Annotated in this window: 395 protein-coding genes, 8 tRNA genes, 3 pseudogenes, 2 riboswitches and 1 other annotated feature (2 of these 409 running past the window's edge); of the genes and pseudogenes, 172 read left to right on the top strand and 234 right to left on the bottom strand. The window is 53.6% G+C overall.

Annotated features, from left to right (window positions below; all coding sequences use genetic code 11):
• A protein-coding gene (locus AAH450_RS02580; RefSeq protein WP_342908775.1) for a LysR family transcriptional regulator crosses the window boundary here: on the bottom strand, positions 1-595 show its 5' portion. It extends 317 nt beyond the left edge of the window; only the first 595 of its 912 coding nucleotides appear in the window; the start codon lies at positions 593-595; its stop codon lies beyond the left edge, outside the window.
• Positions 596-760: 165 nt separating this feature from the next.
• Between AAH450_RS02580 and AAH450_RS02575 the strand changes: the two genes are divergently transcribed.
• The 3 genes from AAH450_RS02575 (at position 761) to AAH450_RS02565 (ending at position 2939) form a co-directional block, all read left to right on the top strand.
• Entirely contained in the window at positions 761-1459 is a 699-nt protein-coding gene (locus tag AAH450_RS02575; protein WP_342908774.1) for a glutathione S-transferase family protein, read from the top strand.
• A 202-nt stretch (positions 1460-1661) separates the two neighbouring features.
• Positions 1662-2033: a DUF427 domain-containing protein gene (locus AAH450_RS02570; RefSeq protein WP_342908773.1), complete on the top strand. Its 372-nt coding sequence runs from the start codon at positions 1662-1664 to the stop codon at positions 2031-2033.
• Between the two features lie 258 nt (positions 2034-2291).
• Positions 2292-2939 (top strand): DNA-binding protein, encoded by a 648-nt coding sequence (locus AAH450_RS02565; protein ID WP_342908772.1) that lies wholly within the window; start codon positions 2292-2294, stop codon positions 2937-2939.
• A 38-nt stretch (positions 2940-2977) separates the two neighbouring features.
• On the opposite strand, the gene AAH450_RS02560 is transcribed toward AAH450_RS02565, so the two are convergent.
• Both AAH450_RS02560 and AAH450_RS02555 read right to left on the bottom strand, forming a co-directional pair.
• Positions 2978-3688 carry an RES family NAD+ phosphorylase gene (locus tag AAH450_RS02560; RefSeq protein WP_342908771.1) on the bottom strand — a complete coding sequence of 237 codons (711 nt, stop codon included), beginning with the start codon at positions 3686-3688 and terminating at the stop codon, positions 2978-2980.
• A gap of 410 nt (positions 3689-4098) precedes the next feature.
• Positions 4099-4254, bottom strand: a pseudogene (locus AAH450_RS02555) (transposase domain-containing protein); the annotation flags it as partial.
• Between the two features lie 392 nt (positions 4255-4646).
• On the opposite strand from AAH450_RS02555, the gene AAH450_RS02550 reads away from it, so the two are divergent.
• On the top strand, positions 4647-5870 hold the full coding sequence (locus AAH450_RS02550; protein ID WP_342908770.1) for an FAD-dependent oxidoreductase: 1224 nt from the start codon (positions 4647-4649) through the stop codon (positions 5868-5870).
• On the opposite strand, the gene AAH450_RS02545 is transcribed toward AAH450_RS02550, so the two are convergent.
• The 4 genes from AAH450_RS02545 to AAH450_RS02530 all read right to left on the bottom strand — a co-directional run bounded on the left by AAH450_RS02545 (position 5850) and on the right by AAH450_RS02530 (position 10321).
• Positions 5850-6515: a DUF998 domain-containing protein gene (locus AAH450_RS02545; protein WP_342908769.1), complete on the bottom strand. Its 666-nt coding sequence runs from the start codon at positions 6513-6515 to the stop codon at positions 5850-5852. The genes AAH450_RS02550 and AAH450_RS02545 overlap by 21 nt on opposite strands.
• 88 nt (positions 6516-6603) lie before the next feature.
• Positions 6604-7488 (bottom strand): siderophore-interacting protein, encoded by an 885-nt coding sequence (locus tag AAH450_RS02540; protein ID WP_342908768.1) that lies wholly within the window; start codon positions 7486-7488, stop codon positions 6604-6606.
• Between the two features lie 129 nt (positions 7489-7617).
• Entirely contained in the window at positions 7618-8847 is a 1230-nt protein-coding gene (locus AAH450_RS02535; RefSeq protein WP_342908767.1) for an MFS transporter, read from the bottom strand.
• A 43-nt stretch (positions 8848-8890) separates the two neighbouring features.
• Positions 8891-10321, bottom strand: a complete 1431-nt coding sequence (locus AAH450_RS02530) for an EmmdR/YeeO family multidrug/toxin efflux MATE transporter (protein ID WP_342908766.1) — start codon at positions 10319-10321, stop codon at positions 8891-8893.
• Positions 10322-10506: 185 nt separating this feature from the next.
• Between AAH450_RS02530 and AAH450_RS02525 the strand changes: the two genes are divergently transcribed.
• Positions 10507-11580, top strand: coding sequence for a LacI family DNA-binding transcriptional regulator (locus AAH450_RS02525; protein WP_342908765.1), 1074 nt, complete (start codon positions 10507-10509; stop codon positions 11578-11580).
• A 49-nt stretch (positions 11581-11629) separates the two neighbouring features.
• On the opposite strand, the gene AAH450_RS02520 is transcribed toward AAH450_RS02525, so the two are convergent.
• Both AAH450_RS02520 and AAH450_RS02515 read right to left on the bottom strand, forming a co-directional pair.
• A complete protein-coding gene (locus AAH450_RS02520) occupies positions 11630-11950 on the bottom strand; it encodes a DUF496 family protein (RefSeq protein WP_318791213.1) in 321 nt (106 codons plus the stop codon).
• A 154-nt stretch (positions 11951-12104) separates the two neighbouring features.
• A complete protein-coding gene (locus tag AAH450_RS02515; RefSeq protein ID WP_342909552.1) occupies positions 12105-13163 on the bottom strand; it encodes an FUSC family protein in 1059 nt (352 codons plus the stop codon).
• A 221-nt stretch (positions 13164-13384) separates the two neighbouring features.
• Between AAH450_RS02515 and AAH450_RS02510 the strand changes: the two genes are divergently transcribed.
• From AAH450_RS02510 to AAH450_RS02500, 3 genes are read left to right on the top strand one after another with little or no spacing between them, the layout of a single operon-like run.
• Positions 13385-14140: a gluconate 2-dehydrogenase subunit 3 family protein gene (locus AAH450_RS02510; protein WP_342908764.1), complete on the top strand. Its 756-nt coding sequence runs from the start codon at positions 13385-13387 to the stop codon at positions 14138-14140.
• 1 nt (position 14141) lies between these two features.
• Positions 14142-15908 (top strand): GMC family oxidoreductase, encoded by a 1767-nt coding sequence (locus AAH450_RS02505; RefSeq protein ID WP_342908763.1) that lies wholly within the window; start codon positions 14142-14144, stop codon positions 15906-15908.
• The gene (locus AAH450_RS02500; protein ID WP_342908762.1) at positions 15905-17125 is read left to right on the top strand and encodes a c-type cytochrome; all 1221 of its coding nucleotides are present in this window, start codon (positions 15905-15907) and stop codon (positions 17123-17125) included. The genes AAH450_RS02505 and AAH450_RS02500 overlap by 4 nt, the downstream gene beginning before the upstream one ends.
• 46 nt (positions 17126-17171) lie before the next feature.
• On the opposite strand, the gene dacD is transcribed toward AAH450_RS02500, so the two are convergent.
• Positions 17172-18341 (bottom strand): serine-type D-Ala-D-Ala carboxypeptidase DacD, encoded by a 1170-nt coding sequence (gene dacD / locus AAH450_RS02495; protein ID WP_342908761.1) that lies wholly within the window; start codon positions 18339-18341, stop codon positions 17172-17174.
• A 273-nt stretch (positions 18342-18614) separates the two neighbouring features.
• On the opposite strand from dacD, the gene AAH450_RS02490 reads away from it, so the two are divergent.
• The 3 genes from AAH450_RS02490 (at position 18615) to sbcB (ending at position 22744) form a co-directional block, all read left to right on the top strand.
• Positions 18615-19760, top strand: coding sequence for an acyltransferase family protein (locus AAH450_RS02490; protein ID WP_342908760.1), 1146 nt, complete (start codon positions 18615-18617; stop codon positions 19758-19760).
• Between the two features lie 291 nt (positions 19761-20051).
• Complete coding sequence (locus AAH450_RS02485; protein WP_342908759.1) at positions 20052-21080, top strand: acyltransferase; 1029 nt, start codon at positions 20052-20054, stop codon at positions 21078-21080.
• Between the two features lie 236 nt (positions 21081-21316).
• Positions 21317-22744, top strand: coding sequence for an exodeoxyribonuclease I (sbcB, locus tag AAH450_RS02480; RefSeq protein WP_342908758.1), 1428 nt, complete (start codon positions 21317-21319; stop codon positions 22742-22744).
• A 140-nt stretch (positions 22745-22884) separates the two neighbouring features.
• Here sbcB and AAH450_RS02475 read toward each other — a convergent pair whose 3' ends face one another.
• From AAH450_RS02475 to AAH450_RS02460, 4 genes are all read right to left on the bottom strand, one after another.
• Entirely contained in the window at positions 22885-24240 is a 1356-nt protein-coding gene (locus AAH450_RS02475) for an APC family permease (protein ID WP_342908757.1), read from the bottom strand.
• Positions 24230-24433 carry a hypothetical protein gene (locus AAH450_RS02470; RefSeq protein WP_342908756.1) on the bottom strand — a complete coding sequence of 68 codons (204 nt, stop codon included), beginning with the start codon at positions 24431-24433 and terminating at the stop codon, positions 24230-24232. Before AAH450_RS02470 ends, AAH450_RS02475 begins: the two co-directional genes overlap by 11 nt.
• A 132-nt stretch (positions 24434-24565) precedes the next feature.
• Positions 24566-25864 carry a 4-aminobutyrate--2-oxoglutarate transaminase gene (gene gabT / locus AAH450_RS02465; protein WP_342908755.1) on the bottom strand — a complete coding sequence of 433 codons (1299 nt, stop codon included), beginning with the start codon at positions 25862-25864 and terminating at the stop codon, positions 24566-24568.
• A 13-nt stretch (positions 25865-25877) separates the two neighbouring features.
• On the bottom strand, positions 25878-27293 hold the full coding sequence (locus tag AAH450_RS02460) for a glutamine synthetase family protein (RefSeq protein WP_463322692.1): 1416 nt from the start codon (positions 27291-27293) through the stop codon (positions 25878-25880).
• A 223-nt stretch (positions 27294-27516) separates the two neighbouring features.
• Between AAH450_RS02460 and puuD the strand changes: the two genes are divergently transcribed.
• Genes puuD through AAH450_RS02445 form a run of 3 tightly spaced genes read left to right on the top strand, consistent with a single transcriptional unit; the run spans position 27517 to position 30128 of the window.
• Positions 27517-28281: a gamma-glutamyl-gamma-aminobutyrate hydrolase gene (gene puuD, locus AAH450_RS02455; RefSeq protein ID WP_342908754.1), complete on the top strand. Its 765-nt coding sequence runs from the start codon at positions 27517-27519 to the stop codon at positions 28279-28281.
• Positions 28278-28829, top strand: a complete 552-nt coding sequence (gene puuR, locus AAH450_RS02450) for an HTH-type transcriptional regulator PuuR (protein WP_342908753.1) — start codon at positions 28278-28280, stop codon at positions 28827-28829. Before puuD ends, puuR begins: the two co-directional genes overlap by 4 nt.
• Positions 28830-28850: 21 nt before the next feature.
• Positions 28851-30128, top strand: coding sequence for an NAD(P)/FAD-dependent oxidoreductase (locus tag AAH450_RS02445; protein ID WP_342908752.1), 1278 nt, complete (start codon positions 28851-28853; stop codon positions 30126-30128).
• Between the two features lie 13 nt (positions 30129-30141).
• On the opposite strand, the gene AAH450_RS02440 is transcribed toward AAH450_RS02445, so the two are convergent.
• Entirely contained in the window at positions 30142-30969 is an 828-nt protein-coding gene (locus AAH450_RS02440) for an SDR family oxidoreductase (protein ID WP_342908751.1), read from the bottom strand.
• A 180-nt stretch (positions 30970-31149) separates the two neighbouring features.
• Here AAH450_RS02440 and hisL point away from each other — a divergent pair, with 180 nt between their 5' ends.
• The 10 genes from hisL to AAH450_RS02390 all read left to right on the top strand — a co-directional run bounded on the left by hisL (position 31150) and on the right by AAH450_RS02390 (position 38963).
• On the top strand, positions 31150-31197 hold the full coding sequence (hisL, locus tag AAH450_RS02435) for a his operon leader peptide (RefSeq protein WP_156485023.1): 48 nt from the start codon (positions 31150-31152) through the stop codon (positions 31195-31197).
• Positions 31173-31295, top strand: a sequence feature (His leader region). Its footprint overlaps the gene before it by 25 nt.
• Before the next feature lie 78 nt (positions 31296-31373).
• Positions 31374-32273 (top strand): ATP phosphoribosyltransferase, encoded by a 900-nt coding sequence (hisG, locus tag AAH450_RS02430; RefSeq protein ID WP_342908750.1) that lies wholly within the window; start codon positions 31374-31376, stop codon positions 32271-32273.
• Between the two features lie 2 nt (positions 32274-32275).
• Positions 32276-33583, top strand: a complete 1308-nt coding sequence (gene hisD, locus AAH450_RS02425) for a histidinol dehydrogenase (protein ID WP_342908749.1) — start codon at positions 32276-32278, stop codon at positions 33581-33583.
• Positions 33580-34671, top strand: coding sequence for a histidinol-phosphate transaminase (hisC, locus tag AAH450_RS02420; RefSeq protein WP_342908748.1), 1092 nt, complete (start codon positions 33580-33582; stop codon positions 34669-34671). Before hisD ends, hisC begins: the two co-directional genes overlap by 4 nt.
• A complete protein-coding gene (gene hisB / locus AAH450_RS02415; protein WP_342908747.1) occupies positions 34668-35735 on the top strand; it encodes a bifunctional histidinol-phosphatase/imidazoleglycerol-phosphate dehydratase HisB in 1068 nt (355 codons plus the stop codon). Before hisC ends, hisB begins: the two co-directional genes overlap by 4 nt.
• Entirely contained in the window at positions 35735-36325 is a 591-nt protein-coding gene (gene hisH / locus AAH450_RS02410) for an imidazole glycerol phosphate synthase subunit HisH (protein WP_318791194.1), read from the top strand. Before hisB ends, hisH begins: the two co-directional genes overlap by 1 nt.
• A 5-nt stretch (positions 36326-36330) precedes the next feature.
• Positions 36331-37068, top strand: coding sequence for a 1-(5-phosphoribosyl)-5-[(5-phosphoribosylamino)methylideneamino]imidazole-4-carboxamide isomerase (hisA, locus tag AAH450_RS02405; protein ID WP_342908746.1), 738 nt, complete (start codon positions 36331-36333; stop codon positions 37066-37068).
• Positions 37050-37826: an imidazole glycerol phosphate synthase subunit HisF gene (gene hisF, locus AAH450_RS02400; RefSeq protein WP_342908745.1), complete on the top strand. Its 777-nt coding sequence runs from the start codon at positions 37050-37052 to the stop codon at positions 37824-37826. The genes hisA and hisF overlap by 19 nt, the downstream gene beginning before the upstream one ends.
• Positions 37820-38431 carry a bifunctional phosphoribosyl-AMP cyclohydrolase/phosphoribosyl-ATP diphosphatase HisIE gene (gene hisIE, locus AAH450_RS02395; protein WP_342908744.1) on the top strand — a complete coding sequence of 204 codons (612 nt, stop codon included), beginning with the start codon at positions 37820-37822 and terminating at the stop codon, positions 38429-38431. The genes hisF and hisIE overlap by 7 nt, the downstream gene beginning before the upstream one ends.
• 55 nt (positions 38432-38486) lie before the next feature.
• Positions 38487-38963 (top strand): YbaK/prolyl-tRNA synthetase associated domain-containing protein, encoded by a 477-nt coding sequence (locus AAH450_RS02390; protein ID WP_342908743.1) that lies wholly within the window; start codon positions 38487-38489, stop codon positions 38961-38963.
• 946 nt (positions 38964-39909) lie between these two features.
• On the opposite strand, the gene wzzB is transcribed toward AAH450_RS02390, so the two are convergent.
• From wzzB to wbaP, 26 genes are all read right to left on the bottom strand, one after another.
• Complete coding sequence (gene wzzB, locus AAH450_RS02385; RefSeq protein ID WP_342908742.1) at positions 39910-40968, bottom strand: LPS O-antigen chain length determinant protein WzzB; 1059 nt, start codon at positions 40966-40968, stop codon at positions 39910-39912.
• 71 nt (positions 40969-41039) lie between these two features.
• Positions 41040-42446 (bottom strand): NADP-dependent phosphogluconate dehydrogenase, encoded by a 1407-nt coding sequence (gene gndA / locus AAH450_RS02380; RefSeq protein WP_342908741.1) that lies wholly within the window; start codon positions 42444-42446, stop codon positions 41040-41042.
• Between the two features lie 205 nt (positions 42447-42651).
• Complete coding sequence (locus tag AAH450_RS02375) at positions 42652-43404, bottom strand: glycosyltransferase family 2 protein (protein WP_342908740.1); 753 nt, start codon at positions 43402-43404, stop codon at positions 42652-42654.
• Positions 43405-43406: 2 nt separating this feature from the next.
• Complete coding sequence (locus tag AAH450_RS02370) at positions 43407-44291, bottom strand: hypothetical protein (RefSeq protein WP_342908739.1); 885 nt, start codon at positions 44289-44291, stop codon at positions 43407-43409.
• Positions 44288-45562, bottom strand: a complete 1275-nt coding sequence (locus AAH450_RS02365; RefSeq protein WP_342908738.1) for a DUF6337 family protein — start codon at positions 45560-45562, stop codon at positions 44288-44290. Before AAH450_RS02365 ends, AAH450_RS02370 begins: the two co-directional genes overlap by 4 nt.
• 36 nt (positions 45563-45598) lie before the next feature.
• A complete protein-coding gene (locus AAH450_RS02360; protein WP_342908737.1) occupies positions 45599-46531 on the bottom strand; it encodes a glycosyltransferase family 2 protein in 933 nt (310 codons plus the stop codon).
• A 17-nt stretch (positions 46532-46548) separates the two neighbouring features.
• A complete protein-coding gene (locus AAH450_RS02355) occupies positions 46549-47799 on the bottom strand; it encodes an O-antigen translocase (protein WP_342908736.1) in 1251 nt (416 codons plus the stop codon).
• A complete protein-coding gene (locus tag AAH450_RS02350) occupies positions 47799-48899 on the bottom strand; it encodes a DegT/DnrJ/EryC1/StrS family aminotransferase (RefSeq protein ID WP_342908735.1) in 1101 nt (366 codons plus the stop codon). The genes AAH450_RS02355 and AAH450_RS02350 overlap by 1 nt, the downstream gene beginning before the upstream one ends.
• The gene (locus AAH450_RS02345) at positions 48899-49441 is read right to left on the bottom strand and encodes a GNAT family N-acetyltransferase (RefSeq protein ID WP_342908734.1); all 543 of its coding nucleotides are present in this window, start codon (positions 49439-49441) and stop codon (positions 48899-48901) included. The genes AAH450_RS02350 and AAH450_RS02345 overlap by 1 nt, the downstream gene beginning before the upstream one ends.
• A complete protein-coding gene (locus AAH450_RS02340) occupies positions 49431-49835 on the bottom strand; it encodes a sugar 3,4-ketoisomerase (RefSeq protein WP_342908733.1) in 405 nt (134 codons plus the stop codon). The genes AAH450_RS02345 and AAH450_RS02340 overlap by 11 nt, the downstream gene beginning before the upstream one ends.
• Positions 49825-50712, bottom strand: a complete 888-nt coding sequence (gene rfbA / locus AAH450_RS02335) for a glucose-1-phosphate thymidylyltransferase RfbA (protein ID WP_342908732.1) — start codon at positions 50710-50712, stop codon at positions 49825-49827. Before rfbA ends, AAH450_RS02340 begins: the two co-directional genes overlap by 11 nt.
• Entirely contained in the window at positions 50712-51794 is a 1083-nt protein-coding gene (rfbB, locus tag AAH450_RS02330; RefSeq protein WP_342908731.1) for a dTDP-glucose 4,6-dehydratase, read from the bottom strand. Before rfbB ends, rfbA begins: the two co-directional genes overlap by 1 nt.
• Positions 51795-52109: 315 nt before the next feature.
• Positions 52110-53123, bottom strand: a complete 1014-nt coding sequence (gene galE / locus AAH450_RS02325) for a UDP-glucose 4-epimerase GalE (RefSeq protein ID WP_342908730.1) — start codon at positions 53121-53123, stop codon at positions 52110-52112.
• 39 nt (positions 53124-53162) lie between these two features.
• Positions 53163-54059: a UTP--glucose-1-phosphate uridylyltransferase GalF gene (gene galF, locus AAH450_RS02320; RefSeq protein ID WP_342908729.1), complete on the bottom strand. Its 897-nt coding sequence runs from the start codon at positions 54057-54059 to the stop codon at positions 53163-53165.
• Between the two features lie 211 nt (positions 54060-54270).
• Positions 54271-55611 carry a lipopolysaccharide biosynthesis protein gene (locus AAH450_RS02315; protein ID WP_342908728.1) on the bottom strand — a complete coding sequence of 447 codons (1341 nt, stop codon included), beginning with the start codon at positions 55609-55611 and terminating at the stop codon, positions 54271-54273.
• Entirely contained in the window at positions 55608-56831 is a 1224-nt protein-coding gene (locus AAH450_RS02310) for a glycosyltransferase (RefSeq protein ID WP_342908727.1), read from the bottom strand. The genes AAH450_RS02315 and AAH450_RS02310 overlap by 4 nt, the downstream gene beginning before the upstream one ends.
• Positions 56832-56835: 4 nt before the next feature.
• Positions 56836-58083 carry a colanic acid biosynthesis pyruvyl transferase WcaK gene (gene wcaK, locus AAH450_RS02305; protein ID WP_342908726.1) on the bottom strand — a complete coding sequence of 416 codons (1248 nt, stop codon included), beginning with the start codon at positions 58081-58083 and terminating at the stop codon, positions 56836-56838.
• A 180-nt stretch (positions 58084-58263) separates the two neighbouring features.
• Positions 58264-60495, bottom strand: a complete 2232-nt coding sequence (locus AAH450_RS02300; protein ID WP_342908725.1) for a phage tailspike protein — start codon at positions 60493-60495, stop codon at positions 58264-58266.
• 91 nt (positions 60496-60586) lie between these two features.
• The gene (locus tag AAH450_RS02295) at positions 60587-61387 is read right to left on the bottom strand and encodes a glycosyltransferase family 2 protein (protein ID WP_342908724.1); all 801 of its coding nucleotides are present in this window, start codon (positions 61385-61387) and stop codon (positions 60587-60589) included.
• Between the two features lie 12 nt (positions 61388-61399).
• Positions 61400-62455 (bottom strand): glycosyltransferase family 4 protein, encoded by a 1056-nt coding sequence (locus tag AAH450_RS02290; protein ID WP_342908723.1) that lies wholly within the window; start codon positions 62453-62455, stop codon positions 61400-61402.
• Positions 62456-62626: 171 nt separating this feature from the next.
• The gene (locus tag AAH450_RS02285; protein ID WP_342908722.1) at positions 62627-63754 is read right to left on the bottom strand and encodes an EpsG family protein; all 1128 of its coding nucleotides are present in this window, start codon (positions 63752-63754) and stop codon (positions 62627-62629) included.
• Positions 63755-63771: 17 nt separating this feature from the next.
• Positions 63772-64692 (bottom strand): glycosyltransferase family 2 protein, encoded by a 921-nt coding sequence (locus tag AAH450_RS02280; protein ID WP_342908721.1) that lies wholly within the window; start codon positions 64690-64692, stop codon positions 63772-63774.
• A 102-nt stretch (positions 64693-64794) separates the two neighbouring features.
• Complete coding sequence (wzc, locus tag AAH450_RS02275) at positions 64795-66972, bottom strand: tyrosine-protein kinase Wzc (protein WP_342908720.1); 2178 nt, start codon at positions 66970-66972, stop codon at positions 64795-64797.
• A gap of 12 nt (positions 66973-66984) precedes the next feature.
• Positions 66985-67419, bottom strand: a complete 435-nt coding sequence (locus AAH450_RS02270) for an arsenate reductase/protein-tyrosine-phosphatase family protein (RefSeq protein ID WP_342908719.1) — start codon at positions 67417-67419, stop codon at positions 66985-66987.
• A gap of 15 nt (positions 67420-67434) precedes the next feature.
• Positions 67435-68568, bottom strand: a complete 1134-nt coding sequence (locus AAH450_RS02265; protein ID WP_342908718.1) for a polysaccharide export protein — start codon at positions 68566-68568, stop codon at positions 67435-67437.
• Between the two features lie 288 nt (positions 68569-68856).
• On the bottom strand, positions 68857-70290 hold the full coding sequence (wbaP, locus tag AAH450_RS02260) for an undecaprenyl-phosphate galactose phosphotransferase WbaP (protein ID WP_342908717.1): 1434 nt from the start codon (positions 70288-70290) through the stop codon (positions 68857-68859).
• 797 nt (positions 70291-71087) lie between these two features.
• Between wbaP and AAH450_RS02255 the strand changes: the two genes are divergently transcribed.
• Positions 71088-72671 carry a TerC family protein gene (locus AAH450_RS02255; RefSeq protein ID WP_342908716.1) on the top strand — a complete coding sequence of 528 codons (1584 nt, stop codon included), beginning with the start codon at positions 71088-71090 and terminating at the stop codon, positions 72669-72671.
• Between the two features lie 128 nt (positions 72672-72799).
• On the opposite strand, the gene asmA is transcribed toward AAH450_RS02255, so the two are convergent.
• The 3 genes from asmA to udk form a co-directional block, all read right to left on the bottom strand.
• The gene (asmA, locus tag AAH450_RS02250; protein WP_342908715.1) at positions 72800-74644 is read right to left on the bottom strand and encodes an outer membrane assembly protein AsmA; all 1845 of its coding nucleotides are present in this window, start codon (positions 74642-74644) and stop codon (positions 72800-72802) included.
• 57 nt (positions 74645-74701) lie between these two features.
• Positions 74702-75283: a dCTP deaminase gene (gene dcd / locus AAH450_RS02245; protein WP_342908714.1), complete on the bottom strand. Its 582-nt coding sequence runs from the start codon at positions 75281-75283 to the stop codon at positions 74702-74704.
• A 107-nt stretch (positions 75284-75390) separates the two neighbouring features.
• Entirely contained in the window at positions 75391-76032 is a 642-nt protein-coding gene (gene udk, locus AAH450_RS02240; RefSeq protein ID WP_318791159.1) for a uridine kinase, read from the bottom strand.
• Between the two features lie 286 nt (positions 76033-76318).
• Here udk and AAH450_RS02235 point away from each other — a divergent pair, with 286 nt between their 5' ends.
• From AAH450_RS02235 to yegD, 3 genes are all read left to right on the top strand, one after another.
• Positions 76319-76948, top strand: a complete 630-nt coding sequence (locus AAH450_RS02235) for a phosphatase PAP2 family protein (RefSeq protein ID WP_342908713.1) — start codon at positions 76319-76321, stop codon at positions 76946-76948.
• Positions 76949-77120: 172 nt separating this feature from the next.
• Positions 77121-80453 (top strand): diguanylate cyclase, encoded by a 3333-nt coding sequence (locus tag AAH450_RS02230; protein ID WP_342908712.1) that lies wholly within the window; start codon positions 77121-77123, stop codon positions 80451-80453.
• A gap of 69 nt (positions 80454-80522) precedes the next feature.
• Complete coding sequence (gene yegD, locus AAH450_RS02225) at positions 80523-81875, top strand: molecular chaperone (RefSeq protein ID WP_342908711.1); 1353 nt, start codon at positions 80523-80525, stop codon at positions 81873-81875.
• Between the two features lie 92 nt (positions 81876-81967).
• Here the strand turns inward: yegD and AAH450_RS02220 are convergent, their stop codons facing one another.
• On the bottom strand, positions 81968-82930 hold the full coding sequence (locus AAH450_RS02220; RefSeq protein WP_342908710.1) for an aldo/keto reductase: 963 nt from the start codon (positions 82928-82930) through the stop codon (positions 81968-81970).
• Between the two features lie 239 nt (positions 82931-83169).
• Here AAH450_RS02220 and AAH450_RS02215 point away from each other — a divergent pair, with 239 nt between their 5' ends.
• The 13 genes from AAH450_RS02215 (at position 83170) to AAH450_RS02155 (ending at position 104037) form a co-directional block, all read left to right on the top strand.
• The gene (locus AAH450_RS02215) at positions 83170-84417 is read left to right on the top strand and encodes an MdtA/MuxA family multidrug efflux RND transporter periplasmic adaptor subunit (protein WP_342908709.1); all 1248 of its coding nucleotides are present in this window, start codon (positions 83170-83172) and stop codon (positions 84415-84417) included.
• Complete coding sequence (locus tag AAH450_RS02210; RefSeq protein WP_342908708.1) at positions 84417-87533, top strand: MdtB/MuxB family multidrug efflux RND transporter permease subunit; 3117 nt, start codon at positions 84417-84419, stop codon at positions 87531-87533. The genes AAH450_RS02215 and AAH450_RS02210 overlap by 1 nt, the downstream gene beginning before the upstream one ends.
• Positions 87533-90601, top strand: a complete 3069-nt coding sequence (gene mdtC, locus AAH450_RS02205) for a multidrug efflux RND transporter permease subunit MdtC (RefSeq protein ID WP_342908707.1) — start codon at positions 87533-87535, stop codon at positions 90599-90601. The genes AAH450_RS02210 and mdtC overlap by 1 nt, the downstream gene beginning before the upstream one ends.
• Complete coding sequence (gene mdtD, locus AAH450_RS02200) at positions 90598-91995, top strand: multidrug transporter subunit MdtD (protein ID WP_342908706.1); 1398 nt, start codon at positions 90598-90600, stop codon at positions 91993-91995. Before mdtC ends, mdtD begins: the two co-directional genes overlap by 4 nt.
• Complete coding sequence (gene baeS / locus AAH450_RS02195; protein WP_342908705.1) at positions 91995-93380, top strand: envelope stress sensor histidine kinase BaeS; 1386 nt, start codon at positions 91995-91997, stop codon at positions 93378-93380. The genes mdtD and baeS overlap by 1 nt, the downstream gene beginning before the upstream one ends.
• Positions 93381-93414: 34 nt before the next feature.
• Positions 93415-94122, top strand: coding sequence for an envelope stress response regulator BaeR (baeR, locus tag AAH450_RS02190; protein ID WP_342909550.1), 708 nt, complete (start codon positions 93415-93417; stop codon positions 94120-94122).
• A 147-nt stretch (positions 94123-94269) separates the two neighbouring features.
• Entirely contained in the window at positions 94270-95643 is a 1374-nt protein-coding gene (gene trhP, locus AAH450_RS02185; RefSeq protein WP_342908704.1) for a prephenate-dependent tRNA uridine(34) hydroxylase TrhP, read from the top strand.
• Between the two features lie 244 nt (positions 95644-95887).
• Entirely contained in the window at positions 95888-96790 is a 903-nt protein-coding gene (gene yegS / locus AAH450_RS02180) for a lipid kinase YegS (protein ID WP_342908703.1), read from the top strand.
• Between the two features lie 1312 nt (positions 96791-98102).
• Complete coding sequence (gene manD / locus AAH450_RS02175; RefSeq protein WP_342908702.1) at positions 98103-99317, top strand: D-mannonate dehydratase ManD; 1215 nt, start codon at positions 98103-98105, stop codon at positions 99315-99317.
• Positions 99318-99327: 10 nt separating this feature from the next.
• Positions 99328-100338 carry a Zn-dependent oxidoreductase gene (locus AAH450_RS02170; protein ID WP_342908701.1) on the top strand — a complete coding sequence of 337 codons (1011 nt, stop codon included), beginning with the start codon at positions 99328-99330 and terminating at the stop codon, positions 100336-100338.
• A gap of 69 nt (positions 100339-100407) precedes the next feature.
• Positions 100408-101691 (top strand): MFS transporter, encoded by a 1284-nt coding sequence (locus AAH450_RS02165; protein ID WP_342908700.1) that lies wholly within the window; start codon positions 100408-100410, stop codon positions 101689-101691.
• 47 nt (positions 101692-101738) lie between these two features.
• Positions 101739-103202, top strand: a complete 1464-nt coding sequence (locus AAH450_RS02160) for a mannitol dehydrogenase family protein (protein WP_342908699.1) — start codon at positions 101739-101741, stop codon at positions 103200-103202.
• Positions 103203-103347: 145 nt separating this feature from the next.
• Complete coding sequence (locus AAH450_RS02155) at positions 103348-104037, top strand: GntR family transcriptional regulator (RefSeq protein WP_342908698.1); 690 nt, start codon at positions 103348-103350, stop codon at positions 104035-104037.
• Here AAH450_RS02155 and AAH450_RS02150 read toward each other — a convergent pair.
• The 3 genes from AAH450_RS02150 to thiM all read right to left on the bottom strand — a co-directional run bounded on the left by AAH450_RS02150 (position 104032) and on the right by thiM (position 107838).
• Positions 104032-106077 (bottom strand): FUSC family protein, encoded by a 2046-nt coding sequence (locus tag AAH450_RS02150; RefSeq protein WP_342908697.1) that lies wholly within the window; start codon positions 106075-106077, stop codon positions 104032-104034. The genes AAH450_RS02155 and AAH450_RS02150 overlap by 6 nt on opposite strands.
• A 178-nt stretch (positions 106078-106255) precedes the next feature.
• On the bottom strand, positions 106256-107056 hold the full coding sequence (gene thiD, locus AAH450_RS02145; protein WP_342908696.1) for a bifunctional hydroxymethylpyrimidine kinase/phosphomethylpyrimidine kinase: 801 nt from the start codon (positions 107054-107056) through the stop codon (positions 106256-106258).
• Positions 107053-107838, bottom strand: coding sequence for a hydroxyethylthiazole kinase (thiM, locus tag AAH450_RS02140; protein WP_342908695.1), 786 nt, complete (start codon positions 107836-107838; stop codon positions 107053-107055). The genes thiD and thiM overlap by 4 nt, the downstream gene beginning before the upstream one ends.
• A 35-nt stretch (positions 107839-107873) precedes the next feature.
• Positions 107874-107970: riboswitch (TPP riboswitch) on the bottom strand.
• Between the two features lie 713 nt (positions 107971-108683).
• Between thiM and AAH450_RS02135 the strand changes: the two genes are divergently transcribed.
• The 5 genes from AAH450_RS02135 (at position 108684) to AAH450_RS02115 (ending at position 113598) form a co-directional block, all read left to right on the top strand.
• Complete coding sequence (locus tag AAH450_RS02135) at positions 108684-109457, top strand: hypothetical protein (RefSeq protein ID WP_342908694.1); 774 nt, start codon at positions 108684-108686, stop codon at positions 109455-109457.
• 10 nt (positions 109458-109467) lie between these two features.
• Positions 109468-109824, top strand: coding sequence for a hypothetical protein (locus AAH450_RS02130; RefSeq protein ID WP_342908693.1), 357 nt, complete (start codon positions 109468-109470; stop codon positions 109822-109824).
• A gap of 164 nt (positions 109825-109988) precedes the next feature.
• On the top strand, positions 109989-110699 hold the full coding sequence (locus tag AAH450_RS02125) for a hypothetical protein (protein WP_342908692.1): 711 nt from the start codon (positions 109989-109991) through the stop codon (positions 110697-110699).
• A gap of 10 nt (positions 110700-110709) precedes the next feature.
• Positions 110710-112119 carry a PAAR domain-containing protein gene (locus AAH450_RS02120; protein ID WP_342908691.1) on the top strand — a complete coding sequence of 470 codons (1410 nt, stop codon included), beginning with the start codon at positions 110710-110712 and terminating at the stop codon, positions 112117-112119.
• A gap of 745 nt (positions 112120-112864) precedes the next feature.
• Positions 112865-112966, bottom strand: a riboswitch (TPP riboswitch).
• A gap of 380 nt (positions 112967-113346) precedes the next feature.
• Complete coding sequence (locus AAH450_RS02115; protein ID WP_342908690.1) at positions 113347-113598, top strand: hypothetical protein; 252 nt, start codon at positions 113347-113349, stop codon at positions 113596-113598.
• A 198-nt stretch (positions 113599-113796) separates the two neighbouring features.
• Here the strand turns inward: AAH450_RS02115 and AAH450_RS02110 are convergent, their stop codons facing one another.
• Genes AAH450_RS02110 through AAH450_RS02100 form a run of 3 tightly spaced genes read right to left on the bottom strand, consistent with a single transcriptional unit; the run spans position 113797 to position 115089 of the window.
• Positions 113797-114282, bottom strand: a complete 486-nt coding sequence (locus tag AAH450_RS02110; RefSeq protein WP_342908689.1) for an Hcp family type VI secretion system effector — start codon at positions 114280-114282, stop codon at positions 113797-113799.
• 22 nt (positions 114283-114304) lie between these two features.
• Complete coding sequence (locus AAH450_RS02105; RefSeq protein WP_342908688.1) at positions 114305-114631, bottom strand: DUF1493 family protein; 327 nt, start codon at positions 114629-114631, stop codon at positions 114305-114307.
• Positions 114625-115089 (bottom strand): STM2901 family protein, encoded by a 465-nt coding sequence (locus AAH450_RS02100; protein WP_342908687.1) that lies wholly within the window; start codon positions 115087-115089, stop codon positions 114625-114627. The genes AAH450_RS02105 and AAH450_RS02100 overlap by 7 nt, the downstream gene beginning before the upstream one ends.
• A 396-nt stretch (positions 115090-115485) precedes the next feature.
• On the opposite strand from AAH450_RS02100, the gene AAH450_RS02095 reads away from it, so the two are divergent.
• Together AAH450_RS02095 and AAH450_RS02090 are read left to right on the top strand one after the other, a co-directional pair.
• Complete coding sequence (locus tag AAH450_RS02095) at positions 115486-115734, top strand: hypothetical protein (RefSeq protein ID WP_318790935.1); 249 nt, start codon at positions 115486-115488, stop codon at positions 115732-115734.
• Positions 115735-115738: 4 nt separating this feature from the next.
• Positions 115739-116161 carry a GNAT family N-acetyltransferase gene (locus AAH450_RS02090; RefSeq protein WP_342908686.1) on the top strand — a complete coding sequence of 141 codons (423 nt, stop codon included), beginning with the start codon at positions 115739-115741 and terminating at the stop codon, positions 116159-116161.
• 151 nt (positions 116162-116312) lie between these two features.
• Here the strand turns inward: AAH450_RS02090 and apbC are convergent, their stop codons facing one another.
• Complete coding sequence (gene apbC, locus AAH450_RS02085; RefSeq protein WP_342908685.1) at positions 116313-117425, bottom strand: iron-sulfur cluster carrier protein ApbC; 1113 nt, start codon at positions 117423-117425, stop codon at positions 116313-116315.
• 171 nt (positions 117426-117596) lie between these two features.
• On the opposite strand from apbC, the gene metG reads away from it, so the two are divergent.
• The 6 genes from metG (at position 117597) to sanA (ending at position 124743) form a co-directional block, all read left to right on the top strand.
• Positions 117597-119663 carry a methionine--tRNA ligase gene (gene metG / locus AAH450_RS02080; RefSeq protein WP_342908684.1) on the top strand — a complete coding sequence of 689 codons (2067 nt, stop codon included), beginning with the start codon at positions 117597-117599 and terminating at the stop codon, positions 119661-119663.
• Between the two features lie 225 nt (positions 119664-119888).
• Entirely contained in the window at positions 119889-120284 is a 396-nt protein-coding gene (locus AAH450_RS02075) for a CidA/LrgA family protein (protein ID WP_342908683.1), read from the top strand.
• Entirely contained in the window at positions 120277-120969 is a 693-nt protein-coding gene (locus AAH450_RS02070; RefSeq protein WP_342908682.1) for a CidB/LrgB family autolysis modulator, read from the top strand. The genes AAH450_RS02075 and AAH450_RS02070 overlap by 8 nt, the downstream gene beginning before the upstream one ends.
• A gap of 127 nt (positions 120970-121096) precedes the next feature.
• Positions 121097-121981, top strand: coding sequence for a cytidine deaminase (cdd, locus tag AAH450_RS02065; RefSeq protein WP_342908681.1), 885 nt, complete (start codon positions 121097-121099; stop codon positions 121979-121981).
• Positions 121982-122149: 168 nt separating this feature from the next.
• The gene (locus tag AAH450_RS02060) at positions 122150-123847 is read left to right on the top strand and encodes an NAD-dependent malic enzyme (protein ID WP_342908680.1); all 1698 of its coding nucleotides are present in this window, start codon (positions 122150-122152) and stop codon (positions 123845-123847) included.
• Positions 123848-124008: 161 nt separating this feature from the next.
• Positions 124009-124743 (top strand): outer membrane permeability protein SanA, encoded by a 735-nt coding sequence (sanA, locus tag AAH450_RS02055; protein ID WP_342908679.1) that lies wholly within the window; start codon positions 124009-124011, stop codon positions 124741-124743.
• 184 nt (positions 124744-124927) lie between these two features.
• Here the strand turns inward: sanA and mglC are convergent, their stop codons facing one another.
• The 7 genes from mglC to AAH450_RS02020 form a co-directional block, all read right to left on the bottom strand.
• A complete protein-coding gene (mglC, locus tag AAH450_RS02050) occupies positions 124928-125938 on the bottom strand; it encodes a galactose/methyl galactoside ABC transporter permease MglC (RefSeq protein ID WP_342908678.1) in 1011 nt (336 codons plus the stop codon).
• A 19-nt stretch (positions 125939-125957) separates the two neighbouring features.
• Positions 125958-127478, bottom strand: a complete 1521-nt coding sequence (mglA, locus tag AAH450_RS02045) for a galactose/methyl galactoside ABC transporter ATP-binding protein MglA (RefSeq protein ID WP_342908677.1) — start codon at positions 127476-127478, stop codon at positions 125958-125960.
• Between the two features lie 67 nt (positions 127479-127545).
• Positions 127546-128541 carry a galactose/glucose ABC transporter substrate-binding protein MglB gene (gene mglB / locus AAH450_RS02040; protein ID WP_318790924.1) on the bottom strand — a complete coding sequence of 332 codons (996 nt, stop codon included), beginning with the start codon at positions 128539-128541 and terminating at the stop codon, positions 127546-127548.
• A 311-nt stretch (positions 128542-128852) separates the two neighbouring features.
• A complete protein-coding gene (gene galS, locus AAH450_RS02035) occupies positions 128853-129893 on the bottom strand; it encodes an HTH-type transcriptional regulator GalS (RefSeq protein WP_342908676.1) in 1041 nt (346 codons plus the stop codon).
• Positions 129894-130044: 151 nt separating this feature from the next.
• On the bottom strand, positions 130045-131211 hold the full coding sequence (gene yeiB / locus AAH450_RS02030) for a DUF418 domain-containing protein YeiB (protein WP_342908675.1): 1167 nt from the start codon (positions 131209-131211) through the stop codon (positions 130045-130047).
• A gap of 22 nt (positions 131212-131233) precedes the next feature.
• Entirely contained in the window at positions 131234-131899 is a 666-nt protein-coding gene (folE, locus tag AAH450_RS02025) for a GTP cyclohydrolase I FolE (RefSeq protein WP_318790921.1), read from the bottom strand.
• A 125-nt stretch (positions 131900-132024) separates the two neighbouring features.
• Positions 132025-133161, bottom strand: a complete 1137-nt coding sequence (locus AAH450_RS02020; RefSeq protein ID WP_342908674.1) for a YbfB/YjiJ family MFS transporter — start codon at positions 133159-133161, stop codon at positions 132025-132027.
• Positions 133162-133289: 128 nt separating this feature from the next.
• Between AAH450_RS02020 and ptrR the strand changes: the two genes are divergently transcribed.
• The 3 genes from ptrR to fghA all read left to right on the top strand — a co-directional run bounded on the left by ptrR (position 133290) and on the right by fghA (position 136348).
• Positions 133290-134165, top strand: a complete 876-nt coding sequence (gene ptrR / locus AAH450_RS02015) for a putrescine utilization regulator PtrR (RefSeq protein WP_342908673.1) — start codon at positions 133290-133292, stop codon at positions 134163-134165.
• A gap of 202 nt (positions 134166-134367) precedes the next feature.
• A complete protein-coding gene (locus AAH450_RS02010; RefSeq protein WP_342908672.1) occupies positions 134368-135492 on the top strand; it encodes an S-(hydroxymethyl)glutathione dehydrogenase/class III alcohol dehydrogenase in 1125 nt (374 codons plus the stop codon).
• 13 nt (positions 135493-135505) lie between these two features.
• Positions 135506-136348, top strand: a complete 843-nt coding sequence (gene fghA, locus AAH450_RS02005) for an S-formylglutathione hydrolase (protein ID WP_342908671.1) — start codon at positions 135506-135508, stop codon at positions 136346-136348.
• Positions 136349-136458: 110 nt separating this feature from the next.
• Here fghA and cirA read toward each other — a convergent pair whose 3' ends face one another.
• From cirA to AAH450_RS01990, 3 genes are all read right to left on the bottom strand, one after another.
• Positions 136459-138426, bottom strand: coding sequence for a catecholate siderophore receptor CirA (gene cirA, locus AAH450_RS02000; protein WP_342908670.1), 1968 nt, complete (start codon positions 138424-138426; stop codon positions 136459-136461).
• Positions 138427-138593: 167 nt separating this feature from the next.
• Positions 138594-139382 carry an ABC transporter ATP-binding protein gene (locus AAH450_RS01995; RefSeq protein WP_342908669.1) on the bottom strand — a complete coding sequence of 263 codons (789 nt, stop codon included), beginning with the start codon at positions 139380-139382 and terminating at the stop codon, positions 138594-138596.
• Positions 139379-140461: a FecCD family ABC transporter permease gene (locus AAH450_RS01990; RefSeq protein WP_342908668.1), complete on the bottom strand. Its 1083-nt coding sequence runs from the start codon at positions 140459-140461 to the stop codon at positions 139379-139381. The genes AAH450_RS01995 and AAH450_RS01990 overlap by 4 nt, the downstream gene beginning before the upstream one ends.
• A gap of 444 nt (positions 140462-140905) precedes the next feature.
• Here AAH450_RS01990 and AAH450_RS01985 point away from each other — a divergent pair, with 444 nt between their 5' ends.
• Positions 140906-141439, top strand: coding sequence for a hypothetical protein (locus tag AAH450_RS01985; protein WP_342908667.1), 534 nt, complete (start codon positions 140906-140908; stop codon positions 141437-141439).
• Between the two features lie 147 nt (positions 141440-141586).
• Here AAH450_RS01985 and AAH450_RS01980 read toward each other — a convergent pair whose 3' ends face one another.
• The 3 genes from AAH450_RS01980 to AAH450_RS01970 all read right to left on the bottom strand — a co-directional run bounded on the left by AAH450_RS01980 (position 141587) and on the right by AAH450_RS01970 (position 144491).
• Positions 141587-143053, bottom strand: coding sequence for an amino acid permease (locus AAH450_RS01980; protein WP_342908666.1), 1467 nt, complete (start codon positions 143051-143053; stop codon positions 141587-141589).
• Between the two features lie 190 nt (positions 143054-143243).
• Entirely contained in the window at positions 143244-144110 is an 867-nt protein-coding gene (yieE, locus tag AAH450_RS01975; RefSeq protein ID WP_342908665.1) for a DNA-binding transcriptional regulator YeiE, read from the bottom strand.
• Between the two features lie 9 nt (positions 144111-144119).
• Positions 144120-144491, bottom strand: coding sequence for a YkvA family protein (locus AAH450_RS01970; RefSeq protein ID WP_342908664.1), 372 nt, complete (start codon positions 144489-144491; stop codon positions 144120-144122).
• 102 nt (positions 144492-144593) lie between these two features.
• On the opposite strand from AAH450_RS01970, the gene AAH450_RS01965 reads away from it, so the two are divergent.
• Positions 144594-145652 carry a YeiH family putative sulfate export transporter gene (locus tag AAH450_RS01965; RefSeq protein ID WP_342908663.1) on the top strand — a complete coding sequence of 353 codons (1059 nt, stop codon included), beginning with the start codon at positions 144594-144596 and terminating at the stop codon, positions 145650-145652.
• A 70-nt stretch (positions 145653-145722) separates the two neighbouring features.
• Positions 145723-146565: a deoxyribonuclease IV gene (gene nfo / locus AAH450_RS01960; protein ID WP_342908662.1), complete on the top strand. Its 843-nt coding sequence runs from the start codon at positions 145723-145725 to the stop codon at positions 146563-146565.
• Positions 146566-146625: 60 nt separating this feature from the next.
• Here the strand turns inward: nfo and fruA are convergent, their stop codons facing one another.
• The 4 genes from fruA to AAH450_RS01940 form a co-directional block, all read right to left on the bottom strand.
• Positions 146626-148326, bottom strand: coding sequence for a PTS fructose transporter subunit IIBC (gene fruA, locus AAH450_RS01955; protein ID WP_342908661.1), 1701 nt, complete (start codon positions 148324-148326; stop codon positions 146626-146628).
• Positions 148327-148341: 15 nt separating this feature from the next.
• Positions 148342-149280 carry a 1-phosphofructokinase gene (gene fruK, locus AAH450_RS01950; RefSeq protein ID WP_318790907.1) on the bottom strand — a complete coding sequence of 313 codons (939 nt, stop codon included), beginning with the start codon at positions 149278-149280 and terminating at the stop codon, positions 148342-148344.
• Complete coding sequence (gene fruB, locus AAH450_RS01945) at positions 149277-150410, bottom strand: fused PTS fructose transporter subunit IIA/HPr protein (protein ID WP_342908660.1); 1134 nt, start codon at positions 150408-150410, stop codon at positions 149277-149279. Before fruB ends, fruK begins: the two co-directional genes overlap by 4 nt.
• A gap of 315 nt (positions 150411-150725) precedes the next feature.
• Positions 150726-150980: a YkgJ family cysteine cluster protein gene (locus tag AAH450_RS01940; protein WP_342909549.1), complete on the bottom strand. Its 255-nt coding sequence runs from the start codon at positions 150978-150980 to the stop codon at positions 150726-150728.
• A gap of 172 nt (positions 150981-151152) precedes the next feature.
• Here AAH450_RS01940 and yeiP point away from each other — a divergent pair, with 172 nt between their 5' ends.
• Positions 151153-151725, top strand: a complete 573-nt coding sequence (gene yeiP, locus AAH450_RS01935) for an elongation factor P-like protein YeiP (RefSeq protein ID WP_318790903.1) — start codon at positions 151153-151155, stop codon at positions 151723-151725.
• 51 nt (positions 151726-151776) lie between these two features.
• On the opposite strand, the gene AAH450_RS01930 is transcribed toward yeiP, so the two are convergent.
• Positions 151777-152088, bottom strand: coding sequence for a hypothetical protein (locus tag AAH450_RS01930; protein WP_342908659.1), 312 nt, complete (start codon positions 152086-152088; stop codon positions 151777-151779).
• A 160-nt stretch (positions 152089-152248) separates the two neighbouring features.
• On the opposite strand from AAH450_RS01930, the gene AAH450_RS01925 reads away from it, so the two are divergent.
• From AAH450_RS01925 to yejF, 7 genes are all read left to right on the top strand, one after another.
• The gene (locus tag AAH450_RS01925; protein ID WP_342908658.1) at positions 152249-153235 is read left to right on the top strand and encodes a CobW family GTP-binding protein; all 987 of its coding nucleotides are present in this window, start codon (positions 152249-152251) and stop codon (positions 153233-153235) included.
• A gap of 40 nt (positions 153236-153275) precedes the next feature.
• The gene (locus AAH450_RS01920; protein WP_342908657.1) at positions 153276-153983 is read left to right on the top strand and encodes a phosphatase PAP2 family protein; all 708 of its coding nucleotides are present in this window, start codon (positions 153276-153278) and stop codon (positions 153981-153983) included.
• A 504-nt stretch (positions 153984-154487) separates the two neighbouring features.
• The gene (gene mepS, locus AAH450_RS01915) at positions 154488-155063 is read left to right on the top strand and encodes a bifunctional murein DD-endopeptidase/murein LD-carboxypeptidase (protein ID WP_306211696.1); all 576 of its coding nucleotides are present in this window, start codon (positions 154488-154490) and stop codon (positions 155061-155063) included.
• 268 nt (positions 155064-155331) lie between these two features.
• The gene (locus AAH450_RS01910) at positions 155332-157140 is read left to right on the top strand and encodes an extracellular solute-binding protein (protein ID WP_342908656.1); all 1809 of its coding nucleotides are present in this window, start codon (positions 155332-155334) and stop codon (positions 157138-157140) included.
• Between the two features lie 10 nt (positions 157141-157150).
• A complete protein-coding gene (locus tag AAH450_RS01905; protein ID WP_342908655.1) occupies positions 157151-158242 on the top strand; it encodes a microcin C ABC transporter permease YejB in 1092 nt (363 codons plus the stop codon).
• Positions 158242-159267 (top strand): microcin C ABC transporter permease, encoded by a 1026-nt coding sequence (locus AAH450_RS01900; RefSeq protein ID WP_342908654.1) that lies wholly within the window; start codon positions 158242-158244, stop codon positions 159265-159267. The genes AAH450_RS01905 and AAH450_RS01900 overlap by 1 nt, the downstream gene beginning before the upstream one ends.
• Entirely contained in the window at positions 159267-160850 is a 1584-nt protein-coding gene (yejF, locus tag AAH450_RS01895; protein WP_342908653.1) for a microcin C ABC transporter ATP-binding protein YejF, read from the top strand. The genes AAH450_RS01900 and yejF overlap by 1 nt, the downstream gene beginning before the upstream one ends.
• 10 nt (positions 160851-160860) lie before the next feature.
• Here yejF and AAH450_RS01890 read toward each other — a convergent pair whose 3' ends face one another.
• The 3 genes from AAH450_RS01890 to rsuA form a co-directional block, all read right to left on the bottom strand.
• Positions 160861-161202 (bottom strand): YejG family protein, encoded by a 342-nt coding sequence (locus AAH450_RS01890; protein ID WP_342908652.1) that lies wholly within the window; start codon positions 161200-161202, stop codon positions 160861-160863.
• 419 nt (positions 161203-161621) lie between these two features.
• A complete protein-coding gene (locus AAH450_RS01885) occupies positions 161622-162821 on the bottom strand; it encodes a Bcr/CflA family multidrug efflux MFS transporter (protein ID WP_342909548.1) in 1200 nt (399 codons plus the stop codon).
• Between the two features lie 39 nt (positions 162822-162860).
• Complete coding sequence (rsuA, locus tag AAH450_RS01880; protein ID WP_342908651.1) at positions 162861-163565, bottom strand: 16S rRNA pseudouridine(516) synthase RsuA; 705 nt, start codon at positions 163563-163565, stop codon at positions 162861-162863.
• Positions 163566-163748: 183 nt separating this feature from the next.
• Here rsuA and AAH450_RS01875 point away from each other — a divergent pair, with 183 nt between their 5' ends.
• Positions 163749-165503, top strand: coding sequence for a DEAD/DEAH box helicase (locus AAH450_RS01875; protein ID WP_342908650.1), 1755 nt, complete (start codon positions 163749-163751; stop codon positions 165501-165503).
• Positions 165504-165695: 192 nt separating this feature from the next.
• Positions 165696-165980 carry a 50S ribosomal protein L25 gene (gene rplY, locus AAH450_RS01870; protein ID WP_306211675.1) on the top strand — a complete coding sequence of 95 codons (285 nt, stop codon included), beginning with the start codon at positions 165696-165698 and terminating at the stop codon, positions 165978-165980.
• A gap of 92 nt (positions 165981-166072) precedes the next feature.
• On the opposite strand, the gene yejK is transcribed toward rplY, so the two are convergent.
• Complete coding sequence (gene yejK / locus AAH450_RS01865; RefSeq protein ID WP_342908649.1) at positions 166073-167077, bottom strand: nucleoid-associated protein YejK; 1005 nt, start codon at positions 167075-167077, stop codon at positions 166073-166075.
• 156 nt (positions 167078-167233) lie between these two features.
• Here yejK and AAH450_RS01860 point away from each other — a divergent pair, with 156 nt between their 5' ends.
• The 6 genes from AAH450_RS01860 (at position 167234) to AAH450_RS01835 (ending at position 171576) form a co-directional block, all read left to right on the top strand.
• Entirely contained in the window at positions 167234-167461 is a 228-nt protein-coding gene (locus AAH450_RS01860) for a YejL family protein (RefSeq protein WP_306211671.1), read from the top strand.
• Positions 167462-167482: 21 nt separating this feature from the next.
• Entirely contained in the window at positions 167483-169234 is a 1752-nt protein-coding gene (gene yejM, locus AAH450_RS01855; RefSeq protein WP_342908648.1) for an LPS biosynthesis-modulating metalloenzyme YejM, read from the top strand.
• Between the two features lie 83 nt (positions 169235-169317).
• Positions 169318-169394 (top strand) — tRNA-Pro (locus AAH450_RS01850).
• Between the two features lie 153 nt (positions 169395-169547).
• Positions 169548-170372 (top strand): glycosyltransferase family 17 protein, encoded by an 825-nt coding sequence (locus AAH450_RS01845; RefSeq protein ID WP_342908647.1) that lies wholly within the window; start codon positions 169548-169550, stop codon positions 170370-170372.
• Positions 170373-170521: 149 nt separating this feature from the next.
• Positions 170522-170728 carry a hypothetical protein gene (locus tag AAH450_RS01840; RefSeq protein ID WP_318790889.1) on the top strand — a complete coding sequence of 69 codons (207 nt, stop codon included), beginning with the start codon at positions 170522-170524 and terminating at the stop codon, positions 170726-170728.
• Positions 170729-170799: 71 nt separating this feature from the next.
• Positions 170800-171576 carry a 4'-phosphopantetheinyl transferase family protein gene (locus AAH450_RS01835; RefSeq protein ID WP_342908646.1) on the top strand — a complete coding sequence of 259 codons (777 nt, stop codon included), beginning with the start codon at positions 170800-170802 and terminating at the stop codon, positions 171574-171576.
• 86 nt (positions 171577-171662) lie between these two features.
• Here the strand turns inward: AAH450_RS01835 and AAH450_RS01830 are convergent, their stop codons facing one another.
• The 3 genes from AAH450_RS01830 to apbE form a co-directional block, all read right to left on the bottom strand.
• Positions 171663-173315, bottom strand: coding sequence for a multidrug ABC transporter permease/ATP-binding protein (locus tag AAH450_RS01830; protein ID WP_342908645.1), 1653 nt, complete (start codon positions 173313-173315; stop codon positions 171663-171665).
• 88 nt (positions 173316-173403) lie between these two features.
• Positions 173404-174048 (bottom strand): DNA oxidative demethylase AlkB, encoded by a 645-nt coding sequence (alkB, locus tag AAH450_RS01825; RefSeq protein WP_342908644.1) that lies wholly within the window; start codon positions 174046-174048, stop codon positions 173404-173406.
• Between the two features lie 22 nt (positions 174049-174070).
• A complete protein-coding gene (gene apbE / locus AAH450_RS01820) occupies positions 174071-175111 on the bottom strand; it encodes an FAD:protein FMN transferase ApbE (protein ID WP_342908643.1) in 1041 nt (346 codons plus the stop codon).
• Between the two features lie 159 nt (positions 175112-175270).
• On the opposite strand from apbE, the gene AAH450_RS01815 reads away from it, so the two are divergent.
• Positions 175271-175399, top strand: coding sequence for a hypothetical protein (locus tag AAH450_RS01815; protein ID WP_318790884.1), 129 nt, complete (start codon positions 175271-175273; stop codon positions 175397-175399).
• Positions 175400-175474: 75 nt separating this feature from the next.
• Here the strand turns inward: AAH450_RS01815 and ompC are convergent, their stop codons facing one another.
• The 5 genes from ompC to AAH450_RS01790 form a co-directional block, all read right to left on the bottom strand.
• Positions 175475-176590: a porin OmpC gene (gene ompC, locus AAH450_RS01810; RefSeq protein ID WP_342908642.1), complete on the bottom strand. Its 1116-nt coding sequence runs from the start codon at positions 176588-176590 to the stop codon at positions 175475-175477.
• 595 nt (positions 176591-177185) lie between these two features.
• A complete protein-coding gene (locus AAH450_RS01805; protein WP_342908641.1) occupies positions 177186-178355 on the bottom strand; it encodes an HlyD family efflux transporter periplasmic adaptor subunit in 1170 nt (389 codons plus the stop codon).
• A complete protein-coding gene (locus AAH450_RS01800) occupies positions 178352-180505 on the bottom strand; it encodes a type I secretion system permease/ATPase (RefSeq protein ID WP_342908640.1) in 2154 nt (717 codons plus the stop codon). The genes AAH450_RS01805 and AAH450_RS01800 overlap by 4 nt, the downstream gene beginning before the upstream one ends.
• A 35-nt stretch (positions 180506-180540) precedes the next feature.
• Positions 180541-181866, bottom strand: coding sequence for a TolC family outer membrane protein (locus AAH450_RS01795; protein WP_342909547.1), 1326 nt, complete (start codon positions 181864-181866; stop codon positions 180541-180543).
• Between the two features lie 448 nt (positions 181867-182314).
• A complete protein-coding gene (locus tag AAH450_RS01790) occupies positions 182315-200584 on the bottom strand; it encodes an Ig-like domain-containing protein (RefSeq protein WP_342908639.1) in 18270 nt (6089 codons plus the stop codon).
• An 801-nt stretch (positions 200585-201385) separates the two neighbouring features.
• Between AAH450_RS01790 and AAH450_RS01785 the strand changes: the two genes are divergently transcribed.
• From AAH450_RS01785 to rcsB, 3 genes are read left to right on the top strand one after another with little or no spacing between them, the layout of a single operon-like run.
• Positions 201386-202540 (top strand): MFS transporter, encoded by a 1155-nt coding sequence (locus tag AAH450_RS01785; protein ID WP_342908638.1) that lies wholly within the window; start codon positions 201386-201388, stop codon positions 202538-202540.
• A gap of 20 nt (positions 202541-202560) precedes the next feature.
• Complete coding sequence (rcsD, locus tag AAH450_RS01780; RefSeq protein WP_342908637.1) at positions 202561-205221, top strand: phosphotransferase RcsD; 2661 nt, start codon at positions 202561-202563, stop codon at positions 205219-205221.
• A gap of 1 nt (position 205222) precedes the next feature.
• Positions 205223-205873 carry a response regulator transcription factor RcsB gene (gene rcsB, locus AAH450_RS01775; RefSeq protein ID WP_306211643.1) on the top strand — a complete coding sequence of 217 codons (651 nt, stop codon included), beginning with the start codon at positions 205223-205225 and terminating at the stop codon, positions 205871-205873.
• Positions 205874-205931: 58 nt separating this feature from the next.
• Here rcsB and rcsC read toward each other — a convergent pair whose 3' ends face one another.
• Both rcsC and gyrA read right to left on the bottom strand, forming a co-directional pair.
• A complete protein-coding gene (gene rcsC / locus AAH450_RS01770; RefSeq protein WP_342908636.1) occupies positions 205932-208781 on the bottom strand; it encodes a two-component system sensor histidine kinase RcsC in 2850 nt (949 codons plus the stop codon).
• 141 nt (positions 208782-208922) lie between these two features.
• Positions 208923-211562: a DNA topoisomerase (ATP-hydrolyzing) subunit A gene (gene gyrA / locus AAH450_RS01765; protein ID WP_342908635.1), complete on the bottom strand. Its 2640-nt coding sequence runs from the start codon at positions 211560-211562 to the stop codon at positions 208923-208925.
• Positions 211563-211753: 191 nt separating this feature from the next.
• Here gyrA and ubiG point away from each other — a divergent pair, with 191 nt between their 5' ends.
• Positions 211754-212482, top strand: coding sequence for a bifunctional 2-polyprenyl-6-hydroxyphenol methylase/3-demethylubiquinol 3-O-methyltransferase UbiG (ubiG, locus tag AAH450_RS01760; RefSeq protein WP_342908634.1), 729 nt, complete (start codon positions 211754-211756; stop codon positions 212480-212482).
• Positions 212483-212709: 227 nt separating this feature from the next.
• Here the strand turns inward: ubiG and AAH450_RS01755 are convergent.
• Positions 212710-213182 (bottom strand): annotated as a pseudogene (locus AAH450_RS01755) (Hcp family type VI secretion system effector).
• A 254-nt stretch (positions 213183-213436) separates the two neighbouring features.
• Positions 213437-213956, bottom strand: a pseudogene (locus AAH450_RS01750) (DUF2778 domain-containing protein).
• Positions 213957-214656: 700 nt separating this feature from the next.
• On the opposite strand from AAH450_RS01750, the gene nrdA reads away from it, so the two are divergent.
• From nrdA to yfaE, 3 genes are all read left to right on the top strand, one after another.
• Complete coding sequence (nrdA, locus tag AAH450_RS01745) at positions 214657-216942, top strand: class 1a ribonucleoside-diphosphate reductase subunit alpha (protein ID WP_342908632.1); 2286 nt, start codon at positions 214657-214659, stop codon at positions 216940-216942.
• An 85-nt stretch (positions 216943-217027) separates the two neighbouring features.
• Positions 217028-218158, top strand: coding sequence for a class Ia ribonucleoside-diphosphate reductase subunit beta (gene nrdB / locus AAH450_RS01740; RefSeq protein WP_318790873.1), 1131 nt, complete (start codon positions 217028-217030; stop codon positions 218156-218158).
• Position 218159: 1 nt separating this feature from the next.
• The gene (yfaE, locus tag AAH450_RS01735; RefSeq protein ID WP_318790872.1) at positions 218160-218420 is read left to right on the top strand and encodes a class I ribonucleotide reductase maintenance protein YfaE; all 261 of its coding nucleotides are present in this window, start codon (positions 218160-218162) and stop codon (positions 218418-218420) included.
• A gap of 83 nt (positions 218421-218503) precedes the next feature.
• On the opposite strand, the gene AAH450_RS01730 is transcribed toward yfaE, so the two are convergent.
• Positions 218504-219700 (bottom strand): nicotinamide mononucleotide deamidase-related protein YfaY, encoded by a 1197-nt coding sequence (locus AAH450_RS01730; RefSeq protein WP_342908631.1) that lies wholly within the window; start codon positions 219698-219700, stop codon positions 218504-218506.
• 218 nt (positions 219701-219918) lie between these two features.
• On the opposite strand from AAH450_RS01730, the gene AAH450_RS01725 reads away from it, so the two are divergent.
• The gene (locus tag AAH450_RS01725) at positions 219919-221358 is read left to right on the top strand and encodes a catalase (protein WP_342908630.1); all 1440 of its coding nucleotides are present in this window, start codon (positions 219919-219921) and stop codon (positions 221356-221358) included.
• Positions 221359-221496: 138 nt separating this feature from the next.
• Here the strand turns inward: AAH450_RS01725 and menE are convergent, their stop codons facing one another.
• From menE to AAH450_RS01685, 8 genes are all read right to left on the bottom strand, one after another.
• The gene (menE, locus tag AAH450_RS01720) at positions 221497-222870 is read right to left on the bottom strand and encodes an o-succinylbenzoate--CoA ligase (RefSeq protein WP_342908629.1); all 1374 of its coding nucleotides are present in this window, start codon (positions 222868-222870) and stop codon (positions 221497-221499) included.
• Positions 222858-223826, bottom strand: a complete 969-nt coding sequence (menC, locus tag AAH450_RS01715) for an o-succinylbenzoate synthase (RefSeq protein WP_342908628.1) — start codon at positions 223824-223826, stop codon at positions 222858-222860. Before menC ends, menE begins: the two co-directional genes overlap by 13 nt.
• Positions 223826-224683 (bottom strand): 1,4-dihydroxy-2-naphthoyl-CoA synthase, encoded by an 858-nt coding sequence (gene menB / locus AAH450_RS01710; protein WP_342908627.1) that lies wholly within the window; start codon positions 224681-224683, stop codon positions 223826-223828. The genes menC and menB overlap by 1 nt, the downstream gene beginning before the upstream one ends.
• On the bottom strand, positions 224680-225456 hold the full coding sequence (menH, locus tag AAH450_RS01705) for a 2-succinyl-6-hydroxy-2,4-cyclohexadiene-1-carboxylate synthase (RefSeq protein WP_342908626.1): 777 nt from the start codon (positions 225454-225456) through the stop codon (positions 224680-224682). Before menH ends, menB begins: the two co-directional genes overlap by 4 nt.
• On the bottom strand, positions 225453-227345 hold the full coding sequence (gene menD / locus AAH450_RS01700; protein WP_342908625.1) for a 2-succinyl-5-enolpyruvyl-6-hydroxy-3-cyclohexene-1-carboxylic-acid synthase: 1893 nt from the start codon (positions 227343-227345) through the stop codon (positions 225453-225455). Before menD ends, menH begins: the two co-directional genes overlap by 4 nt.
• Before the next feature lie 50 nt (positions 227346-227395).
• Complete coding sequence (locus tag AAH450_RS01695) at positions 227396-228688, bottom strand: isochorismate synthase (protein ID WP_342908624.1); 1293 nt, start codon at positions 228686-228688, stop codon at positions 227396-227398.
• 134 nt (positions 228689-228822) lie between these two features.
• Positions 228823-229134: a stress response protein ElaB gene (elaB, locus tag AAH450_RS01690; protein ID WP_318790865.1), complete on the bottom strand. Its 312-nt coding sequence runs from the start codon at positions 229132-229134 to the stop codon at positions 228823-228825.
• Positions 229135-229325: 191 nt separating this feature from the next.
• Positions 229326-229751, bottom strand: a complete 426-nt coding sequence (locus tag AAH450_RS01685) for a VOC family protein (protein WP_342908623.1) — start codon at positions 229749-229751, stop codon at positions 229326-229328.
• A gap of 118 nt (positions 229752-229869) precedes the next feature.
• Here AAH450_RS01685 and AAH450_RS01680 point away from each other — a divergent pair, with 118 nt between their 5' ends.
• Entirely contained in the window at positions 229870-230763 is an 894-nt protein-coding gene (locus AAH450_RS01680; RefSeq protein ID WP_342908622.1) for a LysR family transcriptional regulator, read from the top strand.
• A 187-nt stretch (positions 230764-230950) separates the two neighbouring features.
• A complete protein-coding gene (locus AAH450_RS01675) occupies positions 230951-232609 on the top strand; it encodes a glucan biosynthesis protein D (RefSeq protein WP_342908621.1) in 1659 nt (552 codons plus the stop codon).
• Positions 232610-232710: 101 nt separating this feature from the next.
• Here the strand turns inward: AAH450_RS01675 and pqiB are convergent, their stop codons facing one another.
• Positions 232711-234357, bottom strand: coding sequence for an intermembrane transport protein PqiB (gene pqiB / locus AAH450_RS01670; protein WP_342908620.1), 1647 nt, complete (start codon positions 234355-234357; stop codon positions 232711-232713).
• Between the two features lie 570 nt (positions 234358-234927).
• Between pqiB and AAH450_RS01665 the strand changes: the two genes are divergently transcribed.
• The 3 genes from AAH450_RS01665 (at position 234928) to yahO (ending at position 237000) form a co-directional block, all read left to right on the top strand.
• Positions 234928-235269: a DUF3302 domain-containing protein gene (locus tag AAH450_RS01665; protein WP_342908619.1), complete on the top strand. Its 342-nt coding sequence runs from the start codon at positions 234928-234930 to the stop codon at positions 235267-235269.
• Between the two features lie 4 nt (positions 235270-235273).
• Positions 235274-236410, top strand: a complete 1137-nt coding sequence (locus AAH450_RS01660) for an HlyD family secretion protein (RefSeq protein WP_342908618.1) — start codon at positions 235274-235276, stop codon at positions 236408-236410.
• Positions 236411-236730: 320 nt separating this feature from the next.
• Positions 236731-237000 (top strand): DUF1471 family periplasmic protein YahO, encoded by a 270-nt coding sequence (yahO, locus tag AAH450_RS01655; RefSeq protein ID WP_342908617.1) that lies wholly within the window; start codon positions 236731-236733, stop codon positions 236998-237000.
• Between the two features lie 53 nt (positions 237001-237053).
• Here yahO and AAH450_RS01650 read toward each other — a convergent pair whose 3' ends face one another.
• From AAH450_RS01650 to lrhA, 15 genes are all read right to left on the bottom strand, one after another.
• Positions 237054-237512, bottom strand: coding sequence for a GNAT family N-acetyltransferase (locus AAH450_RS01650; RefSeq protein WP_342908616.1), 459 nt, complete (start codon positions 237510-237512; stop codon positions 237054-237056).
• Positions 237513-237596: 84 nt separating this feature from the next.
• Positions 237597-239054, bottom strand: coding sequence for an NADH-quinone oxidoreductase subunit NuoN (gene nuoN, locus AAH450_RS01645; RefSeq protein ID WP_318790860.1), 1458 nt, complete (start codon positions 239052-239054; stop codon positions 237597-237599).
• Between the two features lie 6 nt (positions 239055-239060).
• On the bottom strand, positions 239061-240581 hold the full coding sequence (gene nuoM / locus AAH450_RS01640; RefSeq protein WP_342908615.1) for an NADH-quinone oxidoreductase subunit M: 1521 nt from the start codon (positions 240579-240581) through the stop codon (positions 239061-239063).
• Positions 240582-240786: 205 nt separating this feature from the next.
• The gene (gene nuoL, locus AAH450_RS01635) at positions 240787-242625 is read right to left on the bottom strand and encodes an NADH-quinone oxidoreductase subunit L (protein WP_342908614.1); all 1839 of its coding nucleotides are present in this window, start codon (positions 242623-242625) and stop codon (positions 240787-240789) included.
• Positions 242622-242924, bottom strand: a complete 303-nt coding sequence (gene nuoK, locus AAH450_RS01630) for an NADH-quinone oxidoreductase subunit NuoK (RefSeq protein WP_306211598.1) — start codon at positions 242922-242924, stop codon at positions 242622-242624. The genes nuoL and nuoK overlap by 4 nt, the downstream gene beginning before the upstream one ends.
• Positions 242921-243475, bottom strand: a complete 555-nt coding sequence (gene nuoJ, locus AAH450_RS01625) for an NADH-quinone oxidoreductase subunit J (protein ID WP_342908613.1) — start codon at positions 243473-243475, stop codon at positions 242921-242923. Before nuoJ ends, nuoK begins: the two co-directional genes overlap by 4 nt.
• Before the next feature lie 10 nt (positions 243476-243485).
• Entirely contained in the window at positions 243486-244028 is a 543-nt protein-coding gene (nuoI, locus tag AAH450_RS01620) for an NADH-quinone oxidoreductase subunit NuoI (RefSeq protein WP_306211595.1), read from the bottom strand.
• 11 nt (positions 244029-244039) lie between these two features.
• The gene (nuoH, locus tag AAH450_RS01615; RefSeq protein WP_318790856.1) at positions 244040-245017 is read right to left on the bottom strand and encodes an NADH-quinone oxidoreductase subunit NuoH; all 978 of its coding nucleotides are present in this window, start codon (positions 245015-245017) and stop codon (positions 244040-244042) included.
• Positions 245014-247740 carry an NADH-quinone oxidoreductase subunit NuoG gene (nuoG, locus tag AAH450_RS01610; RefSeq protein ID WP_342908612.1) on the bottom strand — a complete coding sequence of 909 codons (2727 nt, stop codon included), beginning with the start codon at positions 247738-247740 and terminating at the stop codon, positions 245014-245016. The genes nuoH and nuoG overlap by 4 nt, the downstream gene beginning before the upstream one ends.
• A gap of 62 nt (positions 247741-247802) precedes the next feature.
• On the bottom strand, positions 247803-249149 hold the full coding sequence (gene nuoF / locus AAH450_RS01605) for an NADH-quinone oxidoreductase subunit NuoF (RefSeq protein ID WP_318790854.1): 1347 nt from the start codon (positions 249147-249149) through the stop codon (positions 247803-247805).
• A complete protein-coding gene (gene nuoE / locus AAH450_RS01600) occupies positions 249146-249661 on the bottom strand; it encodes an NADH-quinone oxidoreductase subunit NuoE (RefSeq protein ID WP_342908611.1) in 516 nt (171 codons plus the stop codon). The genes nuoF and nuoE overlap by 4 nt, the downstream gene beginning before the upstream one ends.
• Before the next feature lie 2 nt (positions 249662-249663).
• A complete protein-coding gene (gene nuoC / locus AAH450_RS01595) occupies positions 249664-251463 on the bottom strand; it encodes an NADH-quinone oxidoreductase subunit C/D (protein WP_342908610.1) in 1800 nt (599 codons plus the stop codon).
• A 176-nt stretch (positions 251464-251639) separates the two neighbouring features.
• A complete protein-coding gene (locus AAH450_RS01590; RefSeq protein WP_342908609.1) occupies positions 251640-252314 on the bottom strand; it encodes a NuoB/complex I 20 kDa subunit family protein in 675 nt (224 codons plus the stop codon).
• 15 nt (positions 252315-252329) lie between these two features.
• Positions 252330-252767 carry an NADH-quinone oxidoreductase subunit A gene (locus AAH450_RS01585; protein ID WP_342908608.1) on the bottom strand — a complete coding sequence of 146 codons (438 nt, stop codon included), beginning with the start codon at positions 252765-252767 and terminating at the stop codon, positions 252330-252332.
• Positions 252768-253435: 668 nt separating this feature from the next.
• On the bottom strand, positions 253436-254362 hold the full coding sequence (gene lrhA, locus AAH450_RS01580) for a transcriptional regulator LrhA (protein ID WP_318790851.1): 927 nt from the start codon (positions 254360-254362) through the stop codon (positions 253436-253438).
• Between the two features lie 1006 nt (positions 254363-255368).
• Here lrhA and AAH450_RS01575 point away from each other — a divergent pair.
• Entirely contained in the window at positions 255369-256583 is a 1215-nt protein-coding gene (locus AAH450_RS01575; RefSeq protein ID WP_342908607.1) for a pyridoxal phosphate-dependent aminotransferase, read from the top strand.
• Positions 256584-256698: 115 nt separating this feature from the next.
• Complete coding sequence (gene yfbR, locus AAH450_RS01570) at positions 256699-257295, top strand: 5'-deoxynucleotidase (protein ID WP_318790849.1); 597 nt, start codon at positions 256699-256701, stop codon at positions 257293-257295.
• A 2-nt stretch (positions 257296-257297) separates the two neighbouring features.
• On the opposite strand, the gene AAH450_RS01565 is transcribed toward yfbR, so the two are convergent.
• From AAH450_RS01565 to yfbV, 4 genes are all read right to left on the bottom strand, one after another.
• Positions 257298-259130, bottom strand: coding sequence for an SLC13 family permease (locus AAH450_RS01565; RefSeq protein WP_342908606.1), 1833 nt, complete (start codon positions 259128-259130; stop codon positions 257298-257300).
• A gap of 78 nt (positions 259131-259208) precedes the next feature.
• A complete protein-coding gene (locus tag AAH450_RS01560) occupies positions 259209-259868 on the bottom strand; it encodes a sugar phosphatase (protein WP_342908605.1) in 660 nt (219 codons plus the stop codon).
• A 14-nt stretch (positions 259869-259882) separates the two neighbouring features.
• Positions 259883-260377, bottom strand: a complete 495-nt coding sequence (locus AAH450_RS01555) for a YfbU family protein (RefSeq protein WP_342909546.1) — start codon at positions 260375-260377, stop codon at positions 259883-259885.
• Between the two features lie 149 nt (positions 260378-260526).
• Entirely contained in the window at positions 260527-260979 is a 453-nt protein-coding gene (gene yfbV / locus AAH450_RS01550) for a terminus macrodomain insulation protein YfbV (RefSeq protein ID WP_342908604.1), read from the bottom strand.
• A 332-nt stretch (positions 260980-261311) separates the two neighbouring features.
• Between yfbV and ackA the strand changes: the two genes are divergently transcribed.
• From ackA to AAH450_RS01535, 3 genes are all read left to right on the top strand, one after another.
• Positions 261312-262514: an acetate kinase gene (gene ackA / locus AAH450_RS01545; RefSeq protein ID WP_342908603.1), complete on the top strand. Its 1203-nt coding sequence runs from the start codon at positions 261312-261314 to the stop codon at positions 262512-262514.
• 103 nt (positions 262515-262617) lie between these two features.
• Positions 262618-264762: a phosphate acetyltransferase gene (gene pta / locus AAH450_RS01540; protein WP_342908602.1), complete on the top strand. Its 2145-nt coding sequence runs from the start codon at positions 262618-262620 to the stop codon at positions 264760-264762.
• Between the two features lie 340 nt (positions 264763-265102).
• Positions 265103-266095 carry a TIGR04086 family membrane protein gene (locus AAH450_RS01535; protein WP_342908601.1) on the top strand — a complete coding sequence of 331 codons (993 nt, stop codon included), beginning with the start codon at positions 265103-265105 and terminating at the stop codon, positions 266093-266095.
• Positions 266096-266213: 118 nt separating this feature from the next.
• Here the strand turns inward: AAH450_RS01535 and yfcD are convergent, their stop codons facing one another.
• On the bottom strand, positions 266214-266756 hold the full coding sequence (gene yfcD, locus AAH450_RS01530) for an NUDIX hydrolase YfcD (RefSeq protein WP_342908600.1): 543 nt from the start codon (positions 266754-266756) through the stop codon (positions 266214-266216).
• A 96-nt stretch (positions 266757-266852) separates the two neighbouring features.
• Positions 266853-267497, bottom strand: coding sequence for a glutathione transferase (yfcF, locus tag AAH450_RS01525; protein ID WP_342908599.1), 645 nt, complete (start codon positions 267495-267497; stop codon positions 266853-266855).
• Positions 267498-267628: 131 nt separating this feature from the next.
• Between yfcF and AAH450_RS01520 the strand changes: the two genes are divergently transcribed.
• Positions 267629-268522 (top strand): TIGR01777 family oxidoreductase, encoded by an 894-nt coding sequence (locus tag AAH450_RS01520; RefSeq protein ID WP_342908598.1) that lies wholly within the window; start codon positions 267629-267631, stop codon positions 268520-268522.
• Positions 268523-268651: 129 nt separating this feature from the next.
• Here AAH450_RS01520 and hisP read toward each other — a convergent pair whose 3' ends face one another.
• The 14 genes from hisP to pdxB all read right to left on the bottom strand — a co-directional run bounded on the left by hisP (position 268652) and on the right by pdxB (position 281955).
• Complete coding sequence (gene hisP, locus AAH450_RS01515; RefSeq protein ID WP_342908597.1) at positions 268652-269425, bottom strand: histidine ABC transporter ATP-binding protein HisP; 774 nt, start codon at positions 269423-269425, stop codon at positions 268652-268654.
• Between the two features lie 7 nt (positions 269426-269432).
• Positions 269433-270149 carry an ABC transporter permease gene (locus tag AAH450_RS01510; protein ID WP_342908596.1) on the bottom strand — a complete coding sequence of 239 codons (717 nt, stop codon included), beginning with the start codon at positions 270147-270149 and terminating at the stop codon, positions 269433-269435.
• Positions 270146-270832, bottom strand: a complete 687-nt coding sequence (locus AAH450_RS01505) for a histidine ABC transporter permease HisQ (protein WP_342908595.1) — start codon at positions 270830-270832, stop codon at positions 270146-270148. Before AAH450_RS01505 ends, AAH450_RS01510 begins: the two co-directional genes overlap by 4 nt.
• 103 nt (positions 270833-270935) lie before the next feature.
• The gene (gene argT / locus AAH450_RS01500) at positions 270936-271718 is read right to left on the bottom strand and encodes a lysine/arginine/ornithine ABC transporter substrate-binding protein ArgT (RefSeq protein WP_318790835.1); all 783 of its coding nucleotides are present in this window, start codon (positions 271716-271718) and stop codon (positions 270936-270938) included.
• 284 nt (positions 271719-272002) lie between these two features.
• A complete protein-coding gene (locus AAH450_RS01495) occupies positions 272003-272572 on the bottom strand; it encodes a UbiX family flavin prenyltransferase (protein WP_342908594.1) in 570 nt (189 codons plus the stop codon).
• Between the two features lie 105 nt (positions 272573-272677).
• Positions 272678-274195, bottom strand: coding sequence for an amidophosphoribosyltransferase (gene purF / locus AAH450_RS01490; RefSeq protein WP_318790833.1), 1518 nt, complete (start codon positions 274193-274195; stop codon positions 272678-272680).
• Between the two features lie 36 nt (positions 274196-274231).
• Positions 274232-274717 carry a colicin V production protein gene (gene cvpA, locus AAH450_RS01485; protein ID WP_306211542.1) on the bottom strand — a complete coding sequence of 162 codons (486 nt, stop codon included), beginning with the start codon at positions 274715-274717 and terminating at the stop codon, positions 274232-274234.
• Between the two features lie 399 nt (positions 274718-275116).
• Positions 275117-275848 carry a cell division protein DedD gene (dedD, locus tag AAH450_RS01480; protein WP_342908593.1) on the bottom strand — a complete coding sequence of 244 codons (732 nt, stop codon included), beginning with the start codon at positions 275846-275848 and terminating at the stop codon, positions 275117-275119.
• Entirely contained in the window at positions 275838-277100 is a 1263-nt protein-coding gene (gene folC, locus AAH450_RS01475) for a bifunctional tetrahydrofolate synthase/dihydrofolate synthase (RefSeq protein ID WP_342908592.1), read from the bottom strand. The genes dedD and folC overlap by 11 nt, the downstream gene beginning before the upstream one ends.
• Before the next feature lie 64 nt (positions 277101-277164).
• Positions 277165-278076, bottom strand: coding sequence for an acetyl-CoA carboxylase, carboxyltransferase subunit beta (gene accD / locus AAH450_RS01470; RefSeq protein WP_342908591.1), 912 nt, complete (start codon positions 278074-278076; stop codon positions 277165-277167).
• 150 nt (positions 278077-278226) lie between these two features.
• Positions 278227-278886 carry a DedA family protein gene (locus tag AAH450_RS01465; protein ID WP_342908590.1) on the bottom strand — a complete coding sequence of 220 codons (660 nt, stop codon included), beginning with the start codon at positions 278884-278886 and terminating at the stop codon, positions 278227-278229.
• A gap of 29 nt (positions 278887-278915) precedes the next feature.
• Positions 278916-279731, bottom strand: a complete 816-nt coding sequence (gene truA, locus AAH450_RS01460; protein ID WP_342908589.1) for a tRNA pseudouridine(38-40) synthase TruA — start codon at positions 279729-279731, stop codon at positions 278916-278918.
• Positions 279731-280741, bottom strand: coding sequence for an aspartate-semialdehyde dehydrogenase (locus AAH450_RS01455; protein ID WP_342908588.1), 1011 nt, complete (start codon positions 280739-280741; stop codon positions 279731-279733). Before AAH450_RS01455 ends, truA begins: the two co-directional genes overlap by 1 nt.
• Before the next feature lie 77 nt (positions 280742-280818).
• Positions 280819-281955 carry a 4-phosphoerythronate dehydrogenase PdxB gene (gene pdxB, locus AAH450_RS01450; RefSeq protein WP_342908587.1) on the bottom strand — a complete coding sequence of 379 codons (1137 nt, stop codon included), beginning with the start codon at positions 281953-281955 and terminating at the stop codon, positions 280819-280821.
• 146 nt (positions 281956-282101) lie between these two features.
• Between pdxB and AAH450_RS01445 the strand changes: the two genes are divergently transcribed.
• Positions 282102-283010, top strand: coding sequence for a DMT family transporter (locus AAH450_RS01445; RefSeq protein WP_342908586.1), 909 nt, complete (start codon positions 282102-282104; stop codon positions 283008-283010).
• Here AAH450_RS01445 and AAH450_RS01440 read toward each other — a convergent pair.
• Both AAH450_RS01440 and tctD read right to left on the bottom strand, forming a co-directional pair.
• Positions 282919-284388, bottom strand: a complete 1470-nt coding sequence (locus tag AAH450_RS01440; protein ID WP_342908585.1) for a sensor histidine kinase — start codon at positions 284386-284388, stop codon at positions 282919-282921. The genes AAH450_RS01445 and AAH450_RS01440 overlap by 92 nt on opposite strands.
• Positions 284376-285041 carry a transcriptional regulator TctD gene (tctD, locus tag AAH450_RS01435; protein ID WP_342908584.1) on the bottom strand — a complete coding sequence of 222 codons (666 nt, stop codon included), beginning with the start codon at positions 285039-285041 and terminating at the stop codon, positions 284376-284378. Before tctD ends, AAH450_RS01440 begins: the two co-directional genes overlap by 13 nt.
• Before the next feature lie 121 nt (positions 285042-285162).
• Here tctD and AAH450_RS01430 point away from each other — a divergent pair, with 121 nt between their 5' ends.
• The 4 genes from AAH450_RS01430 (at position 285163) to flk (ending at position 289309) form a co-directional block, all read left to right on the top strand.
• Positions 285163-286143, top strand: coding sequence for a Bug family tripartite tricarboxylate transporter substrate binding protein (locus AAH450_RS01430; RefSeq protein ID WP_342908583.1), 981 nt, complete (start codon positions 285163-285165; stop codon positions 286141-286143).
• 12 nt (positions 286144-286155) lie between these two features.
• The gene (locus AAH450_RS01425; protein WP_342908582.1) at positions 286156-286587 is read left to right on the top strand and encodes a tripartite tricarboxylate transporter TctB family protein; all 432 of its coding nucleotides are present in this window, start codon (positions 286156-286158) and stop codon (positions 286585-286587) included.
• An 11-nt stretch (positions 286588-286598) separates the two neighbouring features.
• Positions 286599-288104 (top strand): tripartite tricarboxylate transporter permease, encoded by a 1506-nt coding sequence (locus tag AAH450_RS01420; protein ID WP_318790820.1) that lies wholly within the window; start codon positions 286599-286601, stop codon positions 288102-288104.
• Between the two features lie 167 nt (positions 288105-288271).
• Positions 288272-289309: a flagella biosynthesis regulator Flk gene (gene flk, locus AAH450_RS01415; RefSeq protein WP_342908581.1), complete on the top strand. Its 1038-nt coding sequence runs from the start codon at positions 288272-288274 to the stop codon at positions 289307-289309.
• A gap of 93 nt (positions 289310-289402) precedes the next feature.
• On the opposite strand, the gene AAH450_RS01410 is transcribed toward flk, so the two are convergent.
• The 4 genes from AAH450_RS01410 to AAH450_RS01395 all read right to left on the bottom strand — a co-directional run bounded on the left by AAH450_RS01410 (position 289403) and on the right by AAH450_RS01395 (position 291334).
• Positions 289403-289789 (bottom strand): hypothetical protein, encoded by a 387-nt coding sequence (locus AAH450_RS01410; RefSeq protein WP_342908580.1) that lies wholly within the window; start codon positions 289787-289789, stop codon positions 289403-289405.
• Positions 289790-290023: 234 nt separating this feature from the next.
• Positions 290024-290509 carry an Hcp family type VI secretion system effector gene (locus AAH450_RS01405; RefSeq protein ID WP_342908579.1) on the bottom strand — a complete coding sequence of 162 codons (486 nt, stop codon included), beginning with the start codon at positions 290507-290509 and terminating at the stop codon, positions 290024-290026.
• Between the two features lie 17 nt (positions 290510-290526).
• Positions 290527-290844 carry a hypothetical protein gene (locus AAH450_RS01400; RefSeq protein ID WP_342908578.1) on the bottom strand — a complete coding sequence of 106 codons (318 nt, stop codon included), beginning with the start codon at positions 290842-290844 and terminating at the stop codon, positions 290527-290529.
• Positions 290845-290941: 97 nt separating this feature from the next.
• A complete protein-coding gene (locus AAH450_RS01395; protein ID WP_342908577.1) occupies positions 290942-291334 on the bottom strand; it encodes a polymorphic toxin type 44 domain-containing protein in 393 nt (130 codons plus the stop codon).
• Between the two features lie 123 nt (positions 291335-291457).
• Between AAH450_RS01395 and AAH450_RS01390 the strand changes: the two genes are divergently transcribed.
• The gene (locus AAH450_RS01390; RefSeq protein WP_342908576.1) at positions 291458-291748 is read left to right on the top strand and encodes a hypothetical protein; all 291 of its coding nucleotides are present in this window, start codon (positions 291458-291460) and stop codon (positions 291746-291748) included.
• Between the two features lie 166 nt (positions 291749-291914).
• Here the strand turns inward: AAH450_RS01390 and AAH450_RS01385 are convergent, their stop codons facing one another.
• Positions 291915-293090, bottom strand: coding sequence for an MFS transporter (locus AAH450_RS01385; protein WP_342908575.1), 1176 nt, complete (start codon positions 293088-293090; stop codon positions 291915-291917).
• 621 nt (positions 293091-293711) lie between these two features.
• On the opposite strand from AAH450_RS01385, the gene AAH450_RS01380 reads away from it, so the two are divergent.
• From AAH450_RS01380 to AAH450_RS01355, 6 genes are all read left to right on the top strand, one after another.
• On the top strand, positions 293712-294695 hold the full coding sequence (locus AAH450_RS01380; protein WP_342908574.1) for an autoinducer 2 ABC transporter substrate-binding protein: 984 nt from the start codon (positions 293712-293714) through the stop codon (positions 294693-294695).
• A 63-nt stretch (positions 294696-294758) separates the two neighbouring features.
• Positions 294759-296252, top strand: coding sequence for a sugar ABC transporter ATP-binding protein (locus tag AAH450_RS01375; RefSeq protein ID WP_342908573.1), 1494 nt, complete (start codon positions 294759-294761; stop codon positions 296250-296252).
• Positions 296245-297231, top strand: a complete 987-nt coding sequence (locus AAH450_RS01370; protein WP_342908572.1) for an ABC transporter permease — start codon at positions 296245-296247, stop codon at positions 297229-297231. Before AAH450_RS01375 ends, AAH450_RS01370 begins: the two co-directional genes overlap by 8 nt.
• 1 nt (position 297232) lies before the next feature.
• The gene (locus AAH450_RS01365) at positions 297233-298192 is read left to right on the top strand and encodes an ABC transporter permease (RefSeq protein WP_318790809.1); all 960 of its coding nucleotides are present in this window, start codon (positions 297233-297235) and stop codon (positions 298190-298192) included.
• Positions 298189-299823, top strand: coding sequence for an FGGY-family carbohydrate kinase (locus tag AAH450_RS01360; protein WP_342908571.1), 1635 nt, complete (start codon positions 298189-298191; stop codon positions 299821-299823). The genes AAH450_RS01365 and AAH450_RS01360 overlap by 4 nt, the downstream gene beginning before the upstream one ends.
• Complete coding sequence (locus AAH450_RS01355) at positions 299823-300518, top strand: SIS domain-containing protein (protein ID WP_342908570.1); 696 nt, start codon at positions 299823-299825, stop codon at positions 300516-300518. Before AAH450_RS01360 ends, AAH450_RS01355 begins: the two co-directional genes overlap by 1 nt.
• Before the next feature lie 79 nt (positions 300519-300597).
• Here AAH450_RS01355 and fabB read toward each other — a convergent pair whose 3' ends face one another.
• Positions 300598-301818 carry a beta-ketoacyl-ACP synthase I gene (gene fabB / locus AAH450_RS01350; protein ID WP_342908569.1) on the bottom strand — a complete coding sequence of 407 codons (1221 nt, stop codon included), beginning with the start codon at positions 301816-301818 and terminating at the stop codon, positions 300598-300600.
• Between the two features lie 157 nt (positions 301819-301975).
• Here fabB and mnmC point away from each other — a divergent pair, with 157 nt between their 5' ends.
• From mnmC to AAH450_RS01335, 3 genes are all read left to right on the top strand, one after another.
• Positions 301976-303985, top strand: a complete 2010-nt coding sequence (mnmC, locus tag AAH450_RS01345) for a bifunctional tRNA (5-methylaminomethyl-2-thiouridine)(34)-methyltransferase MnmC2/FAD-dependent 5-carboxymethylaminomethyl-2-thiouridine(34) oxidoreductase MnmC1 (RefSeq protein WP_342908568.1) — start codon at positions 301976-301978, stop codon at positions 303983-303985.
• A gap of 179 nt (positions 303986-304164) precedes the next feature.
• Entirely contained in the window at positions 304165-304515 is a 351-nt protein-coding gene (locus tag AAH450_RS01340) for a DUF3147 family protein (RefSeq protein WP_342908567.1), read from the top strand.
• A gap of 271 nt (positions 304516-304786) precedes the next feature.
• A complete protein-coding gene (locus tag AAH450_RS01335) occupies positions 304787-305068 on the top strand; it encodes a hypothetical protein (RefSeq protein ID WP_342909591.1) in 282 nt (93 codons plus the stop codon).
• 151 nt (positions 305069-305219) lie between these two features.
• Here the strand turns inward: AAH450_RS01335 and AAH450_RS01330 are convergent, their stop codons facing one another.
• The 7 genes from AAH450_RS01330 to prmB all read right to left on the bottom strand — a co-directional run bounded on the left by AAH450_RS01330 (position 305220) and on the right by prmB (position 311271).
• A complete protein-coding gene (locus tag AAH450_RS01330; protein WP_342909545.1) occupies positions 305220-306161 on the bottom strand; it encodes an Rpn family recombination-promoting nuclease/putative transposase in 942 nt (313 codons plus the stop codon).
• 500 nt (positions 306162-306661) lie between these two features.
• Complete coding sequence (locus AAH450_RS01325) at positions 306662-306943, bottom strand: YfcL family protein (protein ID WP_318790804.1); 282 nt, start codon at positions 306941-306943, stop codon at positions 306662-306664.
• Positions 306944-306972: 29 nt separating this feature from the next.
• Positions 306973-307518: an elongation factor P hydroxylase gene (locus AAH450_RS01320; RefSeq protein WP_342908566.1), complete on the bottom strand. Its 546-nt coding sequence runs from the start codon at positions 307516-307518 to the stop codon at positions 306973-306975.
• A gap of 71 nt (positions 307519-307589) precedes the next feature.
• Positions 307590-308393 (bottom strand): sulfite exporter TauE/SafE family protein, encoded by an 804-nt coding sequence (locus tag AAH450_RS01315; protein WP_342908565.1) that lies wholly within the window; start codon positions 308391-308393, stop codon positions 307590-307592.
• 9 nt (positions 308394-308402) lie between these two features.
• Entirely contained in the window at positions 308403-309227 is an 825-nt protein-coding gene (gene mepA, locus AAH450_RS01310) for a penicillin-insensitive murein endopeptidase (RefSeq protein WP_342908564.1), read from the bottom strand.
• 4 nt (positions 309228-309231) lie between these two features.
• Positions 309232-310317: a chorismate synthase gene (gene aroC, locus AAH450_RS01305; protein ID WP_342908563.1), complete on the bottom strand. Its 1086-nt coding sequence runs from the start codon at positions 310315-310317 to the stop codon at positions 309232-309234.
• Between the two features lie 21 nt (positions 310318-310338).
• Complete coding sequence (gene prmB, locus AAH450_RS01300) at positions 310339-311271, bottom strand: 50S ribosomal protein L3 N(5)-glutamine methyltransferase (RefSeq protein WP_342908562.1); 933 nt, start codon at positions 311269-311271, stop codon at positions 310339-310341.
• A gap of 185 nt (positions 311272-311456) precedes the next feature.
• On the opposite strand from prmB, the gene smrB reads away from it, so the two are divergent.
• Complete coding sequence (smrB, locus tag AAH450_RS01295) at positions 311457-312008, top strand: endonuclease SmrB (protein ID WP_318790798.1); 552 nt, start codon at positions 311457-311459, stop codon at positions 312006-312008.
• Positions 312009-312048: 40 nt separating this feature from the next.
• On the opposite strand, the gene sixA is transcribed toward smrB, so the two are convergent.
• The 4 genes from sixA to AAH450_RS01275 form a co-directional block, all read right to left on the bottom strand.
• Positions 312049-312531 carry a phosphohistidine phosphatase SixA gene (gene sixA, locus AAH450_RS01290; protein WP_342908561.1) on the bottom strand — a complete coding sequence of 161 codons (483 nt, stop codon included), beginning with the start codon at positions 312529-312531 and terminating at the stop codon, positions 312049-312051.
• A 169-nt stretch (positions 312532-312700) separates the two neighbouring features.
• Positions 312701-314860 (bottom strand): fatty acid oxidation complex subunit alpha FadJ, encoded by a 2160-nt coding sequence (gene fadJ / locus AAH450_RS01285; protein WP_342908560.1) that lies wholly within the window; start codon positions 314858-314860, stop codon positions 312701-312703.
• Positions 314860-316170 (bottom strand): acetyl-CoA C-acyltransferase FadI, encoded by a 1311-nt coding sequence (fadI, locus tag AAH450_RS01280; RefSeq protein ID WP_342908559.1) that lies wholly within the window; start codon positions 316168-316170, stop codon positions 314860-314862. The genes fadJ and fadI overlap by 1 nt, the downstream gene beginning before the upstream one ends.
• Before the next feature lie 157 nt (positions 316171-316327).
• A complete protein-coding gene (locus AAH450_RS01275; RefSeq protein WP_342908558.1) occupies positions 316328-316624 on the bottom strand; it encodes a YfcZ/YiiS family protein in 297 nt (98 codons plus the stop codon).
• A 374-nt stretch (positions 316625-316998) separates the two neighbouring features.
• On the opposite strand from AAH450_RS01275, the gene fadL reads away from it, so the two are divergent.
• Positions 316999-318282, top strand: a complete 1284-nt coding sequence (gene fadL, locus AAH450_RS01270; RefSeq protein WP_342908557.1) for a long-chain fatty acid transporter FadL — start codon at positions 316999-317001, stop codon at positions 318280-318282.
• A gap of 146 nt (positions 318283-318428) precedes the next feature.
• Here fadL and mlaA read toward each other — a convergent pair whose 3' ends face one another.
• From mlaA to ccmA, 10 genes are read right to left on the bottom strand one after another with little or no spacing between them, the layout of a single operon-like run.
• Positions 318429-319190 (bottom strand): phospholipid-binding lipoprotein MlaA, encoded by a 762-nt coding sequence (gene mlaA / locus AAH450_RS01265; RefSeq protein ID WP_342908556.1) that lies wholly within the window; start codon positions 319188-319190, stop codon positions 318429-318431.
• Positions 319191-319223: 33 nt separating this feature from the next.
• Positions 319224-320435: a c-type cytochrome biogenesis protein CcmI gene (gene ccmI / locus AAH450_RS01260; RefSeq protein ID WP_342908555.1), complete on the bottom strand. Its 1212-nt coding sequence runs from the start codon at positions 320433-320435 to the stop codon at positions 319224-319226.
• Complete coding sequence (locus AAH450_RS01255; RefSeq protein WP_342908554.1) at positions 320435-320893, bottom strand: cytochrome c-type biogenesis protein; 459 nt, start codon at positions 320891-320893, stop codon at positions 320435-320437. Before AAH450_RS01255 ends, ccmI begins: the two co-directional genes overlap by 1 nt.
• Positions 320890-321447: a DsbE family thiol:disulfide interchange protein gene (locus tag AAH450_RS01250; protein ID WP_342908553.1), complete on the bottom strand. Its 558-nt coding sequence runs from the start codon at positions 321445-321447 to the stop codon at positions 320890-320892. Before AAH450_RS01250 ends, AAH450_RS01255 begins: the two co-directional genes overlap by 4 nt.
• Positions 321444-323399, bottom strand: coding sequence for a heme lyase CcmF/NrfE family subunit (locus AAH450_RS01245; RefSeq protein ID WP_342908552.1), 1956 nt, complete (start codon positions 323397-323399; stop codon positions 321444-321446). The genes AAH450_RS01250 and AAH450_RS01245 overlap by 4 nt, the downstream gene beginning before the upstream one ends.
• Complete coding sequence (ccmE, locus tag AAH450_RS01240; RefSeq protein ID WP_342908551.1) at positions 323396-323881, bottom strand: cytochrome c maturation protein CcmE; 486 nt, start codon at positions 323879-323881, stop codon at positions 323396-323398. Before ccmE ends, AAH450_RS01245 begins: the two co-directional genes overlap by 4 nt.
• Positions 323878-324111 carry a heme exporter protein CcmD gene (gene ccmD, locus AAH450_RS01235; RefSeq protein WP_342908550.1) on the bottom strand — a complete coding sequence of 78 codons (234 nt, stop codon included), beginning with the start codon at positions 324109-324111 and terminating at the stop codon, positions 323878-323880. Before ccmD ends, ccmE begins: the two co-directional genes overlap by 4 nt.
• Positions 324108-324851 carry a heme ABC transporter permease gene (locus AAH450_RS01230; RefSeq protein WP_342908549.1) on the bottom strand — a complete coding sequence of 248 codons (744 nt, stop codon included), beginning with the start codon at positions 324849-324851 and terminating at the stop codon, positions 324108-324110. Before AAH450_RS01230 ends, ccmD begins: the two co-directional genes overlap by 4 nt.
• A gap of 52 nt (positions 324852-324903) precedes the next feature.
• On the bottom strand, positions 324904-325563 hold the full coding sequence (gene ccmB, locus AAH450_RS01225; RefSeq protein ID WP_342908548.1) for a heme exporter protein CcmB: 660 nt from the start codon (positions 325561-325563) through the stop codon (positions 324904-324906).
• Positions 325563-326180 carry a cytochrome c biogenesis heme-transporting ATPase CcmA gene (gene ccmA, locus AAH450_RS01220; RefSeq protein ID WP_342909544.1) on the bottom strand — a complete coding sequence of 206 codons (618 nt, stop codon included), beginning with the start codon at positions 326178-326180 and terminating at the stop codon, positions 325563-325565. The genes ccmB and ccmA overlap by 1 nt, the downstream gene beginning before the upstream one ends.
• Before the next feature lie 240 nt (positions 326181-326420).
• Between ccmA and AAH450_RS01215 the strand changes: the two genes are divergently transcribed.
• Positions 326421-327341, top strand: a complete 921-nt coding sequence (locus AAH450_RS01215; protein ID WP_342908547.1) for a formate/nitrite transporter family protein — start codon at positions 326421-326423, stop codon at positions 327339-327341.
• Positions 327342-327939: 598 nt separating this feature from the next.
• Positions 327940-328014, top strand: a tRNA-Arg gene (locus tag AAH450_RS01210).
• 52 nt (positions 328015-328066) lie between these two features.
• Here AAH450_RS01210 and AAH450_RS01205 read toward each other — a convergent pair.
• From AAH450_RS01205 to AAH450_RS01170, 8 genes are all read right to left on the bottom strand, one after another.
• Complete coding sequence (locus AAH450_RS01205; RefSeq protein WP_342908546.1) at positions 328067-329464, bottom strand: VasL domain-containing protein; 1398 nt, start codon at positions 329462-329464, stop codon at positions 328067-328069.
• 568 nt (positions 329465-330032) lie between these two features.
• Entirely contained in the window at positions 330033-330188 is a 156-nt protein-coding gene (locus AAH450_RS01200; protein WP_318790780.1) for a hypothetical protein, read from the bottom strand.
• 120 nt (positions 330189-330308) lie between these two features.
• On the bottom strand, positions 330309-330452 hold the full coding sequence (locus AAH450_RS01195; protein ID WP_342908545.1) for a hypothetical protein: 144 nt from the start codon (positions 330450-330452) through the stop codon (positions 330309-330311).
• Positions 330453-330496: 44 nt separating this feature from the next.
• The gene (locus AAH450_RS01190) at positions 330497-330664 is read right to left on the bottom strand and encodes a hypothetical protein (RefSeq protein ID WP_342908544.1); all 168 of its coding nucleotides are present in this window, start codon (positions 330662-330664) and stop codon (positions 330497-330499) included.
• Between the two features lie 71 nt (positions 330665-330735).
• A complete protein-coding gene (locus tag AAH450_RS01185) occupies positions 330736-331419 on the bottom strand; it encodes an SOS response-associated peptidase family protein (RefSeq protein WP_342908543.1) in 684 nt (227 codons plus the stop codon).
• A gap of 136 nt (positions 331420-331555) precedes the next feature.
• Complete coding sequence (gene zinT / locus AAH450_RS01180; protein ID WP_342908542.1) at positions 331556-332206, bottom strand: metal-binding protein ZinT; 651 nt, start codon at positions 332204-332206, stop codon at positions 331556-331558.
• Between the two features lie 242 nt (positions 332207-332448).
• Positions 332449-332745, bottom strand: coding sequence for a hypothetical protein (locus AAH450_RS01175; RefSeq protein ID WP_342908541.1), 297 nt, complete (start codon positions 332743-332745; stop codon positions 332449-332451).
• A gap of 17 nt (positions 332746-332762) precedes the next feature.
• Complete coding sequence (locus tag AAH450_RS01170) at positions 332763-333101, bottom strand: hypothetical protein (RefSeq protein WP_342908540.1); 339 nt, start codon at positions 333099-333101, stop codon at positions 332763-332765.
• Between the two features lie 335 nt (positions 333102-333436).
• On the opposite strand from AAH450_RS01170, the gene AAH450_RS01165 reads away from it, so the two are divergent.
• The 4 genes from AAH450_RS01165 (at position 333437) to AAH450_RS01150 (ending at position 337218) form a co-directional block, all read left to right on the top strand.
• Positions 333437-333757: a hypothetical protein gene (locus tag AAH450_RS01165; RefSeq protein ID WP_342908539.1), complete on the top strand. Its 321-nt coding sequence runs from the start codon at positions 333437-333439 to the stop codon at positions 333755-333757.
• Positions 333758-333908: 151 nt separating this feature from the next.
• The gene (locus AAH450_RS01160; protein WP_342908538.1) at positions 333909-334121 is read left to right on the top strand and encodes a hypothetical protein; all 213 of its coding nucleotides are present in this window, start codon (positions 333909-333911) and stop codon (positions 334119-334121) included.
• 435 nt (positions 334122-334556) lie between these two features.
• Positions 334557-335807 (top strand): mechanosensitive ion channel family protein, encoded by a 1251-nt coding sequence (locus tag AAH450_RS01155; RefSeq protein WP_342908537.1) that lies wholly within the window; start codon positions 334557-334559, stop codon positions 335805-335807.
• A gap of 184 nt (positions 335808-335991) precedes the next feature.
• A complete protein-coding gene (locus AAH450_RS01150; RefSeq protein WP_342908536.1) occupies positions 335992-337218 on the top strand; it encodes an L-lactate MFS transporter in 1227 nt (408 codons plus the stop codon).
• Between the two features lie 70 nt (positions 337219-337288).
• Here the strand turns inward: AAH450_RS01150 and AAH450_RS01145 are convergent, their stop codons facing one another.
• Positions 337289-338170: an SMP-30/gluconolactonase/LRE family protein gene (locus AAH450_RS01145; protein WP_342908535.1), complete on the bottom strand. Its 882-nt coding sequence runs from the start codon at positions 338168-338170 to the stop codon at positions 337289-337291.
• Positions 338171-338467: 297 nt separating this feature from the next.
• Here AAH450_RS01145 and AAH450_RS01140 point away from each other — a divergent pair, with 297 nt between their 5' ends.
• Positions 338468-338620, top strand: a complete 153-nt coding sequence (locus AAH450_RS01140) for a hypothetical protein (RefSeq protein WP_342908534.1) — start codon at positions 338468-338470, stop codon at positions 338618-338620.
• A 118-nt stretch (positions 338621-338738) separates the two neighbouring features.
• On the opposite strand, the gene AAH450_RS01135 is transcribed toward AAH450_RS01140, so the two are convergent.
• The 4 genes from AAH450_RS01135 to AAH450_RS01120 form a co-directional block, all read right to left on the bottom strand.
• Complete coding sequence (locus AAH450_RS01135; protein ID WP_342908533.1) at positions 338739-339026, bottom strand: hypothetical protein; 288 nt, start codon at positions 339024-339026, stop codon at positions 338739-338741.
• A gap of 250 nt (positions 339027-339276) precedes the next feature.
• Positions 339277-340083: a hypothetical protein gene (locus AAH450_RS01130; protein WP_342908532.1), complete on the bottom strand. Its 807-nt coding sequence runs from the start codon at positions 340081-340083 to the stop codon at positions 339277-339279.
• A gap of 52 nt (positions 340084-340135) precedes the next feature.
• Entirely contained in the window at positions 340136-340588 is a 453-nt protein-coding gene (locus tag AAH450_RS01125) for a universal stress protein (RefSeq protein ID WP_342908531.1), read from the bottom strand.
• Positions 340589-340601: 13 nt separating this feature from the next.
• Positions 340602-341384, bottom strand: a complete 783-nt coding sequence (locus tag AAH450_RS01120; protein WP_342908530.1) for an IclR family transcriptional regulator — start codon at positions 341382-341384, stop codon at positions 340602-340604.
• A 167-nt stretch (positions 341385-341551) separates the two neighbouring features.
• Between AAH450_RS01120 and AAH450_RS01115 the strand changes: the two genes are divergently transcribed.
• The 3 genes from AAH450_RS01115 to ypdK all read left to right on the top strand — a co-directional run bounded on the left by AAH450_RS01115 (position 341552) and on the right by ypdK (position 344439).
• Complete coding sequence (locus tag AAH450_RS01115) at positions 341552-343141, top strand: MFS transporter (protein ID WP_342908529.1); 1590 nt, start codon at positions 341552-341554, stop codon at positions 343139-343141.
• A 16-nt stretch (positions 343142-343157) separates the two neighbouring features.
• The gene (locus tag AAH450_RS01110; protein ID WP_342908528.1) at positions 343158-344186 is read left to right on the top strand and encodes an HlyD family secretion protein; all 1029 of its coding nucleotides are present in this window, start codon (positions 343158-343160) and stop codon (positions 344184-344186) included.
• Positions 344187-344367: 181 nt separating this feature from the next.
• Positions 344368-344439, top strand: coding sequence for a membrane protein YpdK (gene ypdK / locus AAH450_RS01105; RefSeq protein WP_342909543.1), 72 nt, complete (start codon positions 344368-344370; stop codon positions 344437-344439).
• Positions 344440-344489: 50 nt separating this feature from the next.
• On the opposite strand, the gene alaC is transcribed toward ypdK, so the two are convergent.
• Positions 344490-345725, bottom strand: a complete 1236-nt coding sequence (gene alaC / locus AAH450_RS01100; protein ID WP_342908527.1) for an alanine transaminase — start codon at positions 345723-345725, stop codon at positions 344490-344492.
• Positions 345726-345844: 119 nt separating this feature from the next.
• Positions 345845-346372, bottom strand: a complete 528-nt coding sequence (locus AAH450_RS01095; RefSeq protein ID WP_342908526.1) for a GNAT family N-acetyltransferase — start codon at positions 346370-346372, stop codon at positions 345845-345847.
• Between the two features lie 140 nt (positions 346373-346512).
• On the opposite strand from AAH450_RS01095, the gene AAH450_RS01090 reads away from it, so the two are divergent.
• Together AAH450_RS01090 and AAH450_RS01085 are read left to right on the top strand one after the other, a co-directional pair.
• Complete coding sequence (locus AAH450_RS01090) at positions 346513-348192, top strand: sensor histidine kinase (RefSeq protein ID WP_342909542.1); 1680 nt, start codon at positions 346513-346515, stop codon at positions 348190-348192.
• 32 nt (positions 348193-348224) lie between these two features.
• Positions 348225-348956: a LytR/AlgR family response regulator transcription factor gene (locus tag AAH450_RS01085; RefSeq protein WP_342908525.1), complete on the top strand. Its 732-nt coding sequence runs from the start codon at positions 348225-348227 to the stop codon at positions 348954-348956.
• Between the two features lie 37 nt (positions 348957-348993).
• On the opposite strand, the gene glk is transcribed toward AAH450_RS01085, so the two are convergent.
• Both glk and AAH450_RS01075 read right to left on the bottom strand, forming a co-directional pair.
• Positions 348994-349959, bottom strand: a complete 966-nt coding sequence (gene glk / locus AAH450_RS01080; RefSeq protein ID WP_342908524.1) for a glucokinase — start codon at positions 349957-349959, stop codon at positions 348994-348996.
• Between the two features lie 158 nt (positions 349960-350117).
• A complete protein-coding gene (locus AAH450_RS01075) occupies positions 350118-351770 on the bottom strand; it encodes an alpha-keto acid decarboxylase family protein (RefSeq protein ID WP_342908523.1) in 1653 nt (550 codons plus the stop codon).
• Between the two features lie 202 nt (positions 351771-351972).
• Between AAH450_RS01075 and mgrA the strand changes: the two genes are divergently transcribed.
• Entirely contained in the window at positions 351973-352962 is a 990-nt protein-coding gene (gene mgrA, locus AAH450_RS01070; RefSeq protein WP_342908522.1) for an L-glyceraldehyde 3-phosphate reductase, read from the top strand.
• A gap of 154 nt (positions 352963-353116) precedes the next feature.
• Positions 353117-353482, top strand: coding sequence for a DUF2502 domain-containing protein (locus AAH450_RS01065; protein WP_342908521.1), 366 nt, complete (start codon positions 353117-353119; stop codon positions 353480-353482).
• A 58-nt stretch (positions 353483-353540) separates the two neighbouring features.
• Here AAH450_RS01065 and AAH450_RS01060 read toward each other — a convergent pair whose 3' ends face one another.
• Positions 353541-354779 carry an Nramp family divalent metal transporter gene (locus tag AAH450_RS01060; protein ID WP_342908520.1) on the bottom strand — a complete coding sequence of 413 codons (1239 nt, stop codon included), beginning with the start codon at positions 354777-354779 and terminating at the stop codon, positions 353541-353543.
• A 362-nt stretch (positions 354780-355141) separates the two neighbouring features.
• Here AAH450_RS01060 and AAH450_RS01055 point away from each other — a divergent pair, with 362 nt between their 5' ends.
• Positions 355142-356332, top strand: a complete 1191-nt coding sequence (locus tag AAH450_RS01055; RefSeq protein WP_342908519.1) for a NupC/NupG family nucleoside CNT transporter — start codon at positions 355142-355144, stop codon at positions 356330-356332.
• 308 nt (positions 356333-356640) lie between these two features.
• Positions 356641-356763 carry a hypothetical protein gene (locus AAH450_RS21080; RefSeq protein ID WP_463322691.1) on the top strand — a complete coding sequence of 41 codons (123 nt, stop codon included), beginning with the start codon at positions 356641-356643 and terminating at the stop codon, positions 356761-356763.
• A gap of 137 nt (positions 356764-356900) precedes the next feature.
• Here AAH450_RS21080 and AAH450_RS21075 read toward each other — a convergent pair whose 3' ends face one another.
• The 3 genes from AAH450_RS21075 to AAH450_RS01035 form a co-directional block, all read right to left on the bottom strand.
• Entirely contained in the window at positions 356901-357062 is a 162-nt protein-coding gene (locus AAH450_RS21075) for an autotransporter outer membrane beta-barrel domain-containing protein (protein ID WP_463322704.1), read from the bottom strand.
• A gap of 300 nt (positions 357063-357362) precedes the next feature.
• Positions 357363-357438, bottom strand: a tRNA-Ala gene (locus AAH450_RS01040).
• Between the two features lie 46 nt (positions 357439-357484).
• A tRNA-Ala gene (locus tag AAH450_RS01035) sits at positions 357485-357560 on the bottom strand.
• A gap of 429 nt (positions 357561-357989) precedes the next feature.
• Here AAH450_RS01035 and AAH450_RS01030 point away from each other — a divergent pair.
• The gene (locus tag AAH450_RS01030; RefSeq protein WP_342908518.1) at positions 357990-358778 is read left to right on the top strand and encodes a formate/nitrite transporter family protein; all 789 of its coding nucleotides are present in this window, start codon (positions 357990-357992) and stop codon (positions 358776-358778) included.
• Positions 358779-358935: 157 nt separating this feature from the next.
• Positions 358936-359295 carry a YfeC-like transcriptional regulator gene (locus AAH450_RS01025; RefSeq protein ID WP_342908517.1) on the top strand — a complete coding sequence of 120 codons (360 nt, stop codon included), beginning with the start codon at positions 358936-358938 and terminating at the stop codon, positions 359293-359295.
• A 44-nt stretch (positions 359296-359339) separates the two neighbouring features.
• Here the strand turns inward: AAH450_RS01025 and gltX are convergent, their stop codons facing one another.
• Positions 359340-360755 (bottom strand): glutamate--tRNA ligase, encoded by a 1416-nt coding sequence (gltX, locus tag AAH450_RS01020; RefSeq protein ID WP_342908516.1) that lies wholly within the window; start codon positions 360753-360755, stop codon positions 359340-359342.
• 272 nt (positions 360756-361027) lie between these two features.
• Here gltX and AAH450_RS01015 point away from each other — a divergent pair.
• From AAH450_RS01015 to AAH450_RS00995, 5 genes are all read left to right on the top strand, one after another.
• Positions 361028-361103: transfer RNA gene (locus tag AAH450_RS01015), tRNA-Val, on the top strand.
• 48 nt (positions 361104-361151) lie between these two features.
• Positions 361152-361227, top strand: a tRNA-Val gene (locus AAH450_RS01010).
• A 34-nt stretch (positions 361228-361261) separates the two neighbouring features.
• Positions 361262-361337, top strand: a tRNA-Val gene (locus AAH450_RS01005).
• Positions 361338-361341: 4 nt separating this feature from the next.
• Positions 361342-361417: transfer RNA gene (locus AAH450_RS01000), tRNA-Lys, on the top strand.
• 1824 nt (positions 361418-363241) lie between these two features.
• A complete protein-coding gene (locus AAH450_RS00995; protein WP_342908515.1) occupies positions 363242-363592 on the top strand; it encodes a FlxA-like family protein in 351 nt (116 codons plus the stop codon).
• Here AAH450_RS00995 and AAH450_RS00990 read toward each other — a convergent pair.
• Positions 363589-364509: a LysR family transcriptional regulator gene (locus tag AAH450_RS00990; RefSeq protein WP_342908514.1), complete on the bottom strand. Its 921-nt coding sequence runs from the start codon at positions 364507-364509 to the stop codon at positions 363589-363591. The two genes, AAH450_RS00995 and AAH450_RS00990, sit on opposite strands and share 4 nt — an antisense overlap.
• A gap of 96 nt (positions 364510-364605) precedes the next feature.
• Between AAH450_RS00990 and AAH450_RS00985 the strand changes: the two genes are divergently transcribed.
• Positions 364606-365631, top strand: coding sequence for a bile acid:sodium symporter family protein (locus AAH450_RS00985; protein ID WP_342908513.1), 1026 nt, complete (start codon positions 364606-364608; stop codon positions 365629-365631).
• 78 nt (positions 365632-365709) lie between these two features.
• On the opposite strand, the gene AAH450_RS00980 is transcribed toward AAH450_RS00985, so the two are convergent.
• The 3 genes from AAH450_RS00980 to zipA all read right to left on the bottom strand — a co-directional run bounded on the left by AAH450_RS00980 (position 365710) and on the right by zipA (position 368982).
• On the bottom strand, positions 365710-365922 hold the full coding sequence (locus AAH450_RS00980; RefSeq protein WP_342908512.1) for a DUF3820 family protein: 213 nt from the start codon (positions 365920-365922) through the stop codon (positions 365710-365712).
• A gap of 1 nt (position 365923) precedes the next feature.
• On the bottom strand, positions 365924-367942 hold the full coding sequence (gene ligA, locus AAH450_RS00975; RefSeq protein WP_342908511.1) for an NAD-dependent DNA ligase LigA: 2019 nt from the start codon (positions 367940-367942) through the stop codon (positions 365924-365926).
• Between the two features lie 77 nt (positions 367943-368019).
• Entirely contained in the window at positions 368020-368982 is a 963-nt protein-coding gene (zipA, locus tag AAH450_RS00970) for a cell division protein ZipA (RefSeq protein ID WP_342908510.1), read from the bottom strand.
• A 209-nt stretch (positions 368983-369191) separates the two neighbouring features.
• Between zipA and cysZ the strand changes: the two genes are divergently transcribed.
• The 5 genes from cysZ (at position 369192) to crr (ending at position 374196) form a co-directional block, all read left to right on the top strand.
• Positions 369192-369953, top strand: a complete 762-nt coding sequence (cysZ, locus tag AAH450_RS00965) for a sulfate transporter CysZ (protein WP_342908509.1) — start codon at positions 369192-369194, stop codon at positions 369951-369953.
• 129 nt (positions 369954-370082) lie between these two features.
• Positions 370083-371054, top strand: coding sequence for a cysteine synthase A (cysK, locus tag AAH450_RS00960; RefSeq protein ID WP_342908508.1), 972 nt, complete (start codon positions 370083-370085; stop codon positions 371052-371054).
• A gap of 392 nt (positions 371055-371446) precedes the next feature.
• The gene (gene ptsH, locus AAH450_RS00955) at positions 371447-371704 is read left to right on the top strand and encodes a phosphocarrier protein Hpr (RefSeq protein ID WP_004158914.1); all 258 of its coding nucleotides are present in this window, start codon (positions 371447-371449) and stop codon (positions 371702-371704) included.
• A 218-nt stretch (positions 371705-371922) separates the two neighbouring features.
• Complete coding sequence (ptsI, locus tag AAH450_RS00950; RefSeq protein ID WP_342908507.1) at positions 371923-373650, top strand: phosphoenolpyruvate-protein phosphotransferase PtsI; 1728 nt, start codon at positions 371923-371925, stop codon at positions 373648-373650.
• Between the two features lie 42 nt (positions 373651-373692).
• Complete coding sequence (gene crr / locus AAH450_RS00945) at positions 373693-374196, top strand: PTS glucose transporter subunit IIA (protein WP_306211410.1); 504 nt, start codon at positions 373693-373695, stop codon at positions 374194-374196.
• A gap of 88 nt (positions 374197-374284) precedes the next feature.
• Here crr and AAH450_RS00940 read toward each other — a convergent pair whose 3' ends face one another.
• The 12 genes from AAH450_RS00940 to xylF all read right to left on the bottom strand — a co-directional run bounded on the left by AAH450_RS00940 (position 374285) and on the right by xylF (position 387272).
• A complete protein-coding gene (locus AAH450_RS00940; protein ID WP_342908506.1) occupies positions 374285-374980 on the bottom strand; it encodes a GntR family transcriptional regulator in 696 nt (231 codons plus the stop codon).
• A 64-nt stretch (positions 374981-375044) separates the two neighbouring features.
• Entirely contained in the window at positions 375045-376394 is a 1350-nt protein-coding gene (locus AAH450_RS00935) for an ATP-binding protein (protein WP_342908505.1), read from the bottom strand.
• Positions 376391-377071, bottom strand: coding sequence for a response regulator transcription factor (locus AAH450_RS00930; protein WP_342908504.1), 681 nt, complete (start codon positions 377069-377071; stop codon positions 376391-376393). Before AAH450_RS00930 ends, AAH450_RS00935 begins: the two co-directional genes overlap by 4 nt.
• Before the next feature lie 181 nt (positions 377072-377252).
• The gene (gene cysM / locus AAH450_RS00925) at positions 377253-378131 is read right to left on the bottom strand and encodes a cysteine synthase CysM (RefSeq protein WP_342908503.1); all 879 of its coding nucleotides are present in this window, start codon (positions 378129-378131) and stop codon (positions 377253-377255) included.
• A gap of 80 nt (positions 378132-378211) precedes the next feature.
• A complete protein-coding gene (gene cysA / locus AAH450_RS00920) occupies positions 378212-379300 on the bottom strand; it encodes a sulfate/thiosulfate ABC transporter ATP-binding protein CysA (RefSeq protein ID WP_342908502.1) in 1089 nt (362 codons plus the stop codon).
• On the bottom strand, positions 379290-380165 hold the full coding sequence (gene cysW / locus AAH450_RS00915; protein WP_342908501.1) for a sulfate/thiosulfate ABC transporter permease CysW: 876 nt from the start codon (positions 380163-380165) through the stop codon (positions 379290-379292). Before cysW ends, cysA begins: the two co-directional genes overlap by 11 nt.
• A complete protein-coding gene (gene cysT / locus AAH450_RS00910; RefSeq protein ID WP_306211403.1) occupies positions 380165-380998 on the bottom strand; it encodes a sulfate/thiosulfate ABC transporter permease CysT in 834 nt (277 codons plus the stop codon). Before cysT ends, cysW begins: the two co-directional genes overlap by 1 nt.
• Positions 380998-382014, bottom strand: a complete 1017-nt coding sequence (locus AAH450_RS00905) for a sulfate ABC transporter substrate-binding protein (protein ID WP_342908500.1) — start codon at positions 382012-382014, stop codon at positions 380998-381000. The genes cysT and AAH450_RS00905 overlap by 1 nt, the downstream gene beginning before the upstream one ends.
• Positions 382015-382229: 215 nt before the next feature.
• Positions 382230-383408 (bottom strand): D-xylose utilization transcriptional activator XylR, encoded by a 1179-nt coding sequence (xylR, locus tag AAH450_RS00900; protein ID WP_342908499.1) that lies wholly within the window; start codon positions 383406-383408, stop codon positions 382230-382232.
• A 137-nt stretch (positions 383409-383545) separates the two neighbouring features.
• Positions 383546-384727, bottom strand: coding sequence for a xylose ABC transporter permease XylH (gene xylH, locus AAH450_RS00895; RefSeq protein WP_342908498.1), 1182 nt, complete (start codon positions 384725-384727; stop codon positions 383546-383548).
• A complete protein-coding gene (locus tag AAH450_RS00890; RefSeq protein ID WP_342908497.1) occupies positions 384705-386246 on the bottom strand; it encodes a xylose ABC transporter ATP-binding protein in 1542 nt (513 codons plus the stop codon). Before AAH450_RS00890 ends, xylH begins: the two co-directional genes overlap by 23 nt.
• A gap of 30 nt (positions 386247-386276) precedes the next feature.
• Complete coding sequence (gene xylF / locus AAH450_RS00885) at positions 386277-387272, bottom strand: D-xylose ABC transporter substrate-binding protein (protein ID WP_342908496.1); 996 nt, start codon at positions 387270-387272, stop codon at positions 386277-386279.
• A gap of 350 nt (positions 387273-387622) precedes the next feature.
• Between xylF and xylA the strand changes: the two genes are divergently transcribed.
• The gene (xylA, locus tag AAH450_RS00880) at positions 387623-388942 is read left to right on the top strand and encodes a xylose isomerase (RefSeq protein ID WP_342908495.1); all 1320 of its coding nucleotides are present in this window, start codon (positions 387623-387625) and stop codon (positions 388940-388942) included.
• Positions 388943-389017: 75 nt separating this feature from the next.
• Positions 389018-390478: a xylulokinase gene (xylB, locus tag AAH450_RS00875; RefSeq protein ID WP_342908494.1), complete on the top strand. Its 1461-nt coding sequence runs from the start codon at positions 389018-389020 to the stop codon at positions 390476-390478.
• Positions 390479-390556: 78 nt separating this feature from the next.
• Here the strand turns inward: xylB and AAH450_RS00870 are convergent, their stop codons facing one another.
• The 4 genes from AAH450_RS00870 to AAH450_RS00855 form a co-directional block, all read right to left on the bottom strand.
• Positions 390557-391453, bottom strand: coding sequence for a Dyp-type peroxidase (locus AAH450_RS00870; protein WP_342908493.1), 897 nt, complete (start codon positions 391451-391453; stop codon positions 390557-390559).
• A gap of 139 nt (positions 391454-391592) precedes the next feature.
• Complete coding sequence (locus tag AAH450_RS00865; RefSeq protein WP_342908492.1) at positions 391593-392210, bottom strand: RpoE-regulated lipoprotein; 618 nt, start codon at positions 392208-392210, stop codon at positions 391593-391595.
• A 141-nt stretch (positions 392211-392351) separates the two neighbouring features.
• Positions 392352-392807 carry a DUF2919 domain-containing protein gene (locus AAH450_RS00860; RefSeq protein ID WP_342908491.1) on the bottom strand — a complete coding sequence of 152 codons (456 nt, stop codon included), beginning with the start codon at positions 392805-392807 and terminating at the stop codon, positions 392352-392354.
• A gap of 39 nt (positions 392808-392846) precedes the next feature.
• Positions 392847-393272 carry a GNAT family acetyltransferase gene (locus tag AAH450_RS00855; protein WP_306213105.1) on the bottom strand — a complete coding sequence of 142 codons (426 nt, stop codon included), beginning with the start codon at positions 393270-393272 and terminating at the stop codon, positions 392847-392849.
• Between the two features lie 199 nt (positions 393273-393471).
• Between AAH450_RS00855 and amiA the strand changes: the two genes are divergently transcribed.
• Positions 393472-394344, top strand: coding sequence for an N-acetylmuramoyl-L-alanine amidase AmiA (gene amiA, locus AAH450_RS00850; protein ID WP_342909540.1), 873 nt, complete (start codon positions 393472-393474; stop codon positions 394342-394344).
• 75 nt (positions 394345-394419) lie between these two features.
• The gene (gene hemF, locus AAH450_RS00845) at positions 394420-395328 is read left to right on the top strand and encodes an oxygen-dependent coproporphyrinogen oxidase (protein ID WP_342908490.1); all 909 of its coding nucleotides are present in this window, start codon (positions 394420-394422) and stop codon (positions 395326-395328) included.
• A gap of 100 nt (positions 395329-395428) precedes the next feature.
• Here the strand turns inward: hemF and AAH450_RS00840 are convergent, their stop codons facing one another.
• The 6 genes from AAH450_RS00840 to AAH450_RS00815 all read right to left on the bottom strand — a co-directional run bounded on the left by AAH450_RS00840 (position 395429) and on the right by AAH450_RS00815 (position 402089).
• Entirely contained in the window at positions 395429-396391 is a 963-nt protein-coding gene (locus AAH450_RS00840) for a sugar-binding transcriptional regulator (RefSeq protein WP_342908489.1), read from the bottom strand.
• 154 nt (positions 396392-396545) lie between these two features.
• On the bottom strand, positions 396546-397403 hold the full coding sequence (locus tag AAH450_RS00835) for a phosphogluconate dehydrogenase C-terminal domain-containing protein (RefSeq protein ID WP_342908488.1): 858 nt from the start codon (positions 397401-397403) through the stop codon (positions 396546-396548).
• A gap of 3 nt (positions 397404-397406) precedes the next feature.
• Positions 397407-398213 (bottom strand): sugar phosphate isomerase/epimerase family protein, encoded by an 807-nt coding sequence (locus AAH450_RS00830; protein ID WP_342908487.1) that lies wholly within the window; start codon positions 398211-398213, stop codon positions 397407-397409.
• Positions 398210-398992, bottom strand: a complete 783-nt coding sequence (locus AAH450_RS00825) for a triose-phosphate isomerase family protein (protein ID WP_342908486.1) — start codon at positions 398990-398992, stop codon at positions 398210-398212. The genes AAH450_RS00830 and AAH450_RS00825 overlap by 4 nt, the downstream gene beginning before the upstream one ends.
• On the bottom strand, positions 398989-400752 hold the full coding sequence (locus AAH450_RS00820) for a dihydroxyacetone kinase family protein (protein ID WP_342908485.1): 1764 nt from the start codon (positions 400750-400752) through the stop codon (positions 398989-398991). Before AAH450_RS00820 ends, AAH450_RS00825 begins: the two co-directional genes overlap by 4 nt.
• Entirely contained in the window at positions 400749-402089 is a 1341-nt protein-coding gene (locus tag AAH450_RS00815) for an MFS transporter (RefSeq protein WP_342908484.1), read from the bottom strand. Before AAH450_RS00815 ends, AAH450_RS00820 begins: the two co-directional genes overlap by 4 nt.
• Positions 402090-402501: 412 nt before the next feature.
• Between AAH450_RS00815 and rpiB the strand changes: the two genes are divergently transcribed.
• The 3 genes from rpiB to tkt all read left to right on the top strand — a co-directional run bounded on the left by rpiB (position 402502) and on the right by tkt (position 406340).
• A complete protein-coding gene (gene rpiB, locus AAH450_RS00810) occupies positions 402502-402960 on the top strand; it encodes a ribose 5-phosphate isomerase B (RefSeq protein ID WP_342908483.1) in 459 nt (152 codons plus the stop codon).
• A gap of 315 nt (positions 402961-403275) precedes the next feature.
• Positions 403276-404226 (top strand): transaldolase, encoded by a 951-nt coding sequence (gene tal, locus AAH450_RS00805; protein WP_342908482.1) that lies wholly within the window; start codon positions 403276-403278, stop codon positions 404224-404226.
• Between the two features lie 116 nt (positions 404227-404342).
• Positions 404343-406340: a transketolase gene (gene tkt, locus AAH450_RS00800; protein ID WP_342908481.1), complete on the top strand. Its 1998-nt coding sequence runs from the start codon at positions 404343-404345 to the stop codon at positions 406338-406340.
• A 98-nt stretch (positions 406341-406438) separates the two neighbouring features.
• On the opposite strand, the gene AAH450_RS00795 is transcribed toward tkt, so the two are convergent.
• From AAH450_RS00795 to AAH450_RS00780, 4 genes are all read right to left on the bottom strand, one after another.
• A complete protein-coding gene (locus tag AAH450_RS00795) occupies positions 406439-407530 on the bottom strand; it encodes a DUF1176 domain-containing protein (RefSeq protein WP_342908480.1) in 1092 nt (363 codons plus the stop codon).
• Between the two features lie 621 nt (positions 407531-408151).
• On the bottom strand, positions 408152-408730 hold the full coding sequence (gene nudK / locus AAH450_RS00790) for a GDP-mannose pyrophosphatase NudK (protein WP_342908479.1): 579 nt from the start codon (positions 408728-408730) through the stop codon (positions 408152-408154).
• 152 nt (positions 408731-408882) lie between these two features.
• Positions 408883-410346 (bottom strand): L-asparagine permease, encoded by a 1464-nt coding sequence (ansP, locus tag AAH450_RS00785; protein ID WP_342908478.1) that lies wholly within the window; start codon positions 410344-410346, stop codon positions 408883-408885.
• Positions 410347-410665: 319 nt separating this feature from the next.
• Positions 410666-410941, bottom strand: coding sequence for a YdgH/BhsA/McbA family protein (locus tag AAH450_RS00780; RefSeq protein WP_342908477.1), 276 nt, complete (start codon positions 410939-410941; stop codon positions 410666-410668).
• A 370-nt stretch (positions 410942-411311) separates the two neighbouring features.
• On the opposite strand from AAH450_RS00780, the gene narQ reads away from it, so the two are divergent.
• Positions 411312-412979: a nitrate/nitrite two-component system sensor histidine kinase NarQ gene (gene narQ, locus AAH450_RS00775; RefSeq protein ID WP_342908476.1), complete on the top strand. Its 1668-nt coding sequence runs from the start codon at positions 411312-411314 to the stop codon at positions 412977-412979.
• A 260-nt stretch (positions 412980-413239) separates the two neighbouring features.
• The gene (gene acrD, locus AAH450_RS00770) at positions 413240-416356 is read left to right on the top strand and encodes a multidrug efflux RND transporter permease AcrD (RefSeq protein ID WP_342908475.1); all 3117 of its coding nucleotides are present in this window, start codon (positions 413240-413242) and stop codon (positions 416354-416356) included.
• An 84-nt stretch (positions 416357-416440) separates the two neighbouring features.
• Here the strand turns inward: acrD and ypfM are convergent, their stop codons facing one another.
• Positions 416441-416503 (bottom strand): protein YpfM, encoded by a 63-nt coding sequence (ypfM, locus tag AAH450_RS00765; RefSeq protein ID WP_157032631.1) that lies wholly within the window; start codon positions 416501-416503, stop codon positions 416441-416443.
• Positions 416504-416702: 199 nt separating this feature from the next.
• Here ypfM and AAH450_RS00760 point away from each other — a divergent pair, with 199 nt between their 5' ends.
• On the top strand, positions 416703-417137 hold the full coding sequence (locus tag AAH450_RS00760; RefSeq protein WP_463322703.1) for a GNAT family N-acetyltransferase: 435 nt from the start codon (positions 416703-416705) through the stop codon (positions 417135-417137).
• 37 nt (positions 417138-417174) lie between these two features.
• Here AAH450_RS00760 and AAH450_RS00755 read toward each other — a convergent pair whose 3' ends face one another.
• Positions 417175-417369: a hypothetical protein gene (locus AAH450_RS00755; RefSeq protein WP_318791104.1), complete on the bottom strand. Its 195-nt coding sequence runs from the start codon at positions 417367-417369 to the stop codon at positions 417175-417177.
• 144 nt (positions 417370-417513) lie between these two features.
• Here AAH450_RS00755 and AAH450_RS00750 point away from each other — a divergent pair, with 144 nt between their 5' ends.
• Genes AAH450_RS00750 through AAH450_RS00740 form a run of 3 tightly spaced genes read left to right on the top strand, consistent with a single transcriptional unit; the run spans position 417514 to position 419209 of the window.
• Positions 417514-417873: an ArsC family reductase gene (locus AAH450_RS00750; RefSeq protein WP_342908473.1), complete on the top strand. Its 360-nt coding sequence runs from the start codon at positions 417514-417516 to the stop codon at positions 417871-417873.
• Between the two features lie 2 nt (positions 417874-417875).
• A complete protein-coding gene (gene dapE / locus AAH450_RS00745) occupies positions 417876-419003 on the top strand; it encodes a succinyl-diaminopimelate desuccinylase (protein ID WP_342908472.1) in 1128 nt (375 codons plus the stop codon).
• Positions 419004-419020: 17 nt separating this feature from the next.
• Positions 419021-419209 (top strand): YpfN family protein, encoded by a 189-nt coding sequence (locus AAH450_RS00740; protein WP_306213102.1) that lies wholly within the window; start codon positions 419021-419023, stop codon positions 419207-419209.
• Positions 419210-419344: 135 nt separating this feature from the next.
• Here the strand turns inward: AAH450_RS00740 and AAH450_RS00735 are convergent, their stop codons facing one another.
• The 5 genes from AAH450_RS00735 to dapA form a co-directional block, all read right to left on the bottom strand.
• Entirely contained in the window at positions 419345-421381 is a 2037-nt protein-coding gene (locus AAH450_RS00735; protein ID WP_342908471.1) for a tRNA(Met) cytidine acetyltransferase TmcA, read from the bottom strand.
• A gap of 11 nt (positions 421382-421392) precedes the next feature.
• Complete coding sequence (gene ypfJ / locus AAH450_RS00730; protein ID WP_342908470.1) at positions 421393-422253, bottom strand: KPN_02809 family neutral zinc metallopeptidase; 861 nt, start codon at positions 422251-422253, stop codon at positions 421393-421395.
• A gap of 159 nt (positions 422254-422412) precedes the next feature.
• Entirely contained in the window at positions 422413-423123 is a 711-nt protein-coding gene (gene purC / locus AAH450_RS00725; protein ID WP_342908469.1) for a phosphoribosylaminoimidazolesuccinocarboxamide synthase, read from the bottom strand.
• A gap of 128 nt (positions 423124-423251) precedes the next feature.
• A complete protein-coding gene (gene bamC, locus AAH450_RS00720) occupies positions 423252-424286 on the bottom strand; it encodes an outer membrane protein assembly factor BamC (RefSeq protein WP_342908468.1) in 1035 nt (344 codons plus the stop codon).
• A gap of 15 nt (positions 424287-424301) precedes the next feature.
• On the bottom strand, positions 424302-425180 hold the full coding sequence (gene dapA / locus AAH450_RS00715; protein WP_318791097.1) for a 4-hydroxy-tetrahydrodipicolinate synthase: 879 nt from the start codon (positions 425178-425180) through the stop codon (positions 424302-424304).
• A 157-nt stretch (positions 425181-425337) separates the two neighbouring features.
• Between dapA and AAH450_RS00710 the strand changes: the two genes are divergently transcribed.
• Positions 425338-425931, top strand: a complete 594-nt coding sequence (locus AAH450_RS00710) for a glycine cleavage system transcriptional repressor (RefSeq protein ID WP_318791096.1) — start codon at positions 425338-425340, stop codon at positions 425929-425931.
• Entirely contained in the window at positions 425909-426376 is a 468-nt protein-coding gene (gene bcp / locus AAH450_RS00705) for a thioredoxin-dependent thiol peroxidase (protein ID WP_342908467.1), read from the top strand. Before AAH450_RS00710 ends, bcp begins: the two co-directional genes overlap by 23 nt.
• Positions 426377-426430: 54 nt before the next feature.
• Here bcp and AAH450_RS00700 read toward each other — a convergent pair whose 3' ends face one another.
• The 4 genes from AAH450_RS00700 to AAH450_RS00685 all read right to left on the bottom strand — a co-directional run bounded on the left by AAH450_RS00700 (position 426431) and on the right by AAH450_RS00685 (position 430924).
• A complete protein-coding gene (locus tag AAH450_RS00700) occupies positions 426431-427504 on the bottom strand; it encodes an AI-2E family transporter (RefSeq protein ID WP_342908466.1) in 1074 nt (357 codons plus the stop codon).
• 208 nt (positions 427505-427712) lie between these two features.
• Positions 427713-429320, bottom strand: coding sequence for a sensor domain-containing diguanylate cyclase (locus tag AAH450_RS00695; RefSeq protein ID WP_342908465.1), 1608 nt, complete (start codon positions 429318-429320; stop codon positions 427713-427715).
• A 334-nt stretch (positions 429321-429654) separates the two neighbouring features.
• Positions 429655-430260, bottom strand: coding sequence for a DsrE family protein (locus AAH450_RS00690; RefSeq protein WP_342908464.1), 606 nt, complete (start codon positions 430258-430260; stop codon positions 429655-429657).
• A gap of 58 nt (positions 430261-430318) precedes the next feature.
• Positions 430319-430924: a DsrE family protein gene (locus tag AAH450_RS00685; RefSeq protein WP_342908463.1), complete on the bottom strand. Its 606-nt coding sequence runs from the start codon at positions 430922-430924 to the stop codon at positions 430319-430321.
• An 814-nt stretch (positions 430925-431738) separates the two neighbouring features.
• On the opposite strand from AAH450_RS00685, the gene bepA reads away from it, so the two are divergent.
• Both bepA and arsC read left to right on the top strand, forming a co-directional pair.
• Positions 431739-433199 (top strand): beta-barrel assembly-enhancing protease, encoded by a 1461-nt coding sequence (gene bepA, locus AAH450_RS00680; protein ID WP_342908462.1) that lies wholly within the window; start codon positions 431739-431741, stop codon positions 433197-433199.
• A gap of 13 nt (positions 433200-433212) precedes the next feature.
• Complete coding sequence (gene arsC / locus AAH450_RS00675) at positions 433213-433566, top strand: arsenate reductase (glutaredoxin) (RefSeq protein WP_342908461.1); 354 nt, start codon at positions 433213-433215, stop codon at positions 433564-433566.
• A 4-nt stretch (positions 433567-433570) separates the two neighbouring features.
• Here arsC and hda read toward each other — a convergent pair whose 3' ends face one another.
• The 3 genes from hda to upp all read right to left on the bottom strand — a co-directional run bounded on the left by hda (position 433571) and on the right by upp (position 436520).
• Positions 433571-434272, bottom strand: a complete 702-nt coding sequence (gene hda / locus AAH450_RS00670; RefSeq protein WP_318791146.1) for a DnaA inactivator Hda — start codon at positions 434270-434272, stop codon at positions 433571-433573.
• Positions 434273-434358: 86 nt separating this feature from the next.
• Positions 434359-435642: a uracil permease gene (gene uraA / locus AAH450_RS00665; RefSeq protein WP_318791088.1), complete on the bottom strand. Its 1284-nt coding sequence runs from the start codon at positions 435640-435642 to the stop codon at positions 434359-434361.
• Positions 435643-435893: 251 nt separating this feature from the next.
• Entirely contained in the window at positions 435894-436520 is a 627-nt protein-coding gene (gene upp, locus AAH450_RS00660; RefSeq protein ID WP_306211360.1) for a uracil phosphoribosyltransferase, read from the bottom strand.
• Positions 436521-436763: 243 nt separating this feature from the next.
• On the opposite strand from upp, the gene purM reads away from it, so the two are divergent.
• Positions 436764-437804, top strand: coding sequence for a phosphoribosylformylglycinamidine cyclo-ligase (gene purM / locus AAH450_RS00655; RefSeq protein ID WP_342908460.1), 1041 nt, complete (start codon positions 436764-436766; stop codon positions 437802-437804).
• Positions 437801-438439 carry a phosphoribosylglycinamide formyltransferase gene (gene purN / locus AAH450_RS00650; protein ID WP_342908459.1) on the top strand — a complete coding sequence of 213 codons (639 nt, stop codon included), beginning with the start codon at positions 437801-437803 and terminating at the stop codon, positions 438437-438439. The genes purM and purN overlap by 4 nt, the downstream gene beginning before the upstream one ends.
• Before the next feature lie 85 nt (positions 438440-438524).
• On the opposite strand, the gene pstB is transcribed toward purN, so the two are convergent.
• Genes pstB through AAH450_RS00635 form a run of 3 tightly spaced genes read right to left on the bottom strand, consistent with a single transcriptional unit; the run spans position 438525 to position 443089 of the window.
• Entirely contained in the window at positions 438525-439298 is a 774-nt protein-coding gene (gene pstB / locus AAH450_RS00645; protein ID WP_342908458.1) for a phosphate ABC transporter ATP-binding protein PstB, read from the bottom strand.
• 9 nt (positions 439299-439307) lie between these two features.
• Positions 439308-440954, bottom strand: a complete 1647-nt coding sequence (gene pstA, locus AAH450_RS00640) for a phosphate ABC transporter permease PstA (protein WP_342908457.1) — start codon at positions 440952-440954, stop codon at positions 439308-439310.
• Positions 440951-443089: an ABC transporter permease subunit gene (locus AAH450_RS00635; protein ID WP_342908456.1), complete on the bottom strand. Its 2139-nt coding sequence runs from the start codon at positions 443087-443089 to the stop codon at positions 440951-440953. The genes pstA and AAH450_RS00635 overlap by 4 nt, the downstream gene beginning before the upstream one ends.
• A 156-nt stretch (positions 443090-443245) precedes the next feature.
• Between AAH450_RS00635 and ppk1 the strand changes: the two genes are divergently transcribed.
• The 3 genes from ppk1 to tehB are packed head-to-tail and all read left to right on the top strand — an operon-like array spanning position 443246 to position 447447.
• A complete protein-coding gene (gene ppk1, locus AAH450_RS00630; RefSeq protein ID WP_342908455.1) occupies positions 443246-445306 on the top strand; it encodes a polyphosphate kinase 1 in 2061 nt (686 codons plus the stop codon).
• A 6-nt stretch (positions 445307-445312) separates the two neighbouring features.
• Complete coding sequence (ppx, locus tag AAH450_RS00625) at positions 445313-446845, top strand: exopolyphosphatase (protein WP_342908454.1); 1533 nt, start codon at positions 445313-445315, stop codon at positions 446843-446845.
• Positions 446842-447447, top strand: a complete 606-nt coding sequence (tehB, locus tag AAH450_RS00620; protein ID WP_342908453.1) for a tellurite resistance methyltransferase TehB — start codon at positions 446842-446844, stop codon at positions 447445-447447. Before ppx ends, tehB begins: the two co-directional genes overlap by 4 nt.
• A 16-nt stretch (positions 447448-447463) precedes the next feature.
• Here the strand turns inward: tehB and AAH450_RS00615 are convergent, their stop codons facing one another.
• Positions 447464-449680, bottom strand: coding sequence for a sensor domain-containing phosphodiesterase (locus AAH450_RS00615; protein WP_342908452.1), 2217 nt, complete (start codon positions 449678-449680; stop codon positions 447464-447466).
• A gap of 285 nt (positions 449681-449965) precedes the next feature.
• Between AAH450_RS00615 and AAH450_RS00610 the strand changes: the two genes are divergently transcribed.
• The 4 genes from AAH450_RS00610 (at position 449966) to AAH450_RS00595 (ending at position 452432) form a co-directional block, all read left to right on the top strand.
• Positions 449966-450142 carry a YfgG family protein gene (locus tag AAH450_RS00610; protein ID WP_342908451.1) on the top strand — a complete coding sequence of 59 codons (177 nt, stop codon included), beginning with the start codon at positions 449966-449968 and terminating at the stop codon, positions 450140-450142.
• A 124-nt stretch (positions 450143-450266) separates the two neighbouring features.
• On the top strand, positions 450267-451703 hold the full coding sequence (gene mgtE / locus AAH450_RS00605; RefSeq protein WP_342908450.1) for a magnesium transporter: 1437 nt from the start codon (positions 450267-450269) through the stop codon (positions 451701-451703).
• Between the two features lie 136 nt (positions 451704-451839).
• A complete protein-coding gene (locus AAH450_RS00600; protein ID WP_342908449.1) occupies positions 451840-452112 on the top strand; it encodes a type II toxin-antitoxin system HicA family toxin in 273 nt (90 codons plus the stop codon).
• Positions 452100-452432 (top strand): type II toxin-antitoxin system HicB family antitoxin, encoded by a 333-nt coding sequence (locus AAH450_RS00595; protein WP_342908448.1) that lies wholly within the window; start codon positions 452100-452102, stop codon positions 452430-452432. Before AAH450_RS00600 ends, AAH450_RS00595 begins: the two co-directional genes overlap by 13 nt.
• Positions 452433-452803: 371 nt before the next feature.
• On the opposite strand, the gene AAH450_RS00590 is transcribed toward AAH450_RS00595, so the two are convergent.
• Together AAH450_RS00590 and AAH450_RS00585 are read right to left on the bottom strand one after the other, a co-directional pair.
• The gene (locus tag AAH450_RS00590; RefSeq protein ID WP_342908447.1) at positions 452804-453277 is read right to left on the bottom strand and encodes a methyltransferase family protein; all 474 of its coding nucleotides are present in this window, start codon (positions 453275-453277) and stop codon (positions 452804-452806) included.
• Between the two features lie 22 nt (positions 453278-453299).
• On the bottom strand, positions 453300-454193 hold the full coding sequence (locus AAH450_RS00585) for an NAD(P)/FAD-dependent oxidoreductase (RefSeq protein ID WP_342908446.1): 894 nt from the start codon (positions 454191-454193) through the stop codon (positions 453300-453302).
• Between the two features lie 107 nt (positions 454194-454300).
• On the opposite strand from AAH450_RS00585, the gene AAH450_RS00580 reads away from it, so the two are divergent.
• Positions 454301-454948 (top strand): TetR/AcrR family transcriptional regulator, encoded by a 648-nt coding sequence (locus tag AAH450_RS00580; protein WP_342908445.1) that lies wholly within the window; start codon positions 454301-454303, stop codon positions 454946-454948.
• 415 nt (positions 454949-455363) lie between these two features.
• Here the strand turns inward: AAH450_RS00580 and guaA are convergent, their stop codons facing one another.
• The gene (gene guaA, locus AAH450_RS00575; protein WP_342908444.1) at positions 455364-456944 is read right to left on the bottom strand and encodes a glutamine-hydrolyzing GMP synthase; all 1581 of its coding nucleotides are present in this window, start codon (positions 456942-456944) and stop codon (positions 455364-455366) included.
• A gap of 80 nt (positions 456945-457024) precedes the next feature.
• Entirely contained in the window at positions 457025-458491 is a 1467-nt protein-coding gene (gene guaB / locus AAH450_RS00570; protein ID WP_342908443.1) for an IMP dehydrogenase, read from the bottom strand.
• A gap of 170 nt (positions 458492-458661) precedes the next feature.
• On the opposite strand from guaB, the gene xseA reads away from it, so the two are divergent.
• The 3 genes from xseA to AAH450_RS00555 form a co-directional block, all read left to right on the top strand.
• Complete coding sequence (xseA, locus tag AAH450_RS00565; protein ID WP_342908442.1) at positions 458662-460041, top strand: exodeoxyribonuclease VII large subunit; 1380 nt, start codon at positions 458662-458664, stop codon at positions 460039-460041.
• Between the two features lie 176 nt (positions 460042-460217).
• On the top strand, positions 460218-461234 hold the full coding sequence (locus AAH450_RS00560; RefSeq protein WP_342908441.1) for a M4 family metallopeptidase: 1017 nt from the start codon (positions 460218-460220) through the stop codon (positions 461232-461234).
• Positions 461231-461373, top strand: partial view of a protealysin inhibitor emfourin gene (locus tag AAH450_RS00555; RefSeq protein ID WP_342908440.1) — the 5' end (the start) only. The gene runs 190 nt beyond the window's last position; the window shows 143 of its 333 coding nt (coding positions 1-143); the start codon lies at positions 461231-461233; the stop codon falls past the right edge of the window. The genes AAH450_RS00560 and AAH450_RS00555 overlap by 4 nt, the downstream gene beginning before the upstream one ends.

Genomic DNA, 461373 nt, shown 5'->3' with positions numbered 1-461373 from the left:
ATATGTACTGGATGCAATCGTGTTGATTGAGGTCATCAATACGGTATGGTTCACCTTTTTTTGCAAGGTATGTCGGAGTTCCGAATACCCCAAGCAAGGCGTCCTCAAGCTTGAAGGCGACAAGACGCGAATCTTGCGGAACACCCAGCCTGATTGCCAGGTCAAAGCCCTCTTCCACAAAGTCGATTATTTTGTCCGAGATACTCATCTCGATATCGATCTGCGGATAAAGCTCAGTGAACCTGGGCATTAAGGGTAACAGGCGAAACGTTCCGTAAGCAGCACTGACGCTAATGCGTAGCGGTCCGCTAGGGACGGCTTGTGAACCCGTGATCGCTCGCTCAGCCTCGGCGATTTGCTCAAGCGCCAGATGACATTCTTTCCAATAAAGCTCGCCCTCAGTTGTAAGCTTGACGGCGCGGGTGGTCCGCAAAAAAAGACGTACTCCCAGACGCTGCTCGAGCCGACTGATTGACCGGCTGACTGCGGCCGGCGTCAAACCGAGGATCTCAGCCGCACTGGTGAAGCTGCCAGTCTCCGCTGCTCTACAGAACTGTTCAATGCTGCCAAGCTGAAGTGGGTTACCCGCTGCCATATTGATTACCATTTGTAATAAATGAATTGATTATCACATGGTTTATCAACCAGGAACAACGCATTAAAGTACCTCTACTGATTCAGCAATAACGCGCCAGGGCCGTGCTACTCAAGCAGTACAGGGTTTTGGCCTACACCTCGACATACTTTTAGGAGCTACACAATGACCAGCAAACTGAACGTTTTCACTTCGCCTTCGGCTTTCCCTAACCCACAGCGCCTGCGCCTGTTCATGCATGAAAAGGGGATCGCCGATCAGTTCCAGGAGACTATTTACGACATGACGCCGGTTGGCGAACAGCGTGGATGGCGTCACTTGAAAATGAATGTCTGGGGTGAGACGCCGACCCTTCAGCTCGCTGACGGGAGCTACATCTCCGAAACCGCAGCTGTCGTCCGTTACCTGGACCAGACCTATCCCGGCCGCAAGATCATGGGGGAGACGCCGCTGGAACAGGGCCTGGACAACATGTGGGATAACCGCATCTGGGTTCACATCCTGTATCGAATCGTCACGGCTTTCCACGTTCTGCATACCGGTCTCGGCTTCAAACTCGAACTGACGAAGAACGAAGCCTGGGGCGAACACTGCCGCAAAGAAGCGTTGGCCCATGCTGCACTGGTCAACAAACATCTTTCGGACGGACGTCAATGGCTGCTGGGGGGCGACGCGCCTACTTTCGCTGACATCACGCTGGCAACCACGATCGCGTTCTCGAAGTTCCCGGTGAATGCTACGCCACTGGACGAACGTTTCGAGTTCCTGGACGCATACTGGCAGCGCTGGCAGCAGCGTCCAGGTTTCCAGGCTGCCTATGCAGACCGTAGCAGCGGTATCCCTGAGCTTGATAACAAGGCGTGATCTGACTTTAAAGTCGCGCGAAATCCAACCGTGGATTTCTCGCGATTGAAGAGGTCTGCGTGGGGGCGTTAGCGGGCAGGCGTGATAGTCTGCTTCGGCCGGGGATAGTCGGTTCAGTGAGATTAAAGCTAACGTCTGATGCATTGCGCGGCAGGTGTATAACCCGCTACGCTTCTTCTGTTATTTTGCGGATGTGTACCCTATGAACAAACCTGTGAAACTGCCTGGGCTGGACCACCCGATCACGATTACGCCCGAATTTCGCCGCGTTACAGTGACGCTGGGCGGAAGGGTCATCGCGGACACCACCCGAGCGCTATCTCTGAAGGAAGCAAGCTACCCGGCAGTCCTGTATATCCCGCGTGACGATGTTCGCATGGAGCAGCTTGAGCGTACCGACCATACAACGTATTGCCCTTACAAAGGGGACTGCGCTTACTACAGCATTCCAGTGGGTGGAGAACGTAGCGTGAACGCCGTATGGACTTATGAACACCCATTTCCTGGAGCAGCACAAATAGGCTCTTACCTGGCGTTCTATCCTGACCGGGTTGACGCTATCAACATCGCTTAGTGCGCGACAGAGCTTTTTTGCTCCTTCAGCAATCCGATCCTTGACTCGCCTCACTCCTGGCACCGTCAGTTGATTTACATGTCTGCTTTGAGCGAGGAGCGGACATCCATAATTGTGTGCATGCTGCCATCACGGTGTATGAACCGACCGGGAGCAGGTCAAAGTTTTACGTCTTGCTTGACCCCAGGTTGTTTGAAAAACACCCCGAATTTGACCATTCCTCTAAAAAGAATTATGATAATCGTCAAATGGAGGTGCATGATGATTAAATACGCCACAGCAGAAAGAGAAATCAACACTTCAGCTAAGCTGAATGAGTACCAGTTGAACCTTCTGAAAAGGATTAACAACCTCGCTGTTTCCCTGATGCCTGAATTTGAAGACAAAAATCAGGCTATGAATGCTGTCACGCTGGATGACGGTTCACTGATGGAATTGCTCTACACCGTTCAACTCGAGCAGAAGACACGCGTCAACGACTACGAAATGCGTAAAGTGCGCCGTCGTCGCGAAAATCTGGAAAGATTTTATCGTGAGCTTCAGGAGTTAGGCGGTACGCTTAAGGTGAATGACGTGGCCGATATCCTTGGCATTACACGCCAGGCGATCAACATTCGTGTTAAGAAGAACAAGCTTTTAGCATTCAAACAAAACGGTGATTTTATTTTCCCGAAATTTCAGTTCACTGATAATGGGCTAATTCCCGGCTTTGAAGACGTGATGGCGGCATTCGAAGAGGATACACATCCAATGTTGCGGTTGGGTGTGCTGAAATCACCGATAGAGGTTAATAGCGAAGGCCTGCAAAAGACGCCGATTCAAATCATGCTGGACGGAGCTAAAAAGTGTGAACTTAGCCTGGCCAAACGTGCGGCTAAACAGTTCGGAAATCAAGTAGCCAGTTAACGGATTTAAAAAGAGGGGCCAGCCCGCCCCTCTTTGATTTACATGGGTTCTGGCGTAATTTCGAATCCAAGCAATTCTTCGAACATCTCTTCGCCTGACATCGTTCCTTTGTGCCACCCCTTAGGGAACATGCCTTTATCAGTTTCGACGTAACTGACATAAGGCCACATCCCCTGAGGGGTATCGGTAAAGGCTGGTGTACTACCCGGTCGTTCCCAAAAGGCATAACAACGCTTATAGCGCTTATGTCTTGAGGTATAGGCAATCCCGTCATAGTCACGCCCGAAATGCGTATAAAGATGTTCCATTAGCCACTGAGGAAAGGTGTAATCCTCGTTCTCTAAGCTATCCAAAGGGATATGTAACAACTCACAGAGTGCTACAACATCAATCACTTTCACCGTTCTCACGACATCCACAGAGCACATATAGTGTTGTGAAAGTACTGATTCAGGATAAGAAATCGTTCCTTTGAGATGGAACAAACGCCCGTATGCTTCCGCCGCCGCCGTTAACGCAGAGTCAGAGGCATACCATACCGCAACACTTCCCCCCAGAGGGTTGTATCGCCCACAGCCGTCTTTCTCAATTGGCGCGCTGAAGTTGATTGCGCTTTTATACAACTTCCTTTGATGACGCTTCAAAAGACCAGGGCCTTGTTGAATATCAATCGCCGGAATACGTCCAGAATTTTTTTGTGCAGTAATCCCTTGTGCAACAACAGTTTTATCAAATGTCCATTTGATCATTTTTAATTCTCCTTCTGTAAACAGATTAAGCCATAGGCTCCTCTCCATATTGATTGAAAAAAATCCCTGCCGTGCTTGCCCGGCAGGTTTCGCGAGACCACGTGCATCTCAATCTCGATTATACCAGGCAAATTTTTTATGTTTCAGAAAGCTAAAAAGTTTTTTTAAAATACTTCCCATGCCTTCTCGATATATTGGCAGGTTTGAAAATAAGAAATAACGCAGAGAGTTTTACCGAAAGGAGGACCATACAGATCCTTATCAGGAGAATCAGAAATGATAACTTCACTGGATACTGTATTTTTTTAGTGAAGATGGTTTGAGTTTCTCAGTAAGCGTCTGGCGAGAGCCGTATTGGCAGCATGACCCGGAGATTATTCCCAGGGCTGGATGACGCGCCACGGCAGGAGTTAGCTTACGCGACTGACCGGCCGGTCGGCGATTACCGACAGCGCATGGCGTAGATAATATTCGGGATCGATGCCGTTCAGGCGGCAGCTCCCGAACACCCCGTACCGCTACGCGCCACGATCGCCAGCGTGATCGGAGCCGAATAACGGGTAATCTTATCGGCCCCGTCTCACCGTTCACAGCGCGTTTTCCGCAGCCGTCGAAGGCATGATACATCCACTTCTGGCACCAAGCGGACCACCTGTCTAAATGACCTAAGATAAAGCCCCCAGCGCCCTTAACGCCAAAAGGTCAAACTATCGGCATCCTCCTTGCTTTGTCAGGGGGATGTCTCATCCACAGCAGGATGATCATTCAGAGGTAAGAGAGCTGCCCGAAGCAGAATCATCCGGGCAGCGTGTTTATCCACTCCCTTCCTGTTTCCCTTCCTGCTTCCCTTCCTGTTTCTCTTCCGTGCCCCCCGGCTTAGCACAATCTGACCCACGAAACAGATAATGATAACTATTATCATATGCTAAGCTTTTTTTTTTAAATCCGGGACCTCACTATGCAGACGGCATTAACCGAAACACTATCCACTGACTGTTGCATCGTAGGCGGCGGCCCTGCCGGGTTGATGCTGGGCTATTTGCTGGCGCGAGCGGGTGTTAACGTGGTGGTGACAGAAAAACATGACGATTTCCTGCGGGATTTTCGTGGCGACACCATCCATCCCTCCACGCTACAAATCCTGCATCATCTGGGCCTGCTGAAGGAATTTCTGACCCTTCCCCACCAGCAAATGGAAAAGCTACAGGCGGAAGTCGGCGGTGAGTCAGTGACGCTGGCAAACTTCTCCCGACTGCCGGTGAAATGCCGGTTTATTGCATTTATGCCACAGTGGGATTTCCTGAATTTTATCGCCAGCAAAGCGAGCTCTCTCCCTGGCTTCACGCTGCTGAAATCGACGCAGTGCGACAGCCTTATTTATGACGCAGAGCGCGTTTGCGGCATCCGCACTTCCGGGAAATCGGGGCCAGGGGAGATCAGAGCAAAGCTGGTTATTGGCGCTGACGGACGGCGGTCTGTGGTCAGAGAAAAGGCGGGACTGACGGGGCGCTCTTTTGGCTCGCCGCGGGATGTGGTGTGGTTCAAGCTTGAAAAGCACCCAGAAGATCCGCAGTGGAGTTCTGGTCATCAGGGGCCAAAGCAGAACTTTATTATGATCGATCGCGGTGACTACTGGCAGTGCGGCTTTTCAATTGCCAAAGGCGAGTTTCAGGCGCTCAGTGAACAAGGTATTGCCGCCTTTAAACAGCAGATCTCTGCCGTTGCACCTTTCCCGGAAGCGCGTCTGGCATCGCTGAAGGAGTGGGAACAGCTGAAACTGTTGAGTATTCGTATTGACCGCCTGGATAAGTGGGCAAAACCTGGCGTGCTGTGTATCGGTGATGCGGCTCACGCCATGTCACCCATTGGCGGCGTCGGCGTTAATCTGGCTATTCAGGATGCGGTAGCAACGGCGAATCTTCTTGCCCCTCCTTTGCTGAAAGGCAGCGTCACCCTCAGGCAGTTGCAGAAAGTTCAGCGCAGGCGTCAGTTCCCTGCCGCAGCCACCCAGTTTATTCAGGTTAAAATGAGCGGCAAAAAGCGCAATAAAGATCAGGCCAGCCCGCTGCCTGGGCTGGTTAAACGGCTGCCTTTTCTGCCCTATGTTTTTGGCTGGATTATCGGGCTGGGTTTTCGCACGGAGCGCCCGCGTGCCGTAGCTTCAAAGCCGCGTTCCGCCTGAAATTTTACTGGGGGAAGCTGTGAGTAACATGCAGCCGGTAAATATCTGCCAGAAGGTGATGGGATAGACAGAAGCCCTCTCAATAAGCCCTGTTGGCAACAGATCCAAGGGGATAATCACCATACAAAGCAGGCCAAAACTGCCCATAAACAGGCTGAAAAGGGTGTAATCCCGCATTTCGGTGCGATGTCGCATCAGCCAGCCCACGGTAATCAGACAGAGGTTGCCGCCGCCTATCGCCATCACCGCCCCGGCTTCATGTAGGGTGAACCCCGCTTCCCCGCTGCCGCTGTGGAATAAGGCGATGATGATCCCGCCCAAGCCATGCAGCAAAGCGGTTAACAGGAACAGCATTTTTCCGGCACCGTTAAAAACTTCACGTAACAGCAGACAGGCGGTGAAAAAGAGCAGGCCTTCCACAGCAAAACCGATATTCATCACGGTGTGCAAGGGAGAGCAAACAGCGCGACCATCGGAAAGCATGCCGCAGCGGGGAATGCCTAAATCACTGATGTAGTTCAGACCGTAATGATAAAGAGGCGCACTCCAGGCCAGCGCGGCGATTTTTTCTGCCAGCAAATATTGCAGCCCACCCAGTGCAAAACTGAGTGCGGCCAGCTTTTTCCATCGGTTTTGCATGTTCATTACTGTCCATCAAGCTGCAACCGCCGGGCAGTTAACTCTGCGGTATAACGCCGCTAACTATCCTGCGGAAGAGATTCACTGTTGCTATTTATCGTCCCCGGCCCTGCGTCCAGTATGCCATAAAGTTTACCCCTTCACGGTCAAGGTGATAGTCATCAAGCAGACAACGCCGTAGCTTCTTTACCACGCCAGATTCAGCCGCAACCCAGACGTTAAAGGCGTGCTTCCCTTCTGCCCGCTCCCAGAGACTATCCTCAGACAAGCTTTTCTCTTCAGGGGATTGCTCCGTCACGCAGGCGAAAGCTGGAATAGAGAGGTGTTCATGCAGCGCTGCCAGCAACCGCTCACCGTGAGCGGCATGACCTTCCCGGCTCAGCCAGTGTACCTCAGCGAACGGGAAATTGACCTGTTGGGCATCAGCCTGCAACGGGACTTCGAAAAAGGCTTGCACCTGTGGCGGGCTGGCAAGGGTTGCCAGCTGTTCAAGAATGCCAACGGCAGCAGGCACGGCCGTTTCATCAGCTATCAGCAGCGCTTGCTGAATGCCCTCATGCCAGTGCCATTCATAGCCGCCGCTCTCTTCAGACGAGGCGCCATTAGGGGCAACAACCTGCATTTTCGCACCGGGAGCGGCATGCATCGCCCAGCGGGAGGCTGGCCCGGTTTCACCGTGCAGGACAAACTCAACGTCCATCTCTTTTTCTTCGCGGCGCAGCGCCCGTAAAGTATAAGTCCGCATCACCGGGCGCTCTGCCTTAGGTAACGCCAGATAGTCCTGATACCAGCCGTCGCTGACCGGCATCGTTACCCTTTCGCCCGCTTCATTGGGAAACAGTAGCTTAATGCGCTGGTCTGGCGCCTCAAGCTTCATATCAGCCACATCCTCGCCGCTGAATACGCAACGCAACAGTGAAGGCGTCACCTGAACACGCCGCTTCAGCGTGAGATCAAAAATCCGATAGCCTGCGGCCATGATTGCTGCTCCTGTAGGGAGGGATGCCGCTGATATGCCTGGCGCGACAACTTTCGTTAGCGCAATATAACGATAATCATTCTCAGTTGAAAGATGAAAATGCCCTGCCCTGTTTTCCCCGGCACGGATTCAGTCGTTATGCAGCCGCTGTCTGCGGCGTAATCCAGGGAACCAGACCATCCAAAGCCCAACTACAATAAGCGTGCCAATACCGCCTACGGCTGCGGCTGGCGCTGCACCCAGCCACGCCGCCAGCATGCCGGACTCAAACTCGCCAAGCTGATTAGAGGTATTGATAAAGATGGAGTTCACGGCGCTGACCCGCCCTCGCATCTCGTCTGGCGTGTCGAGCTGTACCAGCGACCCGCGAATAACCACGCTGACCATATCAAATCCCCCCAGCGCAAACAGCGCCAGAACAGAGAGCCACAGCTCCTTCGAGAAGGCAAAAATCAGCGTGGCAACGCCAAAACCCGCCACCGCGCCAAACATGGTCATGCCAACATGACGTTCAAGGGTGCGGCTGCTTAACCAGAACCCCACCAGCAGGCCACCTACCGCTGGCGCTCCCCGCAGCAAGCCCAGCCCCCAGGGGCCGGTATGCAGAATATCTTTGGCAAAGATCGGCAGCAGCGCGGTGGCCCCGCCCAGCAATACGGCAAACAGATCCAGGGAGATAACGCCCAGGACGTCGGGGCGATTACGGATAAAACGTACTCCGGCAAACACGCTGGCGAACGTTGCTGGCGTGCGCTTCGGCGGCGTATGCTCGTAACGCAACCGGCTGACCATAACGATTGAGACGATGTAAAGCAGGCCGGTGGTGAGGTAGACCACGCCAGGCCCTGCCACATAGAGAAAACCGCCCAGCGCGGGACCAAGCATGGAAGCGGTCTGCATTGATGCGCCGTTGGCCGCCGTGGCGCGGGCGAGCATGGCGGGCGGCACCAGTGCAGGCAGCATTGACTGCAATGAAGGCGCCTCCAGCGTGCGGGCGACAGAGATAATAAAAATCAGCGCGAGGATGATCACCTCGTCCGTTCGCTGGGCCAGCGTCAGCCCTGCCAGCACGGCAATGGCTACCCACTCCGTAATCTGGCCCAGCAGCACCACACGACGGCGGTCAAACTGGTCGGCAACATGCCCCGCTGGCAGCGCGAGCAGCACGGCAGGCAGAAACTGCACCAGACCAATCAGCCCCAAATCCCAGGCCCGACCGGTAAGAGAATAGATCTGCCAGCCCACCGCGATGGAGAGCATCTGAAAACCAAAGCTGGAGGTGGTTCGCGCCAGCCAGAAAGCAACAAACGAGCGGTGTTGAAACAGGGAATCCGCCCTGGCGGGTGCAGATGAACGCATAGCTATTCCTGGAGATCTTGTTATTTTCAGAGCGGGCCAGTGGTCAGGCTGAGGCTGCGGGCTTCCGGTATTTCCACAGCCAGCGACCGCTGTTCAGACGCCGCCAGAAGAAAATACCGCGCACTATCCAGTCCAGGAACATCCCCAGCCAGATCCCTACCACGCCAAAGCCCAGCAGGACGCCAAGGGTGTAACCGGCAACGATGCGGCATCCCCACATGCCCAGCAGCGAGACCCACATGGTAAACCTAGCATCACGTGCGCCTTTCAGCCCGGCGGGCAGAACCCAGGAGGCGGCCCAGAAAGGCATAAACGCAGCATTGAGCCACACCAGCACCTTCACCACCTCGATTACGTCATCCTCTTTGGTGTAAAACGAGGCCAGTATCCCGGCAAACGGCACCGTCAGCGCCGCCAGGGCGCACAGCCCCAGGGTAGAGAGCCAGAAGATATGCCTCAGCTGGCGCTCAGGCTGTAGCAGCTGCCCTTTGCCCAGCCGCGTTCCTACGATGATGGTTGAGGCCGATCCCAGGGAGTTGCCAGGGAGGTTAATCATTGAGGCGATGGAGAAAGCGATAAAATTACCGGCGATAACATCGGTGCCCATCCCGGCGACAAAGACCTGCGTCAGAAGTTTGCCGCCATTGAACAGCACGGATTCGATACTCGCCGGAATACCAATGCCCAGCACTTCCATCAAAATATTAGTGTTCAGGCGGGTGAAGTAGCTTTTCAGCGTAATTTTCAGGCGAGGATTGAAGCCGATCATCAGCACATAAATCACCGCAACGGCCCCGATATAGCGGGCAATAGTCAACCCGATGGCTGCGCCGTCAAACCCCAATCCTTTCCAGCCAAAGCAGCCATAGATCAGAGCGGTACTGAACACGATATTGAGGATATTCATTCCGCCGTTGATCAACATCGGAATTTTAGTATTGCCCGCGCCGCGTAACGCGCCGCAGCCAATCAACGCAATGGCAGCTGCCGGGTAGCTCCAGGCGGTGATATTCAGATAGCGCAGCGCGAGATCTTTAACCATTGGCTCTGCACTGCCGGCAATAATATCAATAATCTGCTCGCCAAAGAATTCAATCAGTAACGCCAGCAAAACCGAAAAGAGCGTCATCAGCACCAACGATTGCCTGGCGGCAGATTCAGCCCTTTCGCGATTAAGCTTGCCGAGGCTGAAGGCCACCACCACCGTGGTACCAAGATCGATGGCGGCAAAGAAGGAGATAATGACCATATTGAAGCTGTCGGCCAGCCCTACGCCCGCCATCGCCTCTTTGCCCAGCCAGCTCACCAGGAAGGTGCTGAGCACCCCCATCAGCAGCACACAAAGATTCTCGAAGAAGATCGGCACGGCCAGCGGGGTAATCTCGCGCCAGAATAAAACCCGGTAAGAATGTCGTTTGGGATACCACGCTGAATGCTTGATCGCCTGCAGCAGAGAGACTCTGAAGTTTTGCAAGATAGTTCCAGCCAGAAAGAGGTAAGTAGGCCTGATTGATGATGGTAAAAGGTTGACTAATATGCAAAGTCTTTTTCCGTGTGTCACACAAAAAGGCGGTGACTTTCCTCTTCACAGCAAAGAAGTTTCCGCAGCGCTGGCGCTTTTGTTGCTAAACTGCGGCGAGCATTTTTAGGGAGAAAGCCATGAAACCGCGATCTGTAACGCTGGAAGATGTCGCCACCGCCGCTGGCGTCTCTTATCAAACCGTTTCCCGCGTTCTTAACCATTCCGTGCAGGTTGCGGAGAAAACGCGCAGCAAAGTGGAAGCGGCGATGGTGGCGCTGAATTATGTGCCTAATCGTGTGGCGCAACAGCTGGCGGGTAAATCCTCCCGCACGCTGGGCCTGGCCACCAGCGATCTCGCACTGCTTGCCCCCGCTCAGATAGCTTCTGCTATTCAGCATCGCGCTACCTCGCTGGGCTACCGTCTGGTGATTGCGATGGCGGGCAGCAACGGCGTAGAAAATGCTGTGCAGGAGTTACTGGCGCAGCGGGTAGATGCGCTGCTGATCAATCTGCCGCTGACCAGCAGCAGCGCCAGCAGAATTGCAGCCCAGGCGGCTCCCCTGCCCACGCTTTTTCTCGATGTCGCTGAAGAGGCCAGGGTGGCAGCCTGTCAGTTCAGCGCGGAAGCGGGCGCACGGCAGGCGGCAGAACATCTGCTGTCGCTGGGGCATCGCGACATTGCCTTACTGAACGGGCCGCAGGAGTCGGTGGCCGCGGCGGCGCGTCATCAGACCTGGCTCAGGGTGCTGGGCGAACATCAGCTGACGCCGCACAGTGAAGTCTGTGGCGACTGGAGTGCAGGCTCCGGCTACCGGGCAATGCTCTCTCTTGCCGATCGCACGTTACCCACGGCGGTGCTGGTGGCGAATGACCAGATGGCTTTAGGGGTGTTGCGGGCGCTGCATCGGGCAGGATTGCGTGTACCTGACGATATCTCGGTGGTGGGCTATGACGACACGGCAGAAAGTGCCTGGTATGAGCCGCCGCTGACCACCATCAGGCAGGATATGACGTTGCTGGGCGAACGCAGCGTTAGCTGGTTGGTTCAGGCTTTGAGTCAGCAGGAAAGCTTACCGGCTATGCCACTCTTTACCCCTGAACTGGTGGTAAGGGAAACGACTGCCGCACCGGTTGGCGGGGCCGGGCAAAGCGCCAGGGTCAGCCGCTCACTGAAAGAGTTGCGTAGCCTGGCGGAAATCGGACAAAAATAAAGGGCGACCGACGATCGCCCTTTGGGAATGCTTAACGCTTCAGCCAGAGTTACTGAGGTTTTGGCTCGCCCATTGATTTCAGTTTTTTAGACAGTTCACGGCGTTCTTTCGAAAGATCGGCATTTTTGATGATGTAGTCATCAACACGATCTTCATAGTCGCTGCGCATGCTGCCGATAATTTCCTGAATGGCTTCGACGCTCATGCCCGGCTTGATATATTCGCTAAGGTTATCGAGCAGCAGGACACGCTTCTGGTTATCACGAATTTTCTTTTCGTTGTCGTGAATTTCGCGTTGCAGCTTGTTTTTACGACGGAACATACGAACGAACTCCAGTACGTTCTGAAATGATTGCTTAGCATTTTCCATGAAGACACCTTTCATTAAGGCCTGTTCGCACAGGCGTTATTATCGTAGCGCTCAGCTTAGCGGCTCACCGCAGCTGAAAGCAATTTTGAAATTGTAGAGTCGGGCCTATCTTAGCGCGAACCACTGTTTCCCGCAGTAAGTTGTTGCAAATCGCTTATTTACGCAGTACCAGCCGCATTAAATCGGACAATCTTTCCAGCTGCTTTGCCATCTCCAGGCTCAGCCAGACGTAGCCGTGGATAGCCGTTTCCACCCGCTCATCGCTACCAGATTCTTTGATTAACTGCCGAAGCTCACGGCTGATTTCGGCCAGCTCGCCGCTGTTGGCGGCAATTTTTTCCGTGTTGCCCTCGACGATAGCTTTAGAGAGCTTGCGCAGCGTCATTTCCGTCATCTGCTGGGTACGCCGCAGCGCAGGTGCGTTAAGCATAATCAGGTGGCTTTCTCTGGAATTCCACCAGGCATTAAGCTGCAACTCAAGCGTACAGACCATGTTGCGGTTCAGCGTCTGAATACCTTCAAACACCGAGCGGGGAATTTTGGTTTCTTTGCTGGCAGGCTCAATCAGCGCACGCATTTTCACCACGCCGGTTAACAGCCGCTGTAATGGCCGCGTCAGGCGAGGTTTTTCCACCAGATTAGGGGAAAAGCCTGCGTGGTAAATTTTGGCAGTTTCCAGTAGCGAATCTGACAGTTTAATACGCCAGTGCGTATAGGCTTTTTGCGGATAGATGCTGGTAAACAGCAAAGCGAGAAGCGAGCCAAAAATCACGTCTCCGCCCCGCCACAGCGCCGTCACCATATCACCCGGCGCCGCGCCGCAGATCACTGCAAGCGTAATACCGATCAGCAGCGCCATATAGGGATGTTTCCCCAGTGTCAGGAACCCGCACAGGAACATCACTATCATGCACCAGCCCAGCATAACGGGAAAAGAGATCAGCTCCAGCTTAAGGGCTATCAGCCCCGAGACCGAGCCAAAGATGGTGCCGCCAATGCGCTGTACCGCGCGTGGAAAAACGTTTCCCCAGGAGGAAACCGGCCCCATTACCACGACCAGCGTAATCAGTGGCCAGGTGCCCTCCGGGATTTCCAGCAGGCGCACAAGCAGAAACGTCAGGACAAAAGCCAGCGCGATACGGATGCCATGCACCGTACGGTAATTACGGTAGAGGGTAAATTCGAAGGCCGATAACGGCTTGTCCGGGCGCAAATCACTCTCCTGAAGATGCCTGTTGAGCCTGGCATAATACCCGATCAAAAAAAGCACCGTCATTGATTCTGCACTATTTTTAGTGAGTGAATTCCTTACGAATTTTATGGAATAACACTTATTAACAAAACAACAACACCTGCTATACATAATATTGTCGTCTTACTCATAATTTTACAATTTTCTGAGTTAACTTTACATACTGGACAACAGGAAGCTTAATGCGCAAACCAACCCCCACCCTGCCAGGCGTCACCCGGCGGCAGGTACTGACCTGGTCGACCGGGGCGATTGCGGCTACTGCCACTGGCGTAGCTAAAGCCGTCACTCTGACCGGTGCCCCCGGATGGACACCCTTTTCCGATAATCCTCCCGAGACATTTGAAGGCCAGGATCTGCTGTTTTTCACCAGAGAAGAAGCGGCAACCATAGACGCCATCGTTGACCGTTTGATCCCCGCTGATGAGCTGAGCATGGGCGGTAAAGATGCGGGCTGTACGGTGTTTATTGACCGCCAGCTGCACGGCTTTTATGGCACTTATGAGCGGTTATATATGGAAGGCCCTTTCGACAAAGGCTCCCCTGAACAGGGCGACCAGTCGCCGCTAGTGCCGAGAGAGCGCTATCGCACCGGTATTGCAGCACTGAATAAATATACCCAGTCAGCCCATCAGAAAGCCTTTAAGGATCTCAAGGCTGACCAGCAGGATGAGATCCTGCACGGGCTGGAACAGGGCAAAATTGCTTTTGAAGGTTACGACAGCGCCGCTTTCTTCGCCCAGGTGTTGATCAACGCCATGGAAGGCTTCTTTGCAGATCCGGTTTATGGCGGTAATAAGGGAATGGTTTCCTGGAAGATGCTTGGCTTCCCCGGTGCCCGTTACGACTATCGCGATGAGATCCTCCTCCACAATCAGGATTTGAAGCTGCAACCCGTGAGCATTGCTGACCTGTCACCACAGAAAAAAGGATCCTGACATGGCGAAGAAACTTCCCAAGACCGACGTGGTGGTAATTGGACTCGGCTGGGCCGGCGCCATTATTGCTAATGAACTGGCGGATGAAGGGCTGAATGTTATCGGCATAGAACGTGGCCCGTGGCGTGACACGGCTCGCGACTTCAATGTGGCTACTGTCACCGATGAACTGCGTTACGTTCAGCGTCAGGAGTTAATGCTCCGCACCCGTCAGAACACCTGTACCATGCGCAATAACCCTTCTCAGACAGCCTTGCCCATGCGTAGCTGGGGTTCTTTTCACCCCGGTAACGGCACGGGCGGCGCGGGAAATCACTGGGCGGGCATCACTTTCCGTTTCCAGCCTGAGGAGTTTCGCCTGCGCAGCCATCTGAGCGAACGCTATGGCGCAAATGCCATCTCTTCTGATCTGTCGCTCCAGGACTGGGGCATGGAGTGGAATGAGATCGAACAGCACTACATGCAATTTGAACGCGTTGCCGGAACCTCTGGCAAAGCGGGGGTGCTGAACGGGGTGAAGCAGGAAGGCGGCAACCATTTTGAAGGTTCCCGTTCTGGCGAATACCCTACGCCGCCGCTTAAACAACCTTACGGGCCGACGCTGTTTGCCGAAGCAGCCCGCAACATGGGTTACAACCCCTTTGCGGTTCCCTCTTCGCTGGTCTCTGAGGCTTACACCAACCCCTACGGCGTGACAATGGGTCCCTGCACCTTCTGTGGCTTCTGCACCAACTATGGTTGTGCTAACTACTCGAAAGCCAGCGCCATCACCACCATCCTGCCAGCCCTGATGCGCAAGCCGAATTTCACCGCACAGACCAGTTGCGAAGTATTGCAGGTGCTGACTGATTCAACCGGCAAAAAAGCGACCGGCGTAACCTATATAGACTCCAGCGGCGATGAATGGGAACAACCTGCCGATCTGGTGATCGTGGCGGCTTATACCTTTGAGAACGTGCGCCTGATGCTGCTCTCCAATATTGGTAAAGCTTACGATCCGGTCACCAACACCGGCACCACCGGCCGCAATTACGCTTATCAGACCGCCAACGGCGTGACGCTCTTCTTTGATGACAAGAATTTCAATCCGTTTATCGGTGCGGGCGCAGTAGGCATGGGCATTGATGACTTTAACAACGACAACTTTGACCACAGCGGGCTTGGCTTCTTTGGCGGTGGCAGCATCCGCGTGACGCCTATCGGTGCCGCGCCCATTAACAGCCGTCCTGTTCCACCAGGCACGCCGAAATGGGGTTCAGAGTGGAAAAAGGCCACGGTGAAGAATTACCTCAGCACCATGACCATCGGCTGCGAGGCCAGCAGCTATACGCAGCGCACAAATTATCTGTCGCTGGATCCTAATTACAAAGATCCGCATGGCAGGCCCTTGCTGCGCATCACCTTCGACTTCCCGGAAAATGATCTGCGCATGGCGCAGTACTGTACCGGTAAAGTGGCGGAGATTGCGAAAACCATGAACCCACGGCAGATCGTCTCCAAACCCACCAGCGGCCACTGGAACAGCGTGCCGTATCAATCCTCCCACGTCTGTGGCGGATTTGTTATGGGTGCCGATCCGTCGAACAGCTCGGTTAACAAGCATCTTCAGGTTTGGGATGTACCTAACCTGTTTGTGGTTGGCGCCTCTGCCTTCCCACAGAACCCCGGTTATAACCCAACCGGCACCGTTGGCGCGCTGGCGTTCAAAGCGGCCCATGACATTCGTCAGCACTATCTGAAACGCCCAGGGGAGATGATCACCGCATGAAAAAGCGCACGCTTTTCGCACTCGCTGCGATCTCTCTTTCGACCCTGAGCGTTGCCCAGGCTCAGCCGGAATACGATCAGATTGAACGGGGCCGTTACATCGCCACGCTCGGTGACTGTACCGCCTGCCATACGGCGGATCCCGGCAAGCCATTTGCCGGTGGTGTTCGTCTCAACACCCCGTTTGGCGCGCTGGTGGGGGCGAATATTACCCCCGACCGCGAGACGGGGATCGGTGACTGGAGTTTTGATGACTTCCAGCGGGCAATGTCTGAAGGGGTGGGTCACGGTGGCAAACGGCTTTATGGCGCGATGCCTTTTACCGCCTATACCAAAGTCTCCCGTAAGGACAATGCCGATCTGTGGGCCTGGCTGCAAAGCCTTCAGCCCATCCATCAGGAAGTAGAGTCAAACCTGCTGCCCTTCCCTTTCAACGTTCGCACCAGCCTGATTGTCTGGAACTGGATGAACTTTGATAAGGGCGAGTTCAGGCCCGATATGAGCAAGTCTGCTGAATGGAACCGTGGTGCTTATCTGGTACAGGGCCTGGGCCATTGCGGTACCTGCCATACGCCTAAAAATATACTGGGCGGCGATAAATCGAGCCAGTTTTTAGGCGGTGCAGTTATTGAAGGCTGGTGGGCACCTAATCTGACCAGCGATGAACATACGGGGCTGGGCAAATGGACGCAGGAAGATATTGTCAGCTATCTGCGCACCGGCGTTAACCGTTATGACATCGCTTCCGGACCGATGGCTGACGCGGTGAAAAACTCTACGCAGCACTGGCGGGATGAAGATCTCAAGGCGGTAGCGACTTACCTGAAGTCAACGCCAAAACAGGGTGGGGATAAACCTGCCCCGCTGGCGGCTGATGACAGCAGGATGAAAACTGGCGCAACGATTTATGAAGCCAAGTGTTCAGCCTGTCATGCGCCTGAAGGCCAGGGCGGTAAAAATATCTTCCCTCAGCTGGCGAATAATCCGCTGGTGAACGCGCCGAATGCCACCTCACTGATCCATGTGGTGGTTGCAGGCAGCCGGGGCGTGGATACGGATACCCGACCGACGGCACCAGCCATGCCTTCTTTCGATGGCACCTTGAGTGATGAGGATATGGCAGACGTCATTACCTTCGTTCGCAACAGCTGGGGCAACGCCGCGCCTGCGGTGAGTGCCAGTGAAGTTAACGATCTGAAGAAAGAGCTACGTAAGTAGTCAGTGGAAGAAAGGGGCGGCGCAGGTTACAGCCGCCCTTTTTTTATCAGAACTTCTGCTTCAGGTAGTCTTGAATGCGGGTCAGCATCCCCGCCTCTTTGATTTCCTGTAACGTCACCAACGGATATGAGGCGAGCTGTTTGTCGCCATCCACCAGCTGGATTGATCCTACCTGCTCGTGCGCCTGCAACGGCGCTGTCAGATTTTTACGTTCGATAACGTATTTCGCTTTGATTTTCTTTACTTCATCACGAGGAAGCGAGAGGTAAACGTCTTTGTCGCTGCCCACGGAAACCTGATGCGGGTTGCCGTACCAGACCGTTTCATGGCCAATCTCTTTACCGGCATGGAACAGCTGAACGGTATCAAAATTGTTCTGCCCCCAGATAAGCAGCTTGCGCGCCTGCTCTTCACGTCCTTTAGGGCTTTTGCCGCCCATCACGACCGCGATCAGACGACGCTGCCCGTCCACGCTGGAGGCGATAATGTTGAACCCTGCGCTTTCCGTATGGCCGGTCTTCAGTCCATCCACATGCAGCGTTTTATCCCATAACAAACCGTTACGATTCTGCTGGGTAATACCGTTCCAGGTCAGGGATTTCTCACTGTACATCTGATAAAAATCTGGCTCGCCAGAGATGATGGCGCGGGAGAGCTTCGCCAGATCGGCGGCTGTTGTGTACTGCCCTGGCGCATCCAGGCCGTGAACCGTTTCAAAATGGGTATTGGTCAGGCCCAGTTTCTGCACGTACTGGTTCATCTGACCGACAAAAGCAGACTGGCTGCCAGCGACATAATCCGCCAGCGCCACGCAGGCGTCGTTGCCGGAGTCGATAATGACGCCACGGCTCAGATCCCTGACTGATACTTTCTCGCCTGGCTTAAGGAACATCAGCGAAGATCCCTTAAATACTGGATTCCCTGCGGCCCAGGCGTCCTTGCCTACCGTCACCATGTCATCGCGCGTGATACGCTTTGCATCAATAGCGCGGTCAACCACATAGCCGGTCATCAGCTTGGTCAGGCTGGCCGGGTTACGACGCTCATCGGCGTTGCCCTGAGTCAAAACCTGGCCGGTAGTGGCATCCATCAATACCCAGGAGGCCGCATCTATGGCCGGTGCCGTCATGGGGAAAGAGAGAGGATCCTCATCGGCCTGGGCCACAAAGGCAAAAGCCAACAATACACTACAACTTACGAGCTGACGCTTCTTCAACGGAACACCCTCAAAATAATCTGCTGTGAAAAAAAACCTGCCTGTTGTACGGGATTGCACAGAAGATTGTGTTAATAAATTGCAAGAAAATATTAATTTTCAGCTGATTACCCGGACATTTTTGCCTGTTTTTACGCCGGAACAGCGGCAGCACAAAGAATAAAACCCAGGGAAATTCCTATAAATTTGAGTTTAGGAGCGCGAGCGCTTGCTTGTACTGACCTGTCCTTTACGCTTGGCTGACGAAAATTTACATATAAGCGAGGTTTTACTATGTCAGCTACCAGAGGCTGGTCTACTGAGTTGGAAGGACTGAGGGGCATTGCGTCACTTTGGGTGCTGGTCGGTCATATCAGCTTGCTGGTTCATTGCCATATCACGCTGATTTCATCGCCGGGGATAGGCGTCGATCTTTTTATCCTGCTTTCTGGCTATCTGATGGCGAAGAATTATGTCGAACGGCAACACAAGGAGCCGTGGCAGAGCGCCAGTACTATTAAGAAGTTCTGGACTCGTCGCTTTTTCCGCATCGCCCCGCTCTATTATCTGCTGCTGATTATTGCGCTGATTTACGGGCCGTGGTTTGGCGAAATGCGCGATACGATTTCGCATTTCTACACAGGCACGGCGACAGAATCTTCCCGTTATTCCGATCAGTCTCTGGCAAATATCTTTACGCACTTCAGCTTCCTGTTTGGCGTTCTGCCTGCCTATGGTTTTAATACCGTGCTGCCGGACTGGAGCATTGGGCTGGAGATGCAGTTCTATCTGCTTTTCCCGTTCATTATGCTGGTGACAATGCGCTTTGGCTTTGCCACTTCGCTGATTGGCTTTATGGTGCTGTGCTGCGTTGGGCGTTATGTGCTGGCAGAGTATTACGAGGCGTTTGAGATGCCCTCTATGATCCTGATTAAGCTTAATATGTTCCTGTCCGGCATGTTGCTGGCTGAGGCGGTGCGTCGTAAATCGGTGCTCTATATAGCCTTTGCTCTGCTTGGCCCGGTAGCCAGTGTGGTGATTGGCCTTGAAGCGATCCCGCTACAGATAGCGATGGAAGTACTGATGATTGTCGGCATGGCAGCCATTCTGTGGCAATACGCGGAAGGGAGCCTGATGGCGCGGCTGATTGCCCTGCCCCGCAAGTTACTTAACAATCGCGTGAGCACCTGGCTGGGTGACGTCTCATTTTCAGTCTATCTGCTGCACCTGTTGATTGTGATCCCGGTGATTGCGCTGCTGCTGACGCATACCAACCTTGAAAACAAGAGTGACCTTATGCGCTTCGCTTTGGTATCGGTGATCTGCCTGCCGGTAACCTATGCGCTCGCTTCGCTCCTGTACCGGTTTGTTGAAAAGCCGGGGATTTTGATCGGGAAGAAGGTTCTGGGTCAGCGTGGTGCTGCGAGAGTGGCGGGATAGTTTTTATAAGGGTGGGGCTTCCCACCCTTTTCCAGTTTTTTTTCAGCGAATGTTAAAACATCGTCAGATCTACCGTTCATTTCAGCCGCTCTCACCGATCATAAATGACTCGTTGAAAAACAAAGATAATAAATAAAACAAAAAACATTTCTTTACATGCACTTATCAATAAATTAACTTAAATTCATCTTTTCTATAACATGGATATTCCATTTTTTTTGCTGTAAACACCAATTTTCAGATGAATTATTTTTTATTAATTATTTCAATAAATAAGAGTGGATTTACTAAATGCTCAACAGAATAAATAATTATAATTTAATAGTCGAAAACAGATATGCATGGCTGGATTTAATGAAAGCATCCTCATGCCTGATGGTGATATTAATACATATTTCAGCTGGTTACATTAACACTCTCAACCCAAAGAATGCAGATTGGTTTTTATTTAATACAATTAATTCATTTAGCCGGAGCTGTGTACCTCTCTTTTTTATGGCGTCAGGATATCTGTTTATTAAATTAAAGGATATTAAAATAAAAAATTTCCTCAGATTGATATCATGCATCATATTTTATAACTTACTTTGCGCCCTTTATCTTTGTTTTTATAAAGATAAATCCTTTCTTGATATCATCAAAAAAAGCTACAGAGCACCGGCGATGTATCATCTTTGGTTCTTTTATTCTTTACTTTGTTGTTATTCATTTTTTATATTTTTTAGCTTCAAAAACAAAGCACCCGGTATCCTTAAAATAATAACAGGACTATTTTTATGCTTTTTTGTTTTTTGCTATTCTTTTGCTGTCCAGACGAAGGGGTACAGTAACTCACTCAATATAAATTATATTATAAATAGCGAGGGTGCGTTTTATATATTGTATACATTATTAGGGGCACAGCTTGGAGAAAGCGATCTGAAAAAAATAGGATTTAAAGTTCCTTTCTGTTTATTTATATTCTCCTCAACGCTGATTACACTTGGAACCTTTTACCTTTCAGTAAGGAGGGGCTATTTTGACAGCGCACTCTATAACTATAACACTTTCCTTGTATCCATTTCAGCGGTATTTTTATTCATTACCTTCAAAAATTATACGATTACCAATGCAAAGGTAAACAATGCATTAAGATTCATATCAAAATATTCATTGCCAATTTATGGAACTCATTTAATTTTTGTAGATTTTATTGAAAAAATAAATCTGTTACACTTTAAGCCATTAGATTTTATAATTAAGTTAATATTTGTTTTATCTCTTTCCATTATGGTTTCAATGGTTATTAAAAAAATGGATTATAAGAGCATCATTTCGTAATTTCCACTAAATTTATATGTCTCTAAGATTATAAAAAAGCAAGAAACCTGGTAAGTCTTAAAAAGAAAAGCCTGTTCTTTAATCAACCAACACAAGGCTATTTAAAAACAGTGATTTTTAATGAATGCTGCTAATGCTACAGCAGAGAGGACTTCATGACTTCCCTGATATGGTTTACCATAAAGGTAAGGTAGTTAGTGCTTATGAAGCCCTTATGAAATGGACAAACAATCATTGTGAAATCTGCTAAACCAAGCCCCACCTTCCTGTTCCACGACTACGAGACCTTCGGGAAAAGTCCGTCGCTGGACCGTCCTGCGCAATTTGCCGGGATCCGTACGGATATGGATTTCAACATCATTGGTGAGCCTGAGGTGTTCTACTGTCAGCCAGCGGATGATTACCTGCCACAGCCAGAGGCGGTGATGATCACCGGAATTACGCCCCAGCTGGCAAAGGCCAAAGGAATAAGTGAGGCGGATTTCACTAAACGTATTCACGCATTGTTCAGCGAACCGGGGACCTGCATTGTTGGCTATAACAACGTGCGGTTTGATGACGAAGTTACGCGCAACCTGCTCTATCGTAATTTTTACGATCCTTATGGCTGGAGCTGGCAGAACGGCAACAGCCGCTGGGATTTACTGGATGTGATGCGCGCCTGCTACGCGCTGCGTCCGGAAGGGATAGCGTGGCCAGAGAATGATGATGGATTTCCCAGCTTCCGGCTGGAGCATCTGACCAAAGCCAACGGCGTGGCGCATGAAAATGCCCATGACGCGATGTCTGACGTTTATGCCACCATTGCAATGGCAAAGCTGGTAAAAGAGAAGCAGCCACGGCTTTATGAGTTCCTGTTCAGCCATCGCAATAAAAATAAAATCACCACGCTGATTGATATTCCGCAAATGAAGCCGTTGGTGCATGTCTCTGGCATGTTTGGTGCTTTCCGTGGCAACACCAGCTGGATTGCGCCGCTGGCGTGGCATCCTGACAATAAAAATGCGCTGATCACCTGTGATTTAGCGGGCGATATCTCGCCTCTGCTGGAACTGGATGCCGATTCACTGCGCGAACGGCTTTATACCCGTCGTGAAGAGCTGGGCGATAACGCACCGGTTCCGGTCAAACTGATGCACATTAATAAATGCCCTGTGGTCGCGCCTGCGAATACGCTCCGCCCGGAAGATGCAGAGCGATTAGGGATCGATCGCCAGCGCTGCCTGGATAACCTCGCCCTGCTGCGTCAGCATCCTGAAGTGCGTGAAAAAGTGGTGGCGCTGTTTGCCGAAGCGGAACCTTTCAAAGCTTCTGATGACGTTGATGCGCAACTCTATGACGGTTTTTTTAGCGATGCCGATCGCAATGCAATGACCATAATCCAGCAGACGCAGCCGGAAAATCTGCCAGCGCTGGATCTGACCTTTAATGATGCCCGCATCGAAAAGCTGCTGTTCCGTTTCCGCGCCCGTAATTACCCCGGCACGCTGGATGAAGCGGAACAGAAACGTTGGCTACAGCATCGACGTGAAGCGCTTAATCCGGAGCGGGTCCAGAGTTATGTTCAGGAACTGGAGATGTTGTTTAACCAGTACGAAGGCGATCAGGCGAAGATGAGCCAGCTTAAGGCGCTGTTCGATTATGCGCGGGAATTAGTTTCCTGAAGGCCATGCAACATAAAAGAGTGTGGGTAAAGTTAGCCGTACGAAAGTCATAAGCCGCTTCAGTACGCCAGAAATTATGTGTTCAGCACGATCAAAAAAGGGCGCCGAAGCGCCCTTTCTTATTCCAGCTCAGTAAAGCCTTACATCGGCTCTTCAGTGCATTGTGGTACCGGGTTACGGAAGCTGCGGGTCACAAAGGCCAGATAAACCAGACCAATGGTGCCCCAGACCAGGCCGAGGATCATGGAACTCTCTTCCAGATTAATCCACAACGCGCCAACCGTTAACGCCCCGCACAGCGGCAGAAGCAGGAAGTTGAAGTTGTCTTTCAGCGACTTGTTACGGCCTTCACGGATCCAGAACTGGGAAATCACCGACAGGTTCACGAACGTGAATGCCACCAGCGCACCGAAGTTAATCAGCGCAGTGGCAGTAACCAGATCCATAGTGATAGAAAGCAGCGCGATCATGCCTACCAGTATCACGTTCAGTGCCGGAGTACGCCATTTTGGATGAATGTAGCCGAAGAAACGCTCCGGGAACACGCCATCACGGCCCATCACGTACATCAGACGGGATACACCCGCATGCGCGGCCATACCGGAAGCCAGTACGGTGACACAGGAGAAAATCAGAATGCCGAACTGGAAGGCTTTGCCCGCCACGTAGAGCATGATTTCCGGCTGTGAGGCATCAGGATCTTTAAAGCGCGAGATATCCGGGAAATAAAGTTGCAGGAAGTAGGAGACCACTACAAACATTATTCCGCCAATCAGAGCCGTCAGGAAGATAGCCTTAGGGATCACGCGCTCTGCGTCTTTGGTCTCTTCCGAGAGCGAACTGATCCCGTCAAAGCCCAGGAACGAGAAGCAAAGGATCGTAGCACCGGTAATCATCGGCACGACATGGGCATTCTCAGACCAGAAAGGTTTACTGCTGACCAGCGTTCCGGCACCTTCGCCGTGCGCCACGCCATAGATCACCATGCCCATGATCACCACCATCACCGCAACCTGCAACACCACGATCACGCTGTTGAAGTTAGCCACGGTTTTGATGCCCTTGAGGTTGGAGAGCGTCATAAAGCCCACCAGCAGCACCACAAAGATCCAGGAAGGAATGCCAGGTACCAGCGCTTCGAAATAGATTTTAGCCAGCAGGATATTGATCATCGGCATGAACAGATAGTCCAGCAGAGATGACCAGCCTACCAGAAACCCGACGTGCGGGCTGATAGCTTTCTGAGCATAGGTATAGGCCGAACCCGCCGAGGGGAAGCGACGAACCAGCTTGCCATAGCTCAAAGCCGTAAACAGGATAGCGATTAACGCAAACGCATACGCCGTAGCCACATGACCGTCGGTCAGGCCAGAGACGATGCCAAAGGTATCAAACAGGGTCATTGGCTGCATATAAGCCAGGCCCATCATCACTACCGGCAGTAAAGTCAGCGTTTTTTTCAGATGCGGACGAGAGGATTGAGGATTAAGCGACATGATTCACTCTCCCCATAGCGCCAACCGTGACGGGTTGAACCACAGGGAAACGTCCCGCGATGCGAGAGTTTTTACTTTTCTTTGACGGGAGAACGAACAGGCAGGTGCGGGTGAAGGTGTGACCCGTTGCGGCGCCGTAGTCATCACGCTGGCGGATACCGGCGTGCGCTGGAGTGATTAAGTGTTGCCCCATTTGTATTATCCTCAACATAGCACGTCCGTGCGTGCTAAAAGCGTGTATCTATCCGGTTCTGCACCGGCCTCTTAAAAGCGAATGTAATTTCTGCAAAAAAATAACCGGCGCGATAAGCGACGGTTATAGATATCATTTTGCAGGGCGCATATTCTGCACTATACGCAGGGATAAAGACAAGAGATTGAGACCTTCCGTAACAATTTCTTTGCTTGCGGTTAAAGGTATCAGAAAACGGATAACATTAGCGCGTACCCCGCAGGAGAGCAGGATTAACCCCTGATGCCCCGCTTCCTGCACCAGAGCCTGAGTCAGCGCTTTATCCGGCCTTGTCCGGTCCCGCGCTTCTACCAGCTCCATTGCCACCATGGCGCCGGTGCCACGAATATCGCCAATACAGTCAAATTCCTCAGCCATGTTATGCAACGCCGTTTTCAGCCATTCCCCCTGCTGTTGCGCTTTTTCATTCAGCTGCTCTTCATCAATTAAACTTATGACGGCCAGTGCAGCAGCAATGCCAACAGGCGATCCGGCATAGGTGCCACCTAACCCCCCCGCTTCTGCTTTCTCCATAAGCGATTTTCGCCCCACCACGGCTGAAAGAGGGAATCCACCCGCCAGGCTTTTCGCCATGGTAATTAAATCAGGTTCCACACCGCTGTGTTCAATGGCGAAGGTTTTACCGGTACGGCAAAAGCCACTCTGGATCTCATCGGCAATCAGCACAATGCCGTGCTCATCGCAGAGTTTGCGCAGCTGGTGCAGGAAGGAAGCAGACGCGGCGTAGAAGCCCCCTTCTCCCTGCACAGGTTCAATGATAATCGCGGCTACATCGTCCGGTGCCACATCTGCGGCAAAGATGCCCTGTAGCGAAGCCAGAGACTGCTTTTCGCTGATACCCAGATATTCGGAAGGATAAGGGGCATGGAAAATCCCACCAGGGAAAGGCCCATACCCTTTTTTGTAGGGCTGAACTTTGCCGGTCAGCGCCATGCCTAACAGCGTTCGCCCGTGGAAACCCCCACGGAAGGCGATTACGCCGCTACGCCCGGTGGCGATCCGCGCAATTTTTATCGCATTTTCGACTGCTTCCGCCCCGGAGGTCATCAACAGGGTTTGGGTCTGCCCGGCAATCGGCACCAGCGCGTTGAGTTTTTCCGCCAGTTCTACATAACTGCCATAAGGCGTAACCTGAAAACAGGGATGGCTGAAGCATTCAAGCTGAGCGGTTACGGCCTGGATAACTTTAGGATGATTATGTCCGGTGTTGACTACGGCAATGCCAGAGGCGAAATCGATATAGCGTTTGCCCTCCACATCCCAGATTTCGGCGTTAAGCGCCTTCTGCACATAAACCTGTAGCGAGTTTCCCACACCGCGTGTCACTGCCGCTTCACGTCTTGCCTGCCATTGCTGGTTGGTTTGCGTCATCTTCAGCCTCCCGTCAGGCGTTTTTCAACATCCAGTCAATTTCGGTTGCGGTGATCAGACGTTCGAAATGCATCAGCTCATGGTGTTTACAGCTGTGCCAGACGAAGGCGAATCGCTCACCCAACAGTTTTTGCAGGGCGTGGCTCTGTTCAAATTCGCACAGCGCATCGCTCTGACGTACAGGCAACGGATTGCCCTCAGCTTCATGACCGTTGCCCTGAATGGCGGGCGGCAGGGGAAGCTGAGTATCAATACCGTGCAGCATCCCGGCTAAAATCGCAGACATCACCAGATAGGGATTGGCATCCGCTCCGGCCACGCGATATTCGATGCGATGGTTATCGATATCGCCACAGGGGATGCGTAAAGCCACGGTGCGGTTGTTATGGCCCCAGGAGGCCTGCAAGGGGACAAAGGCATCCGGCAGAAAACGACGATAGGCGTTGACGTTGGGAGCAAGCAGCGCCATAGAAGCTGGCATCAGGTCAATCATTCCCGCCAGCGCCCGTTTCATAAGGGGCGAGTTACTGCCATCGTCACAGGCGAATGCGTTGTTATCGGCGGCATCCAGCATGCTGATATGAACGTGCATGCCGCTGCCGGCATACTCTTCATAGGGCTTGGCCATAAATGTGGCGGTCATGCCGTGATTTTCCGCCACCTGGCGCACCAGACGTTTGAGCTGGATAGCATGGTCGCAGGCGCTGAGGACGTTGCGGGTGTGATGAAGATTGATCTCAAACTGGCCGGGCGAGGCTTCTGCCAGCGCGCCATCCGCCGGAATGCCCTGCTGTTTCGCCAGCGAGTCAATATCACTCAGCACCGCAGAGAAGTGGTCGAGATTGTCAACGGAATAGACCTGGCTTTGCATGTTGCGCTCGTCGCTACCCGGCGAACACGGCGGCTGGATAAAGCCTTCCGCATCACGCTGTTTATCGACCAGATAGAACTCCAGCTCTACCGCTACCACCGGAAACATCCCTCGATTGCGCAACTGCTGCCAGAGGTGATTAAGTACGTTTCGGGGTTCAACGTCAAAGGGAGTACCATCTTGATTACGCATGGTTAAAAGCACCTGCGCCAGATGTTGAGGGTCTGCTGCTGAGGGGATTAACGTACCTTCCACCGGAAGACAGATGTTGTCCGGTTCACCGAGTGCCTGGCCTAACCCCGCCTCTTCAACCGTGTTACCGAGGATGTCCATGGCAAAGACGGAAGCGGGGAAATAACACCCTTTTTCAAGTTTATTCAGGCTGGCGATGGGGATTCGCTTACCGCGAAACACGCCGTTGAGATCGTTCAGGAGGATATCTACATACTGGGTTTCAGGGTGGCGTTCCAGATAAGTCTGCACTTCATGCTGGAACGCGCTGGTTCGTTTCCCTTCACTGTGTCTCGTGAAGTCCTCTACCTCGACAATATTTGTCATGATTCGACCCTTCGCTTCGTTGTTGAGCGTTGCTCAAAATAACAGCCACATTTCTAACATAGCGCCAACATAAAAAGTGTGCAAATGTTACATTCAAGTTTATTTTGCAGCCAAATGCGTTTGAATATTGTGCAGCCGATTGCTAGATTGAAAATATATTGCACAAAATTGCGCCAAAAGCGCCCTTCCGGCAGATATTTCGAACAAGAAGGCGAGGGATTGAATGGGCATTATATTTAACAAGCCATTGATTGGCGTAGTGATGTGTCAGATCGATAAAGGTGGGCATCCTACCCAAATCGTACATAACAAATACCTCGACGCGGTGCTGCAAGCGGGTGGTGTGCCGCTGGCTTTGCCACACGGATTGATCTCTTCCCCTCATCTGTTAGAAATTGCTATGGCTCCGCTGGATGGGCTGTTATTTACCGGCAGTCCCAGTAACATCGAACCGCATCATTATGGTGAGAGTGGCACAGAAGACTGTGCCGATGCTGGTCGCGACAGGCTGGCTTTTGCCTTAATTAAGGCGGCGATTGCACAACGCCTGCCCATGCTGGCGCTGTGCAGGGGATTGCAGGAGCTGGTGGTGGCGACGGGCGGTACGCTGCATCGCCAGTTGCATACCCTTTCCGGTTTTCAGGAACATCGTGAAGACGCAGGGCTTTCCCTTGAGCAGCAATATGCGCCCTCACACGAAGTTTTTGTCGAGCCAGGCGGCCTGCTGTCATCACTGGTGGAGGGCTGCGGGAAATTCTGGGTTAATTCGCTACATCAGCAAGGGATCCGCTCACTAGGCCCCTCAGTCCGCATTGAGGCACGTGCCGCAGACAGACTGATTGAGGCTGTCAGTCTGGAAGACCACCCATTTGCTCTGGCAGTGCAGTGGCACCCGGAATGGCAAAGTGAAAAATCAGCGTTATCCCGTCTGCTGTTCGAAGGATTTATTCACGCCTGTCAACGCTATCAGGAGGAAAAGAGGCCATGAACGAAGCCGCTCCGGGACGACGGTTATCGGAACTCCGCCAGCAAATGGGGATGTCACAACGACGCGTTGCTGAATTATCGGGTCTGACGCACAGCGCTATCAGTACTATTGAGCAGGATAAAGTCAGCCCTGCGGTCAGCACGCTGCAAAAATTATTAAAGGTCTATGGCCTCTCCCTGTCGGAATTTTTCTCCGAACCGGTAAAAGATGAACCGCCGAAGGTCGTGGTGGATGCCGGGGAGTTGATTGATATCGGCAGCCAGGGCGTGTCTTTAAAGCTGATCCATAACGGCAATCCCAACAGAACGCTGGCGATGCTGTTAGAAACCTATGAGCCGGGAGCCACCACCGGAGAGAAAATTCGTCATCAGGGTGAAGAGACCGGCACGCTGCTGGAGGGACAGATTACCCTGACTATCAGCGGCCAGAGCTACTCCCTGCATGCGGGGCAGAGTTACGTGATTAATACCGGTCATCCGCACAGCTTTACCAATTCATCAACCCAGCCCTGCCGGATTGTCAGCGCGCACACGCCGGCCACCTTTTAGCGCATGAATGAGGAGAGCATTATGGATCATGTAAAGAGTTACTATGCTGCGACAGCCAATCCTCATGAGTCCTGGCCTCAGCTTCAGGAGAGTATTCAGTGCGATGTCTGCGTGATTGGCGCAGGCTTTACCGGGCTTTCCTCGGCGCTGTTTCTCACTGAAACGGGGTACGATGTGGTGGTGCTGGAAGCGGCAAAAGTGGGGTTTGGCGCCAGCGGCCGCAACGGCGGGCAGGTGGTAAATTCCTACAGCCGCGATGTGGATGTGATTGAACAGCGCTACGGCAAAGAGAGCGCCCAACTGCTCGGCAGCATGATGTTCGAGGGTGCCAGTGTGATCCGCGATCGTATCAGTCGCTACGCTATTGATTGCGATTTCCGGCCCGGCGGCATTTTCGCTGCGCTGAACAAGCGCCAGCTGCACCACCTGAAGCTTCAACATAAACGCTGGGAGCACTATGGCAATGCGGAACTGGAGATGCTTGACGAAGCGGCAATGCGCCGTGAAGTTGCCAGCGAGCGCTATGTAGGCGGGCTGCTGGATAATAATGGCGGCCACCTTCATCCGTTAAATCTGGCGCTGGGAGAAGCAGAAGCCATTCGCCGTCATGGTGGTCGTATTTATGAAAGGTCGGAGGTCATTTCAGTCTCCTACGGTACACCGCATCAAATAACCACCGCTCAGGGCCATGTGACGGCAAAATTCGTCATTTTCGCCGGAAACGCCTACCTTGCGCCGCATCTTGAGCCACGCCTGGCGCGCATGAGCATTCCCTGCGGCTCGCAGATTATCACCACTGAGCCGCTCTCTGCGGATAAAGCGTTGTCGTTATTGCCAAATAATCGCTGTGTGGAGGACTGTAATTACCTGCTTGATTACTTCCGTCTCACTGCCGATAACCGTCTGCTCTACGGCGGGGGCGTGGTTTATGGCGCGCGCGAGCCGCAGGATATCGAAACACTGATCCGCCCCAAGCTGCTTAAAACCTTCCCGCAGCTGGCAGAGATCAAATTCGACTATGCCTGGAGCGGCAATTTCCTGCTGACCCTGTCGCGTATGCCGCAAATTGGCCGTCTGGACAACGGCGTCTTTTATATTCAGGGCGACAGCGGACATGGCGTGACCTTTACCCATCTGGCAGGAAAACTCGCCTGCGAGGCGATCAAAGGGCAACCCCAACGCTTTGATGCCTTCGCCAAAATCCCGCACCTTCCTTTCCCTGGCGGTCACCGTTTTCGTATCCCTCTCACCGCAATTGGCGCAGCCTGGTATTCACTGCGGGACAGGTTAGGGGTTTAACTCACTGGCCGCTTTATAAAAGCGGCATCTTCGCCGGATCGGGATAGCGATACTCAAAGCCCAAATCGCGACAAATTTTGCTGCCGTCGATCAGTTTGCCCTTATCAGTGTTCTCCTGCTGACGAAAGGTAGGTGGCGTCAGCCCAAGCTGGCGTGCCACCGCCGGATAGAATTCGCTGCGTGCAGGGTGCTCTGGCGCACTGAGGTTGTAGATATGGCCACCTTTGGGCGTTTGCAGCAGCAGTGAAATTGCGGCGACCACATCTTCCAGATGCACCAGATTAACGCCATGACTGCCGTCGGCGAGATCCGTTTTGCCTGCCAGGAACCGCCCCGGATGGCGTTCAGGACCCACCAGCCCGGAAAGGCGCAGGATATCCACCGAAGTGTGCGGAAGATGATGCAACCACTCCTCCAGCTCTTTAAGCGTTTTACCGGCAACGGTTTGCGGCTCCAGCGGCGAGCTTTCTTTCATCACGCCAGAACCGCTGCCATAGACCGAGGTGGAGCTGGTAAAAATAATCCTTGGGATAGCGCGTGCCAGGGCGCTGTCGACAATTTGCTGAACGGCCAGCATATAGCTCTCTCCCCCTTCAGCCGTGCGGCTGGCTGGCAGCGTGATCACCAGCGCATCCACGCTGAGTAAAGCTTCCAGATCGTCCGCATCACAGATCAACTCCGGCGTCAGCTCCAGCAGATAACTTTCAATGCCGCACATCCGCGCAGCGTCCACGCCATCCTGGGTGGTCTTGCTTCCCAAAACCTGCCAGCCGTGAGCGGTTAAGGACAGCCCCAGCGGCAAACCCAGCCAGCCCAGACCCACAATCGCAACTCTTTTCATCCTCTGACTCCTGTAGTGAGGCGTGTTCAATCCCTTAAACCTACGCCAGCGTACTCTTTGTGACAATGCAGAGATGATGAGAGAATCTTACTTAATTGACAAAAAAGGGTTGCGCGCGGCGCGTCACCTGCGTTAGGTTATTTGTCACGATATGAATATCCATTCATCCAAGAGAATTTTATGACACGCGTTCAGTTTACTCACCATCATCACCATCATCCTGACTAGTCTTTCAGGCGATGTGTGCTGGAAGACGATCAGAGTCTTCCAGTGGTGCAGAACGCAAGAGCAGCCCCCGGAAGATCGCCTTCCGGGGGCTTTTTTTTGGGTTGAACCCGGCCGGGATGAGAGAACTGCAACAGGTTGACGCAGACAGTTAGCAGACAGTTAAAGGAAAAGTACTCATGTTAGATAACACCCGTTTACGCATAGCTATGCAGAAATCAGGCCGTTTAAGCGATGAATCACGCGAATTGCTCGCCCGCTGCGGAATTAAAATCAATTTACAGCAGCAGCGCCTGATAGCTTTCGCCGAGAACATGCCCATTGATATCCTGCGCGTGCGTGATGACGATATTCCGGGGCTGGTGATGGATGGCGTGGTTGACCTTGGTATCATTGGCGAAAACGTGCTGGAAGAAGAGCTGCTGACCCGCCGCGCTCAGGGAGAAGATCCGCGTTATTTCACGCTGCGTCGTCTGGATTTCGGCGGCTGCCGCCTGTCGCTGGCGATGCCGGTGGACGATGAGTACACCGGCCCGCAATGTTTACAAAACTCCCGTATCGCCACCTCTTACCCTCACCTGCTGAAGCAGTATCTCGACAAACAAAAGGTGGCGTTTAAGTCCTGCCTGCTGAACGGTTCAGTAGAAGTGGCACCGCGTGCCGGTCTGGCCGATGCCATCTGCGACCTGGTTTCCACCGGCGCGACACTGGAAGCCAACGGTTTGCGCGAAGTTGAAGTCATTTACCGCTCCAAAGCCTGCCTGATCCAGCGTGATGGTGAAATGCCGGCGGCCAAACAGGAGCTTATCGACAAGCTGATGACCCGTATTCAGGGCGTTATCCAGGCGCGTGAGTCCAAATACATCATGCTGCACGCGCCAAGCGACAAGCTGGAAGATATCATCTCCCTGCTGCCGGGAGCAGAGCGCCCTACCTTGCTGCCGCTGGCTGGCGACCAGAGCCGCGTAGCGATGCATATGGTCAGTAGCGAAACGCTGTTCTGGGAAACGATGGAAAAGCTGAAAGCGCTGGGCGCCAGCTCCATCCTTGTGCTGCCCATTGAGAAGATGATGGAGTAACAATGGCTAACTTCGCGACCCCCATTGACTGGCAGAGCTGTAGTGAAGCTCAGCAGCAGGCGCTGCTGACCCGTCCGGCTATTTCTGCTTCAGAAAATATCAGCCAGACCGTGCGCGGCATTCTGGATAAAGTGAAGGCTGAAGGCGATGCGGCGCTACGCTTCTACAGCGCTACCTTCGATAAAACCCAGGTTGATGAGCTACGCGTCACGCCAGAGCAGATCGAGGCCGCTGCGGCGCGTCTTGGTGATGAGATCAAACAGGCGATGGCCGTTGCCGTTGGCAATATTGAAACCTTCCATGTGGCGCAGCAGTTGCCCCCGGTAGATATCGAAACGCAGCCAGGGGTGCGCTGTCAGCAGATTACCCGTCCGGTGGCGTCTGTCGGTCTGTACATTCCTGGCGGCTCTGCCCCGCTCTTCTCTACCGTGCTGATGCTGGCAACGCCTGCCCGCATCGCCGGCTGCCAGCGTGTGGTGCTCTGTTCGCCGCCGCCCATTGCCGACGAAATTCTCTACGCTGCCAGGCTCTGCGGCGTAAAAGAAGTGTTTCAGGTTGGGGGCGCACAGGCCATTGCTGCACTGGCAATGGGGACAGAGTCGGTGCCCAAGGTCGACAAAATTTTTGGGCCAGGCAATGCTTATGTAACCGAAGCCAAGCGCCAGGTCAGCCAGCGTCTTGATGGGGCCGCGATAGATATGCCAGCCGGGCCTTCCGAAGTGCTGGTGATTGCCGATGCTGAAGCCACGCCCGCCTTTGTTGCTTCTGATTTGCTTTCGCAGGCGGAACACGGCCCGGACTCTCAGGTTATTTTGCTGACGCCCTCTTCAGAGATGGCAAAAGCGGTTGCGGAGGCGGTTGAAGCACAGCTGGCAGAGCTACCCCGTGCCGAAACCGCACGTAAGGCGCTGGAAAGCAGCCGCCTGATTGTGACGAAAGATTTACTGCAATGTGTGGAAATCAGCAACCGCTACGGGCCCGAACACCTGATTATTCAGACGCGCCAGGCTCGTGACCTGGTAGAGAGCATCACCAGCGCGGGTTCGGTGTTCCTCGGCGACTGGTCGCCGGAGTCTGCCGGGGATTATGCATCCGGCACTAACCATGTGCTGCCCACCTATGGTTATACCGCGACCTGTTCCAGCCTGGGGCTGGCTGATTTTCAGAAGCGCATGACAGTGCAGGAGCTGACGCCGCAGGGCTTTATGAACCTGGCGCCCACTATTGAAATCCTGGCGGCGGCGGAACAGCTTACCGCCCATAAAAATGCCGTTACCCTGCGCGTCGCCGCGCTCAAGGAGAAGTCATGAGCAACAGGATTGAAGAGCTGGCGCGTGCCAACGTTCGCGCCCTGACGCCTTATCAGTCTGCCCGGCGTCTTGGCGGCAACGGCGACGTCTGGCTTAACGCTAACGAATATCCGCTGGCGGTGCCTTTTGAGCTGACCCAGCAAACGCTGAACCGCTATCCTGAGTGCCAGCCAGCGCTGGTAATTGAGCGCTATGCGGCCTATGCGGGATTGACGCCGGAGCAGGTACTGGTCAGCCGGGGAGCCGATGAAGGGATTGAACTGCTGATCCGCGCTTTCTGCGAACCGGGTAAAGATGCGGTGCTGTTCTGCCCGCCAACTTACGGCATGTACAGCGTCAGCGCGGAAACTATCGGCGTGGAGTACCGCACCGTGGAAGCACGGGAAGGCTGGCAGCTGAACCTGCCAGCTATTGCTGACCAGTTGGATGGCGTAAAAGTGGTTTATGTCTGTAGCCCCAACAACCCCACCGGTAATCTGATCAATCCTGAAGATATCCGCGAGCTGCTGGAGATGACCCGTGGTAAAGCGCTGGTGGTGGCCGATGAGGCTTACATCGAGTTTTGCCCGCAGGCTTCGCTCACCAGCTGGCTGAAAACCTATCCTCACCTTGTGATCCTGCGTACCCTTTCAAAAGCCTTTGCGCTGGCGGGCCTGCGTTGCGGCTTTACGCTGGCTAATGCCGAGGTTATCGCCCTGCTGATGAAAGTGATCGCCCCTTACCCACTTTCCACGCCCGTAGCGGATATCGCCGCTCAGGCGTTGAGCGACCAGGGCATCGCGCTGATGAGGCAGCACGTGAGCGAGCTGATCGCCACACGTGAGCAGCTGATCGCCTCGCTCAAGGCATGTGATTGCGTGGAGGAGGTCTTCCCCAGCGACACCAATTATGTGCTTGCCCGTTTTACCTCTTCCGGCCAGGTCTTTAAAACGCTGTGGGATCTGGGCATTATCCTGCGTGACCAGAATAAACAGCCGGGGCTGTCGGGATGTTTACGCATCTCTGTCGGTACCCGCGAAGAGTGCGAGCGCGTTATCTCCGCGTTGAACAAATTACCCGGCGCGTCCGGTTCCATGGAGCAAGCATGAGCCAGAAAACCCTTTTTATCGATCGTGACGGCACGATCATCTCCGAACCTCCGGCGGATTTTCAGGTGGACCGCATGGACAAGCTGGCCTTCGAGCCGGATGTGATCCCTGCGCTGTTGTCCCTCCAGAAGGCGGGTTACAAGCTGGTGATGATCACCAATCAGGATGGGCTAGGCACCGAAAGCTTCCCGCAGGCGGATTTTGACGGCCCGCATAATCTGATGATGCAGATCCTCACCTCGCAAGGGGTACAGTTTGATGACGTGCTGATTTGCCCTCACCTGCCGGAAGAGAGCTGTGACTGCCGCAAGCCAAAAACCAAAATGGTTGAAGCCTGGCTGGCGGAAGGCGCACTGGATACGGCGAGCAGCTATGTGATTGGCGACCGCGCGACCGACGTGGAGCTGGCAAACAATATGGGTATTACCGGCCTGCTCTATTCGCGGAACGATCTTAACTGGCAGGCCATTGAGCAGCAGCTGACCAGGCGCGATCGCCATGCGCTGGTTAAGCGTAATACGAAAGAAACGCAGATCAGCGTGGAGGTCTGGCTGGATCGCGAAGGCAACAGCAAGTTCAACACCGGCGTTGGCTTCTTTGATCACATGCTGGATCAGATTGCCACCCACGGCGGCTTCCGCATGAATATTGAGGTGAAAGGCGATCTCTATATCGACGATCACCACACCGTGGAAGATACCGGCCTGGCGCTGGGTGAAGCGCTGCTGAAAGCGCTGGGCGACAAGCGTGGCATTGGCCGCTTCGGATTTGTGCTGCCGATGGACGAATGCCTGGCGCGCTGCGCGCTGGATATCTCCGGCCGGCCGCACCTCGAATATAAAGCGGAATTCAGTTACCAGCGTGTGGGCGATCTGAGCACCGAGATGGTCGAGCACTTCTTCAGCTCGCTCTCCTACACCATGGCCAGTACGCTGCACCTGAAAACCAAAGGTAAAAACGACCACCACCGCGTGGAAAGCCTCTTTAAAGCCTTTGGCCGCACGCTGCGCCAGGCGATCCGCGTTGAGGGCAATACGCTGCCCAGTTCAAAAGGAGTGCTGTGATGAATGTGGTGATCCTGGATACAGGCTGCGCCAATCTCTCTTCGGTAAAGTGGGCCGTGCAGCGTCTGGGTTTTGATCCGGTAGTGAGCCGCGATGCCGATATCGTTTTACAGGCTAATAAGCTGTTGCTGCCGGGCGTAGGAACCGCTCAGGCGGCGATGGATCAGCTGCGTGAACGCGAGCTGATCGAGTTAATCAAAGCCTGTACTCAACCCGTGCTGGGCATCTGCCTGGGCATGCAGCTTCTGGGTTCGGAAAGCGATGAGAGCGGCGGCGTTAAAACGTTGGGAATAATCGAAGAGCCTGTGCAGAAAATGCAGGATTTAGGCCTGCCGCTGCCCCATATGGGCTGGAACCAGATCGCCTCTCAGGCTGGCAATCATCTGTTCCGTGGCATTCCCGATGGTTCGTACTTCTACTTCGTGCACAGCTATGCGATGCCGGTGAACCCCTACACCATTGCCCAGTGTAACTACGGCGAAGCCTTCACCGCTGCCGTACAGAAAGATAATTTCTTCGGCGTACAGTTCCACCCGGAGCGTTCCGGTGCCGCTGGCGCGCAGCTGCTGAAAAATTTCCTGGAGATGTAACGGGTATGATTATCCCCGCATTAGATTTAATAGAGGGCAAAGTGGTTCGTCTTCATCAGGGCGACTACGGACAGCAGCGTGATTACGGTAGCGACCCGCTCCCCCGCCTGCAAGATTATGAAGCCCAGGGTGCGGAAGTGCTGCATCTGGTCGATCTCACCGGCGCCAAAGATCCTGCTGCCCGCCAGATCCCATTACTGACCACTTTGCTGGCAGGCGTCAGCGTACCGGTTCAGATAGGTGGCGGCATTCGTACCCGTGAAGATGTGGAGGCTCTGCTTAAAGCTGGCGCAAGCCGGGTCGTGGTCGGTTCAACCGCCGTAAAAGATCCAGAGGAAGTGAAGAGCTGGTTTAAGCAGTATGGGCCGGAAGCTATTGTGCTGGCGCTGGACGTGCACATTGATGCCAGCAACCGCAAAGAAGTGGCGATTAGCGGCTGGCAGGAAGCAGCAGGCGTGACGCTGGAAGAGGTGATTGAGCAGTTTCAACCTGTGGGGCTGAAGCATGTACTCTGCACCGATATCTCCCGCGATGGCACGCTGAGCGGCTCAAACGTGGCGTTATACCGTGAGATCTCCACACGGTTCCCCGCCATCGCGTTTCAGTCTTCTGGCGGCATCGGTTCGCTGGAGGACATTACCGCGTTAAACGGCTCGGGTGCCAAAGGCGTGATCGTAGGTCGCGCACTGTTAGAAGGTAAATTCACCGTCTCGGAGGCTATTTCATGCTGGCAAAAAGGATAATTCCCTGCCTGGACGTTCGTGACGGTCAGGTCGTTAAAGGCGTACAGTTCCGTAATCATGAAATCATCGGCGATATCGTGCCGCTGGCCCAGCGCTATGCGCAGGAAGGAGCTGATGAGCTGGTCTTTTATGATATCACTGCTTCTTCCGATGGACGCGTAGTTGATAAGAGCTGGGTCTCGCGTGTGGCAGAAGTGATCGATATTCCCTTCTGCGTGGCCGGGGGCATTAAGTCCACCGAAGAAGCTGCGCAGATATTGTCGTTTGGTGCAGATAAAATCTCCATCAACTCTCCAGCGCTGGCTGACCCGGAACTGATTACGCGTCTGGCAGATCGTTTTGGTGTGCAGTGCATCGTGGTGGGAATTGATACCTGGTTTGACAGCGAAACCGGCAAATATCATGTTAATCAGTACACCGGCGACGAAAAGCGCACCAAAGTTACCACCTGGGAAACTCTGGAATGGGTGCAGGAGGTGCAGAAGCGCGGCGCAGGTGAAATCGTTCTGAATATGATGAACCAGGACGGTGTGCGCAATGGTTACGATCTGATTCAGTTGCAGAAGGTGCGTGAGGTGTGCAAGGTGCCGCTTATCGCCTCCGGTGGCGCGGGTACGATGGAACACTTCCATGAAGCGTTCCGGGATGCTGACGTGGACGGAGCGCTGGCCGCTTCCGTCTTCCATAAACAGATCATTAATATCGGGGAACTGAAAAGGTTCCTGATCGAAAAAGGTGTGGAGATCCGCGCGTGTTAACTGAACAACAGCTGGCCCAGCTGGACTGGGTAAAAACGGATGGCATGATGCCAGCCATCGTGCAACATGCCGTTTCTGGTGAAGTGCTGATGCACGGCTATATGAACCAGGAAGCGCTGACCAAAACGCTGGAAATTGGCAAGGTGACATTCTGGTCCCGCACCAAAGAGCGTCTTTGGACAAAAGGCGAAACGTCAGAGAATTACCTGAACGTGGTGAGCATTACCCCAGACTGCGATAACGATACGCTGCTGGTTCTGGCTAATCCCATCGGGCCAACCTGCCATTTGGGTACGTCCAGCTGCTTCTCCCCTGCTGCACCGGACTGGACTTTCCTTTACCAGCTGGAACAGCTGCTGGCGGAGCGTAAACATGCCGACCCGAAAAGCTCTTATACCGCCAGTCTTTACGCCAGCGGCACCAAGCGCATAGCGCAGAAAGTCGGTGAAGAAGGCGTGGAAACCGCACTGGCGGCGACGGTAAACGACCGCCATGAGCTGACCAACGAAGCCTCGGATCTGATCTATCACCTGCTGGTTCTGCTACAGGATCAGGATTTGAATCTGAGTACGGTCATCGATAATCTTCGTCAGCGGCATAAATAAGTTTCAGTTTATTATTAAGGGCCGGTTATCCGGCCTTTTTTATTAAGGAGGATCTATGAGCACTTTTGAGCGTCTTACCAGCCTGCTCGACAGCCAAAAGGCCCGGTACACCGTGATGGAGCATGTACCCACAGGAAAATGTGAAGAGGTAGCTGCCATTCGCGGCACCGAGGTTGGTCAGGGTGCTAAAGCGCTGGTTTGCCATGTAAAAGGTAACGGACTGAAGCAGTATGTTCTGGCCGTCTTACCAGCAGACCAGCAGGCTGATTTGGGTAAAGTTGCGCAAGCCGTAGGTGGCCTGCGGGCATCGCTGGCAAGCCCTGCGGAGGTAGATCGTCTGACCGGCTGCGTATTTGGCGCGATCCCACCCTTCAGCTTTCATGATGAGCTGAAGGTGGTTGTGGACCCTACTCTGTGTGAGCGTAACGCGGAAATAGCATTCAACGCCGGGTTACTGGAGAAATCTATGGTATTGGATGTGGAAGACTATCAGCGGATTTGTCGGTTTGAGCGGGTGAGTATTTTGAAATAGTGATTCACAGGGCACGAGTAAACTGGCACAGCCCATATCTGGGCCACTTTGATACACTGCCGGGCAGGACTTTAACCGACAGTTTTCGACTCTGGTCCCGGCAATGACCAGAATGCTGTCGAAAAGCTGATCGGAAATCTTAAGCAAAAACGACAGCATATCCGTCAGGTTATTAATCATTACTTTGATTAACATTCTCCAATCATCGAACTGACATCTCAGTGTCACACGTTGATGCACATAGCTTGTCAGGCTGGCCTGATGACTGATATCCATTGTGACGAGAAGCTATCCCTTATCTGTACACTACGTCTCATGCGTGGCAGGCGATTAAATCTCTGGCACGCTATCTTGTGGCAGCAACGTGCAAATGCTTGCCGATATTTACGGCAGCGAACCTTGTGATGAAGCCTGCTGCATCTGCAAAGTACCTATGGCGATCGATTACCAATACCAAAGAGCCTCATGCCAGTGGCGCTGAACAGCGCAGCGTTCATGGTGTGAGCCATCCACGACTAATAAAAATTGATTCATATAGAGTTTATTGGAAGAAAGCATGCCTTTATGCCGCTATTTAAGAACGAAGCAGTGCCGCTTGCTAGTTATGAGTACATCACCGTTCTGTTTAGCGGCGTAATCCTTCATAGATGAGCCATTGGCGAGCTAATTGAACCTGCTGAGGTTGTGTCTGTTATTCTGGACCTGCTAATCAATGGGCTGAAGCCGCTAAGAGCAGACTATGGTGGGATGTTGTAGTGAGAAACTGAATGAGAGTTGCTACCGTGGGAAGCTTGGTAAAGAGACAGACTGCAAAAAAGAAATGGCCAGGAAAGTTGCTTGCTCTATGAACCTGATATTTTTTAGTTAAAAAAAGGCTTCCCGGGGGAAACCTTTATAAAAAAACTTATTGAAATCTATTCATTTTTTTATTTAACATAGTATAACTTTATATTTCGTTGTTTCTCGTACGTCTTATGTCAAAGATATTTCTGATTATTACAATCCCGGATCCAATAATTCCCCCCAAAATAATAGCCAATAAGAGAGTTAATGATTTTTTAGGACTATCTCTGTATATTGGCAAGTCGGGTTTTTTGATATATTGGAAATTCTGCATTCTTGAAAAATCTATTCTTAAATTATTAAGTGAAAGCAAAGCCCTTTGGCTTGCATAATAGTAGTCATTATATTCCAGAGGCTTAGATTTTTCATTAGCAATCATGGAACTAAGAGCAGATGTGCCTAATAAATATAAAGTATCATCTGATAGAAACTCTGCCTGACTTAAATTAGATTTTTCTATTTTAGCAGCTTCAGCTATTTTCATAGCTTGCTTCATAACGTCTATACGATGCTCTTTTTTATCTTGAGCAATTTTTTCTTGAGCAGCAATAGAGTCTTTAAGACCATTTTGCCTGACAAAAATATTACTTCTCATATCTATAGCAAAATCGTCAGAAACATTCTTATTTAACTCATTGAGATAATGGCTTAATTTTTGCTGAGCTTGCTTAGGAGAGCTACCAGTAAAGGTGATACTGATAGGATCATCCTTACCTGCTGTTACAGGCCTAACCTTCAAGTCTAGTGGTTCTTCAAGGTTTCTTAAAGTCCCCGAAAGAGCATATGCAGAAGCTATATATCTACCGAAAATCTGGCGTTGTAAATCTGGCAATGACACTTTGTCTTCAATGTTTTGAACGTAAAGAACACTCAATGCATTATTAAATGTGGCAACCTGTCCCGCGGCAGGTTGAGTAATAATCGTCTCAGAGGTCCATTTCTCTTTTGCAAACAGAAGATAGATAGCTGCTAAAATCACCATAATAACAATAGAAGACAATATGATAATTTTACCATTCCATAATTTAGCCACAAGATCAAAAAGATCAAACTCTTCGTCATGGTGACTGTTTGCTGAATGTGACGAGTTATGCTCAGAGCGAGCTGAATGCTTCTCAAGTGACATAATTTGATAATACTCTGATAAATTATTAAGCAGCAAAAAAATAATGCTGAAGGGAGTATGGAGTTTGAATTAAAAAATACCTCCCACTTAAGAGGGAGGTATTAACTTTAGTCCAACCATTCAGTGTGGAATACACCTTCTTTATCAGTACGCTTGTAGGTGTGCGCACCAAAGTAATCGCGCTGCGCCTGAATCAGGTTAGCAGGCAATACCGCTGAACGATAACTGTCATAGTATGCGATAGCAGCAGAGAACGTAGGTGTTGGGATACCGTTCTGTACGGCATAAGCAACCACATCACGCAGCGCCTGCTGATATTCATCTGCTACGTTTTTAAAGTATGGTGCCAACAGCAGGTTAGCAATGTTCGCATTATCTGCATACGCATCGGTAATCTTTTGCAGGAACTGAGCACGAATGATGCACCCTGCACGGAAGATTTTAGCAATCTCACCGTAGTGCAGATCCCAGTTGTTTTCATCAGAAGCTGCTTTCAGCTGTGAGAAGCCCTGCGCATAAGAAACGATTTTACCCAGGTACAAAGCACGACGAACTTTCTCAACGAACTCTGCTTTATCACCGGAGATTGTTTGCACCGTTGGTCCGCTCAGTACTTTAGAAGCCGCCACACGCTGTGTCTTCAGAGAAGAGAGGTAACGGGCGAACACGGATTCAGTAATGAGTGACAGTGGCTCTCCAAGATCCAGAGAACTCTGGCTGGTCCATTTACCGGTGCCTTTGTTAGCTGCTTCATCAAGGATCACATCAACCAGATAGTTGCCGTCTTCATCTTTTTTAGTGAAGATATCTTTAGTGATATCGATCAGGTAGCTGCTTAGCTCACCTTCATTCCACTCGCTAAAGGTTTTAGCAAGGTCATCATTGCTCAGGTTCAGAGCATTTTTAAGCAGGGAATAGGCTTCTGCAATCAGCTGCATGTCGCCATACTCGATGCCGTTGTGAACCATCTTCACATAATGACCCGCACCGTCCGGACCCATATAGGCCACGCACGCTTCGCCTTCTGCACGGGCTGCAATCTCAGTCAGGATAGGCGCAACCAGTTCATAAGCTTCTTTCTGTCCACCAGGCATGATGGAAGGCCCTTTAAGCGCACCCTCTTCACCACCGGATACGCCAGTACCAATGAAGTTGAAGCCCTGATCGGACAGTTCACGATTGCGGCGAATAGTATCTTTATAGAAGGTGTTACCGCCATCGATCAGGATGTCACCTTTATCAAGATGCGGGGTCAGAGAAGCGATTGTTTTATCTGTGGCTTCTCCAGCCTGGACCATCAGGAGAATACGACGTGGCTTCTCAAGGGATTCAACAAACTCTTCGATGGTGTAGTAAGGCGCCAGTTTTTTGCCTTCATTTTCAGCGATGACTTCTTCCGTCTTTTCGCGTGAACGGTTAAAAATTGACACTGTATAACCGCGGCTCTCAATGTTGAGAGCCAGGTTACGGCCCATTACTGCCATACCTACAACGCCGATCTGTTGCTTGGACATACCTACTCCTGTCTACGTGTTGTTACTTGCAGTTTTGGCACTGCGGCCAATGTTCTAAACATGTTAACTCAGGTTTGTGTAATGAAGAAAGTAATTGGTGCGATAGTGGCATTGATTCAGAACATAGTATGAAATTAAAAAATGGTAGCGCTCACTTAACCATCACCGCCTTACTAACATGGCCAACAAATGAACATCAAAGCAATCATTTTCTAAAAACGGCGCGCCATGCATAGAAACAAAAACAATAGGCGGCATTTAAGATACTTAAACATTCAACTTCTCTATAAATCTGCCATTGTCGTCTGGCTTTCTTGAATTTATTCCTTGAAATTGAGCCTGCAACAATCCTGTACTCAGTCAATACTTCTGTAAGTGCATGAGCCTTAACTCCCGTTTTAAGAATTTTAAGCCATAAGGCATAATCTTGGCCCGTACGCAATAGTGGCATAGTTAAGTCATCAATAACATTACGTCGTAATATCACAGTAGAACAACCTAAAGTAGCTTTCTTTTTTAACATATCAACATAAGTAACAGGGGAAATATGATGTGTATCGACTGTCTGACCAGAATCGATTCCATCTTCCGAAATAATTTTATAGGCGGTAAATGAAAATTTAATATCATCACCCATAAATTTCAGTTGCAATTCAAGTTTTTTGGAATGCCAAATATCATCACTATCAATGAAAGCAATAAAATCTCCAGAGGCTCGAGCAAGAGAATTATTTCGTGTGACAGCTGCACCTGAGTTAACGGAATTCTTTTGTGGCTTGACTCTGGGATCTTGTAAACTTAAACGAAGCAAAATATCATAAGTTTTATCGGTTGAGCAATCATCAGTTACTAACCATTCCCAGTTGCTATAGGTCTGTTTCAATAAGCAAAAATATAATTCTTCTATAAAGGTTTCAGCATTATAGGCTGGGGTGATAATAGACACTAACTTGCTCAATTTTACTTGTCCTTATTAATCATGAAAGAACTAACATTAAGCATAAAATAATCCATACTCGCAATAAATTGATTATCGTTAAGTTTATTTATTACATTAAACTTTTCAAGCCCCTTAGTGAACCCCGTGAAAACAGGTACAAAATGAATGCTATCCTTAACAATAAGACGAGAATCGAAATTATTTTTAGTTGTTACCATCTTATACCAGATATCATCTGCATAAGGACATATTTTAGCAATTTCATCAAAGAGCGCTATTGAATTGTCAAGCGCTTTAATTGGGTAACATATACCTGATACACCTGTAGGTAAAATTGTATAGTCTTTTGCAGACATTTTTGAAGCTAGTGACCATTGATCATATGGACTGATTCTTCCATTTTTATTGATAATAATATTTCTTCCTCGATAACAAAGTACAGCGGGTTCATTTTTTTTATTATAATTATTGAAACCTTCCATCCAATTTTCAGGATAAAAAATGTCATCATCTGCTGTAACAATAAATTTAGGTGTAATATGACGAGGTAAAGAATTATCATCCAGTATAAATGAAAGTTTTTTATAGGAACGAACATCACGATCTACATACCTAACGGTTAAGCCTCTTCTCTCTTGATGCTGTAAAATTTTTAACCAAACACCTCGGGGCTTATCATTTTTATATAGCCAAAGCACAATAGCGTCTGGTTTGAAAGACTGCTGAAATATACTTTCTATTGTTAAAAACGAGAACTTAACTCTACTGCCATAACTTGTCAAAGAGACAACATATCCATTATTACCAGGCTCTAATTTTGGACTAAAAAAAACTAATCTCATCAGGTAATAAACAGTCAAATATAAAGATTTTATAGTAACTAAAATTTTTTTTATTAAGGTCATTTTTTTAATCCAAAATTAAAACGTGGCATTTTTTTAATTATTTGTATGCAGAAATAAAAAAGCATAACAAAAGCAGAAACCTCATAAGGAGTCAACAAATAATAATAATAGTCAAACCATGAGAAAAATAGAAACGAAGTTAAAAAGGTATAAATCATCAGCATTAATTTCGAGTGACTGGACATACCACATAAAAAAGAAAGAAGAAAAATCATGATGAAGAAAAACAAAAACGCGTAATTTCCTGCCGATAAAAGTAAGGTTCCCCATATTGAAGGAACATTCCCCACAGCGCCGTATATTATATTTAAAGGCAACATTGGTCTTACAAGCTCAAGAGTGAGTAAATCACTTCCTGATATCGCATTGAATATATTTAAAAATCCAGCAAGCAAACCAAAAGCATCTTTAAATGTAAGATTATTATATAAGCCCAATCCTTCATAATTAGAAAGTGTGAGTATTCCCGAAAACAAGTAACCTAAAAAATGAATCATTATACTAAACATTACAGAAAAATAATCCAGATTACCAGATTGGTTGCTCATAATGACTTTCATAAAATAAACAGAGAAAAACAGAGCAATTAAAACAAGAGCTAGCTTTAGTGAAATAGTAATATACTTTTTAAATGAAAGCTGAATAAATTTTCCACTAATAACATACCAAACCATCCATACCAAGGGTATCATTACCCAATATTTAACCTGTTTCATGAATAAAAGAATAAATATAAAGGAAATAAAAACTATATATTTCTTCTTCTTATGTTTAAGATAAATTTCCACTAAAAAAGGTAGCGTAGCCATTAATATAGCAAAGGAATGTCCAGCGAATCCATAAGTAAGCCTAGCTTCAAAATCCTCGCTAACAAAACTTCCCAAGTCTCGATAGGCAGAAAAAATATGCCAACTACAAATCAATGACATTAACAGCGCAACATTTGTTATAAAATTCTTTGCCCGATCCCCATAGTTAAAAAGGGAAAATTCAATGACAGGAGGTTTTATTTTATCTATACGTGAGAAGAATATTGCGGCCGTGATACTTGCTAAAAGGCCACATAAGTAAAACAAAAATATATAAAAATAGACAAATTTACTAAGCGTAATGAAGCCGAGAGATTGACCTATCAATTCATATATAAGGAGAATAAAATAAACTCCAATAAACGAAACTATGCAGGGTGTTAATCGCTTCCAGCAATAATAATCAATAGTGAACCCTACGGGAAGCAAAAAAAAGAAGAGAAAGACCATTATTTCATACATAAACTACATCCCCTAAGACCTACTGAACATAAATGACTAGAGAAATTTATTGATAAACATTTTTTTTATTTTCACAAAGAAATAGACAGGTCTCATCATAAAATGAATTATATCAAGAATTTTTGAAAATCTACCTTTTTTGTTATTGGTCACCTTTTTAATTAACCTTTTCCCATTGAGTAATATCAACGTATCAATTTTCAATAACTTAGGATACAAACCCTTAAGCTCTTTAAAAGTATGCATTTTATCTATATTAATTAGATCATTTAAAAAACCTTCATTAATATAACGTTGAGAATTCTTTGAGATTGAGTTAGCCACTCGATAGTTAACGGTGATTTCATCATTGAAAGACAGCTTATAGCCCTGTCCAGTAATTCTTAACCAAAGCGGAAGATCCTCAATATTTCTAAAACGTTCATCTGCATAGCCTACTTCAGCTAATATATTAGTGTTCAGAAATGAAGTGGGGGCCAGGTTGAAACTTTTGAACTTCAAATATTCATGCTGTTCACAAGCTGTCATTTCAAAGAAAGGCATATCATACTTTTCAGGAACAACCTTACTTATATATCCAAACCATTGCATCCTTGAAAAAATAGCAAAACTTTCTTTATGGGTGTTTTTATATTGTACATAACTGGATATGCAGTTTGGTCTTAACAGATCGTCACCGCCTATACTTTTAACCCATAAAGTATCAACTTTTTTCCATGCACGATTACAATTAGCACTTACTCCTGAGTTTTCAACGGAGGTTAATAACACCACTTCATTGAATTCACTTGCATAATCGCTAAGCCAGTCTTTTATTATTTTTATAGTAAAATCGGTAGAGAAATCATCCGAGATAATTAATTTTAAGTTGGCTGAACCATAATCCTGTTGCCGTATACTATTTAATGTTTCTATAATTGTCTTTTCAGAATTAAACGTTACAACTACTATGCTGATGATTTCTTTCATTAGGGTTTTCTCTACATTCACTTTGCAATTCTATCAAGATTGAAATAAACAAATATAAAATACATTAGATAGTTACAAGCAAAACCTATCGAAGCTCCCTGTATGCCAAATTTGGTGATAAATAAATATGATAACGCAATAAAAGTTAGTGAGAAAAAAACCTCAGAGAATATAAACCATCTGGTAGCACCTTTCGCAAGCATAGGAAAGGCATATAACCAAGAAAGGATTTTAAGCACATCCCCAACTAACTGAATTGCAAATATATCTCTAGCCGCTCTAAATTGCTCAGTAAATAAAACTGTAATCGCAACATCCCTCAAAAAATATATACTTATTGCCATCAAGCATACTAATGGCATTATTACCTTAGCGGTAATATGAATTTCTTTTCTTATTTCACCCAATGAAGATAAACTAGATAGCTTAGGTAAATAGTAAGTACTAAGCGCCAAGGTGACTATTGCTAAATATACTTCTGATATTTTCCATACTGCCTGCCACAATCCGGTTAATTCCCATCCCAGATGGGCCACCATAATGTTTCTTATAAAAACAAGGGCTAAAGGCATAGCCAAAGCAGATGTAATAGACATCAAAACATAAGAATATATTGCCTTAATATTTTCTTTTTCTACCTTCCCAAAAAAATATTTTAACCTTAGCCAAGGTTGCCTTAATGAGATTAATAATATAACAATACCGGATATTGAAAGATTCAATGCAGCTGCTAATAAGGCTCCATTTAAATTCCATTTGACGATTAAAGCAACCATTACAAGGGTCGAGACTGATACAGAAATCATCCCGGCGATTACATAACGTTTATATAGTTGCTGTCCATTTATTATAGAAATGGCAAATGTGTTTATAACCGAAAATGGAAGGACTCCACTTGAAATGATTATTATCCAATAATATTTAGGCTCATTAAATAAATATATTGATATGGATTGAGAAAACAACACGGATAGAGGGAAAATTATTAAAAAAATGCCTATCGACCATTGAAGTGCTGCACGCCACCAAGGCGCACAAGCTTCGTATCCATTCGAATAATTTTGAGAAGTATACCTTACTACTCCATTGCCAACCGGTGAAGTTGCTACACCATTGATAGCGGTGAGCATACTTTGAACCTGACCTAACATGCCCATTCCTGCTGGCCCTGTGTACACAGCCACTATCTTAGCTATGAAAAAACCTGCAGCCATTCTTACTAATGTTAAAAGCGCTGTAAAAAATGTTACAGATAATAACTTTTTCATTATTTAAACTCATTTACGGCATCAATAACTCTGTTGCAATGATCCTGACTCAAAGTTGGATCCATTGGTATAGAGAGGATTTCATCGTGCAGTCTTTCCGTAAAAGGAAGTTCTAATGAGTTAAGATTACTATAAGCTCTTTGTTTATGCGGAGGTATGGGATAATGCACAAGCGTTTGAATTCCTTTTGCATCCAAATGCTCAATTAATTTATGCCTCTTTGGGGAACGAATAACAAACAAATGCCAGACATGTTTTTCTACTTGACTGCAAAAAGGCAAAATAACATTAATGTTATTAATGTTATTCAGGTAGTTAAGGGCAATTTTCCTTCTTGCCATTATGTCTTCTTCCAAATAATTGAGCTTAACTTTTAACATTGCGGCCTGGATTTCATCCAACCGGCTATTCACACCAGTATAGATATTTTCGTATTTCTTATGTGACCCATAATTTCGTAATGCATTAATTACTTCATAGAGTTTTATATCATTTGTAACAATTGCGCCCGCATCACCCAATGCTCCTAGGTTTTTGCCAGGATAAAAACTAAAGGCTCCAGCATTCCCCCACGCACCAGCTTTTATTCCTGATAATGAGGCTCCATGTGCCTGTGCACAATCTTCAAGCACAAGAAGATTGTTATCTTTCGCAAAAGCAACGATTTCATCCATTTCAGATATTTGCCCATACAAATGTACAGGTAAAATAACTTTGGTTTTCGAAGTGATATTTTTCTTGCAATTTTCTACGGAAATATTATACGTTTTTTTATCTGGCTCGACTAATATAGGTATTAAATCATTTTCTGTAATTGCCAATATTGAAGCTATATAGGTATTAGCAGGAACTAATACATGGTCCCCTGGAGCAATATACCCTAATTCTTTCCATGCTCTAAGGGTAAGGATTAATGCATCCAGCCCGTTAGCCACGCCAATGCTATACTTCGTTCCGCAATATTTTGCAAATTCATTTTCGAATTCTTTTACTTCTTTTCCTAAGATATACCATCCTGAATCAATGACTCTTTCGCATGCCTTCAGAAGTTCAATCTTGTGTTTTTCATTAATTTTTTTTAAATCCAGGAAGTTAACCATTATCCCACCAAAAATTTATTAAACTTAGCCATTGAAGATAGAAATACATCTTTTCTATAAATAAAAAAATAATCAAGGTCATTTTCAGACACTATTTCTGCGCCCATTTTTTTATGGAATCCGATAACTTTTTCATTATTAACCCGCACATCAAAATGGGATTGTTCAAAACTTAAAGATTTAAAAGCCAGATTATAAATTAATAATGCGCTCTCTAATGCTGCAGAGTTAGTTTTATCTTTATTTAGTATCCAACTTCCCCAACAAAATGAAGCAGGGTTATCTTTGAAATCATACATTCTAATAGTGCCAATAGAATGATTGTTATCTAATCTTTGTATAATAAAGTAATATTCTTTTCCTTCAGCTTCTCTCTCTTTATATTTTTCTATCCATTTTTTTTGATCGCCTACTACTCCCGACGTTAACGACAAATGTTTATTGAATAATTCATCGTTCCTTAATGAGTAAATAAAATCAGCATCAGAAGGTTCAACCAATCGTAGATTAATTGTTTTAGCCGAAAGCTTCTCAAATTTCATTACGAGACTCCTCAAGGAATTGATTATAATCTCTGATATAATCACTTTCATCATAGTGATGATCAGCAAGAACCATTAGAACGCAATCATCAGAAAACTCAGTTATTTCTCTCCAAATAACTGAGTCAAGTAATAACCCTTTTGCGGGGTCATTTAAAATAACTTCAACTCTTTCAACAGAATCGTCCAGAATAAATTTGCAAGATCCTTTAAGTGCTATAGCCACCTGTTTCAATTCTCGATGGGCATGATAGCCTCGTGTCACATTTTTTTTTGTATCAAACATGTAATACACACGTTTAATTGAGAAGGGAATGTTTTTTGTTTCTTCCAAGGCAACTAAAGACCCACGCTCATCACCGTAAGTTTGTAACGGTATAAACTTAATTTCCATGATAGGTTGCCTTGTTTTTTAAAAGTTTGTGCAAATACTCACCATATTTATTCTTTTTCAGTGCCTCAGCTTTAGTATGAATATCTTCATCCTTAAGCCAGCCATTTCTCCAAGCTATTTCTTCAGGACAAGCAACCATCATTCCTTGTCTTTTCTGAACTGTTTCAACAAAACTTCCGGCCTCTATCAAACTATCATGTGTACCTGTGTCTAACCAAGCAAATCCACGCCCTAACAGTTCAACATTAAGTTTACTTTCTTTCAAATACATTTCATTTATGGAGGTAATCTCTAATTCCCCACGTTTTGAAGGTAAAACTTTTTTTGCTTTATCAATGACAGTATTATCATAGAAATATAATCCTGTAACGGCCCAATTAGATTTTGGTTGCAATGGCTTTTCGTCAATTGCTAGAGCCTTATAATCATCATCAAACTCAACAACTCCATACCGTTCTGGATCCATAACCTGATAGCCAAACACTGTTGCTCCTTGATTATTTTGAGCAACAGTTTTGAGTTTATGGCCAAAACCTTGGCCAAAAAATATATTATCACCTAAAACTAAACATACAGAATCTTTCCCAATAAATTTAGCCCCAATAATAAATGCTTGTGCCAATCCATCGGGTTTGGCTTGTACTTCATATACAATATTAATTCCAAATTGAGAACCATCGCCCAATAATTTCACAAAGGAACTTTTATCATCTGGTGTAGTTATAACTAGTACTTCTTTTATTCCTGAAAGCATTAAAACTGATAGTGGATAATAGATCATAGGTTTATCATAAACGGGAAGAAGTTGTTTCGATACCCCTATGGTGATTGGGTACAGACGTGTCCCAGAACCGCCCGCAAGAATAATTCCTTTCATCACTTTGCTCCTTCCAAACCTAATCGTTCTCTTTTATAATTTCCAGACTGGACGTTGCTTATCCATTGGGTGTTATTCAGATACCATTGCACCGTTTTACGGATACCGCTTTCAAACGTCTCCACCGGCTTCCACCCCAACTCTCTGCTGATTTTATCGGCATCAATTGCATAACGGCGATCGTGACCGGGCCGATCAGTAACGTAGGTAATCTGCTCACGATAGCTTTCGCTTTTCGGAACGAGCTCGTCCAGCAGGTTACAAATAGTCTGCACTACTTCCAGGTTCTGCTTCTCATTATGGCCGCCGATATTGTAGGTCTCACCTACAATGCCCTTAGTCACAACGGTATAAAGCGCACGAGCATGATCTTCAACGTATAACCAATCGCGGATTTGATCGCCTTTGCCATAGACTGGTAGCGGTTTCCCATCCAGCGCATTGAGGATCACTAACGGGATGAGCTTTTCAGGAAAGTGGAACGGCCCGTAATTGTTAGAGCAGTTGGTCACCAGCGTTGGTAAGCCATAGGTACGCAACCAGGCGCGAACTAAATGATCGCTTGATGCTTTAGAAGCTGAGTAAGGGCTGCTTGGTGCATAAGGCGTCATCTCAGTGAACAGGGGCAGTTCACTGTTATCTGCTACCTCATCAGGATGGGGCAGATCGCCATACACTTCATCAGTAGAGATATGGTGGAAACGGAAGGCTGCTTTACGGTTGGTATCAAGCCCGTTCCAGTAAGTACGTGCTGCTTCCAGAAGTACATAAGTGCCGACAATGTTCGTTTCAATGAATGCAGCGGGGCCAGTAATTGAGCGATCCACATGGCTTTCTGCAGCCAGATGCATGATGGCATCAGGTTGATGCTCTGCAAGCAGCTTACTCATAGCTGAGGCATCACAGATATCTGCCTGAGCAAAAGCATAACGAGAATGATCGCTAACTTCAGCCAGAGAATCCAGATTACCAGCATAGGTTAGTTTATCGACGTTAATAACGCTGTCAGAAGTATTATTAATAATATGGCGAACTACTGCAGAACCAATAAATCCTGCACCGCCGGTCACTAGAATTTTCACACCGCGTATCTCGCTATTGTCTTGAGGAAATTATTCCACGCTACCGCCCCTGGCTATCGCTACCAGTCGCGTCGAATAACTCATTCTGCTTTACAATCAGGGTAAATGCAGGCTTTAAGAAAGCACAGAAAGACTAACTTAAGCACAACGCAGGATAGCAAAAACCATGAAAATTCTCATTCTTCCCTGTCATCAAAAACAACTTTTTCTCTGCTAAATTCGCCTGTGTGCTGGCGCAAGCTCACATTTTGCCCGTTTGTAAAAGCAAAAAACTCCCCTGAGGGAGTTTAGTTGAAAACCGGGTGCGCTCAACAATCAGCGATAACCGTCAGGATTTTTACTCTGCCAGTTCCAGGTATCACGCATCATCTCGTCGATACCACGCGATACACGCCAGTCCAGCTCTTTATCGGCCAGAGAGGCATCCGCCCAGAAGGCAGGCAGGTCGCCAGCGCGACGCGGCGAGATCTGATAAGGGATCTCTTTCCCGGCAGCTTTCTCAAACGCTTTCACCATCTCCAGCACGGAGTACCCTACTCCAGCACCAAGATTATAGGCTTTGTAACCTTCAACCGCTGATATATGGTCCAGCGCTTTAAGATGACCTTCAGCCAGATCCATCACGTGGATGTAGTCACGCTCGCCTGTACCATCTTTGGTTGGGTAGTCACCGCCAAAGATGCCTAACTTTTCCAGACGTCCAATGGCAACCTGCGCAATATAAGGCAACAGGTTATTAGGGATACCATTAGGATCTTCACCTATCTGGCCAGACTCGTGTGCGCCTACCGGGTTGAAATAGCGCAGCGCGATGGTTTTGAATTCCGGGTTCGCTTTGGCGTAATCACGCAGGATAAACTCAACCATCAGCTTCGAGGTGCCGTATGGGCTGGTCGTGCCCCCGATTGGCGTGGTTTCCACATAGGGAACCGGTGCATCTGCGCCATAAACGGTGGCAGAGGAACTGAAGATAAATTGATTAACTCCAGCTGCCCGCATCTCTTCCAACAGCACCAGCGTACCGGTGACGTTGTTCTGGTAATACTCCAGCGGCATGCGGGTAGATTCTCCTACCGCTTTCAGACCGGCAAAGTGGATAACAGCGGTGATAGCGTGCTGAGCAAACAGATCGCGCAGGCAGGCGCGATCCAGAATGTCACCTTCGCAAAAAGTTGCCGTTTTACCTGCCAGCTTTTCTACGCGGTTAAGGGATTCAGGTGATGCATTACTCAGGTTATCCAGTACCACAACGTCGTCGCCGCGCTGTAAAAGCGTCAGCACCGTGTGAGAGCCGATGTAACCCGCTCCACCCGTTACTAAAATAGCCATGTTGACTCCTTGCAACCACGCAGTGCGTGGCTGTGTGGGTTATTTAGCGAGGATCTTTTTGATTTCTTCGCGGAACTCACGTCCCTGCGCATTGTTTCTCAGGCCCCAGGAAACGAAAGCTTTCATGTAGCCCAGTTTACGGCCACAGTCGAAGCTGGTGCCAGACAGTTGGTGCGCATCAACAGGCTGTTTTTTGGCAAGGTTTGCAATGGCATCGGTCAGCTGGTAACGATCCCAGGCGCCCGGCTCAAGATTTTCCAGTTCTGCCCAGATATCTGCTGAGAGCACATAGCGGCCAACGGCAGCCAGGTCTGAATCCAGCGTCTGTGGATTTGCTGGTTTTTCAACGAAGTCCAGAATCTGGCTGATCTGGCCTGGGTTATCCATAGTCTCCTGGGTTTTCACCACGGAGTATTCAGAAAGGTCAGCCTCTGGCATATGGTGAACCAGAACCTGGCTGCGCTGTGTTTCTTCAAAGCGAGCAACCATTGCCGCGAGGTTATAGCGCAGCGGATCGGCAGTAGAGTCATCCAGCAGGATATCTGGCAGCACAACCACAAACGCTTCATCATGCAGCATGGGGCGTGCGCAAAGAATGGAGTTAGCAAGGCCCAGCGGCTGAGGCTGGCGCACGTTCATGATCGTCACGCCTGGCGGACAGATAGACTGAACTTCGCTCAGGAGCGAACGCTTGACGCGCGCTTCCAGCAGCGCTTCCAGTTCATAGGAAGTATCAAAATGGTTTTCAACCGCATTCTTGGACGCGTGGGTGACCAGAACAATTTCCTTGATGCCGGCTGCCACACACTCATCAATGATGTACTGAATCATTGGCTTGTCGACAACGGGCAGCATCTCTTTAGGAATGGCTTTTGTAGCAGGGAGCATATGCATACCCAGACCCGCAACGGGGATAACTGCTTTAAGCTTGGTCATATTTTTTCCATATAAATGAAGTAAAAAACGTATAACGATTATGCATTAAAGAGATGATTCACAAGTATAATCTTAATCTGAAAATTTAGCAGCGGCTGGCCAGCATTCTGCCAGCCTTTTTTAGAACAATTCCCACTAAACCCTCTGAGCTTTAAAATAAAAAAGGCAACCGCGGGAACGGTCACCTTTTTTTTTAATAAACCCATTCAGATTAAAGCCAGCCGGCAAACCATTCAGGCATCACAAAGAGGTTGTAATAACTCACCAGTCCCATAATGCCCACAAACACAACGGAAACCGATACCCATTGTCGCGCATAAGACAGAAACGGAATGCCAATAACGGGCTTAATGAAGAACGGATGCGCAAAGGCAGAGATCAACACCTGCGAGATCGACAGCGTAAGCGCCACGTACCAGACGTTCGGGTAGAACCAGGTTGTTGCCAGCACCAGTACCACAATGATACTTGCCACCACATTCCAGTAGAACTCCACGTTAGTGCGTCCGTTGGCCTGAGAGATAGCGCCGGTCAGTCCCCCCATTGGTCGCAGCATACCAAATAGCAGCATCAGCGGGATAAGATGCCCTACCGCTTCATGCGACGCGCCATACAGCACGCGGACAATAACCGGCGAGAGAATACCAATGGCCAGATATATCAGGCTGCTGAACAGCATGATGGCTAACGTTCCTTTCAGGAACAGCTTCTGTAGCTGCGCCGGTTCATGCTGCTTCTCGGCAAATCGGGGCAAAGCCAGACGGTTGATAACCGGCGTAACCAGCTTAAGCGGCTGCAACACCAGCTCTTTCGCCAGAGAGTAGATACCCAACATCTCTGCGCCCATCACTTTCCCGACAATCAGGGAATCGGCCTGCGTTCGTAGCTGATTAATGGTCTGCGAACCCAGCTGATAGACGCCATATTTCATTGAGCTGAAGAAGGTTGCTTTATCAAACTCAAAGGTAGGCCGCCACGATTTTTCACCAAACCAAATCATGCATAAAATACGCATCGCGGCGTTGGCAAACAGACCCAAAATAACGGCTGAGACATTAAGAGGCGTTAAATAAAGCAGCGCGACCGTTAAGGCAAAAGCCAGAAACTTGGTCACCATCTCTATTTTTGCCAGCAGCACCATTTTTTTGGCTTTAATAAAATGCGCCTGATATTGCGACAGCGAACCAAGTATCAGGAAATTAAGGCTGGTCAGCATGATCAGCCCGGTCAGTTGCGGAAGATGATAAAAATAAGCAATTGGCCAGGCGATGGCGATCAGCAACAGACCGGTCAGCAGGCTGAGCAGCACGTTTACCCAGTAAATGGTGCTTTGCTCTTTACGGGTAATATTCTGGCGATGCACGATGTAGCTGCTCATCCCCATATCCTGCAGCACCATTGCCACCGCAAGGATGGCGTTGATGATGGCGAGGATCCCCAGCTCATGGGCTTCCAGCTTACGTGCCAGCACGCCCAGTTGAACAACCTGCAGAACCGCGGCAAAACAGGTGCCACCGAACAGCCATACGGCCTGATTTTTTAGACTACTCACACCAGTTGCTCCAACAGCTGTGCCAGCTCACGGTAGGCTATATGTTGGTTGAATTCCGTTTCAACTTTCTTTCTCGCAGCTGCCACGACCGGGGCAACATCCACTTCACCTTTCGCCAGCTTGAGTAAGATCTCGCTTAAGGCTTTGGCGTCCCCTTCCGGTGCCAGCCAGCCAGAGACATTATTTTCAATCAGCTCCGGGATACCGCTGTGATCGGTTGAGACCACCGGCAGACCAACCGCCATCGCTTCCATCAACGCAACCGGGATGCCCTCCATATCGCCATCCGCAGCGGTAAGAGAAGGCAGCAGGAAGATATCCGCCTCATCGAGGTAGCGTTTGATCTCTTCCTGCGGCTTAAAGCCCACCATTTTGACGCAATCTTGCAGATTTGCCTTGCGGATGGCGGTGCTCAGCTCCTCTTCCATATCACCATTGCCAATAATGGTGTATTCGAAGTTTGCCCCCTGCGCCTTGAGGAATTTGCACGCTTCCACCGCCACACCCAAACCTTTTTTCTCGGTCAGACGGGCAACGGAAAGAATACGCAGTGGAGAATGCAGCGCATCCCGGATCTTCAGATTGAATTTTTCCGGCTCGATGCCCATGCGGGTAACATGAATCTTCTCTGGCGGACAGCCCAAAGCGATCAGTTTTCGCTCCCACAAATGGCTGATAGGCAGCAACAGTTCCGTCTGACGAAAAAGATTCGCATAATCCTGTTTGTGCTCGTCCAGAATATGACGGCGGGAGATATCCGCACCGTGGAACACGGTCGCCTGCTTGCCCTTCAGAACGCCAAGCTCCCGCAGTTTGTTGGCCAGCGCACCGGCATAGCCGAAATGCACCAGAAAAACGTCAGCGGTGAAGGTCTGCTTCGCATGGGCCACAATGGCTGGCAGCAGCAGCTTGCCGGACTGGGCGCCATAGCGCCCAACGTTAAAGGATTTGAGGGTAGTCATGCTCAGGATCTTAGGCAGCACAATCTGTAAACGCTGCTTCAGCTTTTCCGCATTGGTCACCTTATCTTCTGGCAGCAGATAGTGCGTTCTCTCTGCCAGATTGTAGCGATCGAACGCACCATGACGATTCACCAGATCGCCAGGAAACACCGAGATGATCTCAACGTCATACCCACTGTCGATAAAATGGGTGACCTGATTCAGCACAAAAGTTTCTGACGAGACCGGAAATCGCGTTGTGAAAAAAGTTAGTTTCATCGATTCACCCTAAAATCTTAACAACATCTTCGGTGATGGTATTCCCCAAAATCTTTTCCTGCGCTACCGCGTTATCAACCTGCTGTTTAACTGCATCATAGTTGTCGAGAATGCCGTTAACTTTGGCAATGATGCTGCCATCCATCAGGCTTTTCACGTCGGTTGCCATCTCTGGCAGGCCGAGTTGATTCATGACGCCGAGCGATTTGTGTTCATAGTTAATCGCCACGGCGGGGGTACCGAAGTTCATGGAGATGATTGCAGAGTGCAGACGAGTGCCGATTGTTAAATGGCTATGTGCTAAAAGGATACCCAGTTCAAGGTCATTAAACTCATCCATGATGACGTGATACTTTTCTTGCTGAACCACGTGGTCGCGCAGCGTTACTGCTACCATGCGGTCATCTTTATTGTAACTGTCAATACCGGTACAGGTAGACAATGCCACAACCTGGTAACCTCTGTCGATCATTGCGTTGATCACCTTACCAAACGCCATCTCATACTCCTGCTGTGTTACCCCAAGACGCTTGTCGAAAGGGGCCAGTTCACGCACGGTAATGGCGATGGTTTTTGTTGAGGCGATCAGTTTCTGCCAGTGCAGCAGGTTATGACTTGGCTCTTCCACGGCGCGGGCGCGCACCAGGAAGGCGGTATCCGCCCCTGACTGGACTCTTTCTGTCGAGATGTGACTCTTTTTCATCATATCCAGACTGACGCTTTCTCGTAATACCAGGCTATTTACCCTGGAAAAAACGAAGTTAGCAATTTTGTTAAATCTCTCTTTCTGAAAAGGCCCAACGCTATGACCAATCAGGTAGATTGGCTTTTTTGCCAGCAGAGCGCAGAGGGAATGCTCAAACTGTAACGGACCATAAAGGTCGACAAAGAATGACCCCCCAACCTGAATAATCGCATCATACTGCTGTAGCTTATGGGTAAAAGCCTGAAGGTATTTCGGCACGGCAAAATATTTGAAAAAGCCCCTGCCGCTGATGTGAGCCATCATAATTTTTGGCATCAAACGGCGCTTAACTTTATCACTAATCTTACTGGTTTTTTTTGACTCGTTAAAAAGTTCATCTGGCAGGATTTTTTGTTGTAACAGATAGCCAGAGCTGGTTGGATAGCGGCTAATCACATCAATCTCAATGTCATTCCTAGCAAAATTAAGCGAGTCAATAATCCCGCGTAAAATAGCACCATCACCACGATTCCCACAGGTGTGATTGCCAACCAACAAAATCTTCATATGACCCCACAATTTTTGTGCATTATTACAATATATTATTAACTAACAGGCGCTAACAAATAAGTATATTTATCCGAAAATCAAAAAATTACCTTATCACGGGCAAACAGCGTGAAAGGGAATGACAGGGCCATCCCCCTGGGCCTGAACAGGGGAATGGGTAGACAGCCCGGGCAGTAATCAGGGCCTCTGCTTAAGGGAAAAATAAGGGATCGCAACCTGCTGCCCGTTTACGACCATCGAAATATAGCCTTCAGGCTGAGAGGTTTCGACCTGATCGGCGCTTAAATGACGCGATTTAACCAGAAGATCTCCTTGCTCGTTAGCCCCGATGCCCGCCATACCGTTATGCAATGAAAAACGTTTTACCGCGCGGTATGTTTTGTCATCTTTTGGCGGGTTTTCGGCCTCCATATGGCTATCGAATCGCGCGCACTGACCGCTGGCAAAACGATCTTTAGCGGTGGTTTTAATCAGCACTATTGCAGAGCCTATCCATCCCGCTAATTTTACATAAACCCGGGTATTGGCATCCTGCTCCCTGGTATATATAACGTCGAGGATTGGGCTACTGCCCTCTGCATGCCAGCTGGCCTCAAAACCCTTTACTTTACGTTGCAGAGTAACAAAGGCGCTGCCCCCCGTATTGCGATCGTTGACGACATCTTTCAGCGGGCTCTTATCTGTGCCGTTGCTGAATTGTGACTGACCCAGCAATTCAATTTGCCAGCTGTCACCCACATCCGGGGTATGAATATTCCCCAGCTGATACCATTTTTCCTGATTACTGTGGTTAGCAATGCGGAAGCGTGAGGTCAGATAGTTATATTTCATGCTACCGTCTACCGCGATACCATATGATTCCACGCGGGTAGAACCACGCTCAAAAGCGCTCAGCCACTCTTCGCCAATCTGTGCATTATCAATCCAGCTACCTGCCTGCAGGTTAGTCTGGCGCATGTTCAGCCTGGAGAAGTGCGATATCAGAGGGTTTTTACAGGCCTCAATGCTCAGGGCATCAATTATCCACTGGCCGTTAGAAATATCGCCCGGGAACTCACTATGTTCAATCCAGCCATTATGAATCAGTGACTGGGTACAGCGGGGCAAATTCAGCACTTTTCCCTGGGAACAATGCTGGACATTGAAATTTGACAACTCGATAGCGGTGTTATGGTCCCAGTTACCTTTTTTAGTCAGAGACCAGACTCCTTTAATGACATCACCAGTACAATAATTGGCGTACCATTGATCGATTTTACAATCGAGGGTGTCAATCAGGCTGAGGGAAACCCCGCCAACATTGAGGAATCGCAGACAGGAACCCCGGAAATACTGGCCAGCAGGACAAGTGTTATGGAAGAAGCCCTGTGTATTGGAATGATCTTTGCTCTGCCCATCAAAGCTAATATTGCTGACTTCAACCCAGCGGGCATTAATCCTGAAAAGAAACTCTGATTTGCCGTCAGAGACCAGTGTTGTCGAGGGAAAATAGCCGAAATTAACAGGTGCGCCTGCAAGGCGGAAAAAACGAATATATTTTTCTGAAATATCAAGAGAAGAGATAAAGAAGCGTCCGGCTGGGAACTGGATTGAAAGTGTTTGATTATTATTCTGTGCCCAGTGATACATGGCTAGGACGGCGGGTAAACTATCGGTTTTTCCGTCCGCAATAGCGCCAAAGTCAAACAGAGTAATACGGTTGAGATCATCGCTTATGCGACGCCAGTGGAAATCTTTGCCCGATGAGGCAATATATCCCCCATCATCCTCCGCCGCACTCATTTCACCCACAAATGCCCCACCGCCAACTTCTGAGCCGTCATGCCAGCCCTTAAGGCGCACTTTTGCTCCTGCGAACAGCGGGCGAGTCTGCCGCAACGCTGCATAAGATGCAATTTCACCAATTAACTGGTACCCTGCCGGCTCGGCCAGGCGACGGCTAAACTCAGCACCGCCATTATTTTTCACGTCCGGAACGTAGAAAAGTTGCTCATCACGATCATTATGCAGCGCCATGGAATATTCGCTGTCTGACCATAATGCACCCTTCTCAGTAATGAATTTTTTCAGGGTTTCGCTGTTCAGGGTAATGGGTTGCTGTAGCAGTCCCACCTCGCCATTGGCATTTTTAAAAAAAACATCCACGAGGTTCTGTGGCTTAGTGGGATCGGTTCCCGCCTTACCAATATAGAGTTTTCCGATGAAATCACGCCAGAATTGCTCCGGCATGGTAAAAACATCATCAGGTGAAAAAATCGGAACGTCACTTTTCGGGATCGCATCTGTCGGTACTTTTTTCAGCTTTACCTGATCCCAGTCTTCGCTACGGCCCTGTGCTGGCAGCGAATTTAAAGCTGCTGTCGCTACGATAGATGAAAATGCTGTTCTGATTAATTCTCTGCGTTTCATATAAAATTCCGTGGGTTAGTGAATATGTCTTTACTGTGACACCCAGAAGTATTTCCCAATTCAGATACACACGGATTAGCTAATCCTTAATCTATCCTTTCCGGTCTTTCTCATAGAGAAAACGCATTACTTTGACCGGCATAACCCGGGTGGAGGTGCGAATAAAGAAATAGAGCGTGCCATTAATGAAATTAGTCTGTTTGAGTTTCATTTTGAGGCTGTAGAGTTGAATTTCACTTTTTATATACGTTATTCCGCGACGTTTATCGACCATATCGCTGCCAGCTCTGACTTTCATTAGGATGTCATGCAGGTTCGCTACCTGATAGCCTAGGGCAAGCATCCGCAACCAGAGATTATAATCTTCCATAAACAGATGGTGCTGATAGCTACCAGCAGCAATCACCTTATCTTTGCGGAACACCACGCACATATGGTTAAAGGGATTTTTCATTCTGGCAAATTGCCGGATATCATTATTGCCAAGCGGAAGCCTCTTCAGCCGCTCCTTGCCAAACTCGTCAAACTCAATGACCGCCGCGCCCAACAGGGCCATATCAGGATGCGCTTCCATGTAGGCAATTTGCTTTTCAAAACGCTCCGGCAGGCAGATATCATCGGTATCCATACGTGCGACAATATTATGGGAACAGCACTCAAGTCCCGCGTTCAGCGCTTTACCCAGCCCGACATTCTTTTCCAGCTTAACCAGGGCTATTGGCAGGGTGGATGTCCATTTTTCGACAACGGCCGTTAAGGTTTCATTAATCGGGCCGTCGTAGACCAGCACTATTTCATCTGCCTGCAAAGTCTGCTGGTACAAACTTTCAAGACATTGTTGCAGATTCTCTGCCTTTTCTCTGTTATAGAGGGAAATCAGGACTGAAAACATAGTACCTTCTTCTTAGTTCAGAATGTCATTCCATTTTTTTAGAATCAGTGACGGCCCATAATTTTCAGAATTACGCCAGGCCGCCTGAGCGAAGCTTTTTCTTTTTACTTTGTCGGCGATCAGCTCATTAAGCCGCACAACAAAAGCATCATTGCTTTCGTAGTCAACGACATAACCATCGTCATTAATGATTTCTGCCGGTCCCGTTTTACAGTCGAAAGCGATCGCGGGTAAGGCGAAGTCTTTCGCTTCAATTAATACCATCGGCAAGCCTTCATAGCGGGACGTCATAATAATCATGCCAGCGGAACGATAAAATTCATTGATCTGTTTATTAGGCGTGACAATTTCCGTGCACGACTCCAGCTGATAACTTTTTATTTTCTGCAGTAGTGCGGCTTTATCTTCACCATCACCCACAATCTGTAACGTCCAGCCTTGCCTGTTGACCTTTTTCCAAACGTCGAGCATGCGATCAAAGTTTTTTTGATAAGTCAGCCGGCCTACCGCAAGAACTTTATTCTCTTTTGTCTCAAAGAATTCATCAAAATCAACCATGCTTTTTTCACTGTGGAACGGTGAAATATTCCTTACCACATGAACATTCTTTACGGCGTATTGCGATTCCAGATAATGTTTATCGTGCTCGGTAAGCACCGCAACTTCATCGGCCAGGCCGTAACAAAAGACTTTGAGCTTACGCAGTTTGGGACTAAAAGTTTCGATTGAGACATGGTCACAGCAAACGATCTTTGTTTTAACGCGGAACAGCTTCATGGTCAGCAATGCCTGAACAGAAAGCTTCCCCATTGAGATGATCATAATGCCATCATGAGGCTGACTTTTAGCATAACGAATAAATTCATTAAGCTTTAAAAGTCGGTTATCGGACTGAGCATAACGGATTTTTACTTTTTCATCGGTGGGATAAAAGGGGTCGCCCTTTTCCAGAGAAAACACCGTGACGTCATAATTATGTTTACAGAGCAAACTGGATAGCGTGCTGGCTACCCTGTCGGTGCCACCGCTGTTGTGAATACGATCAATAAGGATAAGCAACTTATACATTTAAATCATCCTGTTAATATTTTCAGTCTAAAATGGTGAATTAGTTTCGCACCAAAAAATCCATTATTTAATTATGCAAAGCGGGAAGTACAGGCTGGGAATTTTCTTTAAAAAAAGGCAGGGAGTGCTGCTACCAGCAATCCCATGACCTTCTTACATTCCCTTTAGCGACTAGCCGAATATTTTAAATAATGGCGCTACACTATATCCTTGAATTGACTGTGCAGAGAGGATGGTATTGTACGAAAGATAATAAGAAGTTATTGCGAATAGTAATCCAAAATTTATAAGCACATTTCTTATTCTTAACATTAAATAAGCAAATAATAAAGGTTCAGCATGCAGGAACAGATTACCTACCCTGCCGCCGAAAATACTGAAGTCGGAGAATGTTATCCGCACTGCCGCACCTAGGCTGTAAGCAATTAGTAAGATATAGACCAGGCGGTCCTCTTTCATGATGCCATTACGGAAATAATAGACGGTGAACATGCCAATAAAGGCGATGTTTTTCAGGTTCGCCAGCCCGAAGACAGGCGAGGACGTATCAAAGTTTGTTCCACTGTAGCTGGCGGCTCGCTCGCCCAATACCGGGACTATCCCTAATGAATCCAGGAACAGTTTTTTACCACCAATAATCCCCAACGGTATAGAGATGAAGACTAAAGCCAGCGGCAGATATTTCCTCTCCCGGATAAACAGGAAAGGAAGGATCATGACCACCGTGTAGCCTGTCGAGTGTGACTGGGTACTTAGCACAATGAAAAGTAATGCCAGCAGATATTTTCGCGTGGCTAAAGAGCAGATAAAGGCGATGGCAAATGCACTTGATAAACCAAACCGTATTTGATTCATGTCTTTATTGATAAACAGGTGTGCCGAATATAAGCAAAGTGAGCATAACATCAGCGGAGAATATTTTTTGTAGCAGTAGACGTTTGTCGTGACCGCGATCATACAAATAAAGAATAAAAAGTAGTAACTTTCTTTAGTAAACAAAGAGAAAAACCAGGCCAGCACCATGAACAGTTTTTCATATCGATAGATATCATTGAGCACCTCATAATTACTCACCTGTAACTGGGCAGAAAAATTATGGAAGAAATCCAGATACTGGCCATCATCCATACCTGAATGTAAACCTCGCATGCCACCAAAGAAAATCAGTAATATGGCGCAAATAAAGGTCAGATAGGAGACAACACGTCTGACTTTTGTGTCCTGCAGTTGGTTTATTGCTGCTAATTCAAAAATACAGCATGCCAGAATGCTGTAACTGACTATCCAATATATTTCCATTCCTGTTCCGCCATTTTTTATTCTAATCGAGTCTGTTTTTTCGAAATGCGTTCAGAAAATTTCTCTTTTATACGGCCGATGAAATAATCGCGATTACCTTTATTTGTCAGGAAAAAATATTGCGCAAAACTCAGGCTTGCATGGAAAAATTTCCCATCCATTTTATAACGCAGGGGGAGCTTGTAAGCTTTATAGGTATAAACATCTTTTTTACTCAGGAAAGGACTCATGCTTTCCAGCCAAAAAGTAGAATACTTTACCGACTCACCTTTATGACTTGAGTTAAATGTACTCACCATATGATAGTTAGCGAGCGGTTTATTAATCATGATAAACTCAAATCCCGCTTTATCGGCTCGAATACAAAAATCATAATCCTGATGACGAATAAAGCGATCGTCAAACTTTATCTCATTTGCATGTTCGCGCTTAAGAACAATGGTGCTGGTCTGAATGAATCCATAACATCCAAAAAGATATTCTGCAATACTTTCAGTCTTTTCAGGCAATTTAATTGGCATGACCTTCAGGAAGGTGCCATCCTGAACGATATTAACCTGACTGAACAGAACGAACCGATCATGGCCCTGTGCCTTGAGCTGTTCAATTTCTCTGCAACTTTCCAGTAATTTATCCTGATGCCATTCATCGTCCGCGTCAAGGAAACAAACGTAGTCACCCCGGGCCAGATCGATACCTTTATTCCTGGCGCCTGCACCATTTAATTTGACCTGGGACAGCTCCAGGCGAATAGCCAGCTCGCCGTAACGTCCACTGTTTACCACTTTAGCAAGTTTTTCAGCATCGGCAGACTTATCATCAACGATAATCACTTCAAAATTCTGATAGCTTTGCGCTTTAACGCAATCCAGCGTTGTGACTATTGACTCCGATGCATTATATGCCGGAATGACGATAGAGAAGAAAATTTCCTTCATTGCAAGACACCTTATAAACGTTCACAGAAATGACCTGAATAAGATAATGCTTCCTGAACAGAGGATCCCAGCGCGAAGCTAAAAGATCCTCTTGCTCATACATTAACTTTTGGTATCACCTTTATAGCTATAGTCGTAATAGTCATAACCATAGCCATAAGCATTGGCAGCTTTACGAACCACTGCGTTGAGAATCACACCCTTGATGTTAATGCCATTCTGTGCGAAACGCTTGAAGCTGATATCCAGTTCTTTAGTGGTATTAATCTCAAAACGAGCCACCATCAAAGAGGTGCCAGCCATTTTACCGATAATAGTGGCATCCGTAACCGCCAGAACAGGAGGAGTATCAATCAGCACCAGGTCGTAGTTTTTGCTCGCCCATGTCAGCAGCTCTTCCATGCGGTTATGCATCAACAGCTCTGAAGGGTTAGGCGGTACCTGGCCACGCGCAATAAAATCAAAGCCGTAAGTGCCGCGCTGAATTAAATCAGTGGAGAAAGGCATTTTCCCAGAAAGAATATCAGACAAGCCTGTTTTACTGTTCACACCCAACAGCTCATGGGTATAACCCCGGCGCATATCCCCATCGATAAACAGGACTTTCTGGCCTGCGTTTGCAGTCAGCGTGGCCAGGTTTGCACAGATAAACGTTTTACCAATTCCAGGGCTGGCACCGGTAATCATCAGGATATTGTTTTTGGCTTCCATCATCGCAAAGTGAAGGCTGGTACGCAGGCTACGAATGGCCTCAATGGAAAGATCTGTTGGATTGCCTAATGCGAGCAGAGTGTTATAGGGATCAGATTTCCCCTTCATACCATGCTTGCTTAGCGCTTCAACATCTTTCTTACGCTGCCATTCGGACAACGGCACACTGGCATAAACATTAATGCCCCGTTCTTCGAGCTGGTCAGGGCTGGTAATGCCATGATGGAACAGCGCTTTGAGCAGAATAACACCTACGGAGATCATCAGGCCAAGAGCAAGACTGGCAAGGATAATTAAAAATTTCTTCGGTGCTACAGGCTTAGCCGCAGTAGCTGCATGGTCAATGATGCGCACATCCCCAACCGTACTGGCTTTACTGATGCTAAGCTCCTGCTGACGGTTCAGCAGCTGCATGTAGATTTCCTGGCCTGCCTGTACATCACGGGTCAGACGTAAAATATCCTGTTGAGTCTGCGGCATCTGACCAATTTTTTGGTTCAGTTTTTTCTGCTCATCTTCCAGTGTCTGACGTTTTTCTAACAACGCCCGATAGGTAGGGTGATCTTTTGTGAACAGCTGTGAAACTTCTGCTTCACGGAAGGTCAGCTCGTTCAACTGACTCTGAATACTTACCGAGGAGTCCAACGCGGATTTGGCTTCCAGAGGCAAATCTACAGATTCGTTGTTACGACGATAGGTATTAAGTTTATCTTCTGCTTCGTTCAGCTTCGAGCGCACAACTGGCAATTGTTGCTTCAGGAACTCAAGGCTTTTTTCAGCCTCGGCAGATTTACGCTCTACGTTTTGCAACAGATAATTGTTCATTATCTGATCCAGCACTTTACTAATCAGCTGTGGATCCTGACCGGAATAGTTCAGGCCCATCACACCAGTATCTTTACCTTTATCCGCCACGGTCAGATTGTCTACAATCATTTTGATCGACTGCAGATTGGACATTTTAGTCACGGTAAAGTGGGTTCCCGGTTCTGCTTCAATGCCGCTAACCAGAATTGATACGCCGTTGTGTTGTTCCAGCTGCCCCGTTTTCCCTTTGAACAGCTCGTCACCGTCTTTCAAAATGGTGTAGCTATCAGGGGCATCAATAGCCAGAGTTACGCTACTTTCATCCCAGCCACCAGGCACATTTAGCTGTGAAACTTCAACCTGTGCCGGTTTATTACCCATCAGACGTGACAACCCCTGACCGATAACAGGGATGAAATCCTGTTGCACCAAAATATCCAGACCAAGATCGTCAACGGTTTTGCCAATTACCATACGAGACTGAATAATTTCCACTTCGGTAGCCGAAACGGGTTCCGCAGGCATCTCAGAGAGTTGATTCAGAACGGTGTTAGGACTTTTCTGCTCTACCTGAATCAGTGCGTCTGCACTGTAAATCGGTGTGGCAAACAGGCTGTATAAAATCCCCAGCAGTAAGAAGAAAGACGTAACTGCAACAATTATCCAACGATGGTCAACAAGTTGTCCCACAAGATGCGCCAGATCCCATCCGTTGGAATCGTCTTTTAGCGGCGCTGACGGTGCCTTACTTTTTATATTCATGGATATTCTCAACTATCGGCTTAATGCGTTGACCCATTTCTGGGCAGCGTTTTCGAGTATTCCGTACACGGCTTCAAAGGCTTCGCGGCTTTTCTTATAAGGATCCGCTATTTCCTGTTGATTGAGCCAGTGGCCAAATAACATGGTCTTGCCATGCACGGAAGGGTTGATGCGGTTGACTAACTCGACATGTTTCTTTTCCATCACCAGGATCAGATCGTAATCCCGGCACATGCCTGAGGTCAGCTGTTGGGCGATGTGCCCGTCCAGAGAAACCCCATGTTCATTAGCCACGCTGCTTGCTGTCCCATCGGCTGCCTTGCCCACCATGGCGCTAAGCCCGGCGGAAGCGATTTTCTTATCGGGCAACGACGCTTTGAGCAACCGCTCCCCGGTGGGAGAGCGGCAGATGTTTCCGACACAGACCACTAAGATTGAATTAATCATAATGTTCCCCGGTGATTACCAGTTGTGAATCGTCTGTACGTTACGCGTTGCGTCATACATGCCGCTGATGGTTGGTACCAGCTGAGAAATCACGCGGTTCCAACGGGAGAGTGGTGTAGAGGTCACGTAGACGATGTCATAAGGCTGGAGCTGGAACTCTGAGCCCATCACCATCGCTGAGGCATCTTTGGTGTTCAACTGATAGATATTCGCAATCTTCTTACGGTTCGAACCCTGAATTTTGCGGATAACAAATACACCGGTGGCATCGGCCACGGTCTGATCCATACCCTGTGCGTTACCCAGCGCTTCCGCCAGCGTCATGCCGCTGCGGTCCATTTTCATGGTGGCTGGCTGCTTCACTTCGCCCATCACAAAGACTTTCAGATCGTCATTACGAGGAACGTAGAGAATATCGCCCGGATAGAGCAGATGGTTTTGGGACAGGTCGCCATTTTGCATCAGCGCCTGTAGGGAAACAGGCACTTCGCTGCCGTTGTGCGTCAGCACCACATTACGCCAGTCGGCGTCTGCGGTCAGACCGCCTGCGGCATTCACAGCATCAAGGATAGTTAATGGCACGTTTGTAATAGGCTGCTGACCAGAGGTGGTCACTTCGCCCGTTACATAAGCTTTTTGCGATTTAAAGGAGGCAACGCTGACATCGACCTGCGGGCTTTCGATGTACTGTGCCAGACGGTTTGCAATCTCGTTACGAACTTCCTGTACCGTGCGGCCCGCTACGCGAACGCGTCCGATGTAAGGATAGAAAATCGTCCCGTCAGAATGAACCCAGTTGCCGGTGTCGCTGGCGCTACGATACTGACCGGCTGGCGTGGTCAGTTCTGGGTGATCCCATACGGTGACGGTCAGTACATCGCCAACACCGATACGGTATTCATAGCTCTGCACTTCGTTCTGCAACTGCTGGTTCTGTTGAGCCACAACCGGTTTCGGCCGCATCTGCTCAACCAGTCCTGGGGTCATGGGGAAGACGTTGACATATTTATCAATATCAAAGTCGCTGTCCTGCTGCTTAATAACATCTTTTCCGCTGGTGGAAAGACTACTACCCGGAACGACAGTACATCCGGAAAGGATTGTGGCCGATACCAACAGGGGTATCAATTTCGTTTTGATTGTGATCATCTGGTTCTTCGCTATCAGTAAATTGATTGATAGTGGCGAGTCCGCCGCTGTGTAGCGTCATGCAAAATTTAAAAGGGTATCAACTGTTCAAACACTGCAACTGGCAATCATTATCATTAACTCCCTATCTTTTTATGCCTTGCCGGATTGATTAAAGCCGACGCTTAACATTCGTCAAAAAAAAAGTTTGTTTAGCTCGCAAGCCAATGACAGTTAACAGTCAAAAGACGCTATAAATACCGGAGCGAAATAACAACTTCGCTCCGTTTTGACAGGGCAACGCCCCTGTTAATAAGCGCCATCGCGTTTCAAAACCACTCCAACCGTTTTGAAAAGAATGGCGATATCGTTCCACAGTGACCAGTTTTTTACATACCAGGAGTCAAAGTAAACACGAGTCTCGTAATCCACATCATTACGGCCACTTACCTGCCACAGACCAGTCATACCTGGCTTAGCCATAAAGTAGTAATCGACATCACCGGCATAGCGCTCCAGCTCATCTTCGATAACCGGACGCGGGCCAACCAGGCTCATTTCACCGCGAACGACGTTCCACAGCTGCGGCAGTTCATCAAGGCTGGTTTTACGGATAAAGTGTCCAATACGCGTAATGCGCGGATCGTTTTTCAGTTTAAAATCTTTGTCCCATTCGGCACGCGCTACCGGATCGGTGCGTAACACCTCTTCCAGCACCTCTTTCGAGTTAACGCACATTGAGCGGAACTTCAGACATTTAAATTTACGACCGCCCATGCCTACACGCTCATGGCCGTAAATTGGGCTACCACCATCGCGGGCCACCAAAAAGATCAGTGTCGCCAGCGCTGGCATCAGCATTGTAATGATCGAAAGTGCGCCAACAATGTCGAAAGCACGCTTCAGAATGCGTGAAGTCCGCTTCGCCAGGTTGTTGCTTACTCTGAGTATCATTACCTCATGGCTGAAGATATAAGCCATGTCGGTACCGTAAAGCGGAACGCCGCGTAAAGAAGGTATCACGGAAACGGAACGGCAGTTATGTTTTGCCAGATTTTTCAACCATACATCGCGATGCGCGCTCTGCTCGTACTCTACCGCAACGATAAACTGCGTCTCGCTGTTCACTAACTGCCAGAGCGGCGTCTCCTCACGGATAACAGGAATACCGAACAGGGCAGGGGCTGGCGTAGTACCATCGACATCGTAGAAGGCCACCACATCAAAGCCCATCACCTCTTCACTTTGCAGCGCCAGGTAAGCTTCCTCTGCATTCTTACCGCTACCGATAATAATGGATTGCTTTTTCCACATACCGTAATGGTTAAGTATGCGCTTCACCAGAGAACGTCCAACAGGAATAAAGATCATCGCCAGAATCCAGGTCATCACCCAAACCCAACGCGAAAGTTCCCATTTTGAAAGTGCCGTAATTGACAGGTCAATAACGGAAAATATCAGAATGGTTCTGTAGATTTCTTTTAATTCAAACCAGAATGGTTTGCGATAAGTATAGTGACGCTGACGAACCCAGAACCAGCCAATACAAATTACAGAAAGAATAATGTGTGTCGCTATTTTCAATTGCAAATCTTGCGTCGAAATATCGTCCAGAAGATTTCCGGGCAATGCATTTAACAGCAGAATTGCAATAAATAAAGAGGCGTTAAAAAAGATCAGATCAGAAAGTGCCAGTGAAAATCTAATTAACAGCCCTTTAAAGGTAAACTCTATATCGCGCATAATTAACTCTTATTTTTTCTTCAGATGCCTGTGTTTTATTAATTTCCATCACTGAAAATAATTGTGTGTTTTTTAATCACATCATTTATTACACAGGAAACGTATTTGGGAGTCGTGTTAAAGGTCAGCGTAACGGGCATAGCGACAAGAGAATTGACATGTAAAATCAACAACAACGGTAGCGATACCCAGCCTGTCCAGCCTCATCCGGACACGCTACCGCCCCTGGCTTGTAGCTGCCAATGCGCTGTAACGCTGCTTTACCTTGTTGTTTTTATCCTGTCCTCTCCGGACGCAGGCTAACGCGCTTGCCGTCTTAGCGTGGTGTTGTTCACAAAAAAGGACATTAAGACGCCGTTACTGCGCTTATTACTACATTAACGCAGACATTTACTAACACGTTGCTATACTAGTTATTACTGGCCTGTTTACAAGAGGCTGTTCCCGCCCGCGCTCTCTTTTAGGATTAAGACTACCTTTCGTTCCACTCTATACCGTCCATTCTCCTTTCCTCGCTGGGTTAAAATTCAGATTAATTCGATCGGAATAAGATTAATCCTGAACAGATTCCTCTCACCCTTTAAGTATCCCCTGGTTCATGTTAGCGACCTATGCGAATAGTCTTGAAAAGATCGCTGCCGATATACTCAGGATTTATCCTGGTAATTTCATTTGCTGATAATCCCACCCCGGCGATTATCTGAGCACTGACGAACCGCTTCTTCGATTATTTGTTGAATTGCGCCTGATTCACTATCATCATGGCTATTCTTTAAAATCATGCGGGTGAGTGTGCAATGTTCGAATGGATCGCCCATCCGTCTGTGTGGGCTGGACTGGTCACGCTTGTTGTCCTTGAACTGGTCCTGGGCATTGATAACCTTGTCTTTATAGCCATTCTGGCGGAAAAACTCCCCCCTGCCCTGCGCGATAAGGCTCGCGTCACCGGGCTGCTGCTCGCGCTGGTTATGCGGCTGCTGTTGCTGGCTTCCATCTCCTGGCTCTCCTCACTGACCTCTCCCCTTTTCACGCTGCTCTCCCATGCCTTTAGCGCGCGAGATCTGATTATGCTGGTCGGGGGAATATTTTTGCTGTTCAAAGCAACGATGGAACTCAATGAACGGCTGGAAGGGAAAGATGAGGATGAAAACCCACAAAAACGTGGTGCTAAATTCTGGCCGGTAGTCGCGCAAATTGTGGTACTGGACGCCGTGTTCTCACTTGACTCGGTGATCACCGCTGTGGGGATGGTCGATGACCTGCCGGTGATGATGGCCGCAGTGATTATCGCTATCTGTCTGATGCTGCTGGCGAGCAAGCCGCTGACGCGCTTTGTTAACGAACATCCGACCATTGTTATTCTGTGTCTGAGTTTTTTACTGATGATCGGTTTCAGTCTGGTCGCGGATGGCTTCGGCTACCACATACCCAAAGGCTACCTTTATGCCGCCATTGGGTTCTCAGTGATTATTGAAGGGTTAAATCAGCTGGCGCAATTCAACCGGCGCCGTTTCCTCTCGGCGAAAGCGCCCCTGAGAAAAAGGACGGCGGAAGCGGTGCTACGTCTGTTACGCGGTCATCATGAGCAGGCGGAGCTGGACAGCCAGACCTCTCTGCTGGTGGCTGACCAGGGGGAAAGCCAGGCGATCTTTAATAAGCAGGAGCGCATGATGATTGCGCGCGTGCTCGGCATGGGCCAGCGCACGGTCAGCAGCATCATGACCTCACGACATGATGTCGAGCATGTTGACCTCAGCGAATCCCCTGAAAAAATCATGGCGCTGCTCGATCTTAATCAGCATACGCGCATCGTGGTGACGGATAACAGCGACGACCCTATCGGGGTGGTGCACGTTATCGATCTGCTGCAACAGGCGCTGCATAATGACAGTCTGGATATTCGCGCGCTGGTCCGGCAACCGCTGGTTTTCCCTGAACAGCTGACGCTGCTTCCTGCACTGGAGCAGTTCCGCTCAGCACGTACCCATTTTGCCTTTGTGGTGGATGAATTTGGATCCGTTGAAGGCGTCGTGACGCTGAGTGACGTGATGGAAACTATCGCTGGTAACCTGCCGAACGAAGGGGAAGCGATCGATCCGCGTTATGATATTCAGCAAAACGCCGACGGCAGCTGGACAGCCAATGGCCATATGCCTTTAGACGATCTGGTGATGTATCTTGAACTGCCGCTGAATGAAAAGCGGGAATATCACACGCTGGCCGGGCTGTTGATGGAGCATATGCAGCGGGTGCCGCAGGAGGGTGAAGAGATTAAGATTGGCAATTTCCTGTTCAGAACTTTGCAGGTTGAAAGCCATCGGGTGCAGAAAGTACAGATTATTCCGCTGGAAATCTCCGAAGAGCCAGATTACGAAGTATAAGCCAGAGCGGCGGCCTGCTATTACAGTTCCCCAATACCTGTAAAAAAGGGCTGAAATTTTCAGCCCTCAGATGCCTCTGAATGGGTTAACTTCTGGCGGTGCCATAATCAACCCAGTCATTCGTTTCCTCAAAGATCCTTAATCAGCTTCTGTACCGAGCTGTTTTTATCGCTGTTCTTGTTGCGATCTGACCACTGTTGCAGCCGTTTTTTCGCTTCATCCTGCAACTGCTGACGCAGCACCTGATCAACCTGTAGCGAGTAATTCAGCCCTGACCAGGGGCCATAGATGCGCAGCGGAACCGGGGTAACCTGAAGCCGTTTCACCAGCTCATCATCGCCTTTCCAGCCACGAGTAACCGTGATGCCAAAGGTCAAATCAGCCTGCCTGTCCGCCAGATTTACCTCCCCTTTTCCGCTGTAATCCAGCATGGAAGAGTGACCTTTCAGACCAGGGAAAAGCAGCAGGCCATTATTAAGAGTGGCGTTGCCTTTGATCTGCTGAAGGTCGTTGGCGCTGTCGACATTGTCGGCTCCCTGCACACGGTCGCTGTTGCGCTCTACGGCGTGCTGGATCATCTGCTGGAAATCCAGACCCGCCATCTGCGCATTATCCAGAGTGACTTCGGCTCTGCCTTGCCATGCCCGCTTAAAGGAGGGCACTGTCAGGCCGGTGCCGCTAAAATCACCGGCCAGCGACAGATCGCCACTCAGCGAAGCAGGCAAATCAAACGCCTTCAGCAGCGGCGCTACCGCAATATTTTGCAGTCTGGGTTTCAGTGCCACCACCGTTTGCGCGGTGCGCACATCTACGCTGCCCGGCAGAGAAAACTCACCGTTGCCCGCCTTTCCACTCAGCGTTTGCAGCTTCAGCAGGCCGCCTTCACTGGAAGCTTTTAACGCAACCTGAGCAAAATCCATGCCCCGCCAGCGCATTTTGTCTACCGAGAGCGCAATATTTCCGTCCATCGCATTCAGCGGAGAATCTGCATTATCGTGTTCGGCAGGTTGGGAGATCACCGGGCCGGGGCCAGAGCGCTGGGCCTGAACCCTTTGTCCGTCGTTAGCGTCATCGGGTTCAAGCCCTAACAGGGAGTCCATATTCAGCAGCGGCGAATGCAGATTCACCCTGATCTGCGGACGAGCGCTGAGTACGCCAGACGCGCTGCCATCAAGCTGACTGTCGTTGGCAGTAAGCGAGAGGTTCTTCAGGTTGAAGGCCTGCGTCACTGCCGCCCAGTCAGCCTCCATTTTCATCTGCCCTTTCAGCCCTTCCTTCGGCAAATCGGCACCCGTCACCTGATAATCGAGCTGATTGATTGCTGCTGACAGCTGCTGCGGGTAGCGGCTGACATCCATATCGCTGTTCAGGTTTATCTCCAGCTCCCGCTGATCGCGATTAACCCGGCTGCTGAACTCAACGTGCACCTGCCGTTTCTCATCCTGAGAAAGCTGCAAATTGAAGTCACGCAGGTTAAGTTGTTCACCGTTGCTTTGCTGCCAGATAACCAGGCTGTCTGCCACGCGCAGTTCTGCAATATCAAACTTCCAGCCCTGAGGAACCTCCTCCAGAGGCGCAGAGTTACCCGGCCCGACGGGGGCATCCGCTGGACGTTGCGTTGCACTTTCCGGGGTCAGATTGATCACCGCCCCTTTCAGCATCACCTGCTTCACTGAAAGCTGGTGAGAGATCAGAGGGAGAAGGCTGACATCCAGGCGCATATTGCTGGCGCTGACGATAGGCTTGCTGGCACCGGGCGCAGTCAGCGTCATCGGGCCGGAGAGAATGCTGAGCTGCGGCCAGACGTGCCAGCGCAAGTCGCCATTCAGCGCAAGGCGGTAACCGCTACGCTGCTCAACCTGCTGGGCCATGTAACCGCGAAAATCGTTGGGATTAACCAATAAGACCAGTGCTGTCATGCCGGCCACAATTACCACCAGCAAAATAGCCAGCGTGGTAATAAATCGTCTCATGCCTTCCCCTTTTTCCCGTCAGCTCTTGTGGTGCCGAGTCTGACGGGCATGATTATTCTAATCTTTATCTATCCGACTGGCGTCTGCGCCCTGCTGCCCTTTATATTTAGCATCACTGCGGCGGTTATAAGGCCGCGCGGCAGGCCCGGAAAGCGGCTCAAAGCTCAGTGCGCCGATCAACATGCCGGGACGCAACGCCAGCGGCAGCTTACCTGAATTATAGAACTCCAGCACGATTCGGCCCTGCCAGCCGGGATCGATACGGTGCGCCGTGACATGCACCATCAGCCCCAGACGCGCCAGTGAAGAGCGGCCATCCAGCCAGCCTACCAGATTATCCGGCAGCGTTACGGATTCAAATGTCACTGCCAGCGCCAGTTCGCCGGGATGCAGATAGAACGCTTCGCCTTCTGGGAGCACAATTTCATCGCTCATTACCCGGTCAAGCGCCGCGCTGACTTCATCTTTCGGCCCGCTGAGATCGATAAAGGCAGCGGTGTGGCCACGGAAAGTTCTGAACTGATTTCCCAGGCGTACATCTACCGTGGCGCCATTAATCCGCTCTACCGGCGGGCGCGGGGTGATGTCGAGCTGGCCATTATCGAGCCAGGCTTCAATATCGCGGTCGCATAATCTCATGAAAAACTCCCTATAAATCCGGTGGTGCCCTGGGGCATTAGGAAGCGCGATATCCCTGCACTTCCAGCACGACTTTGCAGCCCGATGGGGATCGGGCTGGCGTCGGGCTATTCGAAGAACTGGTTAATTTTAGCTTTCAGAATATCGATAGCGATGCGGTTTTTCCCACCCCGCGGCACAATAATGTCAGCATACTGTTTGGAAGGCTCGATGAACTGCAAAAACATCGGACGAACCGTTTTCTGGTACTGTGCCATTACCGAATCCATTGAGCGGCCGCGTTCATTAACGTCCCGCTTCATGCGGCGCATCAGGCAGATATCCAGCGGCGTGTCGACAAAGATAGAGAAGTTCATCTCCTGCCGAAGTCTTGCATCCGTCAGCAGCAAAATGCCTTCAAGAATAATAACTTTCTTGGGCTTCAGCTGAATGGTCTGCTCGGTGCGCGTGTGTTCAACATAGCTGTAGACCGGGAGATCGATAGTCTCTCCCGCTTTAACCTTCTGCAAATGTTGCAGCAGCAGGTTATGATCCATGGCGCTGGGATGGTCGTAGTTGGTTTTAACCCGCTCGTCCATGGTCAGGTGGCTTTGGTCTTTGTAATACGCATCCTCGGGGATGACGCCGATGTTTTCATCACCAACCCGCTCGCGGACTTCGCGATAGAGCGTGCTGGCAATAAGACTTTTTCCCGAGGCAGATGCGCCGGCGATACCTACGATGACGCACTGGTGCGACTTGTCAGTCATAAATTAAAGACCTGATTACTGGTTGTCAGAGACAAAGGAGAGGACGATTTCGCGCGTAATTATAGGGATTTCGGGGGTTTGATGCCAGAGAAAAGCGCGGTAATGCTTTTAGGACTTTCCCGTTAGGCGTGACTGACATTGCCCGGTAAACTGCACGTAATGAGACCAGCTTCACATTTTGAGTAAGGCTTATTCAGCAGGATGCGCGTCGGGTAATCAATCAATTACCTTTCTGCGCCTTAATTACCCGCTGGCCTGCTTATCAACACAGTTAAAAGGAAACAAGGTGTCCTGGCATATTTTGCATATCCTGACCTATTTCGGCGACAGCATGTTGCTTATCCCTACGGCGGTGATTATGGCTGTTTTAATCACCTGGAAAAACAGCGACCGCCGTGCCGTCTGGTACTGGGCGCTGGCGTTTTGCGCCGCAGGTGCCATCGTCAGCCTCTCTAAAATTGCTTTCCTGGGATTTGGCATCGGCAGCGCGCGCTTCAATTTCACCGGATTTAGTGGTCACAGCGCTATGTCCGCCACCTTATGGCCGGTCATGCTCTGGTTACTCAGCGGCAGGCTGACCTCTGCGTGGCGTGCCGCCGCCGTCGCCATTGGCTACCTTATTCCGCTGATGGTGGGCGCTTCCCGCCTGATCCTCAACTACCACTCAAAGAGTGAAGTGATCACCGGTCTGATTCTGGGCTTTACGCTGAGCACAGCTTTTCTGGTGAGCCAGCGTCGTTCTCAGCTGAAAGGGTTTTCAACGGGGCAACTCTGCATCGCCCTGCTGCTGCCTCTGCTGCTGCTGGGCCATGGCCGCCTGGCGACAACGCAGCAGTTTTTACAGCGGCTGTCCATTCAGATTGCCGGTATCGATCATCCCTGGACGCGGGCAGAATTGTTAAAACTGCGCCAGTAGCCTTCCCTTCCGCTTTTTTCGGGCGACAGGCTAAAAGTCAATCGCCCGAACAGCGCTCTCTTTCTGTTCTGCATCACCAGAAGCAAGCCGAAATGGCTATGTTAGCATCACTCAGTAATATTGATTGCGCCTGCGGTTGAGAGTGACTTCCGGCGCCGTGCTGGATGAGTGAATGACTACTGACACGCTGTTTTCTGTGGATCGCCCCTGGCGAACGTGGCTCCTGGCTTTGCTGCCCGGCGCCCTCAGTTTTGCGTTGACGCTATTTTGCCTGGAAATGATCAAGGTCAGTGGTCAGATATCACCGCTGTGGTTTTCCACCACCTTAATGACCATACTGATTTTTCGTCTGCCTTTGGCCTCGCTGCCACGCGTACTGTTGAGCTGTTTTGTCGGTATCGTCGCCGCTAATGCTCTGGTGATCGGCCCCGCTATTTCCAACATCATTTTCCCGCTGGTAAATCTTCTGCACGCGCTGCTTGGCGGTGCGCTGCTGCGCATTATGCTGGACCGTAAGTCGCCCCTCGACTCACTGTTGAGCTGGAGCAAAATGATGGTGACGGTGGGCCTGTTTACTCCGCTGATTGGCGGCCTGTTAGCCACATGGCTTCTGACCCTGACCGGGCACGCCAGCTTCCGCTTTTTCTCCTCCTGGGTGATTTCTGAAACGATCGGCATGCTGGCGCTGGGGCCGGTTTGCCTGCTGTGGAAGAATGACTATTTTCAGCGAGCCGGGCAGGCGCTGTTTGAAACGCTGCTGACGCTGATTATCACTCTGTTACTCAGCTACTTCTCTTTACGCTATGTGCCCTGGCCCTTTATCTTTGTGGTGGTCGTGCTGTTTTACAGCGCAGTACGCCTGCCAAGGTTAGAAGCTTTCTGTATATTTCTCGCCACCCTGTCACTGATGACTCTGATGCTTGCGCTGGGTTTGCTGGAAGTGCAGACTGGCAAGCTCCTGCCGCTTGCCAGCGCCACCTGGCTGCCTTTCCTGATGGTGCTGATCCCAAGCCATATGATGGCGCTGGTGATGCACTCTTTCCGTGAAGAGAAAAAGCATATTACGGAAAGTGAAACCCGCTTTCGTCACGCTATGGAGTATTCCGCCATTGGTATGGCGCTGGTTTCGCCAGAAGGAAAATGGCTTCAGGTCAATAAATCCTTGTGCAAGCTGCTGGGTTATCAGGATGAAGAGCTGAAAAAGATTGATTTTCAGCGCCTGACCCACCCCGACGACCTCTACGCTGATTTAGAAAAGGTGAGTGCCCTGTTGCTGGGCAATATCCAAACCTACAGCATTGAAAAACGCTATTTCCGTAAGGACAGCCAGATTGTCTGGGCGCGGCTTACCGTATCGCTGGTCAGAGACAGTGAGCATCTGCCGCTCTATTTTATCTCGCAGATTGAGGACATTACCGATCTCAAGAAAACCGAAGAGGTCAACCGCAGCCTGATGCAGCGCATCACCATGGCGAACGAGGCTGGTGGGATTGGCGTCTGGGAATGGAGTCTGATCTCCGGCAAGATGAGCTGGGACAAACGCATGTTCCACATCTACGGTTTATCGGCAAACGGCCAGGCTTCCTATCTGACCTGGGTTAACAGCCTGCTGGCCGCCGACCGGCAGAGGGCTATTGATGCTTTTGATAACGCCATTAAAACCTCCACGCCGCTTGACCTTGAATTCCGCATTGAGACCGAACAGGGCATTCGCTATATCCGTAGCCAGGCCAATATGGTGCTGAATGAAAAAGGCGCAGTGGAGCGCATGTTGGGTATTAATCAGGATGTGACGCCGATGCGGCAGCTTACGGAAGCGCTCTACCAGGAAAAGGAGCGGATGCACATTACGCTGGATGCTATCGGTGAAGCGGTGATCAGTACCGATGAAGAGATGCGGGTGATCTTTATGAACCCGGTGGCAGAAAGCATGACGGGCTGGACGCAGGAAAAGGCGGCAGGCCAGCCGATTGGCGATATTTTGCAGATCACGCAGGGCAGAAAGGGGCCGCCGCTACAAAGTCCGCTGCTGTGCGAACTGCCGCAGGTTAAATCGACGCCAGCGCTGGAGCATGAACTGGTGCTGCATAACAGCCTGGGGTTGCTGTACGACATTCACTACAGCATCACGCCGCTGAAAACGCTGGAAGGCAGTAACATTGGCAGCGTGATGGTGATCCAGGACGTCAGCGAATCCCGCGAGCTGGTGCGCCGTCTCAGTTACAGCGCCTCGCACGATATGCTCACCAGCCTGCCCAACCGCGTAAGCTTTGAACAGAGGCTGAAAACGCTGCTGGTTTCCGCCGCCGAGCACCACCACCATGCGCTGGTGTTTATCGATCTCGACAGGTTTAAAGCGGTTAACGACAGCGCAGGCCATGCAGCGGGCGATGCTCTGTTAAGGGAAATTTCCGGCGTCATGCAGTTCCATTTACACCGCAACGATTTTCTTGCCCGCCTGGGCGGTGATGAGTTTGGCGTGCTGTTAAGAGATTGCCCGCTGGATAAAGCCCGCGAGGTGACTGACCGCATCGTGGACGCGGTTAACGATTACCGCTTCCTGTGGGAAGGCCGTCTGCATCGCGTGGGGGCCAGTGCCGGGATAACCCTGATAAACAGCGACAATCACGCGGCCAGTGAGGTGATGGCTCAGGCGGATCTGGCGTGCTACAACGCCAAGCATAATGGTCGTGGCCAGCTTTCCGTTTATGACCCGCAGCTGCTGAAAACGCTGAAACCGTTGCTGACTCGCCGGGAAAATGAACAGATTATCACCGGTCAGCCGATGCGGCTGATGGTGTCGGCAGTGGTGCCGCCGCGTAAACCCCACTCCGCCACTTTTTATCTTGCTGAGATGCAGTTGTTTACCCAGCAAGGAGTGGAAATTGATGAAACCAGTTTCCGCGCCGGTCTTACAGATGAAGATCTGATTATTGCGCTCGACAGAAAGCTGATCGCCGAGTTCTTCCAGTACTATGCGCAAGGGGTGCTCAGTAAAGCGCTGACCATTGTGCTGCCGCTCTCTGAGCAGGCATTGCGTGATGATGCCTTTATCACGGAGACGCTGGCTCACATTACCCGCTTTGGTCTGCCTGGCGATCTGCTGCACTTTTCTCTTCACGCCAGGGCGCTTCTCGGCGCTGAAGCGCAAATTCATCATAATCTGGTTCGCCTGCGCAGCCAGGGCTGCAAGATTGTCCTTTCTGAATTTGGCCACAATCTGGAGGCTTTCAGCCGGTTACCGGGTGAGCTGATCGACTACCTGTGCCTGGGGCCGCAGCTCACGGCTAACGTTCACGGTAATCTGATGGATGAGATGATGGTTACCATTATGCAGGGTCATGCTCAGCGGATGAATATCGCTACCTTTACCGGGCCGGTGGAGCAGCAGGCCGCGCTGAACACCCTTGCCGCCATTGGGGTGGATGCCGTCTGGGGCGGGGTTATCTCGCCGCGTGAACCCCTGAGTGCGCTGTTGATGAACAGCTACTTTGCGATTAAATAGATCAGGGTTCTTGCTCTCCTCACGGGCCTGGGCTAAAGTCGCCCCCTTTTTTCCAGCTGAGGGGGATAAATGTTTATTGGCTTTGATTACGGAACAGCAAATTGCTCGGTCGCCATTATGAAAGAAGGCGTGCCTGGCCTGCTGCCGCTGGAGCAAGGCTCCACCCTGTTGCCCTCAATGCTTTGTGCGCCCACTCGTGATGCGGTGAGCGAATGGTTGTTCCGCCATCATCAGGTTCCCACGCCTGAAGCGGAAAACCAGGCGATCCTGCGCCGCGCGCTGGCGCTTAACCGTGAAGAAGACATTGAGGTAACCTCCTCAAGCGTTCAGTTCGGCCTGGCTTCCCTCGCGCACTATATGGCCGACCCCGAAGATGTCTGGTTCGTTAAATCCCCTAAATCTTTTCTTGGTGCCAGCGGGCTTAAACCGCAGCAGGTCGCTTTTTTCGAGGATCTGGTCTGCGCCATGATGCTGCATATTCGCCAGAAGGCGGAGCAGCATCTGGACGAGAGCATCACGCAGGCGGTGATTGGCCGTCCCATTAACTTCCAGGGACTGGGCGGAGATGAAGCCAACCGTCAGGCGCAGGGCATTCTGGCTCGTGCAGCGAGCCGGGCCGGATTTAAAGAGGTGGAGTTTCAGTTCGAACCTGTGGCAGCCGGTCTGGAATTTGAAGCGACACTCTCTGCGGAAACCCGCGTGCTGGTTGTCGATATCGGCGGCGGCACCACCGACTGCTCAATGCTGCTGATGGGGCCGCAATGGCACGATAAATCCGATCGAAATGCCAGCCTGCTGGGCCACAGCGGCTGCCGCGTCGGTGGAAATGACCTGGATATCATGCTGGCCTTTAAAGAGCTGATGCCGCTGCTGGGGCTGGGTGGCGCAACGGGGAAAGGTATCGCCCTGCCTGCACTGCCGTGGTGGAACGCCGTGGCCATCAACGATGTTCCGGCGCAGAGCGACTTTTATGCCGCCGCCAGCAAAAAGCTGCTGATGGATCTGATCCGTGACGCGCAGGAGCCTGAAAAGGTGAAGCGACTGCTGAAAGTGTGGCAGCAGCGCCTGGGCTACCGCCTGGTGCGCGCCGCAGAAGAGAGCAAAATTGCCCTCTCCGAACAGGCAGAGGTGACTACTGCGCTGAACTTTATTGAACAGTCGCTGGGTACGGATATCAGTGTGGCAGGACTGGAAGCGGCCATTGCACAGCCGTTAGAGCGGATCAAGGAGCAGGTGAAACTGGCTCTGGATGCCAGCGGCACGCGCCCGGACGTGATCTATCTGACCGGCGGCAGCGCACGTTCACCGGTGCTGCGCCAGGCGTTGCAGCAGCAGTTACCTGATATCCCGCTGGCCAGTGGAGATGATTTTGGTTCCGTCACCGCCGGACTGGCTCGCTGGGCACAGGTGATGTTCCGCTAGCGCTAAACCTGGCTACCACGCGAACAGAGTGGGAAAAGTAAGGGACTTTTTGCGGAGTTTTGCGCCTCAGCCCGAGGCGCAAAACAGCCAGATCAGTAGCTGCTGGCTTCAGAGAGGGCGCGAATATCTTCCTCGCTGAGTGTTAATGAAGCCGCTTTAGTCAGTTCATCCAGCTGTGACAGCGAGGTAACGCTGACAATCGGTGCGGTAATGCTGGGGCGGGCAATCTGCCAGGCCAGGGCAACCTGAGTTGGCGTGGCGCTGTTGGCTTCCGCCACCTGATCCAGTGCGGCAAGGATCTGCAACCCTCGTTTATTCAGGTATTTTTCTACCACGCCATCGCCGCGTTTACTCTTGCTGGCGTCCTCTTTGGTACGGTATTTACCGCTCAGAAAACCGCTGGCGAGGGAATAGTAGTTAATTACCCCCAGCCCATGCTCTTCTGCTACCTGCTCCAGCCCGCTTTCATACTCTTCACGGTCGTAGAGATTGTATTCTGGCTGTAGGGTCTCATAACGGGCCAGCCCCTGCTCCCCGCTGATTTTCAGTGCTTCGCTAAGACGTTCTGCTGAGTAATTAGAAGCACCAATCGCCCGAACCTTGCCCTCTTTGATCAGCGCATCGAACGTTTCAAGCGTTGCCTGTAGCGGCGTCTCCTGGTCATCCCGGTGAGCCTGATAGAGATCGATAGTGTCAGTTTGCAGTCTGCGTAAAGAGTCTTCCACCGCCTGACGAATATAGGCCGGAGCCAGCCCCTTTTTGCCCGGCCCCATCTCTATTCCGACTTTGGTAGCGAGCACGATTTTGTCGCGTTTACCGCTCTGCTTCAGCCAGTTCCCGATGATCGTTTCCGACTCCCCGCCCTGATTCCCCGGCGCCCAGCGCGAATAGACATCGGCGGTATCAATAAAATAGAGTCCTTTTTCCACCAGCGCATCCAGCAGGGAAAAAGAGGTTTTCTGGTCGACGGTCCAGCCAAATACGTTGCCGCCAAAGGTCAGTGTGGGAACCTGAATACCGGTACGGCCCAGTGAGCGATGCTCAGAATGACTCATTATTTTCTCCTTATTAAAGCGTTTGACTACATTGTTTTAGCGTAGCAAACAGTCTCACCCCTGCTTCGTTGATTTGTGGCAAAAGATGTGCAGGACAGGAATACTTACACCCGCTTAACGGTTATCCTTATTTCCTTCACTTTTGCGGGTCATACATTCGCTAAAATGAACGCTTTAGGGGCCATCCCCTTTCAGGCCCTTGTGGAACCATTTATTGCTACTGGAGAGCTATTAACAAGATGAATGCTCAGCGCCGTTCTAAAAAAATCTTGCCGATTCTGATTATCGTTGCGCTTGTAGCAGGCGGCGGTTACTGGTGGCACAGCAGCCACAGCAGCAGCAACACAGATAAGAGCGCGGGAGCGCAGCCTGCTAAATCCGCAGGCGGCAAAGGCGGTGGACGGCATGGGGCCACGGGCGCGCCGGCACCGGTTCAGGCCGCAGAAGCGGTACGGCAGAGCGTGCCGCAATACCTTTCCGGCCTGGGGACGGTTACCGCCGCCAATACCGTTACGCTGCGCAGCCGGGTTGATGGCGATCTGATCGCCCTGCACTTTACCGAAGGCCAGGAGGTCAAAGCGGGTCAGCTTCTTGCAGAAATTGACCCCCGTCCTTACCAGGTAGCGTTAACTCAGGCACAGGGACAGCTGGCGAAAGATCGGGCCACTCTCTCTAATGCCCGCCGTGACCTTGCCCGTTTTGAAAAGCTGGCGAAAACCAACCTTGTCTCGCAGCAGGAGATGGATACCCAGCGCTCTCTGGTCGATGAAACGCTCGGCACCCTCAAGGCCGATGAGGGCAGCGTAGCAAGCGCACAACTTAATCTTACCTACAGCCGCGTTACGGCCCCCATCTCTGGCCGCGTCGGGCTTAAGCAGGTTGATGTTGGGAATTACATTACCAGCGGTGATACAACCGGCATTGTGGTAATTACACAGACGCACCCGGTCGATCTGGTGTTCAGCCTGCCGGAAAACACCATCAGCACGATCTTATCTGCGCAAAAAAGCGGGCAGCCGATCCCGGTTGAAGCCTGGGATCGCAGCAATAAAACGCTGCTGACCAGCGGCACGCTGCTCAGCATGGATAACCAGATTGACGCCACCACCGGCACCGTGAAGCTGAAAGCCCGCTTCGGCAATGATGACGACATGTTGTTCCCTAACCAGTTTGTTAATGCCCGCCTGAAGGTCAACACCTTGCAGGACGCCATCGTTATCCCCGCTGCGGCGCTGCAAATGGGCAACGAAGGCAATTTTGTCTGGGTAGTAAATGCCGAGAACAAAGTAAGCAAGAAGCTGATCACCACTGGTCTACAGGACAGCCAGAAAATTGTGGTAACAGCCGGGCTGAATGCCGGTGAACGCGTGGTCACGGACGGCATCGATCGTCTGACCGAGGGGGCGAAAGTAGAAGTGGTTGCGCCGCAGGCTACACCACTCACCTCGGGCAAAAGCGCCCTGCCTTCTCAGGGAGCCAGTTCCTGATGCAGGTCATGCCCCCAAACGCCAGCGGCGGGCCTTCCCGCCAGTTTATCCTTCGTCCTGTTGCCACCACGCTCCTGATGGTGGCGATCCTGCTTGCCGGCATTTTGGGCTACCGCGCCCTGCCTGTCTCGGCCCTGCCGGAAGTAGATTACCCTACTATTCAGGTGGTCACGCTCTATCCGGGCGCCAGCCCGGACGTGGTCACATCGTCGATAACCGCGCCGCTTGAGCGCCAGTTCGGGCAGATGTCCGGGCTGAAACAGATGTCTTCGCAAAGTTCCGGCGGCGCCTCTGTGGTTACCTTGCAGTTCCAGCTCACGCTGCCGCTCGACGTGGCGGAGCAGGAAGTGCAGGCGGCCATTAACGCCGCGACCAACCTGCTGCCCTCAGACTTACCGAATCCACCGGTCTACAGCAAAGTGAACCCGGCAGATCCGCCCATCATGACGCTGGCCGTCACCACCACCAGCATGCCCATGACGCAGGTAGAGGATATGGTGGAAACCCGCGTGGCGCAGAAGATCTCGCAGGTCTCCGGCGTTGGTCTGGTTACGCTGGCGGGTGGGCAGCGGCCTGCGGTCCGGGTGAAGCTGAATGCAGAAGCGCTGGCAGCGCTGAATCTGGACAGCGAAACCGTCCGCACCGCTATCAGCAATGCCAACGTCAATTCAGCTAAAGGCAGCCTTGACGGCCCCGAACGTTCCATCACCCTTTCCGCCAACGATCAGATGAAATCCGCTGAGGATTACCGCCAGCTGATCGTCTCTTATCAGAACGGTTCTCCGGTGCGGCTGCGTGATGTGGCGACGGTGGAACAGGGCGCGGAAAACAGCTGGCTGGGTGCCTGGGCAAACCGGCAGCCCGCCATTGTGCTGAACATCCAGCGTCAGCCGGGCGCCAACATCATCACCACGGCTGACAGTATCCGGCAAATGCTGCCTGCGCTGACCGCCACGCTGCCAAAATCAGTGGATGTGAAGGTACTGACCGACCGCACCACCAATATCCGCGCCTCCGTCCACGACGTTCAGTTTGAGCTGATGCTGGCTATTGCGCTGGTGGTGATGATCATCTACCTGTTCCTGCGCAACGTTCCGGCCACGATTATTCCTGCGGTTGCGGTTCCCCTGTCGCTGGTAGGCACTTTTGCCGTGATCTATTTTCTTGGCTTTTCGATTAACAACCTCACGCTGATGGCGCTGACCATCGCCACGGGTTTTGTGGTGGATGATGCGATTGTGGTAATCGAAAATATTTCACGCTATATCGAGAAAGGCGAGAAGCCGATGGCGGCGGCGCTGAAAGGAGCGGGCGAGATTGGCTTCACCATTATTTCGCTGACCTTTTCGCTGATTGCTGTGCTGATCCCGCTGCTGTTTATGGGCGATATTGTTGGCCGGCTGTTCCGCGAGTTCGCCGTCACGCTGGCGATCTCTATTCTGATCTCCGCCGTGGTCTCGCTGACGCTGACGCCGATGATGTGCGCCCGCATGCTAAGCGCCGAGTCGCTGCGCAAGCAGAACCGCTTCTCCCGCGCCAGCGAAGCGATGTTCGATCGCATTATTGCCGGTTACGGCCATTTTCTGCGGCGGGTACTGAATCATCCCTGGCTGACGCTGAGCGTTGCGCTGGGCACGCTGGCGGTGACCGTACTGCTGTGGATCGCTATTCCTAAGGGCTTTTTCCCGTTGCAGGATAACGGCATCATTCAGGGCACGCTTCAGGCGCCGCAGTCCGTATCCTATGCCAATATGGCGCAGCGGCAGCAACAGGTTGCTTCGGTGATCATGAAAGATCCTGCCGTGCAGAGCCTGACTTCCTTTGTCGGCGTGGACGGCACTAACCCGGCGCTCAACAGTGGTCGGCTGCAAATCAGTCTCAAACCCTTGAGTGAACGGGACGATCGTATTCCGGTGGTGATCGACCGTCTTCAGGCGGCTGTGGCAAAAATGCCCGGCGTGAATCTCTATCTTCAGCCGGTGCAGGATCTGACCATTGATACTCAGCTAAGCCGCACGCAATATCAGTTTACGTTGCAAGCTGGATCGCTGGAGTCGCTGAGTCTGTGGGTGCCGAAACTGATGACCCAGCTTGCCACCCTGCCCCAGCTGAAAGACGTCAGCAGCGACTGGCAGGATCAGGGGCTGGAAGCCTATATCAAGGTTGACCGCGACAATGCCAGCCGGCTGGGCATTACCATGGCCGATGTCGATAACGCGCTCTACAACGCCTTTGGTCAGCGGCTGATCTCCACCATCTACACCCAGGCGAATCAGTACCGCGTGGTACTGGAGAACGACACCTCGGCCACGCCGGGACTGGCCGGGCTGGAGAGCATTCGTCTTAACACCAGCTCGGGCGGCGTAGTGCCGCTGAGCGCTATCGCCACCTTTGAGCAGCGCCACGGGGCAATGAGCATCAACCATCTTGATCAGTTCCCCTCCACCACCTTCTCCTTCAACGTCAGCAACGGTTACTCGCTGGAGGAAGCGGTGAATGCTATCAGCGGCGCTGAACAGGATCTGGCTATGCCTTCGGAAATCATGACTCAGTTCCAGGGCAGTACGCTGGCGTTCCAGGCGGCGCTCTCCGGTACCGTCTGGCTGATAGTCGCGGCGGTTGTGGCGATGTATATCGTACTTGGCGTGCTGTACGAGAGCTTTATTCATCCGATTACCATTCTCTCCACCCTGCCTACTGCTGGCGTGGGCGCGCTGCTGGCCTTGATGCTCAGCGGCAATGAGCTGGATGTGATCGCTATCATAGGTATCATTCTGCTGATTGGCATCGTGAAGAAAAACGCCATCATGATGATCGACTTTGCGCTGGCGGCAGAGCGCGAACAGGGAATGTCGCCTTATGACGCCATTTATCAGGCCTGCCTGCTGCGCTTCAGGCCGATACTGATGACCACGCTGGCCGCCCTGCTGGGTGCGCTGCCGCTGATGCTGAGCAGCGGCGTGGGCGCGGAGCTGCGGCATCCGCTGGGCGTGGCGATGGTAGGCGGGCTGGTGGTCAGCCAGGTACTGACGCTGTTTACCACTCCGGTTATCTACCTGCTGTTTGACCGTATGGCGCATGCCACCCGCCGTCGATTTAAGCAGGAGGAGGCGTAGTGAAGTTTTTTGCGCTGTTTATCCACCGCCCGGTGGCGACAATCCTGCTGACGATTGCCATCCTGCTGGCGGGCATTCTCGGCTTCCGGCTGTTGCCGGTGGCCCCCCTGCCGCAGGTGGATTTCCCGGTGATCCTGGTCAGCGCCTCGCTGCCGGGTGCCTCTCCTGAAACCATGGCTTCTTCCGTTGCCACGCCGCTGGAGCGCTCGTTAGGCCGAATTGCCGGGGTCAGCGAAATGACCTCAACCAGTTCGCTCGGCAGCACGCGCATCATCCTGGTTTTTGATTATGACCGGGATATTAACGGCGCCGCGCGGGATGTTCAGGGCGCTATCAATGCGGCGCAGAGTCTGCTTCCCAGCGGTATGCCCAGTCGTCCAACCTATCGGAAGATTAATCCTTCTGACGCGCCGATCATGATTATGACGCTGACCTCGGACACCTATTCGCCGGGTCAGCTGTACGATTACGCCTCGACGCAGCTGGCGCAGAAGCTGTCGCAAATTGAGGGTGTGGGCGACGTGAGCATTGGCGGAAGCTCGCTGCCTGCCGTACGGGTGAACCTGAACCCGCAGGCGTTATTCAATCAGGGCGTGTCGCTGGATGATGTCCGCCAGACCATATCTGATGCTAACCAGCGCAGGCCGCAGGGCGCCATTGAGGATCGCTCGCAACGCTGGCAGCTGAAAACCAATGACGAGCTGCAAACTGCGGCGGACTATCAGCCGCTGATCGTGCATTACAAGGCGGGTGCCGCCGTACGGTTACAGGATGTGGCCACGGTTACCGATTCGGTTCAGGATGTGCGCAATGCCGGGATGGCCAACGCCAAACCGGCCATTCTGGTGCTGATCCGCAAGCTGCCGGAAGCGAACATTATCGATACCGTGGATCGCATCCGGGCGGAAGTGCCGGAGCTGAACGCTATTATTCCGGCGTCGATTCATCTTGATGTGGCGCAGGATCGCTCGCCCACCATCCGCGCCTCGCTGGCGGAGGTAGAGCAGTCGCTGGCGATCTCTGTCGGGCTGGTTATCCTCGTGGTGTTCGCCTTCCTGCGATCTGGCCGCGCCACGCTGATCCCGGCGGTGGCGGTTCCCGTTTCGCTGATTGGCACTTTTGCTGCGATGTATCTGTGTGGCTTCAGCCTGAATAACCTGTCGCTGATGGCGCTCACCGTTGCCACCGGTTTTGTGGTGGACGATGCGATTGTGGTGCTGGAGAACATTTCGCGGCACGTCGAAGCGGGCATGAAACCGCTACAGGCCTCGCTACAGGGGGTGCGGGAGGTGGGCTTTACGGTGCTCTCAATGAGCCTCTCGCTGGTTGCCGTTTTCCTGCCGCTGCTGATGCTCGGCGGGCTGGTTGGGCGGTTCTTTAAAGAGTTTGCCCTGACGCTCTCCGTGTCGATCGTTATTTCATTGCTCGTCTCGGTGACGCTGACGCCGATGATGTGCGCCAGGTTGCTACGCGCGCAGCCGCAGCGAAAGCAATCCCGCATCCGGGGATTTGGCAAAGTGCTGATGGCGATCCAGCAAGGCTACGGACGTTCACTCAACTGGGTACTTAACCACTCGCGCTGGACGCTGCTGGTATTCCTCGGCACTATCGGTCTGACCATTTACCTCTACATAGCCATTCCGAAAACCTTTATGCCGGAGCAGGATACCGGCAGGCTGATGGGATCTATTCAGGCTGACCAGAGCATCTCCTTCCAGGCGATGCGCGGCAAGCTGGAAGATTTTATGAAAATCGTGCGCGATGACCCGGCGGTGGAGAGCGTGGTGGGGTTCACCGGCGGTTCCCGGACCAACAGCGGCTCGATGTTTATTTCTCTGAAGCCGCTGAGCGAGCGCAGCGAGACGTCACAGGAGATCATCGCCCGCCTGCGTAACAAACTGGCGAAAGAGCCAGGGGCAAACCTTTATCTGATGGCGGTGCAGGATTTGCGGGTAGGCGGAAGAGAGTCCAATGCGGGTTATCAGTACACGCTGCTTTCCGATGACCTGGACGATTTACGCCAGTGGGAACCGAAAATTCGCCAGGCGTTTTCTGCCCTGCCGGAGCTGGCGGACGTGAACTCCGATCAGCAGGATAAAGGTTCCGAAATGGCGCTGATCTATGACCGCGAAAGCATGGCGCGGCTGGGGATCGACGTGGCGGCTGCCAACGCCCTGCTGAACAATGCTTTTGGCCAGCGGCAGATCTCCACCATCTATCAGCCGCTTAACCAGTACAAAGTGGTAATGGAAGTGGACCCGCGCTATACCCAGGATATCAGCTCGCTCGAGTTGATGTATGTGGTAAACAGCGACGGCAAAGCGATCCCTCTCTCGTGGTTCGCCCACTGGCAGCCTGCCAACTCACCGCTTTCGGTGAATCATCAGGGGCTGTCAGCCGCTTCCACTATCTCCTTTAACCTGCCGGAAGGCGTATCGCTGTCGCAGGCCTCTGCTGCCATAGACCGTAGCATGACCTCGCTCGGCGTGCCGCTTACCGTGCGCGGCAGTTTTGCCGGTACGGCGCAGGCGTTTCAGCAGAGCCAGAACAGCCAGATCTGGTTAATTATTGCCGCCATAGCCACGGTCTATATCGTGCTGGGGATCCTCTACGAGAGCTATGTTCATCCGCTGACTATCCTCTCTACGCTGCCCTCGGCGGGCGTAGGCGCCCTGCTGGCGCTGGAGCTGTTCAGCGCGCCGTTCAGCCTGATTGCGCTGATAGGGATCCTGCTGCTGATCGGCATCGTGAAGAAAAACGCCATCATGATGGTGGATTTCGCGCTGGAAGCGCAACGGAACGGCAATCTCACCGCGCGGGAAGCGATTTTCCAGGCCAGCCTGCTGCGTTTCCGCCCCATTATGATGACCACGCTGGCGGCGCTGCTGGGCGCACTGCCGCTGGTGCTGACTTCCGGTGACGGCGCAGAACTGCGCCAGCCGCTGGGGATCACCATCGTCGGAGGGCTGGTGATGAGCCAGCTGCTGACGCTCTACACCACGCCGGTGGTTTATCTCTACATGGATAAACTGCGTCGCAGGCCGCGTCGGGAGCTGGTAAAAACATGAATGCACCCACCGTTCGCTGGCAGCTGTGGATTGTCGCTTTTGGCTTTTTTATGCAGGCGCTGGACACCACTATCGTCAATACCGCCCTGCCGTCAATGGCAGTGAGCCTGCATGAAAACCCGCTGCATATGCATTCAGTTATTGTCTCTTATGTGCTGACGGTAGCGGTGATGCTGCCGCTGAGCGGCTGGCTGGCGGACAGGTTTGGCGTGCGTAATATCTTTTTCAGCGCCATCATCCTGTTCAGCGCAGGCTCGCTGTTTTGTTCGTTAGCCACCTCGCTGGATCAGCTGATTCTGGCTCGCGTGGTTCAGGGTATTGGTGGCGCAATGATGGTGCCGGTGGGACGGCTCACCGTGATGAAACTGGTGCCTCGTGAACAGTATATGGCCGCGATGACTTTTGTAACCCTGCCCGGCCAGGTCGGCCCGCTGCTGGGGCCAGTGCTGGGTGGCGTGTTGGTGGAGTACGCCAGCTGGCACTGGATCTTCCTGATCAACATTCCGGTAGGGATTATTGGCGCCATTGCCACCTTGATGATGATGCCCAATCTGAGCCTGCCGCCCCGCCGTTTCGATTTTATCGGCTTCCTGCTGCTGGCTGCCGGTATGGCTACCCTGACGCTGGCGCTGGATGGTCAGCACGGGTCAGGAAGCTCGCCGCTGCTGCTGTGCCTGTTTATTCTGGTGGGTGTTTTCTCGCTGCTCTTCTATCTGATGCATGCCCGAAGCAACGAGAACGCGCTGTTCAGCCTGAAGCTGTTTGAAAACCGCATCTATTCTGTCGGCTTGCTGGGCAGTTTCACCGGACGTATCGGCAGCGGCATGCTGCCGTTTATGACGCCGATATTTCTGCAAGTCGGTATGGGTTACAGCCCTTTCCATGCGGGGCTGATGATGATCCCAATGGTGCTGGGCAACATGGGCATGAAGCGCATCGTGGTACAGATTGTTAACCGCTTTGGCTACCGCAACGTGCTGGTAGGCGCCACGGTCAGTCTGGCGCTGGTGGTGCTTTTGTTCCCGCTTGTAGCCATGCTGGGCTGGTATTACCTGCTGCCGGTGGTGTTGTTCCTGCAAGGCATGGTTAACGCCATTCGCTTCTCTTCCATGAATACGCTGACGCTGAAAGAGCTGCCCGATGCCCTGGCCAGCAGCGGTAACAGCCTGCTGTCGATGATCATGCAGCTCTCTACGAGTATCGGCGTCACCGTGGCGGGTCTGTTACTGGGCACCTTCGGGCACCAGACGCTGGCTGACAGCCCGGCGGTACACCAGGCCTTTATCTCTACCTATTTCTGCATGGCGGTGGTGATTGTTCTGCCTGCGCTGGTGTTCTGGCGCGTACCGGAAGTCAGTAAAAACGTCGTACTGAGCCGGCAAAGGAGGGGTTAATGTTAGCTAAATTGCGTATTGGCATTACCGCCAAGCTGTTCGCAGCAATTTTCTCCACCTGCATGCTGGTGCTGATCACCATGCACTGGGGGGTGCGGCTCAGCTTTGAACACGGTTTTATCGACTACATCAAAAAAGGTAACGAACAGCGCCTGGTGATGCTCAGCGATGCGCTGTCAGATCAGTATGAACAGCACGGTAACTGGGATTTTTTGCGTCAAAACAACAAGCTGGTTTTTCAGATCCTGCATTCGCTGGAGCAGAACCCGGACTCCAGCTCGCAGCTTCCGCCCCACGGCTGGCGCACCCAGTTCTGGGTTATCGACCAACAGTATCATGTGATGATCGGCCCGCGTGGCCCGGTGCCGCCTGAAGGCTCAAGGCGCAACATCACCACCAGCAGCGGGCGCATTGTGGGGTGGGTAATTGGCTCGCCGCCTGAACGCCTGACCCGGAGCGCGGATATCAATTTCGACCAGCAGCAAAAGCGCACCAGCTGGATCATTGTCGGCCTGACCATGCTGCTGGCTGCGCTGGTGACCTGGCTGATGTCTCGCGGTCTGCTTGCGCCGGTTAAGCGGCTGGTTGAAGGAACGCATCATCTCGCCGCAGGCGATTTCACCAGCCGTGTAGAAGCCAACAGCCGCGACGAACTGGGCAGGCTGGCACAGGACTTTAACCGTCTTGCCAGCACGCTGGAGAAAAATGAGAGCATGCGCCGCGCCTTTATGGCCGATATTTCCCATGAGCTGCGAACGCCGCTGGCTATCCTGCGCGGCGAGCTGGAAGCGATTCAGGATGGCGTGCGTAAACTGACGCCCGAATCTATTATCTCGTTGCAGGGCGAAGTCAGTACGCTGACCAAATTGGTGGATGACGTCCATCAGCTTTCCTTATCTGATGAAGGCGCCCTCGCCTATCGCAAAAGCAACACGGATTTGGTACCGCTGCTGGAGCTGGTCGCCAGCAACTTTACTGGCCGCTATCAGAGCCGCGGGCTGCGGCTTGATTTAAAGCTGCCGGAGCAGGCGCCGCTGTTTGGCGACCCCGACAGGTTGATGCAGCTGTTTACCAATCTGATGGAAAACAGCCTGCGCTATACCGATGCCGGAGGCGGTCTGACGGTCACCGTGGAATCACATCCCGAGCAGCAGATTATTTATTTCGACGATACCAGCCCCGGCATAACGGATGAACAGCGCCAGCAAATTTTCGAACGCTTCTACCGTGCCGAAAGCTCGCGCAATCGTGCCAGCGGCGGTTCCGGGCTTGGCCTGGCTATTTGTCAGAATATTGTGGAAGCGCACGACGGCACCATTGTTGCGGATCACTCCGATGCCGGCGGCCTGAAAATTACGGTACACTTACCCTGCAAAACCAACTAAAGAGGTGTTTCACCTCGAGTTAGAGATGAGTGTTATGGATCAGGAAACGCTTGCCCCGCTGATTTTAGTGGTTGAAGACGAACCCAAACTCGGTCAGCTACTGGTGGACTATCTCCAGGCTGCCAACTACCGCACCCATCATCTCCTGCGCGGTGATGAAGTGCTGGAGTGGGTCAGACAGACTCCGCCGGATATGATCCTGCTGGATCTGATGCTGCCGGGCATGGATGGCCTGTCGCTGTGCCGCGAAATCAGGCGCTTTTCCGAGCTGCCAATCGTGATGATTACCGCTAAAACGGAAGAAATTGACCGCCTGTTGGGGCTGGAAATTGGCGCGGATGACTATATCTGCAAGCCTTTCAGTCCGCGGGAGGTGGTAGCCAGGGTGAAAACCATCCTTAAACGCTGCCAGCGCACACCAGAAGAAGCGCAGAAGGCTTCTCTGCTGGTGATTGACGAGAGTCGCTTTCAGGCCAGCTGGGACGAGAGGCCGCTGGATCTGACGCCAGCGGAGTTCCGCCTGCTGAAAACGCTGGCCCAGGAGCCAGGGAAAGTCTTTTCACGGGAGATGCTGCTGAATCATCTCTATGATGATTATCGCGTGGTGACCGACCGTACTATCGACAGCCATATTAAAAACCTGCGGCGGAAGCTGGAGCTGCTCGATGCCGATCAGCCTTTTATCCGCGCGGTGTACGGTATGGGTTACCGTTGGGAAGCTGACGTCTGTCGTTTGATCTAGCGCAATTTACATTCTCCGCCACAGCTTTTACAATCTCCGCACTCTTTGTAAGGCCGCCCTGTGCGGCCTTTTTCTCTCATTGATACTCTTTTTTCAGCGGATTTACGCCGAAAAAAGCTGACCTGACATCAGACCAACGAGATCCTTATGTTCAAACCGGAACTGCTCTCCCCGGCCGGTACGCTGAAAAATATGCGTTACGCCTTCGCCTATGGTGCGGATGCGGTGTATGCCGGCCAGCCCCGTTACAGCCTGCGGGTGCGTAACAACGAATTTAACCACGAGAATCTGGCGCTGGGTATTAACGAGGCTCACAGCCTTGGTAAGAAATTTTACGTGGTGGTGAATATCGCTCCGCATAATGCCAAGCTGAAAACCTTTATCCGCGATCTTCGTCCGGTGGTAGAGATGGGGCCGGATGCGCTGATTATGTCCGATCCCGGCCTGATTATGATGGTGCGGGAAGCCTTCCCGCAGATGGACATTCACCTCTCCGTCCAGGCAAACGCGGTAAACTGGGCAACGGTGAAATTCTGGCAGCAAATGGGGCTGACGCGAGTGATCCTTTCGCGGGAACTCTCGCTGGAGGAGATTGGCGAAATTCGTCAGCAGGTGCCGGAGATGGAGCTGGAGATTTTTGTCCACGGCGCGCTCTGCATGGCCTATTCAGGCCGCTGCCTGCTTTCAGGTTATATCAATAAGCGCGACCCTAATCAGGGAACCTGCACTAATGCCTGTCGTTGGGAGTATAAAGTTCAGGAAGGTAAGCAGGACGAGGTAGGCAATATCGTTCATCAGCATCAGCCCATTCCGGTGAAAAACGTCGAACCCACGCTGGGTATTGGTGAGCCAACCGACAAAGTCTATATGATTGAAGAGTCGATGCGTCCGGGGGAATATATGACCGCCTTCGAGGATGAGCACGGCACTTACATTATGAACTCCAAAGATCTGCGGGCGGTGGCGCACGTCGGACAACTGACGCAGATGGGCGTGCATTCATTAAAAATCGAAGGGCGCACCAAATCTTTTTACTATTGCGCACGTACGGCTCAGGTTTACCGCCGGGCCATAGATGATGCCGCAGCAGGCAAGCCTTTCGACGCCAGCCTGCTGGATACGCTGGAAGGTCTGGCCCACCGTGGCTATACCGAAGGTTTTCTGCGCCGCCACACCCATGAGAGCTATCAAAACTATGAGTACGGCCATTCCGCCTCCGATCGTCAGCAGTTTGTAGGCGAGTTTACCGGTGAGCGTCGGGGCGAGCTGGCGCTGGTGGATGTGAAAAACAAGTTCAGTAAAGGCGATAATCTTGAGCTGATGACGCCCGCTGGCAACATCAACTTTGATTTGCTCTCTATGGCAAACAAGAAGCTCGAGCCGACAGAGGTGGCGCCAGGTAACGGCCATTTTGTCTGGATCCCGGTTCCGGAAGATATTGACCTTACTTACGCGCTTTTGCTGCGAAATTTTCCAGATGCCCCAGCAAAACGGGCTGAATTTACGCAAAAAGCGGGTTAATTTACTTGATGTTACGGTTATTAGAAATTGATCACATAACCTTGCGCCTAATCTGGCTAAGATGCGCTGGCTCAAAACGAGAATACTAAACAGCAATTTTTATCAGGAACCACCTCCTTGGCCCGTCCGGCTCCCCCGGATGGGCTTTTCTTTTCCGACTTCTTCCCTCCCGCCGCTGTGGCAAGATGTGCTATAACAGAATCAATTTCGGCCTGAACGGGTCACTCTTCACGGGATAACAAATATGGACAAACAGCCGGTTACGTTGCTGATACTGAATGGTAAAGGGGCAGGAAATGAAGAGCTGCGTGAGGCAATTTTTGCCCTGCGTGAAGAAGGTTATCCCATTGAAGTACGTGTGACCTGGGAGAAAGGTGACGGCAAACGCTATCTCCAGGAAGCGGTCGAGTTGCAGGCAGATACTGTTGTCGCTGGCGGCGGCGACGGCACCATCAATGAAATAGCCAGCGCGCTGGCTGGCATTGAAGCCTCCACACGTCCGGTTTTGGGCATTATTCCTCTGGGCACGGCGAATGATTTCGCCACCAGCGCAGGCATCCCGGCTGAAATGGAAAATGCCCTGCGTCTGGCAATTGTCGGTAAAGCCACGCCTGTGGATATCGCCAGCGTTAACGGCAGCCACTATTTTATTAATATGGCAACAGGGGGCTTTGGCACCCGTATTACCACGGAAACGCCGGAGAGGCTGAAATCTGCGCTGGGTGGTGTTTCGTACTTTATTCATGGGCTGATGCGCATGGATACGCTTAAAGCAGACAGCTGCGAGCTGACGGGTCCCTATTTTAACTGGAAAGGGGATGCGCTGGTAATTGGCATTGGTAATGGCCGTCAGGCTGGCGGCGGGCAGCGGCTTTGTCCTTCTGCGCTGATCAATGATGGTCAGCTGGAGCTAAGTATTGTGACCTCACAAGAGATCCTGCCCACCCTGCTGAATTCTGTAATCGGTGGAGATGACGAAAACCCTAACATTATCCGCGCCTCGCTGCCCTGGCTGGAAATCACCGCCCCGCACGAGATGACCTTTAATCTGGATGGCGAACCGCTGAGCGGCACCTCTTTCCGTATTGAAGTGCTCCCTGCTGCTATCTCCTGTCGTTTACCGCCATCATGTGAGCTGCTGGCCTGACAGGTGGCGCGGAAAGTAAGCTCTGGATAACGAGCAGGTTATTTTAGCAGCACGTTGTCTGAACGGAGCGGTGGCATGGGTCGGGATTATCGCGTTAGGTGGCTTGTGGTAAAAGCTTGTTGTCTGAGGGTGTGGTGGCCAAATCAGACAGAACAGGATGCTGAACTAAAAAGCATGTCGTCTGAAGGGCCAGTAGCCTGGTCAGGGAGAGGGGGCTGAACACAAAAACGCCGTGAACCCCTCCCTGGGGGCTGCGAAGCGGCGTCCATGCCGCTTAGCTTTTGCTTATCAGCCCCCTCTCCCTTCCCCACAGCATCGGTGTTGCCTGTTGTAGAAAATCAAAACCAACTTCCAAATCCAAATCCAAATCCAAATCCAAATCCAAATCCAAATCCAGCATCAAATCTGGTTTTGACCTGTGTGAACGTCAAACTCACCAACAACACCGAATTCATTGGGTGACGCCCCGGAGTGCATTAGCCGAGTGTATGCCGCAGGGATGCGGTAGCCAAAATTGCGCTAATGCCGCGCAACATATCAAAGTTAACATTTCACGCTGCGACATCCCGAATAACGTGCACCGTGGTGACGCCTTTCTACCGAACCCGGTTTTGACCTGTGTGAACGACAAACTCACCAACAACACCGAATTCAATGGGTGGCGCCCCGGAGTGCATTAGCCGAGTGTATGCCGCAGGGATGCGGCATCCAAGCCCCCATGGAAGGGTTCACGGCGTCTCGGATAAGGCACTCCGGGGTGACACCTTTGCGCCAATCCGGTTTTGACCTGTGTGAACGTCAAACTCACCAACAACACCGAATTCGTTGGGTGGCACCCCGGAGTGCATTAGCCGAGTGTATGCCGCAGGGATGCGGCATCCAAGCCCCCATGGAAGGGTTCACGGCGTCTCGGATAAGGCACTCCGGGGTGACACCTTTGCACCGCTCCGGTTTTGACCTGTGTGAACGCCAGGCCCACTAACAACACTGAATTTAACGGGTGGCACCACGGAGCACGTTAGCCGAGTGTATGCCGCAGGGATGCGGCATATAGGCTTACGCTAATGCCGCGCAACATATCAAAGTTAACATTTCGCGCTGCGACGTCCCGGTAAGGCTCTTCCGGAAGAGGCCACGCACCGCAGCTGGCTTTGTTTTAGGCGCCGGCTTCACGAACAACACCATTTAATTAACATCGCCATAACCGATCCGCTAAATGTGATCCCGGTCGAACATTCAGCCAAATCAACTTGTATGGTAGTACGCAGACGCGTATTTTTTCACCATTGCTTGTTGATAAGGACCCACCAGGATGAAAATTGTTAAAGCTGAAGTCTTCGTAACCTGCCCCGGCAGAAACTTCGTTACGGTTAAAATTACTACTGATGAAGGCCTGACCGGTATTGGTGATGCCACGCTGAATGGCCGTGAATTGCCGGTGGCGTCCTACCTTAAAGATCACGTCTGCCCACAGCTGATTGGCCGTAACGCTCATCAAATCGAAGACATCTGGCAATTTTTCTACAAAGGCGCTTACTGGCGTCGCGGCCCGGTCACTATGTCGGCTATTTCCGCCGTGGACCAGGCGCTGTGGGACATCAAAGGTAAAGCCGCCAACATGCCGCTTTACCAGCTGTTGGGTGGTGCTTCCCGTACTGGCGTGATGGTCTACTGCCACACTACGGGCCATAGCATCGATGAAGTGATGGACGACTACGCCCGACATAAAGAGATGGGCTTTAAGGCTATTCGCGCCCAGTGCGGCGTTCCGGGCATGAAAACCACCTACGGTATGGCGAAAGGCAAAGGTCTGGCCTACGAGCCTGCGACCAAAGGCGACTGGCCGGAAGAGCAACTGTGGTCAACCGAAAAATACCTCGACTTTACGCCGAAATTATTTGAAGCCATCCGTGATAAATTTGGCTTTGATGAGCATCTGCTGCACGACATGCACCACCGCCTGACCCCTATTGAAGCGGCCCGCTTCGGCAAAAGCGTGGAAGATTCTCGTCTGTTCTGGATGGAAGATCCTACGCCTGCCGAAAATCAGGAAAGCTTCCGCCTGATCCGTCAGCACACCGTGACCCCAATCGCCGTAGGGGAAGTATTCAACAGTATCTGGGATTGTAAACAGCTGATAGAAGAGCAGCTGATTGACTACATCCGCACCACCATTACCCATGCAGGTGGTATCACCGGTATGCGCCGTATCGCTGATTTCGCTTCGCTTTACCAGGTCCGCACCGGATCTCATGGTCCTTCCGATCTCTCTCCTGTCTGTATGGCTGCCGCCCTGCACTTCGACCTCTGGGTGCCGAACTTCGGCGTGCAGGAATATATGGGCTATTCCGAGCAGATGATGGAAGTCTTCCAGCACAACTGGACCTTCGACAATGGCTATATGCATCCGGGCGACAAGCCGGGCCTGGGTATCGAATTCGACGAGAAGCTCGCCGCGAAATATCCCTATGAACCAGCCTATCTGCCGGTTGCCCGCCTGGAAGATGGCACGTTGTGGAACTGGTGAGGAGAAGAAGATGAAAAGTGTAGTTATTGAACGTCCGGGTGAGCTTCAGGTCCGGGAGCGTCCGGCGCTTACCCCAGCAGCGGGCGAAGTCAGGGTCAAAGTTCAGTACGCCAGCATCTGCGGATCGGACGTCCATATCTGGCATGGCCATAACCCTTTTGCCCGTTATCCACGGGTAATCGGCCATGAATTCTTTGGCCGAATTGATGCTGTAGGGGAAGGCGTGGACGCTTCCCGTGTGGGTGAGCGCGTGGCGGTTGATCCCGTCGTCAGCTGCGGCCACTGCTACCCCTGCTCTATCGGACGCCCCAATGTCTGTAGCGAACTCCAGGTTATCGGCGTTCATCGCGATGGCGGATTCAGCCAATACGCGGTAGCTCCGGCGGCAAATGCTTATTGTCTGCCTGAAAGCATTCCGGACAAGCTGGCAAGCCTGGTCGAACCCTTTACTATTGCAGCCAATATCACCGCCTTTCTTAAGCCGCAGCCCAACGACGTAGCGCTGATTTACGGTGCCGGTCCGATGGGCTTAACCGCGATACAGGTGCTGAAAGGCGTCTATAACGTACGCAAAGTTATTGTCGCTGACCGCCTGCCAGAGCGCCTGGAGATGGCGCAGGCAAACGGTGCTGATGTGGTGCTGAATAACAGTGATATTCCGCTGGCTGCCCAGCTGGCTGGTGAACAGCCTACGCTGATTATTGATGCCGCCTGTCATCCTTCCATCCTCTCTGAAGCTGCGGCACTGGCTTCGCCTGCCGGACGCATCGGCCTGCTGGGCTTTTCTGGCGAGGCCTGTACGCTGACGCAACAAAGCCTGACCAGTAAAGAGCTGTCGTTATTTACCTCCCGTCTTAACAGCCACCGCTTCCCTGAAGTGATTGGCTGGATGGAGCAGGGCCTTATTCAACCTGAGAAGCTGGTAACCCACTATCTGCCGCTCAGCGAGATCGAGCAGGCGATGACGCTGTTCGAAAAAGATCCACGAAGCTGCTGTAAAGTCATCTTAGCCGTGGAATAACCTGGGGCTTGCCGGAAGGAAATCGGCAAGAGTTATCCTACTTATTATAAAGATAATCAAGGAATTACAATGTTCAAAAACCTACGTTGGACTATCGTACTTCTGCTGTTCATGGTCTACATGATCAATTACCTCGATCGTGTCGCCCTGTCACTCACCGTGCCGATGATTGAAAAAGACCTGATGCTGAACGCCGAGCAGTTTGGCCTGATCTTTGGCAGCTTCTTCTTCGGCTATGCTATTTTCAACTTCCTTGGCGGCCTGGCGACGGACAAATTTGGTCCGACGCTGGTGATGGGCATTGCCGTGGGCATGTGGTCGCTGTTTTGCGGTCTGACCGCAGTCGCCACCGGCTTCTGGTCCATGCTTATCCTGCGCGTGCTCTTTGGTATGGCGGAAGGCCCGATTTGCGCCTCTGCCAACAAAGCCATTAACGGCTGGTTCCCCAAGAAACAGGCCGCCACGGCGATGGGCTTCCTGAGTGCCGGTTCACCTCTTGGCGGCGCGGTAGCTGGCCCGATTATCGGTTACCTGGCCCTGGCTTTTGGCTGGCGTCCGGCGTTTGTGATCATCTGTTCCGTGGGCATCGTCTGGATGGTGGTCTGGTTCCTTATTGCTGCCGATAACCCGCTGAAAAGCCGCCGTGTCAGTGAAGAAGAGCGCGCTCTGGTCGCGAAACTGAAAGAAGAGCAGACCACCCCGGATGAAGAGCTTGCTCAGGCCGCTCACGGACTGGGTTATTATCTGCGTCAGCCAATTATTCTGGTCACCGCTTTCGCCTTCTTCTGCTACAACTACATTCTGTTCTTCTTCCTGAGCTGGTTCCCGGCTTACCTGGTGCAGGCGCACAACCTCGATATTAAATCGATGAGCATAACCACCATGATCCCGTGGATTGTCGGCTTCATTGGCCTGGCGCTGGGCGGCTGGATCTCCGATAAAATCTTCAATATCACCGGCAGACTGCTGCTCTCACGTAAAATTGTGCTGGTAGTCTCGCTCTTTGCCGCCGCCATCTGCGTTGCGCTGGCTGGTTCGGTGAAAGGGGTTTATCCGGCCGTGATCCTGATGTCTGTCTCGATCTTCTTCCTCTATATCACCGGAGCAATCTACTGGGCGATTATTCAGGATGTGGTGCATAAAAGCCGCGTGGGTGGGATCAGCGGATTCATCCATCTCATTGGTAGCCTCTCCGGCATCGTTGGCCCTGTCGTTACCGGTTATATCGTTCATCATACGGGTAAATTTGACAGCGCCTTTGTTCTGGCAGGCTGCGTGGCTGCGGTTGGCGCGCTGCTGGTGTTCTTTGTTATCAAAAGCCCAAAAGCACAAAATAAAGCTGTTTCAGTGTGACATAGCGGCGGGCGCTCAGGCGCTCGCCACAAAAGAAAGGACATTTCATGCTTTCATTTGACCATCTTTCCCCGGATGTCGTGCTGCCCGATTACGATCGTGAGGCGCTACGGGTCCGTATGGTACATATCGGTTTTGGTGCTTTTCATCGCGCCCATCAGGCGGTCTGCACTGACAGGCTGGCCAGCGAACAAGGCAGCGACTGGGGCTATTGCGAGGTTAACCTTAACAGCGGCGAACTGATTCAGGCGCTGAAAGAGCAGAATGGCTGTTACACCGTGGCGGAAATGGCTGACAACGAAATGGCGCTGCGGGTTATTGGCGTCGTGAAGCAGGCGCTGCATGGCAAATCAGATGGCATTGAGGCCGTCATTGAAGCGCTGGCGCAACCCGATGTGGCTATCGTCTCTATGACCGTTACGGAGAAGGGCTACTGCTATGAACCCTCCAGCGGCAAGCTGGATCTCTCGCACCCTTCAATTGTGCATGACATTGCTCACCCCGAAGCGCCCCACTCTCTGCCCGGTATTATTCTTGCGGGTATTCTCCGCCGTCGTGAACGCCAGTTAGCCCCTTTCAGCGTGATGTCCTGCGACAATATGCCGGAAAACGGTCAGGTTACCCGTAATGTGGTTCTTGGCCTGGCGGAGAAACAGAGTAGCGAACTGGCGCAGTGGATCTCTGCCAACGTCACCTTCCCTTCCACCATGGTAGACCGCATTGTGCCGGCAATGACTGCTGAAACGCATGCTGCCTTGCGGGAAAAACTGGGCTGTGACGATCCGGTCAGCGTAGTGTGTGAGCCGTTCCTGCAATGGGTAATTGAGGACAATTTTGTCAGTGGTCGTCCGCAATGGGAAAAAGCGGGCGCAGAACTGGTCAGCAACGTGCTGCCCTTTGAAGAGATGAAGTTACGCATGCTGAACGGCAGCCACTCATTTCTGGCCTATCTGGGCAATCTGGCAGGTTATGAGCATATCAGCGACTGTATGGCCGACCCCTCGTTTCGTCAGGCGGCGCTGCAATTGATGCTGGATGAACAGGCGCCCACTCTGCATACCACCGGCGTAGACCTGGCGGCCTATGCCCATTCGCTGATCGCCCGTTATGAAAACCTGGCGATTAAACACCGCACGGCGCAGATTGCCAACGACGGGTCGCAAAAACTGCCTCAGCGCTGGCTGGACAGCATTCGCTGGCATCTGTTGCACGGCGGCAGCTATGATCTGCTGGCGTTAGGCGTGGCGGGCTGGATGCGTTATGTCAGCGGTGTGAATGAACAGGGCAAACCTGTTGAAATTCGCGACCCGATGAGCGAGCAGCTGGCTCAGCGCGTGGCCGAAACGCCAGAAGGCGAAGCTCGTGTTGCCGCGCTGCTCTCTCTAAAGGCGGTCTTTGGCGACGATTTGCCTGCTGAACCGGCATTCGTTGCTAAAGTGAACCACTTCTCCAAACTTCTGCGGGAAAAAGGGGCAAAAGAGACAGTAAAACTTGCCCTGGCTTCAGCTTGAGTGAATAAGCGCTGGCGAACAGTCAGCGCCCTGTTTAGACTTAGACTTTCAGATAAGGGCATCCGCCCCTGGCTTACCCCTTAAGTGGCAGGAAAAGTGGTTGTTTATGCCCTGCGCCTGAAGGGATCTATAGGGATATATTTGAATGTCTGTAGCTTACATTATTACCGCCAGCGAACCGGTAAATCAGCAAATCTATCGGTTTTTGCGCCAGGACATTGTGACATGTGCGATCCCGCCAGGCTCACTGCTGTCTGAAAAAGAAGTCTCTACCCGATTCAGCGTTTCCCGCCAGCCGGTGCGGGAGGCGTTTATCAAGCTTGCGGAAGCGGGACTGGTACAGGTTCTACCGCAGCGCGGCACCTTTGTGCGCAAAATTTCTGCAAAGCGAGTGGCCGATGGACGTTTTATCCGGGAAGCGGTAGAAGTCTCTGTTATCCGCCGCGCCGCGCTGGAAGCCACAGCCGAATCCCACTCTCAGCTTGAACACAACCTTAAGTTGCAGAAGATGGCTGCCGACAGACATGACAGTCAGGCTTTTTTGCTGCTGGATGATGAGTTTCATCGCCTGATAGCGCAAAGCATCCATTGTGAGCTGGCCTGGGAAACCGTCGAAAATATCAAAGCGGCCATGGATCGCGTGCGCTTCCTGACGTTAAGCAAGGTCTCCCCGCCAGAAAGCCTGATTGAACAGCACTATGAGATTTATCATGCGCTGGTTGCCAGAGATGTGGATGGCGCAGAACAAGCCCTTCGCCGCCATCTACAGGAGATGATCTTCTCTATCACGCCTATCGCTGAACAGAACAGCGAGTGGTTTGAGAAACCGCTATAACGCTGGCCATCTCTGAATGGGATAGAGCGCCATACGAATGTTAAACAGATAAAACAGCGGCCTGAACAGCGCCATATCGGAACGACACAGCTCCTCAGTCCTGATAAGAAGTTTATTCAACTCCGCCAGTAACGAGGCTGGCGGCTCCAGCCGACTGTTCTTCAGCCGCAGTTTCAGATACTGATTGATCCCGAACATCACCCCATCGGTATCCAGCCGGTGCTCTTTAATAACTTCCTGATGACGGGCATAAAAATCATAGCAGTTCACCCCCAGCCAGATTTCCGTGATCAGGTTGCCGCCCAGCGCTACCCCTGGCGTCGGGTCAATTTTATTCCGCGGCAAAATAATGTTGATCTTATCAATCTGGCTGGCGACGAAGTGCTGGCGCGCCAGCAGAGAAGAAGCATTGATTTTGATCTCACTGGTAAACTGAAGTAGCTCTTTTACGCCTTTTCTTAACACCCTTCTCGCGGTCCAGGCGGGTCTTTTGTTGCGAATAATCGCCGTGACTATCACCGCCAGCAAAATCCCCACTATGGTGGAGATTGACGCGTTAATAATCGACAGCAGGTCAGGCTTGAGGTGATGTGTCATGCCGATAAAACCGGGGATCTGGGTGGAAATGATCAGCCCGATAAAATTGGTTGAGGGATTGGCAATCACCAGTCCCAGCGCCAGTAAACCGGGTGCCAGGCAGATAATCAGCGACTCAAAGCTTACGGTCATCGGGATCAGCAGTCCCACGTAGAGGATACTGATGACGATAGCGATCAGTACACCTTTAAGGAAGACTTTCATCGGGGCTACCGGACTGTCGAGCGAGGCGAAAAACGAGCAGACCACGGCAGCAATCATCGGCGTTGATGCGCCATCCTTCCAGCCCGTACCAATCCAGAACAGGCAGCCAAGCAGGGTCGCCGCGAAAGCGGTAAATGCGGAGAGCAGGATAAGCCCCTTGTCCGCATGTTGTCTGATCAGTTTCTGGCTGCCGCGCTGCTTTTGCCGGCCCAGCTGGCTGACGCGCTCTTTGGCACTGAAATAGGAGTCAGAAATGCGGATAAAATTGAGCAACCGCTCCAGCAGTCCGGTCAGCAGCAGGCTCTCTTCTGCGTTCATTTCACCGCTGCCGTAGAGAGATTTGATTTTATCCTGTGCCCCGGCAATCTCTTGCTCAATGACCACCGCCTGCCCACTCTGTTCAGGGCTGTTCAGCCAGACCAGGAAGTGGCTGAAGGTTTCGGCAATAAACTCAGGGAACTGAATACCCTGCTCTGCCAGCAGGCTCAGCCGCTTTTCAATCGCCGTCAGCGTAGGGATCAGGTAAGAGAGATGTTGATACTGCGCCCCCACCAGCCGGATCAGTTTTCTGGCTGAGTCACCTTCATAGACGCAGTGGGTGATCAAGGCTTCAACGGCGAGGGGGTAATTAGCCATCTGTACCAGAATCTGGTCGCGCTCCGGCGAGCCAGATTTAGACCCGACGGTCAGCAGCTCATTACAGACGCTTTTCGCGCTTTCAAACCAGTTACTGACGCTGTTCTCCAGAAGTGAACGCATCCGTACCGGAAACACCAGCATATGCATCAGGCTGCTACAGATGATCGCTACGGTTATCTCCTCAATACGGGAAATCATGGTATAGGTAATGGAGAGCGGCGTAGTGACGTCAGCAAAGCCCATTATCGCCGCGCTGTAACCTGCCAGCATAAAGACGTAGCTTTTGGGCGTGCGGTCATGAAGGGAGAGCCAGAGGCAGCAGGCAACCCACAAGGAGACGCTGAGACTGAAAAGCACCGGATGGGTGACGGTGACAGGATAGATCAGAAAAATAAAGATGCCGCCCAGCACCGTGCCCAGAAAGCGGAACAGCGCTTTTGACAGGGTGGAAGCAGAATAGAGCTGGGAAATAACATAAACCGAGACCATGGCCCAGGCCGGTTTATCAAGATTCAGTTCCAGGGCGATATATAAGGCAAAAAACGCGGCAATGCAGGTTTTAACGGCGAACAGGATCGCATTTTTCGATAACCACTTCATCTCTGCTTCAGGGCTCGTGAATGTCAAAAAACCTATTTTATCCTGTTCAGCCTGAAACAGGCGCTTTTCACCGGCCGATAGTTTGTAACAAAATAATCACATAGCGGGAAAATTCGCCCGCTATGTGACTGAACCCTGTGCCTCTTTTGAAAGCCTTCGCAGAACCGGGCTGAGTCCGTTACCACCAGCGGTGAAAATGGTGCACCGGGCCAATGCCTTTACCCACTTCCAGCGAGTCGGCCTGTTCTAACGCGCCCTGTAACCAGCTTTTCGCCTCCTGCACTGTAGTCGCCCAGTTACCGTGCCGTGGTATAAGCGCCGCCAGCGCTGCCGACAGAGTACAGCCTGTGCCGTGGGTATGTTTAGTGGCTACGCGGGGCGCAGTAAAACGCAGCTCTTGCTGACGCGTAAAGAGCCAGTCCGGGCTTTCCTCATTGCTGAGATGGCCCCCTTTCATCAGCACGGCTTTGCAGCCCAGCGCCAGTAAGGCCCTGCCCTGCTGCCGCATCTCCTCTTCCGTTTGCGCCGGGTCACACTCCAGCAGGGCGGCGGCTTCGGGCAGATTGGGCGTGATCAGTGAAACCTGAGGCAGCAGGATCTCCCGGAGCGTACTCACCGCCTGGGAAGAGAGCAGAGGATCGCCACTTTTTGCCAGCATCACCGTATCCAGCACAATCCAGGGCACGGCAGCTGACTTCAGGCCTGCGGCCACCGCCTCAACGATATCGCCTTCCGCCAGCATACCGATTTTCACGCTGTCGATGCGGACATCACTCAGCACAGAGGTAAGCTGAGCAGCGACAAAATCTGGCTCGATGCGGTAGACCGACTGCACGCCCTGCGTATTCTGCGCCACCAGCGCAGTGATCACGCTGGTACCGTAGACGCCAAGTGCCGAAAAGGTTTTCAGGTCGGCCTGAATGCCTGCGCCGCCACTCGGATCGGTGCCTGCTATGGTTAAGGCATTGATGCGCTTCATGCCTGCACCTCCAGACTGTAGAGCTGGTCGAGGAACAGAGGAACAAAACTGCCAGGCCCGCTGGCGGCACTCGCTGCCCGCTCTCCCGCCAGGCTCATCACCCGGCAGGCACTGGCAACGTGCACCAACCTGTCGCCAGGCAGTGCCGTGAAGCCAGCCACCACGGCTGAAAGGGCGCAGCCGGTTCCCACCACACGCGTCATCAGTGCTGAACCGCCGGGGATCGCCATCACGTGTGCGCCATCGGTAACATAATCCGTTTCGCCTGTCACCGCGACGATCGCGCCCGTAGACAAAGCGAGCAGCGAAGCCGCTTCCAGCGCTGCGGAGGAGTGATGAAGGCTGTCTACCCCGCGTCCTGTCACCGCCTGCCTTGCCAGAGCCATGATTTCAGAGGCGTTACCCCGAATGGCCGCAGGCCGGTACTCCAGCAGTTGCTGGCAGAAGTCGCTACGAAACGTCAGCGCCCCGACGGCTACCGGGTCCAGCGTCCAGGGGCGCTGCGCCTGGCCTGCCGCTTTCACTGCCGCCAGCATGGCGTGGCTTCGGGAGTGGGTCAGCGTCCCCACATTTATCAGCACCGCATCCGCAATGGCGCTGAACTGTTCTGCTTCTTGAGGATCGATCACCATCGCCGGTGATGCGCCCAGCGCCAGCAGAACATTGGCAGTAAAGGTTTGCACCACATCGTTGGTGAGGCAGTGGATCAGGTGCGATTTTTCGCGGAAAAGATCGAGAGAGGCGACGGCGTCTGCCGCCGTGAAGGTGTGAGGTTGGATCATAATAAAGCTCCCAACCGGCGATCAAGAAGGCGATGCGGTCAGGCATCTGACTTCCCTACGCTGGCATTATCCAGATCAGGTTCGACGGGTTTTTCTCAGCCTTCACAAAGAAGGGCACCCCGAGTCATGTAGATTACATTTCTTTATCAATTAGTAGGTTAAGCCAAGTCACGTGCTGATACAAGATTGATCTTATGAATATTACATTTTCACGCTGTACTGAGTACTTGATAGCTATCTAATTGTTATATATAGATAAAGCAATTAAGCAGTACCCGACAAGCGAGTACTGTTCGCTGAATTTACTTCTTCCGCTGCGTTCCCTGCGTTCCCTGCGGTAACTGGCAGAGAGAAGCAAATCGCTTTTTTACACCTGTCATTAGTACATAACCCCTTATTATTCGAGTGCTTACATAATTTCTGTATAGCTCCACTCACAGACATAATCGTACTGCACAGAGCGGAGCGAAACCCGATCCGATCAATCCCCCTATGTTGGGGTTTCCGACAAAACGCACAGGAAGCCCCAGTAGTCGATTCCATCTAAAAACAGTACTTCCTCTAATCATAAGCGACAAAAGCCCTCCAAAGGCTCTTTAAGTGCCTTTAAGCGGCATTCTGTGCCTGTTCTCCTGATTCTGGTTCAGTACTGAAAGAGTACTGATCGTTTTCACCTATTGATTTAGCGAGGATTAATAGCCATTAATAGATTATATCGATTGATATTCATTTATTGATCGTTTTAATCGATCATTTGGGGTGTGCATGGTATCCTTTCTGCCTGCAAATAATTGCTTTAAGTGCATGTTATTTGGTCTTAAACTATGTACAGGAGATACAGAACAGTGAAGAAAGTCGCAGTATTGGGAGGTTATGCAATTTGGGGAATATTCCTTTGCCTGGCAGCACTGGAAAAATTTGGTGATATTTTTGCCGCTGGTACTGGTTTTTGGTCAGTAGTGATGCTTTTGATTGCCGGAATTTGCCAGCTTGGGGCGGGTATTATCGCTATAGGCTGGGCAGTACTGACATTTGGAACCCTGAAAGCGAAGTACTTACCTTACAAATTTATTAATCATTATACGATCCCGGTACTGATAGTACTGCTCGCTATTGTCGCAAGTATTGCCAGATCTTCGAGCGATGAATCCAGAGCCGAAAAATTGGGTTTTAAGGACGGTAAAGAGTTTGCCATTGCTCGTGAAAATAATATTACAAATATTGCTGATTATGCCAAATTTGCAGAAGAGCAAAGAATTAAAGCAGAAGAAAAGGCGGCTCAAGATGCAGTACTTGCAGCAGAGAAAGAACAAAAGGAAAAACAAGAAAAGGCTAAATGTTTTGAAGATGCTTATTGCTACGCATCGAAACATGAGGGTGGGGATTATGCGTGTAAGATTGCAGTCGAAAAGTCAGTACGATATCAATTTAAATGGACTGATGGAATTACTCAACCTAAGTTCTCTTCATATGGTTGGTATGACAAAAACAGGAAGTTATTCACTCTCTACGGACATCGGGCACAGGCTCAAAATGGTTTTGGTGCATTTAAAAACGTGGAGTACTCCTGTACGTTCAATGCTAATACTGGCGAAGTTTTAAGTGTCAATATTCAATAAGGGAATGAAAGTGAAAAAATATTCAATTGCAGTACTTCTACTATGTGCTTCAATTAAATCATTCGCTGTGACTCCTGCTGGAAAAATAGAGAAGCCTTTTGTTGTTAATAATGAAGTGATTTGTCTGAAAGAAATTCAGAAACAAATTACCCCCTATCTTAAGTCATTTGAACAAGAAGGAGGGGTTAAATACAAGTACATTGTTAAATCAGGGTTATCGTATAAAGATACTGTAGGGCTTAGGCTACAGATCAATCGGGCGGATTCAGGGCTGAATGTGCATGTTGCCGATCTCGATTACTACTGGCTACAGGAACGGGGCAGCATGTGCGAACCAGCGTACATGGTACTTGACCGTTCTCAGTGAATACGGTGTCAATTAAGGTCGCGAAAGCGGCCTTTTTTGTAATTAATTGATATTAATATTATTTTTTTTCGATTTTCTTAGCTCTGCGTTTCAAAATCTGTACATAACCATATCAAGCATGTGACAATGTACGCCTAAAAAAACAGCAACAGTAAAGGGATTTTATGAGCGAAAAGATTTATTTCTATTCGTCATCAGCAAACAATTACATCAGTCCAACTTCGCTTTGGTCAGTTGCTCGTACCTCGATAAATGCTGATGGTGTTCACTGGTTAGAAACTCAGTGGGTTGGCGGGAGTGACGTTCAGGGAATGGCCTTGTACACATCGGTACTTGATGCGGCAATTGCTGCGGAAGTTCTAAATCAAGGGAGCAGTACGCCAGACTGGCAGATCTACCCCTTCGCTGATTTAAACATCACTGAAATGATGATTTCAATGAAAGCCAGAAAAGCAGAGTACTGCATTATGCTGGTTTTTGGGTTTTCAATCGATGATTTCAGAAGTGTTGTTTGTAATTCAACGCTTTACCGTAGTCTGCAATTCCCTGAATCCTTTACGATTAGTGTTGATTTAGATCCTGTATCTAATAAAGCAGTACTTAAATTTGACGAGATCCTTTTCGAGGGGATGAATGACTACTGGCATGAAGAATTTGCTAACTACTGCGAGTCTATAGAACGTCAGAATTCTCTCCCCTTGGATCTCATCAAAGAGTATGCCCGTACTGCTGTATCAACGGCACTTGTCACCACAACACCGATGATCAGCCCGTCAACACAATACTTTGTATCCACTTATTCCATTGAGAAACAAATTTGGATTGTATCTTCCCTTCAGGTAAATGGTTCAAAACCCGCTAATAAACTTCATTAAGGATAATTCTATGGCTACTGGTCATTTTCTTCGTATTGGTGATAAGACAACATGCGGCGGTACTATTCTTTCTGGTTCGCCAAATCATAGCTTTGGTGGGGTTGCGACCGCGAGAAACGGTGATTCTGTATCATGTGGTAAAGATGGCAAAAAATACCATATTGCAGGTGGTATCCCCGATTACTGGATTCATGGCGTCGCAGCAGCAGGTACTTTGCATAGCCGCAGCACATGTCCCTGTAGAGCAAGATTCATTTCATCATTTCCAAACGCTTCGTATTGGGTTGAAGAAGCAAAACCAGTTAAAGCTTCTCCAGTAGCTGCCCCGTTGATTGCTGCCGCTCCTCCTCCTAAACCTGCAAAAGTTGCAGAGCCTGAACAACATGCACAAGCCGCTAAAAAGAAGGTAGAAGCAAAACGCGAACCAGTAGATCCTGGCTTCTGTGTACTTCCTTACGGTGCTGAAACTGGAGCCTATGAAAGATATCTGTTCGAAAGTGAACCGCCAGCAGGAACACGCGAACTTTATCGCTCTCTTAACGGGGCAGGTAAGGAATACAAAGCAGGTTCTATTCTGCTGGTTGTTGATCCTGAAAAACAGGACAGTGATCAAATCGCACATATGCAGGCTGCAAAACAACGTATTGATACAGCATTAGAACCGCTTACACATAAAGAAGCCAATTTCTTACATAACCACTATGCAACAATAGCTAACTTTAGCAACATCGCCGATAAAGGAATTGGCCTTGCTGCCGAACCTGTCGGGAAGTATTTCGAAAATATAGAGAAGATCCTGAAAGAAATTCAGGAAACATACAAAAATACTTACATGACCAGAGGGGCTTTAATTGGCGAGCAGTTCCATGTAAAACGTGCTCAACTATTCAATGAACTTGAACGTGTACTTAAAGTCGCTTTCCTTAATAAAGGTATGAAACTCGGTGAGTACAGCAACTTAAAAAGTGCACTTGGTCTATCAACTAAATCGATAACTCATAAATGGAATGAGACAGGAATAAGTGATATTGATGGTTATGCTACCCATTTAGAACGAGCTGCAAAATATGTAACAGCTATGCGATATGTTGGTTATGTAGGAATTGGATTTAGTGCTCTGCATTCAATCAATGAAATTAATGAGGCTTGCTCTGTTGGTCGTGAAGATGAATGTACCAAAAAGAAATACACCGAAGTTGGTAGCTTTTCTGGTGGCATAATTGGAAGCATCGGAGGCGGAGCAATAGGCACAGGTATATGCACTGTAGTATTAGGTGCTTTGACAATAGAAGCCGCTGGGGCTGGTGCATTAGCTTGTGGTGTAGTTCTTGGTACTGGTGCAGGTTATGTAGGCGGTGAATTCCTATCGGATCAAGGTGAAAATCTCGGTGAACTTATTTATAAAACGGTAGGTGAATAGTGGGCATCCTATCTGCGACATCAACACTATTGTGTATAGTCTTCGGATTTATCGCAATCGGGTATTCTGTTCTAAAAAACAAACAACATCTTTTGTTGTGCGATACTTTTAAAGAACGATTCGGTTATGTACCAGCAGGAATAATTCTTGCACAAGCAGGTGGGATATTCTTAACCTTTCAGAAAGATTTTTATTTCATCTTCCCATTCGTATTTAAAAAGGGGAGTTTTCCGGTCAGAAATATGGATTCTGATCATTATGATTTCATCAAAGGTTTACCCAATGAAAAGGTATCATGGCTAAAAATTAAGTTTACTTTGTTTTTATTAATGGTTGTTTTATTTTTTTTTACTATCATAACTTCTCTCCTCTCTATCTAAGCATTGTTTATAAAGCCGCTTATGCGGCTTTTCTTGTACATGAATACGAGAGCGATTAGGTTACTCGCCTTTAGCTCAAAAAATAATCAAAGCCCAAGCCACTCATTTTCTGACAAAAAAGTTAAAGGGATCGTTTACTCAGATAAAAGTACAATCATTTTTAATCTGGCTGAATTAAAATCTCGTTCGCCTTATCAGGCTCAACCCCTCCGACAAAATGTCATGAACTCAGATATCGCTATCGGATTTTCCACTAACCCGACATCGACTAAAAAATGCACGATTAAAAATCTCTTTTGGGTACGCTCTTTTTGTACCTTAGATGCATTACACACGGACAAAAATAAATGTAAACTCATGAATAATAATCAGAATCTTGGCAACCTACGCTGGCATTATCCAGTTCAGGTTCGACGGGTTTTTCTCAGCCTTTTCTTTGAAAAGAAACGGCACCCCGAGTCATACTCTTAAGCCAGCAGCATAGGGAAGTGACACTGGCAAAGCAAGCTCGCCTGATTGCATCGCCTTCCTGATTGCTGGAAAAATTAACCCCCGTTTACCCTGCCATGCCCCCTCCTTTGCTCTTATTTATGACCTCACAAAGGGATGATCCAACAGGCATTAAAAAATCCACAAAGCGAGCCAACTTTCCAGATAACGTTTTGTTTAGTTGCCTTAATTCAGCAAAAAAATTCAGTTAAACCCGCTGTAAATTTATACATTTCAGACGAAAAATCTTTGCCTTATATTGATTAAAAAACTAGCATTACCCCTACATATAGCGTTTACCGAAGGATATCGGCACTATATGGATAAATTTCCACCAGCTCTAAAAAGGAGTTTTACGATGAGCAACAATACAAAAAAAACCAGTAGCGACCTGGCTTCAGTGGCTGCTAAAACACTCCATGACCCAAACGCCTCTGCTATACAAAAAGCGCTTGCAGGTTCTGCGCTGTCACAGGCTGGATCCAGCAACCAGACCAGTGGCGCTATGGAACATCTCGCATCTGCTGCGCTTAAAAATCCGAAATCTGCTCCGTTAACAAAACAGCTTGCTGCCAGTGTTCTTGCACAAGCCAACAAAGAGCGTAAATGATTTTCAGGCGGGGTAACCCGCCTTATTTAATTCCGGAAGCCTCTGCTGTGATGAGAATGGCCTCATGTGGTTTATGAAGACGTTATTAACATCGGGATGCACTTAAACGGAAAACAAGTCAGCTCTACTGGTGCAAGGTTGCCCGCACAAGATATATCGCTATCTTCAGGTTCTTTCCCATTACCTTTATGGCTTCCATTAAACCGTTGGCCGCTCGTTCCAGGCATCATGCACTAACAGATTGCCATCTTTGTACAAATGGGTGATTTTTTCATAATTCAGCGCCACCTCTTCCATATGACCTGTTCCCGGACAGCCTCGCGTATCGTGCATCACAGGGCTGACAGAAATCACTTTCACACTCTCCAGCGTAATCCGGTAATACTCCACTTCCTGCCCTGCGTCATTGATATGGTAGAAGCGAAATTCAGCAGATTTGAGCATCTGACCCGTTGCAGCAGCTTTAAAAAGATAAGGAGAGGCGCTATCCAGCTCCTTGGTAAACTGGAACGGCGAATGCTGACGAGGGCCGGTGATTTTCCCGGTCATTGGATCTGTAGGGAGGGTTAAACTGTGATGTAAACTTCGTAGCTCAATGCTTCCCTCACGGTCTGCAACATCGCAAGAACCACGAATAATCGCACCGCCGTCATCGGTCAAAAATAAGTGTACTGGCACAGCCATTGATTAAGCTCCTTGCTTATTATTAGTCGTACAGCCATTTCCCCGCTTTTGCTGATTCGATTAGCATACCGATAGTGAAATCAGGGACGAGGATGGGTTCTCTCTTTTTGAAAAAATTCCATGTAAAAGGAATATCGGGGTAGTAAGTTTCGATCTTGAAATTTCCTCGTTGGACATTGAATTTCTCAAAGAAATCATTCATCAGATCTTCAGCTTCAAGTTCATCAATACTTAAATCGGTATCAAGATCGGTTTCAGGGTTTAATTGCACCTTCTTAAAGTTGAACAGGTATGTACCAGCGTAAGGCCGTACATGCTCGTAAACTCGCTGCTCGATACTCTCTACCATAATTTATCACTCTCTCTTGCTATGAGGTTGTAGTCTCGAATAGTGCGGTAGGTGATTTGCGAAACATCAGAAGCAAGAATAATCATACCAATCCCAGGAATCGAGCGTCCTACGAAAGGAGCAATATTGCGAACCATTACACGGTTGGCAGTCCAGGGTGTATAACCACCCAACCAAGTAGGAAGGGAAATACCAAAAGGAAATTTGGCCTTTTTAAACACCATTCGCGCGGCCTTTGAAGCGTAAGAAGTCCCCTTTGTAGCATTGGCAAATTTTCCTCTGGTGCCTAAATTATTTCTCCCCGATACAATGGCTACTACCGCCCCAAAATCGGCCATGCCGCTCCCAAATTGACTAGCTGTATTTTCACAGAAAATCATAAACAGAAGCTGTGCAGCGCTCAGGTTAGACTTACCCGCATAGAAGTATGTTCCATTTAGTTCCTCTACAGTATCCACCTTGTAATCCCTTTCATTCCATGTGGAAACAGAACTATAGCGGCGAATAAATGCAGCGTCTACAAATTAACTTTCTGGCTTTGCTTTTCAGAAGATTATTATATTTTTATAGAAAAAGAATATGGACTGATAATTAAAACAGGCGTAACGGTTATTACTGATAATTGTTACTTTATTATCAAGGTCAATAATATTTAATTCTGCACTCATCAATCAAAATAAGCACATACGGGCTTCGTATGCTTATTTTTTCCTGACGAAAAACGATAGGTGGGAGAAATTGCTTACCGCGACTCCCCTCCGCCATTACCCTGAAGCCTCACCTTTGGCGAAAGCCTGACAATACGTTACTCTTAGCCCATTCCTGTCACAGTAAAGATCGCAACGCGTAGGATTATGACCAGACCGCTTAATGAACAGTACGGCATCAGCGTGGAAGCGCTGAAGATGCTGCAATACCTTAAACAGATTGCCCGTGGGGATCGCGGTTTCTCTATCCTCGATACCACGCTGAATCACCGCTGCAACGTTACGCCGCCAGATAACTTCAAGCTGCTGGATCAGCTTTTTGAAGCGGGGAAAATTGACTATGACTACCGTGGCACCGGCCTGGATGGTGAGCGCCACGTAAAGCCAGTGTGGTGAGCAGATGAAGATACGTCCCTTTACGGAAGCCGACCGCCCTTTCCTGCGCACGCTGTTTCTTGCGTCACGCAAGGCGAACTGGCACTGGCTGGATGAAAGCGAATGGCAGCTGGAAGATTTTGACCGTGCGACCCTGGGGGAACGCATTCTGGTGGCTGAAGATAACGGGCACCGTACCGGTTTCGCTGCCGTGCTGCCCAACGACAACTTTCTGCACAGCCTGTTTGTTGATCCGGAGTGGCAAGGCAAGGGCGTGGGGCGGCTGCTTTTGCAAGCCGTGCAAAACGACTTTACTTCTACCGGCGCACTGAAATGTATGAAGGCCAACACGCTGGCGGTTGCCTTTTATCAGCATCATGGCTGGGAGGTGGTTTCGGATGGCGAGAGCGAGCATGGCGAATACTGGCTGATGCACTACGTGCTGTAAGCTAAGGCTGGATGCTGGCCGTTCCGCAAATTCAGCCAGGAGTTCTGGCGCAGAGAGTCACTGCCATTTGCCAAAGATATCAGGGGCAGGCATCCGCTTCCGCCCCTGAATTTCCCTGTCGGGATCTGGCAAAACTACCGTGATAAAAAGATTACACCGCGCGGAAGGCGATATCGTCCGGGATCACTTCACCCTGCCAGTATAGTTGTGCCGCTACAGCGCCCGCCAGCTGACGGTAGAGAGCGGTAATCTCACTCTCCGGACGGCGCACCACCGTAGGCTGACCATCATCCAAATCTTCACGCAGCGTGATATCCAGCGGAAGCTGGCTGAGCAGCCGGGTATGATACTGTTCCGCCAGCTTCTCCGCGCCGCCGCTGCCAAAAATAGCTTCGTGATGCCCACAGTTGCTACAGATATGCATGCTCATGTTTTCCACCACGCCCAGCACTGGCACATTAACTTTCTCAAACATCACGATGCCTTTGCGGGCATCAGCCAGCGCAATATCCTGGGGTGTGGTGACCACAATAGCACCAGTGACCGGCACGTTTTGCGCCAGCGTCAGCTGGATATCCCCCGTACCCGGCGGCATATCCAGCACCAGGTAGTCGAGATCGGGCCACAGGGTTTCATTCAGCAGCTGCATCAGCGCCTTGCTGGCCATCGGCCCTCGCCAGACCATGGCGTTATCCTCGGTAACCAGATAGCCGATGGAGTTGGTTGCCAGGCCATGCGACATAATGGGGGCCATATGCGTGCCATCGGGCGAAGTGGGACGCTCATCGCGCGATCCCAGCATGTCCGGAATTGAGGGGCCGTAAATATCGGCGTCCAGCAGCCCCACTTTTGCCCCCTCTGCCACCAGCGCCAGCGCCATATTCACCGCCGTGCTGGACTTACCCACCCCGCCTTTGCCGGAGCTGACGGCGATAATGTTCTTCACGCCGCTGGTGCCGGGATGATTTTTCACCCTCTTCAGCGTGGCGATGTCGTGACTCAGCCGCCAGCTGATAGCTGTCGCTTCCGTCAGACGCAGCAGTTCCGCGCTGGCCGCTTCCTTCAGCGCTTCAAACCCGCTGTGCCAGGCAAACGGCATGACCAGGTCAATGTGCAGAGTATTATCCATCAGCGCGCAGTGATGCATCGCCTTCAGCGTGGTCAGATTATGCTGCAACGTCGGATGTTCAAAAGTGGTCAGAACGCCCATCACCATCGCCCGCAGCGCTTCCGGTGAATGGTGACCCTGGGAGTGTAAGCTCATCCCGGCTCCTTGTTTTTGTGATGGATCTTATCAACAAGCATACCAGATGTGGCTGTAGGTAAAGGCGACGGACGTTAAAAAACGCCAGCGCGACAGCGGGAATGTTTACGCAGCCACAACACTCGGTTACCATCTATGCCCCCTTTTAAAACAGGTATGGCAAGTTTTCCTATGACTCAAGTCGCGAAAAAAATATTGGTAACGTGCGCTCTGCCGTACGCCAACGGTTCCATTCATCTCGGCCACATGCTCGAGCATATTCAGGCAGATATTTGGGTCCGTTACCAGCGAATGCGCGGCAATCAGGTTTACTTCATCTGTGCGGACGATGCGCACGGTACGCCAATTATGCTGAAGGCTCAGCAGTTGGGTATTGCTCCCGAGCAGATGATTGCCGAGATGAGTCAGGAACATCAGACCGATTTTGCCGGTTTTGATATCAGCTACGACAACTATCACTCCACGCACAGCGATGAGAACCGTGAGCTGTCTGAGCTTATCTATACCCGTCTTAAAGAGAACGGTTTCATAAAGAACCGCACCATCTCTCAGCTGTACGATCCGGAAAAAGGGATGTTCCTGCCGGACCGTTTTGTGAAAGGCACCTGCCCGAAATGCAAATCGCCCGATCAGTATGGCGATAACTGCGAAGTCTGCGGCGCAACCTACAGCCCGACTGAGCTGATCAATCCGCAGTCGGTGGTTTCTGGCGCCACGCCGGAGATGCGTGACTCTGAGCACTTCTTCTTTGATCTGCCGGAGTTCAGCGAAATGCTGAAGGCCTGGACCCGCTCCGGCGCGCTTCAGGAGCAGGTAGCGAATAAAATGCAGGAGTGGTTCGAATCTGGCCTGCAACAGTGGGATATCTCCCGCGATGCGCCCTACTTCGGCTTTGAAATTCCTGGTGCGCCGGGCAAATATTTCTACGTCTGGCTGGATGCGCCTATCGGCTATATGGGATCGTTCAAGAACCTGTGTGACAAGCGCGGCGATATCGATTTTGATGCTTTCTGGCAGAAAGATTCGGATGCCGATCTCTACCACTTTATCGGCAAAGACATCGTCTATTTCCACAGCCTGTTCTGGCCAGCGATGCTGGAAGGCAGCAACTTCCGTAAGCCAACCAACCTCTTTGTGCATGGCTATGTCACGGTGAACGGCGCCAAGATGTCCAAGTCTCGCGGCACCTTCATTAAAGCCAGCACCTGGTTGCAGCATCTGGATGCGGACAGCCTGCGCTACTACTACGCGGCCAAGCTCTCTTCACGCATTGATGACATCGACCTTAATCTGGAAGATTTCGTCCAGCGCGTGAACGCCGATATCGTGAATAAAGTGGTGAATCTGGCCTCTCGTAACGCCGGTTTTATCAACAAGCGTTTTGATGGCAAGCTCTCTGCGGAACTGGCCGACCCGGCACTCTATAAAACCTTTACCGATGCGGCAGCAAGCATTGGCGAAGCCTGGAGCAGCCGCGAGTTCAGCCGCGCCATACGTGAAATCATGGCGCTGGCCGACGTGGCGAACCGCTATGTTGACGAGCAGGCTCCGTGGGTGGTGGCGAAGCAGGAGGGCCGTGAGGCTGATCTACAGGCTATCTGCTCAATGGGCATTAACATGTTCCGCGTGCTGATGACCTGGCTGAAACCTGTGCTGCCTTCGCTGACTGAACGGACAGAAGCGTTCCTGAATGCAGAGCTGAGCTGGGAGGGTATTCAGCAGCCGCTGCTGGACCACAACATCTCCGCCTTTAAAGCGCTCTACAGCCGCATTGAGATGGATAAGGTCAACGCCCTGATCGAAGCGTCAAAAGAAGATGCGGCAGCGGCGACCCCGCCTGCGGCCGTTACGACGGCTAAAGCGAGCAGCAAACCTGCGGCCAGCGCCCCTGTAGAATCCGTGGCTGATACCATCAACTTTGATGATTTCGCCAAAGTGGATATGCGTGTGGCGCTGATCAAAACGGCTGAGCTGGTGGAAGGATCTGACAAGCTGCTGCGTCTGGTGCTGGATATGGGTGGCGACGAAACGCGTCAGATCTTCTCCGGTATCCGGGCCGCCTATCCGGACCCTTCCGTACTGGAAGGCCGCATGACGGTGGTGGTGGCAAACCTCGCGCCGCGTAAGATGCGCTTTGGCGTCTCGGAAGGCATGGTGCTCTCAGCCGGTCCTGGCGGAAAAGATCTCTTTATCCTGGGTGCCGACAGCGGTGCTCAGCCAGGGATGCAGGTTAAATAACCGCTTAACACTGCGCAGTTAAAACACGCAAAGGGGTGAATAATTTCACCCCTTTTTAATTGCTTATTCCCTTCTGCCTGAAAAGAGTTACAGAACCCCTTCCTGACCCAATACGCTGCCCCCAGAGCAGCCGTTCCGGACAACTCATCAGCCTGCACTCTGTGACCCGTAGCACGTTTTCTCGTTTCGTCGTATGATTAACGTTCTTAAAACCAGGAGTTTATCATGCGCAGCGTGCTCTCCGTGGGCGGACAATATCTTCGCGCCTTCCTTATTCTTTATCTCTGTCTCTATGCCGGGACTGGCGTAGCAGCCCTGCTTCCGGTGATTATTCCTGGCAGCATACTGGGCATGCTTATCCTGTTCGGCTTACTCGCTTTACAAATCCTGCCTGTTGACTGGGTGAAACCCGGAAGCACCCTGCTGATCCGCTATATGGGGCTGCTGTTTGTGCCGATCAGCGTCGGGATTATGAGCTATACCGACATTCTCAGCGCGCAGTTTGGCCCGATTGTGGTCTCCTGCGTCCTGAGCACCTTTATTGTGCTGATCACCGTTGGGCTGGCCTCCCACAAATTGCACAGCCGCCCGCTGAAAAAGCCAGGAGCTGCGGATGAGTGATATCTGGTGGTCGCTGCCGCTGACGGTGGTGGTGTTTTTTGCGGCTCGCATGCTGGCCGCAAAAGTTAAGATCTCGCTGGTCAATCCCTTGCTGGTGTCGATGGCGGTAATTATCCCGCTGCTGCTGCTTATCCAGATGCCTTACACGCGCTATTTCCAGGGGAGTTCCCTGCTTAATCAGCTTCTTCAGCCTTCTGTGGTAGCGCTGGCAATTCCCCTTTACGAACAGATGCATCAAATCCGCGCGCGCTGGAAAGCGATCATCGGCGTCTGCTTTATGGGCAGTATCACGGCGATGGTCTCCGGTACAGCCATTGCGCTCTGGATGGGAGCCACGCCGCAGATAGCCGCCACGCTGATGCCGAAATCCGTGACCACGCCAATTGCCATGGCTGTCTCCGGCACGCTGGGAGGCATTCCTGCTATCAGTGCCATCTGTGTGCTGATTGCGGGTGTGCTGGCCGCAGTATTTGGCCACATGGTCCTCAACCTGCTGAAAATCAGCGGCAAGCCGTCACGGGGTTTAGCTATCGGTAACGCTTCCCACGCTCTGGGCACCGCCCGCTGTGCAGAACTGGATTATCAGGAAGGGGCTTACAGCTCGCTGGCGCTGGTGATCTGCGGGATTATTACTTCTCTGCTGGCCCCCTTTATGTTTCCGTTGCTGATGCACCTCTGGGGTTAAAATTTGCGATGGATCGCGCAATTTGCAATTCACTTTCATAAATTGCATTGCTTGTGTGATTTCAATCACATATAACTCTTCGGGTGCCCGCTACACTCAGCGGCCGTTTATGTGAAAGAGGCCTATTATGCACCCACGTTTTCACGCTGCGTTTGCCACGCTGCCTTCAGCTCTGCAAACCGCTCTGCAACCCGTTCTCTCTTCAGCCGATTTTCAGGCTTTCCTGACACCGATGCAGATTGCCGATATCAAATCCCAGACCGGGCTTGATGACCAGCAACTGGCGTTTTCCCTGCTGCCGCTGGCTGCGGCCTGCGCCGTAGCGCCGCTGTCGAATTTTAATGTGGGAGCAGTGGCCAGAGGCACCAGCGGCCATCTCTATTTTGGCGCAAATATGGAGTTCGTTAGCGCCACCATGCAGCAAACCGTGCATGCCGAGCAGAGCGCCGTGACCCATGCCTGGCTGCGCGGCGAGAAGGCGCTGGAAGCCATTACCGTGAATTACACGCCATGCGGCCACTGCCGCCAGTTTATGAATGAACTCAACAGCGGCACGGCGCTTGGCATCAATCTGCCCGGACGTGAACCTGCCACGCTGGCAGATTACCTGCCGGATGCTTTCGGCCCCCGTGACCTGGCTATCAAAACGCTGCTGATGGATGAGATCGATCACGGTTTAGTGATTAAAGGCGATCCGCTGTCTCAGGCCGCCCTGGAGGCTGCCAGCCGAAGCCATGCCCCTTATACCCAGGCCTGGAGCGGCGTGGCGTTACAGGCCGCCGACGGCACCATTTTTGCCGGTCGCTATGCGGAAAATGCCGCCTTTAACCCCAGCCTGCCGCCGTTACAGGCCGCGCTGAATTTGCTCAGTCTGTCGGGACATGATGTGTTTCAGATCCAGCGCGCCGTGCTGGCAGAAGCACCGGATGCTAAAGTTATTCAGCGACAGGCGACGCTGGCAACGCTTCAGGCGCTGGGCTGCGCCAATGTCACCACCATTCCTCTGGTCTGAAGCCTTCTTAAGCTGGTGACTTTATGATGCAGGCCTCGCCTGCGTCTCTCCGCAAATATTGAATAAAAACCGTTCCTTTTGTTAACTCCCGTTAACAAAAGCTGTACTTTCAGACTAAATATTTTAGGATTGGCGCACAACGTCACGATCCGAATGAGTATTGATTACATGGAACTCGAATACGAAAGTAAACGACCGCTGTATATCCCTTATGCCGGCCCTATTTTGCTGGAATTCCCCCTGTTAAATAAGGGCAGCGCCTTCTCTGTTGAAGAGCGTAATGAATTCAACCTGCGTGGCCTGCTGCCGGAAACGGTAGAGACAATTGAAGAGCAGGCTCAACGCGCCTGGCGTCAGTTCCAGGACTTCAAAAACGATAACGATAAACACGTCTACCTGCGCAATATTCAGGACACCAACGAAACCCTGTTCTACCGGCTGCTGGATAATCATCTTGAAGAGATGATGCCCATTATTTATACGCCAACCGTGGGCGCAGCCTGTGAGCACTTCTCGGAAATTTATCGTCGTGCCCGTGGCGTATTTATCTCTTATCCGAACCGCGACAACATTGAAGATATGTTGCAAAACGCCACCAAACAGAACGTGAAGGTGATTGTGGTCACCGACGGTGAGCGGATCCTGGGTCTGGGTGACCAGGGTATCGGCGGCATGGGTATCCCAATCGGCAAGCTTTCGCTCTATACCGCCTGTGGCGGTATCAGCCCTGCCTATACGCTGCCGATCGTGCTGGATGTGGGTACCAATAACCAGCAGTTGCTGAACGATCCGCTCTATATGGGCTGGCGTCATCCGCGCATTACCGGCGAAGAGTACGACAACTTCGTGCATGAATTTATCCTGGCCGTGAAAAGCCGCTGGCCAAACGTCGTGTTGCAGTTTGAGGACTTCGCGCAGAAAAACGCGATGCCGATCCTGGAGCGCTATCGCGATGAAGTGTGCTGCTTTAATGATGATATTCAGGGCACCGCAGCGGTCACGCTGGGTACGCTGATTGCCGCCAGCCGTGCAGCTGGCAGCAAAATGAGTGAGCAGAAAGTGGTGTTCCTTGGCGCCGGTTCTGCGGGCTGCGGCATCGCTGAGCAGATTATCGCCCAGATGAAGTCTGAAGGGCTGAGCGATGATGAAGCACGCGCACGCGTCTTTATGGTCGACCGCTTTGGCCTGCTGACCGACAAGCTGCCAAACCTGCTTAACTTCCAGAGCAAGCTGGTGCAGAAAAGCGAGAATCTGGCTGACTGGCAAACCGGGTCAGACGCCATTTCGCTGCTGGATGTGGTGCGAAACGCCCGTCCGGATATTCTGATTGGCGTCTCCGGCCAGCCTGGCCTGTTCAGTGAAGAGATCATCCGCGAGATGCATAAACACTGTCCGCGCCCTATCGTGATGCCGCTCTCCAACCCTACCTCGCGCGTTGAAGCGACTCCGCAGGATATCATGGCGTGGACTGACGGTGCGGCGCTGGTGGCTACCGGCAGCCCGTTCTCACCGGTGATGTGGAAAGAAAAAATCTACCCTATCGCGCAGTGCAACAACTCCTATATCTTCCCCGGCATCGGGCTGGGTGTGATCGCTTCTGGCGCCACGCGCATCACGGACAGCATGCTGATGGCGGCCAGCCGTGCGCTGGCAGACTGCTCGCCGCTGGTTAACGACGGCGTGGGTCCGGTGCTGCCGGAAGTGAAGGACATTCAGGGCGTGTCAAAAGTGATTGCTATGGCCGTCGGCAAGGCTGCACAGCTGGCTGGCGTGGCGGTGGTCACCTCTGAAGATGTGTTGTCTAAATCTATCTCTGCCAACTTCTGGCTGCCGCAGTACCGTAACTACCGCAGAACCTCTATCTGACGGTAAAGCCGGGTGCAAACCGTACCCGGCTCTCATCCTGAGATTTTCCTGCCCGCTTATCGTGCGAAAACCCATCAACCGGCACGCTGTCACTTGCTTCACCCCGCCAGCTCAAGTAGCCTTGTTTCACCCTTTTTTTGCAAGTCTGAGCGCTGTCCGGCATGGTAAAACGCTTGATATATGGTCTGATTATCATCTTAACGCTGATGGTGATGACCGCGCTCGGCCTGGATCGCTGGATAAGCCTTAAAACTGCGCCCTTTGTTTATGACAATCTGAAGTCATTGCCCCATCGCCAGGTAGGCGTGGTGCTGGGGACGGCTAAATATTATCGCACCGGCGTGATTAATCAGTATTACCTTTACCGCATGCAGGGCGCGCTGAACGCCTATAACAGCGGCAAGGTGAACTATCTGCTGCTGAGCGGCGACAATGCGCTACAGAGCTATAACGAACCCATGACCATGCGTCGCGATCTGATAGCGGCCGGAGTAGATCCTGCCGATATCGTGCTGGATTATGCCGGTTTTCGTACGCTGGACTCGATAGTACGGACGCGCAAGGTTTTTGATACCAACGATTTCATTATTATCACGCAGCGCTTCCACTGCGAGCGCGCGCTGTTTATCGCGCTGCATATGGGCATTCAGGCCCAGTGTTATGCCGTCCCTTCGCCGAAAAACATGCTGAATATTCGGGTCAGAGAAGTGGGTGCGCGGCTTGGTGCACTAGCTGATCTGTTCCTGATGAAGCGTGAGCCGCACTTCCTTGGCCCGATGGTGCCTATTCCGGCCCGTCACGAAATCCCAGATGATGCCCAAAGCTATCCTGCCGTGACGCCAGAGCAGCTGCTCGAATTACAGCAGAAGCTGGAGCAGGAGCAGAAGAAGTCCTGAACTGACGGGCCTTTCTTACACTCTCTTCCCCTTATCCCCCAGACTGCTGGCCTCCCGGACGTTAAAGTTACCTGAGCTGAAGATAGCAGCCCGGCCTTACATGCCGCAGCGGGAGAGGAGAGACAAATAAAAACGCACCGGACTTTCATCCGGTGCGTTTCAGGTAGAGTGCTACTGCTGAAGATTATTTCTTACGTGCGTACTTCAGGGAGTCCAGCGCCACGGCGAAGATGATGATGCCGCCCTTGATAATGTACTGCCAGTAAGGGTTAACGCCGATATAGGTCAGGCCGTAGTTGATAACGGTGAAGATCAGCACACCCGTTACCACACCCGCTACCGTACCCACGCCGCCGGCAAAGGAGACGCCGCCCACTACGCAAGCCGCGATGGCGTCAAGCTCATACATAAAGCCGAGGTTGTTTGTCGCCGAACCGATACGTCCTGCTTCCAGCATCCCGCCAAAGGCGTAGAAGACACCAGAGAGCGCATAGATCAGGATCAGGTTGAAGTTAACGTTCACCCCTGACACTCGCGCCGCTTCCGGGTTACCGCCGATAGCAAAGATATTTTTACCAAAGCGGGTTTTGTTCCACAAAATCCAGACAAAGAATACCGCGATAGCCGCATAGAAGGTGATGTAGGAGAGCTTAAAGTCACCGAAGCGAATAAAGCCCTGGGCAAAGGTTGAAAACTTCTCGTCAAAGCCTGCAATCGGTGACGCGCCCACATAGTCGTAATAGAGCGAGTTGATGCCGTAAACGATGATCATCGTGCCCAGAGTGGTGATAAACGGCGTCACCTTCAGGTAGGCGATGATCAGGCCATTCACCAGACCAATGATGCCACCAATTACACACACCGCCAGGATCACCAGTGGGATTGGCACCGTGTCCATATGGGGGAACACTTTATTGGCATTATCCATCGCCTGTAACAGCGTGGCGGCGACAACCGCAGCCAGACCAACCTGACGGCCCGCTGAAAGGTCAGTACCCTGGGTGACAATCAGCCCGGCCACGCCCAGCGCAATAATTACACGCACGGATGACTGGGTAAGAATATTACTCAGGTTCATTAAACTTAAGAATGTTGGATCCTGGAAGATAATGATTGCCAGCAGCACCAGCAACACAACATATATCCCGCCCTCTTTTAACCAGGTGAGCGCACTTTTCTTATTTACTGCTTTCATGGTAACAGCCCTTACCCTATTAAAGGTGCAACGATGCTAAACGTAATATTTCGTTTTGCGTTGTCGATTTTGTTTCTACTATGCCCGCAACCATGCCGTTACTCATTACCAAAATCCTGTCGGTAATGCCTAAGAGTTCTGGCATTTCAGAAGAGATAATAATGATGCCTTTATCCTTCTTCGCCAGCTCTGAAATTAGCTGATAAATCTCAAACTTCGCCCCGACGTCAATGCCGCGAGTGGGTTCGTCCAGCATTAATATTTCCGGCTGTGTTAACAGCCAGCGACCAATAATCACTTTCTGCTGGTTCCCACCGGAGAGCGAACCTATGGCAGTATGATGTCCTGGCGTTTTTACCCGCATTGCGTCAATAACCCATTGCGTGTCGCTTTTCATCCGGCTGTTATCCAGCAGGCCAATACTGTTTTTGTATTTACGGATATTGGAGATCAGCGAGTTAAAGCCGATATCCAGAAACGCATAAATACCGGTAGCGCGACGCTCTTCGGTCACCAGAGCAAAGCCGTGGTTGATCGCTTCGTTAGCGCTGTGGTTATTAATTTTTTTGCCGTGCAGCTTAATGGTGCCGCCAGACTTCTCGCGGATGCCGAACAGGGTTTCCACGATATCGGTACGCTTCGCCCCTACCAGACCCGCCACGCCCAGGATCTCACCCTTACGCAGGTCAAAAGAGATATCCCGAATTGAGGGCTGACGCAGAGAGGTCAGGTTACGCACCTCCAGGATAGTTTCACCGGGCACGTTGCTTTTGTCCGGGAAACGCTGGTTCAGCGAACGCCCAACCATCATGGAGATAATCTTATCCATATCCAGCCCTTCCAGCGGCTGAGTGGCGATCCACTGGCCGTCGCGCAGGATGGTGATTTCATCACAAAGCTGGAAAATTTCTTCCATTTTATGAGAAATATAGACAATGCCGCAGCCACGCTCTTTGAGTTTACGAATAATGGTGAATAAGTGGTTCACCTCTTTTTCAGTTAAGGAAGAGGTTGGCTCATCCATAATCACGATTTTAGCGTCATAGGAAAACGCTTTAGCAATTTCGATCATCTGCATCTGTGAAACAGAGAGAGAAATAACCTTGTCGCGTGGATCAATATCAATATCCAGTTCATCAAAAATAGCTTTTGTATCACGATACATTTTATCGTGATCAACAAAGAATCCTTTGCGCGGGTAACGTCCCAGCCACATGTTATCCATGACCGTGCGCTGTAGTACCAGGTTTAACTCCTGGTGAACCATCGACACGCCATTTTCCAGCGCCTCTTTGGAACTTTTAAAATCAATCTCTTTACCCTGAAAAAGAATGCTCCCCGAATCTTTACTGTAAATGCCAAATAAGCATTTTAATAAGGTCGACTTCCCTGCTCCGTTCTCACCCATCAGGGCGTGAACAGAATGAGGGCGAATTTTTAAATTCACGTTATCCAGTGCTTTAACCCCAGGAAATGACTTGCTGACATCGGTCATTTCCAGCAGATATTCGCGCTGTGTTTGCACTTTATCACTGCCCATAATTCTACCCGGCATAATGTGGCGAGAAACCAGGCTGGCGGATCGGCCAGCCTGGTACAGGTAAGGCTTATTTAGTGAACTGAGACAGATTCTCTTTATCAACCGGTACGTAAGCTACGCGCACAACTTTGCCTTCAAGTTTGTAGTTGGTGCCTTCGGTAGCCGGTTTGCCATCTGCCAGGTTTTTCGCCATATCGAAGGTGGCTTTAGCCTGGTTTTCCGCATCGTTCAGCACGGTGCCGGCCATTGCGCCAGATTTCACCATCGCCAGCGCTTCTGGCAGGGCATCCACACCAAATACCGGTACCGCAGATTTGTTGTGCGCTTTCAGCGCTTCTACTGCACCCATCGCCATCGCATCGTTGTTGGCGATAACCACTTCGATTTTGTTGCCGTTCGGGCCAGATAACCAGGCATCCATCTTGTCTTTCGCCTGGGCGGTATCCCACATAGCGGTATCAAGGTGCAGCTGCTGGGTTTTCACGCCATCTTTGTTCAGCGTGTCGATAACATATTTAGTACGCGCTTCAGCATCCGGATGTCCCGGTTCACCTTTCAGCAGCACAAACTGGATCACACCATCTTTGTTCAGATCCCAGCCTGGCGTCGATTTCCAGTGTTTTTCAATCAGCTCGCCCTGCTTCACGCCAGACTCTTTCGAGTCGGTGCCGACGTAATAAGCTTTGTCATAGCTGGCCAGCGCTTTCGCTGTTGGCTCTTTGTTGAAGAAGACAATTGGAATGTCGTTGGATTTGGCTTTACTGATCACGACCGCAGCCGCAGCCGGGTCAACCAGGTTAATGGCCAGCGCCTTCACGCCTTTTGCTACCAGTACGTCAATCTGGTCGTTCTGGGTGGACTGGCTGTTCTGTGAGTCGTTCATCAACAGCTGAACACCGCTGCTGTTTTTCGCTTCTTTCTCAATGTCTTTGCGCACGACGGACATAAAGTTGTCATCGTATTTATAGATGGTCACGCCGATACGGGTGTCGGCAGCGTGAGCTGTTGCACCAAACATCATGCTGGCAACCAGGGCAGTGAGGGTGAAAGCCTTCTTATTCATGGTATCTCCGGTTTTTATGTAGGGTCTTACTCACCGTTTTGCTGTTGCGAGTCTGCCAAAACGGTTATTTTCAGGCCCACGCAAATGTTATAAAAACATTATCTGAGGCCGCTTATTTGTTAAAAAAAACCCGACTTCCCTGTACGGTGAAGCTTCCAGAATGCTGTGTAATGAACTGTTTCACAGAGCGCGTATCGGCCGGTATGGGGGGACCCAGCGACGTTACATAATGTTTCAACCCCTGCAAGTTGCTGTCATCATAGAGAAGCTGATGTTAATTAACTGTGAATACACTCACAAATTGAAAACGGTTACACCGCAGAATCGCTTGAGTTAGTGATCGGCGCCACATTTTGCCGGGTCGCCACGGAATGGCGGCGAACCAGCGTCGGCATAAAGCAGTGCTCGGCGTTGATATCCAGTTCGCCAGCGGCGCCCTTCAGCGCCAGCTCTGTGGCGAGTTTTGCCATAGAAACAATCGGATAGCGAACAGTTGTGAGTTGGGGGTCGGTATACCTTGAGATAGGGATATCGTCAAAGCCCACCACAGACAAATGCTGTGGCACCGCAATGCCATTATCTTTCAACGCCGCCAGCGCGCCTGCTGCCATGCTGTCGTTGTAGGTAAAGACTGCCGTGAGATGAAGATTACGCCCCAGCAGCTCCACCATTGCCGCTTCTCCCCCCTGCATATCGGGTTCCGCGCTGGCAATCCAGCTCTCAGGAGGCGTAGCGCCCTGCTCTTCCAGCGCCTGCTGCCAGCCTTCACGGCGCTGATTCACATCCTCGATAGGATGGCTGGAACCCAGGTAGCCAATGCGCTGATGCCCCTGCTGTTGCAGCATCCGCGTTGCCATCAGCGCGCCGCTGACGTTATCCAGACAGACGCAACGATGGGCATAGCCCGGTATGGTGCGGTTAATCAGCACCATTCCCGGCACCTGATCCATCAACGAACAGAGTTCAGCATCGGGCAGCGCCTTGGCATGGACCACCAGCGCATTGCAACGCTGACGGATCAGCACCTCAATCGCATGGCGCTCTTTGTCAGCCTGATGGTAAGAGTTGTTGATAAGTACATGTTTTTGCATGCGTTGCGCTACGGTATCCACCGCTTTCACCAGCGCACCAAAGAAGGGATCGGAGACATCCATCACCACCACGCCAATGGTGTCGCTAATCTGTGTCGCCAGCGCCTGGGCGTTAGCATTGGGCCGGTAGCCCAGCCCTTCCACAATTTGCAGAACCATCTCACGGGTCTCAGGCGTTACGGCGGCGCTGTTATTCAGCACGCGTGATACCGTAGCAACCGACACGCCCGCCTCGCGGGCCACATCACGGATGGTAATCATAGGCGATTACCTGAGGAGTTTAAAATTTGCATAGCCCTTCCTGAGACACTGTTCTGGGGGCTATTCTGGCAGGGGTTGAACGCGGGCTACGTGAATCTCGTCACAAGGATGAAAACGGTTACATACAATTCTGCAACCTTTGTGAGCTGCGTCATTCTCCGGCAGGCGTTTTTTGCAGCGGCTTGCCGCCGGTAAGCTGGGTCAGCTTACGCCAGAGCGCTTCCAGCGGGCCATGGCGAAAATGGTGCAGCCACAGCACCGATAGCAGCATATTGACTGCCCAGACAGCAGGCACCACCGCAAGCAGTTGCAGACGGTCCAGCTTGTTAAACAGGCCAAAGCGGTCAAATAACGTCGTGCAGATTAGCGTCTGTAGCAGATAGTTACTTAATGCCATGCGTCCGACGCAGCTGATAACCTGAACGATGCGCAGCCGCGAAAGCGTCGGCCAGAAGCCGTAGCAGAGCGCCGCATAGCCGACAGCCTGTAACGGTGCCGCCAGTTCGCGCGGCACTTGCAGGAAGAAGGCCGCCCAGCGAAACGCCCAGCCGGTTTGCCATTGCAGATAAATAGCGGGTAACTGAATAAGCCAGGCCAGGGAGATCAGGAGCAGCGCCATATGACGATAGTGACTCAGAGTGCGCTCGCCCCTGAGCCAGCCGTTGCGCATTAATGCCCCACCCACCATCATTAATCCTGCCAGCTGCCAGCCATACTGCGCCGCCAGCGCCATCAGTGCAGAGGAGAAGCGGTCCAGCCTTCCCTGTATCGCCTGCCAGCCACCCTGCGTATGCCAGAAGGTTTCATACTGAATATTGGCAATACCGGGCAGCCAGGAGCTGTTCGGCTCGGGGCTGGTGCCCATCCCAAGGATAATCAGCACCGCCGTCCCCACCACATAGAGCATCACGCCGGTATTCAGCAACTGCCGGGAGCTGGGCACATCGCGGATCATCCGCCATACCACCAGCCCCACCAGACCGTAATCCAGCAGAATATCGCCATCCCAGAACAGGAGGTTGTGCAGCAGACCAATCAGCATCAGCCAGCAGAGACGGGACTGAAGCCAGCGCTTGCCACGCGGCAGCAATAATTGCAGGCTGGCGCCAAACAACAGCGCAAAGAGGCTGAGGAATTTGACCTGCGCAAAGAGATCCATCGCCGCCCAGACCAGAACCTCGCCTGTTGCCGGGGCGTTTCCCTGCCAGGCTGGATTGAGATAGGCCGCAGAAGGCAGCCCGAAGGCCACGATATTGAGTAACAGGATCCCCAGAATGGCCAGGCCGCGAATAAAATCCAGCGTGTGAATGCGTGGCATCTGGCGTTCCTGTAGGCAGTGACTAGCTGTGACGCACCGCGCGTAAAAATTCCTGGCGGGTGTTCTGGCTGGACTTGAACAAGCCACCCAGCGAGGTGGTGGTGGTCGCGCTGGTGGCATCACGGATGCCGCGAGCCTTCACGCAGTAATGCACAGCATCAATAGAGACCGCCACGTTGGTGGTGCCAAGCAGCGTTTGCAGCGCCACCAGGATCTGCTGGGTCAGACGTTCCTGAACCTGCGGGCGCGAGGAGAAGAACTGCACGATGCGGTTGATTTTAGAGAGGCCAATCACCGTGTCTTTTGGAATGTAGGCGACGGTTGCCTTACCATCAATAATCACAAAATGGTGTTCGCAGGTGCTGGTCAGCGTGATATCGCGCACGGTAACCATCTCATCGACCTTCATTTTGTTCTGAATAACGGTGATTTTCGGGAAATTAGCATAATCCAGCCCCGAAAAAACTTCATTCACATACATCTTGGCGATGCGGTGCGGTGTCTCTGCCAGACTGTCATCTTCCAGGTCGAGATTCAGCAACTGCATGATTTCGGTCATATGGCCGGCAATCAGGCGTTTACGGGTTTCGTCATCCATTTCACGCGCAGGTGGGCGTAACGGGGTTTCCAGTCCACGGGCTAACAGCGCCTGATGAACGAGTGCGGCTTCCTGACTTAACGCAGCCATGGTGATTCTTCTCCAGCTGGTGAAACTCCGGCCCTTAACAGGGCCGGCATAAATTCTGAGGCGGTATTTTGGTACACATTGCGACGTTAATCCAGTGAATCAACTTAAACCGCCGTGAAACAGTTTCATTCAGCCGCCGGATCGCGCCGCCAGACCAGCGCTCCGGCAATCACCAGCCCCGCTCCGGCTACATAGAGCGCAGGCTCCAGCTGGTGCGTCAGTGCGGTGGAGACCGCCGACAAAAGCGGCCCGACCAGCTGCCCTACCGCATAGACAGTAGTGAGCAGGCCCGCCAGATAGCGCGTATGTCGCGGCGCCATTTCGCGGCCATATTGCAGGGAGAGCTGCACCACACAGAGGAACCCGCCACCAACCAGCGCCGCACCAATTGCCAGGCCGCTGATGCCAGGCAGGATATCGGCACAAAATACGCCAGCGGCCTGCGCCCATAAAGCTATCGCCAGCCGGGTATTCGCCTGCCCATACTGACGGGTAAGAATGCCCAGGCCAATCCCCACTACGGCGGCACCGCCAAAGATCGGCCAGATGTACTGCGCAATGTGGCTGTCGGGAAAGCGGGAGGATGCCATTTGCGACAGGAAAGTGGCGGGAAGGATATAGCCGAATCCGGCCAGCGCATAGCTCCAGACCAGCTTCTTCAACCCGGCCGTCAGCACCAGCGGCTCGGGAGCCGTTTCCGGCCGATGCAGCTCTCCTTTACGCGGAAGGTTGCGGGCAACCAGCCCCACCAGGATCAGCGCCAGCACGCCATAAGCAAACCAGGCCCAGGAGGCGGTCACGTTATGCGAATGCAGCGCGACTGCCAGCATGCCGCTAAGAAAAATTCCGGTACCCGGCCCGGCAAACACCGCCGCGCTCAGGCCGGGGCGTCCCAGCCTGTACAGCTGTTCATTGCTCCAGGCGGCAATCAATACCAATGCCCAGCCGCTGGCCCAGCCAATAAAGAAGCGAATAATGCCGTGCAGCCATGGCCCGGTAACGCAGGCAGAAAGCAGGGTCAGGATCACCGCTCCCCAGACGCCCACTTTCAGGCGCAGCTCCACCTGCTGCGTGGCCCGCATCGCATTCCAGGAGCCGCAGAGATAGCCCAGGTAGTTGAACGCAGCAACCACCGCCGCACTGGTGAGCGAAAGCTGATGTTCGCCAATCATTAAAGGCACCTGAGGTGTGAAGGCGAATCGCCCGATCCCCATCGCCACCACCAGTGACAAAAACGCGCTCATTGCTACGCGAAAAGCCATGACCACTCCTTACCCTTTTTGGTTGAAAACGGCATCATTGCCGACAATCGGTTGCCAGTATCCTGCCTGATGGTTAAACTCACGGAAAGTGAATAATTATCAGGAAGTTGTTTACGTAATGAGAAATCATGGATCTGACCCAGCTTAAAATGTTCTGTTCAGTAGCCGAAACGGGTTCGCTTGCACGCGCCGCTGAGCTGTTGCACCGCGTGCCCTCCAATCTGACTACCCGCCTGCGCCAGCTAGAACAGGAGTTGGGTACCGATCTCTTTATCCGGGAGAAGCAACGGCTGCGCCTTTCGCCCATGGGCCATAATTTTCTCAGTTACGCCCAGCGCATTCTTTCGCTGAGTGAAGAAGCGAAGAGTATGACGCAGAGCGGCGAACCCGGCGGGCCTTTTGCACTGGGTTCGATGGAAAGCACTGCTGCCACCCGTCTGCCCACTTTGCTGGCTGCCTATCACCAGCGCTACTCCTCGGTAACGCTTTCGCTGATCACCGGCACCTCTGGCGAGATAATTGCGCGCGTGCGCGAGGGGACGCTGGCGGCAGCTCTCGCTGATGGCCCGATCCGCGTGGATGAACTTAACAGCTGTCTGGCATTTCGGGAACAGATGGTGCTGATCTCAAGTATTACGCATCCGCCGATCGAGCGCCCGTCGGACGCCGCGGGCGATACGCTGTTTGCCTTTCGTCCCAGCTGCTCTTATCGCCTGCGGTTTGAAAACTGGTTCCGCAGCGCGGGCGTGCAGCCGGGCACCTTTATGGAGATACAGTCCTATCATGCGATGCTGGCCTGTGTGGCCAGCGGGGCCGGGCTGGCTTTACTGCCGGAGTCCGTGCTTGATCAGATGCCAGCCAAAGATCGCATTCAGCGCCATCCTCTTCCTGATGAGGTGCGCGAAGCTTCCACCTGTCTGGTCTGGCGTCGGGATGCCTTCACCCCCAACGTGGAAGCCCTGAAATATCTGATGATTGAACAATCGGACGCTACGGCCTCCTGATAACCCGTAACCGGGTAAATATTCGTCCATACTGATTAACCGTACTGTTTTTAAAATTACCGGGTGTTACTGCCGCACTCAGACTGAACCCGACCAGCATGCACTTATCGCAGCGTACCAGAGTACGTGAGGCTGGTAGGCGCAGCCCGGTTCAGCAAGGCAAGCAGCATAGCCGGAATACCCTTAAATGGAGAAATGATCCATGCAAATGATTAAAACTCGCGCAGCGGTTGCCTGGGCTGCGGGTGAACCGCTTTCCATCGAAGAGGTGGATTTAATGCCGCCGCAGAAAGGCGAAGTGCTGGTACGCATTGTCGCCACGGGGGTTTGCCATACCGACGCTTACACCCTTTCCGGTAAAGATCCCGAAGGCGTGTTCCCGGCTATTCTGGGACATGAAGGGGGCGGCGTGGTGGAAGCCATTGGCGAAGGCGTGACCAGCGTGGCCGTGGGCGACCACGTTATTCCGCTCTACACGCCGGAATGCGGCAAGTGTAAATTCTGCCTTTCGGGCAAAACTAACCTCTGTCAGGCGATCCGCACCACGCAGGGCCAGGGATTGATGCCGGACGGCACCACGCGCTTCTTTAAGGATGGCAAACCCATTTTCCACTATATGGGGACTTCCACTTTCTCTGAGTACACTGTTATTCCGGAAATCTCACTGGCGAAAATCAGTAAAGAAGCGCCGCTGGAAGAAGTTTGCCTGCTGGGCTGCGGCGTCACCACCGGTATGGGCGCCGTAATCAACACTGCAAAGGTCAAGGAAGGCGATACTGTGGCCATTTTCGGCCTGGGCGGCATCGGACTTTCGGCGATTATTGGTGCCAAAATGGCCAAAGCGGGTCGCATCATCGGCATCGACCTTAATACCAGCAAGTTTGATCTGGCGAGCAAACTGGGTGCCACCGACCTGATAAACCCGAAAGATTACGATAAGCCGATTCAGGAAGTGATAGTCGAAATGACCGACGGCGGCGTCGACTTCTCCTTTGAGTGCATCGGTAACGTCAATGTTATGCGTTCCGCTCTGGAATGCTGCCACAAAGGCTGGGGCGAGTCGGTGATTATTGGCGTTGCCGGTGCCGGTGAAGAGATTTCAACCCGTCCTTTCCAGCTGGTAACCGGTCGTGTCTGGCGCGGTTCCGCTTTCGGCGGCGTAAAAGGCCGCTCGCAGCTGCCAGGTATTGTTCAGCAATATCTGGACGGCGAATTCCAGCTTAACGACTTTATTACCCATAACCTGTCACTGGATGAGATCAACGATGCCTTTGAGCTGATGCACGAAGGCAAGTCGATCCGTTCCGTTATACATTTCAAAAAATAGATCGGGAGGATCGATGCCATCTACTCTGGAGCTTCTGGAAGAACACCGACTGTTTGGCGGCTGGCAGCAGCGCTACCGCCATCCGTCAACCGCACTCAACTGCCCGATGACCTTCAGCATTTTCCTGCCGGGGCCAAAGAGCGACGCGCCACCGCCGGTGCTGTTTTTCCTCGCGGGGCTGACCTGCACAGACGAAAACTTCTCTACCAAGTCAGGCGCTCAGCGGCTGGCCGCAGATCTGGGGATTGTACTGGTGATGCCGGATACCAGCCCGCGCGGCGAGAATGTGGCGAATGATGAAGGCTACGATTTGGGCCAGGGGGCGGGCTTTTACCTGAATGCCACGCAGGCACCCTGGAGCGACCATTATCGCATGTATGATTATCTGAATGAGGAGCTGCCAGCGCTGATCGCCAGTAATTTCAACGTCAGCGATCGTCAGGCTATCATGGGGCATTCAATGGGCGGCCACGGCGCCATTATGCTGGCACTGCGCAATCCGGAGAAGTTTACCTCTGCCTCTGCCTTTGCGCCGATTGTTAACCCGGCGGAAGTGCCGTGGGGGCAAAAAGCCTTCAGCAGCTATCTGGGTGAAGAGCGGCAGGCCTGGCGTGAATATGACAGCTGCTGGCTGATGCAGCAGGCCACCACCGCGCTGCCGATGCTGATCGATCAGGGCGACAGCGATCAGTTCCTTGCCGATCAGCTGCATCCGGAAAGGCTGGAAAAAATTGCTCAGGAGAAAGGCTTCCCGCTGACCGTGCGTATACAACCAGGTTACGACCACAGCTATTTCTTTATCGCCAGCTTTGTGGAAGATCACCTGCGTTTCCATGCGCAGCATCTTCTGGCATAAAGTAAAACTTCTGCCACCCGTTCGGGTTCAGAGCAAAGCGCTTTTGCGCTGAACGGCAGCAAAAAAGCCGGGCAATGCCCGGCTTGTTGTTGCTGAAGAGACTTAGCGGATCAGAACGTATAGTCCACCGCCGCAAAATAGCGACGGCCATCTTCGTTATAGCTGTAGCTGTCGCGGCTGAGATCCTTGTCCGCCAGATTCAGCACCCCTGCCCGCAGCTTCACCGCTTTGGTGGCCTGCCACGATGCGCCGCTATTCCACAGCAGATAACCACCAGGGGTGACGCCATCGTCATTCAGCGTCCGCCGCTGGCCCGAGTAATTAGCCTGTAGGTAGAACGCCCAGTCCTGCAACGGCGTCCAGTCCAGCGTGCCGTTTGCGGTGTGTAGCGGCAGCTCCTGAAGCGGCTTGTTGCCACCCTCGCTTAAATCACGCCCGTCGGTATAGGTGTAGTTCAGCGTCAGCTTCCAGGCGTCGTTAAACGGGATCTTCACTTCCGTTTCCAGTCCGGTGATCCGTGCCTTGTTGACGTTGTAATAACGGAAAACAGGTTTGCCGCTCTCATCAAAGCCAACAAAGTTGCTGTAGCCCGGTGCGAGGGAAGCTGAAGGGGTTCGGGAGATGCTGATCATATCCTCTACGTTGTTCTGGAAAGCGGTGACGCTACCGGTCACGCCATCCAGCCAGCCTTCATCACCGGCGTAATAAATGCCCAGCTCAAAACTTTCGCTGGTTTCCGGCTTCAGCTCCGGGCTGCCGACAACGGCACAGCTGCCCCGACAGGAGTTGGTTTGCCAGTCCGGGCTAAGCTGTAACAGCGAAGGTGCCTTAAAGGCGTTGGCCCAGCCCCCTTTTACCGTAACGGTATCGGTGGCGCTGTAAACCAGATAAGCACGCGGGCTCCAGTGGTCACCATAGGTCTGGTGATCGTCCATACGTACGCCGGTGGTCAGCGCCAGCGAGTCAAAAATTCGCCATTCGTCTTCCACAAACAGCGCATACTGGCTGGCGGAAGTCGCGCCGCTGCCCGTGAGGTTGACCGGATCTTCCAGCTTGTCGTGACGCACTTCACCGCCAAACGTCAGCAGTTGACTGATATCGGCCAGCGGCAGGATCAGCTTGCCATCCAGCGAGTTGTTTTTAGCAATGATGTTCTGCCCGCTGGTGTAGTTGTCTACCCGATCGCCGTAAAAACGCAGTTCGGTATTACCCCAATCCCAGCGACCGTTGTGACCAACGGAGTAGTTCTGGCGTTCAAGGCGGTTTTTATCCAGCGAGTCAGAATCGCGATCCTGACGATCGAGGCCGTAGCCGAAGGTCATATCCTGATCTCTGGTTGGTGTAAGCGAGAACTCCACATTCCCGTCGCGGGTAGTGTAGCCTTCAATGCGCGGGCTAAGGCCGCTGTCTGAGGTGGCGGACGCCTGCTGGCTGTCTTTTTCACGCTTGCCCAGGCTGCCATACACTTTTACCCCCAGCAGATCGTCGATTAACGGCCCGCTGGTAAAGAAATTACCGTTATAGCTGTCGCCGCGATCGCGATGTTCCTGAACCATGGTGTCCGCACTCAGCGTGCCGTGCCAGGCTTTGCCGACTTTACGGGTGATGATATTGACCACGCCGCCAAGCGCATCAGAACCATAGAGCGAGGACATCGGCCCACGAACCACCTCGATGCGCTCTATGGCGTCCGCCGGGATCCAGTTGAGATCAAAGTCGTTGTGGCGGAATACGGCGTTTCGTGAGTTTACGCGCTTGCCGTCAATCAGGATCAGCGTATAGCTGCTGTCCAGACCGCGCAGGCTGATACCTTTACGGTTATCCCCTTCATTGGTCAACTGCACGCCAGGCACATCGCGCAGCACATCTTTGAGGTTCTGAACCGGTTTTCGTTTGATATCTTCAGCGGTGATCACGCTGATACTGGCAGGCGCGTCTTTAAGGTTAACTTCTGTGGCCGAAGCGGTCACCACCATAGTGTCATCTTTATCTTCTGACTCAACGGCGGAAACCGGAAAGGTAAAGGCGAGCGCGGACGCGCACAGCCCGCAGCGTATAACGGGATTTAACCTGAACATGCTTTTCTCCATGAGGCGCATATAGAATAAGTGTCATCAATACCTTTTGCTCACACTTAATCAGCAGAGTTCACTCTGCTGTAAATTCCCGGTATCTTCCGGTTTTCTGTTTACGTTATTATCCGGGCGACTTTGCGCCGCCCTTTATTGTTTGCCTTGCCGGACTATTAAAACCCAGGTTCGGTCACCAGGCCATCGATCAGCACCTGCGGCGTACCCTGCGTGCAACGCTCTATGCGGCCCTTCACGCCATAAACTCTCGCCAGGCTTGCCGGGGTGATCACCTCTTCCGGTAAGCCATCGGCAATTAATTCACCGTTCTGCAACATTAATATATGCTCGCCATGGCGCAGCGCGATATTAATATCGTGCACCACCACCACCGTAATAATATTGCGTTTTCGCGTTTCTCTGCGCACCAGATCCATCACGTGGAACTGGTAATTTAAATCCAGCGCGCTGAGGGGTTCATCCAGTAATAACAGTTCAGGCCGGCGAATTAATGATTGCGCCAGCCCCACCAGCTGTTTCTGACCGCCGGAAAGTTGATCGAGATAGCTTAAAGCCAGATGCGAAATACCAAGCTGTTCGAGTATCGCCATAACTTCCGCTTCGCTGGCTGCGCTGCTGCGTCCACCAGAGGCGCGCTGGGCGACGATGATCGACTCCAGCACGTGCAGATGGACGCCCGCAGGCAGCGACTGCGGCAGATAAACCACTTTTTCTGCCCGCCGCGCGAAAGGTTGCGACATCAGCTCGGTGCCGTTCAGCCAGACTTCGCCCTCGGCACGATTCAGTCCGGCCAGCGAGCGCAACAGCGTGGATTTACCGCAGCCATTTGGCCCCAGCAGCACGGTGATCTTACCGCGCGGCAACAGCGGCACGTTGAGATCGCTGATAATTTTACGTTTAGGATAACCGGCGTGGAAACCGCTGATACGTAAGCCTTCCATCACACACTCCCCCGATGGCGCAGAATTATACTCAGGAAGAACGGCACGCCCACCAGTGAGGTCACGATGCCAACGGGAATAATTACCCCAGGGATCAGATTTTTCGACACTACGGAAGCCATCGACAGCACCAGCGCCCCGGTAAGCGCGCTGGCTGGCAGGTAGAAACGGTGATCCTCACCAAAAATCATTCGGGCGATATGGGGTGCCACCAGACCAATAAAGCCAATCGGGCCGACAAACGCCACCGCCAGCGCCGAAAGGATACTGATGCGCAGCAGCGTGCCGAGGCGAAGGCGGCGAACATCAATACCGAAACTCACAGCCCGATCTTCACCCAGGCGCAGCGCCGTGAGTTTCCAGGAACTCATCATCGAGAACGGCACAAGAATGACCAGAGCAAGCGTCAGTACGCCCAGTTTCTCCCAGGAGGCTCGGGCCAGGCTGCCCATAGTCCAGAACACCAGCCCCTGAAGCGTGTCTTCGCTGGCGATAAACTGCATCATCGAGACCAGCGCGTTAAAGGTGAAGACCAGCGCAATGCCGAACAGCACCACGCCAGAGGTAGCCACCCGAGTCCAGCGCGTGACGCCATCCAGCATCAGGGCAGCAAACAGGGCAAAGACAAAGGCGTTAGCAGAGATAAACCACTGGTCAGGGATGCCGGGAAGACCAATACCCAACACGATAGCCAGCGCAGCGCCAAAGGCAGCGGCAGAAGAGACGCCCAGCGTAAATGGACTGGCCAGCGGATTATTGAGGATGGTTTGCATTTCAGCACCGGCCAGGCCAAGCGCGAGGCCGACCACCACCGCCATCAGCGCATACGGCAGTCGGATCTCCCAGACAATGACCCGCGTGCCCGCTTCCACTGACTGAGGGGAAAGCAGCGTGTGCCACAGCGCTTGCAGCGATAAGCCGGAGGGGCCGAGGGTGAAATCCAGCACCAGCGAAGCGAGGATAGCCAGCACCAGCGCGCTCATCATCAGCAGACGGTGACGTAACATATGATGGTAACGGCCCATCACGCCTTCTGCGGGCTGCCTGTCGGCGTACTGTACGGGGTCGTGGGTTACACTCATTCTCAATACCTGTAATAACTCTGATCCAGCCGCGATGATAAAGAGAAAGTTGTAACACTTACCCCCTTAAGGGTAACGATTCTCCTTTCAGCGCGCTCTTTATTCCCCGTACGACGCGCCAGAGCAGTAAGAGCCGGGGCGGGACAGAGAGGAAAAGTGACGGCGGTAACAATAAAGCAAATGATAATAGTTATCAATAATATTTGTAACATCAGCTTACAGACGAAAAAAGGCGCGGGATCCGCACTGTTTTTCACCTGTCGTTTGAGGTTGTTACCATGATGTTCATAATTTTTTCGACTGAATATTTTTGATGAACATCACGAAAAAATAGCATTACTTTTTGTAAGGTTAAATGTGTACCCTAAGCGAATACAGTTCACGCTAAGCAAAAATATTTTATTAAGGACGTAATTTGTCAGAGCAAGCATAAAAGGAATTAAAATGAACGTACTCTCAAAAAAAGAACTCCCTGTTGTTTCCGGAAGTGGCGCCAATTCTAACTCTGAATTTAATATAAGCAGAAACAACACATCAAGAAACCATGGCTCAGCATATAGTGGCGTTGATTCATGCGGAGCCGGAATACTCGGTGGTCTTGTAGCTGGTATGGCCGGAGGGCCTGGTGGTATGGCTTTAGGCGTTGTTGGCGGTATGATCGCTGGTCAATGCACAAATGACAGTTTCCGTAAGGGGAATGGCGGCGGCGGTGGGTCCGCCCCTAACTATGGCGGACAGTGCACATGCCAGGTTCACCCAAAAAAGCAGGAAAACCTGATGAAAGCTTTTTTCTATTATTTAGTCTATTTCCTCCTGTTTATTATGGGGTTCAGACTTCTCAATAATGCTCACATTCTTGACTTTGATACCCCCTCCAGGAGCGAGTCATTTTCTAAATTTGTCATTATGATTATAGTGCTTTTAGCGGTAACACGTTGGGGGATAAAAGTTTATAAATATTTAACGGATTATAAATAACAGTAAGGGCTGAAATAAGGAAAACAACTTTTCCTCATTTCAGCCCCAGCGTTATTTCCAGTGACGATCATGACTTTTCGGCACTTGATGACAGGTAGCGCACTCATCAATCATGCACTGCCGCCACCGCCAAACTTTGCCGCTACGCTACTTTTCAAATTTCGGGAATTCCATCTCGCTGTACTTCACAAAGCGGGACTTTTTTGTCAGCTTATAGCCGAACCAGATAATCAGGAACAGCGGGATGCCGATATAGGTGGCCGCCACGCCGTACCAGTCAATGGTATCCGACAGGAAAGCCTGATAATTCTGCCCTAAGGTAATGATCAGGCAGAGAACAAAGGCAAAGATCGGCCCCAGCGGGAAGAAACCGGAAAGGTATGGCAGGTCGGCCAGATCCAGCCCCTGAGCAACATATCCCCTGCGGAAACGATAGTGGCTGATGGCGATACCCAGCCAGGCGATAAACCCGGTCATGCCCGAGGTATTCAGCAGCCATAAATAGACGGTCTGGTTACCAAACATCGAGGTCAGGAAGCAAAGCCCTGCAACTACCGTTGTGGCATACAGCGCATTGCGTGGGACGCCGCCCTTTGACAGTTTGCCAAAGATGCGTGGCGCTTTTCCTTCACGAGCAAGGGTAAACAGCATCCGCGTTGAGGCATACATACCAGAGTTGCCCGCAGATAATACCGCCGTCAGGATCACCGCATTCATCACTGCCGCCGCCGAGAGCAGGCCAGCATGCTTAAACACCAGCGTGAACGGGCTGACGCTGATATCAGTAACATCGTTACGCAACAGGCTTGGATCGGTATAAGGGATGATCAGGCTGATCACCAGGATCGCCAGCACGTAGAACAGCAGGATACGCCAGAACACCTGACGAACCGCGCGGGGAATGTTCTTAGCCGGGTCCTCAGATTCACCCGCCGCAATACCTATCAGCTCCGTCCCCTGGAAGGAGAAGCCAACAATCATCGCCACGCCAATCATCGCAGAGAATCCACCCGAGAACGGCGCATCGCCAATCTGCCAGTTCTGCCAGCCCGCGGCTTCCCCACCCCGCAGGATGCCGGTAATCATCAGCACGCCTACCGCAATAAAGATGATCACCGTGACCACTTTGATCAGCGAGAACCAGTATTCCGCTTCACCAAACCCCTTCACGGAGATGTAGTTCAGCAGAAAGATAATGCAGAGGAACAGCGCGCTCCAGATCCAGCCTGGCGTGTCCGGGAACCAGTAGGTCATCACCAGTTGCGAAGCCACCAGATCGACAGCGATGGTGACGGCCCAGTTGTACCAGTAGTTCCAGCCGAGCGCGAAGCCGAAGCCCTCTTCCACATAGTTGGCGCCGTAAGTGGAAAACGATCCCGAGACCGGCATAAAGGCCGCCAGCTCACCGAGGCTGGTCATCAGAAAGTAAACCATCAGGCCGATCAGCACATAAGAGAGCAGCGCGCCACCCGGCCCTGCCTGAGAAATGGTGGCGCCAGAGGCCACGAATAAGCCGGTTCCGATGGAACCACCAATGGCGATCATTGTCAGATGACGCGCCTTTAACTCACGCCGCAGCGCAGGTTGTTGTGTTGTTTTTGTGTCCTGAACCATCTTGAAATGCTACGTCCTGGTAAAAATAAGGCGCGATTGTAGCAAACTGACCCGACAGGCATAGTGATTCCGCGCCGTTATAAGATAGGTTCATGATCGGCGCAAAATTATTAGTTTGAATCTTTTTATCCCTACAAAAGGCAGAGAGGGAGAGTGACTCCGGCCTGCAAAAGCGAGGCCGGGAGCAAAGCTACTCGGTGCAGTAGCTTAAGAAACGCAGCAGGGATTTTGACAGATGCTTCTGTCGGTGATGTATGCGGTACAGGGTACGCTTAAGCCTGGGCAGCGGTACAACCACCTCTTTTAGCGTACCCACGGCAAGCTGCTCCGCTATCACCCGTCTGGAAAGACAGCTGATCCCCATGCCGTGACGCACGGCATGTTTAATCGCCTCGGAATTACCCAGTTCCAACGCCAGCCGGAACTGCGGCAAATGTGAAAGCAGCAGATAGTCCACAATTTCCCGCGTACCCGATCCGTGCTCACGCAGGATCCAGGGCGCGGCGGCCAGCGTCTCCAGCGTCACGGGCTGGTTAAAGATCTCCGCATCAGGTGCGGCAAACACCACCAGCTCATCCTCCAGCCAGGGTTCGCTGAGGATATCAGGCATATGGCACGGCCCCTCAATCAGTCCGATATCCACCCGAAAGTCCGCCACGGCAGTAATGGCATCCATGCTGTTGCCCACGCTGAGTTCCAGCGGCAGTTCAGGATAATCCTTTCGCCAGCCAGCCAGCATACCGGGCAACAGGTAGTTGCCGATAGTACTGCTGGCATAGACGCGCAGCGCGCCGTTATCTTCCCGGAACAGTTGTTCAATCTCCGTCGCCTGCTCAAGAAGCGCTACCGTGCGGGGATAGAGCAGACGACCGTGCTCGTTGACGACCAGTCTCTTGCCCACGCGGTCAAAAAGCTGCACGCTGAGCTGGTTTTCCAGATCCGCCAGCGCGGCGCTGACCGCAGACTGGGAAAGCGAGAGAACCTGCGAAGCCTGGGTGGTCGAGCCGCTTTTCAGCACCTCGGCAAAGACCTCAAGCTGCCTTAATGTGATATGCATGGCGGTTCCCTATGCGCTGTGGCGATAAATCAGATAAATTATCAGGGCGATCCAGACCAGTAGCAGCACGCCCAGCCCACTGAATACTTTTTTCCCTCTGGCGCGCTGAAGCTCTGCCCTGGAGCGGCTGCTGTTTCTGATTGCCGCTGGCAACAGACGCAACAGCAGCATCATGCCAAAGGGGACGATAACGGCATCGTCCAGCAGACCCACCACCGGGATAACGTCCGGGATCAGGTCAATGGGGCTGAAAGCGTACGCCGCCAGCCCTGTGGCCATCAGCTTAAACCGCAGCGGCGTGCGGGGATCGCGACAGGCGAACCACAGGGTCAGCGCATCCTTTTTGACAAGTTTTACCCATTTCCGCAGTCGTCCAAACACAGCCCGCCCCTTATCACTTATTCTGGTTAATTATAAATATATAATCAATTTCACTTTTAAGCCACTTTTCTCCATGATCGGGGTATTGAAAAGGAGCTTGCTATGACCACACTGACTCTTCTGCATCTGCAACATCGGCCCGTTCGTTACGCCGCTGGTCTGCTGCTTTCTCTGGTTTTAGCCGCAGGCGCAAGCTGGCTCAGCACCCTGCCTGCCGTCTCTTCGCTGGGGTTAGGCGCCCTGACGCTGGCTATCGTGGCCGGTATTTTGGTGGGTAATACCTTTTATCCCCGCTTTGCCGACAGCTGCGATCCTGGCGTAGTGCTGGCTAAACAACAGCTGCTGCGCCTTGGCATCGTGCTGTATGGCTTCAGGCTGACCTTTCAGCAAATCGCCGACGTTGGCGTCAGCGGCGTGGTGATTGATCTCCTGACGTTGAGTTCCACCTTTTTGCTGGCCTGCTGGCTGGGCCGTCGGGTTTTTGGACTGGACCGCGATACCGTCTGGTTAATCGGTGCCGGCAGCAGCATCTGTGGTGCCGCCGCCATCCTGGCCACCGAACCCGTGATTAAGGCCGATGCCTCTAAAGTAGCGGTAGCCATCGCGACCGTGGTGATTTTCGGTACGCTGGCGATTTTTATCTATCCCCTGCTTTATCCGCTGGCCTCTGCCCTGTTCAGCAGCGTAACGCTGACCAGTTGGGGTATTTTCACCGGATCCACAATGCATGAGGTTGCCCAGGTGGTGGCCGCCGGGCACGCCGTGAGTCCGGAGACGGAAAATGCAGCGGTGATAGCCAAAATGCTGCGGGTAATGCTGCTTGCCCCGTTCCTGCTGCTGCTCAGCGCGCGAGTACGTCAGCAGGCATCAGGCGGTTCAGCGGAGTCTGGTACCTTGCGCTTCCCCTGGTTTGCGCTGGTGTTTATCGCCGTTGCGATGGTCAACTCGCTGCACCTGCTGCCCGTTACTGTGGTTAACGCACTGAATCAACTGGATAATATTGTGCTGGCTACGGCAATGGCTGCGCTGGGTCTGACCACCCATATCAGCGCCCTGAAACGGGCCGGAGTTAAACCGCTGCTGCTGGGTCTGGCTCTGTTTATCTGGCTGGTGGTTGGCGGCGGTGCGATTAACCTTGGGATCCAGCATTTGTTGTCATGATTTGACGCCGTTTCCGGTTATCATTGCCCGCTCGCCTCTTGCATGCAGGCAATTTAACAGGAGATAAGGCATGAAATATATCGGTGCCCACGTCAGCGCAGCTGGCGGTGTGGATCAGGCGGTGCTGCGCGCACATGAACTCGAAGCCACTGCATTTGCGCTGTTTACCAAAAACCAGCGCCAGTGGCGGGCAGCGCCGCTGACTGATGAAGTCATTTCCGCCTTTCGTACGGCCTGCGAAAAGTATCACTACACCTCTGCACAAATCCTGCCCCATGACAGTTTTCTGATTAACCTGGGGCATCCGGTAGAGGAGGCGCTGGAGAAATCGCGCGTGGCGTTTGTGGATGAGCTTCAGCGTTGTGAGCAGCTTGGCCTGTCGTTGCTGAACTTCCACCCCGGCAGTCATCTGAACCAGATTGATGAAGAAGCTTGCCTGAAGCGCATTGCCGAGTCGGTGAATATCGCACTCGACAAGACTCAGGGCGTCACTGCGGTTATCGAGAATACCGCCGGTCAGGGCAGCAACCTGGGCTTTCGCTTTGAACACCTGGCCGCCATTATTGATGGCGTGGAAGATAAGTCGCGCGTTGGCGTCTGTATTGATACCTGTCACACCTTTGCTGGCGGCTATGACTTAAGAACCGAAGAGGATTGCGTAAAAACTTTTGCCGAGTTCGGGCGCGTTGTGGGTTTTGAGTATCTGCGTGGTCTGCATCTCAACGATGCAAAAAGCGACTTTGCCAGCCGCGTTGACCGTCATCACAGCCTGGGTGAAGGCAAAATAGGTAAAACAGTGTTCAGCTGGCTGATGAAAGATAAGCGGTTTGACGGCATCCCCCTGATTCTGGAAACCGTGAACCCGGATATCTGGAAAGATGAGATTGCCTGGCTGAAGTCTGAACAGAACTGAGGCTGATTAAGATCATAAAAAAAGCGCGGTCGCCCGCGCTTTTTTATTGCCTGTAGGAAATCAGGCTTTAGCTAATTCCGCTTCCGGACGTTTCAGCACCGCGTAGGAAAGACCCGCGACCACCGTGCCTGCAATGATAGCCATCAGGTAGCCCACCACAGGAGTGATGGCGCCTGGGATCAGCAGCACAAACAGCCCACCGTGCGGTGCCATCAGTTTAGCCCCTACCGCCATTGAAATAGCACCGGTCAACGCGCCGCCGATAATGCAGCAAGGCAGCACACGCATCGGGTCACGGGCAGCAAACGGAATGGCGCCCTCAGAGATAAAGCACAGCCCCAGAACCAGCGCCGCTTTGCCTCCTTCCTGCTGACCTTTATTAAATTTCCTGCGGGCTACCAGCGTCGCCAGCCCCATCGCCAGCGGCGGCACCATACCGGCCGCCATAATAGCGGCCATAGGTGCGTAGGTCTGGGAACTCAGCAAGCCAACCCCAAAGGCGTAGGCCACTTTGTTCACCGGGCCACCCATATCGGTACACATCATGCCGCCGAGGATTGCACCCAGCAGGACGGCGTTAGCGGTACCCATATTAGCCAGCCAGTGAGTCAGCCCTTCCATAATTTTGGCAATCGGCGTACCCACCACATAGATCATCAGCAAACCGGTGATCAGGCTGGCGACCAGCGGAATAATCAGGATCGGTTTTAACGCTTCCATACTCTGTGGCAGCTTAAGCTTGCTGCTGATAAATTTCGCCGCGTAACCGGCGATAAAGCCCGCGATGATCCCGCCAAGGAAACCGGCGTTGATGCTGGTGGCGAGCATACCGCCAATCAGACCTGGCGTCAGGCCCGGACGGTCTGCGATGGAAAAGGCGATAAAGCCTGCCAGCACAGGAACCATCAGGGCAAAGGCGCTGCCGCCACCGATCTGCATCAGCGCCGCCGCCAGCGTTCCCTGCTCTTTAAATGCGGTAATACCAAAAGCGAAGGAGAGCGCGATGCTCAGACCGCCCGCTACCACCATCGGCAACATATAAGAAACGCCGGTTAACAGGTGGCGATAGGCGCCTGCACTCTCTTTTCTGTCATCACTCTGAGAAGCGTTGCTGCCGCCTTTGGGCTGATAAGGACGGGCTTCCGCTACCGCTTTATCCAGCTCCTGCGCCGTCTTTTTCAGCGCCAGACCGGTTGAAGTGCGATACATCGGCTTGCCAGCAAATTTCGCCAGATCCACTTCGATATCGGCTGCCACAATAACCAGATCGGCTTCTGCAACCTCTTCAGGCGTAATGGCATTGCCCGCCCCCACAGAACCACGGGTTTCTACCTTCACCCACCAGCCGCGCTTTTTCGCTTCGGTGTCGATGGCTTCCGCCGCCATAAAGGTATGCGCCACGCCAGTTGGGCAGGCAGTGATAGCGACGATGCGTTTTGGTCTGTTCTCTGCCACAGCGGCCGCAGGGGCATCTGTTGCCGCTACCGCAGGCGCATGCCAGGGTTTTGCTTCGGTTTGCGCTTTCGCCAGTACCGCATCGGGCTGACGCAGTAGCTGTTCGATATCGGCCAGATAAACGGCTTTACCCTCAAGCGAAACGTCGCCCGGAACGTTTTTACCGGCGACAATGATCTGGTCTGCTTCGGCCAGATTATCGGTCAGCGTCACACCCTGACTGGCCGCCGCGGCCGTTGCGATATTTTTTGCCAGATAGCCAGTGGCCAGCCCCAGCGAAGAATCAATTATCAGCAGCGTTTTCATTATGCTCTCCTGCTGTCAGTTAAAAGGTTGGAGGTCGACACGCGCCATCATCGCGGCCAACTGGGTACGATCGGTTACGCCCACATTGCTCTGACTGACGGCCATTGCCGCAACAGCCGTAGCCAGACGCAGCGTATGCTCGCTGGATTCACGCATCAGCAGGCCATAGATCAGCCCGCCAACCATAGAATCCCCGGCACCTACCGTGCTGACCACTTCACAAGCGGGTGGTTTGGCGATCCATTCGCCTGAAGCATTCACCCACAGCGCGCCTTCTGCACCGAGTGAGATAACCACGTGGGCAATGCCCTGCTCCCGCAGCGCATGCGCTGCTTCAATCACGTCCTGCAAATCTGGCAGCTTACGCCCAGCCCAGATTTCCAGCTCGCGGCGGTTCGGTTTTACCAGCCAGGGGGCCGCCTTGAGTCCGGCGACCAGCGCTTCACGGCTGCTGTCAAAAATGATGCAGGGGCAGTGGGTGCGTAACGCTTTCATCCAGTCGGTGAAGGCATCCGGCTCCACGCCTGCCGGCAGGCTGCCGCTGACGCAGACCATGTCGAACTGGCCAAGCCAGGTCAGTGAATCGGTGGTGAAACGTTCCCAGTCCTGAGGCGTCACCTCAAAACCAGAGAAATTAAAATCGGTTACGACCCCCTCTTTTTCAGTCAGCTTTACGTTGATGCGCGTACGCCCTTCCACAACCTGGAAGCGGTTAGCGATCCCCAGCTCGCTGAACAGATGCTGGAAGCCATCCTGATTCTCTTTCCCGAGGAATCCCCCCACGGTGACATCAATACCCAAGTCCTTCAGGACTTTGGCGACGTTAATCCCTTTACCGGCGGCATGCAGACCGGTGGTTTTTACCAGGTTGACTTCACCGCGCTCAATTTCTGGTGCGTAACCCACCAGGTCATAGGCGGGATTTAGCGTGATGGTAGCAACGCGTCTGCTCATGCTGCACCCTCGCCCAGGCCACCAGAGATAGCTTCACCAATGGCGTCCAGCGCCGCGCGGGCATCTTCACCACTGGCGGTAAAGCGCAGGCGATGGCCTTTCTTCACGCCCAGCGCAACCACTTTCATCAGGCTGCGTCCGTTAGCCGGTTTGCCGCTGCCGTCGAGATTGGTCACGGTAACGTCACAGTTAAACTGTTTGATAACTGTAACCAGCGCCGTACCGGGACGGGCATGCAGCCCGTGCTCGTTACGGATAGTAAACTCTTCAGTAAGCACGTCAGCCTGCTCAGAGACTTCGCTGGTCAGCAGCGCGAGAATGCCCGCCGCATCCGCCTTCAGCAGGCGTTCAGCTTTTTGCTGGATCAGCAGGTCGCTGAGGTAGTTCAGCACGCTCATTGGCCGATCGTCCGTTACCGATACGGTCAGCAGCAGCGCGGCCTTTTCACCCTGAACGTCAAAAGGTTCAGCGGCACGACTGATAGCAATAGCGCTGCCGAGGTTGCCTTCGGTGCTGTCGCTCAGCCAGATGCCCTGCCCCAGGTTCAGTGGCTTGCCAGAAATCACGCTGCTGACAAAACGGGCATCAACCGCGCCAGCCTGTTGCAGACGACCCGCATTGAGCGCCTGTAGGGTCATTAAATCGCTGGCGGCCACCTCTGTAGCAATCAGCGAAGTATCAAATTTAAACTCAGCACCCTGCTTTTCACCCATCAACAGGCTGCGCAGCGTTTCGGCGGAATCTGTGGTTTTCAGCTCCTCAGCCACGCTGTCATCACTCAGCACGTGCGTAAGCTGACGTAGCAGCGCAAGGTGCTCGTCTGACTTAGCCGCAATACCGATGACCACATACGCGGTCTGCTCTTCGCCCCAGGCAATGCCCTGTGGGAACTGGAAAACCTGCACGCCGGTCTGCAAAACCAGATCGCGCGTGTCGGTGGTGCCGTGAGGAATGGCTATACCATTGCCCAGATAGGTGGAAGTTTGCTGTTCACGGGCAAGCATCCCGTTCACATATCCTTCACCCACATTGCCGGCTGAGGTCAGCGCGGCAGCAACCTGGCGGATAGCCTCTTCTTTATTCCCGGCGGTGGCGCCAGGATGGATGGCATCTAGTGCTAGCTGGAACATAGTTCTCCTCTCTGCTGAATTTGAATCGTTTCAGCTATTTTGAGAAAAAAGCGCTGTCTGTAGAAGCAACAAGCTGAACAGACACCGCTGAAACGTTTCAAGGAGTGTGTTCCTGTTCATCAATGGCTGGCAAGTTTTACCGTCAACGACGTAGCAGATTTTTGATGCCACGCACATTTTGCTGACCTTTTTCCGAAAAGCAGCAGGCTGCCGCTGCGCTTGCTGACGGCTGCTGAAGGGGAGTCATAGTGGCGGGTGGGAATTAAGCAGAGCGCTGTTCTGGTGATAAATGCAGGCTGCGGGCGGGGAATGGAATTAAGGCGCAGTCTGCTGCTCCAGCTCCAGCAGCCAGACCAACGCCTCCTGACGGCTGCTGTGGCACATTTCAGCCGTGGGTTTTAAACCCGCACAAACGGCAGGCCGGAGCGGCGAGGCAAAAATTTTACAGCGCTGCTGCTCATCAAGCTGGATGCAGGGGGTGTTGGCAGGCTTGCCGTTGGGCATACCAGGAATGGGCGAAGAGATAGAAGGCGCAGTACAACAAGCCCCACAGGCGTCACGGCACTTCATCATTTATTCCCCGGCGTTGAAAGCGCGACAATAGCAGGCGCATGCGGCGAAGGCTATCCTTTACTCAAGCACAATTTCATCCTGCCCTTTCCGGTCTGGTACTTGCCTGAACAGGCCAGCCAGAGTAAGTTGTCGCGAGAAATTTTCACAGCCCACTTATCGAGAGTTCAGCATGCCAAGAGCCAATGAGATCAAAAAAGGGATGGCGGTGAGCCATAACGGTAAGCTTCTGTTAGTTAAAGATATTGACGTACAGAGTCCCAGCGCCCGTGGCGCGTCAACCCTGTATAAAATGCGCTTCACCGATATCCGGACCGGGCTTAAAGTTGAAGAGCGCTTTAAGGGTGACGAGATCATCGACACCATTTCTCTGAGCCGTCGTCAGGTGACCTTCTCTTATATCGACGGCGACGAATATGTCTTTATGGATGATGAAGATTACACGCCTTACGTCTTTAAGGGTGAGCAGATTGAAGAAGAGCTGCTGTTTCTGCCTGAAGGCGGCATTCCCGGCATTCAGGTATTAACAATGGATGGGCAGATCCTGGCGCTAGAGTTGCCACAGACGGTGGACATGGAAATTGTGGAAACCACGCCCGGCATCAAAGGGGCTTCTGCCAGCGCCCGCACCAAACCGGCCAAAATGAGCACCGGACTGGTGATCCAGGTGCCGGAATATCTGAGTAACGGCGACAAAATTCGCATTCATATTGCCGAGCGCCGCTATATGGCACGTGCCGACTAACAGCTGATGGGCGGTGCGCAGTGCATCGCCTTAATTGCTATGTTATAACATTTAATTGTAATTCTGGATCAGGATGCCGCGCTGGTGGGTGCTGTCCAGCCAGCTTATCTCAGAGCTTCCTATGGCCGGTGGCAAGTGATCGCTGGCCGAAACGGATGAAGTTGTCACCTGATTGTTTCCGTCCCGCAGACAGGAAGTAATAAGCTGGTTTTGTTTCAGGTCTGTTGTACAACTTGTTTCCACTATAGCGCCCTGGAACCCGATAGTGCCAGAATTGTTATCTGTGGCCATCTCATGCGCCAGTGCATGACTGGTCCCGGCTGCCAAAAGCATCATTATTAAAGCCGGTTGAATGCTTTTCATTCTGACCCTCACTTTCGCGTTTGTTGTCTGATAAGCATAGATGTCCGGTAGCAAACTTTCTGAACAGCAGCCCCTCAGGTGTTCATCCTGGCAGCAATAAGCCGCTGATTAGCCAAAAACAGCACAACTTGATAAGCGATCGTCGTTACAGGAGAGATAAATGACCAGGGTAAACCTGATTACCGGCTTTTTGGGCAGCGGTAAAACCACCACCCTGCTGCACCTGCTGGCTAACAAACCCGAAAATGAACGTTGGGCGGTGCTGGTGAATGAATTTGGTGAGATCGGTATTGACGGTGCGCTGCTGGCAGAAAGCGGTGCCATTCTGAAAGAGATCCCCGGCGGCTGCATGTGCTGCGTCAACGGTCTGCCGATGCAGGTTGGGCTTAATATGCTGCTGAAACAGGCAAAACCCGACCGCCTGTTGATTGAACCCACCGGTCTGGGTCATCCAAAGCAGATTCTGGATATGCTCTCGGCAGAGGTGTATCGCCCGTGGCTGACCCTGGATGCCTCTCTCTGCGTGCTGGATCCCCGTCAGTTTGCCGATCCCCGCGTAGTGGAGAATGAAAATTTCCGCGATCAGCTGGCCGCAGCCGATATCATCGTGGCTAATAAAGAAGACCGCTGGCAGGATGCGGACAGAGCAGCCCTGGCACAATGGCAGAGCAACGATGCGCTGCAACGGCCAGTGATCCCGGTTAGCTTTGGCAAAATAGACCAGACTCTGCTGGCGCAACCGCGCCTGAATCTGCGCACGTTACCTCAGGCGCAGCACCATCATTCACACGCCGCGCCCCCTTCCGGGCTGGCTGCTCTGTCGCTGACTGCGGGAACACGCTGGCGGCGCTCGTTAAATCAGGGACAGGGCTACCATGCCTGCGGCTGGATATTTGATGACGAGACGGTGTTTGACACCATTGGCCTGCTTGAATGGGTCCGTCTTGCGCCCGTAACCCGCGTAAAAGGGGTAATGCGTATTAAAGAAGGGCTGGTCAGCGTTAACCGTCAGGGCGAGGACTTTCATATTGAAACGCGCTCTTCCTCACCGCCAGACAGCCGTATTGAAATGATCCATGAAGCGGAAGCGGACTGGAACAAGTTGCAAAGTTCTTTGTTGAAACTTCGTTTAACTCCTGAGGTATAATCTACGCTATTACTTTTCCTTAATTTATCCTTAACACGAAATGACCACTAACCGTTTACTGACCATCCTGGTGCTTAATGTACTGGGATTTGCGCTTTTCTTTTCCTGGTATCTGCCGGTTAACCACGGTTTTTGGTTCCAGCTGGATAAAAATATCTTTTACTGGTTTAACGACCGGCTGCTGACGAATAAGCCGCTGCTCTGGCTGTTGGCTGTGACCAACTTCCGCGCCTTTGACGGTATTTCATTACTGGCGATGGGCGGCTTATATCTGCATTTCTGGCGGCGTGAAACCCCGCCGGGCCGCCGCAGGTTACTGGCAATTGGTATTGCGATGCTAATTTGTGCCGTGGTGCTGAACCAGCTGGGGCATTTAATTCCGGTCTCCCACCCAAGTCCGACCAAATTTTTCCCTGACGTTAATCACGTCACGAAATTAACCGGCATCCCGGCTAAAGATGCTTCAGCAGACAGTTTTCCGGGCGACCACGGCATGATGCTAATGATATTTGCCTGCTTTATGCTGCGTTATTTCACGCGCCGCGCCTTTATGATTGCGGTAGCGATTGTGATTGTTTTCGCTTCGCCGCGGATTATGATCGGCGCACACTGGTTTACTGATGTGGTCGTGGGGTCGCTCTCAGTGGTGCTGGTGGGCATGAGCTGGTGCTTACTGACCCCAATTAGCGATTACCTGGTTAATGCGCTCTATCGCCACCTGCCGGGCAAATACAAACCCGCTAAATAATGACTATCCGGGGCGGTAAAAAGGGGCTGATTCCTCAGCGGCTTATTTACTGCCCTTATTATTAGCCTCCTTATTAAATGGTAACAAGAAGTTTTCATTATGGTTACCGCCTCGTAAAAAAGGGTGGCTTAACGCTATTGTCCAGCGTGATTAATCTTATTTTTCCGTCTTAGCTTGTTTTTTGCCCACTTCGTTCCATTATTTCCTCAAGTTTTCTCCCTGATTGCCGATAAAGTGCGCGTAATGATACATTCCTATTTCATATCAAAAAAACCTGTAAAAAGTCGTTTAAACCCCTCGCTATGGGGCTTGTAATCGGGTAACCTCACTTTCAGTTAGGCTACTTCAGTAGACCATTTCCAGGATTAACGCTAAAAAATGTGCTCTCTTGCACACTTCTGCATTTCAGGAATTGTCTTACCCTGTCGCGCTAATTAATCTCGTTCCGTTTCGCAACTTTTCTAACGACCTCGTCGTTAAGGACCTCAAGGGATCACAAACATAATGGTCAAGTCTCAACCAATACTGAGATATATCTGGCGGGTGTTACCCGCAATCGCATTAGCGACAGTTTTATCAGCATGTAGCTCGACGAATACCAGCAATAATGCACAAACTGATACTCATGCAGTTAAAGGCCAGAATGGCTTTTTACTTCAAGCGTCTCAGGATGAATTCGAACAGATGGTCCAGAACGTGGATATTAAATCCCGCCTGATGGATCAGTATGCGGACTGGAAAGGCGTTCGTTACCGTCTCGGCGGTACCAGCAAACGCGGCATTGATTGTTCGGCATTTGTACAAACCACCTTCCGTGAGCAGTTTGGTTTAGATCTTCCCCGTTCAACCTATGAGCAGGAAGATTCCGGAAAAAGCATTAACCGTGGCAAGTTACGTCCAGGTGATATCGTTCTGTTCCGCGCCGGTTCTACCGGTCGACACGTCGGCATCTACCTCGGCAACGATAACTTTGTTCACGCTTCTACCAGCAGTGGCGTTATGATCTCAAGTCTGAACGACAGCTACTGGAAGAAGCGTTACCGCGAAGCGCGCCGGGTGCTGAGCCACACGCCAAGCTGATTTCAGATCCCTGAAGTCTGCGAAACGAGATAATAAACGCTGCTTCGGCAGCGTTTTTTTTTAGCCGTCGACCGACATAAAGAAGCCAGTTTCAGCAGCGCTCCCCTGCTAAGCCGCAGCGGGTAGCCGATTTAGCGCACACACACTTTCTTGTTTTGCAGGCTGAGTGTCTGAAAGCGTAAAGAGCCGCTGTTTGCCGTTGCTTCACCTGTTACGCTGCTGCTAACCTTGCGACATCTGTTTATCTCTGCGGGAGCTGATTAACACCATGATAGTGCGCTGGTTTACATTTTTACTTTTCAGCCTGTTCGCGCTTGCTGCCCGCGCTGAAAATATCAATGAGAGTTATGCCTTCGCGCAGCTTGGTGAACCCAAATATGCTACCCAGTTCACCCATTATGATTATGCGAATCCTGCCGCCCCAAAAGGCGGAAGCGTTACCCTCTCTGCTATCGGCACCTATGACAATTTCAACCGGTTTGCTACACGCGGGAATCCTGGCGCAGGCACGGATACGCTGTACGATCCGCTGTTCACCACTTCCGATGATGAGACCGGCAGCTATTACCCTCTGATTGCTGAATTTGCCCGTTACCCTGACAGCAGTCGCTGGATTGAGGTCACCCTGAATCCCAGGGCGCGTTTCCATGATGGTTCCGCCATTACTGCGGAAGATGTCGCTTTCACCTTCAATAAATTTATGACGGAAGGGGTGCCGCAATATCGGGTTTTCTATAAAGGCGTGACGGCAAAAGCTATTTCACGGCTCGTGGTGCGGTTTGAGCTGCCAGAGAGTAACCGTGACAAAATGCTCTCGCTGCTCTCCACGCCGGTATTTCCGGAAAAGTTCTGGAAGAACCACAACCTTGGGGAGCCGCTGGCAAAGCCGCCCTTATCCAGTGGCCCTTACCGGGTCTCCGCTTATAAAATGGGTCAGTACATCACCTATACGCGGGTCAAAGATTACTGGGCCGCCGATTTGCCGGTCAATAAAGGACGTTTTAATTTTGATACGCTGCGCTATGACTATTACCTTGATGACAACGTAGCGTTTGAAGCCTTTAAGTCTGGTGCGTTTGATTTCCGTACCGAAAGCTCGGCGAAAAAATGGGCCACGCAGTATCGCGGCAAAAATTTTGATAATCACTTTATCAGCAAAGAGGAACAGCCCAATGATGTGGCGACGAACTCTACCTGGCTGGCGTTTAACGTGCAGAAACCGCTGTTCAGTGACCGGCGTGTCAGAGAGGCCCTCTCCCTGAGCTTTGACTTTGAGTGGATGAATAAAGCGCTGTTCTACCATGCCTATAAGCGCACCCGCAGCTATTTTCAGAACACCGAGTATGCCGCCACTGGCTATCCCGACGCGCAGGAGCTTGAGCTGCTGGGGCCGCTGAAAGGGAAAATTCCTGATGAAATCTTTTCGCAGATCTATCAGCCCTCCCATACCGATGGCAGCGGTTATGACCGCGATAATATGCTCAAGGCGCTGGCGCTGCTTAAACAGGCGGGCTGGGAGCTGAAAAACCACCGGCTGACCAACGTCAAAACCGGCAAACCTTTCGTTTTTGAGCTGCTACTGCGTAGCGGAGGCAACGATCAGTGGGTGCTGCCGTTCCAGCATAACCTCAGCCGGCTGGGGATTACCCTGACGATTCGCCAGGTCGACAGCTCACAATATCTCGCACGGCTGCGCAAAAGCGACTTTGATATGCTGCCCTCCCCTTATCCGGCTATGCCTTTCCCGGACAGCAACCTGCAAATTTACTGGGCCTCTGCCTTTATCGACTCCAGTTATAATCGCCCGCATGTAGAGAGTCCGGTACTGGACGAGCTGATTGCCAGAATCAACCAGCACCAGGGCGATAAGGCTGCTTTGCTGCCTCTTGGCAGAGCGCTGGATCGCGTGTTGACCTGGAATTACTACATGATCCCGATGTGGTACAACGCTACCAACCGGTATGCCTACTGGAACAAGTTTTCCATGCCGGGTACCCGTCCCACTTATTCTCTGGGCTTCGACAGCTGGTGGTATGATGTGAATAAAGCCGCGCAGCTGCCGGCCCAACGTCGTTAAGGAGAGGAGCTTGGGCGCCTATTTACTTCGCAGACTGCTGCTGGTCATCCCCACTCTGTGGGCAATCATCACCATTAACTTCTTTATTGTGCAGATCGCGCCAGGCGGGCCTGTTGACCAGGCACTCGCCAATATCGAGTTCGGGCAAACCACCGGCATGCCGGGCGGAGGGAATGGCGGTGAAGCGCAGACGCGCACCAGACTCAACGCCAGCCCCACTGACAGCCAGTATCGCGGTTCCCGCGGGCTTGATCCTGAAGTTATTGCAGAGATCACTAAACGCTACGGCTTTGACAAGCCGCTGCATGAACGTTACTTCACCATGCTGTGGAATTACGTGCGCTTTGATTTTGGCGACAGCCTGTTCCGCAGCAGTTCGGTCATTCAGCTGATTAAAGAGAGCCTGCCGGTTTCAGTCACGCTGGGGCTGTGGAGTACGCTGATCATTTATCTTGTATCTGTTCCCCTGGGTATTAAGAAAGCGGTGCGTAACGGCAGCGCCTTTGATATCTGGAGCAGCTCGCTGATTATTATCGGCTATGCCATCCCCTCTTTTCTTTTTGGTATTCTGCTGATTGTCCTGTTTGCCGGCGGCAGCTATCTGGACTGGTTCCCGTTAAGAGGGCTGGTCTCTGCCCAGTTCGACTCCCTGCCCTGGTATGGCAAAATTACCGATTATCTGTGGCATATCACCCTGCCGGTTATTGCCACCGTGGTCGGCGGCTTCGCCACGCTCACCATGCTGACTAAAAACTCATTTATGGATGAGATCCGCAAACAGTATGTGGTCACCGCCCGCGCCAAAGGGCTGGATGAGAAAAAAATTCTCTATCGCCACGTGTTCCGCAACGCGATGCTGCTGGTGATTGCCGGCTTCCCGGCAACCTTTATCAGCATGTTTTTTACCGGTTCGCTGCTGATAGAGGTGATGTTCTCCCTGAATGGCCTGGGGCTGCTGGGCTATGACGCCACCATTCAGCGCGATTATCCGGTGATGTTTGGCACGCTCTATATTTTCACGCTGATTGGCCTGCTGCTGAATATCCTGAGCGATATCACCTATACGCTGGTCGATCCGCGCATCGATTTTGAGGGACGCTAATGAGCTATTTAAGCCCCGTTAATCAGGCGCGCTGGGCGCGATTCCGCCATAACCGCCGTGGTTACTGGTCGCTCTGGATCTTCGGCGTGCTGTTTTTGCTCTGTCTGGGTGCTGAGCTGATAGCCAACGACAAGCCGCTGCTGGTGCATTATCACGACCGCACCTATTTCCCGCTGCTGGTGGATTACGATGAAACCGACTTCGGCGGGGCTTTAGCCACGGCGGCGGACTATCAGGACCCGTGGCTGAAATCGCGCCTGGATAAAGAGGGCTGGGCAATCTGGGCGCCCGTTCGCTTTGGTGATGGCTCGATCAATTTTGCCACCACGGTGCCCTTCCCTTCGCCCCCTTCGACTCAGAACTGGCTGGGCACCGATGCCAACGGCGGCGATGTACTGGCGCGGATCCTTTACGGTATGCGCATTTCACTGCTTTTTGGCCTGATGCTGACGCTGGTTTCCAGCGTGATCGGCATTGTGGTGGGCGCCTCGCAGGGCTACTACGGCGGCAGGGTGGATCTCTGGGGGCAGCGATTTATTGAGGTCTGGTCCGGCATGCCTACCCTGTTTTTAATCATTCTGCTGTCGAGCGTTATCCAGCCTGGCTTCTGGTGGCTGCTGGCGATCACCGTCGCTTTTGGCTGGATGCAACTGGTGGGCGTGGTAAGAGCAGAATTCTTGCGTACCCGAAACTTTGACTATATCCGTGCGGCGCAGGCGCTTGGCGTCAGCGACAGTAAGATTATGTCCCGCCATATGCTGCCAAACGCCATGGTCGCCACCCTGACCTACCTGCCGTTTATTTTATGCGGCTCCATAACCACTCTGACCTCCCTCGATTTCCTCGGCTTCGGGTTGCCGCTGGGGTCGCCATCTTTAGGCGAGCTGCTGCTACAGGGGAAAAATAATCTCCAGGCGCCCTGGCTGGGTATTACCGCTTTCTTCTCACTGGCGATCCTGCTGTCGCTGCTCATTTTTATCGGCGAAGCGGTTCGTGACGCCTTTGATCCCAGTAAGGTGTACTGATGTCATTGCTGAGCGTGAATAATCTGAGTATTGCTTTTCGCCAGGGCAAGGTAGAGCGTCTGGTGGTCAGCGATCTGTCGCTTTCTGTAGATGCCGGTGAAACGCTGGCCCTGGTGGGAGAGTCCGGATCCGGTAAAAGCATCACGGCGCTGTCGATGATGCGGTTGCTGCCCTCGCCCCCCGTTATCTACCCACAGGGGGAGATCCTGTTTTCCGGGCAGGATGTGCTGCAAGCGAATGAACAAACGCTGCGCGGCCTGCGCGGTAACCGCATGGCGATGATCTTTCAGGAACCGATGGTGTCGCTTAATCCGCTGCACAGCATCGAAAAGCAGCTCTATGAAGTGCTGTCGCTGCATCGGGGCATGCGCAAAGAGGCGGCCAGAGCGGAGATGCTAACCTGCCTGGATCGGGTTGGGATCCGCCAGGCCGCCAGGCGCCTGAAAGATTTCCCTCATCAGCTTTCCGGCGGCGAGCGTCAGCGCGTAATGATTGCGATGGCGCTGCTGACTCAGCCAGAGCTGTTGATTGCTGACGAACCTACCACGGCACTTGACGTGACCGTGCAGGCGCAAATTTTGACGCTGCTGAAAGAGTTAAAGCAGGAGATGAATATGGGATTGCTGTTTATCACCCATAATCTCAACATTGTGCGGCAGCTGGCTGACAGCGTGGTGGTCATGCGTAACGGCCAGGCGGTGGAGAGCAATATCACCGCCAGGCTGTTCAGTGCACCGGCCCATTCATACACGCAGGCGCTGCTTAATGCTGAACCCGAAGGACGCCCTGCTCCGGCGGATGGCGACGCGCCACCCTTATTGCAGGTTAAAGATTTGCGGGTCGCTTTTCCTCTCAAACAGGGGTTTCTGCGGCGGATTAGCGGCTACCATCATGCGCTGAAATCGCTGAGCTTTACGCTGCGGCCGGGCGAAAGTCTGGGTCTGGTGGGCGAGTCCGGTTCCGGAAAAAGCACTACCGGCCTGGCTTTGCTGCGGCTGATTGCCTCTGAAGGTGAAATCTGGTTCCGCGACCAGCCGCTGCATCAGTGGGATCGCCGCAAGATGTTGCCGGTTCGTCGCCAGGTGCAGGTCGTTTTCCAGGATCCCAATTCTTCCCTGAATCCCCGGCTGAGCGTATTGCAAATTATCGCTGAAGGCCTTCAGGTGCATCACCCCAGGCTGGATGCAGCGGCGCGCGAGGCAAAAGTGATTGAGGCAATGCAGGAAGTCGGTCTTGATGCCGATACCCGGCACCGTTATCCGGCTGAGTTTTCCGGTGGACAGCGGCAGCGCATCGCCATTGCCCGCGCGCTTATTTTGCAGCCGCAGCTGATTATTCTGGATGAGCCGACCTCTTCTCTTGACCGCTCGGTACAGAAGCAGATCCTGGCTCTGCTGCTGAAGCTTCAGCAAACCCATCGCCTGGCTTACATTTTTATCAGCCATGATTTGAAGGTGGTGCGCTCGCTATGCCATCAGGTGGTGGTGCTGCGGGAGGGGGAAGTGGTGGAACAAGGTGAGTGTGAAGCGCTGTTTGCTGCGCCCCGCGCTGAGTATACGCGGCAGCTACTCTCTCTTGCCTGATCGGATCAGATCAGGCAGAGGCATTCAGAAAGGGTTCGGCAATGCCCACCCCAAAGTTTTTCAGCCGACAGGTAGTAGCGCTCTCATCCTGACGGGTCACAAACAGACAGGGTTCGCCCGCGCACTCTACTACAGCACACTCAATCTGGATTTCTGCCAGCGCATCCTGAATCATGCGCATGATCTCCCTGGCCTGCTCGCCCGCATGGCTGAGCAGCGTAAGGCCAATGAGATCGTCTTCCGCAGAGAGGTTATTTACCAGCAGCGGTTCGACGCTGCTGCCAGTCGGCCCCGCCCCCCAACGGTAGCTTTGCGGTAAACGATGTACCACAGAATGTTGTAACGTATTCACCCAAACTCCCCAGACCGTTACCGGTTCTCTTTCAGCTACGTAAACCTGCTTTTATCAGCATTATCAGGGCCTGCAATGGTTTTGTTCTTCGCCCACTCGGCGGACTGAATTTGAGAACTAACTCTCATTTTAACGTTATATTTACCGCGTCAGGGGCGGAATAACAACTTATTTGTTGCACTGCGGTAACTTTTCCATCAGTTATTTTTACAAATAAATAACAATACCGTTATTGAGGGTTAATAGAACCGGTTTTGCTGGACAAGGGATTGCAGCAAGCAGAAGGGATGTACCAGATATAAAAAGAGGGAGGCGGTGCAAAACGTAAAGGCGAACTGGCGAGATGACGACATAGTGAAAAGAAAATTTGCCAGCGTGGAAAACCTTGTGCGCCTGAGCAGTCAGGCGCACAAGGTAACTCAGGCTGCGGCCGCTTTACGCGGGCGCGTGGCGTAGATAAACAGCAAAATAGAGAGTGTCGAGCAGATAAATATCGACCCTACCATCGGCCATGCGCTGTTAAACGACAGCGTTGAGAGCAGTGCCCCAACCAGCGCGCCGACGCCAAAACGCAACGTACCGGCCAGCGAGGAGGCGGTACCCGCCATATGCGGAAACTCTTCCAGGATCACCGCCATCGCATTCGATGAGACCATGGCCACGCAGCCGATAAACATCGCCACGCCAAAGACCAGCGGCAGGAAGCCAAGATTGAAGGCGCTGACAATCACCATCCAGAGACCCATCGTGAACTGTATCAGCAGACCGAAACGGAACATCGCCAGCGGCCCGAACCGGCGAACAGAGCGACTGTTAAGCAGCGTCATCAGGAACAGGAACACCACGTTAAGCGCAAAGTAGTAACCAAAATCCTGCGGGCTGATATGGTTCAGTTCAATATAAACAAACGGCCCGGCGTTCAGAAAGGAGAAAAGCCCGGCAAAGGAGAAGCCGCTTGCCAGCATATAGCTGAAAACCCGCTTGTGGCGGAACAGGGAGAGGAAATTGCCCAGCGTAGTGCGCAGGTGAAACTTCTGCCGCTTGTCGTGGGGCAATGTCTCTTTGATCTGCGTGACCACCAGCACCGTGGTGACCACGGCCGCACCGGAAATGGCCCAGAAAATGGCGTGCCAGCTCCAGAGCAACAGCAGCCAGCCGCCCACTATTGGGGCCAGCAGCGGCGCAATAGTAGTAACCAGCATCACAAAGGACATCATGCGTGAAAACTCCTCTCTCGAGTAGCTGTCACGCATCAGAGCACTGATCACCACGCTGCCCGCCGCTGCCGACAGGCCGTGCAGCAGGCGCATAAAGATCAGCTGGTCGATGGTTTGCGACATCGCGCAGGCTGCGGCAGCCACGGCAAACACCAGGGTTCCCACAGCAATCACCGGTTTGCGGCCAAAGCTGTCAGCAAGAGGACCATACACCAGCTGGCCCAGCGCAAACCCCAGAATGTAGAGGTTCAGCGTCATCTGCACGCTGCCTGCCGACACGCCGAATTCGCGGGCAATTTGCGGTAGCGCAGGCAGATACATATCAATCGATAACGGCATTAACATGGCCAACAGGCCGAGGATCACCACCAGTCCCACTGATGAGTTCTTGTCCTTGCGCACCCTCATTGCTGCTCACTTCCTCTCTGAATTAGTCTGCCGCTAGCGGGGAACGACCACGCTGGCGATCTCTTCCGCCGTCAGCGCACGGTATTCACCCGGTTCCATATCTTCGTCCAGCACAATGCTGCCAATCCTTTCGCGATGCAGGGCCACCACATGATTACCCACGGCGGCAAACATCCGCTTCACCTGGTGGTAGCGCCCTTCGCTGATGGTCAGGCGCACCTGATTCTCGCTAATGATTTCCAGGCTGGCCGGTTTGGTCAGATCTTTCTCGTTATGCAGCTGCACCCCGGCGGTAAATTTTTCCGCCGTATCCTCTGCAACCGGTGATTCCAGCGTGACCAGGTAAGTTTTTTCACAATGATGACGTGGCGAGGTAATGCGGTGGGACCATTGGCCATCGTCGGTCATCAGCACCAGCCCGGTGGTGTCGATATCCAGCCGCCCCGCCGCATGCAGCTTATAGGCGGTAGGCTCTTCCAGGAAAAAGAGGACGGTAGGATGATCGGGATCTTCTGTAGAACAGACGTAGCCCTGAGGTTTGTTCAGCATAAAGTAGCGGGGACCAAACTGCACATGCAGAGGATTGCCGTCGTACTCAACCTGGTTTTCAGGTTTCAGCTTAAAGGCGCCTTCCCTGACCACTTCCCCATCAACGGTGACTTTACGAGCCCGCAGCTCACGAAGGGCAATCGCCCGGCTGACTTCCAGTTGCTGAGATAAAAATTTATCAAGTCGCATTAAATCTGCACTGCCTGTTTGAGTTGAAAATAAAAACCGACGCCCCCGTAACGGGCACGTTTGAAGAGAGTGTGTCGAAATGAACCCACAGTATATCGGGAGTTAGCGCTCAGGCACAGAGGCTGAAGCGCACGAATTCTGCTTTCGTGGCATAATGCGGTTTTGCTCGCAGATTGCTAACTCATGTCGTTTACGCTACGTCCCTATCAGCAGGAAGCGGTTGATGCCACGCTCAGCTACTTTCGTCGCTCCCACCAGCCCGCCGTGATCGTGCTGCCTACCGGCGCGGGCAAAAGCCTGGTGATTGCCGAACTGGCCCGGCTGGCACGCGGAAGGGTGCTGGTGCTGGCCCATGTCAAAGAGCTGGTGGCGCAGAATCACAGTAAATATCAGGCTTACGGGCTGGAGGCGGATATCTTTGCCGCCGGTTTGCAGCGCAAAGAGAGCCGCAGCAAGGTCGTGTTCGGCAGCGTCCAGTCCGTAGCGCGCAATCTGGCACAGTTTGATGGCGAATTTACGCTGCTGATCGTGGATGAATGCCACCGCATCAGCGATGCCGATGAGAGTCAGTACCAGCAAATCCTTGCGCATCTGCGCCAGAGCAATCCCCAGCTTCGCCTGTTGGGTCTGACCGCAACGCCCTACCGTCTGGGTAAAGGCTGGATTTATCAGTTCCATTACCACGGCATGGTCAGAGGTGACGAGCGGGCGCTGTTTCGGGACTGTATCTACGAACTGCCGCTGCGCTATATGATCAGGCACGGCTTTCTGGTTCCCCCGGAAAGGCTTGATATGCCGGTAGTCCAGTATGACTTCAGCCGTCTGACAGCCAATGAAAATGGCCTGTTCAGCGAGGCGGATCTCAACCGTGAGCTGAAGCAACAGCAGCGTATTACCCCCCATATTGTTCAGCAGATTGTCGAGTTTGCACAGGATCGCCAGGGCGTCATGATTTTTGCTTCAACGGTCGATCACGCAAAAGAAGTGCTTGGCCTGTTGCCTGGCAGTAAAGCGATGATCAGCGCAGGAACGCCAGGCGCAGAGAGGGATGCGCTGATTACCGCGTTTAAAGCGCGTGAAATTCGCTATATGGTCAACGTGGCCGTATTAACTACCGGGTTTGATGCGCCCCACGTAGATTTGATCGCCATCCTTCGTCCTACCGAGTCGGTCAGCCTTTATCAGCAGATTGTCGGGCGAGGTTTGCGCCTCTCGCCGGGAAAAACCGACTGCCTGATCCTCGATTATGCCGGTAATCCACACGATATATTCACCCCTGAAGTCGGCGCCCCTAAAGGGAAAAGCGATAACAAACCGGTGCAGGTTTTCTGTCCCGCCTGCGGGTTCGCCAATACCTTCTGGGGGAAAACAACCCCGGACGGCACCATCATTGAACATTTTGGCCGCCGCTGTCAGGGCGTGCTGGAAGATGACGAGGGTGAAAGGGAGCAGTGTGACTTCCGCTTCCGCTTCAAAAGTTGCCCGCACTGTAATGCTGAAAACGATATTGCGGCACGACGCTGTCACGAGTGCGATGCGGTACTGGTGGACCCGGACGATATGCTGAAGGCGGCGCTGAAACTCAAGGATGCTTTGGTTTTACGCTGTGCCGCTATGGTGCTGGAGTGTGGCCGGGATGAGAAAGGCGAGTGGCTGAAAGCGCGCTACTACGATGAAGAAGCGACCGAAGTGAGCGAACGCTTCCGGCTCACTACCCCCGCACAACGTACCGCCTTTGAGCAGATCTTTTTACGGCCACATCAACGCGCGCCCGGCGTGCCGCTGGGCTGGAAAACCGCGGCGGATATCGTTGCCCTGCAACCGCTGCTGCGCCAGCCCGATTTTGTGGTCGCCCGCAAGCAGCGCCATTACTGGCAGATACGGGAAAAAATGTTCGATTACCAGGGCCGCTACCGCCGCGCCAACGAACTTCGCTAACAGCGCGTAACTCCGTATAAAAAACGGGATGAGCCTGAAATAAGACCCGCACTTTCACGGCAACTTTAATCCATTGCCCGCAGCGCCTAACCTGGGCTATAATGCGCCCCGCTTTTGCTGAAGCAAAAGTTGAATACTCCAACCTGCTGCTGGGTCGCCTGTAGCAGGATAATCCGATAAAGAGATTGAACAATGTTCACTATCAATGCAGAAGAACGTAAAGAGCAGGGCAAGGGTGCGAGCCGCCGCCTGCGTACAGCTAACAAATTCCCGGCCATCATTTACGGCGGTAAAGAAGCAGCTGTAGCCATCGAACTGGACCACGACTCAGTAATGAACACCCAGGCAAAACCGGGTTTCTACACTGAAGTTCTGACTCTGGTTGTTAATGGTAAAGAAGAAAAAGTAAAAGTGCAGGCTGTTCAGCGTCACCCGTTCAAGCCAAAACTGCACCACATCGACTTCGTTCGCGCTTAATTGCCGACCAGGTTTTTGTGAAAGAAACGCCGCTTATGCGGCGTTTTTTTTTTGGCTTGCCTCAGGCAGAAAAGAGCGGCAGTACGCTCCTGTCAGCTTCCGCTGCTGCGGCGTTGCAGCTGGTCACGCAGATTAGGCGGCGTGCCTTTGATGGTCAGCGTATCGGTCGCGGGATCCCAGAAAATACGTTCTCCCAGCAGCAGCGCATCAAAGTTTAGCGTCAGCCCACCGCCGCTTCCGGCAAATTTGGTTAGCTGGCGCAGCGTGCTGCGGTCGGCAGGAAAGCTCTCTTCCAGCTCATAGCCCTGCTCTTGCGTGAAGGCCTGAAACGTTTTTTCACCCAGAGGAGCCAGCTCTTTGGATAACCCCTCCAGCTCGATCTCCTCGCCAGACTGCAACTGTTCATTACAGTAGCTGTAAACCTGCTGGCGATAGTTCTGCCGCTCGTTTTTATCGAGGCTGGCTTCAGAACAGTAGTCGTCAACGGCCTGCAACAGACCACGGTTCTGGGCTTTAGTATCCAGCCCAACGCTGGCACCCAGGAAATCCATAAAGAAATCGGCAACTTTGCGCCCTACCCGGCCACGCAGGAAAGTCAGATAGCGGGTGGAGTCAGGATTGGTTTCCCATTCGGTGAGATCGATACGCGCCACAATATCGGCGTGGTTGATATCCAGATAGTGCGTGCTGCTGATGTCCAGCTCTTCGTTAACCCGCATACTGTTCTGGCTGTTCAGCACCGCAATCAGCAAATACTCCACCGCCAGATAACGGTAGTGACCGAACAGCACAATGCCGCCTTCGGCGAAGGAATATTTCCCCAGCTCATCGCGCAAACGTCCTGTTGCGGCGCGGCTGAACGCCAGGAAGTCATCTTCCCCTTTGCGGCAGTTGCGCAGCGCATCCGCCAGTTCACTCTCTTCATTAAACAGGCCATAAGCCTTGCTTTTAGCGCTGTAAACGCGGTGCAGCTCTTCCATCATCGCGGTGACGGGCGCATTGGCAGGCAGCAGCGTTTCGCGCAGCACCAGCTCAAGCGATTGTTCATCGCGCTTGATTAACTGATGCAGGGCAATCTGCTCAATATCCAGACTCATGGTAGACTCTCCTTTAGATTTAGCGCGTATTCAATCACCGAGTCTTCCGGCGATCAACTGCCAGCAACATTAACCTGTTGCGATCGATAAAAGTGCAGAAAATATCGCGGTTTTACGGTAAGATGCCGCCCTTTAATACTCAATAAATTCGACGTTATGCCACAATCATCTCGCTACAGTGACGACCGCGTGGAGAAACTCCTCGCAGAACTGGCCCATGTACTTGAAAAAGACAAGGCCCCCACCGACCTTTCCCTGATGGTACTGGGAAATATGGTGACCAATTTGCTGAATACCAGCGTAGCGCCAGCTCAACGGCACTCGCTGGCACACTCATTCGCCGAAGCGCTTAAGGCTTCCGTGCGTGACGATAAAGCCCATTAATCTGATGATCCTGACCCTGTTATGGTAACAAATCGGCAGCGCTACCGTGAAAAAGTCTCCCAGATGATTAGCTGGGGGCACTGGTTCGCCCTCTTTAATATCATCGTGGCTTTTGTGCTGGGCAGCCGCTACCTGTTTGTTTCTGACTGGCCTGCCTCGCTGGCCGGGCGCATTTACGCCTTTAGCAGTTGGCTGGGCCATTTCAGCTTTATCGTCTTTGCCGCTTACCTGCTGATCATTTTCCCGCTGACCTTTGTGGTGATGTCGCAGCGGCTGCTGCGCTTCCTTTCTGCCATTATCGCCACCGCAGGGTTGACGCTGATCCTGGTAGACAGCGCGGTATTCAATCGCTTCCACCTGCATCTCAATCCGGTGGTGTGGCAGCTGGTGGTGAACCCCGATCAGACGGAGATGGCGCGTGACTGGCAGCTGATGTTTATCAGCGTGCCCGCTATTTTTCTGGTGGAGATGCTGTTTGCCACCTGGAGCTGGCAGAAGCTGCGCAGCCTTAACAGGCGCAACTTCGGCAAGCCGCTCGCTCTTCTGTTTATTATTGCCTTTTTCACCAGCCATCTGCTCTATATCTGGGCGGATGCGAACTTCTATCGTCCGATCACCATGCAGCGTTCTAACCTGCCGCTCTCCTATCCTATGACTGCCCGCCGCTTCCTGGAGCGTCACGGCCTGCTGGATGCGCAGGAGTATCAGCGCCGGCTGGTTGAACAGGGTAATCCTGAAGCGGTCTCTGTCGCCTACCCGTTGAATGACATCACCTTCCGGGACAGCGGAACGCGCAACAATTTACTGATTATCACTGTTGATGGCCTGAACCAGAGCACGCTGTCGAAATCGCTGCCTCACCTGGCGCAATTTGCTCAGCAGAACGTCAGCTTTACCCAGCATTTCAGCGCCGGTAGCCGCGCTGACAGCGGGTTGTTTGGCCTCTTTTATGGCATCTCCCCAAGCTATATGGATGGCGTACTCTCCTCCAGAGTCCCTTCTGCGCTGGTTGACTCTCTTGGTAAGCAGGGCTATCAGTTTGGCCTCTTCGCCTCCGATGGTTTTGCCTCACCGCTCTATCGTCAGGCACTGTTAGCAGACTTCTCACTGCCGCCGTCGCAAACGCAGACTAACGCACAGACCACGGCCCAGTGGCAACGCTGGCTGGAAAGTCAGAAGCCGCAGAGTTCGCCCTGGTTCTCCTACCTTTCACTGGGTGGAAATGAGATCAAAGAAGGGTCTGCGAAAAATATCACGCGCCATTACGCCCGCACCGCCGCGGATGTGGATAAGCAGATCCAGGATGTGCTGACCACGCTACAGGAAAAAGGGCTGCTGGAAAAAACGGTGGTGGTTATCACCGCCGAGCATGGTGTTGCGTTGGATGGCGACAGCAGCCTGGGCAACCGGGCAAATCTTCAGGTGCCGCTGATTGTGCACTGGCCTGATACGCCAGCGCAGCAGGTGCGTAAGCTGACCGATCATCAGGACATTATGACCACGCTGATGCAGCGCCTGCTGCACGTCAGCACCCCTGCGGCGGACTATTCACAGGGTGAAGATCTCTTCGCAGCCCAGCGACGTCATAACTGGGTAGCCAGCAGTACCGATCGTCAGCTGGTGATCACCACGCCTGCGGTCACGCTGGTGCTGGATAACAGCGGCAGCTATACCGCCTGGGATGAAAAGGGTAACCGCCTGAAGGATCACAAGCCGCAGCTGGCGCTGCTGCTCCAGGTGCTGACAGAAGAGAAGCGCTTTATCGCTGACTGACAGCGCGATTGCTTAAATTCATAGCAGTCAACGTGTTAGCCTCTTGCAATCGACAGCGTTTTGCGTACTATTAGCTCACGAGTCGGCACGTAGCGCAGCCTGGTAGCGCACTGTCATGGGGTGTCAGGGGTCGGAGGTTCAAATCCTCTCGTGCCGACCAAATTTTCAAGGTATTATCATTAAGCCCGTTAATTCTTCAGAATTTCGGGCTTTTTTGTATTTTTTATTCTGTTCAGCATCTGAATCATTATTTTTTATTTTTTGTTTACTAAAATCACTTTCAATAAGTTAAATCCTTCTGCTGGGACTGCTGATGATTTACGATTGTTTTTTATATTATGATGAAGATATGTTGTTGGACCTTCGGTTACATACGTTGTCAGAGGTAGTCGACAAGTTCGTCATTGTTGAGTCAACCCACACGTTCACAGGCAAACCGAAGCGTTTAAATTTTAATAGAGAGAAATTTAAGCGGTTCGAAGATAAAATTATCTATGTTGTGTTCGATCAACCTCCTCACCTGGATGCCTGGCAGAACGAAGCCGATACCCGAAATTGGATTATGGCGGGCCTCGTTGAGGCTGAGCAAGACGACCTGATACTCGTTTCTGACGTTGATGAGATCTTTAATCCAGCCATCATTCCCTCTATCAAAAAGAACAAACTGTGCACCGTCATACATCAAAATTTTTATAACTATCACTTTAATCTTCAGGTCTTTAACACCAACGGCACGCCCCGTAAATGCACATTACCCAAAGCGATCGCCTATAAAAATCTGGTGGGCTTTTTTGGGGGTAAACCCGAGGAGCTACGTAATACAAAGCGCTCATCTGTTAAAAGAAGCAGATTAAAATGGCAATGGTTGAAATGGAACACAGCTGTTATAGCCGATGGCGGATGGCATTTTTCCTGGATTATGACCCCACAACGCATTGCTGAGAAAATGTCTTCCATTTCACATACTGAATATGATTTGCCTGAATTCAATAACCCTGATCACATAAGTAAAGTTATTGAGCAAGCGGAAGATATCTGGGGCAGAGACCGAAAATTACAAGTGCAACCTTTAGATAAAGGCAATTTTCCACGCTATTTAGTTGATAATCAGCATCTCTTCAAAAAGTTTATCAAATGATGCAAGGCACGAAAGAGTGAGAACTTAATCACACTATTATGTGGCGAAAATCTCAATCTGCCACGCTGCAACAAAACTGTCACGAAACTAACATACGCTGTCGCTACACTTTTCTGGCAACATTGCACCAACCTACCCGGTGACTGAAAATGGCGATAATTAAAGCAAAGAATTTCAAAGATGCGGATGAGATGCTGCACTCCGGTATCAGTAAAGTCGAACTGGCGTATGACATCGATAGCGACGATTTTTTCCGGCTGGCGAGCCACTGGTGCGATCGTGGCGCTAAAATTTCTCGCGGAAACAAACATTTCGTGGTTTCGCTGAAAAACTTTGCCATCCCCTCTAACGACTGATCGCTTTTTTGCTCTTAAGCCTCTAACCTGCTTAAATTACGCTTTATCAAGATAAGCAGGTCAGGTATACGGTGCCCATCCAGAGTTTGCCGGACTCCCAGAGCGTCCCCTATCTTCTGCCGCTGAAACCTTTAGCGCTCGCCGATTCAGGCGGTTTTATCACTGACGTGACCTTTCGCTCCCCAGCCGATCACCCCGATGTCTGCCTTATTCAGGCCAACTACAACCTTGCCTGTTTTGATGAACAGCTCTTTACTACTCTGCGGCTGCCCGTCCCCTTGCATCTGAATAAGGCTGTGCGGAAACGCCGCGCAGAATATCTTGCCAGCAGAGCGCTGGTGCGACACGCGCTCTGCCGGCTGGGAAGCGATCCCTGGATTCTGGCGAACGATGCCAGCAGAGCGCCGCTGTGGCCAGCAGGATTCTGCGGCTCGCTCTCACACAGCACGCAGGAAATAGCGCTGCTGCTGGCTAAAGCAGAGAGCGGCAAGCTGTTGGGCGTGGACTGTGAGCAGGTGATGCGGGCAGAGACGGCAGAAGCGATGCAGGAGAACATTATTACGCAGCAGGAGAAACATCTGCTGATGCAGAGCGGCCTGCCCTTCCCCGATGCGCTGACCCTGGCCTTTTCGCTGAAGGAGAGTCTTTATAAAGCGCTCTCTCCCAGGCTCAGAAAATTTATGAGTTTCAGCGAGGCAGAAATCGTGTTCTGTGCGCCGCGGGCAGAGAAAGTCCTGCTGCGGTTAACAACCTCGCACTCCAGTGAGTTTCCGGCAGGCAGAGAATTTACCGGGCGGGTAGAGAGAACCTCATCCCGCATCCTTAGCTGGATTGTTGAGGCCCTCTGAGAGAAAAACCTCAACCTGAACCTCACCATGCACGGCAAGGCCGCTTCAGCGTTAGTGACGCGTCACCCGCGCTGAAGCACCAGGTACTACATAACAACGTCTGTGCGTTTGACCGCGTCCAGCGTAGCCAGCTCCCGCTCTTCCCCGGACAGTTCGCTCAGCTTGCCTTCACGCATCTCCAGCAGACGGTCGGCATGCAGGAAATAGTGATCGTCATGGCTGATGGCAAAGACCGTTTTCCCCATCTCCTGTAGCCACGGCAGCAGCTCACGATAGAAGATACGGCGGAAGTGAGGATCCTGGTCAGCTGCCCACTCATCCAGCAGCAAAATATCGCGCTGCTCAGCTGTCGCCAGCAGCAGAGCCAGCCGCTTGCTCTGCCCTTTTGACAGCTTAAGATTAAGTACCTTATTGCCTTCCAGCTTAAGTTTGTCCTGCATTTTCAGGCGTTCAAGCCAGAGCTGTACCTTTGCCGGGTCAGCCGCTTTCCCCTGGTTGTCGATTAGCCGGTCAAACAGATGCACATCGGTAAATACCGCTGAAAACAGGCTGCGGTAGCTGCCGATATTTGCAGCATCTATGACTTCGCCATCCAGCAGGATCTGCCCGGATACCGGCTGGTAAAGCCCGGTGAGCAGCATCGCCAGCGTCGATTTCCCGCTGCCGTTGCCGCCAATCAGGAAGACCAGCTCTCCGCGCTTCAGCGTCATGTTGACCGGCCCGACGGCAAAACCGCTATCGCCATAATGAAAAACAAGGTCACGTAGTTCCAGCGTCTGCCAGTTTTTGCTGACGGCAGGAACGGTGAATTCAGGCTGGTACGGCGTCAGCTGGAAGGTGTTTAGCTTATCGAACGCCACCTGAGCAGTCAGCAGCGTGGGCAGTGCTCCCACCGCAGAGAGCAAAGGTGTGCGCAGGAACAGCAGCGTCAGTGAATAGGTCGCTGCGACGGCAGTGTTCGCCCAGCCAAGCCCGTTAGCCATATAGAAGACCAGGCCAATTGCACCCAGCATCATAATATTCGACCAGTTTACCGCGCTGAGATGGAAAGTATCGGCGCGCACAATATGGTGCCGGTAGTTGCGGGCATCTTCCTGATAAACCGTTTCATAGATCAGATGAGCGCGCTGGCGGTTAAGGGCCAGCTCTTTCCGCCCTTCAATAATGGTCTGGTAGTCCGTGTAGAGGTTATCCTCAATCTCACGGAGCCTGGCCATATGGCGGTAGACTTTTGCCACCAGCAGCCAGCCGCCAATAATGGTAATCGCCACCCAGACGGCGGTGATAAAGAGCATTTCCGGCGAAAGCCAGGCGAGGTAGGCGGCTGCGCCCAGAGTAAGGATAATCCCCTGAATCAGCTCAGGCAGACGGACAAAAGCGATGGTGATATTGCGCACGTCGCTGGTGAGTCCGGCCAGCAGCTGTGCGCTACCAATTTGCTCGATACGCTCGACCTGGGTATCGAGAATACGTTTGATAAATTCACCGCGCAGGCGATAAACAAAATGGTGTCCAAGCAGCGTCAGGGCAAGCTGTGAAGCCAGGGTCACGGCCATTAACAGCAGCAACAGCCCGAGGAATTCAGGCAGAACCCAGACTGACGAATTCATGGCAACAATCAGCTCGCGGTTGATAAAAGCGATCAGCCCAATGCCAAGCGCCGCACTAAGCAGGCTGAGAACAATAACGAAAACAAAAGGCCAGCGATATTGCCGGTACACCACGCGAAGCAACTCCATGACACCATCCAGGTAAGAACAAGGCAGTGTGCAGTTTAATGAGTCGCCAGACGATATCAATTATAATTCTCATCCGCCTCTTTTTGCGCTAGCGAAAAGCACGCCGGAAGGTCAGGTTAAAGCGGAAAGCGCCGGTAACGGGATGACTGCCTGGCTTAAGCGGCAGAATGCCATGGAACCTGAGCCGCGAGGGGCCGCCCCAGACCACCACATCGCCATGCTCCAGCAGCACCCGCTGGGTGGCATCACTGCGCTCGAAACCGCCAAACTGGAACACCGCCGGCAGCCCAAGCGAGACGGAAACTATCGGCTGCTTCAGATCCTGTTCATCTTTATCCTGATGCAGCGTGAGTCTGGCGCCTGGCTCATAGCGGTTGATCAGGCAGGCATCTGGCGAAAATTGCGGGAAACCCGCCGCCTCCGCACAGCTGCGGGCAAGAAGACGAAAGCGGTCCGGCATAGCGGGCCAGCGGCGGCCGCTGACGTTATCACGTTCGCTGTACTGATAGCCTCGTGAATCCGTAGACCAGCCGAAATCTCCGCAGTTGGTCATCGCTACCGACATGCGGTGACCGCCAGGGGTGATGCGATGATGAAACGGGTTCTGTGTGGAGATCTCCTCCACCAGCCTCATCAGTTCTTCCGCTTCATCCCGTGCATGCCGCCGCAGGATCACTGCGCCCTCCGCCAGAGGTTCGGCCCACGGCGCTTCTTCACTAAACAAATCCAGCATAATGACTCCTCCGCTGTTGCTGCTATTGCGGCAGAATAAAGGCTTTAAACTGCGGCGACATCCAGGTGGTAAAGCCGTCGTCCTGCTTCTGGATCAGATAAACCGCCAGATGTTCCCGCAGCGCCAGCGCTTTGGCTTTCTCTTCGCCCAGCACCATCAACCCGGTATCCCAGCCATCCGCTTCCAGCGCCGTGGTGGCAATCACCGTGGCAGAAACCAGTTTATGCTGAATGGGCCGCCCCGTCGCCGGATCGATCACATGAGAGAGACGTTTGCCATCCAGTTCATAATAGTTGCGATAGCTGCCAGAGGTACTGATGCCATGCCCTTGCAGATCGACCACCGCCTGCACGGCGTTCTCTTTATCCGTGGGCTTTTGAATCGCAACCTTCCAGGGCTGACCCTGTGCGTTTTTACCGCGTGTCAGCACCGCACCACCCACAGAGACAAGGTAGTCAGTAATCCCCTCTTCCTCCATCAGTCTGGCAAGATGGTCAGTGGCAAACCCTTCTCCCATGGTAGAAAGGTCGACATAGAGGTCTGGCAAGTCTTTCTGTAGGTAAGCGCCATCGGCACGCTGAATAACGCGGAGATGCTGTAGCCCGGTGAGCGCCTTAGCGGCGTCAATCTGCGCCTGGTCCGGGATAGTGACCGGCTGCTTTTCAGGCCCGAAGCCCCATAAATTCACCAGCGGCCCCACGGTAATATCCATCGCTCCGGCGGTCATCTTGCCGATGCGCAGAGAGAGGGTAACAATATCAGCCATATTATCGCTCACCGGCTGGGGTTCACTGCCGCGATACTGATTAAAGCGTGACAGCACCGACTCTTTTTTCCAGGTCGAGAGCTGACGATCGTCTTCATCTAACTGCTGCTGCACCGCTTTTTGCAGGCTGGCTTTACGCTCCGGGGGGACGTTTGCCAGGCTGATACGCCAGAATGTTCCCATTGTGCGTCCTTCTAAAACCAGCGCGGAATGGTCGCGACTCTGGTTATGATCGTCACACCCTGAAAGCATAATAAATGCTGCCATAGCAATAGAATACAGCCAATTCTTCTTCATTAAGCGCAATCAACCTGTAGTTAATTTTGGTCCGAAATAAGGCATTTCAGGCAGTTAGGTGCGGAAAAACCCGCTTGATCTTCTCGGTATTGCTCACCAGGATACGTAGTGAACGCAGGCCATAAAAGGCTGCCAATAAGTGATTTCAAAGGAGATCCTATGATCTATTACCTCCTCCTTGCGGTGAGCCTGGGGCTGATTATCTTTTCAGGCTATAAGCATTACAAGCAGACGCATACCAAACAGCTCTTTCGTCCACGTCACCGGCATCATCGGGCAAATAACTAGCGAAAAAAGAGACAGGAAGTGAGAAGGGAACGGCAGTAAAACGAGGGAGCGCAGCGGCCTGCGCTCCCTGACAACTCAGAACTGGTAAACCAGACCCAGTGCCACAACGTCATCAGTGTTGATGCCGGTAGCGTCGGTAAAGTTGTTGTCATCCAGCAGGTTGATTTGGTAATCAACATAGGTGGACATGTTTTTGTTGAAGTAGTAGGTCGCACCCACATCAACATATTTTTTCAGGTTCTGCGAGCCGTAACCTTCAATGTCGCTGCCGCGGGAGCTGACAAAGGCCAGGGATGGGCGCAGACCGAAGTCGAACTGATACTGAGCAACCAGTTCCCAGTTGTCTGCGGTGTTAGCATAGCCGTAAGTGTTCGCATCGCTGGCACCAAAACGGGTGGCGTTTTGTGAGCGGGTGTACATGGCCGCCAGATAGATGTTGTTAGCGTCATATTTCAGACCGCCGGTATAAGCAGTAGCTTTATCGCCACGGCCCAGAATGGTATCAGTGCCCGCCGAGCCGCCGTTCTGTTCGTTAGTCCGGTCGGAGCTGAACATGGCCGCACCGATAGCGAACCCTTCGCCCAGATCGTAAGTGGTAGAGAGACCCCATCCATCGCCGTTACCAGCCAGAACGTCACGTCCGCCCTGTTCGGTTGCGCTGTCGTTTTTGCCCTGATACTGAACCGCAAAATTCAGGCCATCCACCAGACCAAAGAAGTTATTGTTACGGTAGGTTGCCAGGCCGTTAGAGCGCTGGAACATAAAGTTGTCTGCGCCATAAGTATCGCCACCGAACTCAGGCAGAACGTCTGTCCATGCGCCGATGTCATACGCCACGCCATAGTTACGACCATAATCCAGCGATCCTGCATCGCCAAATTTCAGACCGGCAAAACCTACACGGGTAAAGCTGTCAGCGGTGCCTTCAGACTCAGCGTTGTTCAGCGCAGCCTGGTATTCCCACTGACCGTAACCGGTCAGCTCATTGCTGATCTGGGTTTCGCCTTTAAAACCAAAGCGAACATAGGATTGATCGCCATCAGAACCGTCGTTATCGGAGAAATAGTGCAGGCCGTCTACTTTGCCAAAGAGGTCAAGTTTATTGCCATCTTTGTTATAGATCTCTGCCGCACCTGCTGAACCGGCGATCAGCATCGCTGGGACCATCAGGGAGAGAACACGAAGTTTCATTTTATTACCCTCTAGTTATATGCCTTATTTTGCCACTGCGTGCTGAACGTCGAATATTCAGCCGGCAGAGCCATGTTAGTGCGGCAGGCGTAATAATCTATAAAGAAAATGATACGAAATTTCCGATTGGGTTTCAGGATGTAAGATAGATATTGCTAAATGTAATTTTTGGGGAACTTTTCATCAGCACGTATTGATAAAAAATATCGCCCGCAACGTCATAAAAATGCCTTGTGCCTGTAATTCATAGGGTTAGGTAAGAGCGCCATGCTGAGCACTGAATGATAAAAAAATATGGTCATCAGGTTATACAATGATCCCGCTATCATCATTTTATTTAAGTATTACCTTCATTCACCCCGAATGTGATGTTTTACCCTATTTCCCGCCGAACCTTGTGTTCGGCATTTTTTTATTCTTTTTTTGCTGCTTAAATGTCAATTTAAGTAAAGATAATCCCCCTGAAACAATAACTCCCCCGATGCGCTTTTTTTTTCCCTGTTTCAGCACAAATTAATAATTAATAGCGCCACTGAACGGCATGTTAATTAATGGCAGAAAGTAACATTGATAAACTATTCAGTGGCGTTACTTCCTAGCGTTCTCTCATCGATTCTTTAACTTTATTCAACGGCTTAATCAGATAATCCATTACCGATTTCTGACCGGTTTTAATCTCCACGTTGGCCACCATTCCCGGCACGATAGGAAATTTCCTGCCCGCTTTGTTGGTCAACTCTGCTGTTTGCGTACGGACATAGACGCGGTAGTAGTACTGATCGCGCTTTACCTCATCCTGAAGCGTATCTGGCGAGACGGTTTCAACCTCGCCGGGCAGATTGCCATAGATGGAAGAGTCATAGGCGGTGACTTTCACCGTGGCGGGCAGCCCCGGTCTGATATAGGCGATATCGCGTGGGTTGATGCGCGTTTCAATCAGTAACTGATCTTCCAGCGGCACAATCTCCATCAGTTTGCCGCCGGGCTGTAACACCCCCCCCACGGTGGTAACCTGAATATCCTTCACAATACCGCGTACCGGTGAGTAGATTGTGGCGCGGGTGAGCTGATCCTCTTTACCGGTCACCACCTGTAGTTGCGCATCCAGATCGGCATTGTTTTTCACCTGCTCTTCGCGTGCGCGCACTGCATAGTCATTTTTTGCTTCGTCAATTTTTCCCTGCAAATCGCTGACCTGACGGCGAAGGCGGATCACTTCCACCTCTCCTGCTGCCCCTTTGGCTACCAGCGGTGCGGTCATGCGTAATTCCTCCTGCACCAGTTTCTTCGACTGCTCCAGGTTGCTGACCGTTTCTGAAAGGTTGCGACGACGGGACTGATAAAGCTGCGTTTCCCGTGCCACCAGCTCCGGCTCTTTAAGGGTTTCGGCGCTGAAGGCTAGCGGAGCGCCCGTCAGCTCGGCCTGTAGCCGCTCGGCGGAAGCGCGAAGCGTGCGGGCTTTGGAAGCGGCTTCACCAAAGTTGGACTGAAACCGCGTAGGATCGAGCCTGGCCAGTACCTGCCCCTTCTCGACGATATCGCCTTCGTGCACGTTAAGCTGATCGACAATTCCGCCATCCAGGCTTTCAATCACCTGCGCACGGCTGGAGGGCGTCACCTTGCCAGTCCCGACGGTGACCTCATCCAGAATGGCGAAATGTGCCCAGACAAAGAAAATCACCAGCGCGGCCGTACAGAGCCAGATGATTGCCGAAGTTTTTTTTTCGCTCTGTTTAAGGTTGCGGTCCACCATAATCAGACTCATGCTGCATCCCCCCGCGAGACGTTTTGTTTCGCTGTCTGCGCCGTGGCGCTACGGATGATCTCATCTCTCGGGCCGTCAGCAATAATGCGGCCGTTATCCATCACCACAATCCTGTCCACCAGCTTCAGCAGCGCGGGACGATGCGTCACCAGCACCAGCGTGCGTCCGGAAAGCCATCCCTGCATCTGGCGGATAACGTGCTCCTCCAGCTGCTCATCCATTGAGGCGGTAGGCTCATCCATCAGCACCACCTGCGGCTGACGCAGGATCATCCGGCTGAGCATCACCATCTGACGCTGCCCGCCAGAGAGGCCACGCCCCCCTTCATTGATTATGCGGTCCAGGCTGGCTGCATCTTGCTGAACCAGACTGAGCGCGCCGCTGATACGCAGCGCCTGTAGCATCTCCTGTTCGCTGGCATGGGGATTGCCCAACATCAAATTTTGCCGCAGGGTGCCAAAAAACAGCCTGGAGTCCTGGGATAACCAGCCCAGCTGGCGCCGGAGATCTACCGGGTCAATGCGGCGAATATCCACGCCATCCACAATCACTTTGCCCTGGGTCGCCATCGCCTGCCCGGCAAGCAGCCGTAGCAATGTCGATTTTCCGGCACCCACTTTGCCAAGAATGGCGATGCGTTCACCCGGCTTGATCTGTAGCTGGCCGACGGTAATCACATTTTTCACATTCTCTTCGTCATAGCTGTACTGCACTCCTTTCAGATCATAGTGTCCGGTCAGCGTCGGGCAATGTGCCATCTCGCCCTCTTCAACCTGATCCAGCGGCTTTTTCAGCAGCTCATCCAGCCCGCTCATGGCGCTTTTAGCATGCTGCCAGCGAGAGAACACCATGGTCAGCTGCATCAGCGGGGCGATAGTGCGGGAGGAGAGCATACTGCTCGCCACCAGCGTACCTGTGGTGATATCCCCGCTCAGCACCAGATAAACCCCAAACACCAGCATGCTGGCGTAGGTCAACTGCTGAACCGTAGAAGCCCAGCCGGTGAGACGTGCACCCCACAGGCGCTGCTGCATGCCCACTGCCGCACTCACTTCATGGGTTTGTTCCCACTGACGCTGGAAATAGGGTTCCGCCTGCAAAGACTTAATGTCTTCAATGCCTTCAATAGTTTCCACCAGCACCGCATTACGCAGCGCACCCTCACGCAAGCCCTCTTTCGCCAGCTTCGCCATAGGGATCTGCACCAGCAGGCCGGGAATAACGATCAGCGGGATCGCCAGCAGCGGGATAATCACCAGCGGGCCACCAATAAAAGCCATGATAAACAGAAACAGGATCACAAAAGGCATATCGGCTGCGGCGCCGACGGTGGTGGAGGTGAGCAGCTCACGAACCTGATCGATCTCACGCAGCTGTGAGATAAAGGAGCCGGTTGATTTTGGCCGCGCCTCGTTACGAATGTTCATCGCACGGGCAAAAAGCATTGAGGAGACTTTGAGGTCGATGCGTTTTCCCATCAGATCCGACACCTGCGTGCGCATCAGCCGGATAAGATATTCCATTACGGCGGCGATCAGAACCCCGGAGAAAAGCACCCACAGCGTGGCTTCTGACTGCGCCGGGATCACCCTGTCGTAGATCTGCATGGAGAATAAAATTCCCGCCAGCGCCAGCACGTTCCCCACCACAGAGGCGAGAGAGATCTCCATAATCTTCCGCCCCATGCCGCGGAAGTTCTCCCAGAACCAGTGCTTTTTATAAGGCTTAACGAATTCATCAATACGCGCGTCACGCCCACGTGCCGCCACGCCAACAATGCCAACCTGCTCCTGACATTGCGCCAGCAGCAGCGCCAGTTCGCTTTCACGTACCACATCGCCGCCGTCGCTGAGCCAGTAACGCGCTTTTCCTTCCGCATCAATGTTCTCCACCACGACCACGTTGCCGTTTTCCATGATCAGGATCACCGGCGTGACTTCCTGCCGCCAGCGGATTTTGTCGCGCGGCATCATAGTCATATGCAGCCCCAGCAGGCCCGCCAGTCTTTCAAGCTGCTGTTCGGGTGCCAGGTGCTCAAACCAGCGCATCTGCTGGCGTAAAGTAGAGCCATCCGCAGGCTTGCCAAAGCGCGCGGCTACGCGCAGCATGGCGTCGATCCAGTTATCGGTGGTTGCGGTCTGTTTGTTCATAGTACTGCCTTAAATAGTTGCGTGTGCGCCTGGCGTCACAGTGACGGGAGGGTTTGCCCACTGGTAGCTTCGCGATCGATCCCCATGATATCCAGCAGGTTATCTACCGCTGCGGCATAACGAACCGTGGCGTCCCAGCCATCGTACAGCGCCATCAGGCGGCTGCTGTCAGCCTGAAACACATCCTGCTCCACGCTCAACAGGTCGTTGAGGCTGCGCTTGTTCAGTTTGTATTCATCGGCATAGACCGAACGGGTATGGTCAGCGCTGCCAAGCTGCGCCTCTCCCGCCGTCTGGCGCTGCTGCGCGCCGATCATGTCGGCATAGGCTGTAGAAGCATGCTGGTTAATATCGAGTTTCGACTGCTGAATGGCGGCTTCTGCGGCTTCCCTGTCGCCCTCCGCTGCGCGGGTTTTGGCATTGACCAGCCCGCCCTGATAGAGCGGCGCTTCTACCTGCAATTGCAGTTCATCATCCCAGTAGGAGCGGCTGTCGTTTTCATAGCGGGTCCGGCCAGCCTGAACTCTGATGGTGGGCCAGTGATTAGATTGTGCCTGGCGGACTCGCTCCATCGCCGCTTCCTGTTTGGCCTGCGCACTGCGCACGGCGGCACTTTTTTCGTAGGCGATTTTGTCCAGAGTAATTTGCTGATCCAGCAAAGATTGTGGCAGCTCGGGTAGCTCGCTGGAGACCACACCGGTCAGCACGGTAAGCTGCGCCTGGGCAGAGCGGGCCTGAGCGCGATACTGCTCCAGCGTGGCGTGCATTCCGGCGATACGGGTTTCTGCCTGCAACACGTCCGACTGCGAGCTTAATCCGGCGTCCGCACGCAGTCTGGCGATATCACGTACGCGCTGTAGCGAGGCCAGATTATTGTTTGCGGCCTCAACCAGCGCCCGATACCGCTTCACCTCAAGATAGGCGCGTAATGTATCCTGCGCCACGGTGGTCATGGTGTCGTAGAGGGCATAGCGATAGGCATCGGAGAGCTTATGCTGTTCATCTATTGCGCCGCCGGTGCGGCCAAAGTCATACAGGAGCTGACTTAAAGTGATGCCACCAGAGCCATTGTTGTTCAGGCTCCCCGCCGAGTCGGTCTGATGCGAACGCCCGCCGGAAGCTTGCAGGGAAATTTGCGGATACCACGCACTTTTAGCGGCATCCAGGTCAGCTTCACCGACATGAATTTGCGCGGCGGCCTGAGAAATTTTGGGGTTACGTGCAAACGCGCGAAGGATGGCATCGCGCAGGGTGAGGGTAGCTATTTGCTCTTCGCTGGGTGCCGCTCGCCAGTTAAACTCCGCTTTTGGCTCCTTGGCCGCCAGCACGGGCTGTGCCAGAGAGAAGCAAAGCCCACCCATACAGAATGAGAGCCACACTCTCTTCATCTTACTGCCTGAATACACCATCAAAATTCCCTTGTACACCTGAGAAAAAGGTAAAGTCATGCCGGAAAAGATAAGATTATCTTTATGCCACAGGCACAGATAAGCCAGCGCCAAAGAGGGAGCTGAGCCGGACCCGGTGTTCAGGGGGATTACGGCGTAATCCGCAACAGGCGAAAGGGTTAATATTCCTGCCCTGTCGTCTGGCATAAAAAATGAGGGTAGCCCCCTCATACAGGGAAAGGCGCCCCATGAGGCACCTTTCATATATTAGTTATCATGGTCTTTCTTTAGGCAACGCACAGGCGCCGGGCGCTCTGTCTGATTATTGTTTACGCCAGCGCTACCGCTTAAACAGTTAATCTCCTCTTAACTTTATACTGCCTGCACGAGAATTTCACCTCCCGTGCAGGGAAAGTCTTTGTTACACCACGTGAACCTGAAGATTATGCTGCACCAGCACATCTCCCAGCGTATTGCCGGAAGAGAGCGCCGAGTTGTGGTAAACGTCAAACGTCTGACCATCCACCGTACGTTGCCCAGCTGTTGCCCAGATCCCACCCTCTCCATTAGCCAGCGTGACTTGGTCACCCAGCACCCCTTTAATCATCAAATCACTGGCCTGGCTGTCGGTGATGTTCAGCGCCTCGTTGAGATCCAACTTGACGCTGTTGCTACCAGCTTTACCCAGATCGATGATTTCGATGTGCTCCACTTTCAGTCCCAGCGAGGTAAGATCCAGAGTCATATGCTCCCCGTTCAGCACCAGCGTATCCGTACCTGCACCGCCATCGATATGGGTGAAGTCCAGCGAATTCACCGTTACCGTGTCGTTGCCGCTGCTTCCTGTGACCGAGGCTCCTTCCACCGTATGCCCATCCGCCAGGGTGATAACCACGCCGCCAATGGTATAGGCACTCTCATCCGCCACAGCAGTAGCCGCGGTAGCAGTGGCAGTTGTGGCATCGCTGGCTGAAGCCGCAGCGGTACTGGTATCAGTGGTGCTGATATCGTTTTCTGTTACCAGCGTGGAATCGACGGCTGCGGCGTGCGTTACCGTGGTGGTGCTCTCCTCACTGCTGGTCGCGTGCGTGGAGGCCGCAGCGGTGGTGGAATCATCCGCCGCTACTGCCATCAGCACCGAAGCGGTGGCAACGGAAGCGCTGGCGACTGGCAGCAGTGAGCCAAGCAGCAGGGTGTTGCTGGTTGAAGCCGGGTTACCCGCCGCATCCACCGCCGTTACCGTTACGATGCTGTTCAGGCTGAGTGCGGTGAGCAATCCTCCGGTAAATTTCACGCTGTAGCGACCCAGCGCATCCGTCGTGGCCTGCTGCGTCTGTCCGCCCAGCGTAACGTTCAGCCGGGTTCCCTGCGCCAGATGGAGCGTGCCCCCGGAAATTGTCAGGCCGGTCAGCAGGACGCTGACCAGACTCAGCACCGGGTCCACCCCGATAGCAGGCAGATTGTGCGTCACCGCCCTGAAAGTATCGCTGGCGGTAGAGATATTTCCTACCGCATCCGTGACGGAGACCGCAACAGTGTGGCTGCCGTCGGCGATGCCTTTCAAGGCGGCTGAAGGTACGGAAACACTCCATGCGCCGTTCGCGCCCACCGTGGTGGTGTAGATATTGCCCGCCACGTTAACCGTCACCGTTCTGCCTGCCGCATTGGTTGAGGTACCGCTAATCGTTTCCGCTACGTTGGCTTCGCTAAGGTTCAGATAGTGGTCGCCACCAAACACCGTTGAGCTGGTCAGACTTACGGTCGGCAGGGTATGGGTTCCCACCAGTACCGTGGTGTTAGCCGTGCCACTGTTGCCCGCCGCATTGGTCACCGTGGCGGTTACCGCATCTGAGCCATCCGGCAAAGCAGCCAGCGTGGCGGCCGGAACCGAAACTGTCCAGGTTCCGTTGGCAGCGACGGTCGTGGTCAGCGTTGCGCTACCCACGCGAACGGTGAGGGTTGACCCTTCAGCATTGGTAGATGTACCGGTAATGGTTTGCGGGCTGAGGGCATCCGCGGCGCTCAGCAGGCCATCGCCAAACACGCTGGCGATAGTCACCGTTGGCGGCGTCTGGGCGATAACGCTTACCGAGCCGCTGTTGGTGGCGGCATTACCATAGGCATCGGTTGCAGAGACGTTTACGGCAAGCGTACCGTTCGCCAACGCGGCAAGATCTGCTTTCGGCACGCTCAGGCTCCATGCTCCCGTACTGCCGACTGTCGTCGTATAGCTTCTGCCGCTCAGGCTGACGGTAACCGTGCTTCCCGCAGGCAGGTTGGCCGAGCTGCCGCTAATGGTTTGCGCCGTGGTCAGGTCGGCTGCGCTGAGAATTCCGTCGCCAAAGACGGTATTCAGCGTCAGCGTTGGCGTGGTATGGATACCGACTTTCAGCCCCGCGCTGGTGCTGGAGACGTTACCCACGGCATCCGTTACCCGGACGCCGACGGTGAGATTACCATCCAGCAGCGTGCCGAGGATATCCGGCGCTACCTGCGCTCTGAAGGTGCCGTTCTGCCCTACCGTTGCGGTCACCGTGGTGTTACCGATATTGATAGCAACCGTCGAACCAGCAGCCGCGTTTCCGCCCACTGTACCGCTGATGGTCTGAGTCACCAGTGACTCCAGCAGACTCAGTACGCCATCACCAAACAGCGGGTTCAGAGTAATAGTCGGCAACTGCAAGCCCACCAGCGCGGTAGCCGAGGTGCTGGTGGTGTTACCAGCGCTGTCCGTTACGCTGACGCCCACGTTCAGATTACCGTCGCTCAGCCCCTGAAGAATGGCCGGAGAAAGCGCCAGACTGAAGGTGCCATCCGCTAAAGTGGTGGTGACAAACTGCGTGGTACCAATGGAAACCACCACGCGAGCGCCGGCACCCGCATTGGACACCGTGCCGCCAATGGTCTGGCCAAGCACTGCATCCGCCAGGTTCAGTAAACCATCGCCAAACAGCGGGCTGACAGAAACAGAAGGAGCGGTAAGTTTGACCACAGCACCCAGCGAGGTGCTGGCGGTGTTCCCTGCCGCATCGGTCAGGCTGGCACCCACGGTGAGATTACCGCTGCTCAGCGTCCCGAGAATGTCCGGGGAAAGTGTTGCGGTGAAGGCGCCGTTTGCTCCCACGGTGGCGTTCACTTCTGATGCCCCTACGTTCAGCCGGACAATCGTGCCCTCTGCAACATTATTTACCACGCCGCTGATAGTCTGGTTGGTCAACGCATCGGCAATATTAAGGATACCGTCGCCAAAGATGGAGCTGAGGCTGATGGTTGGCTGGGCAGTAAAGATGCCTACCGTGGTTGAGGTGGAGGCGGTATTGCCCGCCGGGTCGACCACCGTCACGCCGAGGGAAAGGTTACCCTGCGTCAGTGCGGCCAGATCCAGCGTCGGAATAGTGACATTCCACTGCCCTCCTGCCTGCAAAGTAGTCTGATAGGATTTCGACCCCAGCGTCACGGTGACTCTGGAACCTGTTACTCCCTCGATGGTGCCGCCAATGGTCTGCGCGACGGTGGATTCGACGATATTCAGCAGATTATTGTCGCCAAAGAGGTTAGTCAGAGCGCCAATGACCGGGTTATCAAGAATGGTGGTGACGGTTTGCCCCAGGGTACGGGTATTTCCGGCCGCATCTGTCAGAACAAGATTAAGCGCCGTGTCGCCAGGCTGCAATGCACCCAACAGACTTGGCGGTACTACCAGCGCAAATGTCCCGTCCTGGTTAACGTTTGCGGTCAGGGTTGTCTGGCCCAGAGTCAGGGCAACCGTAGCCCCAATCCCGGCGGAATTCACCACCCCGGAAATGGTCTGCGCAACGGCTGTATCTGCCGCATTCAGGAAGCCATCGCCAAAGATGGTGAGTGAATCAGTGACAAAATTCAGCGCCTGATTCACCACTTTGTTGACCGTCAGCGTGGCATCAGTCTGGTTGCCGGATGCGTCACTGACGCGCAGACCAAAGACCAGCGTACCGTCGGTCAGGCTGCCCAGCACCTCTGGCGTAAGCTGAAGGCTGAAGGTGCCGTCAGCCTGCACCAGGGCGGTGGCAATCGGTGAACTGTCTCCCAGATAGAGTCCGATAGTCTGCCCTTCTGCACCAGAAGCTCTGCCGGTCACCAACTGCGTCGCCAGAATATCGGTAGCATTCAGCAGATTATTCCCCAGCAGCGCATCGACCTGTAGCAGCGGCGCGCCGGTATCTACCGTTATCGGGCGGTCTACCGTGGTCACGTTGCCCGCCGCATCGCTGAGGGTGGCGGTAATTGTGTGGCCTGCGTTGCTTAATGCCTGTAAATCGCCTGAAGGTACGCTGACAGACCAGGTTCCCCCGGCCTGGACGATACCGGTGTAGGTTTTCCCTTCCAGCGTCACCGTGACCGCCCTGCCAACTTCACTTTCTGAAGCGGTACCGGTAAGGATCTGCGCTACGGCGGCTTCGCTGCCGTTCACGATATTGTCACCAGCAAAAGCGTTAATGGTCAGGCCAGGCGCGACGCGATCGACCACAATCTCTTCAGTTGAGGTGAGATCGGCTGTTCCGGTACTGACCAGCGTTGCGGTTACTGTGTGCGTTCCATCTGCCAGCGACGCTGGGGTATTGGGGATCGTCACTGTCCAGTTGCCGTTCGCCGTGTTAACGGGATAAGTTCCTGCAATCACGCCATCCACGCGTACGGTAATATCGCCCGTAACGGCACCCGAAACGCCCGGCAGATTGGCGAAGGTTCCGCCCACCGTCAGCGTCGTCCCGTCAGTGCTGTTAACAATGTTGTCATCCGAAACCGGCGCAAGCGTAAACAGCGGCGTGGCGGGAGGCGTCAGATCCAGGGTGACGTTGGCACTGGCCGTGCCGATATTTCCCGCCACGTCCGCTACGGAAACAGTGATGGTTCCCGCATTGCCGCCCGCAGCCAGCGCCGTCATTGCCGCCGTCGTGACGTTCACCGTCCAGCTACCGTCCGCCTGCACCACACCGGTGAGGGTTGAGGTGCCCAGAGTCACGGTCACCAGCTGGCCTGCGCTTGCGCCCGTGGTGGTGCCGCTCAACGTCTGGGCCGTCAGGCTTTCTACGTAGGTCAGCGTGTTGTCGCCTGCAAACGGCTGAAGGGTAATGGTTGGCGCAACCGTGTCGACGGTGAAGCTGCCTCCAATGGTGGCGCTGTTGCCAGCCACATCAGCAGCGACCACCGAGACGGCTTTTACGCCCTCGCCCAAATCCGTCAACTGTGCAGGAGTAAGATCGAGTGTCCATGTCCCGTTGGTGGCGACAGTCGCGTTGAAATTCGTGCCCCCGATAGTCACCTGAACAGTCTGTCCCGCGCCGGTCACACCTGTGGTGCCGGTAAGCGCTGCGCCTGCTGCAAGCTCCGTGCCGTTCAGGAAGCTGTCAACAAACGGCGTGTTCAGGGTTGGCACCGGCGCGCTCAGCGCAGCGGTAAAGTCCAGCCCTTCCGTCGTGGTGTTGCCTGCTGCATCCGTCACCGTCACGTTAACGCTGTGCGTACCAGAGGTCAGGCCAGAAAGCGCGCCCGCAGGCAGCGTCACCAACCAGTTACCCGCTGCATCTACCGTGCCGGTGTAGGTTACTCCGGCAAGGTCGATCCGCAACTGGACGCCCTGATTCGCCCCTACAGCGCCCGTGGTTCCGGTCAGCGTTAATGCGCCGGCAGCCTCGGCAATATTCAGGAAGCCGTCACCAAACAGCGTATTAATGGTTGGGTCCGGCGCAGTGAGCAAGGCGGTAAAGGCAGATGTCACCGTATCGCTGTTGCCTGCACTGTCTGTGGCAGTAACAGAAACCGTATGGCTGCCGTTGGCCAGCGCCTGAAGCTGGGCTGGCGTCAGGTTCAGCGACCAGTTGCCGCTGGCGTCCACCGCTGCTGCCACCGCCGCATCGCCGTTAAAGCCGCTGATGGTAACGTTCACGTTCTGGCCTGCGCCAATTTTGCCGGTTGATCCGCTAAGCGTCTGGCCCGCCGTGGCAAAGGCTTCAGCAATGCTCAGCTGGCCGTCCCCAAACGGCAGGTTGAGCGTGACGTCCGGCACGCTCTGTACTGCCACCAGCAGGCTGCCGCTGGTGGTACCAACGTTGCCTGCGCTGTCCGTGGCCGTAACCGTAATTGGCCAGTTGCCATCCGGCAGAGTGACCAGCAGAGAGGCTGGCAGAGCCAGGCTCCAGCTTCCGGTCGCCTCATCCACCACAGCCTGATACACCGTGCCGTTGAGGTTAACGCTGACAGTCTGCGCCCCGGTAATACCGGTCACGCCGGTCAGCGTGCCGTCTGTCGCCGCTTCCACGGCATTGAGTGTGCCATCCGTAAATGGCGTCACCAGCGTTGGTGCAGGCAGCCCGGTAATAATCGCGTTGAAATCAAGCGAATCCGTACTGCTGTTGCCCGCCCGATCCGTTACCGTAACCGCAATTGTGTGGGTGCCATTGCCCAGCGTTGCCGCCAGCGCTGGCGTCAGCGTGGCGCTCCAGTTGCCGTTGTTACCTACCGTTGCCGTGACATCTCTGCCATCAAGGGTAACCGTCACAACCTGGCCCGCTCCGGTGATCCCGGTGGTGCCGCGAATGATCTGATCCACGCCTGCTTCAGCGGCATTGAGCGCGCCATCCACAAACGGCGTGGCAATGACCGCATCCGGAGTGACATCTTTCAGCACTTCCACGCTGCCGCTCACGCTGGCCGGGTTGCCTGCCGCATCAGCCGCCGTCACGGAAATTTGCAACGCGCCGTCAGCCAGACCGGTAAGCGTACCTGCCGGGAAAGTGGCGCTCCAGGTGCCATCGGCCAGTACAGTACCCGTAACGCTTACCGTACCCACGCTGACCTGCACCTCCGTGCCTGCGGCGAGGTTCGTCGCCGTTCCGCTAACAACCTGCTCCGCCGCTGATTCTGCCGCGTTCAGCAGGCCATCAACAAAAGGCGTGGCCAGCGTAAGATCAGGAAGGGTGTTGACTGCCACACCTAAATTCACCACCTCAGAGGTGGTATTGCCTGCGCTATCCGTGACAGAGACGCCCACCTGCGCCTGACCATCAGGCAGCAGCAGCAGGTCGCCAGACGGAACAGTCAGGCTCCATGTTCCGCCTGTGCCAACGGTCGCAGTATAGGTTTTGTCATTAAGCGTGACGTTAACGGTGCTATTGGCTTCAGAAGTGCCGCTTACCAGCAGGCCGTTCAACGCTTCAGCCAGGTTCAGAATGCCATCTGTGCCCGCCCCCAACGACACCGTGAGGATCGGCGGATTGGTATCCACGCTGAAGCTTCCGCTGGCGGAAGCAGGGTTGCCCGCAACGTCGCTGCCGCTGGCCGTGAGGCTGTTTGTTCCCTGATCCAGCGCCTGAACAGCCGCCGCCGGAACGGTGGCTGTCCAGTTACCGTTGGCATCCACCGTCGCGGTATAGTCTGCACCATTAAGAGTGACGGTAATGTTGTCGCCCGCCGCAATATTCTGGCTGGAGCCGGTGATCAGCAGGTCGCTACGCGACTCCTGATAATTAACCACATCGTCGCTGGCGACCGGATTAACTGTGATGACAGGCAGATCGGCCGCCTGAGCAATCACCGTAACCTGATGCGTGGTACTGGCAGGATTGCCGGAGGTATCCGCTACAGAAGCCGTCAGGGTCTGCGCCCCATCTGCAAGCAGTGCCACAGCAGCGGCAGGCACCACGGCGCTCCAGCTGCCATCCGCCTGCACAACGGCGGTGTAAGTGGCATCGTTCAGGGTAAGTGTTACCGTCTGCCCTTCAGCTACATTAGTGGTACTTCCCGACACGGTCACATCAGCACGGCTTTCCAGCGCATTGATGTAGCCATCCCCGGCTACCGCAGCCACGATGAGAGTGGGCAGATTCGCCAGTGAAGCGTTTACCGTTACGGTCAGCGTATCGGTAGTGATGTTGCCTGCGCTGTCCGTCAGCGTGACGGTGACCGGATAACTGCCGTCTGCCAGCGTTTGCGTCACACTGGAAGGGAGATCCAGCCGCCAGCTGCCATCGCTCTGCACGGTCTGCTGATATGTCTGGCCGTTAAAGCCGATGCTTATCTGCTGACCAGCTTCACTGAGTGACGCCGTACCGCTGATGGCAACAGGCTGCACGATTTCAGCAGCGTTAATGATATTGTCCCCGGCAACAGGCGTCAGCGTCAGCGTTGGCGCAACCGTATCCACGGTGACTGTGGTGCTGATTTCGCCCGTATTCCCCTGGGCATCCGTCGCGGTGATAACGAGCGTTTGTGCCCCCTGACCCAGAGCCTGCAAGTCTGTAGAGGCAACCGACAGCGACCAGTTACCGTTAGCATCAACGGTGGCGGAATAATCCTGCCCGCCGATATTCACCGATACGGTCTGACCGGCACCCGTGGCGCCCGTGGTGCCGCTAAGGGTTTGCGTCGCTGTAGCTTCATTGCCGTTAAGATAACCATCCCCGAACGGCGTAGCGATAGTTGGCTGTAACAGTTCGGTAGCTACCGTCAGCTGTACCGTTTCGGTCGCGCTGTTTCCTGCGGCGTCACTCAGGGTGACGGTGAGCGGATAAGTCCCGTCGGCAGCCTGCGCAAGCAGACCAGCCGGTAGCTGTAGCGTCCAGTTTCCGGCAGCATCCACAGGCGTGGTATAGCTCTGCCCGTTAATGGCCACGGTAACCAGCTGCCCTTCCTGCGCACCGGTGCTGCTGCCACTGACAGTGATCTCACCAGCGGCTTCCCCGGTATTTACCACATCATTTCCTGCGATAGGGTTAAGCGTCAGCGTTGGCGCAACGGTATCCACCAAGAGTGGAATGGCGAGCGTGTTGCTGTTTCCGGCTGCATCGGTCACGGTCACAGGCAGCGTTGAATCATTCTGCGGCAGCGCCTGAAGCGCGGCGGCTGGCAGATCCACTCTCCAGTTCCCGTTCGTATCGACAGTTCCGTTATAGGTTGTGCCCTCCACGACTATCGCCACGGTTTGACCATCGCCCGTTACGCCAGTGGTGCCGCTCAGGGTTTGCGTAGCTGCTGCTTCCGTACCGTTGAGTACGCCATCCGCAAAGGGGGTATCCACCGTTGCCAGCGGCAGATCGCTGACGTGAACGCTGAGCGATCCGCGCCCTGTCAGGGTGGTACCGGTATTATCCACCACGCTGGCGCTCAGCGTGACGGTACCATCCGGGATGCCTGCCAGTGCTGAGGCGGGAATGATAGCGTTCCAGAGGCCGGTAGCCCCTACCAGCGCGGTAAATGTCTGACCATTAAAGCTCAGGGTGACCGTACTGCCCTGCGCAACGTTGATCGTTCTACCGGAAACAATCAGATCATCAAGCGCTTCGGTGGCGTTGAGATAACCGTCATTGCTCAGCGGATCGAGGCTGATGCCGGATGCTGCGCTGTTAACGGTGATATCGCGGCTGGCGGAGATCGGATTGCCCGCTACATCACTTACCGCCACGTTAAGGGTGGTGGTGCCATCATTCAGTGCAGCTAACGCGGCTGAAGGCAGGCTGAGGCTCCATGCTCCGCTGGCCTGAACCTGCGTGGTGTAGATGTCACCATTAATCGTCACGGTGATTGTCTGCCCGGCTTCCACATTGGTGGTGGAGCCGCTGAGCGTCTGCGCGGTTTGCTGCTCTGCGCCATCAAGGATGTCATTTCCGGCGAAGGTATTGATCGTCAGCGTCGGCAGCGAAGCAGCATCAACTTTGACCGCCAGCGGGCGATCGATTGAAGTGCTGTTTCCTGCCGCATCGGTAGCGGTGATATTCAGGGTGTAAGTGCCGTTGGTCAGCGTAGCGAGATCGGTTTCGGGAACCGTAACGCTCCACTGACCATTATCGCCGACGGTGGTGGTGTAATCCCGCCCATTCAGCGTCACCACAACGGTGTCACTGGCATCACCCGTTCCTGTCACTGGCAGCGCTACTCCCTGTTCTGCCGCGTTCAGGATGTTGTCACCCGCCAGCGCCGCCACATCTACCGCAGGCGGCTGCGTGTCCACGGTCAGCGTGAGGTCGCCTGTAGCCCCGTTTCCTGCCGCATCGCTGACGTTAACCGTTGCGATGGTTTCTCCCTGTGGCAGTGTCTGCAACACCTCTGCCGGCACGCTGACGCTCCAGTTGCCGTCGCCATCCACGGTGCCGCTGTAGGTGGTGCCATTGATCACCACGCTGACAGTCTGTCCGTCGCCGGTCACGCCCGTGGTGCCGGTTAAGGTCTGAGCCACCCCCGCTTCTGCCGCATTTAACGTGCCGTCACTGAAGGGTTGATCGGTGGTCAACGCTGGCAGATCGGTTACGGCAACGGTCAGGCTGGCACTGTTGCTGACTGGATTGCCAGCAGCATCGCTGCCCGTGACCGTCACCGTTAACGGGCCATCGGGCAGTTGCAGCAGGTTGGCAGAAGGTACGCTGACGCTCCAGCGACCATCAGCCCCCACGATGGCCGTGTAACTGACCTGATTCAAGGTTACCGTGAGTTCGCTGTTTTCCGGCACATTGGAGGAAGAGCCGCTTAAGGTAAGATCGGCTTCCGCTTCCGTCCGGTTCAGATAGCCGTCGCCGCTGACGGGATCAACCGCCAGCGCGCTCAGACCTGTATTGACCGTAAAATCGCCGCTAACGGTAACAGGGTTTCCGGCAGTATCGCCTACAGTTACGCTGTAACTCTGGCTACCCTCCGCCAGCCCTGCCAGTGCCGTTGAAGGAACACTGACGCTCCAGGCACCGCTCGCCAGTACCACGCCGCTGTAGCTGACACCGTTCAGGGTCACGGTAACAGTTTGTCCCGCCTGCACATTGGTAGTGGTGCCGCTAATCAGCTGATCGACCTGCTGCTCAGCGCCATCCAGCACATTATTTCCGGCAAAATCGTTTAACGTCAGCGTTGGCAGAGTGGCCGCATCAGCCACCACGGTCAGCGATACCGGCTGCGTGGTGCTGTTGCCAGTCAGATCGGTTGCCACAACGTCCAGGGTATAAGTGCCATTGGTCAGCCCGGTCAGCGCGTTTGCCGGAATATCCAGCGTCCACTGGCCATTTGCCCCCACGGTGGTGGTGTACTCTTCGCCCTGGAAAGTTACGGTGATCTCAGCACCATTTTCCCCTGCGCCGCTAACGGTCAGAGGCAGCTGCTGCTCCGCCGCGTTAAGTACGCCCTCGCCAGCCAAGGAATTTACGCTAAGCGCCGGTGGCAAAAGATCGACAATCAGGCTGCTGTCGCGGGTAGTGGTGTTACCTGCGGCATCTGCCACCGTGACGGTGACAGGATAGGTGCCATTAATGAGATCGCCTGCGTCAGCAGCTGGTACGTTGACTGTCCAGTTGCCGTTACCGTCAACGTCAGTCTGATAGGTGGTGCCATTCAGTGAGACACGCACGCTGTTGCCCGCCTCACCGGTACCAGAGATAGCCAGAGGCTGACCCTGTTCTGTAGCATTGAGCTGACCGTCACCGGCAATTACTGCAATATTCAGCGCCGGTGCGGTGGTATCCAGAGTGACAGGATGCTGAACGGTGACGGCAGGCCCGGCGACAGGCACCCCCGTTACCGAAATTGTATAGTTGCCATCCGCCAGCGCAGTCACCACGCTGGCAGGAACAGAGGCGCTCCACAGGCCATCCGCCCCCACGGTTGCCGGATAATCAACGCCATTTAAGGTCACCGTCACCAGGGTATTCGCATCCTCTACGCTTCCGGTCACGGTAAGGCCCTGCTGCGCCTCCGCAGCATTAATCAGATCGTTCCCCGCGACACTGTTCACAATAACGCCAGCATCCACGAAGGTCTCTAGTGAGACCGTGGTGTCGCTGATATCACTGTTACCCGCAGGGTTGGTGACCACCACGGAAACGGTGTTATCACCTTCGGTGAGGTTACCCAGCGTACTTGCCGGAACGGTGACGCTCCACTGCCCGTTGTTGCCCACTGTGGTGGTGTAGGTTTGCCCGCCCAGCGTGACCGATACGCTGTCGCCCAGCGTGCCGGTTCCGGTGACTTGCAGCGGCTGGCCCTGCTCAATGCGGTCAATAATATTATCACCGGCAACCGGATCAACGGTGAAGATCGGCGCAGCGGTATCCACGTTTAACGGCACGTTTTGCGCCGTCGTATTGCCAAAAGCGTCGGTCGCCGTAATGCTCAGTGCCTGTGCTCCCTCGGCCAGCTGACCGACGACTTCTGCCGGGATCAACAGGCTCCAGCTACCGTCCCCGGCTACGCTGGCATCATAACTGGTACCGTTAAGCGTTACGCTTACCGTGTCGCCAGGGGTAACAGTTCCGCTCAGTGCCAGCCCGGCGCCCTGTTCATCCGCATTGATAATATTGTCGCCACCCGCCACGTCGGCCAGAGTCAGCGTCGGCAGCGTTGAGGCCACGGTGATGTTGGTTGGCGGCGTCAGGGCGGCGGTATTGCCTGCGATATCGGTAACGTTGACCGTTACCGTTGAGCTGCCCTGCGGCAGCGCCTGAAGAGCTTCTGGTGAAAGTTGCAGTGTCCAGATACCAGAGCTGTTTACCGTAGCGGTATAATCCGTTCCGCCAATGTTAACCGTAACGGTCTGCCCCTCACCGGCTTGACCCGTTGTACCGGTAAGCGTCTGTTGAACGCCCGCTTCGGTGTTGGTGAGAATCCCGTCGTTAAATGGCTGTATCAGGGTAGGATTGAGCGTTGGATCGGCGATGACCGTCAGGGATGCCTGGTTGGTCACGGTAAGTCCACTTTCAGCCGTTACGCTGACCGTTGCGGTCTGAAGGCCATTGCCGATATCCGCCACGTTTGCAGCCGGAACGGTCACTGACCAGCTTCCATCGGCCTGCACTAAACCCGTATAGGAAACGTTGTTAAGGGTGAAGGTAACTGTACTGTTTTCTGCCACGTTCGAAGTAAAACCATTAACCACTAAATCCTGCGCCGCCTCCTCAGCGTTGAGATAGCCATCGGTGCTGAGAGGTTCAACAGAGATGCTGCTCGCGGTGCTGTCTACCGTGAAGTTTTTGGTGGTGGTACTGCTGTTTCCTGCCAGATCGGTAGTGGTTGCTGTCAGCGATTGTGCTCCGTCACTCAGGCTGCCCAGCGCGCCCGCAGGCACGGTGACCTGCCAGTTGCCGCCAGAGAGGATGGTGGTGGTGTACTCAGTACCGCCAATTGTCAGCGTCAGCGTCTGCCCCGCTTCCACACTGGTGGATGTGCCGCTGATAATCTGATCTGACTGCTGCTCTGAGGCATCCACGATGTTGTTGCTGGTGACGTTGGCGATAGCGATCGACGGCGGAGTTTTATCGACCACCACCTGCGAGCTGAGAGGGGTGATATTGCCCGCAGCATCGCTGGCGGTGATGGTGAAAGGCTGCACGCCGTTTACAAAAGTTTCCACCACCGTAACAGGCAGAGTCAGCGTCCACTGGCCCTCTGCGCCAACCGTAGTGCTGTAAGTACGATCATTCAGCTCAAGGGTAATAGTGTTACCGATCTCCCCCGTGCCGGTCAGCACCAGCGGCTGGGTACTTTCAGCCTGATTGAGATAGCCATCGCCAGAGGCAGGATCAATAGTCACTGGCGGAGGAGTGAGATCCACCTCCAGCGTTCTGACGGTGCTGGTCACGTTGCCTGCCACATCCGTAGAGACAATCTGCACCTGGTTGAGCCCCTCACTGAGAGCCTGTACGGCTTGCGCCGGGATCTCGATATTCCAGTTGCCCCCTGCTTCCACCGTCACTGTATAAGTGACGTTATTCAGGGTCAGGCTGATTTGGTCCCCTTCCGCACCGCTTCCTGATAGCGTCAGCGCCTCGCCATGCTCGATAATGTTAAGGCGGTTATCCTCGGAAATTGCATCCACAGATAAAGTGGGGGCAACCGTGTCCACGGTAAAAGTGCTGCCGAGAGAAGTGGTGTTTCCGGAGGCATCCGTTACGGTGACGTTATAGGCGTTACTGCCCTGTGGCAGGGCTTGCAGCACGGCATTTGGTAAAGCAACAGACCAGTTGCCGTTGGCATCCACCGTGCCAGTGTATGTAATGCCGCCCAGCACCAGACTCAGCGTCTGGCCGGTGCCAGCCACGCCAGTACTTCCGGTCAGCGTCTGATCGCTAAGAGATTCACTGCCGTTGAGCGTGCCATCGTTAAATGGCGTATTCACCGTGACGCTAAAGTTCGGGTCAACGTTAGCCGTGAGGCTGTGGGTCGTGGTGATGACGTTACCATCCCGATCCGTGGCGGTTGCCGTCACCGTAATATCACCATTCTGCACGTTACTGACCGCGCCGGCCGGAACCGTCACGCTCCAGCTTCCGTCAGAATTGGTCGTTGTTTCATAATTGGCATTATTGAAGCGGACCAGGATCCTGGCACCGAACGCCACAAAACGGCTGTTCCCCTGGATCACCAGATCATTTTGCGCTTCAACGGCATTCAGCATGTTGTCATCACTGATGATCCCGATGGCAATGGCGCTGAAATCGCTGTTAACGGTATAACTGCCGGTGGCAGCAGCGGTATTACCCGCCACGTCGCTGACGTTCAGGGTGTAGCTCTGCGTCCCGTTTGCCAGCTGATAGAAGGCCGTGGCCGGGATCAGCACGCTCCAGCTGCCGTCAGCCTGAACCGTCCCGGTATACTGGCCGTCGCTAAGGGTGACAGTGACAACCTGACCAGCCTGCACGTTAGTGGTGGTGCCGGTCATTAGCTGTGAAAGTCCTTTCTCCGCGCCATCCAGAATGTTGTCACCGGTAAAAGGCGCAACGCTAATCGTTGGCAGGTCGGTCGCACTGGCGACCACCACCAGCGGAAGCGCGGTGGTGCCGCTGTTACCCGCAGCATCGGTCGCCTGCACGCTGACGTTGTAGGTGCCGTCGGCCAGCGCCGCCACTGCCCCCGCAGGTACCGTTACGCTCCAGTTGCCGTTAGCATCCAGGGTGGCGGGATAGCCTGCGCCATTCAGCGTGACGACCACGGAAGCACCCAGCTCCGCGGTACCGGTCAGCGTCAGGGCAGTGCCATGTTCAGCGGCATTGAGATAGCCGTCACCGGAAACTGGCGACAAGGTAACGTCTGGCGCAATCGTATCTTTGAGGACTGGCGTAAACGTGGTGGTCTGGTTGCCGCCTGCATCCGTGGCCGTCACGCCCAAATCATATTTTCCATCCGGCAGCGCTTGCAGCACGGCGGGGGAAATGGCAGCGCTCCAGTTGCCGTCAGCATCAGCAGCGGTAAGCACCGTCACGCCGTTCAGCTCCAGCCTGATCACGCTGTTCGCTTCTGCTGTGCCGCTGACGATCAGCGGCTGATTCTGAGTATCGCCGTTAACCGCGCCGTTGTTATCCCCCACCGCAGAGACGGCAATGGCCGGAGGCGTGGTATCCACCACGAAGGGTGAACTGGAGCTTACGCTGTTACCCAGCGAGTCGCTTACCGTAACGGTCACGGTGGAGGCCCCTTCCTGCAAGGCTTGCAGCTGGTCAGGTAGCAGCGTCAGCGTCCATGCTCCTGAAGAAGTGTTCACGTCAGCGTTATAATCCACGCCGCCAATCGTCACGGTCACAATTTGATCCGCATAGGCCACGCCAGTAGAACCTGAAAGCGTCTGCGGCGCGCCCGTTTCGTCTGCGCTAAGGATGTTGTCGCCAAACGGCGCATTAATAACAATGTTGTCCGGGAAGGTGGTTCGCACCTGCAAATCGCTGGAGGCGGTTACCGTAGCCCCGTCCGTTCCCGTTGTGGAAACGGTAACAGGGTAGCTGTTATTCCCCAGGCCAGTCAGCGCCGCGGAGGGAACGGTCAGGCTCCAGGTACCGTCCGTGCCAACGGTGGTGTTATAGGTCACGCCGTTGAAAGTTACCGTTAGCGGCGTTGCTGCCGCAACGCCGAGGCTGGTTCCGCCGATCGCCAGATCGGACTGCGCCTCAGTGGCGTTCAGGGCATTATCACCGCTGACAGGATTAATATTGAGCGAACCGGCGTTGGCTGCCACATCGACCGTAAAGGTGCCCGTTGCCTGGCCGCTGTTGCCCGTGATGTCCTGCACCACAACGTTATAGTTTTGCGGACCGTTAGCCAGGCCGCCCAGTACCTCCACGGGTAGCTCAATGCGCCACTCTCCTCCGGGCTGAACCAGGCCCGTATAGGTCGAGCCATCCGCCAGCGTCAGAGTCACTTCACTGCCCGCCTGCACGCGCAGGGTGGTGCCGGTCAGGAACTGGGTTTGCGCTGCTTCCGCGCCGGTCAGCACATCGTCGCCGGTCAGAGGGTTAACCGTAATGGCAGGCAGATTGGCCGGTTCGGTAATGAAGGTAACGTTGGTGTAAGCCTGTGAACTGTTGCCCGCCGCGTCAGTAGCCACGACCGTCACGGTATAACTTCCATCGGTGATCGCAGCCAGCTGATCGCCGGTCAGAGTGGCGGTCCAGCGGCCGGTAACCGGGTCCACGGTGGCAGAGAGGTTAATACTCTGCATGGGATCCAGCGTATCCAGCCGGAGGATAACAGTACTTCCCGCCTCGGTCTGGCCGGTGAACGCCACAGGGGAGCCTTTCTCACTGGCGTCGACATAACCATTACCGGAGACAGTTTCCACGGAGACTACCGGAGCGGTGGTATCCACAGCCAGTTGGGTCGTTGAAGAGGTGGTGCTGTTACCCAGGGCATCGGTAGAGGTCACCGTAACGGTGTAATTACCGTCGGTAATGTTCTGCAAGTCGGAGGCAGGAACGTTGAGGCTCCAGGTGCCGTTGGCATTAACCGTAGTGGTATAGGTGACGCCGTTTAAAGTCACGGTGATGTTTTGGCTGCCGTTACTGGTGCCGCCGATGGTCAGAGGATCGTTAAGGTCATTTTGATTTAACAGCCCGTCAGAGAGCGTAACTGTGAGGTCCGGCGGCGCAGTAATCACGTTTACCGGGGTGGCGGAGCTGGCAGAGTTGCCTGCTGAATCCGTTACCACTACGGTGATATTGTTACTGCCCTGCGGCAAACTTTGCAGTCCGGCAGAGGGCAGGGTTACGCTCCAGCTGCCGTCGTTATTAACCGTTCCGTTATACTCCGTGCCGCCAACGGTCACCTTAACGGTTTGCCCTGCGCCCGTCTCACCAGTATTGCCCGTCAGCGTCTGGCCGCTGTTAGCTTCATTGCCGCTGAGTACACCGTCACCAAAGGGCACGTCGAGGGTGGCGTTTGGTGCGGTAGTGTGCACGTTAAGCGCAGCGGCAGAGCTGTTCTGGAGCACGGTACCATCCGCAAGCGTAACGGTGGCCGTCACCAGATTTGAACCCTGAGGCAGCTGTTGCAGATCTGCGGCAGGTACGGTTGCGGTCCAGCTACCGTTTGCTGCGACCGTGGCGCTGTAAACCTTACCGCCCAGCGTAACGCTTATCAGCGCGCCCGCGGGTACGCCCGTGGCAAAGCCCGAGATGGTCAGTGGCGACTGTGATTCGGTGGCATTAAGCTGGCCGTCGCCGCTGATGGGGCTGATAGTGATACTGCCGACGGAAACAGGCTGGACATCGAAATTGTGCGTGGCTGTGGCGGCGGTTCCGGCGGCATTGCTTACCCGCGCAGTAATGGTATTGGTGCCATCTTCCAGTCCCTGTAAAGCATTTGCCGGTACGGTAATAGCCCAGCTGCCGTTAGCGGCTACGGTGGTGCTATAGGTCTGGCCGCCAAGCGTCACGGTAACCAGTTGTCCCTGCTGAACGTTGGTGGTGGTGCCGCTGAGGGTCAGAGAGGTTTGTTTCTCTGCGCCGTCCAGGATGTCATTACCTGCAAAAGTCCCGATAGTTATCGCAGGCGTACCGGGTTGTGTAATTTCGGCCTGAACATTGATCACTTCGTTTGAGGTTGCGGTGTTGCCGTCCCCGTTTGTCACGCTCACACGAACAGTGTTATTGCCGTCAGGTAAGGTAGCCAAATCGGCTGCCGGAACAGAGAGGCTCCAGCTGCCGTTTGCCCCTACGGTTGTGGTGTAGGTTTTGCCGTTGAGAACGACGGTTACGGTGCTGCCGACTTCAGCATTGGTGGTCGTACCGTTCAGCGTCTGATTACTGCCCTTTTCCGCCGGGGTCAGAAGATTGTCTCCGGTAAAGGCATTAACGCTGATAGTTGGCGTTAAGGGCGCTGTTCCTCCGCCATCGCCATCCCCTTCGCCACCCCCAGGATTACCGCCATCACCGCCGCCAGGGTTACCGCCATCTCCACCGCCATCGTTACCACCACCGCCGCCGCCGCCACCACCCCCACCAGCCAGCGCACCTGCGGCAAGCCCCGCAAGACCAAGCGCTCCAATACCTGCCGCGGTGATAACGCCGTTGGAAGCGCCAGTATCTGCCAGCAGTAAGGGTTCAATCGAGCCAAGTGATTCATATTCCGGGGTAATTACCATTGCCGTCTGCGCATCGGCAAACTCATTAGTCACCGGGAACAGAGCATGTTCAGGCGGGTTGACCCCATCGTCAAACACCAGCTCACTGTGGTCACCGTCTACATCATCAAAGAAGAATTGCTGGTAGCGAACTTCGCTGCCGTCGCGCATGTGCAGGATCAGGTCATTACCCTGGCGTTCAAAACCGGTCACCATGTCACGCGTACCGTGAATTTTCACTACGCTGGGCTGGTTCAGCAGGACATTATGTGACGTGCCTGCGTTAGCCTGAGACAGGATTGTTCCATCATCGCGTGAAACAATTTCAACGCGGCCATCATTGAGCTGTGCCATGGGTAACCTCTATATGCACCAGAAAATTATCGTTATGTGTCTCGCGCGAGAAAATGAAGTAAAACTTCACATTCAGGCGCAAAGCAAGGGTAACCAGTACCGCTACCGGACTGGTTTTTACCTGGTGCATAACCGCCCCCACAGGGGACGAAAGAGATCGCTCAGGGCAATCGGGCGTGCTGAGTTGCTATTTTTTCTAGCTTTTCCCTACCCATAGTAAGAAAGAACTGACAGCTTTACTTGATGAATCTTTATCTGAAAGATAAAAATATTTAATCAAACAAACAAATTTTTAACAAGTCCCGATTTCAATAAAGGCTAAATAATGGTGGAGTATTGGGGATAAGGATTTGATTTAAAGCGAGGAAAATTCTTATGCATTTAGCAAGCATTCTCTTTTTATTCTTCCTGAACTGGCCATTTATGGCTAGAAAGCCAGCGCTGAAAGGCCAAAATTTCCTGTAAATTCGTGATAAACAGCACAAGTTGTCCAGGCTGGCTTTAAAGATTTTTTATACGCCCGGATTTTGCCGGAAAAGGGAAGAATGAGGATTTTTCACCCTATACCAATGATTTGAGTTAAGGCGCACTATTTCACCTTTTTTTCAGGAGTTATCTGGAAAGTGACCTTGCAGCGACAAATCCTGTTCGCAGTGCTATTTTTATGGGTTATCAATTGTCAGGCATGGCCCTGCTGGCGTAATTCATAAACCACAAATCTGACAGGTATGAGCAATCTTCTTTAAACTAACGTCTTGTGGTAAAAGAAGCGCATCTCAAGGCAGATTTTAACCGGATATCATGACGACACTGGATGCTCAACCCGCAAATGCCAGCGCGGTAGCGACGCAACACGCTACGCGTGCCATCTTCTTTATAGCCGGAATAGGTATGGCCGCCTGGGCGCCGCTGGTTCCTTACGCGAAAGATCGTGCCCAGCTCAGCGATGGCGCGCTGGGTACGCTGCTGCTGTTCCTTGGACTTGGCTCGCTGATAGCGATGCCGCTTACCGGCATGCTGGTAGGTCGCCTGGGCTGTAAGCGCGTCATAACCCTGGGCAGTTTTTTTATTCTGATCGCTTTGCCGTTACTGGCAACCCTCTCCACGCCCGTTACGCTGGCTCTGGCGTTGATGATTTTTGGTGCCTCTATCGGTCTCGTCGATGTGGCGATGAATATTCAGGCGGTAGAGGTGGAAAAGGCTTCTGAACGGGCGATGATGTCCGGCTTCCACGGTTTCTTTAGCATTGGCGGAATTGCGGGCGCAGGGGCAGTGAGCGCCGGACTCGCTTTCGGGCTTTCTCCGCTGCTGGCCGTTAGCGTGATCGGCCTGATCATTATCGCTATCTATCTCTTCTCTCAGCGTCATTTGCTGAGCAACCGGCTTCATCAGCCTGATGCGCCGCTTTTTGTGGTGCCGCGCGGCTGGGTGCTCTTCCTTGGCGTTTTGTGCTTTATTCTCTTTCTGACAGAAGGGGCGATACTGGACTGGGGTGCTCTGTTCCTGACGCAGACACGCGACTTAGCGCATTCACATGCGGGTCTGGGCTATGCGCTCTTTTCTGTAGCGATGACGGTGGGCAGGCTGACCGGCGATCGCCTCGTCAACTCTTTTGGGCGCTTTTTGACGCTTTTCTGCGGCACGCTCTGCGCCTCGCTCGGTCTTTTACTGGCCGTATTTGTACCAAACGTTGTGGTCACACTGCTGGGTTTTGTGCTGGTAGGTTTTGGCGCCTCTAACGCCGTCCCTATTATGTTCAGCGCAGCAGGAAATCAGGAAACCATGCCGGTGAATCTGGCAATTTCTTCCATGACAACGATTGGTTATGCGGGTATTCTGGCAGGTCCGGCACTCATCGGCTTTATCTCACAGTGGTACAGCCTTGCGACGGCGTTTTCAGCCATTGCCGTACTGCTGTTAGCTGTGGCCGCAAGCGCCCGGCTGATTACACGTTAACTGGGGTCCCACGCTAAGCTATGTTGCCATACAAATTTCCACTGACATCAGGCAATGTCACACGCTTTTTTGTGATGTTTATTCTGGTGCTGCTGCTGGCGTCAGGATTTATGATCCACAATTCGGTGAACGCCTGGCTGACCGACAAGCGCTATGCGCTGGCGGATATCGCTCACGCGATGCAAAAGCGCATCGATACCTATCGTTTTGCCACCTGGCAGATTTATGAAAACCTGGCTGCTAACGCTGCCGGGTCGCCACCCAACAGTCTCCAGGAGACCCGCCTGCGTCCGGATGTTTACTATCTTGAGAAGACACGCCGTAAAACAGAATCGCTGATTTTTGGTTCCCACGACAGCAGCACGCTTGATATGACGCTGCGGATGTCCAACTACCTGGATACGCTGTGGGGAGCGGAAAACAGCACCTGGTCGATGTATTTCCTCAACGGTCAGGATAACAGCCTGATTCTGGTCTCTACCCTGCCGCTGAAAGATATGGCAACGCGCTATAAAGAAAGCGCCATCAGCAATATTGTTGAGGCGCGCCGCGCCGAGATGCTGCAACAGGCGAATGCGCTGGACGAGCGTGAAAGTTTCTCGCCTCTGCGCCGTTTCACCTGGCAGAATGATCACTACTTCACCGTCCGCACCACCTTTAATCAGCCAGGCCATCTGGCGACCGTGGTGGCCTTTGATTTACCTATTAACGATCTGATCCCGCTGAATATGCCGCTGGAATATTTCCAGCTCAAGCAGGATGCGAACAGCGCGCCGGTTAGCAGCGATCCGGACGATCAGACCCACAGCACAAAAGTAACGCTGGCAAACCCTAATATCGAAATTGCAGCCTCGCTCACCAGCACGCCATTGCAACTGGTTTACCGCGTGCCGTTGATGGGGCTGTTTATGGATACGCTGCATAATCTGATGTGGCCGCTGCTGGCGAACCTGGGGCTGCTGCTGCTCTCGCTGGCCGGACTATTTCTGCTGCGACAGCAATCGCTGCGCCCCAGCGAGAACCAGAGTGCCGAGCTGGACTCGTTACGCGTGCTGAATGAAGAGATTGTCGGCAGTCTGCCCGTCGGGCTGCTGGTCTATGACTTTGCGAATAATCGTACCATTATCAGCAACAAGATCGCGGAGCACTTGCTTCCCCACCTTAACCTGCAAAAAATTATCAATATGTCCGACCAGCATCAGGGCGTGTTGCAGGCCACGGTAAATAATGAAGTTTACGAAATCCGTCACGCCCGCAGCGTTCTTTCCCCTAATACGCAGATCTTTATGATGCGCGACCAGGATCGTGAACTGCTGGTGAACAAAAAACTGCAAAAAGCGCAGCAGGTGCTGGATAAGAACCATCAGACACGGCAGCAGCTGTTGCAAAATCTGGGTCAGGCCCTGAACAGACCGCTGGATAAGGTGATTGCGCATCTTCAGACCTTAAGCGAAGCGCACCCGGCAGACGATCTCAGCGATGCGCTGGAAGAATCCCAGGCGCTGAGCCGTCTGGTGGATGATATTGTGCTGCTCAACCGCCTTGAAACCCATGACTGGGCGCCGGAATCAGGCTCCTTTATGCTGCAAAGCGTGCTGGATGAACTGGTGATGGAAGCGCTGCCTTCGATGCGGCGCAAAGGGTTGAAGCTGGTAGTCTGTAACAGGCTGAACAGCGACGAAAGCCGTTACGGTGACCGCCGGGCGCTCTACAAGATCCTTACCACCCTGCTGCACTACTCCATTACCAGCACCAGCTGGGGACGGATAAGCATTGAGGTAAACCATCCGGCAGATCGCCCCGACCGTCTGGCTATCGAGATTGTCGATACCGGCGCGGGACTGATGGTAGATGAATTGGGCAATACCGATTTCCCCTTCCTTGGCGAGACCAGTCAGGATCGCTTTGGTCAGGCTTCCGGGCTGGCCTTTTTCCTCTGCAAACAGCTCTGTAAACAGCTGGGCGGGCATCTGGAAATTGTGGCGCGTCCCGATATCGGCACCCGTTACAGCATTCAGATCCATGCGCCGCAGGAGGAGCAGCATGCGCAGGAAGAGAAGCTGCTGGAGGGCCTGACCACGCTGATTGATATCACCGTTGATGAAGTCAGAAAAATCGTGGTGCATCAGCTGGAAAATTGGGGAGCGAGCTGTATCACTCCCGATGAGCGTTTCTCCGGTCAGGACCACGACGTGCTGGTCACAGACGATCCCGCACGTCTTACGCCCTGGTCGTTACTCCTGACGGATGACGAAACGGGCTTTACCGCGCTTTCCCGCGACAGCTATCGGGTCAACTTCAATATCAGCAGTGCGATGCAGGATGCGCTGCTGCAACTTATTGAACAACAGCTGGCCCAGGATGAAAACGAAGCGGAGGTGATGGAAGATCAGGATACGGCTAAGCTTTTTGCGCCTGGTTACTATCAGCTCTTTGTTGATACAGTACCAGATGATGTAAAGAGACTGTATAATGAGGCGGCGGAAGGGGACTTGAGTTCTCTTGCTCAGACTGCGCATCGCCTGAAAGGCGTGTTTGCCATGCTCAACCTGACACCCGGCAAGCAGCTTTGTGAAACGTTAGAACAACACATTACCGAGTGTGACGATTCAAACATTAAAAATACCACCAGTGACATTGACCACTATGTCAGTAAACTGCTGCAGCAAGGTAACCAATAAAATGAACAACTTGAACGTAATTATTGCCGATGACCATCCGATTGTTTTGTTCGGTATTCGTAAGTCTCTCGAACAAATTGAATGGGTCAACGTAGTTGGTGAGTTCGAAGATTCTACAGCATTAATCAACAGCCTTTCTAAACTGGATGCCAATGTCTTAATCACCGATCTGTCGATGCCAGGCGAAAAATATGGCGACGGCATTACGCTGATTAAGTACATCAAACGTCATTATCCCGATTTATCGATCATTGTTCTGACCATGAACAGTAATCCAGCCATCCTGAGCGCTGTTCTGGACCTGGATATTGAAGGGATTGTTCTGAAACAGGGCGCGCCTACCGATCTGCCAAAAGCGCTGGCTGCTTTGCAGAAAGGCAAAAAATATACCCCGGACAGCGTGGCAAAACTGCTGGAGAAAATCAGCGCGGGTGGCTACGGCGACAAACGTCTCTCTCCTAAAGAGAGTGAAGTTCTGCGCCTGTTTGCAGAAGGGTTCCTGGTAACAGAAATCGCCAAGAAGCTGAACCGCAGTATCAAAACCATCAGTAGCCAGAAGAAATCAGCAATGATGAAACTTGGCGTGGATAACGATATCGCGCTGCTGAACTACCTTTCTTCCGTCAGCAGCATGCCGGTTGATAAAGACTAAGTAGTAATAAACTCCATCAGGGCGGACTCTGTTCCGCCCTTTTTTTATGCCGCAATCACTACTCCCTGCCCTTTCTGACGCGCTCGGCATAAAACGCCAGCGCCTGTTGCAGCGTATCCATCGTGACCGGTTTCGACAGACAGTTATCCATTCCAGCTTCCATACAGCGCTGCTTCTCTTCTGCCAGCGCATTTGCCGTCACGCCCACCACCGGGAAGGTCAGCCCTAACTGACGCAGACGCTGAGTCAGGCGGTAGCCATCCATATTGGGCATGTTAACGTCGGTCAGCACGATATCGATCTCGCTGCGGCTCAGCACGTTCAGCGCATCTACCCCATCCTGTGCTGTCTTCACCCGATACCCCAGCGATCCTAACTGATCGGAGAGCAGCATACGGTTGATAGGATGATCGTCCACCACCAGAATCAAAATATCTTCATTGCTGGCGCGCTTCTCTTCCGCTTCCGGCAGGCCCGGCAACGCATCCGGCATGGCCACTTCCACCCGGTAGATCCTGCCCAGCAGCGCTGGCAGCTCATGAGGTGTGGTGGTGCCGTAAACCCAGCGACCGGCCGACAGCTCCAGCGGGCCGTCGTTATGGCTGCCATCAAAGCGGATCACCGCACGCAGCGCCTGCTGTAGCGGATAGTCGTAATCCGTCACCAGCACATCTTCCGGGCCGCACTGCCCTTCCTGTAAACGCTGCACGCTGATGCCATGCTCCCGCAGCAGTTTTTCCAGGAAGCTCGCCAGAGCGTCATTGCGGAGTTCCAGCCAGCATTTTTTCCCCTGCAAGCCATCATGCAGCGTGGGCGTCATGACCTTACTGTTATAGAGCGGGATACGAACGATAAACTGGCTGCCCATGCCCGGTTCGGAATCAACCTCAATGTCGCCGTCCATCATATTGATCAGCTTTTCACAGATCGCCAGTCCCAGGCCGGTTCCCTGGAAGTTGCGCTGAACGCCCGTGCCGACCTGGAAGAAAGGATCGAACAGACGAGTGATCTCTTTAGCCGGAATGCCTACCCCGGTGTCACGCACGCGGAAGGCAAGATAACCATCCTTCACATATACTTGCAGGATAATGCCGCCGGTATGGGTGAATTTGATGGCATTATTCAGCAGGTTTGAGATCACCTGCTGTAAACGAAGCGGGTCGCCATCCAGGGTTACGGGCACGTCACTGTCGATAAAACACCACAGCGTCAGGCGTTTCTTCACCACCATTGCCAGATAGTTGGTGGCAATATGGGTGATCACTTCACGCGGGGAAAATTCACGCGGCTCAATGCGCAGCTGTTCAGACTCAATTTTAGAGAAGTCGAGAATATCGCTGATGATTTTCAACAGCAGGCTGGAGGAGTTGTTCATGGCGGTAACCAGCGACTCCACCCCCTGCGGCAGTGATTTGGTCTGTAGAAGATCAAGATTACCGATGATGCCATAAAGAGGCGTGCGCAGCTCATGGCTGACCGTCGCAAGGAACATCGATTTGGACTGGCTGGCCTGTTCGGCGGCGTGCGCCATCTCCTGTAGCGACTCTTCCATCTTCACGCGGGCGCTGACATCCACCAGCACGCAGATAGCCACGTTTTCGTTGCGGTAGCGCGAATGCACAAAGCTGATTTGCAGGTTAGTGTTACTGCCGGTCAGTACATCGACAAAGTTAACTTGCTGACCACAAATGATTTCCGTCAGCCGCTGGCGGTCTTCCTGGGTCAGCATGCTGAGATAGTTGTGCGCCAGCTCGTTGCTGAGAATATTGGTGCCGTCGCTGGTACGCAGAATGCAGATCCCTACCGGGGCTGAAGCCACAATTTTACGGTTGAACTGCTCGTGCTCTTCCAGCCGGTGAGCATTATCCTCCGCAGGCAGGAACATACGGCGTTCAAACAGCCAGGCAAGCGTAAAGAGAATGATAGCGCTGATAACATTAAGCAGAATGGCATTGATGATCAGCACTTTCAGCTTGGCTATCAGCTCATCGGTCTCGACAGAGTAGACCACCGTCAGCTCTGAAGGCATCAGCGTCTTCTTCAGCACCAGCTTCTTATAGCTGTTAACGTAGCCGAACCAGCTGCTATCGTCCGGCAGATCATCCAGCGAAATGCCGCCGCCGGTACGGGAGGTGGACATCAGCCGCTGGTTGTTAGCATCAATGATAGTCGCGGTCACAGGGAAACTGCCCGGCGTGACAAAATCTTCCAGCCGAATGGTCTGTTCGATGCCCAACAGAGCCGCCATTTTACTGGCGACATAAATCGGCGTCAGCAGATAGTAATAGCCCACGCCCGGCTGCCCGGAAGGGGTGATCCACACCAGGCTGCTTTTACGCTCTTCATCATTGCCGTTGCGGTATTTCAGAATACGTTCATGCAGCGATTTCAGCGCCCGCTCACGGTTGGCCGAGGCGTTGCCGACGCCGAAATCGGCCAGGCAGAGGCTTTCTCCCCCCACAAAGAACACCCTGTTCAGCTCATAGGCGGAGGCGAAGTTCTCTTTCCAGTAATGCAGAAAATAGCTCAGCGACTCCAGCGAGCTACGCCAGGTGTTACTCATGGAACTGCAATCAGAATCTGAATAGAGCGGATAAAACTGGGGCAATGCGGTTTTGCCGGGAAAAACGCCGTTCAGCACATCAAGGCCGTTAGCCGAGGAATTCAGGCGGTTTTCTGCGATATATTTCAGCTCGCGGGTGACATCAGCAGAGTGACGCACATACCACTGCGCCTGCTCGAAGTTGGCGCCAAGCTCCTGACGAACCTGCGACTCTTTCTCATGCAGCACATTAATAATATAAAACGTGGTCAGCAGCGCGCCGAGCGTCCAGAGCATAAGTGCCAGCGCCCGGAAAAGGTAACGGGAAATCCTTAACGTAGTTCTGAACGAGACAAGATATTTCAAGCGAATCCTTTAGCGGTGGGGCTGACGACGATCCCGATACAGTACCGCCAGCAGGTGAAAAAAGCCAGTTGTGGCCGCAGCCTGGCTCAATAAAAAGGCCGGTTCTTTCGAACCGGCCTGAGGCACTAAACGCAGTGAAGATTATTCCTCTTCATCGCCTTCCGGTGCTTCATCTTCATTTTCAACTTCCGGGGCGATATCCTCATCCCCTTCCGCTACGCTGCCGTCGATAGCATCCAGCTCTTCTTCAGCAACCGGCTCGGCCACGCGTTGCAGGCCAACCACGTTTTCATCTTCTGCGGTGCGGATCAGAATAACACCCTGGGTGTTACGCCCTACCACACTCACTTCTGAAACGCGGGTACGAACCAGGGTACCGGCATCGGTGATCATCATAATCTGATCGCTGTCGACAACCTGTACCGCACCAATCACCGGACCATTACGCTCGGTCACTTTGATCGAGATAACGCCCTGAGTTGCACGGGACTTGGTCGGATACTCGGCGTTGCTGGTGCGCTTACCGTAGCCGTTCTGGGTAACGGTAAGAATTGCGCCATCATCGCGCGGCACAATCAGCGACACCACGCGGTCCCCTTCGGCCAGTTTGATGCCGCGTACGCCGGAAGCGGTACGGCCCATGGCACGTACAGCACTCTCTGCGAAGCGCACAACTTTACCCGCCGCAGAGAAGAGCATCGCTTCGTCGCCACCGTTGGTCAGCGCCACGCCGATCAGTTCATCATCATCACGCAGGTTGACGGCAATGATACCGGCACTGCGCGGACGGCTGAACTCAGTCAGCGCGGTTTTCTTCACGGTGCCGCAGGCGGTCGCCATAAAGATGTTCCAGCCTTCAGCGTACTCACGTACCGGCAGGATGGCAGTAATACGCTCGTTCGCCTCCAGCGGCAGCAGGTTGACGATGGGACGTCCACGCGCGCCACGGCTCGCTTCAGGCAGCTGATAGACCTTCATCCAGTACAGACGGCCCCGGCTGGAGAAGCAGAGAATGGTGTCGTGGGTGTTGGCCACCAGCAGGCGGTCAATAAAGTCTTCTTCTTTAATACGTGCCGCAGACTTACCTTTACCGCCACGACGCTGTGCTTCGTAATCGGTCAGAGGCTGATACTTCACGTAACCCTGATGAGAGAGGGTCACTACCACATCTTCCTGATTGATCAGGTCTTCGATGTTGATATCCGCGCTGTTAGCGGTGATTTCGGTGCGGCGTTGGTCGCCGAACTGATCGCGTATCAGTTCCAGCTCTTCACGGATCACTTCCATCAGACGGTCGGAGCTTTCCAGAATGCGCAGCAGTTCAGCGATCTGGGCCAGCAGCTCTTTATACTCATCCAGCAGCTTTTCATGCTCAAGGCCGGTCAGTTTCTGCAAGCGCAGATCCAGAATCGCCTGTGCCTGCTGTTCGGTCAGGTAGTATTCACCGTCACGGATACCAAACTCATCTTCCAGCCATTCAGGACGCGCGGCGTCGTCGCCGGCACGCGCCAGCATTTCAGAGACGTTGCCCAGCGCCCATGAGCGCGCAACCAGGCCCGCTTTTGCTTCGGCTGGGTTAGCCGCGTGGCGAATCAGCTCGATAATCGGATCGATGTTTGCCAGCGCAATGGCCAGCGCTTCCAGGATATGGGCGCGATCGCGTGCTTTACGCAGCTCGAAAATGGTACGGCGGGTCACCACTTCGCGGCGATGACGCACGAACGCTTCCAGAATATCCTTCAGCGGCATGATCTTTGGCTGTCCCTGATGCAGAGCAACCATGTTGATGCCGAAAGAGGTTTGCAGCTGCGTCAGAGAGTAGAGGTTATTCAGAACCACTTCGCCAACCGCATCACGCTTGATCTCAATCACAATGCGCATGCCGTCTTTATCAGACTCATCGCGCAGCGCGCTGATCCCTTCCAGACGCTTCTCTTTCACCAGTTCAGCCATTTTCTCAATCAGGCGCGCTTTGTTCACCTGATAAGGAATTTCATGAATGATGATTGTTTCGCGGCCGGTTTTGGCATCGACTTCTACTTCGCCACGGGCGCGGATATAAATTTTTCCGCGACCGGTACGGTAAGCTTCTTCAATCCCACGACGACCGTTAATGATCGCCGCTGTCGGGAAGTCCGGCCCTGGGATGTGCTCCATCAGCCCTTCGATGCTGATGTTTTCATCTTCAATGTAGGCCAGGCAGCCGTTGATCACTTCCGTCAGGTTATGCGGAGGAATGTTGGTCGCCATCCCGACTGCAATACCTGAAGAGCCGTTGATCAGCAGGTTAGGGATTTTGGTCGGCATCACTTCCGGGATCTGCTCGGTGCCGTCATAGTTCGGCACAAAGTCGACGGTCTCTTTTTCCAGATCCGCCAGCAGTTCATGGGCGATTTTCGACATGCGAACTTCGGTGTAACGCATGGCGGCGGCGGAGTCGCCGTCGACGGAACCGAAGTTACCCTGGCCGTCTACCAGCATATAGCGCAGCGAGAAGGGCTGCGCCATACGAACAATGGTGTCGTACACGGCCGTATCGCCGTGAGGGTGGTATTTACCGATAACGTCGCCGACAACACGGGCTGACTTTTTATAGGGTTTGTTCCAGTCATTGCCCAGCACGTTCATGGCATAGAGCACACGACGGTGAACTGGTTTCAGACCATCGCGAACATCTGGCAATGCACGGCCAACGATGACCGACATGGCATAGTCGAGGTAAGAGTTTTTTAACTCTTCTTCGATATTAACCGGTGTGATTTCTCTGGCTAGATCGCTCATGGAGCCGCTATCCCTCTACATTATACCCGGATTCAAAGGTGCGAAAGTATATCACCTTTAGGCCAGGTGGTGAACGGAAAGCGTCTTTTTGGACGCTTTAATGCGCGCTTAACAACCGGATCGGCGGGCGCTGCACATTCCCCTCAGGAAACAGGTATACTGCCCATAAACTTTTAGTGAGCGAGACACCTATGAAGGCTGAAAAAAGCGTCGCCACGGCTAACGTGGATCATAACGAAATTGCCAAGTTTGAAGCCGTGGCATCCCGCTGGTGGGATCTGGAAGGCGAGTTTAAACCTCTGCATCGTATCAACCCCCTTCGTCTTGGCTATATTGCCCAACACAGCAACGGCCTGTTCGGTAAAAAAGTGCTGGATGTTGGCTGCGGCGGCGGCATTCTTGCCGAAAGCATGGCGCGTGAAGGTGCTGAAGTGACCGGGCTGGATATGGGCGCGGAGCCTTTAGAAATAGCCCGTCTGCACGCGCTGGAAAGCGGCGTGAAGGTGGATTACGTGCAGCAAACGGTGGAAGAGCACGCCGAACAATTTGCCGGTCAGTATGACGTCGTGACCTGTATGGAGATGCTGGAGCATGTGCCGGACCCACGTTCTGTGGTGCATGCCTGTGCAAAACTGGTCAAACCCGGTGGCGAAGTCTTTTTCTCCACGCTTAACCGCAACAGTAAAGCCTGGCTGATGGCCATTGTGGGTGCGGAATATCTGCTGCGCATGGTGCCCCGCGGAACGCATGATATCAAAAAGTTTATCCGCCCTGCTGAACTGCTGAACTGGGTGGATGAAACTCCTCTGCGCGAACGTCATATTATTGGCCTGCACTATAACCCGCTGACCAACACCTTTAAGCTCGCGCCGGGCGTGGACGTCAACTACATGGTGCATACCCACGCGCTGAAGGCGTAAGCCTGCCCTGATTCAGGCATCTCAGACAGGCCCGGCACAGGCCGGAGCCTGTCTGCTGCTACCAGGCAAACTTTGCCCCTGATTTAAGAAAATTATTCCGGCTGCTTAAACAATATTTTCCAGACAGACAATTATTTATATCTGCCTCAGAAAAATTCTGGCGGGGTAAAAGCACGCTGTGTAACAGGCACATTATAATTTGCAGCGGTAAGGCGTGCCCCGCTATTTCACGCCGTATTCCTTTCGTTCCGGGCATCCATATACTGGATATTGCCCTCTGCAATGCGCCAGGTGATTTTTTCATACTGCAAACTGACGCTTTCAACATGATTCATTTTATCATTGCCCGCTAACTTAACGTTGGGTACGCCTGTAATCTTCACGTTTTCCAGCACTACGGTGTAAGAGCACACCTCTTGCCCTGCATTATTAATATGATAAAACCTGATCCCGGCAATTTTCAGCGTCTGACCGCTGGTCGCCGCTTGGTATAAATAAGGTGTGGAGCGGTCAACTTCTTTTTCAATCAGCATTGCTGAGTGCTGGCGCGTACCCGTGATCCTGCCATTTGAATTCTCGACAGGCAGATTAATTCCGTGACTTAACCCGATGATCGCTATGCTTCCTTCGCGATCCTTCACATCTACAGAGCCTTTAATCTCTGCGCCGCCATCATCTTTAAGCCACATGTAGGAGGAATAGGTAAATTAACTTTTCCTTATTTTGTTAAATAGCTTCATTGCTAATATGTAAATCAGGGTGGTAAAAGAAAAAAACTATGATTACAGATATGTAAAAATAAAGGTCATAAAAATTATCTGCACCGATTTCACCCGGCCCGTAAATGATGTGGCCAACCCGCGAATCAGATCATGGCTAAACCATTACTCAGGCCCTCCCAGTGTCCGGGCACTAATCAAAAACAGAACACAGTAAAACGTAATTTTCCCAATTCTACGGACAATTAGTAGAGCCATTGGCCACCACCTCAACCCAGCCACGAGCCTTAAGTGAGCGCTTACAGGGAACTTACATCGGTGTTGTTCTTAAAAGAGCATTTCTGATTAGTGCGTAATCTGAGTCATGGGCAATTGTTAGGCAGCCTTCTGAGACTTTGCCAGGGTGAAGCCTGAATAATCCACGATAAACACCCTCTACCCAGGTGCCATCATCAATGCCCCATTCATCCTTGTATAAGGCAAACCATTCACCACGTCTGAAGACGACGCCGTAACGCACCCTGTTCCAGGTATTCTGAATTTCAGCTTTTCTCCTTGAGTAGAATCCGCCTGAACCACCATCAACAATCCACTATTTATCCGCGGGTAATGCTCCATCCCCTTTAACAGCCGCACAGGCTCCCTTGTTCCGGTAAACACCATTTCCCCAAAAAGGCCCTAAACACGCCAACGCCATACAGGTTGAAAGGTGCGTAGTCAGCACCGTTCAGGATCATCTTTCCATGTAACGCCATCCCCCCTCCCTTATCCCTGTAAATTGCAGAGTTTACAGTAAAGGCGATTTTTTAAGCTATCCAGAAGTTTGAAGAGCAACCTGACAAAAGCGGACAAAGGAATTTAATGGCTTGGTTTAACCGTTAAATATGCTGTTGTCTGAGGCTCTGTTAAAAAGCCTTAACCTCTCTTTTTCCTGATGAATCCTCCGCCCTGCCTCACCTCAAAGGAGTGGCCGTTATGCCGCCGGAACAAGCCTCTGTAACAGTACCACTGTCACATCGTGATCCTTCAGACGGCATACCTGGTTCGCGGCAGGATAAAACGCACGATAAAAATTCACTCTCTTTTGCAAACGCGGTCAAAAGCGGGTCGCTCCCGGCTCTTTTTTACGCAAAAAAATGGGCATTTTTTCAGGGCTGAACAAGAAACCCGCGCTTGATCAAATTTCTAAAAAAATAATCAATCTGTTGACATGGCCCCTGGCCCTTGAGAAACGCGGACTTAGGAAAACTGCCACTGCCCGATCAGCAATTTGATGTGAAAATCAAGCCTTGTTAACCCGGCAGAAATTACTAGAATACTCACCATATTGTTGTTCAAAATTCCATGACCCCCTATATGTAGTGTTTATCCACAGAGTTACGCACATCCGGACATTCTGTGTATAAACGGGGGATATTTTTTGTTTTCACCCTCACGGACAGGATATTACACGGCATGAATCAGAGTCTGCTTGTCACCAAACGCGATGGCCGCACCGAACGCATCAACCTCGATAAAATCCACCGCGTGCTGGACTGGGCTGCAGAAGGGCTGCACAACGTCTCTGTCTCCCAGGTAGAGCTTCGTTCTCATATCCAGTTCTACGAGGGCATGAAAACCTCTGACATCCATGAAACCATCATCAAGTCCGCCGCTGACCTGATCTCTCGCGATGCGCCTGACTATCAGTATATGGCGGCGCGCCTGGCCATCTTCCATCTGCGTAAAAAAGCCTACGGCCAGTTTGAACCGCCAAAGCTCTACGATCAGGTGAAGCGTATGGTCGATATGGGCAAATATGACCGCCATCTGCTGGAAGATTACAGCGCGGAAGAGTTCGAAGAGATGGACAGTTATATCGACCACTGGCGCGATATGAACTTCTCCTACGCGGCGGTGAAGCAGCTGGAAGGTAAATACCTGGCGCAGAACCGTGTGACCGGGGATATTTACGAAAGCGCGCAGTTCCTCTATATCCTGGTGGCTGCCTGCCTCTTCTCCGGCTACCCGCGCGAAACGCGTCTGGATTACGTGAAGCGTTTCTATGATGCGATCTCGACTTTCAAAATTTCGTTGCCTACGCCAATCATGTCCGGCGTGCGCACCCCTACCCGCCAGTTCAGCTCCTGTGTGCTGATCGAGTGCGGCGACAGCCTGGACTCCATTAACGCCACCTCCAGCGCTATCGTGAAATACGTTTCACAGCGTGCCGGTATCGGCATCAACGCTGGCCGCATTCGTGCGCTGGGCAGCCCGATCCGCGGTGGTGAAGCTTTCCATACCGGCTGTATTCCTTTCTACAAACATTTCCAGACTGCGGTGAAGTCCTGTTCTCAGGGCGGCGTTCGTGGCGGTGCGGCCACGCTGTTCTATCCAATGTGGCACCTGGAAGTGGAAAGCCTGCTGGTTCTGAAAAACAACCGCGGCGTGGAAGGAAACCGTGTTCGTCATATGGACTATGGTGTCCAGATCAACAAGCTGATGTATCAGCGCCTGTTGAAAGGTCAGGAGATCACGCTGTTCAGCCCTTCTGACGTCCCAGGCCTGTATGACGCCTTCTTCGCCGATCAGGACGAGTTCGAGCGCCTCTACACCAAATATGAAGCTGACGACAGCATCCGTAAGCAGCGCGTGAAGGCCGTTGACCTCTTCTCGCTGATGATGCAGGAACGCGCCTCTACCGGCCGTATCTATATTCAGAACGTTGACCACTGCAATACCCACAGCCCGTTCGATCCCGCTATCGCACCGGTTCGTCAGTCCAATCTCTGCCTGGAGATTGCGCTGCCAACCAAGCCGATGATGGACGTTAACGATGAAAATGGTGAGATCGCCCTCTGTACGCTGTCGGCGTTTAACCTGGGCGCGATTGAGAGCCTGGACGATCTGGAAGAGCTGGCGACGCTGGCCGTGCGTGCGCTGGATGCGCTGCTGGATTATCAGGATTACCCTATCCCGGCGGCTAAACGTGGCGCGATGGGCCGTCGTACGCTGGGAATAGGCGTGATCAACTTTGCTTACTATCTGGCGAAGCATGGCGTGCGTTACTCCGACGGCAGCGCCAACAACCTGACTCACAAAACGTTCGAAGCCATTCAGTTCTATCTGCTGAAAGCTTCTAACGAGCTGGCGAAAGAGCAAGGTGCCTGCCCGTGGTTTAACGAAACCACCTATGCGCAGGGCATTCTGCCTATCGACACCTATAAGAAAGATCTTGATGCGATCAGTAACGAGCCGCTGCACCTGGACTGGGAAGCGCTGCGCGAAGAGATCAAAACCCACGGCCTGCGCAACTCCACGCTCTCTGCCCTGATGCCGTCTGAGACCTCATCGCAGATCTCAAACGCCACTAACGGTATTGAGCCACCGCGCGGCCATATCAGCATCAAAGCATCGAAGGATGGCATTCTGCGTCAGGTTGTACCTGAGTATGAGCGCCTGAAAGAGAGCTACGAGCTGCTGTGGGATATGCCAAACAACGACGGTTATCTGCAACTGGTTGGCCTGATGCAGAAGTTTATCGACCAGGCTATCTCGTCGAACACCAACTACGACCCAACGCGTTTTGCCAACGGTCGCGTGCCGATGAAACAGTTGTTAAAAGATCTGCTTACCGCCTACAAATTTGGCGTAAAAACGCTCTACTATCAGAACACCCGTGACGGTGCAGAAGATACGCAGGAAGATATGGTGCCGTCCATTCAGGACGACGGCTGTGAAAGCGGCGCCTGCAAAATTTAAGCGTTAACTGCGGGGCGACGCCTGTCGCCTCCATCAATCATCTGTCAGGGCTGCTTTGCGCGGCCCGCTCTACGGATCACTATTCATGGCTTACACAACGTTTTCGCAAAACAAAAACAATCAGCTGGATGAACCGATGTTTTTCGGTCAGCCGGTCAACGTCGCCCGCTTCGATCAGCAGAAATATGAAATCTTTGAAAAGCTGATTGAAAAGCAGCTCTCCTTCTTCTGGCGCCCGGAAGAAGTGGATGTCTCAAGGGATCGCATCGACTATCAGGGCCTGCCGGAACATGAAAAGCACATTTTCATCAGTAACCTGAAATATCAGACGCTGCTGGACTCCATTCAGGGTCGCAGCCCGAACGTGGCGCTGCTGCCGCTGATTTCCATCCCTGAGCTGGAAACCTGGATTGAAACCTGGGCGTTCTCTGAAACCATTCACTCACGCTCTTACACACACATCATCCGTAATATCGTTAACGATCCGGCGATTGTGTTTGATGATATCGTGACCAATGAGCAGATCCTGTCGCGCGCTAAAGATATCTCTGCCTATTACGACGATCTGATTGAGATGACCAATTACTGGCATCTGCTGGGTGAAGGTACGCATCAGGTCAACGGTAAAAGCGTTACCGTCAGCCTGCGCGCCCTGAAAAAACAGCTCTATATCTGCCTGATGAGCGTGAACGCGCTGGAAGCGATCCGCTTCTACGTCAGCTTTGCCTGCTCCTTTGCCTTTGCCGAGCGCGAGCTGATGGAAGGCAACGCCAAAATCATCAAGCTGATCGCCCGTGACGAAGCGCTGCACCTGACCGGTACTCAGCATATGCTGAATCTGCTGCGCAGCGGTGAAGACGATCCTGAGATGGCGGAGATTGCCCGTGAATGCCGCCAGGAGTGTTATGACCTGTTTGTACTTGCCGCCCAGCAGGAGAAAGAGTGGGCAGAATATCTGTTCCGTGACGGCTCCATGATCGGCCTGAATAAAGATATCCTGTGCCAGTATATTGAGTACATTACCAATATCCGTATGCACGCGGTGGGTCTGGATCTGCCGTTCAAAACGCGCTCTAACCCTATCCCGTGGATCAACTCCTGGCTGGTTTCTGACAACGTGCAGGTTGCTCCACAGGAAGTTGAAGTCAGCTCCTATCTGGTGGGTCAGATTGACTCTGAAGTGGGTGAAAACGACTTCGACGACTTCCAGCTGTAAAATGGCCGGGTCACTCATCGTGCTGCGTGCTTCCGGCACGCAGCTGCAATGCGAGAAGGAGCACCCTTCGCTGCTGGACGCGCTGGAAGCCCATCAGATTTGCGTTGAGTATCAGTGTCGGGAAGGCTTCTGCGGCTCGTGCCGCACCCGCCTGCTGAAGGGTGAAGTCAGCTACGCGGCTAAACCGCTGGCCTTTGTACAGGATGATGAAATTCTCCCCTGCTGCTGCAAAGCCAACGGCGATATTGAGCTGGAGATGTAGCGCTGCTCTTTTCCCGCAATTGCCATAAAAAATGCCCCCGACAGATCCTGCCGGGGGCATTTTTTTTACCGGTCAATCCCGGCTCAGTCTTTCAGCGTTTCCACCACATCAATCCAGCCGTGTCCGGTTGAAACCTCGATACCGTTAAGCCAGCGGCGCAGCATGTTCTGCGCCATCATTGCTACCGTATCCTGGCGGGTCTTCAGGCCATGACGGTTGACGTTAAACTTCACGCGCTGCGCCCAGCTCCCTTCTGGCGTATGTAACGCAAAGCCCAGTTGCTCATCATAAATACCGCCCACCAGCAGCGCCAGCGATGCGCCGGACGTGGCGGCAAGCTGCCTGCTGCGCTCGATCATCGCCTGCAAAGACTCCGGCTGTGCAGGCAGCACGTTGCCCGCCGCCAGCGGTACTTGTGCCGAAGCAAGCTGCCAATGCAATAATCCGGCGGTAAACTGCTCGCTTACCGCAAGCGTGTAACCTTTTTCACTCAGGCGGCGTGCGAGCTGAGCGGGCAGCCCTTCCATCCCTTCAAAAATAGTGCTCTCGCCGGCAATTTCGCGCACCCGCTGCCAAAACTGCTCCATCTCAACCAGCTTAGAAGCAGGCCCGTTCAGCTTGAGTTCGATAATCGGCATGGAAGCGCGATAGCCCATCACCACCCCTTCCGGCAGCGGCAACGGCTCAATTTCGGCGGCCAGATCGCTCTCTCCACGTCCAAAGGTGGTAAGTCGCAGGCAAACCGGAGGTTCAGGCAGGTCGAAACGGGCTTTCAGCCGCGGCAAAATTTGCTCTTCGACCATCACTTTGTATTCAGAGGGAACGCCAGGGGTGAAAAATATCCAGCAGCGGTTCAGCTGCATCGCGAAGCCGCAGGCGGTACCAACCGGGTTATCCAGCATCTCGGCCCCTTCCGGGATTTCAGCCTGCTTGCGGTTGCTGTCGGCCATTTTGCGGCCCCGTTCGGCAAAAAAGGCCTCCATCTTCGCCAGCCATTCCTGGTGCATCACCAGTTTTACGCCCGCTGCTTTAGCCGCCGCGAGCGCACTGAGATCGTCGCTGGTCGGCCCCAGCCCTCCGTTGACAATCAGCACGTCGGCAACTTTGCTGCGCTCGGACAGCACCGTTACCAGCTCGTCAAGATTGTCGCCGGTAGTCTGGCGGCTGGTCATCGGCAGGCCATTTTCAAACAGCACACCGGCAAGCCAGGCCGCGTTGGTATCCACAATCTGACCGTGCAGGACTTCATCGCCAGTTGCGAGCATTTCCACTCTTATCATGTTGTTCTCCAGTTCGGGCAGCGTCGGTTAACTGTATGAACAGACCCCGATAAACACAACGTCATTTTTAGCGCTGTTTTGTTTCAGAGATGGCAGCGATAGCCAGAGCCAGATTGTCGGGAAGCGATTTTCGGGAGCACAATGGCGCCAACAATAGAGAACACCAATTAATAACCATTCTTTTATAGTGTATACCTTACTCAAAAGAGAGAAGCCCGATGATTAAAAAAGGACTGACTACCGCTGCTGGCGCACCTGTGGCCCACAACAATAACGCGATGACCGCCGGCCGCCGTGGCCCGATGCTGTTGCAGGATGTCTGGTTTCTGGAAAAATTAGCGCATTTTGATCGGGAAGTGATCCCGGAGCGCCGCATGCACGCCAAAGGTTCCGGAGCCTACGGGACTTTTACCGTGACTCAGGACATCACCCGCTTCAGCCGGGCCAAAATTTTCTCTGACATCGGCAAAAAAACAGATCTGTTTATGCGGTTCTCCACGGTTGCGGGTGAGCGCGGCGGGGCGGATGCAGAGCGCGATATCCGTGGTTTCTCAATGAAGTTTTACACTGAAGAAGGCAACTGGGATCTGGTGGGCAATAACACCCCGGTGTTCTATCTGCGCGATCCAATGAAGTTTCCCGATCTGAACCACGTGGTAAAGCGCGATCCGCGTACTAATCTGCGTAACCCAACCTATAAATGGGACTTTTTCTCCCAGCTTCCGGAGTCGCTGCACCAGCTGACCATTGATTTCAGCGACCGGGGCCTGCCCACCTCCTACCGCCATATTCATGGCTTTGGCAGCCATACTTACAGCTTTATTAACGATCGGCTGGAACGTTTCTGGGTGAAGTTCCATATGCGCTGCGAGCAGGGTATTGCCAATCTGATGGATGACGAAGCCGCGCTGTTGATTGGCCGGGACCGCGAAAGCTCACAGCGCGATCTCTTTGAAGCTATTGAAAAAGGCAACTTCCCGCGCTGGAAATTCTTTGTGCAGGTGATGCCGGAAGCGGAAGCGTCACAAACGCCTTATAACCCGTTTGATTTAACCAAAGTCTGGCCCCATGCGGATTATCCGCTGATTGAAGTGGGTGAGTTTGAGCTGAACCGCAATCCCGATAACTATTTCGCCGAAGTAGAGCAGGTCGCAATGAGCCCGGCTAACGTGGTACCCGGCATCGGCTTCTCTCCGGACCCTATGTTGCAGGGACGCCTCTTCTCTTATGGCGATGCCCACCGCTATCGCCTGGGCGTGAATCATCATCAGATCCCGGTGAATGCCCCTAAATGCCCGTTCCATAACTATCACCGTGACGGCGCGATGCGCGTGGACGGCAACAGCGGCAACGGCGCAACCTACGAACCGAACAGCTTTAACGTTTTCCAGGAGCAGCCGGACTACAGCGAGCCGCCGCTGTCGCTGGAAGGGGCCGCCGACCACTGGAACCATCGCGAGGATGAAGATTACTTTACCCAGCCGCGCGCCCTCTTCAATCTGTTGGGCGAGGAAGAGCATCAGCGCATGTTTAAACGTATTGCAGGAGAACTGATTCAGATCCCTGAGTTTATCCAGCAGCGCCAGATCGCCTTGTTCCATCAGGTCGATCCGGCTTACGGCGCGGGTGTTGAGCGCGCGCTTGCAGAGCTGAAGTAAGGGCCTGAAGGTCAGGCTGAGGCTGTTTCACCCGGCACCCTGGCCGACGACAGAGGCCGTGTTAAAAGACTGAGACGCAGGCTGGATATGAAGCCTGCGTCTCAGGCTGAAGCGGCGTTGCTGTTTCAGGAAGGCGGCTTAGTGCCGCCTTTTTTCCTGTTCAGCCACCCAGTTGATTAATGCCTGACGGGAGATCTTGATCCCGCCGCTATCCAGATTTGGCAAAGTGTACCAGCGTTGCGGGCGCTGAAAGCCTGCCAGCCTGGTCGCTGCCCACTCCGCCAGAGCGGAGAGCGTCAGTGGCTCACGCGTTGTTACCAGCGCAACCGGCCGGTGTCCATACTCCACATCCTCCAGCGGTACGATAAAAGCCTGCGTCACTCCAGGATGCAGCATCAGAATGGATTCAACCCACTCTGGCTGTATACCCTCACCTGCCGAGAAAAACTGGTTATCCAGGCGACCCTTTAGTAGCAGCTCATCCTCTTTGATCTCTCCGCTGTCCCTGGTGGTAAACCAGCCCTGCGCATCGGTTAACCTTATCAGATTGCCATGCTGCCAGTAGCCGCAGGCAAGCGCAGGGGAACGCAGCTGGATCTCACCTGCCACTATCCGAATACTGTGCCCTGGCAGCGCCCGGCCCACGCCAGGACGCCCGTCCGCCCGTTTGGCGGCCACGGTGGAGGCCGTTTCCGTCAAGCCGTAACCGCACCAGCAGGCGATCCCCCGCGCTCTGGCCTGCTCTGTCAGCGCCTCTGGTATTGCCGCTCCGCCCAGCAGGACGCTTTGCAGCGTTGCTGGCAGCGACGGGCGTTGCAGCAGTCGCCATAACTGTGCAGGCACCAGCGAGGCGAAGGTGCAGGTTTCCAGCGCCTGATGCAGAGGCTGCTCCCCTACTATTCCCAGCCCGGCACCGCTCAGCAGCCAGCGCCAGACGATGCCCTGCCCGGAAACATGGTAAAGCGGCAGCGAAAGCAGCCAGCTCTCTCCGGAGGTGAAACTGAGTGCGCTCACCACGCCAGCTGCGCTGGCAAGATGGGCGCTGAAGGTATGGGCCGCGGCTTTCGGCAGCCCGCTGGAGCCAGAGGTCAGGGTCAGCGTGGCGATCTGTTGCGCATTCCAGCTATAACGGGGCTGAAAGGTCTGCGAACGTAAAGCCAGCGGTGTCAGCGACGGCAGAGATGCGCCCTCCAGCGACAGGGCAAACTCACAGTCCAGCGTGGGCAACAGAGCCATTAATTGTACTGTCGGAAGCTGAGGATTGAGCGGCAATACCCGTGCTCCACATTGCAGCAGTGCGAGGTAAGCCAACAGCCCCTGCTGACTGCTTTTCGCTTTCAGCACCACCCCACACCCCTGATCTACGCCCTGTAGCATAAACCCCGCAGCCAGCCGTTCAACCTGCACGGCCAGATCCGCCCAGGTAAGCCTCTGCTTCTCATTGATCAGCGCAATCTGCTGAGGTTTACGCTCTGCCCAGTAGCGCCAGGGCCATTCTGTTACTGCCGCCATACGCACTCCAGCTGGCCGGGTGCAAGCACGGGAAGCGTGCAATCGGGCCAGCTACGCACCAGCTGATGCTGCATCATAGCCAGCGTATCCAGCCCTGGGGTGACGTCAGGAGTGAGCCAGTGCGCAATGCGGGCCAGCTGAGATAACCCGAGGCTGGACTCCAGCGACGAGCTGATCACCGCTTTCAGCCCTGCCTGGTGAGCCTGAGCGATCAGCTGGCGCACTTTGGTGAGGCTCCCTGTCAGCGTCGGCTTAATGACAATGGCTCTGACGCCCGGCTCGCCCAGAGGCCGGAAGCCCGTTTCTCTGGCGCTTTCATCCCAACCCAGCGCGATACCTGTTTCTGCCGAGAAACGCAGAGAGTCGCCCGGAGTGCGGCAAGGCTCCTCAAGAAAAGCGATGCGCGGACGCCGTTCGACAGCCACAAAGCGGGCAAAATTGAGCGCCTTCTCCAGCGTCCAGCTGCGGTTGGCATCCAGCCGCAGAGTTAATGCGGGCAGCGCCTCCAGCAGCAGATTGACCATCATGCCATCGCGCACCGGTTCACAGAGGCCAACTTTCATTTTCGCCAGCGGGTTAGCCTGCTGTTGCAGGCGCAGGAGCAGATCGTCGGGATCTCGCGTGCACAGTATTGCGCTGTGGTAACTCCCCTCTGCTGGCAGGGTTGCTGAAAGCTCCGCCAGCGCACAGCTCAGGCCAAAGGCGACCGAAGGCAAAAGACTCTCCACCGGCTGCCTGCCTGCGCACCACGACGCCAGCCAGGTAACAGTTTCTCTGTGCGCTTCTGCCACCGTTTCCTGACTGAAACCGGGCAGCGGGGCAATTTCCCCCCATCCCTGCCGGGTGCCGCTGCTCAGCCTGACCAGCAGGCCGCTACGGGTTTTAAGCCGCCTGTCACGTAAAACCACACCGGCTTCAAGGGGGATCTCCCAGGCAAATACCTCTGCCCCGCGCATCAGGGATTCCGCTTAAATTTGCTGAAATCTGGCGGACGCTTCTGGTTAAACGCGTTTCGGCCTTCCTGCCCCTCTTCGGTCATATAGAACAGCATCGTGGCATTGCCCGCCAGCTCCTGTAGCCCCGCCTGACCGTCACAATCTGCGTTCAGCGCCGCCTTCAGGCAGCGAAGCGCCATCGGGCTGTTCTGCAACATCTCGCGGCACCAGCGCACCGTTTCTCGCTCCAGCTCAGCCAGCGGCACCACAGTGTTGACCAGCCCCATCTCCAGCGCCTGTTGGGCGTTATACATCCGGCACAAGAACCAGATCTCACGGGCTTTTTTCTGCCCGACAATACGCGCCATATAGGCCGCACCCCATCCACCGTCAAACGACCCGACTTTCGGGCCTGTCTGACCGAACTGCGCATTATCTGCGGCAATGGTCAGGTCACACAACATATGCAGCACATGGCCGCCGCCCACGGCGTAGCCCGCTACCATCGCCACCACCGGTTTTGGACAGGTACGGATCTGGCGCTGAAAATCCAGTACGTTCAGGTGATGAACGCCCGAGGCGTCCAGGTAACCGCCGTAGTCGCCCCGCACCTTCTGGTCGCCACCGGCACAAAAGGCCTCATCGCCCTGCCCGGTCAAAATAATGACTCCAATCTGCTCATCAAAACGGGCATCCTGCAACGCAGTCAGCATCTCCTTCACCGTTTGCGGCCGGAAAGCGTTGCGCACCTCTGGCCGGTTAAGGGTGATTTTTGCGATGCCGTCTGCGGATTTATGGTAATGAATGTCGCTGAAAGCCTGGCCGGAATCGAGCCATTCAATCGGCGCGGAAAGCAGCTGTTGATCGGGATAAATCATCGGAGTTCCTCAGGAGTAAGCCGCTGCGCCAGTTGCCGGACAAAGGCAGAGGGGTTGGCACGGTGGGCATTGTGGCCTGCGCCAGGGATCAGCTCACAAGGGAGTGAAGCCTGGGCCGCCAGCTGTTGAAATTTGCGATCCTGCTCACCGCAAAAGTAGTGAAACGGCACGGAGAGTCGGTGCAGTTCGGGTACCAGCCAGGGCTGCCTGGCCAGAGAGGTTGCTGATAACATTGCTGCTACCGCTGCGCCATGGTTATGCCGGCGTTTAGCAATCAGCGAGGCGCGTTGAGACCTGGTAAGCGAGGCAAAGACCGGCTGCTGATACCAGGCCTCAAGCGTGTGGAGCAGAGGCTGCTCGCGGAAGCGCCTGGCCCAGCGCTCATCCTGTTCAAGCCTGAGCGCTCTCTGTTCAGAGCAGTCAAGGCCGGGATGCCCTCCCTCCACGACCACACCTTCAAGCCCCCTCTCTGCATGGCGGCAGGCGTGGTAGATCGCCAGGCGTCCGCCAAGGGAATAGCCAATCAGCCAGTAGCGCCGGACACGATGATAACGGAGCGTACGGCTCAGGGTGGCCGACAGCGCCTCAAAGCCGGTGGTAAACTGCGCCTGTGAGCCGCCGTGCCCCGGCAAATTGATACTCAGCTGGGGCCTTTTGCCCATCAGGGATTGCACCTCCCGCCACTCTTCAGCATCGCCAAGCAGCCCATGCAGCCAGACCAGCACCGGTTCCGATGCGCTATGCTTGCCCTGCCAGTGCGCGTGCAGGATCATTTCCCTCCCCCGTTCCCGGCTTCTGCCAGGGGCTGGATCAAATTGGCATGATGTGTTTGCGATGCATTCTGCGATAACTCACCGCGCCAGCTCTGCGCCAGGCTTCGGGCGCCCGCGGCGTCAGCTACCTGCAACTCGATCAGCGTTGCGCCACCCTGCCATCCCTGTGTCAGGGCATTATTTAGCGACTGCCATCCATCAGGCCGGTAATAAGCCAGCCCAAACAGCCTTGCGGCGGCGGAAAAGTCAACCTGCTGCGGCATTGCAAAGTAGCGTTCCCGTTCCGTTTCCGGCGTAGGTAACAGCGAAAAAATCTGGCCGCCGTGGTTATTGATAACGATCACCACCACCGGGCCGGGGGAGTGTTGCAGCAGCGCCAGGCTGTTTACATCATAAAGCGCAGAGATATCACCGATGATCGCCAGCAATGGCCTGTTGCCGCCACGCTGTACGCCCGCTGCTGTTGCAATCAGTCCATCAATTCCGCTGGCGCCCCGGTTGGCAAACACCGGATAGCCTGCGGGAAGCTGAGCATAACTGTCCACCAGCCGGATAGTCAGGCTGTTACCAAGAAACAGTACGCCCTGTTTGGGGAGCAAAGCAGGCAGGCGCTGCGCCAGGCCAACTTCACTCAGCACGGAGTGGCAGGATGCTTGCGGTTCTGGCGCTGGCTCAGTTTCAGCGAAAGCGGGCTGGCGATATAATCCTCCCTCTGCTGCTACAGCCTGACTGGATTCACCGGAAACGGGCTGAAAAAGCCCTTCCCGCTCTGCCGCTAATTGAGTTTGATCGGCTTCACTGGAAACGAGCTGACAGGATACTGAGCAGTCGGCCACCAGCGAATGCAATTCAGGACACCACTCAGGCTGTTCCGGTGCGGGATGGGCTGCAAGCCAGGGTTGGATCTCAGCCTGAATACGGCAGCCGCGAAGGTGAGCGGGATCCCGTCTGCCCGGCATCGCTTCCACCAGCCAGTATGCCGCCGGCTGGCATAGCGAGAGCCAGTTCAGAATGGCTTTGCCGACAAGATGGCTGCCAAACTGCACCACAATTTCCACCCCGGAAAGCCAGTTAACCGCACGGGGGTCGGCAAGCCAGCGTGAGGCATAAGGCAGCGGCTGCCCTGTTTGCGACTGTATATCAGCAAGCAACGGCCAGCCCAAACGGCTTGCCCAGGCGGCAACGGCCACGCCCTCTTCGGCGCGCATTTTTCCGGCAATCACCACCCCCCGCTTTTGCCGCCAGCCGGGCCAGTCGTTGTTCACCGGCGTTTGCGTTGTGCAAGAGTGTTCAAGCCAGGGCCGTTGCTCCTGCCACCATTTCCCAAGGCCAGCGTGCCAGCTCTGATATGCAGCAGGATCGCCGCCATAAAGCGGTTCGGCAAAAGGGCAATTGATCTGCACTGCGCCAGAGGTCTGCTGGCTTAACACTGAATCAATAGCTGACACCAGCCAGCGGGCAGGAATATCCGCGGTCGGGCGCGGGAGGTTAAGCGTAGCGGCATGGCTGGCAAACAGCCCCGTCTGCTCGATGGCCTGATTTGCCCCGCAGTCGATCAATTCTGCCGGGCGGTCTGCGCTGAGGACGATCAGCCTCTCGCCGGTGAGCCTGGCTTCAATGATAGCGGGATAGAGATTGGCAACGGCCGTACCGGAGGTCACGATAAGGGCCACCGGCTCTGCGGTAGATTTTGCCAGCCCCAGCGCCAGATGGCCCAACCCGCGTTCGTCAAAGTGGGTATGGCAAACCAGCCGGGCATGAGCGGCAGCGGCAAGCGTTAGCGGCGCAGAGCGCGAACCCGGAGCGATACAAATATGGCGCACCTGATGACGCGTCACGGCTTCAAGTATCACCTCCGCCCAGCGGCGGTTAAAGGTACTGTGTGACATATCCCACTCCTGAGCAAAGTGGGCACCAGTATAAAAGAGCTGAATACCGCTCATTTTGATTTGGGGCAGGATCCTTCCGCAATTTCCACCCCGGCAAGACCGGCCAGGCCCGAAGCCTTGTGGTTGATCTCCTGCCACTCCAGGTCGGCTTCAGAACCGGCCACGATCCCTGCGCCTGCATAGAAGCGCACGCTACTCTTTTCCACCCAGGCAGAGCGTAAAGCCACGGAGAATTCGCTTTCTCCGGCTGAAAGCCATCCCACAGAACCGGCATACCAGTTACGTGAGAAAGGTTCGTGGTGATGAATAAAGTTTAAAGCCGCCTTGCGGGGAAGCCCGGCGACCGCTGCGGTAGGCTGTAGCTGTTGCAGGATCTGCTTATCGTCCGGCTGGTGCAAGCTGGCCTGGATCTCACGACGAAGATGCTGAACCTTCCGCAGACGAACAATCTGCGCCGGAGCGACATCCAGCCCCTGGGTCACAGCGTGCAGCTGCTGGCAGATATCCTCCACAACGAGGCCATTCTCACGTCTGTTTTTCTCATCAGCAAACAGCGCTTCGGCCCACAGAGAGGCCTGTAGCGCATCCTTGCTGTTTTCACAGGTTCCGGCCAGCGCCTCTGTTCTCAGCGCCAGCCCCTGACGGTGATAAAGACGTTCCGGGCTGGAGCCAACAAAAGCCTGGTGTGGCCCCTGCGCCAACAGAAAGTGATAACAGTGATGATTGACCTCACGGCTGGCGGCCAGCAGAGCATGGGGCGAGAGAGGCTCGGGAAAACTGACGTCGGTGGCGCGGGCCAGTACCACTTTCTCCAGCTCGCCAGTTTTGATTGCCTGAAGCGCCAGCGCCACGCGCGCGCCCCAGCCTTGTTTGTCGGGGGAGTGCTGGCAGGCAGAGGGGCAAGTGGGCAGCGCGGGCAGCGGCACGGCGGGCTGGAGTGTGGAGAGCATACGCAGAGTGGCTTGCGCCTGCTGGTAGAGATCGCCATAAAGATAAACGTTCAGCCTCTCTCTGCGCCACAGCAGGCGGGGTAAAAACAGATAACATCGTTGCAGAGCAAATTCGTTGACGCCAACCAGGCACCCTGCCTCGGGCAGGGTGTTGAGCAGCCGGGCGGCCTGAGCCAGCGTTTCAGCGCGCGCCACCTCGCCCAGCGCCATCAGCGTTTCGTTTCCTTCTCTGGCCTGCCAGTAAAATTGCGGCCATACAGACTGCGCAGCCAGCCAGGCTAAGCCTTCGCTGGATGAGTCCAACGCCGCTGAAAAATGCAGAAAACCCTGCTGACAGGGGGAGACGGCATCAAGCTGCCTTTGCAGCTGAAGCAGAGCGAAAGATAGCGGCATTGCGGCGTCCGGAGAGAAGAGGATTTTGCCAGTTTAGCGGGGAGAAAGATTCTCTGTTTTGATCTGGGCTAACTCGCCCACAAGCACAACGGGCGCCCCGAAGGACGCCCGTTGCTTATGACGGATGCTGAGCCTTAACGGCGCGCCAGCAACAGTCCCACGACCAGCCCCAGAGTGGCGCCAACGCCAATTCCCTGCCACGGCTTTTCGTGCACGTATTCATCTGCCCGGTAAGCAACTTGTTTCGCACGAACATAATAAGTGTCGGTCGCGTTGCTGACGCGAGACTTCACGTCGTTCAACGAGGCTTCTGCTTTGGCTTTCAGGTCGAGATATTTTTGGTCTGCCGGATCGCCAGAGGATTTCAGAACATCTTCCAGCGTTTGCGTCAGCAGCGCCAGGTCGTCATCCAGGCGGTTCTCTTCAGGTGCAATTGTTGTAGCCATAACATCTCCTTGTGCGAATAAAATTCTCCATTAACTATAGACACTATTTGCCAGACTGCCCGCGAACCTTTCCAGGAATTGCCTGATAATGCTGCTGTTAAGGCGCAAAACCCAGAAACCGGTCAGGACGACCGGCGACCATGAAGCGTTCTTTGTAACAGGATGCCCGAAGAAGAGCCTCCGGGGCGAGGTTACTTTGCAAACATCCGGCTGATATCTTTAAAGGCCTTAAACTCCAGCGCATTGCCGCAGGGATCGAAGAAAAACATCGTCGCCTGCTCACCCACCTGCCCCTTGAAACGGATATAAGGCTCAATCTCAAATTTGACCCTGAAATCACGCAGGCGCGCCGCCAGCTGCTCCCACTCTTCCCAGCTCAGCACCAGCCCGAAATGGGGAACGGGTACGCCGTGGCCATCCACATGGTTCGTGTGCACGGCATCCTGCGCTGCGGTTTTCGGTGCCTGATGGATCACCAACTGGTGACCATAAAAATCGAAATCTACCCACTGCTCACTGGAGCGCCCTTCCGGAAGATTAAACACTGTGCCGTAGAAATGGCGCGCAGCGGCGAGGTCATGCACGGGGATTGCCAGATGAAACGGACTGAGAGCCATTGAATTCTCCGGTAGCGAATAAAGGACGAGATGTTTGTCTATTCTTAGCGATAATATTTTTTATGAAAAGCGAATATCTTTACAATGAATCAACAATTTTTTTGCGGGATCGGTCGTTATGCTGCGTGAGATTAAAACCTTTGTTGCCGTCAGCCAGTTTGGCACTTTTGCCGCCGCCGGACAGCAGACTGGCCTGACACAGTCTGCCGTCAGCGCACAAATGCGAACGCTGGAAAATGCGCTCGGCATCAGGCTGTTTGACCGCTCGGGCCGCGCCGTGGCGCTTAACGCCGAAGGCACCCGTATCCTGCCGATGGCACAGGAGATGCTGGCGCTTTTTTCCCGCATGGCGCAGCCGGAGGATCTTGTGGACTATCGCGGTGCTATCAAGATAGGGGCTATCTCTTCGGTCCAAACGGGTTTACTGCCAGCGGTGCTGGTTAGCGTGCATCAGCAGGCGTCAGCACTGGAAACCAAGCTTATTCCCGGCGTCTCCTCCAGTCTGCTGACGCAGGTAGATGCCGGAAATATCGATTTAGCCGTGATTATCAAACCCAGCTTTGCGCTGACTAAAGACCTCTATGCCGAGACGCTGCAAAAAGAGCCTTACGTGCTGATTACGCCGCCGGACGTGAGCGGTGATAACGCGGTAGATCTGATCCGTCAGCATCCCTTTATCCGTTACGACCGCTCCTCATTTGGCGGCAGAATGGTCAGCCAGTTTCTGCGTGAGCAGCGGCTCGATCCGCAGCTGGCGCTGGAAATTGATGAAATTGATGCCATCGTGAAAATGGTAGAGTTGCGCCTTGGCGTTGCGCTGGTGCCTTTGGCTGGCCTCTGGCGGGATCGTCCGGCTAACGTACGCATCATCCCGCTGGCCGGGCTGACTTTTTATCGCGAACTGATTGTGGTGATGCGCCATGCAAACCGCCAGGCTCCGTTGCATAAATTTATTACCGACAGGCTTCGTCATCACGCGGCTTCCCCCCTTCCCCTGCCCGCAGTGGAGTAAATAGGCCACGGTTTCAGAGGAATACACTGCTTTTGCCGGATTTATCTGATAAGTTTTTGCTGCACTGAATTTTCACCCCCACAAGCTGTCGTAACTCCCTGTGACCTGTGTCACATCCGGGTAAAGCAGAGTGTAACTACACGATAGTCTCTACAAACTCCGTTCAGCAAAGGGAATGACTTCTGGCATGAATCGAAGAATGTTTATGAAAGCGTCAATGGCTTTCGCTACGGTAAGCGGTATGTCCGGTTTATCAACGCTGTTTGCACAAGCGGCCTGGGCAGATACCGATATCGCCGACGGCTCTGCTAAGCGGTTTGATTTTAACGTGCTGAAGCAGATGGCGGCCGACTTAGCCAAAAAACCTTACGGTGGCGCGCCAGCTCCGCTGCCAGAAACCCTGGCCACCCTGACGCCGCAGGCTTATAACGAAATTCAGTACGACGCCAGTCACTCGCTGTGGAACGCTATTCCTGACCGCGAGCTTGACGTTCAGTTCTTCCACGTTGGTATGGGCTTTAAGCGTCGTCTGCGCATGTTCTCCGTGGATGCCGCAAGCCGCGAAGCGCGAGAAATTCACTTCCGCCCGGAGTTGTTCAACTATCACAACGCCAAAGTGGACACCAAACAGCTGGAAGGCAAAACCGATTTAGGCTTTGCTGGTTTCCGCGCCTTTAAAAAGCCTGAGCTGGCCAGCCGGGATATCGTCTCTTTCCTTGGCGCAAGCTACTTCCGCGCAGTGGATGAAACCTATCAGTATGGCCTCTCCGCTCGTGGCGTGGCTATCGACACCTTCAGCAACGGCAAAGAAGAGTTCCCGGACTTTACCGCCTTCTGGTTTGAGACGCCCAAGGCTGGCGACACGACCTTTACCGTTTACACGCTGCTGGATGGCGCAAGCTGCACGGGTGCCTTCAAATTCATCATTCATTGTGAAGAGAAGCGCGTAGTAATGGAGGTGGAAAACCACCTTTATGCCCGTAAAGATATCGATCAGCTCGGCATCGCGCCAATGACCACCATGTTCAGCTGCGGCAACAATGAGCGCCGCATGTGCGACACCATCCACCCGCAAATTCACGACTCCGACCGTCTGGCGATGTGGACAGGCATGGGAGAATGGATCTGCCGTCCGCTGAATAACCCTCAGCGCCTGACCTACAACGCTTACCAGGATGAAAATCCGCGCGGTTTCGGCATGTTACAGCTAAATCATGACTTCCAGGATTATCAGGATGTGATTGGCTGGTATAACAAGCGTCCAAGTCTGTGGGTGGAACCCGTCGGCAAATGGGGTAAAGGTGCCATCAACCTGATGGAGATCCCAACCACGGGTGAAACGCTGGATAATATTGTCTGCTTCTGGCGGCCGGCAGAGGCGATCAAAGCAGGCAGCGAGCACAGCTTCAGCTACAAGCTTTACTGGAGTGGCCTGCCACCGGTTCGCAGCGGCTTATCCCGCGTGAATGCAACCCGCACCGGCATGGGCGGCTTCCCGGAAGGCTGGGCGCCGGGTGAACACTATCCTGATGTCTGGGCCCGCCGTTTTGCGGTGGACTTTGTGGGGGGCGATCTGAAAGCAGCCGCGCCGAAAGGCATTGAGCCGGTGATCACCACTACCTCCGGTACCATTAAGCAGGTTGAGATCCTCTACGTTGAACCTGTCGATGGCTACCGGATCCTGTTTGACTGGTATCCGGACAGCGACTCGACTGAGGCGGTGAATCTGCGCCTGTTCCTGCGCACTAAAGAGGAAACGCTGAGCGAAACGTGGCTCTATCAGTACTTCCCGCCACCGCCAGATAAACGCAAATACGTTGATGACCGGCAGATGACGGCCGGGTAAATCACTCAGGGTGAGGAGAATTTCCTCACCCTTTTTTATTTTATCGCCAGTAACTCCCTTTTCTGCTTTCTGCTTTCTGCTCTCTGCTTTCTGCTTTCAGTCTACCTGGCCTTTTCAGGCTGCGGATCCTGTTCGGGTTGAGCTTCAAGGATCAGTGAATTGCTTTTTTTGTTTAAGGTCTTCAGCACGGGTTGCAGCTCACGCAGCACCCGATCTAACTGCTGCATATTCTCTGTAAGCGTGGCGTAAGCGGGCGAACCCGGCTGCAATCCTTTTAAACTGCGGGCCATTTCGCGTAGCGTTTGCTGCGTCTCCAGTGGAAGCTGTCTCATCGCCGGGCTGGCTATCAGGGCGTTGATATTCCTTAAAGTGCTCTGAAGCGCCTGCATTGTACGGCCGCTTTCCCGTAGCGTCCCTGTTGCCTCTGTTACCAGTGGGTTCAGCGGCAGGCCCGTTAACTTATCCAGGGTGATAAGCAACTTTTGTTGCAGTTGATTCAGTCCGCTGCCCAATGTAGGAATAACTTTGTATCCTGCAACGGTTTCCGGCCCCTTATAAGCTGCCACCGTGGGATAGAAATCTAAATCAATATAGAGTGACCCCGAAAGCAGATTACCGGTCTTCAGTTTGGCGTGCAGTCCCCGTTTCATCGCCTCCCGGATCCGCGCAGCCGCATCGACACCCTGGTTGATGGCATTAATAAAACGATCAGGCTCTATCCGGATCAGCACCGGCACCCGATAACCTTCGCGAAGATCCTGCGCGCCATCGGGTAAATAGAGAGGGAAACGATCGACAGTACCAAGGCGAACGCCGCGGAACTCTACCGGCGCACCCGGCTGAAGCCCGCGCACTGAGTTGGTGAAAAATAGCAGGTAGTCGATATGCGTGGTGTAGAGAGAGTGCTCTGTACTTTCCCGATCGTCAAAAAGAAGATATTCCGTTTTGTCGGCAGCTTTTTCACCCCGCTCCCACCCCTCAGGCACGTCAAAGCTGACGCCACCGCTGAGAAGAGTCGTCAGGGATCCCATCTCAATACGCATCCCGGAGGCAGAAATGGCGACAGCAATCCCGCTCTCTTTCCAGAAATGGACATTGGCAGTCACCAGACGATCGTAAGGTGCGGCAATAAAGAGCTGATAAAGCATTCTCCGCTTATCCGTATCCAGCCTGCCCTTTTCTACCCTGCCTACGCGATATCCGCGGAAGAGAACCGGATCGCCCGGAGTCAGCTGTCCGGCTTTAGCACTGACAAGAGTAACGCGAATGCCAGCCGTGCTGGCGGCAGCATAGGGCGCCATTTTCAGCAGTGAATAATGCGCTGGCCGCGCGCCAGAGCGCCCCGGTTGTAGCTCTATATAGGCACCTGATAACAGGGTGGAAAGGCCGGTCACCCCTTCCCGCCCTATATAGGGTTTTACAATCCAAAAAAGCGTATCTGCATGCAGCAGTTTTTCCATGCCACTGTTCAGCCTCACTTTGATTTCAACATGATGCAGATCCTCTGCCAGGGTCACGCTCTCGACACTGCCTATGGCGACACTGCGACTCTTAATCAGGGTTTTACCTGCCTGTATTCCCTCTGCATTTTCAACCAGCAGCCTGACTTCCGGCCCCTGAACGCTGTAGTGCCAGAAAAGGATTGCTCCTCCCATCAGCAGGGTGAAAAGCGGCACAATCCAGACGAGTGACCAGCGTGAGGGCTGATTACTGGCGGCGGTGGCAATCTCATGATCGTTTGCAGTCAAGGCGAGGCTCCCCGGAATAGCGTTATTGATCAAAGCCAACGGCAGCCTGACAGCGCCATAAGATCGTTTAAATAACTTGTGTTAAAGCAGCAGACAACAGAATACTACTTGAAGCCATTTTCTGACTTTAAAATAAGTCACGCGTCACATAAATTCGTCACTGATATCAAGGCTGCATTGCTAATTTATTAGCAGACTAATGAGTTACAACAAAATTATTTTTTTAATAAATAGCAGCAGAAATTATCTCTTCATTCCGTAATGATTAAAACGCGGAATAAAAAATAATTATTCACTTATACCCTTATCTCTGTTTGCAGAGGTAATGCATAATCTCTGGTTATGAAAGCTGTTGTAACAAAGGCATTCCCTCCTGAATTTTATAGGAATAAATTTCAGGCTTTTAGTGCGGTGTTAAATGTTGTCGAAAAAAATTATTCCTGTCAGGCATTACCCCTCCGATAAAAAGACCAATAATTATTATTCCATCCTGCGTCCGTATAGAGTCGTCTGGCATTAACACCACTGACGACTATATTCATTACAACTCAATCACTCTCCGAGGCGGGTATGTTTCTTAACTACTTTGCGCTGGGCGTTCTGGTGTTTGTCCTGCTGGTGATTTTTTATGGCGTGATAATCCTCCACGACATTCCTTATCTGATTGCCAAATCACGCAATCATCCCCATGCCGATGCAATTCATGTTGCAGGCTGGGTAAGTCTTTTTACCCTGCACGTTATCTGGCCATTTTTATGGATCTGGGCCACGCTCTACCAGCCTGAGCGTGGCTGGGGGATGCAGCATACAGATAGTACACAGCATACAGATAGTACACTGCGGCAGCTGGAGCAACGTGTAGCCGAACTGGAACAAAAGCAGACTAATCCTCCCCAGACGCCGCCGGAGTAATACTATGGACCTGCTCATTATTCTCACCTATGTAGCGCTGGCATGGAGCGTTTTCAAGATATTTAAAATTCCGGTAAATAAATGGACCTTGCCGACGGCGGCCCTGGGCGGAGTCATTTTGGTGGGTGGGCTGATCTTACTGATGAACTATAACCATCCTTACACCTCGCTGGCGCAGAAAGCGGTAATAGCCATACCAATCACGCCACAAGTTACCGGTGTGGTTAAAAGAGTCACCGAAAAACAGAACCAGCCTATTAAAAAAGGGGAGATGCTTTTCGAACTGGATAATACCCGCTTTCAGGCCAGAGTTGATCGGCTGGAAGCGGACCTGGTGACAGCCGTGCATAATATCCGGTCGATTCGTGGCCAGTTAGAAGAAGCGATAGCCAACACCAGCTACGTCTCTGCTGAACGGGACCGCCTGCTACAGGATTATCAACGCTATCTGAAAGGGAGTAAGGCAAAGGTTAATCCTTTCTCTGAGAGGGATATCGACAACGCCCGACAGAATTTTCTGGGCCAGGATGCGCTGGTAAAAAGTTCTGTTGCGGAACAGGCGCAAATAAAAAGTCAGTTAGAGAGCGTAGTGAATGGTGAGCAATCGCAAATTGTCAGCCTGAGAGCCCAACTGGCTGAGGCGCGGTATAACCTTGAACAAACGGTAGTTCGCGCTCCCGGCGACGGCTACGTTACTCAGGTTCTTATTCGTCCGGGTACCTACGCAGCCGCTTTGCCACTGCGTCCGGTGATGATTTTTATTCCGGCGCAGAAGCGACAGATTATTGCTCAATTCAGAGAGAATTCACTGTTGCGACTGGAAGCCGGCGATCTCGCTGAAGCGGTTTTCAATGCGCTTCCCGGCCAGGTCTTCGAGGGAAGACTTGTTACCGTTCTGCCTGTAATTCCCGGCGGGAGCTATCAGGCTCAGGGAACCCTGCAATCATTAAATAACGTTAACGCCGCCAATGGCGTGCTGGCAATCATCGAACTTAAGGCAAACCCGGAAGTTGACGCATTACCGGATGGGATCTCGGGGCAGGTCGCCATCTATTCTGACCATTTTTCCCACGTTTCCGTGATGCGTAAAGTGCTGCTGCGGATGACCAGCTGGATGCATTATCTTTATCTGGACCATTAGTTTTTTATCATCCGAGGCCTCTCTGGCAGGAGCGAGGTTCTGAAAATTAAGCCTGTAGAGAGCCTGACGTCTGGTAATTATTACAGGCTGAATTTATATAGCCTCTGCTTTTTTCTACACATCACATAATATTATTAGCATGCAAATAAAGACAGAAATAAAAAAACACCTCCATCAGTTAATATAAAAAATTAATTATTGTAGAGTTGAAACCAGCCTCACAAAAATAATTCTATTCACTTCTAAAATTAGAAAACAGCATGAGTATATCCGTGCCCACAAAAATTTTCGTCTGATTACTTTTATTAAGGGCTTAAATAATGAAAAATATTGTTGCAGCCGTGTTGATTTCAGCAGTGTCCTTCAGTTCCTTTGCAGCAGAGATGATGCAGAAAAAGGAATTTGAAAAAGTGCAGGATCAGTACGTAAAAGTGGGGAGTATCTCCACCTCGGGTGAAACCAGCGCAGCTGATGCGAAGGCTGAGCTATCCAAAATGGCTGATGCTAAAGGAGGCGATATTTTTGTTCTGACATCTGGTAATACTAATAACAAAATGCACGGCACGGCCGATATCTATAAAAAACGTTAACAGCAAGCAGGCTGTCAACATCACTCATCTTGCGGTGACTGATGTTGACACGACTATTTTGCCGCACGCACCATATCAATATGAGGAATATTATCCTCAAGGTAGCTATCGCTGACTACCAGGAAGCCAAAGCGACCATAGAATTCCTGAAGATGGGCCTGCGCAGAAAGAAAAATTTTGTGCTGCGGCCAGTAGTGTTCACAGCAGGCGATAGCCTGTTCCATCAGCCGGTTTCCCAGACTTAATCCTCGCGCCTCGCTTGCGACAATCACCCGACCAATTTTTACCGGTTTCTCCAGCGATTCTGGCGCAAGTATCCGCGCATATGCCAGCAGCTGACGATCAAAAACCGCCAGCAGATGCCGGTTTTCACCCGCTAAATCAGCCCCATCCAGATCCTGATAAGGGCAATTTTGCTCGACGATAAACACCGCGTTGCGCAAGGCCATAATCTGATAAAGCTGCTGAACGCTGAGGTCGCTGTGATGCAGATCCTGCCAGTACACTTCCATATAGGTTGCTCCGCTCTTCGCTGGTTTTATTTACGCCAAAAAAAAACGGGCCACAGTGAGCCCGTTTATCACATACCCTGTAGCTTACATCAGTGGCTGAGCCATCTGCACCAGCGAAATCAGCGGCTGAGGATAGATACCCAGCAGCAGCACCAGAATCGCGGAGATCAGCACTACCACACCGCCTGCGCTGAATGCCCAGTTGGCTGGGGTATCACGTTGCAGCAGCTCTGGCGGGTTCAGGTAGAGGCTCACCGTCACACGCAGATAGTAGTAAAGGCCAATTGCACTACCGACCACTACCGCACCAGTCAGCCACCACAAGTGAGCGCCCACACCAACGGCAATTACGTAGAACTTACCAATAAAGCCCAGCGTCATCGGAATACCCGCCAGCGACAGCATCATCACCGTCATCACTGCTGACAGGATAGGACGGTGCCAGAACAGGCCACGGTAGGAGTAGAGCGAATCTGCATCCGGCCCGCGATAAGGGCTGGACATCAGGCTGACCACGCCAAACGCGCCGAGGCTGCTGAACAGATAACCTGCCAGATAAACGCCCACGGTTTCCAGCGACAGCTGATGCGTCTGGATAGCAATCAGCGCCACCAGCAGATAGCCCAGGTGAGCAATGGAAGAGTAGCCCAGCAGACGTTTGATGTTGCTCTGCGAGATAGCCATCAGGTTACCGAACAGAATAGAAGCCACGGCAATGATAGCCAGTACCAGACGTACCGCTTCGCTGTCCGCTACCGGTGCATAGAGGAACAGACGCATTACCACGCCGAAGATAGCGATCTTGCTGGCTGTCGCCAGGAAGGTCGAAACCGGCGCAGGTGCGCCCTGATACACATCCGGTGTCCAGAGATGGAAAGGTACCAGCGACAGCTTAAAGCCCAGACCCACAATCATCATACCCAGCCCAGCCAGCAGCAGCGGTTGATGGATAAGGCCATCGTTCAGGCTCTTGCCCAGCGCCACAAAGCTCAGGTTACCGGAATCTGCATAGACCATCGCCATCCCGAACAGCAGGAAAGAGGAGGCCACCGCAGACATAATGGTGTATTTGATAGCCGCTTCCAGCGAACGCTTTTGCTGGAAGGCATAACCGACCAGGCCAAACAGCGGCAGGGAGATCAGTTCAATACCGATAAACAGCGAAGCGAGATGGTTGGCGCTGGCCAGCACAATGCCGCCCATTGCGGCAATCAGCACCAGCAGGTAGAACTCTTCACGGTTATCGGGATAGCCTGCCAGCCAGGGATAGGCAAAAGTACAGGTTGCGAGGCTGGCAAGGATCACCAGCCCGGTATAGAGCATAGAGTACCCGTCTACCCGCAGCAGCGGCGTGACGTCCATCGGGCCAGCCTGGCCAACAAAGAACAGCGAAACCAGCGCAATGTTCAGGCCAATCACCGCCAGGGTGGCATTGACGAAGTGGTTGCGTCGCCACGCAATGGACAGCATCACAACTACCACCGTCAATCCGACGATCAGCAGCGGCAGAAGCGCGATCAATTGTTGAGGAGTTATTGTCATGGCGAATTACGGCCTTGTAGTTGAGATTGAAGCGGTATACCACTGCTGGATGTTACTCATCGCAGCATGTGAGGTGTCCAGAATCGGCTGTGGATAGATCCCCAACAGCACCAGCAGAACCACCAGCACCATAATCATCAGGAACTCACGAGCGGACATACCGCGCAGAGGCGTTTCAGATTTTGGTGCGCCGTAATAAGCGCGTTGCATCATCACCAGCGAGTAAACGGAGGCAAATACCAGGCCGAAGGTCGCGATCACAATGATAACTGGCACCGTCTGGAAACTGCCGGTAAGGATCATAAATTCACCAACGAAGTTACCGGTTCCCGGCATCCCCAGGTTAGCAACCGCGAAGAACAGCGACAGCCCTGGCAACCATTTGATGCGTGACCAGAGGCCGCCCATCTGGCGCATATCACGGGTATGCAGACGTTCATAGAGCTGACCACACAGGATGAACAGCGCAGCAGCAGAGAGACCGTGTGCGATCATCTGCACCACTGCTCCCTGGAACGCCAGCTGGCTGCCGGTGTAGATAGCAATCAGCACGAAGCCCATATGCGAGATGGAGGTGTAGGCAATCAGACGTTTAATATCGTACTGAGAGAAGGCCATCCACGCGCCGTAGAAGATACCGATGATACCTAACCACATGGCGATGGGTGCAAACTCGGCAGAGGCGTTCGGGAATAGCGGCAGCGCAAAACGCAGCAGACCGTAAGCCGCCGTCTTCAGCAGGATCCCTGCCAGGTCAACGGAACCTGCGGTTGGCGCCTGGCTGTGGGCATCCGGCAGCCAGCCATGCAGCGGCACCACCGGCATTTTTACCGCAAAGGCGATAAAGAAGCCCAGCATCAGCATATATTCTACGGTGTGCGACATTGGCGTTTTCAACAGATCTTCATAGTTGAAGGTCCAGACGCCCGTTGCGTTGTAGTGCACAAACACCAGCGCCAGAATCGCAATCAACATCACCAGACCGCTGGCCTGGGTATAGATGAAGAATTTGGTTGCCGCGGTAATACGCGTTTTCCCGTCCGATGCCTTGTGTCCCCACAGCGCAATCAGGAAGTACATCGGTACCAGCATCATCTCCCAGAAGAAGAAGAACAGGAACATATCGATGGCCAGGAACACGCCAATCACGCCACCCAGGATCCACAGCAAATTGAGGTGGAAAAAGCCCTGCCATTTCTCAATCTCATTCCACGAGCAGAGAATAGCCATCACGCCCAGCAGGCCGGTCAGCACCACCATCAGCAGCGAAAGACCATCCAGCGCCAGATGCACGTTAATCCCAAAACGGGGGATCCACGACACAAGGAATTCAGACTGCCATTGCGGCAGACCAGCGGCCTGAGTCAGCGAATAGCCGCCCTGCAACCAGAGTTGCAAAGAGAGCGCCAGCGTCAATCCCATCGAGATCAACGCAATCCAGCGCGGCACTTTTGCGCCGAAGCGTTCAAGCTGCCAGCAAAGCAGGCCACCGATGAACGGGATGAGGATAAGCCAAGGTAGTAACATGGCGATTTGTTTCCCTTTTCTGAACCTGAATGGGCTATCTGGCTGGCCATTTCTGCCCCGCGCCTGCGCGCCTCACATACCGACGTATGCTTCGGCTGCCTGCGCCTCGGGACAAAACTGACTGCATTGATAACGCCCAGTTTTCAGGTAATTTTCAACATTCTCTTGCCGAGGGACGAGGCTTTCCCGTCCCGCTCACTAACCTTTAGATCGTCATCAGCAGCGCCAGGACCACCACGGCCCCCACGCTCATTGAAGCAACGTACCAGCGCAGATAGCCATTTTCGCTCACCACCAGCCCTTTGTTAGCCAGGCGAGAGAACAGCGCCGGAATGTTCATCAGACCATTCAACGGATCGCGTTGCAGTGCCCAGGCAACAAAGAGATAAGGTTTCACGAAGACTTTGTCATACAGCCAGTCGAAGCCCCATGCGGCAAACCACCAGGTGCTGAAGAAGCGGCCCGGAGCGCTGTTCGCAATATTGCTTACCAGCGTGCGTTTGCCCAGCCACAGGACAGCCGCCAGCAGAATACCGACGATAGCGACCACACCAGAGGTGATCTCCAAAGTCAGAACGCTACCGTGCGCCAGCTCAGTGGTCTCTGGCAGTACGCCTGCCAGCGGGGGAACGATCATCGCACCAATAAAGGTTGAGAGGATAAGCAGCACGATAAGCGGCAGGTGATGAGTGATCCCTTTGCCTGCGTGCGCGTGAATTTTCTCTTCACCGTGGAAAGTGATAAAGATCATGCGGAAGGTATAGAGCGAAGTCATAAACGCCCCTACCAGACCCGCAACCATCAGGTTCAGATGTCCATTAGCCAGCGCCCCGGCGAGGATTTCATCCTTACTGAAGAAGCCCGCAGTGATCAGCGGCAACGCAGAGAGCGCCGCGCCCCCGACCAGGAAGCAGACATAGACCAGCGGGATGCTTTTACGCAGGCCGCCCATTTTGAAGATATTCTGCTCGTGGTGACAGGCCAGGATCACCGAGCCGGACGAGAGGAACAGCAGCGCTTTAAAGAACGCATGCGTCATCAGGTGGAAGATCGCCGCATCCCAGGCCTGTACTCCCAGCGCCAGGAACATGTAGCCAATCTGGCTCATGGTAGAGTAAGCCAGGACGCGTTTGATGTCGGTCTGCACCAGCGCGGCGAAGCCCGCCAGCACCAGCGTCACAGCGCCGACAATCCCCACCAGATGCAGCACTTCAGGCGTCAGCAGGAACAAACCATGGCTACGGGCAATCAGATAGACGCCTGCGGTTACCATCGTTGCCGCATGGATCAGTGCAGAAACAGGGGTCGGACCGGCCATCGCATCCGCCAGCCAGGTTTGCAGCGGCAGCTGAGCAGATTTACCGACCGCACCACCCAACAGCATCAGCGTCGCCCACTGCAACATGTGGTTATCCGCTGCAAAGTGCGCCGGTGCCAGTTCAACCATCTCCCGGAAGTTCAGGGTACCCAGCTCGTTGTAGAGAATAAACAGAGCAAAGGCCAGGAAGACGTCACCCACACGCGTGATGATGAAGGCTTTCATTGCCGCCGCGCCGTTATTCGGGTTGGTGTAATAAAAACCGATCAGCAGATAGGAGCAGAGGCCCACCCCTTCCCAACCCAGATACATCAGCATCAGGTTATCGGCCAGCACCAGAACCACCATACTGGCGATAAACAGGTTGGTGTAGGCAAAGAAGCGGGAGTAGCCCTCTTCCCCACGCATGTACCATGAGGCAAACATGTGGATAAAGAAGCCCACGCCAGTCACCACAGAGAGCATGGTCAGCGAGAGACCATCCAGCGTGAAGTTAACATCAATCTTAAAGTTGCCAACCTGCATCCAGGTCCAGAGCGCCTGGGTATAAGGTGCCTGTCCCTGACTGAAGAAATCCATTCCCACGAAAACGGTGGTCAGCGCCGCCAGACCTACAGATCCCATGCCCACAGTGGCAGAGAGGTTTTCTGACCAGCGGCCGCGAGAAAAGGCCAGCAGTAAAAAGCCAATCAGCGGAAACAGTACTGTTAAATAGAGAAGATTCATCCGCGCATCTCGCTCACTTTATCAATGTTGAGGTTCTGGCTGCGACGATGGAGCTGAAGCAGCAGTGCCAGGCCGATACTGGCCTCGGCAGCGGCAAGGCTGATCGCCAGGATATACATCACCTGTCCGTCGGCCTGCCCCCAGTAACTTCCCGCCACCACGAACGCCAGTGCAGCAGCGTTAATCATGATTTCAAGACTGACCAGCATAAACAGTAAATTACGGCGGATCACTACGCCGGTCAGCCCGAGGACAAACAGAATGGCCGCCAGAATCAGGCCGTGTTGCAGAGGGATCATGCGCGTTCCTCCTTGTTGCTTTTGGGTGCGTCACCGGGGCGATTGCTTAACACTTCACCCTGACGCTGTTCACGTCCGATATGGTAAGCCACCACCAGACCCGCCAGCAGCAGCATTGAAGCCAGCTCGACGGCCAGAACGTAAGGGCCAAACAGGCTGATGCCTACCGCTTTCGCGTCGATCATCTTGCCGTCGATACCCTGATCGTTAACAGAGAGGATGGCGTAAACCATCACCACCAGCAGCACCAGCGACAGCAGGCCAGGCCCAATCCAGACGCCAGGCTTCAGCCATTCACGCTCCTGTGCCTGGATGCTCTCGCCCAGGTTCAGCATCATGACCACAAACACGAACAGCACCATGATCGCACCGGCATAGACGATGATTTCCAGCGCACCGGCGAAATAGGCGCCCAGCGAGAAAAACACCCCAGCAACTGCCAGCAAGGAGATGATCAGATACAGCAGCGCGTGGACCGGGTTGGTATGGGTGATAACACGCAACGTTGTCAGCACCGCTACCAGTCCGCAAAGATAAAAAGCAAATTCCATGCCTGGCTCCTTAAGGTAACAAGCCCTTGACGTCGATAGGTTTAGCTTCGCTTTCGGCGTCGCCCTTGTCTTTCCCGTCGATCGCCATGCCCGCCATCCGGTAAAAGTTATATTCCGGGTACTTTCCGGGACCGGAGATCAGCAGATCTTCTTTCTCGTAAACCAGATCCTGACGCTTAAACTCACCCAGTTCAAAATCGGGGGTAAGCTGAATCGCAGTGGTCGGGCAAGCCTCTTCACACAGGCCACAGAAAATGCAGCGCGAGAAGTTGATGCGGAAGAACTCGGGATACCAGCGGCCATCCTGCATTTCCGCTTTTTGCAGCGAAATACAGCCCACCGGGCAGGCCACGGCGCACAGGTTACAGGCCACGCAGCGCTCCTGACCGTCCGGGTCACGCGTCAGCACGATGCGGCCACGATAGCGCGGCGGCAGATAAACCGGTTCTTCCGGGTACATCATGGTTTCACGCTTGGCAAACGCGTTCATGCCAATCAGAAAGATACTGCGTACCGTGGTGCCAAACCCAACCGCTATGTCTTTTAAATTCATAATGTTACCTCTTACTGCGCGTTGTACAGAATCACTGCGGCAGTCGCCAGCAGGTTCAACAGCGTCAACGGCAGACAAACTTTCCAGCCGAACGACATCACCTGGTCATAGCGTGGGCGCGGTAACGCAGCACGAATCAGAATGAACATCATCATAAAGAAGGCCGTTTTAAGGGCAAACCAGATAATGGGCGGCAGCCACGGGCCGTTCCAGCCGCCGAAGAACAGCGTCACGATCAGCGAAGAAACGGTCACGATGCCGACATATTCACCCACGAAGAACAAACCGAACTTCATACCGGCATATTCAATGTGGTAACCATCGGCCAGCTCCTGCTCTGCTTCCGGCTGGTCAAAAGGATGACGGTGACAAACCGCAACGCCCGCAATGGCAAAGGTCAGGAAGCCCAGGAACTGCGGAATGACATTCCACAGATGCTGCTGGCTGTTGACGATATCGACCATGTTGAACGAACCGGCCTGTGCCACAACGCCCATCAGCGACAGGCCGAGAAACACTTCGTAGCTCAGGGTCTGCGCCGAGGCGCGCATGGCACCCAGCAACGAGTATTTGTTGTTACTGGACCAGCCAGCAAACAGCACGGCGTAGACCGCCAGACCAGCCATCATCAGGAAGAACAGCAGGCCGATATTCAGGTCTGCGCCCATCCAGGTCGAGGTGACCGGCACGATAGCCATCGCCAGCAGCAGCGAGGTGAAGGCGATCATGGGTGCCAGGGTGAAAATAACCCGATCGGTAAACGGTGGCGTCCAGTCCTCTTTAAAGAACATTTTGATCATGTCCGCCACCAGCTGTAGCGAGCCGCCCCAGCCTACGCGGTTCGGCCCGTAACGGTTTTGGAACAGGCCGAGCAGACGGCGTTCGCCGAAGCTCATAAAGGCGCCACAGCCCACCACCACCAACAGGATTACTAATGCTTTACCTACGGCAATCAGAACATCGATAACTTCCGGTGTCAGCCAGCTCATTGTGCCGCCTCCTGCATCTTGTCAACGTTGGCACCCAGCAGGAATGGTGGAATGCCCGGCATGCCGAGCGGCAGACCAACCTGCCCTGCCTGTAGCGTCTCGGAGAAGCGCACCGGCAGACGAAGGGTTTCACCTGCGCAGCTGAACTCCACTGAGGAACCGGCGTTTACGCCAAGTTTTGCCGCATCTGCCGGGTTCACCATCACATATGGCTCAGGCATACGCTGCTGGATCACCGCGGAACGCTGAGACATCTCTTCGCTACCAAAGAGGTGGAAGTAAGGCGCCACGCGCCAGCTGTTGCTCTCACCAGCAAAGGCTGCTGGCACCACGTCAAACCAACCAAGCTGAGCATCACCCGCTTCAAAGAGGCGCACGCCCGGATCGCCGTTACGCAGTTTACCGCCAACTTCATCCTGGAACTTGTTCCACGCCTGTGGGGAGTTCCAGCCTGGTGCCCAGGCAAAAGGAATTTGTGAACGGGCGGCGGACGGCTGGTTGTTCCCTTCCATAGAGAAGGCGAACATGGTGTCCTTATCCTGCGGCTGACGCGGCTCATGCACGCTGATATTGGCGCGTATGGCGGTACGACCGCTGGAACGAATAGGCGAACGAGCCAGTTTCTGACCGCGAATACGGAAGCTGGCATCCGGTGCCGCATCCTTGATGCCAGCCAGCTGCGGCAGTGCCGCAATGCAGGCATCAATAACGTGGTCCAACTGGGTCCAGTCCGGCTGACGGCTGGTAATGGTGCTGGAGAGCGAATGCAGCCAGCGCCAGCTTTCCAGCATTTCTATTCTGTCATCGTAATAGGAAGGATCGTAAACCTGGAAGAAGCGCTGTGCACGGCCTTCCTGGTTTACCAGGGTGCCATCACTTTCCGCAAAGCTTGCGGTAGAGAGGATCAGCCCCGCTTTATCTGTGGTTGCCGTGCGCTGGTGATCGATAACGATCACGTTAGCGGCGTTGCTTAACGCAGCATCCACTTTGGCTTTTGGTGCATGACGGTAGAGATCGTTTTCTAATACGATTACCGCATCGGCTGCACCGCTTTCCAGCTCGTCCAGGGCATTCTCGAGCGGATGTCCGCCGATCATTCCCAGGCCTACGCTGTTCGCTGCGCCTGCCAGCAGCGTGATCCCCACGTCAGACCCGCGTCCCTTCAGTGCTTTGGCCACGTTCGCCGCTGCCTGAATCATCGCTTCGCTACCGGCATGAACGCCGGAGATAATCAGCGGTTTTTTCGCCCCCGCCAGTGCCTGCACGATGACGTCAATTTTGCCTGCCAGCGCACGGTCAATGCCGCTTACCGCTGGGGCCGTCTCATCCAGGGCGTTAGCAATCGCAAAGCCTAAACGCGCCTGATCTTCCACCGGTGCACAGTAGGTCCACGCGGCGATATCATCAAGACGGGTTTTATCCACGTTGGTCACAAACAGCGGGTGCTTTGCGTTCTGGCCGATATTGAGGATGGCGGCAATCTGCCAGTCAGCCACTTTCTGAGCAGCAGCCATTTCGCGTGATTTGCCTTTCACCGCCTGACGAACGGAGAGGGCTACGCGCGCGCCGACCTGAGTCAAATCTTCACCCAGCACCAGCACCGCATCGTAACTTTCAATTTCACGCAGCGCAGGCGTATGTATCCCGCCGTCGCGCAGCACTTTCAGCATCAGCTCCAGACGTGCCTGCTCGGCCGCCGGAATGCCGGTGGAGAAATTCTCTGCTCCCACAAGATCGCGCAGCGCAAAGTTGCTCTCGACGCTGGCGCGCGGAGAACCAATACCGATCACTTTTTTCGCCTGGCGCAACACATCCGCCGCACCCTGCATAGCCTGGTCGGCATTAAGCGCGATCCAGTCATTGCCACGACGCTGCATCGGCTGGCGGGGACGATCTTTCAGGTTTACGTAGCCATAGCCGAAGCGGCCACGGTCGCAAAGGAAATAGTGGTTGATGCTGCCGTTATAGCGGTTCTCGATACGTCTGAGTTCACCGTAACGCTCACCGGGGCTGATGTTGCAGCCGACGCTGCACTGCTGGCAGATGCTTGGGGCATACTGCATATCCCACTTACGGTTATAGCGTTCTGAGTGCGTTTTATCGGTAAATACGCCGGTCGGACAGACTTCCACCAGGTTACCGGAGAACTCGCTTTCCAGCGTGCCGTCTTCCGTGCGTCCAAAGTAGACGTTGTCGTGTGCGCCATATACGCCAAGATCGGTGCCGTCAGCATAATCTTTGTAGTAACGCACGCAGCGATAACAGGCGATACAGCGGTTCATTTCGTGAGAGATGAACGGGCCGAGATCCTGATTGCGGTGCGTACGTTTAGTAAAGCGGTAGCGGCGGAAGCTGTGGCCGGTCATCACGGTCATATCCTGAAGGTGGCAGTTACCCCCCTCTTCGCAGACCGGACAATCGTGCGGGTGGTTGGTCATCAGCCACTCCACCACGCTTTCGCGAAACTCTTTCGCTTCACCATCATCAATTGAGATGAAGGTGCCGTCAGACGCTGGTGTCATACAGGACATCACCAGGCGGCCACGGGTATCTTCGGCATTCTGGAATTGCTTCACCGCACACTGGCGGCAGGCGCCGACGCTACCGAGCGCCGGATGCCAGCAAAAATAAGGAATATCTAAGCCGAGGGAGAGGCAAGCCTGAAGCAGGTTGTCCGCACCATCAACATCATATTCTTTACCGTCTACATGAATTGTAGCCATAGTGAACATGCTTCCGTAAGGCCCGTCAGAGACGGGCGTTAATCAATTCAAATGTGCAGTGTTTACCAGCGCGCCTTTAACAGGTTTGACTGGATACCGGCAATCGCGTGCGCATTGCTGAAGACCTGAGTCGCAATACCCGCCTCAAACTCTTCGCGGAAATATTTAATCGCGCTTTGCAGTGGCTCTACTGCACCTGGCGCGTGCGCACAGAAGGTTTTGCCCGGACCAAGCTGGCGGCAGAGTTGCAGCAGGGTTTCGATATCTCCCGGCTGACCCTCTTTACGCTCCAGCGCGCGGAGAATTTTTACGCTCCACGGCAGGCCATCGCGGCATGGCGTACACCAGCCGCAGGATTCACGAGCAAAAAACTCTTCCAGGTTACGCACCAGCGACACCATGTTGATCTCATGGTCAACGGCCATCGCCAGCGCCGTACCCAGACGGCTACCCGCTTTGCCAATGCTGGCAAATTCCATCGGCAGATCGAGATGCGCATCGGTCAGGAAATCGGTTCCCGCGCCGCCAGGCTGCCAGGCTTTAAATTTCAGGCCGTCACGCATACCGCCCGCATAATCCTCAAGGATTTCACGCGCGGTGGTACCAAACGGCAGCTCCCAGACGCCTGGGTTTTTCACCCGGCCCGAGAAGCCCATCATTTTGGTGCCGGTATCGTCGCTGCTGGAAATGCCTTTGTACCACTCCACGCCGTTAGCCAGAATAGCCGGCACGTTAGAGAGGGTTTCCACATTATTCACGCAGGTTGGCTTGCCCCATGCGCCTGCCGAAGCAGGGAATGGCGGCTTGGAGCGTGGGTTAGCACGACGTCCTTCCAGCGAGTTAATCAGCGCCGTCTCTTCGCCACAAATGTAGCGGCCTGCACCGGTGTGAACGATCAGTTCAAAGTCAAAACCGGTGCCGAGAATATTTTTCCCGAGATAGCCCGCTTCAGTAGCTTCCGCAATAGCGCGACGCAGATTTACTGCGGCTTCAATGTACTCTCCACGCAGGAAGATGTAGCCGCGATAGGCTTTCAGCGCAAAGGCGCTGATCAGCATCCCTTCCACCAGCTGATGCGGCATCTGCTCCATCAGCAGGCGGTCTTTATAGGTGCCTGGCTCCATTTCATCAGCGTTACACAACAGGTAACGGATGTTCATGGACTCATCTTTCGGCATCAGGCTCCACTTCAGTCCCGTGGAGAAACCCGCGCCGCCACGACCTTTCAGACCGGACTCTTTCACTGCCGCCACGATCTCATCCTGCGACATCGTTTTCAGCGCTTTTTCTGCACCGGCGTAGCCGTTTTTGCTGCGGTATTCGTCAAAGAAGACCGGCTGCTTGTCATCGCGCATACGCCAGGTCAGCGGATGCATCTCCGCAGTACGAATGATCTGTTTGAATGTCATTGATACTGCTCCAGCAGATTGGCGATATTTTCCGGCGTCAGATGGACGTGAGTATCTTCGTCCACCATCATCGTCGGCCCTTTGTCACAGTTGCCCAGACAGCAGGTCGGCAGCAGCGTAAAGCGGCCATCTGCGGTAGTCTGGCCAGGTTTGATATTCAAGTTATCTTCAAGCGCGGCCTGAATGCCCTGGAAGCCGGTAATATGACAAACCACGCTGTCACAGTAGCGGATCACATGACGACCAACCGGCTGACGGAAGATCTGGCTGTAGAAAGTTGCCACCCCTTCCACGTCGCTGGCCGGGATGCCCAGCACTTCGGCAATGGCATCGATAGCGCCATCCGGCACCCAGCCACGCTGCTTCTGCACGATTTTCAGTGCTTCGATAGAGGCAGCGCGGGCATCTTCGTAATGGTGCTTCTCATGTTCAATGGCATCATGCTCAAAAGCACTCAGAACAAATGGCTCGTTATCTTCGATCGTTTCGATCGCAATTCTTTGATCGTGCATAATTAGCGGTCCACGTCTGACATAACAAAATCGATACTACCGAGGTATACGATCAGATCGGATACCAGGCTGCCGTTGATCACTGACGGGATCTGCTGCAAGTGCGGGAAGCTTGGCGTACGCACACGGGTGCGGTAGCTCATGGTGCTGCCGTCACTGGTCAGGTAGTAGCTGTTGATCCCTTTAGTCGCTTCAATCATCTGGAAGGATTCGTTTGCCGGCATCACCGGCCCCCAGGAAACTTGCAGGAAGTGCGTAATCAGGGTTTCAATATGCTGCAACGTGCGCTCTTTCGGCGGCGGCGTGGTCAGCGGGTGATCCGCTTTGAACGGCCCTTCCGGCATGTTGTTGAGACACTGTTCAAGAATACGCAGACTCTGGCGCATCTCTTCCATCTTCAGCATTACACGGGTGTAGGCGCAGCTTATGCCATCACCAATTGGCACTTCGAAATCGAAATTCTCGTAGCCGGAGTAAGGACGCCATTTACGCACGTCAAAATCCAGACCCGTAGCACGCAGACCCGCACCGGTGGTTCCCCAAGCCAGCGCCTCTTCCAGGTTGTAAGCCGAAACGCCTTTCGCACGGCCAATCAGCACTGAGTTTTTCAGGGCGGTTTGTTCATAGGCTTTAAGACGTTTTGGCAGCCAGTTGATGAAGTCGCGCAGCAGGCCGTCCCAGCCTTTCGGCAGGTCATGCGCCACGCCGCCGATGCGGAACCAGGCCGGGTGCATACGGAACCCGGTGATAGCTTCCACAACGTCGTAAATTTTCTGGCGATCGGTAAAGGCAAAGAACACCGGAGACATCGCCCCAACGTCCTGAATAAAGGTGGAGATATAGAGCAGGTGGCTGTTTATGCGGAACAGCTCTGAAAGCATTACGCGGATGACATCAACGCGCTCTGGCACCTTGATGCCAGCCAGCTTTTCAACGGCCAGCACATACGGCATTTCGTTGACGCAGCCGCCGAGGTATTCGATACGGTCGGTATAGGGGATATAGCTGTGCCAGGACTGGCGCTCACCCATCTTTTCCGCGCCGCGGTGGTGATAGCCGACATCTGGTACGCAGTCGACAATCTCTTCGCCATCCAGTTGCAGGATGATACGGAAAGCACCGTGCGCTGAGGGGTGGTTAGGCCCGAGGTTGAGGAACATAAAGTCCTCATTGGCGGTACCACGCTTCATGCCCCACTCTTCCGGCTTGAAGGTCATCTGCTCCATCGCCAGATCTTCCGTCTGCTTGGTCAGCTGAAACGGATCGAACTCGGTGGCGCGCGCAGGATAATCCTTACGCAGCGGGTGCCCTTCCCAGTCCTGCGGCATCATGATGCGCGTCAGATGGGGGTGACCATCAAAGGTAATGCCAAACATTTCCCAGGTTTCGCGCTCATACCAGTTGGCATTAGCGAAAATTTTGGTGAGGGTGGGCACATGCAGGTCATTTTCGGACAGCGCCACCTTGAGCATGATGTCGCGGTTACGTTCAATAGAGATGAAATGATAGAAAACGGAAAAATCCGCAGCCGGTAAACCGGCGCGGTGAGTACGAAGTCGCTCATCCATCCCGTGAAGGTCATACAGCATCACGTAAGGTTTCGGCAGCTTGCGCAGGAATTCAGTGATTTCCAGCAGCTGCTCACGCTTAACCCACACTACCGGCACGCCGGTACGGGTAGGTTGTACGGTAAAGGCATCAGGCCCAAAACGGTTACGCAGCTCGCCGATCACCGGGTCATCCAGGTGATCACGGGTTTGCCATTCAGGCTGAGCGAGATCTTGCGTGGTCAAATCTGTCATAAGTTGTTCACCCTGTGGGCCTGCTGGCAGGCACTCAGTATTGGCGTCAGGATGGGCCGTGCGCGTGTTGTGATTTTTATGCGCTGCAAGTCAGGCCACATCCATAAACTGCTCTACCTGGTTCTTATGACGCTGCCTGAGGCCAGAGGCGACAGGCAACGTCGCGGGGGTAGCGGTTAAATTTCGTCAGGCGTACGCAGATTAGTGACGGCAATGCGTTCACCCTGCTTTCTTTCACGCTCTGACTGCATGTTGGCGCGGTAGACACCCTGATCGCCTACTACCCAGGAGAGGGGACGACGTTCTTTTCCGATCGACTCCTGTAGCAGTAGCAGCGCCTGCATATAGGCTTCAGGACGCGGTGGGCAACCCGGAATATACACGTCGACAGGCAGGAATTTGTCCACGCCCTGAACCACAGAGTAGATGTCGTACATGCCGCCGGAGTTGGCGCAAGCACCCATAGAGATCACCCACTTCGGCTCCAGCATCTGGTCATAGAGACGCTGAATAACCGGAGCCATCTTGGTGAAGGGAGTACCTGCAACCACCATGAAATCAGCCTGACGCGGCGAGGCACGGATAACTTCCGAGCCAAAACGCGCTACGTCATGCACCGAAGTGAATGACGTTGTCATCTCTACGTAACAGCATGAAAGGCCGAAGTTAAACGGCCACAATGAGTTTTTGCGCCCCCAGTTCACCATATCGTGCAGGGCATGTTCTAACTTGCCCATATAGACGCTCTGGTGAACGTGCTTTTCCAGGGGATCGGTAACGATCTCCTGCTTTTGTAATGGGTAACGGTCATTCTCGCCGTTCGGGTCCGCGCGGGTGAGCGTGTAGTCCATCTTTAAGCCTCGCTTTTACTGCGTATGACGGTTGGAATGCGAGATAGTCGTTTTCTTGACGACCACACGACGAGGTGCAGGCGCCCAGTCCAGCGCGCGAATACGCACCAGGTAAACCAAACCAGCAAGCAGTACCAAAATGAAAATTGCGGCTTCCACGAAGCCGACCCAACCGCTTTCACGGATTGCTGTCGACCACGCGTATAAATAGAGGGCTTCAACGTCGAAGATGACGAAGAACATAGCCACCAGATAAAACTTGGCAGACATGCGAAGGTGGGTGGTGCCTACTGCGGGCGCACCGGACTCGAAAGGCGTGTTGGTATACCTGCCACGGGCTTTTCCGCCTAAAAACCATGCCCCAGCCAGCATTGCACAACAAAGGCCGATAGCGACGATCAGGAATACAGCAAAAGCCCAGTTATGGGCCATAACGTCGGAAGTAGTTGACATACGCTCTGCTTAACTCAACAAGGGGTGAAAGATGTTCTGCTCTGTTCCGGCAGTTAACCTACCCCATCGATTCAAGGGAAAAAATAAAAAACCTTATAAATTTTGCTGACTTTTTTGATTAGACAGCGATTTTATGTGGTTTTTTACTCCTTTCTATAACCTTCTGTCAACTTTGACAAAAGTATCCACACATTAATTTACACCCGCAGCATTTATTTAACATTAATTGCGCATTTTTCCAGCTAAATCGAGTCAGTCAGCGCTGCGTGGTAAAGTGTAGCGGGTATTTCCCTGCATGGATCGCGGTTTTAACAATCTCTATTTTCGCAGGATTCAGCAGGTTTTCCTTCCCCTTAATGGGGCTATTTTTTTGATCCAGCACACAGTTTTATCTTTTATGATGCAAAATTCGGCGAATTTACCTGCGCAAAATCAATTCTCTCTCTGCTTGTAAACAAGACTGGTTGCGCTGGCGGCGCAAATCTCTCTGCCGCTTAATTTTAAAACTTCATAGCAATTAGCTGGGGCAAAAATGGCATTACAGAACGGGGATAAAGTGCATAAAAAAGCCTCTCAGCAAGAAAAGAGACTGAGAGGCTTTATTGCGCGACACTTTACTGATTAATTGATACTAATTAACCAGTAAAGTTATCAATAGCGAGGTTCTGCTATTCATCTTCATCCGTAAATGAAGCGCTGTCCTGACCGGCCGTAATCAGGTTATAGGGATCGTTACTCGATTCCATTGCATTGAAGATAGCCAGCGCCAGCTCGTTGTCGCTTTCAGGATTGCGGCACAGCAGGTATTCCGTATCTGGCAGCACAGGCAAGCCTTCTGCTGCGCCCATCACGCGAAGTTCAGGACTCATCATCTCAACAGGACGCGCGGTGACGCCAAGACCCGCTTTAACCGCTGCGCGTACCGCCGCAAGAGTCGAAGCGACATAAGAGATGCGCCACGGAATGCCCGCCTCATTGAGGTGGTCAATGGCCATATCGCGATAAGGGCTTGGCTCATCCAGCAGCACCAGAGGAATCGCTTCCCCGCGCTGAAAAATGTAGTCGGCAGCGCAATACCAAAGCGTTGGTGAGGTGCGTAGTACCTGCCAGGTGAAGTTCATCGGACTGGAGGTGGTCACCACCAGATCCACTTCGCCCTGATTCAGCATCTCCATCATAAATGGATTACGCTTCACTCTGACATCGATAGCCAGCTTGGGATAAACGGACGTAACGCGGTTCAGCAGGAAAGGCAGAATAGTATCGGACGTATCGTCAGAGGCACCAATAGTCAGTACGCCCTGGATGTTGCTGTACATCAGAGAGGTACAGGCTTCATCATTAAAACGCAGTATTTTTCTGGCGTAGCCCAGAAGCTGGATACCGTGCTCCGTTAATAACTTGTTACGTCCATGTCTGGCAAACAGCTCTTTGCCCACCAATTGTTCCAGACGCTGCATCTGCTGGCTCACGGCTGACTGGGTTCTGCACACCGCCGCTGCCGCAGCAGCAAAGGTATTCAGATCGGCAACAGCAACAAATGTTCTCAGCAGATCGAGGTCAAGATTAAGGATCGGACGATTTGCACTAGTCATGTTTTCTTCACTTTATAAGTTTTTTACGAACAGCTACCCTGGTGTTATTACCTTCCATATCAAAGGGATATGGCGATAATCAATGCATAATGCCCAACGAAATGCGTCCAGCATTACTTTGCTTCGCAGACATGGAAACCTCAACAGCCTGAATATCCCCGGCACAGACCGCAGGTAAAGCTGAAGACAGTTTGTTCCGTCTGATACATCATCAATGAATGCAGCACTCACCCATAAGAAGCGGCAAGCGGTGCTGAAATGGTCATTTGACGTCGCCAGACTGACTGATAATCAGGCAATGACGCTGTTAATGTAAAACAACCATGTAAAATTGAACGTCCAGAACGCTGCACGGGCAGCGGAATAATGATAAGCCATGCTTAAGCTTACCGGTGACGGAGTCGGGCTTAATATCACCTGAAAAACCTGTACGCCCGGTACAAGTTCCCCTGAATATTATCCTGACATACTGTCGATTACTTTTTAAGCCCCAATCCTATTATTCTTATCAGTAAAGTAACATTTTATTGGCTAAAGCCTCTCCAGTAAGCGTTTGCGTGGTAAAATTTATGACTGGCCGACCCTCCAGCGCTGTCTGGGCCTGAATCGGTTAAACAAGCCCTTGCGATCTGCCTGAATAACCCCTAAGTCAAATAGCTCGCTTTTTCATCACTCAATTAAGACATTTTTGACAGTTACAAAGTTCATCAATTCACCAATTTTTACCAAATACTTTCATAAAATGCTCATTTCGCTCCTGAACCACGCCCTCCGTCTGGATAAACCGCCCTGCCAGGTAGTGATATATGTCGCCTTAGGGTCATATTCAAGAGTATTATGCCAGCCTGTTACGGCGTTGCGTTTTCTCCTGCCAGGCAGGTGAGTTTTCCTCCGGGAACGCTCCAAAGCCCTGAGACGCCCTTCAAAAGCGCCACAGAGAGGAGTACATTGTGCGAGGTCGTTTTCCATGGCAGGAAGGCAGTTGCGTATGTTTAAGGCGAGAGAAATGAATCCAATAGAAAAATCAGGCAAGCTGGATAACGTGTGTTATGACATCCGTGGGCCGGTATTAAAAGAAGCAAAGCGTCTTGAGGAAGAAGGGAATAAAGTTCTCAAGCTGAATATAGGCAATCCAGCGCCGTTTGGTTTTGAAGCCCCTGATGAGATCCTGGTCGATGTGATCCGCAATTTGCCGGGTGCCCAGGGCTATTGTGATTCAAAAGGTCTCTATACCGCCCGTAAGGCGATTGTGCAGCACTATCAGGCACGCGATATGCGGGATATGACGGTTGAAGATGTCTATATCGGCAACGGCGTATCAGAACTGATTGTGCAGTCCATGCAGGCGTTGCTGAATAGCGGCGATGAAATGCTGGTGCCGGCTCCCGATTATCCGCTCTGGACCGCAGCAGTCTCTCTTTCCGGCGGCAATGCGGTGCACTATCTGTGCGATGAGTCGGCTGGCTGGTTCCCTGACCTGGACGACATCCGCAGTAAAATTACGCCACGCACGCGGGGGATTGTCATTATCAACCCCAATAACCCAACGGGTGCGGTCTACAGTAAAGAGCTGCTGCTGGAAGTTGTAGAGCTGGCGCGTCAGCATAACCTGATCATCTTTGCTGATGAAATTTACGACAAAATTTTGTATGACGCGGCTCAGCATCACTCCATCGCTGCGCTGGCGCCCGATCTGTTGACCATTACCTTCAACGGTTTGTCAAAAACCTATCGCGTGGCGGGTTTCCGTCAGGGTTGGATGGTGCTCAACGGCCCGAAAAAGCATGCAAAAGGCTATATTGAGGGGCTGGAGATGCTGGCCTCGATGCGCCTGTGTGCCAATGTCCCCGCGCAGCATGCTATTCAGACCGCGCTTGGCGGTTATCAGAGTATCAGCGAGTTTATTGTGCCGGGTGGAAGGCTCTATGAGCAGCGCAACAGGGCGTGGGAATTAATCAACGATATTCCGGGCGTCAGCTGCGTGAAGCCCGCCGGGGCGCTCTATATGTTCCCCCGCATCGATGCGAAGAAATTTAACCTACAGGATGACCAGAAAATGGTGCTGGATTTCCTGTTGCAGGAAAAAGTGCTGCTGGTTCAGGGAACGGCATTCAACTGGCCTCATCCGGATCATGTCCGTATTGTGACGCTGCCCCACGTGCATGAGTTGGAGATGGCCATTGGTAAATTTGGCCGCTTCCTTGAAGGTTATCGTCAGTAAGCTGTTGCCAGAGCGCCCTCTTATTGCACTGCCGCTGCGGTAAAGATGGCGCTATACTGGCCGCAGGGGAACGCCAGTTCGTTCCCCGCAGTCTTGCTACAGGAAACCGCACCCCATGAATCAGAGTCATTTTTTCGCCCATCTCTCCCGCCTTAAGCTTATCAATCGCTGGCCGCTGATGCGTAACGTCCGTACCGAGAATGTCTCCGAGCACAGTTTACAGGTGGCGATGGTCGCTCACGCGCTTGCCGTGATTAAAAATCAAAAGTTCAACGGTAATCTGAATGCTGAACGCATAGCGCTGATGGCGATGTATCACGATGCCAGTGAAGTGCTGACCGGTGATTTACCCACGCCGGTAAAGTATTACAATGCGCAGATTGCCCATGAATATAAAAAAATTGAAAAAATTGCCCAGCAAAAGCTGATTGAGATGCTGCCGGAAGAGTTACGTAACGCCTACCGGCCGCTGCTTGATGAGCAGCAGCACAGCGAAGGTGAAAAGGCTATCGTCAAACAGGCCGATGCGCTTTGCGCCTATCTGAAATGCCTTGAAGAGCTTTCCGCAGGCAATCATGAATTCCAGCTGGCCAAGGCGCGGCTGGAAAAAACCCTGATCGAACGCCACAGCCCGGAGATGGACTACTTTGTTGAGGTATTTGTCCCCAGCTTCAGTCTCTCACTGGATGAAATCAGCCAGGAGTCGCTTTAACCTTAAAACGGGAAAAGCAGCGGTACCAGTAAGACGCTGACCAGCATGATAATCAGGGTAAAGGGCACACCAATTTTCACAAAATCGCCAAACCGGTATCCGCCAGGCCCCAGGACTAAAGTGTTCACCGGCGATGATACCGGCGTCATAAAGGCGGCAGAAGCGGCTACCGCTACAATCATAGTAAACGGATAGGGTGAAAGCCCCATCTGATGTGCAGCGGCCACGCCAACAGGCGCCATCAACACAGCCGTGGCGGTATTGGAGATAAACAGGCCAATAGTCGCACAGAGTATAAACAGGCAGAGCAGCATGACATGCGGGCTTTTTCCGCCCGCCACATCCATCAACCCCTTTACGATCAGCGCCACACCGCCTGTTTTTTGCAGGGCAAGAGCAAACGGCATCATCCCGACGATAAGTATCAACCCTGGCCAGTGAACAGAACGGTAGGCGCTCTCCATATCTATACAGCGGAATTTACCCATCAGCAGGCAGGCGATCAAAGCGGCAACAGGGTTGGGAATAGCCTCTGTCAGCATCATGGCTACCATCAGCGCCAGGCAGAAAATGGCATGAGGAGCCTGGCTGGCCGCAGGTGCGACGTCGTCCACTTCTGCCGGTAAACTCAACAGGATAAGATCGCGTTTTTGCTGCTGAATGGCCCGGATTTTTTTCCAGTCGCCGATCACCAGCAGCGTATCACCCAGCTCCAGCGGCTGCCCGGTCAGCTTACCTTCCAGCACTTCGCCCCGCCGCCGGATGCCGACCACGCTGACATCATGGCGCGAGCGAAAGGCCACATCGCCCAGCGTTTTCCCCAGTAGCGCTGAGTCCGGAATAATAATCGCTTCCGCCATGCCCACATCCCTGGCGCGCTCGGAAAAATAGTCGCCGCGTAAAATCATCGGCTCAAGCAGCCATTCGCTACAAAATTCACGCAGATCTACAGCGGAATCAGACATATCAATCAGCAATACGTCGCGAGCACGGAAAGTGGTCTCAGCAGTAACCGGCACCATTACCCTGCGAAACTTACGCCAGCGCTCCAGCCCTACTACGTTGATGCCATAGCGTTCGCGAAGTTGCAGATCGTCAAGTCGTCGCCCGATGAGCGGCGACCCGACCCGCAGACCAAGCCGCCTGGCTCTGCCACTCAGCTTGTAGTCGCGGATCAGATCGCGGAAGGTTCTTCTGAACTGCTGTTTACTGCCCTCTTCCTGCCCTGGCGTCACCAGCCAGAAGCGGGCTACCAGCATGTAACCAATACCCAGCAACAGCGCGACAATACCCAGCGGCGTTACGTCAAAAAAGCCAAACCCTTTCAACCCTTCCCGCTGAAGCTCGCTGTTAACGACCAGATTAGGCGGCGTGGCTACCAGCGTCATCATGCCGCTGATCAACCCGGCAAAGCTTAGCGGCATCATCAGTCTGCCCGGCGAGCTGCCCATTTTTGCCGCTACGCTGAGCACCACAGGAATAAAAATGGCTACCACGCCGGTTGAACTCATCACTGCTCCCAGCCCGGCAACGGTGAGCATCAGCAGCACCAGCATTTTGGTTTCGCTGCTGCCTGCCACTTTAATCAGCCAGTCGCCCATATTCAGCGCCACGCCCGTTCTTACTAACCCTTCACCAATAATGAACAGTGCCGCTATCAGAATGACGTTGGGATCGCTGAAGCCTAGCGTGGCCTCCTGGAGTGTCAGCGTGCCGCTGAGCACAAAGGCGATAATAACCAGCAGCGCAACAACGTCCATACGTAGCTTGCCGGAGATAAATAAGGCGATAGCGATCAGCAGAAGGGAAACTACCCAGATCAGTTCTTTATTCACAGCGGGGTCTCTGTAGAGGGAACACGTCTGAGATCATCGCATAAAAAAAACCCCGCTATAGCGGGGTTACATCATCTCTTAGTGTTTTCGGTGCACATCGATCGTGCCGTCCGGATTTTTGTGGATGATCAGCTCCTCCAGCGAGGTCAGCAGCATATCCACATCTTCCAGCCTCGGCGCGTCAGCTGGTGCATTGACGGCAATAAGATGGCAGCCTGCGGCCAGACCCGACAGAATACCGGCAGCAGCATCTTCTACTACTACACACTCTTCCGGCTCAAGCTCAAGCAGCTGGGCACCAAGCAGGTAAGCATCCGGTTCCGGTTTACCATTCTGCACACGCTCTGCGGTGACAAATTCTTCAGGTTCCGGTAATCCGGCCGCTTTGCGACGGGCCGAAGCAACCGGCATTGAACCGGAAGTCACAATTGCCCAGGGAATGTCCAGCTCCGTCAGCGTAGCGAGAAGCTGCTGAGCGCCCGGCAGAGCGGTGATACCGTCAGTGTCCTCAGCCTCGATTTTTTCGAGGGCAAAGAACTCCTGCTGAATCGCCTCTTCCGAAGCGCCGGCCATAAAATGACGCAGTGAGGTAATTGCCTGCTTGCCGTGAATGAAGTTCAGCACTTCATCGGCCGCAATGCCGTGCCGCGATGCCCAGTTCACCCAGGCGCGTTCGACTACCGGTAATGAATCCACCAGCGTGCCGTCCAGATCAAACAGAAAACCTTTACACTTCACTACGTTTTTCCTTATCAGGCGTTGATGATTTGCGCGATCTCATTCGCACTCAAATGGTACTGCCTTGGACAAGTGTGCCACACAGTGAGCATACGTTGATACTTTTCCCACATCGGGGTTTGCGCATTAAATCCGTGCGTGCCGGAATCAAAGTGGGTATAGCGCCCTTCCACATTCACCATAAAGCGCACGTAGCCGAGGTAACGCGCTTCTGTTGCCGCATCAAAGCCCAGAAACGCGAGCCGACGCTCCTCCAGCGAGGAGGGATCTTTCAGATTTGTCCACGAGACGTGCAGCGCATGGTGCATTTCCATGATGTCGATAATTATGCGGCATACCGCTTCGTTCAGTTCGCCGAATTCACGGTCAAGTTCCCGCATTTGCAGGCCGTAACCGCGCTCGATAATTGTTTGCTGACGACGATAGCGTTCCGCATTATCCGGATCGAGCATGGTCATCATTTTATATTGATTAGAGAGGATCAAACGCTGCGCATTGGTCATTTCCATCATTCACTCCTGTGCCACAATGGGCATACAAAATGGGAAGAGATGAGTGAAGATCGCACAACCCGCTGAAGTGCGGTATGGCAAGCAGAGGCTTCTTTGATCCAGACCCGGTTTTCCCCTGCAAAAGCAGAGAAAATCCGGTCTGAGGGTTAAAGATCGTCGAGGAAGGTTTTGTCCAGTTGCTTGAAGGCGCGTTTAAGCACGTCGGCAAGGGACTGATAGGTTGGCTTTCCTTCCACCGGCGCTATCGCCTGGCCCGCAGCCTGAAGTTTTTCGCGCACTTCATGGAACCAGTTAAGCAGCGTGGGCGGCAGTGGCGTGACGGAGCGCTTACCCAACCACCATAAGCCCTGTATTGGCAGGCTACAGGCGAACAGAGCCGTAGCCACAGCCGGACCGAGCTGCCCGCCCAGCGCAATTTGCCAGGTCATAGAGAACACCGCCAGCGGCGGCATAAACCGGATGGCAAAACGCGTAGCGCGTGAGACCCGATTCTCTGGAAACATGGGTGCCAGACGCTTATCGACAGGCCATGTTTTCATATAATGCTGTCCCCGCTGGAACAGTTTAAACCAACCGACAGAGCCGGATTCATTAGCCATGGCTGACCTCAACTTCGGAGATAAAAAATAAACAAAACGTGCAACTCAACAACTTTACATGATGTCTTTCAAAATATTTTGTCTTTACGCGGCGCACTGGTTATCCTGTGCGCGTTTGTTGAGGGGCTGTTACAGGGTTGCTATCGCTCTGCATGCAGTACCATCAGCATCTGCTAATAATTCAAAAAATCACGTAAGTTTTATCAAGTTTTTTTGCTTTCAGACAAAATTTGCCCTGAGCATGACGTTCATCATTAATGTACCAGCTTTCATGCGCTACGCTGATAGTCTGTTGAGTTTTATTTCGCCACCTTTAACCAATAGGACCTTCCATGTCGAGTAAGTTAGTCTTGGTTCTGAACTGCGGCAGTTCTTCCCTGAAGTTCGCCATTATCGATCCGGCAAATGGCGAAGAATACCTCTCCGGTTTAGCCGAATGTTTCCACCTGCCTGAAGCCCGTATTAAGTGGAAAATGGAAGGGGCTAAACACGAAGAGGCATTAGGCGCCGGCGCTGCGCACAGCGAAGCCCTCAATTTTATCGTTAAATCTATTCTGGCACAAAAACCAGAGCTGTCTGCACTAATCACTGCAATTGGTCATCGTATCGTTCATGGCGGTGAAAAGCTCACCCAGTCCGTGGTTATCGATCAGGATGTCATTCAGGGCATCAAAGACGCCTCTTCTTTTGCACCGCTGCACAATCCTGCGCACCTGATCGGGATTGAGGAAGCGATGAAGAACTTCCCGCATCTTTCTGATAAGAATGTGGCGGTTTTCGACACCGCTTTCCATCAGACAATGCCGGAAGAGTCTTACCTTTATGCCCTGCCGTACGCGTTGTACCGTGAGCATGGCGTTCGCCGTTATGGCGCACACGGCACCAGCCACTTCTATGTGACTCACGAAGCGGCAAAAGTGCTGAACAAGCCGGTGGAAGAGCTGAATATCATTACCTGCCACCTGGGCAACGGCGGCTCCGTAGCCGCTATCCGCAACGGCGTTTGCGTGGATACCTCTATGGGCCTGACGCCGCTGGAAGGTCTGGTTATGGGTACCCGTTCAGGCGATATCGACCCGGCCGTGATCTTCTTCCTGCATGACACCCTGGGCATGAGCGTGGATGCCATCAACAAGCTGCTGACCAAAGAGTCTGGCCTGTTGGGTCTGACCGGCGTCACCAGCGACTGCCGCTACGTGGAAGATAACTACACCACTAAAGAAGATGCCAAACGCGCGATGGACGTTTACTGCCACCGCCTGGCGAAATATATCGGTTCTTACACCGCGATGATGGATGGCCGCCTGGATGCGGTGATCTTCACCGGTGGCATCGGGGAAAATGCGGCGATGGTTCGCGAACTCTCCCTGGGCAGACTGGCCCTGCTGGGCTTTGAAGTGGATCACGAGCGTAACCTCGCGGCCCGCTTCGGTAAATCGGGCTTTATCAATAAAGAAGGCACCCGCCCGGCTCTGGTTATCCCAACCAATGAAGAGCTGGTTATTGCCCAGGACGCCAGCCGTCTGACTGCTTAAGCCCTTCCCTCTCCGTCAGCTCAGGCTGGCGGAGTTGTTTTGACATCACCAACCTGGACTCAAACGCGCTGAAGCCTGAAAGAGTCTATTCGAGAGGTTTATTGTGTCTCGTACCATTATGCTAATTCCTACCGGCACCAGCGTCGGTTTAACCAGTGTCAGCCTCGGTGTGATCCGCGCGATGGAACGCAAAGGCGTGCGTCTCAGCGTCTTCAAACCTATCGCCCAGCCGCGCAGCGGCGAAAATGCCCCGGACCAGACCACCACTATCATTCGTAAAAATTCCACCATTCCCGCCGCCGAACCCCTGCACATGAGTCGTGTGGAATCACTGCTGGGTTCCAATCAGCAGGACGTGCTGATGGAAGAGATTATTGCGCGCTACCATGAGAACACCAAAGATGCTGAAGTGGTGCTGGTAGAGGGCCTGGTGCCGACCCGCAAACATCAGTTTGCTTCTGCGCTGAACTATGAGATTGCCAAAACGCTGAATGCGGAGATTGTCTTTGTGATGTCGCTGGGCAATGACTCTCCTGCCCAGTTGAAAGAGCGGATTGAGCTGACCCAAAGCAGCTTTGGCGGCAGCAAGAACAAGAGTATCACTGGCGTGATCATCAACAAACTCAATGCGCCGGTTGACGATCAGGGGCGTACGCGTCCGGATCTGTCGGAAATATTCGATGACTCCAACAAGGCCAGCGTCGCCAATATCGATCCTAAACAGCTCTTCGCTAACAGCCCGTTACCGGTGCTGGGTTGCGTTCCCTGGAGCTTTGATCTGATTGCGACCCGCGCTATTGATATGTGCCGCCATCTGAATGCGGAGATTATCAATGAAGGCGATATTGCTACCCGTCGCGTAAAATCTGTAACCTTCTGCGCACGCAGCATTCCTCATATGCTGGAGCACTTCCGTCCCGGTTCGCTGCTGGTGACCTCCGCCGATCGCCCGGACGTGCTGGTTGCAGCTTGTCTGGCTGCCATGAACGGCGTGGAAATTGGTGCCGTACTGCTGACAGGTGGCTACCAGATTGATGCCCCTATTCGCAAACTGTGTGAGCGTGCGTTTGCCACAGGTCTGCCTATCTTTATGGTGAACACCAACACCTGGCAGACCTCGCTGAGTCTGCAAAGCTTCAACCTGGAAGTGCCCAGCGACGATACGCAGCGCATCGAGCGTGTGCAGGAGTATGTCGCCAGCCATATCGACCCGGAATGGATTGAATCTTTAACCGCGGCTTCAGACCGCAGCCGTCGTCTCTCTCCGCCAGCGTTCCGTTACCAGCTCACCGAGCTGGCGCGTAAAGCGGGCAAACGCATCGTGCTGCCGGAAGGTGATGAACCGCGTACCGTCAAAGCAGCAGCTATCTGTGCCGAGCGCGGTATTGCAACTTGTATCCTGTTGGGGAATCCGGAAGAGATCCAGCGTGTTGCTGCGGTACAGGGCGTAGAGCTGGGTAAAGGGATTGAGATTGTGGACCCGGAAGTGGTGCGTGAAAATTACGTTGCCCGTCTGGTTGAACTGCGTAAAAGCAAAGGCATGACCGAAGTGGTGGCGCAGGAACAGCTGGAAGATAACGTTATGCTTGGCACCATGATGCTGGAGCGTGGCGAAGTTGACGGACTGGTCTCCGGCGCGGTTCATACCACGGCGAACACTATTCGTCCTCCGTTACAGCTGATTAAAACGGCGCCAAACAGCTCGCTGGTCTCCTCTGTGTTCTTTATGCTGCTGCCAGAGCAGGTGCTGGTGTATGGCGACTGCGCCATTAACCCGGATCCTAACCCAGAGCAGCTGGCGGAAATTGCTATTCAGTCTGCCGACTCCGCGCTGGCCTTCGGTATTGAACCTCGCGTGGCGATGATCTCCTACTCCACCGGAAACTCCGGTGCCGGTAGCGATGTGGAAAAAGTCCGCGAGGCAACCCGCATCGCGCAGGAAAAGCGTCCGGACCTGGTTATCGATGGACCTTTGCAGTACGACGCAGCGATTATGGCCGACGTGGCCAAATCGAAGGCGCCAAACTCGCCTGTAGCGGGCCGCGCTACGGTGTTTATCTTCCCGGATCTGAACACCGGTAACACCACGTACAAAGCCGTACAACGTTCTGCCGACCTGATCTCTATCGGGCCAATGCTGCAAGGGATGCGTAAGCCGGTAAACGACCTCTCTCGCGGTGCTCTGGTGGATGACATTGTCTATACCATCGCTCTGACGGCCATTCAGTCAAAGCAGGCTGAAGGCTAACCTCAGCTTCCGCTGGATCTGATTAAAGCGAATCGCAAGATTCGCTTTTTTTATGCCTTTAGCCAGAAAAAATCTCTGCTCGCCACAATTTTAACTTTCCCCTCTGCTTTACCTGCTAAAAAGAATAAATAGCCGTAACGGCCCCCCTGAAAATCAGGCGAACTGCCACACTTAATTACCTGAAAAATAAGAGAAGGTCAGACAAATGATTATTTTTTTGGCTTAAATGGCATGCCAGGACTAGTCTTACACAGGCAAGGTAAACTATTTCATGAAATATCTTCAATAATCATAATGCCTGAAAGTAGCCGCTAATAATCAGGCCAAGGGAGAGTCTCACATGAGCGACAACACAATTCATCCGGTTTACAGTGAAGTAAATAATGGCGTTCCACTGAAGCGTATTTCCTGGAGCGCTGTCTTTGCTGGCGTAATACTTTCAACCGTTATTTATTTGCTGCTAGCTATTTTGGGTACGGCAATAGGCGCAACCACAATCGATCCACTGAAAGAACAGAATCCACTTGATGGTTTAGGGACGGGCGCTGCCGTCTGGACAGGATTAAGCATGTTGATCTCCGTTGGCGCGGGCGCTTTCATTACTGGCCGCCTGGCACAGCGTGAAGGGGCATTACATGGCATATTGATGTGGGCCGTCAATACACTACTTTGTTTGTGGATTGCGGTGATGGTAATAAGCAGTGCCGTGAGCGGAACGGCCAGCGTAATTGGCTCGGGCTTCAGTATGCTGGGTAACGGTATTTCAGCAGCGGCGCCCTCGCTTGCTAATACCGCGAAAGAGAAGTTGCAGGAAAATAATATTGACCTGAGCAATATGCAGAACGAGCTTGAAAAAACCCTACAGCAAACGGGTAAACCCGAACTGCAACCGCAAAACCTGCAAAACGACGCCAATAAAGAAGCGAATAACGCCCAGAATCAGGCGCAAAATACCGCTAATCATCCGCAAACTGCCGACACTGATTTAGCCGGCTGGTTCAGCGGTGTTATTCAACGTAACCAGGATACGCTTCAGGCTGCCGATGTCGACGCGCTGAAAAATATCATCAAAGCGCGTACCGGTAAGAGCGATCAGGAAGTTGACCAGATTGTTGCCCAGACGCAAAAAAGCTATGAGCAGGCGCGTCAGAAATACCAGCAGCTGAAAGCTGATGCTGAGAAAAAAGCGCGTGAAGCTGCGGAACAGGCTGCTGCTGCCACCGCTAAAGCAAGCTGGATGGCGCTGGTTGTCCTGCTGATTGAAGCCGTTATCGCTGGTGTGCTGGGTAAAATGGGCCGTAAAACGCAGCCACATCAGGTTGTGGCTCGTTAACTCAAACGGGCGTTAATCTGACAGAGAGTCAGGCTGACGCTCTGAACGGAGTGACAGTAAACCAGCACAAAAAAATGGGACGAAGCGATTCGTCCCATTTTCATTTTGCAAACTGTGGTCAGGCAGAAGAGGTATCCGCGCTGGCGCGCCTGGACTCGTTATTACGGCTGAGCCACAGGGAGAGCGCCTTCAGCGAATCATCCGTAAACTCATCGCAGCGAGCGGTAATCTCTTCCGGCGTCATCCAGTATATTTCATCGACCTCTTCTTCCTGCATGGCGAAGGGGCCGTGGGAGACGCAGCTGAACAATCCGCCCCAGACGCGGCAGTGCTGATCTTCAAAATAGAACAGGCCATGTTCGGCGAACGGCACGGCAGCAATGCCCAGCTCCTCTTCCGCTTCACGGCGAGCCGACTCCAGCATATCCTCACCGCTCTGCACCACGCCACCAGCGGTGGCATCCAGCATACCGGGCATGAAATCTTTGCTTTCGGTGCGGCGCTGGACGAGAATTTTACCCATCCCATCGTGAACCACGATGTAGGTCGCGCGATGACGCAAACATTGTGCCCGCATTTGCGCGCGGCTGGACTGTGCAACGACCTCGTTATCTTCGCTAACGATATCCACCCATTCCGTGCCGCTATCTTGCTCCACCATCCGTAACCCTTATTTGTTCTGGCGCTTCAGCGCTCGTTGACTCTTGCCCGCACAGTTTGCCACGGACAGCCGGTAAATTATAATCCACCTGTGTCATTAACAGGCGGTCTTGGAGGATTCCGAAAGCCAGAGTTGCACAGAAGCACGCTGCCACTGAAAATAAGCGTAATCCGCGATCTGTTGCGGTACCTCGTCGCCATGTAAGGCCAGCCGGTTGATCATCACCGCCAGGTCTGTATCAGCAATCGACCACTCGCCAAAGAGGTTTTGCTGACCAGTTTTCAGTAACTGCCCCACGCCATCAAACAACTTTCTGGCAGCCGCCTCTCCCGCTTCACTTAATGGCGCAAACTTCTCATTGGCAAATAACACCTCCGTCGGACGCTCCTGGCGCAGCGGCATAAAGTCACTGCGAAGCCAGGCCTGTAGTTCACGCGCTTTGGCCCGCTTTTCGATATCACGGGGGTAGAGCCGCTCATACTCGGGGGCAGGAAAGCGCTCTTCCAGATACTCGGCAATAGCGGAAGATTCAGAGAGCAGGAAATCGTCAATCTGCAAGGTTGGCACCCGCCGGGTCAGCGAAATTTCACCATAAGCGGGTTGCAGATGCTGCTGGCTGGCGAGATCGACACGCTGTAGTGAAAAAGGCACGCCTTTCTCGCTCAACGCCACAAATACGGACATCACATAGGGGCTAAAAAAACAGGCATCGGACCACAGCATCACGTTTGGGTAGTTCATCCTGATATCCTTACAAAGCGTTGTCTGCATCTTGTTTACCGATTTTTCAGCAGAAAGGCAATCCCCCAAACTTCACCTAAGCTGAAAGCAGGCTGTTGGCATTTTTACTTCTCTGATTAAGGACAGACAGCATGCATATTTTACTCACGGGCGGCACAGGCCTGATTGGCAGCCAGCTTATCTCTCGCCTGCTGCAACGGGGCGACCAGATAAGCGTCGTTACCCGCGACGTGGCGGCAGCGCGCAGCAAATTTGGCGACAGGGTTAACCTCTGGTCGGGGCTGGATCAGCAACGCGATCTCAATGATATCGACGCGGTTATCAACCTGGCAGGGGAACCCATTGCTGACAAACGCTGGACGGAAAAACAGAAAAATCTGCTGTGCGAAAGCCGCTGGCAGATAACCGAGCGTCTGGCGTCGCTAATCAATGCCAGCGCCACGCCCCCCTCGGTGTTGATTTCCGGTTCAGCCACCGGATTTTACGGTGACGCGGGCGATGTGATCCTGACGGAAGACGATCCGGGGCATGAGGAGTTTACCCACAAGCTTTGCGCCCACTGGGAGAAACTGGCCCTGGCAGCGGAAAGCGAACAGACGCGGGTCTGCCTGCTGCGTACCGGCGTGGTGTTGACTAAAGAGGGAGGTGCGCTGAGCAAGATGAAGCTGCCCTTTAAAATGGGCATTGGCGGGCCAATTGGCAGCGGCAAGCAGTACATGCCCTGGATCCATCTGGAGGACATGCTGAACGCCATCCTGTGGCTGCTGGATAACCCTGGGTTGCAGGGGCCTTTTAATATGGTAGCGCCCTATGCGGTGCGTAATGAACAATTTGCCGCCATGTTGGGTCAGGCGATGCACCGTCCGGCCTTTATGCGCACGCCTGCCGCCGCCATTAAAGTAATGATGGGGGAATCTGCCGTACTGGTTCTTGGTGGTCAACACGTGCTGCCTAAGCGGCTGGAGGAGTCAGGATTTACCTTCCGCTGGTATCAGCTGGATGAGGCGTTAAGAGACGTGGTATAGCGCCGAGCAAGAGACAGCCATCTCAATGGCGTTGAACTGGTTACTGCCTCTCTGTGAGCTATTAAGGTAAAAATCTGCCACAAGGCATGCCGGGGCTGCCCCTCAGCATGCCTTGTGCCGCTGGCGGGGCTATTTCAACGAGCCAGAGAGGAACTGTTGCAGACGGATGCTTTTCGGGCTGGTGAATACCTCTTGCGGCGGCCCCTCTTCTTCAATTTTGCCCTGATGCAGGAAGATAACATGGTTGGAAACGTGGCGGGCGAACTCCATTTCATGGGTTACCACCACCATGGTTTTGCCCTCTTCCGCCAGCTTCTGCATGATTTTCAGCACTTCACCCACCAGTTCGGGGTCGAGCGCCGAGGTAGGCTCATCAAACAGCAGCACTTCCGGCTCCATCGCCAGCGCACGGGCAATCGAAACGCGCTGCTGCTGACCTCCGGAGAGATTCACCGGGTATTTCCCCCTGGCGCGCTCATCAATACCCACTTTATCGAGATATCTGATGGCTCGCGACTGTGCCTCTCCTTTGCTTAACCCCAGAACCTGAATCGGTGCTTCCATCACGTTTTGCAGCACCGTCATGTGGCTCCATAGATTAAAGTGCTGAAACACCATCGTCAGGCTGGTACGCAATTTGCGCAACTGCTCTTTGTCAGAGACCTTCAGCTGACCGTCGGTATCCCTCACCAGGGTGATCATCTGATTGTTGACGGAAATAGTGCCTTCGCTGGGCTTCTCCAGGAAGTTAATACAGCGCAGAAAAGTACTTTTCCCGGAGCCGGACGAGCCGATAATACTGATGACATCACCGGCATTTGCCTGGAGTGATACGCCCTTCAGCACCTCATGCTCGCCATAACGTTTATGCAGTTCAGTTACGTTTAATTTGTTGTCGGCCATAGTTCACTCAATGGGTCGATGAGGGTTTAACGTGCTTCAGCCAGCGTTGCTCCGCCTTGCGGAACAGACTAATCAACACATACGAGATAATCAGATAGAGCACCGCAGCGATACCAAAGGCCGCAAACGGCTGATAAGTTGCCGAGTTGATGTCGCGGGCAACCTTGAGCAGGTCGGGCACCGTGGCGGTAAAAGCGAGTGCCGTAGAGTGCAGCATCAGGATCACTTCATTGCTGTAGGCCGGGAGAGCCGTGCGCAGCGCTGAAGGCATGATGATGCAGCGATAGAGCTTAAACGTGGAGAAGCCATAAGCGCGTGCAGCCTCAATTTCTCCATGCGGCACGGCACGGATAGCACCGGCAAAAATTTCCGTGGTGTAGGCACAGGTATTTAAGGTCAGCGCCAGCAGCGTACAGTTCAGGCCGCTACGGAAGAAAGCATTCAGCAGATCGTTGCCTTTGACCACTTCCAGAGTGTACATGCCGGAGTAGAAAATCAGCAGCTGCACATAGAGCGGCGTACCGCGAAAAATATAGGTAAAGAGCCACACCGGAAAACGCACGGCGGTGACAGAGGAGACGCGAGCTATAGAGAGCAGAACCGCCAGAGAGCCGCCCAGCACCACCGAGATAATCAGCAGCCAGAGCGTAATGGCTACGCCGGAGAAACGGTAGCCGTCGGTCCACAGCAGGGCTTTCCAGTATTCCTGAATAATGTCCATCATAGATCTGCCCTTCTCACACCTACCGAATAACGGCGTTCAAGCCACAACAGGACGCCGTTGGAGAGCGTAGTAAAGACCAGGTAAATCACCCCGGCCACAATGGCAAAGTAGAACGGCTGCCAGGTGCTTTTCCCCGCCAGCTGTGTCGCCTTGACCACATCTTCCAGCCCCAGTAAGGAAACCAGCGCGGTCGCCTTGAGGATCACCTGCCAGTTATTGCCAATGCCCGGCAGCGCATAGCGCATCATGCCGGGGAATAATATGCGGCGGAAGATCTGGGAGGAGGTAAAGCCGAAAGCGGTTGCGGCTTCAAGCTGCCCTTTCGGCACGGCCATATAGGCACCGCGGAAAGTTTCAGTGAAGTAAGCGCCATAGATAAAGCCGAGAGTGATGATGCCGGCAACCATTGGATCAATATCGAACTGATCGAGGCCCAGCATATCGGTGAACTGATTCAGGGCTATTTGCAGGCCATAGAAAATCAGCAGCATCAGCACCAGGTCGGGTACGCCACGAATAAGGGTGGTGTAACCTTCAAAAATTATCCGTAACGGACGGTTGTTGGAGAGTTTGGCCCCTGCGCCAATCAATCCCAGGATAACGGAGAGCAGCACGGAACTCAGAGCCAGTTCCAGCGTGACCAACGCCCCTTTTAAAATTACTTCCGAATAGCCATACAGCATAATGATGTCCTGTCTTTGGATTAACTTCGCGTTTCATCCGCCCGTGGCGTACAAAACGGGGGTCGCCGTTCGCAGACAGGCTGACCCCCATGACAGGTTTTACTTAACCGCCGTACACGTCAAAGTCGAAATACTTTTTAGCTAATTTGTCGTAGGTGCCATCTTTGCGCAAGCTATCAAACGCTTTATCAATGGCTGCTTTCAGGTCGGCATCATCTTTACGCATGCCCATACCGGTACCCACACCGAAGATTTTTTCATCTTTCACGGCCGGACCGGCAAAAGCATAATCTTTACCGGCAGGCTGCTTCAGGAAGCCTTCGCTGGCGGCGACTTCATCCTGGAAGGCAGCATCGATACGGCCAGCCGTGAGATCCTGATACACCAGATCCTGGTTAGCGTAAGGGGTAACGGTAATGCCCTGAGGACGCCAGTTTTGGTTGGCGTAGGTTTCCTGGGTGGTGCCCTGTAGCAGGCCGATGGTTTTGCCTTTCAGCGAATCAAGCGTCGGCATGATTTTAGAGCCTTTCGGCGCAATCAGACGGGCGTTAGCGGCGTAGAGTTTTTCCGAGAAGGCGATCTCCTGCTGACGCTTTTCGGTGATAGAGAGCGAAGAGATGATCGCATCAATTTTTTTCGCTTTCAGTGAGGGGATCAAAGCATCGAAATCACTTTCCACATAAGTGCATTTGGTCTCGATACGCTTACAGATCTCATTCGCCAGATCGATATCGAAGCCAACCAGTTGTCCCTGAGCATTTTTAGATTCAAAAGGTGCATAAGTTGGATCGGTACCGATGCGCAGCGTTTTCGGCACGGCAGCAAAGGCGCTACCTGCTGAAGAGAGAGCCAGCAGCAGAGAAAGAGCCAGGACCTGCTTTTTCATAAATTACCCTCGAGTATGGTTTTTTATTATCTCAGTCGTGATGTTGTTAGCGCAGTAAAAGCAATTGTCTTTTGCAGATTTCATGCCAGTTTTGCCGGGCTTTGCCCCATCGCTGCGCAATCCCCGCAGTACGCCTTGTGACGAGGCATACAGCGGGAATGCAGGGAAATTTATAACAGGTTTGTAACCTTTCGGGGAATGCAATGATGCATTTTGGTGCACTGAATGCCCAAAAAGCGATTCAGCACCAACAAATGCACTATTGCAGTGCATTTACTGCGGGGTTATGCACCCTGCCAGCGCGCGAAAAGATCTTTATCGAGGGCGATATCAAACTGATCGAGCACACGGTTTACCGTCTGGTCGACAATGTCCATGATGTTTGCGGGCCGATGGTAAAACGCTGGCACCGGCGGCATGATAATCGCGCCCAGCTCAGCGGCGGTGGTCATCATACGCAGATGGCCCAGATGCAGCGGCGTCTCACGCACGCAGAGAACCAGACGGCGGCGCTCTTTCAGCACCACATCGGCAGCGCGTGTCAGCAGCCCGTCGGTATAGCTGTGCACAATGCCGGAGAGGGTTTTCATTGAACAGGGCAGAATAGCCATACCGTCTGTTTTAAAGGAGCCGGAAGAGATGCTGGCGGCGATATCCCGTACATCGTGTACCACATCGGCCATCGCCTGAACCTCCCGCACGGAGTAATCACTCTCCAGCGCCAGGGTTTGGCGGGCAGCCTGACTCATCACCAGATGGGTTTCCACCTCGTTTACCTGCTGCAAAATCTGTAGCGCACGTACGCCATAGATGACGCCGCTGGCACCGGAGATGCCAATAATGAGTCGTTTCATAATAATCCTGCGAAGTTAGAAGGCTAAGTATGACATGACCGGCCAAAAAAGAAATGGGCCGGAATCGCTTCCGGCCCATCTGACCTGCATGCAGGACTCAGGGTATTAGCCTTCGTTGTGCATTTCCAGGTTTTCTACTTCGTTCTGACGCGCCATCGCTTTGGCATCATCATTACGCAGTGACTGGAGATACTCCAGATATTGCTGATCGACATCTTTGGTGACGTAGATACCGTTGAATACCGAGCATTCGAACTGCACGATATCGGGGTTCTCCTCTTTCACCGCTTCAATCAGATCGTCCAGATCCTGGAAGATCAGACCATCGGCGCCAATCAGCTGACGGATCTCTTCCACTTCACGACCATGAGCAATCAGTTCCGTTGCGCTTGGCATATCGATGCCGTAAACGTTAGGGAAACGGATTTCCGGTGCTGCCGAAGCCAGATAGACTTTCTTCGCCCCTGCTTCACGTGCCATCTCGATGATCTGCTCGCAGGTGGTGCCGCGCACGATAGAATCATCCACCAGCAGCACGTTTTTGCCACGGAACTCGGCACGGTTGGCGTTAAGCTTGCGGCGAACCGCGCTGCGGCGCTGGTGCTGACCCGGCATGATAAAGGTACGGCCTACGTAGCGGTTTTTCACAAACCCCTGACGATAAGGCTTATCCAGGATACGGGCCATTTCCAGCGCGATATCGCAGGAGGTTTCCGGAATAGGAATGACCACATCAATATCCAGGTCTTCCCACTCGCGGGCAATTTTCTCGCCCAGCTTGGTGCCCATACGCACGCGAGCGCTGTAGACGGAAATTTTGTCCAGGAAAGAGTCCGGGCGGGCAAAATAGACGTACTCAAACAGGCAAGGATTGAATTTAGGGTTCTCCGCACACTGACGGGTAAACAACTGCCCTTTCTCAGTGACGTAGACCGCTTCGCCTGGCGCAACGTCGCGCAGGAATTCAAAGCCCAGCGTATCCAGCGCCACGCTTTCAGACGCCACCATATATTCGCTGCGGCCATCTTTCATGCCGCGCTTGCCAATCACCAGCGGACGGATGCCGTTAGGATCGCGGAACGCCACCAGACCATGGCCGATAATCATCGCCACGCAGGCATAGGCACCGCGGACTTGTTGATGCACGGCAGCCACCGCAGCAAAAATATTATCTGCTTCAAGCGGGTAATGCTGAAAACGATCCAGCTCAACCGCAAAGATATTCAGCAGGATCTCAGAATCTGAAGTGGTGTTAACGTGACGACGGCCGCTTTCAAACAGCTGCTTACGCAGCTCGTGCGCGTTGGTCAGATTACCGTTGTGCGCCAGCGTAATGCCATAAGGCGAGTTCACGTAGAAGGGCTGCGCTTCAGAAGCGCTGGAGCTTCCGGCTGTGGGGTAGCGGACGTGACCGATCCCCATATTGCCCTGCAAACGCTGCATATGGCGGGCTTCAAATACATCGCTAACCAAACCGTTTGCTTTACGCAGGCGGAAGCAATTCAATGCATCAATGGTAACGATGCCTGCGGCATCCTGCCCACGGTGCTGGAGCACCGTTAACGCGTCATAAATCGACTGGTTGACCGGCATGAATCCGGCGATCCCGACAATACCGCACATGTGGTTATTTCCTCATAAGCCGCAACCCCGGTTCTATTACCGGGGCAAAAAACTCGACGTACTTTTCAGGTAGTCAAAAAACCACCTGATAACGTAACTGAACTGGGGAACCAGCTGGGACTGCTGCCAGTCCGGGCTTTTGGAAAAGCCAGTGAATGTATCGAGGAAAAACAGAATGGCTGAGACAATCAGCACGCCACGTAAAGCCCCGAAACAGACGCCCAACACTCTGTCAGTACCTGACAGGCCAGTTTTTTCAACCAGCGAACCAATGACGTAATTGACAATTGCCCCGACTAACAGCGTGGCAACGAACAACACCCCAATGGCGATTCCATTTCGAACCAGTTCGTCTTCAAACCCTGTGAACCAGACGGCTAAGTAGGAGTAGTAATGACTGGCGACAAAAAATGCGCAACCCCAGGTAACGAGAGATAATGCTTCCCGAACAAACCCCCGGATCAGGCTGACAAGAGCCGAAAAACCAATAACCGCAATAATGACGTAATCTATCCAGACCATGAACTCTTCCAGCGACTGTGCCCCTGCATCCAGTTCGGGGCGAATTCTAACAGAAAAAGAAAACGTTTGCGTAACGTTTTCCTTTACCAGTTTATTTAAAGAGGTGTGTTAAAAAAACCAGCAAGAATGCCTGCTGGCGGCCTCCCTCACCTGACGGAAGGCCTGATAATGCAATGTTTTGATTTGCTTCAGGTAACGCCCGCCCGCAACAGGATGCTCTGGGGCAAAAGCGGGGCATTTAAGGTGATAACTAAGGCAGAGGCTTTTACACTGATAGCCACAGGCTCTGGTTTTACGGGTGGAAAAGCCCCCACCCGCTGAAAAAACCATGCCGGACATTACGGTGAGACTCTGCGCCCTGTCGCTACCTTTTATGCAGGATAAACGAACCTTCGGCTGCTAACGCACGCTGTAAGGTTTTACCACTCCGCCTAATCCTGAAATGCTCTTCAGCTCCCCTACCGCTGCCTGCATCTTCGCTTTCGACGCATCCGGCCCCACATAGATGCGGGTTATCTGCCCCTGAACCGGCGTGGAAGGCACGGTAAAGGCGCGATAGCCAGAGAGACGCAGCTGCGCCACCACTTCATTGACCTTGCTGGCATTTTTCAGTGCGCCCAGCTGAACAACGTAGGCCTGGCCGCCCGGTGCGCCCGACTGCTGAGCAGGCTCAGCAGGCTGAGGCGCCGGAGCAGGTTCAGGCTTCGGCTGAGGAACCGGTTCTGGCTTCGGCTGAGGCTTCGGTTTTTCCACCGGCTTTGGTTTAGGCTTCTCAACCGGCTTCGGCTGAGCAACAGGTTTAGACTCAACCACCGGCGGCGGTGCGACTACGCTGGGTTGATTGTGTGACTGCGGTGCCGTGGAGCCACTTTCAGCCTGAGAACTGTTGCCGCTGTTTTGCCCGGTAACAACGCTTGCCGCGCCTTCTGGCGGCTGCGACGGTAAAGGCTGCGTAACCGGCGGCACCAGATCGTTTTCCTGCTGGTCACCCGGTTTCGGCACCAGTGGAATGGCCGCGAACTCTTCTTTGTAATGCTTTTTCTTGCCGTCGAGCAGGCCCGGCAAAACGATTACGCCAAGTGCTACGATGATGACGGTCCCGACTAAACGGTTTTGAAACTTACTGGCCACTGCCGTTCTCCGTTTCCCTCGTTTCCATTACGTGCGCTACGGTGTGGAAAGAGCCACACACCAGCACAATATCCTGCTCTGCCGCCTGCTGAAGCGCGTAATGATACGCTTCAGCCACGCTGGCAAAGGTCTGAGCCTGCGGCAAATGGGCCTTAAGCTGCTCAGCACTGGCACCGCGCGGGCCTTCCAGCGGCGCGCAATACCATTTATCCACTTCCGGTGCCAGACAGGCCAGCGTACCGGCAATATCTTTGTCATGCAGCATGCCGACCACGGCGTGAACCTTGCCGGTTTTCGCCAGTTCGCTGAGTCGCCCGGCCAGCCAGGCGGCTGCATGAGGATTGTGCGCCACATCCAGAATCACGCGGGGTGAGTCCGCTATCGTCTGAAAACGGCCGGGCAAAATGGCCTTATCCAGCCACTGGTAAATAATTTTTTCATCGACGCTGAGGGGAGAGGCGCGCAGAGCAGCCAGCGCGGTAGCAGCATTGGGCAACGGCACCTGCGGCATCGGTAGCGCGGCCAGCGAGCCATGCGCATCGGTAAACGTCCAGTTACCGTCAGCCACTGAATAAGACCACTCCCGGTTGCGCTTGAGCAGCAACGCGCCGAGCTTATCGGCGACATCTGCAATGCTTTGCGGCATCTCCGGCTCGCCTACTACCGCCGGTTTTCCGGCACGGAACACGCCCGCTTTCTCACGGCCAATGCTCTCGCGATCCGGCCCCAGCCAGTCGGTATGATCCAGCCCAATGCTGGTCACCACGGCAACATCTGCATCAACAATGTTGGTGGCATCCAGCCGCCCGCCCAGCCCCACTTCCAGGATCACCACATCAAGTCGGGCGCGTTTGAACAGCCACAGCGCAGAGAGCGTGCCAAATTCAAAATAGGTCAGCGAGGTTTCGCCACGTCCGGCGTTGATATCCGCAAACGAGGCGGTGTGATCCGCTTCCGGCAGCTCTTCTCCCTGAATGCGGACCCGTTCGGTATAACGCAGCAGATGAGGAGAGCTGAACACGCCTACGCGATAGCCCGCGGCAATCAGCAGCGTTTCCAGCGTCCGACAGGTGGTGCCTTTGCCGTTGGTGCCCGCCACGGTAAATACAACGGGGGCCGGGGTTAAGAGGTCGAGCGCAGCAGCCACGCGTTGGACGCGTGCCAGCCCGAGTTCGATAGCTTGAGAATGGAGATTCTCAAGATAATGAAGCCACGTGACCAGAGGCGACGTGGCTTGAGGAAGTTTATCCATGTGTCCCGTTCAATGTCGTACGGTTCATTGGTAAAAGGGGCGCTGCGCCCCTTTCAGTCGGCAGTCAGGCCTCTGGGCTCTGCGGCGCATCCTCAACAACCTCTTTAACGAGGTCTTCCTGCGGCGCGGGCAGATTCATCATTTTAGCCAGAATGCTTGCCAGCTTAAAGCGCATTACCGGACGGCGAATGATCATATCAATCGCGCCTTTCTCGATCAGGAATTCGCTGCGCTGGAAGCCAGGGGGCAGTTTTTCACGGACCGTTTGTTCAATAACGCGTGGGCCGGCAAAGCCGATCAGCGCTTTGGGTTCCGCAATGTTCAAATCGCCCAGCATGGCGAAGCTGGCAGAGACGCCGCCCATGGTCGGGTCAGTCAGCACGGAGATATAAGGCAGTCCGCGCTCCTGCATTTTTGCCAGCGCAGCACTGGTTTTGGCCATCTGCATCAGCGACATCAACGCTTCCTGCATACGGGCGCCGCCCGAGGCTGAGAAGCAGATCATAGGGCAGTTGTCTTCCAGCGCCTGCTCAACGGCACGCACAAAGCGTGCGCCAACCACCGACCCCATTGAACCGCCCATAAAGGAGAATTCAAACGCGGCGGCGACCACAGGCATGCCGTGCAGGGTTCCCTTCATCACAATCAGGGCGTCTTTTTCGTCGGTCTCTTTCTGAGCCGCTATCAGACGATCTTTGTACTTCTTGGAATCCTTGAACTTGAGCAGATCTTTCGGTTCCAGCTCGCTGCCCAGTTCCACCATCGACCCTTCGTCCAGCACGCTGTGCAGACGGTCACGACCATGCATACGCATGTGGTGGTCGCATTTCGGGCAAACTTCAAGATTACGCTCCAGTTCGGCGCGGTACAGAACCTGGCCGCAACTGTCGCACTTGGTCCAGACCCCTTCCGGAATACTGGCTTTGCGCGAAGGGGTGATGGTGCTTTTATTGAGAATTCGTTCAATCCAGCTCATTGATGACCTTTCTGTTTGAACCTGGTGAAACCAGTTTTCTTTTTTCCACGCCGCGCGGCAGCGCAGACCATAATGTCGCTCATTAAACCATAACCGCCCGATGCTGTGGATAAAAATCTGGTCACCGGACGGCAGTTTAGCGATGTATTACTACGATTTTTGCTGACGGGCAGCGCGACGCTGGCGCCAGACCTCAATCACGCCCGGCAGTACCGACAGCACGATGATGGCCACAATCAGCAGCTTCAGATTCTCCTGCACGGCTGGCATATTGCCAAAGAAATAGCCCGCGTAGGAGAACAGCAGCACCCACAGCAACCCGCCCGAGATGTTGTAAAGGGCAAAGTGGCGGTAGGACATTTTTCCCATGCCGGCGACAAACGGCGCAAATGTCCGAACGATCGGCACGAAGCGCGCAAGAATAATCGTTTTCCCGCCGTGACGCTCGTAAAATTGATGGGTTTTATCCAGGTGACTGCGACGGAAGATCTTTGAGTTCGGGTTGCTGAACAATTTGTCGCCAAACAGCCGACCAATCGTATAGTTCACCGCATCGCCCAAGATAGCTGCTATCACCATCAGGGCCACCATCATATGAATGTTAAGATCGTTAGTGGGTAACGCTGCCAGCGCGCCAGCGACGAAAAGCAGAGAGTCTCCTGGCAGGAAGGGCGTGACAACCAGACCTGTTTCACAAAACAGGATCAGGAACAGAATGGCATACACCCACATCCCATACTGTGCCACCAGCTCCGCCAGGTGAACATCAATATGCAGGATGAAGTCGACAACAAAATGAATCAGTTCCATACACGTTTCCTTAATTGTCCAGGCATTATTTAATCCTCGAGGAACAGCGGTCCCATCGGCGGACGAGGTAGTTCATACTGTTCCGGGTAATCGACTGCCACCAGGTATAACCCTTCAGCTCGGGCAGTGGCCGCAGCCAGCGTGCGATCTTTCGCCGCCAGCAGCTCTGCCATCCAGCTCTCAGGTTGATTACCGCAGCCGATTTCCATCAGACTGCCGACAATATTACGCACCATATGGTGCACAAACGCGTTAGCTTTAATATCCACAACCACCCAGTCACCAAAACGGCTGACGTTCAGGTGCATCATATAGCGCCAGGGTGTCCGGGACTGGCACTGCACCGCACGAAACGAAGTGAAGTCGTTTTCGCCCAGCAGGCACTGCCCTGCCCGCTGCATTTTTTCCACATCCAGCGGATGGTAAAAATGGGTCACGCCACCATGCAGGATCGCCGGGCGCAGGCGACGATTATAGATGACGTAGCGATAGCGCCTGGCGGTGGCGCTGAAGCGGGCATGAAAATCATCTGGAACCGGCCTCGCCCAGCGTACAGCGATATCATCCGGCAGATTCGCGTTCACCCCCAGCGTCCAGGCAGCCTCTTTGCGCACCGAGGTGGTTTCGAAATGCACAACCTGACCGGTGCCATGAACGCCAGCATCCGTTCTGCCCGCGCAAAATACGGTAACCGGATGGTTAGCGACTTTGGAAAGGGCTTTTTCCAGCTTTTCCTGCACGCTGCGCACTTCCTGCTGCCGCTGCCAGCCATAGTAGCGGCTGCCATCATATTCAATGCCGAGCGCCAGCTTGTGCTTCTGCTCAGGCAAGCCTGCTTCTGACATCAGTACATGTACTCCTGAACCAGCTTCTCAGCGGTTTTCACCGCCATCAGCGCGCCGCCAAAGCGCACGTTGTCCGCTACGGACCAGAATTGCAGCATCTCCGGAATACCGTAGTCGTTACGCACGCAACCCAGGCTCAGATGGTTGCTGCCGGAAGCGTCGCCAACCTGCGTCGGGTAGTTATCTTCATCAGAGAGAGCAATATCTTCTGCCTGGAGCAACACTTCACGCGCTTCGTCAGAGGAGATGGGACGCAGGTTTTCAATATGCACAATCTGCGCGTTGCCGTAGAAAACCGGGGCCTGCACGGTCGAAACTGTGATCGGTAACCCTTCGTCCTGGAGCACCTTACGCACCTGATCCACCAGACGACGCTCCTGTAGCACACTGCCTTCGGCATCGTTCAGCAAGGGCAGCATGTTGAAGGCCAGCTGACGGTTGAAGAAGCCCTCTTCCGCAGGCAGACCATTCAGCAGACGAGCGCTCTCACCGGCCAGCGAATCCACTGCGGCTTTGCCGTGGGCAGAAGCGGCAATCAGGCTGGTGACCTGGAGACGGCTTAAACCCGCCTGGTCCACCAGCGGCTTGATGGCACACAGCAGCTGGCTGGTGACACTGTCAGCCACGCTGATAATGTTGCGGTTACGGTAATCACCCAGCACCTGCGGATTGACATCCGGCACCACCAGCGGCACGTCCGGCTCCATGGCAAACAGGTCGCTGCTGTCGATCACCAGACAGCCCGAGTTGGCCGCCTCATCCGCATAACGCGCGGAGGCTTCACGGCCTGCGGTGAAAAAGGCCAGCTGCACCTGAGACCAGTCAAAATTGCTGGCATCAGTGACTAAAATCGATTTCCCTTCATAGCGCAGGGTTTCACCCGCGCTGCGCTCGCTCGCCAGCAGATATAACTCACCAACCGGGAACTGGCGTTCAGCCAGCAGTTCCAGTACAGCTCCCCCTACTGCGCCTGTCGCGCCCAGTAGCGCAATGTTCCAGCCGTCAGACATGTTGGTTTACTCCAGAAAATAAGACAAAAGAGAAGGCGGTAGTTACGCCGCCCGCAGAGTCAGATAAGGCAGGGCCTTCAGGAAGCTGGCTCAAAAACGGCATTAAAGCCGAGTTTCGCCAGCAGGGTAGCAGCCTGCTCAGAATCACAAGCGACCTGCAAAGAGGACCACTCGCGACGTTCAAGGTAATTCTTGCGCAGGCGATCAAATTCGCCGGGAACAGCCGCCACCGCGCGCAGCGGCGCGTCATCGCGGCGCACATCATACACCAGATGCACCACTCTTTTCAGCGTTGGCTGGTCCAGCTCACCGTGAAGGGTGATGCGACCAAATTCGGGCGCGGGCAATAAGGTCTCCAGCGGCACCTGCTGAGGCTCGCCGAGGAAGGCGGTCCAGGCTTCAAATACCTGAGTAGTGCCGCGCGCTTTGCCTTCCAGCGTGTATCCGGCGATGTGAGCAGTGGCGATATCTACTTTCTCCAGCAACGGCAGCGAAAGCTCCGGCTCTGGCTCCCAGACATCAAGTACCACGCTGAGGTCGTCTCGCTGTTGCAGCACCTTCAGCAGCGCGGCATTATCCACTACCGGCCCACGGCAGGCGTTGATTAAGATTGTCCCTGGTTGCAGGGCCATCAGCAACGCCTCATCAGCAAGATGCAGCGTTTTGTATTCGCCCTGCTTAAACAGCGGCGTGTGGAAGGTCAGAATATCGGCCTCTGCCACCAGCGTTGAGAGCGGCAGAAACTCGCCCTCATCACCGCGATCGGCACGCGGCGGATCGCACAGCAGCGTTCTGATGCCCAGCGCTTCAAGGCGCGCCTGCAAACGGCCACCAACGTTACCCACGCCGACAATACCCACCGTGCGATCTTTCAGCTGAAAACCGTCACGCTCTGCCAGCAGCAGCAGCGCAGAGAAGACATATTCCACCACCGCAATGGCATTGCAGCCCGGCGCGGCAGAGAAGGCGATACCCTGCTCCTGTAACCAGGCCTCGTCAATGTGATCGGTTCCGGCAGTGGCCGTGCCGACAAACTTCACCGGTTTGCCGCTCAGCAGTTCCGCATTCACTTTCGTGACCGAACGCACCATTAAAGCATCCGCATCATCCAGTTCCGCCTGCGGGACCGGCCTACCCGGCACAGCCAGCACGTTGCCCGTGCGGCTGAAAAGCTCAAGGGCGTACGGCATATTTTCATCAACAAGGATTTTCACAATCGGTTCCTGCCTGGAGAGGAGTGGGCCGATATTCTGCCATAAACCTGCGAAACGGATAACCCTCAGGTGCGCTGATTAAGAGTTTACCCTTGCGGAGAGGAGAGCGTACACTGCCCCCCTTTTCTTACCTGGCGGATCTTACTATGAATTTTCTGTTTCCCCTGCTGGCAGTGCTGATCTGGTCGGTGAATGCCATTGTCAGCAAAGTGTCGGCTGGAGCGATCGATCCGGCGGCCATTTCATTCTATCGCTGGGTGTTAGCTTTACTGACCCTGACGCCTTTCGTGCTGCCTGCTGTCTGGCGCAATCGTCAGCAAATCAGAGCGGTGTGGTGGAAGCTGCTGATCCTGGGGCTGTTAGGTATGGTGCTCTATCAGAGTCTGGCCTATTACGCAGCGCACAGCGTAACCGCGCTGTTTATGGGGATCCTGAACGCGCTGATTCCGTTATTAACCGTGCTGATCAGTCTGCTGCTGCTGCGGCTGGCACCAACGCTGGGGATCCTGCTGGGCAGCCTGCTGTCGTTTAGCGGGCTGGTGTGGCTGGTGAGTCAGGGCAACCCCCAGCAACTGCTTTCGCAAGGCTTAGGTAAGGGGGAAGTGATGATGTTTGCCGCCTCCACTTCTTACGCCCTGTACGGCGTCCTGACCAAACGCTGGGCGATTGCCCTGCCTAACTGGCAAAGCCTCTATATGCAGATTGTGTTCGGCGTACTGCTGCTGCTCCCCAACTTTTTGCTGGCCCAGGACGTTTCGCTTAACCTGCACAATATTCCGCTGGTGCTGTTTGCCGGGATCCCGGCGTCAATTATCGCCCCTTTCCTCTGGATCCAGGGCGTGATGCGGATGGGAGCCAATACCGCGACCATTTTTATGAATCTGGCCCCGATCTTCACGGCAATTATCGCCGTGCTGTTCCTGCATGAGACGCTGCACAGCTATCATTTTATCGGCGGCGGCATTACTCTGCTGGGCGTTTTTCTGGCGCAACGGCTGCGAACTCCTCTGCGGCTGAAGCGGGCAGCGACGGCGGATTCCGATCCCACTGCGTAAACGCCAGCCGAACCAGTAGCCCTCCCAGCGCCGGACTGCTGTGCAGTTCGGCCTGAGTGCCATGCCAGTCGGCAATATCTTTCACCAGCGCCAACCCAAGCCCGGCACCGCCCACGGCATCGCTCTCCGTTAAGCGATGAAAGGGCTGCATCGCCTGCTGGCGCTGCGCGGCAGCTATCCCCTTCCCGCTGTCTTCAACCGTCAGTATGCCGTCGCGCACGCTGACGGTTATGGTACCTTTGGCCGGCGTGTACTTAATGGCATTATCAATAAGATTGGCGCAAAGCTCACCAATCAGCAGCGCATCGCCGCGCACCAGAAACGCCTCTTCCCCCTCATAGCCTAAATCGATCTGTTTTGCTCTGGCCTGGGCGAAATGAGAGAAACAGGCCTCTTTGGCCAGCGCGGCCAGATCCACCGCCTGCAACGGCATCTCTGTAGTCTGGTGTGCCCGCAGACGCGAAAGCTGTAACAGGCGGTTGGTGAGCGAGATGGTTTCATCCAGCGTGACGCGCATGGCTTGTAAACTCTCTTTCCAGCTTTCGGGGTGGTCGCTTTTCAGCGCTACCGCCACCTGTGTTTTCAGGATGGTAAGCGGGGTTCGCAACTGATGCGAGGCGTCGGCGCTAAATCGTTGCTGGCGCGCCATCATTTGACGCAGCCGCTCTATATAGCGATTCACGGAGAGTATCAGCGGCTGCATTTCAGCCCACGGCAATACCGCCGGTAAAGGGGTGAGATCGCCAGGGTCCCGGCGCGCCATCAGGCCAGACAAGCGGCGCAACGGTCGCAGCACTTTTTTCAGCATCACGGCGGCCAGTAGCAGCGTCATCAGGACCAGCGCCCCCTGGCTGAGCAGCGCCGTCTTCAGCAATTTTCCCGCAAACTCTTCGCGGGAAGTCAGCGTTTCTGCTACCAGAATCAGCGCCATGCCTTGAAGGTTCTCCTCGCTCACCGGCTGCCAGAGCGCGGCTACCCGGATAGGCTGCTGACGGTAAGTCGCATCATAGAAGTGTACCAGCGCGGGATAATTCACTGAACGCGGCACATCCGCAGGCAGCGGGGGGATATCGTCATAACCGGAAAGCGTTTTGCCTTCCGGCGAGATAACCTGGTAAAACAGCTGATCGTTCATGTTCCGTTCGAAGCTGTCCAGCACCACCCAGGGGACATCCACTTCCAGATGATTGTTCTTTACGCGCAGCCGTTCCGCCACGGTGCGGGCTGAAGCCAGCAGCGAACGATCGTAAGCCTGGGTAGCGGCCTGTAGTGCGCTTGCATAGTGGGTATAAACAGAAAGCCCCCACAGCAGGATCAGCGGCAGCCCCAGCCATAACAGCAGCTGCCGACGCAGGGAAACCGGCTTTATGGCTGACATTCGAGGCTGTAGCCCAATCCACGCAGCGTTACGATTGAGACATTACTGCCGGAGAGTTTCTTTCTGACGCGGTGCACATAGAGTTCAATGCTTTCCTGACTGGCCTCATCCGCCAGGGTAAAAGTTTGCTCATAGAGCTGCTGGCGCGACACCGGACGTCCGCGCCTTTGCATCAGTGTGGTAAGCACGCTGGATTCTCGCGGGGTCAACGCCAGCGGCTTGTGCTGAAGTTCAAAGTAGCCTTCATCATGAAAAATCAGCTCGCCAAAGGCCTGCGCTTCCTGGCTCTGGCCCTGGCTGCGCCGCAGCAATGCCCGGATGCGCGCCTCCAGCTCTTCCAGCTCGAAAGGCTTGCTCAGATAGTCATCTGCTCCCTGATTCAACCCGCGTACGCGGTCTGCCACTCCGGTTCTTGCCGTCAGCAGCAGCACCGGCACGTTCTGCCCTCTTTTTCGCATTCGCCCCAGCAACGACAGACCATCCAGCCTGGGCAGCGAGATATCCAGCACCACCAGCGAGTACTGTTCCGTTTGTAATACCTGATCCGCAGCCAACCCATCGGCCAGCCAGTCAACGGCAAACCCTGCCTGGGTTAACGCCTTTTGCAGCCAGCAAGCCAGTCCGGCCGTATCTTCTACCAGTAAGAGACGCATATCACATCCTGTCAGTTTTCCTGCCCATTGAAAGGTAAATGAAAGGTTAATGTTTTAACAATTCTATAACCCCGGAAGTTCGGGAAAGCTCACACTCTGGAAGAAAAGAACGGAGCAATTAATGAAAAAAATGACCCGCACTGCGCTTGCCGCTGCTTTGCTGACCCTGGCTTCGCAGGCCAGCTTTGCCGCTGAAGCCCCGGATCGTACCGAATGTATTGCCCCGGCAAAACCTGGCGGCGGCTTTGATCTGACCTGTAAGCTGCTTCAGGTTTCGCTACAGGAAACCAAACAGATTGAGTCGCCAATGCGCGTAACCTATATGCCCGGCGGCGTGGGCGCTGTGGCTTACAATGCCATCGTTGCCCAGCGCCCGGCAGAGGCCGGAACCGTAGTGGCCTTTTCCGGCGGCTCGTTACTCAATCTTTCTCAGGGAAAATTTGGTCGTTATACCGTCGATGACGTGAAATGGCTGGCCGCCGTGGGCACCGATTACGGCATGGTCGCGGTGCGGGCAGACTCGCCTTATAAAGATCTGAAAGAGCTGATGGCCGCAATGAAAGCCGACCCGAACAAAGTGGTGGTGGGCGCCGGCGCATCCATTGGCAGCCAGGACTGGATGAAAACCGCCCTGCTCGCCCGCGAGGTGGGAATCGATCCCCGTAAAATGCGCTATGTGGCGTTTGAAGGCGGCGGTGAACCCGTTACCGCGCTGCTGGGCAACCATATTCAGGTGGTTTCCGGCGACATGAGTGAGATGGTTCCACACCTGAAAGCGGGCAAGTTACGCGTGCTGGCGGTAATGGCACCGAACCGACTGCCGGGGCAGCTTGCAGATGTTCCTACAGCTAAAGAGCAGGGCTTTGACATTGAATGGCCGGTGATCCGTGGCTTCTATCTGGGGCCGAAAGTCACCGATGCGGAATATAACTGGTGGTCTGACGCGTTCAAAAAAATGGTCGCCACGGATGAGTTCAAAAAACAGCGTGATATGCGCGGCCTGTTTGAATTCAATATGTTCGGTCAGGAGCTGGATAGCTATGTGAAGAAACAGGTCAACGACTACCGCGAAAAAGCCAAATCCTTTGGCCTGGCGAAATAACAGGAGCGCCCAATGAGCGATCGTATCTTTGCCGGCATCTGGCTGCTGCTCTGTCTGGGCGGACTTTATATCGCCTGGGGGCTGCACAGCGAATACAGCTACGAGCCTGTAGGCCCCCGACCCTTTCCGATGATTATCCTCGGGCTGATGGCTCTCTGTGCAATCTGCATGCTGCTGCGAAAGCCCGACACTATTCACTGGCCAAAACGCGGGACGTTGCTGAGGCTGCTGGCATTGATGGCGATCATGGTGCTGTACGGCTTGTTTTTTGAGCGTCTTGGCTTCCCGGTCATGACCGCGTTCCTCACCTTTAGTATCGGCATGCTGTTTGGCGCACGCTGGTGGGCGGCGGCGATCTCTGGCGTGATAATGGGCGCGGCGCTGTTTTACGCGTTTGACCGCCTGCTGGAAGTGACTTTACCGCTCGGCAGCTGGCTGAGCTAACGGAGAACCGCATGGAAACCTGGTCTTTTCTTATGCAGGGGTTTGCGGTCGCGATGACGCCAACCAACCTGCTGATTGCCTTAGTTGGCTGCTTTATCGGTACCATTGTGGGTCTGCTGCCGGGGCTTGGCCCGATTAACGGCGTAGCCATCCTGATGCCACTGGCGTTTGCGCTGCACCTGCCTGCGGAATCAGCGCTGATCCTGCTGGCTACGGTCTATATTGGCTGCGAATATGGCGGACGCATCTCCTCTATTCTGCTGAACGTGCCGGGGGATGCTGGCGCTATTATGACCGCGCTGGATGGCTACCCCATGGCGAAACAGGGGCGCGCAGGCGTTGCGCTTTCCATTTCCGCCGTCAGCTCCTTTGTTGGGTCAACCATCGCCATTCTGGGCATTATTCTGTTTGCTCCCATCCTGGCAAACTGGTCGCTGGCCTTTGGCCCGGCGGAGTACTTTGCGCTGATGGTGTTCGCTATTGCCTGTCTGGGCAGCATGATGAGCCAGAACCCGCTGAAATCTTTCCTGGCCGCGTTAATCGGCCTGGGCATGGCGACGGTCGGCGTCGATGCCAACACGGGCGTTTATCGCTTCACCTTCGAAAGCGTGCATCTCTCTGACGGTATCCAGTTTGTTGTGGTGGTCATTGGCTTGTTCTCAGTCAGCGAAATTCTGCTGATGCTGGAGTCAACCAGCGGCGGACAGAAAGTGGTGCGGGCCAGCGGCCGCATGATGTTCAATCTGAAAGAGGCGGCTGACTGTACGGGCGCAACCCTGCGTTCATCATTTGTCGGCTTTTTTGTTGGTGTGTTGCCAGGTGCAGGGGCGACCATCGCCAGTGCTATTGCCTATATGACCGAGAAGAAAATTCGCGGTGGCGAAACCTTTGGTAAAGGTGACATTCGCGGCGTGGCGGCACCGGAAGCCGCGAATAACGCCTCGGCCTGTGGGTCGTTTATCCCGATGCTGACGCTGGGTATTCCCGGTTCCGGCACCACGGCGGTGATGGTTGGCGCCCTGACGCTGTATAACATCACGCCGGGGCCTGCGATGTTTACCGAGCAGCCCGATATTGTCTGGGGGCTGATTGCTGCTCTGCTGATTGGTAACGTGATGCTGCTGATCATGAACATTCCGATGATCAATATCTTTGCACGGATGCTGACAATCCCGCTCTGGTTCCTGGTCCCGGCTATTGCGGCTATCTCTACGGTCGGAGTCTATGCCGTGCACAGCAATACCTTTGACCTGCTGCTGATGGTGGGACTGGGTATATTCGGCTATATCCTGCGTAAGATGGATTTCCCGATGTCGCCGCTGATCCTGGGCTTTGTGCTGGGCGAAATGCTGGAGCAGAACCTGCGCCGCGCCCTGTCAATCAGCAACGGTAATCTTCCTATCCTGTGGGAAAGCCTGATCTGTAAAGTATTGCTGGTGCTGGCCGTGGCGGTGCTGGTGGTTCCCTTTATCTGGAAACGCTGGCGGCGCAGGCGTTTACAGGCTGTGACTGAGTAAATAAAAAGCGGCCGGGGCAACCCGGCCTTTTCTTTATCCGTTAAAGGAAAATATTTCCCCCAGCCAGGCCCACGCTACTACCTATCACCGGGCGGGATTGTTATCATAGTCAATCACCCTTTCTCCGGCCTGCCCCGGATGTTGACCTTTGAGTTAAGGATTTTTTCATGCAACCTCTTAGCGGCCCCGGTGCGCCGATCCCTGGCGATCGTACAGCGGTCGATGCCAAAGCAGGCACTACCCGCCCCGGCCCTGGAGATCAGCCGCTGACGCCGGTCCAGCGCACCACGCTGGAAAGACTGATTGTCAAAATTATGGCGCTGAGTTCGCTGAAGTCGCCTGAGCTGTGGGCTGGCTTGCGTCATGAAGTGGGGGTGAAAAACGATGCGGGCCTGCTGGCGCGCCATTTCCCTGCGGCGGAACAGTTTCTCAATACCCGCCTCTCTCAGGTGCAGAATACCCACGCTAACCGCCAGCTTTTCCAGCAGCTGACGGATCTGTTGCCGCAGGGAAACAACCGCCAGGCGGTGAGCGATTTTATCCGTCAACAGTTTGGCCATACGGTGCTCAGCTCGCTCAATCCTGACCAGCTGCGTCAGGTATTAACCATGTTGCAGAATGGTCAGATGGCGATCCCGCAGCCGCAGCAAAACCGTATCAGCGACCGCACGCTGCTGCCTGCTGAACATCATACGCTGAATCAGCAAATCGCCCGCCTGGCTGCTGCCACGGGCGAACAGCCAGTGAAGCTGTGGGCTTCGGTTATGAAAGTGGTTAACCTGCATAGCGGCGATCCTATTCCTTCGCGCCTGTACCCGCTGCTGACACAGTATCTCCAGGTCAGCCAGACGCTGAGCCAGCATGCCGCCCCAACGCTGCCGATGCTGCTCTCCTCGCTGAAAGTGCCGCCGGACCATGCCGAGCAGCGCATGCTGGAGGATGCCAGCCTGCAACGTTTTCAGCAGCCGCCGCAGGCTATCCTTACTCCCGCCCAGGCCCAGGACCTGATGAACCTGCTGTTTGCCCGCCGTGCCGAACGCCTGCGCGAACAGCAGGTGGCCGACATCGATATCCAGCCGCAGCCGATTGTTGCGCCGCTGTTTGGCTATGTGCCGCCGGTTCTACAGCCGCTGGTGAACCGTCCGGCCTTTACCGCATTTGCGGTACTGGTGCTGATCCTGTTTCTGCTATGGATTTTCTTTTGAGTCTCTGACAACCACACTTGTTTAACGTTGACTCCGCAGGCCACTCTCCTGCCGCCTTCCCTGCGTGACCGGATGCTGGTCACGCAGCCAGAATCATTTAACCTCGCGAAGTTTTTCTGCTTTCCATTCTTCATAAGTCGCTTCAAGAAACCAGAGACAGGATGCGCCCTTATGGTTACTTAGCAGCGCCAGACGTGTGCGGCGATAAAAATCCTCCAGAATTTCAGGGGGCTTTTCAACCGGTACGCCGCAGACAATATCAGTCCCGATCACATGCGGCCATTTACCGGCATCAATGACGCTGAGCCCAATCAGCGCTCTGGGCGTGTTTGCCATCAGAGCGGAAGCCAACGCCTCTTCCAGGTTGACAGCCTGCTGAACATCGGCGGCAGCGGCAAGGTCGGGGATTTTATTCAGCCATACCAGCTCACCAGCGGCGATGCCTTTCAGGGCATCCGGCCACTCTATTTTGTCCGCCATTGAGGTGGCGACCATACAGGGGAGCAATAACAGCAGGGCGAGGCGCTACATCGTACCACCTCAAGAATTCAGCCTTCACGCAAAATGCACCGCCTCGTGGTTTGGGACATAATGATACAACCTTCTGAAGCGAACCCTGCGGCCTTACCCACGCGCTCGCCATGTATACGAAATGCCCGCTGAAGTTTATCGGGTGCTATAAGACTGGAAAGCGTTAACCTGTTGCTGGACGGGTCACGCTGTTGGGCGTTCGTTCCAGGCGTCCGTATACTGGATGTTGCCATCCTTATAAAGCCAGGTAATTTTAGCATAGCGCAGCTGTACATTTTCCATGTGACCAGTACCGGGACAATCCTTTGTATCATGCATCACTGGCGTGATTGAAATCACTTTCACACCTTCCATTAAAATGTTGAAGTATTCCGCTTCTTGCCCTGCGTCGTTGATATGGTAGAACTTAAATTCAGCGCTTTGCAGCGTCTGTCCAGTGGCAACAGCTTTGTAAAGATAGGGTGAAGAGGAATCAATAGCTTTAGTGAGACTAAATGCAGAATGCTGGCGCGTTCCCGTTAATTTACCTGTAGCACCATCGGTGGGAATGCTGAGATTATGAATCAAATCCCGAAGCTCTATACTTCCCTCACGATCATGAACATCGGAACCGCCGCGAATCATTGCCCCGCCATCGTCTTTCAAAAACAGGTGAACTGGTACAGCCATTTTAAAGCTCCTTGTTGTCAGTCTCTCATGCCGTTAGCGATTATGTTGATAACGGGTATTACGGCTATCCCGTCTGCGTAGAACAAATCTGAGTTAGTGAAGTTATAAATCTTCCCACTTACTTTCACGTTTATTGTATTCCCGTAGGCTGTAGCTATAACTGAGTTAGTATTTGTCTCAAGGAACGGGGAACGCTTTTTCAGAGCCTCTATTACGTCACTATTTCCTTCATCTTTATCAAGGTAGAAGCGGTAAATGTCCGAAACTGTAGCGTTTCCCTCATCATATTTCGTGACGTATAACCAGACGCTGTCTGACAACTTTTGCTTGCTCACAAATACATCATGGGGAGGTGCATTGAAAAAATAGTGCCAGGCTGCGTAACTGCCAACAAGCAGCAATAAGACTACTGTAAGCACACAGTGCAGAGTTCTAATAACCGATCTTCTTTGCATAGTGGATACCTTGTCTAATCCAATATTGATCGTGCGGGTCATCACCATACGGCGGCTTTTGGTACCAATGCCCCCACCCTTTCCTGTTTGTTTTAGCTCTTTCTTGTGCAAAACCAGCGCCCATTAATAAAATCTCTGCAGGTATTCCTGCAGCGAAGCCAGTAGCCCCGTAGTGAAAGTTACCGAAGTTCTCAAGCTCTGGGTGATGCTGTTTGTAATCCCACGGCCCACGGTTTCTAACTTGATAGTAAAACCATATATAAGTTAAAGGCGTTGCCATATCGCGAGACATACCATGAGCGCGAGCTATGCGCATGTGATCTAAAACTAGTGCGATTCCCTGCAGAGGTAGAAAAGGTATAACTGCCATGTTAACCCCTTATTTCTAAGTGATTAACAATCGTACACTTGTGCAATGAGACAAGAAAAAGATTTTTCCGCGAAAGTTTTGATTTAAGACATAGCAAATCTATTGCTTGTTAGTGGTGAGACAATGCGTGGTGGATTTGACCCTGTATATTCCAACTGGCTCTCTCGTTTTCCTGAAAGAAAATATAGCGTTTGCATGCCAAAAATGCCTCTCACTCCTGAACAACAGATCAAAGAACTGAAACAGCCGCTGTTTGAATCAGAAAACAAAGCTCAGTTTCTTGAAGCGGTTGTCAAAGTGATAAAGAGTGAGTTCAGCGCCGCGCTGACAAAAAAAAGCAGTCAGCCGTCTTGTCACGCAAATACCAATGCCGCGATTGAGAGTAACGTGTACCTGCCGCCGTATGGGGATTAGCCTACAGGCAAAGTGCAACGTAACGCAGGGCTAGTCAGCCAGGCTGGTATCAGAGCGGGATTAAAGCTCCCCAGGCTTTCGTCACTCTACGCCGTTCCGCCGCGCCATAAAAGTGAGATGCCGGGCTTCTCTGCCCTGACGCGGGCAGAGAGCTGACTCAACTTGATTACTGATGGCGGGCGAAGTTTAAAATCACCACAATCCCCGCGACTGCGCAGGCGGCGCCAGCCAGATAGACCGAACCATACCCTGACGATGTGGCAAGAATACCGGTTAACGGGCCGCTGGCACCGTAAGCAATATCCTGAAAGGCGGAGAATCCTCCCAGCGCCGTGCCGCGCACCTGTGGAGCGACACGTTTTACCACTTCCACCCCCAGCGCGGGGAAAACCAGTGAACAACCGGCACCGGTCAGCGCAGCCCCGGCCAGCGCCATCCAGGCCGTGGCAGAAAAGCCCAGCACCAGCAGCCCTGCCGCTTCAATGCTCAGCGAAATCAGGGCAACTCTGATGCCACCCAAACGGTCCGGCATCCAGCCAAACAGAATTCGCACCACGACAAAAGCGATGCCAAACGCCGTTAAGGCAAAACCCGCATTGCCCCACTGCTGGCTGGCAAAATAGAGCGTAGTAAAGGTGCCAATGACGGCGAAGCCCACCCCCTGTAATGCCAGACCGAATCCGGGGGAGAGGATCTGCCCCACCACCGACCATAATGACGGGCGTTCGCCGCCGTGGGTGGGCACCGGTTTGACCCAGACATTAAACAGCAAAGCGATCGCTGGCAGGATCATGGTGGCAATGCCCATCAGCATAAATCCTCCCTGACTGTGCAACATCAGGCCAAGCGGCGCACCCGCCGCCAGCGCACCATAAATCGCCATGCCGTTCCAGGACATCACCTTGCCGGAGCGCTTTGGCCCCACCAGCCCCAAGCCCCAGGTGAGGTTTCCGGTCAGCAGCTGGCTTTCGCCAAAACCGAGCAGCAGCCTTCCCACCACCAACAGCGCAAATTTACCCATCACCGGCAGCGGAAGGAGGGCAGCCAGCACATAGGCCAGCCCCACCAGGGTACAGGCGAACATGCCCTGCATCACCGAACGTTTGGCACCGCGCTGGTCAGCCAGCCTGCCGGCATAGCCTCGGGTCAATAGCGTCGCGAAGAACTGGATACCAACGGCAATGCCCACCATGACGTTATTCAGCCCTAACTCCTGATGTACAAAGAGCGGGATCACCGGCAGGGCAAGCCCCGCGGTCAGATAGGTAAGGAAAACAGCAAAAGAGATGCTGGCCAGCGAGGTTCCGGGACGGGTCGAACGGTCAGTGAGGGTGGTCGGCATGGATATCCTTGTTATTACGTCATGGCGCGCTTCGCCCGCACACCTGCTATTGCTGTAGCACTGTCAGAAGCACGTTGAATAACATCAAACGCTTACGCAACATCGTGACGCCGCTGAAGGGAAAAACTTTGCGGAAAATTGTGAAGTAAAGGCTCTCCGCCGTCAATCGTCACAGAAAACGCGTTGTAACCCGATTACGGGGTAAAGCAACCATAAAATCCGCTTCAGGCTGCCTGTTTCTTACCTCATCTGGGATCGATGTCGCAGTATTAACAACGAATTCCTCACAGAACGGCTTTAGTGAAGTTTTCTGACAGCTACTACGGTAATAATTTGAGTAAATGTTATAAAAACACCTTAAGTTACTTATATTTTAACAAAATAAAAACATAAATATGAAGTAAACATCCTACATGATTGACATATTTAACCTTTTATTAACCATATAGTTCAAATTTTATAACATAAAAAGTCACCCGTCACACTTCTGCCGGAAAGCTGCCTGCTCTGGCAGAAGCGCTTGCTATCGTGCTTGCGTAGTGAAAATCGCCTTGGTTCACTATAAGCCTGCAACCTGCGGGCAATAAAACGCATACTCCGCCCCTACAGAAAGGTATTGCTATGAAATTCAACGTCGCATTATGTGCAGGTTTGGTTTCTGCCTGCATGCTGTTCACAACACCCTCTTATTCAGCAGAAAAATATGATATCGCCGTGGTGGCGAAAGTAACAGGTATCCCGTGGTTTACCCGAATGGAAGTCGGGGTAAAAGAAGCAGCCACCAAGCTTGACGTTAATGCCTACCAGGTTGGCGGCTCCACCCCCGATCCGGCTCAGCAGGTCAAAGTGATTGAAGATCTGATCGCTAAAAAAGTCGACGCCATTATCGTGGTGCCCAACGATGCCAAAGTGCTTGAGCCGGTGCTGAAGAAAGCTCGCGAGCAGGGCATCGTAGTGCTGTCGCATGAGTCCCCAGACCAGCAGATTGGCCAGTGGGATGTCGAAACCATCGACAGCCAGAAGTACGCCGAAAAGAACATGGATGAGCTGGCCAGCGCCATGGGCGGTAAAGGGGGTTACGCCATTTATGTCGGCTCGCTGACCGTACCGCTGCACAACGCCTGGGCCGATGCGGCTATCAAATATCAGAAAGAGAAGTACCCGGGGATGAAGGAAGTGACCTCGCGTCTGCCGGTAGCTGAAAGTATTGATAAATCTTACGCTACCACGCTGGATCTGATGCGTACCTATCCTGACCTGAAAGGCATTATCGGTTTTGGTTCACTCGGCCCGATTGGCGCCGGTCAGGCAGTTAAAAGTAAACGCGCCAAAAACAAAATTGCCGTTGTAGGCATCGCAATGCCTGCTCAGGCTGCGCCTTATCTGGCCTCTGGTGACATCAAAAAAGCGCTGCTCTGGGATCCAAAAGATGCCGGTTTTGCACTGGTCAGCCTGGCCGACCAGCTGCTTCAGGGTAAACAGGTCAACAGCGATCTGACTATCGATGGGCTGGGCAAGGCGGATGTGGATATGAAAACGCATGTGATCCGCTTTAACCGCATTCTGGAAGTCACCAAAGATAACGCCAAAACGCTCGGCTTTTAGTAGCTGGATCCTGCCGGTCGATGGCTGACCGGCATTCAGGCCGCTTCCAGGGGTAGTTATTCTATGTCGCAAACGTTTCTCTCTCTTGAAAACATCAGTAAATCCTTTCCCGGTGTCAGGGCGCTGGATAACGTCAGCCTGACCCTGAAAAAAGGGGAAGTCCACTGCCTTGCCGGGCAGAATGGCTGCGGGAAAAGCACGCTCATCAAAGTGATTTCCGGCGTTTATCAGCCTGACAAAGGCTCGCACCTTGGCATTGATGGCAAGCTGTTCAGCCATCTCTCCCCTTCGCTCTCTGCTTTTTACGGCGTACAGGTGATTTATCAGGATCTGTCGCTGTTTCCGAATCTCACCGTCGCAGAGAATATCGCCATACACCGCTATCTGCCCGGCGGAGGTTTCTGGGTAAAACGCAGCGCCATGCGCAAGCTGGCGCTCGACACGCTCCAGCGCATCGGCGTAACGCTCGATCCCGACAGAAAAGTGGAAAAGCTCTCCATTGCCGATCGTCAGCTGGTTGCCATCTGTCGGGCGCTGGCGGCGGATGCCAGCCTTGTGATTATGGATGAACCCACCGCCTCGCTGACGCGCCATGAAGTGAACGGATTGCTGCGGGTCGTTAATGAGCTGAAGGCTGCGGGGATCTGCGTGGTCTTTGTCAGCCACAAGCTGGATGAAGTGATGGAGGTTGCAGACCGGATAAGCGTGATGCGCGACGGCAAGCTGGTAGGCACCTTCCCGGCCAGCGAGCTGAACAGCGATGAGCTGGCGTTCCTGATGACCGGACAGCGTTTTACCTTCAGCCATCTCCCGGCGCGCGCGGACAAAAGTGAAACTCCGCTGTTAGAGGTACGTAACCTCTCTCGTAAAGGGGAGTATCACTCAGTGAACCTCAGCCTGAGGCGGGGTGAAATCACCTCTATCGTTGGTCTGCTGGGAGCGGGGCGTACCGAGCTGTGTCTCTCGCTGTTTGGCATGACTCAGCCGGACAGCGGCGGCATCAGCATTGAGGGCAAAGAGGTGCGCCTGAAGAGCAATCGTGACGCCATTCGTCACGGAATTGCCTATGTCTCTGAGGATCGGCAGACCCAGGGGCTGGTGATGCAGCAGTCCATTTTTGACAATTTGCTGGTGCCGGTATTTAACCGTATTCGTAGCCGTACAGGCTTGCTGGACAGACGTAAAGCCCGCCATCAGGTAGCCACGCTGATCCACGACCTTAATATCAAGGTGTCAGACAGCCAGCTCCCGGTACAAACGCTTTCCGGTGGCAACGCCCAGCGCGTCGCCATTGCCAAATGGGTTCCCGCTCAGCCTAAAGTCCTGATCCTGGACTCCCCCACCGTCGGGGTCGACATTGCAAACAAAGAGGGGATCTATCGGATTGCCCGCGATCTCGCCGAATCTGGCATGGCGGTGTTGATGATCTGCGATGAAATTCCCGAGGCGTATTACAACAGCCATCGCGTGCTGGTGATGCGCAAAGGAGAGCTGGTGGCCAGCTTTGCCCCGCACCAGTGTCAGCAGGAAGAGATTGCCGGAGTGGTGAATGAATAACAAATTGCGTCATCTTATTACCCATCACGAATTCTGGCTGGGGATGTTAATCCTGCTGCTTGCGGCCGGGCTGAGCCTGCGTACCAGCGAGTTTCTGACCCTTGGCAATCTCACAGATGTCGCTACCAGCTATGCCATTTTGGGCATTCTGGCCTGCGGTCTGTTTGTGGTGCTGATTGCCGGCGGCATTGATATCTCTTTTCCGGCGATGACCGCTATCGCCCAGTATGTGATGGCCAGCACGATGCTGGCTCATGGCGGCAATTTCCTGCTGGTCTTCGCTATTGCCATGGCCTGCGGATTAATCCTTGGCCTGATCAACGGCGCGCTGGTCTACTTTCTGCGCGTACCGGCGATCATTATCACTATAGCCACGCTAAACCTGTTCTATGGACTGCTGGTCTGGTTCACCAACGGCACCTGGCTTTATGGTTTTCCCGACTGGTTTATGAACGGCATTAACTGGCTCTCCTTCACCGCCGCCGACGGCTATGAATATGGCCTGACGCTTCCCCTGCTCTGCCTGCTGGCGGTATTTGTGCTGACCGGTGTCCTGATGCGTTACACCCGTCTCGGCAGACAGATTTATGCCATGGGCGGCAGCCGGGAATCCGCTTCGCGGCTGGGAATGAACCTGCTGACGCTGCACTTCTATGTTTACGGCTATATGGGCCTGCTGGCGGGCGTTGCGGCGGTGGTGCAGGCGCAGACCACACAGTCGGTGGCACCCAACTCGCTGGTCGGGTATGAACTTACGGTGCTGGCAGCCGTGGTACTGGGCGGCACCAGTATGACCGGTGGCCGCGGGTCGCTGGTGGGTACGCTGCTGGGGGTGCTGCTGCTCGCTTTCCTGCAAAACGGGTTGACGCTGCTGGCGGTCTCCTCCTACTGGCATATGGTGTTTAGCGGGCTGATTATTCTGATCAGCGTCAGCGCCACAGCCTGGAATGAAAAACGCAAACTGGCGAAGGGGATATAGCATGAACACCTTAAGTACTCTCTTACCCGGCGACCGGATCATCCGTCTGCAACTGCTGATGATTGTTATTGTGCTGGCGCTGTTCTCGCTCACGCTTGGCGGCCGCTTCTTCAGCGCCGGTAATTTTCAGTCGATAGCGACTCAGCTTCCCGTGATGGGCCTGCTGGCGCTGGGTATGGGGCTGACCATGCTCACCGGCGGGATTAACCTGTCGATTATTGCCAGCGCCAACGCCTGCTCGCTGCTGATGGGGGCAATTATCGTTGCGCATCCCGATCAGCCGCTGTTCCTGCTGCTGGCGCTGATCGCCGGTGCGCTGCTGGCTGTGGTGATCGGTACGCTGAACGGCCTGCTGATTGCGGTTATTGGCGTCTCACCCATTCTTGCCACGCTTGGCACCATGACGCTGATCGCCGGACTGAACATCCTGCTTTCCAACGGCGCGGTGATTTCAGGTTTCCCTCCGCTGATCCAGTTTCTGGGCAATGGCGATCTGTTTGGCGTGCCCTTTGCCCTGCTGCTGTTTCTGCTGGTGGCTTTTGCGCTGTGGGTCTTGCTGGAACAGACCACGCTGGGACGCAGCATCTATCTGCTGGGGTCGAACGAGCAGGCTACCCGCTTCAGCGGCGTTAACACGGCCAGGGTTCAGATCACGGTTTATATCTTCTCGGCTCTGCTGAGCTGGGGCGCAGCGCTGCTGATGATGTCTATGTTCAACTCCGCCAAGGCGGGCTATGGCGAGTCCTGGCTGCTGGTGACCATTCTGGCTTCGGTGCTGGGCGGCATCAACCCGGAAGGGGGGTTTGGCCGGGTCATTGGCATGGTGCTGGCGCTTATTGTGCTGCAAATGCTGGAAAGTGGATTGAATTTGCTGGGGGTGAGCAGCTATCTCACGATGGCGCTTTGGGGCGGTGTGCTTATCCTGTTTATCGCGTTACAGAATCGCAGAGGCCGACAATGACAAGTTATTATCTGGGTGTGGATGTAGGAACCGGCAGCGCGAGGGCAGGTATTTTCGACCTTAAGGGACGAATGATGGGTCAGGCCAGCCGCGAAATCGCGCTGTTTCGCCCGCAGGCAGATTTTGTTGAGCAATCTTCCGACAATATCTGGCAGGCGGTATGTCAGGCCGTACGCGATGCGGTTAATCAGAGCAACATCAATCCCGTGCAGATTAAAGGCATCGGCTTTGATGCCACCTGCTCGCTGGTGGTGCTGGATAAAGAGGGAAAACCGCTGACTGTCAGCCCTTCCGGCCGCAGCGAACAGAATATTATCGTCTGGATGGATCACCGTGCCATTTCCCAGGCGGAACGCATTAACGCGACGAAACATCGGGTGCTGGATTACGTCGGCGGTGTGATCTCTCCAGAGATGCAAACGCCAAAGCTGTTATGGCTGAAGCAGCATATGCCTAACAGCTGGCAGAATATCGGCCACCTGTTTGACCTGCCCGACTTTCTTACCTGGCGCGCAACCCAGGATGAGACCCGCTCGCTCTGCTCACTGGTGTGCAAATGGACCTATATGGGCCATGAAAACCGCTGGGATGAGAGCTATTTCCGCCAGATTGGGCTGGAAGATTTGCTTGAGCACGACGCCGCTAAAATCGGGCGCGAAGTAAAAACGATGGGCGAACCTCTGGGCCACGGGCTGACGCAGCGCGCTGCCAGCGAAATGGGATTATTGCCTGGCACTGCGGTCAGCGTATCGATCATCGATGCTCATGCAGGCAGTCTGGGTACGCTTGGCGCGGCCGGGGCATCTGGTGAGCATGCGGACTTTGACCGCCGGATCGCGTTAATCGGCGGCACCTCCACCGGCCATATGGCTATTTCCAAAGAGCCACGCTTTATTAAGGGCGTCTGGGGTCCCTACTTTTCCGCTATTTTGCCCGATCTCTGGCTAAATGAGGGTGGTCAGTCAGCCACCGGTGCGTTGATTGACCATATGATCCAGTCGCACCCCTGTTACGCCACGCTGCGCGATCAGGGCAAAGCCCAGGGCAAAACCATTTACGAAGTGCTGAACGATCTGCTGCGGAAAATGGCAGGGGAGCCGGAAAAGATCGCCTTTCTGACCCGCGATATTCATATGCTGCCCTACTTCCACGGCAACCGTTCGCCCCGCGCTAATCCGAACCTTACCGGGATCCTGACTGGTCTTAAGCTCTCACGCACGCCGGAAGATATGGCGTTGCACTATCTGGCTACCGTTCAGGCCATTGCGCTGGGCGCCCGGCACATTATTGAAACCATGAACCAGACGGGTTACAGCATCGACACGATCATGGCCAGCGGCGGCGGTACAAAAAACCCTGTCTTTGTGCAGGAACACGCCAATGCCACCGGCTGCGCCATGCTGCTGCCGGAAGAGAGCGAAGCGATGCTTCTGGGTAGCGCCATGATGGGCACCGTGGCCGCAGGCGTCTATGAATCGTTGCCCGAAGCGATGAATGCCATGAGCCGCATAGGCAAAACCGTCACGCCGCAAACCAATGAAATAAAACGGTTCTATGACCAGAAATACCAGGTTTTCCGTGAGATGTATCACGACCATATGAAGTATCGCCAGATGATGCAGGAGGCGTGATGGAGAAGGAACACGAAGTTGCTCCAGGCGATGCCGCAAGCCTGAAGGCAAAGGAACATAAAGTCACTCCAGAGCCTGCCGGAAGCACGGTGCTAAAGGAGGAGCAGGCCTGGCAACAGGCGCAGCAAGGCTGGCATACCTGGAGCCAGACGCTGGCGGTGCTGGACACGCAGGTAGATCGCCAGCAGTGGCAGGCGGTGCTGGCGCTTATCGCCGGATGCCGCGGCAAAATTGCGGTAACCGGCGTGGGCACTTCCGGGATCGCGGCGCGGAAAATTGCTCATATGCTGGCCTGCATCGAGCAACCCGCAATCTGGCTCAGTGCGGCAGATGCGGCACATGGCGACAGCGGTTTTCTGCGCCCCGAGGATCTGCTGATTATGCTTTCACGCGGCGGCAACTCTGACGAGCTGACGCGGCTGCTTCCCACGGTTAAAGCCAAAGGGACAAAGCTGGTTTGTGTTACCGAAAATCCCGACTCTGCGCTGGCCAGAAGCGCAGACCAGCTGTTGCTGACGCCACGGGTTGAGGAGATTGACCCGCTGAAGATGCTGGCAACCACTTCCATTATGGTGGTGCTGGCGCTGTTTGACGGCATGATCGCGGGGCTGATGAGTGAGAGCGGCTTTGGTAAAGAGCAGCTGCTGGCTGTTCATCCGGGAGGAAACGTGGGGAAAATGCTGCGGGGTGAGTGAGTTATAGCAGCGGTTTATGCGATGTAAACAAAAACGCCCGCTGTTTCAGCGGGCGTTTTTACGTTGTGGCGAGCAGCGATTACAGCTTGCGCATCACCAGCGTGGCGTTGGTACCGCCAAAGCCAAAACTGTTGGACATTACGGTCTTCAGCTTCTGCTCGGTAGGTTTGGTCACGATGTTCAGGCCCTCTGCCGCCGGATCCAGCTCATCAATATTGATGCTTGGCGCGATAAAGCCGTGCTCCAGCATCAGCAGCGAGTAGATAGCTTCCTGCACGCCTGCCGCACCCAGGGAGTGACCGGTCATGGCTTTGGTAGCAGACATAGCTGGCATAGTGTCGCTGAACACTTCACGGATTGCACCCAGCTCCTTCACATCGCCCACTGGCGTAGAGGTGCCGTGGGTGTTCAGGTAATCGATTGGGGTATCAACGCCAGCCATAGCCAGACGCATGCAGCGCATTGCGCCTTCGCCAGAAGGGGCAACCATGTCCGCACCGTCAGAAGTTGCGCCGTAGCCCACGACTTCTGCATAGATGTGTGCACCGCGAGCCAGCGCGTGTTCCAGTTCCTCAACCACTACCATGCCGCCGCCGCCAGCGATAACAAAACCGTCACGGTTAGTATCGTAAGTGCGGGACGCTTTTTCCGGGGTTTCGTTGTACTTGGTAGAGAGCGCGCCCATGGCGTCAAACTCACAGGACATTTCCCAGCACAGCTCTTCACCGCCGCCAGCAAACACCACATCCTGTTTGCCGAGCTGGATCTGTTCAACCGCGTTACCGATGCAGTGAGCAGAGGTGGCGCAGGCTGAACTGATGGAGTAGTTCACACCGTGAATTTTAAACGGCGTGGCCAGACAGGCGGAAACGCCAGACGCCATCGCTTTGGTCACCATGTAAGGACCCACGCCGCGCAGCCCTTTGGCACGCATACCGTCAACGCTGGCCGCCTGGTAGAAAGGCGAACCGCCGCCGGAACCGGCAACCAGACCCACACGTGGGTTGTTCTGGTACTGTTCGTCGGTCAGGCCGGAGTCTTTTACTGCTTCCAGCATAGAAATGTAAGCATAAATGGACGCATCACTCATAAAACGCAGCACTTTGCGGTCGATGAGGCTGGAAATTTCGTCTTTAGAAAGTTTGACGTTACCCCAGACGTGACTACGCATGCCGGAATCTTTCAGCTCCTGAGCGAAAGTGATGCCTGAGCGTCCCTCACGCAGAGAGGCCAGGACTTCCTCTTGGTTATTACCAATGCTGGAAACGATACCCAAGCCAGTAATCACTGCACGTTTCATTCAATACCTCATTCACTACTTATATTAGGATTCGACAGGCACTTTAGCTTACAGTTGTACGCCGAACAAGTCCGATCAGCGCTTAACTTTTGTAAATTTGCGTGGGCCAGCTCACACCGTTACAATCTCGGCACCGCCTGATAACTGAGCTTTTACCTTGAAAACCACTCCCATCGAGCATGCTGAATTAAGCTGGAACGATCAGGGTACACCTGTATCCCGAGCCTTTGGCGACGTCTATTTCTCAAACGAGAGCGGGCTGGAAGAGACGCGCCATGTGTTCCTGGGGGGTAACCAGCTGCCCGATCGTTTCGCTCATCATTCGCGCGATCTTTTTATTGCTGCCGAGACTGGTTTTGGGACTGGTCTTAATTTTTTAACGCTGTGGCAGGCGTTCGATCGCCACCTAAAAACGCAGCCAGAAGCGAGATTACAACGTTTACACTTTATCAGCTGTGAGAAATATCCTTTAAGCGTCACCGATTTAGCCAGCGCCCACGCCAGCTGGCCTGAGCTGGCTGACTATGCGGCGAGACTGCGCGAACAGTGGCCGGTTGCCCTGCCCGGCTGTCATCGCCTGCTGCTGGAAGGGGGCCGCATCACGCTTGACCTCTGGTTTGGTGATATTAACCAACTAATTCCTGCTTTTGATGACACTCTGCAACAGCAGGTGGATGCCTGGTTCCTGGACGGCTTTGCGCCGTCAAAGAACCCCGATATGTGGACACCCGAGCTGTTTAATTGTATGGCCCGTCTTGCCCGTAAGGGCGCCACCTTTGCCACTTACACTGCGGCTGGCTTTGTACGCAGGGGATTACAGGCGGCCGGATTTAACGTGGTGCGCAGCAAAGGCTTTGGCCCGAAACGTGAAATGCTCTGCGGCACGCTGGACGAGGCGCTTCCCCGTGAAGATCGTCTGCCATGGTACTCTCGTCCCGCTGCCAGAGATGACGATATCGCCATTATCGGTGGCGGCATTGCCAGCGCCCTTCTCTCTCTGGCGCTGTTGCGCCGGGGCAAAAAAGTCACGCTCTATTGTGCCGATCCCCTTCCCGCTCAGGGTGCTTCCGGCAACCGACAGGGTGCGCTCTACCCGCTGCTTAATCAGCATGACCCGGCGCTGGCACGCTTTTTCCCCAGCGCCTTCACCTTTGCCCGCCGGTTATATGACAGCCTTCCGGTAGACTTTGACCACGACTGGTGCGGCGTCACGCAGTTGGGTTGGGATCAGAAAAGCCGGGAGAAAATCGCTAAGCTTTTAACTATGGGGCTGCCCGAAGTGATTGCCAAAGAGGTTTCAACCGCACAGGCAGAAGCGTTGTGCGGCGTTGAAACCGGCTGCGGCGGCATCACTTATCCGCTGGGCGGCTGGCTTTCACCCGGAGAGTTAACGTCAGCCCTGTTTGCGCTGGCCTGTCAGCAAGGGCTGAGCGTTTACTGGGAACATCAGCTGATATCCCTTCAGAATGAGGAGGAGAGCTGGCAGCTCCGGTTCAGCCAGCAGCCAGCACGGCGCCACGGCAATGTGGTACTGGCAACCGGCCACACGTTGGCTTCTTTTGCACAGAGTGAAAACCTGCCGGCCTATGCGGTGAGCGGTCAGGTCACCCATATTCCCACCACAGCGGCGCTCAGCAGACTCAGGCAGGTGCTCTGTTACGATGGCTATCTGACACCCGCTAACCCCGCTAATCAGCATCACTGCATTGGTGCCAGCTATCACCGCGCCGATACTTCAACGGCGTACCGGGAAGAAGATCAGCAGGAAAATCGCGAGCGCCTGATCCGCTGCCTGCCTGAGGCGGACTGGCCGAAGGAGGTGGATGTCAGCGCAGGCGAGGCCCGTAGCGGTGTCCGTTGCGCCAGCCGCGATCATCTGCCGATGTTTGGCCCGCTGCCCGATTATCAACGGACGCTGGAAATCTATGCGGATTTAGCGCAAAAAAGGGAGCAGGCCCCTCCGGCGCCCATCTTTCCGGGGCTTTTCGTGCTGGGCGCGCTGGGATCACGCGGCCTGTGCAGTGGCCCGCTGGCGGCAGAAGTGCTGGCCGCAGAGATGTGTGGTGAGCCGATCCCTCTGGATGCCGATACGCTGGGCGCAATGCACCCTAATCGTTACTGGGTAAGAAAGTTGCTGAAGGGAAAAGCGGTGAAACCCTCTCTCTGAAAGGAAGGCGGCTGACAGAGAAAACTGAGAACCCATGGCTGCTATAAGCGAGTAGCAGACATTGTGCTGTGTTCATTATCCGGTACTTTAGTAGTGAAAGCCGATCGCGCTGAAGGAGGCAAGAGAGCGTACATGGTGGATATTATGTAAATAAGAGCAACTTGAATAAGAGGAATGAAATGATCTGGCTGATTGTGAAATATGCGGTGACCGCTGGGATGGTTGTGCTTATCTCCGAGGTGGCAAAACGAAGCGATCGTCTGGGCGGCCTGTTAGCTGCGTTGCCGCTGATGACTTTTCTGGTACTGATATGGATGAAGCTTGAGGGGCAAACACAGGAGAAGATCGCCAGCCATGCATGGTACACGTTTTGGTACGTGCTCCCGACACTTCCCATGTTTCTCTGCTTTCCTCTCATTTTCCAGCGGGGGGGATTCTGGGTCGCTCTTCTGGTCTCCTGCATTATGACCGTGGTAATTTTTTGGGGGTACGCGCTTGTGCTTCGCCGCTTCGGTCTTGAGCTTATGTGATACATGTTCAGTTAAGAGCTGTTTTTCACCACCTTTTCGCTGGGATTATCCTCTTCCCGTTGATTAAAACAGTGTGAATCGAATAACGACCACTGTTTGCTCAGGCTGTGGAAAACGACTTATTAATCCCTGGTTTAAGCAGTGGCTTTCTATGATCAACCATTCTTGATAAACCTATTAAGTAAGCTGCTTTATCTAATTAAATTAAACCAATACCGTTAAATATTGCTGCATATATGGCTCCCGCTTTAAAGATCAGGGCAGGCATAAGGTGACGATAGAAGTCGCAATTCAATACCCCCAGCGCGAGCTGAGCGAGTTCTACCGGAAGATAAGGGAGCAGCCGTGGCCGCTGGAAGCGGGCCTGCCCGCGATGATCATAAAAAATATGTCTGCTGAGCCGCTGCTCTTTCAGTCCGGCACCTGTAATCCGGGACTTGAGCTGCTTGACGTTTATACTTACCCGTGCTGGTTTCGGTCTGACTTCGCCTTATCCCTGGGTGCTACTGGCCACGCTTTGAGGGAGCTTTTGATGATGGCCAACAGCTCTTAATCCGTTGTGGCACGGCTGAGGATAATGCAGGCGGAATGTGGGCGGTCTGGCGAAGTTATTTAACTATTCTGGCAGCCTGAACCTGAGCAGGATGTCGTCCTGCCTGAACTGTATGGGCTGACGGTCAGAGAGGGAGCGTCTGAAAAGGAAGTTAGTGGCGGATCTGTGCCAGGTCGTCTTCAGTAAGACCAGTCATTTTCATGATGGTGTTGCGATCAAGGCCGTTTTGCAGCATGGTTCGGGCTACTTCAAGTTTGCCTTCAAGTTTACCTTTCTCAACGCCACGTTGTTCTCCAAGCTGGATACCTTTCTCAATACCCTTCTCGATACCCTTCTCTTCAAGTTGTTGTGCGATGGACATAAGTGCGTCTCCATGTTGCGGCACACGCTGTGCCAGCTCGTGAACAAAGGCTTCAGCGTCTGAGGTTTCGCCAGCCTGTACAATATAGTGTACCAGTGATACTACCTGTGATGAAGAAAGATATCCGTCCAGTAAAATAGGCACCAGCCTGTCCACCAGTTCTGCCAGGTCCCGCTGATGAATATGTTTTTGCAGCAGGGTCAGGGCGGCCATACTGCGATGACCTGCGATTTCGTCATCCGGAATGACGGTAACATCCACCAGCGGGAAAGCAGTGCTGTAGAGCCTGCCTGCCAGTTCCGGATCGTCAAACTCATCCAGCCATTGGGTGGAGTACGGATACGGGCTGCGCTTACCGGTATAGAAGAGTACCGGTATTACCAGCGGTAATTTTTTATGGCCTGCCTCCAGATGGCGCTGCATGGCGGCCACCGCATAGCGGATCAGGCGAAAGGCCATATGTTTATCTGGCGTTGACTGGTGTTCGATCAGGACATGAATGTAACCATCACCGGCTGAAGTTTTCAGGCTGTAGAGCACGTCGCTGAAATACTGACGGAGGTCATCCTCGACGAAAGAGCCGGACTCCAGCTTTAGTGTGTTGAGATCGCAGATGGCACGCAGTTCTGCGGGTAGGTGAAGTTCCATGAAATCACGGGCAATATCCGGCTGCGTCAGAAACTGCCGGAACGTGGCATCGTGGGGTGTGGGAGAGCTGCTTTTCTTCATCATCAGTCCGGGTTCCGAAAAATGACCCGGACAGATTATCACAGCCGCCAGAATGCTGGTATTGACAGAGCGTTGTATTACTACTCCTTCCGTCATGGAATGGCTTACTCTCCTGAAATCAGTGCAATAGCTGAATTCAGTTATGTTGCCTCTGGGGTGAACGGCTATAAGTATTGCTGGCTGTAATTCGAATACATTTGCAACCAGGCTTAATAAAGTGCTTGCGCTCAGCGTGCCTGTCAGAACACCAGAGAAGCTGTTTAGCAGGGAAAGGCCGCTCGAGCCGGCACTTCATTCTCCGGGCCGTCAGCGTATCGTTGAAAGTGCCTTTGAGCATTTCGGACTGAGAACGCTGAGATATCTGAGCGGACTGGCACGATGAGTGAGGGATTTCCGTACTATGTCAGGTCACTCTGCAAGGACTCCCTGGCTTAACAGGTTTGATGAGGGAAAGACTGAAAGAGGCTGATGAAGAAGCCAGGCGGCACGGTGGCCGCCCGGTTTCAGACTGGTTTACGGGCTTGCAGGAAAAGATTGTCCCACATGCCGATCACCAGCGCCTGATCGCGCGGCGACAGCTCACCAGCGTGAATGGCGTTTTGCAGGCTCTGTTGCACCTGGATCTGTAGTGCTTCCGGAGTATGTTCACCCTTCTGTTCAATCTCGGCCACCGCCAGCGTCAGATGCCCGCGCAGATAGCCGCTGGCAAAGAGTTCGTCGTCGCTGGCGCTTTCCACCATATCGTCGATCAGAGCCAGAATACGCGCCTCAAATTCATCGATCATACCATTCCTTATCCATATCTTCCCCGCGGTTACAGATCTTCCGGCCAGGGAAACTGTGCCGCCGTTAGCGGGGGTGTTGAGTAATACGAGCAGAGTTCGGTAACAAAACGGGCTGGACGGGCTGGCAGGCCCTTCTCCAGATGCATCATTACCTGAGCATGGACTTTCCGCTGAAACGCGATGCGATCCGGTTCACAATCTCCATTGAGATTGTCACAACTTACATTGAAGGGAAACCCTGCCGCAACACAAAACATCCACTCCAGCGACTGCGGTTTCACTTCCACCGCTTCAAACTGATGCTGGGTCATGGCATCCCGCCCGTCCGGGCAATACCAGTAGCCAAAATCGACCTGCTTACGCCGCTCGCTGCCTGCGATACACCAGTGTGAAATTTCGTGCAGCGCGCTGGCATAGTAGCCGTGAGCAAAGATCACGCGGTGATAGTCAACCTGCTCATCAGCAGGAAGATAGATCGGTTCGTCGTCGCCTTTAATCAGGCGTGTCTGAAAATCCTGAAAAAAGCAGCGGTCAAAAATCTCAATCAGCTGCGAATAGTGATGGGTCTCGTTCATTTTTCTTCTGAAACTCTGAATTGAATTAATACGCTGCACCAGATCCGGGCAGTTCCCTCTGCCGTTGGCCTTTAGCTAAACAGCTGATGGCACCATGCGGCGATGGCCGCGCCGTGGCTCTCATAGAGCAATTTGGCGCTCATTACCGCAGAGACAATCACCACCATCGGACGGATCAGCGTCTGGCCACGGCTCAGCACCATGCGGGCGCCCAGACGGGCGCCGCAAATGGCACCCACCAGCATTACCAGCCCGGTCCCCCATACCACTTTGCCGCCAAACATAAAGAACAGCAGGCCGCCTAAGTTGGAGGTAAAATTGAGCACTTTGGCATGCGCGGTCGATTTCGCCAGGTTATAACCGCACAGGGTAACGAAAGCGAGCGCATAGAACGAACCTGCGCCGGGGCCAAAGAAACCGTCGTAAAAGCCCACGCAGCCGCCCGCAACCAGCGCAAACGGCAGCCCATGCAGACGGCGCTGGCGGTCTTCCTCGCCAATTTTAGGCATCAGCAGAAAATAGAGGCCTATGGTAATCAGCAGCACCGGCAGGATCTGGCGCAGCAGCTCCGCCCGGATATGCTGGATCAGGATTGCGCCGATTATCGCGCCAATAAACGTCATCGCAATATTGAGCTTTTGTTCGCTCAGGTTGACCGCTTTCCTGCGCACAAAATAGAGGCTCGCCGAGAAAGAGCCGCCCACTGACTGCAATTTGTTGGTGGCAATAGCCTGCGCCGGTGAGAGTCCCACGGACATCAGCGCCGGAACGGTAAGTAATCCGCCGCCTCCGGCGATAGAATCAATAAATCCGGCCAGCATAGCCACAAAGAACAGCAGCCCAACCAGCAGGGGGCTGATGACAAACCAATCCATCTTCGGTTCCTAAAGCAGATGTTTATCCAGTAATGCCTGACAGGAAGGCGGCAACGGCGGCGGCTCACGCTTCACCGGCGTACCCGTGCCTGGTTTTGGCGGCAGGAACCAGCTTTCCAGCTCGGCACCACAGCCGTCTCCGGCAGGCGGCACAGGCTGATCCTGGCACTCCAGGCTGCCAGCGGGACAGCGCAGCCGGACATGCATATGCGCCCGATGTCCAAACCAGGGGCGCACTTTACGCAGCCAGTCACGATCGGCACCCGCATCTTCACAAAGCTGCTTTTTAATTGCAGGATTCACGAAGATGCGTGTTACTTCCTCATCTTTCGCTGCAAGTTTAATCAGGCTGTCTATTTCTGGCTGCCAGTGGCGCGCCACCACATTTTTACCGTTGGCGGCCACCAGATCCAGCGGCTGCGGCTTAAGTAACATCTGCGAGGTCCAGCGCGTTTTCGGCAGCTGGAGCCAGATATCGACATCCAGCCCCGACTGGTGGCTGGCGTGACCGCTGCTGAAGCGCCCTCCCGCTGCCATACCCATATCGCCAATCAGCACTTCCCCCAGTTGCAGGTTATGCACCTGGGTGCTGAGACGCTGAATAAACAGGATCAGATCAGGATGGCCGTAATAACGGCGCTGATCCTGCCGCATCACCTGGTAATCAGGAGAATTAAGCGGCAGCGCCTGCGCGCCGACGATACAGCCGTTGGCAAACTGGCCAATCGACTGCGGCGAACCGCTAATCGGCTGGCGAATGGATTGCCATGGCGTGGCCGCCAGAGTGGCGGTAGTGACCAGCAGAGCACAAAGCGCAAACAGCGTCTTTTTCATTCGGTTACCAGCGAGGAATATCCGTGTGCACATCAGCATTCTGAGCACGCTGACGCAGTAAATGATCCATCAATACGATCGCCATCATCGCCTCGGCGATCGGCACCGCGCGGATCCCTACGCAGGGATCGTGGCGACCTTTGGTGATCATCTCCACTTCTTCTCCGAAGCGGTTAATGGTTTTGCCCGGCACGGTAATGCTGGAGGTGGGCTTCATCGCCAGGGTTGCCAGGATCGGCTGCCCGCTGCTGATACCCCCTAAAATGCCGCCCGCATGATTGCTCTGGAAGCCATCCGCACGGATCTCATCACGATGCTGGCTGCCACGCTGGCTGACCACGGCAAAGCCGTCACCAATCTCTACCCCTTTCACCGCATTGATGCTCATCAGCGCATGGGCCAGATCCGCATCCAGACGGTCAAACACCGGCTCACCCAGGCCTGTAGGCACGTTTTCTGCCATAACAGCGACTTTGGCACCAATAGAGTCGCCCTCTTTTTTGAGCGCACGCATCAGCTCATCCAGCGCCTCAATTTTGTCCGGATCGGGGCAGAAAAAGGGGTTTTGCTCGACCTGATCCCACTCTTTCAGCTCGCAGGCTACATCGCCAATCTGCGCCAGATAGCCGCGCACTTTGATGCCATGTTTCAGCGCCAGATATTTTTTTGCAATAGCCCCCGCCGCGACGCGCATCGCTGTTTCACGGGCTGAAGAACGCCCGCCGCCGCGGTAGTCGCGCAGGCCATATTTCTGCTCGTAGGTGTAATCAGCATGACCGGGACGGAATACATCCTTGATTTCACTGTAATCCTGCGAACGTTGATCGGTATTTTCAATCAGCAAGCCAATGCTGGTGCCGGTGGTGACGCCTTCAAACACGCCCGATAAAATTTTCACCTGATCCGGTTCACGGCGCTGAGTGGTATAGCGAGACGTGCCCGGACGGCGGCGATCCAGATCGTGCTGCAAATCAGCTTCCGTCAGCGGAATGCCGGGCGGCACGCCATCAACAATACAGCCAAGCGCCAGTCCGTGAGACTCCCCGAAGGTGGTGACGCGGAAGAGTTTTCCAATCGTGTTTCCGGCCATAATGTCCTCTTTATATTTTTATTAATCTTTATAGATGCTGAAGTGGTGCCGGGCGTCAATAATCTGCTGGCGGGTCAACATAAAGACGCCGTCGCCGCCGTTTTCAAATTCCAGCCAGGTAAAGGGCACGTCCGGGTACTGATCCATCATATGCACCATGCTGTTGCCCACTTCACAAATCAACACACCCTGCTCTGTCAGGTAGTCCGGCGCATTAGCCAGAATACGGCGGGCCAGTTTCAGACCATCGCTCCCTGCGGCCAGACCCAGTTCCGGTTCGTGGCGGAACTCGCCCGGCAAATCACCCATATCTTCCATATCCACATAAGGCGGATTGGTAACTATCAGATCGTAAGGGGTTTTTGGCAACTCGCGGAACAGGTCGGCGCGAATTGGCGTGACCTGGTGAGTAAGACCATGAGCTTCAATGTTTTGCTCCGTCACCGCCAGCGCATCGGTAGAGATATCTACCGCATCCACTTCGGCTTCCGGGAAGGCGTAAGCGCAGGCAATAGCAATACAGCCGCTGCCGGTACACATATCCAGAATATGCGTCGGTTCACCAGAGATCAGCCCGGCAAACCGGTCGTTGATCAGCTCACCAATGGGTGAACGTGGGACCAGCACCCGCTCGTCAACATAAAACTCGTGACCACAGAACCAGGCTTTGTTAGTAAGGTAAGCGACCGGAATACGTTCATTGATGCGGCGAATAACACGTTCGACAATACGGTGACGCTCGCTGGAGGTCAGCCTTGCCGTGCGCATATTTTCCGGGATATCCAGCGGCAGATAGAGGGTGGGCAATACCAGCTGCACGGCTTCATCCCAGGGATTATCGGTGCCGTGACCATACCAGAGATCGGCTGCGGAAAAGCGGCTGACTGACCAGCGCAGCATATCCTGAATGGTGTGCAGTTCACTGACTGCCTCATCAACGAAAATTTTGTCCAATGTGCCCTCCAACAGGCCAAACTCAACTCGGCAGCTAGTTTGCCATGAAGCGGACCATAATTCAGCGCGGCGGCGTGAAAAAGCTGACTTTTGTTTTTTGCCTTAACAACTCAAGGTAGACTGTGGTCAGAAAAGACGACGCTGCGGGACAGTTTGCGCCCGAAAACCCGGATGATGAGAATTCAATGAGTAAAAAACAGCCCCTCAGCGCCGAAGACCAGGCCTTGTTTCGTGGATTAATGACCGGCACCCGCAAGCTGGCACAGGACACTATCGTGCATAAACCGCTGCGGAAGAAAATTTCTGAGGTTCCACAAAAAAAACTGCTCTCTGAGCAGATGGATGCCAGCCACTATTTTTCTGATGAATTTCAGCCGCTGCTGGCTGAAGAGGGTCCCATGCGTTACGTGCGCAGTGACGTCAGTCATTACGAACTCAAAAAGCTGCGCCGCGGGGATTACACGCCGGAGATTTTTCTCGATTTGCACGGATTAACGCAAAGGCAGGCGAAAGCGGAACTGGGTGCGCTGATTGCAGCATGTCGCCGCGAGCACATTTTTTGTGCCAGCGTCATGCATGGTCACGGCAAACATGTACTGAAACAGCAAACGCCTTTATGGCTGGCCCAGCATCCCATGGTGATGGCATTTCATCAGGCGCCAAAACTCTTTGGCGGCGATGCAGCCCTGCTGGTATTGATTGAGATAGAGGAGTGGTTGCCGCCTGAGCTGCCCTGAAGCAGACGACTCAGGGCCGGAAGGAACCGGCCCTGAAGAGTTACATGGCTTTAGCCAGTTTTGACGGACTAACCTGCCATTCCAGGATGCCGCTGCTGCTGTCAGCATTAAAATCGATGCTGGCAATGGCCGAGGTGGCAAACATGGGCGGTGATTCCTGAGGGCAGAGTTCGGAAACCAGGTAGCCCACCAGAGGCAGGTGAGAGATGACCAGTACTGAAGCCACCCCTTCCTTCGCCAGTACCTGTAGATAGCTGGCAACTAACGCCGGGTCACCACCGGGCGTCAGTTCGGACAGAATATCCTGCCCCTCCGGCAACGTCAGTCCTTCACGCACCGTTGACAGCGTCTGTTCAGCACGTAAATAGGGGCTGACCAGCACACGTTCAATATTCACTGCCTGGCCGTTAAGCCAGTTCGCCATCTGGCGTGATTCATTACATCCGCAATGAGTCAGAGGTCTTACAGAATCACTAGCCGCATCTAAGGCAGCATCGCCGTGACGCATAATGAAAACTTGCATAATGCACCGCTGTTGTTAAACATAAACGCCGGAAAAAAGAACTTCCCGACTCTTCATTCAGTGAATGAACGCTGTGTTGTACCTTAATGCCGGAAGTTAAGTCAACCGATTGTTTACAAATTGAGCGCTTTACGGAACAGTGCCAAAGTGCCCTTTTCACAGTGTAAATCTAACCCCCTGAATCCCCATGGCTATTGTGCTTACTCTCCGTTTTGTAAAAGGTTTCTTCTGAACTGGCCCGCTTTAATAAAGCCTCGCACGGGGTAAAGCGTTCGCCGTAAGACTCCTTCAGCCGCTCTAATATGTTAACGATAGCAGCGGCCCCTGTTCTGTCCATATAGTGGAAAGGGCCGCCGAGGAAAGGAGGAAAACCGATGCCAAAGACGGCACCAACGTCGCCATCCCTCGCACAGCGAATCACCCCTTCATCCAGCGTTCTTGCCGCCTCATTCAGCATCATCATCACACAACGTTCGGCAATGGATTGAGCGCTGAGATGCGTTTTTGGCGTCAGGTTTAACAAGGTATAAATTTCCGGATCTACCGCTTTCTTTTTGCCGAGGGTTTTACGCCTGTACTGATAAAATCCCCGGCCATTTTTGCGCCCTTTACGCCCATCTTTTAGTACCGCATTCAACTGGTCTGGCGCTCTGAAGCGTTCGCCCCAGGCGCTTTCAAGAACGGGAAGAATATGCGTCCCAATATCGATACCCACTTCATCCAGTAACTGTATTGGCCCTACAGGAAAACCGAAATTTTCCAGCGCACGGTCAATCGCCTCTACCGGTTCGCCCTCCAGCAGACAGCGCATCGCTTCATTTATATAAGGCGCCAGAATGCGATTAACATAAAAACCCGCGCGGTCGGCTACGACAATGGGCGTTTTTCCCTGTTTCTTCGCCAGTGCTACTGTGGTGGCCACAGTTTCTGATGAGGTACCTGCATGGGGGATCACCTCTACCAGCGGCATCTTGTCTACCGGACTGAAGTAGTGCAGCCCGATGACGTTTTCAGGCCGCTGAGCATTTGCTGCAATATCTGCAATGGGTAAGGAAGAAGTATTGGAAGCAAAGAGCGTCCGGGCTGAGGTATTCGCCTCTACTTCAGCCACCATCTTCTGCTTCAGCGCCAGCTCTTCAAAAACCGCTTCGATAATGATATCCCGGTGATGGAAGCCCTGAAAATCGGTGCCGCCACCTATCATGGCCATCTGCCGCTGGCGTTCGGCGGGACGGATATGCCGACGCTGCACGCTTTTGCTCAGCAGATCCCAGCTGTATTTCATCGCATGGTTAATGCCTTCCGGGGAGATATCTTTAATGCGCACCGGCAATTTGCCACGCGTGGCGGTGACATAAGCAATTCCTCCGCCCATCAACCCTCCCCCCAGTATGCCGACCGACTTCACCTCGCGGGGTTCAGCCTCTGCCCCCCACTCTTTTTTCATTTCCGTGGTGGCAAAAAAGAGGCTGCGCAACGCGGCCGATTCTGGCGTCATCGCCAGTTGACCAAAGGCTTTCGCCTCTTCGCCATAGCCAATCAGACTTCCCTGTTGCAGACCCGTGCGCACCACAGAGAGAATTTTCCGCGTCGCCGGATAGTTACCCCTGGTTTTGGCTTCCGTCTTTTTACCTGCCAGCGAGAAGAGCAAGGCTCTGCCTGCTGGCGCACTGAACAGGCGCTCGCGCAGGGGCAAAGCTTTATGTGTTTTACGTCCCTTTAACACCATTTTTACGGCTGTTTCCAGCAGGATTGTTTGCGGCACGGCGTCATCCACCAGCCCCAATTTCAACGCCTGCTTAGCCCGCAACGTTTTACCGGTCAGGATCATCTCCAGCGCCTGCGAGACACCAATCAGCATGGGCAGACGTTGCGTCCCCCCGGAGCCTGGCAGCAGGCCAAGCTGCACTTCCGGCAGCCCCAGCCGGGTTTTGTCATCCAGCGTGCAGACGCGCTGATTGCAGGCCAGCGCCAGCTCCAGCCCACCGCCGAGACAGGCTCCATGAATGGCGGCCACGACCGGCACCGCCAGGGAGGCAATCTCAGACATCACCTTTTGCCCTTCAAGCGCCAGCGCTTCCGCCTCCTTTGCCGTTTTGCAGCGGTCAATCATCGAGATATCGGCCCCGGCAATAAACGAATCGGGTTTGCCGGATATCAGCACCAGCCCGGCAAGATGGGGATTGCTGCGTGCTTCGCTAATCACCTGCCGAATCTGCTCCGCAAATTCAGCTTTCAGCGTGTTCATCTTCTCGCCAGGCACATCAATAGTAATGATGCCGACGTTATCCAGTCGCATGGTCAGCCCAAAGGCTTTGCCGTTTTCCATTATTCCGCCTCCAGTACCATTGCTGCCCCTAAACCACCCGCTGCACAGGCGGTAACGAGCCCAAGACCGCCGCCGCGACGTCGCAACTCGTTCAGCGTCTGCGTGATCATTCTGGCTCCCGTGGCGGCAAAAGGATGCCCATAGGCGATAGAGCCGCCCAGCACGTTGAATTTCTCCTGATCTACCTCACCCAGCGCATGGGGACGGTTTAAAACCTCACGGGCGAAACGCTCGTCTGCAAATACCTTAAGATTCGCCAGCGTCTGGGCGGCAAAGGCCTCGTGCATATCAATCAGCGTCAGATCGCCAAGGGTGATCCCTGCCCTGTCCAGCGCTATTGGCGAAGCGTAGGAGGGGCCAAGCAGCATGTCCTGCCAGACGTCAGTGGCGGTAAAGGCGTAGCTGCGCAGATAGCCAAGCGGCACCAGCCCCAGCTCACGCGCGCGCGATTCCGTCATCAGCACCACGGCGGCGGCGCCATCTGTCAACGGCGTACTGTTGGCAGCCGTTACCGTGCCGTGCTGGCGATCAAAAGCGGGACGAAGGCGGGAGTACTCTTCCAGAGAGGAGTTAAGGCGGACGTTGTTGTCCTTTGCAAAGGGTTTAAGCCAGGGCGGCACAAAAGCGGTCATCACTTCCGCCTCCAGCCGCCCCTCTTCCCAGGCTCTGGCGGCGCGCTGATGTGAGCGGTGGGCCAGAGCATCCTGCTGTTCGCGGCTGATACCGTGGCTTTTCGCCATCTGCTCTGCGGTATCCCCCATACGTAAGCCGGTGGAGTATTCCGCCACGGCAGGTGGCACAGGCAGCAGGTCACGTGGGCGTAACTCGCTGAACAGTTTCATTTTTTGTGAAAAGGTTTTGGCTTTATTCAGGTCGACAAGAATACGGCCCAGCTTTTTACTTACGCCAATGGGCAACACGGAAGAGGAATCTGCGCCTCCGGCGATGCCTGCCTGAACAGTGCCAGCCAGCAGGCTTTCCGCTACGTTAGCTACCGCCTGAAAACTGGTGGCGCAGGCCCGGCTGACGCTGTAGGCATCGGTCTGCACGTTAAGCCCGCTTCCCAGCACAATCTCCCTGGCGATGTTCGGTGCTTCCGGCATCTGCACCACCTGGCCGAAAACCAGTTGCTCAATCACCTCCGGCGGCAGTTCGCTCCGCGCCATCAGTTCACTGACCACCATTCTGCCCAGCTCCACAGCAGGGACGCCATGTAAGGCTGTAGCCTGACGGGCAAACGGGGTACGGAGTCCGTGCGTAATCGCGATGCGTTCGCCCTGACGCGTCAGCAAAGGAAGTGCCTTGCTCATTCTGATCACCCTTGAAATCCAAACGGCATCATTGCCAAAGAGGTCTGACCTCTAAGGTTAACCAGATTTCTGCGTTCTGCACGGGAATTAAGAGAAAATTGCGAGAGGAAACACGCTTCGGGAACAATGAGCGGGCAACGCCCGCTCATGCCGGGGATTAACGCAGGCCGAGCTGGAAAATCATTGTTTCTGCCTGACAGCTGAAAGTGAAGTCAGCCTCAAGCAGTACGCCGCCGGCCTGTTCGCTGAAGCGGGCCTCAATAACGCAGGGATCGGACTCTACCTGACGCGCTTTTTCAGTCAGCGTCGCCAGCATCGCTTCCGCCTGCTGGCGGGTTTCATACAGCTGGCTCCAGCTGGCGGTGCAGTCGGTATTATCCATAATGGTGCCTACATCAACACAGCAGCAGGCGGCCGTTTCATTTGCACTGCATTTTTTCAGAGCATTGGTCATAAGGGATCTCCGGTTAGCCGCTAAAACGGCAGAAGTAAAATCACTGGGATCTATTTTACGCCTGCCGTGAAAGGTTGTCTGGCCGGGGCCACGGATAGCGCCGTTAAGTGACGAAAATCACAGTTAAAATTGATCTGAAACAAGTTAGACTGGCGATGCCCAATCCGGGTTCCCTGCTTTTTGCTATGCAGATCGCTTTTCTTGGATCATTTTAGAAATATTTATAAAACAATATTGCAACATGAGCACAGGTCAGACCTATACTGGGGCCACTGGTCTGATTTGTTCGCCGTCTGTCAGTCCCTACACTTTACAATCTCCTGTTACTTCATGTAACAGAGTTTAATAAAAACCAGATAAATGAGGTTGTGGTCATGAACCATAAAAACCTGTTTGCGAAATCTGCGCTTGCTGTTGCAGTGGCAATTGTTACGTCGAACGTTTATGCAGCCGGCTTTCAACTGAATGAATTCTCCACCATCGGGTTGGGCCGCGCTTATTCCGGCGAAGGCGCAATTGGTGATACCGCAGCCTCTGCCAGCCGCAACCCGGCCACAATGGCGCTGATGGATCGCCCGATGTTCTCCATCGGCGCGGTATTTATTGATCCTGATGTTAATATTGATGGTGACAGCCAGTCTGGCCAAAGCCTGAATGCCAATAATATTGCGCCGACGCAATGGGTACCGAATATTCATTATGTTCAGCCAATTAACGATCAATGGTGGCTTGGGGCTTCCGCCACTTCTAATTATGGTCTGGCAACCGAATTTAATGATGATTACGCAGCTGGCCCTTATGCCGGTAAAACCGATCTGCAAACCGTTAACTTTAATTTGAGTACCGCTTACCGTCTGAATCAGCATTTTAGTTTTGGCGTTGGTTTTGACGCGGTTTATGCGCGGGCGAAAATCGAACGTTATGCCGGAGAAACAGGCCCGGCTCTTGGTCTGCCAGCAGATACGCAGATTGCACACCTCAAGGGTGAAGAATGGGGCTACGGCTGGAACGCCGGTATCCTTTATGAAGTCGATGATAATAACCGCTTCGGCTTTACCTATCGTTCCGAAGTAAAAATCGATTTTGATGGCGATTATAAAAGCAGTATTCCTGCCGCATTTAACCCTATTAATCAGGCCGGCAATTTTGGCCTGCCTTACGGCACCAGCGGCAGCACCATTCCGGGTTCGTTGACCCTGAACCTGCCGGAAATGTGGGAGCTTTCGGGCTACCATAAAGTGGCACCGCAGTGGGCGGTGCACTACAGCCTGGCTTACACCAGCTGGAGCCAGTTCCAGGAGCTGAAAGCAACCGGTACCCAGGGACAGACGCTGTTCCAGAAAACCGAGGAGTATAAAGATGCCTACCGCATTGCTCTCGGAACCTCCTATTACTATGACGAAAACTGGACTTTCCGCACCGGTATCGCTTTTGACGACAGTCCGGTGCCTGCCGAGAACCGCTCTATCTCCATTCCGGACCAGGATCGTCTCTGGCTGAGCGCCGGTGCTTCCTATGCCTTTAACCAGGATGCGTCAGTGGATGTGGGCCTCTCCTGGATGCACGGCCAGCACGTCACGGTTGAAGAAGGCGGCTATACCTTTAACTCTACCGGTAAAGCCTGGCTGTATGGGGCAAGCTTTAACTACAAGTTCTGATTACCTCTACAAAAGCAAAAGGCCTGTCATAAGACAGGCCTTTTTTATGGCTTAGTAACGGGCATTTCACATTATCCTGAACAGCCGTCGCCTGGAGCAGCGCAACGGGCCATGTAAAAAGCTGTCACACAGGACATCGCAACGGACTAGTTGGAATCGATATCGTCCAAATCGCCCTGAATGGCTGCCGCGTTCGGATTTTCCTGCGGGATTAACTTGCCATCGCTGGCCAGGAAGTCATGACGCTGGAAGTAAGCCGCACGGACAAAGGCGTAAGGGTCCTGCGAGTTGCGCAGGATTGCATCAGAATCCAGCAGTTGAGAACGAGTTTCCACGCCTTCCAGCGCCCACTTACCAGCGGACATCCACCAGGTTAGCCAGCTCAGCGGAGCATAGAGATTGTCTACCAGACCCCCTACATCTTCACGCGGAGTAAAGCCACCGTAACCCGGCACTTCAACATAGGGACCATAGCCAACGCCATAGTTGCCCAGCGTACTGCCGAACCCGCGCGCTTCTTCTTTCGCCAGCTTGGGGTTCGCCATGGTCGCCACATCAATAAAGCCGCCCATCCCCAGAATGGTATTCAGGAAGAAACGGTTGAAGTGAATCATCGCTTTATAAGGTTTGCCCTCAATAAAGTAGTTCACCATGGTGGAAGGTTCATCCAGGTTACTGAGGAAATTGCTCAAGCCGGTGCGGGCAGGCACCGGAAGATAGTCACGCCAGGCTACCGCCACAGGGCGTACCACATAGGGGTCCAGCACGTTGTAGTTAAAGTTGAACATGGAACGGTTAAATCCTTCGAACGGATCCGATCGCCCCTGCGGCGCATCCGCCGTGTTCGAACTGGCACACCCAATCAGCAACACGCTGGCCAGCGCTACGCCCGTTATGCGGTAGCTCATATCTTTCTCCCTGTGATCAATGTAATACCGCCGTTACGGCTGCTGCTGATTAATCTCAACAGCCAGCTGCTGGTGACCGTCAAAAGACGTAACGGCGCTGAGTCCAAACCAGTCGCCTGGCTGCGGATTCGCGCTACCGTCGCGCGAGATGCGAACGCGTACCTGAACCTGCTGCTGCGCTGAGAGCAGACGCTGCGGCATCATGGCGTTGCTGTCATCCAGCGTCAGCGATAGTGGAAAATGGCCTAACGGTAATTTTTTCACCGCCACCGGGACGGGAGAAACACCATCAGCAACAGAAATATACAACACTCCATCCGCAGGTAACATTTTTTCTGCCCCTGGCGACAGGGAGACAGAAAGCGCCAGATGGCTGTTTTGCTTACCAGATTCGGTTTTTGCCTGTTCGATGCTGCGCTGGATCATGATCACGCGCTTATCGTCAGCAGGTAACAATTGTAACATCTTTTGCCAGACTGCAATGGCTTCAGGGTAGTGCTGCTGGCTAAAAGCATTAAATGCCAACAGGCTCAGCACCCGCAGATTGCTCCCGTCAGTTTTCACCATTTCATCCAGCATAACCGCAGCCTGACGATTATCCTGCGGGTCCGGCGATCGGGTCAGAACATCAGCATAGCTGAGCTTTACTTCAGGATCGTTTGGCGCCAGTTGCAGCGCGTGCTGGAAGGCCTGGGTAGCGGTGGCAGCATTGTTCAGCACCATGCCTATTCGTCCCAGCATCAGCCAGTCATTGACGTTCTGTGGATCGTTCTGTAATGAGCTACGCACGCCCAGGCCCAGCCTGGCCAGCTGTTCCATCGTCAGCGGCCTGGCAGCGGGGTCCATCACCTGCGCACGCAGGGCAGGCAGATCTTTTTGCACCTGCTGCCAGGATAAAACCTGCGCGAAGCCGCCCGTCTTGAAGTAAAAACCCAGGCTGACCAGGATCAGCACCAGCACGCCCGGCAGCAGCACCCAACGGCCTACGCTGCGCTCCCTGCCCTCTTCATCCTGAGGAATATCCAGCAGCAGGGTTTGCTGCAACTCACGCACCATTTCCGGCCGCTCGCCCACTACGCCCTGCTCTTCATCTTCCTCCAGCTCTTTCAGACGCTGATGATAAAAAGATTTATTCAGCGCATCGCGATCGACCGCAGAAGGGCGCTGTTTGCGTCCTCCGGCAATCAGCAGCAGTGCGCATGACGCTACCAGCAGCGCCAGAATGGTTAACCAGAATCCACTCATTATTGCTTCCCGTTCTTCTTCAGAAGCGCGTTCAGGCGCTGTTGCTGTTCCGCATCTATCTCGTCGTTCAGCGACCGTTTCCGGCTGCGCAAAATAATCACCAGCGCACCGATGATCACAAAGAGCGCAGGGCCTGCCCACAGAATAATGGTGGAAGGCATCACTGGCGGTTCATAGGTGACGAAGTTGCCGTAACGCGCAACCATATACTGCTTTACCTGATCCGGCGTCTGCCCTTGTTGCAGCAGCTCATAGACTTTCAGCCGCATATCGCTGGCGATCATCGCATTGGAGTCCGCAATGCTGTTGTTCTGGCACTTCGGGCAGCGGAGGGATTCGGTCAGGTGGCGATACTGCTGCTCCTGCTCAACCGAGTTAAATTTATAGGTATCAATATTGTCAGCTGCGGCAGCAAAACTGATTAACAGCGCCACCATCAGGCTCAGGGCAACTTTCACGCGCCGCTCTCCTTGCTGTATTTTTCCCAAAGCGGCTTCACTTCGCGGTTCCATACCTCGTCATTCAGATCCCCCGCATGGCGATAGCGGATGATGCCTTTACCATCAATCAGGAAAGTTTCCGGGGCACCGTAGACGCCAAGATCTAATCCCAGCATGCCATCACCGTCATACAGGCTCAGCGCATAGGGGTTGCCCAGCGAGTTCAGCCAGTTGATCGCTTTAGGGCGATCGTCTTTGTAATTCAGCCCAACCACACGAACGCCAGTAGAGGCGAGTGAATTGAGATACTGATGTTCAGCCCGGCAGGTGGGGCACCAGGTCGCCCAGACGTTCAGCAGGATCGGTTTGCCATCGGTGAGTACCGACTGATCGTAAGTTTTTCCCGGCTGATCCAGCGATTCCAGCTTAAATACCGGCACCGGTTTGCCCACCAGTGCAGATTCCAGCAGCGTAGGATCGTCACCGTTGGCATTGCGATTCAGCTGCCACATCAGCGCCGCAGCCAGCAGCAGAAACAGCACTAAGGGGATATAGAGAATTTTCTTGTTCATGCCAGCTCCTTCTGCGCTTTTTTACGCGAGCGATAGCGCGGATCGCACAGGCAGAAGATCCCGCCAACAGCCATAAATATTCCACCGAACCAGATCCAGCGCACAAAGGGTTTGTAGTAGATGCGTACCGCCCAGGAGTTATCTCCCAGCTCTTCACCCAACGCCGCATAGAGATCCCTGGTGAAGCCGCCATTGATAGCCGCTTCCGTCATCATGGTGTGGGCCACGCTGTAGTAGCGCTTTTCTGCCTGTAGCGTCGCTTCATGCTTGCCATTGCGCGTAACGTCAATGACGCCTGCGCCGCCGGTGTAGTTTGGCCCTTGCAGGCTATGCACATCACGGAAGGTAAAGTGGTAGTCGTGAATATCCACCGTGTCGCCGGGGCGCATCCGCACATCCCGCTCCACGCTGTAGTTCTGGCTGAAAGCAATGCCAATCACCGTTACGGCCACGCCCAGATGACCCAGCACCATTCCCCAATGGCTGCGCGACAGATGCGTTAACCCTTTAAAAAAGCTGTGGCGATGGGTGGCGCGTTCGTGCAGCTCCATCAGCGTAAGGAAGATAACCCAGATGGACATCAGCAACCCTACCACCGCCATCGCTTCGATGCGGTCCTGCATCAGCCATGGCAGCACGATGGAGAGAACCAGCGTCCCCATCATCGCAACAGCCAGCCGCTTCCACAGCTTCTGCGGCTCATCCCGACGCCAGCGCACCAGCGGGCCAATCCCCAGCATCAGCGCCATCGGCGCCATCAGCCAGGTAAACAGCGTATTAAAGAACGGTTCGCCGATGGAGATACTGCCCAGACCCAGCTGCTTATGCACCAGCGGCAACAGCGTGCCAAGCAGCACCACCAGCATCGCTGCTATCAGCAATACGTTGTTCCCCAACAGGAAGGATTCGCGGGACCAGACTTCATTCTGTATCCGGCTACGCACTTTGCTGCCTTTGATGGCATAGAGCAGCAGCGAACTGCCGATAACGATGACCAGGAAAGCCAGAATAAACATGCCGCGGGCCGGATCCGAAGCGAACGAGTGCACGGAAACCAGCACGCCAGAGCGAACCAGGAAGGTGCCCAGCAAACTCAGAGAGAAAGCGGTAATGGCCAGCAGTACGGTCCAGGCTTTAAAGGTGCCGCGTTTTTCAGTGACGGCCAGCGAGTGGATCAGCGCTGTTCCTGCCAGCCACGGCATAAAGGAGGCGTTTTCTACCGGGTCCCAGAACCACCAGCCGCCCCAGCCCAGCTCATAATAGGCCCAGGCTGAACCCAAAACGATGCCAATGGTGAGGAAAACCCAGGCCGCCGTGGTCCAGGGACGCGACCAGCGCGCCCAGGCGGTATCCAGACGCCCGGCCATCAGCGAGGCGATAGCAAAAGCAAACGCAACGGAGAAACCCACATACCCCATATAGAGCAGCGGCGGGTGGAAGATCAGGCCAATATCCTGCAACATCGGGTTAAGATCGCTGCCATCTATCGGGAAGTCCGGAAGCGTTCGGGTAAAGGGATTAGAGGTCAGGGTAATAAACAGCAGGAAGCCGAGGTTGATCATGCCCATGACAGCCAGCACTCTGGCGATTGAATCCAGCGGCATGCCGCGGCTGAACAGCGCCACGGCGAGCGTCCAGGTGCTCAGCAGCAGCAGCCAGAGCAGCAGAGAACCTTCATGCGCGCCCCAGGTGGCAGCTATCCGGTAGTAAACCGGTAAAAGCGTATTGGAGTTGGTCGCCACATAGGCCACGCTAAAATCGTTCACCACAAAAGCGTGAACCAGTACGGCGAAAGCGCCAAGAATGCAGGCAAACAGTGCATAACTCAGTGGACGAGCCAGGCCCATTAAACGGCTGTCCTGACGGGCTGCGCCCCATAACGGGTAAATGCTCAATAACAGAGAGAGCGCAAGCGCAAGGCAGAGCAGAAAACTGCCAATTTCAGGCATCATGACTGGCCACCTTGTGCCTGGTAAGCCGCCTGCGGCCCTTTATGATTCGTTTTCATCGCATCCTCGATTTCTGGCGGCGTGTACTTTTCATCATGCTTCGCCAGTACTTCTTTCGCATTCACCAGGTTGCCCTCTTCCAGCACGCCCTGCGCCACAACGCCCTGCCCTTCCCGGAACAGATCCGGCAAGATGCCAAGATAGCTGACGTCAATCACGCCGCGCGCATCATACAATTTGAAGGAGACTGCCAGCGTATTGGGATCGCGTTTCACGCTGCCAGGCATAACCATTCCCCCTACTCGCAAACGCTGACCGGTTTCCGGCTTGATGCGGGCTTCGCCTTTTCCTTCAAGAATTTCACTGGGCGTGTAGAAGAGATCGATATTGGATCGCAGGGCATACATCACTAATGATGTTGCCACGCCCAGGCCAACAAGGATGGCGACCACCATAATCAGGCGGCTTTTACGACGAGGGTTCAAGGTTGCTCTCCTGCGTTTTCACTGGCAACTTTACGGTTTTTGGCAGCCTGAATCCGGCGATCTCTGCTCTGCCGCTGACGGATGTCATGCAGCAGACTGCGCCGCTGCAATACCGTGTGCAGCACCAGAACGCCCAGGGCGATCAGGGTAGAGGCCACAGCCAGCCAGACGTAAAAGGCGTAACCGCCCATCTGGAAGAAAGCGTGCCATGATGAGAATGCTGGCGTCATGCTTTCCGCCCTCCTTTTGCCGCCACGTCCGCCACCCAGGGACGGTGACGTTCCGTAAACAGGATCAGATTGCGCAGGCGCATCAGCGTTAATGAGATAAACACCAGCAGATAACCCAGAATTGACCAGCGCAACGGGCTGCGCATGCTGGGGTCAATCGCCTGCTGAAGCATACCGGATGAGCCTTGATGCAGCGTATTCCACCACTGCACCGAGTAATGAATAATCGGCAGGTTGACCACGCCCACCAGGATCAGGATGCCAGCTGCACGTCCCGCCATCCGACGGTCGTCAAAGGCGTTATAGAGGGCGATTACGCCCATATAGAGGAACAGCAAAACCAGCTCCGAGGTCAGGCGGGCATCCCAGATCCACCAGGTTCCCCACATGGGCTTGCCCCAGGCGGAACCGGTTATCAGCGCAATAAAGGTAAACGCAGCCCCCACGGGAGCCATAGCTGCCGCCGCTAAATCGGCCGTTTTCCATTGCCAGACCAGACCAACAAAAGCCGCAATCGCCATTGATGCATAGATGCCCATAGACCACATCGCGGCCGGGACATGGATATACATGATGCGATAACTGTTGCCCTGCTGATAATCTGCCGGGGCAAAACCAAAGCCCCATATCCAACCCAGTAACAGAGTAACTATGCCCAGCACCGCGAACCAGGGCACCAAACGTCCGCATAACCGATAGAGCCGGTCGGGCTTACCGAGTTGATGTAACCATTTCCACATTATTATTTTGCTCACATAAAAAGAAAAAGCGTTCTGGTGTTCAGTAAAATGCTTAATGCACACTGACCCGCAGTGCAGCGGCAGTGGCGAACGGCGCTAACGTTGCGCTACCCACCAAAAGAGCACCTAAAATGGCCAGGTAGCCGTCAATCGGCAGTCCCATGCTGGCAGCATCTATGGCTGCGCTGGCAAAAATCAGCACCGGTACGGCCAGCGGCAGTACCAGTAAACTCAGTAGTACGCCGCCCCGGCGCAGTCCAACCGTCAACCCTACCCCTATTGCCCCCAGAAAGCTCAGGGTGGGCGTACCCAGCAGCAGCGTCAGCGCAATGGCGCGCCAGCTTACAAAGTCCAGCGAAAGCAGCAACGCAGCCAGCGGAGAGAGCAACAGCAGCGGCAGACCTGTGACTACCCAGTGAGCGGCCACTTTTCCCAGCACTGTTATCGGCAGCGGTGCGGGCAACAACAGCAGCTGTTCAAGCGATCCATCAAGAAAATCATCGCGAAACAGACGCTCCAGCGCCAGTAGCGAAGAGAGCAGCGCAGCGACCCAGACAATTCCCGGCGCAATGCGCGCCAGTAATGCCGGTTCTGGCCCAATTCCCAGCGGGAACAGGGTTATCACAATCAGGAAAAACCAGAGCGGGTTGATAATCTCCGAGCCGCTACGGAACGCAATGCGCAATTCACGCCGGAGGACGCGCCAGAACATCAGACTACCTCCGAAGAGGTAAGACGAATTTTGCGAACCGTGCGGTGTGCGGCCGGTAATTCCTGGTGAGTGGTTAAAATGACCATGCCGCCATTTTCTGCATGCAAATTAAAAAGCGCCATCAGCTTAGCCACACCTGACTTATCAATAGCCGTTAAAGGTTCATCAAGGATCCATAGAGGCGAGCGGCTTAACCACAATCGGGCCAGCGCGACCCGGCGTTGCTGGCCCGCTGAAAGCTGCGCTACGGCAACGTCTTCGAATCCGGCTAAGTCAACCTCCTCCAGGGCTGCCATCAGAGAGGCTTCCGACTGGCTGGCATGATAAAAGTGCAGATTCTCACGCGCCGTCAGCACCGCTTTCACGCCAGGCTGATGCCCAAGATAGAGCAGCGCAGCATGCCAGCTCTCACGCTGCTGGCGGATAGGTTGGTGATGCCATAAGACATCGCCCTGCTCTGCCCGGCTAAGCCCGGCAAGAATTCGCAGTAGCGAGGTTTTTCCCGCCCCGTTGGCCCCTTCAATCTGGACAATGTCGCCCGCTGAAACGGTAAAACTGAGATCGTGGAACAGGGTACGTTCGTCGCGTACGCAGGTCAGATTGTTGGCTTCCAGCATCAAAAAAGTCGCGCTTAGTAGAGTGGGTCGAAATAGTACCACAGGCAATCAGGTCATCGCAGCCTGCTCTCTGCCTGCATCCTTATGGGCTGGCAGCATTATGCCTGTTACGCGTCACAGATCTTATAAAAAACCCTTGCGGTTAAAGGTTTGTTACGCTTCTCCTGAAAAATCGTAACAATCCATCCTGCCAGAAACCCGCTACGCTTAAGAGGAAAATAACCGCTGGGGAACAGAATAATGGCTAAGAAACATGAAGATGGCGAAGTAGAGAGTGAAGAAAGCGAGCAGGATGAAGAGATTGAGGTAGATGAAGAGGCCCTCCCCTCCAGAGCGGCGGCGGTGCATGAACAAATCCGCCAGGAGGGAGAAAAAGAGCTGGAACGCGACGGCATGGCGCTGCTGTTTTCCGCGATTGCGGCTGGCCTCTCTATGGGCGCATCGCTGATGGCCAAAGGTATTTTCCAGGCCAATCTGGAAGGGGTGCCGGGCGCTTTCCTGCTGGAAAACCTTGGTTATACCTTCGGCTTTATTATCGTCATTATGGCGCGACAACAGCTGTTCACCGAGAACACCGTTACCGCTGTGCTTCCCATTATGCATAAGCCAACGGGCAGCAATATATTACTGCTGCTTCGCCTGTGGGGCATTGTGCTGGGTGGTAACCTGGCAGGCACGGCACTGGCGGCGTTGGCTTTCAACCTTATGCCGATTTTTGACGAGGCGACGCGACACGCTTTTGTCACCATCAGTCATAAAGTGATGGAAAACACGCCGGGTGAGATGTTTGCTAACGCCGTGGTTTCGGGCTGGATTATTGCCACAATGGTCTGGATGTTCCCTTCCGCTGGCGCGGCAAAAATATGGGTCATTGTGCTGATGACCTGGCTGGTTGCTCTGGGCGATCTGGCGCATATCGTGGTCGGTTCCGTAGAGGTTCTTTATCTGGTGTTCAACGGAGATATCAGCTGGTATCAGTTCCTCTGGCCTTTCGCCCTGCCTACCCTCGCCGGCAACATCATCGGGGGTACTTTTATTTTCGCGGTGATCAGCCATGCGCAGATCCGTAACGATATGAGCACCAAAGCGAAAGCAAAAGCCAGAGCCGATGCCAAAGCAAAAGAGAAAAAGGAAGGGAAGAAAGCAGAACAGGAAAGCTGATAAAAAACGGTGAAAGCACGGGCGGTTTAAGCCGGTTGCTTCTGGCTATTTTTTCCAGGCAACCTGTGAATGGCTGAATGCAGGGCTGCAAAGTATTAACGGCAGGCAATAAAGCCTGCCGTTAATTAAATTTAATTAAACATCGCCCATGTGTTGGCATAGAAAGAGCCAGCAAAGAAGACGTAAGCCAGCCAAACCACAGAGAGAACCGCAAGCGACAGTTTCACAGACATGATAATACCCCTTAAGGACGTTAGCGCGTGGCCGCAAATTGACAGTGCTTACACTAGGCCTGCCCGTTGACGTGGATATTGATCCAGCGCAAAAATAGCTACTTTAAGGAATACGGCCCGCGCGGAGACAGCCTGAAATGATCAATTCTGGTCAGAGCGATTCATCGGGTTTTGTTATGAAAGGATCAAGTTTGAAAAATCAGCATTAAGGAAGAAAAATTGAGTAAAGGCTTTACCAGGACGCCAGCTTCAGGCCCGTTGATCAGGGGCAACAGAGTAAACATTCCGCCAACTGGCGACAAAAACAGCAGTCAGCCGCTAAGCGGTTAATTTACGCCTGAAATCGCGCTATACTCCACGCCGCTGTCTCCTTAGTTAAATGGATATAACGAGCCCCTCCTAAGGGCTAGTTGCAGGTTCGATTCCTGCAGGGGACACCATTTCATCCTCAGTATTACCCAGCCCTGACTTTCATCCGCTCTGTTCCTTTCTTCACTTATCCGGGATTTCCTGCTGTTTCAGTGGATGCTGCACGCCAGCCTGCCTGAGAAGTGCATAACGGGCGATAAGTTGCTTCAGATGCATCTCAATCTGCGCCTTTGCGGCTACAGGCAGAGCCTGTGCGGCTGGAATCAGTGACAGCGCCCGCAGTTGTTCTTCAGCCGGAACGGCCTGACTAAATGACTGCATGGTGGAAAATACCACTGATTTCAGTTCGCTCACCGTGATGTATTTTCCCCGCTGCTCATCCAGCCTGTTAAGTCGATCGCTCAGTTGCTGTAGCTTCTCCATTCCCTGATGCCAGCCGCCCATGGCTTCTACCGGCAAAGCAGCAGCAGTGAGCTGTTGCTGCCATTCCACCATCAGGGGTTTTGCCTGCTCTGGCCACAGCGCCTGAGCCTGTTCTGCCAGTTGACGACCGTAATCAATATTCCAGTCGGGTGGCAACTGCCCTAAGCGCGCCAGCTGCTGGCGGGTATCGGTAATAAAGGTTTGCGGTGGATAAGATTGCTGACGCAACACAGCCAGCTGTGTGGGTGTGAGTGCAGTGGGTAACGGTGCCAGGGATGCAGCAAGCTGACTCTGTAATGGGTCAGGCTGGTGCAAAACAGACCAGCCCCACACCGTTGCCACGCTTACCACCAACATGGTACACATCCCGGCGAAGAAGGATCTCCAGCTGTTTACCGCAGCCGGCATCGCTTCCCTGTCCGGCTGCTGTTCCTGCTGTGATCTCTGTACATACTTCTCCGTGCTGGAGAGCCAGGTTTTCTCCGCAACAGCAGAGATATCCGCAGTCGTTTCCCTCTTATCCTCAGCCTGCGGAGGCGTCACGATAGCGGGGGCAGCAGCAGCGGGTACGCCGTCGCTGTTTTCCACTCTGGCTATATTGTTGTGTATCTGGCTACGCAAAGTATCAAACTGGCTCTGGTGCTTGAGTTCCATGCGCTGAAGCGCACTCTCTATCAGGGTAAGCTGCTGTTCCGCCTGGTTAAGCTGGCTGAGGTCACTGTAGCTCAGGGGGAGAGTTCGCACTATTTGCTGTATACGGTAGCTCAGAGTGGTAAGGATCCTCATACGCACCTGCACCGGCTGCGGCCAGAAAGTGCTCCACTGATGGCTTATCAGAGCCTCCAGCATCGCCAGCCCTTCATTAAGGCCGGATAACCCAGCCAGTTGTGTGCGGACAAGCGTATACCAGGCCGCACTTTGCAGCTCCACGCCATTTTGCTCAAACAGCGAGAGGCAGAGTTTTTCAGCTTCACGCCAGTTCACATCGGGCCGGGCAGGATGGGAGAGTTTAGCCATTTCATCACGCAGAGCGGCATAATCGGCCAGCATACGCGGGTCGTTGCCGGTTTTAATTTTACGGGGGGCAGTGTCATTCATGACCAGATATCCATTCATTTTGCATACAGAGTTGGGGATGATAATTATGCCGCTTCACTTTCTGCACAGTCAGAGCGATGCAGATCCTCTCATGCTTTTAAACCAGAGTCCTTAACAGGCGATAATAGAATAATGGCCGATACAAGATCAAATTCGCCTCTGTTTACCCCTGAAAAATAAATTTACTGATAACTTTCCCCTTTCTGTTAGCAGTAAATAATCTCAGCAAGCCAGAAAAAGAAACTGCCCTTCAGCCAAAAAAGAGATTATTTATAGCGAAGAATTAAAGAACATTGGAGGATCAGCAGAAAGGTAATTAAACATTGATGTTAATCAATACCAGGCAAGTGCAAATACTCATTAAAAATATTAAGAATAATCTGCCAGACGGCAGAAGGAGAAGCGTGAAGAATTCAGAGTGAAGGGGTTAACGCCTTCCGCAGGCCGAACAAATGATCGGCAGCGAAAGCTGCCAGAAAAGGGTGCTGAGCAACAGATGGGGTTTCATTCCCTGCCCCATAAAAAAACCGCCCGCAGGCGGTTATGCAGAAGATAAGGTGATTCTCAGTTACAGCGGTCTGTCATCATCATCTTCGAGAGGCTCTTCCTCATCTTCATCGTCGGAGCCCAGAGGCATATCTTCCCCATCCTCTCTTTCATCTTCATCAGCAGGGTACTCTGCATCGTCAGGAAGGGGTTCCTGGTAATCAGGGCGTTCAGACATAGTCACCTCCGTTATCCCAAATGGGTCTACTAAATATAGAGGGTAAGCCTCACAAATTGCTGGCCTGCGTCACAAAAGCATCAATAAAAAAACCGCCCGGAGGGCGGCTGAATAATTCTGTCACTCTGGCTCTTTATCACCAGATTCCGGGGCAGAACCAGGATCGTCCTTCTGCTGCAACCCTTCTTTCTCCTGCGGATCTGTCGGGCTTTGAGAAGCATGTTTTTCATCATCTGAATTGCCGATGGCATTAGGGTTAGTCATAGGTTCCTCCTGACAGGTTATTCCGGAAAGCAAGCCTGCTGGGCTTACTTATCATCATTAGGATGAGACGATTTATTTTCAGAGTGCCGCTCAGGGTTAACCGGCATATCGTCTTCCTCGTAGGGATTCTGCATATTCGGCGCCGCTTCCGGCAGCCCTTTACTGACTTCGCCCTCTTTACGGCGGTGCTCGTTCGAATCAAGCTTTGTCATGGCGCTCTCCTTTCGGGTTCAGAACGTTAAGTTTAGTCGATGATGACTAAAGTTGAGGGAAAGATGCTGATTCATACCGCCGGATTATCGATTTCATCAATCAAACCGGCCATCTGGTTCTTTACGTTGCCAACCATTTTCGAAACGGGGTGCCAGGTGAACTCTTCCCCGGAGAGCGCACTTTCAGTCACGATTTCACTGGCTCGCTGGCTACTTGTCCCCGGGTCAAGCCACTCCATAATGGCGTCGGCCTGCAATACCAGCGGTCTGCGGTCGTGAATATCCACCAGACCTTTATCGCTGGCAGCGGTGATGATGACAAAGCCTTCATCCTCATTCTGCTTATCAAAAGGCGCTTTGCCGATAGCGGCGAAAAAGAGGGGCTGACCGGATTCAGGATAGAGAAAATAGGGCTGCTTCTTACTGCCTTCCTTTTTCCACTCATACCAGCCATCAGCCATCACGATAGCGCGGCCATGCTGCCAGAGGGGTTTGAACATGCGTCCGGTAGCGGCTGTTTCAACACGGGCATTTATCAGAGGCTGTTTGTTCCACCAGGCGGGTTTATAGCCCCAGTGCACCGGATCAAGATGAAGGGCATTATCGCGCTGGTTCAGCAACAGCACGTTGGTGCCGGGCGCAATGTTATAGCGCCCCAGCGGTTGATGATCGTAAGCAATCTGGCGTTCTGCTTTATCGGCAAACTCTTTCAGATAGTCTTCGCGTGTTCTGTATTGAGTAAATCGTCCGCACACAGGCACCTCCTGCAATAAGGATAGCCAGGAGAACGCATCGCTGTGGGTCGCGCTGACTTCTTTTATCTGAAAACCAGCCGGGTCTCTGACAAAACGCTGCCAGCAACGGAACCTGTCAGCTCTGTGCGGTTAAAACTTAGTGGTGCAGCATCTCATCCACTACCTGCGCCGAAGTGAGCTGGAAAGGATAATAAGTTGGCCAGTTATCCATCTCTTTCAGTAATGCTTCCTGCGAGCTATTGCCCATGAAAATATGGTAATGCGCTGACTGGCGCGGAATAATGCCGTGATCGCTGAACTGGACATATTTCGGCGCCTGGCTCCCCGCCTCCTTACATTCAAACAGATAACGTACGCCCTTTTTGCCTGAGGCATAGGTCAGAATTTTGTACCCGGCATAATCATATTTACAGCTGGTCACCTTATTGCCCAGATGAAACTCCATGATGTTATTTTCGATGCCGATTGACTCAACACCGGTGGCATATCCCTTACGGTAATAGGCCTTAACAGCTTCCGCACTTTGCCCTTTATCCTGCTCTGCTTTCTTTCTGAAAACAGGATCGAGGTCGCCATTGAGCAGATAAGGATAAACGGACTGCCATACGCCATCCCAGTCCGCCAGGCTTCTGTCCTTCACCTGCCGATCGTTAAAAATACCCTCCGCAGCTTTTTGTTCCATTTCCGTCAGCGGCTTCCCGTGGGAGTGATGGGTATGAGCAAACGCCTGATGGCTAATGAGCAGTACACCCAGCGCTAAGAGAGATTTTTCACCTTTACCAGCCATGTTTTTGTCCTTGTTGAAATCCCGGAAGCGATAAATGTTACGTTATAACATATCTTGCATCAAGTTTTCTTCTGACCATAAAAAAACCCGCCAGTGGCGGGTCAGGGTCGGACAGCATCTCGGCAGGCAAATGTTGGAAGGAGATCACGAAAGTAATGTGCCTGTGCGACTTTGGATCCTTTCTGCATAGTCCCCTTTTGCTCTGGTGTGCAACTGCGCATCAGAAACAGATGGCCGCTGTGCTAGGTCTTGCTCACCGTATAGCTTTTCACTTTGCCATCATCCAGCTGGACGGTCAGCGTTTTCCCTTCCGTGGTGCTCATCGCTTTGGCCTGACTGTAGCTCCACATCATCAGCAAATGGCCTTCCGGGTAGGGCGTCTCGGTTGTGGGCTGTCCAAAGAGATCGATCAGCTGCTGGCGCGATGTCTGACCATAATGAATTTTAGCGAGTTTTGTATCATCGAAATCTTTTCCCGAAGAGGAGGTGCAGCCCGCCACGGCAAAAAGCAGCAGCAGAGCAAAACATCTTGTTTTCATTGATTTTTCCTTATCGGTTAATCCAGTTTTTCACAATCATAAGAACCCGTTAATTTAATCTGGCTGCTGCTGGTTCTGACAATTTCTGCTTTCAGCGTGGCCGTGCCGTTATGATAAATGTGATCGAGGCTCAGCATACCGGGCGCTTTACTATTTTTAACCAGCAGATGATAAGCAACGTTTTCACTATCGCCCTTTTTACCGGTATAAGTCATCGTCTGTTTTTTGGGCTTAACGCCATTCACAAAAATTGTCCCATCCTGCTGCGGTTCCAGCTTAAAAGGCCCACACTGTAGGGCGGCCAGCGCGGGAGAAAGCGTTGTCATCATCAATGAAAATGCCAGGATTTTGATCATTAATTACGGCCCCTGCTGTAACAGTTAAAGAATGGACAAAACTCAGCCCCCGATCCTCAGTAAGAAAGTATAACGCACTGATAATGCAAGCGACCTGAAAACTTTTCTGAGATCGCTAAGCGGGCAGCAAGTAATTAAGCCATAACCTACGGCTGAAAGAATAATTTATTTCCTGATACGAATTATTTAGCCGATCTATTTTGAAGCGGCTCTGGACCTCTTATTTATTACGCAGAAGGAAAAATGGCTCTGGCACAGACGCTGAAAAGCTGTCACTTTGTTGAGGAGGGAGCTCAGACATCAGAACTGCGCCGTTGAGAACAAGGAGACGCTTGATGCCAGCAACATTTACCCTGCATATGTCCCGCCATGTGAGTAAAGCTTTACTTCCCGATTTGAAAGCGCTGATAGCGCCCCAGGCGATGCAGTTTTTCTCCAATGAACTGGGTGAAGAGTGGCACTACACGCTACTTTGTCAGCAAAGTGATGAAAGTTGTTCGCTGGCCGTTTCGGCAATCATGGTCTGGTATCAGTTAAAAAGGATCTCCACGCTCAGTTACAGCAACGCTTCCTGTCACAAAGAGCTGACAAAGTGTACCGCAGGCGAGCTTTTCACCCTGCTCAAAATGCCAGGCGCAGCCCTCTATCTCTCGTGAATTATTCCGTAGCGAAAGAGTGATAATGAGTCTGTGCATATCAAAGTCCGCGCTGATTTACGGCCGTTCTGCTGTTGTATTCCACTGATTGAAAAATGTTCCGTTCCCTTACACTACCGGCAAGTAAATACCGACTTAGCCGGAGTGCCTGATGTCAGAAAAAGATCCCATTATTGAACGTCTTTCCGTAGAAGTGCTTGCCCTCAGGCACATCGTCCAGATGCTGATTGCCTACGGCAATGTGCCCACTGGCGGCAAATTAAATAAATATCTGCTCAAGGTTGCAGATGATGCCGAGCACCGGAACGATCGCCATGCCAGTAAAGCCATTGCCGATGCCATTCGCAGCTACGTGCAAAAATAACCTGTAACGCGCCACAAGCCTGCGGATCCCGGTTTACGCCTGATGAGTGCAGGAAACAAAGGGTCAACGTTCGTGGCCCCTTTGTTAATTAGCATTGCCAACCTTAAACGAAGAGATATCCAGCGCCCGCTGCGCAGCTTCAGCGCCCGGCGCCTGGGTGTTTTACGCAGTCTGACTGCCGGCAGCAGGTTTTGCTGAATGCTGCGCTCCTTCTGCGAAACGACCTGCGTGACTTCTTCTCTCCCTGTACTTTGTTCATCCCCCGCCACGCTTAAAACCAGGCCATTTCACGATTGTCATCAGCGAAATTTAGCGCTACCCTGCGCTTCTTTTATCGCCCGGTTTTGGATAACCTGCTGCGATACTCGCTTATGTGCCGCGATTTAGCTGATTAACCGGCATACTTTGGACGCTTCACCAACAGGGAAAAACACTATGCACGCCTACCTTATTGGCTGGTTTGAAACGTTAAATCTGCCTTACGCCCCTCAGATCGCCCTGCTCGCTGTTATCGGCATTATTCTGCTTATCTCCCTGATTGTGCACGGTCTGCTTCACAGCATTGCCCTGCCTTTCCTGAAACGTTTTGCAGAGCGATCGTCAAGACAGTGGCCGAAATCCATTATTGATAAAAAGCTCTTCAGCCGGTTCCTGCTGCTGATGCAGGGCGTGCTGCTGCAAATTCAGCTTGAGCTGTTCCTACAGGGCAATGAGCCTGTTTTCAGCGTGCTGATGGTGGCAAGCCAGGTCTGGATGATGATCTTCAGCCTGCTGATGTTCTTTTCGCTGCTGGATGTTTGTCTGGAGCTTTCAGAAAAAAGCTTACTGGCGCACCAGTTACCTCTTCGTGGTATTTTTCAGAGCCTGAAGCTGATTGCCGCGCTGCTGATAGCACTGATGGTGATTTCGGTGTTGATAGGCAAATCGCCGCTGGTGCTGCTCACCGGTCTGGGTGCGATGACTGCGGTACTGATGCTGGTATTTAAAGACCCTATCCTCGGTCTTGTGGCTGGTATCCAGCTCTCGGCAAACAATATGCTGAAGATGGGTGACTGGCTGGATATGCCAAAATATGGCGCAGATGGTGACGTGGTGGATATCGGTCTGACGACCGTAAAAGTCCGTAACTGGGATAAAACCATTACCACTATCCCTACCTATGCGCTGATCTCAGACTCCTTCAAAAACTGGCGTGGGATGTCTGAATCCGGCGGTCGCAGGATCAAACGCAGCATCAACATCGATACCACCAGCATCCATTTTCTCTCTGAGCAGAATATTGCTGACTTGAAGCGGGCGCAGTTGCTGACGCCTTATCTGGAAGAGAAAAGCCGGGAGGTGGCGAGCTATAATTCCCGCCTGCAATGCGATCTGTCAACGCCGCTTAATGGCCGTCACATGACCAATATCGGCACGTTCCGTGCGTGGCTGGAGGCCTGGTTAAGGGCGCATCCGCAGATCCACAAAGAGATGACGCTGATGGTTCGCCAGCTGGCACCCGGCTCTGAAGGCCTGCCTGTGGAGATCTACGCCTTCACCAACACCACCGCGTGGCTGGAGTATGAAAAGATTCAGTCAGATATTTTCGACCTTATCTTTGCCGTACTGCCAGAGTTCGGGCTGCGTGTGCATCAGTCGCCAACCGGCAACGATATGCGCAATATGCGTTTATCCTCCGCAGAATAAGGAGTAATCAGGCGGGCAACTTTCACAACAGAGTGCCCGCCAGCTGCCTTTTGTGCCGCCGTTCATACCCTTTGAGCGGCATTTCATTCCTTTATGCAGGCAGTTCATGCCTTTGTTTCCCCGCCCGCGAAAGAGCCGCCCTAAGATGTGCTTAATTTCTTAAACTTTCCTCCGGGAGCTTTCCATGAGCACACAGCCCGTCAGTACCAGCGTCAACCGTACCCGTTGGCTCACCCTGTTTGGCACCATCATCACCCAGTTTGCACTGGGTTCCGTCTATACCTGGAGCCTGTTCAATGGCCAGCTCTCGCAAAAGCTGGATGCTTCCGTCAGCCAGGTAGCCTTTTCGTTTGGCTTGCTGAGTCTGGGGCTGGCTGTCGCCTCTTCGCTGGCGGGTAAACTCCAGGAACGCTTTGGCGTACGTAACGTTACCCTCGGTGCCGGTTTATTGATGGCTCTGGGGTTTGCGCTTACCGCTCACGCCGACAACCTGTTTATGCTTTACCTGAGCGCGGGTGTACTGGTAGGCCTGGCGGATGGTGCAGGGTATCTGATGACGCTGTCGAACTGCGTGAAGTGGTTCCCGGAGCGCAAAGGGTTGATTTCTGCCTGCGCCATTGGTGCCTATGGCTTAGGCAGCCTGGGTTTCAAGTTTATCTGCGGTTATCTGCTGAGCGTCTACAGCCTGGAAAGCACCTTTATGATCTGGGGAGGTCTGGCGATGGCGATGATCATGCTGGGTGCGCTGTTTATGAAGGATGCGCCCAAACAGCAACCCTCTTCACAAAACAGCACCGGCCGCGCGCGTGATTTCTCGCTGGCTGAGGCGATACGTCTGCCACAGTACTGGATGCTGGCGCTGATGTTCCTGACAGCCTGCATGAGCGGTCTCTATGTGATTGGCGTGGCTAAAGATATCGGTGAAGGCCTGGTGCATCTCTCAACGCAGACGGCGGCCAGTGCCGTGACCATCATTGCTATTGCTAACCTGAGCGGCAGGCTGATCCTTGGGGTGATGTCCGATAAAGTGGCCCGCATCCGGGTAATCACTCTCGCTCAGGTTATCTCGCTGACGGGTATGAGCATCCTGCTGTTTACCCGGATGAATGAATTCACCTTCTTTATCTCCATTGCCTGTATCGCCTTTAGTTTTGGCGGCACTATTACCGTTTATCCTTCACTGGTCAGCGACTTCTTCGGCCTGAATAACCTGACCAAAAATTACGGTCTTATCTATCTGGGATTCGGTATCGGCAGCGTACTTGGCTCGCTGATTGCCTCACTGTTTGGCGGCTTCACTATCACTTTCAGCCTGATTATGGCGCTGCTGGTGATTTCACTGATTATGTCCGCCACTATCCGGCTGCCGCACCGTGCTGAAGAGAGCAAGAAAACGCTGCAACATGCCTGAGGCTGATTAGCCAGGTGCTAATCTGCACCTGGCAAAAGCTCATGTCGATTCTGCCGACCACTCCGCGCCGCTATTTCCCCTGAAACAGCGGCTCCGCTATGCCTGCCACACCGACCCGCACCGCGAACAGGTCGCCTGACTGGGGATACTCTGCCAGCTCCTCTGCGCTACGATCTTCCCTGGAGCTGGTGATGTAGAGCGTTTTCAGATCTTCACCCCCAAACGCCACCATCGTCGGCCAGCGTACCGGCAGTGGAATTTCATCCACTATCTCACCGTTGGCTGGGTTAAGGCGTATTACGCGTGAACCGTCAAACATGGCGACCCAGTAGAAGCCTTCGCTGTCGACTGCCGCACCATCCGGTAACCCACCAGGCCCCTGCTCAAAGCGTTTCAGCACTTCACGCGCGCCAATTTCGCCCTGCTCATCCACAGGGTAGCGCCAGAGGATCCCCTCAGGCGTATCAGTCTGGTACATCCAGCGGCTGTCGGGGGAGAACGCCAGTCCGTTAGAGATTTTGATATCGTCAGCCTGTACCGTCAGCTGGAGATGCTCATCGAGCCGGCAGAGCAGCGCGCCAGGGCGATCCTGCGGTTCCCAGAGCGTGCCGCACCAGAACCGACCATGCCGGTCAACCCGGCCATCGTTAAAGCGGCTGCGCTCTGCCTCGCCAGGATTTGGCGCCAAGCGCTTCACAATTTTCCCCTGCGCATCCAGCATACAGACGCCGCTACGAAGCGCGGCGACAAAACCGCCCTCTGCATTCAGGCCAAAGCAGCCAATATGCTCCGCTACCGGAAACTGCTGGTGGTCGCCAGTTTGTGGATCGAAGCGATGCAGGGCGGGTGCCAGAATATCGACAAAATAGAGCACCTGCTCACTGACGGACCATACCGGGCATTCGCCAAGCTCCGCCTGCGCCTGCAATACGTTTTCCACCTGATAATCCATATTCTCTCCTTATTTGCGTTAAGCTCTAAGCTTACTGCAAAATGAGAAAATTGTGCGCAGAGGATAGCTGCCAATTTTGCCGCCATTATTTTGCTGCAAACATTAAATTAAGAGCATTCCGGCTGAAAAGCCTTTTTTTTCGGCCTTATCTTATTTATGATTATGCACTTCGCCGCAATACTCTTCCCACTGTATTATTTTGAAATATCTGTCTAAATAACTCTACATTAGCGGCATTATTCCTCCACTTTTATCTCGTAAAGTTGTAGTCATTGAAAAAGTGAAGGGGTATTCACAATGAAAGCATTCATTAAGATTGCGTCGGTGGTAGGTGTGATGTTTATGCTGAGCGGATGTATTGTTCATGATGGCTATCGCGGCGGCTATCATCATGGCGGCGGCCACCATGGCGGACATCATCACGACAATGGTCGTCACCGGGGCTGGTAGAAAGGCATTATAAGAGGGTGAGTATTCACCCTCAAGCGGGCAAAGCCTGCACACGGCAATATAAAAAGAAAGAGTAGAAAAATATTAGGCGGGAAAATATTCCCGCCCTTTTTTCGTTTTAGCTTTTAATGCTGTAATTACACTGATACCAGGCCTTCATTAATCCGGGAACCCGGCTTTCCTGCGGCTTAATTGGCTCAACTTTATCAAACCCACGTTCCGAACAGTAGCGTTCCACATCCTCGTCCAGCGCCGTTTTATTTACGGTGGAGGGATTAAAACGATACTGCACAGTATTTACCGCAGGATCCTCATCGATTTTTTCAAATGCTCCTGGCTTAGATGATGTGCAGCCGGCCAGCATAAATATCGCCAGCGCAACCGCGCCCGTTACAAACTTCTTCATGTCAGCTCCTTACTTTCGGTGCGGCATAATACCAGCGAGCCTCTGCTTCGCCATCAGAAAACCCTGCATTTGCACAGTTTTTACCGTGCCGTTGCATTATTTTACCAATTGATTCGATTCAGAAAGCCGTCTGGCGCTCCCGGCAGAGGGATGCGATTATCCACTCAGACATAATTTATGTCTGCCAACACCATGAATGACTTTGAATAACATTATGTTATGCCCGCGGCGAGCGGGTTTTTTTTTGCGCTTATTTGGCGTTACCGTCAAGGATTATACGTAACACCTCGCCCGAATGATTGACCGGAAGTGCCAGCACAGATTGATAAAGGTCGATGGTCATATCACAAAGCTTCGCTCTATCCGCGCCCGCCTCTGCCGGGGCGTTCAGCGTTTGCAGGGCGGTTCCCCATTTGTTATACAGCGATCGCACAATAACTTGCAGATCGGCCCGTCCGCTGGCCGCATCCACCGGCTGCTCTGCGCCGTGGCTGTTCAGCAAAAAGCTATCGAGAACAGCCATCTCTTTATCAATCAACGGCTGGGGCAAAATCTCTGCCGTGTTAACACCGCCTTCAACCTGGGGGAAAAGATATTTGAAGCACAGATCAGCGTTTCTTTGCCTGATGATCTTCATCTCTTCCAGCGCCACGGTCATATAGTCATAAAGCTGCGCGTTACTGGCATAGCTGATGCGCTGATTCAGCAGATCGGCAAGCCAGGGGCGCAGTCGCTCCAGCGCCTGCTTTTCGCTGTTGCCCGCCCGCAGAGCGTCAATAAACTCCCGATCCAGCTTCTGATACAGTCCCGGCTGCTGCGCCCTGATGGTGCGATAGACCGGTAAAGAGGCCAGATGCTGTTGCGCTGCCGCAAGACGCTCATCACGCTGCTGCTGAGGCAACACCATGCCGAAGTAATAAAAGTTGCCAATGAAGAGCAGCAAAAAGCTAAAAAATATGGCCAGCTTTTGGCTGATTTTTCCACTTTTATACAACCAGGTAAAAAACAGCACAACCGCAAGGCCGCCTGATAAGGAGATAAGCGTAGCGTAGGACATGAAAAGCAAACCTTTGTTTACCGGGCCGTCTCAAACGGCCCGTCGTTCAGTATTAATTAACCCGAACATCTACCAGCACCGGACAGCTGGCTCGTTCAATAACAGCGGCGCTGACCGATCCTTTCAGCAGCCGGTTAAAAGAGGAGAGATGACGCCGTCCCATAATTATCATCGCGGCGCGGAGTTCGTTGGCCTGATTCACAATGGTTTCCGCTGATTCGCCAGCAACGACCCGTCCGGTTGCGCGAATACCGGCCCGCTGAAGCTCGGCCAGCGCCTGGCGTACGGCACCTTCTGCGGTATTTTGCTCATCCAGCGCGTAGCCGAAATCGCCCGGATCCTCTCCGGCTTCAATAGTGTAACTTCCGGCAGTAGTGGCATAACTGGCGTCAACACAACACAGCACCACGACGTCGGCATCCAGTGCCAGCGCCTGCTCTGAAGCCAGGGCTACCACTTTTCGCGCAATGGCAGAGTTATCAACGGCGACTAAAAGTGTTTTCATCTGTCCCTCTCTGTTAATCACGTAAGGCCGCTTTGCCTATCTCATCTACCAGCGCCTCTTTGCATTTCAGGATCTCTTCACGGAAGCGCGCCTCATGCTTTTGAAAACGGGTAGAGGGAACCAGCAGGCTGATAGAAAAGCGGCCAAGAATGGTGTCAATCGCCACCGCCATCGTGGAGATCCCTTCCAGCGTTTCACCCCGATCGTAGGAAAGCCCGGTGCGTCGAATCTCCTTCAGCCGCTCAAGAAGTTCAGGAAACGCCTTAACTGTCAGATCGGTGATGGCTTCATAAGCATCCCCAACCAGCGCACGTGCCTCTTCATCACTCCCCAGAGCCAGCAGAGCTTTACCGCCGGAAGTGCTGTAGAGGGGAAGGTTCAACCCGATACGGGGAACCACCCTGAGTTCACGGTCGGCCACGACGTAGTGCACAATGGCCAGTTGCAGACCACTGGCGCGAGCCAGCGATACCGTCTCTCCCGTCGCATCGCACAACGCCTGTAGCCAGGGCTGAGCGATAGCCACCACATCGGTATGTACCGTAGCGATCAGGCGCAGCAAAGCGGGGCCAAGCCGCACGCCTCCCACACCTGGACTGCGGACTAACTGTACGGAGTCCAGGGCCGCCACGATGCGCTGCACTGTGGATCGGGGGAGATCAACAGCCTGCGCTATTTCACCCAGGCTCATGCCGTTTGGGCTGTCGCCCAGCGCGTTCAATATTTTGGCCGCGCGGGAGATCACCTGGATTCCACCAGTTCGCTCATCTTCACGCACTACAGTAGGGTCAGACATAGGGTTCAGCTCCTTGCTTGATGCGAATACTTTAGCACTCTTTCAGGCTGCGAACAGGCTGTATCACATTGCAATACAGCTAATCGCCATGTAATATCGCCGGCGAATGTATCACAATGCAATACAGTGCACCGATAATTTTTATTTTCGCCAATGGAATTTTCACTATGACAGCTCAACCGGCAGCGCCCCCCGCTCCCCACCCCTTTACCCTGCGCCTGGCGTTGGGGCTGGTGGGCGTGCTGATCGCCGCGCTGACCTCGGGACTGAATGACAGGGTAACGGACCTGGCCCTTGCTGATATCCGAGCCGCTATGGGGTTCGACTTTGACAGTGCAAGCTGGATCACCTCTGTGTACCAGGCTGCCGAAGTGGCGGCCATGATGATAGCGCCCTGGTTTGCCGTGACGTTTTCGCTTCGCCGTTTCACTCTGGTGATGGCCTCCGGGTTTGCCATAGCAGGCCTGCTGCAACCTCTGGCCTCCACGCCCTCGCTCTTTATTGCGCTCAGGGTTGTTCAGGGCATTTTCGGTGGCGCGCTGCCGCCGATGCTGATGACCGTCGCCCTGCGTTTCCTGCCGCCGGGCATTAAGCTCTACGGTCTGGCGGCTTACGCACTTACCGCAACGTTTGGGCCAAATATTGCCGCCTCGCTGGCCGCTTTCTGGACCGACTCCGTTGGCTGGCAGTTTGTTTTCTGGCAGGTTGTGCCATTGATAATGATTGCTAACCTGCTGATCGGCTGGGGCATTCCCCAGGACCCGACGCGCTTTGAACGCTTTAAACAGATTGATCTGTTCGGCATGGTGACCGGTTGCAGCGGTATTGCGCTGCTGATCCTGGCGCTGACTCAGGGCGAGCGTCTGGACTGGCTGGCTTCGCCGCTGATTACCGGCATGCTGCTGGCCTCATTTGCGCTGCTGATTGTGTTCCTGATCAATGAATGGTTTCACCCGCTGCCGCTGTTCAAATTACAGATGCTGGAGCGGAGAAACCTGACTCACGGTCTGCTGGTGCTGGCGGGGGTGTTGGTGGTAGGACTTTCCGGCTCTGCCCTGCCCTCGGCCTACTTTGGTCAGGTGGAAGGCTTCCGTACCCTACAGTTTGCGCCGCTGGCGCTGACGATTGGTCTGCCCCAGTTGATTATCGCTCCGATGATGGCTGCCATCCTGAATATGCGTTGGGTTGACTGCCGCTGGATGCTGACGGCCGGTGCCGGTCTGCTCTCGCTGTCGTGCCTGCTGGGCATGCAGCTGACCGGTGAGTGGGCCAGGCAAAATTTCTGGGTGATCCAGCTCTTACAGGCCTTTGCGCAGCCGATGATGATCTTACCAGTACTGATGAGCGCCACCAGCGTCGTCCAGCCGCCTGAAGGGCCTTTTGCTTCCGCCATGTTCAATACCGTAAGAGGCTTTTCCAGCGTGGCTGCCAGTTGTCTGGTGGAAAACTTTCTGACTCATCGTGAAAAGTTTCATTCGCATACGCTGACAGACAACCTGGGTAATCGCCCGTGGCTGATGACGGCGGATACCCCGGCCAGTGCCGGCAGCCTGACGCCTCTGCTGCCGGACGGCAGCGCCAGCTCAACGGAAAATCTGAGCCACTTTGCCACGCTGCTAAAGCACCAGGCGGTGATCCTCAGTATCAGCGATGCCTATATGCTGATTATCGGTTTTGCCCTGCTGATGATCCTGTTAACGGCGTGGCTGCCAAAACGCGTCTGGCCACCGCAAACCCTTATCCAACGCCAGGCCTAATCTACGAGATAATAATATGAGCTTCACACCTGCAAAAAGAACGTTGTTGTTACTCCTGCTGTTAGCCGTCCTGCTGGGGATGGCCTTTTTCGTCTGGTCGGCCATGAATCACCATCGTGCCCGCACCGATGATGCTGTGGTTACGGCGGACTATACGCTGGTTGCCCCAAAAGTTTCCGGCTATATCCGCACGGTCAACGTCAGTGACAACCAGCCGGTCAAGGCAGGTGAAACGCTGGCAACGATTGATGACCGCGATTACCGGGTAGCGCTGGAAACGGCCGAAGCTAACCTTCAGGTCAGCCAGGCGAAACTCAGCAGCATTGAAGCCCAGCTGGAGCAGCAGCAGGCCACAATTGCACAAACCGATGCTGCCGTCAGCGCCAGCGAAGCGACGCTGAGCTATGCGGGACAAAATGCTGAGCGCTATCGCCGCCTGTTGAAAACCGGCACCGCTACAGCCGATGAACAGCAAAAAACCAACGCCTCTATGCGTGAAGCCTCGGCTCAGCTCCGCCAGAGCCAGGCTGCGGCGCTCGCTGCGCGTAAAGAGACTGGCATCCTACAGGCAAGCCTCAAACAGGCTAAAGCAGATATCGCCGCCTCAACAGCCAACGTCGATCAGGCCCGTCTGAATCTCTCCTACACCACTATTACCGCGCCGATTGCAGGTTCCGTGGGGCAGCGCTCTGTTCGCCAGGGCGCATGGGTCTCTGCCGGCACGCGTCTGTTGGCGGTAGTGCCTTTGCAGCAAACCTATATAGTCGCTAATTTCCTTGAGACCCAGCTGACGCATGTGCAGCCAGGCCAGGGCGTTGCGGTCAAAGTCGATGCTTTACCCGGCGTGACGCTGCGTGGTCATGTTGACAGTATTGCGCCAGCGACAGGCTCTACTTTCGCAGCCATTACCGCCGACAACGCAACGGGAAATTACACCAAAGTGGTGCAGCGTTTACCGGTCAAAATTGTGCTTGAACCCGGTCAGCCAGAGCGCGCGCGTTTAAGGGTTGGCATGTCCGTGGTGCCCGAGATCGAGACACCCTGACCCGGACGATGCTTAGCATAACCGACTTTATTTTGCGCCGGAGAGCAGGTAAATTAGCCGACGATCCTGCCATAAGCCGTTTATGGCTACCCGATACGGCCTGGCTTCAGGGTCTGCTGCATCGTAAAGTTCGCGAAAAAGCCTGGGATCGGCCCAGTTCAGGCGTTAAGAGGAGTTGCTGGTGAAATATGCTTTGATGGGAATCTCTTTTATTATGCTCATTTGGGTTGGCACTTTCTATCTGATGCTGTAACCCTGGAGCACGCATTCAGCGGGTCAGGCCTCCCGGCCTGACCCCACTCTTTAAATCTCTTCTTCGTTGAGCTTCACCGTCCCCGGTAAAATCCCATCAGCACGGAACATTGACTTAATGCCTCTTACCGCCTGGCGGATGCGGTCGCTGTTTTCAATCAGGGCGAAGCGAACATGTGTGTCGCCATAGTCGCCAAAACCAATGCCTGGTGAGACGCACACTTTAGCTTCCTGAAGCATATGCTTGGCGAATTCCAGCGATCCCATATGGGCATAGTGATCGGGAATTTTTGCCCAGACGTACATAGAGGCTTTTGGGATCTCCACCATCCATCCCGCTTCATGCAGCCCTTTCACCAGCACGTCGCGGCGGCGCTTGTACTGCTCTGCAATCTCTTTCACGCACTGCTGATCCCCTTCCAGGGCGGCAATCGCTGCTACCTGCAACGGGGTGAAAGTCCCGTAATCGTGATAGCTTTTGATACGCGCAAGCGCGGCCACCAGCTCCTTGTTACCGACCATAAAGCCGATGCGCCAGCCTGCCATGTTGTAGCTTTTCGACAGGGTGAAAAATTCCACGGCGACGTCGCGCGCGCCCGGCACTTCCATGATCGACGGCGCTTTCCAGCCGTCGTAAACAATATCCGCATAGGCTAAATCGTGGATCACCAGCACGTTGTACTGTTTGGCCAGCGCAATAACGCGTTCAAAGAAATCCAGCTCCACGCACTGCGCGGTGGGGTTTGAAGGGAACCCCAGGATCATCATTTTGGGCTTCGGATAGCTTTCCCGGATGGCGCGCTCCAGCTCGTTAAAGAAATCTACCCCCGCCACCAGCGGCACGGAGCGAACCTGCGCCCCCGCTATCACTGCGCCATAGATATGGATTGGGTAGCTGGGATTGGGCACCAGCACCGTATCGCCATGATCAAGCGTGGCCAGCATCAGGTGCGCCAGCCCCTCTTTCGAACCGATGGTGACGATAGCTTCAGATTCAGGGTCAATCTCGACCTGATAGCGGTCGGCATACCAGCGTGAAATGGCCCGACGCAGACGGGGAATACCGCGCGAGGTGGAATAACCATGCGTATCGTCTCGCTGCGCTACGGCGCAGAGTTTTTCCACAATATGCGGCGGCGTTGGGCCATCCGGGTTGCCCATGCTGAAGTCAATGATGTCTTCACCACGGCGGCGCGCGGCCATCTTCAGTTCGGCTGTGATGTTAAATACGTAAGGGGGAAGACGTTCAATGCGGGAAAAACGGCGTGGAGAGCTGTTGTCAGCCATAGGATCCTCTGATTTACGTTAGCGCCCGGACCGTCCGAGCGACGCTGACCAGAAACTGGTCGAACACTGAACATAACGTAGAGGCTGCCGCCCTGTCGATAGGGCGACATAAAATAGTTTTAAACGTCTTTTTTCAGCCGACCAAAGACCCAATCGTTCACCCATTCACCTCTCAGCAGATAATTATCCCGCAGCGTCCCCTCAAGCTGAAAACCGTTCTTTTCCAGTACCCGCCGCGACGGCCAGTTGCCTTCCACCACCTGCGCTTTGATTTTGTGAAACTCACAGTGCTCAAACAGGTAATCTGTCAGCGCGCCCAGTGCCTCACTGCCGTATCCTTTGCCGCAATGCTCGCTGAGAAAGGAGTAGCCCACTTCCGCCTGCCGGTAGGGCGCCCACTCGGCATTGGTGCCAATCAGCCCCACCGCCTCGCCACTGCTTTTCAGCCTCACCACCAGGCAGAGCATATGGAAACTGGTGACTTGCCAGGGCGCCAGGCGGTCATTAAAGCGCTGACGGATATCGGCCATCTGCGGCACGGCGCTGATATACTCCATGCTGCTCGTATCGGTATGAACCCGGTAAAAAAGTTGCCAGTCTTCCGCCTGAAGGTTCTTTAATTGCAGCCGCTCAGTGATGAGTTGCATAACGTTCTCCACAAAAGAGTTGATCTGAGCTAAAGCCATGGCAAATCATTATGTTGATGCCTGGCACATCCTGCCCGCTTTCCCTATCATAACCTTCTCTCTATTCTTTTGCTGAGGCGCTCGTGCACTCAATGTTTGACATGCTGCTTGCCGTGCTGGACCGCGCTGCGCTGATGCTTATCTGCCTGTTCTTTATGACGCGCACGCGCCATTTTCGTCAACTGCTGCAAAAGGATGAACACTCCCGCCAGGAGCTGATTGCGGTCACGGCGATCTTTTCCCTGTTCGCGCTGTTCGGTACCTGGAGCGGCATCAACGTTGACGGATCGCTGGTTAATGTCCGTACCATTGCCATTATGTCCGGCGGCATCCTGTTTGGCCCCTGGGTCGGCATTATCACTGGCGTTATCGCGGGCCTGCATCGCTTTCTGATCGATATACACGGGGTTACCTCCATCCCCTGCCTGATCACCAGCATTATTGCTGGAGTCGTCTCTGGGTATATCAACCTCAAGGTGAGAAAAGAGAACCGCTGGAGCATGGGTATTATTGGCGGCATGCTGTGTGAATCGCTGACCATGATCCTGATTGTGGTCTGGGCCAGCCCGACCATGCTTGGGATAGAGATTGTCTCTGAAATAGCCGTACCGATGATCCTCGGCGCGGCGAGCATCGGCTTGATTGTGCTGCTTATTCAGAGCGTTGAGGGGGAAAAAGAGGCCATTGCCGCCCGACAGGCCAAACTGGCGCTGGAAATCGCCAACAAAACGTTGCCGCTGTTCAGGCAGGTAAACAGCCAGTCCTTGCGCCAGGTATGTGACATTATTCGCAGCGACATTAATGCGGATGCCGTTGCCATTACCAACAAGCACCAAATCCTGGCTTATGTGGGCGTGGGCGAAGCGAATTACCATAATGGCGATGATGAGATAAGCCCGACCACCGCCAGCGCCATTGCCAATGGTGAAATCATTATCAAAAACAACGATGAGGCGCACCGGACGCCAGAAATTCACTCGATGATTGTGATCCCGCTCTGGGAAAAGGGGGACGTTACCGGCACCCTTAAAATTTATTACCGCCATGCGCACCGCATCACCTGGTCGCTGAAAGAGATGGCGGTGGGTCTGTCGCAGATCATCTCCACCCAGCTTGAAGTCTCGCGGGCGGAACAGCTGCGGGAAATGGCGAACAAAGCGGAACTGCGCGCCTTGCAGAGTAAGATCAACCCGCATTTCCTGTTTAATGCGCTGAACGCCATCTCCTCCTCCATCCGCATCAATCCGGACACCGCCCGGCAGCTCATCACCAACTTGTCGCGTTATCTGCGTTACAACCTGGAGCTTAATGATGATGAGATTATCGATATCAAAAAAGAGCTCTATCAAATCAAGGATTATATCGCCATTGAGCAGGCCCGCTTCGGTGACAAGCTGACGGTGATTTATGACATTGATGAAGAGGTGAACTGCTCGCTGCCCAGCCTGCTGATCCAGCCGCTGGTAGAGAATGCCATTGTGCACGGCATTCATCCCTGCCGGGGAAAAGGCGTGGTTACCCTTAGCCTGAAAGATCAGGGCGACAGGATCCGAATTTCGGTGCGGGATACCGGCAATGGAATCAGTGAAGAGGTGGTTGCGCGGGTTGAGCGTAATGAGATGCCGGGCAACAAAATTGGCCTGCTTAACGTGCATCACCGCGTGAAACTGCTCTATGGCGAAGGGCTGCATATTCACCGCCGCAACCCCGGTACGGAAATCGCTTTTTATATCAGCAAAAATGGCACGGTGCTGCCCGCCAGCGAAAGCGTCTCTTTATAAGCCTGGTCGTCTGTTAACTTCGGGAAAATGATGTGAAAGCGATAATTGTTGAAGATGAATTTCTGGCGCAACAGGAGCTTAGCTGGCTGATTCGGCAGCACAGCCAGCTGACCATTGAGGCCACCTTTGATGATGGCCTGGATGTGCTGAAATATCTGCAAACTCATCAGGTGGATGTGATATTTCTTGATATCAATATTCCTTCGCTGGATGGCATGCTGCTGGCGCAAAATATCAGTAAATTTGCGCAAAAACCGCTTATCGTGTTTATTACTGCCTACAAAGAGCATGCGGTGGATGCCTTTGAGCTGGAAGCATTTGACTATATTTTGAAGCCCTACCATGAGATGCGCATCATCACCATGCTGCGCAAGGTGGAAAACACCTTACATCAGGCTTATCAGCCGGGAAATCAGGAAAACGTCCGCCACGGCGTACACAGCGTAAATCTGGTGAAGGATGAACGGATCATCGTCACCGATATAGATGATATCTACTACGTCGAAGCACACGAGAAGATGACATTTGTCTACACGCGGCGCGAAGAGTACGTGATGTCCGTTAACATCACCGAATTCTGTGGCCGCCTGCCGGAAGAGCAGTTTTTCCGCTGCCATCGCTCTTACTGCGTTAACCTCAATAAGATCCGCGAAATCGAACCCTGGTTCAATAACACCTATATGCTGAAGCTGCGGGATCTGGAGTTTCAGGTGCCGGTAAGCCGCAGCAAAGTGAAAGAGTTTCGCCAGCTGATGCGGCTCTAAGAGAAAGGGCCGGTATCCCGACCCTGTGAAGAGGCTGTTACAGTACACTACCCAGCGTCTGGCGCAGGTGCGCACCAGCACCCAGCAGGCCGGGCTGATCGTGGGTGATCAGAAAGACGGGAATGTTCTGCACATAATCTTTGAAACGGCCTTTGTCTTCAAACGCGGCACGAAAGCCGGACGCCTTAAAGAACTCAAGGAAGCGAGGCACAATGCCGCCCGCAATATAGACGCCGCCAAACGTCCCCAGGTTCAGTGCCAGGTTACCGCCAAAGCGGCCCATCACCACACAGAACATCGCCAGCGCGCGGCGGCAGTCAGTACAGCTGTCATCCAGCGCGCGTTGAGAAACGTCTTTTGGTTTGAGATTTTCCGGAACCCGTCCATCCGATTTCACCATCGCCCGGTAGAGGTTAACCAGACCCGCGCCAGAGAGGATACGCTCGGCAGAGACATGGCCCAGCTCTTCTCGCAACACTTCCAGGATCATATCTTCTTCTTCGCTGTTAGCGGCGAAATCAACATGCCCCCCTTCGCCCGGCAGGCTGACCCAACGCTTATCGACATGCACGAGATGCGCCACGCCCAGCCCGGTTCCTGCACCGTAAACAGCTACAGGTTTATCTTTTACCGCCGCGGTGCCGCCAAACTGCATCACATCCTGCTCAGAGAGCATCGGGATGGCCATGGAAACAGCAGTGAAGTCGTTGATGATCTCAAGGTGCTCAAAACCAAGATTGGCCTTCATTTTGCTGGTGGAAAATGCCCAGTCGTGGTTGGTCATCTCTACCCAGTCGTCGGTGATCGGACAGGCTATAGCGATACAACCGTCGACGATCTCCTGCTTCTGCTCCTCCAGGTAAAAACGGATCACGGCTTCAAGGCTATCGTAGTCTGCTGTGGAGAAAGTTTTGGCTTGGGAAATGGCACCGGTTTCGGTTTCACACAGTGCCAGGCGGGCATTAGTTCCGCCGACATCACCTACCAAAGCATACTTAGTCATTATTGTTTTGCTCCGCTTACGTCATTTATACACACTATAAATTTCCCCCACTAAAACAACAACGCCCGCCCGTGTCAGGGCGCACGAATCAGGCTAATCGCCTACCTTACCTGCCTGCGGCGCCCTTGCCCACGGGCATCAATCTGAATTAATGCCCATTATGCCGAATTTCGCTGATTTAGCGCCGCCGTGACCGCTTTTAACAGCGGCGGGACGTCCAGCGGCGGCAGCTGAACCTCTACCAGCGACAGGCGTTGCGTTCGCTGAATGATTTTCATCACTTCCGTCAGCTGCACCGTTTCATTAACCCGCCAGCTTTGTGCAGCGCATTCACGACTCATCGCCTGTGGCAGCTGCGTCCAGTTCCAGGGAGCAATATCATTGTAGCGCTGGTGCTCTCCATGAATGGCACGCTCAACAGTATAACCCGCATTATTAAGAATGAAGATGACAGGCTTCAGCCCATCCCGCAGCAGGGAACCCAACTCCTGAATGGTTAACTGGGCAGAGCCATCGCCGCTGAGCAGCACCACGCGCCGATCCGGGCAGGCTGTTTGCGCCCCGTAAGCGGCTGGCAGCGTATAGCCAATCGAACCCCACAACGGCTGGCTGATAAATGTAGCATCCTGAGGCAGACGTAATGCTGCCGCGCCAAAAGCTGCCGTCCCCTGGTCAGCAAGGATGATGTCTCCCGGCCTGATGAAATCCTGCATCGCCTGCCAGAAAGTATTTTGCGTAAGCGTGTCAGAGGGCTTGTTTTGTAACGGCGGCGGAGAGCCGGAGGGCGCAGGCCACGAGGCTGCATAACGGCTGGCAACGGTCCGTAAAGCTTTAATCGCCTCCGCCATCGGCAGATGAGTAAAGGTCTTATCCCCTGCCCGGCTCGAATTCAGACCGATGGCAATGGTTTTGCCGGGGTCGATATTTTGCGTAAAGCCAGCGGTGATCGTATCGGTGAAGAGCACTCCCACCGTAATAATAACCTCGCTCTGTTCAATAATGCGCTGCGTGTCGCCCGCGCTCGCTGCACCGGCATAGGTTCCCACAAAGCCGTTACGCTGTTCTGGCAGCACCCCTTTTCCCATCAGTAATGTGGCAAAGGGCATCGGCACCTCATCAAGAAACTGTGCCAGAGCCTGCTTCTGGCCCGCGCGGTCAGCCAGGAAATCGGCCAGCAGGGCTACGCTTGCTGCATGAGCCAGCATTTGCTCTGCCGCCGCAGTAAATGCTGCCAGCTGCGCAGGATCGCATGAGCGTTCAACAATCAGCTTTTCCTTTGGCGCGGCGATCTCTGCCATGGCCACATCGGTTGATAAATAGAGATAAACGGGACGGTGCGTTTTCAGCGCGGTCAGCAGCAAGCGGTCTGTCTCCTCAGCCGCATTTTCCGGCGTCAGAACAGCCTGCGCTTCGGTGATTTCACGGGACATACGCAGGAAGTGACGATAATCGCCATCGCCCAGGGTGTGATGCAGCAGCAAACCTTCTTTCGCCGCTGCGCTGGCGGGAGCACCCACAATATGGATCACCGGCACATATTCTGCAAAGCTGCCTGCCACGCCATTGAGGGCGCTGAGTTCACCTACGCCGAAAGTGGTCAACAGCGCTGCCGCGCCACGACAGCGTGCGTAACCGTCGGCAGCGTAAGCGGCATTCAGCTCATTAGCGCAGCCTACCCAACCAATTTCAGAGCTGTTGATGACCTTATCCAGAAATTGCAGATTGTAGTCGCCCGGTACGCCAAACAGATGACCGATACCGGCTTCCTGTAAACGAGACAGCAAATATTCCCCAACGGTAAGACGTGGCATAGGGTTTCTCCTCAGTGGCTGTTAACTGAGTATTGCTGATAAATTTGCAGCTATTCGCAACCTGCCCCAGGGCGCGTGGCAACTCTGCGTTACGCCTCAGCTAATTTTTCAAGTTGCGATCTGCCGCGCTTACCGCTTCAATGTAACCGTATACACTGACAGGCTTTCAGGGAACTCCATCCACTTTGAACAGGAACTATTCATGGTTTATCAGGCAGATGCAGAACGTTATCAAAAAATGACCTATCACCGCTGCGGCAAAAGCGGCCTGAAGTTACCGGCTATTTCGCTGGGCCTCTGGCATAACTTTGGCGACAGCACACGTGTGGATAACAGCCGTGAACTCCTCAGGCATGCTTTTGATAACGGTATCACTCATTTCGATCTGGCGAACAACTATGGCCCACCTCCGGGTTCGGCTGAAGAGAATTTTGGCCGCATTCTGCGTGAAGACTTTGCGCCTTACCGCGATGAGCTGATCATCTCCTCAAAAGCGGGTTACACCATGTGGGATGGCCCCTATGGCGACTGGGGTTCACGTAAGTACCTGATTGCCAGCCTGAACCAGAGCCTGAAACGTATGGGCCTGGATTATGTGGATATTTTCTATCACCACCGTCCGGATCCAGAGACGCCGCTGGAAGAGACCATGACGGCGCTGGACCATATTGTGCGCCAGGGCAAAGCGTTATATATCGCGCTCTCTAACTACCCGGCAGCGCTGGCAGCAGAAGCCATTGCCATCCTGAAGCAGTTGGGTACACCCTGCCTGATCCATCAGCCGAAATATTCCCTGTTTGAGCGGACGCCGGATAATGGGCTGCTGGATGTGCTGATTAAAGAAGGCGTAGGCAGCATCGCCTTTTCCCCGCTGGCTGGGGGCGTGCTCACTGACCGCTACCTGAACGGCATTCCGGAAGATTCCCGTGCCGCCAGCGGTAGCCAGTTCCTGAGCAGCGATCAGCTGACCCCGGAAAAAATGGACAAAGTGCGTCAGCTCAATGCGCTGGCGCAGCAGCGTGGGCAGAAGCTTTCCCAGATGGCGCTGGCCTGGGTACTGCGCGAGGGTCGCGTCACTTCGGTGCTGATTGGTGCCAGTAAAACCAGCCAGATTGACGATGCAGTAGGCATGCTGAAACAGCGTGACTTCACGTCGGCTGAACTGGATCAAATCAACGCCATCCTTGGCTAACCCCCTCCCGCCGCGGCCTGCGGCGGGTTTCTCCGGATAATTCTCAAATCCCCTCTTTACGCACTTTTTCAGAATCTCCCAGGCGTAACGCCCGTTAACTCTTTATAATCTTGGCGACACAACGGAGCAGTTGAGCCGTTGATAAGGAGATATAATGAAACGTTTTCTGTTTGTTGCCGCTTTGCTGGCAAGTTTATCCCCGTTGGCGATGCACACAGCGCAAGCCGACAGCGCCAGAATTACGTTAGCCCCTGGCGTTTCATTGCAAATTGGTGACCGCGACCCGCGCGGTAATTACTGGGATGGCGGACGCTGGCGCGACCGCCACTACTGGCGCAGCAACTATCGCTATGATGAAGGCCGCTGGTGGCGTCATGAGCAATGGCGTCGCCATGAGGAGATGCGCCGCCGTCATGAGTGGGAGCGAGAGCGCAGATGGCACGACCGTGAACGTCAGCGTGAATGGCGTCATCATGAGCGCGATCGCCATCACGACAGGGATCATGGCCATCGCCATTGATCAAAAAAGCCGACCTGCGGGTCGGCTTTTTTATGGAGCACGGCGGCTGAGCAAAGAGTTACATCCCCAGCGCCATCGCCACCAACAGATAAAGATTCAGCGCCACGACCACCAGCACAATCAGTTTTCCTATCCACTGCATGGGACGAGAGTTAACCATGTCGCCCATCAGCTCACGATTGCCGGTAAAGGTCAGCAGCGGAATAAGCGCCAGCGCGATACCAAAGCTCAGCAGTACCTGGCTCATCACCAGAATGCGCGTCGGTTCCCACCCCGCCATGATCACGATAAATGACGGCAGCATAGTGACCAACCGGCGCACCAGCAGCGGGATGCGGATATGAATAAAGCCCTGCATCACCACCTGCCCGGCCATGGTGCCGACCACGGTTGAAGAAAGTCCGGCGGCCAGCAGACTAAGCCCGAACACCAGCGAGGCGGCGCGGCCCAGCAGCGGGTCAAGGGTCAGGTAAGCCTGATCCAGATCGGCAATGCCCGTATGGCCGCTGAAGTGGAAAGCCGCCGCTGCCGTAGCCATCATCGCCAGATTAACAAAACCGGCAATGGTCATGGCAATGGCCACATCCAGCTTAGTGGAGGAGTAGCGCTGCTCACGCGAGCCGCCATCAGGACTTTGCGTTAAGGAAGAGTGGAGGTAAATAACGTGGGGCATGATTGTGGCCCCCAGTACGCCAGCGGCCAGCAGCACCGCATCCGCCGTTGGCAGGGCAGGCACCGCCAACCCATGCACCAGATCGGCAATTTTAGGCTGTGAGAAAAACAGTTCAATGACATAGGCCGCCGCCACAAACAGCAGCAACCCGCCAATCACCAGCTCCAGCGGTTTTTGACCGCGGCTCTGCAACATCAAAATCAGGAAAGTAACGACACCGGTAAGCACCGCGCCTTGCAGCAGACTGACGCCAAAAATCAGCTTAAAGCCAATCGCCGCCCCGATAAATTCAGCCAGGTCGGTGGCCATGGCGATGATCTCAGCCTGCACCCAGTAGAACCAGACGGCAGGACGGGGGAATCGATCGCGGATATGTTCTGCAAGATTTTTGCCGGTGGCGATGCCAAGCTTGGCGGACATCAGCTGGATAACCATGGCCATGATGTTAGCCCAGACCACCACCCACAGCAGCGTGTAGCCGTAAGAGGCACCGGCCTGAATGTTGGTCGCAAAATTGCCGGGATCGATATAGCCGATAGCCGCGATAAAGGCAGGGCCCATCAAAGCAAATTTTATTTTGCGTGCTCCCCGGACGGTTTGCTCTGCTGTACGGCCTTCAAACATTGGTATCCCCTTCAACCCAGATGCGATCATTCTCTTTTAGGTGATAATGATTATCAAGCGCATTTGAATAGGTATTCGTTATCGCTGCGATAGCCCCTACTAAGAAATATAGCAAAGGCTATACTCCAATCCAAACTACTCCACAGCTAAAAAATGAGCAATTCTTTTTGTGCGACTTGTTAAAAGGATAACCTTGATGTGAATGGGGTGTTTTTATAAACAGTGTCAGGATGTGATCTGGCGGGTGTATCTGTCGGATGAGTGATAGGTAATTGTTATATTGTGTCCCAGATCTCGTTTTTAGGTTTCTTGTTACATAGAATGTGCAGCGAAATACAACATCCTTCAAAAATGGAGCACACATGTCAGGCATTTTTCACTTTGCTTTGGCGCTGGTGATGGTAGCCGTGTTGGCCCTGCTGGCCAGCACGAATCGGAAAAACATCCGCGTACGTTATATTATACAGCTTCTGGTTATTGAAGTGCTGCTTGCGTGGTTCTTCCTGAACTCAGAAGTCGGCCTTGGCTTCGTGAAAGGATTTGCGGGACTGTTTGACAAGCTGTTGAGCTATGCCGCACAGGGAACTAACTTTGTCTTTGGTAATATGAGCGATAAAGGTCTGGCGTTCTTCTGGCTGAACGTTCTGTGCCCTATCGTGTTTATCTCCGCGCTGATTGGTATTTTACAGCATTTCCGTATTCTGCCGATTATTATTCGCGCAATCGGAACCGTGCTGTCCAAAATCAACGGCATGGGTAAACTGGAATCCTTTAACGCCGTCAGCTCGCTGATTTTAGGCCAGTCAGAAAACTTTATCGCCTACAAAGATATCCTCGGCAAAATGTCCCAGCGTCGCATGTACACCATGGCGGCGACGGCGATGTCTACCGTATCGATGTCGATTGTGGGCGCATATATGACCATGATTGACCCGAAATTTGTGGTAGCAGCGCTGGTGCTGAACATGTTCAGTACCTTTATCGTGCTGTCGATTATCAACCCCTACAGCGTCGACAGCGAAGAAGAGTTAACGCTGAACGATCTGCATAAAGGGCAGAGCTTCTTTGAGATGCTGGGTGAATATATCCTGGCCGGTTTCAAAGTGGCGGTGATCGTGGCTGCAATGCTGATCGGTTTTATCGCGCTGATTTCCGCTATCAATGCGCTGTTTGATTTTATCTTCGGCATCAGCTTCCAGGGCGTGCTGGGCTACGTCTTCTACCCGTTTGCCTGGGTGATGGGCGTACCGGCTGGCGAAGCGTTGCAGGTCGGCAGCATCATGGCAACCAAACTGGTTTCGAACGAGTTTGTAGCGATGATGGATCTGCAAAAAGTGGCGGGTGAACTCTCTCCGCGCGGCGTGGGTATCCTCTCCGTGTTCCTGGTCTCTTTTGCTAACTTCTCCTCTATCGGGATTGTGGCAGGAGCGATCAAAGGGCTGCATGAAGAACAGGGTAATGTGGTTTCCCGCTTCGGTCTGAAGCTGCTCTACGGCTCCACGCTGGTGAGCATTCTTTCCGCCTCTATTGCTGGCCTGGTTTTGGGCTGGTAATCAGTCAGCAGAATAAAAAAGGTGGGCCTGAGAAGGTCCGCCTTTTTTTATGGGGGTTAAGGGAAACAGAACCAGGCCTGGCTGATAAACTCATCATTCACTTCAAACACCGCCATACTTTCGATCGGCTGCTCAGCAATGCCGTAGATCAGTTCGTGATCGAAGGCTTTTTTGCCAATACAGACCGGGTGATTAATTCCGCCCGGAGTGCCGGATTGTTAAAGCGGTTTTGCTGACAGAAGGTTCTGAGATCCTCTTTCCCGATCAGGGAAGGCTGTTCGGCTGGCAGACGCCAGGCGCGAAAATCTTTGCCCTACGATCTTAAGCTGACCTCGTTAGACTCCGGCGCGCCGGTTCAGGAAGCGCTCAATGCGTGCGCGCTCGATATCCGCTTTACCGGTGATTTGCCCTTTCTGTTTGTCTATCCCTAACCCGAACTGGCAGAATCCGGTACTGTTTAGGGTTTTTCCCTTTTTCACATTTCATCTGATTCTCCGGGAAAGCATCAGGGGCGCGGCAGCGCCCCTGATGGGTTTTACGTCGTGAACGAGTTCCGCCGTCAGAAGCTCTACTTCACGCCCAGCACGCCCTCGGTGTCGCTGTAGCCCTTACCGGCCATCTGCTGGCCCGCTGACACGTCCATGCTCAGGTTTTTCGTCAGCTGCCCCTCAACCCCGGCCTTCAGCTCGCCCGCGTTGCGTACGCCGTCACGGTAAGCCGAGAACGCTATCCGGATCTGTTACTGATGGCAAATATTGCGATCGTAAGAGCAGCAAAACATACAGCTCCGCTTGGTTTCGACTGTGTGGGTACCACGCTGCACGGCTAAACCCATGAGACCAGGGGTAAAAACCTTGCGGATAAGGATTTCAGATCCTTGCATAAAGGTATTTCAGAATGGGAGTATGGCTTGATTGCGCAACTGGAACGCGACGGAACGGGAACGCCTGGATACAGAGTGATAAATTTCAGAAACGAAGATGAATAATGGGTGTGAGAAGGTGCGAAAAGAGGAAGAGTAAAGAGTGATTGGTGGAGATAAGCGGGATCGAACCGCTGACCTCTTGCATGCCATGCAAGCGCTCTCCCAGCTGAGCTATACCCCCACTACATTCAATCTGTTTTCCGGTGCCAAATCTGCTGGTGAAGATTTGGTGGAGATAAGCGGGATCGAACCGCTGACCTCTTGCATGCCATGCAAGCGCTCTCCCAGCTGAGCTATACCCCCGAACCGAATAACCTTGTCGGAACCTGAGTTGTCCCAACGGCGGGGATAATATGAAACAGCGCTGATGGTGTCAACGGCAAATTAGCAAACTGAAGTTAATCGCTGAAAAAGCCGCCAATAAGGGTCAGTGAGAACTTGTTTACATAATATTCAGGCAGCAGAAATCCCCTTTATAGCGATCTTCACAACCATAAAATAGGGTCAGCAGCGCAATTTTACTAAGAATTTTCTGAGGATGGCTTTTCAGAGCCGCAATCATGTAAACAGAGGGTTAATTAGCCTCCTAATTGTTCTTGTTTTTGTTAATTTCCCGTGCAAAACTGCCCGCGCTTTCGAAGGCCGGAACCCTCTCAGCGCTGGATGCGCGCGTTTTACAACGCGATGGATCCGGCCATTTTTTCCTTCACTACACCAGAATCAGAGCTATATATGTCCTTGCATTCACCTAAAGAAATCGCAGCGGTTGCTATTCAGTCCGGCGTGGCTAAAAGCCACTCTTCTGTTTCCACTTTACTTATTCTCGGGTTTTTAGCCGGTGCCTTTATTGCGCTCGGCTTCCTGCTGGATATTCATGTTATTAACTCTCTGCCTGCCGACTGGGGTTCATTTGGCGGGCTGCTGGGCGCGGCCGTATTCCCGGTGGGGATTATCCTGACCGTTCTGGCCGGCGGTGAACTGCTGACCGGTAATATGATGACCATGCCGATTGCCTGGTTCGCCCGTCAGGTCAGCGGTTACAGCGTGCTGCGTAACTGGTTCTGGGTAACCCTGGCTAACTTTATCGGCAGCATTGCGGTAGCGTGGTTCTTTGGCCATATGCTCGGCATGACCGAAGGCGATTACCTGAAAAAAACCGTCGCTATCGCCAGCGCTAAAGTGAATGCTGACTTCACCCACTCCTTTATTTCCGGCATTGGCTGTAACTGGCTGGTGTGCCTGGCTACCTGGCTGGCTTTTGCCAGTAAAGATGTGGTGGGCAAAATTTTCGGTATGTGGTTCCCGGTAATGGCTTTTGTGGCCATCGGTTTCCAGCACGTGGTCGCTAACATGTTTATCGTCCCTGCGGCCATTTTCGCAGGTCAGCTGAGCTGGGTAGAGTATCTGCCTAACTTTGTCGCGGTATTCCTCGGTAACACCGTTGGTGGCGCGGTATTCGTCGGCCTGGCCTATTACATGGCCTACCGTCCAAAGGAAGATGCGGTAAAAGTGTCAAATTAATGCCTGCCTTCCCTCTGCCTGTGCCGGGCAGGGGGAACCCTCTCCTCTCCTCTTGCTGTATTAATCACCGCTTTAGTCATCATTCCTGTTAGTTGTTCGTATTACGAAATCCTGTAATATGTTGAGGTTACCTCACGTCGCAAACAGGAATTGCACTATGAAAAAGGAATGGTTAACGCCAGAAGAGCTGGCCAGAGAGACAGGTTTCAGTCGTCAGACAATCAATAAATGGGTAAAGAAAGAGCAGTGGATCACCAAGCCTAAACCCGGCGTACAGGGAGGAAAAGCGAGGATGATTTACATTGACGAGCGTGTCCGAAGTTTTCTTAAGTCTACCCGTCACGCTGCCGAACCCACGGCCACTTATCGCGTTCCTCCCAACTCCCTCTCTTCGTTATTGCTGACTTCTCTCCAGCAGATGAGTCCCGCCGAGCAGGAAAAACTTTACGCCTTACTGTTACGTGAAGGAATTCAGGGCCTGCTTCGTCGTCTCGATATCAGTGATGCTCAGGAATAAAAAAACCGGCCCGCAGGCCGGTATTCTGGAAGAGTAGCGCAGCGTTACTGCTGAGCTTCACGCTCTGCAATAAAGGCCAGCGCCTGGTCGATACGTGCTACAGAACGGGTTCTGCCAATTGCATGCACGGTGACATCAAGTGCGGGAGACTGTCCCGCACCGGTGACAGCTACGCGCAGCGGCATACCGACTTTACCCATGCCCACTTCCAGCTGATCTGCCGCAGCCTGAATTGCCTGGTGCACGTTCTCTGCGCTCCAGTCTGTGACTGCCGCAAGTTTGTCGCGCACCACTTCAAGCGGCTGACGGGCAACCGGACGCAGGTGTTTTTTCGCCGCATCGGCATCAAATTCGGCAAAATCCTCGTAGAAGTAACGACAGGAAGCCGCCATCTCTTTCAGGGTCTTACAGCGCTCACCTAACAGCTTCACCAGCTGAGCCAGTTCCGGCCCGGTACGGGTATCAATATTTTCCTGCTCAATATGCCATTGCAGGTGTGTTGCCACATATTCAGGCGCCAGCGTATTGATATAGTGATGGTTCAACCATTGCAGCTTTTCAGTGTTAAACGCGCTGGCAGATTTGCTGACGGCTTCCAGATCGAACAGGTTTTTCATCTCTTCTACAGAGAAAATTTCCTGATCGCCGTGTGACCAGCCCAGGCGAACCAGGTAGTTCAACAGCGCTTCCGGCAGATAGCCATCGTCACGGTACTGCATCACCCCTACCGCGCCGTGGCGTTTAGAGAGTTTCTTGCCATCATCGCCCAGGATCATAGAGACGTGCGCGTAAACCGGCACCTGTGCACCAATCGCTTTCAGAATATTGATCTGGCGCGGGGTGTTATTGATATGGTCTTCGCCACGGATAACGTGGGTGATTTCCATATCCCAGTCATCGATAACCACGCAGAAGTTATAGGTTGGCGCACCGTCAGTACGACGGATGATCAGATCGTCCAGCTCCTGATTGCTGAATTCGATCGGGCCACGGATCTGATCATCAAAGATCACCGATCCCTCCAGCGGGTTGCGGAATCGCACCACACAAGGCTCATCATCAGCATGATGTTCATGGCTGTCGCGGCAGTGACCGTCATAACGTGGCTTTTCATGATTCGCCATCTGCGTTTCGCGCAGTTCGTCCAGACGCTCTCTGGAGCAATAGCATTTGTAGGCTGTTCCCGCTTCCAGCATCTGGTCGATTACCGCGTTATAGCGATCAAAACGTTTGGTCTGGAAGTACGGGCCTTCATCCCAGTTGAGATTGAGCCAGTTCATGCCATCCATAATCGCGTCGATAGCCTGCTGCGTGGAGCGCTCCAGGTCGGTATCTTCGATACGCAGGACAAACTCACCGCCCTGATGACGGGCAAACAGCCAGGAGTAGAGCGCGGTACGTGCGCCGCCAACGTGCAGATAGCCGGTTGGGCTGGGGGCGAAGCGGGTTTTGATTTTCATTAACAGCTGCCTTATTACGCTATCAGTTTCGGCTCATGCCGGTGAGGTCTGATTAATATCAACTAAAGTGGGCAACATTCTACCACCTGAAGATGATTCCTCAACGGCATTCCCCCGGTTGTTGGCAGCCTTTGCCTGGAAAGCCCGCTTCACCCCCTGGTTTTTGCATAAAACCCCAACATCTTGATTAATTTTAAGACGAACGAATATTTTCCTTTTAAAAACCGTTGACTCATTTGCCGCGATCCCTATAATGCGACTCCACACAGCGGGGGTGATTAGCTCAGTTGGTAGAGCATCTCCTTTACACGGAGGGGGTCGGCGGTTCGAGCCCGTCATCACCCACCACTCTAAAGGGTGGCTCGCAGTGTAGAGTAAGACCAGAATTCCAGAGATGGGTGATTAGCTCAGTTGGTAGAGCATCTCCTTTACACGGAGGGGGTCGGCGGTTCGAGCCCGTCATCACCCACCATCTCTCAGTGAGTTTTGTGAAGAAGTACCGAAGTGGGTGATTAGCTCAGTTGGTAGAGCATCTCCTTTACACGGAGGGGGTCGGCGGTTCGAGCCCGTCATCACCCACCACTTCGGGTCGTTAGCTCAGTTGGTAGAGCAGTTGACTTTTAATCAATTGGTCGCAGGTTCGAATCCTGCACGACCCACCAATGTAAAAAGGCGCCCTAAAGGCGCCTTTTTGCTGTGCGTCATTCGTGAAGGAGTTGAACCTGTAGCAGGTCGGGTGGAACGAAGAGAGACAGCGTTGCCATCAGCCACGTCCAGTCAGGACAAGGCAGAGCCAGGTCATCCTGCACGACTTATCAATGTAGAAAGGCGCCCTGAAGGCGCCTTTTTGCTGTCTGCGATTTAGGTTTTTTCTTTGACGTACAGCTGCGGCATGGATTAAAGGCTTGTCGCCTGTGCTGCTGCCAGCCGGGCCGGGATACTGAATCGAAAAGCATGTCGTCTGAAGGGCCCAGTAGCCTGGTCAGGGAGAATGGGGTACTGAATTAAAAGCGTGCCGTCTGAGGGGTCAGTAGTCTGGTCAGGGAGAATGGGATACTGAATTAAAAGCGTGCCATCTGAGGGGTCAGTAGTCTGGTCAGGGTGAATGGGATACTGAATTAAAAGCGTGCCCTCTGAGGGGGCAGTAGTCTGGTCAGGATGAATGGGGTACTGAATTAAAAAGCATGTCGTCTGAGGGGGCATTAGTCTGGTCAGGGAGAATGGGGTACTGAATTAAAAAGCATGTCGTCTGAGGGGGCAGTAGTCTGGTCAGGGAGAATGGGGTACGGAATTAAAAGCGTGCCGTCTGAGGGGTCAGTAGTCTGGTCAGGGCGAATGGGGTACTGAATTAAAAAGCATGTCGTCTGAAGAGCCAGTAGCCTGGTCAGGGAGAGGGGGCTGAACACAAAAACGCCGTGAACCCCTCCCTGGGGGCTGCGAAGCGGCGTCCATGCCGCTTAGCTTTTGCTTATCAGCCCCCTCTCCCTTCCCCACAGCATTGGTGTTGCCTGTTACAGAAAACCAAAACCAACTTCCAAACCCACAACCAAGACGAATTCAGTTCCCGCATCAAATCTGGTTTTGACCTGTGTGACCGGCAAATACACCAACAACTCCGAATTCAAGGGGTGGTACCCCGGAGTGCATTATCCGGGTGTCTGCCGCAGGGATGCGGCAGCCAAGTCTCCAGGGATGGATTCACGACGTCCCGGATAACGTGCTCCGTGGTGACGCCTTTGCACCGAACCCGGTTTTGACCTGTGTGAACACCAAGCCAACCAGCAACACTGAATTTAACGGGTGGCAGCACAGAACACGTTAGCCGAGTGTATGCCGCAGGGATGCGGCATCCAGGCTTGCGCTAATGCTGCGCAACATATCAAAGTTAACATTACGCACTACGGCGTCTCGGATAAGGCACTCCGGGGTGACACCTTTGCACCGATTCGGTTTTGACCTGTGTAAATGCCAAACCCGCCAACAACGCTGAATTTAATGAACGGCATCCCGGAATGCCTTAGCCAGGTGACTGCCGCAGGGATGCGGCAGTCAGGCTTCCATGTATGGATTCACGACGTCCCGGATAACATGCTCCATGGTGACGCCTTTCTACCGAACCCGGTTTTGACCTGTGTGACTTTAATGCTCACCAACAACGATGTACCTGAAGGTTGGTGCCGCAGAGCACGTTAGCCGGGTTGCTGCCGCAGGGATGCGGCAGTCAGGCTTCCATGTATGGGTTTACGGCGTCCCGGATAACGCGCTTCGTTGTGATGCCTTACCACCGCACCCGCTTTAACCTTTTATCACGGTTTTGGGACGACGCTTACCGCCGTCCAGTGTTTTGCTTTCCAGAAACAGTCTCCGCATTCATTGCACCCTCTTCCCCCTTTTCACTTTCCTTGCGCAACTTTTACGATTTCTCTTATCAAGTCTTCTGCCACAGCGACCGATAACCGTACTGGTCTGTTACAAAGGAAATAGCGATGACGACAATCAATACCAACTCCACCACTTCAATTGGCTCCGGAGGCTCAGGGGGCGGGTCAACTTCTCAGATTGCCAGCCTTAACAAGCAGATTACTCAGCTACAGAATAAGCTGAAGTCGCTGGCGATGGATAACACGCTGACAACGGAGCAAAAATCTGAACAGCAACAGCTGATTGAAAGCCAGATGCAGCTGATTGAGGCGCAGATAGCGCAGATTGAGCAACAGCAGGCTGAGAAAGCGCAAGAGCAGCAGAGTAACAATCAAGCTGAAACGGCCGTCACTGCTAAACCAGGTGATGGCGTTAACCGTCCAACGGCAAGCAATGCGCTGGATGTGTATATTTAAAACGCTGGGGTGATCTCCCGTTGCTGCGTCAGCAGGGCAGCCTGCTGACGCACTTCCTGCCAGATAGCCTCTGCGGCGGGCGTCAGCGAACGATTTTTCCGTCTTACCAGCATGATAGTTCTGTTGATCTCCGGCACCATCCGCCTGACCAGCAACGGTCTGCCCTGTGGCAAGGGAAGTGCAAGCGCCGGTAAAATACTGATGCCAATCCCCGCTTCCACCATTGGGTAGAGCGTGGCGGGATGACCAATTTCCTGCACAATCTCCGCCTGAACCTGCTGCACCCGTAGTGCTTCATCAATCAGTACACGACTGCCGGAAGCGTAATCCTGTAAAACCAGCTGGCGCTTATTAAGCATATTCCAGTGAATTGTCTGTTGCGCCGCCAGCGGGTCATCCTGTCGGCACAGCAGTAAAAATGGCTCATCAAGAATGGCTTCACAGGCAAAATCTTCTACCGGCAGCGGCCCGATAACAATGCCGAAATCGACTTCAGCATTACGGATGCTTTGCAGTACCCACTGTTGCGGGCGGTCCCGCAACATCACTCTGATTTCCGGAAAGTGCACCTGACCCGCGGCGAGACACTGCGGCATAAGATGGGCTGAAATGGTCTGGCTTGCCGCGACACGCACAGTGCCACTTCTTTGCTGCCCATAGCTGCGTACGTCCAGTAAGGTAGTATTAAGCTCTTCCAGCAGCCTTTCAAGACGGCTGGCAAGCTGCTCGCCCGCTTCAGTCAGCAGCACTTCGCGCGTGGTCCTGTCCAGCAGACGAATACCCATCTCCCCTTCCAGCTCTTTAATACTGTGGCTGACTGCCGACTGGCTCAGCCCAATCAACTGCCCGGCCTGACTAAAGCTACCCTGATGGGCGACGGCGACAAAAACCCGAAGCTGTTTAAGCGTATAATTCATCTGATTTATTCATATATGTATTCAATAAATCAATTTTATTTCTAAACCCACCTGCCGCACAATAGCGATCATTATTTATTTAACCAGGCATTAACAATGGGCATTTTTCGTATTGATCCACTGATGTTGAAACTGATTATCACCGTGCTGCTGGCAACCTTTCTGCCTGCGCGTGGGCACTTTGTGGATTTCTTTGAATGGCTGACAACCGCGGCCATCGCGCTGCTGTTTTTTATGCATGGCGCAAAGCTTTCACGCGAAAAAATTATTGCTGGTGGCGGCCACTGGCGCCTGCATCTCTGGGTGATGTGCAGCACGTTTGTGCTGTTCCCAATACTCGGCCTGCTGTTTGTATGGTGGCATCCCCTGCCTGTTAGCGCGGAAATTTATACCGGCTTCCTCTACCTTTGTATTTTGCCAGCTACTGTTCAGTCCGCCATCGCCCTGACCTCCCTGGCGGGCGGAAACGTTGCCGCTGCCGTATGCAGCGCATCCGCCTCCAGCCTGCTTGGCGTCTTTATTTCCCCTCTGCTGGTTGGTCTGGTAATGAACGTACATAGCGATGCGGCCAGCGGCAACCTGGAGCAGATTGGTAAAATCATGCTGCAACTGCTGGTACCTTTCGTGCTGGGGCATATCTCACGCCGCTGGATTGCTGGCTGGGTAGAGAGAAACCGTGGACTGATTGGTAAAACGGACCAGGCTTCGATCCTGCTGGTGGTGTATTCCGCTTTCAGCGAAGCCGTGGTGAACGGCATCTGGCATCGCGTGGGCGCTGCTACTCTGCTCTATATCCTGGTGGGTAGTCTGGGGATCCTGCTTGTGGTTCTGGCTATCAATCTGCTGGTGGCGCGTCTGTTTAAATTTAACCGTGCGGATGAGATCACCATTCTGTTTTGCGGTTCGAAAAAGAGCCTGGCGAACGGTGTGCCTATGGCGAATATCCTGTTCCCCGCCGCATCTGTCGGGATTATTGTGCTGCCATTGATGATTTTCCATCAGGTACAGCTGATGGTCTGTTCCATGCTGGCACAGCGGTATAAAAAAGCGGGTGAGAAGCGGGCGGCAAAATTGCAGGAGGGCAAAGGCCCAGTGGTTGAGTCGCAGAAATCACTTCACTGATTAGTACCTGCTAACAGAAAACCAGCAAGGAGATCCCTTAGCTGGTTTTCCATTTTCTGAAGCGGCGGTTGAGTTTACTTAACGCTTTAACGGCTTAACAAGGCCTTCCAGCCCTTCGACCTTTATCGCCAGAGTAAGCTGTAACAGCTCCCCCAGATGACCCGCCGGGAATTCACCCTTGCGGGCGAACCAGAGCAGATACTCTTCCGGCAGATCGATAAGCGCCCTGCCCTTGTATTTGCCAAACGGCATCAGGGTGTTGGCAATTTCCAGCAGATTCTCTTTCTCCACTTTACTCGCCCAGCAAACGGATCATCTCCGCCTCATCAATGACTTCAATGCCCAGCTCCTGCGCCTTAGCCAGCTTGGAACCCGCCGCCTCGCCCGCTATCACCAGGTCGGTCTTCTTCGATACGCTGCCGCTGACTTTGGCGCCCAGCACCGTCAGGCGATCTTTGGCTTCATCGCGCGAGAGAATATTCAGCGAACCGGTAAGTACCACCGTTTTACCGGCAAACGGACTGTCGATCTCTTCCGCATTCACCACTTCCACCGCAGGCCAGCTAATGCCCGCCTCTTCCACCAGCTGACGGATAACCTCGCGGTTGCTCTCTTCATCCATAAAGTTTCGGACATGGCTGGCTACCACCTTACCCACATCCTGAACGGCAATGAGCGCATCGAGATCGGCGGCAATGATTTTTTCCAGCGAGCCAAAATGCGCGGCCAGGTTCGCGGCGGTCGCTTCACCTACTTCCGTGATACCCAGTGAGTAGAGGAAACGAGCCAGCGTGGTCTCTTTGGCTTTGGTCAGCGCGTTGACCACATTCTGCGCCGATTTCGGCCCCATGCGATCCAGCCCGGTAAGCTTGCCCGCCGTCAACGTGAACAGGTCTGCCGGAGTTTTGACGTACTCTTTCTCCACCAGCTGGTCGATGATTTTATCGCCCAGACCATCCACATCCATCGCCCTTCGGGAGACGAAATGTTTAAGCGCCCCTTTTCGCTGCGCGCCGCAGATCAAGCCGCCCGTACAGCGAGCCACCACTTCCCCTTCCACGCGTTCAACGTCGGAACCACAGACCGGGCAGTGCGTCGGGAAAACCACTTCCCTGGCATCCTGCGGGCGTTCAGAAGCCACCACACCCACCACCTGAGGGATAACGTCGCCAGCACGACGGATAACGACTCTGTCGCCAATGCGCAGCCCAAGACGATCGATCTCATCGGCGTTGTGCAATGTGGCATTACTCACCATCACACCCGCCACCTGAACCGGCTCCAGCCTCGCTACAGGCGTGATAGCGCCGGTGCGCCCCACCTGAAACTCGACATCACGTACTGTGGTCATCTGTTCCTGCGCCGGGAACTTGAAGGCAATCGCCCAGCGTGGCGCTCGCGCCACATAGCCGAGCTGCTCCTGGAGATCCTGCGAGTCGACTTTGATCACCACGCCATCAATATCAAAGCCCAGCGTGGCACGTTCCTGCTCAACCTGACGGTAGAAAGCCAGCACCTCATCACTGCTGTGACAGAGGCGAATACGGTCGCTTACCGGCAGTCCCCACGCCTTGAACTGCTGCAAACGCGCCATGTGGCTGCGTGGCATTTCGCCGCCTTCAAGCAGACCCAGACCGTAGCAGAAAAAGGTCAGCGGACGTTTAGCGGTGATGCGCGGATCGAGCTGGCGAAGTGAACCTGCGGCCGCATTGCGGGGATTAGCAAAAACTTTGCTGCCAGTGCGGCGTGCTTCCTCATTTAATGCTTCAAAACCAGCCTGCGGCATAAAGACTTCACCACGCACTTCCACGCGAGCAGGAATATTCTCGCCATGCAGGCGAAGAGGAATGGCGCGGATGGTGCGCACGTTAACCGTGATGTTCTCTCCGGTGGTGCCATCACCCCGCGTCGCCGCCCTGACCAGCAAGCCGTTTTCATACAGCAGGCTGACGGCCAGACCATCCAACTTCAGTTCACAGCAGAAGGTAATGTCGTCGCTGTTTTTCAGGCGGTCCTGCACACGCTTGTAGAAGGCAAGGTAACTCTCTTCATCAAAAGCGTTATCCAGCGACAGCATTGGCATCTCATGCCGTACCTGCTCAAACGCACCGAGCGGCGCGGCCCCCACCCGCTGGGTAGGCGAGTCCGGCGTAATCAACTCTGGGTGGGCCGCTTCCAGGTCGCGCAGTTCACGCATCAGCCGGTCATATTCAGCGTCCGGCACCTCAGGACTGTCCATGACATGGTACTGATACTCATGATGACGAAGCGTGGTTTGCAGCGCAGTAATTTTGTCTTGTAAGGATTCCATAGCGGCACCATAGAGATAAAAAACCCCCGACTGGCGGGGGTATTGAAAGGGGGAAGCTTACCTTAAGGCTCAACGCGTCAGGCGTTGGCCTCAATGACGTCACGAATACGGTTTTTATAGGTTTCCAGCTTCTGCGGCGTCATCATCCGACGCTCATCATCCAGTACCACGCCGCCGACATCATCCGCAATACGCTGGGCAGATTGCAGCATCAGCTTGAAGTTCTGATTCGCATCACCATAAGAAGGCACCATCATAAAGATAGAGACGCCAGGCGTGGAGAAGTCAGACATCTCGTCCGGGTTGAATGAGCCAGGCTTGACCATATTTGCCAGGCTGAACAGCACCGGGCCGCTGCCGGCAGGGCTGAGGTGGCGGTGGAAAATATTCATCTCACCAAACTGGAAACCTGCCTGAAGCACGCCCTGCAACAGTGCTTCACCATTCAATACGCCACCTGCATGTGCGCCCACGTGCAGAACCAGCACCGTTTCTTTCGCCCGTTCAGGCTTGGGCGCTACAGGCTGCGCCGCTTCAGGCGCAGGCTCTGGCTTAAATTCAGGTGCTGGAGCAACCTCTGGCTTCACGCCAGCCATATTCTCTACAGGCTGACGCGGTGCTTCTGGCTGCGGCTGACGAACCGGTTCCGGCTCCTCATGGAAATCATATTCCGGTTCAGGCGCATGCGGCAGCTCCCCGCCAAACAGCGGATCAAGCTCAGGCTGTTCATCAACGGGATGCTGATGACGCACCGGCTCAGGCTGAGCACGAGGTTTGGTTGGGCGCGGCGGCGCTTCATCAGCCCCAAAAGCAGGCGGAGAAACCGGCTCTTCTGCACGCGAATGTTTCACACGCACTTCACCTACGCCATCATCGGCGTCGTCAAATGCCTCTTCTCTATCCTGTTTTAAACGCTTGTGAGGGCGATCGCGAAAAACGGATGAGCGCTCTTTACGGCTGGTCCACAAGCCGTGAAGTAAAAGCGCTATTATGGCGATCGCGCCAACAACGATTAATATCAGACGCAAATCCTGCATCATTGTATTCTCTGTTGTTCCAATACCTTGCCACCGCGGCAAACTTTATCCTCTAACTGTATTTGCCCTGGATAACAAGTGCAAGTCCGTGCAGTATTTTCTGACAAATAAGCGTGTATCAACACGGTTTTTTGCTGTTTTTTCGTTCAAAAGCACACTGGTACGCGTAAATCACTGCGCTGCCGAAGCGTCTGTAAGGAGAAAATCAGGCCATGACCTCTAATTTCAACCCCAAATCCGGCAACGGCATACACTATTTTGCTCAAGGCTGGAAACTGATCCGGCTGCCAGGTATCCGCCGTTTTGTTATCGTGCCGCTGCTGGTTAATTTTCTGCTGATGGGGGGAGCCTTTATCTGGCTTTTCTGGCAACTGGGGCAGTGGCTCCCGACGCTGATGGCGAAAGTCCCCGACTGGCTGCAATGGTTAAGCTATTTGCTCTGGCCACTGACGGTGATTTCCATCGTACTGGTCTTCAGCTACTTCTTCTCTACCCTGGCTAACTGGATTGCCGCCCCGTTTTGTGGCCTGCTGTCGGAGCAGCTTGAAGCCCGTTTAACGGGAAAACCGCTGCCGGACAGCGGCTGGTCTGCTCTGGTCAGAGACCTGCCCCGCATCATGAAGCGTGAGTGGCAAAAGCTCGCTTACTACCTGCCCCGCGCCCTGATCTTACTGATACTCTACTTTGTGCCCGGGTTTGGCCAGACGGTGGCCCCTGTACTCTGGTTCCTGTTCAGCGCCTGGATGCTCTCTATTCAATACTGCGATTATCCGTTCGATAACCATAAAGTCAGCTTCCAGCAGATGCGCGCCGCCCTGCGTCGCAACAAAACTGACAATATGCAGTTTGGGGCGCTGGTCAGCCTGTTTACCATGATACCTGTTCTGAATCTGGCGATTATGCCGGTAGCCGTTTGCGGCGCGACAGCAATGTGGGTTGACCGTTATCGCGCAACGCTGGGACGGGTGAACTAAGGCCTTATGCCTTTTCATTTGCCCTTATTGCTGCTTAACATATATATATACGATTTCATCACTTCCTTGAAAAACTGAAGCGGGTATGCTCATAGCGTTTCCCAAATTTCACACAGTTAAGGACGGGCTATGAGTAAGATCTATGAAGACAACTCGTTAACAATCGGCCATACGCCGCTGGTTCGACTGAACCGCATCGGTAACGGACGCATTCTGGCCAAAGTGGAATCCCGTAACCCGAGCTTCAGCGTGAAATGCCGTATCGGTGCCAATATGATTTGGGATGCTGAGAAGCGCGGCATATTAAAGCCTGGCGTTGAGCTGGTGGAACCTACCAGCGGTAATACCGGCATTGCCCTGGCTTATGTGGCTGCGGCACGGGGTTACAAACTGACCCTGACCATGCCAGAGACCATGAGCGTGGAGCGCCGCAAGCTGCTGAAAGCGCTGGGTGCTAACCTGATCCTGACGGAAGGCGCTAAAGGGATGAAGGGCGCAATTGCCAAAGCGGAAGAGATTGTGGCGGGAAATCCGGACAAATTTGTTCTGCTTCAGCAGTTCAGCAACCCGGCAAACCCGGAAATCCATGAGAAAACCACCGGCCCGGAAATCTGGGAAGATACCGATGGCAACCTGGATGTCTTTATCTCTGGCGTTGGAACAGGCGGAACCCTGACCGGGGTTAGCCGTTATCTGAAAAATACTAAAGGAAAAAAGGATCTGATTTCCGTTGCGGTAGAACCTACCGACTCGCCGGTTATCGCCCAGGCGCTGGCTGGTGAAGAGATCAAACCCGGCCCGCATAAAATTCAGGGTATTGGCGCAGGTTTCATTCCGGGCAACCTTGAACTGAACCTGATCGATCGCGTAGTGGCTATTACCAACGAAGAATCTATCTCTACCGCCCGTCGCCTGATGGAAGAGGAAGGTATCCTTGCAGGGATCTCCTCCGGTGCTGCCGTTGCCGCCGCGCTGAAGCTCCAGGAAGAAGAAGAGTTCGCCAACAAAACGATTGTGGTGATTTTGCCCTCTTCCGGCGAGCGTTATCTGAGTACCGCTCTGTTTGCCGATCTCTTTACGGAAAAAGAGTTACAGCAGTAAGCTTACCGACCCGGATTTGTCTAAAAAAGCACCCAAACGGGTGCTTTTTTGTGGAGCAGGTCAAAGTTTTACCACGCTACAGATTGCTTTTACCCGTGGGTGTCTGGTATCAAAGCCACCATTATTTCGATCCGCAAAATTAATCGTACTGTGCGATGGATCAAGCTGAATCGATTTACTCATTTGGCGCGGCAGCCTAATTCGCGGCATAATGGGAAAAGGAAAGCGAGACGAAAGCGAGAAAGTGGCGCGGCCTCCTTCCTGCCTTTAAACAGCGCATTTTTTGGCGCGTCTTCGTACGCAGGCCAGCGCGACTCATCCAGGCTAAAGTCCTGTCACCAGGCTAGACTTTAGGTCGATAACATCTAACCAAATTAAGTTGGGGAAAAAGAATGTTCCAGCAAGAAGTTACTATCACCGCACCTAATGGCCTCCATACTCGCCCTGCTGCACAGTTCGTGAAAGAAGCGAAAGCTTTTGCATCAGATATCACCGTGACTTCTAACGGCAAATCAGCCAGCGCCAAGAGCCTGTTCAAACTGCAAACCCTGGGGCTGACTCAGGGAACCGTTGTGACACTCTCTGCTGAAGGTGAAGATGAGCAGAAAGCGGTAGAACATCTGGTTAAGCTGATGGCAGAGCTGGAATAAGCTCCTCTTCTCAGGCTGAGCCAGCCAACTGAATGCAGACATATTGATCGCGGACAGCACGTCCGCGTTGTTGCTTTCGTAGAGTACCTTCCAGTACAGAGTGGGGGCAGCCAGCGCGAGACGCTGGCAGCTGATAACGCTGGCTCGCTGAGTGGATTAGCCAACAGTTTCTGGGTTGATCGCCTCAGGTGATTACTAGTCATTAAAAAGGTAGGGTTATGATTTCAGGTATTTTAGCATCACCGGGTATCGCTTTTGGCAAAGCGCTTTTGCTGAAAGAAGATGAAATAGTCATCAACCGGAAAAAAATTGCTGCCGACCAGGTTGAGCAGGAAGTTCAGCGTTTTCTTGATGGCCGCACCAAAGCTGCATCGCAGCTTGAAGCGATCAAAATCAAAGCCGGTGAAACATTCGGTGAAGAGAAAGAAGCGATCTTCGAAGGCCACATTATGTTGCTGGAAGATGAAGAGCTGGAACAGGAAATCATAGCCCTGATTAAAGACGAGCTGGCTTCTGCCGATGCGGCAGCCTTCTCGGTGATTGAAGGTCAGGCTAAAGCTCTTGAAGAGCTGGATGATGAATACCTGAAAGAGCGCGCCGCCGACGTACGTGATATCGGTAAGCGTCTGCTGCAAAATATTCTTGGCCTGCATATTGTTGATCTCAGCGCTATCGCTGACGAAGTGGTGCTGGTGGCGAAGGATTTAACCCCTTCAGAGACCGCGCAGCTGAACCTCAACAAGGTGCTGGGCTTTATTACTGATTTGGGTGGCCGCACCTCGCACACCTCAATCATGGCACGCTCGCTGGAGCTGCCCGCCATCGTTGGCACCGGCAGCGTGACCAGCCAGGTGAAAAACGACGATTACCTGATTCTGGACGGCGTTAACAATCAGGTTTATGTGAACCCGACTCCAGAGCAGATTGAAGAGCTTAAGGCTATTCATAATCAGTATGTGACCGAGAAAAACGATCTCGCGAAGCTGAAAGATCTGCCAGCCATCACGCTGGACGGCCATCAGGTTGAGGTTTGCGCCAACATTGGTACCGTGCGTGATGTTGCCGGTGCAGAGCGTAACGGTGCTGAAGGCGTGGGCCTGTACCGTACCGAGTTCCTGTTTATGGACCGCGAGTCGCTGCCAACGGAAGAAGAGCAGTTCCAGGCTTATAAAGCGGTGGCGGAAGCGATGGGCTCTCAGGCCGTTATCGTGCGTACCATGGACATTGGCGGCGATAAAGACCTGCCCTATATGAACCTGCCAAAAGAAGATAACCCGTTCCTTGGCTGGCGCGCGATCCGCATCGCGATGGATCGTCCGGAAATCCTGCATGCCCAGCTGCGCGCTATCCTGCGTGCTTCTGCCTTCGGCAAGCTGCGCATCATGTTCCCGATGATTATCTCCGTTGAGGAAGTGCGTACCTTAAAAGCTGAGCTGGAGAAGCTGAAAGCGCAGCTGCGTGAAGAGGGCAAAGCCTTTGATGAAACGATTGAGACCGGGATTATGGTGGAAACGCCTGCTTCCGCGGCCATCGCCCATCATCTGGCTAAAGAGGTCGATTTCTTTAGTATCGGTACCAACGACCTGACCCAGTACACGCTGGCGGTAGATCGCGGCAACGATTTGATTTCTCATCTCTACAACCCGATGACCCCTTCCGTGCTGACACTTATCAAGCAAGTTATTGATGCGTCTCATGCTGAAGGCAAATGGACAGGGATGTGTGGTGAGCTGGCTGGCGATGAACGTGCTACACTGTTGTTATTGGGAATGGGGCTGGATGAATTCAGCATGAGTGCCATTTCTATCCCGCGCATCAAGAAAATTATTCGTAATACGAATTTTGAAGATGCGAAGGCATTAGCAGAGCAGGCTATGGCTCAACCCACCGCGGATGAGTTGATGAATCTGGTTAACAAATTCATTGAAGAAAAAACACTTTGCTGAAACCTGGAACGCTGGCCCAATAATACTGCTTAGGAGAAGATCATGGGTTTGTTTTCAAAACTTTTTGGCGATAAGTCAGATACCGCATCTGGAGCCATCGAGATCGTAGCACCGCTGTCTGGTGAAATCGTCAATATCGAAGACGTACCGGACGTGGTGTTTGCAGAGAAAATTGTTGGCGACGGTATCGCTATCAAACCTACTGGCAATAAAATGGTAGCGCCGGTTGATGGCACCATCGGGAAAATTTTCGAAACCAATCATGCATTTTCCATTGAATCCGACAACGGCATCGAGCTGTTTGTCCACTTCGGAATTGATACGGTTGAACTGAAGGGTGAAGGCTTTAAGCGCATCGCGGAAGAAGGCCAGAAAGTGAAAAAAGGCGATGTGGTTATTGAATTCGACCTGCCACTTCTGGAAGAAAAAGCGAAATCTACGCTGACGCCGGTTGTCATCTCTAACATGGATGAGATCAAAGAGTTGGTTAAACTGACAGGTTCTGTGGTTGTGGGCGAAACGCCTGTGATCCGCATCAAAAAGTAACGGCCTGTTGCGTATAAAAAAGCCCGCTGAGCAATCAGCGGGCTTTTTTTCGGCTTAACCTCAGACACAAACCAGCCCGAAAGCCAGCTCAGGAGGAGAGAGAAAGAGCCTGACGCAGGCTTAAGGGATCCGGTGAAAAGTCATGCAGATCAAGCTGCTGTTCCAGCTCGTTCAGATGGTCATTCATCACGCTCTGCGCCCGGATTAAATCCCCCTCTTTCAGCGCCTCAACGATGGCACCATGCTCGTCACACTGACATGAAGGCACATCATTACGCTGATAAAGGGCAACAATCAGCGAACTGCGAACCATCAGGTTAGCCAGAATTTCACTCAGCACTTTATTCCCGCTGATATCAGCAAGCAACAGGTGGAACCGGCTGAATTCACGAACGATATCGCGGCGATCCTGGTGGGCAATGGCCTCTTTTTCCGTTCTCTGCTGCGCTTCAAGCTCGCTGAGATGAACCGCCATCAGCTCCGGAGTGATACAGGCAATAATCGCGCTCTCAATGGCCCGACGGGCGGTGAAAATCTCTCGCGCCTCACGGGCTTCCGGCTTGGCTACCATCGCACCACGGTTTGGTTCAATGGTGACGATATGCTGTAACGCCATCCGCTGCAAAGCCGACTGAACGTGATTCCGGTTCGCCTCCAGTACCTCAACAATCTGCGCCTCAACCAACCGCGTTCCCGGTTTTAAACGATGCTGGGCGATGGCGAGGGACAACGCTTCAACAATGCGCTGCACTTCCTGTTGCTTAGTGGTTACTGATTTACTCACCCTTACCTCATGCACGTGACTGCTGACGATTTTAGCCATCAATAATAGCACTCTGCATCACTTATTAAACTACCCAGTGCGGCAGCCGGAGCGTCAGTTCCAGCCCGCCATGCTTGCCGTTAACCGCACTGACGTCGCCCTGATGCGCCAACAGAACTTTACGCACGATAGAAAGCCCCAGACCATAGCCTTTACCAGAAAGCGGGGAATTCACCCGCACGAAAGGGTCGAAAATGCTGGAGAGCTTATCCGCATCCACCCCAGGCCCCTGGTCAATAACGGTGATAGTCAGCCAGCCCTGCTCCTGCTTGAGAAAAATCCTGACCTGCTGCCCCTGAAGCGAGAAGCGCAACGCATTGCGCACTACGTTCTCAACCGCAGACCTGATCAGCTTGGCATCGCCTTTTACCGTGTACTCTCCCGCCTCGTCGGCGTAGAGCTGGATCTCCACGCCGGGCACCTGCGCTTCATAACGGGCATCATTGGTGACGGCCTCAAGCAGGCCAAGCAGGTCGAAATATTGCTCATCGGGCAGCGACTCATGCTCCGCGCGGGAGAGCGTCAGCAGTTCGCCAATCATTTTATCCAGCCGTCTGGCCTCTTCATCAATCCGATCCAGCGACTGGCCCACCGATTCCGGCGTCTGTCTTGCCAGCCCCGTAGCCAGCTGCAAACGCGCCAGCGGAGAGCGTAACTCATGCGAGACGTCATGCAGCAGCGCCTCGCGGGCCTGGACCAGCACCGAGAGCCGCTCAACCATCGCATCGAAATCCTGCGCCACTACCGACAGTTCATCATGGCGTTTGCGCATGGTGGGAAACAGCCGTACGGAAAGGTCGCCTTTAGAGACGCGGGCAAACCCTTCACGAAGCTGGCGCATTGGCCGCGTCAGGTTCCACGCCAGCAGCAGGCTGAACAGCAGACCGCCGCCGCCAGCAATAAACAGCATCGGCTCCGGGACGTTAAGGAAATTATGGCGATGCCCGACCATCATGCTGTCTGCACGCAGTCCCTGCACATCATACCTGAGCTGGTATTGCTGCCCGTCAGCCCCCGTCACCCACTCGATCACCTCTTTGGGGAAATCTCCCGGCCGTAAATTACGGCTCAGATCTTCTCGTGGCATCTCCTGCGGCGGCTTTGGCATCAGCTGAACAGAGAAAAAACGCCGGTCGTTATCTGACCAGTCGGCCATCATGTCGTTCAGCGCATCCATGCCGCCACGTTGCAATACGGAAACCGCAGAGGTCATTTGCAGATTGACGATGCGCCGCGCCGCCAGGTTTTCCGGCGGTTCGTGGTGCTTACCGTAAAGCGTGAAGCCCAGCCACAGTAGCTGGCTCATGATCAGAAATGTCAGCCAGAACCCCAGCAGGATTTTCCAGAATAACAGCCCGCTAAAACCGGCTCTCATCGGATACGATAGCCGATGCTGCGCACCGTTTCGATATTGATGGTGTCATGGGTCAGAGCCGCCAGTTTCTGGCGAATATTGCTGATATGCACATCCACGCTGCGGTCATAAGCTTCACGAGGACGCCCCAACCCTTTCTCAGACAGTTCATCTTTCGACACCACCCGATCGGGAGAACGCAGCAGCAGATCCAGCAGGTTGAATTCTGAAGCCGTCAGATCAAAGGGCTGTTTTTTCCACTCGCTGATGCGCGTGGCCGGGTTCAGCGTCAGGTCGCCCCAGCTGGCCAGCTCTTTACTTTCTACCATCATCGGCTGCTCTTCCACACGACGCAGTACGGCACGCAGCCTGGCCACCAGCTCCCGCGGATAACAGGGTTTGGGCACATAATCGTCGGCGCCCATCTCCAGCCCGATGACCCGGTCGATGTTGTCCCCTTTAGCGGTCAGCATAATCACCGGCAGGCGGCAGTTCTGGCGAACCTGACGCAGCACGTCGATACCGCTCATATCGGGCAGCATAATATCCAGGATCATCGCGTTATACTCTCCTGACAACGCCCCTTGCACACCCGCTTTACCGGTTAATACCAGCGAAGCATCAAATCCTTCAGCAATCAGGTACTGACTGAGCATGGTGCCCAGTTCGAGATCGTCGTCGACCAGTAAAATTTTCATGCAGTCTCTCTCAGTGATCCAACCGCTATTTTCACCTGTTGCTGAAACAATAGCAGCAGGTTTTACCCAATCCTTACAGTGTATCAGCAGGAAAAAGGGGCGGCAGCGAGGGGGTGAAAGATAAGCTGTTGAAAGCGCAGGCTGCAAACGGCAACCTGCGGGAAAAGAGAGGCTGGGAAGGTTAATAGACGCCAGTGGAGAGATAGCGATCGCCGCGATCGCAGATAATTGCCACCACGATGCTCCCCGGCTGCTCTTGTGCAATTCGCAGCGCTCCGGCAACCGCACCGCCGGAACTTACGCCGCAGAAAACGCCTTCCTGGCGCGCCAGTAGCCGCATGGTCTGTTCTGCTTCCTGCTGGGACATATCTATCACGCGGTCTACCAGATCGGGCTGATAGATACCCGGCAGATAGGCGGAAGGCCAGCGCCGGATACCCGGAATACTGCTGCCCTCTTCCGGCTGCAATCCTACAATCTGTACGCGGTCACTTTGCTCTTTCAGGTAGCGCCCTACGCCAGTAATGGTGCCGGTTGTCCCCATGCTGGAGACGAAATGGGTAAGTCGCCCGGCGGACTGCTGCCAGATTTCCGGCCCGGTAGTGGCGTAGTGGGCAAGCGGATTGTCGGGATTATTAAATTGATCGAGCACTTTACCTTCACCCCTGGCCTGCATCTCCAGCGCCTGGTCGCGTGCCCCTTCCATGCCCAGCTCACGGCTGATTAACACCAGCTCCGCACCATAGGCCCGCATCGCAGCCTGGCGTTCAACGCTCATGTTTTCCGGCATCAGCAGCTTCAGGGCGTAGCCTTTCATGGCGGCGATCATCGCCAGCGCAATGCCGGTATTGCCGCTGGTCGCTTCGATTAGCTGGTCGCCGGGCTTAATTTCACCCCGCAGCTCTGCCTGATGGATCATCGAATAAGCGGCGCGATCTTTTACCGAACCGGCTGGATTGTTGCCTTCCAGCTTAAGCCAGATTTCACTGCCGTTGTCAGGCCCCATGCGCTGAAGCCCAATCAGCGGCGTGTTGCCGATGGTGTTTTCTAAGGTTGTCACTGTGCGGTCCCAGGGATAGGCCAGAAAAGCTGGCAATAAAAAAGGGCCAGGCTGGCCTGACCCTGTTGTTAATGAAAATATCAGGCGCTTTGCGCAAAGGCAACCTGTCGCAGCGGTGTTTCGCCTTTATAGAGACGCGCCTGCTGGAGGCCAACAAACAGCTGCTCGCCCCGCACTGGCGCGGTTTGTATCCCTTCCACTATCAGCGTTATCGGCTCTTCGCCCCAGCCAGCCGGTATCGCGGTAACCTGCCAGTAGTGGCCGCGAGGGCTGACTTCCAGTACCTGCACCGGCAGCGGCGTTTCAAGGCTGCTCTGGCGGCTGACGTCAACTTCCCACGGGCGCAGGAACAGCTCCACCGCGCCCTGATGGGCAGGTGCATAACCCAGCGGCCAGTGGTGCGCCCCTACGTGGAACTGCGAGCCATGCACTTCAGCATCAAAACGGTTCACTTCGCCCAGGAACTCCAGCACAAAGCGGGTTGCGGGATCGCGCCACACTTCATCCGGCGCGCCAACCTGTTCGATGTTGCCCTGGCTCATCACCACCACACGATCGGCCACTTCCATCGCCTCTTCCTGGTCGTGCGTCACAAAGACGCTGGTGAATTTCAGCTCTTCATGCAGCTGACGCAGCCAGCGACGAAGCTCTTTACGCACCTGCGCATCCAGCGCGCCAAAGGGTTCATCAAGCAGCAGGATTTCCGGTTCAACCGCCAGCGCACGGGCCAGGGCTACACGCTGTTTCTGGCCGCCGGAGAGCTGGGCGGGGAAACGCGCCGCCAGGTGGCTGAGCTGTACCATTTCCAGCAGCTTAGTAACTTTTTGTTTGATAGCCGCTGCGGAAGGACGTTCACGGCGTGGCAGCACGGTCAGCCCAAAAGCAATGTTGTCAAACACCGTCATGTGGCGGAACAGCGCATAATGCTGGAACACAAACCCGACATGACGGTCACGGGCGTGCAGCTGCGTGACGTCTTTACCCTGGAAACTCAGGCGGCCGCTGCTCTGGCTTTCCAGTCCGGCGATGATGCGCAGTAAGGTGGTTTTCCCGGAGCCGGAAGGCCCAAGCAGCGCCACCATCTGACCAGAAGGGATATCCAGTGAAATATCGTTCAGGACCTTGGTACGGCCGAAAGATTTGTTAATTTTGCTGATATCAATGCTCATGGTTTCCCTCCTGTTGCAGGCGCTTCTGCTGTTGCTCTAACCGCCATTGCAGCCCGCTTTTCAGAAACAGCGTAATAATAGCTATCAGGGTCAACAGGCCCGCCGCCGTAAAGGCGCCCACGGTGTTGTAATCCTGATGCAGTAATTCAACTTGTAATGGCAGCGTGTAGGTCTCGCCGCGAATCGATCCCGAGACTACCGAGACCGCACCAAACTCGCCGATAGCACGGGCATTGGTTAAAACCAGGCCATAAAGCAGCGCCCAGCGAATGTTCGGCAGGGTCACTCGCCAGAACATTTTCCAGCCCGACGCCCCTAACAGCACTGCCGCTTCATCTTCGTTGCTTCCCTGGCTGAGCATCACCGGCACCAGCTCACGCACCACAAAGGGACAGGTCACAAAGATGGTGACCAGCGCCATGCCCGGCCAGGAGAACATCAGTGCAACGTTATGTGCATCCAGCCAGCCGCCAGCAGGACCGTTCACGCCCCAGAACAGCAGATACATCAGCCCCGCCACCACCGGCGACACGGCAAAAGGAATATCGAACAGCGTCAGCAGCAGCTGACGACCTGGGAAATCAAAGCGTGTCACCAGCCAGGCAAGCAGCGTGCCGAACACCAGGTTAACCGGCACGGTTATCAGCGCCATCAGGATGGTGAGCCAGATAGAGTGCAGCATGTCGCCATTTTGCAGGTTGCTGAACACCGCGCCGATGCCTTCTGATAAGGCGCCGGCGAAGATGGCGGCCATCGGCACCACCAGCAGTCCCAGCGAGATCACCATGCCCAGCGCAATCAGAACCCATTTGCCCCAGTTGGGGCGGCTGCGGCTCACGCCCTTTAAGTCTGTTACGTCAGCCATTAATGACCTCCAATACGACGGCCAAAGCGGCTCTGTAAGGTGTTAATCGCAAACAGCAGCAGCAGCGAGGCGGCCAGGATCACTGAAGCAATCGCGCTTGCTGCCGGATAATCGAACTCCTGTAGTCGGACAAAAATCATCAGCGAGGTCACTTCAGTTTTCCATGCAATGTTGCCAGCGATAAAGATCACCGCGCCAAACTCGCCCAGGCTACGGGTAAAAGAGAGCGCCGTGCCCGCCAGCAAGGCTGGTGCAACCTCGGGCAGAACAACACGGCGGAAGCTCTGCCACGGCGTGGCGCCCAGCGTTTCTGCCGCTTCTTCATATTCTGGCCCCAGCTCTTCAAGCACTGGCTGTACGGTACGCACCACAAACGGAATGCTGGTAAACGCCATCGCTACCGCAATGCCCAGCCAGGTATAAGAGACCTTGATATCAAACTGCGCCAGCCACTGACCGTACCAGCCGTTAACAGAAAACAGCCCGGCCAGCGTCAGGCCCGCCACGGCTGTGGGTAAGGCAAAAGGCAGATCCATCAGGCCATCCAGCAGCGTGCGCCCCGGAAAACGGTAACGGGTCAGGATCCACGCCATCAGCATGCCGAAAAAGGCGTTAAACAGGGAGGCGACACCGGCAGAGAGCAGCGTCACCTTATAGGCCGCCATTACCTGCGGGTTGGTAATTACTTCCCAGTACTGGGAGAGCGTCATCTGCGAAAGCTGCATCAGCAGCGCGCTGATCGGCAGCAGCAGGATCAGGCAGGTGAAAAACAGGCTGCTGCCCAGGCTGATACCAAACCCTGGAAGTACACGCTTACTTCTGGTGGCAAACATTACTGATGTCCCGCGGCTAACAATTTATCCAGCTCACCACCGCTGGCAAACTGCGTTTTCATCACCTGCTCCCAGCCGCCAAACGCCTCTTCAACGCGGAAGAGTTCCACCGGCGGGAAGCGCTCTTTCTGCTGCGCCATCAGCTCAGGGTTGTTCACGCGGTAGTAGTACTGCGTAATAATTTTTTGCGCCTGAGGCGTATAGAGATAATTCAGGTAAGCTTTGGCCGCTTTTTCGGTGTCGTTAGCCTTGATGTTTTTATCCACCCAGGCCACCGGGAATTCCGCCAGAATATTGGTTTTGGGGACGACCACTTCATAGCCCTCTTTGGCGTACTGATTGCGGATGTTATTCACTTCTGACTCAAAACTGATCAGCACGTCGCCCTGCCCCCGCTCCACGAACGTGGTGGTAGCCCCGCGACCGCCGGTATCAAACACTTCGACGTTTTTCAGAAAGCGGGTCATAAACTCTTTGGTCTTCGCCTGGTTTTTGCCATCCGCTTTATCGGCGGCTCCCCAGGCGGCAAGATAGGTATAGCGTCCATTGCCGGAGGTTTTAGGGTTCGGGAACACCAGCTTCACATCACTTTTCACCAGATCGCTCCAGTCGTGGATGTTCTTTGGGTTGCCCTTACGCACCATAAAAGCCATGGTCGAATAAAATGGGGAGCTGTTATTCGGCAGACGTTTCTGCCAGTCCGCCGGGATCAGGTTGCCGCGAGCGTGCAGGATCTCTACGTCAGTCACCTGGTTATAGGTCACCACGTCAGCTTTCAGACCCTGTAAAATCGCCAGCGCCTGTTTAGAGGAACCAGCATGGGACTGTTTGATGGTCAGCTTGTCGCCATTATTCTGCTCCGCCCACTGCTTCTCAAAAGGGGCATTCAGGGCGACAAACAGCTCGCGAGAGACGTCATAAGAGCTGTTCAGCAGCTCTGTAGCCTGAGCTGACCCGGCCAGCAGCAGCGAAAACGCGGCACTGCTGAAGATTTTTTTCACTGTCGGTAACGTCATGTTGCACCCTGAAAGCGTTCCGGCTTGCGCCCTGAAGAGCACTCAGTTTATCTATAACCCGATGAAAACCAGTAACGGCTTTATATACCGTTTGGTGATTTGGAAGTTTAAAACGCTATAAGCGAGTGGAATTGGTTATGCAAACCACGGAAAAGAGCGTGTGAATAGCAGGCGCTGGCTTAAGGGAGAGCTGTTTATAGCGGGGCTACTTTCTCTTAATAGTGTTTCTCGCCATATTTTGCCCGATGCTCTTTAGGCGTCATATCGTAATCTTTACGAAACACAGAATAGAAGTACTGCAAAGAGGGATAGCCGCACATCTGCGAAATCTCATTGATAGAAAGGGAGCTGAAGATCAATAAATTTCGTGCCCGATCCAGCTTTTCACTGTGAATAACGCCGTGAATGGTCTGGCCGGTTTCATCTTTAAAACGCTTCTCCAGATTAGAGCGAGAAAGGCCAATCGCCTCCAGAACCTGCTCCACCTTAATCCCTTTACAGGCATGATGCCGGATATAGTGCATCGCCTGTATTACCGCCGGATCGCGCAGGGAACGGAAATCGGTAGAACGCCGCTCCACCACTTTTACCGGCGGCACCAGGATCCGTTGCAGCGGCAGTTCACGCTCATTCAGCAACTGATGCAGTAATTTTGCCGCGCGGTAGCCCATCTGGCGCGTCCCCTGCACCACAGAAGAGAGCGCTACGCGTGAGAGATAGCGGGTTAACTCTTCATTATCAATCCCTATAACGCAGAGCTTTTCCGGCACGGCAATATCCAGATGTTCGCACACCTGAAGTAAGTGGCGCGCGCGGGCATCCGTCACCGCAATAATGCCGGTTTGTTGCGGCAACGTCTGTACCCAGTCAGCCAGGCGATTTTGGGCGTATTGCCAGTTTTCCGGTGCGGTTTCCATCCCCTGATAAACCACACCCTGATACTGTTCCGCCGCCACCAGATTACGAAACGCCTGTTCACGCTCCTGCGCCCAGCGCTTTCCCCCTTCCGGCGGCAGCCCGTAAAAAGCGAAGCGATGCAGCCCTTTTTCTTTCAGGTGCATAAACGCGGCCTCTACCAGCGCATGATTATCCGTCGCGATATAATGTACGGGCGGATAGTGCTCTGGCTGTAGGTAGGAGCCGCCTACGCCGACAATGGGCACGTTGACGTTGTGGAGCGATTTTTCAATATCACGGTCATCAAAATCAGCGATGACGCCGTCGCCCAGCGAATCGCGGATATTATCGATGCGGCAGCGAAAGTCTTCTTCAATAAATATGTCCCAGTCACACTGCGAGGCCTGAAGATATTCGCCTACCCCTTCCACCACCTGGCGGTCATACACTTTATTGGCATTAAACAACAAGGTAATGCGGAAACGTTTTCTGAGCATTGCGAATCCCCTGTAATCACGCTGCTACTGGATAGCACAGAGATCAAAAGGGCAGGAAAAAGGCCGTCAGTTTTGTGAGGTGCAACAGAACCTTTTGCTTTTCTCCTTGCCGTTATGACGACAGATATTCTGCGTATTCAGACACGACGTTTGGTGGCAGAGTCCATCCAGACCGCCAGCAGCAGGATTGCCCCTTTAACGATATATTGCCAGAAGGTCGGGACATCCAGCATGCTCATGCCGTTGTCCAGCGAGGCCATAATAAAGGCGCCCATTACCGCTCCGGCAACGCTGCCAATGCCCCCGGCAAGACTTGTCCCGCCAATGACGCAGGCGGCTATGGCATCCAGTTCCGCAATATTGCCTGCGGAAGGTGAGCCAGCCCCCAGGCGTGAACTGAGAATTAAGCCTGCGATAGCGACCATTACTCCGTTGATAGCAAATACCGCCAGCTTGGTTCGCTCCACGTTCACCCCGGAAAGACGGGCTGCATCAATGTTGCCGCCGATAGCATAAATACGCCGGCCAAAAGCTGTGCGCGTAGCCATAAATATGCCCGCCAGCATCAGTGCCGTCAGGATCAGCACAGGCGTGGGAACGCCCCGATAATCATTCAGCAGATAGATAGCGCCCAGCACCACGATCGCCATCAGGCTTTGCCGCGTGATATCGCCAGCAGCAGCGGCCACCGGCAGCCCCAACTGACCCCGACGCGCACGGCGGCGCCACTGCCAGGCAACAAACAGCATCAGACCCACGGCACCCATCCCAAACCCCACGCCACCGGGCAGATAACTTTGGCCAATCTGCGACATTGCATTACTGGTTGGCGCAACGGTAGTGCCGTTGGTGATGCCAATCAGAATGCCGCGAAAGGCGAGCATTCCGGCGAGGGTAACGATAAACGACGGCACTTTACGGTAAGCGACCCACCAACCGTTCCAGGCGCCCAGCAGCAGACCTGCCAGCAGCGTAACAACAATAGTGAGCGGCAAAGGCCACCCCAGCCAGACATCAAAGATGGCAGCCGCACCGCCTAACAGCCCCATCATCGAGCCGACAGAGAGATCGATTTCCGCAGAAACAATCACAAACACCATTCCAACCGCCAGAATGCCGGTGATAGCCGTCTGACGCAGCAGGTTCGAAATATTGCGCGCGCTAAGGTAAGCCCCCTCGGTGGTGAAGGCGAAAAAGAGCATAATAAAAAGAATGGCGGCCAGCATGACAAAGACCTGTAGATTCAGGGATTTTACCCCTGGCCACAGCTTTTTCTGCCTCACGGGCGCACTGATTTCAGACTGCGTGCTTTTCAACATCGGTGTCACTCCTCAACGCGGCTTCCATTATCTTTTCCTGAGTGAGATCGCGGTTAAGCAAATCCGCTTTGATCCGCCCTTCATGCATAACCAGTACCCGATCGCTCAGGCCCAGGACTTCCGGTAATTCAGACGAGACCACAATCACAGCAATGCCCTGTTGCACCAGTTGATTGATCAATTTATAGATCTCTGCTTTCGCCCCAATATCAATGCCGCGGGTCGGTTCATCGAGGATAAGGATCTGCGGATTGAGCAGCAGGCAGCGCGCCAGAATAGCCTTTTGCTGGTTACCGCCGCTAAGCCGGCCAATAGCCAGTAAGGATGATGAGGTCTTTACCTTTAACCTTGCCAGCGAGTCCCGAATGGTCGCCTGCTCCTGCGCCTCATCCAGCATCGATAAAGGCCCGCTGTATTTCTTCAGCGCCGCAAGGGTAATATTGGCCCCCACCCCCATTACCGACACAATGCCGTCACGCTTACGATCTTCAGGCACCATGGCAATTCCCAGCGCCATCGCATGACGACAATGCTCAATAAGAACCGGTTGATTATTAACGGAGATGCTCCCCTGCCAGCGCCCGGCATAGGCACCAAAAATGCACTGCATCGTCTCGGTTCGCCCCGACCCTACTAACCCTGCCACACCCAAAATTTCACCCCGCCGCAAGGTAAACGAAACGTCATTTACCCGCCGGATATGGCGATTAACAGGATGCCAGGCCGTGAGGTTGTCCACCTGCAAAATGATCTCGCCAATCTGATGGGGTGCCTGCGGATAGAGTTCCGTTAACTCACGCCCGACCATCATGGCGATAATCTCCTCCTCGGTTATTCCCACAGCGGAGCGTGTGGCGATATGCCGCCCGTCACGGATCACGCAGATCAGATCGGAGATTGCTTTCACCTCATTCAGCTTGTGCGAGATATAGATGCAGGCGATGCCGTGATCGCGCAGATCGCTGATTATCTCCAGCAGCGTTTCGGTCTCGCTCTCTGTCAGAGAAGCGGTCGGCTCATCCAGCACCAGCAGCCGGACCTGTTTGTTCAGCGCCTTGGCAATTTCAACCAGCTGCTGCTGGCCCAACCCCAGCTCGCCTACCCGCGTATTGGGGTCAACATTCAGCTTCACCTGCGCCAGCATTTTCCGGCAGCGCAGATACATCGCTTCATAATCCATCAGCCCATAGCGGCCCCATTCATTACCGAGAAACATGTTTTCCAGCACGCTCATCTGTTTCACCAGCGCCAGCTCCTGATGAATAATAGCGATGCCTTTTTGTTCTGTTTCACGGATACTTTTTGCCGTAATCAGATCGCCGCTAAAATAAATATCGCCCTGCCAGGTGCCGTGTGGATATATTCCACACAGCACTTTCATTAAAGTTGATTTCCCTGAACCATTTTCTCCACAGAGTGACAGCACCTGTCCCGCATCCACTTTCAGGCTGACATTATCCACAGCTTTAACAACACCAAATTGTTTGGTGATGTTTTTCATCTCTAATAAACAGGGCATAACTTCCTCCATTCATTGAAATGAGAAAATTTAATTAATATCAGATTTTTTATGGAAGCCGTCCGCCACAATCGTGCTGTCAATATTGGCTTTATCTACCTGAATCGGCGTTAACAGCCAGGACTTCACCTCTTTAGTTCCATTATTTAATGTGGCATTGGATTCAGGCTGTTTGCCCGATCCTAATTCCACCGCAATTTTCGCTGCTTCATCAGCCAGCTTGCTGATCGGTTTATAGACCGTCATGGTTTGCGTACCGGCAATGATGCGTTTTACCGCAGCAAGATCGGCATCCTGTCCGGAAATAGCGACTTTACCTGCCAGGCCCTGTGCGGCTAATGCCTGGATCGCGCCGCCGGCGGTGGCATCATTGGAGGCGACAACCGCATCAATATGATTATTATTGGCCGTGAGCGCATTCTCCATAATCTTCAGCGCATTCTCTGGCAGCCAGCCATCTGCCCACTGATCCCCTACCACCTTGATTTTGCCACTCTCAATAAGCGGCTTCAGCACGGTCATCTGCCCCTGACGGAAAAGCTTGGCGTTGTTATCTACCGGCGAGCCGCCCATCAGGAAGTAGTTGCCCTGCGGCACGCGTTCCACAAGGCTTTTTGCCTGAAGCTCCCCGACTTTTTCGTTATCGAAAGAGATATAAAAATCGATGTCCGCATTGTTAATCATCCGGTCGTAGGCCAGCACTTTGATCCCTTCACGCTTTGCTTCACTGATCACATTACTGAGTACCTGGCCGTTATAAGGAATGATGACCAGCACATCCACGCCACGATTGATCATATTTTCTATCTGTGCCATCTGCGTTTCTTCATTGCCGTTGGCAGATTGCACAAAAACATCCGCGCCAAGGGATTTGGCTTTTTTAACAAAAATATCGCGATCTTTTTGCCAGCGTTCCAGGCGTAAATCATCAATTGCCATGCCGATTTTAATTTCTTTGCTGAATCCTGGCTGAGTGGCCAGCACTAACACTGCGCAGGCTGAGAGAAAGAGGTGCTTGAATTTCATCTTATATACCTATTTTCACGGTGTAGGGATAATATAATTCACCAAACGTCCAGCCGATTGTTGTCAATTGCCCTGCGTTGAGCAATTACTGATTCTTACCCGTGCATTATGTTTTTTGGTTTAGTTTTTGTTTTATGACAACGATCATGTTTTTACCCGGCTAAAAAAAACTGTGGCATAAACGCGCCATTATCTCTTTCATTGCGCTCAATAAGCTTAATTTATGAGAGATAGCGCACATTTAATAATTCTCTGAGTTTGAGTGTGAAATATCGTAATTGAGTCTTCCGGTTGCAACTCCGAAGATGGCGCTATCCCGCCAGCCGGGCCTCACTATCAGGGAGTCAACCATGCAATCCTATTTTGATCAGCTTGAACAAGTTCGCTACGAAGGAACCGGCAGTACTAATCCGCTGGCTTTTCGTCATTACAATCCGGATGAGATGATCCTTGGCAAAAGAATGGAGGATCATTTACGTTTTGCCGCCTGCTACTGGCACACCTTCTGCTGGACCGGGGCAGATATGTTTGGCGTGGGTGCCTTTGAGCGTCCCTGGCAGCAGGCGGGAGATGAGCTGGCGCTGGCAAAACGTAAAGCGGAAGTGGCATTCGAATTTTTCCAGAAGCTCAACGTACCCTACTACTGCTTCCATGATGTGGACGTTTCCCCTGAAGGTCAGTCGCTGAAAGAGTATCTGAATAATTTTGCCGTCATGAGCGATCTGCTGGCGGAAAAACAGCAGGCCACAGGCGTTAAGCTGCTCTGGGGCACGGCAAACTGTTTTACCCACCCGCGTTATGGCGCAGGCGCGGCCACCAGCCCCGATCCGGAGGTGTTCAGCTGGGCAGCCACGCAGGTTTTCACCGCCATGAATGCCACCAAAAAGCTGGGTGGCGAGAATTACGTTCTCTGGGGTGGCCGTGAAGGATATGAAACGCTGCTCAATACCGACCTGCGTCAGGAGCGCGAGCAAATTGGCCGCTTTATGCAGATGGTGGTGGAACATAAGCACAAAATTGGTTTTCAGGGTTCCCTGCTGATTGAACCCAAACCGCAGGAACCTACCAAGCATCAGTATGACTACGACGTGGCAACTGTGTACGGTTTCCTGAAACAGTTTGGTCTGGAAAAAGAGATCAAAGTAAATATTGAAGCCAACCACGCCACGCTTGGCGGGCACTCTTTCCACCACGAAATTGCCAGCGCGATCGCCCTGGGCATTTTTGGCTCGGTGGATGCAAACCGTGGCGATCCGCAGCTCGGCTGGGATACCGATCAGTTCCCTAACAGCGTGGAAGAGAACGCCTTAGTGATGTTTGAAATTCTGAAAGCGGGCGGCTTTACCACCGGCGGCCTGAATTTTGATGCCAAAGTGCGGCGGCAGAGCACGGATAAATATGATCTCTTTTATGGGCATATTGGGGGGATGGACACAATGGCGCTGGCGCTGAAGGTCGCGGCCAGAATGATTGAGGAAGGCAGCCTGCAACAGCTGGTGGCTAAGCGTTATGCTAACTGGAATGGCGATTTGGGCCAGCAGATCCTACAGGGAAAACTCTCGCTGGAGGCAGTCGCTCACCATGCTGAGCAGCATAATCTGGCACCTCAGCATCAAAGCGGGCAGCAGGAAAAGCTGGAGAATCTGGTTAATCGCTACCTGTTCGGTTAATTCATTACCACGGCGCGGCCACCGCTGCGCCCTCTGCCCCTTCAGCTTTTACCCTGCGAGAAAGGATAAGCTCACATGTATATCGGCATCGATCTCGGCACCTCTGGCGTCAAGGCCATCTTACTCAGCGAAAGCGGAGAGCTGCTTGCTACCCATAGCGAACCGCTGACGATTTCACGTCCTCAACCGGTTTGGTCAGAACAGTCACCGCAGGCCTGGTGGCAGGCTACCGATGATGCCATGCTGGCGCTGGCCGCAAAAGAGGATTTGCGCCAGGTCAGGGCGATCGGTCTGAGCGGACAAATGCACGGCGCGGTGCTGCTGGATGCACAGCATCAGGTGTTGCGTCCAGCCATCCTGTGGAACGATGGGCGCAGCGCGGCGCAATGCCGGGCGCTGGAGAAGGCGGTTCCAGACTCACGGGCCATTACCGGCAATATCATGATGCCCGGCTTTACTGCGCCAAAATTGCTGTGGGTTAAAGAGCATGAACCTGAAATTTTCAGTGAGACAGAGATGGTCTTACTGCCAAAGGATTACCTTCGCTGGCGCATGACCGGTAATTTTGCCAGCGAGATGTCAGATGCTGCGGGCACGATGTGGCTGAACGTAGCCCAACGCGACTGGAGTGAAGAGATGCTGGCTGCCTGCGCGCTTACGCGTCAGCAAATGCCGGCGCTTTTTGAAGGGAACGAAATAACAGGAGAGCTGAAAGCCAGCCTGGCGCAGCGCTGGGGTCTGCCTGTCGTTCCGGTGGTGGCTGGGGGTGGCGATAACGCCGCAGGCGCCATTGGCGCGGGACTTTATCAGCCGGGACAGGCGATGCTTTCTCTTGGCACTTCTGGCGTCTACTTCGTGGTCAGCGACGGCTTCAGAAGTAATCCCGACAGCGCGGTGCACAGTTTCTGTCACGCTTTACCCAACAGCTGGCATCTGATGTCGGTGATGCTGAGCGCCGCATCCTGTCTGGAGTGGGCATGTAAACTCACGAATCTCCCGGATGTTGCTGCGCTGCTGAAGCTTGCGGAACAGACCGCTCCCGCAGAGAGCAAAATCTGGTTTCTGCCCTATCTCTCCGGCGAACGCACCCCGCATAATAATCCGCATGCGAAAGGCGCTTTCTGGGGGCTGACGCATCAGCACAGCAGCGGCCATCTTGCCAGGGCAGTGCTGGAAGGGGTGGGTTTTGCGCTGGCTGAGGGCATGGATGCCATCCATGCCAGCGGAGCAGCGCCGCAGAGTATCATTCTGCTCGGCGGTGGCGCCAGAAGCGCCTGGTGGCGACAGATGCTGGCAGATATCTGCGGACATGCGCTGGAATACCGTACCGGCGGCGAGGTTGGACCGGCGCTGGGGGCGGCAAGGCTGGCGCAGATTGCACTTAATCCAGAGAGGCCGCTTAATGAGCTGCTGCCCGAGCTGCCCCTTGAACAGCGACATATTCCCAACCCAACGCTGCATCAGGACTATCTGGCAAGCAGAGAGACATTCCGTCAGCTTTATCAGGCTCTGCTGCCCTTTATGGCACAAGAGTGAGGTAAAGCCAGAGGCTAACCTGTCAGGCCAGGGGCCAGCCTCACCCGGCCCCTGCCACTCTGCGGCTGCGGTTAATGCTTACAGCGCAGCAAGCTGTTGCAGAGAAGGCGCATAAAAATAGCTGCCGCTGACCGGCTTAGTGAAGCGCAGCATGGCATCAAACTTATTGTCTTTCTCGCCAAACATACTCAGCAGCTGTTGTTCAATGTTATAGAGCGTGGCGCAGTAGGCGAGGAAGAACAGCCCGTTGGTGCCGCTTGCGGTGCCATACGGCAGACTCTGACGAAGAATTTTCAGACCTTTGCCCTTCTCCTTCAGGTCTACGCGGCTGACGTGCGAGGTGACGGGACGCTCTTCCCCTTCCAGCTCTTCATTGCTCACTTTAGTCCGGCCAATAATCTGCTCCTGCTTGTTCACCGCCAGGCGGTTAAACATCTTCAGATTATGTTCCCAGCGCTGGCTGAAGACGTAACTACCGCCAGCGTTTTCGCCCTCGCCTATCAGTGCCACCAGCGGCCGCTGCTCGCCCTGGGGGTTTTCCGTGCCGTCAACAAATCCGCTTAAATCCCGATCTTCCACCCAGCGGAAGCCGTGCGTCTCTTCCACCACCTGGATTGCCTGGCCAAAAATGGCAACGGCTGCCTGAGCAAGGGTAAAATTCACATCGTGGCGAAAGGAGTGAATATGGATCAGCAGATCACGCTGCGTGGCGGGTGCCATCCCTTTGCCGAGCGGCTGGAAATCCTTCAGCTCTGCGGTGCTATGGCCAGGATTGAGGTCGTGCCATACTGCCGGTCCGAATGCGATAACCGCACCCAGCCCTGCGTCAGGCCAGGCCTGCTGCAACTGCTCAAGCTGCTGAAGAAAGAGCGGAATGCCCTGGCTGAGGGCAGTTAAGTCGCCCTGCACCATAGCTTCAAGGTAAATAGCAAAACGGCGGTGTTCTGACAAAATGCCGCTCTGAGGCTGAGACATCGGGCGTTCTCCTGAAAAGGCGGATATCCGTAGTGGAATTTTCCGGCTTATCATACCCGATGTTTTCAGGAGCATCTTGTCTGATAACAAGGAAGCGGAAGAGAGTGAAAACGGGCCGCCTGAAGGCAGCCCGGAGTGGTTATTTACGCCAGATAATCTTGCTGATAGTCCAGTTCTGTAGCGTTTCGTCCGGGGGCATCAACCCTTCAGGCCCGTGCCATTCCCCGGTGAAGAGATAGCTGATGTGCTGGCTGCCTGGTGCTGCACACTCAACGCCCTGGCTGTCTGCACCGGTGCCTTTGTCACAAGCACCAAAGGCTTTTCTGAATATGTCCCGGAACGGCGTACCGATTTTGTTGCCGTCGGCGGAGATGATAGCGCGGTCCGTCACATCAATGCGCTCCACCGTGGACTGACCGGTCACTTCCACTTTTACCTGTTTGTCACTCACCGCCTGGAAAAAGGTTACTACGCCGCCGTTTTCGCTACGCATCCCTTTGCGGATCTGATAGTTGCCGCCTAATGCCTCGCCGATGGCGGTTTCGTTCATTGCGGTGCTGGCGGTGAGTTCACCTACTCCCTGCTCATTCACTGCCAGAGAAGAACCAAACCAGTTCCACGGGGCCAGGCTGGACCAGGAGTAGGTCAGCGGGTTCCACCAGGTGGCTCCGCTATCGGACCCGGTCTGGGGAGCGGAACTGGCACAGCCAGCCAGCAGCAAAGCGACGGCAATCAGTGCCGGGCGAACAGATTTCATTGCAACTCCTGTCTTGATAAGCAAAAACTTCTGAACTGATTGGAGTGTTAATCCCGGAAAAAGTTTTATCCGATGTTTTTTGCCGGATAAAAACCCGTCTGCGAAAGGCGAGCGTTTATCCAATGCGCTTTGCCGGACATTTTATCCGGCGTTATGGGCGGGATCAAAACAGGCGCGAAGGTGGCGGTTAAAGCTGAGCCAGGCCAGCGCCAGCAGATCGAAGCCGGTAAACAGAATGACTAACGGAGAAACGCTCTCCTCGCCCTGATACAGGGTAAAAGCTTGCAGCATGAGCATCGCCATCAGCGTCAGCATCAGTACCCAACGCCACCGCTGCCAGAGACGGGGAAAACGCTGTCGATAGCCGGTCAACAACAGCCCCAGCGCGGCCGGCACGCCCAGCGCCAGTCCCAGCCAGAAGGCCTGCGTATCGGGATAAAACAGCGCCAGAAGCGAGGTACCCTGCTGCCGGGAGGCGCCAGCCATCACAAACAGAACCCAGGTGCGCGCCTGTAAAAGTAAAATGGCCCAAAAGGCCAGCGGCAACCTCAGCTGGCCTTTTGCATCATAATCGTCGGGAGAAAATATCAGGTTCATCACATCACTGGCGGGGGTGGCACCGCGCCACCCAGCTGATTAATATTCGCGGTCTTCAATTAAACGCTTGCCGAGCAGCAGGCTGTCCTGCGTGTCGTAATCAAGCTTTTCATAAAACCCCAGGACCGCATCATTTTCTTCCCGCACCATCACGTTAATTTTTGGACAGCCGCGAGCAATAAGCTTTTTCTCAAGGCGATTAATTAACGCATTGGCAAACCCACGCCCCTGATAATCGGGGTGAACGCCCAGATAGTAGGCCGAGCCACGATGTCCGTCATAGCCGCCCATCAGGGTGCCGACAATGACGCCGCTGACCACGGCGACCAGAAACAGATCCGGGTCATGATTTAGCTTACGCTCGATATCCATTTCCGGATCGTTCCACGGACGTAACAAATCGCAACGCTCCCAGAGCGTGATCACTTCTTCAAAATCGTCCTGGCTGAATACGCGGATTTCCATACCGTTGCCCCAGATGTTAACCATAATTTGCTGATTATCACGCTTTCTTTCCCGGGCGCAAGTCTCAAGCTGTGCAAACCGTAAAAAAGCGGCGTGAGTGTGCTGAAATAGAAAGTAAAAGCTTGAAATAGTTCCCTTCTCGCGCTGGCACTATTGTTACGATATAACACTAAGCACGTTATGCTTACAGGATGGAATGATGAAAAAGTTTGGCCAGATGACCCCGTTAACTTCCCGCCGCCAGCTGCTGATCTCCGGCATGGCGCTGGCTTTACTGGCCAATAAATCGGTGCTGGCAAAAGAAGAAGTGGCCCCGCTTAAGGCAACCCGCAGCACCTCGCCTACCCCCCCGCGCCCTTCAGCCAGCGGCAGGAAGATAGTGATGATCGATCCGGGTCACGGCGGGATCGATTCCGGCGCGGTTGGCGAAGAAGGCTCAGAAGAGAAGCATGTAGTGCTGGAGATTGCCAACCATATCCGCGAGATGCTGAGCGGGCATCCGCATATTGAAGCCCGGCTGACGCGTGAGTCGGACCACTTTATCCCGCTGGGTGAACGCGTAGAAATTGCTCATCAGCATGGCGCTAACCTGTTTATGTCTATTCATGCGGATGGCTTCACCAGCCCGGATGCTAATGGTGCCTCGGTATTCGCCCTCTCTAATCGCGGTGCCAGCAGCAGCATGGCTCGTTATCTCTCCAAACGGGAAAATGCGGCGGATGACGTTGGCGGCGTGAAGGCTGCGCAAAAAGATCACTATCTTCAGCAGGTTTTATTCGATCTGGTGCAGACCGATACCATCAAAAACAGCCTGACGTTGGGCAGGCATGTGCTGAACCAGATCCGTCCGGTGCATCATCTGCATAGCCAGCACACGGAGCAGGCCGCCTTTGCCGTGCTGAAATCTCCCTCTATTCCTTCCGTGCTGGTTGAGACCTCGTTTATTACCAATCCTTCCGAAGAGCGCCTGTTGGGCACCACTGCCTTTCGCCGGAAGATTGCCACGGCAATTGTCGGCGGCATCGTCAGCTATTTTGATGAGTATGATGCCAACAACAGACGCCCCAGCTAAGCTGCCGCATCCCTCTGCCCCGGCGGAGGCTTTTTGTCGTATACTGCGCGCGTGATTTGACGACAAAGGTAAGCCATGAACGCACCCAATCTCGCCCTGGTGAAGCAGTTTTTGCTCACCCTACAGGAGACTATTTGCCAGCAGTTAGCCCAGGCTGACGGCAAAGCGAACTTTGAAGAAGAGAGCTGGCAGCGCGAAGGCGGCGGCGGCGGTCGCAGCCGCGTGCTGAGAGGCGGCGCAATTTTCGAACAGGCTGGCGTGAATTTTTCCCACGTTCATGGCGATCGGATGCCCGCCTCCGCCACCGCGCACCGCCCGGAGCTGGCGGGCCGCAGTTTTGAAGCGATGGGCGTGTCGCTGGTGATCCATCCGGAAAGCCCCTATCTGCCCACCAGTCACGCCAACGTGCGTTTCTTTATTGCTGAAAAACCGGGGGCCGATCCGGTCTGGTGGTTCGGCGGCGGGTTCGACATGACGCCCTATTACGGCTTCACGGAGGATGCGGTGCACTGGCACCAGACGGCTTCCGACCTCTGTCAGCCCTTTGGCGAGGACGTTTATCCGCGCTATAAAAAGTGGTGTGATGATTACTTCTTTATCAAACACCGCAACGAGCAGCGCGGCATTGGCGGCCTCTTCTTTGACGATCTGAACACACCAGACTTTGACTATTGCTTCCGCTTTACTCGGGCGGTTGGAGAAGGTTTTCTGAAAGCCTATCTGCCGATTATTGAGCGGCGCAAAGCGCTCACCTGGGGACAGCGCGAGCGGGACTTCCAACTCTATCGCCGTGGGCGCTATGTGGAGTTCAACCTGGTGTGGGATCGTGGGACGCTGTTTGGTCTGCAAACCGGCGGACGCACCGAATCTATTTTGATGTCGATGCCGCCGCTGGTGCGCTGGGAGTATAATTACGCTCCCGAACCGGGCACGCCGGAAGCGGCCCTGTACAGCGATTTTCTGCCCGTGAAGGCGTGGATCTGAGGATTCACTGGAAAGTGCGGCAGGCCAGTGGGCTTGCCGTGTTACGCCCGCCGTTCATCAGCCGTTTTTGATGACGCCTTTTGCGCCATAAGCAGGCAACTTATTTGGTCATATTCAACAGCGTGCGGATATTTTGTGCCGAGCTGGCGATGATATCGATAGCGCCCGTGCGGAGCGCGCCGAGGATCGCCATCGCTTTAGTATTCTCAGACGCGATAGCGATCACGCAGGGAATTTTCCGTAGTTCCTCAATGCTGAGCCCAATCACCCGATCGTTCATCACCGTGTCCACATGCTGCCCCTGAGCATTGAAAAAATCATACCCCGCGATATCGCCGGTCACGCCCTGATTCAGGCTGGCATCAATTATCTCATGCGGCGTAAACCAGCCCAGCTTCACCATATAACTGTTCTCGTTCATATCGCCAATGCCCACCAGCGCCACATCAGCCTTACGGGCACGATCCAGCGTCTCTTTAATGGTGCCATTTTGCATAAACGACTCTTTCAGCGCCCGGTTTTCCACGTAGGCCGGGGCGTAAAGCGTTTCGCTGATGCCGCCAAATTTTCTCGCCAGGCGACGGCTGATATGGTCAGCGTTGAGCGCATCGCCGGGACGATGGGTGCCGCCAATGCCGCTGATAAAATGGCAGTTGCGTAACGGCACGTTGCCAGGATGATCGGCGATGGCAGCGATGTTACGTCCCTGCCCTACCGCTACCACCGCATTCTCCTTCAGCGTCTGTGCCAGATGCGTGGCGACCAGCGCCGCAACCTGACGACGCTGCTCCTCTTCATCCTGGTAATCCAGCGCAATCAGCGCCCTTTGCAGTGGAAAGCGCTCCAGCAGCTGCTGTTCCAGGCGGGTGCTGAAAACCGGGTGATAGCGCACGTTGATCTCAACAATGCCCTCTTCTTTCGCCCGCTTCAGCAACCTGCCTACTTTGATGCGAGAAATGCCAAACTTACGCGCAATCTCTTCCTGGGTGATCTCATCCTGATAATAGGCGACGGCAATTTCCGTCAGCAATTCACTGTCCTGAGAAGGCGTATTTTTTTCCATCCGGGTTCTCTTGAGCTGAAGATGAGAAGGCGCCTGCCTGGCAGGACACCCGGCGGCCTTCAGACCGCCTGAGATATAGCAATAGCGGATTTATACCATTTTCCCCGGCAGGTGAGCCAATGATTGCCCACCCGGAGCCGGGGATGAGTCACAATTAGCGACGAATTGCGTCAATTTTCAGCATACGGGCAATCACAATATCCAGCTCTTTTTCGTCGAAAATTTGTTTCCAGTCCGGCTTAACGATTTTTTCGCGGCCATACTCCATGGCAATCTGACAGGCATCGGAGAAGGGGTTGGTGGCGCGGAAGGCCACGGCGAGCGCAATCTGAATGTGACCGTAGAGCATCGCTTTCGCCGCTTCTTCCGGTACGCCGGAGTGTTTGACCGTTTCATCCAGCGCTTCTTTCATGAACGCCCCGACCATACAGGCCACGGTTTCCACCAGCGTGGGTTCCAGATAAGCCAGCTGTTTCACGGTCACCCAGTGCACATTGTCTACCGGGCCATACATCACGCTGACGACTTTGCTTAATTCTGCCTTCTGCTCATCGCTGCCGGTCTCATAGGAAGCCGCAACATGCTGGAGAGCGGCAACGCCGCCAAAAGCATCCGCATGCTCTTCTTTTGTGTAGCGCTCAAGGAAAACTGACGGATGGCAAGGGTGCGCTACCGCATACTCAATGCCTTCACGGTTTGCGATCAGATTAGCGTAGGCCGCTGCCGGGTCCAGCGTTAACAGAACCGCACCGGTTTTCATCTGCGGCACCACAATTTCAGAGACTTTGCCCAGCACAATATCAGGCACGGCGAGGATGACTACGTCACTGAGCGGGACCACCGACTCAGCCGCCGACAGTTCGCGACCCTGAGCAGTAACCTGCGCCTGAGCCTGAGGCGCGCTCTCACAATAGAAGACCTGATAGTCACTCTTCTGCAAATTGGCGGAGATACGCATACCCATTTTGCCGCCTGCGCCGATCACGGTAATTGTTTTTAATTGTGTGCTCATAAGTTACTCCTGGAATTGACGTTTATTCAGATAGTCCACGCTTTGCCGGGTCCACTGCTGTTCAAGCTGACAGGTACGCTCAGCCTGCTGCTGCCAGGGAAGCCAGTGCTCGACGATTTGGTTGATGCCTCTGCTGTCCGGGCGCACGCGCTCAATCAGCTGGTCGTAATTAAGTAAGCCTTCGCCCAGCGGGCTGCCGGTCAGCGTGAAGCCCACCCACCCCTCCTGGCGCGAAAATGCGAAATCTTTGATATGCAGATTGAGTACGCGGTCGGCGGTGTTCTCAATCACCTGGTCAGGAAGCTCCAGCGCGGCCACGCAGTTAGCGGGATCGAGGCAGACACCCAGCGACGAGGAGTCAAAGTGATTGATCACCGACATCATCTCCGCGCTGCGCACCTGTTCGTAGGTTTCCAGGCACAGGCTGACCTGCTGCTGTTCAAATCTGGGCAGCACCGTTTCAATCATGGCGCTGGCTTCAGAGAGTGTCGGCCGGGAAGTGGCGCTGTTGAACATAGAGCGCAGCACGGTCACTTCCAGCGCATCGGCCAGTTCGAGATAGCGCTCTAAATGTTCCGCAACCAGCCCACGCGTGCCCAGCTCCAGCGAGATCCCCAGGCTCTCTGCCTGCTGTCGAAGGGCCTGAAGCTGGGCCTGGCTCCAGCTTTCAATCTGCGGATAATCGCAGATCTGAAAAACGGAAACGTTCATTTCAGCGGTCTGTTGCAGAACCTGTTGCAGGCTCATCGGTGCCGGAACCTTGTCCGACATCCGCCAGAAATAAGCGTAAGTGCTTAAGCCAATGCTCATACCTTCTCCCGCGTGTTCAGAAGTTCAGCGGCTTCATCAATCATGGAAGCCAGTGCCGCTGGCTGATGGGCAAATCGTCCCAGGAAGAGTCCGCCTACGCGGTCCCCCAGGCGGCTCAGCAACCCCGGGCCTGCACTGCCGCCATAAATAACGCTGAAGGTGAAATCTCCCGGCTCGCTGAACTCACGCAAGCCCTGACAAACCTCGGCTATAAAGGTATCCGGTGCGGAGGTCGCCGCGCCGATGGCCCACTGTGGTTCATAGGCCAGGATAATATGGCCAGACAGCTGCTGCTGGCGGGCGGCCTGTAAGGAAGCCTGTAGTTGTTGCCGACAAACGGCAATGGCCTCCTGGCTTTTACCCTGTACGCTCTCTCCCAGACAGAGCACGGGCGTCAGTCCATTACGTAAAGCGGCAGCCAGCTTGGCGGCAATCAGCGCATCATCTTCACCGTAATGGCGGCGGCGCTCGGCGTGGCCTATTTCAGCATAGCCACAGCCCATTTCAGCCAGCATGGAGCCACTTACCTCACCGGTCCAGGCTCCGTTGTCCTCCTGACAGAGATCCTGGGCACCAATCCCCACCCGCGTGCCGGCAAACGCTGCCAGTACCGGGGGTAAAGCAGGAAACGAAGGCAGAATAAACAGCCCAACGTCGCCACTGATAATTGCCGGATGGTTACGGGCAATGGAGGCAATCTCTTCACTCCATGCCAGCGTCTGCTGATAGCTGAAATAGATCTTCAGGCTGACGCCCAGCGTAATACGCGGCTGTGTCATTCGCTCACCTCCTGCAAAGGGCCTTTTTCAGACGCTGTTTGCTGTCGAAGCGGCTCAAGTATCTTATTAACAATCAGTGCCAGTGACACAGCCCCGGCATCCGGGGTGCCCCTGCTCTTTTCAGCCAGCGGACGGGCGCGGCCCATCCTGGGTACCAGGTGAGCGGTGGCCTCTGCGCTTAATGTCGCCTGCTTAGCCGCCGCAGACCAGGCATCCGCCAGTGAATCACCCGCTTCCACCCTGGCGCTCAGCGTCTCGCTGAACGGAACCAGCACATCCACCAGCGTTTTATCACCCGGTTTGGCCTTGCCGAAATGCATGATGCCCTCTTTGGCATGCTGCACGCCCAGTGCCACTCGCTGCGCATTCGGCACCGCATTGTCGCCCAGCGCCGTGCCAATAGCGGTTAAAGCCACGCCCCAGAGCGCCCCGGAGGTTCCGCCTGCTTTATCTGCCCAGGCATCGGCAGCACGGCAGAGCAGCGTGCCTGCTCCTGCCTGGCGCTGCTGCATTTCATGCGCCTTCTCCAGCGCCCCTTTTACACCGCGAGCCATACCTATGCCATGGTCGCCATCGCCAGCTACCGCATCAATACGGCCTAACTCCTCTTCATGTTGATAAATGACCTGCGCCATCGCATTAACAACGGCGAGCACGCAGCCCGCTGACTTTTGCGAGGCGGCAGAGGCAGCGGGGACTTCATCAACTTCAGGCAGGATCCACTCCGCCTCGTTCAACGGCTCGGCAAGGATCACGCTGCCTTTGCGAAACGCAGGCGCATTAGCTGGCGCACGCCAGAAAGTTTCCAGCTCCTCATCCAGCCAGACCAGCGTCAGGGAAGCGCCAGCCATATTAAAGCTGGTAACGAATTCGCCAACTTCCGGCTCCACCACTTCCAGTCCCGCCTCCTTCAGCAGCTGCGCCACACGGCGGTAGACCACAAACAGCTCTTCATATTTCACCGAACCCAGACCGTTCAGGATGGCGGCCACACGTTGACCGCGAGGCTCCGCAATCTCCTGTGGGCACTCCTTCAGCAAGTGCTCCACAAACAGTTCGGCCAGCGCGTCAGCCGGTGGGATGGCGCATTCGCTGATGCCAGGCTCGCCGTGGATGCCCATTCCTAATGCCATGGTGCCGTGCGCCACTTCGAACAGGGGCTGCGTGGCGCCTGGCAGAGTACAGCCCGAAAAGGCCACGCCCAGCGAGCGGGTACGATGGTTGGCATGCCGTGCCAGTCTGCTCACCTCTTCCAGGCCATAACCCGCATCCGCAGCCGCAGCGGCGATTTTGAACACGGCCAGATCGCCCGCCACACCGCGCCGCTTCTCCTGTTCAGAAAGCGAGGCACTGGAGATATCATCCGTTACCGCCAGCAACTCGCAGAGGATGCCTTCGGATTTCAACCGCTCACAGGCCTGGCCAAAGTGCAGAACATCACCGGCATAGTTGCCGAAGGCGAGCAGCACGCCGCCGCCGTTTTCCGCTGCCCGCGCCACATTGTAAATTTGCTGTGCAGAGGGAGAAGCGAACAGATTGCCCATCGCCGCGCCGTGCGCCATCCCCTGACCGACCAGGCCGGAGAACGCCGGGTAGTGGCCGGAGCCGCCGCCGATGACAACCGCCACACAGCCTGGCTTGCTGCGGGTACTCCGTACCACGCCGCCGGGAACCTGACGAACTTTGTCCGCGTTAGCCGCCACAAATCCTTCGATCAGTTCATTGGCGAAGGCTGAGGGTTGGTTAAACAGATAGGTCATTGCGAATGCTCCTGTGCAAGATGGGCAGACTGAAATCCTGAACGCCTGGCGTTGAGTAACAGCATCAGTACGGCGGAGAGCAGCATGAAGCCTCCCACCACCATCATCGAAACGGTGTAGCTTCCGGTGGCATCTTTCAGCATGCCGGTCAGATAGCCCGCCGAAAATCCGGCAACGTTGCCCAGGGTGTTAATTAACGCTATCGCTGCCGCAGCCGAAGCTCCGGTCAGGAACTGCGTAGGCAAGGTCCAGAAGTTGGGTAAAGCGGCGAAAATAGAGCTGGCGGTCACAGAGATCACCAGGATGGTCGCCATCGGGGAGTCCATATAGAGCGCAAGCGGTACGCTGACAGCACCTGTCAGCGCGGGCAGCGCTATGTGCCAGGTTTTGCAGCCCCGGCGCGAAGCATCTCGCGACCAGAAGAACATCACCACCGCCGCAAAGATGTAAGGCACGCCGGTAATCAATCCTTTTTCAATCACGTTAAAAGAGGTGCCAAACTGCTGCTGGAAACCGGCAATAATGGTGGGCAGGAAGAATGCCAGCGCGTAGAGGCCATAGATAAAGCCGAAATAGATTAAACAGAGCATCCAGACGCGGCCGTTGAACAGAACGGTGCGCAGCCCCGGATGGGCAGACCCCTGCTTTTGATCACGCTCTTTTTCCAGCTCGCTGCTCAGCCACTCTTTCTCTTCCTGGTTCAGCCATTTCGCCTGACGCGGTGAATCCGCCAGATAGAACCAGGTGATAATACCCACGACGATCGCCGGAAGAGAGACGCCCAGGAACATTACCCGCCAGCCCGAAAGGCCAAACAGTCCATGCTGCTCAATCAGCGCGGCGGCCAGCGGAGCGCCAAACACCACGGTCAGCGGTTGAGCCAGATAGAACAAAGAGAGGACCTTGCTGCGATGGCGTGCCGGTACCCACATACTCAGAAACAGTATCGCGCCAGGGAAGAAACCGGCTTCCGCCACACCCAACAGCAGACGCAGGGTATAAAGCCCTTCTACGCTGCTTACCCAGGTGAACAGCAGTGAAACGATGCCCCAGCTGACCATGATCCTCGCCAGCCATTTGCGTGCGCCGAAGCGATGCAAAGCCAGGTTGCTGGGCACTTCCAGCAGGATATAGCCGATAAAAAAGATCCCCGAGGCGAGGCCAAACTGGGCAGCATGCAGCCCCAGCTCGTCGCTCAGGCCATTCGGCCCGGCAAAAGAGATAGCCGTACGGTCAAGGAAGTTAATGAAGAACATCAGCGCGACAAAAGGTACCAGACGTAGCGACACTTTACGGATCGCCGATTTTTCAACGGTGGATTGTGCAGAAGTTATCATGCTCCTTCTCCTGCTTTGACGGCTTGAGCAGAAGCGGGCGCGATCGTTTTGTAGGGCGGTGAACCTGGTTGCAAGTGAATTTGACGCATGGTTTGAGTCCTTATGGGGTCTTCTTGTGCATTGCATCAATGCGTGAACATATGAACACTATAGGTAACTTTGTTCAATGCCCATAAGACAATCGTCAAACTGTGACCCACCTCAAAACCTTTAATTTTTCGGTAAACCCGCTATTTAAGGCGTAATTAAGCGATATACATCACCATACCTAATGATTCTGATGGGTGAAGCTAAAAATCAAAAGAACACCTATTGAACATATGACCACTTTTGTGCGAGGGTAGTATCCGTTCGCCGCAGGATGTTCCGATCCCGGAATGCCCGACGGCTCCCTTTATCTGTGGAGAAACCTATGTCTTCTATCGCGATTGGCGCCGACGATGCGGCCCTGGAATTAAAAAATCTGATTAAACAGCACCTTCAGCAAAGGCAGATTGATGTCAGCGACTACAGTAATGACGCTATAAACGATAAGCCGCTCTATCCGGATATCGCCTGGACGTTGGCTAACGCCATCAAAGAGGGAAAGCATGAGCGCGGTATTTTGATTTGTGGTACCGGCATTGGCATGGCCATTGTGGCCAACAAGGTGCCAGGCATTCGCGCTGCTCAGTGCCACGATACCTACTCTGCTGAACGCGCGCGTAAAAGTAACAATGCGCAGATCATGACCTTAGGAGCACGCGTTGTGGGGCCTGAACTGGCGCGTTCAATCGTTAACAGCTGGCTGGAGTCAGAATTTGAAGGCGGCGGTTCTCTGGCTAAAGTGGATAAAATCAGCCATTACGAGCAGAGCGTTTGCGGTAAATAGAAGGTGTCGGGGCGCCTTAGCGTGCGCGCCATCACGAAATTTCACAGAAGTGCTACACTTAAAGGTGCGGCACTTTTTTAATGTACGCAACGAACTCATTGGGTCAACCCATTGCAACAATCAGAGAAAACGCATTTCTATTACAGAACGTCTGATGCAATGTTTGGCCTGAGAAAAGACTTCCATGTCGGGTAGATCCGATGTTAGCCCCTGAAAATTCCCCACAGAGAAGATTCAAGGCTACCTCGTTGGCCTGAAGCCCCGTTGCCCGTCATGGTAAATCGTCATACAGATTGCACATCAAGGAGCCAAGAGATGAACCAGCTAGAAGCACTGAAACAATTCACCACCGTGGTGGCGGACAGTGGCGATATTGAATCCATTCGTGATTTCCATCCGCAAGATGCTACAACCAATCCCTCTTTGATCCTGAAAGCTTCCGCCCTCGATTCCTACAAGCACCTGATTACCGATGCCATCGACTACGCCAAAAAACAGGGCGGCAGCAAAGAAACTCAGATCATCAACGCCAGTGACAAAGTGGCGGTTAATCTGGGAATGGAAATTTTGAAAAGCGTTCCCGGCCGGGTTTCCACTGAAGTAGACGCGCGTCTCTCTTTTGACCGCGGCATGTGTGTGACCAAAGCAGAGAAGCTGGTAAGAATGTACGAAGATAACGGTATTGACCGTTCACGTATTCTGATCAAACTCGCTTCAACCTGGGAAGGTATTCGCGCAGCAGAAGAGCTGGAGAAAAACGGCATCAACTGTAACCTGACGCTGCTGTTCTCCTTTGCCCAGGCACGCGCCTGTGCTGAAGCCGGTGTCTTCCTGATCTCCCCATTTGTGGGCCGTATTTATGACTGGTACAACACCCGTAAGCCAATGGACCCGTACGTAGTAGATGAAGATCCGGGCGTCGTTTCCGTACGCAATATCTACGAATACTACAAACAGCATCGTTACAACACGGTGATCATGGGTGCCAGCTTCCGTAAAACCGAGCAGATCCTGGCGCTGGCTGGCTGTGACCGCCTGACCATTTCTGCCGATCTGCTGAAACAGTTACAGGCAAGCGATGCGCCGGTTGAGCGCAAACTTACGCCTCCTACTGAAGCCTTCCATCAGCCTGCGTCGCTCTCTGAAGCGGAGTTCCGCTGGGAGCACAATCAGGATCCAATGGCGGTTGAGAAACTGTCTGAAGGCATCCGTCAGTTTGCCGTTGACCAGCAGCATCTGGAAGACGTGCTTGCCGCTAAGCTGTAACCAATATCAAAATGGGTGGAACGTCCCGCTAACCGATCTTCTCGGCAAGGCGGGGCCTTCGCCCTTTAGCGTTTTATCCGCCCATTTTGTCCCATAAAACAATCAGGGAGAAAAACATGTCTTCACGTAGAGAGCTGGCTAATGCCATCCGTGCCCTCAGTATGGATGCCGTTCAGAAAGCCAATTCTGGTCATCCGGGTGCCCCAATGGGCATGGCAGATATCGCTGAAGTGTTGTGGCGTGATTTTATGCACCACAACCCGACGAACCCAGCCTGGGCCGATCGTGACCGTTTCATTCTGTCTAACGGCCATGGTTCCATGCTGCTGTACAGCCTGCTGCACCTCACCGGCTACGATTTACCGATTGAAGAGCTGAAAAACTTCCGTCAGCTGCACTCCAAAACGCCGGGTCACCCGGAAATTGGCTATACGCCAGGCGTGGAAACCACCACCGGCCCGCTGGGTCAGGGTCTGGCGAATGCGGTGGGTCTGGCAATTGCAGAACGCACCCTGGGCGCGCAGTTTAACCGTCCGGGCCACGATATTGTCGACCACCACACCTATGTATTTATGGGTGATGGCTGCCTGATGGAAGGGATTTCTCATGAAGTCTGCTCGCTGGCGGGTACGCTGGGTCTGGGCAAACTGATCGGTTTCTATGACCACAACGGCATCTCGATTGATGGTGAAGTGGAAGGCTGGTTCAGCGATGACACCGCCAAGCGCTTTGAAGCCTATAACTGGCATGTGATCAATATTGATGGTCACGATTCCGGGGCTGTTGCTGGCGCGATTAAAGAAGCGCAGAGCGTTACCGACAAGCCATCGCTTATCATCTGTAAAACAATTATCGGCTTTGGCTCACCGAACAAAGCGGGTAAAGAAGAATCTCACGGCGCAGCGCTGGGTGTGGATGAAGTTGAGCTGACCCGTAAGCAGCTGGGCTGGAACTACCCTGCCTTTGAAATCCCTGAGGATATCTATGCTCAGTGGGATGCCAAAGAAGCGGGCAGCAAGTATGAGCAAGAGTGGAACGAGAAGTTTGCCGCTTATCAAGCCGCCTACCCGGAACTGGCTAAAGAGTATAGCCGCCGTATGGACGGTGGTATGCCGGAGAACTGGGAGCAGGAAACGCAGAAGTTTATTGAACATCTGCAAGCCAATCCGCAGAAAATCGCCAGCCGTAAAGCTTCACAAAATACGCTGGAAGCCTGGGGTAAGCTGCTGCCTGAATTCTTAGGCGGATCGGCTGACCTGGCACCAAGTAACCTCACCATCTGGTCTGGCTCTAAGTCGATCAAAGAGGATCTTGCGGGTAACTATATTCACTATGGCGTCCGTGAATTTGGTATGACTGCCATTGCTAACGGCATCGCCCACCACGGCGGCTTTGTGCCCTATACCGCGACGTTCCTGATGTTTGTGGAATATGCGCGTAACGCCGTGCGTATGGCGGCGCTGATGAAAGCCCGTCAGATCATGGTCTATACCCACGACTCCATCGGTCTGGGTGAAGATGGCCCGACGCACCAGCCGGTTGAACAGCTTGCCAGCCTGCGCGTCACGCCAAATATGAGCGTCTGGCGTCCCTGTGACCAGGTAGAAACTGCCGTAGCGTGGAAGCATGCGATTGAGCGCCATCATGGCCCGACCGCTCTGATCCTCTCCCGTCAGAACCTGTTGCAGCCTGAGCGTACCAAAGAGCAGCTGGAGAATATCTCCCGCGGCGCTTATGTGCTGTCAGATTGCGAAGGCACGCCTGAAGTGATCCTGATTGCCACCGGTTCCGAGGTGGAGATCACGCTGGGTGCGGCTGAGAAGCTGACCCGCAGCGGTCACAAAGTGCGGGTAGTTTCCATGCCTTCTACTGATATGTTCGACAAGCAGGACGTGGCGTACCGTGAATCCGTACTGCCGTCTGGCGTCACAGCGCGCGTCGCTGTTGAAGCAGGCATTGCCGATTACTGGTTCAAATACGTTGGTCTGAATGGCGCAATTGTTGGTATGACTACCTTTGGTGAGTCTGCACCAGCCGATAAGCTGTTTAACGAGTTTGGTTTCACGGTTGAAAACATCGTCAGCCATGCTGAATCCCTGCTGAAGCCTCACTGAGGCCGCTAAGCAGAGGCTTGCTTTCTGCTTTAATCAAAAAAGCCCGGCACTCTTTGCCGGGCTTTTTTATGGCTGCTAATCGGAAGCTGTACCGGACTTTATGGTGTCGTCATTTCGACATCGGCAGCGGGCGCCCCTACTGTCTGACTGGCCCACAGCGTTGGCCAGTCGTCGCTACCATGCCAGGCATCGCAGGTTTCTTCCTGGGCAAATTCAGCCAGTACAAATTCCCGGCCATTATATTGCCAGCGTGATGCTGTACCGCAATCTCCTAATCCACGCCCTTTACCAAAGGTCAACAACTCGCCGGTGTTAGCATCATACTCTGCATTGATCAGCTCCAGCTGCTTGTCGCTACGGCCAGGGGGAACAAACGGCAGGCTGAGGGAAATGCCTTTCGCTACAAATGGCTCGGTGCGGCTGACTTCAAAAGCCAGATCGATGACGTTATAGGCTCCCATTTCACAGGTTACCAGCAGCAGCGCTTTCTCATCTGACAGCGGTGCCACGCTGACCTCACGTCGCTGGGGGTCCAGTGAACATTCATCGGTATTTATCCGCCAGGTACCGAAATCAATCAGGCCAGTAGTTTCGCCCCGCGTCAGGGGTAAAGGCGGCCGGCGCGGTGGCACAATCTGCGGAGTAGCGGGCTGCGGCGGGACATCCATCGCCGCGCGATCCCCCCGCTTCACCCAGGCGCTCATGCCATTTACCCGGCCCTGAATCTCATCCATCAGCAACAGCGCCGCTTTTAAACCATGCAGCGAGATAGTGGCCTCTGGCCGGTAGAGCAGCTGAATATTACCCGCATCCATGATCTGCGCCAGAAACTCATCAATGGAGATAATATGTGCTGTGGCAAGATGATGAGGCTCTACTTCCCAGTGTTTCAAATCGGGTTTCAGCCGCTGACCATCCAGTAACAGATTGTCTTTCAGCGGTGCGCCCTTAAGCTCTCCGGTATAGCGATTACCGTAATCAATACGCAGTAAAGGCCGATCGTTAATGCCCGCATTACGGGTAAGCGTCATTACCAGACCATTATCGCCGGGGAAATTACGCACCACACAACTATTAAGGTTATTACAGGTTATCTGCCAGTTATAAAAAACTTTTTGCAGTGGTTCAGCCTGGAGCGAAGCAGCGAACAACAGCAGCAAGGCAAAAGGGAATTTCATCCAGTAAAACATTGATAATGGGTATCCCAGGGTGACGAGAAGGCTGCCGCAAAGCGCGAATAAAAAGTTATTACCATCATGCCGCCTGCCCCTGATCAGCTCAATCGGATTAGTCGGACAAGACTGTAGTGATGATTCGCCCCTGATATCGCACGGCTCCTTGCGAGAGAGACTATTTTAATTGATTGATTTTAAAAAGGGTCTGCCAAAGTGGCACGCTCTCTGGCCAATCTGAAATAATGTGACGAACTTCAAATTTAATAATGAAAAGCAAGGCTGAAGAAAATGGGATACCTGACAAAGATCGCTTATTTCCTTTAGCCCCAGGTGTGCAAAAGCGTATGGGCAGCTTCATTACCCGCTTTTATTAAAAATACCCTGCTCCGGCCAGCGGTTCCTTTCCGGGAAAAGTTTTAAAAAAAGAACCAGGATAACCTGGAAAATTAAATTAAACAGAGCGAGAAAATTCAGGTTATTTGACTTAAATAAGAGTCTTATTAAGAGTGCCCTGTTGTTTTAAAAAGACAGCAAATGGCCGCAGGATGGTTAAATCACTCTTTTCATCACTGGTAGTGTCGAAGACCGGGAGAAACACGCCTCCCGGCACTGAGCTGGTAGCCTTATTCGCAGAGATTAAAGCTTCAGCCAGCCTTCAATTAGCGCATGCTGAAGCAGCATCACCGTCTTGCCATCTTTGATGCGGCCCTCTTTGATCATTGCCCACGCCTGGGGGAAGGGGATCTCCATGACATCGATATCTTCATCTTCTACTCCGCCACCGGCATTGGCACGCAGGGAGTCGTTATATTCTGCCGCAAAGAAGTGGATAAGCTCGGTGACGCCGCCTGGAGACATGTACATCTCGTAGATTTTTTCTACCTCCCCTACCGCGTACCCTGTCTCTTCAACGGCTTCCTTACGGATGCAATCTTCCGGAGAGTCGTCATCCAGCAGTCCGGCACAAGCTTCAATCAGCATCCCGCTTTCATTGCCGTTTACCCAGGTGGCAATACGGAACTGACGGGTCAGGATCACGCTATTTTTTTCACGGTTATAGAGCAGGATGGTTGCGCCGTTGCCGCGATCATAAACCTCGCGTTTGTGGCGGATTGTGGTGCCATCTTTGGCAATTAAATCGTAGGTAAAGTTACGCAGAACGAACCAGTTTTCTGACAGGACTTTGTTCTTAATCACTTCAATTTTTGCTGACATACAGGCTCCGGTGCGTTTTTCGGGAGCCTGTCATCATAAGGCGCTACAGAGGAGAAAACTATCTTAATTCTGGCGGGGTAATGCCCCGCTTTTTCGCAGGATCGCCGCAAAAAAAACGGCCCCGCAGGGCCGTCTTGTTATTCAGCCTGCGTTCAGGCTTCTTCTTTTACCGCTGCATGCTCGGTCTGCGCGACACTCTTCACGCGTTTACGCACGCCAAACCAGCCCAGTACCAGAATTACGGCGATAAGAGGCACTGCCGCAATGGTGTAAGTACCGTTAGGGTAATCAAAAGCCATCAGCACCAGCACGCTGGCCAAAAACAGCAGCGTCAGCCATGAGGTAAACGGCGCCCAGGGCATTTTAAAGCTGACATCTTCCGCTTTGCCTTGTTTAATCGCCTTACGCAGACGCATCTGGCAGACCACAATAAAGCCCCAGGAGGAGATAATCCCCAGCGACGCCACGTTCAGCACGATCTCAAACACGCGCGAAGGCACAATGTAGTTGAGGTAAACGCCAACGATATAGACGCCCACGGTGACCAGAATGCCCATATAAGGCACCTGCTGACGGCTCATTTTAGACATGAACTTCGGTGCCGAGCCGCCCATCGACATTGAGCGCAGAATGCGGCCTGTAGAATAGAGACCCGAGTTCAGGCTGGAGAGCGCCGCACTCAGTACCACGATATTCATGATGCTGCCCACATAGGGCACACCCAGTTTAGAGAAGAAGGTCACAAACGGACTCTGCCCTGCCTGGTAAGCGTTCCATGGTAACAGCAGCACCAGCAGTACAACGGAGCCGACATAGAACAGCCCAATACGCCAGATCACGCTGTTGATCGCTTTTGGCAGCATGGTTTTCGGGTCTTTACACTCCCCGGCCGCCGTCCCTACCAGCTCAATAGAGGCAAAGGCGAAGACAACGCCCTGTACCAGTACCAGAGCCGGTAACAGGCCGTGCGGGAAGAAGCCGCCGTTATCGCTGATCAGGTGGAAGCCGGTTGCATTGCCATCCAGCGGTTTGCCGGAGCCAAGGAATACCACTCCCACAATCAGGAAAATGGCGATCGCCACCACTTTGATCAACGCAAACCAGAACTCCATTTCGGCAAACCACTTTACGCCGATCATGTTCATGGTGCCGACAATCGCCAGCGCGCCCATCGCAAATACCCACTGAGGAACGTCACCAAAGGCTCCCCAGTAGTGCATATAGAGCGCTACGGCAGTGATATCCACAATACCGGTCATCGCCCAGTTAACAAAGTACATCCAGCCCGCCACATAGGAGGCTTTCTCACCGAGGAATTCACGCGCGTAAGAGACAAAGTTACCGCTGGAGGGACGGTGAAGAACCAGTTCGCCCAGCGCACGCAGGATAAAGAAGGAGAAGATGCCACACACTAAATACACGATAGCCAGGGCCGGCCCTGCAATCTGTAGACGAGCGCCCGCACCAAGAAACAGTCCCGTCCCTATAGCTCCGCCAATTGCAATCATCTGTACGTGACGATTATCCATGGCCTTGTGATAGCCGGAGTCATGAGAATTTAACCAACGTCTTCTTGCGGCGCGCTTGTCTGCAACCGCTGTTTTATCAGCTTTCATTTTCTTTCCTATTAACCTGTCCACAGTTTTATGGATACCTGTCCCGGGTGTCCCGATCTCATCGCCAACCAAACGATTGCGTCAACAGCACAAACGTCTGCGCAAAACCCGGCTTCCTGTGGTTTTGTTCTTAGCGGAAGCGGGAAAATTGCGGCGATGCATCCTAACCGTTCTCGAAAGCTGACGCAAAAATTACCCTCATCAAATCGTGAGCTTTTGTAATTTTTGCCGGATGGCGCATAAAAAAACCGACCGCAAAGGGCGGTCGGTTCAGTGAGATCACTAAGGCTACACAGGGGTGGGTAATAAGCGATAAAACTTAGCGGTAAATCTCAGCGTTCCCGCTCCACAGGCTTGAATCGCCGGGGGTATCAGCGCGGATAACGCGATAGTGTGAGGCGCCCATTTCCTGCGCTTTCTGTGAAAGCTGGCGGGTAGCATCATCTAAGGAACCGTTAACGCCGGAGATGGAAACAGTACCCATCGCCTGCATGTTCTGACTCTGTGCTTCATCGACTTGCGTGGCGGCCAGCGCAGAGAAGGAGGTCGCTGCGAAAAGGGTGGCGGCAAGCAGAGCAGGTAATTTCATTTTCATTGTCATTTCCTCGTCGAAAGTTATCATTCGTTAGAAGATTTCGTTACGGTATTAATTATGACCAGACTAATGAAAACCAGAGTGAGTCCAGAGTAAAGGTGGTTAAGCATTGTTGAAGGAATGCCGGACTGTCCAAAGATCTGTCAGGGAAAGTTACATTTGACGCAGGCTGTAAGGGGATGTGTCAAAGTAAAGCATTCGACACGTTTTGAGGCGGTTTTTTATGCGGTAAGTTACTGTAACGAGGATGCCGCAGCGCTTCAAGCGATGTACCGCACGTTTTGAACATTATTATTCTGATGGTCCAGGTCAGTTTCTTGCCGGAAGGTTGAGGTTATACTCTCCGCCACACTTTATAAGGAAGCGCTGGATGTTTACCCGTTCTGTTACCGGCACTCTTGCCCGTACCCTGTTCGCTATTGTGTTGCTCTCTGTGCTCTCATCCGGACTGGCGTTATTAACCCTCTCCACCAGCCTGCGCGATGCCGAAGCGGTGAATATCGCCGGTTCGCTGCGCATGCAGAGCTACCGTCTGGCTCTGGATGCTACCAGCCGCCCTTCGGCGCTGTCGAAAGATATTCTCGCCTACCAGCAATCGGTGGAGGCCCCCGCCTTAAGAGCACTTGACCGGGCCTATGTCCCGGAGAGCGTCAGGGCGCGCTATCAGGCGTTGTTGCTGGCCTGGCACGCTTTACAACCCGATCTGCTGGCAGGCAACACGCATCACTATCAGCAAAACGTCTCCTCTTATGTTGCTCAGATAGATCTCTTCGTGCTGGCGCTTCAGCACTGGGCTGAACTGAAAATGAAGCTGGTGGCGGGCGTCAGCCTGCTGGGATTTATCGCCATTGCCGTTCTGGTGTTCTGGACGCTGCGCCTGGTAAAACGGCAGATAGTGATGCCGTTGAATAAGCTGGTGGGGGCGAGTAACGACATTGAGCATGGCCATTTCCATCACGCTCCGCTGGATACCGGTTTGCCAAATGAACTTGGCGTGCTCGGCAGAGCCTTTACCCGCATGTCTGTGGAACTTGAAAAGCAGTACGCCCGCCTTGAACAGGCCGTAAAAGAGAAGACCAGCGATCTGCGCCAGGCGAATCGTCGCCTTGCCCTGCTTTACCAGTGTTCCGAAACGCTTAATCACCACCTTGAACCCCTGAAAGCCTGGCCTGAAGTGCTGGCGAAGGTGACGCAACATGAAAATTTTGCCGCCATTGAGCTGATCGCTCCGCCGCACGGAAAGATTAGCTGTGGCGAGGCTGACGCTGCGCTGCCGTGGTTAGCACTGCCGCTGGAACCGGGTACGGAACAGCCAGTGGCTGAACTGCGCTGGCAAGCGGCGGCCAGCGAACCCCAGCTGATGCAGGGCGTGGCGACCATGCTTGCCCGTTCATTACAGCTGGACCGCGCACAGCAGAAAGTTCGTCACCTGTTGGTGATGGAGGAGCGGGCCACCATCGCGCGTGAGCTGCACGACTCGCTGGCCCAATCCCTGGCCTATCTTCGCATTCAACTGGCACGCCTGAAGCGAGTGGTTGAGGCTTCTGCCACGCCAGCTCATGGGATCGTCAATGAGATCGATCGGGCACTGACCGAAGCTAACGTTCAGCTTCGCGAGCTGCTGACCACTTTCCGGTTATCCATTGAGCCGGCAGACCTGAGCACCGCCCTGCAACAGGTTATCGCCACGCTTCAGGGGCAAACCGAAGCAGCCATCGTGCTGCAAAGTCCGGCAGAGATGCCTCGTCTGGAAGCGCAAAAGCAGGTACACGTCCTACAGATTGTCCGCGAAGCCTTACTGAATGCTGTTCGTCATGCAAAGGCGTCAAGGATAACGCTTCGCTGTTGCTCTCTTCCCAGCGGGGAGATCCTGATTGAAATTGAGGATGATGGTATCGGCCTGGATAAGGCAGCTTCGCCGCCGGGGCATTATGGCCTTTCTATTATGCAGGAGCGGGCCAGCTCGCTTCAGGGCAGGCTGACTATTGCTGCGGGAGCCGCAACAGGAACGGTTATCTCATTGCAGTTTCCTGTCTGAACCGCCTGGAGAAGACCCAGCAGAAGGAGGTGAAAACATCTGGCTTTCCGGCGCCGCGCCGTGGACGAATTAGCACGATAATTTACACTTTCTCCTCAATTTCTCCACGATTCTTCCCAGGGCGGAGGGTAAAGTGAAGAGAGGCCAAAGCATGTTGAATAACATATAAAAATTTGCAGCGGCCCGGACGACAATTTTCGCGCGCCAGGGATAAGGCAGGCGCATGACCCTTCCTGATGACTTGCCTGGAGCGCGCTTTAATGGCGAATTTTTTTATCGATCGCCCGATCTTTGCCTGGGTGATAGCGATTTTGCTTTGCCTGACCGGCACGCTGGCTATTCTTTCGCTTCCTGTTGAGCAATATCCCGACCTTGCTCCCCCTAACGTCCGCATCACTGCCAACTATCCGGGCGCTTCTGCGGAGACGCTGGAAAATACCGTCACCCAGGTTATTGAACAGAACATGACCGGCATCGATAACCTGATGTATATGTCTTCGCAAAGCAGTAACACCGGTCAGGCCACCATTACCCTGACTTTCGTTGCCGGTACGAATCCGGACGAAGCGCGCCAGCAGGTGCAGAACCAGCTGCAAAGCGCGCTGCGTAAGCTGCCGCAGGATGTGCAGTCTCAGGGCGTGACGGTGACGAAAACCGGCGACACCAATATCCTGATGGTGGCGTTTGTCTCCACCGACGGCAGCATGGATAAGCAGGATATCTCCGACTACGTTGCCAGTAACGTGCAGGATCCGTTAAGCCGTATTGACGGGGTGGGACAGGTCGATGCCTACGGCTCGCAGTATGCGATGCGCATCTGGCTCGATCCCAACAAGATGATTAACTATGCCCTGACCACCTCAGATATCGTCACCGCCATTGAGTCGCAAAACAGTCAGGTGGCGGTTGGGCAGCTGGGGGGATTACCTTCAGTGGATCGTCAGGCGCTAAACGCGACCATCAATTCGCAGTCGCTGCTCAATACGCCGGAACAGTTCCGCAATATCACCCTGCGGGTCAACCAGAATGGTTCTGAAGTGCGGCTGGGCGACGTGGCAGAGGTCGCGCTGGGTGCCGAAAAGTATGACTTCCTGAGTCAGTACAACGGTCAGCCCGCTTCAGGCTTAGGGGTTAAGCTGGCTTCGGGCGCAAATGAGCTGCAAACCGATAAGCTGGTTCGCGCGCGCATTGAAGAGCTTTCCCACTATTTTCCGCATGGCCTGAAAGCAGAAATCGCCTATGAGACCACGCCCTTTGTCCGGGCATCTATTGAGGATGTGGTTAAGACGCTGATAGAAGCTGTAGTGCTGGTATTCGTTGTGATGTATCTGTTTATGCAAAACTTCCGCGCCACGCTCATTCCTACTATCGCCGTTCCGGTGGTGCTGCTCGGCACCTTCACCGTCCTTTCCGCCTGCGGTTTCAGTATCAATACGCTGACCATGTTCGCGATGGTGCTGGCTATCGGGCTACTGGTGGATGATGCCATCGTCGTCGTGGAAAACGTCGAGCGAATAATGAGCGAGGAAGGGCTTTCCCCCCGCGATGCAACGCGCAAATCGATGGGGCAAATTCAGGGCGCTCTGGTGGGTATTGCGCTGGTACTCTCCGCCGTGTTTATCCCGATGGCCTTCTTTGGCGGCACCACGGGGGCTATCTATCGCCAGTTTTCCATCACCATTGTTTCCGCAATGGTGCTGTCGGTGCTGGTCGCGATGATCCTCACCCCTGCCCTGTGTGCCACGCTACTGAAACCTGTTCCCCAGGGAGAGCATCATGGCCGCCGGGGCTTTTTCGGCTGGTTCAACCGCATGTTTAACCGCAACGCTGAGCGTTATGAACGCGGCGTGGGTAAGATTCTGGCCAAAGCAGGACGCTGGCTGCTGCTCTATCTGCTGCTGATTGCGGGTATGGCGTTTCTTTTCCTGCGGTTGCCAACCTCTTTCCTGCCGCTGGAAGACCGCGGCGTCTTCACTACCCAAATCCAGCTTCCGCCCGGCTCGACGTTGCAGGAAACAAACAAAGTGGTCAATAAGGTTGAGCAATACTATCTGACCCAGGAGAAGGAGAACGTGCTGTCGGTGTTCTCCACCATCGGCGCGGGTCCGGGTGGCAATGGCCAGAACGTGGCCCGTATGTTCGTGAGACTAAAAGATTGGCAGGACCGCCCCGGCGCGGATAACACCTCATTCGCCATCATCGAAAGAGCGACCAAAGCTTTCCGCAAGATCAGAGAAGGCCGGGTGATTGCCAGCAGTCCACCTGCCATAACCGGTATGGGGAACTCTGCCGGCTTTGATATGGAGCTACAGGATCACGCTGGCCTGGGCCACGATGCGTTAATGAAGGCGCGGGATCTGCTGATCACAGCAGCCGGGGAAAATAGCTCCCTGACGCGAGTGCGTCATAACGGCCTGGACGATACGCCGCAGTTAAGGATTAATGTCGATCAGCATAAAGCGCAGGCGCTGGGCGTTTCCATAGAGGATATCAACAACACGTTACAGACCGGCTGGGGTTCAACCTACGTCAATGATTTCCTTGATCGGGGGCGCGTGAAGAAGGTTTACGTTCAGGCTGCGGCAAAATACCGCATGCTGCCGGATGACATCAGTAAATGGTATGTGCGCAACAGCAGCGGCGGCATGGTGCCGTTTACCGCTTTCGCCACCACCAGTTGGGAAACCGGCTCGCCGCGGCTGGAGCGCTACAACGGTTATTCTGCCGTAGAAATTGTAGGAGAATCGGCTGAGGGGATCAGTACCGGCACGGCGATGGACGTCATGGAGAAGCTGGTCAGCAAATTACCCACCGGCTTTGGCCTGCAATGGACTGGCGCTTCTTATCAGGAGCGAATGAGCGGCTCGCAAGCGCCCGCGCTTTACGCCATTTCGCTGCTGGTCGTGTTCCTCTGTCTGGCAGCGCTCTATGAGAGCTGGTCAATCCCCTTCTCTGTCATGCTGGTGGTGCCGCTGGGCGTTGTGGGTGCGCTGATCGCCACCTGGGCGCGTGGCCTGGAAAATGATGTCTATTTCCAGGTGGGTCTGCTCACGGTGATTGGGCTTTCAGCCAAGAATGCCATTCTGATTGTGGAGTTCGCTAACGAGATGAACACCCGAGGGCGGGATCTGCTGGAAGCCACGCTGGAGGCCTCACGGCAGCGTCTTCGTCCGATACTGATGACCTCACTGGCCTTTATCTTTGGCGTGCTGCCGATGGTGATCAGTAACGGCGCAGGATCGGGCAGTCAGCATGCGGTGGGGACGGGCGTAATGGGGGGCATGATCTCCGCCACCGTTCTGGCTATTTTCTTTGTCCCGCTCTTCTTTGTGCTGGTCAGGCAACGCTTTCCGCTACAGGAGAAGCCGGGGAAATAAAGAAAGAAGGCAGCCTTTTGGGCTGCCTTCTACTGTTCTGAATTCTGTCAGTTACGCCTGCTGGTGCGCGACTTAAAGAAGGTGTTATTTACGAGATAACATTGCTTCGATAAAATCTTTCCAGTTCCCCAGTTCTAAATCAATCATAAATCACCTCGCTTTTCGTTGTGGCTCCATTATAGGATTAATCCTAAGGAAAAGTGAAGAGTTTTCGATCCGCAAAAACAGAGAGGGTTTCGATCAAAATCGTAATTTGCGTGGCAGGCCACAGTTCAGGCGTGATGATACCCAGAGTAATCACTAGCCTGATTATCATTCGATAACGTAAGGGATCCACATGCCTCAAATGGTACTAAGCACCAGCGCCCGCGAACCAGAAATTAACTGGCAGGAACTGGCCGCATTAATTGAACGTGCAGGCTTAAGCCAGCGTGATCCTGAGGTGCTTAAACGAGCCTACCAGCATTCGCAATTTGTCTGGTTTGGTTATGTCGGGGGCAAACTGATGGCGACCGCTCATGCCATTAGCGACCTGACCTATGCTTCTTATCTTTCTGACGTGATTGTGGATGCCGCCTGGCAGGGGCAAGGTTATGGCGGGCAGCTTATGGAGGCAATCATGAAAACGCTGGCACCCTGCGGTAAGGTGTTTATCTACGCTATGCCGGATAAGATCGGCTTTTATCAGCACCTCGGTTACGCTTCGCTGACCACGGGGATGATTTATGCTGAAGGGCAGGCACTGTTGCGATTGCAGGAAAAAGGATTTGTGAGCAGCTAAGCCTTGGGGGGCATCGGCCCCCCGGAGGCATCCACGGCTACTTCAGCACAATCACTTTATCGTATCCGCCACTGTCACTGTCGATATGCGTTTTGGCATCCGGGTGTTCCGCCAGCACGGCTTCCACAATGTGATTAAACTCATCACAGCGGCTGGTTTTCTTCCTGGCGATCACGATCATCGATTGAGTCTCTTCAACCGTATGGGCGGAAGACGCTTTTAAATAGTTCATATTGTCCCTCCTTATGCTAAGTCTCTGTCTGGATAATGAAATTCCGGCCTTCCCTGCTGTCTTGAAGGCGTATCCGTTGTAGACTAACCGCCTGAACCATATCGAATATAGTTGAAACCCCCAGAAAAAAGAAGGGAACGGGTCATGCTAACGATGTACGGCATTAAAAATTGCGACACCATTAAGAAAGCGCGAAAGTATCTGGAAGCGAACGGCGTGGCGTACCAGTTTCATGACTATCGTGCAGAGGGGTTGGATCGTGCAAGGCTGCAACAATTCATCGACACCCTGGGCTGGGAAGCCTTGCTGAACACGCGCGGAACGACCTGGCGCAAGCTCAGCGAAGAGAAGCGTAATGAGGTGAATAACGCAGCAGCTGCGCTGGATCTGATGCTGGAACAGCCAGCAATGATTAAACGTCCGTTGCTCTGTAGCGCAGACGGCTCTATGCTGCTGGGTTTCAGTGAAACCACTTATCAGCCCTTTATTTCGGAGAAATCCTGATTATGTTTTGTCCGGTCATTGAGCTGACGCAGCAGCTTATTCGTCGCCCTTCCCTCAGCCCGGATGATGCCGGTTGTCAGGCTATTATGATCGAACGCCTGAAGGCGCTGGGCTTTACCATTGAGCCGATGCAGATTGGCGATACGCTGAATTTCTGGGCCTGGCGCGGTCAGGGCGAAACGCTGGCCTTTGCGGGACATACCGACGTAGTCCCCACCGGCGATGCCAGCCGCTGGATCAATCCGCCTTTCGAACCCACCATTCGCGACGGTATGCTGTATGGCCGCGGCGCAGCAGATATGAAAGGCTCGTTAGCGGCGATGATTGTGGCCGCAGAGCGTTTTGTCACCACTCATCCTGGTCATAAAGGACGCCTGGCGTTTCTGATCACTTCCGATGAGGAAGCCAGCGCCACGCACGGCACGGTAAAAGTTGTGGAAGCGCTGATGGCGCGCAATGAACGGCTTGATTACTGCCTGGTGGGTGAACCTTCCAGTACCGCGATCGTCGGGGACGTGGTAAAAAATGGTCGCCGTGGCTCCATGACGGCTGACCTGACAGTGCATGGCGTTCAGGGGCATGTTGCCTATCCGCATCTGGCTGATAATCCTGTGCATCGTGCTCTGCCCGCTCTCAATGAACTGGTGGCGACCGAGTGGGATCGGGGTAACGAGTTCTTCCCGCCGACCAGCATGCAGATTGCCAACGTGCAGGCCGGAACCGGCAGCAATAACGTGATCCCTGGTGAATTCTTTGTGCAGTTTAACTTCCGCTTCAGCACCGAGCTGACTGACGAGATGATTAAACAACAGGTGAAAGCGTTGCTGGATCGTCATCAGCTGCGCTACACGCTGGAATGGAAAGTGTCCGGCCAGCCGTTCCTGACTTCCCGCGGTAAACTGGTGGATGCGGTAGTGAACGCCGTTGAGCACTATAATGAAATCAAACCGCAGTTGCTGACCACTGGCGGCACCTCTGACGGGCGTTTTATCGCCAGAATGGGGGCGCAGGTGGTGGAACTTGGCCCGGTTAATGCCACCATTCATAAAATCAATGAGTGCGTGAAAGCCGCGGATCTGCAACTGCTGAGCCGCATGTACCAGCGGATTATGGAACAGCTGATCGCATAAGCGAATAAGGTAAGAAGATGGAATTCCTGAAAGAGTATTGGTGGCTGTTGGTGATTGTGCTGATGGTGGGCGTGCTGATGAATGTCTACAAAGATTTGAAGCGCATCGATCACAAGAAGTTTCTGGATAACAAACCGGAGTTACCGCCACACCGTGATTTTAACGACAAGTGGGATGACGAAGACGACTTTCCAAAAAAGAAATAAGCTTTCCGCAGGGGCTGCCGCCCCTGCTCTGTTTCCAGCGCGGCCTGCCCGCTTCATACGAACTTTCCCGGCCTCTTTTATCTGCAAATTTTTACTCATTGCTCTATAAGAGAGCTTTCACGCTCTCCTCACTTTCTACTTCTGTAGGCTTTCATTTTCCTTTTCGTGGTTCTTATGCAAAGTCTGCATCCGGGCCTGCCAGCGTTCGCTCTCTTCCCTGTCCAGCGCGGCCAGTGCTCGCCGGGCCTCCTGCCGCCAGCCTGCCACCAGCGCCTTGCGGCCCGACAGGCCAAAAGAGTGACTCAGTTGCGCAGCAGATAGCTCCGCCACCAGTGCGCCCTGTAGCAAAGGCAGCGGCACAGTTTGCAGGCCGACAAGCCGCCCTAATGCGCCGATGCTGGCTTCAAAGGGACGATATCCCCAGGCGAAACCGGCCAGCTCGCGCCAGTCCTCCTCATCCAGTTGGCGATCGTCGCTGGCAGCGATCGCAACACTGACCTTTGTCAGTCGCTGTAACCATGGCCAGTCACGCTGTAAGCGCGTTGCTGCCTGTTGAGCCAGCTGTTCCGCCGCCTCGCTTAGCGGCAGCAGCGCCATGGCGGTATAGCAGCCGCTGCTGGCTTCCGGCTTGCTGCCAAAACGTACCAGCCGGAAGCCACAGGCCTGCCAGAACCGCCATAATTCATCGGTATAGCCAAAACTTACTGAGAGGAAATCCAGCCCTTGCGCCAGCGCCCTGCTTTGCTGAATCAACTGAAGGCCGATGCCCTGCCGGCGGCAGGAAGGCGCGACAGCGATACGGCTGACGCGTCGGGAGCGAAGCTGTGCGGCAGCTGGCCAGCCACCATGCGCCGCCAGTGACTGAGCCACAAGGTTCCCCCGCGGGCGCCGAAACCCTGCCCAGACCGCCTCCGCCAGCTCTGCTGAGAGGCCGCCTTCATCCACCAGCCACAGCGCGCCCTGAACCCTCTCCTTTTGCAGTGCAGCGACAAAGTGCATGCCCGGCGCATCCATCATCCGGCGAAGATCCAGCGGTGAGGTTCGATAGTGGGCGCTGGTCAGGAGTTGATACATTGCCGAAAGTTGCTCTGGTTGAGTCAGCCAGTCCGACTGTTCAGGAAAAGAGAAGCGAACCGGCTGCGTCTCGGGTTGCGGCTCGGCTTCGGCAAACAGCAGCAGATCGTTGATAAAGCGCTCCAGCGGATCGTGCTCCGCCCAGCGCAGGGGACGGTTCAGCTTTAACAGCGTCACCTGGGGTAGCGTGGCGCAGAATTTCAGCATAAAACCGCGCCCGGTTCCCTCATAGCCCTGAAGCGTAGAGGTTAACAAGACGCGGGGAAAACGTTTAACAAGCTGATGCAGGAGAGGAGTGGGGATCGCTGCCGCTTCATCCACCAGCAGCCAGTCGACACTCTCTGGCCGCAATTCCGGGCCGGCAGCGAGAAGTCTGTCTGGCGCGATAAATTCAAAGGCTTGTCCGGCGAATTCGGCCAGCACATCGGTGGCAACCTTAGCTGGCGCGGTGATCAGGCAGCGTCCCGGCCAGCGCGCAGCCAGTAACCCGGCAAGCGCCGACTTTCCTCTTCCACGCGGCGCAATCAGTACCGAGATCCCCGGTTCGCTTAGCAGCAGCGTTTCCAGCAGGGCTTGTTGCTCAGCGTTCTCACCAGGCTGCCAGGCGGAATAAGCGGGCAGCGAGGGCAGCGTAAAAGGGTGATGTTGCAGGAGCAGAGCGATGGCGTCATCCTGGATAACCCGCCGTTGCAGATGCCTGATGAAATGAGGGGAAGCGATAGCAGAAGATTGTTCGCTCCAGCGCAGCGAATCTCTATCTGGCAGGGAAGCCCACTGTTGCCAGTCGGGCACCAGAATCAGCAGCCAGCTCCCCGCTTTTAACGTCCCGGAGAGTGCGGCCAGTGCTTCAGCATGAAAACCGGTGCGCGCATCAAATACAGCATGGAGAAATTCACGGCCCAGCAGCGTTCTGGCCGCGGCGGGTGCGCAATGCAGCGGACTTAGCGGTGCGTCCCCCAGCCACAGCCAGTCCCCCGGCAGCCGGGCCATCCACTCCTCTGCCTGCCTCAGACCCCACTCAGCCTCGCCGCTGATAAACAGGATTTGTCGGAACCCCTGCTGTTTAAGTTGTTCAGTGTGGCGAAGGGTGGCCTGCATATCCACCATAATCAGTGACTAAAGGTGTCGCACTGGCCGGGGTTGCCACTGTCAAAACCGGTTTTAAACCAGGTATAACGCTGTTCAGAGGTGCCGTGGGTGAAGCTGTCTGGCACTACCCTTCCCTGTCCGCGCTGTTGCAGCTTGTCGTCGCCTATAGCCTCTGCGGCATTAAGCGCTTCCTGGAGATCACCGGTCTCCAGCACGTTTTCTTTCTGCATGTAGTAACCCCAGACGCCAGCAAAACAGTCTGCCTGAAGCTCCATTTTTACTGACAGCTTGTTGATCTCTGTCTGGCTTGCGCCCTGCTGCATTTGGCGGATTTTAGGTTCAATCCCCAGCAGTTTTTGCACGTGGTGCCCCACTTCATGTGCAATCACATAGCCCTGAGCAAAGTCACCCTCGGCGCCCAGCTTGTTTCTCATCTCATCATAAAAGGAGAGATCGATATAAACCGTGCTGTCAGCGGGACAATAGAACGGCCCCATAACCGACTGCCCCGTTCCGCATCCCGTACGCGTCGCGCCGCGGTACATCACCAGTTTGGGCGGCGTGTAGGTTTTATCCATCTTCTGGAAAAGTTGTTGCCAGGTATCTTCCGTGGTGGCGAGCATCACCGAGGTGAATTTCGCTGCTTCATCCTGCTGTGGATTGCTGCCCTGGCGTTGAGACGCTGGCTGGGTCACAGAGGTGGACTCACCAGTCAGCAGAGGGCTGAGGTCATATCCATAATAACTGGCGACCACCACCACAATCAGCAGGATGATCCCCCCTTTGCCACGAGGTATGCGCATTCGTCCGCTGCCCATGGAGCCAGACTCACTACGGCGATCTTCCACATTGTCGCTATCACGGCGCCCTTGCCAACGCATAAACTACCTCTCGTTATTGTCACTTCACGGCTGTTGCAATGATTTTAGTCGGGTGTCTCTCGTAACACCAGCCTTAAGGCGGTTAAGTGGTCGGTGTTCAGAAGAAAGGAAATGAAGGGGGCAGAGAGCTGCGGCAGGGTGCCGCAGCCCGAAAACAGGTTACAGCTTAACGCCAAGACGATTAGCGACTTCTTCGTAAGCTTCGATCAGGCCGCCCAGGCTCTGGCGGTAGCGATCTTTGTCCATCTTATCCAAAGTCTCTTTGTCCCACAGACGGGCGCCATCTGGTGAGAATTCGTCACCCAGCACCACTTCGCCGTTGAACAGGCCAAACTCCAGTTTGAAGTCCACCAGAATCAGTCCGGCGTCGGAGAAGAGTTTGCTCAGCACATCATTGGCCTGGTAACTCAGCTCACGCATGCGCGCCAGGTTCTCTTTACTCACCCAGCCAAAGGTTTCGCAATAAGATTCGTTCACCATCGGGTCGTGTTTGGCGTCGTCTTTCAGGAACAGGTCAAACAGCGGCGGATTAAGGATCATGCCCTCTTCCACGCCCAGACGCTTCACCAACGAGCCAGCAGCACGGTTGCGGATCACGCACTCCACCGGCACCATATCCAGCTTTTTCACCAGCGATTCGTTATCGGAGAGCAGCGCTTCCATCTGGGTTGGGATACCGGCTTCCTGTAGTTTGGTCATAATAAAATGATTGAACTTGTTGTTAATCATTCCTTTACGATCAAACTGTTCGATACGCTCACCGTCCAGTGCTGACGTATCATTGCGGAATTCGAGTACCAACAGATCCGGGTTTTCGGTGCTGTAAACGGTTTTCGCTTTGCCGCGATACAACTCAGCTTGCTTTTGCATCTTGTTAAACTCCAAAAATAGAACGGAAAAATTGTGCTGTCTCTAGTCTATTCTCTGCGGCGTAAAAATCGAAGCAATCGTTTACGTGGCAGGGAATAAAAAAGGCCGGAGAGGTCCGGCCTGAGGTTTTACTTGCTGAAAGCTGCCTGGAATACGGCGACCAGCGAGTCGTTTTGCGACTGGGTCAGCGTATGGCCTTTCGGATCCAGGAATTGCAGGCTGCTGCGGTTATCCAGATCGCCTACCTGAAGCTTATAGTCGCCGTTGGCCAGACCCGGATCTTTCGCGCCAATCTGGTCCCAGACATCGCTGTCCGGCGTCTTATAGGTCACGCTCATGCTTCCCTGAGAACGGTTTTTATCCGTTACGGTCATTCCTATGCGTTCCATAGCCGCTGGCAGACGATCCCAGACGGTATTGAACGGCGCACGAACGATCAGGTCAGGCAGGCCGGTATCATCAGCGCCGCTCTGCACATCAATTTGGGTCGCGCTGCGCTGGGCGGCGGCGTTCTCACGAGTGGTTTCAATTTTATCCAGCCCGCTGCTCAGCTCGTTCAGCATCTGTGCGGTGTAACGCTGTAGCTGAACCGGCGAATTCACATCTTTGTTTTCCTGCTGGAGTTCCAGCAGTTTAACCGTGAGCGCCTGCTGATAACCCTGCTGCTGCACGCTGATCTGGTAGCGGCCACGGTACTGATGATCTTCATCCGCACGGTTCCACTGCACCCAGTCGGTTGCCAGCGTCTGGCTGGCATCGGTACGGCTGGCGATGGTGAAGTTTTTGGCCTGCACCACATCAACCACCTGTGGCCACAACGAGCCAGTTTTGGCGTTATCCAGCAACAGTACGCCAGAATTACCGGCAAACTGCGTACGGGTACCGTTCATCAGGGCCAGAGGCTGAGCCGGTGGACGGATGTCCAGCTGCTTGCCGATGGCACCCGACGTGCTGGCGGAAGGAATATCATAATCACCGTTCTGTAGCGGCATCACCATCCCTGCCGGGGCATGCAGATCGCTGACATCAGCCGCTTTCAGATAAGATTCATCGCCGCTGACCTGACGCTTGTAACGCTGATCGCTGGAACATGCTGCCAGCAGCATCACTAAAGAAAGCCCCACCACCGTTGCTACCGTGGACTTTTGACCTGAATAAGCCATTAATACTCCCTAAATTTACAGCAGACCTGCGCTTTTCAGTGCCTGCTCAACAACCGGACGACCGGCATCAGTCATCGGCGTCATCGGCAGACGCAGCGTGTCGGTTGCAATTAATCCTAACTGCTTAGCAGCCCATTTTACCGGAACAGGATTAGGCTCAATAAATAGCTTCTGATGCAGGTGCATCAGACGCTGATTAAGGCGTCGCGCTTCAGAAAAGTTGCCCTGTTTAGCCAGTTTGCACAATTCTGCCATTTCGCGCGCGGCAATATTTGCCGTCACAGAGATTACACCCTGTCCGCCAAGTTGCATAAAGTCGAGGGAAGTGGCGTCATCACCACTGACCAGAATGAAATCTTCATCAACCAGCTCTTGGATCTGACTAACCCGCGATAAGTTCCCGGTTGCCTCTTTGATTCCGATAATATTTTTTATTTTCGCCAGGCGACCCACCGTCTCGGGCAGCATATCGCAGCCGGTACGGGAAGGAACGTTATACAGCATCTGAGGCAGATCGGTGCTTTCCGCAATAGCTTTAAAGTGCTGGAAAAGACCTTCCTGAGTAGGACGATTGTAGTACGGGGTCACGGTCAGACAGCCAACCACGCCACTGTTCTCAAAGCGTTTAGTCAGCGCAATGCCTTCTGCGGTTGCGTTAGCACCGGTTCCGGCGATCACCGGAATGCGGCCGTCGGCCAGCTCCAGCGTCAGCATCACCACTTCACCATGCTCTTCATGACTTAGTGTGGCAGATTCACCGGTGGTCCCAACAGAGACAATTGCCGCCGTTCCGCTGGCAACATGATAATCAATCAGTTTTTTCAAACTCGCACGGCAGACATACCCTTTGTCATCCATCGGCGTAACGAGCGCAACAATACTTCCCGTGAACATTTGCCATCCCCTCCACAAACAAGTGCCTCATGGTACGGTTTACGGCACTCTAAAAGCAAGCAGACAACCCGCCAGGTCACTTGGCACAGGGTATTTTTTATGTTTACCTTAGCGTTATCACAATTGCTAATCACTGAGACGTACAGGAAGCATCATTTTGCCGCAGTCACAGCTTCATCATCTGGTTATTACCGCACTGGGAGTTGACCGTCCGGGGATTGTTAATAACATCACCCGCCACGTCAGCAGCTGCGGTTGCAACATTGAAGATAGCCGTCTGGCCATGCTGGGTGAGGAATTCAGTTTTATTATGCTGCTTTCCGGCAGTTGGAATGCGATCACGCTGATCGAGTCCACGCTGCCGCTGAAGGGCGCGGAGCTGGAGCTACTGATCGTGATGAAACGCACCTCGTTCCGCGAACGCCCGGCGATGCCCGCCTCAGTCTGGGTACAGGTCGAGGTTGCCGACTCCCCGCACATTATTGAGCGCTTCACCGATCTGTTTGATTCGCATCAGATGAATATCGCTGAACTGGTCTCCCGTACCCAGCCGGCGCAAGAAAATCAGCCACCATTACTCTATATTCAGATAACCGCCCACAGCCCGGCCAGCCAGGATGCTTCATTTATTGAGCAGGCCTTTAACCGGCTCTGTACAGAGTTGCAGGCACAGGGCACTATTAACGTCGTTCAGTATCCACAGCAAGATGAGAAAACGGAGAGTAGTGATGAATCCACTGAAAGCCGGTGATACCGCACCGAAATTTAGCTTGCCCGATCAGGATGGCGAACAAGTAAATTTAACCGACTTCCAGGGACAGCGCGTTCTGGTCTATTTTTACCCGAAGGCGATGACGCCAGGCTGCACCGTACAGGCGTGTGGACTGCGTGACAGCATGGATGAGCTGAAAAAATCCGGGGTTGAAGTGTTAGGCATCAGCACTGATAAGCCCGAAAAACTGTCGCGTTTTGTCGAGAAAGAGATGCTGAACTTCACGCTGCTTTCCGATGAGAACCATGAGGTTTGCGAGCAGTTTGGCATCTGGGGCGAGAAGACATTTATGGGAAAAACCTATGATGGCATCCATCGCATCAGCTTCCTGATTGGTACAGATGGCAAGGTCGAGAAGGTGTTTGATGACTTCAAAACTGCAAACCACCACGATATCGTGATGGACTACCTGAAGTCTGTCTGAAGATCCGGAGGGCGGAGGTTCTCCGCCCTTTTTGCTTTGCGCCCAGGCCTGGCGCTACTTCAACCTTTTATTATCCATGTGAAGTTCCTCCGGCCAGGCATGCACCACGGCCTTAATCAACGTTGCCAGCGGAATGGCAAAGAACACGCCCCAGAATCCCCACAGCCCGCCAAATATCACCACTGAGAGAATAATCACCAGCGGATGCAGGTTGACCGCTTCCGAAAACAGAACCGGCACCAGAATATTGCCATCCAGCCCCTGAATGATCAGATAAACAATAATCATCGTCCAGAAATCGCCCCCCAGCCCCCACTGTGCCAGCCCAACGCCTATTACCGGGACGGTTACCGCCAGCGCGCCGACATAAGGAATAAGCACCGAGAAGCCGACCAGCACCGCCAGCAGCAGCGCGTAGTTCATGCCGATCGCCAAAAATCCTATCCAGGTAGCGATGCCCACCACCACCATCTCCAGCACTTTGCCACGAATGTAGTTGGAAACCTGCTGGTTCATCTCCAGCCAGACCTGCCCGGCCAGACCCCGATTGCGCGGCAACACGCGGCCGATAGCGGCCAGCATCTGCTCTTTATCCTTCAGCAGGAAGAACACCATCAGCGGCACCAGCACCAGATAGATAGCCAGCGTCATGATCCCTACCAGCGAGGCGAGCGAATATTTTACCAGCTGGTCGCCCATACCGCTGAGGCGGCTGCGCAGGTTTTCCATCACGATATCGACAATGCCGACATCCATCAGCGTAGGGAATCGTTCAGGCAGACGGGTAGCAAACTGATAGAGTTTGTTGAGCATCGTGGGCATTTCATGCGCCAGATTAATCCCCTGCTGCCAGGCGACAGGCGCTACCACCAGCACTAATACCAGCAGCAGAGAGGCGAAAATAATCAATACGATGGTGGTCGCCCAGGTGCGCGAACAGCCCAGACGTTCAAGCCGGACGGTAGGCCACTCCAGCAGATAGGCTACGACTAACGCAACCAGCAGCGGTGCCAGCAGGCCATTAAAGAAAAAGAGAATACAGAAGGCGGCGATCAGAATAGCCAGCAGCGCAATCGCCTGCGGGTCGCTGAAACGGCGGCGATACCACTGTATTAAGAGGTCCAGCATGAAAAACGTCCTTGCGTACTTAGGGGGCACCAGTCTACCTGAAAGGATCAGGCGCTGTCGCGTAACACGCTGGCGGAAAGCCTGGGCTGCGGGCAGGAGAAGAGCCGGAACCTTAATGAAGTTCCGGCTCAAGAGATTAACCAGAATCTGTCAGCAATGCCGGTTCAAAAGAGAACCGGCAGAGGCCCGTTGAGTCAGGCCAGAGGGATTATCCGTTGTGTCGCTGAAGTTCATCAGCTTCAACCGGTTCGGGCCGGCTGGTAACCACCCGGTTACGACCCGCATTTTTTGCCTGATAAAGCGCATCATCGGCCTGTTTAAACACCTGCTCCATCGGCTGGTCATCGGCTGTCCAGAACGCCACGCCAACAGAGATAGAGATGTGGCCTACTACCGGCAGCTCCAGCTCTTCAATCTTCTTACGCACGCGTTCGGCAATCGCAATGGCGATGTCAGGATCGGCACCCGGCATCACCATCATGAACTCTTCGCCGCCGTTACGGCATACCACATCGGTCTGACGTGAGCTTTTGCCCAGCTGCTCCGCCACGCTTTTGATCACGCTGTCACCCACATCGTGTCCCCAGGTATCGTTAACCCGTTTGAAGTGGTCGATATCCAGCGCCAGCACGGCAAAAGGCTGACGGGTTGCCAGGAAATACTCCAGCACTGCATTGAGGCCGCGGCGATTAAGCAGCGCCGTCATCGGGTCAGTCTGCACCTCAAACTTCAGGCGGCCAATTTTATCCTGCAACAGACCGATACCCGCCAGCAAGGCACGCTTGATTTGCGAGGCTTCATAATACCAGGAATAGATACCGTTAATCTCTTTAGAGACGCCGGGGGCATCCATCTGGCTGGCCTTACGCGCCAGCTGCCAGAGCGGTAGCGCAATCCGCCGGGCGAGGATCCACGCGCAAATCAACGTCAGCAGGGCAAAGGGCACGGAGTGTTGCAGCACCTTTAACAGCAGACTGGTAAGAGGTTCGAGCGTTGTCTGAGTCGGCTTCAGCGCCACAATCATCCAGCCCGGCGTCGGGACGCTGGCATAACCAGCCAGCATCGGCTCCCCGCTCTCTTTGGGGATCTGTTGATAACCGTTTCCGTTCTTCTGCTGTAGAGCGCGGCTGATAAGCGGCGCTATTTTCTGCCCAATCAGCCTGCCATTCTGGTGATAGAGCACCCGGTTATCGCCATCCACCACGTACAGCGAGGAGCCGTCGCGGTAGAACTGCTCGCCCAGCAGCTCATTCAGAATGCTTTTTTTCTTCAGGTATATCGTGCCGCCGACAAAGCCCAGATAGCTGCCGGTTTTTGACCAGACGGGATGAGAGACAAACACCATCAAATTATTGGCAGCTGAAATACCTGGTTTGCCAATCAGCGGCTTGCGCTCTGTCAGGGCCTGAGTGGTGGAACTGGTGGTGAGGTGCATGCCTTTCAGCATCAGCGACTCCGGGGAGATCGCTTTTACCCAGCCATTAGCATCCACAATTACCACAGAGTTAAAGCTGTTGGTCTGTTCGCGCAGGCGGTCGACCTCACCCTGCAACGCCGTTTCGTCATCCATGCCCTCGCCCAGCATTTTCGCGCTGTAGGCCAACTGGGACTGAGCCAGCTGAAAGAACATCTCGGTAGTGGATGCGAGTTTGGTGGCGTAGACGCGGTTTGATTCCAGCGTATTGGTGATCAGCACCTCGCGCTGTACGCGCCAGGTGGCGTAGAGGGAGTTGGCCAGTGTAATCACAATGCTGGCCACGGCTAATAATGTAATAAGCGTGCGCAAGTCCGTCCTGGGGCGACTAAGCCTCAGCATGGACTCAACTCGATGAAGTGATTCATTTATAGCGCCTTATGATTTTATGTGCGCGTTTCGTTTAATAACTGCGTGTTATGCCCTGGTGAAGCACACGCCGATTGTACACCTCTCTTGCATTTTGGGAATAATTCGACGGCTTTTGTGCCAATAAAAATTTGATTTAATCGAACGATCGGCACTCAACACATCAAGGCGCGGGAGAGTTAACCTGCTCACTGACGCACCGCCGGTTGATAACGTCCCGAGCTGGCGGCCAGCGATGCAGTTTAAACCGGGCAGGTTACGGGCGAAAATGCGCCGAAGGCAGAGGATGCTCAGGCTTCATAGCCGCTTACATCGGCATCAGCGTATAGCCTTGTTTCTCAAGAGTAGTAATAGTGGTCAGGTTAGAGAGCGCGTGGGTAACATTTTCATCAACCGAGTCAAACGCATAGCGATGCCCGGCAACGGCCTGATCGCAAACGGAAACCACAACGCCCGCCTGACGAAGTCTGGCAATCAGCGGCAGATTGGGATTATCCACCCCAAACGCCTCACGATAACGTTGGTTGTTCAGCACTACCGGCGTGGCGGAGCCAGCTATGGCAACGACAAATTTCAGGCTCTCCAGCGGAACGCCGGAAGCCACATAAAGATTAACCGTGCGGGCCACTTTCTCCAGTTCGGCATTCACTGTTGTTTTCGGCTCGTGCCCATCCTGAACCTGGAAAACCACGTTGTACTGCTCGCCGCTTTGCGGGCGAAAGGCGCTGTCAGGCCGGTTATGGATTTTGCCATACCCTTTAATGGCTGGCGTCTGCCAGAATCCTTCAGGCTGAGTGGTATTGCCTGCGGTCAGGCTGGATACTTTATCGATGATAACGGGCGCTTTGATAGCCGCCACGGTAGCCAGTGAGGCGATAACCGCAACGGCGGTAACATAGAGGGTCTGACGCATCAGCGCATTCTCCGGTTCTGGTGGGCCAGAGGCCCGCGTAATAACAGGGACAACAGAATTACATCGCGAGGAAGGCGTAGCCCTGATTTTCCAGGGTTGAAACCGTGGTCGGGCTGGAGAGCGCGTGCGTCACAGACTTATCAATCCAGTCATGCTGGAAATGGTGGAAGGCCACCGACTGATCGCAGACCGAGACATCCACGCCTTTCGCCCGCAGCTGACTAATCAGCTTGAGGTTAGGATTGTCCATCCCAAACAATTTTTTATACTGATCGTTATTCAGCATTGCTGGCGTGCCGTCGCCCGTCACGGAAACCACAAATTTCAGCTGATCGGCAGGGACGCCGGAAGCGACATAGAGATTCACCACGCGCGCAACCCGCTCAAGACCGAGATTAGGATCGTTCGGCCCATTTTCTGCTTTGGTGATCTGAAAAACGATTTTATTGCTTGCGCCCGCGGCAGGTTTATATGCGACATCAGATTCGTAATGAATTTTACCATATCCGTCGATAGCGGGAGTTGTCCAGAAACCTTCAGGGTCGCTGACTTTATTGCCAAAACGCTCACTCAGTTTATCGACAATTTCGGGGGCTTGAGAAAAACTGGCTCCGACAAAACCGGCTACCACGGCAATGAATAAATAAGATACTACTGGACGCATAGGGTGCTCTCCGCAACAGGGCAACGATTCAGATGGTTCAAATGAGTTACAAGTTGTCGCGGACTTCGGCGACCAGAGGATCTATACCATAGCCAGGGGTCGATGTTTCTCCTGCAAAATGCGAAGCCCCCTAAAGTGCTTTATCGCTGAAATTATTGCACTTTTGTAATATGCAGCATTATTTACCAACAGCATGAAGAGGGAATAAAAATTCAGATCCAGTTAATATTGATACAATTATTTAAAGCCGAAATGGATTAACTTTGAAAGCTATCCAAACAGAAAGAGTAATTATTTTTACGCCTGCCGATAGTAGTCAGGATCTATATTATATAGCGGGACTGTTAAGGTACGCATAATGACGAAATTCCATTCATTATGCTAATAAGCAGTGCAGGCACAGAGGGCTTTGCTCAGCCTCTTTTTCGGAGTAAACCTAATCAAAATACATGCCACCATCAATTTAATTGAATAAATTTACCTAACTTTAATTAAAAAGAGCGCGGCTGGTCACAACGCTACGGGCAAAAAGCAGAGGATAGCGCAGGGAACACCCTTTTTAAGCGTTTCACTAAGGTACTTTCTGCCCTCAAGCTAAAACTGCTACTTTTGGCACCCGCCAAAGGACATTCAATTTTTTGCGGCATTTTCCCCAATTTTGCCGAAACTGACTCCCTGTTTCCCGCTGAAGAGCGTTTCCTTCCCTGTAACTTGTGATTAAGATACCCTGCGAAAAGAGTTGTTCAGCAGGTGCAGACAGAACATTTTGTTTGCCCGTGGGTCAAAACAGGATGTCATCAGAATGGGATTCAGCATGATTAACCGATTGAAGAAATGTGCGCTGGCCTCGCTCATTGTTACGCTGACCACCGCTTCCCTGCCGCTCAGGGCGGACCTCAGCGATAACCTGCCCGATATTGGCACCACCGCAGGAAACACGCTTTCTATCAATCAGGAACTGGCAATGGGCGACTTTTATGTCCGCCAGCTGCGGGCCAGCGCTCCGCTGATCAATGACCCTCTGCTGAATGATTACATTAATCAGCTCGGGCAGCGGCTGGTGACACATGCCTGGTCGGTGAAAACCCCCTTCCACTTTTATCTGATCAGTAATGATGAGATCAACGCCTTCGCCTTTTTTGGTGGCAATGTGGTGCTGCACTCTGCCCTGTTTCGCTATACCGATAATGAGAGCCAGCTCGCCTCGGTCATGGCCCATGAGATTTCACACGTAACCCAACGTCACCTCGCCCGCGCGATGGAAGAGCAGCAGCGTAACGCTCCCCTGACCTGGGTAGGCGCGCTCGGCTCTATTTTACTGGCGATGGCTAATCCTCAGGCAGGTATGGCAGCGTTGAGCGGCACGCTGGCAGGCACCCAGCAGGGCATCATCAGCTTTACCCAGCAGAATGAGCAGGAAGCAGACCGCATCGGCATTCAGGTGCTTCAGCGTGCGGGCTTTGATCCTGAGGCGATGCCCAACTTTCTGCAAAAACTGGCCGATCAGTCGCGCTTCTCTTCAAAACCGCCCGAAATCCTGCTGACGCACCCGCTGCCAGACAGCCGCCTGTCGGATGCACGCAACCGCGCCAATCAGATGAAGCCTGTGGTGGTACAGTCTTCTCAGGACTATTACATGGCGAAGGTCCGGGCGCTGGGCATGTATGCCACGGGGCAGAATCAGCTGACCGATGACATTCTGGCTACGCTGAGCAGAGGCAATACCCGCGAACAGGCGGCGGCGCAGTATGGAAAAGCGGTGCAGTTTCTTCAGGCTAAAAGCTTTGCCAATGCGAAAAAGATTGTGGCGCCGATGCTGGCTAAAGAGCCTTCAAACGCCTGGTATCTCGATATCATGACCGACATCGATATCGGGCTTAAGCAGCCGCAGCAGGCTGTCGCCATGCTGCTGGCGGCAAAAGGGGTGAGCGCCAGCCCGGTGGTGCAGCTGAACCTTGCTAACGCTTATGTGGAAGCGAAGCAGCCCGCCAGCGCCAGCAAAATTCTCTATCGTTACACCTGGGCGCATAAAGAGGACCCTAACGGCTGGGATCTGCTGGCCCAGGCCAGTGCAGATCAGGGGCTGAGCGATGAAGAGCAGGCGGCCCGTGCGGAAAGTCTGGCTCTTCACGGTCAGCTCGATCAGGCGATCCGCAGCCTGAGCAGCGCCAGCTCCGCCGTGCCGTTAGGCAGCCTGAAGCAGGCCCGTTACGATGCACGCATCGATCAGTTCCGCCAGCTACAGGAACGTTACCGCAAATATCAGAAATCATAATTGGGTAGAAAAAATGTCTGAAGTGCAGATTTATCATAATCCCCGCTGTGCCAAAAGTCGGGAAACGCTGTCGCTGATCCGGGAAAAGGGCGTTGAGCCACAGATTATTCTTTATCTGGACTCTGCCCCGGATGTGGCAACGCTGAAGCGGCTGGTAGAGATGCTCGGCTTCAGCTCGGCACGGGAGCTGATGAGGAAGAAAGAGGAGATCTATAAGACGCTGGCGCTTGAAGATCAAACGTTGAGTGAGGCGCAGCTGCTGCGGGCGATGGCGGAAAATCCAATCCTGATTGAGCGGCCAATTGTGATCAATAAGGGGAAAGCGCGCTTAGGCCGCCCGCCTGAGCAGGTTCTGACGATCCTGTAAAAAGTCAGAGACCCAGCGCCTCCTTCACAAACGGAATGGTCAGCTTACGCTGGGCACTGATAGAGGCGCGATCCAGTTTATCCAGCGTTACGAACAGCGTACGCATCTCACGATCCAGCCTTTTCAGCAGGAAACGCCCCACATCTTCCGGTAGCTCAAACCCACGTAATCTGGCCCGCAGTTGCAACGCCTGCAACTTGTCTTCATCAGATAACGGCTGAAGCCGGTATATCTGCCCCCAGTCGAGACGGGAAGCGAGATCGGCTAACTTAAGGTTCAGCTGGCGGGGAGGACGATCGGCCGTGATCAGTAAACGGGTTCTGCCCGTTTCGAGAATACGGTTATAAAGGTCGAAAATTGCCATTTCCCAGGGTTCATCCCCGGCAATGCATTCAATATTGTCGATGCAGATCAGCGGCAGCTGCTCCATTCCGTCCAGCACTTCCGGCACGAACCAGGTACGCTTATCCAACGGAACATAGCCCACGGCTTCGCCACGGGCGGAAAGCTCTGCACAGGCTGCATGCAGTAAATGGCTGCGACCGCTCCCTTCACGCGACCAGAAATAGAAGTAGCTGCCATGCTCCTGCTGCAACGCGCTTTGCAGTGCGGCGATCAGCGAGGGGTTCTCCCCCGGCCAGAAACTGGCGAAGGTTTCATCATCGGGCAGATAGAGTGGCAAAGAGAGCTGTGCCGGTGTGTTCAGAAGCACCTCAGTAGTGATCGGGCAAAATCCGGCTGGAGTTTATCACAAGTTTCTTCCGTTAATAAACGCAGGCCGGATCTGCCGCCTTATGGACGATCCCGATCTTCAGGATCAAGCACCACTTCTTCCGGACGCACCAGGCTGATCAGCTTAAAGATCAGGCTCAGCAGAACGCCGACAATGGTCGCCAGCGCCATCCCTTTCAGCTCGGCCGCACCAATGTGTACGGTAGCGCCGCTGACGCCAATAATCAGGATCACCGAGGTGAGGATCAGGTTCTGCGCCTTGTTATAATCCACTTTTGACTCGATTAACACGCGGATACCGGAAGCGCCAATCACGCCGTACAGCAGCAGCGACACGCCGCCCATTACCGGCACCGGAATCGCCTGAATGGCTGCCGCCAGCTTACCCACGCAGGAGAGCAGGATAGCGAGGATAGCCGCCCCGCCGATTACCCAGGTGCTGTAGACGCGGGTAATTGCCATCACTCCGATATTTTCGCCATAGGTAGTATTAGGCGTAGAGCCAAAGAAGCCGGAGAACACGGTTGAGATGCCGTTAGCAAACATCGAACGGTGCAGGCCCGGATCTTTCAGCAGATCTTTTTTCACAATGTTGGCGGTGACCACCAGATGCCCTATGTGCTCGGCAATCACCACCAGCGCTGCCGGCAGAATAGTCAGCATGGCTACCCATTCGAAACGGGGCTTGTAGAAGGTGGGCAGCGCAAACCAGGGGGCAGCCTCTACCGCAGACCAGTTCACAATGCCCATTGCCGAAGAGAGCGCATAGCCCACCAGCACGCCGATCAGAATCGGGATAATCGCCATAAAGCCGCGGAACAGGACGGAACCAAATACCGTTACAGCAAGGGTGACCATCGAAATAATGATGGTTCTGCTCTCTACAGCAGCGCCATTAGCAGGCAGCAGCCCCGCCATATTTGCCGCCACGCCCGCCAGCTCCAGGCCAATCACCGCCACAATTGCGCCCATTGCGGCAGGTGGGAACATCACGTCCAGCCAGCCCGTTCCCGCCTTTTTAACGATCAGCGCCACCAGGCAGAACAACACGCCACAAAGAATAAACCCGCCCAGCGCCACTTCATAGCCCAGCGGCAGCAGGAGTAATACTGGCGAAATAAAGGCAAAACTGGAGCCGAGGTAGGCAGGGATTTTTCCCTTACAGATAAAGAGATAGAGCAGCGTACCCAGCCCGTTAAACAGCAACACCGTGGCCGGGTTGATGTGAAACAGAATCGGCACCAGTACCGTGGCGCCAAACATGGCGAACAGATGCTGGAAGCTTAGCGGAATAGTTTGCAGCAGCGGCGGACGCTCGCTGACGCCAATTGCACGACGAGTCATAGTATTACCCTTAGTTTACCCCAATAAAAAGCCGACTCTGCGGTCGGCTTGATACTTAATCATTCATCTGTATAACCCGTTAAGGCAGATCAGATGTTTCAGCCCAGCTGTTATCGCCGCAGTGAGTTTGGCCCCTGCCCGCGCACGAGAACCGCAGCGTACAAAAAGTACGTGAAGATTATTCGCGTTGCTCGCCCTGTGGCCCCGCTTGCAGAGGTTCAAATTGGCAAATAAGCCAGGCTGGATCATTCTCATTTGGTTCCGAAGATCTTATCGCCCGCGTCGCCCAGGCCGGGGATGATATACCCCTTCTCATTCAGCCCCTGGTCAACTGACGCGGTGTAAAGCTCAACGTCCGGGTGCGCTTTTTCCAGCGCGGCAATTCCTTCCGGTGCGGCGACCAGTACCAGCACTTTGATGCTGGTGCAGCCCGCCTTCTTCAGCAGGTCGATAGTGGCGATCATTGAGCCGCCGGTAGCCAGCATCGGATCAACCACCAGCGCCATACGCTCTTCAATGTTTGACACCAGCTTCTGGAAGTAGGGCACCGGCTCCAGCGTCTCTTCATCACGGTAAACGCCCACTACGCTGATACGGGCGCTGGGAACGTGCTCCAGCACGCCTTCCATCATGCCAAGACCGGCACGCAGGATCGGCACCACGGTAATTTTCTTGCCTTTGATCTGCTCAATCTCGACCGGGCCGTTCCAGCCTTCAATGGTCACCGTTTCGGTTTCCAGGTCGGAGGTGGCTTCATAAGTCAGCAGACTTCCCACTTCTGAGGCGAGTTCACGAAAACGCTTGGTGCTTACGTCATGTTCACGCATCAGGCCCAGTTTATGTTTGACCAGAGGGTGTTTGACTTCCACGATCTTCATTGTTGTACTCCCGGAGTGTTAAGCTGCAAAAAAAAATCGCGAGATTATAGCGCCATTTACGCCAGACGCCATATGACTTAGTACAACTTCTGTTAATTCCTCCTCTCCCCCTTAAAGAATTGGCTAAAATTCAGTTATCCGCAACGCGTCATAAGATGGCACTCGCAAACGTTTGCCTGCGCTGTTAGAATTGCCGCGCTTTATTTTCCATACCACCAACCGCAAACCGCGTGGGGATCCGCAGTGACCGACAAAACCTCTCTCAGCTATAAAGACGCCGGCGTAGACATCGACGCGGGTAATGCTTTAGTCGATCGTATTAAAGGCGTAGTGAAAAAGACTCGTCGCCCGGAAGTGATGGGTGGACTGGGCGGTTTCGGTGCCCTTTGTGCCCTGCCGCAAAAATACCGCGAGCCGGTTCTGGTTTCCGGCACTGACGGCGTTGGCACCAAGCTGCGTCTGGCGATGGACCTTAAACGCCACGATACCATCGGTATCGACCTGGTCGCGATGTGCGTGAACGATTTGGTGGTACAGGGCGCCGAGCCGCTGTTCTTCCTGGATTATTATGCCACCGGCAAACTGGATGTGGAGACCGCGGCCAGCGTGATCACCGGCATCGCTGAAGGCTGTTCACAGTCTGGCTGTGCGCTGGTAGGTGGCGAAACGGCTGAAATGCCGGGCATGTATCATGGCGAAGATTATGACGTCGCAGGCTTCTGCGTTGGCGTAGTAGAAAAGTCAGAGATCATCGACGGCAGCAAGGTGCAGGATGGCGACGTGCTGATTGCGCTGGGTTCCAGCGGCCCGCACTCTAACGGTTATTCGCTGGTGCGTAAAATCCTGGAAGTCAGCAAAACCGACCCGGAAGCGACTCAGCTGGAAGGCAAAACGCTGGCTGACCACCTGCTGGAGCCTACCCGTATTTATGTTAAAAACCTGCTGAGCCTGATTGAACAGGTAGAGGTGCACGCCATCTGCCACCTGACCGGCGGCGGCTTCTGGGAAAATATTCCTCGCGTCCTGCCAGAGAACACCCAGGCGGTGATTGAAGAGTCAAGCTGGCAGTGGCCTGCGGTATTTGGCTGGATGCAGGAAGCGGGCAACGTCAGCCGTCACGAGATGTATCGCACCTTTAACTGTGGCGTGGGCATGCTGATCGCCCTCAGTGCAGAAGAAGCGGATAAAGCGGTTCAGCTGATGACCGACGCGGGCGAAAAAGCCTGGAAAATTGGCGTGATCAAAGCGTCTGATTCTGATGAGCGTGTGGTCATTAACGCATGAAAAGAGTGGTGGTGTTGATTTCGGGACAGGGAAGCAACCTTCAGGCAATCCTGAATGCGTGTGAGCAGGGCCAGATCAACGCCAGCGTTGCTGCCGTGTTCAGCAATAAATCAGAGGCGTTTGGCCTGACGCGAGCGCGTGAAGCGGGCGTGCCTGCCCATGCGCTGGCCGCTTCCCAGTTTGCAGACCGCGAGGCGTTCGACAACCAGCTGATGCTGGAAATCGATGCTTATGCGCCCGATCTGGTGGTGCTGGCTGGCTATATGCGTATTCTCAGCCCGGCTTTTGTGCAGCACTATGCCGGACGCATGCTTAACATCCACCCTTCCCTGCTGCCGAAATACCCCGGCCTGCACACCCATCGCCAGGCTATGGAAAATGGTGATGAAGAGCACGGCACCTCGGTGCATTTTGTGACCGAGCAGCTGGATGGCGGCCCGGTGATCCTACAGGCAAAAGTGCCGGTCTTTGCGGAAGACAGCGAAGAGGATGTGACCGCGCGTGTGCAGCATCAGGAGCACGCTATCTACCCGCTGGTAGTCAGCTGGTTTGTGGATGGCAGAGTGGAGATGCGGGACAACGCCGCCTGGCTGGATGGCGAAAAGCTGCCTGAAGAGGGGCACGCCTTCGACTGACCGCTGATACTGGTGCGCCGACTATGATCAAAACAAAACACCCGGTGAACTTCATCGGGTGTTTTTTTATGCGGCTGGCGTTTTGTCAGCCGTAGCGCCCGGTAATATAATCTTCGGTACGGCGCTGGCGCGGCGTAGTAAAGAGTTCGTCCGTCTCGCCAAACTCCACCACGCTGCCCTGATGCATAAAAGCGGTGAAATCGGATACCCGCGCCGCCTGCTGCATATTATGGGTGACAAGGATCAGCGTAAAGTGCTGCTTAAGCGTGCTCATCAGCTCTTCTATCACCAGCGTGGAGATGGGGTCCAGCGCCGACGTTGGTTCATCCAGCAGCAAAATTTCAGGTTCGATCGCAATAGCTCGCGCAATCACCAGCCGCTGCTGCTGCCCGCTGGAGAGGGTCAGGGCATTCTGCCAGAGATTATCTTTCACCTCGGCCCATAATGCCGCAGCGCGTAAGGCCCGCTCTACCGCCTCATCCAGAACCCGTCGGTCGCGCACGCCCTGTAAGCGCAGGCCATAGACCACGTTTTCGTAAATGGTTTTCGGAAACGGATTCGGGCGCTGAAACACCATCCCTACCCTTCTGCGTAGCGCGGCCAGATCCTGAGTTGCAGACATAATCGACTGCTGATGCAGGCGAATATCCCCTTCGGTCCGGCAGCCATCAATCAGCTCGTTCATCCGGTTCAGACTGCGTAACAACGTCGACTTACCGCAGCCTGAAGGGCCAATCAGTGCGGTAATCCGGTTTTCAGGGAAGCGCTGCGAGATGCTTTTTAACGCCTGCTTTTCGCCATACCACAGGGAAAAATTCTCCAGCTCCAGCGAGCACGCCAGCTCTTCAGGGATCGCCATATTTCTCACTCAGTTCATTAATGTGCGATAACGTTCACGCAGACGATGACGCAACGCCATCGCCAGCACATTCAGCGCCAGAATAATTGTCACCAGCAGCAGCGCGGTAGCGAATACCAGCGGCCTGTCTGCCTGCGCGTTAGGGCTTTGAAACGCCAGGTCATAGATTTGAAAGCCCAGATGCATAAATTTGCGGTCCAGGTGCAGATAGGGAAAGACCGCATCCACCGGCAGCTCGGGCACCATCTTCACCACGCCCACCAGCATCAGCGGTGCCGTTTCCCCCGCTGCACGCGCCACCGCCAGGATAAGCCCGGTCAGCATCGCCGGAACCGCCAGCGGCAGCGTGACGTGCCACAGCGTTTCCGCCTGCGTGGCCCCCAGCGCCAGCGAACCCTGGCGTAAGGAGTTGGGAATGCGTGACAGCCCCTCTTCAGTCGCCACAATCACCACCGGCAGCGTCAGTAGTGCTAACGTCAGTGAGGCCCACAGCAGGCCGGGCGTGCCGAACGTCGGGTTGGGCAGAGCATCGGCGAAAAAGAGCCTGTCCAGGCTTCCGCCTGCCAGCCAGACAAAGAAGCCCAGGCCAAAGACGCCATATACGATAGAGGGCACGCCAGCCAGGTTCACCACCGCAATCCGTACCAGCCGGGTCATCAGCCCGTTTCCGGCATACTCATGCAGCCAGATAGCCGCAACGACGCCGAGCGGCATGACCACCACGGACATCAGCAGCACCATCAGCACCGTGCCAAATATAGCTGGAAAAACGCCGCCTTCGCCCACGCTTTCACCCGACGTACCGCTGATGAAATGCCATACCTGCCAGGCAAAGTGCAGCCCCTTCTCGCTATAGCTCATTGCGTTAGGGTACCAGGCCGATAAAATCTGATTGAGCGGGATAAAGTGCTGCTGACCCTGCGCATCGCGCAGGATCAGCACCGTACTGCTGCTTTCGCTGGTGAGATCTTTAAGCTGCTGCGCTTTCAGCGCAAACTGACGCTGCAACTCTGTGCTGTCCGCCTGATGGATTGACTGCGCCTGGGCAGTGTACTGATTTTCCTGCTGAAGCCGGTGCTGACGCTGCGCCAGCTGGTTCAGCTCACTGTTAAGCCTGGCCATGCTGATACGGCGTATCTTCTCCGCCTGTGACAGTTGCTGATGAGACTGTTTGATGCGCAGCTGTAGGGCGCGCATCATATTGCGGGCGACCAGCGGCTGTCCGTTCTCCAGCAGCCCGTCAAACCAGCCATACGCCATGCCGCCCGATCGCCGCTGGAGCGCAATCACCCCGGTTGGCGCTTCCTGAGCCACAATCTGATAACTCAACAGGCTCTGGAAATCGGTGGCGGCAAAATCGCGATTCCCGGTTTTGATCAGATAGCGCGTCAGTTCCTGCGGCAAACCTGACGGCAGCGCCCGGCCACTGGCCTGAAGCTGTTGGCGGGATACCTTCTCTTTTTGAACAACTTCGCCCAGTACCTGTGAGGTGCCGACGGTTTGCTGCACAGTAAAGAGCGTCACTGTCTGAGGCCAGAAATAGCGAAAGCCCTGCCAGGCCAGCAGCGCAATCAGCAAAACAAAGGCCAGCAGGCTGACCGCGACCGCCCCGCCCGTTAACCAGCGCCAGCGGTGGTTATTTGTCACGGCGCTCATGGCTGCCCCTCCTGTTGTCCATATTGCTGACGCAGCCGCTGACGAATAAGCTCTGCCAGGGTATTCACAATCAGCGTAAAGATCAGCAGCACCAGGGCGCTTAAAAACAGAATGCGGTAATGTGCGCTGCCTGCGGCCGCTTCCGGCATCTCAATAGCTACATTGGCAGCCAGTGTGCGTACCCCCTGCAACACGCCGCCTTCCGTCACCGGCGTGTTTCCTGTTGCCATCAGCACTATCATTGTTTCTCCCAGCGCCCGGCCAAAACCGATCATCAACGCGGCAAAAATGCCGGATGAAGCTCCCGGAACCACCACGCGGATCAGGGTTTGCCACGGCGTGGCCCCCAGCGCCAGCGACCCCTGCCCCAGCGAGGCGGGTACGCTGAAGATAGCATCTTCCGCCAGCGTGAAAATCAGCGGCACCAGCGCAAAGCCCATAGCAACGCCTGCGATCAGTAAATTGCGCTGCTGGTAATTCTGGCTGAAGCGTTCCGCCAGGCCATTTTCAAACAGCTGCTGCTCAAGCAGAGGGATCAGCCACAGGGAGAGTACGCCCGTCAGCAGCATCAGCGGTAACAGAACCCAGATTTCCCGGCCTTCCCTGCAAAGACGGCGACGCCATGCGGGCGATAACCGCTGTGAACCCCAGCTGCACAGCAGCAGAACGCCAGCCAGCAGCAGCGGTAGCAGCAGCACACCCAGCAATCTGTCAGCCAGCTGAGGAGCCAGCCACAGCCCGGCAATCAGACCGATCACCACGCTGGGTAACGCCCCCATCATCTCTATTGCCGGTTTGACCCAGCGCCGGAGGCCAGGCGCCATAAACCACGCGGTGTACATCGCCGCCGCCAGCGCCAGCGGCGTGGCAAACAGCATCGCCAACCCTGCGGCTTTCAGGGTACCCACTACCATGGGCACCAGGCTGTACTTGCCCTGATATTCATCGTTAGCAGAGGTGGATTGCCAGACGTAATCCGCAGCTGGATAGTGCTCATACCAGACTTTCTGCCAGAGGTTCCGCCAGCTGATATCTGGCCAGGGATTGGTAAGCCGGTAGTGTCTCCAGACGCCTTCATGCTCCAGCAGCAAACCATCGCCGCGTGGGGCAAAGGTAGCGAGTCCGGCCCCGCCGTGAAGCTGACTGGATAAGATGGCGCCCTGCTGTTTGCTGGCATAGAGCCTGAGTTCACCAGCCGGGCTTAGCGTGGCAAAAACGCGGCGATGCGCTTCAGTTATCAGCACGCCCTGCTCTTCAGCCCCGGCAAACTGGCGGATGTACCGCAACTGCGGCCCGGATTCGCTGGTGATATCAAACCACTGAGAAATGCCATGGCTGTCTGCTATCAGCAGTGAGCTTCCTCCGCTCATCAGGGCAATACGCGCGGGCACGCTATTCAGCGTGTGCGTATCGCGCAGCTCCAGGCCCTGCGGCGTTATGTTCCAGACGCGTAAAAGGGTGCCTGAAACGGTGAACAGGCGTTGCCCGTCGGGCGAAAGCAGCAGTTGCGTCACGCCAGGCAAGTTCACCTTAAAGATCTCAGCTGCGGTATTAAGCTGGTATTTGATCAGGGTGATCTGCTGCGCGCTGGCCTGAGCCACCAGCCAGCTCTGCTCATCCGGCTGGGCCAGGGTGAGGAGGGAGGCATCAGGATCGCTGCCTGCCAGCGGTTTGTCACCTAAGGGGAATCGCCAGAGCGGTTCGTTGGTCACCGTGCTGAACTGAGGCTGCACCAGCACCAGCCCGCTTTCACTCTGTAATAAAATGCTGCGATCATCAGGGGTGGAGACGGCAGAAACGGTGCCACGGCTCAGAGGATAAGGTGCAGAGGCGGCCTGACTGCTCAGAGGAATAAAAAAGCCCTGCCCTTGCTTATCAATACGCCAGCCCCACCGCTGCCCCGCATCCATTCCCATCGCTACTGAAGGTGGAGAAGGCGGCAACACAATCTGCTGTTCGTTGCTCAGTGAGGGCGCGGCAAACAGCGGCACAACGACCCACAGCAGCCAGACGAAGAGTAAAAACATCACCAGCAGAATAGCCAGCCCACAAATCCTTACGACGCGGCGAGTCAGCCGGTCGATAAACCGACGGCGGCGGCCGTTGAACTGTGCAGGGATAGGGGTCGAGCTCATGCGTTAAGGGCTTTCCAGTGCGCGTAGAAGTCGCTATGTTGCCCTTATAAGATTAATAAGACAATCAACAATGTCCGTTGGACTTTGCTGCCATACTCTCGCCATAATGAAAGCAGACAATGGCCGATCAAAACAGGATCTGCAGACGGAGTAAAAATGGGTCAGGAAAAGCTGTATATAGAAAAAGAGTTGAGTTGGTTGTCGTTTAACGAACGCGTGCTTCAGGAAGCGGCGGATAAGACCAATCCCCTCATTGAGCGTATGCGTTTTCTGGGTATCTATTCCAATAACCTTGAAGAGTTCTATAAGGTTCGCTTTGCCGACCTGAAACGCCGCATTTTGATTGGCGAAGAGCAAGGTTCTCCCTCTACCCCGCGCCATTTGTTAAAAAAAATCCAGGCCCGCGTTCTGAAAGCGGATCAGGAATTTGACAGCCTTTATAACGATCTGTTGCTGGAGATGGCGCGCAACCAGATCTTCCTGATCAATGAACGTCAGCTCTCGCCCAATCAGCAAAGCTGGTTGCGCCACTACTTTAAGCATCATCTGCGTCAGCACATTACGCCTATTCTGGTGAACCACGACACGGATCTGATTGAATTCCTTAAGGATGATTACACCTACCTGGCGGTAGAAATTATCCGCGGCGAGGAGATCAGCTATGCCCTGCTGGAAATTCCCTCCGACAAGGTGCCCCGCTTTGTGAATCTGCCGCCGGAGACGCCTCGCCGCCGCAAGCCAATGATTCTGCTGGATAACATTCTGCGCTACTGTCTCGGCGATATTTTCCGTGGCTTCTTTGATTACGATGCGCTCAATGCCTATTCGATGAAGATGACGCGCGATGCGGAATATGACCTGGTCACCGAGATGGAATCCAGCCTGCTGGAATTAATGTCCTCCAGCCTTAAGCAGCGTTTAACCGCTGAGCCGGTGCGTTTCGTTTATCAGCGCGATATGCCGGACACGATGGTGGAGATGCTGAGCAAAAAGCTGAACATCACCAACTACGACTCTATCGTGCCGGGTGGCCGTTATCATAACTTTAAAGATTTCATCACTTTCCCAAATGTTGGCAAAGCAAACCTGGTGAACAAGCCGCTGCCTCAGCTGCGGCACATCTGGTTTGACCGTTTCCGGAACGGCTTCGACGCCATCCGTAACCGCGATGTGCTGCTTTACTATCCCTACCACACTTTCGAGCATGTGCTGGAGCTGCTGCGCCAGGCTTCCTTCGACCCTGCCGTGCTGGCTATCAAAATCAATATTTACCGGGTAGCCAAGAACTCGCGCATTATTGATGCGATGATCCACGCGGCTTACAACGGCAAGAAGGTTACCGTGGTGGTGGAGCTTCAGGCTCGCTTTGATGAAGAAGCCAATATTCACTGGGCGAAGCGGCTGACGGAAGCAGGTGTGCATGTGATTTTCTCTGCCCCTGGTCTGAAAATTCACGCCAAGCTGTTTTTGATCTCCCGCCGTGAAAACGGGGAGATAGCCCGCTATGCGCATATCGGCACCGGCAATTTCAACGAAAAAACGGCCCGTATCTATACCGATTATTCGCTGTTAACCGCTGATGCGCGGATCACCAACGAAGTGCGCCGGGTGTTTAACTTTATTGAAAACCCCTATCGTCCGGTGACGTTTGAACATCTGATGGTTTCGCCGCAGAACTCCAGGCAGATGCTCTATCAGCTGATTGACAACGAAATTGCCAATGCCCAGCAAGGGACGCCAGCGGGCATCACGCTCAAGGTGAATAACCTGGTAGATAAAGGTCTGGTAGACCGGCTTTACACCGCTTCCAGCGTCGGCGTGAAGGTGAACCTGCTGATCCGCGGCATGTGCTCGCTGATCCCAAATCTGGAAGGTATTAGCGAAAACATACGCGTGATCAGTATTGTGGATCGCTATCTGGAGCATGATCGCGTCTACATTTTTGATAACGGCGGGGATAAAAAAGTCTATCTCTCCTCCGCTGACTGGATGACCCGCAATATCGATTACCGTATTGAGGTCGCCGTCGCCATTCTTGACCCTATTCTGAAACAGCGTGTGCTGGATATTATTGGCATACTGTTGAGTGATACGCTTAAGGCGCGCTTTGTAGATAAAGAGCTGAGTAACCGCTATGTTCCCCGCGGCAATCGCCGTAAGGTACGCGCCCAGCTTGCTATCTACGATTACATTAAAACTCTGGAACAACCTGACTAACTCACTATGCCAATATCCCAGAAAAATACGCCTAAACCGCAGGAATTTGCCGCCATCGACCTGGGCTCAAACAGTTTTCACATGGTGATTGCCCGCGTGGTAGATGGCGCCATGCAGGTGCTCGGCAGGTTGAAGCAGCGCGTCCAACTAGCCGATGGGCTGGATCACAACAATGTGCTGAGTGAAGCCGCTATCCAGCGCGGGTTGACCTGCCTTGCTCTGTTTGCAGAACGCCTCCAGGGCTTCAGCCCTGCTAACGTGACGATTGTGGGTACGCATACCCTGCGTGAAGCGGTCAATGCTGAAGACTTTTTGCGGCGGGCAGCGGATGTCATTCCCTATCCGATTGAAGTAATCTCCGGCAATGAAGAGGCCCGTCTGATTTTTATGGGCGTTGAGCACACGCAGCCGGAGAAAGGCCGCAAGCTGGTTATCGATATCGGTGGCGGCTCTACTGAGATGGTGATAGGCGAAGATTTCGAGCCAAAGCTGGTTGAGAGCCGCCGTATGGGCTGCGTCAGTTTTGCCAACCTCTATTTCCCCGGCGGCGTGATCAGCAAAGAGAACTTCCGCCGCGCCCGCCTTGCCGCCGCACAGAAGCTTGAAACCATGGCCTGGCAGTACCGCCTGACGGGCTGGCAGTACGCCCTTGGCGCTTCTGGCAGCATCAAAGCAGCTTGCGAAGTGCTGCTGGCGATGGGTGAAAAAGAGAAAGTCATCACCCCCGAGCGGCTGGAGATGCTCTATGACGAGGTGATCAAACATAAATCGTTTGAGGCGCTGAGTCTGCCAGGCCTTTCTGAAGAGCGTAAAGCGGTCTTTGTTCCCGGCCTTGCCATTCTTTGTGGCGTTTTTGATGCACTGGCTATCCGCGAGCTGCGGCTTTCTGACGGTGCGCTGCGTGAAGGCGTGCTGTATGAGATGGAAGGCCGTTTTCGCCATCAGGATATCCGCAGCAGAACGGCGCAGAGTCTGGCAAACCATTACGCTATTGACAGCGATCAGGCAAAGCGGGTGCTGGAAACCACCGAGAAGCTCTATCTACAGTGGCGCGATCAGAATTCCAAGCTGGCCAATCCGCAGCTTTCTGCTCTGCTTAAATGGGCGGCGATGCTGCATGAGGTGGGTCTGACCATCAATCACAGCGGGATGCAGCGTCACTCCTCCTATATTCTGCAAAACACCAATATGCCGGGCTTCAATCAGGATCAGCAAACCTTGCTGGCGACGCTGGTTCGCTTCCACCGCAAAGCGGTGAAAGTGGATGAGATGCCGCGGCTGACGCTGTTCAAGAAAAAACAGTTTCTGCCGCTGGTGTTTTTACTACGTCTGGGCGCTCTGCTTAACAATCAGCGCCAGGCTACCTCCACTCCAGACTTGCTGAAGCTGGAAACCAATGACGGCCACTGGACGTTAACATTCCCGGCAGACTACTTCAGCCAGAACAACCTGGTGCAGCTCGATCTGGAGCGCGAACAGAGTTACTGGAAAGATGTCACGGGCTGGCAGCTGATGATCCAGGAGGAGACAGCATCATGATCCTTCGTCCCGATAACTACTACACCGAGAAATATCAGCTCTCCCCTACCCATTCCGAGGTGCTGGAAGCGGTGGATCGTATCCCTCCTGGCCGCGCTTTAGATGTGGGATGTGGCAACGGCAGGAATGCCCTCTGGCTTAACCTGAAGGGTTTTGAGGTGACCGGCTGGGATAACAATCCGGCCAGCCTGGCACGTCTGAACCAGATTATTGCCGAGGAGAACCTTCGGGGAATTGTCACCGCGCAGAAAGATCTCAATACCTGGCGCTTCAACGGTGCCTGGGATTTTGTCTTCTCTACCGTGGTAATGATGTTTCTACAGCCTGAGACGATCCCTCAGCTGATTGCAGATATGCAGGCCAGCACGGTTAAGGGTGGCTATAACCTGATTGTGGCCGCGATGGATACTGAAGATTATCCCTGCGACCAGGGCTTCCCGTTTGCGTTTAAGTCAGGCGAGCTTAGCGATTATTACCGTAAGTGGCACATCGTTAAATATAACGAGCATGTTGGCCAGCTTCACCGCACCGATGAGCATGGCAACCGCATTCCCCTGCGGTTTGCCACGCTGCTGGCGCAAAAAGAGATGATCAAAGCGTAAAGCGGCACGGGCGAAATCAAATCGCCCGTGTTACCCCAATCAATTCCCTTAAAGGCCGCTCCCCGCCGATACTCTCTCCCTGCAAATAGTCCACACCCAGCCGACGCAGCTCTTCCTCCACTTCCTGTGAACTGACTCCCCCGGCTATTACCTGCATTTTCCTGGATTTGGCTAACCCGCAGAGGGCCTGGATCACCTGATAATCCAGGCTGCTTTGCAGCATGTTCCCTACAAAACGGGCATCAATCTTCAGCAAATCGCCCTCCAGCGCCGGTAAGCTGGCATAACTGGCAAATTTGCCGCCAAATTCTGTAATCGCCACCGCACAGCCCAACAGGCGAAGCTGCGCAATGGCGCTGCATCCCCAACTGGTGTGGCTGAGCAAAGGAGAGTCCGGCACCTGAACAATCAGTTGCCAGGGTTCCAGCCGGTATGCCTCCAGATAGTGCGCAATCTCTTTTACCAGCCGGGGCCGACAGAGAGTGGAGATAAAAAGCGGAATAGCGAACCGGCTGCCCGGCAGCGCCCGACGATACCGATCAATAAAAGCCAGCGACTGCTCGATCATCCAGCGGTCCACATCCCAGGTTAACCCAAATTCTTCCAGCTGAGCTGGCAATATTGGCTGCCCCGCCCGATCGCGCATCCGCATGGTGATAGCGTAGAAATCATCGCCTCTGATCCCTTTGACGCGCTGTACCCACAGCGGATAGCCCTGCTGGCTTAACGTGGCTTTGATCTCATTCAGCAAAGCCACTTTTTCCGCGACGCGGCGCTGTACCGGCAGGCTGTTATTTTGCAGCAAATTCTCAGCCATACCGGTTTTCAGCGACTGTTCCGCCATAGCGCTCATCTCACCCAGCAGTTCATAGAGGTGCGTGACCGGACGCCGCACGCTACAGTAACTGAATCCAATTTCAGGATGAATGGGCAGCCCCTCCCATTGCAGGTGGTACGCCTTTATGCTGGTGGTGATCGTTTCGATACGAGCCTGGTGGCCGCTGTAATTCAGCCTGATAACCAGGTCGAAGCCCGGCAGCTGGTAGACCTCCTCCCCTGGCTGCAACGCCGACCCCAGGTGCGCAGCCAGGCCACGTTTGTAGTTAATCCGCAGACGAAGCCCATAGATCCGGCTCAGCCGATCCAGATCGGGCACGCTGAGAAAACAGAGGATATTCAGAGGGCTTTCTGCCAGGTCTGCACTTAACGCACGCAAATTGGGAAGGTTAAAGACCGGATCTCGCAGCGCCGTCTGTTTTGCCCGAGCCAGCATCTGCCGCTGACGGGTGCTGATGGATGCCATTAGCAGAATAGTAAGGCTGAAAACCAGCAGGTTAGCGGACATCACGGCGAGGTGGTACGGCTCGGTGCCGTAAGAAAGGAAGCGATCCCGGAGCTGATAAAGCAGTACCAGTAATACCGCCCAGCTTAGCGAGGTAAAAAGATAGCCAAAACGCATGGCTGACCAGAGCATTAATGGCAAAATTAACGGCAGACCGTAATCGCTGGCCAGTAAATTTTGCTGATTTTTGTGAGCCACAAAAAGCATGACCAGCAGGAAAGCAACCAGCGCTGACCAGCAGAGCACCTCTTCTCTGCTCACCGTGGGAGCAGCCTGCTTACGAATTCGCAGGAAAATCACTTTAGCCAGCCTGGGCTTACGCAGGCAGCGAATAGCAAAATAATAGACCTGAATCATCGTCAGGCAGGAAAGCAATAAAGACTGAAAGTTTAATAAAATATGCAGCGAAAACAGTTCAGGACTGAAAACGGTTCCGTTACGGGAGACAAAACCTGAATAAGCCACCGCCTGCATACCGAGGATAAACAATAACGGCGTCAGAAAAGCCAGCCACAGCAGGCGCACCTTCATCAGGCTGGTCCCGCCATAATCCGCATTCCATCGCCGTCCGGCATGCAGCTTATAACCTTTCCACCCCAGCGCCAGCGAGCCTGCTGTTGCCAAAACGATCAGCGCGGCAGGCACCAGGCTGTAACGCTGAAAATAGTAAAGAGAGAGTCCCAGAATTAATCCCGGCATCGCTCGCCAGTCGAACACCAGCAGAAAAGCAATATGCATTGCCAGCGGAAGGTAGATCAGATAGACATAGCCGCTTTCAATGCCCAGACGGACAGAAAGTTGGGTGGAGAGCGGCATCAGGAGCAGAGGTAAAATTAACGGTAATCCTGACGAACTCTGGTTAAAGCGGGCGATCCAACTGCTGATTCTCATTAGGCTCAATAGTTCTGTTATGTTGCTGATGATTTAAACAGAGCGTTCCTGATGCAAAAGGGGGTCAGTGGGTCATAGTAGGATCGCTGGAGGGAAGGATTTTGATCTGCGTCAAACCAGACCTTTTTTACTCCGCCTGTTATGCCGCCGTTTACCTTTCCTTCAAAATCGCGCAGGTAAAATTTTGTTGGAAATTTCATCATGGCAAGGGCGCATTACGTTGACCTGATACGGTAGCTGTGTCTAAATTATGCCATCGCCTTCGGGCCTAACTGGAAACGCCGCGTGAACAGCGCCATATCATTTAGAAAACGTCAGAAAACCAGCCGTATGACCCGTATTGTCCTGCTGGTGAGTTTTATCATTTTAACCGGCCGGTTAATTTACGTCGTCCCGGCCGCTTTTGAGCATCATCAGCAGAAAAAACAGGAAGTTGCACAACCCATTGCGGTGACGAAATAAGTCGCTCTTCCTGCGCCCTTCCTGATGGAGTTGCCTGAAAAAAAGCGACTTCTCTCACTCTTTTGCCTGATTTAGGCAATACTTAGCTTTTCGCTCCTCTTTTGCCAGACTCAAGGGAATTTTTATGTCTGTAGCTTTATCCCACAGTGAGCAGCTTGCTGAAATCCGCAGCCGTATTTTAACTCTGCTGCTTAACGATAACGATCTGGTCGATACGCTTCTCGAACGTCCCCTTAAGGAAACAGCTGCTGAAGCTGAAGTGCATCGGGAAGAAGCGGAAGAGATCAGAGGCTATATTCCTCTGCTGCACGCCGCTGACCTTGCTGACCTGTTGGAAGCGCTGCCGGAAGATGAACGTCAGGCCTTGTGGCGTCTGATTGACACCGAGCGCCGCGGGATGGTGCTGGTGGAAGCCTCCGAAAGCGTGTGGGAAAGCCTGATTGAAGAGATGAGCGACCGCGATTTACTGCGCGCTATCGAACCGCTGGATATAGATGAGCAGGTCTATCTGGCAAAATATCTCTCGCGCGATTTAACCGGGCGGTTGCTGACCTCTCTGGATCCGGCACAGCGCTCCCGCGTGCTGGAGGTAATGGATTTTGACCGCGACCGCGTGGGTAGGATCACCGATTTTAAACTGATCACCATGCCAGCCGACGTGACGCTCGCCACGGTTCAGCGCTATCTGCGGCGCAAAAAGTCTATTCCTGAAGGCACAGATAAACTGTTTATTACGGATGAAAACAACACTCTGCTTGGTGAACTTTCGCTGACCGATATTTTACTGAACAAGCCCAAGCGAATGGTTTTTGAGGTGATGAACGACAAACCCACCACCTTCCGTATTGACGATAAAGCAGAGGATGCGGCGGGTGCGTTTGAACGTTATAACCTGATTTCCGCTGCCGTTATTGATGCCAAAGGCAAATTAATGGGCCGCGTCACCGTTGAAGACGTGATCGATCTGGTTAACGAATCCAATGACAGCCATATCCGTAAAATGGGCGGCGTTAATCCTGATGAGGATGTGTTCGCACCGGTCAGAAAAGCCGTGCGTACCCGCTGGACGTGGCTGGCGGTCAACCTCTGTACCGCCTTTGTGGCCTCCAGGGTTATTGGCCTCTTTGAAGGCACCATCTCGCAGATTGTCGCGCTGGCCGCGCTGATGCCCATTGTTGCCGGTATCGGCGGCAATACGGGAAATCAGACCATTACCATGATTGTGCGTGCATTAGCCCTGCATCAGGTGGAGCCTGGCAACTTCTCTTTCCTGATTGGCCGCGAGCTTGGCGTAGCGTTGATTAACGGCATCTGCTGGGGCGGCATCATGGGCGGCGTCACCTGGGCTATGTATGGCAATCCCGCACTCGGCGGCGTAATGATGCTGGCGATGGTGCTGAACCTGCTGCTGGCGGCGTTAATGGGCGTGCTGATCCCTCTGTGCATGACTAAACTTAAACGCGATCCGGCGGTAGGCTCCAGCGTACTGATCACGGCCCTTACCGATACCGGCGGCTTCTTTATTTTCCTGGGTCTGGCTACCCTGTTTTTGCTGCATTAGAGCTGAAAAGATAACAACAGGGCGATCGTTTCGCCCTTTTTTATGTCACAAAGAAAATTCAAAACCTTGAAGTGATATCAATTAGTGATATCATCATGTATTAAAAAAGAGGTAAGAGCAATCAGGGAAGATAAACATGTATGCGCTCAACAACCAGCACCGGAAGACCCTGGAAATCATTTTCACTGACCCTGTTTCCAGCAGTCTGGAATGGCGCAAAATAGAAGCTTTATTTGTCGCTATCGGCGCAAAAATCACTGAGGGAAAAGGCTCACGGGTCAGAGTAGAAATAAAGGGAGTCATTGCCTCTTTCCATCGTCCCCACCCTGAAAAAGAAGCAAAAGCCTATCAGGTACGCGATGGCAGGAAATTCCTTGAAATGATTGGAGTAACCCCATGGGTACTATGAATTACGAAGGATATTCAGCCAAAATTGAGTACAGCGATGAAGATCGCTGTCTGATCGGACATGTGGCTGGCATCCGTGATGTGATTGGCTTTCATGCTGATAACGTCACTGATTTACGTTTAGCATTTGAAGCAGCAGTAGACGATTATCTGACTTACTGCAGGGAAAACGGGCTTAAGGCTCAGCGCCCTGCCAGTGGAAAAATCAGTTTACGTATCCCACCCGAAACACACGCGGCCATTAATTCGGCAGCGGAAGTCGCAGGAAAAAGCGTTAACCAGTGGATTAGCGATACGCTTAGTAAAGCGGCTCACATGTGAAAACTACTCTGTTGTATATCAGCGTTTCTGGCCCAGAATGTTGAAATTAAAAAGCCCGCAATTAAGCGGGCTTTCGGCTATCTGAAGCTGACAGAAATAAAATAAGCTGTGCGCTAAATTATCCCATTCGATTACCAATAGCCTGAAAAATTCAAAAAGTTAAATGGCGATCGCCAGGTAATGCCACACAAAATAGCATTCTGAGAAGCTGGCATCTCTCCTGAGGCCTCTTGAACAGTATCCCGACAGGCTTGTCGGGGCAGTTCAGTATCGAAGGATGCGACAGAGACTTGGGAGAAGCTGGCCACTGTCAGGATGCGTGCCACGCGCCCTCGGGCAGCGCAGCACTGCTGGCGGCAGCGGTGAAATCGTCAGAGCCAGCGGCGAACCCCGGCCTTGTAACGGCGGTAGTCATCGCCGAACTTCGCTTCGAGATAGCGCTCCTCGCGGGCGATCACCTGCGTCTGAATCACGATGAGCACCAACGGGAGCAAGGCAAAGGCGATCGGCCCGTCAAAGCCGATCGCAAGGCCGGCATAGATAAGCGCCATGCCGAGATACATGGGGTTGCGCGTCCACCGATAGGGACCGGTCGTTGCGATAAAGGTCGTTGACCGCGACGGCGGAATGCTGGTGCCCAGCAGCCGGAACAGCCCCGCCGCCGCAAGCATCATCGCCATGCCGGCAACGGACAGCAGCGCGCCCGTTGCGGCCAGCAATCGCCAGTCGATGCCGAAAGAGCGCAGGGTAAGGAAACGCTCCGCCGCCAGCCCCAACAGCAGCGTTCCCAGATAGACGAAGGGCGGAGGAAAGCGTACACCCGCGCTGTCAGATTCAATGGCCACGTTCATCCTCCAATCTGCGCTCTTAAGCCAGCATCGACTGCTGAGCGGAGATGCCAGCCGTTGCACCCTGCCATGATGCTATGGTGACCGAGGGCATTCCAGGGTTGGTGAGATCGCCGGCGGCGTAGATACCGGGAATACTGGTTTCGCGGCGCTCGTCGACTTTGAGGACGATGCCAGTTGGCGTATTGACCGTGGCGAGACCCAGTGATTCATGCAGGCTTGCGGACGGTCTGGTGCGCGGATGCGCGAACAGAATGTCGACCGCGACATCGCGGGCGCTATCAAGTTTTACTGTGGCATTACGACTTCCATGACGGACGATTTCGGTAATCCGGCCATCAACGACAGGTATGTTGCGGCGCACCATATCGGCCCGGGTATCAGGTGCAATGTCGTGACCATCGGCGAAGAGCGTCAATCTGTCGGTCCAGTCGTGGAACAGCCTGATCTGATTCATCGACTGCGGGCCGGACCAGACGAGACCCCAATGCTGGTCAGCGACTTCAAAACCGTCGCAATAAGGGCACGGCACGATGGAAGTACCCCAGCTTTCGGCAAAGCCCGGGACATCTGGCATCTGGTCGACGACTCCATAGCTCAGGATCAGGCGACGCCCTTCAAGGCTTTCGCCATCGCCAGTGAGGACGGAGAAATGGCCAATGATGCCAGAGATGCTGTCGGCCCTGGCACTCACAAGCCTAATCGTGGGATAACGCGTCAGCTGTTGCCGCGCCTCGACCAGGATGTCCAGCGGTGGCTTGTGATCATGGCCGAGCAGGCCATGCGAGTGACCGGCAAAGCGATTGCGCGGCAGCCCGGTATCAAGAACGGTGACATTGCGACGAGCACGGCCGAGCTGCAAGGCGGCGGCGAGACCGGCAAAGCTGCCGCCGATGATGATGACGTCATTCATGGTAACGAGCTCCGCGTTGTGGATGAAAGGAGATTGGCTTGCACCTTTAGGATACTTTGAAGTACCATAATTCAATAATTATGATACTGTCAAGTACTGGAATTTATATGACCGACAACAGTCAGGGCCGGCGTGGCCGCCCTACCAACGAAGCACTTGGCCAAACGATAGTCGACGCCGCGTGCGAACTTTTTTTGGAATTAGGTTTTCAGGCGACGACGATGGACAAGGTCGCCCAGCGGGCGAAGATATCCAAGCTAAGCATCTATCGGCACTTCGAGAATAAGGAGGCGCTGTTCAGCGCGGCCATTGCGGCCCGCTGCCATCAGTTTGCACCACAGGCCCTGTTTGAAGGCTTCGAGGGTTCGGCTGAAGAACAGCTTATGTCGGTAGGATCATCCCTGCTTCGCACGCTGTTAAGCCCGGAGGTCCGTAGTGTCGAAGCCATGATCATGGCCGACAAGACGAATCAAAAATCTCTAAGCAAGCGCCAATATGAAGCTGGCCCTGCCCATGTCATTGCTCAAATCGAGGCCCTGTTGCGTCAATTACATGCAAAGGCGGTACTGAACGTGCCCGACCCACGCCAGTCCGCCCGCTTATTTGCCGCACTTATCAAGGGATCCGACCTGCTGATTGTCGCGCGCTTCGATGAGGCGAGAGCAGAGGACGCCAACGAAATCGAATCCTATTGCCGGTCGGCCGTTGCCATGTTTATTGCCGCGCACGGTGGCGAAGACCACAGGGGCGTATAAATGATTGATTAATCAGGGCAGTTTGAAATGGGCCGAGGGGTGATCAGTGGTCAGGCCTGAGCCTTCTGACAGCTGGGGACAGTGCCCCTTTTCAGCTGCCGACAGGGGACTTCACACATTGGTACGAAACAGGCGGGGGCTAACAATCAGGCGAAAAACACCTTATGCGCTTGCTGGTAATAGTGGCGAGGCCGACGGAGATGAGTTATCCCTGCCAACACCCTTACAGAGGCCGGCAGGTAGTCACTGCTGATATCTACGCTGCGAGAGTTCCCGATACCATGCCGGCATCCCTTATCCAGACATGGTATCGATACAGCTCTCTCTCACAGATGTGAGAGGCGCGCCATTACTTACGCAGCAAAGATAACCATCTTATTTTTTAAGTAAGAAATCAAATGGTTAGTAAAGCAGCTTATTCCCACTCAATCGTCGCTGGCGGCTTACCGGAAATATCGTAAACCACGCGGGAGATGCCGTCGATTTCGTTGATAATGCGGTTAGAGACGCGGCCCAGGAACTCATAAGGCAGATGCGCCCAGTGAGCGGTCATAAAGTCGATGGTCTCGACTGCGCGCAGAGAGACAACCCAGTCATATTTACGGCCATCCCCCATCACTCCCACGGAGCGAACCGGCAGGAACACGGTGAATGCCTGGCTTACCTTGTTGTACAGGTCAGCTTTATGCAGCTCTTCGATGAAGATTGCATCGGCACGACGCAGCAGGTCGCAATACTCTTTCTTGACTTCGCCCAGTACGCGCACGCCCAGACCTGGCCCAGGGAACGGATGGCGGTAAAGCATGTTGTAAGGCAGACCTAACTCCAGGCCAATCTTACGCACTTCATCTTTAAACAGCTCTTTCAGCGGCTCAACCAGACCCAGCTTCATCTCTTTTGGCAGGCCGCCCACGTTGTGGTGCGACTTGATCACGTGAGCTTTACCGGTGGCCGAAGCCGCAGACTCAATGACATCCGGATAGATAGTGCCCTGAGCCAGCCACTTCACATCCTGTAGCGTGGTAGCCTGCTCGTCGAACACTTCCACAAACACGCGACCAATGGTTTTACGCTTGGCTTCTGGCTCATCAATACCGGCCAGCGCATCGAGGAAACGCGCTTCGGCTGGCACATGAATAATGTTCAGACCGAAATGGTCGCCAAACATATCCATTACCTGCTCAGCTTCGTGCAGACGCAACAGGCCATTGTCCACAAAGACGCAGGTCAGACGGTCGCCTATGGCGCGGTGCAGCAGCATTGCCGTTACGGAGGAGTCTACGCCGCCTGACAGCCCCAGAATGACTTTGTCGTTACCGCACTGTTCGCGCAGGCGCTCAACGGTGTCTTCGATAATTTTCGCTGGTGTCCAGAGCGCTTCACACTCGCAGATGTCGCGTACAAAACGCTCCAGCAGACGCAGGCCCTGACGGGTGTGGGTCACTTCCGGGTGGAACTGTACGCCGTAGAGACGTTTTTCTTCGTTGGCGATAATCGCAAACGGACAGGTCTCGGTGCTGGCAACGGTCACAAAATCAGCCGGGATAGCGGAAACTTTGTCGCCGTGGCTCATCCAGACGTCCAGCAGCGGCTTGCCTTCAGCGCTCAGAGAGTCTTCAATGTCACGGGTCAGCGCGCTCTGTACGGCAACTTCAACCTGCGCATAGCCAAACTCACGCTCGTGAGAGCCTTTCACTTCACCACCCAATTGCAGCGCCATGGTCTGCATGCCGTAGCAGACGCCCAGCACCGGTACGCCAGCATTAAAGACATACTCTGGCGCGCGCGGACTGGCGTGTTCAGTGGTGCTTTCCGGGCCACCGGACAGGATGATGCCGTTCGGGTTAAACCCGCGGATCTGCTCTTCGGTGACATCCCACGCCCACAATTCACAGTAGACGCCCAGTTCACGCACCCGGCGTGCTACCAGCTGCGTATACTGCGAACCGAAATCAAGGATCAGAATGCGATGTTTATGAATATTTTCCGTCGTCATTGGGCTATTCCAGGGCGATATAACAAATTCAGGGATTAGGATTAAAGCGCCCGGCTTAAGCCGGGCGTGAAGTCAGGGTCTTATGAACCCATACGGTAGTTCGGAGACTCTTTGGTGATGGTCACATCGTGAACGTGACTTTCCGAAATACCGGCGCCGCTGATGCGGACAAATTCCGCTTTGGTGCGCAGGTCGTCGATAGTAGCACAGCCGGTCAGACCCATACAGGAGCGCAGGCCGCCCATCTGCTGGTGAACGATCTCTTTCAGCAGGCCTTTGTAAGCCACGCGGCCTTCAATCCCTTCCGGCACCAGTTTGTCTGCTGCGTTATCGGTCTGGAAGTAGCGGTCTGAAGAGCCTTTGGACATCGCGCCCAGAGAACCCATGCCGCGGTAGGATTTGAAAGAGCGACCCTGGTAGAGTTCGATTTCACCAGGAGATTCATCGGTACCAGCCAGCATAGAACCCACCATCACTGCGGAAGCGCCAGCCGCAATAGCTTTCGCGATATCGCCAGAGAAACGAATACCGCCATCAGCGATAACCGGGATACCGGTGCCTTCCAGCGCTTCTACTGCGTCAGAGACTGCGGTGATCTGTGGAACACCAACGCCAGTTACGATACGGGTAGTACAGATTGAGCCAGGGCCGATACCCACTTTCACTGCGCTCACGCCAGCTTCAACCAGTGCCAGAGCACCCGCGCCGGTCGCGACGTTGCCGCCTACGATTTGCAGATCAGGATATTTAGCGCGGGTTTCGCGGATGCGTTGCAGAACGCCTTCGGAGTGGCCATGGGAAGAGTCGATCAGCAGCACGTCAACACCGGCAGCGACCAGCGCGTCAATACGCTCTTCGTTACCGGCGCCAGCGCCAACCGCAGCACCTACGCGCAGACGGCCATGCTCATCTTTACAGGCGTTGGGTTTACGCTCCGCTTTCTGGAAATCTTTCACGGTGATCATGCCAAGCAGATGGAAACTGTCATCCACTACCAGCGCTTTTTCCACACGCTTTTCGTGCATTTTATGCAGCACGACTTCACGGGCTTCGCCTTCGCGAACGGTCACCAGACGCTCTTTCGGCGTCATCACAGCAGAAACCGGCAGGCTCAGATCGGTCACGAAGCGGACGTCACGGCCAGTAATGATCCCCACCAGCTCATTATCGCCGTTCACCACCGGGTAACCGGCAAAGCCGTTACGTTCGGTAAGCAGCTTAACGTCGCTCAGGGCAGTTGTTGGCAGTACGGTTTGCGGATCGGTAACCACGCCGCTTTCATGTTTCTTCACCTTGCGAACTTCTTCCGCCTGGCGATCGATCGGCATGTTTTTATGGATAAAGCCCAGTCCACCTTCCTGCGCCAGTGCGATAGCCAGACCAGCTTCGGTCACGGTATCCATTGCAGCGGAAAGCATAGGGATGTTCAGGCGGATGGTTTTGGTAAGCTGGGTGCTGAGGTCAGCCGTGTTGGGTAAGACAGTCGAATGAGCGGGAACGAGCAGAACGTCGTCAAAAGTCAGGGCTTCTTTAGCGATTCTTAGCATGGCAATATCTCAACCTCAGGGTGAATGAGAACTTGTAAAATATTGCCGCGGCATTATACAGGGCGTAATCGATTGCCTCCAGCATTATTTACGAAAAGTTCTTGATCCCGCTGACAAGGCCTGTAGTATCGGTTAATTAACCCTCTGATTTAAAGTTTGATCTTCATCACATGTCGCTACCGCCATCTGCCAATATATTTACCGTCAGCCGTCTCAATACCACGGTGAGAACGCTGCTGGAAAAGGAAATGGGCCAGGTCTGGCTGAGTGCTGAAATCTCCAACTTCTCTCAGCCCTCTTCCGGCCACTGGTACTTCACCCTGAAAGACGATGGGGCGCAGGTTCGCTGTGCAATGTTTCGCAACAGCAACCGGCGGGTTACCTTTCGGCCGCAAAATGGCCAGCAGATTCTGGTCAGAGCGACCATCACCCTGTACGAGCCGCGTGGTGATTATCAGCTGATTGCGGAAAGCATGCAGCCAGCCGGTGAAGGTCTGTTACAGCAGCAGTTCGAGCAGCTGAAGCAAAAGCTGCTCAGCGAGGGTCTTTTTGAACAGCATCATAAACAGCCGTTGCCGGACCCGGCGCGTCAGGTTGGGGTCATCACCTCCGCCACCGGCGCGGCGTTGCATGATGTGCTGCGCGTGCTGCACCGCCGCGATCCTTCTCTGCCAATAGTCATCTACCCTACCCCTGTACAGGGCGTTGACGCGCCAGCCAGCATTGTGCGGGCCATTGAGCTGGCTAATACGCGTGCAGAGTGTGATGTGCTGATTGTGGGCCGTGGCGGCGGTTCGCTGGAAGATCTCTGGAGCTTTAACGATGAGCGCGTGGCGCGAGCTATCTTTGCCAGCCGCATTCCAATAGTCAGCGCCGTTGGTCATGAAACTGACGTGACAATTGCTGACTTCGTTGCTGACCTTCGCGCGCCCACCCCTTCCGCGGCGGCAGAGCTGGTCAGCCGCAATCAGATTGAGCTGCTGCGGCAGCTACAGTCCCAGCAAACCCGGCTGGAAATGGCGATGGATTACTACCTCGCTCAGAAGAACCGTATCTATACCCGTTTGCAGCATCGTCTTCAGCAGCAGCATCCTCAGTTACGCCTGGCACGCCAGCAGACCTCACTGATGCGTCTGCAACGCCGTCTGGACGACGCAATGCAGTTAAGAGTGCGGCAGGCTATCCGTTTGCAGGAACGCGCTGAGCAGCGTCTGAGCGCGTTTCAGCCGCAGGGGCGTATTCACCGTGGTCAGCAGCAGCTTCAGCACTGGCAGTACCGCCTGCAACAGGCGATGCAGCTTAAGCTGAACGGCGGCAAACAGCGCTTCTCAACGCTCACCGCCCAGCTTGAAGGCGTCAGTCCGCTGGCAACGCTGGCGCGCGGTTTCAGCGTCACCACTGCCGCAGATGGTCAGGTGGTGAAAAAAAGCCGGCAGCTAACGCCAGGGGATACGCTTAAAACCCGGCTGGACGATGGCTGGGTAGAGAGCGAGGTTACCGCCATCACCCCGCTTAAGCCTGTACGCAAAAGCAAAAAAGCGTCTGAATGAAATGACTGTCGCCTGCAAACCAGGCGACAGGGTTTACCCGTTTTCCGGCAAAGCAGATGTCACCTGGTAATGACCCGCGCCAGGCTAATCAGTAGCCCCCTCCCCCCTCTTTGCCGCAAAATTCGCCAGTGATGTCTATACTTTTCTGACACTCATCGTCGACCAGGGAGCACGGTATGCACTATGGCGTTATTCCCCCTTATATCCTGCGTAAAATCATTGATAACGGTTCCGGCTTGCAGCAAAGCTGCGCGCGCAACACGCTGGCGCATGTCCAGACGCTGATGGCGGAAACCTGGATCAAGCCTGAAGGTGCCAGCACAGCAACGCCTGGCCAGGTCCAGCGGGAAATTTATGATTCTGAACAAACCCAGAACCTGCCCGGCAAACTGGTGCGTACAGAGGGCCAGCCGGGGGGTAACGATGTCGCCAGCAATGAAGCTTACGACTATCTGGGCGTCACCTACGATTTTTTCTGGCAGGCTTACCAACGTAATTCGCTGGATAACCAGGGGCTGACGCTGAAAGGCACCGTTCACTACGGCAAGGATTATCAGAACGCCTTCTGGAATGGACAGCAGATGGTATTTGGCGACGGTGACGGCGAAATATTTAACCGTTTTACTATAGCGCTGGATGTAGTGGGCCATGAACTGGCGCATGGGGTGACCGAAACAGAAGCGGGCCTGATCTATTTTGAACAGGCGGGGGCACTCAATGAGTCACTGTCTGACGTTTTCGGCTCGCTGGTTAAGCAGTTTCATCTCAGCCAAACGGCTGACAAGGCGGACTGGCTTATTGGCGAGGGGCTGCTGGCTGAAGGCATCAACGGCAAAGGGCTGCGCTCAATGTCTGCACCCGGCACGGCCTATGACGATCCGCTTTTGGGCAAAGATCCTCAACCTGCCGATATGCAGGGCTATATTCAGACCCGCGACGACAACGGCGGCGTGCATCTGAATTCCGGCATTCCTAATCGCGCTTTCTGTCTGGCAGCTAAAGCGCTGGGCGGCTATGCCTGGGAGCAGGCGGGTTATGCCTGGTATGACACTGTTTGCGACAAGACGCTGCCGCAAAATGCCGATTTTAAAACCTTTGCCGATTTTACCGTTCGCCACGGCGAGAAACGGTTTAACAAGTCGGTAGGTCAGGCGATTGAAAATGCCTGGAAACAGGTTGGCGTACTGACATGAACAGCCTGCCGGAACTGAGTGATGATGCCGTGATTGACGTGGCGCGTGAAGGGGGATTCGCTTATATCCCCAGGCTTGCCGGCCCCAGACGCATTGCGCTGGGACAGCTCAGCCCGCCGCAGCGTGAGCACGTCTGCAA

It is taken from the genome of Erwinia magellanica, assembly GCF_039023495.1.
GTDB lineage: Bacteria > Pseudomonadota > Gammaproteobacteria > Enterobacterales > Enterobacteriaceae > Erwinia.
This window is presented reverse-complemented; position numbering and strand designations above follow the sequence as displayed.

Bases quoted from the DNA above. Each gene is read 5' to 3' on its own strand.
- AAH450_RS02575 (WP_342908774.1), top strand. From the start codon at position 761: ATGACCAGCAAACTGAACGTTTTCACTTCGCCTTCGGCTTTCCCTAAC.
- AAH450_RS02570 (WP_342908773.1), top strand. From the start codon at position 1,662: ATGAACAAACCTGTGAAACTGCCTGGGCTGGACCACCCGATCACGATT.
- AAH450_RS02565 (WP_342908772.1), top strand. From the start codon at position 2,292: ATGATGATTAAATACGCCACAGCAGAAAGAGAAATCAACACTTCAGCT.
- AAH450_RS02560 (WP_342908771.1), bottom strand. From the start codon at position 3,688: ATGATCAAATGGACATTTGATAAAACTGTTGTTGCACAAGGGATTACT.
- AAH450_RS02550 (WP_342908770.1), top strand. From the start codon at position 4,647: ATGCAGACGGCATTAACCGAAACACTATCCACTGACTGTTGCATCGTA.
- AAH450_RS02545 (WP_342908769.1), bottom strand. From the start codon at position 6,515: ATGAACATGCAAAACCGATGGAAAAAGCTGGCCGCACTCAGTTTTGCA.
- AAH450_RS02540 (WP_342908768.1), bottom strand. From the start codon at position 7,488: ATGGCCGCAGGCTATCGGATTTTTGATCTCACGCTGAAGCGGCGTGTT.
- AAH450_RS02535 (WP_342908767.1), bottom strand. From the start codon at position 8,847: ATGCGTTCATCTGCACCCGCCAGGGCGGATTCCCTGTTTCAACACCGC.
- AAH450_RS02525 (WP_342908765.1), top strand. From the start codon at position 10,507: ATGAAACCGCGATCTGTAACGCTGGAAGATGTCGCCACCGCCGCTGGC.
- AAH450_RS02520 (WP_318791213.1), bottom strand. From the start codon at position 11,950: ATGGAAAATGCTAAGCAATCATTTCAGAACGTACTGGAGTTCGTTCGT.
- AAH450_RS02510 (WP_342908764.1), top strand. From the start codon at position 13,385: ATGCGCAAACCAACCCCCACCCTGCCAGGCGTCACCCGGCGGCAGGTA.
- AAH450_RS02505 (WP_342908763.1), top strand. From the start codon at position 14,142: ATGGCGAAGAAACTTCCCAAGACCGACGTGGTGGTAATTGGACTCGGC.
- AAH450_RS02500 (WP_342908762.1), top strand. From the start codon at position 15,905: ATGAAAAAGCGCACGCTTTTCGCACTCGCTGCGATCTCTCTTTCGACC.
- AAH450_RS02490 (WP_342908760.1), top strand. From the start codon at position 18,615: ATGTCAGCTACCAGAGGCTGGTCTACTGAGTTGGAAGGACTGAGGGGC.
- AAH450_RS02485 (WP_342908759.1), top strand. From the start codon at position 20,052: ATGCTCAACAGAATAAATAATTATAATTTAATAGTCGAAAACAGATAT.
- AAH450_RS02475 (WP_342908757.1), bottom strand. From the start codon at position 24,240: ATGTCGCTTAATCCTCAATCCTCTCGTCCGCATCTGAAAAAAACGCTG.
- AAH450_RS02470 (WP_342908756.1), bottom strand. From the start codon at position 24,433: ATGGGGCAACACTTAATCACTCCAGCGCACGCCGGTATCCGCCAGCGT.
- gabT (WP_342908755.1), bottom strand. From the start codon at position 25,864: ATGACGCAAACCAACCAGCAATGGCAGGCAAGACGTGAAGCGGCAGTG.
- AAH450_RS02460 (WP_463322692.1), bottom strand. From the start codon at position 27,293: ATGACAAATATTGTCGAGGTAGAGGACTTCACGAGACACAGTGAAGGG.
- puuD (WP_342908754.1), top strand. From the start codon at position 27,517: ATGGGCATTATATTTAACAAGCCATTGATTGGCGTAGTGATGTGTCAG.
- puuR (WP_342908753.1), top strand. From the start codon at position 28,278: ATGAACGAAGCCGCTCCGGGACGACGGTTATCGGAACTCCGCCAGCAA.
- AAH450_RS02445 (WP_342908752.1), top strand. From the start codon at position 28,851: ATGGATCATGTAAAGAGTTACTATGCTGCGACAGCCAATCCTCATGAG.
- AAH450_RS02440 (WP_342908751.1), bottom strand. From the start codon at position 30,969: ATGAAAAGAGTTGCGATTGTGGGTCTGGGCTGGCTGGGTTTGCCGCTG.
- hisG (WP_342908750.1), top strand. From the start codon at position 31,374: ATGTTAGATAACACCCGTTTACGCATAGCTATGCAGAAATCAGGCCGT.
- hisD (WP_342908749.1), top strand. From the start codon at position 32,276: ATGGCTAACTTCGCGACCCCCATTGACTGGCAGAGCTGTAGTGAAGCT.
- hisC (WP_342908748.1), top strand. From the start codon at position 33,580: ATGAGCAACAGGATTGAAGAGCTGGCGCGTGCCAACGTTCGCGCCCTG.
- hisB (WP_342908747.1), top strand. From the start codon at position 34,668: ATGAGCCAGAAAACCCTTTTTATCGATCGTGACGGCACGATCATCTCC.
- hisH (WP_318791194.1), top strand. From the start codon at position 35,735: ATGAATGTGGTGATCCTGGATACAGGCTGCGCCAATCTCTCTTCGGTA.
- hisA (WP_342908746.1), top strand. From the start codon at position 36,331: ATGATTATCCCCGCATTAGATTTAATAGAGGGCAAAGTGGTTCGTCTT.
- hisF (WP_342908745.1), top strand. From the start codon at position 37,050: ATGCTGGCAAAAAGGATAATTCCCTGCCTGGACGTTCGTGACGGTCAG.
- AAH450_RS02390 (WP_342908743.1), top strand. From the start codon at position 38,487: ATGAGCACTTTTGAGCGTCTTACCAGCCTGCTCGACAGCCAAAAGGCC.
- gndA (WP_342908741.1), bottom strand. From the start codon at position 42,446: ATGTCCAAGCAACAGATCGGCGTTGTAGGTATGGCAGTAATGGGCCGT.
- AAH450_RS02370 (WP_342908739.1), bottom strand. From the start codon at position 44,291: ATGACCTTAATAAAAAAAATTTTAGTTACTATAAAATCTTTATATTTG.
- AAH450_RS02365 (WP_342908738.1), bottom strand. From the start codon at position 45,562: ATGTATGAAATAATGGTCTTTCTCTTCTTTTTTTTGCTTCCCGTAGGG.
- AAH450_RS02360 (WP_342908737.1), bottom strand. From the start codon at position 46,531: ATGAAAGAAATCATCAGCATAGTAGTTGTAACGTTTAATTCTGAAAAG.
- AAH450_RS02355 (WP_342908736.1), bottom strand. From the start codon at position 47,799: ATGAAAAAGTTATTATCTGTAACATTTTTTACAGCGCTTTTAACATTA.
- AAH450_RS02350 (WP_342908735.1), bottom strand. From the start codon at position 48,899: ATGGTTAACTTCCTGGATTTAAAAAAAATTAATGAAAAACACAAGATT.
- AAH450_RS02345 (WP_342908734.1), bottom strand. From the start codon at position 49,441: ATGAAATTTGAGAAGCTTTCGGCTAAAACAATTAATCTACGATTGGTT.
- AAH450_RS02340 (WP_342908733.1), bottom strand. From the start codon at position 49,835: ATGGAAATTAAGTTTATACCGTTACAAACTTACGGTGATGAGCGTGGG.
- rfbA (WP_342908732.1), bottom strand. From the start codon at position 50,712: ATGAAAGGAATTATTCTTGCGGGCGGTTCTGGGACACGTCTGTACCCA.
- galE (WP_342908730.1), bottom strand. From the start codon at position 53,123: ATGGCTATTTTAGTAACGGGTGGAGCGGGTTACATCGGCTCTCACACG.
- galF (WP_342908729.1), bottom strand. From the start codon at position 54,059: ATGACCAAGCTTAAAGCAGTTATCCCCGTTGCGGGTCTGGGTATGCAT.
- AAH450_RS02310 (WP_342908727.1), bottom strand. From the start codon at position 56,831: ATGAAACTAACTTTTTTCACAACGCGATTTCCGGTCTCGTCAGAAACT.
- wcaK (WP_342908726.1), bottom strand. From the start codon at position 58,083: ATGAAGATTTTGTTGGTTGGCAATCACACCTGTGGGAATCGTGGTGAT.
- AAH450_RS02300 (WP_342908725.1), bottom strand. From the start codon at position 60,495: ATGAAACGCAGAGAATTAATCAGAACAGCATTTTCATCTATCGTAGCG.
- AAH450_RS02295 (WP_342908724.1), bottom strand. From the start codon at position 61,387: ATGTTTTCAGTCCTGATTTCCCTCTATAACAGAGAAAAGGCAGAGAAT.
- AAH450_RS02290 (WP_342908723.1), bottom strand. From the start codon at position 62,455: ATGTATAAGTTGCTTATCCTTATTGATCGTATTCACAACAGCGGTGGC.
- AAH450_RS02285 (WP_342908722.1), bottom strand. From the start codon at position 63,754: ATGGAAATATATTGGATAGTCAGTTACAGCATTCTGGCATGCTGTATT.
- AAH450_RS02280 (WP_342908721.1), bottom strand. From the start codon at position 64,692: ATGAAGGAAATTTTCTTCTCTATCGTCATTCCGGCATATAATGCATCG.
- wzc (WP_342908720.1), bottom strand. From the start codon at position 66,972: ATGAATATAAAAAGTAAGGCACCGTCAGCGCCGCTAAAAGACGATTCC.
- AAH450_RS02270 (WP_342908719.1), bottom strand. From the start codon at position 67,419: ATGATTAATTCAATCTTAGTGGTCTGTGTCGGAAACATCTGCCGCTCT.
- AAH450_RS02265 (WP_342908718.1), bottom strand. From the start codon at position 68,568: ATGATCACAATCAAAACGAAATTGATACCCCTGTTGGTATCGGCCACA.
- wbaP (WP_342908717.1), bottom strand. From the start codon at position 70,290: ATGCGCGATATAGAGTTTACCTTTAAAGGGCTGTTAATTAGATTTTCA.
- AAH450_RS02255 (WP_342908716.1), top strand. From the start codon at position 71,088: ATGTTCGAATGGATCGCCCATCCGTCTGTGTGGGCTGGACTGGTCACG.
- asmA (WP_342908715.1), bottom strand. From the start codon at position 74,644: ATGAGACGATTTATTACCACGCTGGCTATTTTGCTGGTGGTAATTGTG.
- dcd (WP_342908714.1), bottom strand. From the start codon at position 75,283: ATGAGATTATGCGACCGCGATATTGAAGCCTGGCTCGATAATGGCCAG.
- udk (WP_318791159.1), bottom strand. From the start codon at position 76,032: ATGACTGACAAGTCGCACCAGTGCGTCATCGTAGGTATCGCCGGCGCA.
- AAH450_RS02230 (WP_342908712.1), top strand. From the start codon at position 77,121: ATGACTACTGACACGCTGTTTTCTGTGGATCGCCCCTGGCGAACGTGG.
- yegD (WP_342908711.1), top strand. From the start codon at position 80,523: ATGTTTATTGGCTTTGATTACGGAACAGCAAATTGCTCGGTCGCCATT.
- AAH450_RS02220 (WP_342908710.1), bottom strand. From the start codon at position 82,930: ATGAGTCATTCTGAGCATCGCTCACTGGGCCGTACCGGTATTCAGGTT.
- AAH450_RS02215 (WP_342908709.1), top strand. From the start codon at position 83,170: ATGAATGCTCAGCGCCGTTCTAAAAAAATCTTGCCGATTCTGATTATC.
- AAH450_RS02210 (WP_342908708.1), top strand. From the start codon at position 84,417: ATGCAGGTCATGCCCCCAAACGCCAGCGGCGGGCCTTCCCGCCAGTTT.
- mdtD (WP_342908706.1), top strand. From the start codon at position 90,598: ATGAATGCACCCACCGTTCGCTGGCAGCTGTGGATTGTCGCTTTTGGC.
- baeS (WP_342908705.1), top strand. From the start codon at position 91,995: ATGTTAGCTAAATTGCGTATTGGCATTACCGCCAAGCTGTTCGCAGCA.
- baeR (WP_342909550.1), top strand. From the start codon at position 93,415: ATGGATCAGGAAACGCTTGCCCCGCTGATTTTAGTGGTTGAAGACGAA.
- trhP (WP_342908704.1), top strand. From the start codon at position 94,270: ATGTTCAAACCGGAACTGCTCTCCCCGGCCGGTACGCTGAAAAATATG.
- yegS (WP_342908703.1), top strand. From the start codon at position 95,888: ATGGACAAACAGCCGGTTACGTTGCTGATACTGAATGGTAAAGGGGCA.
- manD (WP_342908702.1), top strand. From the start codon at position 98,103: ATGAAAATTGTTAAAGCTGAAGTCTTCGTAACCTGCCCCGGCAGAAAC.
- AAH450_RS02170 (WP_342908701.1), top strand. From the start codon at position 99,328: ATGAAAAGTGTAGTTATTGAACGTCCGGGTGAGCTTCAGGTCCGGGAG.
- AAH450_RS02165 (WP_342908700.1), top strand. From the start codon at position 100,408: ATGTTCAAAAACCTACGTTGGACTATCGTACTTCTGCTGTTCATGGTC.
- AAH450_RS02160 (WP_342908699.1), top strand. From the start codon at position 101,739: ATGCTTTCATTTGACCATCTTTCCCCGGATGTCGTGCTGCCCGATTAC.
- AAH450_RS02155 (WP_342908698.1), top strand. From the start codon at position 103,348: ATGTCTGTAGCTTACATTATTACCGCCAGCGAACCGGTAAATCAGCAA.
- AAH450_RS02150 (WP_342908697.1), bottom strand. From the start codon at position 106,077: ATGAAGTGGTTATCGAAAAATGCGATCCTGTTCGCCGTTAAAACCTGC.
- thiD (WP_342908696.1), bottom strand. From the start codon at position 107,056: ATGAAGCGCATCAATGCCTTAACCATAGCAGGCACCGATCCGAGTGGC.
- thiM (WP_342908695.1), bottom strand. From the start codon at position 107,838: ATGATCCAACCTCACACCTTCACGGCGGCAGACGCCGTCGCCTCTCTC.
- AAH450_RS02125 (WP_342908692.1), top strand. From the start codon at position 109,989: ATGAGCGAAAAGATTTATTTCTATTCGTCATCAGCAAACAATTACATC.
- AAH450_RS02120 (WP_342908691.1), top strand. From the start codon at position 110,710: ATGGCTACTGGTCATTTTCTTCGTATTGGTGATAAGACAACATGCGGC.
- AAH450_RS02115 (WP_342908690.1), top strand. From the start codon at position 113,347: ATGAGCAACAATACAAAAAAAACCAGTAGCGACCTGGCTTCAGTGGCT.
- AAH450_RS02110 (WP_342908689.1), bottom strand. From the start codon at position 114,282: ATGGCTGTGCCAGTACACTTATTTTTGACCGATGACGGCGGTGCGATT.
- AAH450_RS02105 (WP_342908688.1), bottom strand. From the start codon at position 114,631: ATGGTAGAGAGTATCGAGCAGCGAGTTTACGAGCATGTACGGCCTTAC.
- AAH450_RS02095 (WP_318790935.1), top strand. From the start codon at position 115,486: ATGACCAGACCGCTTAATGAACAGTACGGCATCAGCGTGGAAGCGCTG.
- AAH450_RS02090 (WP_342908686.1), top strand. From the start codon at position 115,739: ATGAAGATACGTCCCTTTACGGAAGCCGACCGCCCTTTCCTGCGCACG.
- apbC (WP_342908685.1), bottom strand. From the start codon at position 117,425: ATGAGCTTACACTCCCAGGGTCACCATTCACCGGAAGCGCTGCGGGCG.
- metG (WP_342908684.1), top strand. From the start codon at position 117,597: ATGACTCAAGTCGCGAAAAAAATATTGGTAACGTGCGCTCTGCCGTAC.
- AAH450_RS02075 (WP_342908683.1), top strand. From the start codon at position 119,889: ATGCGCAGCGTGCTCTCCGTGGGCGGACAATATCTTCGCGCCTTCCTT.
- AAH450_RS02070 (WP_342908682.1), top strand. From the start codon at position 120,277: ATGAGTGATATCTGGTGGTCGCTGCCGCTGACGGTGGTGGTGTTTTTT.
- cdd (WP_342908681.1), top strand. From the start codon at position 121,097: ATGCACCCACGTTTTCACGCTGCGTTTGCCACGCTGCCTTCAGCTCTG.
- AAH450_RS02060 (WP_342908680.1), top strand. From the start codon at position 122,150: ATGGAACTCGAATACGAAAGTAAACGACCGCTGTATATCCCTTATGCC.
- sanA (WP_342908679.1), top strand. From the start codon at position 124,009: ATGGTAAAACGCTTGATATATGGTCTGATTATCATCTTAACGCTGATG.
- mglC (WP_342908678.1), bottom strand. From the start codon at position 125,938: ATGAAAGCAGTAAATAAGAAAAGTGCGCTCACCTGGTTAAAAGAGGGC.
- mglA (WP_342908677.1), bottom strand. From the start codon at position 127,478: ATGGGCAGTGATAAAGTGCAAACACAGCGCGAATATCTGCTGGAAATG.
- mglB (WP_318790924.1), bottom strand. From the start codon at position 128,541: ATGAATAAGAAGGCTTTCACCCTCACTGCCCTGGTTGCCAGCATGATG.
- galS (WP_342908676.1), bottom strand. From the start codon at position 129,893: ATGATTACCATCCGTGATGTGGCCCGCGAGGCGGGCGTGTCGGTTGCT.
- yeiB (WP_342908675.1), bottom strand. From the start codon at position 131,211: ATGCCACGCATTCACACGCTGGATTTTATTCGCGGCCTGGCCATTCTG.
- folE (WP_318790921.1), bottom strand. From the start codon at position 131,899: ATGGCTGCGTTAAGTCAGGAAGCCGCACTCGTTCATCAGGCGCTGTTA.
- AAH450_RS02020 (WP_342908674.1), bottom strand. From the start codon at position 133,161: ATGGCTTTTCGCGTAGCAATGAGCGCGTTTTTGTCACTGGTGGTGGCG.
- ptrR (WP_342908673.1), top strand. From the start codon at position 133,290: ATGGATCTGACCCAGCTTAAAATGTTCTGTTCAGTAGCCGAAACGGGT.
- AAH450_RS02010 (WP_342908672.1), top strand. From the start codon at position 134,368: ATGCAAATGATTAAAACTCGCGCAGCGGTTGCCTGGGCTGCGGGTGAA.
- fghA (WP_342908671.1), top strand. From the start codon at position 135,506: ATGCCATCTACTCTGGAGCTTCTGGAAGAACACCGACTGTTTGGCGGC.
- cirA (WP_342908670.1), bottom strand. From the start codon at position 138,426: ATGTTCAGGTTAAATCCCGTTATACGCTGCGGGCTGTGCGCGTCCGCG.
- AAH450_RS01990 (WP_342908668.1), bottom strand. From the start codon at position 140,461: ATGAGTGTAACCCACGACCCCGTACAGTACGCCGACAGGCAGCCCGCA.
- AAH450_RS01985 (WP_342908667.1), top strand. From the start codon at position 140,906: ATGAACGTACTCTCAAAAAAAGAACTCCCTGTTGTTTCCGGAAGTGGC.
- AAH450_RS01980 (WP_342908666.1), bottom strand. From the start codon at position 143,053: ATGGTTCAGGACACAAAAACAACACAACAACCTGCGCTGCGGCGTGAG.
- yieE (WP_342908665.1), bottom strand. From the start codon at position 144,110: ATGCATATCACATTAAGGCAGCTTGAGGTCTTTGCCGAGGTGCTGAAA.
- AAH450_RS01965 (WP_342908663.1), top strand. From the start codon at position 144,594: ATGACCACACTGACTCTTCTGCATCTGCAACATCGGCCCGTTCGTTAC.
- nfo (WP_342908662.1), top strand. From the start codon at position 145,723: ATGAAATATATCGGTGCCCACGTCAGCGCAGCTGGCGGTGTGGATCAG.
- fruA (WP_342908661.1), bottom strand. From the start codon at position 148,326: ATGAAAACGCTGCTGATAATTGATTCTTCGCTGGGGCTGGCCACTGGC.
- fruK (WP_318790907.1), bottom strand. From the start codon at position 149,280: ATGAGCAGACGCGTTGCTACCATCACGCTAAATCCCGCCTATGACCTG.
- fruB (WP_342908660.1), bottom strand. From the start codon at position 150,410: ATGTTCCAGCTAGCACTAGATGCCATCCATCCTGGCGCCACCGCCGGG.
- AAH450_RS01940 (WP_342909549.1), bottom strand. From the start codon at position 150,980: ATGAAGTGCCGTGACGCCTGTGGGGCTTGTTGTACTGCGCCTTCTATC.
- yeiP (WP_318790903.1), top strand. From the start codon at position 151,153: ATGCCAAGAGCCAATGAGATCAAAAAAGGGATGGCGGTGAGCCATAAC.
- AAH450_RS01930 (WP_342908659.1), bottom strand. From the start codon at position 152,088: ATGAAAAGCATTCAACCGGCTTTAATAATGATGCTTTTGGCAGCCGGG.
- AAH450_RS01925 (WP_342908658.1), top strand. From the start codon at position 152,249: ATGACCAGGGTAAACCTGATTACCGGCTTTTTGGGCAGCGGTAAAACC.
- AAH450_RS01920 (WP_342908657.1), top strand. From the start codon at position 153,276: ATGACCACTAACCGTTTACTGACCATCCTGGTGCTTAATGTACTGGGA.
- mepS (WP_306211696.1), top strand. From the start codon at position 154,488: ATGGTCAAGTCTCAACCAATACTGAGATATATCTGGCGGGTGTTACCC.
- AAH450_RS01910 (WP_342908656.1), top strand. From the start codon at position 155,332: ATGATAGTGCGCTGGTTTACATTTTTACTTTTCAGCCTGTTCGCGCTT.
- AAH450_RS01900 (WP_342908654.1), top strand. From the start codon at position 158,242: ATGAGCTATTTAAGCCCCGTTAATCAGGCGCGCTGGGCGCGATTCCGC.
- yejF (WP_342908653.1), top strand. From the start codon at position 159,267: ATGTCATTGCTGAGCGTGAATAATCTGAGTATTGCTTTTCGCCAGGGC.
- rsuA (WP_342908651.1), bottom strand. From the start codon at position 163,565: ATGCGACTTGATAAATTTTTATCTCAGCAACTGGAAGTCAGCCGGGCG.
- AAH450_RS01875 (WP_342908650.1), top strand. From the start codon at position 163,749: ATGTCGTTTACGCTACGTCCCTATCAGCAGGAAGCGGTTGATGCCACG.
- rplY (WP_306211675.1), top strand. From the start codon at position 165,696: ATGTTCACTATCAATGCAGAAGAACGTAAAGAGCAGGGCAAGGGTGCG.
- yejK (WP_342908649.1), bottom strand. From the start codon at position 167,077: ATGAGTCTGGATATTGAGCAGATTGCCCTGCATCAGTTAATCAAGCGC.
- AAH450_RS01860 (WP_306211671.1), top strand. From the start codon at position 167,234: ATGCCACAATCATCTCGCTACAGTGACGACCGCGTGGAGAAACTCCTC.
- yejM (WP_342908648.1), top strand. From the start codon at position 167,483: ATGGTAACAAATCGGCAGCGCTACCGTGAAAAAGTCTCCCAGATGATT.
- AAH450_RS01845 (WP_342908647.1), top strand. From the start codon at position 169,548: ATGATTTACGATTGTTTTTTATATTATGATGAAGATATGTTGTTGGAC.
- AAH450_RS01840 (WP_318790889.1), top strand. From the start codon at position 170,522: ATGGCGATAATTAAAGCAAAGAATTTCAAAGATGCGGATGAGATGCTG.
- AAH450_RS01830 (WP_342908645.1), bottom strand. From the start codon at position 173,315: ATGGAGTTGCTTCGCGTGGTGTACCGGCAATATCGCTGGCCTTTTGTT.
- alkB (WP_342908644.1), bottom strand. From the start codon at position 174,048: ATGCTGGATTTGTTTAGTGAAGAAGCGCCGTGGGCCGAACCTCTGGCG.
- apbE (WP_342908643.1), bottom strand. From the start codon at position 175,111: ATGAAGAAGAATTGGCTGTATTCTATTGCTATGGCAGCATTTATTATG.
- AAH450_RS01815 (WP_318790884.1), top strand. From the start codon at position 175,271: ATGATCTATTACCTCCTCCTTGCGGTGAGCCTGGGGCTGATTATCTTT.
- ompC (WP_342908642.1), bottom strand. From the start codon at position 176,590: ATGAAACTTCGTGTTCTCTCCCTGATGGTCCCAGCGATGCTGATCGCC.
- AAH450_RS01805 (WP_342908641.1), bottom strand. From the start codon at position 178,355: ATGAGTCTGATTATGGTGGACCGCAACCTTAAACAGAGCGAAAAAAAA.
- AAH450_RS01800 (WP_342908640.1), bottom strand. From the start codon at position 180,505: ATGAACAAACAGACCGCAACCACCGATAACTGGATCGACGCCATGCTG.
- AAH450_RS01795 (WP_342909547.1), bottom strand. From the start codon at position 181,866: ATGGGTGGGCTTTGCTTCTCTCTGGCACAGCCCGTGCTGGCGGCCAAG.
- AAH450_RS01790 (WP_342908639.1), bottom strand. From the start codon at position 200,584: ATGGCACAGCTCAATGATGGCCGCGTTGAAATTGTTTCACGCGATGAT.
- AAH450_RS01785 (WP_342908638.1), top strand. From the start codon at position 201,386: ATGACGACACTGGATGCTCAACCCGCAAATGCCAGCGCGGTAGCGACG.
- rcsD (WP_342908637.1), top strand. From the start codon at position 202,561: ATGTTGCCATACAAATTTCCACTGACATCAGGCAATGTCACACGCTTT.
- rcsB (WP_306211643.1), top strand. From the start codon at position 205,223: ATGAACAACTTGAACGTAATTATTGCCGATGACCATCCGATTGTTTTG.
- gyrA (WP_342908635.1), bottom strand. From the start codon at position 211,562: ATGAGCGATCTAGCCAGAGAAATCACACCGGTTAATATCGAAGAAGAG.
- ubiG (WP_342908634.1), top strand. From the start codon at position 211,754: ATGAAGGCTGAAAAAAGCGTCGCCACGGCTAACGTGGATCATAACGAA.
- nrdA (WP_342908632.1), top strand. From the start codon at position 214,657: ATGAATCAGAGTCTGCTTGTCACCAAACGCGATGGCCGCACCGAACGC.
- nrdB (WP_318790873.1), top strand. From the start codon at position 217,028: ATGGCTTACACAACGTTTTCGCAAAACAAAAACAATCAGCTGGATGAA.
- yfaE (WP_318790872.1), top strand. From the start codon at position 218,160: ATGGCCGGGTCACTCATCGTGCTGCGTGCTTCCGGCACGCAGCTGCAA.
- AAH450_RS01730 (WP_342908631.1), bottom strand. From the start codon at position 219,700: ATGATAAGAGTGGAAATGCTCGCAACTGGCGATGAAGTCCTGCACGGT.
- AAH450_RS01725 (WP_342908630.1), top strand. From the start codon at position 219,919: ATGATTAAAAAAGGACTGACTACCGCTGCTGGCGCACCTGTGGCCCAC.
- menE (WP_342908629.1), bottom strand. From the start codon at position 222,870: ATGGCGGCAGTAACAGAATGGCCCTGGCGCTACTGGGCAGAGCGTAAA.
- menC (WP_342908628.1), bottom strand. From the start codon at position 223,826: ATGCGCGGGGCAGAGGTATTTGCCTGGGAGATCCCCCTTGAAGCCGGT.
- menB (WP_342908627.1), bottom strand. From the start codon at position 224,683: ATGATTTATCCCGATCAACAGCTGCTTTCCGCGCCGATTGAATGGCTC.
- menH (WP_342908626.1), bottom strand. From the start codon at position 225,456: ATGATCCTGCACGCGCACTGGCAGGGCAAGCATAGCGCATCGGAACCG.
- menD (WP_342908625.1), bottom strand. From the start codon at position 227,345: ATGTCACACAGTACCTTTAACCGCCGCTGGGCGGAGGTGATACTTGAA.
- AAH450_RS01695 (WP_342908624.1), bottom strand. From the start codon at position 228,688: ATGCCGCTATCTTTCGCTCTGCTTCAGCTGCAAAGGCAGCTTGATGCC.
- elaB (WP_318790865.1), bottom strand. From the start codon at position 229,134: ATGGCTACAACAATTGCACCTGAAGAGAACCGCCTGGATGACGACCTG.
- AAH450_RS01685 (WP_342908623.1), bottom strand. From the start codon at position 229,751: ATGGCTCTCAGTCCGTTTCATCTGGCAATCCCCGTGCATGACCTCGCC.
- AAH450_RS01680 (WP_342908622.1), top strand. From the start codon at position 229,870: ATGCTGCGTGAGATTAAAACCTTTGTTGCCGTCAGCCAGTTTGGCACT.
- AAH450_RS01675 (WP_342908621.1), top strand. From the start codon at position 230,951: ATGAATCGAAGAATGTTTATGAAAGCGTCAATGGCTTTCGCTACGGTA.
- AAH450_RS01665 (WP_342908619.1), top strand. From the start codon at position 234,928: ATGTTTCTTAACTACTTTGCGCTGGGCGTTCTGGTGTTTGTCCTGCTG.
- AAH450_RS01660 (WP_342908618.1), top strand. From the start codon at position 235,274: ATGGACCTGCTCATTATTCTCACCTATGTAGCGCTGGCATGGAGCGTT.
- yahO (WP_342908617.1), top strand. From the start codon at position 236,731: ATGAAAAATATTGTTGCAGCCGTGTTGATTTCAGCAGTGTCCTTCAGT.
- AAH450_RS01650 (WP_342908616.1), bottom strand. From the start codon at position 237,512: ATGGAAGTGTACTGGCAGGATCTGCATCACAGCGACCTCAGCGTTCAG.
- nuoN (WP_318790860.1), bottom strand. From the start codon at position 239,054: ATGACAATAACTCCTCAACAATTGATCGCGCTTCTGCCGCTGCTGATC.
- nuoM (WP_342908615.1), bottom strand. From the start codon at position 240,581: ATGTTACTACCTTGGCTTATCCTCATCCCGTTCATCGGTGGCCTGCTT.
- nuoL (WP_342908614.1), bottom strand. From the start codon at position 242,625: ATGAATCTTCTCTATTTAACAGTACTGTTTCCGCTGATTGGCTTTTTA.
- nuoK (WP_306211598.1), bottom strand. From the start codon at position 242,924: ATGATCCCTCTGCAACACGGCCTGATTCTGGCGGCCATTCTGTTTGTC.
- nuoJ (WP_342908613.1), bottom strand. From the start codon at position 243,475: ATGGAATTTGCTTTTTATCTTTGCGGACTGGTAGCGGTGCTGACAACG.
- nuoI (WP_306211595.1), bottom strand. From the start codon at position 244,028: ATGAATTTAAAAGACATAGCGGTTGGGTTTGGCACCACGGTACGCAGT.
- nuoH (WP_318790856.1), bottom strand. From the start codon at position 245,017: ATGAGCTGGCTGACACCGGAAGTTATCGATGTTCTGATTGCCGTAGGT.
- nuoG (WP_342908612.1), bottom strand. From the start codon at position 247,740: ATGGCTACAATTCATGTAGACGGTAAAGAATATGATGTTGATGGTGCG.
- nuoF (WP_318790854.1), bottom strand. From the start codon at position 249,149: ATGACATTCAAACAGATCATTCGTACTGCGGAGATGCATCCGCTGACC.
- nuoE (WP_342908611.1), bottom strand. From the start codon at position 249,661: ATGCACGATCAAAGAATTGCGATCGAAACGATCGAAGATAACGAGCCA.
- nuoC (WP_342908610.1), bottom strand. From the start codon at position 251,463: ATGACAGATTTGACCACGCAAGATCTCGCTCAGCCTGAATGGCAAACC.
- AAH450_RS01590 (WP_342908609.1), bottom strand. From the start codon at position 252,314: ATGGACTACACGCTCACCCGCGCGGACCCGAACGGCGAGAATGACCGT.
- AAH450_RS01585 (WP_342908608.1), bottom strand. From the start codon at position 252,767: ATGTCAACTACTTCCGACGTTATGGCCCATAACTGGGCTTTTGCTGTA.
- lrhA (WP_318790851.1), bottom strand. From the start codon at position 254,362: ATGACTAGTGCAAATCGTCCGATCCTTAATCTTGACCTCGATCTGCTG.
- AAH450_RS01575 (WP_342908607.1), top strand. From the start codon at position 255,369: ATGAATCCAATAGAAAAATCAGGCAAGCTGGATAACGTGTGTTATGAC.
- yfbR (WP_318790849.1), top strand. From the start codon at position 256,699: ATGAATCAGAGTCATTTTTTCGCCCATCTCTCCCGCCTTAAGCTTATC.
- AAH450_RS01555 (WP_342909546.1), bottom strand. From the start codon at position 260,377: ATGGAAATGACCAATGCGCAGCGTTTGATCCTCTCTAATCAATATAAA.
- yfbV (WP_342908604.1), bottom strand. From the start codon at position 260,979: ATGGCTAATGAATCCGGCTCTGTCGGTTGGTTTAAACTGTTCCAGCGG.
- ackA (WP_342908603.1), top strand. From the start codon at position 261,312: ATGTCGAGTAAGTTAGTCTTGGTTCTGAACTGCGGCAGTTCTTCCCTG.
- AAH450_RS01535 (WP_342908601.1), top strand. From the start codon at position 265,103: ATGAGCGACAACACAATTCATCCGGTTTACAGTGAAGTAAATAATGGC.
- yfcD (WP_342908600.1), bottom strand. From the start codon at position 266,756: ATGGTGGAGCAAGATAGCGGCACGGAATGGGTGGATATCGTTAGCGAA.
- yfcF (WP_342908599.1), bottom strand. From the start codon at position 267,497: ATGAACTACCCAAACGTGATGCTGTGGTCCGATGCCTGTTTTTTTAGC.
- AAH450_RS01520 (WP_342908598.1), top strand. From the start codon at position 267,629: ATGCATATTTTACTCACGGGCGGCACAGGCCTGATTGGCAGCCAGCTT.
- hisP (WP_342908597.1), bottom strand. From the start codon at position 269,425: ATGGCCGACAACAAATTAAACGTAACTGAACTGCATAAACGTTATGGC.
- AAH450_RS01510 (WP_342908596.1), bottom strand. From the start codon at position 270,149: ATGATGGACATTATTCAGGAATACTGGAAAGCCCTGCTGTGGACCGAC.
- AAH450_RS01505 (WP_342908595.1), bottom strand. From the start codon at position 270,832: ATGCTGTATGGCTATTCGGAAGTAATTTTAAAAGGGGCGTTGGTCACG.
- argT (WP_318790835.1), bottom strand. From the start codon at position 271,718: ATGAAAAAGCAGGTCCTGGCTCTTTCTCTGCTGCTGGCTCTCTCTTCA.
- AAH450_RS01495 (WP_342908594.1), bottom strand. From the start codon at position 272,572: ATGAAACGACTCATTATTGGCATCTCCGGTGCCAGCGGCGTCATCTAT.
- purF (WP_318790833.1), bottom strand. From the start codon at position 274,195: ATGTGCGGTATTGTCGGGATCGCCGGATTCATGCCGGTCAACCAGTCG.
- cvpA (WP_306211542.1), bottom strand. From the start codon at position 274,717: ATGGTCTGGATAGATTACGTCATTATTGCGGTTATTGGTTTTTCGGCT.
- folC (WP_342908592.1), bottom strand. From the start codon at position 277,100: ATGGATAAACTTCCTCAAGCCACGTCGCCTCTGGTCACGTGGCTTCAT.
- accD (WP_342908591.1), bottom strand. From the start codon at position 278,076: ATGAGCTGGATTGAACGAATTCTCAATAAAAGCACCATCACCCCTTCG.
- AAH450_RS01465 (WP_342908590.1), bottom strand. From the start codon at position 278,886: ATGGAACTGATTCATTTTGTTGTCGACTTCATCCTGCATATTGATGTT.
- truA (WP_342908589.1), bottom strand. From the start codon at position 279,731: ATGTCAGAAGCAGGCTTGCCTGAGCAGAAGCACAAGCTGGCGCTCGGC.
- AAH450_RS01455 (WP_342908588.1), bottom strand. From the start codon at position 280,741: ATGTCTGACGGCTGGAACATTGCGCTACTGGGCGCGACAGGCGCAGTA.
- AAH450_RS01445 (WP_342908586.1), top strand. From the start codon at position 282,102: ATGAATTTTCTGTTTCCCCTGCTGGCAGTGCTGATCTGGTCGGTGAAT.
- AAH450_RS01440 (WP_342908585.1), bottom strand. From the start codon at position 284,388: ATGTCAGCCATAAAGCCGGTTTCCCTGCGTCGGCAGCTGCTGTTATGG.
- tctD (WP_342908584.1), bottom strand. From the start codon at position 285,041: ATGCGTCTCTTACTGGTAGAAGATACGGCCGGACTGGCTTGCTGGCTG.
- AAH450_RS01430 (WP_342908583.1), top strand. From the start codon at position 285,163: ATGAAAAAAATGACCCGCACTGCGCTTGCCGCTGCTTTGCTGACCCTG.
- AAH450_RS01425 (WP_342908582.1), top strand. From the start codon at position 286,156: ATGAGCGATCGTATCTTTGCCGGCATCTGGCTGCTGCTCTGTCTGGGC.
- AAH450_RS01420 (WP_318790820.1), top strand. From the start codon at position 286,599: ATGGAAACCTGGTCTTTTCTTATGCAGGGGTTTGCGGTCGCGATGACG.
- flk (WP_342908581.1), top strand. From the start codon at position 288,272: ATGCAACCTCTTAGCGGCCCCGGTGCGCCGATCCCTGGCGATCGTACA.
- AAH450_RS01410 (WP_342908580.1), bottom strand. From the start codon at position 289,789: ATGGCGGACAAAATAGAGTGGCCGGATGCCCTGAAAGGCATCGCCGCT.
- AAH450_RS01405 (WP_342908579.1), bottom strand. From the start codon at position 290,509: ATGGCTGTACCAGTTCACCTGTTTTTGAAAGACGATGGCGGGGCAATG.
- AAH450_RS01395 (WP_342908577.1), bottom strand. From the start codon at position 291,334: ATGGCAGTTATACCTTTTCTACCTCTGCAGGGAATCGCACTAGTTTTA.
- AAH450_RS01390 (WP_342908576.1), top strand. From the start codon at position 291,458: ATGCGTGGTGGATTTGACCCTGTATATTCCAACTGGCTCTCTCGTTTT.
- AAH450_RS01385 (WP_342908575.1), bottom strand. From the start codon at position 293,090: ATGCCGACCACCCTCACTGACCGTTCGACCCGTCCCGGAACCTCGCTG.
- AAH450_RS01380 (WP_342908574.1), top strand. From the start codon at position 293,712: ATGAAATTCAACGTCGCATTATGTGCAGGTTTGGTTTCTGCCTGCATG.
- AAH450_RS01375 (WP_342908573.1), top strand. From the start codon at position 294,759: ATGTCGCAAACGTTTCTCTCTCTTGAAAACATCAGTAAATCCTTTCCC.
- AAH450_RS01370 (WP_342908572.1), top strand. From the start codon at position 296,245: ATGAATAACAAATTGCGTCATCTTATTACCCATCACGAATTCTGGCTG.
- AAH450_RS01365 (WP_318790809.1), top strand. From the start codon at position 297,233: ATGAACACCTTAAGTACTCTCTTACCCGGCGACCGGATCATCCGTCTG.
- AAH450_RS01360 (WP_342908571.1), top strand. From the start codon at position 298,189: ATGACAAGTTATTATCTGGGTGTGGATGTAGGAACCGGCAGCGCGAGG.
- AAH450_RS01355 (WP_342908570.1), top strand. From the start codon at position 299,823: ATGGAGAAGGAACACGAAGTTGCTCCAGGCGATGCCGCAAGCCTGAAG.
- fabB (WP_342908569.1), bottom strand. From the start codon at position 301,818: ATGAAACGTGCAGTGATTACTGGCTTGGGTATCGTTTCCAGCATTGGT.
- AAH450_RS01340 (WP_342908567.1), top strand. From the start codon at position 304,165: ATGATCTGGCTGATTGTGAAATATGCGGTGACCGCTGGGATGGTTGTG.
- AAH450_RS01330 (WP_342909545.1), bottom strand. From the start codon at position 306,161: ATGATGAAGAAAAGCAGCTCTCCCACACCCCACGATGCCACGTTCCGG.
- AAH450_RS01325 (WP_318790804.1), bottom strand. From the start codon at position 306,943: ATGATCGATGAATTTGAGGCGCGTATTCTGGCTCTGATCGACGATATG.
- AAH450_RS01320 (WP_342908566.1), bottom strand. From the start codon at position 307,518: ATGAACGAGACCCATCACTATTCGCAGCTGATTGAGATTTTTGACCGC.
- AAH450_RS01315 (WP_342908565.1), bottom strand. From the start codon at position 308,393: ATGGATTGGTTTGTCATCAGCCCCCTGCTGGTTGGGCTGCTGTTCTTT.
- mepA (WP_342908564.1), bottom strand. From the start codon at position 309,227: ATGAAAAAGACGCTGTTTGCGCTTTGTGCTCTGCTGGTCACTACCGCC.
- aroC (WP_342908563.1), bottom strand. From the start codon at position 310,317: ATGGCCGGAAACACGATTGGAAAACTCTTCCGCGTCACCACCTTCGGG.
- smrB (WP_318790798.1), top strand. From the start codon at position 311,457: ATGAGTAAAAAACAGCCCCTCAGCGCCGAAGACCAGGCCTTGTTTCGT.
- sixA (WP_342908561.1), bottom strand. From the start codon at position 312,531: ATGCAAGTTTTCATTATGCGTCACGGCGATGCTGCCTTAGATGCGGCT.
- fadJ (WP_342908560.1), bottom strand. From the start codon at position 314,860: ATGGAAAACGGCAAAGCCTTTGGGCTGACCATGCGACTGGATAACGTC.
- fadI (WP_342908559.1), bottom strand. From the start codon at position 316,170: ATGAGCAAGGCACTTCCTTTGCTGACGCGTCAGGGCGAACGCATCGCG.
- AAH450_RS01275 (WP_342908558.1), bottom strand. From the start codon at position 316,624: ATGACCAATGCTCTGAAAAAATGCAGTGCAAATGAAACGGCCGCCTGC.
- fadL (WP_342908557.1), top strand. From the start codon at position 316,999: ATGAACCATAAAAACCTGTTTGCGAAATCTGCGCTTGCTGTTGCAGTG.
- mlaA (WP_342908556.1), bottom strand. From the start codon at position 319,190: ATGAGCTACCGCATAACGGGCGTAGCGCTGGCCAGCGTGTTGCTGATT.
- ccmI (WP_342908555.1), bottom strand. From the start codon at position 320,435: ATGAGTGGATTCTGGTTAACCATTCTGGCGCTGCTGGTAGCGTCATGC.
- AAH450_RS01250 (WP_342908553.1), bottom strand. From the start codon at position 321,447: ATGAACAAGAAAATTCTCTATATCCCCTTAGTGCTGTTTCTGCTGCTG.
- AAH450_RS01245 (WP_342908552.1), bottom strand. From the start codon at position 323,399: ATGATGCCTGAAATTGGCAGTTTTCTGCTCTGCCTTGCGCTTGCGCTC.
- ccmD (WP_342908550.1), bottom strand. From the start codon at position 324,111: ATGACGCCAGCATTCTCATCATGGCACGCTTTCTTCCAGATGGGCGGT.
- AAH450_RS01230 (WP_342908549.1), bottom strand. From the start codon at position 324,851: ATGTGGAAATGGTTACATCAACTCGGTAAGCCCGACCGGCTCTATCGG.
- ccmB (WP_342908548.1), bottom strand. From the start codon at position 325,563: ATGTTCTGGCGCGTCCTCCGGCGTGAATTGCGCATTGCGTTCCGTAGC.
- ccmA (WP_342909544.1), bottom strand. From the start codon at position 326,180: ATGCTGGAAGCCAACAATCTGACCTGCGTACGCGACGAACGTACCCTG.
- AAH450_RS01215 (WP_342908547.1), top strand. From the start codon at position 326,421: ATGGCTAAGAAACATGAAGATGGCGAAGTAGAGAGTGAAGAAAGCGAG.
- AAH450_RS01205 (WP_342908546.1), bottom strand. From the start codon at position 329,464: ATGAATGACACTGCCCCCCGTAAAATTAAAACCGGCAACGACCCGCGT.
- AAH450_RS01200 (WP_318790780.1), bottom strand. From the start codon at position 330,188: ATGTCTGAACGCCCTGATTACCAGGAACCCCTTCCTGACGATGCAGAG.
- AAH450_RS01195 (WP_342908545.1), bottom strand. From the start codon at position 330,452: ATGACTAACCCTAATGCCATCGGCAATTCAGATGATGAAAAACATGCT.
- AAH450_RS01190 (WP_342908544.1), bottom strand. From the start codon at position 330,664: ATGACAAAGCTTGATTCGAACGAGCACCGCCGTAAAGAGGGCGAAGTC.
- zinT (WP_342908542.1), bottom strand. From the start codon at position 332,206: ATGGCTGGTAAAGGTGAAAAATCTCTCTTAGCGCTGGGTGTACTGCTC.
- AAH450_RS01175 (WP_342908541.1), bottom strand. From the start codon at position 332,745: ATGAAAACAAGATGTTTTGCTCTGCTGCTGCTTTTTGCCGTGGCGGGC.
- AAH450_RS01170 (WP_342908540.1), bottom strand. From the start codon at position 333,101: ATGATCAAAATCCTGGCATTTTCATTGATGATGACAACGCTTTCTCCC.
- AAH450_RS01165 (WP_342908539.1), top strand. From the start codon at position 333,437: ATGCCAGCAACATTTACCCTGCATATGTCCCGCCATGTGAGTAAAGCT.
- AAH450_RS01160 (WP_342908538.1), top strand. From the start codon at position 333,909: ATGTCAGAAAAAGATCCCATTATTGAACGTCTTTCCGTAGAAGTGCTT.
- AAH450_RS01155 (WP_342908537.1), top strand. From the start codon at position 334,557: ATGCACGCCTACCTTATTGGCTGGTTTGAAACGTTAAATCTGCCTTAC.
- AAH450_RS01150 (WP_342908536.1), top strand. From the start codon at position 335,992: ATGAGCACACAGCCCGTCAGTACCAGCGTCAACCGTACCCGTTGGCTC.
- AAH450_RS01145 (WP_342908535.1), bottom strand. From the start codon at position 338,170: ATGGATTATCAGGTGGAAAACGTATTGCAGGCGCAGGCGGAGCTTGGC.
- AAH450_RS01140 (WP_342908534.1), top strand. From the start codon at position 338,468: ATGAAAGCATTCATTAAGATTGCGTCGGTGGTAGGTGTGATGTTTATG.
- AAH450_RS01135 (WP_342908533.1), bottom strand. From the start codon at position 339,026: ATGAAGAAGTTTGTAACGGGCGCGGTTGCGCTGGCGATATTTATGCTG.
- AAH450_RS01130 (WP_342908532.1), bottom strand. From the start codon at position 340,083: ATGTCCTACGCTACGCTTATCTCCTTATCAGGCGGCCTTGCGGTTGTG.
- AAH450_RS01125 (WP_342908531.1), bottom strand. From the start codon at position 340,588: ATGAAAACACTTTTAGTCGCCGTTGATAACTCTGCCATTGCGCGAAAA.
- AAH450_RS01120 (WP_342908530.1), bottom strand. From the start codon at position 341,384: ATGTCTGACCCTACTGTAGTGCGTGAAGATGAGCGAACTGGTGGAATC.
- AAH450_RS01115 (WP_342908529.1), top strand. From the start codon at position 341,552: ATGACAGCTCAACCGGCAGCGCCCCCCGCTCCCCACCCCTTTACCCTG.
- AAH450_RS01110 (WP_342908528.1), top strand. From the start codon at position 343,158: ATGAGCTTCACACCTGCAAAAAGAACGTTGTTGTTACTCCTGCTGTTA.
- alaC (WP_342908527.1), bottom strand. From the start codon at position 345,725: ATGGCTGACAACAGCTCTCCACGCCGTTTTTCCCGCATTGAACGTCTT.
- AAH450_RS01095 (WP_342908526.1), bottom strand. From the start codon at position 346,372: ATGCAACTCATCACTGAGCGGCTGCAATTAAAGAACCTTCAGGCGGAA.
- AAH450_RS01090 (WP_342909542.1), top strand. From the start codon at position 346,513: ATGCTGCTTGCCGTGCTGGACCGCGCTGCGCTGATGCTTATCTGCCTG.
- glk (WP_342908524.1), bottom strand. From the start codon at position 349,959: ATGACTAAGTATGCTTTGGTAGGTGATGTCGGCGGAACTAATGCCCGC.
- AAH450_RS01075 (WP_342908523.1), bottom strand. From the start codon at position 351,770: ATGCCACGTCTTACCGTTGGGGAATATTTGCTGTCTCGTTTACAGGAA.
- mgrA (WP_342908522.1), top strand. From the start codon at position 351,973: ATGGTTTATCAGGCAGATGCAGAACGTTATCAAAAAATGACCTATCAC.
- AAH450_RS01065 (WP_342908521.1), top strand. From the start codon at position 353,117: ATGAAACGTTTTCTGTTTGTTGCCGCTTTGCTGGCAAGTTTATCCCCG.
- AAH450_RS01060 (WP_342908520.1), bottom strand. From the start codon at position 354,779: ATGTTTGAAGGCCGTACAGCAGAGCAAACCGTCCGGGGAGCACGCAAA.
- AAH450_RS01055 (WP_342908519.1), top strand. From the start codon at position 355,142: ATGTCAGGCATTTTTCACTTTGCTTTGGCGCTGGTGATGGTAGCCGTG.
- AAH450_RS01030 (WP_342908518.1), top strand. From the start codon at position 357,990: ATGTCCTTGCATTCACCTAAAGAAATCGCAGCGGTTGCTATTCAGTCC.
- AAH450_RS01025 (WP_342908517.1), top strand. From the start codon at position 358,936: ATGAAAAAGGAATGGTTAACGCCAGAAGAGCTGGCCAGAGAGACAGGT.
- gltX (WP_342908516.1), bottom strand. From the start codon at position 360,755: ATGAAAATCAAAACCCGCTTCGCCCCCAGCCCAACCGGCTATCTGCAC.
- AAH450_RS00995 (WP_342908515.1), top strand. From the start codon at position 363,242: ATGACGACAATCAATACCAACTCCACCACTTCAATTGGCTCCGGAGGC.
- AAH450_RS00990 (WP_342908514.1), bottom strand. From the start codon at position 364,509: ATGAATTATACGCTTAAACAGCTTCGGGTTTTTGTCGCCGTCGCCCAT.
- AAH450_RS00985 (WP_342908513.1), top strand. From the start codon at position 364,606: ATGGGCATTTTTCGTATTGATCCACTGATGTTGAAACTGATTATCACC.
- ligA (WP_342908511.1), bottom strand. From the start codon at position 367,942: ATGGAATCCTTACAAGACAAAATTACTGCGCTGCAAACCACGCTTCGT.
- zipA (WP_342908510.1), bottom strand. From the start codon at position 368,982: ATGATGCAGGATTTGCGTCTGATATTAATCGTTGTTGGCGCGATCGCC.
- cysZ (WP_342908509.1), top strand. From the start codon at position 369,192: ATGACCTCTAATTTCAACCCCAAATCCGGCAACGGCATACACTATTTT.
- cysK (WP_342908508.1), top strand. From the start codon at position 370,083: ATGAGTAAGATCTATGAAGACAACTCGTTAACAATCGGCCATACGCCG.
- ptsH (WP_004158914.1), top strand. From the start codon at position 371,447: ATGTTCCAGCAAGAAGTTACTATCACCGCACCTAATGGCCTCCATACT.
- ptsI (WP_342908507.1), top strand. From the start codon at position 371,923: ATGATTTCAGGTATTTTAGCATCACCGGGTATCGCTTTTGGCAAAGCG.
- crr (WP_306211410.1), top strand. From the start codon at position 373,693: ATGGGTTTGTTTTCAAAACTTTTTGGCGATAAGTCAGATACCGCATCT.
- AAH450_RS00935 (WP_342908505.1), bottom strand. From the start codon at position 376,394: ATGAGAGCCGGTTTTAGCGGGCTGTTATTCTGGAAAATCCTGCTGGGG.
- AAH450_RS00930 (WP_342908504.1), bottom strand. From the start codon at position 377,071: ATGAAAATTTTACTGGTCGACGACGATCTCGAACTGGGCACCATGCTC.
- cysA (WP_342908502.1), bottom strand. From the start codon at position 379,300: ATGAGCATTGATATCAGCAAAATTAACAAATCTTTCGGCCGTACCAAG.
- cysW (WP_342908501.1), bottom strand. From the start codon at position 380,165: ATGGCTGACGTAACAGACTTAAAGGGCGTGAGCCGCAGCCGCCCCAAC.
- cysT (WP_306211403.1), bottom strand. From the start codon at position 380,998: ATGTTTGCCACCAGAAGTAAGCGTGTACTTCCAGGGTTTGGTATCAGC.
- AAH450_RS00905 (WP_342908500.1), bottom strand. From the start codon at position 382,014: ATGACGTTACCGACAGTGAAAAAAATCTTCAGCAGTGCCGCGTTTTCG.
- xylR (WP_342908499.1), bottom strand. From the start codon at position 383,408: ATGCTCAGAAAACGTTTCCGCATTACCTTGTTGTTTAATGCCAATAAA.
- xylH (WP_342908498.1), bottom strand. From the start codon at position 384,727: ATGTTGAAAAGCACGCAGTCTGAAATCAGTGCGCCCGTGAGGCAGAAA.
- AAH450_RS00890 (WP_342908497.1), bottom strand. From the start codon at position 386,246: ATGCCCTGTTTATTAGAGATGAAAAACATCACCAAACAATTTGGTGTT.
- xylF (WP_342908496.1), bottom strand. From the start codon at position 387,272: ATGAAATTCAAGCACCTCTTTCTCTCAGCCTGCGCAGTGTTAGTGCTG.
- xylA (WP_342908495.1), top strand. From the start codon at position 387,623: ATGCAATCCTATTTTGATCAGCTTGAACAAGTTCGCTACGAAGGAACC.
- xylB (WP_342908494.1), top strand. From the start codon at position 389,018: ATGTATATCGGCATCGATCTCGGCACCTCTGGCGTCAAGGCCATCTTA.
- AAH450_RS00870 (WP_342908493.1), bottom strand. From the start codon at position 391,453: ATGTCTCAGCCTCAGAGCGGCATTTTGTCAGAACACCGCCGTTTTGCT.
- AAH450_RS00865 (WP_342908492.1), bottom strand. From the start codon at position 392,210: ATGAAATCTGTTCGCCCGGCACTGATTGCCGTCGCTTTGCTGCTGGCT.
- AAH450_RS00860 (WP_342908491.1), bottom strand. From the start codon at position 392,807: ATGAACCTGATATTTTCTCCCGACGATTATGATGCAAAAGGCCAGCTG.
- AAH450_RS00855 (WP_306213105.1), bottom strand. From the start codon at position 393,272: ATGGAAATCCGCGTATTCAGCCAGGACGATTTTGAAGAAGTGATCACG.
- amiA (WP_342909540.1), top strand. From the start codon at position 393,472: ATGAAAAAGTTTGGCCAGATGACCCCGTTAACTTCCCGCCGCCAGCTG.
- hemF (WP_342908490.1), top strand. From the start codon at position 394,420: ATGAACGCACCCAATCTCGCCCTGGTGAAGCAGTTTTTGCTCACCCTA.
- AAH450_RS00840 (WP_342908489.1), bottom strand. From the start codon at position 396,391: ATGGAAAAAAATACGCCTTCTCAGGACAGTGAATTGCTGACGGAAATT.
- AAH450_RS00835 (WP_342908488.1), bottom strand. From the start codon at position 397,403: ATGAGCACACAATTAAAAACAATTACCGTGATCGGCGCAGGCGGCAAA.
- AAH450_RS00830 (WP_342908487.1), bottom strand. From the start codon at position 398,213: ATGAGCATTGGCTTAAGCACTTACGCTTATTTCTGGCGGATGTCGGAC.
- AAH450_RS00825 (WP_342908486.1), bottom strand. From the start codon at position 398,992: ATGACACAGCCGCGTATTACGCTGGGCGTCAGCCTGAAGATCTATTTC.
- AAH450_RS00820 (WP_342908485.1), bottom strand. From the start codon at position 400,752: ATGACCTATCTGTTTAACCAACCCTCAGCCTTCGCCAATGAACTGATC.
- AAH450_RS00815 (WP_342908484.1), bottom strand. From the start codon at position 402,089: ATGATAACTTCTGCACAATCCACCGTTGAAAAATCGGCGATCCGTAAA.
- rpiB (WP_342908483.1), top strand. From the start codon at position 402,502: ATGTCTTCTATCGCGATTGGCGCCGACGATGCGGCCCTGGAATTAAAA.
- tal (WP_342908482.1), top strand. From the start codon at position 403,276: ATGAACCAGCTAGAAGCACTGAAACAATTCACCACCGTGGTGGCGGAC.
- tkt (WP_342908481.1), top strand. From the start codon at position 404,343: ATGTCTTCACGTAGAGAGCTGGCTAATGCCATCCGTGCCCTCAGTATG.
- AAH450_RS00795 (WP_342908480.1), bottom strand. From the start codon at position 407,530: ATGTTTTACTGGATGAAATTCCCTTTTGCCTTGCTGCTGTTGTTCGCT.
- nudK (WP_342908479.1), bottom strand. From the start codon at position 408,730: ATGTCAGCAAAAATTGAAGTGATTAAGAACAAAGTCCTGTCAGAAAAC.
- ansP (WP_342908478.1), bottom strand. From the start codon at position 410,346: ATGAAAGCTGATAAAACAGCGGTTGCAGACAAGCGCGCCGCAAGAAGA.
- AAH450_RS00780 (WP_342908477.1), bottom strand. From the start codon at position 410,941: ATGAAAATGAAATTACCTGCTCTGCTTGCCGCCACCCTTTTCGCAGCG.
- narQ (WP_342908476.1), top strand. From the start codon at position 411,312: ATGTTTACCCGTTCTGTTACCGGCACTCTTGCCCGTACCCTGTTCGCT.
- acrD (WP_342908475.1), top strand. From the start codon at position 413,240: ATGGCGAATTTTTTTATCGATCGCCCGATCTTTGCCTGGGTGATAGCG.
- AAH450_RS00760 (WP_463322703.1), top strand. From the start codon at position 416,703: ATGGTACTAAGCACCAGCGCCCGCGAACCAGAAATTAACTGGCAGGAA.
- AAH450_RS00755 (WP_318791104.1), bottom strand. From the start codon at position 417,369: ATGAACTATTTAAAAGCGTCTTCCGCCCATACGGTTGAAGAGACTCAA.
- AAH450_RS00750 (WP_342908473.1), top strand. From the start codon at position 417,514: ATGCTAACGATGTACGGCATTAAAAATTGCGACACCATTAAGAAAGCG.
- dapE (WP_342908472.1), top strand. From the start codon at position 417,876: ATGTTTTGTCCGGTCATTGAGCTGACGCAGCAGCTTATTCGTCGCCCT.
- AAH450_RS00740 (WP_306213102.1), top strand. From the start codon at position 419,021: ATGGAATTCCTGAAAGAGTATTGGTGGCTGTTGGTGATTGTGCTGATG.
- AAH450_RS00735 (WP_342908471.1), bottom strand. From the start codon at position 421,381: ATGCAGGCCACCCTTCGCCACACTGAACAACTTAAACAGCAGGGGTTC.
- ypfJ (WP_342908470.1), bottom strand. From the start codon at position 422,253: ATGCGTTGGCAAGGGCGCCGTGATAGCGACAATGTGGAAGATCGCCGT.
- purC (WP_342908469.1), bottom strand. From the start codon at position 423,123: ATGCAAAAGCAAGCTGAGTTGTATCGCGGCAAAGCGAAAACCGTTTAC.
- bamC (WP_342908468.1), bottom strand. From the start codon at position 424,286: ATGGCTTATTCAGGTCAAAAGTCCACGGTAGCAACGGTGGTGGGGCTT.
- dapA (WP_318791097.1), bottom strand. From the start codon at position 425,180: ATGTTCACGGGAAGTATTGTTGCGCTCGTTACGCCGATGGATGACAAA.
- bcp (WP_342908467.1), top strand. From the start codon at position 425,909: ATGAATCCACTGAAAGCCGGTGATACCGCACCGAAATTTAGCTTGCCC.
- AAH450_RS00700 (WP_342908466.1), bottom strand. From the start codon at position 427,504: ATGCTGGACCTCTTAATACAGTGGTATCGCCGCCGTTTCAGCGACCCG.
- AAH450_RS00695 (WP_342908465.1), bottom strand. From the start codon at position 429,320: ATGCTGAGGCTTAGTCGCCCCAGGACGGACTTGCGCACGCTTATTACA.
- AAH450_RS00690 (WP_342908464.1), bottom strand. From the start codon at position 430,260: ATGCGTCAGACCCTCTATGTTACCGCCGTTGCGGTTATCGCCTCACTG.
- AAH450_RS00685 (WP_342908463.1), bottom strand. From the start codon at position 430,924: ATGCGTCCAGTAGTATCTTATTTATTCATTGCCGTGGTAGCCGGTTTT.
- bepA (WP_342908462.1), top strand. From the start codon at position 431,739: ATGATTAACCGATTGAAGAAATGTGCGCTGGCCTCGCTCATTGTTACG.
- arsC (WP_342908461.1), top strand. From the start codon at position 433,213: ATGTCTGAAGTGCAGATTTATCATAATCCCCGCTGTGCCAAAAGTCGG.
- uraA (WP_318791088.1), bottom strand. From the start codon at position 435,642: ATGACTCGTCGTGCAATTGGCGTCAGCGAGCGTCCGCCGCTGCTGCAA.
- upp (WP_306211360.1), bottom strand. From the start codon at position 436,520: ATGAAGATCGTGGAAGTCAAACACCCTCTGGTCAAACATAAACTGGGC.
- purN (WP_342908459.1), top strand. From the start codon at position 437,801: ATGAAAAGAGTGGTGGTGTTGATTTCGGGACAGGGAAGCAACCTTCAG.
- pstB (WP_342908458.1), bottom strand. From the start codon at position 439,298: ATGGCGATCCCTGAAGAGCTGGCGTGCTCGCTGGAGCTGGAGAATTTT.
- pstA (WP_342908457.1), bottom strand. From the start codon at position 440,954: ATGAGCGCCGTGACAAATAACCACCGCTGGCGCTGGTTAACGGGCGGG.
- AAH450_RS00635 (WP_342908456.1), bottom strand. From the start codon at position 443,089: ATGAGCTCGACCCCTATCCCTGCACAGTTCAACGGCCGCCGCCGTCGG.
- ppk1 (WP_342908455.1), top strand. From the start codon at position 443,246: ATGGGTCAGGAAAAGCTGTATATAGAAAAAGAGTTGAGTTGGTTGTCG.
- ppx (WP_342908454.1), top strand. From the start codon at position 445,313: ATGCCAATATCCCAGAAAAATACGCCTAAACCGCAGGAATTTGCCGCC.
- tehB (WP_342908453.1), top strand. From the start codon at position 446,842: ATGATCCTTCGTCCCGATAACTACTACACCGAGAAATATCAGCTCTCC.
- AAH450_RS00615 (WP_342908452.1), bottom strand. From the start codon at position 449,680: ATGAGAATCAGCAGTTGGATCGCCCGCTTTAACCAGAGTTCGTCAGGA.
- mgtE (WP_342908450.1), top strand. From the start codon at position 450,267: ATGTCTGTAGCTTTATCCCACAGTGAGCAGCTTGCTGAAATCCGCAGC.
- AAH450_RS00600 (WP_342908449.1), top strand. From the start codon at position 451,840: ATGTATGCGCTCAACAACCAGCACCGGAAGACCCTGGAAATCATTTTC.
- AAH450_RS00595 (WP_342908448.1), top strand. From the start codon at position 452,100: ATGGGTACTATGAATTACGAAGGATATTCAGCCAAAATTGAGTACAGC.
- AAH450_RS00585 (WP_342908446.1), bottom strand. From the start codon at position 454,193: ATGAATGACGTCATCATCATCGGCGGCAGCTTTGCCGGTCTCGCCGCC.
- AAH450_RS00580 (WP_342908445.1), top strand. From the start codon at position 454,301: ATGACCGACAACAGTCAGGGCCGGCGTGGCCGCCCTACCAACGAAGCA.
- guaA (WP_342908444.1), bottom strand. From the start codon at position 456,944: ATGACGACGGAAAATATTCATAAACATCGCATTCTGATCCTTGATTTC.
- guaB (WP_342908443.1), bottom strand. From the start codon at position 458,491: ATGCTAAGAATCGCTAAAGAAGCCCTGACTTTTGACGACGTTCTGCTC.
- xseA (WP_342908442.1), top strand. From the start codon at position 458,662: ATGTCGCTACCGCCATCTGCCAATATATTTACCGTCAGCCGTCTCAAT.
- AAH450_RS00560 (WP_342908441.1), top strand. From the start codon at position 460,218: ATGCACTATGGCGTTATTCCCCCTTATATCCTGCGTAAAATCATTGAT.